The following is a 459,745-nucleotide window of genomic DNA, read 5'->3' on the forward strand; positions in this document are numbered from 1 at the left end:
TCAATATCAAACGCACTGACCTCGGCCGGGGTTTTGCCGTTATAGGCCGCCAACACCACCGCCAGCAACCCTTTAACGATAAAGGCATCGCTGTCGGCGTAAAAGAACAATCGCCCATCGCGCGCCTCACTGATCAGCCAGACCTGGCTCTGACAGCCGCGCACCAGATTTGCCTCGGTTTTGTGCTCCTCCGCCAGAGGCGGGAGCTCTTTACCCAAATCGATAATATACTTGTAACGATCTTCCCAGCCGTCAAAAAAGCCCAGGGTATCGATAATATCGTCGGAGGTTACCTCTACACCAAATTCTGTCACGCCCTGCCCCATTTAAAAAAACATGCCCGTTTCAAGTTGCGCCTCTTCACTCATCATCTCGCGGCTCCAGGGCGGATCGAACACCAGCTCGACCTCTACCTCCTGGACATTGGGCACCCGGCCCACGCGGTACTCGACATCGCCCACCAGCACAGGGCCCATGCCGCAACCGGGCGCCGTTAATGTCATGGTGATACCCACGTGACCTCGATCCTGGTCGATATCCAGGGTATAGATAAGCCCCAGGTTGACCAAATCCACCGGAATTTCCGGGTCAAACACGGTTTTGAGAGCATCCCACACCTGGCTTTCGCGTATTTGGCCATCGCCCGGATCGGTAAAATTCAGCTGTTCGGGCTCCTTGCCGATCGCTTCGGCATCCAGGCCGTCTACCCGCACCATCTGTCCCTGAAAGCTCAGGGTATAGTTCCCCCCCAGCGCCTGGGTGATGGTAACAAAGGTGTCTTTGGGGATTGTCACAGGCGTACCGTCGGGCACTCGCCGTGCAGGGCAGTCAGCCAGAGTGACTACCATTTCGCGTTCTGCGGCCATAGCTATTCCTAACCGATGTTAAAACTCTCTCCGCAGCCGCAGTAATCCCGGGCATTGGGGTTAATAAAGGCGAGCTGCCGATTGACACCCTCGGTGATAAAGTCGATTTTTGTGCCCGAAATCACCGGCAAACTGGCCGGGTCCAGATAGACCTCGACGCCATCGGCCAATGAGATAACCTGATCGCCCGGCTCGGGCTGGGCCACCAAATCCAATACATACATGTAGCCCGTGCAACCGCTTTCTTTGATGGATAGACGCACGCCTTTAGCGTCGCCGCTATCGGCGGCCAACTGCTTTCTAAAATGAGCGGCCGCCTGGTCGGTTATTTCTACCGGAGCGGCTTGCGGATCGAAATCTTGTACCGTCATGGCAAACCTCGCCTTAGGCTAAGAACATTTTGGCTTTCTCGAGGCCCTGCATCAGCGCCTCGATATCTGCCTGAGTGTTGTAGAGACTGAAACTCGCGCGCACGGTTCCCGGCAAGCCATACTGATCCATAATGGGTTGAGCGCAGTGATTCCCGGTGCGCACCGCAATGCCCTGCTGATCCAGAATCATGCCGATGTCTTGCGGGTGAGCAAAGTCGGCGACAAAACTCATTACCGCCACTTTGTTGGGCGAACACCCAACCAGGCGAAAACCACCCAGGTTGTTGAGCGCCAGCTCGGCCGATTGCAACAATTGCTTTTCATGGGCATCCGCCGCCTGGCGATCCAACCCCTGAATAAAATCCACCGCCGCTCCCATGCCAATAGCACCGGCGATATTGGGAGTACCTGCCTCAAACTTGTAAGGCAGCTTGTTGTAAACGGTGCCGGCAAAGCTGACCGACTCAATCATTTCCCCACCACCTTGATAAGGGGGCATCGAATCCAGCAGCTCGCGCTTACCGTAAAGCACACCCATACCGGTGGGGCCGAACATTTTATGGGCCGAAAAAACCAAAAAGTCACAATCGAGCTGCTGTACGTCCAGCGACCAGTGGGCGATAGACTGGGCGGCGTCCAATAACACCTTGGCCCCCACAGCGTGAGCCTTGGCAATAATCTCATCCACCGGGTTAATACTACCCAGAGCATTGGACACATGCCCCACAGAGACCATCTTCACCCGCTCGTCCAACAAGGCATCCAGCGCGTCCAAATCAATCACGCCCAAATCGTCCACCGGAATCGGCTCGACCTGAGCGCCGCAGCTTTCAGCGATCATCTGCCAAGGCACAATATTCGAGTGGTGCTCCATAGCGGAGACCAATACGCGATCGCCCGCTTTTAAATGGGCGCGCCCCCAGCTCGCGGCTGCCAGATTAACCCCCTCGGTGGTGCCTCGTGTCCACAACACCTGCGCGCTGGACTCGGCATTAATAAACGCCGCCACCTTGTTGCGTGCGCCTTCAAACTTTTCCGTGGCCCGATCACTCAGGGCGTGGGCGCCGCGGTGTACATTCGAGTTGTCAAACCGGTAATAGTCAGCGATAGCCTCAATCACGCTTTCGGGTTTTTGCGTAGTTGCCGCATTATCCAAGTACACCAACGGGTGGCCATTGACCTGCTGCTGCAAAATCGGAAACTCGGCGCGTACCGCCTGGGCATCAAAGAGCGTCAAGGGTATCGGCCTCCAACTGCAACAGATCATTTTCGCGGCCAAACTGCTTTGCCAACACGGGCAGCAGATAATTCATAACCGCCTCGTTTTGAATGTTTGAAATAAGTTCGTTAATAAAACCAAAACTCATCATGACCTGCGCCCGCTCTTTGTCGATACCGCGCGTCTGCAAGTAATAAATCGCCTCATCATCCAATTGCGCCACAGTAGCGCCGTGCGCACACTTGACGTCATCGGCGTAAATTTCCAGCTCGGGCTTGGTATCGATTTCGGCGCGGTTAGAGGTCAACAGGTTTTTGTTGGACAACTCCGCCAGGGTTTTCTGGGCGTCTGCAAATATGTGAATGCGGCCATTAAACACCGCTTTGGCGCGATCGCCGATAATGCCGCGAAACACTTCGTTACTGGTGCAATGGGGCACACGGTGCTGGACATTCGTGTGGTAGTCCACCACTTGTCGGCCGCGCGGCATGTAGACACCGTTAAGCTCCACGTGCGCTCCCGAACCGCGATGAATCAGCAGGTAATCGTTGCGGATTAATTCAGCGCCTTTAGCAATCGCAAAACCATCAAAGTGAGCGTCGCGCCCAAGCTCGACAAACACACCCCCGGCGTGGGTAATGCCTTCGTGCTCAAGATTCAGCCGATAGTGCTTAACCCGGGCGTTATCGCCCAAGACAATTTCAGTATGGGCGGTAACGAGATTCGCCTGATCGTCGGTAGCGGATAAAAACTGCTCGACCACTTCAGCCTCGGCGCCCGCCTCTAAAACCACTAGCACCCGGGTGGACGCTAAAAAGCTCTGCTCGCCGACAGAGTAATTAACCACATAAACAGGCTTATCGAGACTCTGCCCCGCTTTTACATGCACCACCAAACCTTCGGCCGAGGTCGCCTCGCCCAGGGCAGCGAACAAATGTGCCGAGCTGTCGGCCAAACGCCCCAAATGGTTTTGCAAAAGCGCTACTTGGTCGTCGTTAACACCGCTAAAGCTTGCCACCTCAGGCGGCAAGCTGTCCGACTGATCCGGGCTATACACGCCATTAATAAACACCAGACGATAGGCATCGACATCTATCAGGTCGGCCTCGGGCACCTTGTAGCCTGAAGGCTCGGGCAGCTGAACGCTTTTGCCACTTAAAGCGCTAAGGGGTGTGTATTTCCACTGTTCAGTGCGACGGTTAGGCCAAGGCGTAGCAGCAAAGCGCTGAGCGCCGCGCTGACGCACACTGGCGAGCCAGTCCGGGGCCTGCTGCGAACCCGCAAGCGCCAAAGCGGCGGTTTGCAAATCCCCCATTAGGCCACCTCGCCTTCAAGCCAGCCGTACCCCTTGGCCTCAAGCTCCTTAGCCAGAGACTTATCGCCAGATTTTACAATCTTGCCATCGGCCAATACATGTACGTAATCTGGAACGATGTAATCGAGTAGGCGCTGGTAGTGAGTCACCACAATAAAGCTACGCTCGGGACTGCGCATGGCATTAACGCCATCGGCAACGGTTTGCAGGGCATCGATATCCAAGCCCGAATCAGTTTCGTCCAAAATGCACAACTTGGGTTCGAGCAGCATCATTTGCATAATTTCGTTGCGCTTTTTCTCGCCGCCCGAAAAACCTTCATTAACGCCGCGCTTTAAAAAACCCTGGTCCAGCTTTACTTTTTTGCTGGTTTCGCGCGCGAGCTTCATAAACTCGACACTGGAAAGCTCGGGCTTGCCCTGATGGGTGCGCACGGCATCGACCGAGGCTTTTAAAAATTCCATGTTGCTGACGCCCGGAATTTCCACCGGATACTGAAACGCCAAGAACAAGCCCGCACGGGCGCGCTCTTCGACGTCCATCTCCAATAAGTTTTCTCCGTCGAATTGCGCCGAACCTTCGGTTACTTCAAAGGCTTCACGACCGGCTAACACGCTACCCAGGGTACTTTTACCCGCACCGTTGGGGCCCATTATCGCGTGCACTTCGCCGGGCTTAACGTCTAAGCCCAGGCCTTTCAAAATCTGTTTGTCTTCTACACTTGCGCAGAGGTTGTTAATGCTCAGCATGATTTCATTGTCTCGTGTTGAACAGGATTACCTGTTATTTGTTCGTTAACCCACCGAACCTTCAAGGCTCACTTCCAGTAACTTGCCCGCCTCGACGGCGAACTCCATGGGCAACTCTTTAAACACTTCGCGGCAAAAACCGTTTACGATCATAGACACGGCTTTTTCCGGGTCCAGCCCGCGCTGCTGACACAGAAACATTTGATCGTCACTCACCTTGGAGGTGGTTGCTTCGTGCTCGATAACCGCGCTGGGGTTTTTGCTTTCGATATAGGGAAAGGTGTGCGCCCCACACTTATCGCCAATCAACAGCGAGTCGCACTGGGTAAAGTTACGCGCGCCGTCGGCACCGGGATTCATACGGACCAAACCGCGGTAGCTACTATCGCTTTTACCTGCCGAAATACCTTTGGCAATAATGGTCGAGCGAGTGTTTTTCCCAATGTGAATCATCTTGGTGCCGGTGTCGGCTTGCTGATGGTTATTGGTAAGCGCTACCGAGTAGAACTCACCCACACTGTTATCGCCACGCAACACACAGCTGGGATATTTCCAAGTGACCGCAGAGCCGGTTTCCACCTGCGTCCAGCTTATTTTCGCACTGGTGTGGCAAACCCCGCGCTTGGTCACAAAGTTGTAAATGCCGCCCTTGCCGTCTTCGTCACCCGGATACCAGTTTTGCACCGTGGAGTACTTAATTTCGGCGTTATCTTTTGCCACCAGCTCAACCACAGCGGCGTGCAATTGGTTTTCATCACGCATGGGCGCGGTGCAGCCTTCGAGGTAGCTTACGTAAGCGCCCTCTTCGGCGACGATTAAGGTACGCTCAAACTGCCCGGTATTTTGCTCGTTAATCCGAAAATAAGTAGACAGCTCCATGGGGCAGCGCACCCCTTTGGGGATGTACACGAACGAACCGTCGGAAAACACAGCCGAGTTAAGTGCGGCAAAATAGTTATCTTTTTGCGGCACCACTGAACCCAAGTGTTTTTTCACCAGCTCAGGGTATTTTTCCACTGCCTCGCTGATCGAGCAAAACAAAACGCCCGCCTCTTCCAGTTTTTCGCGGAAGGTGGTGACCACGCTGACCGAGTCAAACACCACATCCATGGCCACCCCGGCAAGCATTTCCTGCTCGTGCAGAGGAATGCCCAGCTTTTCGTAGGTCTCCAGCAGCTTGGGGTCTACTTCGTCCAAACTTTTGGGTTTATCGTCCATACTTTTGGGCGATGAAAAGTAAGAAATAGACTGATAATCCACTTTGGGATAATCCACGTGAGCCCACTCGGGCTCATCCATTTCCTGCCAGGCGCGAAACGCTTGTAAACGCCACTCGAGCAACCACTCGGGCTCGTTCTTTTTGGCGGAAATAAAGCGCACCACGTCTTCGTTAAGACCCGGCGGGATCGTATCTGTGTCAATCGCTGTGTGAAAACCCGCAGCGTATTCTTTTCTGATAAGGTGCTCTACCTGTTCAGACATCTTTCACCTCTTCTTCACCTCGCGTGAAGTGGCAGGCTTTGCCCGCCGTGCTAATCACTTGCAGCTTATGGCTGCGCGAAAGCGGTTTTCTCAACCGTCTTGTTTAACTTTTAACTGGCCTTGGTGTGCAACTTGCCGACCACGTCGATAATGTGCGCGATTGCCTGCTGCACCTGTTGCTCGTCGGTGTAACGCCCTAAACTGATTCGCAGAGACGATAGCGCTTCGGCATCACTTAAACCGATGGCCTTTAACACATAACTGGGCGACATCGTGGCCGATGTGCAGGCCGAACCGGAGGAAACAGCCAAACGCCGCAAACTAAGCAACAGCATCTCGCCATCGACACCGTCAAAGGCGACATTTAAATGGCTGTACAACCGATCACTGGGGTGGCCGTTTAAACGCACCCCCGGCAAATTCTTTATGCCTTGCCAGAGCGTATCCCGCAGCGCGCCAATATTCGCCCGGTCGCGCTCCATATTCTGCTCTGCAAGTTCACACGCTAACCCCATGCCCACACACTGGTGGGTAGGCAGAGTCCCCGAGCGCATTCCTCGCTCGTGACCGCCACCGTGAATCTGTGCCATCACGTTAATCTCGGGGCTGCGGCGCACATAAAGTGCACCGATACCCTTGGGGCCATAGAGCTTGTGCGCCGACACCGATAACAGATCAACACCCAGAGCTTTAACATCTACGGGAATTTTTCCCACGGCTTGTGCCGCGTCCACATGCAGCAAGCACTGGTGCTTACGACACACCTGGGCAATCTCGGCAATCGGATTGAGGGTGCCCAGCTCATTGTTGGCGAACATAACGCTCACCAGGCGCGTATTGCGCCGAATACTGGCCTCCACCGCCTCCGCACTCACCTGCCCGGTGGTATCGGGCTCGACATACGAGACCTCGGCCCCTTGCCCCGCCAACCATTCAGCCGGGTCCAATACGGCTTTGTGCTCAATGGCGGAGACCAGCAAATGATCGCCCGGCTGGCACAAGCCTTTTAGCGCCAAATTGTTTGACTCGGTCGCGCCGCTGGTCCAGACAACTTCCCGCGCATCGGCGCCCAGTAAAGCCGCCACCTGGCCGCGCGCGGCTTCCACCGCCTCTTCGGCCTGCCACCCGTACAGGTGCGAGCGCGAGGCGGGGTTGGCAAATTTACCGTCCCGTTCCAGGCACTCACTCATGGCTTGGGCCACCTGAGAGTCAACCGGGGTGGTGGCGGCGTAATCTAAATAGATTGGCTGCATACGGCCCCCACCTTAGGAAATATCACTGCAGGCGATCTGCTGCTCGAAATGACGGCTATCCTGACGTTCGCAAACGTTTTGAATGTCCCGCCGGGACACCAGATCGGCCAGGGTAATACCATTGAGAAAATCGTGTATCTGTCGACTCAGGTCCTGCCACAGATGATGGGTAATACAGATCTCCCCATCCTGACAGTCGCCCTTACCCTGACACTTGGTCGCATCCAGCGATTCGCTGACCGCATCCACCACATGGGCAATAGAGACACTGGATGCCTCTACCGCCAAACGATATCCGCCGCCTGGGCCGCGCACACTCTGCACCAGAGCTTCGCGGCGCAACTTGGAAAACAGCTGCTCTAGATAAGACAGAGAAATACCCTGCCGCTCGGAAATATCGGCAAGACTGACCGGCCCTGCACCACAGTGCAGCGCGAGATCCAACATGGCTGTTACCGCGTAGCGGCCTTTGGTAGTCAATCGCATGGTAGCTAAGTGTGACGTTCAGCGGATTGCGGCGCCTTCTGGTTAAGGCTCCATAATAACTGAGTATTTTACTCAACTATTCCGCGAATTCCAAGTCCCGCGCCATCTGGGCGCCCTGGCGGGCGCATTGAAGGTCGGGGGGTTGCCCCACACCGACTAGGCGTCAGCGTCGTCGGAGCGATCCGCCAGCTTGCGCTCGGCATGAAAGATGTAGTTTTGGGTAGCCGTCAGCACACCGCGCAAAATGGACAACTCCATCTCATCCAGGCGGATGCGGTTGTAAAGACGACGCAGGCGGGTCATGGTCTGGCGCGGATTGTCGGGCTCGAGAAAGCCTAGATCTTCCAAAGTACCCTGCAAATGTTCGTAATAACGCTCCAGGGCGTCGACCTTGGCGGGCGGCACATCCCAATCACTAAAACTTGGGGCCTTGCCCTCTTTGTGCGTCAGCCACGCCATGCGCAACTCGTAGGACAGCACCTGAACCGCCGCCGCCAAATTGAGTGAGCTGTATTCTTCGTTGGCGGGAATATGGACATGATAGTGGCACTTGTGCAGCTCCTCATTGGTCAAGCCGCGGTCTTCGCGACCGAACAAGATCGCCACCTCGTGCGCCTCGGCCTCGTGAATGGCTTTTTCGGCACATTCGCGCGGATTAACCAGCGGCCAAGGAATACGGCGTTCGCGCGCGCTGGTGCCCACCACCAGGCCACACCCGGCAATGGCTTCGTCCAGAGTTTCAACCACTACCGCATTATCCAGCACATCCAGCGCACCGGCGGCGCGCCACACCGCTTTTTCGGCGGGAAACTCTTTGGGGGCAACCAGGTACAGGCGCGATAAACCCATATTCTTGAGCGCCCGTGCGGCGCCCCCAATATTGCCCGGGTGGGAGGTATTCACCAAAACCACTCGTACATTATCCAGCAGCTGTTCACTCATGATCTAATCTCGGTCGGTGCGCGGCGCGCTCAAAACGCGGCATTCTAGCAAAGTTGCCCTAATTGGCGTAGGGGCGACGCTATGAATCTGCCCGCTCGTACTGGCAAAGCCTTCAATTGACACTCAGCGGTGGTTTTTCTTGGTGCCACTGGCCGGTATTGCTATAATCGCCGCCTCTGGCCTAACCGGCCCCGTTCTTTAAGTTATTTTTCCAAATATGGTGCCCCATGGAACCCATGCTGAATATTGCCCTGCGCGCGGCGCGCAAGGCCGGCGAATTGATCGAGCGCGCTACCGAGCGCCTGGACGTTGTCGCCATCGAAGAGAAAAGTCGCAATGATTTTGTCACCGAAGTGGACAAAGCGGCCGAGAAAGAAATTATCTACCACCTGAAAAAGGCCTACCCCGATCACAGCATTCTGGGTGAAGAAGGCGGCTCCCAGCCCGGCAGCAATACCGATATCGAGTGGATTATCGATCCGCTGGACGGCACCACCAATTTTATTCACGGCATTCCCCACTTTTCCGTGTCCATCGCTTGCCGCATTAAGGGCCAGCTGGAGCACGCCGTGGTCTACGACCCCATCAAACGCGAAGAATTTACCGCCAGTCGCGGTCGCGGCGCAGCCCTTAATGGTCGCCGCATCCGCGTCAGCAACCGCAAGGGCCTTCCCGGCGCATTAATCGGTACCGGCATTCCCTTTAGCGGTTACGCGCTGGAGCATATTTCGGCCTACCTGGCTGCGGTACAGGAAATTGCCGGGCAAACATCGGGCATTCGCCGCCCGGGTTCGGCAGCACTGGATTTGGCTTACGTGGCCGCTGGTCGTTTCGACGCGTTTTGGGAAATGAACCTAAACCAGTGGGATACCGCCGCCGGTCTATTATTGGTTAAAGAAGCGGGCGGCCTGGTCAGCGACTTTAACGGCGGCAACACACACTTTGAAACCGGCCATGTGGTCTGCGGAAGCCCCAAAGTATTTAAGCCGGTACTGCAAATTGTGAAAAAGCATATGGGGCATATTCGCTAAACACGCCCTGCGAGCGTGCCGGATATCCGGCTACGCTTGCACCTGTTCGCGCGCACCACCCAATAACTGATTCAGTGTCGCTACCAGCCGGTTCACCTGCAACGGTTTGGTTAAATATTCGTAAAACCCAGCTTCACGCCCCTTTTCTAGATCGATCGACATCACATTAGCGGATAAGCCAATCACGGGTATCGCGCGGGTAGCCGGGTCGTTTTGCAGAACTTTTAACACCTCATAGCCATCCAGCCCGGGCAAATTAACATCCAATATAATCACGTCCGGGCGCATCTGGCGAGCCCGATAAATCCCCCAGAAAGGCTCTTCGGCGATCTCCAGAGAAAAGTTTTGGTAGCGACTAAAAAAGTGCTGTAACAACTTGATGTTGGTGGCATTGTCCTCGATATACAGCACTCGCTGCGCTCCGGCGACACACAACTCCACAGGCTCGCCGGCCGGAGAGGACACCTCAGCGACCGGCGGCGCGACATGGGTGCGCTCGGTTTGCCGCAAATCGATCCAGAACCGCGTGCCCTGCCCGGGCTCGCTGGAGAAGTCGATCTGCCCATTCATGCTTTCGATAAGCTGCTTGGTAATAACCAAACCGACTCCGGAGCCTTCAATTTTACTCATCTCGGCATGCAGGCGATTAAACGGCTGGAAGACTTCGGCGCGGCGACTCTCTTCAATGCCCGTGCCCGTGTCACTAACCATAACCCGCAGCTGTCGGCCGGGCGCCTCGTGAAGACTGACATCAATCTGGCCACCCACCTTGTTGTATTTCACCGCATTGCTCATAAGGTTGAGCAATGCTTGCTTAAGCCGTACTTGGTCGGCCTCCACACAGACATCCTCCAAACCGTGAAAATTCATGCGTAACACCAAGCCGCGAGCGTCGGCCTGGGGCCTAATTAAGGTAGCGCAATCCTCCAGCAAACGGCTGACCAGAACACTCTGCAAATTCGCCTTAACCGCCCCGGATTCAATTTTGGCCAAGTCCAATACATCGTTAATCAGCTTAAGTAAATGCTCGCCGGCGGCGCGGATTTCGTGAATATTGTCCTTCTGCACGTCCTTTAAGTTGTTATCAAACTCGAACAGCTGGGCGTAGCCAAGAATAGCATTCAAAGGCGTACGCAATTCGTGACTCATACTGGAGAGAAATTCGCTTTTGGCGCTATTGGCTTTCTCGGCCTGCACCTTGGCGCGCAGCACCCGCTCTTCGGCACGTTTAATATGAGTAATATCCATATTGGTGCCCGACATTCGAGTGGGCTTACCATCAAAGTCAAAGCTGGCTTTGCCCCGCGCTCTGATCCAACGAATCTCACCGTCCTTCGCGGTTACGCGGTACTCGATATCAAAAGGCTCCTGCAAGGTTAAATGGCGCTCGAGAGCGCGATCGAACAGAGGTAAATCCTGAGGGTAAATATGATTGCGCCAGCGCCGCATACGATCTTCGCCGCCTACCATCATATCGTCCTCCTGGCTGTAACCCAGATGCTCCCAGCAACGCGACGAGAAGTGGAAGGCATTGCGATCGGCATACCACTCCCAAATGCCGTCGTTAGAAGCCTGAATAATCCGCGCCTGGCGCGCCTCACTTTCGCGCAACGCAGCCTCGACGTCTTTTAATTCGGAGATATCAAAATTAACCCCGGACAAATATTTTGCTCTTCCGGTTTCATCGCGGATAGAGTCGGCCCGAACCTGAGTCCAGATATAATCCCCGTCTTTCGTCATTACCCGGTAGCAGGTATACAAGGGTTCGGCGCTACGAAGATGCTCGCGCACCGACTCGAACATTTGCTCGACATCGTCAGGGTGGATAAAAGCCGGTAGCTCGCGGGCATCGGTCAAGCGCTTGCGATCTTCGTCGTCATAACCAATCGACTCCCAGAAACCGCCGGACCAGTCGATGCTGTGAGTGTCTAAGTCCCACTCCCAAAACCCATAACCACTGCCACAAAAAATACGCCGATAGCGCTCTACCAAGCCACGTAATTCGCTGGCGGTTAAGCCATCGAGCGGCTGGGACATACTGATTGTAGTGGGTTCGACGTTCATAGGGCCTCCGCTTAAGCTGCAAGCATACCCTTGTTTTCCGGCAAAAAAAAAGCCCGCACTGCACGAGCGCGGGCTTTTCGATCAGTTGTCGCGAAGCTATGGCATCTCATCCACTTCGCTGCCCTCTTTTTCGGGGGGCATCAAATCTTCCTTACTGACATGCATCCACATTAAGGTATTTGCCGACACATAGACCGATGAGTAGGTACCCACAACCACGCCCACGATCAATGCCGTAGCAAAACCACTGATCAGCTCGCCACCAAAAATCAGCAGCATAAACAACACCAGCAAGGTGGTTAACGAGGTAATACAGGTACGCTCTAGAGTTTGCGTGAGAGATGCGTTAATCACGTCCGCTGGCGAGCCTTTGCGCATGCGGCGGAAGTTCTCACGCACCCGGTCAAACACCACGATGGTATCGTTTAGCGAGTAACCAATTACCGCCAACACGGCCGCGAGCACTGTCAAATCGAAATCAATCTGCAACAGCGCGAAAAAGCCCAGCACAATAATCACATCGTGCACCAGCGCCAGCACAGCCCCCACCGAAAATTTAAACTGGAAGCGAACCGCCACATAAAGCATGACCACGCCCAGCGCCAGCAGCATGCCCAAGCCGCCTTCATCGCGCAACTCTTCGCCAATTTGCGGGCCTACATACTCGCTGCGGCGAAGCTCGACCTCACTACCGGTTTGTTCCGCCAATACTTCCAGCAATTCCTGAGTATAGGCGGCATCCAGCGAGTTCTCGACTAAAATGCTAACCCCGGCAGTGTCCGTTGTTGCACGCACCTCGCCAAAAAAGCGAGACGGCAAAATATCATCCGAGGTCAGCTGCGATTGCTCAGCCCCCGTAAAGACCAGCTGCTGGGAAAAACCACTTTGATCGCGCGGGGCACGATTAATCGCGGCTAATTCGGCACCATCTCCCAGCGCCGCCAAACGGCGCTTAAGCGCGGTTTCACCGCCATCGCTCATAGCGCCCTGGGTGCGAATTAACACCTCGGTGTCTGAGCCAAAAAGCACAGCCACCGGGTTGTTTAGCCCCTGCTCATCCAATATGCCACGTATCTGGGGAATATCGGCCGGCTCGGACAGGCTAACTTCAACCTGAGCCCCCCCGGTAAAATCCAGCCCCAGCTTTAAGCCATTCATCGCCAGTGCGCCGATGGCAACCACTAGCATAATCACAGAAAGCGCGGTCGCGGGGATGCGAGCCCCCATAAAATTCAATATTTTTTGCTCAGACATGACCGGCTCCTTAAATCCAAAGTTTCTTCACGTTTTTACGACCGCCATACACCAGATTGGTGAGGGCCCGGGTACCCATAATCGCCGTAAACATGGAGGTAAGAATCCCGATTGACAGTGTCACCGCAAAGCCTTTCACCGGCCCAGACCCGATTGCATAAAGGATGATGGCCACAATCAAGGTGGTGATATTGGCATCCAGAATGGTGACATAGGCGCGATCGTAACCGGCCGAGATAGCCGACTGCGGACTGGCGCCGTTTTTAAGCTCTTCGCGAATACGGGCAAAAATAAGCACATTGGCGTCTACCGCCATACCCACGGTCAAGACGATGCCGGCAATACCCGGCAAGGTAAGCGTGGCCCCCAGCAGCGACATTAAGCCCACCAGCAAAAGCATGTTTACCGCCAGGGCAATATTGGCAAAAATACCAAACACCTTGTAGTAAACCAGCATAAACAGCAGTACCAACGCCAGGCCCCACTGCACCGATTTAACCCCCAGCTCGATATTTTCGGCGCCCAGCGATGGGCCGATGGTGCGCTCCTCCACAAAGTACATGGGCGCGGCCAGAGCGCCTGAACGCAGCATCAGCGCCAGTTCAGAGGCCGCACGCGGAGAGTCTAAACCGGTAATACGGAACTGAACCCCGAGCGCGCCTTGGATAGTCGCCAGACTGATCACACTGCGCTCGACATATTGCTCGGGCACCTGAACGGTTTCCCCGGCATCATTCACTTCGTTGTTCATTCGAGTCTTATATTCGATAAACAACACCGCCATGCGCCGACCAATATTGGAGCGAGTGGCATGATTCATTTTAGTGCCACCCAAACTGTCCAGGGTGATATTCACCTGAGGCATGTTGGTTTCCGGATCGACCGAGGCATTGGCATTCGCCACATGATCACCGGTCAGAATTAAGCGGCGCTCAAGCTGGGCCGGATAACCGTTGTAGTCAAACTCTTCGGTGGCGGCCGACAGTGCGTCGGGTTCGGCCTCCAGGCGAAACTCCAGGTTGGCAGTTTTACCGATGACCCGCTTGGCTTCGGCGGTATCCTGAACCCCAGGCAGCTGAACAATAATACGATTGCGCCCCTGACTCTGCACGATGGGTTCAGACACACCCAATTCATTAACCCGCTTGCGCAAGGTGGTCAGGTTTTGCGTCAGCGCATCCTGCTCCATCTCTCGTTGCGCTGCCTCACTTAAGCTGGCGCCAAACACGTATTGGCCGTTTCGCTGAGGCAAATCGGTATTAAACAGCATTTGCCGATAGTCACTGCGCAGCGCACTCACCGCCTGATCGCGCAGCTCTTCAGAGCGAAACAGACCGTAAATCACCGTGTCTTCGACTTGGAATTTTGAGTAGCGAATGCGCTCGTCGCGCAGCGCGTCTTTCATTTCATCGGCACTGGTTTCCTGGCGCTTGGTAATCGCCGAATCCACGTCCACCTCAAGAAGAAAATGCACCCCGCCGCGCAGATCAAGACCCAGCTTCATGGGGGTTGCGCCCAAGGAAACCAGCCAGTCGGGAGTGGTCGGTGCCTGATTTAAGGCCACCACATAATCCGCACCCAGGGCATCCTGAACTACCGATTTACCCTGTAACTGGTCTTCGCCATTGGTAAACCGCAGCGCCGCCGAGGTTTCCGAGAACTCCGAGCCAAAATACTCGATACCGGCATCGCTTAGGGCCTGTTCGGCGCGCTTTAAGGTGGCGGCATCAATGGTCAGGTCACTGGAGCTACCAGAAATTTGAATGGCATCATCGGGGGGGTACAAATTAGGCGCGGAATAGATAAATCCCAGCACTGCCACAAGAATAATGAGCAGATATTTCCAGAATGGGTAGCGGTTTAACATACGAAAATCCGTCAAGGCGCTGAATTAACCACGGGGGGATATCAGGCGTGTTATCAATTGTGCCCCTGTATATGGGACCGAACGCAGTAATCTCAAGTCTGGACGCGGATTATACCGAAACTCGTCGTAACAACAATGACGGCGAACCCAGCGTCACGCGACCGGTGCGGGCGGCACCTCAAGCCCCTGACGGCCATAAAAGTCGGCTAAAAACTCATCCAGTCCATCGCACTCTATGGCATCGCGCAAGCCCTGCATCAGGTTTTGGTAGTAGCGCAAATTGTGAATCGTGTTGAGCTGTGCGCCGAGAATTTCGCCACATTTATCCAAATGGTGCAGATAACTGCGACTAAAATTAGTACAGGTGTGACAATCACAGCGCTCATCCAATGGCCCGGTATCGTGGCGATGGCGGGCGTTGCGGATCTTAATCACCCCTTCGCTGGTAAATAGGTGACCATTGCGGGCGTTGCGGGTGGGCATGACACAGTCGAACATATCCACACCGCGGCGTACCGCTTCGACGATATCGGCGGGCTTGCCCACGCCCATCAGGTAGCGCGGCCTATCATCCGGCATCTCGGGGGTTAAATGCTCCAGCACCCGCAGCATATCCTCCTTGGGCTCGCCCACTGATAAGCCACCGATGGCATAGCCATCAAAATCAATTTCCACCAAGCCTTTTAACGACTCTACCCGCAGGTTTTCATACATGCCGCCCTGCACAATGCCGAACAAAGCCGAGGGGTTGTCGCCGTGCGCGTCTTTGGACCGCTGCGCCCAGCGCAACGACAACTCCATAGAGCTGCGCGCCTCGGCCGGTGTCGCGGGATAAGGCGTGCACTCATCAAAGATCATGACAATATCCGACCCCAAATCCCGCTGCACCTGCATGGATAACTCGGGGTCCATAAATACCTTGCTGCCGTCAATGGGCGAGCGGAAAGACACCCCCTCTTCGGTGATTTTGCGCAGCTTTCCCAGGCTGAACACCTGAAAACCGCCCGAATCGGTCAGGATCGGCTTATCCCAGCGCATAAAATCATGCAGGTCACCGTGGGCTTTAATCACCTCGGTACCGGGGCGCAACATCAAATGGAAAGTGTTGCCGAGGATAATCTCGGCACCGATCTCTTCGATCTCGCGCGGCGCCATGCCTTTGACCGTGCCATAGGTACCCACGGGCATAAATGCGGGGGTTTGGATTTCACCCCGAGGAAAACTCAAAGCCCCCCGGCGGGCGCCCTGATGGGTGTGCTTAAGGTCGAATTGCATATGGCACTGTCGGGTCATAAATCACTCACTGGCAGATGGTGGCGCGTCGGGCGCCGGGTTGCGACGAATAAACATCGCATCCCCATAACTGAAAAAACGATACTCTTGAGCCACCGCCTCGCGGTAGGCCTGCATGGTGTGCTGGTAGCCGGCAAAGGCGCTCACCAACATCATTAAGGTGGACTCGGGTAGGTGGAAGTTGGTCACCAACCCATCAACGACATGGAATTGATAGCCGGGGTAGATAAATATATCCGTCTCGCCGCAAAAAGGCGCCAATTTGCCGCCATTAAAATGCGCCGCGCTTTCCAGGCTGCGCACACTGGTGGTTCCCACCGCAATTACCCGCCCTCCGGCGGCGCGGGTGGCGGCAATTTTCTGGCAGACCTCATCGCTGACTTCGGCCACCTCAGAGTGCATGGTGTGCTCGGCAATATTGTCGACCTTGACCGGCTGAAAAGTGCCCGCCCCCACGTGCAAAGTCACAAAGGCCCGATCAATACCGCGCGCTGCCAGCTCGTCCAACATTGTATCGTCAAAATGTAAGCCCGCCGTGGGCGCCGCTACCGCGCCATCGCGCTTACCGTATACTGTCTGGTAGCGCTCGCGATCGGCCGCCTCGTCGTCGCGGTCAATATAAGGAGGCAGGGGCATCTGCCCCAGGCGCTCCAGCAGGCTCAGTACAGGTTCGGGAAAGTCGATCACAAAGAGCGCGCCTTCGCGTCCGCTGACCATCAGAGAGGTATTATCCTCAAGCAACAATTCGGTGCCGGGCTTGGGCGAGCGGCTGGCCCGGGTATGAGCCAGAACCCGGGTCTCCGAGACCACGCGTTCAACCAGTATTTCTACTTGACCGCCGGTGGGCTTGCGGCCGTGGAGCCGCGCGGGAATCACCCGGGTATCGTTAAACACCATTAAGTCACCGGGGCGCACCTGCCGCAACAAATCCGTAAACTGCGCGTGCTCCACCTCGCCAGTAGGGCCATCCAACACCAACAAGCGACTGCCGCGACGCTCGGCGGCGGGCTGCTTGGCGATTAAGTGTTCAGGCAGTTGATAGGAAAAATCCTGGCGCTGCATAAAAAACGTCCGACTCGGGAATTAAAGCGCGCAAGAGTAGCCCAAAAGGCAAATTCTTACCAGTATTGGTTGACGAAGCAAAACTCGCTGATATAATCACGCCCACTTCGCCAGAGTGATGAAATTGGTAGACATGAGGGATTCAAAATCCCTTGCCTTCACGGGCGTGCCGGTTCGAGTCCGGCCTCTGGTACCAAAGTTTACTAAGGCTCCGCTTGCGGGGCCTTAGTTGTTTCTGGGGATTGATAATCCAACGACTTTAAAACGTCGTAGAACTACTCTATGCTGAATTTTCACTCAGCGAGGAGAGTAGTCGTGTTCGAGCCCAGCCCTTCCCGTTCTCTGACGGATTTGAGCGAGCACTATTTGCATGTTCGCCAGCGCAGCCTGGATTTACTGCGCGGTATCAGTGCCGAGGATATGCAAATCCAGTCGATGCCCGATGCGAGCCCCAGCAAGTGGCACCTGGCTCATACCACCTGGTTCTTTGATCACTTTATCCTGCGTCATTATCAAGCCTCTTATCAACCTTTCGACCCTCACTTCGATTATTTGTTTAACTCCTATTACGACGCCGTTGGCAGTCGCCACGCGCGCCCCGAGCGCGGCTTGCTAAGTCGTCCGGCTCTCGATCAGATACTCGCCTACCGCGCTCATATCGACAGTGCCATTGCCACTTTACTCGACCAACAACCCCATAATGCTGAACTACAAACTTTGGTAACAACCGGGCTTCATCACGAGATGCAGCACCAAGAGTTAATCCTAACCGACTTAAAACACGCCCTGTCGCGCAATCGTTATGCCCTGCCGACACTTAAGGCGCCGCACTGCACCGAAGTGAATTCACCAAGCTTTAGTGCTTTTGGCGAGACTATTACCCGCATCGGAGACAGCGGCAAAGGCTTTAGTTACGATTGTGAAAAACCCGTGCACCGGGTATTTCTAGAACCCTACCGGTTGCGCAACTGCCTGGTAACCAATGCCGAGTGGCTTGAATTTATGCAGGCCGGCGGCTATCGCGATCCCACCCACTGGCTTAGCGATGGCTGGTACACCTGTCAGCAACAACAGTGGCAACACCCATTGTATTGGGAGCAAAAAGACGGCGTGTGGATAGAGCTAACTCTGGATGGGTACCGCCCCTTGGCTCTTAACGCCCCCGTCTGTCACATCAGTTACTACGAGGCCGACGCTTTTTGCCGCTGGGCCGGCTGGCGCTTGCCTACCGAGTTTGAATGGGAGCACGCCGCCCGCGAAGGGGCGAATCTCGGGGGCCACTTTGCCGATTCCAACCACTGGCACCCACAAGCTAACAGCGCGAGCGAGAGCGCGCTCGCCCAGATGTACGGCAGCGTGTGGGAGTGGACATCCAGCGCCTTTGCCCCCTACCCAGGCTTTGAGCCACTACAGGGTGCCCTGGGCGAGTACAACGGCAAATTTATGGCCAACCAGTACGTCCTCAAGGGGGGCTCGTGCGCCACTGCTGCCGCGCAGATGCGACACAGTTACCGCAATTTTTTCCATCCCCACCAACGGTGGCAATTCAGTGGCGTAAGACCTGCCAAAAATTAAACCTAAGGAACAACTGCCAATCCGGAGACGCTTATGAATGAAGCACAGGCACTTGCCATCAAACCAACGGGCAATGAATTTTTAGACGATGTGCTAGAGGGTTTACGGGCAGCCCCCAAATCCCTGCCCCCCAAGTATTTTTACGATTCAGTCGGCTCTCAGTACTTTGACGAAATCTGCAATCTGACTGATTATTACCCCTATCACACGGAGCTTGAGCTATTACCACAGGTAGGCCACGAGATCGCACAACGGTTTCACGCTCGGGGCCTGCAAAACCTTGAGATAGTCGAGTTTGGTGCGGGGTCACTACGCAAAGTTGGGATTTTGTTGCGTGCCCTGCGCACAGTAAGACACTTTACTGCTATCGACATTAGCCAGGAGCACTTAATAGAGGCATGCCGAACCCTGGAAAGCCAATACCGCGAGTTAACTATCCACCCCTGTGTTCACGACTTTACCAAGCCTCTTAAGTTGAGTCCCAGCGATCGCACCCGGGTAGGTTTTTTCCCAGGCTCGACCATTGGCAACTTAGATCGCGACCAGGCGCGGACTTTTTTACGCAATGCAGGTAAAACGCTAGGCTCAGCAAGCTATATGATTATTGGCGTGGACACGCAAAAGCCAGAACCCATTTTGCACCGCGCTTACAACGACGGCAAAGGGGTTACCGCGCGTTTCAACAAGAACATGTTAGTGCGTATTAATCGCGAACTGGGGGGCGACTTTACCCTGGAAAACTTCGCTCATCACGCCTTTTACAATAGCGAATTAGGCCGAATAGAAATGCATTTACGCAGCCTCAAAGAGCAGGCTGTTAATATCGACGGCGAGCGCTTCCACTTCGGGCGCGGAGAAAGCATCCACACGGAAAACTCCTATAAATACCGCCCCGTAGACTTCACTCAACTGGCCAAAGAAGCGGGCTGGAGCACTGAGAGGCTGTGGTTAGCACCCGAGGACTTATTTTCGATTAGCTTATTGAAATACTGCGGTGAGTGATTTTAGCTATCGCAGCTTTGGTGGACCGGGGTGCGCGGGCAATACTCACACCGTAGGGGCCCCTGACGCCGAAAAAAGAAAAGCTGGAGGCAACCGGGTTGAGATCGATTCCTCTACCAGCCCGCCGCACGCAGAGTTCTGGCAGGCACAAAAACCAATAAAACGCTGCGGTTCGGGCAGCATTGCCCTGGCCGCCTACCTCTATGCACAGAAACAATCGCCGTTTGCCACTCAAGTCATCACCCGCGGGGGCGCTATCCAACTGGGCTGTGATCGCAATGGTCCCTTTTATATTGACCGGGCCCTGCCTCAGCGCCCGTTAACTTATCGGGGCTTTTGGCAGAGAGTTTGTCGCACCCAAGTACGCGATGGCGCTCTGTGCGGTGGGCGTGAAGACTATGCACTGATAACTCTCTACCGCGCTCAGGATCTGTTGAATCTGCAACCCAACTTTCGGTATATGCGCCAGTTCACGCGCCGCGCACTAATCGCTAGCTTCAGCAGCCCTAGGTTAACCCTGATGCGTTACTTCGCCCCGCAATACGGTATTGACGAAGACAGCGCGACGGGCTCAGCCAGCGTGCAACTGGCGCAATACCAATACACCCAGACCGGGAATCGTCGCCTGATCATTCACCAATGCTCGGCAGATGGAGGACGTATTAAAACCCACCACCTCGGAGCAAGAAAAATTCGCGTCGCAGACTAACAGCCTGCTAAGCCCCACAGGCCTGCTAGCGCTGAACGCGCCATGCTATACTGCCGGGCTGTAAAACCAACGGACCTAACTCATGCGCCCCACTCGACAGGCTCAAGCCGTTATGTTTGCCGATGTCTCAGGCAGCTCTCGCCTGTACAAACAGCAGGGCAACACTCAGGCCAAGCAGCAGATCGATACCACTTTGCTGACCACCCGAGCGATTGTCGAGCGCCACCGTGGGGTTGTGGTGAAAACCCTGGGCGATGAAGTGATGGCGCGTTTTCCCGAGCCGGTTGATGCCTGCCGCGCCGCCATTGAACTGCAGCGCAAAGCACAGCAAGAGGATAATCTGGCCCTGCGCATCGGCATATCCTACGGTGACACCTTGATGGACGAACACGGCGATGTGTTCGGTGATGTGGTGAACGATGCAGCCGATGTCTCTCATATCGCGCGCGGTCGACAGGTCGTGATTACCGACCATGTCAAAAATAAGCTACCCGAAATATTCCAGCAACATTGCGACGCCTTTGACCGGGTGGTTTTAAAGGGTGCCTCGCGCAGCCGTTTGGTATTCCGACTTTGCTGGGAAACGCCCACCCAGCCGCAGAACGCCACCGCCCTTATGGATGTGGCGGAGATTCACCGACGCCTGGAACGCTTTGAGTTAATGTTACGCGCCGACAATCAAAGCGCCCTGTTTAGCCCCGAACAACTGCCCCTAAACATTGGCCGTGATCCCCAACATGCCCAGTGGCTCGCCCAGCACGAACGGGTATCGCGCGAGCACTGCAATATTATCCATCGCCGCGGCAAATTCGTGCTAATCGATCACAGCACTAACGGGACCTATGTCACCATAGAAGAACAGCCCCCGATTTATGTTCGCCGCGAAGAGATACCCCTGACCGGATCGGGCTGGCTACATTTAGGCCAAAAACCCGACACTCCCGGCGGTTACGCGTTGCAATACAGAGTAAACGCGCCGCAAACGATCGCAGAAGACAAGTAATGACACACACAGCCCCCCTGCCCAGCGTTCAGTCGGCCGGATTGATCAAAAGACTCGCCGCCGGTGTATACGATAGTTTATTACTCCTGGCGGTCAGCATGGCCTACGGCGCTCTGGCCCTGGCGTTTAAAGTTCAAATACTAGGCATGGAGCTGGCTCCGGGAGAAAAGGCTAACATAGGAATAATAGGCTTTTGCGGCTGGCTAGCGGTAATGATCGCGTTTTACGGCGTGTTCTGGCGACGCTTTGGCCAGACTTTAGGCATGAAAGCGTGGCGCTTAAAACTTACCGATGTGAACGGGAATAAGCCCAGCTGGATGCACTGCATTTTACGCTGCGTCCTGGCTATGGTGTCGGCACTGTGCTTAGGGCTGGGCTACTGGTGGCTGCTATTCGATCCCGACAGGCTCACTTGGCACGATCGCCTATCGGGCACACGAGTCTGGCAAATGCCCAAAGACAAGCGTTAACCCGCGCGCTTTAACAAATAAAACCCTACGCAATAGCACAGCGCAATAGGAATTAACACGGCCACCAACGGCGAGAAACCAAATACCACACTGGAGGGTCCCAGCAGGCTCTGAACCAGTTGAAAGCCAATCCCAAAAGCCACGCCGGTGAAAATTTTCTGCCCCATACTCACCTGGCGCAGTGGGCCAAACACAAAAGAAATCGCAATCAACATCAGGCTTATTGTCGCCAGAGGCTGAAGTGCCTTTTGCCAAAAGGCCAGCGCGTATTCGCCGTTATGAAGATTTTGATCCGCCAAGTATTCACTGTAATTGTGTAAGTTACTGATCGATAGCGAACCTGGCTCCATGGAAACAATATTTAACAATGCCGGGGTCAGCTCGGTGTTCCACACCTGTTCGTCAATACGCTCAGTGGTAAGCTCGTTACTGTCGGTAAAATAAGTGACATCGACATTGGATTCATTCCAACGCCCATTCTGGTAAACCGCTTTTTTGGTATTACTGGCGCGTACAAGCTTCCCATCCTGAAAATGATAGCGAGTAATCCCGAATAGCGTTCCATCGGGCTGAACCACGCTAAACAGAATAAAGTCGTCGGCCTCCCTATGCCAAACCCCTCTGCGCGCCTGATCCTCTGTGGAATAGCCGAGCGCCAAAGCGCGCCGGCTTTGAGCCGTTTGTTCGGCATAAGGCACCACATATTCACCCAGCAACAACGCCAACAATATGAAAACTAAAACAGACTTTAGCGCCATCCAGGCGATCTGCAAAATGGACACCCCGGCAGCTCGCGCAACGACCAATTCGCTGTTACCCGCCAAAGCCCCTAGACCGATCAAGCACCCGACCAGAACGGCATAAGGCATAAACTCATAGACACTCGCGGGAATACTCCAGCTAATGTAAATCAACATCTCGGTAAAGGTGTAGCCCGCACGCAGGCTATCGAGCTGGTCGATAATTTTACCGATAAAATCAAGGCTCAAAACCAGCAGTAGAACCACAAGCACACTGGAAAAAATCTGCCGAAAAATATAGCGATTCAACACTTTCATGGGCGCCTCCGCAGCTTCGCAATCAATCTACCGGGGCCCCAAAACAACCAAATCGCCAGTAACAGAAAAATAATATGAGCCAACCAGAGCCCCGGTGTGGCGGGGAAGTCGCCCTTCTCAACTGAATTACGCAAAGTACTCAACGCCGCCACATAGAGCAAATAGAGCACAATCGCAGGCAGCATTTTCGCGTAGCGCCCCTGCCGCGGACTGGTGCGACTTAGGGGGACTGCCATCACTGCGATCACTAACACTAATAGCGGCATAGACAAGCGCCACTGCAGAGCCGCCTGACTCTCAAGAGAATCTTCGGCAATAAGTGACAAAGTGTCGCGACCATCCGCTTCCAGCGAAAAAGATTCCGAGGCCGCCGGCGGCGGCAAATACTGTCCCAGTGTTTCAAACTCAGTAACCCGGTAGTCGGCATTGCCCGGCAACCCCTGGTAACGCATACCGTCGTGCAGCAATAAATATCGGGCGCCGTACTCTGGATGGATGACTTGACTGCCCTTCTCTGCCAGTGAGACCGAGCGCCACCCCTTACCGATTTCAGCCACAAAAAAGTTATTCAACTGGGTGTGCCCCTCGCTCACCGACTCAACATAAGTCACCTGACGCCCACCGTCCAGGCGCTGAAAATGTCCGGCTCGGAGCATAGTAAATTCACTGCGTGAGGCCTGTTCAGCGAATAAGGTTTCGGTTTTAGCCGCCCCCCAGGGACTCACCCAAAGGCTTAACGCACCCAGTACTATCGACATCAACACAGCCGGTATTAAGGTAACCATCAACAGCTGGCGCTGGCTCATGCCGCACGCCGAAAGCACCACCATTTCGCTGTCCATATGCATACGCCCAAAAGCGAGCAAGATGGCAATAAAAAAGCCCAGCGGAAGAACCAGCTCTAAAAAGCCCGGCAAACGAAAGGCCATAATCGAGAAAAGAACATCAACCGCAATTTTACCCGCGGCGGCGTCGGCCAAGTATTTTACAAATCGGCCGCTCATCACAATCAGCAACAAAGTGGTGCTAACCGCCGCCATGGTCAGTAAAATTTCTCTGGTAATGTAACGATAGATGATCAAAACCTAAACACCTCGCCCCAGAGTCCAGCGGATTGGGGTTATCACTGCGTAAAAACTTGGCCCCACCTCGGGCCGTGGTAAACTCTACACCAACGATGTGGCCATTACGACCTGTCGGGCGGCGATATTATCCCCGAGCCGCGCACATTTGTCTTGTCGTAATGCCTCCGCGAGCCATTCACCCAAGCAGGCAGAGGATCTCAATGCAATTTTACGCCAAATCACAAGCCCCCAGCTCGGTTAAAGCCGATACATTGGTTGTCGGTATCTTTGAAGGCGCACAGCTAACACCCGCCGCCCAGGCACTCGATAAAGCCTGCAACAAAGCATTAAGCAAACTTCTCGCACGGGAAGACTTTAACGGCACAGCGGGTAAAACCCTGCTCCTGCACCACGACCTGGGACAGGCCGCTTCAAAGCTCTTATTGCTAGGCCTGGGTAAGGCAACTAAATCGTGCGTCAGCGCCGATCATTTCAACAAGGCCCTGCGATCGCTGAGCGGTGCCATCAAAACCTCTAAGCACGCCGCCATCTCCCTGGAAGGGATTGCAGTAGAAGGTAAAGAAAGAAGCTGGAGCGCACAGCAAACCAGTCAATCACTAAGCACCTTACTGTGGCGCTTTGACCGCCTTAAAAGTCAAAAAGTGACACCGCCCGCTCTTAGCAAGGTAACCATTCTCACCGAGCGCGAATCACTCAAACACGCCAAACACGGCCTGACTCAGGGCGCAGCCATCTCCGAGGGCATCAACTATGCCCGCGAATTGGGCAACCTGCCCGGCAATATCTGCACCCCGCGCTATCTGGCCAACCAGGCCAAAGCCCTGGGACGCAACCGCAGTGACCTGACCGTTAAAGTGCTGTCAGAAAAGCAGATGCAAACTCTAGGCATGGGCGCTTTCTTATCGGTATCGGCCGGCAGCGACGAGCCCGGCCAGATGATTGTAATGGAGTACCAAGGCGCGGCTAAATCCGTAAAGCCTCACGCCCTGGTCGGCAAAGGCATTACCTTTGATACCGGCGGCATCAGCCTCAAGCCAGGCGCCGGCATGGATGAAATGAAGTTTGACATGTGTGGCGCCGCCAGTGTGTTTGGCACCATGAAAACCTTATTGGCCCTCAAGCCCAAAATCAACGTGGTCGCCGTCGTGGCTGCCGCCGAAAACATGCCCTCCGGGGGCGCGACCAAGCCCGGTGATGTTGTCACCACCATGTCCGGACAAACGGTTGAGATCCTCAACACCGATGCGGAAGGTCGATTGGTGCTGTGCGACGCCCTTACTTATGTGCAAAAGTTCAGGCCTCAAAGCATCGTCGATATCGCCACCTTAACTGGCGCCTGTGTGATCGCCCTCGGCAGTCACGCCCACGGCTTATACAGTAACGATCAGGCCTTAGCCGACAAACTATTGCAAGCTGGGACTAACAGCGGCGACCGCGCCTGGCAGATGCCCCTGTGGGACGACTACCAGAAACAATTGGACAGTAATTTTGCAGATATTGCCAATATCGGCGGTCGCGAAGCGGGCAGTGTCACGGCAGCGTGCTTTTTATCGCGCTTTACCAAAGAGACCAAATGGGCGCATCTGGATATTGCCGGCACGGCCTGGAATTCCGGCGCCGCCAAGGGCGCGACCGGCCGCCCGGTCTCGCTGCTGGTTGACTACCTGCTGAACCCGGCATGACCCGTATTGATTTCTATGTCCTGCAAACCGCCAGCGAATCAGAGCGCTGGCAGTTTGCCCGGCGCCTGATTGAAAAGGCGCTGGGGCAAGGTCATCAATTATTAGTCTGCGCCGACTCTGAGCAGCAGCGCCTAAGTCTGGGGGACGCTCTACTAACTCAGCAGCCCGAGGCGTATACTCCCTTTCGCGACATTGACGAGCAAGACCATGGCCAACCAGTGGTCTTAACCTCGGGCGATGACTGCGCGGCCCAACATGATATATTAATCAACCTGGGACAGACGCTGCCGCCCTATTTCAGCCGCTTTCAGCGTATGATTGAGATAGTGATACAAGACGAGCAGATACTCCAGCAAACCCGGTCACACTGGAGCCATTTAAAAGATCGGGGCTACCCTATCCACCACCACAAAATGTAAAAATCGGCTTAGGGCCCTAGCAGAGCGACACCAATGGATCGTGAAAGCGAAAAAACCAAAACCCAGTTGCTTAGCGAGCTGGAATCTATTCAGGGTTTACTGCTCGACGATATTCCATTGCTTAACGAAGTCATTGAGCGGGTTCCTGAGACCGATAACCCATCCCCCTGGCAAGGGACGGATAACGAGCAAAACCAAACACCCCCGCAAGAATCAAAGCCATTCACGGCCAAGGCACGGGGAGAAAATCCGTTTTTACCGCAACATATTCGCGAACGCCTTAAAGGTTACCAAGGTCAGGAGTCCACGGCTGCAGCCGAGGCCAATACTCACCCGCGCCAACAAGATCTGATTGATGAGCTGGTTCGTTCGGTCATGCCGCAGCTCGAGGCCGAGTTAAGGCTGAAACTGGCCGCATTAAGTCACGACAGTTTGCAGCAACTGCTGCACGAAAGCGATTAAGCCGACTCGCCCCGCTTATCCCGCACAACAAAAAACATCACAGTGGCCACTAACACCAACAATATATTGGCCACAAACACACTATGATAGCCATAAGCCTCTGCCACGGTACTTACCAGCAGACTACTGATGAGTGTGCCCACATGAGTGGTGTTGGTGTACAGCGCCGACGCACTGCCCGCACGGCCGGGTAGCATTTGTTGAACCACTGAAACCCCAAGCCCCGCCAAAATACCAATAAATACCGCATTCGCCAGCTGCAAAACAAAGAGCTGCCAGAGTGCGTCGGCCCAATAGACACCCGCGTAAAGCGCCAAACCCGCCACCCCACTGGCGCGAACAATATTGATGGGACTGACCCGCGCTGCCAACACCCCCGCCAGCAACATCACCGGCACCTCAAGTCCTGCCGCCGTGCCCATAATCCAGCCGACCCATTGCGTGTCTAACGCCAAGTTGCGCGTCAAGTGCAATGGCAGACTGATCAAATAAGCGTTATTCACACCCCACATCAGCGAGAGTGCCAAAAGACAAAAGATCAAACTGCGTCCAGATGAGCCCGTAAGAACCTGCCGCCAGGGTAATACCTGCGCCTTATTAGCGGAACGATGATCGGCGAGCGCGGGCAACAACCCCAGCGTAAAAAAGCTGACCAAAACAAACAACCCCGCCGCACTCCAGTACAGCACAGCAAAGCTGAAGTAACTGACCAGCAAAAAACCCAACGGTGGTCCCGCCACCCAAGCGAAAGCAATTTGCGCGCGAACCAGCGCATTAAAAAGTGCAACCTTGTCTGTGGGAATAACCGTCTCGGCGTATTCCAGGCTGTAGGCCAGTACTTGGGAAAAGGCAACCATCGACAAGCTCAGAAGCCCAATAGCGCACAGGCAGGTAATCCAGTAATCTCGCGAGAGCGCAAAAATTGCGCAAGCAACCAAACCGACAAAACACAGCCCCACCACCAGCCAGCGCCGATCGGCCAGTTTATCTGACCAAGCGCCGATCAACTGATTATAAACAATGCTACCAATGGCAATGCCCGCGTAGGGAATGCCCACCCAGAACGGGCTGACCCCAATGGCGTCGGCAAAGAAGATACTCAGGGTCGGCAAAAGCAGAGCCCCGATAACGCCGGTGGCAAAAGACAAAAAATATATCCCCAGCGCACGGGGCTGAATTAAAACTCGCACAGCGTAAGACTCATCATGTAACCGATTAACTCTCAGAAAATAAAAAAGCCCCGCCCTGAGCAGAGCGAGGCTTTTCTGGTCTTATGCGCTGTTACAGCAACAAGCGACGAACATCGGCAATGACTGCGGTCAAATAGGTGAAGAAACGACCGGCATCGGCGCCGTTAATTGCGCGGTGATCGTAGGACAAAGACAGTGGCAACATGTTGCGCGGCTCAAAGTCTTTACCATTCCACACGGGCTTCATCTGGGCGCGAGAAACACCCAAAATAGCCACCTCGGGCGCGTTAACGATAGGCGTAAAGCCATTGCCGCCCATAGCACCCAAGCTGGAAATGGTGAAACAACCACCTTGCATGTCGGCAGCGGTCAACTTGCCATCGCGGGCTTTTTTAACCATGGCCGAAAAGTCATCGGCCAACTCCCACAGACCTTTTTTGTCCACGTCACGAATCACCGGAACCACCAAACCATTGGGGGTATCTACGGCCACACCAATGTGCACATACTTCTTCTGCACCAGGTGCTCACCATCGTGATGAATAGACACATTAAAGCTGGGCTCGGCCACCAGGGCCGCGGCACAGGCTTTGAGCAAGAAGGGCAATGGAGTCAACTTGCTGCCACGCTTTTCCGCCTCGGCCTTCAAGCCTTTGCGGAAGGCTTCCAGCTCGGTAATGTCGGCATCGTCAAACTGGGTAACATGGGGAATGTTCAACCAGTTGCGGACCATATTGTCTGAAGTGAGCTTTTTGATTTTGCTCATCTTCACGGTGTCAATTTCACCAAACTTGGCAAAATCCACCGCCGGAATCGCCGGGATGCCCGCGCCGCCAGACGCTGCGCCCTTGCCCTCTTGGCTGGCCGTGACAATGTTTTTCACATAGGCGCGCACATCGTCTTTGGTGATTCGACCGCGCGGGCCCGAGGCTTTGATTTTATCCAGGTCAGCGCCCATCTGACGCGCCAACTTGCGCACCGCGGGGCCGGCATAGGCACTGGAGCTGCTCTGGGCCACCTCGGTGTTGTCGGCCGTTACCGGCGAACCAGAAGTGGTAGTGCCTGCTTCGGGTGCAGACGCTTTTTGCGGCGCCGGCTCCGATTTTTGTGCCGGTACAGGTGCCGCACTGGCTTCACCTTCAAGCTGACAAATCACATCGCCCTGTGAGACCTTATCGCCTTCTTTGAGCGACATTTTCACGATTTTACCAGCGGCCGGAGACGGAATCTCCATGGACGCTTTATCGGTTTCCAGCACGATCAGGGTATCGCCCTCGCCCACTTCGTCGCCTTCGGCCACGGAGACTTCAATAACGTCAACGCCTTCGGCGCCGCCGATATCCGGCACAGGTACATCCTCAACACCACCGCCAGAGCTTTGCTGGGCAGGGGCGGATTCAGAGGCCTGAGGCTCGGGAGCGGCAGAGGCTTCACTCTCCCCACCTTCAGACGTCATTACGCCCAAGGTGTCACCCTGAGATACCTTATCGCCCTCTTTAAGCGCTAAACTGACAATCTTACCGTCGGCCGGTGCAGGCACTTCCAGAGATGCTTTATCGGTTTCCAGCACTACCAGCGAGTCACCTTCAGAGACTTCATCGCCAGCGGCTACACAAATTTCGATCACGTCGACATTTTCCGATCCGCCCAGATCGGGAATGGTAATGGTTTGTTCGGCACTCGCACTGCTTTTACTGGCAGGCTTTTGCTGGGCGGGCTCGGGCTTTTCTTGAGCGGGTTCAGGCTCTGGTGAACTTTCACCCTCGGCCTCAACCTCGACGATCACATCGCCTTCAGAGACCTTATCGCCCTCTTTGACTTTAATGGCGGTTACTTTACCGGCCACAGTGCTGGGCACTTCCATGGACGCTTTGTCGGTTTCCAGAACCACCAGCGAATCTTCCAGCTCAACGGTATCGCCTACGGCCACCGAAATCTCAATGACGTCTACGTTTTCCGAGCCACCAATATCGGGGACTTTTACTGATTCAATTGCCACTGTAACTCCTCGCTACTTTTTGCTATCCGCCCGGGCTTGTGGCTCGGGCGCAGTTTATCCATTGATCTTGCAGCCGCCTTGGCGGCTACTGGTCGCGGTAGCGACTAAACGGTCAATGGATCGGCTTTATCCTGATCGATACCAAATTGCTTGATGGCTTTGGCAACCACGTCCGCTTTTACCTTGCCTTCATCGGCCAGCGACTTAAGCGCGGCGATAACGACAAACTCACGGCTGACTTCAAAGAAGTGACGCAACTTTTCACGCGAGTCACTGCGACCGAAACCATCGGTACCCAAAACAGTGTAAGTGCCCGGAATGTAGGGGCGCAGCTGCTCGGAGTAGTTCTTCATGTAGTCGGTGGCAATTACAAACGGACCGTCTTTGCCTTCCAACTGTTCGGTCACATACGCCTTGCGCGGTTTTTCCGTGGGGTGCAACATGTTCCAGCGATCCACCGCCTGGCCGTTACGGGTCAGCTCATTCACACTGGTAACGCTCCACACATCCGCTTCTACACTAAAGTCCTTACGCAGAATTTCAGCCGCGGCGCGCACTTCGTTCAAGATGGTACCAGAGCCCATCAGCTGAACACGGTTTTTCTTCTTGCTGGTGCCTTTCTCCAGCTGATAAATCCCCTTAATGATGCCCTCTTCTGCACCTTCCGGCATATCCGGGTGCGAGTAGTTTTCGTTCATCAAGGTGATGTAGTAGTAGCAGTTTTCTTTGTCCTGATACATGCGCTTCAGGCCATCCTGAACGACTACCGCCACTTCGTAGGAATAAGTGGGATCATAGGTGCGGCAATTGGGGATGGTGTTTGCCAAAATCAGGCTGTGGCCATCCTGGTGCTGCAAGCCCTCACCGTTCAAGGTGGTGCGACCGGCGGTACCGCCCAGCAAGAAGCCGCGCGCTTGAGCATCGCCTGCCAGCCAGGCCAGATCACCGATGCGCTGGAAGCCGAACATAGAATAGTAAATGTAGAAAGGCAGCAATGGCTTTTCATGATTGCTGTAAGACGTTGCCGCCGCAACCCAGGCCGCCATAGATCCGGCTTCGTTAATGCCCTCTTCCAGAATCTGGCCCTTCTCGTGTTCTTTGTAGTACATGATCTGGCCGGCATCCTGCGGCGTGTACTTCTGGCCGAAGCGCGAGTAAATACCCACCTGACGGAACATGCCTTCCATACCAAAGGTGCGGGCTTCGTCGGGCACAATCGGTACCACCTGCTTGCCGACTTTTTTGTCTTTGATCAGGCTGTTTAACACCCGCACAAACGCCATAGTGGTGGAAATTTCGCGATCACCGGTGCTTTTCAGTTGCGCCTTAAAGGCATCCAGGGTGGGAATTTCCAGGGCTTCAAAATCGGCCTTGCGCGCGGGCAGATAACCGTTCAGCTCTTTGCGGCGCTCTTTCAGATAGCGCATTTCCGCGCTGTCTTCTGCGGGACGATAGTAAGGAATACTTTCCAGATCTTTGTCTTCAATCGGGATATCAAAGCGATCGCGGAAAGTTTTCAGCGCATCCATATCCAGTTTTTTCACCTGGTGGGCGTTGTTTACCGCTTCACCGGTGGGGCCCATACCGTAACCTTTAACGGTCTGTGCCAGAATCACCGTGGGCTGACCTTTGGTGTTCACCGCATTGTGGTAGGCGTTATAAACCTTGTTGGCGTCGTGGCCACCGCGGGCTAAGCGCAGAATCTCATCGTCCGACAAGTCAGAGACCAGCTCCAGCAACTCGGGGTATTTACCAAAGAAATGCTCGCGGGTGTAGGCGCCACCATTGGCTTTGTAGTTCTGCATTTCACCGTCACAGACTTCGTCCATGCGCTTTTGCAGCAGGCCGGTGGTGTCTTTTTCCAGCAGGCGATCCCAACCGGCACCCCACAGAACTTTAACCACGTTCCAGCCTGCACCGCGGAACACGCCTTCCAGCTCTTGCACAATTTTGGCGTTGCCACGTACAGGGCCGTCAAGGCGCTGCAGGTTACAGTTGATCACAAAGATCAGGTTTTCCAGTTTTTCGCGACCGGCCAATGCAATGGCGCCCAGGCTTTCCGGCTCGTCACACTCACCGTCGCCCAAGAAGGCCCAAATTTTACGATCGGCCATATCCGACAGGCCGCGCTGGTGCATGTACTGCATCACATGCGCTTGATAGATCGCGCCAATGGGGCCCAAGCCCATGGATACAGTGGGGAACTGCCAGTAGTCCGGCATCAACCAGGGGTGCGGGTAAGAAGAAAGACCCTTGCCGTCGACTTCACGGCGGAAGTTATCCAACTGCTCTTCGGTCAGACGGCCCTCAACGTATGAGCGCGCGTACATACCGGGCGAGCTGTGGCCCTGAAAATAAACCAGATCGCCGGGGCCGTTTTCATTGCCGCGGAAAAAGTGGTTAAAGCCCACTTCGTACAAAGTGGCCGCCGAGGAGAAAGAAGCAATATGACCGCCCAGCTCGTCCGCGCTCTTATTGGCACGCACCACCATCGCAATCGCGTTCCAGCGAATAATCGAGCGGATTTTCTGCTCAATGTAATGATCGCCGGGGCTTTGAATTTCTTTGGAGGGGGGGATGGTGTTGCGGTAGGGAGTGGTAATGGCCGATGGCTGATCAATACCGTGATCGGCCGCGGACTCTGACAGGCTCTTCAGAAGAAATGCAGCACGCTCTTTACCGACGTGACGAACTACAGAATCGAGGGCATCGCGCCACTCTCGGGTTTCCAGAGCATCTTGATCTTCTATCATTTAATTCTCCTCAGTCATGCGCCTTTTGAGCACATTTAGACAATGCGTTAGCACCAACGCGGACCTAGCCTGGCAGGATAAATACCAGTGGCCTCGCCCCCATTTAGCACTGACTTTCGCAGGGTTTACCCCTAGGGCCTATTGACCCTAGCAGGGGCCGAAAAATGCGCGAATTCTTACACATTTACGGCTTTTTTGCTAGTCCCGCCCCCCAACAGGCGGCGGAAAACCAATTTCGGTACAAAATTTGCTCAGCCGGACGATTTTTCGCTCAGCTTAGGGCAAGCGGTAGCCCGCCTCAATAATCTTGTGCGCTTCACCATAGGCCTCAAATGACGGCATGGTGCTGATATCTATGGCTTTTTGTCCTATCAAGCGTTTCGCGAAGCGCTCAATAGAAGCCGAGTTTAAGGCCGCCACAGCGGTGCGTTCATCACCGCGGTAAGCTTGTCGCACACTGCGCCAGAGCGACTCGTCCAGCCAAGTATCAACGGACTGGCGCCCCTCAAGGCTCCGTCCCAAACTCGCTTTAATTCCTTGTAACTGACCGCCTATATCTGGCTCATCCAGGCGCGATTGCACTGCCTTTAAAACGTCCTCCACCTCGACATCCGGAGCGAGCGTGAAGATGAGGCCGGGCCGACCAGCAATGGGATAATAGTGCGCTTGCAACGCCACCGAAGAGCGCTCCGAGCCAGACTCAACACTCAAAAGCTCACCATCAAGCAATCGCGCCAACGCTAGGGTAAAAACCCGGTCTCGCTCACCGTCGCCGGGTGCCTGCAAATAAACACGCAGGCGCTGATCGCGCGCAACCGCCAACAACCCCGATTGATCACCCACCACCAGCCCGGCGGGCTGGGCCTCGGGGGCGTTATCACTCAGAAAATAATGTTCCGCCAGGGCCTCCAAGCGCTGCGCCTCCTGGCGATACATATCGCCCACCATAAGCGCCTCAACCCGTCCGACCGGCGGCGCCGTTTTCAGCGATTGCGCATCCAGCGCCACAAGCGCCTGGCGCAAAGAGTCTCCGGACCAGGCGGGCCGATAGTGCCACTGCAACAAGGGGTCATAATAAATGGGGTGAAGCAGCCCGTCTGCGGCGCCCGCAAGCGCCTGCAAAACGCGATCGCGGGCCGACTCCCAGTTCTGTAACAGCGGCCAGGCATCGCTGTAGATTTGGCCCATGCGGTTAAGCATTAATCCCATTTGGCTATTGTAACCAGTCACCTGAACATCCAGACCTAAAGGGTGTGCCTGGACACGGTAATCGGCTCCGGCCATCCTGGCGTCAAACAAGGCGTTGTTCAGCGCATCGGCGTAAAGGCGTGACCACACCAGCGCCCTAGCGGCACTGTCGGCACTTGCGTTGGGACCGTTGTAAATCAATCGCAGGTATACGCTTGCCAAGGGCATGCGCGTGCTCTCGGGGCGGCTGTACCAGGCCCGAACCTTGTCTGTATCCGCCAGCACCGATACTCCGGCACCGCCTCCCCCCGCAAGCAACTGCGACTCTTTCATCGCCAACCGCTGGGGCACAAAGTTATTGGCCTCGGGCAGCGTCAGCTTACGCTTTACAGAGAGTTTAATATCCGGGTAGATTTCCAGAGCTTCGCGCAGCTGGTAAGGCGTGCGGGTGTCGAGTGTGCGAGCATCGAGGTCACCGCCGCGGTAGGAGCGCATGACCGCCAGGTTTTCCACTCTCAACTGCGCCAACAGCTCGCGATTGCGCTTTTCCTTAAAATCTCCCAGCTCATAGGGCGAGCTCAGCACCCGCTCCACATCCACCGCATGCATACGTGTGACCAGGCGCCGTAAATCGCGCGGGTTGCGCCACTGGTGGTAAGTGAAATCGTAACGAGCCGAGCGCGCCAGTTCTTGATAACGCCAGGATTCCAGACCGTGCAAACGAATTTGCTCAAGCTGATACATCAACAACGCGCCTATCTGCTCGTGAGCCTTGAGCCCTAAATCCGTAAGCGCAATCGTCACACGATACTCAGACGCGTTTTCGCCCTTTGCATACCACTGCGTCTGAATACCGAGGGCCCAGCCCAAATCGGCCAACAGCGCTGCCAAACTTCCCGGCCCTTGATGTTGCAGCAAGTAAGAGATTAGCGCCAATCCCTTACGGGTATCGGGCGTTGCAGCCTCGGGCAAGAAAAACGAAAACTGCAGCTCGGGCGGCGCATCGGTAATGGCGTCTACCGCGACCGGGAACTCTTGGTCTTGCCATGGAATAGCCGCCGCGTTTTCAGAAGACGACTTCTCGACTTTGCCTAAATCGGCCAAAACATCGCCCAAATGCTTTTCCAGCCGATCCAAAGAGGCAGAAGTGCGCACCACCAAGCGGGCGTGATTGGGTGTATAGAATTCGCGAATAAACGCTTCCAGCTCGGGCTTAACATGCTCAAGCTGCACCAAGCTCGCCGAGGGACCCAGTGCAGCAACAGGCTTACTCGCTACCGTGCGCAATACATCGTCGCGGCGTTCTGACGCCGACACCTGGCGCGGCGAGCGCATTAAGGTCGCCAAGCGCTGCTGGCCTTCGGCAATATTTTTAGGCGCGGGAGCGTCGCCGCGCAGTATCGCGGCCACCGCCGCTGCCGGCTCTATTCCGCCTCCGGTGCGTTCGAAATAGGTGTAACTCTCTCCGACCTCCGCCCCCCAGTAGCGCAACTCGGGGGATGAAGTAAAAGAGAGCGCCGCCAAACGGCTTAAATCGGGGGTATGAGCGGGATCATCCCGACGCCCGGCCGCTACCGACAACACCCAGCGCTCGGGCCCCTGCTCGCGAATAAGCAATACCTCAAGACCACTGGCAAAACGCAGAGCGCGGTATTCACGGGGATCGAATTCGCTGTGTACCACCTTTACAAGCTGCGCCCCTGTCGCGAGGCCCGCCCACAAAGCCAACCAAACGCCCCACAGCAGCGGTTGTAGAAAACGGCCGATTAACTCCCTCATTATTCCGGCTCACTCTCACCGGGGTGCCCCGCCTGCTGCACCCCGATGGGCCAGGCGTACAAAATCGCCTTCACCAAGGTCGCCAACGGAATTGCAAAAAACACTCCCCAAAAGCCCCACAGACCGCCGAAAACCAACACCGCCATAATAATAGCTACCGGGTGTAAGTTAACCGCCTCGGAGAACAGCAAAGGCACTAGCACATTGCCATCAATGGCTTGAATAATCCCGTAGGCGAGCATCAAGTAGAAAAACTCTGAGCTCCAGCCCCACTGAAAAAAGCCAATCATTGCCACCGGCAGCGTCACCACCGCTGCGCCGATATAGGGGATAACCACCGACAGCCCCACGGCTATGGCCAACAAAGCGGCGTAATTGACCCCCAGCAGAGCGAAGATCACATAAGAGACCGCGCCTACCAGTAATATTTCAATGGCTTTGCCGCGCACATAGTTCGCTATCTGCTCATTCATTTCGTGCCAGATCTTACTCATCACCGGGCGCTTATGGGGCAAAAAGCCGCCGATCCAGTTAACGATCAAGGTGCTGTCTTTGAGAAAGAAAAACACCAAAATCGGCACCAACACCAAATACACCAGCACCGCCAATAAAGCAGGCAAGCTGCTAACCGAAAAACTCACCACACTCTGACCAAAGCGACCCAGTTCGGCGGTGGTAACCGAAATTAACTCTTCGACCTGAACCTCGCTCAGCAGGTTGGGGTAGTTTTGCGGCAACAGCAGTAAAATCTCCTGCCACTCCCCCAGCATGCGGGGCAGCTCGGTCACCAAGCGAGCCGACTGCTGCCATATTACCGGCAGCAGTACCAACACAACCGAGGCCAAAATCGCCATTAGGAGCAATGAAGTCAAGGTCACCGCCAGCCAGTGCGGCGCCCCCCAGGCGCGCAAACGCACCACCACGCCCTGCATTAAAAAGGCGATGATCACACTCGCAATCATCGGTGCGAGCACTGTGCCCATGGTAAGCAGAATGATCAAACTGGCCGCGATCATCACCACCAGCAACACAGCCTCCTCATCCGAGAAGTAGCGATCAATCCAGCCGCGAAATACCTTTAACATGCCCACCCCTTAGCTCCGCTGAGAATTCTGCTGATGTTGATCATGCTTTTTACGCAGCCAATGGACAAACTCCCCATCGCGCTCGTTTTGAGCCAGCAATTCGTGGCCCGCCAATTCACAAAACGCCCGCACATCCCGCACAGACCCCTTATCCGTAGCCATTAAGCACAAAACCGCACCTGCAGGCATTCGGTTAAGCGCCTGCTTAGCGCGCAGTAAAGGCATAGGGCAAGGTAACTGACGGGCATCCACTGTTTCATCCGCGGCCAGGGAACCGGTGTTCATCATTTCGGTCATACACTCGACTAATTCGCGATAGGAGCACCCCAAAAATGTACTCACAGGGCGGGACGCAACATGCTATTGAACTATAGGTCCGGGCACAAGTACATAATCCAACCCCACTAGTGGTACTATGCCCGCCATCCAGATGCCCTATTTCAGCCTGGGCGTAGACCGCGCCGAGACGGAGTATTGAACCGATCGTGAAACGCTTTATCAACCGCACAGCCCTGGCGCTGTTACTCAGCTTACCTCTCGCCCCGGTAACGGCGAACGAATTAAACCTCCCCGATTTGGGCGATTCATCGTCAGGCATTATTTCCCCCCAAGAGGAAAAACGCCTGGGCCAGTTGTTTATGCGCAGCTACCGCAGCCAGATTCCCACCTCCTCGGATCCGCTGCTGATCGATTACCTAGAGTCGCTGATAGGCCAGCTGGCGCGTTACAGTGAATTGCAAAATCGCTCGTTTCACCTGATTGTCGCCGAAAACCCCACCATGAACGCCTTTGCGGCGCCGGGCAACATCATTGGGGTTCATACCGGGCTGTTTCTGTACTCTAAAACCGAGGCGCAACTGGCCTCAGTGCTGACCCACGAATTGGCACACCTTAGCCAACGCCACTACGCACGCCGCTTAGAGCAGCAGCGCAATATGACTTTGCCCTTCTACACCGCCCTACTCGCCAGTCTGGTGCTCGCCGCCAGCGGCAGCGGTGACGGCGGCATGGCGGCCATGGCGGCTACCCAAGCGGCCGCGGCCGATGCCCAACTGCGCTTTAGCCGCCAGAACGAACAAGAGGCTGATCGCCTGGGCATTCAAACCCTTATTCAGGCCGGCTACGATCCTTATGCCGCCGCCGATATGTTCGAGCAAATGCTGCGCGCCTCGCGCTACTCGCGCCGCCCGCCCGACTTTCTTTTGACCCACCCGGTGACCGAAAGCCGGGTAGCCGATGCCCGGGCGCGGGCCATGCGCTATCCGCGCACCCTAAAAGAAGACAGCCTGGAGTTTCATTTGATGCGCGCCCGGGTGCGAGTCGCCCAGGCCGAAAGTGCCCAGCGCGCGGTACAGCGTTTTACCGGCGAGCTCGAAGGCGACAGCATTTCCGCCGATGCCAGTCGCTACGGTCTGGCTCTGGCCTATGCCGAGGCGGCCGATGCCGACAAGGCCCGTGAAGTATTCGCGCCCCTGTGGCAGAGCGAGCCCGAACGCTTGACCTACCAGGTGATGGATATTGATATCGACATTGCCGCTGGCGATTATGAGACAGCCCTGGAAAAGCTGCAGGCGGGGCTGCGCAAGCTGCCCAACTACTACCCGTTTACCGTACGCTACGCCGAGGTACTGATGGATTCGGGTCGCTACCAAAGCGGCGCCAGCTTTTTAACCCAGGCGGTGCGCGAACACCCGGACGATCCCTACCTGTGGTACCTACTCGCCGAAATCAACGGCCTGGCCGGGGATGTCCTGGGCGTGCACGAAGCCCGCGCCGAGTATTTTATTCAGGTGGGCATTTACGACAAATCGATTGTGCAGCTGCGCAACGCGCTAAAGCTAACCGACGACAACTACAAAACGGCTCTGCTCACCGAGCGCTTACGCTATGTGGAGAAACTGCGCGCCGAGCTGGATCGATAAATCCGCCTATCGAGACCTTTCGCCTCGCTGAAGATGCCAGGACAATGGGCCTGAGGCGAATCAGTAATGGGGTGGCCTCTCGTTAGCGGGGGCCGCCACCCCCTGCTCGCGCTCGTAGGCCATATCGTCCAGCTTTTGCGCCAGCCGAGCATAAGCGTCGGTCAACTCGGTTAATTGGCGATCCTGCCGCGCGACGATGCTGTTCAGCTCGTTCAAGGTATCTTCCTGAAAAGCCAAACGGCTCTGTAAATCTTCTATTTCGGAACTCATTCCTACCTCTTATTTCAGCGCGTCAATCAGACGCTGAGCGCGCGCATCAATCAATAAACTCTGGCCCAATCGAGCGGTAACATAACCTAAAGCGATCCCGGTTTCCGGGTCGGCGTAACCCAGACTCCCCCCGGCCCCGGGGTGGCCAAAGCCCTGTGGGCCGCCAAAACGAGCGTCATCCACATCCCGCGACAACATAAACCCGAGACCAAAACGCAAAGGGACCCCCAGCACGGCATCCTCGCCTTCGCTGGATAACTGGGTAAAGCTCTTGACGGTTGATTCACTCAACCACTCGCCAGGGCTTAGCAGGGCCCGATAAAAACGCGCCAGCGAGCGGGCGTCGGTATGGCAATTGGCAGCGGGAATACAAGCGCTGCGCCACTCGCCCGAGTTCGTGCTGTTCATTAGCGTTAACGGGTTGGTAAAGGCCCGATTGGTGACCCCCTTGGGATCGGCCTTCATCAGTTGTCCCAAAGCTGCACTGTTGGCGCCGCGACTGGCCGACCCCAGCTCGCGCAAGGGCCGTTTTAACGGACCGACATCGGCCAGCTCTGGCTGTAATGAATCGGGCACCCCACAATAGGCATGTAGCCCCAATGGCTCCGCCACTTCGCGTTGAAACAGCTTGGTGTAATCGGACTCGCCACTGACCTTGCAGGCGATATTGGCCAGCAACCAGCCATACAAAAAAGGCGAATATCCCTGGCGGCTGCCGGGCTCCCACCAGGGGGTTTCATACTCCAGCAGCGCGCGAACACTATCCCAGGCAAAAATGACCGGGTCTTTGACCCGCGGGTGGAAGGCACTCAGCCCACTGGTATGGTTGAGGATTTGGCGCGTGGTAATCGCAGCTTTGTCCCGCGCGGCAAACTCGGGCCAATAATCGCCGACCGGCCTGTCCAGCTCCAGCAGACCCCGCTCGTACAAGCGCATAATCACCGCCGCCACCAAAGGCTTACCGGCTGAGAAAATATTCACACCCGTATTTTCAGCCCAGAGCTTGCGCTGCGCCCGATCGCGGGTGCCCGCGTAAAGGTTCGCGATCAGCTTATCGTGTCGGTAAACCGCCAACGCCGCACCCTGCTCGGCACTTTCAGCAAAATTCTGCCGAAAAGCATCTACCAAAGGCTCAGCCTCGTCCTGCCACTGACCCTGCACTTCAATCATGTTCAGCCTCCGGTGAGGTTTGCGCGGCATAATAGGCGGCCAGATGCTCGATATCAGTCTCACTCACATTCACCGCCATGGCATTCATCATGGGGTTTTGGCGCTCGCCACTTTTAAAGCGGCGCAACTGCTCGGCAAGATAAGCCTTATCTTTGCCCGCCAGCGACGGGTAGGATGCAACCCGAGATACTCCCTTGGGACCGTGACACCCCACACAGGCACGCGCTTTGCGCTCTCCCAGCGCGACCGGATCGGCAATCTCGGCCCCCGCCGGTGGCGCACTTTGCCCGCAACCATAAACCGCCGCGAGGGTTAATATCATCAACGCCCTTATCAACACACAAATCTCTCCTACCCTTGTCAGGCTCTGGGCCGCATTATACAGGTAATGCTCGGTTATACTGTGGCTTCGCCACTGGCGCCAGAAAACAATTTTGGCAGCCCAACCACTATGCGAGAGGAGTTATATGAGTAAAAACTCACGATTGGTTTATTCCACCGATCAAGGCCGTATCAAAGAAGAAAAACCCGCGCCCGAGGCCCCGGCAGGCGACGGTATTGTGCGTATTTGGCGCGAAAGCAAGGGCCGCGGGGGCAAGGTGGTCAGCGTCGTCAAAGGCCTGCCTCTGGCCGGCGCCGAACTTAAAACCCTGGCCAAAAAGCTTAAACAAACCTGCGGCACTGGGGGCGCCATCAAAGACGGCAATATCGAAATTCAGGGCGATCATCGCGAGCCGCTCAAGGCCGCGCTGGAAAAGGCCGGCTACCAGGTCAAGCTTGCCGGCGGCTAGCGCGCTACGTCGGCATACGAGTGGCGCAAATCTTGCTCAAATGCGCTTTAGCGCACCCACTGACGTTTTTCTGACATATTGACCTGAGACCGCTATGGAAACAACTTTTGCCTACTCGCTGCTCGACACCTGCATCAAGATTGCGCTGGGGGCCGCCATCGCCCTGTTCAGCGTCTGGTGGTGGCAGCGGCGGCAGACCATCGCCGGACCGCGCTCGCTGCGCGAGCAAAAGCACCTAGCCACCTTCGAAGCCATTTCGGACTTTGTGGGTCAAGTTACCCACTGCTTCAGTAAATACGCCTCGCTGGCGGCCGAATCGGTAGAGTTTGGCGAGCGTTGGCCCGCGGCTCGCAAAGCGGAGTTAGAACAAGTGAGTAACGAGCTGGTGGAAAGCTTTCAGAAAATGGCGGATGCCGAAGCCAAGCTCTTAATGCTGGGCGAGAAAAACCTGGAACGCAGCCTGAAAATTTACGCGGGGCAAATAGTCGCCTTTCGTCGTCAGGTCTACGCCGGACGCAAAGATATCACCTCAGAGCAGGTGGTCGCTTTACGCCAGGGCGTACTTCAAGCGCGGGAGAGTTTTTACGATATGCTGAGCCGAAAATACGACAAGGTTTTATCAAACCCTCAATAACCCCAAGATTCGCAGCCATAAAAAAACGCCCCGAAGGGCGTTTTTTTATGAATTGCCGTAGCTCATTAAACGCTCATAACGCTTTTCTAGCAGCTCTTCAATCGGCACCCCGGACAAGGTGTCCAACTGTTCGCTTAAGCGCAGCTTAAGAGTCTCAGCCATCGCATCAATATCCCGATGCGCACCGCCGAGTGGCTCGGGAATAGTTTCATCCACAATACCCAACTCTTCCAACACGGTAGAGGTAACGCCCATAGCTTCGGCCGCCAGGGGCGCCTTGTCCACGGTTTTCCAGATAATATTGGCGCAGCCTTCGGGCGAAATCACAAAGTAGGTGGAGTACTGCAGCATGTTCAGGTGGTCCCCCACGCCGATGGCCAGCGCCCCACCAGAGGAACCTTCACCGATCACGGTGCAAATAATGGGGGTCTTAAGGCGCGACATAACCGCCAGGTTTTGCGCAATCGCCTCACTGATGCCCCGCTCTTCCGAGTCAATACCCGGGTAGGCCCCTGGGGTATCAATTAGAGTCAATACCGGCAGTTTAAAGCGCTCGGCCATTTCCATTAAGCGCAAGGCTTTGCGGTAGCCCTCGGGCTTGGGCATACCAAAATTACGGGCCACCTTGTCGTTGACGCTGCGGCCTTTCTCTTCGCCAATAACCATTACCGGCTTGCCATCTAAGCGCGCCACACCCCCGACAATCGCCTGGTCATCACCGAAGTGGCGATCGCCATGCAGTTCGTCCCAATCGGTAAAAATACGCTTGATGTAATCGGTGGTATAGGGCCGCTGAGGGTGGCGGGCCACCTGGACAACCTGCCAGGAACTCAAATTGGTATAGATGCTTTCGGTCAGCTTAGTGCTCTTTTCCCGCAGCTTGGCAATCTCTTCGCTGATGTTCAGATCATTGTCGTTGCCCACCAGCTGCAACTCTTCGATCTTGCCTTCCAGCACCGCGATGGGTTGCTCAAAATCCAGATAGTTCAGGTTCATAGTGTCACTTGTATGTTCTGGGCTCGCCCGCGAGCAAGCTCATCAATTTTTTGGTATTGGTGCCCATAAGATACGCTAAAGCGCTCTTTTAGTCGACCTCTGCCCTGCTGGCCCCGCCACTATCGGGTGCCGACAATAAACTCAGGTTATGGGTGGCGCCAATTATTCGGCCGCAGAAACTTGGGAGGGAGAGAATGGTGCCGGAGCCGCACTAAAATAATTGCGCACATCCCAGTAACTACGCCACCAACAAAATTAAAAATAATTTTGTGCCCCCAAAAGTGCCCCCAAGGGCAGACCGATACCCTTTTTTAGTAGAGGGCGATGGGCGCGCGGATTATAGCAAACGGTTAACGAATTTTGTTAACCAAGAGATTTTCTATACGTGAGTTTAGGCGCGGTCTAGCTTTTGATTGTGTTTTGAACACACAACAGCCCCCCCCGGCCTTGCCGTGGTGAATTCCTTTTCAATTACTCACCTATAAAAATTACTCTGAGGGCGCGGTGTCCGGCTGGTAGCTTCCAAGGTTTGGAGATACCCCCCCCTATAAAATTTGGGTCTCGCAAAAACTAACTTGAGGGCGCGGTGTCCGGCTGGTGCCGGTAAAAGTTTTTAACCGCCCCGTGGGGGTGTCAATCAGGTAAGCCAGGGCAACAGCTACAGGATAAACACAGCCCAGCACGGCACCAGGTGCAAGCCAAAGCCGCCCACCGCACACAACAAGCAACAAAGATTAAGCAGTAATCCTTACACCTGATAGCCACCCCCATACACCACCAAGCCTAGCCGCTTGTGGCGCGGTCTAATGGAGCCAATAAGGGGGCGGGAGCCAGACACGGAAAAAAGTAACGTTACTTCCGTTACACCCGTTACAACAATTATTAATTACTTATATATCAATGTGTTACCGGTTATAAAACGTGTAACGGGTGCAGTTTGGCTACCCGTTACCTACGTTACAAACCAGGCAAAATTGAACAATAAACAAGCAACAACGCTGAATATACGCGGCAATCACCGTATTTTATCGCCACAACACCGCCTAAGCTCACGACACCAGGAAAGCTATAAAGGCGGAACAATGGGAAGGGCTAAAGCGAATGGCAGGCAGGACACGCGAAGCAACAAGGCCAGTTAATCAGGCTTAACCTTTACCCCGTGCTCACCTTCAAAAGTCACACGACCGGTATCTAACAAGGCATCCCTCACCGCCTGCAAATTCTCGACGCGTACAGAGGGTAAACCATCCGCCCGGTCTATTTTATTAACGGTGGACAACCCCACGCCGCTCTTATCTGACAAGTCTTTAGCGTTCCAACGCAACCCGGCGCGGGCCATTCTTACTTGTATTCCGGTAACCATGCCACCCCCAACAATAATTAGATTTATTAAAAAGGTAACAAATAACCAAACAAAAGCAACAAATATTATTGACAACCCAACAAAAACAACTATTATTAGTAACAAGTTAACAATATTTATTACCTTTGGAGCGGCAACAATGACCAAGAGCGACTACTTAAAAGAGCTGAAAGCGCATGATTGGACATACGAATACGCCAGCGGCCCAAGCTATTACAAAGGCCGGGACAATGCCCAGCGCCTGAAAGCTACTGCGGACACTGCCCCCGAGCTGGCCGAACTGTATAACGCCTATAGCGCTTTTGTGTGGTCAGGCGGTGAAGAGCCCACCATTGCGGAACCCACCCGCACCAAAGCCACCACCCGCGCCGTTATGGTTGACGCATGGGACGCAGCCCGCCGCGCTGCTAAGCGCTATGGCTACCCCGCCAAAGCCTTTATTGCTCAGGCTATGCGCCAGGCATGGGCCAAAGTGAAGGCCACCAGGTTAATCAGCAAACACGACACCAGCCGCCCCCGTGTGGTGTACACCGTGCGCATAGATGAACGTCTAAACCGTAACACCAAGTTACGCGACCAATTGGCCGTAGAGGTCTACTTTAGCGACTACAACGCCGCACAAGCCGCCCGCGAGCTACTGGCCCAAGCATTCACCAAACCATTTATTAAAACTGAAAGCACTTGCTTTGCTTAAACCAAGGGAACCCAACACATGCAAGCCACTACCACCCAACACCAAGTCATAGTAGATCAAGCCTTTACCGCCAATGGCGACACCTACCGCCCCGGCTGTATTGCCACCATCGAACCAAGCGCAGCCCTTAGCGCTGGCGACTACATAGCCGCAATCACACCAGCCGGACGGCTGGAGGTGTTGCACGTTCAAGATAATGGCGCGGGACTAAGCTACCACACCACCACCCCTAAAACGCCGACACAGGCCATTACAGGCACCGTTCACAACGTCGGAAGAATCCGGGCAATTTCTAAAATCATCCGCTAGGAGGAACCACCACAATGAATGCCGGCACTGAATACCGAGCCAACGCCCACGACAAATACACACCCTACCCTGAAGGCTATATGACCATCAGGGCGACCGATAACGAACTAGATAAAGGAGACGCTATTAACTACACGTTAATGCGGGCACAAGGGCTTATTGAATTATTAGAGCTAGCCTATGTGAACTGGGATTTAAACAAGGAAAGAGAAAACGCCGTGCATACACCTTCACCTGAAGTGCTAATGGCCTGCGTTCAAAACCTGAAGGGCCAACTTCACCAACTGGAAATACTTACCAACAGCAGCGGGCTATAAACCACAACCACCCAACCCAAAAAAAGGACAACCACTATGCAAACCACCAGCTATTACCACGGATTGAAAAAGACAAAAGCAAAAGAGTACGACCGCGCCCGTCACGGGATGCAAGCGCCCGTAGCGCCGGAAGGGAATTTATATACCGTCCACTGGCACCCCGGTAGCTACCGCATCAAAGAGAGGCGCTCCCCTTTCTTTTTCCGCAAACACCACGCCAGGCGATTACTAAAACTACTACAGGAGAAATACGGAAAAAACATGGCAATAATTTATATCCACTAGCACCCAAAAGGCGGGCACCTAGCCCGCCAATTGCTTAAAAACTGGAATCTACCCCCGCCGTTTTATTGTCCGCCTCTGGCGCTTCGCCTTCATCGTCACACATCAACATAGAGTTGCGCACCTTATACACCCGTACACGCTTTTTACCGTGGTTTGGCAACGGTGAAGTAACCGTAAATTCACCGTTTCTAAGTGCTGAATCCGACAGGATAAGCGCCCCACGGTCACGCAACAGGCGAGCGATACGCTTATAATCCCAGCCTTTGCACACACTCCGGCGGAAGTGTTCAGGGTAGATATAAAAAACCACATCGGCGGTATCACCCTCTAGCGGGTCGCTGTCTATTTCTTCGCGCCGATACCCCCAAGACTCAGCCGTAGTAGGTACATGACTATCAATCACCAGCTTGCCTTCATCGTCTGGCGAATCCCAGCGTTTAAAACGGCTTTCACCGTATTTGCTCAAGGTTTCGCGCACATGCTCCAGCATTTGCTTATCTTCTAGGTTACCTTCACCGCCCCGCGCCTCAATCCACGATTGAAAACACGCATCAGCGGCCCGCATGGCTTCGCCCTTTTGCCAGCCGGTTAACCCTTTAGACGTGGCCAGCTCACCAGCCACCCCCACCAGGGCAAACTTACTTGCGGCCCGCGTTACCTGCCCGCCTGCATTCGCGGTAAGGTGAATCTGTTTAAAGTTCGCCACCTTTTCCATTAAGCGCTCGCAAAACACCGCCCGCCTATCACCTGATACAGCACTCAATAACGCCTCCAGGAATTCCGGGAAAGCCGTGCCGTGGTATTTATTCATTGTTTCGCGTAGGTGCTCAGATAATGCCGCGCCGCCTTCAAATTCGTGGGCAGTATTAAAAACGCCGTATTTTTTGCGGTCTGTTTCGGATTCCTGAAAGGTAGAGCGCAAGCCGATAAAGCGCATCTCCATTCCGCCGGTTTGCGCCTTGCCGCTTTCCATTAAATATTGCTCTAACGTCTTTTCGCCGTTACTTAAAAACGTAAGCCGCCAACGGTGCTGATTATTGCCCGCTTGCCCGCGATCATTCGCCCGGTGTTTGCCTTGCCCATTGCCCAGCATATACACCACATCGCCAATTATGCGCGGGTCTACTTGGTTAATTTCATCTAAGGCGAGTAACAAATCAGAGTGCGCCGCCGCTTGCGCCTCTAGCGCATTGTCAGTGCTGCGCCAGGTACACTTATAATCATCAGGTTTACCGTAGACCGAGCAAGCCACGTTCAACAGCGTGGACTTACCCCAGGACGAATCACCATAAAAGTGAAAGCCCATAGTCTCATAGCCCAACAGCTCCACCAGGGGCGAAGAAAACGCCGCCGATACGGCAAACACGGCAAGCGGGTTACCGGCGCAATACTTCGCCACATTATCCCGCCATTGCTCCAGAGTGCCAGACGGTGACAGCTTGCAAAGCGGCTCACCTTCCGAGTAATACATAACCGGGTCTTTGCTCTCGCCTATGGTGCGCTCTGGCAACACAAAAACGCCCTTGTGCCAGCCCATTTTGTAAGCCAAGGCCACCCGGCTTTTAATATCCCCGCCCTGTAAATACTCCAATAGCTTGCGCTTGGCTTCACGGTGACTATCAATATCAAGGCCGCGATCAAACAAGCCGCGCACCACTTCCGCCCCACCCTCTGTGGCGAATAAGCGCATGGGAATATTCCAGTGTTTTTCTACGCCGTCATAGTCGCAAAAGCGCACCAATTTACCCCAGTTGCGCCCGGTGCCGTGACCATCACGAGACAACGCCAACACATCAAGCCGGGCACATACACGCCGCTTTTTTTCCGCCTTGGCATCGAAAAAGTAAACGCCGCTATCGTCTACCGTATAGCCAAAAGGCGCGGCATTATCTGAAGGCTCAGGAGCGGCCCCCGTTTGCAACTCTGGCGCGCTTGGGGCGCTGGGGGTGCTATCACCCCCACCCGCAACCAACAAACGATTATCGGCAATCAGGGCGCTCAGTTGCTCAGCGGTAAAGCCCAGCTCTAACGCGTCCGCCGCGTCTGCCTTCTCTGGCCATTCCGGCCCAAAGTTCGCCAGGTCAACCACGGCAAAGCCAACCACGCCCGCCGCCGTTAATGCCGCCTGCAATGTGGTAACGCTTTTTAACCCCGCTTCATCATTATCAGGCCAGAACCACACCACACGCCCTGCAAGCGGCTTAAAATCCGTTTTCCCTATGGCCTTACTGCCACCGCTCCACGTCATACAAAGCCGATCAGGGAACAGCAGGCGGGCGGCATCGGCGGCCTTTTCCCCTTCCACCAACACTACAGGGGCGGACGCATCAAACCGGCCCAATAATTCCAGCCCATAAAGCGGGCGATTGTCTGGCAGTTGGAGCCAATGCCACTTGGTATAGCCGTTTTTCTTGCCATAGTTTGCTGGCCTGTATTCCTTTTTACGCTCACCATTGGAGCCGGTACGGTCAAACCTCGCCACACGCATTAACAAGGCCCCGGACTCGCTGAGATAATCCCAGTAGCGTGAAGCCGTCCCCAGCTGGTAATGCTTTACCGGGCAACTTTTGGCAGCTTTTGCCGGTGGTGGATACACAGGCTCAAAGGCCGGTTTTTTCGGTTTGCGCTTCGCTGGTGGGGGTGTGGTGGCGTTACTGGCATCCATACCGAGGAACGCGGCCAACCGCTTGCACGCTTCGCCTTGCTCTATTCGCTCTAGGTACGCCACCAAGGCTATTAAATCGCCGCCCTTATCGTCGGTGGCAAAGTCAGACCATACCCCCGTATTCAGGTTAATGCTGAAGCTCCGAGCGCTACCATCGGCGCGGGTCGGGTTAATCGCTACCCATTCATGCCCCTGCCTTTTGCCGTCCGGTGCCCAGTGACTACACACTGATTCCGCACTATTCAGGGCAGCATCAGCCACCGCTTTAAAATTAAGCTTATTACTCACCATAAAACCCTTATATCTTGATCACCCCGGCCCCGGTGAATGCTCACAGGGCGCGAAACACATACACCAACCACTAATAGCCGCTATGGCGAAACTGCCACAAAAAGCCGTCATCAGCGCGAATGATTGCGTCGCGATACAAAAGGCGCTGGCCACAAGAACTAAGACCTAAAACGGGCCATGCTTTTAAGCTACCGTTAGCAATATGGTGATAAACAAAGTTAATATCACGACGCCCCACCGCCTTGTAAAAAGCGGCCAGGTGACCACGCCCTGTCAGCGGGTCTACTGTTCGGTGATCAAGAATTTCATAGGGGTTTGCCATCATAAAACCGGCGCGGTCTTGACCCGGCCAGACAAAGAAAAGCATGTAAACTTGTGGGGCTAACATTCGGTCTCGATACTCACTAGCCACTACACTTTTTAAATCCATTCCTGGATAACGAGCCTCAACAAGAGACTGGCCTACAGACATAATCTGTAAAACCCTTGCCGAAATAGCCTTTACTTCATCGGGGTTGCGATCACTGTAAAGGTTTTCCAGAATGTGCGGATTATCCAAAAGTGTCTGGCGTTCATATGACAACGCCGAATTGAAAATACCCAGCTCACTATCGGCGGGTATAGCCTGAAGAGCCTGAACCAATTGGAGCGCTTCAGTATCGGTAAAGGGGTAGTTACTCATTTTCGCCACCCTCCTGAATCAACTGGGCAATAAATGCGTCGATATCCGATTTACGCCAGACAGTAATACCAGGTGACAATCTTATGCCCTTGGGCGCTTTGCCCTCTTGAACCCACTTATACCAGGTTGTTTTGGATACTCCCACGGAATCGCATACACGCCTTACGCGCAATAGCTGCTCATTACGGGAATCAATTAGCTTTTGAGGGCTGTAATCAGCCGATTCGGTAGGTATAGCTTGCTTCGTTGCCACGGTATGGCCTCCTATGCGTTTTAAATTGCGTAATGTGCAAAGCACGGATAGGAGTTTGGGGCGGCTGGGTTTTGCAGGACGCCAGCTCTTGCAAACTATTTTTTATTAGGGTCTTTGGTTTTTCCGGTTATTGATCGAACGCTACAGCCGCTATTTTTTCCATAAAGTGGAAGGAAGTGCTCGCTAGCCTTTTTGCATAGCGCGTGATGAGATAAATTAGGATTCTTCGCGTAGAGGTCATCAATATACGCCTGTAAATCAGAGCTTTCCGGCCTCTCAACACCATCCCAGCGCGCGCGCCCCCCCGTATCTGAATTTCGGTTAGACTCCGCCCCTTTTAACGAGTAACGCTCATATTTAAGAGCAAAAATCATCTTGTGGTGGTTATCAACGGCATACATACAGGGCTCGATTGCCTCCCTGTATCGCCCAGCGTTTAGCAGTTCATAAGCCCGCATACACTCATGTATGAGCCTATCCGCTATAAATTCGGGGGAATGTCCTGTCTTAGCGATCTCCAGTTTCTCGATGTCGTAAACCGCAAAACGTGCCTCAAATCTCTTATGAACATAATGAAGGTCGCGTTTTACTACCGATACCCCGCGATCAGAGTAGTAATATTTAAATCCCCAAGGAGTGTACCCCGCATCGCGTAAGCAGCGCTCCGCATCCCTGCCCGCTCTTAGTAAAAATGCCACGGTGGTTTCACATGGCCCAAACTTACTAAAATCTTCGGGCTTCTCTACCGAGAACACCCTGACTTCCTTCATTCCTTTGTACTCTTTTCCCTTTGAGCCGGGATCGGGCCTCACCGAGTAACGATATTTTTTATCTGCCACACCGTACCCCTACGGCACCCGGTAAAAGGTTACCAAGGCGGTGCGCCGGGTGTGCGCATTTTCAGGAGCTACCCTAGCCTTGGTAATTCGTAAACGGGCATTTTTATTGCAAATACGTCTCATTGCACCGAAAAAGCCCGTTTTTGTAACGGGCGGTAACGGGTAAAACGGGACATCCCGTTACCGAGAATTAACAACTTAACTAACTGTATTTAAAAGACTTTTTATTTCTTGTAACGGGAGTAACGGGTGTAACATGTAAAAACACCTAGCCCGGCACTTTACCCCCTATTAATTAGCCTTGCGAAAGTCCGCCGTAACCACTGAAGGGGTCAATATTTCAGCCTTCAGGGTGTCCAGGTAATCAGCCCAATCTTGCATCATAGCCTTACGCTCGGGTAAGTATTTGGTGCGGTTGTATGCCCTGCCGTTTGCATCCTTCACCGCGTGGGCTAATTGTTGCTCGATGTAATCAACTCGAAAGCCCAGCACCTCATCAAGCAAGGTGCGAGCAGTAGCCCTGAAGCCGTGAGGCGTTACTCTATCTTTGCCATAGCCAAGGGTGCGAAGCGCGGCCAATACGCCAGCCTCGGACAACGGACGGCCACCCCGGCGGGCACTGGGGAACACATAACGGCCCGAGCCGGTAAGTGGGTGTATTGCTTTCAGGAGTTCTAGCGCCTGAGTAGGTAGCGGGACTATGTGGGGCTGGCGCATCTTCATTTTATCGGCGGGAATTTCCCACCGCTCTTGCTCCCAGTCTATTTCCGACCATTCCATATGGCGTAATTCGCCAGGCCGTTGAAACAATATAGGGGTCAGCTTTAAAGCCGTAGACACCTCAACCGAGCCGGGATAAGCGTCGATAGCGACCAGCAAGGGCGCCAGCTCTTTGGGGTCAGTGATTGCCGCCCGGTGCGTGGGCTTCATGGCCACCAAGGCACCTTTTAAATCTTGCGACACATCACGATCAGCCCGCCCGGTGGCCACGGCATAGCGCAACACCTGCCCCGCAATTCGTTTTGCCCTGTGGGCGGTTTCGTGTAGCCCGTCCGCTTCAATGCGACGTAAGGCAGACAGTAGCGAGGCGGGTTTAAGATCAACCACAGGGGTGCCCCCAATGTAGGGGCATAATTTTTTATCCAGTATCCATTGCAGTTTATTAACGGTAGGAGGCGCGGCTCCTTCGGCCTTGCGCTTGTCCAGGTATTCAGCGCCAATAGCGGCAAAAGTATTCGCCACCGCCGCCCTCTGTTCTAGCTTGGCTTGCTTCTTAGCTTCGCCGGGGTCTCTGCCCTCTTCTAGCATCTCTTTGGCTTCGCGGGTTTTCTCGCGGGCTTTAGCCAAGGTGACTTTAGGGTATACCCCTAGGGCTAAGCGCTTCTCTTTGCCGCCATAGCGATACTTTAGTCGCCAATACCTTGCCCCCTTGGGGGTGACTTCCAGGTACATACCGGCCCCATCGGCAAGCCTGTAGGTTTTATCCTTCGGTTTCGCTTGCCTTACCGCCGCCTCGCTGAGTTTGTTAATACCGGCCATTTGGGAAAATGCCCCCACCGCTGAGAATGTATCCCCAATTATGCCCCCGCCTATACCCGGATACAATGGGGGCATATCGGACGGTTAAGGACTAGGATTTAACATCAGGGCCAGTAATGACGCGGGGTTCAGGACGATTTAGGACTAATTAGGAGGGATAAATGGTGCCCGGAGCCGGAATTGAACCGGCACGATCAATTAAGATCGGCAGATTTTAAGTCTGCTGTGTCTACCAATTCCACCACCCGGGCTGGGTCGCCTCTATGGGCCGTATTTACAGAAAGCTCTGTAAAAAAGTGGAGGCGCGAGCCGGAATCGAACCGGCGTAACCGGATTTGCAATCCGGGGCATAACCACTTTGCTATCGCGCCATTTCAAGAGGGCGGCATTCTAGCCCAAAAAAAACAGTATGCCTAGCATTGGAGTATAAAAAATCTTTAAATCTTCCAGCTAACTGTTTGATTTCTATGCGCTTAGATCAGTTACTGCTCTCGTTATCGGACTTGCCGTCCATATCCGCTAGCAAGTAAGGCTTAGCCGCTTTAAGGTACAACACCATCGACCACAGGGTGAGCGCAGCGGCGGCCACAATCGCCACAAAGCCAATCCAGCGCAAGGTATCGATATCCGCCAGCAAGACAATAATCGCCACCATCTGCAACGTGGTTTTTACCTTGCCGATATACGAAACGGCGACGCTGGCCCGTTCGCCCAGCTCTGCCATCCACTCGCGCAGCGCGGAGATCACAATTTCACGCCCCACAATTACAATGGCACAGGTGGCAAACCAAGCGGCGGGGTAAAGGGTCACCAGCAATACCAGGGCAATCACCACCATAAGCTTATCGGCGACCGGGTCTAAAAACGCGCCCAGCTTGGTGGACTGATTGTATTTGCGCGCCACGTAACCATCGGCCCAGTCGGTAATGGCGGCGGCACTGAATATCAATGCCGACACGAAATGCCCCCAGCCAAAGGGGAGAAAAAACACCACCACGAACAGCGGAATCAGGCCAATACGAATCAGTGTGAGTTGATTTGCCAAAGTCATAAATTGATATGCATCCTTACCTAAGCATCTGCCTGGGATGATACACCAGCCAAACGGCATTTAGTCAGTCATCGTGAAAATGAGCGTATATTTCCTCGGCCAAAGCGCGACTGATACCCGAGGCCCGGGCCAGGTCATCCACACTGGCGCGGGTAATTTCCTGCAAGCCCCCAAAGTGCCGCAAAAGCTCGCGACGTTTAACCGCACCCACGCCGGCAATGCCCTCCAAGGTGGAGGTACGCCGCTTTTTGTCCCGCCGGTTTTTATGCCCGGTAATGGCAAAACGGTGCGCCTCATCGCGGATATGCTGAATCAGATGCAGAGCGGGCGAGTCCCCACCCAAAACAATTTCCTGACCGGTATCACCATGATAAAGCGTTTCAAAGCCCGGTTTGCGGGTCGTGCCCTTGGCCACCCCCACCAGCAATACGCCTTTTACCCCCAGCTCGGCGATCACTTTTTCTGCCACCCCCAGCTGGCCTTTACCGCCATCGATAAACAAAATATCCGGCAGTTTACCTTCGCCTTTTTGCAAACGCGTGTAGCGGCGGGTCAGGGCCTGTTCCATGGCCGCGTAGTCATCCCCGGGGGTAATCCCGTCGATGTTAAAACGCCGATAGTCGGATTTGGCCGGCCCTTCTTTATCAAATACCACACAGGAGGCAACCGTCAACTCGCCGCTGGAGTGACTGATATCAAAACACTCCATTCGGCCCGGCACTTCATCCAACCCCAAGACATCCTGCAGCGCCAGTAAGCGATCGGTCACGGATTTACGGCTATTGATACGGGCAATAATATTCTGCTCGGCGGCGCGCTGGGCCATCTGCACCCACTTGGCCCGGTGGGTGCGAACCTTATGAGTAATACTGACGCGGGTACCGCGCGCCTCGGCCAAGGCCTCGCTCAACAGCTCGGCCTCGGCGAGCGGCACACTGGTTACTACGGCGGCAGGCACCTCGCGGCCACTGCCCAAATAAAACTGGGGCAAAAACTCACTCAACACATCCGCCTCGCTTTCGCCCAGTCCCAGTTTGGGGTAGTAGCTGCGGCTGCCGAGAATTCGTCCCTGACGAATAAACAACGTATGCACACAGGCGTTGGCGCTTTGCAGAGCCACCGCCACGATATCCATATCGCCACTGCCCTCTTCTACGCTCTGCTGGGCCTGAACCTGACGCAACGCCGCAATCTGATCGCGCAGCTGGGCCGCGCGCTCAAACTCCAGCGCCGCCGAGGCACTCTCCATATCGTCTGCTAATTCTTTCAGCAGCTGCTGGTTTTTGCCCTGCAAAAATAACCGGGTGTGATGCACATCTTTGGCATAGTCGTCCGGGCTAATCAGTTCGACACAGGGACCAGTACAGCGATCAATTTGGTATTGCAAACACGGACGCGAGCGATTGCGGAACACACTGTCTTCACACTGGCGCACCTTAAACGTTTTTTGCAAAAAATTAAGGCTATCGCGCACCGCGCTAACGTTGGGGTAAGGGCCGAAATAATCGCCGCGCTTTTTTTTCGCGCCGCGATGCAGCGCCAAACGCGGGTAAGGCTCACCAGACGAGGCAAACACATAGGGATATGACTTATCGTCCCGCAGCAAAATATTATAAGGCGGGCGATTGGCCTTAATCAGATTTTGCTCAAGGATTAACGCCTCGCTTTCACTGCTGGTAATGGTGACTTCGATCCGGGCAATGCGCCTGACCAGAGCCTGGGTTTTGGGTGACAGGCCGCTCGCGCGAAAGTAACTCGCCAGACGTTTTTTTAAGTTTTTTGCTTTGCCGACGTAGAGAATATCGCCCTTGGTATCAAACATCTGATAGACGCCCGGCGCCTGTGTTTGATCGGCAAGAAATTGTTTGGAGTTAAACTGAGTATCGGCCATAGGGCCGGATTATACCGCTAACCGGCCGCTAAACCACCGCTTCGGGATCCAGATAGTTATATTTTACCGCGAGCAACGCCAACTCTACATCGGAGTTGATGCCCAGCTTTTCAAAAATTCGGTAGCGATAGCTGTTGACGGTTTTGGGACTGACCGAGAAGGTATCGGCTATAGCTTGGGCTTTTTGCCCCCCGGCGATTAACATTGCCGTTTCCAGCTCGCGCTGCGAGAGTCGCTCGAAGGGGGACCGATCGCCATTACCGCTGATATTTTGCAAGGCTAACTGCTGGGCAATATTGCTGCTCATAAACTGGCGCCCGGACATCACCGTATCGATAGCCGTGGTGATATCGGTAAACCCAGTGCCCTTGGTGACATAACCTCGGGCCCCGGCCTGAAGCAGGCGCGATGGGTAAAGGCTGTCATCGCAGGCGGTGACGGCAATAATCTTGACCCCGGGTTGGGCGTGTAACAGCTTGCGGGTAGCCTCCAGACCACCGATGCCAGGCATTTTCACGTCCATTAGAATCACATCGGGGGACAGCTCGCGGGCCTTGCGAACGGCCTCTTCACCGCTTTTGGCCTCGCCCAACACTTGATAGCCGCGCACGTCACTGAGCATTCGCACAATACCCATACGCACTAAATCATGGTCATCGACCACCAGTATTCGTGTCACCGGACCCCCTCGGCAGCCGTCACACTGCTCTTATTGCTATCCCCTTGCGGGGTCTCGCCTATCATTGATTGAAATCTTTTAGTTCGTCCAATAGTACCAGCAGTTTATACACCTTGGGAACTACTAACGACCCAGCGGTAAGTGAGGTTAATACGAGGTCCCAAGGGCTTTTTCGACTTGGCAATCTGATGCTGCCAAAAACGCTGCAAAGGCCCGTGCATTAGCAATAAATCGCCGTGCTGGAGGTCCACCGCCACGCGGTGACCGTTAGTCTTATGACGCAAGGTAAAGCGCCGTGTCTGCCCCAGGCTGAGCGAGGCAATGGCGGGCTCCGGACCCAGCTCTGGCTCATCGTCGCTGTGCCAGGCGACGCCGTCGGCGCCATTGCGGTATAAATTGGCCAGCACACTGTTATAGCCAAACCCGGTCGTTGTCTGTATCGCATCGCGCAGAGAGGAGAGCTCGGCAGTCCAGGGCAAGGGCGAGAAGTACGCCCCCGAATACTGATAGCGGCTGCCGGTATCGCCATACCAGGCATTAAGCCTGGGAATAGCCACTCGCTTGCCGTACATCATAAGCACACTTTGCTCCCACGCCAGGGTTTCTTTGAGCACTGTAAAGCTGTCATCCGCGCGCTTAGGGTCCAGCCAGTGACGATACACCAGGGCATGACCGTCTTCGGTAATCAAGGTTTCGGGACCGGGATGAGTGAATAAATCAGACTGATTCATAAGGCAAGATTACGACAACGGGGCCAATACGACATACAAGTGACACCCGTGACCAGTGTCATTCCTCACTATATCGCTTTGCGGTCTTCGGGGGGGTACACCCGCGGCTCTATTTCAAGGCGCACGCGGTACTTATCCCAAACCGCTGCCTGTATACGCGCTGCCAGGGCCAACACCTCAGTGCCCGAGCCCCGACCCGGATTGGTCAACACCAACGCCTGGCGCTCGTGTACTCTGGCGGGGCCCTGCTGTACCCCTTTAAAGCCGGCGCGATCAATCAACCAGGCGGCCGCCAGCTTTATTTGGCTACCGCCTGTCGGGTGACCCACGATATCCGGATATTCGCGGCGCAAAGCGTCAAACCGAACTGAGTCGATCAGGGGGTTTTTAAAGAAGCTGCCCACATTGGGAATGCTGGTGGGGTCGGGCAGCTTTTCGCGGCGAATGGCGCACACGGCATCACTCACCGCTTGCGGCGTCACGTTATCGTGCGGCACAGCGTCTAAGCGCGAAGCCAGCGCCGGGTAGCCGAACTGCAACCGGGGCTTTTTGCTGAGTCTGAAGGTGACATCTACAATCACATACTGATCTTTTAATCGCCCTTTAAACACACTGTCGCGATAACCGAACTCACAACTGTCGCGATCAAAGGTGACCGGCAGGGCCGAGTCCACCTGAATAGCCGTCAGCTCCTGCACCACCGCCTCAAGCTCAACCCCATAGGCGCCAATATTTTGAATGGGCGCCGCCCCCACCGAGCCGGGTATCAGCGAAAGATTTTCAAGTCCATACCAGTCCTGGTTAAGGCTGTGGCAGACAAACTCGTGCCAGTTCTCGCCCGCCTGAACCTTAACCCAGATATCGTCCGCGGTCTCGTGAACACACTCGATCCCAGCGAGCCGAATGTGCAGCACCAGCGCCGGAACGTCACGAGTTAGCACCAAGTTACTGCCACCGCCCAAAGGCAGAACCGGCAGCGAATGTTTTTTTGCATAGGCGAGCGCCTCAACCACATCCTCGCGGCTGCGGGCCTGAACATAGGCACTGGCACGCACGGGCACAGCTAAGGTATTTAGCGAGGCAAGGTTGTGCTGCGGAATGATTAACGCCATGGGCTAGCGGCTTAGGTGACGCTGTTTAATATCGGCAAGTAAGCCTTGCGCGGCCTGCTCCACCAAATCCAACACATGGGCAAAGCCCTCTTCACCGCCGTAGTAGGGGTCGGGCACTTCGCGCTCAGCACTGCCTCCGGCGTAATCCAAAAACAGCCGCAGTTCGCCTTTAAAATCCGCAGGCTTTAACATCGCCAAGTCCTGCAAATTGGACTCGTCCATCGCCAGAATATAATCGAAGTTTTCAAAATCCGCCTCGTCTACTTGACGCGCGCGCAGCGAGCGCAAATCAATACCGCGCTCGGCTGCCGCAGCAATGGCGCGGGCATCGGGCGCCTTGCCCACATGCCAGGCGCCGGTACCAGCCGAGTCGATAAAAACATCATCGACACGACCAGTGCGAGCCAGCTCGGCGCGAAACAGCCCCTCGGCCGTGGGCGAGCGACAAATATTACCCAAACAGACAAATAAAACGTTAACAGTCATTGTTCCTCCCGGTGATAATGTCACTGACTCGCTGCAAATCCGCGGGCGTGTCTACCCCACCCGGCACCTTGGCACAGGCCAAATCCAGATGAATGCGCTCGCCGTAGGCCATTACCCGCAGCTGCTCCAGTGATTCGGTCAATTCCAACTGCGCGGGCTGCCAGCGCACAAAGCGGTTAAGCAGTGAGACCCGATAGGCGTAGAGACCAATATGCCGCTTGGCGGCAAAGCTGGCGGGTAGGTTTTTGTCACTGAGCACATCACCGTCGTCGCGTGGCCAGGGAACCGGGGCGCGGGAGAAGTACAGCGCCATGCCCTGAGTATCGGCCACCGCTTTGACAATATTGGGGTCGCGAAACTCGGTATAGGTATTGAGCGGCTCGCACAGGGTCGCCACACTCGCTTGCGCATTAGCTGCGAGATTATTGGCCACCTGATCAATCACTGCCGCCGGAATCAAGGGCTCATCGCCCTGGACATTGACCACAATGGCGTCGTCCTCCAGACCCAGCTTTTGCGCCACTTCCTGCAGGCGATCGGTGCCGGAAACGTGATCCGCACAGGTCATAACCACCTCCGCGCCAAAGCCGCGCACGACCTCCTCTACCCGCGTATCATCGGTGGCCACCAAAACCCGCGCCGCCTTACTTTGACAGGCGGCTTGGTATACCCGCTCAATCATGGGTTTACCGGCAATATCCGCCAGAGGTTTACCCGGCAGGCGCGTAGAACCAAAACGCGCGGGAATCACAACCGTATAACTCATACTGATTTTCGACTCTTAAATTTTCGTTTTGCGCTCGATGGCTTGGGTCAGCAGCGGCCAAAAGCGCTTGTCCAGGACTGCCTCAACTTCCAGTGCCAGCCAGTCGGGCTCGGCAAAGCTCTGGCATTTGACTGCATCTTTGCTGGTCATCACCACCGGTAGCGGTTGCTTAAAAGAAAAGTCGGCGCTACTGAAACGATGATGATCGCGGTAGATATGACATTGGGGGCGCACGCCCAAGCCGGTTAAGGTATCAAAAAAGCGCTGAGGATTGCCGATACCCGCCACCGCGTGCACCGCACTGCCCCGCGTCACTTGCGACAGCGGCACCTCGGTCAGGTCTTTTACTTTAAACCAGTGAGTGGGTTGCAGACGCATATCGATGACCGGTGCCTGACCGGGTATATCCAAATGAACTTCAGCGTCGACTTGAGTTTGATTCACGATGGCAAAATCCACTTCGCGCAAGCGCGCCACCGGCTCGCGCAGAGGCCCTACCGGCAAGCAATGACCGTTTCCCAGTGCTCGCGCCGCATCCAAAACGGCAACCTCTATCTGTCGCCCCAGGCGGTAATGCTGCAATCCGTCGTCGGATAAAATCAAATCACAGCCAGCCTGCAACAGGGTTTGCGCCGCCGCGACCCGATCCGCGTCAATACACACCGGGCAGCCGGTCGCGCGCCAGATTGCCAGGGGTTCATCCCCGGCCTGGGTGGCACTCGACGCAGCTGACACCACATAAGGGTATTCGGGCGCCTGGGAGCCGTAACCGCGACTGACCACGCCCACGCGATAGCCCGCCTTTTGTAAGTGGCGCACCAGAGCGATGATAACCGGGGTTTTACCGGTGCCGCCCACCGACAAATTACCCACCACAATGACTGGCACAGGCAAGTGGCGCTGACAAAACCGGCGCAAAAAACAGCGCCGGGCGGCACTGACACTGCGAAACAGCCACTCCAACGGCAGCAGCCAGTAAACCCAGCGCTCCCCCTGATACCAGGCATTGAGCCAGCGGGTTTCTCGATCAGAGGAGCGCTGGGTGGAGCTATGAGTATCGCGCTTGGTGCGTTGCTCGGGCATTAGCGCGCATCGCCCTCCGGGCGTCGGGTGGTGATACTCAGATTAACAAACCCGAGCTGCCCCGCCGAATCCATTACCCGCACCACAAATTCGTGTGGCGCCTTGGCATCGGCGGTAATAATCAAAGGCTGGTCGGTATTATCCCCCGCCACCTCGGTTAACGCATTTTTAAGGGTTTGCGCTTTATTGTTCACCAGCTGGCGACCATTAATGGCGTAGCCACCCTGGGCATTAATCACCACCTCGAGCGGCTCAGCGCTCTCGCTGGCGGACTCGCCTACCGCCTCGGGCAAATCAATTTCAAGGTGAGTTTCTTTGGTGAAGGTGGTGGAAACCATAAAGAAAATCAGCAGCAAAAACACCACGTCAATCAGGGGCGTTAAGTTAATACTGTCTTCTTCGCGCGATTGTCTACGAAATTGCACAGTGCGCCCTCAATTAACGTTTGGTTTTGACGTCGACGCGACGGTCACTGTGTAAGGCATCCACAAGCTTAATGGCCTCTTCTTCCATGGTGACCACCAGAGTATCGATATGTCGCTGAAAATAGCGGTGCAAAATCATCGCCGGAATGGCCACACACAAGCCCGCAGCGGTGGTAATCAGCGCCTGGGAAATCCCCCCAGCCAAAACGCCGGCATTGCCCGAACCTTTAATCATAATCGCGTTGAACACTTCGATCATGCCGAACACGGTCCCCAGCAAACCCAACAATGGCGTAACCGCGGCAATGGTGCCCAATACACCGATAAAGCGCTCCAAATCGTGAATAACCTTGTTAGCGGCCTCTTCGATAGAGTCTTTCATAATCTCGCGACCGTAGCGCGAATTAGACAACCCCGCCGAGAGAATCTCCCCCAGAGGCGAGGACTGCTTTAATTCTTTTAGGCGCTCGGCGTTAAGCTCATTGTTTTTAATCCAGCCCCACACTTGCGCGAGCAGGTGTCGGGGGGCAATTTTGCCCGGATTTAAACTCCAGTAGCGCTCGGCGCTGATTGCCAACACGGCGACAGAACACAAAATAATCGGCAGCATTAACCAACCGCCAGCGGCAATCACTTCAAACACGCATCTATCCTCTTTTGACAGGCTTTTTATGGGTTCAGTAAAAGCGCATAAGACTACCACAGACGCGGGTTTTTGGGTGAGCGCTGGCGATCAACTGTGATCGACCTCAATCGCGCCAATAGCGCCGGGTACGCTGACGCCAGGTAATAATTTGCGGCGCGCGTTCGCCATCGAACAATATCTGAACAGCGCCATGTTGGGCGGTGTTATACACCCGACTTCCAACACCGCGATAGCGCTCCACCACCTGCTGGTGCGGGTGGCCGTGACGGTTGCGATAACCACTGGAGACAACCGCAAGGTCCGGGCGTATCGAACTTAACAGCGCCGCACTGGACGACGACTTACTGCCGTGGTGCGGCACCAGCAGAAAGTCTACCGGTGCCAGCTGCCGGGCCAGAGTGCGCTCGCGGGCGCGTTCGATATCGCCTGGCAACAGCAGCCTCACACCCCGCCATTCAATCACCAACACGCACGAGGCGTTATTGCCTTCGCTTCCGGCAACCCCCGGAATAAAACGAAAGCGGTAGTCCTGCCACTGCCAGGGCTTGGCAAGGTGACAACTCACAAGGCGCTGTTCGTCCGCCTCGCGCAAATACTCCAATGCTTCGCCTGCGTAAAAACGATCCACCGGTAGAGCCTCAAGCAAACCCGGTGCACCGCCGGCGTGATCACTGTGACTGTGTGAGACCACTAGCGCGTCTATTTTTTCCCGGCCACTTGCCAGCACGTAGGGGGCGACAATATCGGCCCCGGCGTTAAAGCTGTCGCCAAACCAGGGCCCAGTGTCGTACACCAGGGTTTTATCTCCGGCATAGATCACCACGGCCAGCCCTTGCCCTACATCCATAACGCTCACCTGCAAGAGCGCCGGTTGGGGCCTGGGCAGCAGCCAAAGAGCAATCAACAGCACGAAAGCCTGTGGACGCAACCGCAGGGACGCCGGCAGCAGCAATAGCGCGCAGGCCAAGGCGAGCAGTAACGCACCCGCCGGGGTTAAACGAGTGTCCCACACGGCCGGAAAACCCGTGGCAGTGGCAAGCCGCTGCAGGCCGTTAAGCCACCACCCAAGAACACTTAAGCCGGTATCGGCCAGCCACAGAAAAACACCGGCGGCGGGCAGCCAAACGTAACCTAGCAGCGCGGCCGTAAACAGAGCGGGCACCACCCACACACTGACCAGGGCGATAGCGATAATATTTGCCAAGGGTGAGACCAGTGACCACTGATCAAAAAAAAGTCCCAAGGGCACCAGCAACGCAATAAAGGCCACCCATTGGGGCCGCCACAGCACTTGCAGACGCCCGCGACTCGATGCGCTGACCAGACCACTAAAGGCCAATACCAGAGCCGCCACGGCCACAAAAGACAGCCAAAAACCCGGATCGTAAATACTGAGCGGGTCCAGCAACAACACCGCCGCTGCGGCCAGCATAAGCACCTGAGCGCCGCCAATTCTAAGCCCGCTAAGCCTGGCGACGTAAAACATTAACAGCATCGCCAGAGCCCTCTGGGTGGGCAGAGCAAAACCCGCCAGGGCCGCATACCCCCAGGCAGCCGCCGCGCCCAGAGCCATGGCAAATACCACGGCGGGCACAGGTAACCACAACACAAGAACCCGCCCCAGCACTAACCCCAGTAAATAACCCCAAGCCGCCGCCAAACCAATATGCAGCCCGGATATAGCCATTAAGTGGGTCGTGCCCGTGGCGCGAAACAACTGCCACTGGGTATCGCTGATAAGAGTGCGATCACCTAGCAACAGGGCCTGTAGAACCGCCAAATTAACCGGCTGCTGGGCGCGCAACCAGCCTCTGAGCTTATTGCGAACCCCCTCGTTTTGACCGGCTTGCGCCTGGGCCAGCAACTGATTTTGCCCCCTGTCGCGCACATACCCGGTGGCCCCTACCCCACGCCGCAACTGCCATAGTCGATAGTCAAAGCCTTCGGGGTTGATAAAACTGCGCGGCGGCTTGAGGCGCACCACCAGCTCAAGCCGGTCGCCGGGCTCCAGCGCCCCGGCCCAGGCGGGAGATCGGTACCAGCTGAGTTGAATCAACCGAGGTAAATCAGCCGATGCGGTGGGCGCCAGCAAAAACCTGACCCGCCGTTGATTCACCTCGGGCTGATTCCAGATTTGCCCTTGGACCAGAATATCTTTACCGACCAGGGCATCGGGCAGCAGATTATCCACGAGCTTGTGCCCGTACCAGTTGGACCAAGACACAGCGGCGCTAAAAACGAGCATCAATAAGACCAATCGCTTGGCCCAGTCTTTTCGCTCAAAACGGGCCAACACTGCGCCCAGGACGAAACCCACCGCGAGCAGTAGCGCGCACACCCACCAGGGGAGCAAGAAAGGTAAAAAGCCCGGAAGAATTAAACCTGCGATTACTGCGGCCAACCAATACAACATCATCGTCCCTGATTGCGTTATCTGTTACGCGCAGTGTAGCAGTCACAGGGTTTTGACATGGTATGAGGGGAAAATAACAGGTAGAATGCGGCCATCTTGCACGATGTAGTAGTCCCCATGGCTCGCAAAATAATCCGACGCTTTTTACCCGACGCCGCTGCCGTGAAAGAGAAACCGGCGCTTCAGTTTTTAGGTGACCTGCTGCACGATCCAAACTTGTTTCACCTAAATCGTCACTCGGTCTCGCTGGCCTTCTTTTTCGGTATCTTTTTCGCTTTCATGCCTTTGCCTGGGCAGATGGTGCTGGCCGCCCTGTGCGCGCTCTGGGTGCGCTGTAATCTCCCTATTACTCTGGCGCTGGTGTGGATTACCAACCCCCTCACCTACGCCCCCATCTTCTTTGCCACCTACCAACTGGGGCGCTGGATTCTGGACGTACCCAGCCTGGCCACCAGCAGTGAACACAACTGGGCCTGGGTGATGGAAGAGTTCTCCCATATCTGGAAACCCCTTTTACTGGGTTCAGCACTAACGGGTTTTGTGATCGGGGGGCTGGGGTATATCACCATGCAGCTGTTCTGGCGCTGGCACGTGGCCCGCGCCTGGCAAAGGCGCAAAGACGAGCGTCAACAGCGAGATAATTAAGCTATTCGTGCCGCAAAGCCTCGGCCGGAGGAATACGGGCCGCTCGCCAGGCAGGGTAAATGCTAGCGCAAAAGCTAAGACCTAACGCCACCGCAACAATCAGCCCCACATCCCCCCACAAAAGCTCCGAGGGTAAGTAACTGACCGGGTAGACATCGGAGTGCAAAAACTGAAACCCGATGAGACGCTCCAAAGCCGCGACCGCAGGAGTAACCGTATAAGCCAGCACCACGCCCGCCAACACACCAATACCGGTGCCGATCAAACCGATAATACCGCCCTGAACCAGAAAAATACTTAAGATATCGGCCGTACTGGCGCCCTGGGTCCGCAAAATAGCAATATCCGCTTCTTTATCCACCACCACCATAATAAGCGTCGTGACCAAATTAAACGCGGCGATGCCAATTAACAGTAACAGCAGTAAACTCACCAGCCGCTTAGACATATGAATGGCCTGGTACAAGTTACCGTGGGTGCGCGACCAATCTTTACCGTAAAAACCCGGGGGCAGCTCGGCCGATAACTGGTGCACCGTGCGCGCGGCGGAAAATAAATCGGCCACTTTCAGGCGAATACCACTGACCCGTCCCGGGTGAGGCGAAAGACTTGAGGCCTGGGCCAGATTAATCAGGGCAAAGTTATTGTCGATCTCGGTGCCGCTGTCGAGTAAATCCCGCACCGTAAACACCTGAACGGCTGCAGCCGCCCGCGCCTCGCCGTGAGGGATGATTAGGCGCAATTTGTCCCCCACCGTGACTCCCAGTTGTTGCGCCAGCGCGCCTCCCAAAATGATGCCTTGCGGATCACCTGACAGCACTTGCAAGCTGCCACTGCGTAAATACTCTGAGGCGCCCGAGACTTTTTGCTCAAGAGCGGGCTCGACCCCAAACAGAACCACCGGTGCCACTTGGTTGGCGTGAGACAATAACCCCTGCAAAGTGACATAGGGCGCCGAGGCCAACACCTGTGAGTGGGTATTCAGCTCGGCCATAATCTCGCTGGGATTGGCAATACCCTCGCGTTTATAAATGGTCGCCTGCGGCATCACCTGCAAAATGCGCTCGCGCAACTCGCGGTCAAAACCATTCATAATGGACATCACCAATATCAGCAGTGCCACCGAAATGATTAAGCCCATCACCGACATGCGCGAGATAAAACTAACCAGGTGGCTGCCTTTGGCCGCCAGGGCGTAGCGCTTGCCGACCTGAACGCTAAAACGACTAAACACTTACGCGCCCCCGGCGGCTTGCTCGGTTAACCGACCGTCCGCCAAGCGCAAGGTGCGATCCATCTTTTGCGCCAGAGTTAAATCGTGGGTCACCACCACAAAGCTGGTGCCAATACTATGGTTAAGCTCGGCCATTAACGCCTGAATATCCTCGGCGGTGTGGGTATCCAAATTACCGGTGGGTTCATCCATCAACACACACGCCGGTTGGGTGGCCAGAGCACGGGCGATTGCCACGCGCTGGCGTTCGCCGCCGGACAACTCCGAAGGCTTGTGCCCGCGGCGTGGGGCCAGCCCCACCCGCTCCAGCAACGCGCCGGCCCGCTCAAGGGCCTCGGCGGGACTGCGCTTACCAATCAACAATGGCATGGCGACATTTTCCAGCGCGGTAAACTCGGCCAACAGGTGGTGAAACTGATAGACAAAGCCCAGGCTTTGATTACGCAGGCGCCCCCGCGCGTCCGCGCTCAAGCTTGACAGGGATTGTCCGGCGACACTCACCGAGCCGCAATCGGGAGTATCCAAGCCGCCTAAAATATTTAACAAAGTGGATTTGCCCGACCCCGAAGCGCCGATAATCGCGACCGATTCGGCCGCCCGCACTTGCAGATTAATATCATCGAGCACCTGCACCGCTTCGGGCCCCTGGCGATAGGATTTGCCCACACCTTCACAGGTTAAGACTAAAGAATCATTCATAACGTAACGCCTCGGCGGGCTCTACCCGGCCGGCGCGCCAGGCCGGGTAGAGCGTTGCCAGAAAACTTAACACCACAGCCAGAGAGCAGATCGTGGCCACATCCTGCCAATACAGCTGGGAGGGAATCTGGCTGATAAAATATACGTTGGGGTCAAAAATTGTCTGCCCGGACAGCGATTCAATAAAAGCCACTAGGGCGCTAATGTTAAGCGCCACCAACACTCCAAGTAGTGCGCCGATCAGCACGCCGATCAGCCCCACGCCACAGCCCTGCACCATAAAAATCGCCATCACCTGGCGTGAGCTAAGCCCCATAGTTCGCAATACCGCGATATCCGAGCGCTTATCGGCTACCATAAGCACCAAAGACGAGACAATATTAAAAGCGGCGACGGCGATGATGATGCTGAGCAGCACCCCGATCACCAGCTTCTCCATCTTCACCGCCTGAAACAAACTGCCCTGGGTCTGGCTCCAATCGCGCACCTGATAGTCGCCACTCAACGCCTCGCGCGCCCGACCTAATACCGCGCCTGCCTGATAGATATCGCTTACTTTAACCTGCACCCCCTGGGCGCCATCGACACGCAGTAAACGCGCGGCGTCTTCCAGGTGAATAAGCGCTAATTGCTGATCCACCGGCGCCCCCACCTCAAACACCCCTGAAACGGTAAAGCGCTTCACCCGGGGGTAAACCCCGGCGGGAGTCACACGAATTTTAGGTAAGGTAAGCGTGACTTTATCGCCGGGAATAACCCCCAGCTGGCGCGCCAGCAGAGAGCCCAACACGATATTAAAATCGCCGCTGATAAGGCTATCCAGCTGGCCCATCACCATACTTTGCGCCACCTCGGATACCTGGACCTGACGGGAGGGAATAACACCGGAAAACTGAACCCCTTCAATCTTGTCGCGATACCCCAGCAAGCCAAAACCACCAATATAGGGCGCGGCTGCCTGAATATCGGGTACCACCAACAGTTGCTCAATTAGATTGGTCCAATCGCTCACCCCATCGGGTTGATCCACAAACCCGTGGGGCACGACTTTTAGGATGCGGCTTTTCATTTCCCGATCAAAACCGTTCATCACCGACATGACAACGATTAGGGACAAAACCCCAAGGGCCATCCCCAACAGGGAAAAACCGCTCACAAAGGAAATAAACTGATTGCGACGCTTGGCGCGGATATAACGCAAGCCTATCAGTATAGGGATGTTTTTTAGCATTTGCGCATTTAACCCGAACTGCCCCGTAACCACAAGCGCGGCGTATGCTATTGTAATAAACCACCGTTTACTAAAATAAAGGCCCGCATATGGATGAAAGACGCGAGTTTTTTCGTATAGACGTGAAGGCCCGTATCGACTTGGCCACACTCGATAGCGCGCCCACTGGCCGACAAGATCCGTCACAACACTTTGCCCAAAGTAATGTGCTCCACACCCTGGCGGAGCTAAAAAAGCTCGACGCCGACGCCATGCAGGCGCAACAACAGGTAAAAGACAGTGACCGCGCCCTGGGCGAGTACTTAAATATTCTCTCGCGCAAGGTGGACATCCTGGCGCTCTACTGCCTAAGCAGCAGTGCCGAAGCCCTGGGAGAGCCCCAGATCATCACGATTAGTGAAGGTGGTATTGATTTTAACGCGCCCCACTCTGTAAGCAGCGGCAGCTATATTGCCCTCATGCCGGTCTTTACCAGCCCGCCCATGGCCATTGCCCTTTACGCCCAAGTCGTGCGCTGTGAACCAGATCCCACCAATGGATTTACCATTGCGGCAGAATTTCACTACCAAAACAGCGCCCAGCGCCAACAAATCAGCCAGCAAATTATGCGTTCGCAGATGGAATCCATTCGCAGCAGCAAGGCGTAACAACGTGGAGTATTAATGAAAGCCGCACTGATATTTTTAGTTTTCACCCTCGCTTCGGCAAACCTCTTGGCCGAAACGGTTCGCATACCCATAGGCCAGCAAGGCGAGCACAGCCAAGCCACCCCGCAAACGGGGGATAGTAAAGCTCAGGTACTCGAAAAATATGGTGACCCAACGCAGCAATCAGGCCCCGTCGGCGACCCCGCTATTTACCGCTGGGACTATCAAGACTTTGTGGTTTATTTTGAAGATGATCGGGTTATTCACGCGGTTATAAAGTTTGAACCTAAGGTCGCCAGTGACAGCTAATCACGCCTTACAGCTGCAAACTTTTAGTCACTGCGGTTTTCCTGTTTTAAACGATCGCAGGCATCGGTCCATTCCCAGTCACTTTCTGGCAATTCACCGTTTAACCGCGCTTTAACCAAATACTGCGCCGCTGTCGACTGATCGCCCTCCGCCCAGGCCTGCCGCGCTAGCGCCAGATATTTATCCCGACGCTGAGTAAATAAGCGAGTGGTCTCTCCGCCAGAAAAGAAGGTGCTGACCACCGTAAAACAAAAAAGTAGGATAAACCCGACCACAACCCAACCCGGGCTGCGATTTAAAACGGCGTAACCGATAGATAGTAACAAAGCCAAAACGCCTAATAGGCCCAAGCCATTATTGCCACCTGAGCCCTTTCCTTCAAACTCACCGCCAAAGCGTTTAAACCCCTTCATGCGCGCTTTCCCTCCATGAATACTCAGCCTTAAGGTAAAGCATACACGAACGAAAAACCACCAATCTAAGGCGACAGTACTAGCCTATAATTGAGACAAAAAGGTGTTCAGCTCAGGAAAAAGCGGATACAAGGGTGAATAACTGACGGAGGGAAACGACCAGAAAGACTTTCACTTTCTGGTCGTTAATACCGGTTTTTCGTTAATACCGATTTTTTATCAGCTGCGACTGGTACGGTTGGTACCATCGAGAGCGGCCAAGCGATACGCCTCGGCCATGGTGGGATAATTAAACGTGGTGTTGAGAAAGAAGTTGATATTATTCCCCTCCCCCGGTTGACTCATAATGGCCTGGCCAATATGGACAATTTCGGCCGCCTCGGCACCAAAGCAATGAACGCCGAGAAGCTGCCCTGTATCGACATGGAACAATAGCTTCAACATGCCCACATCTTCACCGCTGATTTGTCCGCGAGCGGTATTTTTAAATAGGCAGCGACCGACCTCGTAGGGAACCTTAGCCTCGGTCAGCTCGCGCTCGGTTTTACCAATTGAGCTGATTTCCGGCAAGGTGTAAATCCCGGTGGGAACACCGGCAACCTCTTGATAGGGCTTACCTAAAATTGCGGCGGCAAGGGCACGGCCCTGATCAAAGGAGGCACTCGCGAGGCTCGGCCAGCCCACCACATCGCCCACCGCGTAAACATTTTCTACCGCCGTTTGGTACTGCTCGTTAACGGTTAGGTTGCCGCGATGATCGGGCTCTAAGCCTATGGCTTGCAGATTGAGCTTGTCGGTATTCCCGCTGCGGCCGTTACACCACAAAAGTGCATCGGCAGTAATGCGTTTGCCCGACTCTAAATACAGAGTGACGCCGCGCTCGTTCGCCTCAATTTTTTCGTAGGTTTCGCTGTGCCGAACCCGCACACCGTTATCGCGCAAGTGGTAGCTAAGCGCATCGGAAATTTCATCGTCCAAAAACGAGAGTAAACGATCGCGGTTGTTAATTAAATCAACCTTGACCCCCAGACCTGAAAAGATAGAGGCATACTCACAACCAATCACCCCGGCCCCGTACAAAATAATATGACGCGGTGAATGCGCCATTTCTAAAATGGTGTCGGAGTCATAAATGCGGGAGTGTTCAAAATCAATATCCGCGGGCCGATAGGGACGCGAACCGGTCGCGATAATTATTTTATCCGCGGTAATAACCTCGTCGCGCGCACCGTCGAGTAGTGCTATGGATACAGTGTGCTCATCGATAAAACTGGCAAACCCCGAATACAGCTTGACGCGGTTGCGCACATAAAAATCGGTATGCAACTCTACCTGCTTGGGAATAACCGCGTTAGCGGCCGCCAGAACCCGCGGATAGGTAAGACGCCAAGTCTCGCCCGTTTCGCGAAACAAATTGCCAGTTTTAAACTGAATGATCTGCTTGACCGCATGGCGCAATGACTTGGAAGGTATTGTGCCTTTGTGGGCGCAATTACCGCCCACGGTCGATCGCCCCTCAACCACAGCGACTCTTTTTCCCGCTTTGGCCGACGCCATTGCCGCACTTTCCCCAGCCGGACCGGAACCAATAATCAGTACATCTACATCGTATTTTGCCACTCGCTATCCCCTCTTACATCGTTGGGGTACGCCACTCTCTATCGGAGCTTACATACCTGTTTCGTGAGCATTGTTGTACCGGGCACCACCCGCGCGTTAGCGCGGACGGGTCGCGTCAACCGCCAAATCCTGGTTGGCGGTTTTCGCACTGTTCTCTTCGCTGTTAATGCTTTCGCACTTGGCTTCGTCGCCACCGCACAGCTCGCAGGTGTAATCTTTCTCCCCTAAAGCCTGGCCCACACCACCACAGGATCCGCTAAGCGGTTTGCGGCCAAAAATAACGCCCACGGCCATACCCGCTACAACCAGCAGCATGACACACAGTGCAACCATAAACATCGCCATAAGTACCTCCCGCCCTAGGGGGCGTATTGCGAAAAAGTAACAGAGTGTTGGTCGCTAAAACCATCTCCATCTTTGACAATCATATACACCGCCAGTTGCTCGGCATTCGCCAACTCCAGCGCTTTTTCGGGCCCCAGAACATTCAACGCTGTAGCCCAGGCATCTGCTTGCGCGGCTGTGTCCGCTATAACTGTCACCGAAGCCAGATTGTGGGTAATCGGACGCCCGGTTTTAGAATCAATGGTGTGGGAATAACGCACTCCATCGACCTCAAAATAGTTGCGATAATCTCCCGAGGTGGCAATCGCTTTGTTTTGTAGCGCCACCGCCAAGCGAGCACTGCCGCCAAGACTTGTGGGTTGCTCGACCGCAATACGCCAAGGCGTGCCCCGGGGGCTGACGCCCGCGACTCGAACCTCGCCGCCAATTTCGACCATAAAGTGGTCAAAACCACGCTTTTGCAGAATCTCGGCCAACCAGTCCACACCATAGCCCTTGGCAACGGCCGACAAGTCGACAAAAATAGGCGCGGTGCGACGGGCGCGGGTGACATCCAATTGCAGCTTGTCGTGGCCCGTTAGAGCCAGCGCCTGAGCCAGCTCATCGTCCGAGGGCACCTCCTCGGGACGCATTTGTGGACCAAAACCCCACAAATTAACCAGCGGCCCCACGGTAACATCAAACGCACCGCTCGATCGCTCGCTGATATCTTCGCTGATCGCCAGCACCTCCATCAGCGGCTCGGACAACTCCATCCACTGATCGATTGGCGCGTCATTAAAGCGCATCAACTCAGAATCATCGATATAGGTCGACATCAACTGATTGATAGTTTCCAGTTCGTCGTCGATGGTTTTTTGCAGTTCATCGCGATCAAACTCAAAGTGCTCACCTTCATCAGCCACCAGAGTTATATGATAACTAGTGCCCATTGTAGGACCGCTAATTTTGACCGCTTCGCGGGGTTCAGCACCGGGGTTGCAACCGGCAATTAAGCTACTTACAAACAAAAACGAGGCTAGGAATACCAGCCTCGTTTTTGTTATTGCTTTTGGGGCAAATATCATCGCTTGATTAACCACCAAAGTCATCGAGCATAATATTTTCGTCTTCCACACCCAAATCGTGCAGCAGCTTAATAACCGCAGCGTTCATCATCGGTGGCCCACACATGTAGAACTCACAGTCTTCCGGCGCCGGGTGATCCTTCAAGTACTCTTCGTAAAGCACGTTGTGGATAAACCCGGTCAAGCCTTCCCAGTTGTCTTCAGGCTGAGGGTCAGACATGGCTACATGCCATTCAAAATTGTCGTTCTCTTCAGCCAGCATGTCGTACTCGTCCTGATAGAACAGCTCTTTGAGCGAGCGAGCGCCATACCAGAATGAAATTTTACGCTTACTATTCAAACGCTTCAGCTGATCGAAGATGTGCGAGCGCATAGGCGCCATACCGGCACCACCACCCACAAAGACCATTTCCGCATCAGTGTCTTTGGCAAAGAACTCACCGAAGGGACCGAACACAGTAATCGTATCGCCCGGCTTCAGGTTAAAGACATAGGTGGACATAATGCCCGGCGGAATGTCTTTAGAGCCAGGAGGCGGAGTCGCAATACGGATGTTGAACTTAACCAGACCTTTTTCTTCCGGGTAGTTCGCCATTGAGTAAGCGCGCTGAACCGTTTCGGTGCTCTTGGCCTTGATGTTAAAGAAACCAAAACGCTCCCAGTCACCGCGGAATTGCTCTTCAATATCAAAATCAGAGAAACTGATATCGTAGGGCGGACACTCCAGCTGCACGTAACCGCCAGCGCGGAAGTCTACGTTCTCACCTTCGGGCAGCTTCAGGGTCAGCTCTTTAATGAAAGTGGCCACGTTGGGGTTGGACTCAACGGTACACTCCCACTGCTTAACTCCGAAGACATCCTCAGGCACTTCCACCTTCATGTCCTGCTTAACCGGCGTCTGACAAGACAGGCGCCAGCCTTCTTTGGCTTCACGCTTGGTAAAGTGGCTCTCTTCGGTGGGCAGCATAGAGCCGCCCCCTTCGCTTACCACACAGCGACACTGGGCACAGGTACCACCGCCACCGCAAGCAGAAGGCAAAAACAAACCAGCATTCGACAAAGTTCCCAGCAGCTTGCCGCCAGCGGGTACTGTCATGGTTTTTTCGCCGTTAATATCGATAGTCACGTCACCCGACGCCACCAATTTTGCACGCGCACTCAGGATCACAAACACCAGCGCGAGCACGATGACTGTGAACATGACTACACCAAGAATAATCTCGCTCATGTGTATCCTCGCTGATTACAGATCAATACCGCCGAAGGACATAAAGCCCAGCGACATGAGTCCTACGGTGATGAAAGTAATGCCCAGACCGCGCAGGCCGTCGGGAACATCGGAGTACTTCATCTTCTCGCGAATACCCGCCAAGGCGGTAATGGCCAGCGCCCAGCCCACACCGGAGCCCGCGCCGAACACCACACTCTCGGCAAAGTTGTAATCGCGCTCCACCATAAACAGCGAGCCACCCAGGATGGCGCAGTTTACGGTAATCAGCGGCAGGAACACGCCCAGCGCGTTGTACAGCGCGGGAACGTATTTATCCAGAACCATCTCCAGAATCTGTACCAGGGCGGCAATGACACCAATGTAGGTAATCAGGCCCAAAAAGCTCAGATCCACATTGGGCAAGCCGGCCCAGGCCAGCGCGCCATCGGCCAGTACATAGGTGTACAGCAGGTTATTGACCGGCACGGTAATGGTCTGCACCACAACCACGGCAATACCCAAGCCAAAAGCGGCGCCAATCTTTTTAGAGATGGCCAAAAAGGTACACATGCCCAGGAAGAAAGCCAGGGCCATGTTGTCGATAAAAATCGACCGGATAAACAGGCTTAAATAAGCTTCCACGATTAGGCCTCCTTCGGTAGTGGCTTGGTGTTAGGTGCCATTTTGTAGTCGACCTCTTCCACCTGGTCTTTTTTCCAGGCGCGGATGCCCCAGATAAACAGACCGATCAAGAAGAAGGCGCTGGGTGGCAACAGCAGCATACCGTTGGGGACGTACCAGCCGCCCTCGGTAGCCAGCGGCAAGATTTGGTAACCGTAAAGGCTCCCGGTACCGAACAGCTCGCGGATAAATGCCAGGCCCAGCAAGATGGCGCTGTAACCAAAACCGTTACCCACACCGTCTAAAAAGCTCGGCAGAGGAGGGTTTTTCATGGCAAAGGCTTCGGCGCGGCCCATCACAATACAGTTAGTAATAATCAGGCCCACAAATACCGACAGCTGCTTGCTGATCTCGTAGGCAAAAGCCTTAAGCACCTGATCCACCACAATCACCAGCGAGGCGATAATGGTCATCTGGATAATAATCCGGATGTTACCCGGGGCGTGATTTCGCACCAGCGATACGAACAGGTTCGAGAAAGCGGTCACCGTAGTCAGTGCAATACACATAACCACTGTCACTTTCAAACTGCTGGTAACGGCCAGCGCCGAACAGATACCCAAAATTTGCAGTGCAATCGGGTTGTTCGAGAAAATCGGCGCAAATAAAAGCTCTTTCACTTTCATGGTCTTAGGCCTCCCCTTTCTTAAGGTTGGTCAAAAACGGCTCATAGCCCTGTTCACCTAACCAGAACTGAACCAAGTTGCCGACACCGCGACTAGTCAAAGTGGCGCCCGACAAACCATCAACCTTGTGCTCGGCATCTTTGGTATCCGGGCCTACGGCACCTTTAATCACCGTCAGTTGAGCATTACCCTCTTCGTCGTAAACCTCTTTACCTTCCCACAGCGATTTCCAGTTGGGATTGTCCACCTCGCCGCCCAGGCCTGGGGTTTCACCATGCTCGTAAAAACCTAAACCTTTCACAGTGTTCAAGTCTTTTTCCAGGGCCACAAAGCCGTAAAGGGTAGACCAAAGGCCGTAACCGCGCACCGGCAGAACAATGGTTTCCAGACCATTGTCACCTTCAATCAGGTAAACCAAAGCCACGTCTTCGCGACGGCCAATTTTGGCAATATCCTGATCGGCGCTTAAGTCTTCCGACATAGACGGATCTTTCGCCGCTTTACGCTGCTCGTAATCGGCAGGGTTGATCTCGTCGGTATAAGTGCCGGAGTCAAGATCCACAGCGCGGGTGGTAACCCGCTGATTGAAAACCTCATCCACACTCTTGCCATTCATCTGATCGGTCAGACCGGCGGCGGCGAGAATGTTGCGCTTAAAGTCCAGTGATTTGTTCACTTCCTGCACGGGGCGCAGGTACACGGCAGCGGTAGAAACCACCACCGAGCAGACGATACACAGCAAAATGGTGACTGTGAGCGTCTTTTTGATGGAATCGTTATTAGCCACGTGCCAACCTCCGCTTGATGTTTGCTCGTACAACCAGGTAATCAATCAGCGGGGCAAACAGGTTAGCAAACAAAATTGCCAACATCATGCCTTCGGGGAAGGCGGGGTTTACCACACGGATAATAATCACCATAAAGCCGATCAGGGCGCCGAACCAGTATTTACCGGTATCGGTCATAGACGCCGAAACTGGGTCTGTCGCCATAAAGATCATGCCGAAGGCAAAGCCACCGATGACCATATGCCAGTACCAGGGCAAGGCAGTCGCCGGGTTGCTCGAAGCATCGCCGGTGACATTAAGCAGCAGCGTAGTGGCGATCATACCCAGCATTACACCGGCGACAATGCGCCAGGAAGCAATACCCATCACCAGCAGCACAGCGCCACCGATAAAGATTGCCAGGGTTGACGTCTCGCCGATACTGCCCTGAATGTTACCCAGGAAGGCGTCCATCCAGGTGAACTGGCTGGTAATCGCGTCTACGCCACCTTGAGCGGCCACAGACAGCGCGGTTGCGCCGGTGTAACCATCCACGGTCGTCCACACACCGTCACCCGACATACTGGCGGGATAGGCGAAGAACAAAAACGCGCGGCCGGTCAGCGCGGGGTTTAAGAAGTTTTTACCGGTACCACCGAACACCTCTTTACCCAATACCACACCAAAGCTAATACCGAGAGCGGCGTACAGCAGTGGCAAATCTGGCGGGCAGATCAGCGCAAACAGTACCGAGGTCACAAAGAAACCTTCGTTGACTTCGTGACCGCGCACCGAGGCAAACAGAACCTCCCAGAAACCACCGACAATAAACACCACCGCGTAAATCGGCAGGAAGTAAGCGGCGCCGTGCACCAGGCAATCCCAAATGCTATTGGGGTCAAAACCGGCAAAGGCGCTGATCAGCGCAATGCGCCAGCCCTCACCGGCTCCTGAACCCATCTCGGCGAGAATGGTGTTGGCCTGATGACCGACGTTGTACATGCCGAAAAACATAGCCGGAAACGTACAAATCCACACGGTAATCATGATGCGTTTCAGGTCGAGACCGTCGCGCACATGGCTGGTGGTTTTAGTTACATTGGCCGGGCGGAATAAACCAGTGTCAATCGCCTCGTAAAGCGAATACCACTTTTCCAGCTTGCCGCCCTTGTGAAAACTCGGCTCGATTTTATCGAGATAATTACGCAAAAATTTCATACCTTAACCCTCCAGCTCGATACGGGTGAGGTTGTCGCGCAAAATCGGGCCGTACTCGTACTTACCCGGGCAGACAAACGTACACAGAGCCAGATCATCTTCGTCCAACTCAAGGCAGCCAAGCTGCTGAGCGGTCTCGGTGTCGCCCACAATTAACGCGCGCAACAGCTGAGTGGGAAGAATATCCAGCGGCATCACCTTCTCGTAAGCGCCCACTGGCACCATGGCGCGCTCACTACCAAAGGTGGTAGTGGTGAAGTTAAAGCGCTTGGACGGCATCAACTTAGACAAATAGATGTTCATGACCGAGAAGAAATCGGTACCGGCGCGCAGGTAGTGCAGCATGGGGCGATCGTCACCCTCTTCCAGCACGCTTACCTGAGTGTGGTAGCGCCCCAAAAAGGCGTAGGGGCCGTTAGCGGTACGACCGCCGAATACCGAACCGGAAATCACACGGTTATGGTCGCCTTTCAGCTTACCGGCGGTCAGCTCGTCAAGGCTGGCGCCGACACGGGTGCGCACCAGAGCAGGCTCGTTAACCTGAGGCCCGGCGAGTGAAACCACACGTGAGGTTTCCAGACGCCCCTCGCTGAACAAAATGCCCACGGCCACAACGTCTTGGTAGTTGATGGTCCAGACAAATTTAGTCGCGGTAACGGGGTCCAGATGGTGAATGTGCGTGCCGGCGTTACCCGCGGGGTGAACACCACCGAACTCGTGCACCTCAACCTGACCTTCAGCCTTAGCGGGAATACCCGCACCGCCGGCTTTACAGACAAATACTTTGCCTTCGGTCAGGCGCGTCAACACTTGCAGACCTTTCTGAAAGGCGTCTTCCTGGCCCTTCAAAACCACTTGCGGATCGGCCGCGAGCGGGTTGGTGTCCATAGCCGTGACGAAGATTGAATGGGGTTTGGCATCCAGTGCCGGAACCTTGCTGTAGGGGCGCGAGCGTAACGCTGTCCACAAACCCGCTGCATTCAGCTGGTCGCGAACCGCCTGGCCATCCAGCGAGCCGAGCTCACTGTCGCTGTAACTTTGAAAGCTCTCGCTGTCATCGCCTTCTACATCGATAACAACAGACTGCAGCATGCGGCGCTCACCACGGTTAATGGCGGCAATGGTGCCTGCTGCAGGAGCGGTGTATCTTACCCCTTCGGTTTTTTTATCGGTAAACAGAAGCTGTCCGAGCTTGACCTTATCACCCACGGCTACTTCCATGGTCGGCTTCATGCCGTGATAATCTGGGCCAATGACTGCCACAGAGCGGGCCGCCGGCCCATCTTTGATAGTCTGCTCGGGCGCACCGGATATAGGTAAATCCAATCCCCGACGAATCTTTATCATACGTCTCTGCCTAATCACTCGTTGGATTAATGACTTTGCACGGCTCATTTGCAAGCCGCAGTGTTGCGCTGGTGGTTGTCCAGCTGCTTCTATTGAGTTGAAGCTTTATCGATTAGACCGGCTGGCGGCAAGAGCGAATAGCGAAGAAGAATCGTTGGAAATATCCAATTCAAACACCGCGAAAACCGAAAAACACCCACTAAAAAGAGACTTTTTTCAGACACACTACGCCCAGCCAGCGTAAAAAATCGCGGCAATTATAAAGATCACCGCTGCTAAAGGCCAGTCTCGCGGCACATTTTTAGTGCCCTGCCCCAGCGTTGGGCAGACAAACCGCCGGTGCGACTACAGCCACTTGGCAAACACGGGTACAATCGCCGACTCCGTTCACCCGCAAACCGACAAAGTTGCCCATGACCCTTGCCGATCCTTTTGCCCTCGACGTATCCACCCGCCCCGGCGAGCGCCGCCAATGGGGGCAATTATCGGGCAGCGCCGCAGCCCTTACGCTCGCCAACGCCGCCCGCGCCCACCGGGGCCTGAGTCTGGTGGTGGTGAGCGATACCGCCGGCGCTCAGCGGCTGGAAGCCGAGCTGGCATTCTTCGCCCCCGAAGGCCTTGAGATTCTGCATCTGGCGGACTGGGAAACCCTGCCCTACGACACCATATCGCCGCACCAGGATATTATCTCGGAGCGCCTGCGCACCCTCTACCAGCTGCCCAGTGTTACCCAGGGCATTTTGGTGGTGCCAGTGACCAGCCTGCTGCAAAGACTGATGCCCAAAACCTATTTACTGGGCGGTAGCTTGATGCTGAAGGTGGGGGAATCACTTAACCCCGACACCTTGCGTCACAACTTGACTCAGGCGGGTTACCGCGCCGTGGATACGGTGTACGAGCACGGCGAGTATGCGGTACGCGGCTCGCTGATTGATATTTTCCCCATGGGTAGCGAAACCCCCTTGCGCATTGACTTGTTTGACGATGAAATCGACTCGCTGCGCACCTTCGACCCAGACACTCAACTGACCGAAGAAAAAATAGAATCGCTGGAGCTTTTGCCCGCGCGGGAATTCCCGCTGGATAAAACTGGCATCAGCGCCTTTAAACAGCGCTGGCATCAGCGCTTTGATTCCGACCCCAGCGCCTGCTCGGTATACCGGGATGTGAGTGACGGCATCGCCCCTCCAGGCATTGAGTACTACTTACCGCTGTTTTTCGATCACTGCGACACACTATTCGACTACCTACCTGATAACACAGTAGCCTACACCATCGGCGACATCAACGAAGCCAGCGCGCGTTTTTTAAGCGAGCTAAAGGCCCGTTTTGACTCGCGCGGGGTGGACCCCAGCCGCCCCCTGTTGCGTCCAGAAGAGATCTATCTGCGCGAGGAAGAGCTGTTTTCCGGCCTCAAAGCCCTGAGTCGCACCGCCGCACAAGCGCACTCGCTGGCCGATGAGGCGGGCAACACCAACTTCGCCTTTTCCGCCCCACCCTCATTGCCAGTCCAGGCGCAAAGCGAACACCCTCTGACGGCCCTGGAAGCCTTTTTAATGGAGTTTAACGGCCGCGTTTTGTTCTGCGCCGAATCCGCTGGCCGCCGGGAGACCCTGCTGGAGCTATTGGGGCGCATTCGCTTGCACCCAGAGGAAACTGCCAACTGGCCGACTTTTATTGCCGATGACAGCAAAGTCGCCATTACCGTGGGCGCCATTGATCAAGGGCTTATTTGCCATCAGCCCAATATCGCCCTGATTACCGAAAGCCAGCTGTTCGGTGAGCGGGTGCAGCAAACCCGGCGCCGACGCCAAAGCCAGGAAAACGCCGACAATGTCGTCAAAAACCTAACCGAGCTTCAGGTGGGCGCCCCGGTGGTTCATATTGATCATGGCGTAGGCCGCTACCGCGGACTCGAGACCATCAGTATTGAAGATGAAACCAACGAATTTTTGATGCTGGAGTACGCCGACGAAGCCAAGCTGTATGTCCCCGTCACCAGCCTGCACCTTATTAGCCGTTACAGCGGCGCCGACGAGGCGGTAGCCCCCCTGCACAAGCTGGGCTCGGAGACCTGGGGTAAAGCAAAGCGCAAGGCCGCCGAACAGGTGCGCGACACCGCCGCAGAGCTACTGGACATCTACGCCCGCCGCGCCGCGCGCAAAGGCCTTGCCTTTGCCGACCCCAAGGCAGACTATCTCGCCTTTGCGGCGGGTTTTCCGTTTGAAGAGACTGCCGACCAGCAGCTCGCGATCGACGCGGTGGTAAAAGACATGCTCTCGCCCCAGCCCATGGACCGACTGGTGTGCGGCGATGTAGGCTTTGGCAAAACCGAGGTCGCCATGCGCGCCGCCTTTGTCGCCGCCCACGCAGGCAAACAAGTGGCCATACTCGCCCCCACCACCCTGCTGGCACAGCAGCACTTTGAATCACTGAAAGATCGCTTTGCCAACTGGCCTTTTACCATTGAAGTCATGTCGCGGTTTCGCACCAACAAAGAGGTGGAGGCCGTCAAAGAGCGTCTGGCCGAAGGCAAAATCGATATTGTGGTGGGTACCCACAAGCTGATTCAGCCGGATATTAAATACAAAGACTTGGGCCTTTTGGTTATCGATGAAGAACACCGCTTCGGGGTGCGTCAAAAAGACCAGCTGAAAAAGCTGCGCGCCGAAATCGATATTCTGACGCTCACAGCCACCCCTATTCCGCGAACCCTGAACATGTCTATGGCCGGTATTCGCGACCTGTCGATTATCGCCACCCCACCGGCGCGCCGACTGAGTGTAAAAACCTTTGTGCGTCAGCACGATGACGCCGTTATTAAAGAGGCGATTCTGCGGGAAATTTTGCGCGGCGGGCAAGTGTACTACCTGCATAATGAAGTCAAAAGCATTGAGCGCACCGCCCGGGCCCTGCAAGAGCTGGTGCCCGAGGCGCGCATTGGCATTGGCCACGGCCAGATGCGCGAGCGCGAGCTGGAAAGGGTCATGTCCGACTTTTACCACAAGCGCTTTAACGTCATGGTCTGCTCTACGATTATCGAAACCGGCATCGATATACCCAGCGCCAACACCATTATTATCCACCGCGCCGACAAATTCGGCCTGGCTCAGCTACACCAATTGCGCGGCCGCGTGGGCCGATCTCACCACCAAGCTTACGCTTACCTGTTAACGCCCGAGCGCCGCGCCATGACGGGCGATGCGATTAAGCGCCTGGAGGCTATCGCCAGCGCCGAAGATTTGGGGGCGGGCTTTACCCTGGCTACCCACGATATGGAAATCCGTGGCGCGGGCGAGCTGTTGGGCGACGAGCAAAGCGGACAAATTCAAACCGTGGGCTTTTCCATGTATATGGACATGCTCGATCGCGCCGTCAAAGCCATGCGCGCGGGTAAGCAGCCCAATATTGAGGCGCCTCTGGCGGATAATATCGACGTCAACTTGCGCATCCCCGCGCTGATTCCCGATGACTATCTGCCCGACGTCCACACCCGCCTGGTACTCTATAAACGCATTGCCGGCGCCGAAAACGCCGAAGCGCTGCGCGAGCTGCAGGTAGAAATGATTGACCGATTTGGACTCTTGCCCGAGCCCACTAAAAACCTGCTACGGGTCACTGAACTGAAGCTGCGCGCCAAAACTCTGGGGGTCGCCAAACTCGAAGCCTCCGCCAGCGGCGGCAAGGTAGAGTTCGGCCCCGACGCGGAGATAGACCCGCTAAAAATTGTGCAGATGGTGCAAAGCCAACCCCAGGTATTCTCTCTGGCTGGCGCCAATGGGTTAAGCTTTAAAATCCCCATGCCCGAGACCGAAGACCGCCTGCAGCGAGTCACCGATTTGCTGGACAACCTGGAATAAACACCATCGCAACCGGCGCCAGTTCAACCACGCGATGGGCGAAACAAGGTAAACTGAAGCCTCGGGGCCCGGCCCCGGACTTTAGCAGCTGAAAGGAAAGATGAATGACCGCGACAATCCGCCCAACCCTAGCCCGGCGACTGGCACTGATGGCGCTAGCCCTCGCCTCCGTACTGGCGCAACCAGCGATGGCACAATCGCCTCACGAGGGCTGGTATCAGGTCGAAGTGATTGTCTATTCGCGCCCGCTGGACACCAGCGCCGAGACCTGGCCGTCAGATTTGACGCTTCGCTATCCTCTCAACTGGCAAGAGTTGCGCGACCCCGATGAAGAACTGGAAAAACGCCGCCGCGAGCTTAGCGCCGCGCAGACCGCGCCCACTACCAGCTCTAGCGACGATATGAGCGCGAGCAGCGAACCAGCGCCAGCCAGCGAGCCCGAACCCATTGATTTGGCCCGCGCCGGTTTTTACCAACTACCCCGCGACAGCCGGGGGTTAAACCAGGTTGCGGCCCGCCTGCAGGCGCAACCCGGCTTTGAGATACTGTTTCACGAGGCATGGCGCCAAAATGTAGTAGGCGAAAACCGGGCCCCCTGGATACTGATCAGCGGTGGCGAAGCCTACGGCGATCACTTCGAGCTGGAAGGCAGTCTCAATATTAACGTGTCGCGCTACTTACACGTTTTTACCAACTTGTGGTTTAGCGAGTTTCAAATGAATACCGGGCAGGTTCGCAACCAGTGGCCCAGCTTGCCGCAAAACCCGCTGCAGCGGCTACAGGCGAGCAGCGCAAACGCCAATATGGATGTAACAAGCTTCTGGCAGAGTGAAGAACAAACGGGCAATGAAAATGCCCTGCAAGACTTTCTGGACGCCCCCTACCTGCCCCGCCAAATTGTCAAACTGGAGCAAAAGCGGCGTATGCGCAGCAGCGAACTGCACTATATCGACCACCCCCGACTGGGAATGCTGGTGAAAATTGTCCCCTACAAACGCCCCAGCGAACAATCGCTGCAGCTTTCAAGCGAACCAGAAAGCCGCGGCGATTAGACCGACGCGGCTCGGGATAAACCTTTACAGCTGAATAACGTCGTCGGCCTGAAGGCCTTTATCGCCCTCTTGTACCGAAAACTCGACATTCTGCCCCTCGGCCAGAGAACGGTAGCCTTCACCGCGAATATTGCGGTAGTGAACGAAGACATCTTCACTGCCCTCGCCCCGGGTAATAAACCCGTAACCGCGGGCATTATTGAACCACTTCACCGTACCGGATAATCGATCAGACATAGTTTAACCTCTTTATTGTTATCGATTGCGGAAGACGGCCCCCAAAAGCCGCCTGCTGCATTTTGTACTGCATTGCGCGCGAATTGTCCACTTTGACGGTCAATTGGACAGATTTATTGCCGCTTTTTTGGAAAACCCGCACACAAATAACCGAGTCGGCTCAGACTCACACCGCTACAGCGCAAAAATCCCCGGCGCATTGCGCTCAAGCTCGGCATTATCCATCCCAAAACCGTAGACGTAGCGATCCGGCACCGTCAGAGCAACATAGTCGGCCTCCACAACAGCGGCCTGAGGCAGAATTTTCTGCACCAAAACAGCACTGGCAACCCGCCGGGCACCCTGCTCGCGACAGTAATCAGCGACCGCCTGTAAGGTAACCCCGCGGTCGAGAATGTCATCCACCAATAAAACCCGGCGCCCCGCGAGCGACAAACTGGGCCCCGCGCGCCAATCAATTTGCTGGCCCGCGCGGTTATCCCGATAGCGAGAGGCGTGAATATAATCCACCTCCACAGGCATGGTCAGCTTGGGCAATAAAGCGCCGGCAGTCACCAAAGCGCCTTTTAGTAAAACCATCACTACCAAAGGATCGGACGGCGCATCAAAATCTGTATTGATACGCGCCGCCATAGCGGTCAGCGCCCCATCGATGTGGGCTAGGCTATACAGGCACTCCGGGGTCTTATTAGGCATCGGCGGCCCCGCCTTTACCTTCGGCACTCTGGGCCTCTGAAGCCGCTGGCATACTTGCCATATGCAGCGTGCGGGTGGGGAAAGCACACTCTGCGCCCTCGCTCTCGACAATGGCAATGACTTTTAACAAGACGTCTTGTTTAACCTCGTGGTAGTGCACCCAATTAATGGTCTTGGTAAAGGTATAGAGAAAAAAGTTTAATGACGAATCGGCAAACGCATTAAAATTCACAATCAGGGTTTGATCGGTATCGATCTCGTGGTGGGATTCCAGCATCTTGCGCACCTTATCGACAATCCCAGGCAATTTGTCGACATCCTCGTAACGCACCCCGATGGTCTCGTAGATCCGACGGTTAAGCATGCGCGATGGGTTCTCCACCGAAATCTGAGTAAACGTCTGATTGGGCACATACAGCGGCCGCTTATCAAAGGTGCGAATCCGGGTCAGGCGCAGCCCGATCTCCTCCACCGTACCCTCAATTTCCTGATCCGGCGAGCGCACCCAGTCCCCCACTTTAAAGGGCCGATCCAAGTAAATCATCAAGCTGCCAAAAAAATTGGCCAGCAAATCCTTGGCGGCAAAACCCACTGCGATGCCACCGATTCCGCCAAACGCCAAAACCCCCGACACGCTGTAGCCCAAGGATTGCAATAACACCAGAGAGGCGGTGATGACAATCGAAATCCGCAGCAGCTTACCCACCGCCATCACCGTGGTGGGATCGGCGGGCTTGCCATCGTCCGGAGCGAGAAAGTTCTGCTCGCCGTATTTGACCAAACGCACCAAAAACCACGTCAACAGAACAATAATCCCCACCCGTACCACCTGATCGGCGTACTCGAGCAGCGACTCTTCGGTCATCGCGTGGGTGAGTTCGGCGGCCCACCCCAAGCCGACCAGCCAAATAAGCCAACGCAGCGGGGCGATGGCGGCCTCCACCAGAGTGTCGTCCCAGCGGGTACGGGTTTTGTGAGCGTGCTTTAAGAGGGTCTTAAGCAAGGTGCGAATAAAAGTCGCCAGTACCAGGGTGACAAAGACAACGGTAAACACCTCAACCAACCAGAGCCGTTCATCTTCCATGAGCGTTAAAAACCATTCTTTCATCTTCTATTTCCGTGCAACCTGTGAAAAGCCGCAGTATACACGAGGCACTTCATCATCGAGCGGACGAGGAACGCGGCGGTAAGAGGAAAAGCCTTGCACCCCACGAACAACTGTATATAATCACAGATACTGTATAACCAAACAGTTAACAAGGGCCAGACTATGCAAAACCTTACCAACCGGCAACAACAGGTGTTGGAACTGATTAAAAGCTACGCCGACGAAACCGGCTACCCCCCTACTCGCGCCGAAATTGCGCGCATGCTGGGCTATAAGTCAGCCAATGCCGCCGAAGAACACATCAAAGCTCTGGCCCGCAAAGGGGCGATTGAACTCATCCCCGGCGCCTCGCGCGGTATTCGTCTGCCCGAGGGGCAAGATGGCCTGCCCATTGTAGGCCAAGTGGCAGCCGGTAGCCCCATTCTGGCGCAGGAGCATATCGAAGACTACTGCAGCATCCCGCCCAACTTTTTCCATCCCCAGGCGCACTTTTTTCTCAATGTAAAAGGCATGAGCATGAAAGATGTGGGGATTCTCGACGGCGACCTTTTAGCCGTACACCGCACCGATCAGGCCCACAATGGCCAGATTGTCGTGGCCCGTATCGACGATGAAGTGACCGTAAAACGATTTAAACGCGAAGGTAATCGAGCTCAGGTAGAGCTTTGGCCCGAAAACCCGGACTTTGACGTTATCCGCGTAGATTTGAGAGACCAAAACTTTGCCATTGAAGGCCTAAGCGTAGGAGTAATTCGCCGTGATTAATCCGCAACCCTTGCAGTCCCCATCCGTCCAGCCGCAAACCACTCAGCCCAGCGGCCTGACCGAGCTGGTGTTGACCCAGCACAGCGCGGGCTCCTGGCTGATGGTTATGCCGATGATTGCTCATTTAAGCCGCCAAGGCGGCGACCGCTGGCTAACCTGGCTCACGCAAGAGCCGGTACCGGCAAAAATACTGCAAGAGTTTGGCGTCGATACCTCGCGCCTGCGACTGGTGCACTGCAAAAGCGAAGAAGAACAGTTGTGGGTTTGCTGGGACGCACTGGCGCTAGGCAACAGCCATACCGTGATCGCCAACCCGGGCTCACTGACCAAACAGGCCTTGGCGCAATTAGAAAAAGCTTCGCAAATAGGCCAGAGCCAGGGGCTTTTAATACGAGAGCGGTAGAATTGCTAAAAGGTTTTGTCGTGGAGACTCAGAAGGTCTGACGCAATCTAGCTGGACGCAATACCCTAGAAAGGATGACCGAACTAGAAAGGATGACGAAATACCAGAAAAGGATGTAAAACGGAGAGTAAAAACCTAGAGAACCCAAGCCTAATAACTTCCACCTGAGCAGGCTGCCAGGCTCTCGAGATTGTCCCTCTTAGTGCAGAGTACGATCGGCGTAGAGCGCGTCGTCGCTATCGGCGGCAAAATCTTCCGGCTCGGCATCGGCTAAGTCACCCGCTGCCTCCATGCCCGCTTCAATCATCGCCTTGGCGATATCAAACTTGCCTTCGCGCATAAATGACTGACTTTCGGTAGAAAACTTAATGCTCAGCAGAGGCTCGCCCTCTTCGTCCGCGCGCTGCAGTACCACCTCGCCGTTGGCCAGTTCAACAATTTCGTACAATGATGCTGACATACCCGCTCCACTCAGACAGACGTTAACCGAAAACAAGCGTTCCATTTTAACAGCTATCGCAGAAACAATAAATGCGCCGACTTGCAGGCCGGGAACATCAGTACTCCAAAGTGGATTCTCGGTGACGATCGATCAACCCCTGAAACTCATTAACGGCGGTTAACAGCGCCTGCTCGTCCAGAGGCAGCGACGGCTGAGCGTCCAGATTGGTCACGGGGATGGCGTTGGCGCTGGGCGCGGCGAACGCCTCGGGCAAGGCATCAAATTCAGCCCAGGCCCGTTTAAGGCGCGCCAGCCAGGAACTTGGACTCTCGGCCAGATGGCACAACTCCCGAATCTCCGCCGGCGTTTTGTCTATTTGCGCAAGCGACTTGGCGGCACTTTGCTCATCCTGCACGGCAGCCAAGTAGTTAACACCGTAGCCTTTGGCCAGCTCGCGCACATAATGGCGATAGCCGCACTGCAGATGAAAGACACAGGCATCGAGCAGCGCCTTGCTGTGCACCGGCGTGCGCGCCTGCGGCAAATCCTGCAACAACGCACGACAGCACGCGAGTCTTTGATTGACCAGCGAGACCAAAGATACCGCCATAACAACCTCTACTTATTGGCTTTCCACTTGCCGCCGCTGTAAAAGGACTTCCAGCCGGTGGCTTTACCATCCACCTCGGATTGAACATATTGCTCTTTGGTTTTACGGCTAAAACGAATCACCGTGGGTACGCCATCCGGGTCTTCCGTGGGCGCGGAAAACAAGAAGGTGTATTTGGGATCAATCTCTTTCTTGTGGGGCAAGAGTTCTTTGACCAGCGGCGCGCGGGTTTCGCGGTTTTTGGGAAAACCACTGGCCGCCAAAAATAGGCCCGAGGCTCCGTCGCGCAGCACATAAGTGTCATCCACCTTCTGACACTGCAACTCGGGCATGGGCACCGGGTCCATTTTCGGCGGCGCGGCTTCGCCGTTGCGCAGGAGTTTGCGGGTATTTTTACACTCTTCGTTGGTGCAGCCAAAGTACTTGCCAAAGCGCCCGGTTTTTAACTGCATCTCGCTGCCGCACTTGTCGCATTCCAAGGTCGGACCTTCGTAACCCTTGAGCTTGAAGGTACCGTGCTCTACCTCGTAGCCCGAGCAGTCGGGGTTGTTACCGCAAATATGCAGCTTGCGTTTTTCATCCAGCAGATAGCTGTCCATCGCGGTATTGCACAACTTACAGCGGCGCTTGGCACGCAGCTGACGTGATTCGGCCTCTTCATCCGCCTCGACATCAACCGCTTCATCCCCCGACACCAAATTCATGGTGTTTTTGCAGCGCTCTTTGGGCGGCAAGGCATAGCCGGAGCAACCCAAAAACACCCCAGTAGAGCCGGTACGAATTTGCATGGGGCGGCCGCACTTGTTGCACTCAATATCGGTATTGGTGGGGTCGTTGGCGCGCATGCCGCCTTTTTCTTTGCTCTGAGCCTGCTTTAGTTTTTCCACAAACCCCGCGTAAAATTCATCCAACAGCTGACGCCAATTTTTGCCGCCCTCGGCCACCACATCCAGAGATTCCTCCATATTCGCGGTGAAGCTGTAATTCATTAAATCGTCGAAGCTTTCGTTCAAGCGCTCGGTAACAATATCGCCCATTTTTTCAGCATAAAAGCGACGGTTTTCAACCCGTACATAACCGCGATCCTGAATGGTGGAGATAATCGAGGCGTAGGTCGACGGACGACCAATGCCGCGCTTTTCCAGCTCTTTAACCAGGCTCGCCTCGGAGTAGCGCGCGGGCGGTTTGGTAAAGTGCTGCGACGGGTCGAGCTTTTGCAGGGGCAGCACATCGCCCACCGCCACCTCGGGCAGCACCACGTCTTCGTCTTTTTTGCTCAGAGGCGGCATGACCTTGGTAAAACCGTCAAAACGAATCACCCGGCCACGGGTACGCAGTTCGTAATCGCCGGCAGCGACCGTGACGTTGGTGCTGGTGTACTGGGCGGGGCTCATTTGACAGGCCACAAACTGCGCCCAAATAAGCGCATACAGGCGTTCGGCGTCGCGCTCCATGCCTTTTAACTGGGTGGGCATGACGTCAACACTGGAGGGACGAATCGCCTCGTGCGCCTCTTGCGCGCCCTGTTTGCTGCTGTAGACGTTGGGCGAATCCGGTAAATATTTTTTACCAAACTCTTCCTGAATATACTCGCGACAGGACGCCACCGCCTCCTGGCTGAGATTGGTCGAGTCGGTACGCATGTAGGTGATGTAACCTGCCTCATACAGGCGCTGGGCCAACATCATGGTCTTTTTCACCCCGAAGCTTAAGCGGGTGCTGGCCGCCTGCTGCAGAGTTGATGTGATAAAAGGCGCCGAAGGCTTGGACTGGGTGGGCTTATCGTCCCGCGCGACCACCTCGTAGCTGGCTTCTTTAAGCGCCGCAACGGCGGCCATGGCCTGCTCTTCGTTGGTGGGACGGAAGTTTTCCCCGGCGTGTTTTTTAACCTCAAAGCGTATTTTGTCGTCACTTTTGGCTTTGAGATCGGCAAAAATATTCCAGTACTCTTCGGGTACGAAGGCGCGAATTTCCCGCTCGCGCTCGACCACTAATTTAGCGGCAACTGACTGTACCCGGCCAGCGGACAAGCCGCGCGCGACCTTTTCCCACAACAGCGGCGACACCATATAGCCCACTACACGATCGAGAAAACGCCGCGCCTGCTGCGCATTAACCCGGTTTTGATCGATAGGCCCCGGCGCCTTAAAGGCGTTTTGAATCGCGGTTTTGGTGATCTCGTTAAACACCACGCGGCGAAAACGATCATTATCGCCCCCAATGGCTTCACGCAAATGCCAGGCGATGGCCTCCCCTTCGCGATCCAAATCCGTTGCCAGATAAACCGTATCGGCCTTCTCTGCCAACTGTTTTAGCTCGTTCACCACCTTTTCTTTACCGGGAAGAATTTCGTAATGCGCTTCCCAGTCATGATCCGGGTCTATCCCCATACGGTTAATCAGCTGGGTATGAGCCTTTTCAGCTTTGTATTTGGCCTTCTCATCGGGCGACATCTTGCGGGTCTTGGCCGCTTGCCGAGCGCGCTCTTTGGGGTCGGTTTTTTTAGCGCTACCACTGGTGGGCAAATCGCGAATATGACCGACACTGGACTTGACGATATAATCGCGCCCTAAGTATTTATTGATGGTTTTCGCTTTGGCTGGAGACTCTACAATTACCAGAGATTTACCCATATGCGCTCAATATTCCTTGTCTGAATCGGTCAGAATTTGCGTTATTCATCGAAAGCCTAGGCGGTATATGAGTAGCCAACAAGGCAAAACTCCCGCCGCGAGGTGGGCATATATAAGTCCTGGGAGAGGCGGGGTCAAGCAAGGAGCTGGTAATTTTTTCTCGCAGCCACTCAAAAAATGGTATTTTATACGTCACCAGCACAGCGCCGGACGCCCCCCAAAAAGCTCCGGCAAAACTGTTACAGCTCATTGATTTACATACAAATTTCACTTTAACGAACGATCCCGCCAAAAGGTTTTACACAACCTTGGCGAGCCACCCGTGAAGTGGTCGGACTTTTTTCTATGGCTCCGCTTACTCTTTTAGCTCTAGTGATTATTACCATTGTGGCTCTAGCAGCGGTCAATGCCATCAACCTGCGCCAGCAAACACTCAAGCAGTTGGCGCGCCGCCAGCAGCGCCTCTACCATGATCTGGAGCAACTAGAAGAGGCCCTGGCGGCCAGCTTACAATACGTCGAAGACATAGAAGTAAGCCGTCAGCTAGCAAAGGAAAAGCTCGCCACCTTGCAATTGCTGCTGGAATTAGAACGCCACAATCCCGCCCCATTGCAGGCCCGTGTCGAGCAGGCTCAAACCTACCTACAAAACCTCAGCACCGGCGGCACCGAGAGACAGATAAACCGCTACTGTTATAGCGATGTAGAAATCAAAGCGGCGCAGGAAAAACTTGCCCGGGCAGCGGTCTGTCTGCATCAGCGTTGGAGCAGTGAGCGAATGGATCGTGAGGCGGCCAACCAATGCCGGCAACAAATTGACTGGGCAACGCTGATGGTCAGAGTGCTGTCGCTTTTGGGGGCCGCTTACAGCGCCCGGGACAATAATCAAAATATCAGCGCGCTCAATTACTTTCGCAAAGTGCAGAGCTTATTGCAGGCCTCGCAGCATACAGACCCGCGACGCCTGCAACTCATTAAAGAAATCGCCCAGGTAATACGCCTGGAAAAGCCTTATATTGACGCCGCGCTATTTCCCGAGTATCACGCCCTTATCGAGAGTGAAGAGGCTCACGCGGTATAACGACCGCCCCCTGCGCCGCCGCCAGTTGACGCAAGAAGTCGTCAATCACATCCACATCCGAGTTTTGCGAACTGGCATACCAAGTGAGTGCCAGTTCGCCAGCGGCGCTGCTGATCGCCTGAATTCGGGGCGACAACAAAGGTAACTGCACCTTTAAAAAAACCTCAACGGCAGCGCTGGGACGGCCCGAGCCTACAAACTGCCAATACTCGGCCAGATGGGATTCGTGAGCGAAAGAGGCTCGCCTCAAGGTCCAGGTCTCGCCTCCTTTGATCTGTAGAGTATAGGTCGGCAGCAAGCCCGCCTCCTCCATGTCGGTAGCCAGCTTGGGGAGCGCCCGAAGTGTCACCCCAAGCCCCTTAGCCACCACATACTGGCGCTGTTGCTCACGCTTTTTTTGCCCCGCCGAAGGCCGTAACATAGCCACAGGGCCAATCACCATAGCCACGACTAACAGCACAATTATTAAAGTGATACTATCCATAAAAATCCATCATCCGGTGGCGATGTGAAGAAAAACAATCCAGACTAAAAGAGGCCCCTATCAATAATCAAGGTGCCCTTACAGTGGCCCAGCACGAGGAGAGTGCCATGAACGCCTACACCCATATTTTAGTTGGCCTGGATCTTACCGAAGAGTGCCCCCAGATTCTGCAGCGAGCCTGGACTCTGGCACAGGTTTGCGGGGCCAAGCTGACTGTAGCCCATGTCATTGAGCCACTGACTTTTGCTTACGGGGGCGACATGCCCATCGATTTATCCGAAGTCCAGGACCAACTGCAAATTAAGGCCGAACAAGAGCTTTTACGTTTAATCCGCAATGCCGATTGCGAGGTCGAGCAGGAGCATGTGCTGGTGGGCCAGCCAGCCACCGAACTGCACCATCTGGCCAAGCAAATTAACGCTGACCTGATTACTGTCGGCAGCCACGGCCGCAAGGGCTTTGCGCTGTTATTGGGCTCCACCTCTAACAGCGTACTTCACGGCGCCGGTTGCGATGTGCTGGCCATTCGGGTGAGCGGCAACGATTAAACCCAAGCATTAACCGCCCATTTCCTCCAGCTCGGCCCAGCGCTCGTAACACTCATCCAGCGATGCCTGGGTTGTGGCTATGCGTTGCATATGCGCCTCAATTTCCGCTGGATCACCGGCGTAAAAATCGGCGTCGCCGGCAACCTGCTGTAAACTCTCAAGCTCGGTTTCCAAGCGCTCAATCTCATCGGGCAAAGCATCAAATTCGCGCTGCAATTTGTAAGAGAGCTTCTTTTTAGTCGCGGGTTTACTGGCGCTGGGAGCCTGCTTGTCAGCTGCCGACTCGCTTGATGGCACCTCGGATTTCTGCTCTTGCTGGGCCGCTGGGTCACGCCAGCGTCCGCCCTGGCGAATCCAGTCGTCATAGCCCCCCACGTACTCGCGCACCTGGCCCCCGCCTTCAAAGGCGATGGTGCTGGTAACCAGGTTGTTGAGAAACGCGCGGTCGTGGCTTACCAACAATACCGTGCCACTAAACTGACTCAGCACTTCTTCCAACAGCTCCAGGGTTTCCACATCCAGGTCATTGGTGGGCTCGTCCATGACCAGAATATTGGCGGATTTGCTGAACAGCTTGGCCAGCAATACCCGGTTGCGCTCGCCCCCGGATAGGGCTTTCACCGGCGTTCGGGCGCGCTCACCGGAAAACAAAAAGTCGCTCAGATAGGAGATAATGTGCTTAGACCGACCGCCGATCTCGATGCTTTCGCGCCCCTCGGCAACATTGTCTACCGCGCTTTTTTCCAGGTCCAACTGATCGCGCAGCTGATCGAAATAAGCCACACTTAAGTTGGTCCCCAGCTTAACCCTGCCCGAGTCGGGCGATAGCTCGCCCAAAATCAACTTAAGCAGCGTACTTTTACCCGCGCCGTTGGGGCCCACCAAACCGATGCGGTCGCCGCGCAGAATACGGCAGGTAAAATTATCAATAATCGGCTTGTCGCCATAGCGAAAACTCACCTGATCCAGCTCGGCCACAAGCTTGCCCGACAAACCGCCCTGCGCCAGTTCAAAGTTGGCGTTGCCCTGCTGGACCCGGCGCGCCTTGTGCTCTTCGCGCATGGCCTTCAGCGCCCTGACCCGCCCCTCATTGCGGGTACGCCTGGCTTTAATGCCCTGGCGGATCCACACCTCTTCCTGGGCCAGTTTTTTATCGAACAACTCGTTGTGGCGCGCCTCTTCGGCCAGCGCCTGCTCGCGGTACTCCAGAAAGCTGCGATAGTCGCCCCGCCAGGTGCGCAGATGGCCGCGGTCCAATTCGGCAATATGAGTCGCCACTTTTTGCAGCAGCGCCCGATCGTGAGTAATAAACACAATCGCGCCGTTAAACCCGATTAACTCGCTTTCCAGCCACTCAATAGCCGCCACATCCAAGTGGTTAGTGGGCTCATCCAGCAGCAGAATATCCGGCTCGATAACCAGTGCCCGCGCCAGGGCTACGCGGCGCCGCCAACCGCCCGAAAGCGACGCCATTAATACCGCACCATCCAATTGCAAACGGCTCAGGACGGTTTCCACCCGAGTCTGCAGGCTCCAGCCGTCCACCGCCTCGAGCTCGCTCTGGACCCGGGCCAGCTTTTCTACCCAGGCATCGTCGCGACCCTCTTCGGCCACTTGAGTTAAATGATAAAAACGGCTCAGCAGCGCCCCCGCCTCGGGCAAACCCGCCGCTACCACATCAAACACGCTTTTGTCGTCGGCGTCGGGTAAATCTTGCGCCAGGCGCGCAATTTTAACGCCCCGATCCATCACCACCGCGCCCCCATCGAGGCTGACCTCGCCATCCAAGACTTTCAAAAAGCTCGATTTACCCGCACCATTGCGACCGATCAGACACCAGCGCTCACCGCGCTCAATGGTAAAATCCACCCGATCTAAGAGCACCTGCAAGCCGTAATTGAGCTCGGCTTTATCCACCGTCAAAAGAGCCATACTACCTCGTGTTTCCGCCCAATCTAGAATGGGCTGTTATAAAGAAAATCAATCCCTTAGAGAATCTATCTAAGGCGGCGAATACCCCTACAAAACGTTTGCTTCGCCCTGGAAAAAGTGGCAGCATATTAACGTCTATTAACGCCCGAAACAGCATTTTTGGGCGCAAATCACGGTTCCAGAACAAAGAAAACAATAAAATCGAACAAATTGGGTATTTTAGAGCCCAAGGCAAATGCAACGTTCGTCACTTTCAGCAGCCCCGAGGTAATTATGAGGCTATTCAACCGCGAACGCTTCAAACACTCCTTTTACGGCAAGTGCCACTTGCTGAGCAGCACCGTTTTGCTCGCTGGCAGTCTTTGCGTCAGCGCCGTAAGCTGGAGCCAGACTCAAGCCGCTCCGGATGCAATTGCCGACAAATCTGTACAGCGTAAAGCCTACGCCGAGGCGCACGAAGCGCTGAGCCAAAGCCGCTATAGCGACTACCGTGAATTGCGCGACAGCCTCGCCACCTATCCGCTGCTGCCTTATATTGAATACCGTTACATAACCCGCCGCATTTCGCGGGTCGATCACAGCGAAATTGACCAGTTTCTCGCGCGCTATCCCGATTCGTACTTAGCGGACAAGCTGGAGCGGCTGTGGATTGAAAAACTCGCCGAAAAACGCGACTGGGAAAGCCTGACCCGTTACTATCGACCGGAAAACAGTACCACCACGCTCGCCTGCCTGAATTTGCGTGCGCGCATCAATATGGGAGACAAGACCGCGCTGGACGAAGTCGCCGCCCTGTGGGATGTCGACCACTCGCAACCCAAAGCCTGCGACCCGGTCTTCGCCGCCTGGATGCAGGCAGATCGGCTCACCGACGACATTGCCTGGTCGCGGTTTGTCAAAACCATGGATGCTCGCCAGCGCTCGCTGGCACGCTATATCAGCAAACAAATGTCGCCAGAGACTAAAGCTCTGGCAGACCTGTACTATCGGGTTGACAGCAATCCGCGCCTGCTGCGTGACATGCAACGTTTTAGTCTGCAAAGCTCGCGCATGCAAGATCTGATTCTCCACGGCCTGCAGCGCCTGTCATTGCGCGATGCTGCTCTCGCAATCGATTTATGGCACAAATACGATGCCCAGCAACTGTTTGACGATCAGGAGCGTATAGATACTCAACGCTATATCGCCGTGCGACTGTTGCGGCAAGATCACACGGATCAAGCTGAAGCCCTACTGGCTTCCTCCCCGGCGCTGAGCAGCGAAACCGTCACCCAATGGCTGATTCGCGATGCCCTGCGCAAGCAGGACTGGGAGCGAGTGCAAAAGTGGATCGGTATGCTTCCCGCCGACGAACAAGCCAGTGAACGCTGGCGCTATTGGCGCGCCCGCGCCCTGACCCAGCAAAATCGAGAAGCGGCGCAAGTGCGAGACCTATACGCTGAGGTGGCCAAAACCCGTTCGTTTTACGGCTTTCTCGCCGCGGATATTCTGGGCCAGGATTACGAGCTCGTGGATAAGCCTATTCAGGTGTCCCAAGACAGTTATCGGGCCGTATCGCAAAACCCGGGCATTGTGCGCGCCCGCGAACTCTATATTATCGGCGAAAACCTCGATGCCCGGCGCGAGTGGTACCACACCACTCGGGCGCTCAGCAAAGCTCAGGTTATCGCCGCCGGCAAACTGGCCGAAAACTGGGGCTGGCACCGCAATGGCATTCAGGCCATGATTCAGGCGAGCTACTGGGACGATCTGCAAACCCGCTTCCCACTGGCGTATCAGGAGCATGTTAACTCCACGGCCAAAGAAACGGCGATTGAGCCTCACCTGCTGTTTGCCATTGCCCGCCAGGAGAGCGCCTTTACCCCCGACGCCCGATCCTCGGCCGGCGCCTTGGGTCTGATGCAGCTACTGCCCTCTACAGCCAAACAAACCGCGCGGCGCAACGGCATGAGCATATCCACCTGGGATTTATTAACCCCGGAAACCAATATCGCTCTGGGAGGCCGCTATCTGGGCCAACTGCTGAACCAATTTGACGGCAATCGTATCCTTGCCGCTGCTGCCTACAACGCAGGGCCCACCCGGGTCAAACAGTGGCTCAACGACGACAAAGCTTCACAGCTGCCGTTTGATATCTGGATTGAAACCATTCCCTATCGTGAGACCCGCGGTTATGTGCAAAACGTGCTGGCCTACTCGGTCATCTACGGCTACCGTTTGGGAGACAAAAAACCCTTTATCACTCAGGGCGAGGCCAAAAAGCCCCTGTAAAAGCCAGTGGACAGCTCGAACGGTTATCCACTGGCTTTCAGGATTTCTCCTCTGAAACCGGTTAAATGCTAAACTACAATAACGAATCAGCCGTCAGAGATCGACAGACTTCATGCCCGACTCATCGCCTTTGTTGGCGCGCCAACCCATCTTTAACACCCAGCTTGAAGTGGTAGCCTACGAGTTACTTTACCGGGCCACGCACGCTAATCGAGCCGACTTTGTCGATGGGAGTATTGCCAGCTCTCAGGTACTGCTGAACACCTTCACCGAACTTTCCATTGAAGCGGTGGTGGGACCACACCGAGCCTTTGTCAACTTTACCGGCCCCTTGATGGACGCCACCTTGCCGTTTGATCACAAACAACTGGTGATCGAAGTTCTGGAGACGGAGCATATTGATGCTGGCCTGCTGCACCGCTTAAAAATTTTGCGCGAACAGGGTTTTTCCATCGCCCTAGACGACTTTGTTCTCAACCGGAAAAGCGCCGCCTTGCTGCCCTACGCTGATATTATCAAGCTCGACGTGCTGGCCCTTAACCAGGAACAACTTGAAAAGCACAGTGGCTACCTTAAGAAGCTGGGACTGGAATTGCTGGCCGAAAAAATCGAAACCTTTGAGATGCTGGAATATTGCCAGGGCTTGGGGTTTGATTACTTTCAGGGCTATTTTTTGGAAAAACCCAAAGTGCTTAGCGGCCAGAGGCTGAGCGAAAGCAAGCAATCGGTCTTGCAACTGCTGGCTAAACTCAACGCCCCCGAAGCCTCGTTCGAAGACATTGAAACCATTATTTCCCGCGATCCGGTGCTCAGCTACAAGCTTCTGCGGCTGGTTAACTCAGCGGCTTTTGGCCTGCCCCGGCAAATAGAATCTCTGCGCCAAGCCCTGACACTATTGGGGCTGAAGATTATTAAAAACTGGATCGGCCTGTTGGCCATGGCCAAGCTCAGCGATAAACCACCAGAATTGGCCGTAAACGCGCTGATTCGCGCCAAAATGTGTGAGCTAATGGCTGCCGTCCAGCTGCCCCAAGCGCAGTGCGACACCTACTTCACTACCGGCTTACTGTCTATGCTGGATGCGTTTATGGACGCTCCCCTGGAGCAGGTGCTGGCCGACATCCAACTAAGCGATAACTTGCGGCGGGCGCTGCTGGATTTTGAAGGCACCGAAGGCAAATTTTTACAAGCGGCGATTACCTACGAGCGGGGCCAATGGCAGGATATTGACTGGCCGTATCTCGCCCATTACGACTTGAATCCGGGTGTGCTTACCGAACTCTACCTACAAACCCTAAGCTGGGTGGATGACACCCAGCTTACCCTGCAGGCGGATGTGCGCGAGGCAAAGCGCAGATAAACTCATCCAGTTGCCGAGAGGTGAAAGGCCAATCCAATTCATCCCCGGTATCGGCGCGCAACACCGGAATTCGCAACCCGTAGCGCTCGATCATCTCGTCGTCGCAGGCAATATCGAAACGACGCAAGTCTAGCCCACCGGGGTAGGCATCCACTATGGCTTGAGCGTGTTCACACAAGTGGCAGGAAGCAGTCGTCAGAAGGGTTAGTCGCATTAGGATCGGTCGGGCAATGGCTGAGGGTTGCCATTTTACCCGACTCTATTGCGTGCTGTTAACATCAGGGCCTGCTAGGGCTTACTCACCCTCTACGGGTGTTTGATTCAGCATTTGCGCGGTCTGATTCAACACCCGATCCAAAAACTGCGTAAAACGCTGACCATCGGGGTTCGCGGGACGATCGATGTCCGCGTACATGGCCTCCACCAGCGAGCGCATCAGCTCGATGGGCTCGGCAAACTCCGAGGCGGTATCCACCGCTTTGCGGGTCTGCTCGATAAAATCCCCTAGAGGGGCGAGACGCGAGGCCAGACTATCGGCCCTGTCGCTCCCTTGATAGGCGGCGTCAACACGTTGATATTCGGTACGGGTCAGCTGCAACGCAAAACCGCTGATTTGCGAGTCGTCGTAACCCAGTGACTGAGCATACTCAAACGCCTGATCCAGATCACCGGTAAAGAACTCATCCGCCAACTGATCCACTTGCCCAATTAACGATTCAATGGCTTCGCGCTCGCGCTCATTGAGATCGCCCTCCACCGAGATACTGTAACCACTGGAAGAGGACTGAGCATAAGACAGCGAAGCGCCTTCCCCATTACCCTGAGCATTTAACCCCTGAGCGGTACTCGAACTGGCGCTGATACTGACCCAGTCGCCCTCCTGAGTGCGCACCCGAAACTCAAATTGTTCGGCACTGGCGTATTCAGCTCTAACCCGCAAGGAGCCGGGCGCCGCATCACTCAAGGAGACAGGGTCATCGCTTGAAGCCTCGGTGGAAATACCCATCTTGGCGCCTAACTCGGCAATACCCGAGGTGACTAAATCATAGGTTTTGTCGATATCCTGACGTACCGTGGGATTCAGCATATTCAGTGCTTTAAGTTTTTCTTCGGCCTCGGCAAACCCCTGCTTAAATCCCTTTAAACCGGCTTCAAGGCGCGACTCAAGGGCCTCTTGATCGGCGCCATTGGCGATATCGCGGTTTATCTGGCGCTCGATAAAACCCAGAATATTCCCGGCGGCACGCTCGGCGCTCAGAGGTTCAAACCCTGAAAAAGCGCGCTTGCCCGACAACTGGGTCAGGGCCGAGTCGCTGACCAGATTTTGTGCAGATGGCTTGTCCGCCGCTCGGGGCGACTGAGACACAGATGAGATACTGCTTAGATTAGAATCAATCATAACGAGGCCTCCCGGGGTGGCTATGCCCCGCTATCGGCCGCCGGGCAACAAACTTTAGCGCGCGGTTACCCCCCGCGGGTAAAAACCAGGGCGGCCACCACGACCAACGTTAGCACCACCAATACCGACAGGCCCGCCGAGCCATAGCGTGGCCGATTGTTGTCAGCCTCGCTGGGCGATGACTGCGGTTGGACTGCGGGCTCCTCGGCCCGAGGCTGTGGCGAGTACGACCGCCTGCGCACAGAACTATTGTCCCTACCCGTGGTGCGCACGGTGGTTTTGGCAATATCATCCGCCGGGCCGATGACGCCAAACGCGAGGGTATCAAAACGCAGCTCATCGCCTCGTTTAACCCGCGCCTCGGTCACCGGCTGACCATTGAGAAAGGTGCCATTGGCAGAGCCCAGGTCTTTAACGTAAAGCACGCCCTCAACGATCGAGAGCTCGGCGTGACGGCGAGATAAATGCGCCGCGGCCAGTGAAATATCACACTCGGTAGCGCGCCCTACAACATTACTAAGCTTAAGCGGAAACACCCGGTTCCCCAGGGCGCTACTGTTTGCCTTAAGCGCCCAACCGGTCGCTTTGGGCGCGCGGGGATTGGTTCGCTTGGGAACTACCGGCTCAGCGACCGACTCGTCTTTGGGGTCGATTATCTCGAGCTGAACGCCGAGTAAATTAATAATATCGCGCGCCTTGAGACGACACCTCTCCTCGACCTGATTGCCGTTAACCTCAACCTGGGAGCCAGGCACCAGATTAACCAGATGGAGGGTCTCGTGTTCTACTTCAATTAGCAGGTGTTTGTCGGCAATGTTGGGGCTACTGACCACCATGGGGTTGCCCCGATCGCGACCGATACTGATGCTGGGCTCGACAAGCCAAACCGCACTGTATTTTTTATCTTTGAAGCGGATTTTCAGCATCTAAAGTATCCTTTTTAGTCGTCATGTCAGGGGCAAGATAATGCTACACGGCAGTGCATTTTTCAAGCTGTACGGATGGGGGTTGTGATGGCCTGGGCCCTAGGAACGCTCGGCCATATGTCGCCACTGTCTTTGCAGCTGCCCAAAACGATTTCTCTGCTCATCGGTCAGGTTCAATCGTTTGTCGATATGATGCACCAAAGGCCCCGCCTTTTGCTGATATGGCAGCGGTTGCTCGGAGTGGGTCATGCCGCCCACCAGTGCTTGCAGCAAATTCAATGATACTGAACCGTGGCGGGGGAATTCCTGTAACGCCTGATCAAAACAGGCGATTGCCTGGGCAAATTCCTGTCGCTCATACAAACCAATGCCCCGCTTATTCAGCTGCGCCAACCGCTCGCGCTTTTTACGGCTAACAGGCAAAGTTAAAAACAAATCCATTTGCTCCAACACGGCCTCTTGATCGCGGTAAACATCCAGCATATGTTGGAGCAGGCGCTCGCGCAGAGTGAACTCATTCAGACAATCTGCGGCACTCACCCAATCGAGCAAAACGGTGGCCGGGACTTCGGGTAAATCGTGCTCTGCCTGCAGCTGGCTAAGTAACTGGCGAGAGTGGGCACCGTCACCCGTGACCGCACGAAACGCGCACTCGACCGAATGCAAGGCAAGGGCAAGCTCGTCGGTGAGAGCAAAGCGGCTGGCGAAACCGGACAAAACTCGACTGACCTCGGCATCAAAACCGCGCCCCCGTTCGCGATCTAAAAAACTCAGCTCGCTGCAAGCGCGAACAAACTGAAAATGGGTATAGGGTTGGTCGTAAGTGGAGTGATGTCCCAACCGAATCGCCTGTCGCAGCGCCTGGGTCGCAACGGGCAAATCGCGGTTATTCAAGGCCACCTCTCCCAGCCGTTGCTGGCGCCGGACGGTTAACGGCGAGACCTGAACCGCGTGCTGCAGTGCCCGCTGTTGCGCGGCCGGGTCAAGATTTTCCCCGTGCAACTCAGCCAGGGCATCATAGGCTGCCACACAGTCGCCATTGCTGACCAACGCCTGCTCCAACCATTGCTCTGCGGCTTTAAAGTCGCCCTGCCCGCGCTTGCTGTAGGCCAACCCCAACTGCGCCCAATCCAGTTCTTTTACCTCCATAATCTCGCGATACAATCGCTCGGCTTGGATAAAATCCCCATTTTCCAAGAGCAGTTGCCCCAACAGCTTTTGCGCCGCAAGCTTATAGGGTGAGTTTCCGGCGGCTAAGACCGCGCACAGCGCACGCGCACGCGGGCTATCGCCTTCGTCGAGCGCCTGAGCCACGGGCGCAAAGACCCGCCGCTTGCGCAACAGACGACTCAAACGTTGCAGCAAATGCTTACTGGCAACCGGCTTGGCTAAAAACGCATCGAGAGAAACGTCGGTCGCGGCGAGCACCAAGGCTTTTGAAAGTTCGGCTGAGAGTAAAACAAAAATACCCTCCGCGCTTAACAACTTCTCTTCACGTAAGGTTTCTAACAGCTGCAACCCGGATTTGCCCTCACCCAGATCATACTCACAAATGACCACGTCGTAGCGCCGGAACCGGCTTTTGCGCATTGCATCCGCGCCATTCACGGCAGTATCCACCTGTAGACAGCCCTGTGCCTGGAGGGTATGCATGACTGTCATACGAAAGTTTTCAAACCGATCGACGATCAGTACTTTGCGGTCGGCGAATGTCCCAATTGACATGAATCAGAGTCCAGCGCTGAATGAGTCACCAGCATAGCGGAAACCTGAACGGGAAGAAATTGTAGAGCTAAGAAGCTAAAGCCGCCGCGTCTGGACTACGGCGGCGAGAGAGAAACACCTGCTGATCCCCCAACGCTTTTGCCCGGTGCTTGGCGTCGGCCAGCAGCATCGCTACCTGGTGATGGGTGCGACACAGCTCAGGATCCGGGTGGACACAACCAATGGCAAGGGTGAGTGGGCCGAATCGCCGCCTTTGCCCCTGACGATCATCGGTCCAATAATCGAGCTGTTCGGGCGCCAGTGTCTGCTGAATATAGTGTGAGAACTTCTCCAGCACGGTTTCACAGCGATTGCGCCAATCCCGAGAACGAAACACGACGACAAAGTCGTCGCCGCCCACATGGCCAACGAAATCCAGCTCGGGGTTGACGCTCGCGGTCAAAAGCTCCCCCAACGCAATAATAACGTCGTCGCCACTGCTGTAGCCGAACGCATCGTTAAAGGGTTTAAATTGATTAATATCACAATAAGCGACAATAAAATCCGCCTTCTGACACAGCAAGCGATCAATCCACTCGTACAAGGGCACATTGCCGGGCAATGATGATAATGGATTCGAGTGACGCGCGAGCCTTAGCTTTTCCTCGGCAATGCTGCGCAAAATACTGCGTACCTTAGCCACCCCGGCATACTGACCGTCATCACTGACCAATATATCCACGCTAAGATTTTGCAGAGGGTCTTCGGTGACCAGACGCCCGGCCGAGTTTAAATCACTGTCCAAATCCATGATCAGCGAGCGCGGGCTGATAAACTCGACAATAGGCTTGTTGGAGTGAAGCTCGTAGGCGTAGCGCCAGGAGAATGTGTTGAGCAGCTCCGAGCGACTAATCATGCCCAGAGCCGTCCCCCCGGCACTCACCACCGGCAGGCAAGTCAGCCTGACGTCGGCCCGCAACATTTTGACCACCTCGGCGGCGGATACCTGTGGGTCCACCGCCGGTTCGTAGACCGTCACTTCACGCAGGGTTAACGCAAAGGTATCGTGGGTCCGGGGCATATTCTGGGCCAGCGCCTGCTGGATAGACTCGGTCAAGTGGTGGGAAGGCTTTGCAGTCGGGCGGGCGATATAAAAACCCTGCATATACTCCACCCCCATGGACGCCAGGGTAGAAAATTCTTCGGCGGTTTCGATTCCCTCGGCAATCACTTTGTTGCCAATGCGATTGGCGATATCCAGCATAAAACGCACAAACTCGCGCTTTACCGCACTGCGCTCGATACCCTTGACGAAATGCCGATCAATTTTGACATAATCCGGGTTTAACTCGCTCCAGATTCGCAGCCCCGCATAACCGGCCCCCAAGTCATCGATGGCCACGGCAAAGCCCTGCTGCTGAAAGTGTTCGCAGGCGCCGCGCAGCAAATCATACTCATCCATGGGCTGCTTTTCGGTCAACTCAAACACCACCCGTTCCGGGTCGAGTTTAAGCTCGCGCAAAATGGCCATGGTGACCCCGTCGCGGTACTGGCTGTCCGTAAACGACAGTGGCGTCATATTCAAAAACAGCTTGCCCGGCAGGTTCTGTTCGACAAAGGCGCGACAGGCGAGCTCGCGGCAGGTATATTCCAGCCTGGCCATTTGGCCCAAGCTGCTGGCGGCGGCAAATAATTGGTCGGGACGTGCGAGCCCCGAGTCGGCGGGGCCACGGATCAAAGCCTCGTAGCCGGCAATCTCATTGTCATTAGCGCTGATAATGGGCTGAAACACCGGATACAGCCGATGGTTATCGATAAGGCTCTGCAGCTGATGCTGGAGGTGCGCAGGCACAGCGTCCTCCTTTTCTGTGACGGTTCGAGTATTAACGCGCCAAAGTATCCGCCCCGCCTGTGACAGGAATATGACAACCTAGCAGCCTGCTACGATTGAAGCGCTGCCCCGAAGGCCGGTAAAATGCCGAGCTTTCATTCAGACACCCAGCCCATGACCGAAAAACGCGACAACCTTTACGCCAACCCCCTGGCACAGGTGGACAAGTTCAGCTTTGACCAACATGTTGTGGACGTTTTTCCCGACATGATCAAGCGCTCGGTGCCCGGCTACCCCACGATATTAAATATGATCGGCACCCTGGCCGAACGCTACGCGCGCGCCAACTCCAAATGTTACGACCTCGGCTGCTCACTCGGAGCCGCCACCCTGGCGATGCGTCATAGAATTCACAGCAGCCACTGTGAGATCGTCGCTGTCGATAACTCCCCTGCCATGATTGCGCGGGCCCGGCACATAATGGCTGCCGACGCACTGGAAGACGTACCGGTAGAGTTTGTCGAGGCCCGGCTGCAGGATATTGCTATCGACAACGCCTCCATGGCGGTGCTCAATTTTACCTTGCAGTTTATTCCCGTGGATGAGCGCGAGGCGCTGTTGGGTAAAATTGCCGCTGGGCTAAATCCGGGCGGGGTACTGATTTTGTCCGAGAAAGTTTGCTTTGATGATCCGCCTCATCAGGCACTGATGACCGAGCTACACCACAACTTTAAGCGCGCCAATGGCTACAGCGATTTAGAGATTGCGCAAAAGCGCGGCGCCATTGAGGACGTGCTGATTCCCGAGTCGCTCGACACTCATCGCACCCGCCTTAAAAACGCAGGCTTCAGCAGCGTGGATGTCTGGTTTCAGTGCCTCAACTTTGCCTCAATAATTGCCATAAAATGATTGACTACCATCAGCTGTACCAATTTTTAGCCGACCATCCGCGTTTAAAACCTTGGGGGCAGGCCCTGCCCGCACTGGTCGAAAAAGGCTTATCCCCCCAGCGCTTTGGAGATTTACCCGGCTGGCTGCAAGCCCTTGAACAACTCCCCACTATTACCGCCGACCAGATTGACTTAAAAAACCAGGTGGCGGTTTGGGGCCATGCCAGCGAGGTACAAATTGCCCAGGCGGACACCGCCCTGCGTGCACTGATCCCCTGGCGCAAAGGCCCCTATCAGATTCACGGTATTCACATTGATACCGAGTGGCGCTCGGACTGGAAGTGGGAGCGCATTCGCGACCACATCGCACCGCTAAAGCATCGCCTGGTATTGGATGTAGGCTGCGGCAACGGCTATCACGGCTGGCGCATGCTGGGCGATGGCGCCGAACGGGTGATTGGCATAGACCCCTCACCGCGTTTTGTAGTGCAGTTTTCCGCCATAAAACACTTTTTGGGTGCCCAGCAACCCATGGATGTATTGCCCTTGGGGATTGAAGCGCTACCGCGCGAGCTAAAGGCCTTTGATACGACCTTCTCCATGGGCGTTTTCTACCACCGCCGCTCCCCCATGGACCATTTGCGCGAACTCAAAGATACCTTAAAACCGGGTGGGCAGTTGGTGCTGGAAACTCTGGTGATCGAGGGCAAAGAAGGGGATGTGTTGGTGCCGCCGGGGCGCTACGCCATGATGAATAACGTCTGGTTTTTACCCAGTCCCGCCACCCTGCAGGCCTGGCTGAAAAAGTGCGGCTTTAAAGATATTCAGCTAATCGACCAGAGCCCCACAACCTGTAACGAGCAGCGCGCCACCGACTGGATGACATTTCACTCACTGGAGAAATTTCTCGACCCCGAGGACCCCAGCAAAACCATCGAAGGGCACCCGGGGCCTCTGCGCGCAACCTTTACCGCAACCGCGTAATCAGGCGTCGCCCAGCTGCAGTGGCGTGTGTAAACCAAACTCGCGATGAATTTGCTCGCACCAGGCGTCCAATCGCTCGCCAGTTAGGTTTTCCTGCTGATCTTCGTCGATTGCCAAACCCACAAACTCGCCGTCGCGCTCGGCCTTGGAGGCTTCGTACTCGTAACCGTCGGTGGGCCAAAAGCCAATACGTTCAGGGGCACAGGCATCGATCACATCGTGCAACATGCCCATGGCATCGAGAAAGTAATCGCCATAGCCAAATTGGTCGCCCAGGCCAAACAGAGCCACGGTTTTGCCGCTGAAATCCACCTCGGCCAGATCATCCCAAAACTCTTCCCAATCGGACTGGATTTGACCAAAGTCCCAGGTCGGGATACCCAAAATAATCTGCTCGTAAGCGGTAAACTCCAGCTGAGTGACCTCGCCAATATCGTGCAAATCGACTACATCGGCCCCCAGGCGTTTTTGAATTCGCAGGGCAACCTGCTCGGTATTACCTTCATCACTGCCGAAAAAAAGCCCGATTTTGGCCACTGAACATCAACTCCACTGTGTTTACAATTCGCTAAGGCTGCGGATTTTCCCAGCAAAAACCCGAGCGCGCAAGCCTCGGCTATACTGCGCAAAGGGGTTAAGAAAGGTTAACCAGTCGCCCCCAGCCATGACAGAATGACAACACTGATGCAAACTTGGCGCGCACTGTGCCTTATAGACGATAAGCAGAGGATTAAATGGCGGATATTTTACTGATTGACGACGACAAAGAGCTGTCCGAACTGTTGCAGGAATACCTGATCAGCGAGGGGTTTTCGGTTGCCGTTGCCTTTGATGGTGCCGAAGCTTTGCAGATGGCCGAACAAACCCCCTATGCCGCCATGATTCTGGATGTGATGCTGCCGCGTCACAGTGGCTTCGACGTTTTAAAAGAACTGCGCCAAAAACCGGAACTCAACCACCAGCACACCCCGGTGATTATGCTCACCGCCAAGGGGGACACCATTGATCGCGTGATTGGCCTGGAAATCGGCGCCGACGACTATCTGCCCAAACCCTGCGACCCGCGCGAGTTGGTGGCACGCCTGCGCGCCGTGCTGCGTCGCACTCAGGCCAGTCAGCAAGCCGCCCCCGAAGCGGGCACCCTGCAAGTGGACAACCTGGTGCTGCAAATGGGCAGTCGCGCGGCCTACTGGCAACAGGAACAACTCCCTTTAACCGGCACCGAATTCAGCGTGCTGGAGCTCTTGGTACGACACGCGGGCCAGGTCATTAGCAAAGACGATCTGACCGAACGTGCCCTGGGCCGTAAGCTGACGCCCTACGACCGCAGCATTGACGTGCACGTCAGTAATATCCGCAAAAAACTGGCAACCGCAGGTGCCAGCAAAGAACAAATTATCAATGTGCGCGGCGCCGGCTATATGCTCACCCGCTCCAGCGAGGCTCCGCCGGCCCAATGACCCGGCTGTATCTGCGGGTCTTTCTGACCTTTTGGTGTATTACCGCGGTTATTATTGTCACCTCCAATGTGATCGTCCACTGGCGTGACATTAACCCCGACAATAATCTCCAACGCCTGCGCGACGATCGCGACTATGATCCGGCGCTGCGCTTTTTGTATCAAATCGTGGGGTCCGCCATTAACCGCAATTCGGCTCAGGTGCTGGCGGATATGCGCACCATGCCCGAGTGGTCCACACGGCACTTCTACATTGTCGATTCGGGCAACCGCGACCTGCTGGACCGCCCTCTTCCACCGGGGGTGCGACACCTAGTACCCAAACTTAACCCCAGCCAACCTTTTGACAAGGTATTAATGGAGGGAGAAAAAACCTGGGGACGGCATGTCACCCTCAATGATGGTAAAAGCGTCAAAATTTTTACCATTGCCGCCACCAAAGGGGAAAAAAGCTCGGGCAATATTGTCTGGCAGCTGTTTATCAATAATATCTGGCCGCTATTGCTCACCTCAATTCTGGTTAGCGGTACCGCCTGTTTTTTTCTCGCCCGCCATTTGGCGCGCGGGCTCTCGACCCTGCAGCGCGCCACCCGCGACATTGCCAAGGGCGATTTGAGCGTGCGAATCGGCCACCGTTTCAACACCCGCCGCGATGAGATAAGCTCGCTGGCCCACGACTTTGACCATATGACCGAACGCCTGCAAAAGGCCATGGCCGAACAAAAAAGGCTGGTTAAAGACGTTTCCCACGAATTGCGCACCCCGCTGGCCCGCCTCCAGGTCGCACTGGCTTTGGCGCAGCAGCGCAGCCAGGGCACCGTGGACAAAGAACTGCAGCGCATCCGTCAAGCCGCTGATTACCTGGGTGACATTATCTCGGACATTCTCGCCCTGCCGGTCATGGAAGACGGCGGTTGGTCGCTGGACGACACCATGGATTTAACCGCGCTACTGAGCGCGCTTGAGCAAGCCATAAAGCCCGAGTTGGCCCGCAAAAATATCACCCTGACCCTTCACAACCCCTACCACGAAGCTTTGCTATCCACCCATGGCAATATGCTCTACGGGGTGTTCGATAACGTCCTTCGCAACGCTCTGCGCTACACGCCCGAAGGCGGGGAAATTGCCATGAGCATTGAAAAGGACGGCAACCAGTATGTGATTAAAGTGGCCGACACCGGGCCCGGCGTGCCCGAGGCGCAGCTGGAGGACATCTTTGAACCCTTCTACCGCACCGATCAGGCTCGCGACCGCGAAAGCGGTGGTTACGGCCTGGGGCTGGCTATTGCCCAGCGCACGGTCGCGCTGCACGGCGGTAACATCAGCGCCCATAACCGTGATCGGGGCGGGCTTGAGGTTCGCATTCAACTGCCCACCAACATAAACGACAAATAATTGACTGGCGGCAAAAGCATTCCGGAAAAGCCCGGCTCGCCAGCCAGTTATTTGACTTTACAAGCCAGAACAGATATCAGATTTTACATTCAACTCATTGATTATAAAGAACTTAAAAACTGATATCTGCCATTGGCATGAAAATCGCTGTAACTCGTAACAACACCCCATAAGCGGCAATCTTTGTGGCTTTTGCGGGTAGCCACCCATTATTTTAGGCAAAGAGTTGCGAGACTATGCGAGACCTTTCCCCCACAGGCAGCGCTCAAACCGCCGGGACACTCACCCCGGAAATCTTCGGCGACACCGCCAGCGGAGGCCTATTATTAGACACCCGCGCACGGCTAGCGCACGCATTGCAAACCACCTTGCAAAGCGATGATTTGGTCTCTATTTTCTTTCGCCACTCACGCAATCTGGTGAGTTATGACGGCCTCGTCTACCAAGACCCGCAGCAGCGCCACATTAAACTCGGCCAGCAGACCACCCACCACTGCCTCTACAACTTAAGCCTGCCCGACAGCGATCTGGGCCGAATCACCTTTTACCGCCGCCAGCGCTTTAGCGACACCGAACAACAGTGCCTGGAAAGTCTTCTGGCCTCACTGGCCTTCCCGCTGCGCAACGCCCAGCACTATCAAAAAGCGGTACGTATGGCGCTTATCGACCCCCTCACACAGGTGGGAAACCGCGCCGCCCTGGATCGCACTCTGGATCACGAACATCAGCTGCTGCAGCGCGGCGGCCAGGGGTTTGCGTTACTAATGATTGACATCGACCACTTTAAGCAGATTAATGATCTACACGGTCACGGCGCGGGGGATAAGATTATTGCGGAAGTGGCCGCTACTATCGAGCGCATCAGTCGCGGCTCGGACACCACGTTTCGCTATGGGGGCGAGGAGTTTTCTCTGGTATTGAGTGCCACCGGGGCTTCGGGCGGGCTGATTACCGCCGAGCGTCTGCGCCGGGCGATTGAACAGATGAAGTTTATTCACAACGGCAAAATCATTCACACCACCGTCAGCATAGGCGTCAGCGCCTGCCAGGACGCAGACGAATCACTTGATCAGCTGCTTGAGCGAGCCGATAGCGCGCTCTACAAAGCCAAACGCGCCGGGCGCAACCGCGCCTGCTGCGAGGCGCCAGAGATCACGGAAAAAAGCCTGAAAAAGCCCCGTTAAAGATTCAGTAAGCGCCCTACTTTTTCGATCGGGGCTTAACCGCCGATCGCTTTCCTCGTCGTCCCGCCCGCAGCTTGCGTTCGTGGCGCTCGCGCTGGAGCTTTTCATCTTTCACAATGGTGGGATTGCGCACGACATCCAGCCCGGCGGTAAGGCATAAATCGGCAATTTCTTTATCGTTCAGCTCTAGCCACTGCCCCACCCGAACATGGGAGGGAATAAAAATATTACCGTAGCGCACCCGCTTTAGGCGACTCACGCGAACGCCTTGGGACTCCCACAAACGCCTAACTTCGCGGTTACGCCCTTCCATCACCACGCAGTAAAACCAGCGATTGCGCGACTCACCCGCACCGTCGACAATATCGGTAAAACGCGCCGGCCCATCGTCCAGCATTACACCGTCCAACAGACGCTTTTTCATATCGTCGTCAACGTCGCCCTGAATGCGTACCAGGTACTCGCGATCGATCACAGACGAGGGATGCATAAGCTTGTTGGCCAGATCACCGTCGTTGGTAAATAACAATAAGCCGCTGGTGTTAAAGTCCAGCCGCCCCACCGAAATCCAGCGCTCGCCAGACAGCCGAGGCAGTGCCTGATACACCGTGCGCCGCCCCTCGGGATCTTGCCGCGAGCAAATTTCCCCCTCGGGCTTGTTGTATAAAATAACTCGCCGACGCGCCTGTTTGGCATTTTGTTTGATCTCCTTGCCGGCAAAGACAATTTTATCCTCGCCAGTCACGCGATCGCCCAAGGTCGCGGTACGACCGTTAACCTGAACCTCTCCGGCGACAATGGCGCGCTCCATTTCGCGGCGCGAGCCACAACCGGCGCGCGCCAGCACTTTTTGCAGTTTTTCGTCGGCAACACCCGTTTCAGGTGTCTCATCAGTGTGTACTTTTTTAACCATAGTGGGGCTGCGCTATCAGGCGTCAGGCTCTGTCTGTTCGGCGCTAAAGGCCTTGGGTTGATATGGTGTGTCGCCATCCTCAGCCGGAACGGCGGCATCATCGTCTGGCTCGGCGTAACTCTTGCCCTCTGGCTCATCAGCAGAATCACCGCCCGCGAGCTCATCGCGTTCCCGAGTCGGCTCTAAGCCCTCTTCCTCGCTCTGGGTAGATTCTAATGCCACATCCTCCGGCGCGGAATCAGTCGATTCCGGCTCCGCCTGCTCTGCGCCATCGGGCGCTGGCGCGGCCTCGCCCAGATCAAGCGAGGCGTTCAGCTCGTCCAAATCGCGAATCTCACTGAGGGTGGGCAATTCGTCCAGGCTTTTGATGTTGAAGTAATCTAAAAACTGACGCGTGGTGGCATAGAGTGACGGGCGCCCGGGGACATCGCGCTGACCCACTACTTTTACCCACTCGCGCTCAGTCAGGGTTTTAATAATATGAGAACTCACCGCAACGCCGCGAATTTCTTCGATATCCCCCCGGGTAATGGGCTGACGATAGGCGATAAGCGCCAGAGTCTCTAACAGGGCGCGGGAGTATTTTTGCGGTTTTTCATCCCACAGGCGATTGACCCAGGGCGCCAGATCTTCGCGCACTTGCAAGCGCCAACCGCTGGCCACTTCTTTTAATTCAAAACCGCGATCGGTGCAGGCTAAAGATATTGCTTCCAAGGCCTGGCGCAGCTCGTCCCTACTGGGTGCCTGATCTTCTTCAAACAAAACCTCTAAGCGCTTTAGGCTTAAAGGCTCACCCGCCGCCATGAGCGCACCTTCGATGATTGCTTGTAGTTGTTGTGATTCCATAGCCATGATTCGTTACTGAGTTTTTGCCTTGACGTGGATAGGACCAAAAGACTCGCTTTGCACAATCTCCACCAGCGACTCTTTGATCAGCTCCATAACCGCGAGAAACGTTACCACGACCCCAAGACGCCCCTCATCGACCTTAAACAGACTGACAAAAGGCACAAAATTTTTGCCCGCCAAACCGTCTAACACCTGAGCCATACGCTCGCGGGTGGACAGACGCTCCATTTCCACATGGTGGCTTTCAAACATATCGGCGCGGCGCAGCACCTCGGACAACGCCAGCAATAGCTCCTGCAGCTCCACCTCGGGATCGGGCCGGGTAAGGTTGCGGTCGGGCGCCTCGGCGCTCGCCTGAAAGACATCGCGCCCCACCCTTGGCAGCTCGTCGATATCTTCGGCGGCCAGCTTAAAGCGCTCGTACTCCTGCAAGCGGCGTATCAACGAGGCGCGTGGGTCTTCGCCCTCCTCTTCTTCCTCGACGGTGCGCGGCAGCAGCATGCGGGATTTAATTTCCGCCAACATCGCCGCCATCACGAGATACTCAGCGGCCAGTTCAAAGTGGGCCGCGTCCATCAGCTCGACATAAGCCATGTACTGGCTGGTGATTTCCGAGACGTCGATTTCCAGAATATCCAGATTTTGCCGACGAATGAGGTATAGCAGCAAATCCAGCGGCCCCTCAAAAGCCTCCAGGAAGACCTCGAGTGCGTCCGGCGGAATGTATAGATCTTTGGGTAACTCGGTATAAGCCTGGCCATAAACCATGGCAAAGGGCATTTCCCCCTGCTCGGGGCGGGCGTCAGGCTGCGCGGCAGGCTCCTGCGGGTCCACCCTATCCGCCTCGGTCGACTCAACGCTCATAAACGCCCTCCTCGGCAGACCCGTGCAAAGAGTAATCGCAGCCGAACATCGAAGAGTAGACCACGGATCAGTTCGCCAAGAGCGCCGAAAAATCGCCCTTGCCCTGACGAATCAGCTCGGGAGCATCGTCAGTCAGGCCGACCACGGTGGTGGGCTCGAGGCCGCAGAAACCACCGTCGATCACCAGCTCGACCTGGTGTTCCAGGGTATCGCGGATATCGTAGGGATCGGTCAGCGGAAACTCATCGTCGGGCAGTAACAACGTACTGCTCATCAGCGGCTCATTCAGCTCTTCCAGAAGCGCTAGCGCGATCTTATTATCCGGCACCCGCAGACCAATGGTTTTACGCTTGGGGTGGCGCAGACGCCTGGGCACCTCGGACGTCCCCTCGAGGATAAAGGTGTACGGCCCCGGGGTGTGGGCTTTTAACAGCCGAAAAACCTGGTTATCCACCCGCGCGTAGGTCGCAATTTCCGACAGATCGCGACACATCAGGGTGAAATTATGATTTTTATCCAACCGGCGCATCAAACGGATGCGATCCAGCGCCATCTTGTCGCCGATATGGCAACCCAATGCATAGGCCGAGTCGGTCGGATAGGCAATAATGCCGCCGCGACGGATAATATCCACCGCCTGAGAAATGAGGCGTGGTTGCGGGTTTTCGGGGTGAATCTGAAAGAATTGTGCCACGTTAACATCCTTTGCAGGCTATGGGGCCTCGCGGCCGGAAAACGCCATTATAGGAGCCGCCCGCTCAGGTTACAAACACTCTGTCCATCGATGCCACAGAGGTGCTACCCCGGCGGGCAAATGGGTCACACAACCCAGCTCCTGCCAGGGCATACCGGGCTTATGAAAATCACTGCCCACCGAGACCTGCAACTCGAATTCGGCGGCGATTGTCGCGAGGTTTTCGGCCACCCCCGCCGGCTGCATGCCGCTGACCACTTCTATGGCCTCGCCGCCTGCGGCGCTAAAATCGCTCACCAGCGCGCGCAACTTAGTGCGGGTTAATTTATATTTGGCCGGGTGTGCCAGCACCGCTGCACCGCCGCTTGCGTTAATGGCCCGAATAACGACACCGATATCGGGCCATACTTGCTTCACATCACAGCCTTTGCCGCTGCCCAGGTACTTTTTAAAGGCGCGCCCCACATCGGGCACCTTGCCGTCCTCAACCATCAGCGCCGCAAAATGTGGGCGGCCGGGTTCCGCCCCCGCCAGTGCGCAGGCACGGGCATAGGCATCGGCCACCCCGAGCTTGGCCAGGCGCGCGGCAATCTGCTCGTTGCGCTCGCGGCGCCTTCTCTGCTGATCGGCGACAATCTCAATCATAGCCGGGTGCGCCGGATCAAACCCCAGCCCCACAATATGCACCCCAAGCTTGCCCCAGCAGGCGGACAGCTCTATCCCCTCAATAAAGTCGACCCCCAAAGCAGCGGCCGTATTCCGAGCCTCTTGCAGGCCGGCGGTGGTGTCGTGATCGGTCAGCGCCAGCAGCTGAACCTGCTGCTCGTGGGCGCGCTGGACCAGCTCGTGGGGCTCCAAACTGCCGTCGGAGCAGCGGCTGTGCATGTGTAAATCCACCTTTCGCTCGATTAATGCCACGCAATGACTCTCTTTTTACCGTATAATTCGGCGCTTTACGCCGCTTCATTCAAACTTTACGTCGTACCCACCATGACTCAACCGCCAACTGAACAAACCCGCACCAACACCGCGACCGAAAAAACACAAGCCGCACCGCAAAAGCGCGAAAGCCTGTGGGTTAACCTGCTGATCAACATCATTATTCCCACCCTTATTTTGAGTAAGTTAAGCGGCGATGAGCACCTGGGCACACGCATGGCGCTGGTGGTGGCGCTGGCCTTTCCGCTGGTATATGGCCTTAAGGATTTTCTGGTGCGGCGGGAATTCAATGGCTTTTCCGCGCTGGGGGCCGTCAGCATTTTGCTCACCGGCGGTATCAGCCTGCTGGAGCTGGACCCGCAGTATATCGCGATTAAAGAGGCCGCCATACCCGGATTGATTGGACTGGCGACCCTCGTTTCGATGAAAACACGCTTTCCATTGGTGCGCACCTTTTTATACAACGACAAGGTCCTTAAAACCGAGCTGATTGCCCAGCGCCTTGAGCAACACGACGCGACCGAGGCGTTTAACCGCGCTCTTAACAATGCCTCGTTTCTGGTGGCGGGATCTTTTTTTCTTTCGTCGTTTCTCAATTACGTGTTGGCCAAATGGTTACTGGTCAGCCCGCCGGGCACCGAAGCCTTTAACGCCGAGCTTGGCAAAATGACCGCCATGAGCTTCCCGGTCATCGCTCTACCCGCCACCATTGTGATGGCTGGAGCGCTGATGTACTTGTTCCGCCGTATTCGCCAGCTGACTGAGCTGGATTTTGAAGAAGTCATTAACGCACAATAGAACGCAGAACGCAGAACGCAGAACGCAGAACGCAGAAAATTTTAGGATCGTTATATGCTTTACGCCGTTATCAGTGAAGATGTTGCCAACAGTTTGCCCTTGCGCGCTCAGGCGCGGCCCGATCATATTGCCAGGCTGCACGCGCTGCGCGATCAAGGACGCCTGATTCTCGCCGGCCCCCACCCCGCCGTGGATGCCAATGAGCCGGGTGATGCCGGGTTTTCCGGCTCACTGATCGTGGCCGAGTTCGACTCTTTAGCCGAGGCGCAGCAATGGGCCGATAGCGATCCCTATGTCAGCGCGGGCGTCTACCAAAACGTTGTCGTCAAACCGTTTAAGAAAGTATTACCTTAAGCTATAACCCGTGCCGTGACGCGGTTGACAGGGCAGCTCGGTCACTTTGGTTAAAATAGCGGCCGCGCCATACAACCAACCAATATTAAGGGTACTTTAGTGATAAACAGCAACCGAACCTCAACCCCACTGCTTGCAATGTTGCTCTGCGTCATGAGCTGTGTTTTCGCCGCGCACAGCGCGGCGCAACAACTCTACATTGCCGACGAACTGAGAGTTCCACTGCGAAGCGGCATGGGTGGTCAATACCGCATTATTCACCGTGGCCTGGTCAGCGGCACCCAACTGCAGCAGCTGCAAACCGGCACCGACGACAGCGGCGTTGAATGGACTCAGGTGCGCACCCCCGAAGGTCAGGAAGGCTGGCTGCGCTCGCAGTACTTGCTAAACGAACCCACAGCGGCCATTAAACTGGCGCGCCTGGAAGAGAAAATGAGCCAGCTCGATGGCGACCAGAGCCAACTGCTGCAAACCAACGACCAGCTCAGTGAAGACAAAGCTCGGCTGGAAGGCTCCGTCGAGGACTTGCAAACCCAATTGCAGCAAGTACAAAGCGAATACGCCAACCTGAAAAAGCTTTCCGCCAATGCGATCACGTTGAATCAGCGCCATAAAGAATTAAACGAAAACTATCAGCTGCTGCAAACCCGAGCCGAAGTTTTAAAGGCGGACAACGAGCGCCTGCAAACCGGCCAACGCTATCGCGAATGGCTGTTCGGCGCGGGCATTTTAATTACCGGGATAATATTGTCCTTAATTTTACAATCCATGGGTCGGCGCAAGCGCCGCTCTGAGTGGGGATAAACACCATGAAGCAAATCTTTATTAAAGCGCTTGCCGCCATCGCTCTTAGCCTAGGCACTGTGACAGCAGCCGCTGACGACTCGGACTCCCTGGTCACTTTTAATACCGATCTGGGCCCTATGCTGATTGAGCTCTACCCAGAGCAGGCCCCCATTACCGTTGCTAACTTTCTCCAGTATGTCGACAGCGATTTCTACGACGGTACGATTTTTCACCGGGTTATTCCGGGCTTTGTGGTTCAAGGCGGCGGCTTTACCTTTGATTTTAATCGCAAAGAAACCAATGAGCCGATCAAAAATGAGTCAGACAATGGTTTAAAAAACACCTACCTGACCCTGTCCATGGCACGCACCAACGCCGTAGACAGCGCCACCAGTCAGTTTTTTATCAACCTGAAGCACAATGAGTCCCTAGACGGCAGCCCCGAAAAGCTCGGCTACGCGGTGTTTGGTAAAGTAATTAAAGGTGAGGCTGTGGTAGAGAAAATCGTCGCCGAACCGCGCGGCATTTTTCGCTCCTATCCCGATGCTCCCAATGCAGCGGTGCGTATTCTGGAATCTAAGCGCGGCGACCATATGAAAGAATTTCAACCCACCTCAAAACTCAAAGAGATGATTGCCGAGTGAGCACTGCATTAAGCGTCAATCTGAATAAAGTTGCCCTTATTCGCAATTCCCGCGAGGGCAACTTCCCCAGTCTGATCGAGTTTGGCAACATCAGCCTGGAGGGCGGAGCCCAGGGGCTTACAGTACATCCACGCCCGGACCAACGCCATATTCGCCCAGGTGATGTCTATGACCTAGCTAAGGTCGTTAAGAGCTTCCCCGACGCGGAATTTAACATCGAGGGCAACCCCTTTGCCGCCGCTCAGGGCGACTACCCAGGGTTGATGCAATTGGTCGCCGATACACAGCCAGACCAATGCACTCTGGTGCCGGACAGTGACGATCAACTGACCTCGGACCACGGCTTTGATCTGACCACCCAAAGTGAGCGCCTGGCCCCCATTGTCGAACAGCTGCATCAACTGGGTGTCAGAGTGAGTCTGTTTATGGACCCAGATATTGAACAGATTAAACTAGCACGAGAACTGGGCGTAGCCCGCATCGAGCTTTATACCGGCCCCTATGCGCTCAACTACCCTAGCGCCCAGCATTCGGCTTGCCTTGAGCAATACCGCCAAGCGGCGGATTACGCCCGCGGCATCGGCCTGGCGGTAAATGCCGGGCACGACCTGAATCTGGACAACTTACCTGACTTCCTTTCCATCGCCGGTATTGCCGAAGTATCCATTGGCCATGCGCTAACCGTCGATGCCCTGCGCTTTGGCATGCCCCAAGCGGTAACCCGCTACCTGCAGATTTGCCAGCGTTCGGCTTAATTTGAACTACACTGGAACTAAGGAACCTCTGATTAAGTCCTCAGCGGCCTCTGCGCGAGTCCAAAACGTTCACTCCGCAAGGCGCGCTTCGCAGGTAATGGCCATAGCCCTTGGCAAGAAGTGCAACACAGCGGATGGACGTTTTGGCCGCGCCCTTCGGGGCTTGCAGAGCTTTCCGATCTCTGCGTTGGCTCACCTCACCGGGCCGTCAGCACGCCATCGGCTCGCCGCCTTAACCTCGAAAAGCTCTGTAAGCCAGAGGCTGCTGAGGACTTAATCAGAGGTTCCCTAATGCTGTAGAAGGAGTATTACCCATGCATTCCATTTTAGTTCGCGACTATATGCAACAAAACCCGGTCACCTTTGACCGCAACACCAACTTGCTGCAAGTGGTGCACAAATTATTAGCCGCCAAAGAAACTGGCGCCCCGGTGATTAACGAGCGCCGCGAGGTCATCGGTTTCATCTCCGAACAGGATTGTATTAAAGAAATTCTCCAGGGCGCTTTTTACTGCGAAGATCCGCCGGTGGTGGCCACTGTTATGAGCACCCAAGTGATCAGCTTTGCCCCCGACAATTCAATTGTCGAAATCGCCCAAACCATGATCACCCAAAAACCCAAAAACTACCCGGTGATCAGCGAAGGCAAGCTGGTGGGCATGATCAACCGACGCGATGTCCTGGCCGCACTGCTAGACAATGACGAGGACTGTTATCTGCGGGTGAACTAGCGTAAGCTCTTGCGCCTTTATTGATTCACGAAGATTCCTATGAACCGGCGCGACAGTGATGCCTATCGGGCAAAAAAACAGTTTTACGATCGGGTGCTGACCGTTTACGGGCGCAAACCCGTGCTTGAGGCTCTACAGGTTCCCGGCATTAACATTCACCGCCTGCATCTGGCCGAGAGCAACAAGCGCGCCCCCATTCTGGATGAGATTACCGCCATTGCCGAACGCAACGGCGCGGAAATTCGCCACCATAATCGCGCCGCCCTCTCCCGCATTTCCAAAAACAGCAAACAAGATCAGGGCGTCGCGGTGGATCTTTTGTGTCCGCGCTTTCGCACCCTAAGCGAGTTTTTAGAGCAAGGCATCCAAGACTCGGGCGACATCCTGGCACTGGATGGCATTACCAACCCGCAAAACCTGGGCATGATTATTCGCTCCGCGTGCGCAGGCTCGATTGGCGCCATACTTTTACCCGGCAAAGGCGGCGCGCAAATTGATCCTCTGGTTATCAAAGCCAGCGCAGGCACAGTGTTTCGCGCCCCGATTATTCGGCTGGACGGCGGCCTGGAGAATGCTCTGGAGCAGCTCAATAAAGTGGGGTACTGTATTACCGGACTCTCCTCTCACAGCCAGCAGACGCTGAGCGAGTGCGCGCCCGGTAAGAATGTCTTTGTACTCGGCAACGAAACCCACGGGGTCAGCGATGGGGTCAACCGGCTTTGTCAGGCGCGGGTCAAAATTCCCATGAATAATGGGGTGGAATCGTTGAATGTCGCGGTCACCGCCGCGCTCATTGCGTTTCGTAACGCCTTATAGTTACCACAAATTACAGCGACCACAAAAAAGCCCGCCGAAGCGGGCTTTAATAGCATCGTTAAACCCTACTCAAGATTACAGCTTGTAACCTTCCTCTTCGTGCATGGTAATGTCCAGACCAATCAGCTCTTCTTCGCGGGTCACCCGCAAGCCCGAGGTCAGAACACCGGTCAGCTTAAGCAGCACATAGGTAATGACGCCGGTATAGACGAAGGTAATCACAACACCCAAAAACTGTACCCACACCTGCGCGCCCATGCCGCTCACAGCATCGGCAAAACCGTGACCACTAAACACACCCAGATTCGGCGAGGCGAACACCCCGGCCAGTAACGTCCCTAAAATGCCGCCCACGCCGTGCACCGGAAATACATCCAGTGAATCGTCAATGTGCCACACGCGCTTGATCGCCTGGGTCATGAAAAAGCAAACTACCCCGGCCAGCAAGCCAATCACCAAGGCGCCTCCCGGACCGACAAAGCCCGATGCGGGGGTAATGGTGCCAAGCCCCGCCACCATACCGGTCACAATACCCAGAACACTGGGTTTACGGAATTTAATCCACTCGATGCTCATCCAGGCCAGCGAACCGGCGGCCGCAGAGATGTGAGTCACCAGCATAGCCATAGCGGCGTCGCCACTGGCGGTGAGCGCACTACCGCCGTTAAAGCCAAACCAGCCCACCCAGAGCATACCCGCCCCAGTGACGGTCATGGTCATATTGTGCGGAGGCATGGGAACACTCTGAAAACCATCGCGCTGTCCCAACACCAGAGCCGCGACCAGAGCGGCCACCCCGGCGGTAATATGCACCACTGTGCCCCCGGCGAAATCCAGAAGCCCCCACTGTCCCAAGAAACCGCCGCCCCACACCCAGTGGCATACCGGCACATACACGGCAAGCAGCCACAGGGAGGAGAAAATCAGCATGGATGAAAACTTCATGCGCTCGGCAAAAGCGCCCACAATCAGCGCTGGGGTGATTATCGCAAAGGTCATCTGAAAGAGCGCAAAAAGCGCCTCGGGAATATCCCCGGACAGGGTTTCTTTACCAATTCCGGCAAGCATTACATGGCTAAAATCGCCAATCCAGGCATTACCCTCACCAAAGCTCAGGCTGTAGCCCACAATCATCCACAGCAGTGAGGCAATGCAGGCAATGGCAAAGCACTGCATTAATACCGAGAGAATATTTTTACTGCGCACCAGGCCGCCGTAAAACAGAGACAAGCCCGGCAATGTCATAAACAGCACCAGTGCCGTGGCGGTAAGAATCCAGGCGGTATTAGCGCCATTGGCATCGGCGAGCGCCGCAGGGGCCAGCAACAGCGCTGCCGGGGCCCAAAGCAACGCCAGGGCCCTGGATTTTGTTATTTTCATCTTCTCTCCTCAACTCACGGGATTTCAAATGCACCACTTAAGGGCCTTTAAAATCCTCTCAATATAGCGAAATTTAAGAGGCGCCTTATTAAGGCGCACTGAGACACTTTATGCACTTATTATGCCCACTATAAATATTGCGTATTATCAGCCACTTAAGGTGTTTTCGCACAGAAACCGTACAGCAGCAAGCACCAGACGAGTGCACAGGCTTCATTTACGCACCACATAGATGCACAAGAAAGCAGTGTTGCACCAAGATTGAATAAAGAAAAAAGGAAAACGGCCTACTAACCAATACGGCGGAGCAAGGCCCGCGCTTTGTGCTTGAGCGCCTCGAATGCAGCGTCATCCTCGGCGTAGTAGCTGCGTAGAAAAAGATGGGTTACTGAGTTCATATCCTCCGCCCACTCGGGACGTAGCTGCCCCACTCGGGCCGCAAAATCGCTGGGGGTCTCGCCGTGCCACCGAGTCACACCGGCGGCGTCGAGCTTGCGGCATAAACGCCGATAAATCTTTACCGAGGGCGCGACTGGCTCGCGTGTGCGCCAAAACAACCACCCCACAATTAGGGCGGCCACAGTGCCAATGGCGACAATCAACGCGAGCGTCACTCGCCAGGGGCTGCTGGCGCCCAACAGCCGTCTTAAGAAATCCTGCTGAGCCTGATTGTCATACCCCATCACCCACCGGTGCCAGCGGTAGTTAAAAGCATCCCACTGCAGCTGCAGGTTGCCCCAGGCGGCAAAGCGTCTTCCCATGGCGTTGGCCAACAACTGGGCATCCGAATCGTCCAGTGAGTACTCCACCCCGCGATCGATTCGCTCAGGTGCCACCGCGGCGGTAGGGTCGACTCGCTGCCAGCCGACACCCTCCATCCAAACCTCGGCCCAGGCGTGAGCATCGAGTTGGCGCACGGTCAGATACCCTTCGTGGGGGTTCACCTGCCCGCCCTGATAACCCACCACGACCCGAGCAGGCACGCCGGCAGCGCGCATAAAAAAAACAAAGCTACTGGCAAAGTGCTCGCAGAAGCCGGCCCGCGTCTGCCACAAAAATTCATCCACACTATCGTCTCCCAACAGCGGGGGCTGCAAGGTATAGCGAAAACGACTTTGCACAAGACGCAAAAACCGATTTATCAAAGCCTGGGAACCTGGCTCTTGCTCGGCCCATTGCCGGGCGCGCTCGCGGGTTTGCAGGTTGCCCGTGTCGGGTAACTGTAAAGCTGCACGCTTTTCGCGCTCATCCAAACCCGAGCCCTGAGCGCGATAGAAAAGTTGCGAGATCACGCTATATTGCTTGCGCTGGCTGATGGGTTTGCGCTGAAACAGGGTGTAGCCGCGACTCAGATCCACGCCCGATGCGTCAGTTTGCGGCACAGCCAGGGCATAAAGCCAGTTCTCGCCGGTCGGCTCGAGCATAATCTCGTAGCTCATCGGCCGCGCCAGCTCCGTTAAGGCTTGGTCGCTGCGGCGCCAAACGCTCGCGCGGCCATTGCCCACATCGTGGAAATCACTTTGGCTCCAACGCCGCCCGTCAAACTCGTCCAGTACCAGGGCGCGCCAGTAGCGCTCGTGCGCGGGAGGGATATCGGCGGCAAACGTCACCCGAAACGCCAGCTCATCGGATTGCATTAAATCGGCAATATCGCCGGGGGACATGCTGTCACTGACACCGGTGGTCCCGGCCGTGCTATTGAGCGGCACAGTCCACAGCGAGCCCAAACGCGGCAGCGCCAGAAACAGCACCAGCATTATCGGCAGCGCCTGAAATAACAGCCCCGCCAAAGTGCGCCAAGGGCTTGGCGAAGCCGGGCTGCGAGCACCCGCCATCTGGTTAACCAGCAAGGTGCCGGTGATCGCACAAAAACACAACAGGCTGTATACAGACCCCAGAAACTGAGTGAAAAATAACAGCTGGGTGGCGGCGACAAAATAGGCCAAGAAACACAGTAAATAAACATCGCCCTCGCGCCGCAGCTCGGTCAGCTTAAGAACAAACCCCGCCACTAAAAGTGAAACCATGGTTTCCATAGCGAAGCTGCCGCCCACACTGACATACAGCATTGCCGTTACCGCTATGGCAAGCGCGGATCGCCACCAGGGCCCCGGAAACCGGCCGCGCCCGCGCTCGAGCCACCAGCGCCAGGCAATCACCAGCAGCGCGGTCACACTCAGCCAGAGGGGAATATGCAGTGCCAGTGGCGCCAGCACCATTAGCTGGGCTATTAACAACCAGATGAGACTGCGCCGCGCGATAGTCCTTCTAGACTTCACGGCCCACCTCCGCGGGGTTAAAAAGCGCCAGCTCACTCAGCACACGCTGCAGGTGCTGATCGCCACCAGCGGGCTCAAGGCGTGTACCCGGCAAAATTAACCCATAGTCAATCTCGGCCGCGTGCCATTCGAGCGCGAGAAAACACAGGCCGGACAGCCGGGTCTCCACGTCTCCCAGCAGCGCGTGATAATCCAGCCATTGGCTCTGACGCTGCTGGGCGCCAAACTGCTTTAAATGCAGGCCCGCCCCACGGGCGTAGAGCTTCCACGCCACCTGGGCCAGAGAAGCGCCGGGCTGATAGCGCACAAACCCCATAAAATCATCGTCGGCGCGCACCCGATCGCCCTGATCACCGCTACTGTCGGCGCCGTATTGCGGCGCGAATTGCGCGGGACGGGGCTCGGGGTAGACCAGTACTTTTCCCTCCAAGTAAACCCAGGACCAGACCCGGGTAATGCCCAAAGGAAAGTAACTTTTTAGCAGTAGGCGATCGGGCTTAAGCCAGCCGCGACGCTGGGCCGCCAAGGGTATTTTAACAACATTGGCCTGATCACGGCCGAGATCGCAACGCAACACCGGGCCCCTGACAGGCTGTAGCAACAGGTGAAAAACACTGCGCGATGAGATCAGCTCGACGGGAAACTCTAAAGTCTCCCCCACAAAGCCCGGCTCTGCCTTAAGGGCGCGCAACTGCAACCCAGACAAATTACCAAACGCATGCAAAACCGAAACAACGAAAAGCGCAAAGAGTAGAAAGCTGGCCGCGAGAATTAAATTATTTTGATAGTTGGTGCCCAAGAGCCAAACCAACAGCCCGGCCAACATATAGCCGAGCCCGGCCTTGCTGGGTAAGACGTAAATAGAGCGATGCCGCAAAACCACGGCTTCGGCGCGGGGCGAGCGTCGCTCGGCCAGACGCCAAAAATAGCTTTTACACTGTTGTTTGATTGCCAGGAACACCGGGGAAGTCGCTTACCGAGACCATTGAGACTGCTGCAGCCTATCACTAGGCCGCGCAAAAATACACCTGCAAAGGATCGCCCTGAACCGAGTAGCCCACGCACAGACTCTCCTGCGCCGGGCCGCACAGGCGGCTTGTTTCCGGCTCTATAATACTGCACTGACCGCTCAGCTCCTCAGCAAGCTGCTGCATAAGCTGATCAAAGAAATCTTCGGGGTATAAATGGCCGCACCCCAGGCGCGTGTTTTGTTGCGACTCAAATGCCAACAGTAGCGAAGGCGCAGGCTCTATCGCCACCAGCGCCCGGCCCTGCTCGTCCGCTAACTGCCAACACCACTGAGGCAAGACCCGGGGTCGCCGGCTCATAACGTAATCGGTGTGTGCCACCACACCCAACGAGCGCGCCAGCTGACGCTCGAGAATATCGGTAAACCCGCCCACTTGCACAGCGAATACACTTTCAGCCACACGCTGGCTGCACTCACGCATTTGCCGATTGCGCCAGTAATGGTAATCGGCCAGGGTGGTATGCAGCTGAGGTTCGCTCAGGGCACCGGTATCCAACAGCGCCTGCCCCAGGTTAACGTGGGCCTCTCGCTGCTCTGCCAACAACTTGTCTACCTGAGACTCATGCAGCCATCCGAGGTGCGTGGCCAGCTGACCAAAGAAAATATCCGCAGAACGCTGCTGCATATTAAGCTGCTGGCACTGCTCAGCGTTAAGCAACCCTTGTTTTTGTGCCAGCTGCCCCAGCGACTGATTATGACGCGCCTGATACTGCAAAGCCTGGTGGAGCTGGTCGGCGCTCACCACGCCTTTTATCTGCAAGTATTGGCCAAAAAAAGTCGCCGTCATAACCCACCCCATGGTAGACGCGAGGCCCCACCGGGTCATTCCGTCAGGACTTCGCCGCTATCGTTCTTTTACAGAAAACTCGTAGCGTTTATAGGGGTATAGTCTAATTAAAGGAAAATGTCGAGAAATACGCCGATCAGGAGGGTAACACCGGGACACTTTGCAGCAGCTCGTCAATCAGGGTATCCCCCGCACTACCGACCCCGGCCGCCACCACACGGTGGGTAACCACCGACGGTAAGACTTGCTGCAGATCTTCGGGAATCACAAAATCGCGGCCCTGCATATAGGCCCAGGCTTTGGCGGCGTGCAATAAGGCCAGCGCGCCACGTGGCGACAAACCATGACTGAAGCGATTATCCTGCCGGGTGGCATGAACTAACCGCTGTAAATAGGCAATTAAAGAATCGGAAGTCGTAACAGCGGATATCTGCGACTTTATATCTCGCAAGCTGTCAGGTGTTAACAGGGTTTGCAAATCGGCAATATGGCGCCGCGAATCACCGCCTTTAAACAGCTCCCGCTCGGCGGCGGCGTCCGGGTAGCCCAGGCTTAAACGCATTAAGAAACGATCGAGCTGCGACTCGGGCAGCGGAAAGGTGCCCATTTGCGATTGCGGATTTTGCGTGGCAATCACAAAAAAGGGTTCCGGCAAGGCGTGGGTGGTACTGTCGACCGTGACCTGCTGCTCTTCCATAGCCTCAAGCAACGCACTTTGAGTTTTGGGGGTCGTGCGATTAATTTCGTCCGCTAATAAGACCTGTGCAAACACCGGCCCCGGATGAAAAGTAAAACCCTGAGCGGCCGAATCGAACACCGACACGCCGATAATATCGGCGGGCAGCATATCGCTGGTAAATTGCACCCGCTGATACTGCAAACCCGCCACCTTGGCCAGGGCATGGGCCAAGGTGGTTTTACCCATACCGGGTAAGTCTTCAATCAGCAGATGGCCGTCGGCCAGCAGGCAGGTTAACGCCAGCTTAATTTGCTCGTCTTTTCCCAGTAAAACCCGGGAAACCTCGCGCACCGCTGCTGCAATCGTATCTCGCATAATCAGAGAGAATCTAACCCGCGGGCCAAGTCGGCTTTGATGTCATCGACATCCTCCAAGCCCACCGCGATGCGAATCAACCCCTGGCTAATGCCCGCCTGCTCGCGCTGCTCATCACTTAAACGCCCGTGAGTGGTGGTCGCTGGATGAACGATAGTGGTTTTGGCATCGCCCAGGTTGGCGGTTAAGGATAAAAACCGGGTCGCGTCGATTACCTGCCAAGCACTTTCGCGCCCGCCACTAACAGTAAAAGACAAAACCCCGCCAAAGCCACGTTGCTGTTTGGCCGCCAGGGCGTGCCCGGGATGATCCGGCAGGCCCGCGTAATAAACCTTTTCTACCGCGCGATGGTTTTGCAGCCACTCGGCCAACTGTTGCGCATTGGCGCTGTGAGCATCCATACGCAGACGCAGGGTTTCCAGGCCTTTCAAAAACACCCAGGCGTTAAAGGCGCTCATGGTAGGGCCGGCACTGCGAATAAAGCCTAGCACTTCGTCTACTAAGACTGTCGGTCCGGCCACCAGGCCACCCAGACAGCGACCCTGACCATCGATATATTTAGTGGCCGAGTGAATAATCAAGTCCGCCCCGAATTGAGCGGGCTTTTGCAGCGCCGGGGTGCAGAAACAATTGTCCACCACAAACAGTGCTTTGTGGGCGTGGGTTAAGTCCGCCAGGCGCTGTAAGTCCACCACATCGCACAACGGGTTGGACGGAGTTTCCACAAACACCAATTTCGTCTGGGGAGTAAAGGCCGCTTCCCAGTCATCAAAGTCTGTGGGGTTTACAAAGGTTGTGCTAACTCCGAACCGCTCCATGTACTTGGTAAACAGTACCGTGGTGGTACCGAACACACTGCGCGAGCAGACAATATGATCACCGGCCTGCAAAAACGCCATGCAGGTGGACAATATAGCCGACATACCCGAGGCCGTTGCCACGGCGCTTTCCACACCCTCGAGCGCGGCAATACGCTCTTCCAGTGTGCGCACCGTGGGATTGGTATAGCGCGAGTAAACATTACCCGGGCTGTCGCCGCTAAAACGCGCCGCCGCTTCGGCGGCATTGGCAAACACATAGCTCGAGGTTAAAAACAGCGCCTCGCTGTGCTCGCCCTCGGCGCTGCGACTTTGTCCCGCGCGCACCGCCAGGGTATCTATTCCCGCCTCTGCCAGGGGGTTGTTCGAATCTGTCAAATCACTCATTGCCAATTCCGTTAATGAATGTGCAAGTCTTCGCCATCGTTATGCAAACCGATGGGGCTTTCTTCCTCTTTGGCTCGCAGTTCTTTTTTCTTTTTTACCTTGCCGGCGTGACGGCTGGCTTCCAGCGCATCCAGGTAAGCCTGATCCACATCGCCGGTAATATACTTACCGTCAAACACCGCACAGTCAAATTCGTTGACACCGCTGCTACCCTCGGCCGAGGCAGCGACCAAATCGTCCAGCTCCTGGTAGATCAACCAGTCGGCGCCAATCTCTTCACACACTTCGTCGTGGCTGCGCCCGTGGGCGATAAGCTCTTTGGTCGAGGGCATATCAATGCCGTACACATTGGGATAGGTGACGGCGGGCGCGGCCGAGGCAAAATACACTTTCGCGGCGCCGGCTTCGCGAGCCATCTGGATAATCTGCTGACAAGTGGTACCGCGCACAATGGAATCATCCACCAACAAAACGTTTTTGCCGCGAAACTCCAAATCAATGGGGTTTAGCTTTTGGCGCACGGATTTTTTGCGCATTTGCTGGCCCGGCATAATAAAGGTGCGACCAATATAGCGGTTTTTGATTAAACCCTCGCGGAATTTAACCCCGATTTGATAGGCCAACGCCTGCCCCGCCACGCGCGAGCTATCGGGAATCGGAATGACCACATCGATGTCGTGATTGGGGCGCTCGCGCAGAATTTGTTCGGCCAGCTTTTCACCCTGACGCAAGCGCGCCTTATACACAGACACGCCGTCCATAATGGAATCGGGCCGGGCGAAATACACATGCTCGAAAATACAGGGCGTTAAACGCGTGTTTTGCGCACACTGTTTACGATGCATCTTGCCGTCAAAGGTGATGTAGATGGCCTCGCCGGGGGCCACATCGCCGATAAGCTCAAAACCCAACACGTTCAGCGCGACGCTCTCAGAGGCGACCATATACTCGTCGCCGTCTTCGGTGGTGCGTTTGCCGTACACCAGCGGGCGAATCCCGTTGGGATCGCGAAAGGCGACAATGCCGTAACGGGCGATCAAAGCCACCACCGCGTAGCCGCCGCTCACGCGTTTGTGTACGCCTTCGACCGCCGCAAAAATGTCTTCTTCGTTGGGGACCAGTTTGCCTTGCAGTTGCAGCTCGTGCGCGAAAACATTCAACAAAACCTCGGAGTCCGAGTCGGTATTAACGTGGCGCAAATCGGTTTTAAACAGCTCTTCACTCAGGGTGTCGGCGTTTACCAGATTGCCGTTGTGCGCCAGGGCAATGCCGTAGGGCGAGTTCACGTAAAACGGCTGCGCCAGTGCCGGCCCCGAACTGCCCGCCGTGGGGTAGCGCACATGGCCAATACCCACATTACCCAGCAGGCGCTGCATATGGCGGGTGCGAAACACATCGCGCACCAGGCCATTGGCCTTTTGCTGAGCCATTTTGCCGCCCTGACAGGTGACAATACCGGCGGCATCCTGTCCGCGATGCTGAAGGATGGTCAGTGCATCATACAGCTGGGTATTCACATCTCGTTTACCCACTATGCCAACGATACCGCACATAATTGTCTTACCTTTGTTAACGCTGAAAAGAAAAAATCAATCAGTAAACAGGGACATCACCCAGGTACTGATTTCGGACGTGGTGGCGCGCGCCCAGCTTTCAAACACCAAAAACCGGGGAATAATCACCGACTCAGTCCACCACTGGTCTTCATGAACCGGGATAATCGATGGCAATAGAATCACTAAAGCCATCACCAAAATCGCACCGCGCACCAAGCCAAAGACCATACCGAATAACCGATCGGTGCCGGACAAGCCCGTCATGCGAACCAGCTCGCCAATCAAATAATTCACCATCGCTCCGACCACCAGGGTCGCGGCAAACAGAATCGTAAAAGCTGCTATGGCACGCAGTGAGGGAGTATCGATTAAATTCGTCAACAGGGTTGCCATGCGATCGCCAAACACCATGGCGATAATAAACGCGGCAATCCAGACCACCAGCGACAGAGCTTCTTTGATAAAACCGCGCTTAATACTGATTAAGCAGGATACAGACAGTATGGCAATAATGGTCCAGTCTGCCCAATTCATGCGCGGGAGGCTCCGGTGGTTTGTGTGAACAGGCCCAAAGAAGGCGCAAATTTTACCAGAGCGAAACCGCTGGGCATACCCTAAAATACCCAGGGCCTAAGGCTTAAACTTAAGCACAAGAGAGTTCACCTTAAAAGCCGGGTCAATTTCAGTCTTAACGGCCTCCGCCAGCCCTTTGTCCACCTTGGGGCCGATAAACACCCGGCTCACCTCGCCCTGAGAGGTTTTTGCCAGCCGCACATAGGCTTTATACCCCTTATCCTGCAGCTTTTTACGCAACTGCTGGGCCGATTCAGCCGAGCGCAGACTGGCGACCTGCACCACCCAGGCGTCCAAATTGGCGAGCCCTTCAGAGTCTGCTGGACTTGATTCAGGTTGACTGGTTACGGATGACGAGGCGGCCGATGACGGTGTAGAGCTTGACGCCTGCGCAACACTGGATGCCGCGAACGAAGAGCTCTGGGTTTGTTCCGCGTCCAATAGCGGCTGCTCGCTATCGGGAATAAACAGCTTGTCCGGATCGGGCAGCAACTCGGCACTGGCCACAGGCCGGGGCGTGTTAATCACCACAGGCGCGGTATCGGGGCGCGGCGGAATCTGACTGCGGGTATCCACCTGATGCAATTGCTGCTCTTTAAAAAAGCCGGGTAAAAAGATCATTGCCAAGCCCACTAACACCAGGGCGCCAATTAACCGCTGTTTTAATCCGTCGTTCACTTACTCTATCCCCGCATCGTTAGGCGATAAGTGCTGCAAAGCCGCGGCCACGGTAAAGAAAGACCCAAGTACCACGATAATATCGCCGGGCGCCACGCTTTCGAGGGCTTTATCCAGGCACTGAGACACCGGCGCCATATAACAATCACTCACCCCGAACTCTGCCAAGTGCGCGCCCAAGGTTTGAGGCGAAGCGGCTCGCGCGATATTCTCTAACTCGCCCAAATACCAGCGACCGGGTACAGCCTGTAAAGGCTGTAAGGTAGCGGCGATATCTTTATCCGCCATCATGGCGATCACCCAGTGCACCTGAGCGCCCTCGGGCAAGGGTAAGCGATCCACTAAATGCTCGGCAGCCGCCGGGTTATGGGCCACATCCACAATAACCCGAGCGCCTGCAATCTCCAGCGCCTGCATACGACCGGGAAGCTGAATTTGCGCCGCACACTGTTGCAGGGCTTTCGCGGTCACAGAAACACCCAGCTTTTCGCACGCCACAATGGCCGCTGCCACACTGTCGGCGGGCAAGGCCAGCGCGGGAAAGTCTACCGTAAGCGAGCCAGTCTTAAAGTGCCAGGCTTGCCCCTTGGACACCATCGAGAAATCGCTGCCAAGCCAAACTGGCTGAGCGCCCAAGTCGACTAAAAAAGGGGCCAAACTTTCCGGCGGCTGACGGTCGGCACACACCAAGGGAATACCCGGGCGCGCAATACCCGCTTTTTCCAGGGCAATAACATTCCGATCACTGCCGAGCCAGGCCTCGTGATCTATGGCAATACTGGTTATCACCGCCACATCGGGATCGATAATATTGACCGCGTCCAGACGCCCACCGAGGCCTACCTCGAGCACCGCGACATCCACCCGCGCCTCGGCAAATAGCCACAGGGCCGCCAGGGTTCCGAACTCAAAGTAAGTGAGTGAGGTATCGCCCCGGGCCTGATCAACTGCGGTAAAGGCGCGACACATAGCCGCATCGCTCACAGGCTCGGCATTAATGCGCACACGCTCGCAATAATGATGTAAATGTGGCGAGGTGTAACTGCCCACTTTCAATCCGGCATCTTGCAAGATGGCAGCGGCGAAAGCGACACATGAACCTTTACCATTGGTGCCCGCTACAGTTAACACCCTGGGCGGGCGGGGCAGCGCCAGGGCTTGGTAGACGCGCGCTATGCGCTCAAGCCCCAGGTCTATTTCGGTGGGATGGGCCCGCTCTAACCAGGCGAGCCACTGGTCTAAACTACGCGCCGGCACCGTCAGTTAGCAAACTTCGGGGCGGCGGGTAAACTTGGCAATCAAACGCGCAACGGTGTTACGCATATCATTGCGGTGGATAATCATATCGATCGCACCATGCTCCAACAAAAACTCAGCCCGCTGAAAACCCTTGGGCAGCTTTTGGCGAATAGTCTGCTCGATAATAGCCGGACCGGCAAAACCTGCCCGGGCGCCGGGCTCGGCGGCGTTAATATCGCCCAACAGGGCTAATGACGCCGACACACCACCGTAAACCGGATCGGTCATGATGGAAAAGTAAGGGGTGCCCTGGGCCTTCAAACGCTCGATCACCGCCGAGGTTTTCGCCATTTGCATCAGCGAAATCAGGGCCTCTTGCATGCGGGCACCGCCGGTAGCGGGGAAACACACCAACGGAATATCTTCTTCCAACGCGACTTGAGCGGCGCGAGTAAAACGCTCGCCCACGACATAGCCCATGGAACCGCCGTGAAAGGCGAACTCGAAGGCAACGGCCACCACGGGCATTCCGTGCAACTCGCCACGCATCGCCACCAAGGCATCTTTTTCGCCGGTGGACTTCTGGGCTGTGCTCAGGCGATCCTTATATTTTTTAACGTCTTTAAACTTCAACCGATCGATGGGCTCGACATCGGCGCCGATCTCCTGGCGTGCGTCTTCGTCCAAGAAAATATCCAAACGCCGGCGCGCGCCGATGCGCATATGGTGATCGCACTTAGGGCAGACATCCAAATTACGCTCCAGCTCAGGCCGATACAAGACTGCCGAGCATTTCACACACTTCTTCCACAGGCCTTCGGGTACCTTGCTGGTACCTTTTTTGCCCTCTGCACGCACTACACTGGGAACCAGTTTCTCAAGCCAACTCATTACTCTTCTCTCTCAGTTACCTGCGGCTCAGTGACCCTGGATGCAGGGTCTGCAAATTAACGCCTTAAATTTGATCCAACGCCTGACGGATATCGCGCACTATGGCGCCCACGCGCTCGGGAGCTTGCTCGCTGCCCTGCCCCATGGCCTCAACCAGTACGCTGCCCACCACAACACCATCGGCAAGCCGCGCGACCTTCACGGCACTGGCGGCGTCTTTAATACCAAAGCCGACGCACATGGGTAAATCGGTCAAGGCGCCGAACTCTTCCAGTTTGGCCTGCACGGACTCTACATCCAAGTGTCCGGCACCGGTCACGCCCTTCAACGAAACATAGTATAAAAATCCGCTGGCGTGCTCGGCGATTTTACGCGCGCGCTCGACCCGGGTGGTGGGCGCCAGCAAAAATATATTATCGATATCGTGAGAGGACAGTTCGCGATTTAGACTCTCCACCTCTTCCAAGGGCAGATCGACGGTCAGCAAACCGTCGACGCCCGCCTCGGCGGCTTTCGCGGCAAAGTTTGCGTAACCCATGCGCTCCACCGGGTTGGCGTAGCCCATCAACAGCACCGGAGTGTGCTGATTGGTTTGGCGAAATTCGGCGACCAGCGCCAAGCTGTCGGTAAGGCTGACGTGATGCTCTAGGGCGCGCTCGTGGCCCTTTTGAATCACCGGGCCCTCGGCCATCGGATCGGAAAACGGCACACCCAGCTCAATCACATCAACGCCCTCTTCCACCATTTTATGCATGGTGGGCAGGGTTACTTCGCGCACCGGGTCACCGTTGACGATATAGGCAACCAGGGCTTTGCGGCCGTCGGTTTTTAATTGTGCAAACTGCTGACTAATACGACTCATTCATTCATTTCCAAATTGGGCTTACACGGTAATGCCGTCGAGATCGGCCACCGTAAGAATATCTTTGTCACCGCGACCGGACAGGTTGACGATAATAATCTGATCCTTGTCCATGGTCGGCGCCAGCTTTTCCGCGTAAGCCAGCGCATGGCTGCTTTCCAGGGCCGGCATAATGCCCTCGGTGCGGGTGGTTTTACGAAACGCGTTCAGAGCTTCATCGTCGTTGATGGCGACATAATTGACCCGGCCGATGTCTTTTAACCAGGCGTGCTCAGGCCCTACCCCCGGATAATCCAGCCCCGCTGAAACCGAGTGGGTTTCGATAATCTGACCGTTTTCGTCTTCCATCAGGTAGGTGCGGTTACCGTGCAATACGCCGGGAATACCGTCATTGAGCGGTGCGGCATGGCGTCCGGTCTCCACCCCGTCGCCACCGGCCTCAACACCGTACATGGCCACCGACTCGTCTTCCAGGAAGGGGTGAAACAGGCCGATCGCATTGGAGCCACCGCCCACACAAGCCACCAGGGCGTCGGGCAGTTTGCCGGTCATTTCCAGACACTGGGCGCGCGCTTCGCGGCCGATCACCGCTTGAAAATCGCGAACCAACTGCGGGTACGGATGTGGACCAGCGACAGTGCCGATAATATAAAAGGTATCGTCCACATTGGTGGACCAGTCGCGCAGCGCCTCGTTCATGGCGTCTTTAAGGGTTTTGGAGCCCGACTCTACGGGAATCACCTCGGCACCCAGTAACTTCATGCGGTAGACGTTAAGCGCCTGACGACGCACATCCTCAGCGCCCATGTAAACCTGGCACTTAAGCCCCAAACGTGCGGCCACGGTCGCCGTCGCAACCCCGTGTTGGCCCGCGCCAGTTTCGGCAATCACGCGGCTCTTGCCGGTCATTTTTGCCAGCAGCGCCTGACCAATGGTGTTATTCACCTTGTGGGCACCGGTGTGATTAAGGTCTTCGCGCTTGAGGTAAATCTGCGCGCCTCCAAGCTCGCGGCTCCAGCGCTCGGCATGGTACAGCGGCGAGGGGCGGCCGACATAGTGGGCCAAATCTTTATCGAATTCGGCCTGAAATTCAGCGTTATCTTTCAACCCGTCGTAAATACTCTGCAGCTCTTCGAGCGCGTAAATCAGAGTTTCAGAAACAAAACGTCCCCCGAAAATTCCAAAGTGACCGCTTTTGTCGGGAAAGGCACTGTAATCAACTTTCTGCTTGCTTGTATCGTTCACGCTTTACTCACCTTTCGCATGTGCCTGTTGGGCATTAACAATAAAATTCTCGACTTTGGCCGGGTCTTTATCCCCGGCAGCGGCTTCAACACCGCCGCTAACATCTACGCCATAACAGCCCGTTCGGATGATTGCCTCGGCCACATTGGCCGGTGTTAAGCCGCCCGCCAGGACCACAGGCACCGAAGGCGCTGCCGGCACCCGCGCCCAATCAAAGGTCTCGCCGGTGCCGCCTGGTACCCCCGGGGTGTAGGCATCCAGCAAAATACCGCTGGCGCTGGGGTAGCGGCTTATGGCATCAACCACATCCAGCTCGGGGCGCATTCGTATTGCCTTAAGATAGGGGCGCCCAAATTGCTCACAAAACTCGGCGGGCTCGTCGCCGTGAAACTGCAATAGCTGCAGCGGCACCCGCGCCAATACTTGTTCAATTTGCGCGGGCTCAGCGTTAACAAATAGCCCCACGCTGGTCACAAAGGGACCGCAGGCGCGGGCAATAGCGCGAGCATTGTCAATGGTTACGGCACGCGGACTGGGGGGATAAAACACCAGGCCAATTGCGTCCGCACCTGCGGCGACCGCGTGCTGGGCCTGATCCAGCCGAGTAATACCACAAATTTTAACGCGCGCCGCTGTCACTGGAATCCACTCCGTCCGCTGACAAAGGAGCGAATTTTAGCAGAATTTTGCCCCGCCGTCAGAACCTCACAACTGCCCTACCGGTTCGGTGAAAAACAAAGGGCCGGGCAATCTGTCGGGTAGATTAAAGCGCTTGTCATACTCCACCCTGACCAAATACAAACCGTAGGGCGGCGCGGTCACGCCACCGGCTGTGCGGTCACGAGCCTCCAGCACGCCCTGCGCCCAGCTAACGGGCTTATCCCCGGCACCAATCGCCATCAGTACGCCCACAATATTGCGCACCATATGGTGCAAAAACGCGTTCGCTCGCACCTCTAACACAATCAACTCACCTCGACGTACAAGGTGCAAATGCTCAATGCGGCGCACCGGCGACTTAGCCTGACACTGCACCGCGCGATAGGAAGTAAAATCATGCTCGCCCACCAGCGCCCGCGCCGCCTCGCGCATCGCCTCTACATCGAGCCGATTGCGTGACCAGGTGATCTGATCATGTAGCAAACCGGGCTTACTGGGACCATCGCTGATCAAATAGCGGTAGGTGCGCGCCTGGGCACTGAAGCGGGCGTGAAACTCGGGCACCACTTCGCGCGCCCAGCGAATGCCAATACCGTCGGGCAAATAAGCTTTTAAACCGCGGGTCCAGGCCTTTTCCGGCCTTTGGGCCTGCGTATCAAAATGGATGACTTGATTGGTGGCGTGAACACCGGCATCGGTGCGCCCGGCGCAGACCAGGGTGACCGGCTCGGCGGCAATTTTTGAAAGTGCCGAATGCAGACTCCTCTGCACCGTGGGCAGCTCACCTGCCTGCACCTGAAAGCCGCGAAAAGAACCGCCGTGATACTCAAGGGCCAGGGCGATGCGGTGCATAGATTCGGGCCAGGGGGTATCGGGAAAAACTTCGCCGTTGCGCGAATAGGTCCGACTCAAAGATGACTCCTATAAACAAAAAAAGGCCCTGTACGACAAGCGTACAAGGCCCTTTAGCTTTAGCTCAATTAGCTGTCGACTTTATCCAACAGGTCTTTGGCCTCTTGCTTCTGACTGTCGTCACCCTCTTCGGTCACTTCCGCCAGAATATCGCGAGCCCCATCCATATCGCCCATATCGATGTAAGCGCGCGCCAGATCGAGCTTGGTCGCCACCTCATCAGAATCGGCCAAGAAGTCCAGATCCTCGTCATCGTCAGCTTCGTTTACCGACTCGGGCGTGGGAAGATCATCCAGCTCGTAATCGGACTGCTTTTGCTCATCCTGCTCATCCAGATCCAAGCTGGTATCGGGATCGCTGTCCACATCACCCAATGCGAGATCAAATGCGTCATCGTCGTCAACATCAAAACTCTCGGGCTCTGCGGTTTCGGCATCGGATGCCTGGGCATCAGGCTCAGACGCCTCGGGTGATTCTGCCTCCGATGTCTCGATCGCATCCAACTCGGGAGCATCCAGATCGGACATTTCACGATCGAGAGCCTCCAGATCCACATCATCCATGGATTTTTCTAAGTCGAAGTCGTCTTCATCGTCGGTCAAATCCAGGGTGGGCACGTCGTCGCTGTCGTCCACCTCAGCCGCCTGCGACTCGCCCGTAGGACCATAAGGCTCGGGCTCGTCATAGCGGGGGGCGGGCTCGTCTTCGGGCTCAAAGCTCTCGTCGAACGAAAAGTCCAAGTCCTCATCCAACAGCGGTTTTTCATCGCCCAAAGAAACCGTTTGCTCTTCATCGCCATCGCTAATCGCATCTAACTCGAGCTCGTCAGCACTGTCTTTGGGCAGGTCGGTGTTAACATCCAAGGATTCTTCCTGGACGGACTCAGCGGCATTATCGTCTTCCAGTTCCAGATCAAAATCGAAATCTTGATCGTCCGCGGCCGGTTCCAGCTCTTCGTCAAACGACAAATCGTAGCGAGTTTCCGAACCCTGCAAGTCGTCCTCTTCGGTGACCGCTTTATCATCGGCGTCTAATTTGTCGGCGCTCTCGTCGTCGGCAAAATCAAAATCGAGCCCTTCATCCAGGGTCAACTCATCATCCAAGCTAAACTCTTCGTTGGACTCTTCAGGTTGAGTGGCGCCAGCGTCTGCAGCCGTGTCATCAATTTCCAGATCATCCAGAGTCAATTCGTCGGAACCATCCAGATCGAAACTAAAGTCGTCCTCTTGCTCAGCTGTCTGGTCCGCCTCTAACTCCAGATCATTCGTCTGAGCCTCAAGATCATAGACGTCTTCTGTTTCAGCCTCGGGCTCATGGCTATCGAGTAAATCGCTGCCCGCTTCAGCGGCAACAGCACCGGCTGCCGCGACAGTGCCACCGGCCACATAGGCGGGAGCACCGGAGAACTGAGAGCGCAGATCAGCGGCGCGGGCAATAGCGTCTTCGTCGCCGCTCGCGAGCACTTGACCATAATACTCATCAAAGGCTTCCAGGTTTTCACTTTCCGCGTAAACCTCGAGCAGCTTCAACTTAATAGCGAGCGATTCAGGGTCTTTCTCCAAACCCTTTTTCAACATCTCTTCGGCTTGGTCGTACTTACCGTAAGCGATATAAATATCGGCTTCGCCGACCACATCACCGGTTTCCGCTTCGGCGCTCACTTCGTCGTCGGCTTGAGTGGCCTCTAGGTCATCTTCGGCGAAAGCTTGAGGCTCTTCATCGGCTTCCAGATCGCTGGCATCGGGCTCCATAAAGGCGCTGTCATCCGGCTCGCTGGAAAACTCTTCTTCCGGTTCTTGCGCGCTCGAACGCTTGCGCAGGAACACCAACAGGCCCACGATCAACGCCAGCAGAGCCAGGCCGATCCAGTGGATATTGGCCATCAGCTTGTCCATAAAGCTGGGCTCGGGTGCTCTGCGCACCACGGTCGACGCGTTATTAACGGGCTTTGATTTCTCTTCCGGCTCGGCCGGTTGCTCTTCAGCTGCGGGAGCCTGCTCGGCAGACTCCACGGTGTCAGTCGCTGCGACCTGGGGCTCGGATTCGGATTCAGCTTCGTCGTTAGCCGCCGCAGGTGTCTCGGCTTGCGCCTCGTCCTGCTGCTGGTTGGCACTCAATTCCAGGGCGCGCAGCTGCTCATTGCTCACCTCAAGCAAACGCTCCATGGTCTCGATTTGCTCTTCTAGATCGCCGACGCGCGAGCGCAACTCAGAGTTCTCACCTTTGGTGCGCTCCAGCTCTTCTTCAGTGGCGGCCAACTCGCGAGCCAGAGCGCCACCGTCGTTTTCACCGTAACCGCCCCCCTGAGAGGCACCAGAATCAGCTGTGGTGCCGGGAGCTGACAACTTTACCCGGCCAGCAACCTCGCCCTGGTTAGACGAAACCTGAGAGTCGCGACCGGAAGCATCCAGGGGCGCGCCCATGGTGTCACCGGACCAATCGCGGTTTTGCTGCGCCACCTGGCTTACCGCCTGTTGACGCGAGAGCGAGCGAATCTCGTCGGTGGCCGGTACGCGCAACACCTGCCCTTCGCGCAACAAGTTGATATTGTTGTTGATAAAGGCATCGGGGTTGGCGCGCTGGATAGCCACCATGGTCTGATGGATAGAAACACCGCCCGCCTGAAAATCGCGGGCAATCTCCCAGAGGGTATCGTTGGCTTGAACGCGATACTCACCTTCGCCCAGCGAGGCGGGCTGAGATCTGCCCGAACTCTGGCTACCAGAGCCTGCGCTGTCGCTGACCTGGGTGGTGCGTGAACGAATCGGGGTTACCGAGGCTTCGACTGGGGCGGCGGCATCGTCGGAAAACGCGGGCAAATCCAGCAGCAGGGTGTACTCGCGCAGCACCCGCCCCGAGGTCCAGCGCACATCGACAATAAAGCTCAGAAACGGCTCGCGCACCGGGTCCCGGCTGGTGACCGCAATAAAAGGATCGTCGGAGTCCACGCCCACCACGTTAAAACGCAGCTGCGAGTAGAAGAACGAGCGCTCGATACCGGCGCGATCAAAATCTTCCTGTGAGCCCAGCTGCACTTTGATCTGGTCGGAGCCGAGCTCCCCCATATCTTCCAGTGCAATGTGGGCATCTAACGGCTGGTTGAGAGAGGAGTTGAGCTCGATATCGCCCAAACCCAATCCGAATGCCGCCTTGGACAGCGACATAACCCCAAGCATTAATACCAGCTTACGAAAATGCATAGTACTTTCCTTTTATTGTCTCCCCTGCCTTCCGACGGCGCGGCTCTGTGACTTCCTGTCAATCACGGCGAGTGATTAGCCATTTGTTGTCAACGAGGCCCCAAAACCTCGAATAAATATTCACTATCGACCGTAAGTATTCATTATAAATAGCTTTTTATCAATACTTATGCCCCACAGGCCGAGCTTTAGGGAACTTTTTGCTAAAAAACGAGCCAGGCTCCACAAAAATGGAGAATAATCCGCCAAACAAATAAAAAAGCCCCGCCTCGCACCGCGAGACAGGGCTTTGCATGAGTAACGCGAAGCTTAGGCGTCGCGCAGTACCCGCAACATACGGCGCAGCGGTTCGGCCGCCCCCCACAACAGCTGATCACCGACGGTGAACGCGTTAAGGTATTCGCCGCCCATGCTCAGTTTGCGCAAACGGCCCACGGGTACGGTTAAAGTTCCGGTTACCGCCGTAGGCGTCAGATCGCGCAAAGTGGATTCTTTGTCGTTGGGGACCACTTTGGCCCACTCGTTGTGGCCGGCGATCATTTGCTCGATTTCATCCAGCGGTACATCTTTTTTCAACTTAACGGTCAATGCCTGAGCGTGACAGCGCATGGCACCGATGCGCACGCAGGTACCATCCAGCGGGATGGGGTTGCCGTCGTTGCCCAAAATCTTGTTGGTCTCGGCCTGGGCTTTCCATTCTTCGCGGCTCTGGCCATTTTCCAGCTGGCTATCGATAAACGGCAGAACACTGCCCGCCAGTGGCGCACCAAAGTTATCGACCGGGAAATCGCCCGAACGCATAGTAGCGGCAACTTTGCGATCGATCTCCAAAATGGCCGAGGCCGGATCGGCCAATTCGCTGGCAACGCCATCGCGAATGCTGCCCATCTGCTCGATCAGCTCGCGCATGTTGCGCGCACCGGCGCCCGAGGCGGCCTGATAAGTCATGGAGGTGGCCCACTCCACCAGGTTATTGGCAAACAAGCCGCCCAAGCCCATTAGCATCAAGCTGACAGTGCAGTTGCCGCCAATGTAATTTTTAACACCGCGCGCCAGGCCGTCTTTCACCACATCCAGGTTAACCGGGTCCAACACGATAATGGAATCTTTATCCATCCGCAGACTGGAGGCCGCGTCAATCCAGTAGCCATCCCAGCCGGCACCGCGCAAATCGGAAAAGACCGCTTTGGTGTAATCACCACCCTGACAGGAGATGATTGCATCCAGTTGTTTTAAATCGTCAATAGCGTAGGCATCTTTCAGAGGCGGCAAGCCATCGGCCACCTTGGGCGCTTCGCCACCCACATTGGAGGTGGTGAAAAATACCGGCTCAATGCCGTCGAAATCGTTTTCCGCCTGCATGCGCTCCATCAGGACAGAGCCGACCATACCGCGCCAACCTACAAAACCTACTTTCATTACATAACTCTCTAGTTAAGTGAATTAACGCTCTCCCCGGGCCTTGTGAGCTCCGCTTCAAGCGCTATATATCTTGCCGCAAACAGCCGCTGGCTGCAAATTGACCACCGTTTTACAGCGCCGCCAATACCGCGTCGCCCATAGCTGAGGTGGACACTTTAGTGGTGCCTCCGGTGGCGATATCCGCCGTGCGCAAGCCCTGATCCAGCACCTTACCCACCGCTTTCTCGATGGCATCGGCCGCCTCATTCATGCCCAACGAATAGCGCAGCATCATTGAGGCCGACAGAATGGTGGCCAGCGGATTGGCAATGCCCTGGCCCGCAATATCCGGCGCACTGCCGTGGCACGGCTCGTACATGCCCTGCCCGCTTTGATTGAGCGAGGCCGAGGGCAGCATACCGATGGAACCGGTGAGCATGGCCGCGGCGTCAGACAGGATATCGCCGAACATATTGCCGGTAACCATTACATCAAACTGCTTGGGCGCGCGCACCAATTGCATTGCGGCGTTATCCACGTACATGTGCGACAACTCGACATCCGGATACTCCGGCGCCAAGCGGTCCATCACTTCGCGCCACAAAATGGTCGCTTCCAACACATTGGCCTTGTCGACCGAGCAGACTTTTTTGCCGCGCTTGCGCGCCATTTCAAACGCCGTGCGACCGATACGCTCGATTTCGCTCTCGCTGTATTTGTAAGTGTTGAAACCTTCGCGCTCACCATTATCCAGGGTGCGAATACCGCGCGGCTCGCCAAAATAAATGCCGCCGGTTAACTCGCGCACAATTAAAATATCCAGGCCGGATACCACCTCGGGCTTAAGGCTTGAGGCCTCGACCAACTGCGGGTACAAGAGCGCCGGGCGCAGATTGGCGTACAAGCCGAGCTGCGAGCGAATTTTTAGCAAGCCGCGCTCGGGACGAATGGCACGGTCGATGGTATCCCACTTGGGGCCACCCACGGCGCCCAGCAAAATGGCGTCGCAACTGCGGGCGTTTTCGACCGCCGCATCGGTTAACGGCTCGCCGTGTTTATCAATCGAGGCGCCGCCAATCAGCTCCTCAACAAACGACAAATTCAGAGAAAACTTTTCGTTAACCGCGTCCAGCACGCGCTGGGCCTGGGTGACAATTTCCGGGCCAATACCATCGCCCGGTAAGATCATAATTTTTTTAGACACATTTGCTCCTAATCGCAAAAATTAATTTTTTACCGCGTCAAATAACCAGGGGGCCGTCTCGCGACGCTTAGCTTCATACGCTTTAATCGCATCGGCTTGTTCCAGGGTTAGACCAATATCGTCCAGACCGTTTAACAAACAGTGCTTGCGAAACTCGTCAATTTCAAAATCGAACGCCTGTCCCTCGGGGGTGATCACCTGCTGGTTTTGCAAATCTACTGTCAGCTGGTAACCCTCGGTTTGATACATTTGCTGAAACAACTGCTCGACAATCTCCTCGCTTAACACCAGCGGCAACAAACCATTTTTGAAGCAGTTGTTGTAAAAAATATCCGCAAAGCTCGGGGCGATAATGCAGCGAAAGCCGTAATCATCCAACGCCCAGGGAGCGTGCTCGCGCGATGAGCCACAGCCAAAGTTTTTACGGGTCAGCAAAATTTCCGCACCCTGGTAGCGCGCCTGATTGAGCGGAAAGTCCTCATTGAGCGGACGGCCCGAACAATCCTGATCCGGTTGACCCACATCCAAGTAGCGCAACTCATCAAACAGATTTTTACCAAACCCGGTGCGCTTAATAGATTTTAAAAACTGCTTGGGGATAATCATATCCGTGTCGACATTGGCGCGATCCATAGGGGCGACAACGCCGGTTACTTGAGTAAAAGGCTTCATAATAGCTCCCGTTTAAGTGCGCACAAATTCGCGAACATCGACAAAGTGACCGGCGACACCGGCAGCAGCGGCCATGGCCGGGCTGACCAAATGAGTGCGTCCGCCATAACCCTGGCGCCCTTCAAAGTTGCGGTTTGACGTGGAGGCGCAGTGCTCACCCGCGCCCAGCTTATCGGCGTTCATGGCAAGGCACATGGAACAGCCGGGTTCGCGCCATTCAAACCCCGCCTCGACGAAAATCTTATCCAGGCCCTCGGCTTCTGCCTGTGCTTTGACCAAGCCCGAACCCGGCACCACCATCGCCTGCTTGACGCTATCGGCTTTTTGGCGACCTTTGACCACCTCTGCGGCAGCGCGGATATCTTCAATGCGCGAGTTGGTGCAAGAGCCGATAAATACGCGGTCGAGCTTAATGTCGGCAATAGGTTGACCGGCGTTTAAGCCCATATACTCCAGGGCCCGTTTCATGCCTTCGCGCTTAACGGCGTCACTTTCTGCCGCCGGGTCGGGTACATTATCGTGCACCCCCACCACCATCTCGGGCGACGTCCCCCAGCTCACCTGGGGCATAATATCGGCGCCGTTTAACACGACTACTTCGTCAAAGTGGGCGCCTTCATCAGATTTCAAATCGCGCCAAGCTTCGACCGCGCGCTCCCACACCTCGCCTTTGGGGGCATAGGCGCGATCTTTCACATAATCGATGGTGATATCATCCACCGCGACCATGCCCGCGCGGGCACCGGCTTCAATGGCCATGTTGCACACGGTCATGCGCCCTTCCATGCTCATGGCGCGGAACACATCGCCGCCAAACTCTACCGCATAGCCGGTCCCACCGGCGGTGCCGATTTTGGCGATAATCGCCAAGACCACGTCTTTGGGGGTCACGCCGTCTGCCAATTCGCCGTCCACACGGATCAGCATATTTTTCATTTTTTTGGCCACCAGGGTTTGGGTGGCTAATACATGCTCTACCTCGCTGGTACCAATACCGTGGGCGAGAGCGCCCAAGGCGCCATTGGTGGCGGTGTGCGAATCGCCGCAGACAATGGTCATACCCGGCAAACAGGCGCCCGACTCGGGGCCGATCACATGCACAATACCCTGGCGCTGATCGTTGATTTTGTATTCCACAATACCGAATTCATCGCAGTTATCGTCCAGAGTTTGCACCTGAATCAACGACACCGGATCTTCAATACCACTGATCCCCGAAGCCCGCTCTTTTACGGTAGTGGGCACATTGTGGTCGGGCGTTGCCAGTACAGAGTCCACCCGCCAAGGTTTGCGGCCAGCCAAACGCAGACCTTCAAAGGCCTGGGGCGAAGTCACTTCGTGAACGATGTGACGGTCAATATAAATAAGCGCCGAGCCGTCGTCGCGCTGTTGCACAAGGTGGGCATCCCACAACTTGTCGTAAAGAGTTCTCGCTGACATCTTTTCCTCTCTGATGGCTGTAGCGCCATTCGCTTTTCACGGTGTGAGGTCATACTAGCCCTGCCCCAAAAATAAAACAAATTTATATTTTTTATGCTATCCATTCCCTTTAGGAATACGTAAAATAGGTTTATGGACAGCCAACAACTGCTTACCTTTATCGCCGTGGCCGAGAGCGGGTCTTTCTCCGCCGCCTCGGCGCGTCTGCACTTGACTCAACCGGCGATCAGTAAACGCATCGCCGCGCTGGAGCAAAATGTGGGCGAGCAACTTTTCGACCGCGTGGGCAAGCAGATACAACTTAGCCAGGCGGGCAAGGTTTTGCTGCCCCACGCCCGCACTATTGCGCAAAATCTACAGGCCGCCGAGCGCGCCCTGGCAGATTTAACCGGCACCGTGGGCGGCACCCTGAGCATCGCCACCAGCCACCATATAGGCCTGCACCGCTTACCCCCGGTACTGAGTGACTTTAGCCGCGAGCACCCGGACGTGGTGTTGGATTTGCACTTTTTAGACTCTGAAAAAGCGATGCAGGCGGTGCTGCAGGGCGAGTTTGACTTAGGGGTAATCACCTTACCCGACACCCTGCCCCGCCAGATCGATAGCGCCCCCATATGGCATGACGATTTGTGCTTTGCCGTGGCTGAAAATCACCCCCTGGCCGGGCGCCGGGTGCAACTGGCCAGCCTCACTGAGTTCCAGGCCATTTTGCCCGATAGCAGCACTTACACCACGCAACGAGTGCAGCAACTGTTTGATCGCTCGCGGCTGCCCCTGAAGATTCATATGGTGACCAACCATCTGGACACCATCAAAATGATGGTGTCCATCGGACTCGGTTGGGGCGTCTTACCCCGGCAAATGCTCGACCCGGATTTGCGCGAGGTCTTTACTCAGGTAAAACCCATGCACCGCGAGCTGGGGGCCGTCACTCACCGCGACCGCAGCCTGAGTAACGCCGGGCGAATCTTTTTACAATTGTTAAAATCTCATTCACAGCATCAGCGGCGATGATATGATTAAATCCGCCTTTGATTCTGCCCCTCTCAGACTTTTGCCATAGGCTTTTATATGGATTTACGAATCGCACTTGCCTTACTTTTGACCTTGCCCCTCACCAGTTTTGCCGATGACTATACCGTCAGTGGCAAGGCGGGATTGTGGCGGGTCGATTACAGCGGCGAGCTAAATGGTGCAAACACCCACGACTTAGGCTTTGACGACGAAACCAGCCGGTTTATCGATGTGGCGGTGCAGCACGCCTACCCCAAATTCCCCTATGTGCGGCTCGCCTACACGCAAATTGACAGCACCCGCGCTGTGCGCTTAGACCCAGTCACCGTCAGCGATGCCAAGATAGATTTAAGCCATATCGACGCGACCGCCTACTACCGGGTGCTGGACAGCTGGGGGCGAATCGATTTGGGACTTTCCCTGCGCTATATTAACGGCGGCCTGAACACCGATACCGCCACGCAAGAGCAACACACCCACATCAATCAGCTCCTTCCTATGGCCTACGCCAGGCTTGAGTCTGATTTGCCGTTTGTGGGCTGGAGAGCCGGTGTCGAGCTTAGTGGGACCGACTTTCAAGACTATAAAATCGTTGATTACACTGTCTATGCACGCTATTTATTCGACGCCGTGCTGGATTTGGGCCTGGATGTCGGCTACCGGAATTTCGCGTTTGAGGCTGACAAAGGTGCGGGGAGCGACTTGGGCATGCGCGGCCCCTATGCGGGCCTGGCATTCGCCTTTTAATTGCGCATCAAAGTTTTGTCTCGGCAGGTGCGGGCCAACGACATTCAAAGCGCGCACCGGTTAGACGCTTGGGCTCACAGGCTCGCACCTCGCCGTTGTGCCAACTGATAATCCGATTGACAATCGCGAGTCCCAAACCAAAACCCTTAGTATCTTTGCCCGGCAATTGTTTAAGACGAGTGAAACTGTCAAACACCCGCGCGCGGTCGGCCGGCGCAATGCCGGGTCCATCGTCTTCAACCGCCAGGCAGTAACCCGACTCGTTAGCGCTTAATTGCACCCACACCTGCCCTTCGGCATAGCGCACGGCGTTACCCAGCAAATTTTGCAGCACCCGCTCCATTAAGTGCCACTCACAAAACAGCGGATGCTCGGCCAGGGCATTAGCAAATGTAAAGGTTATCCGAGGGTGACGCTGGCGCAACCGCTCGCTCATCTCTCGAGCCATATCAATGAGGGCGCCTGCAGGCTCGGCCTGCAACACCAACTGCTGAGACTGGGCCTCAAAGCCCGCATAGCCCAATAGCTGATTGATCAACGCATCCATATCATTAACGTCGTCGCGCACATTCGACAGCTGCCGCGCCACGGTTTGCGCATCCTGACTATCCTGAGCAATTTCCAACGCAAACTTCATCCGTGCCAGCGGGGTTCGCAACTCGTGAGATACCGCGTAAGTCATCTCCTTGTAGCTGGCCAACAGCTCGTCGATGCGCGATTGCATGCGGTTAAACTCGAGAGATAATTGATAGACCGGTGAGCGCCCACTCAGACTAATGCGCTTACCCGCCGCTGCGGCGCGCCCAAACTGCTGGGCCTGTGCCTGCAGGGATCGCAAATCGCGAACCAGGGGCCAGACCCACAAATAAATCACCAGGGCTAAAAACAAATAAAACAGGGCCAAGTAAACCCCGTACCAGCGACTTTGCGCCGCTTTAGGCAGTTCTACACGTAGTAATAACGATGTGCCGGGAACCAGGGTATAAAGCTCGCGCTGGTTTTCGCCTTCCACCCACTGGGGCTTACCGGCAAACACCTGTTGTGCCATTTCACTGTCCGCCAGATCCTCGCGGTGATAAACCCGACCGTCCAACTTTAGTGTATTCAGCTGTCGCTCCACCCAGACTTTGCGCTGTTTTTGCGGTTGGGCCTGGGCCCCCTGCGACAACTGGGCGATAAAAGCCTGCTCCAGGTCGGTGAGCGGATCCTGGCCACCGGCGTTAGCATAGAGCTTGTCCAACCCCCAACCCGCCAACATAATGGAAAGCACCACTGCGGCGTAGAGCGTGATAAAAGTCCGTTTAAGCACCTGGGCTTACCAAGCGTCTTCTACCAGCATATAACCCCGCCCCCAAACGGTCTTGATACGGGTGGGAGCCTCACTGTTATCGCCCAGTTTTTTACGCAGATGCGATACCCGTACATCCACGGTGCGGTCCAAGCCATCGTAGGGGCGATTGCAAATCGTGGTAAACAAGTACTCCCGACTCATCACTTTGCCGGGCTGACGCGCCAAGGTTAATAACAGATCAAATTCGTGACTGGACAAGTGCACCGGCTGCTCGTGCAAACTCACTTCACGCGCGCGGGTGCGAATGTGCAAACCGCCCACGGAAACTTCGTCACTGTCTTCCGGGACGCGGTTGGCGCGCCGCAAAAGCGCTTGTATGCGCGCCAACAATACTCTTGGCTCGGCGGGTTTTACCACGTAATCGTCAGCGCCCACTTCCAGCCCCAGCACCTGATCGGCATCGGCGTCGCGGGCGGTTAGCATTAAAATGGGTCCCTCGTAGTGCGCGCGGACATCCTTGCAAATGCTAATGCCGTCTTTACCGGGCAAGTTCAAATCCAAAATCAGCAGATCCGGTTGCAACCCCTGCACTTGCCTTCCCACCTGTAAACCATGGGACTCAACAACAACGGTAAGTCCATGGGCTTGCAAATAATCCTGCACCAGCGTTGCGAGACGCTCATCGTCTTCGGCTAATAGCACCACACTCATTAAAAAAAGCTCCAGGGGTTACGTCGGCGACGACGGTAGCGCTGGGTTTGCGCCACCACTTCAAATTCTCCCGAGGCAAGAACCCGGGACGGGTTTTGCGCCGCATCGATCAGTTGAAAACGTATATCATCGCGAGCCTCCAGGCTTGAGGCATGTCGACCCGAGCGCGAATTCTCCCAACAGCGCAGAGGCGCGGCCTCACCGGAAGCGTATAGGCACACGGTAAACGGCTCTTCGGCCTGCCAGCTAATGGTAATCTGGTCGCGGCAGTTGTCTTCACCCGCCTTTAAAATACACAAGCTGGGACGCACCTGCAGCTCCACCAGCGCCCCCTTGGGCGCCCCACTCGCCGACAAACAGGCACTGCTCAGCCAAGCTCCCAACAACATCCGTGTGCAGCGGTTAGAAATGGTAAACCCCTCCCACAAAAACCGTCGCCGACGTGCCTTTGTCCACCATGGGGCTCTCAGTAATCCCTCCTCCCAACCACTTATTATGCACCGTTGCCTGAAAGGTCCATTGCGGAGTAATAGGCCGAATCCAGTCGAGCCGGACAAAGGGCGTCACGCTGGCCTCGCCCCGATAATACAGCGATGAATTCTCGCCCACATCCGACTCATCCAAACCATAGTAATAGTCGACAAACTGATCGGACTGCCACACGGCTCCGCCGGCAAAAGTAAACCTATTGCGCTCAAGCGCTAGACGATAATCCACCCCGGCCCGGACTTCCTGACCTTTGTGCACACCGGAAACATCCTGCAACAGCTGCACACTAAAGGCCGTGCGGCCCCGGTAGTAAGCGTACTCAAGCCCCCCTAACACCGCCATACGGCGTTTGCCGATATCATTTAAGGTTACCGCATCGCCCACAGGCGCTGGGGGCGAGTTCATGGTTTTATGAAAAAACTCGTTAGGGCCGTCTTTATCGGTGGTGTTGGGAGTAATAGTTTCATCCCGGGGAACGTTCATATCCAGGTTTTCAGCACCGTTACCGAGAGAGCCGGAGCTGACCAAACCGCCGACATTAAAGCCGCCCCCGGTGCCCTCAAGCACAAAATTGCCCAGACTCAGATCATTGAAATACATTTGCTCCAACCCCAAGGTTGCCACCGCATTGAGCATGTGAGCGGGAGTTTCGACCAGAGTAAAGCCGAGGGAGGTCGTATCGAGGAAAAAACGCTCGCCGTAGTAACTGATTTCGGGCAGAAGCACCAGCGGGATGTCGTCGCCATCATAGAGCGGATTGGTTCGCACCCCGAGACCCAGGCCCACGGAAAACTGCCAGCTACCCACTGCCATACAGTCATCGGGATTTTGCTCGCAGTAAGCCTCTTCGGCGCCAGCAGCCTGCAACGCCCAAAGAAGAGTAAGCAATAAGACGAGACATGGTCGAAAGCGTTTAAACAAAAGTATCACCCAGGTTGATAAAGGGCCCAACGACAATTTGATTGCAACTGTCGACAAGGAAAACAGGCCCATAACCTCTCACTATAAAAAGTTGCGGGCGCCATGGCCACGCTTGGCGCCGCACTTTTTGTAACAGTTTGTTACCGCTTACTGTCTCAGGTGCTTGGGGTCGGGCACGCGCAGACGCTTGGCCAGAGGATGCTGCTGTTTTTTAAGCTCGCTTAATACCAGCTGCGCCACTTCGCGGGCTCCCAAATGATTAAAGTGGGTATCGTCAGTAACACCTATGGGGTAGTTGGGGTGCAAGTCCGGGCCAATGTGCATAAAGCGCAGCTTGGATAGCTCGTCGCCCATATCGGTGAAGTAGGCGCGGGTGACCGCTTCCATATCCACAAAAAACACCCCGGTCTGCTCAGCCACTTCGCGAACCAATTGGTCATAGCCGTTGTGGGTGGGCTCGATCTGCCCCTGATCATTAAAATAGCGACGGGTCACCGGGGTCATAAGAAGCGGCGAGGCGCCCGCCTTTTTGACATCGGCAATGAAGCGTTTCAGGTTGGCTTGGTAAGTCTCGGGGGGCGTGTAGCGATCTTTTTTGTGCTCGGACTGATCATTGTGGCCAAATTGAATAATCACATAATCGCCCGCCTGGAGTTCATCCACAATTCCCTGCCAGATGCCCTCTTCGATAAAAGTGCGGGTGCTGCGGCCATTGCGCGCGCGGTTATCCACTGCAATACCTTCGTCAAAAAAGTACGCAAAAGGCACCCCCCAGCCGGTTTCCGGGTAATCTTTGACATGCTTAATGGACATGGTGGAATCGCCGGCCATAAATACGTGGGTGGGACGCTCATCGGCGACGGCGGTAGCAGAGGCAACAACGGCCAGGGCGGCAAATAGCTTGCGAATCATAGGCATACCTTTTCTTATCGTTAAACGTTTTTAAAGGCTTAATCTTGCAGGGAAAACCGGTCCGCATCAAGGTGGGCGGGAAAGCGCTCGCGATAGGCCTGCAATAGCTTGGCGTTTAGTACCGCTTTGAGAGTCCCACTCTCGCGGCCGAGCTCGGCGACAACTTCGCCGGTGGGCGCAATCACCTGGCTGCCACCGGCGTAGGCTTGATCATAGGCATCCACGCCCGCGCGATTCACCCCAATTACATAGCTTAAATTCTCGATGGCACGGGATTTTAACAAGCTTACCCAGTGATCATGACGGGCCTCGGGCCAATTAGCCACGTAAATAATAACGTCGTAATCACCCTGATTGCGGCTAAAAACGGGAAAACGCAGGTCGTAGCACACCTGGAGCAGAAAGCGCCACTGTCGATAATTCTTCACCACACGCCGCGTCCCCTCGCGGTAGCGCTCGTGCTCGCCGGCCATACGAAACAGATGGCGCTTATCGTAGTAATCTAAAGCCGTATCGGGGTCGGAGACCGGCTCGGCCCACAGCATACGGTTGTAGTGCCCACCACCCTGTTCCATAACCACCGAACCGGTCACTGCCGCGCTGTGGTTTGCACTTTGGCGCTCTAACCATTGGCATGCTCGCCCGCCCATGACTTCGGCGTGCTGCCGGGCCCGGGGATGAAAGCCGGTGGTAAACACTTCGGGTAAAACCGCCAGATCAAACTCCCCCGCTTGCGCCAGCATCGCGTCCAGCTGGCGCAGATTCGCGTCTGGGTCGTCGCTCGTTATATCGCTCTGCAGCAGAGTAACGGTCAGATCATTCATAGCGGTTAAGGCAAACTAGCTTTGGCCTTTGGGAATGCGCGGAATATTGTGTTCAACCCCGCCGTTTTGCCCACGCTGGCGCAGGGCGTGATCCATGATCACCAGCGCCAACATGGCCTCGGCGATGGGGGTTGCGCGAATGCCTACACAGGGGTCGTGGCGCCCTTTGGTCACCACTTCGACCGCCTCACCGTGCACATCCACACTGCGCCCCGGGGTGCGCAAGCTCGAGGTAGGTTTAAGCGCAATATGGGCGATAATATCCTGCCCGGTGGAAATACCGCCCAACACGCCGCCGGCGTTATTGGAGGCAAAGCCATCGGCTAAAATTTCATCCCGGTGTTCGGTTCCCTTTTGCGCCACACTGTCAAAGCCCGCACCAATCTCCACGCCCTTAACAGCGTTAATACTCATCAGGGCATGGGCGATATCCGCATCCAGCCGGTCAAACACCGGCTCGCCTAGGCCCGGGGCGACATTGGAGGCCACCACACTGATCTTGGCCCCCACCGAATTACCCTCTTTGTTCAGCGCCTGCATGTAATCTTCCATTTCCGAGACCTTGCTGGCATCGGGGCAGAAAAAGGGGTTATTGGCAATTTCATTCCAATCGACGGTATCGATGGCAATGGGACCCAGCTGGGACAAGTAACCGCGTATCTCCACGCCAAAAAACTCTTTTAGGTATTTTTTCGCAATCGCGCCAGCGGCGACCCGCATGGCCGTTTCGCGGGCCGACGAGCGACCGCCGCCGCGATAGTCCCGCACCCCGTACTTCTGCATATAGGTGTAGTCGGCGTGGGCGGGGCGAAACTGGTCTTTGATATTGGAGTAGTCCTTAGAGCGCTGATCGGTGTTTTCAATGATCAGACCAATGGGCGTACCCGTGGTCTTGCCCTCGAATACTCCCGAAAGGATCTTCACCTGGTCGGCCTCGCGGCGCTGGGTGGTATAGCGCGACTGGCCCGGTTTGCGGCGATCCAGATCCAGCTGTATGTCTTCTTCACACAGCGCCAGTCCCGGCGGACAGCCGTCGACAATACAGCCCAGAGCCAGGCCGTGGCTCTCGCCGAAAGTGGTTACGGTAAATAGTTTGCCAAAACTGTTGCCGGACATAGACCTGTCGCCTTATTTCACTGCATTAAAAGGTGGGCGATTATACGCCGTTTTTGCGCGGGGCTCACCCCACCAGTTGCTCGCGGGTCAGGATAAACACCCCGTGCCCCCCGCGCTCAAACTCGACCCAGGTAAAGGGCAGCTCAGGGTAGGCCTCGGCCAGGGCCGCCGCGCTATTACCTACCTCAACCACTAGCAGCCCGTGGTCATTGAGATAATCCGCCGCCTCGGCCAATAATCGGCGGGTAAAGGCCAAACCATCGCTGCCCGATCCCAGGCCTATTTCCGGCTCGGCCTGGTACTCGTCGGGCATGGCCGCCAGATCTTCGGCATCCACATAAGGCGGGTTGGAGACGATCAAATCAAAGCAGTGGCCCGCGAGCCCCGCGAACAAATCGGATTCGATTGCCTGCACCCGGTGGGCCAGATCGTGCCGGGCAATATTGCGCTCGGCCACCGCCAGGGCCTCGCCGCTGATATCGCTCAGAGTGACCTCGGCATCGGCGAAATAGGTGGCGCAGGCAATCCCGATACAGCCACTGCCGGTACACAAGTCCAAGATATACTCGGGCTCAACCTCAAGCCAGGGGCTAAACCCCGCTTCAATCAGCTCGGCGATGGGCGAGCGCGGCACCAGCACTCGCTCGTCCACATAAAAATCCAGACCGCAAAACTTGGCATGATGGGTTATATAAGCGGCAGGCAACCGCTGCTCAATGCGCTGGGCAAAAAACGCCAATACCTGCTGCTTCTCAGCGACAGTCAGGCGAGCGTCCAATATCGCTGGATTATCAAACCCGGTCAGCGCAAGCGCGACACACACCAACTGCACAGCCTCGTCCCAGGCGTTATCCGTGCCATGGCCAAAATACAGGCCCGCGCGGTTAAACTCGCTGGCACCAAAACGAATAAAGTCGCGAACAGTGAACAACTGGTCTGTCACAGGGTTGGATTGATCGGTCATAGCGATGGTCACGTAATGAAATGAGGCTGCATTGTAGCGCAGAGGCCAAATGCTAGCGCAATGACCGGGCAAAACTTTAACGGCCCTTTACCTTAGGCGCCAGTTGGCGTAATGTTGCCGCCCTTTCATAAAAGGGTAATACTGCCCCTACTATGAGTTAAAGGCCACCGCGAGAGGTTAGAGACCACCGCGAGGATGCGCCACCGACGGGTTGAGACAGGATAACCAGATGCAAGAACATTTCGCCAAAATTATCGAGGGCATTGGAGAAGACCTGGAGCGCCCCGGGCTAGTCGACACTCCCAAGCGGGCGGCCAAGGCCTTCGAGTTTCTCACCAAAGGCTACCATCAATCGCTGGACGAGGTGGTCAACGGCGCCCTTTTTCCGTCCGACTCCAATGAAATGATTATGGTTAAAGACATCGAGCTGTATTCGATGTGCGAGCACCATATGCTGCCGTTTATCGGCAAGGCCCATGTGGCTTATATCCCCACCGGTCATGTACTGGGGCTGTCTAAAATCGCCCGCATCGTCGATATGTACGCGCGCCGCCTGCAGATTCAGGAGCAACTGACCGTACAAATTGCCGAATCAATCCAGCAGATTACCGGCGCCTCGGGCGTAGGAGTAATTATTGAAGCCAAGCATATGTGCATGATGATGCGCGGGGTGGAAAAACAAAACTCAGCCATGAAAACCTCGGCCATGCTGGGGTCTTTTCGCTCGAACCAAGCCACCCGCACCGAGTTTTTATCTCTACTGCGCTAACGCAGCAATACCACCTCTAGTCTGGCCTCGGCATCAGCTTTACCCGCCGGGGCTAAACTTCCCACCCCAAATACCTCTAAGCGCCCGGCCTCGACACCTTTAGCCTGCAGCGCCTTTTGCAATTTCTGGGCATAACCGAGCGAAACCCCTTGCTGCTCGGCAAGGGGCATTCGCTGGTAGTTGTGCCCCACCAGCGCCACTCTCATGTCGGGCTCGGCCGCCAGGGCCTGGGCCAGCGCATCCACATGCCCCTCTGCCAAAGCAATACCCTCGTCGGCAATGCGCAACCCGGCAAAGGCGGCGAAGCCCTCGCGCTTTAGCTGGCGCACCAAGGTCTCGGGATTGCTCGCCGCCTGATAGCGGTTGGCCTTATCGCTAGCGAGCACTTCCAGCTGCACATACACCCGCTTGTTGCCGCGCAGCACGCTGTAAAGGGTCACGTAAACGCCGGCGTGCTCCGGCGAGGTCATCTCAAAGGTGCCAAAATACTGGTGCTGATCCAGGCCGTACAACTGCAGCACCTTAAAGTGCTCGTTGGCCCAGGTATTGGAGGCGCCGCACTCGCGGGATTCACAGGTATAAAGCTCGCGCATGGGGTATTGCTTGAGCTGATCGTAAAAATATTCAAAACCGTCTCGCGCGCTGTGGGGGTCGGGCAACTGATAGGTTTTGCGCTCTAAGGTGCCGCTTAGCAGCTGTTCGTCCAAGCGCCAGAGGCCGCGCACTTTTTTGTAGTTACTTAACGCCAGCACATAGTCGTTTACCTCACCCGTAGAGGAAAACACCACCCGAGCGCCGGGAAAGTCGTTTAACGCTAGCTCGGTTTCAAGCGCTGACACCGACGCCGAAAAAACAATCAGCAAAAAACTGCACAACAACCAGCGCTTAGGTAAAAAATTCATTGATCAACTCTGCTACCTGATCCGATTGCTGTTCCATATGCAGGTGATGACCACCGGGCAACTGGCACAACTCGAGATTTTTATAAGACTTAACCGCCTGATCATACCCCGGAAACGACTGACTCATTCCCTTATCGCCAAGAATTACCCGACAAGGGGAGGAAATCGCGGCGACAAAAGCGTGAATCTGCTCGCGGGTCATTTTGTAAGACGAAGGGGCCAGCAAGCGCTGATCGGTGCTCCACTGAAAGCCGCCCTCCACCGCCGTTATGCCGCGCTCGGTTAATAGCCTTGCAGATTGCTCACTGAGTGGAAACATTCCATTAATCCGCGCTTTAATCGCCGCCTCTACGCTGGGAAATAATCGCAGTGGCTTGGCCGCCAGCTCGCGGGTTTTGCGTATCGATTCGGCCAGCTGCTGGGGCGCCTTTTCGGCCGCCACCGGCTCGGGGAAAATACCCTCGATCAGCGCCATTTTATCAATGCGCTCGGCAAAGGCCGCCGCGGTTAAGGCCGCGACAATCGCCCCGCGCGAATGACCAATAATGGAAAACTTATCCCACCCCAATCGGTCGGCAATGGCCAGGACCTCGGCCACATCCTCCCAGATATTGTAGGGGGCACTGCCCGGTCGGTGACAACTCTGCCCGTGACCGGCCATATCCAACGCAATGATATTGAGCCCGCGCAGCTGCGGCGCCAAAGGGGCAAAACTGGCGCTGTTGTCCAACCAGCCGTGCAGCGCCAGCACCGGCTGGCCCGACTCATCGCCCCACTGTTGCGCCGCAAAACGCAAACTGTCTATTTCAAACTGTCGCTCTCGCGCTCTACTCATATAACTCGCCTGAGTTCTTAAGACACATGGCTCAGCCAGCGCAACTGCCCCATATCCGCCGCCATGACCGGGCAATCTACACAGGCCAAAGAGGCGGTATCCATACCGTGTGCGTCGGCCGGACCACACAGCACATCCAACAGGTGGCTGACCAAAGGCTGATGACTGACCAGCATAAGCGACTTGTCCCCTCTGGCATACAGATAATCAACCAGTACGCGAGGATCGGACTCCGGCGTTAAATATTCGCATATTTCGGGTTCACCCACTCCCAGCACCTCTACCGCTATAGCCGCTGTCTGTCGCGCCCTGATGTACGGACTCACCAACACCTTAGGTTGCCCCACCAGTGCCTTCTGCCGCTCCAGCTGGGCCCGCACTTCGGCGCGCCCAGCCGCTACCAGCTCGCGCGTAAAATCATCCGCGCGGTAGGGCTCGGCCTCACCGTGTCGCAATACCAATAACTCCACGCAATCTCCTGTTAAGGCTTTTTATTTGGGTTTAATGAAGGGTCGGTATCCTCTGCGACCGGCTCGCGGGTGGTTTCGCTCGCGGCCTTGGCCTCTGACGCAGAGGCCTCAGACGCGGGCTCGGGGTTTTGCGCTGGAGCAGCTTCTTGCACTGCCGGCTCAGCAATCGGAGCCGCCTCTGGCCAGTCGGCAAACGGAAAAGGCTTGTCGTCGCTGTTGTAAGTTAAAAATCGCAACGCCGCGTGAATATATTGCGATAGCGAGTCCCCCAGCTGGCGCAACTGAGTGTTGTCACTGCCGGTAAAAAGCGCAAACAGAAACTGAATAAGGACCACCACCCCGACCACAATACCGGCGACGTACAAAATAACGGCAAACAAGAGCATATAGACAAAACGCATCCAATGATCGGCCGAGGTAATATTCGTTTTAACGGTTTCTTTATCCATGTAACTGACTCCTGCTGTGTTATCAATGCGCTAGGCGCGAGTTCGACTAAACCCTTGCTTTATTTCTACCGGCCACAGCTCAACGCCCTAGCCGTAACCTTTGCAGAGACGGCCTACTTTGCCCGACCGTACTCTACATCATAGCTCTGCTCACCGGTCATAAGTTCTCGCACCACATCGGCAATTTCGCGGCGCTCAAATAAAATGCTGTACAACCCGCTCACCAAAGGCATGTAAACATCCATATCATCCGCTTTTTGCTTAACCTGACGCAAGGTGTTGACCCCCTCAGCCACCTGCCCCAGGCCCGCCACAACATCGTCCAAAGGCTGGCCCTGCCCCAGCGCATAGCCCACGCGATAATTGCGGCTTAGATCCGAAGTACAGGTAAGAATTAGATCCCCCACCCCCGCCAACCCCAAAAAGGTCATGGGGTTAGCCCCCATGGCCGAGGCAAAACGGCCCATCTCCGCCAGCGAACGGGTCAAAAGCATGGCTTGAGTATTATTGCCGGCCCCCATGGCCGCCGCCATGCCGCAAATAATGGCGTAGATATTTTTAAGCGCACCGCCCAACTCCACACCGCCGCGATCGTGGTTGGCATAAACCCGAAAAGTCTCTGAGCGCAGAGTCTGCTGAACTCGGGCGGTCAAGGCTTCGCTTTCACTGGCAATCACCGAGGCCGTCTGCTGGCCGGCGACAATCTCTTTGGCGAAGTTCGGGCCGCTCAAAACGCCGATGGGGTGACCGGACAGCTCTTGTTGCAGTATTTCGCTCATTAAGGTGAAACCGCCGTCGGGCTCTATCCCTTTGGCGGTACTCACCACCTGAGCCCCGGACGCTAACAAAGGCTTTATCTGCTGTGCTACCGAACGAAACGAATGACTGGGGATTGATACGAACACCAAATCGGCTTCGTCCACCGCAAGAGCCAAGTCCGAAGTAATATTAAGTGCCTCGCACAAGGGATAACCCGGCAGATACTTGCTATTTTCCCGAGCCTGGGCACAGACCTCGGCATTGTCCCGATCGCGCATCCACAAATAGGTCGGATGACCATTAACCGCGATAATATTGGCAATGGCGGTGCCAAAACTGCCGCCACCGAGTACCGCGACACGAACTGAATGACTTTCCACAAATCTCTCCTGCACTGAGTGTAATTGCCTGCTGTTTGACCAAGCCTCGACTTATTCAAAAACCTTCTTTAAAGATAACGGTTTTATTTCACTCAAACTGATTAAAAACCCACTCGATTGAATGTTACATAACCGCTTTTGCTGTAACTTTTTTGCACAATCCGTAGCACTTGTTTTTTTCCACACTTTCTGTGGATAACTTGGTGGATAGTTTTTGGGAAAACGACCCTAAGGCCCGTAATTACTGGCCACCCTACAGATTGAACAAATTTTAACCTTATTAAATAAACCCTTATTTATCAATAGGTTACAAGGTTAAACCAGTGTTTTATACGCTTTTTTAGGTTTTGTGCCCCAATTCGGCCTGTCAAGCCCTCTAGGTGTGCATAAAAAGTTAGCATGCGCTAACCTTGAAGCGTCGGTAGACACAAAACTTTCACAATTCAAGAATAAAACTGACAAAAAAGTGTCATCGTTGTTCTAAAAAACCGGGGCACTTCCTACCCGCCCGCCAGACCCAATAAAGACACCGACACCAACCTGGGTTCTGGCGTGTGTATCGTTTTCATATCACCAATAAGAAAAGTCGAAAAGGCTTTATTGCCCTGCGAGCTAATCCTCCATGCGGCAAGCGGGCGCCCAGGTATATAACTTAAGACGGTTCACGAGCCAGGGATGCATAACCGCCATTGTGATAGACCAGCGGGTCCACATGGGCCTCGCTAACCAAAACATCTTCGATTTGCCCGATTACGATGTAGTGGGTGCCATAACTCACCACTTTATCGGTGCGACAAAAGAAAATAGCCTCGGAATCCATTAAATAGGGCACCGCATCCGGGCCCTCCTGCCATTGCCCCACACTAAAGCGGTCGTGCACCGGCTCAAACCCGGCGCACACATTGGACACCTGCTGCTGCGCCTGAGTCAGTAGGTTCACCGCGAACTGACAGCCTTCGCGCTCTAAATGCCCCTGCAGCGAAATACTCTTATTAATGCAGACCAACAGCGACGGCGGCTGATCGGAGAGCGAGGTGACCGAGGAAACCGTCATCGCAAAGCGTTCATCTTGATCAACCCGCGTAGATAAGACGCTTACCCCCGAGGCCAAACGCCTCATACCCTGTTTCATGGCCAGCGCCATATCTGAATTGTGCATACAACCTCCTATAGACAAGGTCGCTATTTTGAACACCCCCAAGGCCTGACACAAGTCCGGCCCAAACTCGCTTATCATTCACCCAAATCGGCGACCAGACCGACACATTGCCCACAGAAAAACCAGCGCTCAAAGAAAGTTGGCTCGCGTTTCGTTTTTTCGTTGACGCGGCCGGGACGCATGGGTATTATGCGCACCTCCTGAAACGTGGTCACCACGAAACGGCGGAGTGTAGCGCAGCCTGGTAGCGCGTCTGCTTTGGGAGCAGAATGTCGGGGGTTCGAATCCCTCCACTCCGACCATTTTACCGAACCTGCTGGGTTCAGTATTCCAGCCATGCGCCCGTAGCTCAGCTGGATAGAGCATCCGCCTTCTAAGCGGATGGTCGCAGGTTCGAGTCCTGCCGGGCGCGCCATTGGCTCACCCGGGGTCACAGCACTTCAGGAGCTGCGCCAACGCGCAGGATAAAAGGTAGTAAAAGTCCCGCCCGACAGGGACGACTCACCGCAATGGTGGCTGTAGCTCAGTTGGTAGAGCCCTGGATTGTGATTCCAGTCGTCGGGGGTTCAAGTCCCCTCAGCCACCCCATTTTCCCCACATAATCTATTCGTTATAAGCCTTGGCGATCTCGCCCCTCTATGGGAAAATGCCCCCTCTTTCGTCGACCCATTCTTTTTACTGTCAAAGGTAGTTGTCCTTCATGTCTGCATTGTTACTCGATGGCAAGGCTCTGGCCGCCAAAACCGAACAGGAACTGTCCACCCGCGTCGAAGCGCTTAAAAAAGCCAGCGGCGGCCAAACTCCGATTCTCGCCACCATTTTAGTGGGCGAAGATCCTGCCTCGGCCACATACGTGCGGATGAAAGGCAACGCCTGCGAGCGCATCGGCATGCAGTCGGTTAAGGTTGAAATGCCCACCGAGACCACCACCGAGCAACTGCTGGCAAAGATTGACGAGCTCAACACCAACCCCAATGTGCACGGCATTTTGCTGCAGCACCCGGTACCCGAACAAATCGATGAGCGCGCCTGCTTCGACGCCATCGCCCTGGAAAAAGACGTAGACGGTGTCACCTGCTTGGGCTTTGGCCGTATGAGCATGGGCGAGCAGGCCTATGGCTGCGCCACTCCCAAAGGCATTATGCGTTTGCTGGAAGCCTATAATATTGAGCTTTCCGGTAAGCACGCCGTCGTAGTGGGCCGTAGCCCCATTTTGGGTAAACCCATGGCGATGATGATGCTAGGCGCCAACGCCACCGTCACAATCTGCCACTCGCGCACCCAAAATTTGCAAGCGCACATTAAACAGGCCGACATTGTGATCGGTGCCGTGGGCCGCCCCGAATTTATCAAGGCCGAGTGGATTAAGGACGGCGCCGTGGTGGTGGATGCGGGTTACCACCCAGGTGGCGTGGGCGATATTGAACTGGCGCCTCTGGTCGATCGCGTGGCTGCCTACACTCCGGTACCCGGCGGCGTCGGCCCCATGACCATTAACACGCTTATTTATCAAACCGTGGATTCCGGTGAAAAAGCCATTGGCGGCGCCTAAGCCCCACCGTTAACACACAAGAGTGAGATTATGGAACGTCACGTATTATGGCTATTACTCGCCCTGGCGCTAGGCGCTCAGGCCGAGAATAACTACCAATATGTATGCCAGCTGGATGGCGAACAGCGCCTGATTGAGGTGGCTTATTTGCTGCCTGATCAGGCCGTGCCCTGCGAAGTGCGCTACCGCAAAAACGACGAAGAGCTGCAGGTGTTGTGGCGAGCAGACAACCAGGAAGGTTATTGCGAATCCAAAGCCAACCAGCTGATGAAAGAACAGCGTGAATGGGGCTTTGAGTGCGCAGCGCAAAACAAACCCGCCGGACCGGTATCCTCCACCGCGTATTAATGAGCACCGCCACCGACGACGCGCCAGCGCCCCTGAATATTATCTACCGCGATGAACAACTCGTCGCCATAGACAAGCCCAGCGGCTTGCTGGTGCACCGCAGCCCCATCGATAGACACGAAACCCGCTTTGCGATTCAATTGCTGCGTGACCAGATTGGCCAAAGGGTCTACCCCCTGCACCGTTTAGACAAGCCCACCTCGGGAGTTTTGCTGTTTGCTCTTTCACCTGAAATTGCCAAACAAATGCGCGAGCAATGGGAATCGGGCGGCGTGAGCAAAGATTATCTTGCCCTGGTGCGTGGCTATGGGCCGGAACAACGGCTGTTGGATCACCCGCTAAAATACCAGCCCGATCGTCTGGGGGATGCGGATAAAAAAACCGGCGCGGTGCAAGAAGCGCGCACCGAGTTTACCCGCTTAGCCTGTGTGGAAATTTCCGAAGCGGTAGATCGCTATCCGCAAAGCCGTTACAGTCTAATGCACTGCCGCCCCCTGACCGGGCGCAAACATCAGCTGCGTCGCCACCTGAAACACTTAAGCCACCCCATTATCGGCGACCCCAAGTACGGCAAAAGCGTGCACAACCACTTTTTTGCTCGCCGCTATGGCGCCAACAGACTGCTGCTGGCCGCTACCGAACTAAACCTGCACCATCCGGTAACGGGTGAGCCCCTACAAATTTGCGCTCCACTGAGAGGCCGCTTTGCACACCTGATTCGCGAATTTAACTGGGGCTCTTCCCTCCCCCTCGCCTGGCGCCCCCATGCGACTGGATAAGTTTATTGCCCATGCCACAGGCCTTAGCCGCTCGGAGGTAAAAAAGCAGCTTAAAGCCCAGGCCATTCGGGTAAACGAGCAGGTGGTGCCACAGGGCGCGATGATTCTGGGGAAAGACGACCGCGTCACGTTCAACCAACAACCGTTGAGCATCGCCCCGCCGCGCTACTTTATGCTGTACAAACCCGCGGGCGTGGTGTGCGCCAATAGCGATGCCGAACACCCCACGGTGATTGACTTGATTAAAGAATCACAATCGGACTCGCTGCAGATTGCCGGACGCTTGGACAAAGACACCACCGGCTTGGTGTTGTTAACGGACGACGGCCAGTGGAACCACCAACTCACCGCTCCCGCCCGAGGTAAAAGTAAAACTTACCAGGTTCGCACTGCCGAAGCTTTAACACCGGCGTTAGTTGAAACCTTTGCCCAGGGTATTTTACTCAAAGGCGAAAAAAGCCCCTGCCGCCCGGCCAAGCTGCACATTCACACAAACCATAGCGCCAGCCTTATCATCACCGAGGGTAAGTACCATCAGGTAAAGCGTATGTTTGCCGCCTGCGGCAACAAGGTAACGGCCCTGCACCGCAGCGCTATAGGTGCCCTTCACCTGGACCCGACACTCGCCCCTGGCGACTATCGCCCGCTCAGCGCTGAAGAATTAGACTTACTGGATCAAACCCCATGAACGACCCCGCCCTGCAATGGCTATTACAACAACCGGACAGCGGCACCTGCGTGTGGCTGTGCGACGAGCATTTTTACGGCCACGAACACCACCTGCCCAGAGGGGAGCATCACCTTTATATTTGCAACCGCTATGATATTACCCAGGCCATACAAGCGGCGGGCCGAATAGCACTGTTCAGCGATTTTGCCGACGCGGACTTACCCGACAGTATTGACACCCTTTATTACCGAATCTCTAAAGAAAAACCGGTGGTGCACCGGGCGCTCAACATTGCTCGGCAACGACTCAACACCGGCGCTCAACTACATCTGGCGGGGTTAAAAAACGAGGGCGCGAAAACCTATTTAGACAAAGCTGCCAAGCTTTTAGGCGCCCCCAAAAGCACGCAGAAAAACGGCAGCGCTTATTGCGCAAGCATTGCACTAAACGAACGCCACACGCCCTTAGACGACAGCGATTACAACCAACTACGTGCCCTCGCCAAGAGCCCCGACTTTATCACCAAGCCCGGTCAGTTTGGCTGGCAGAAGGTGGACGAAGGCAGTGCTTTTTTGCTGGCACAGTTAAAAGAACACCAAGCGCTGGCCCAGTGCGACTCATTATTGGATTTAGGTTGCGGCTATGGGTACCTGGGTGTGAGTGCAGCAAGCGAACTGATGAACGATCCTCCCGCGCAATTGGTGCTAACCGATAATAACGCCGCGGCTATTCTCAGCGCGCGCGAAAACCTATCCGGTTTTCAGCTACAAGGAGAGGTCATTGCTGGCGATTGCGGCGATACAGTAAACGGGCGTTTTGATCGGGTGCTTTGCAACCCGCCTTTTCACCAGGGGTTTTCCCTAAGCCAAGATTTAACCGAGCGTTTTGTCAAAAGCGCCGCCCTCCATTTACATCGAAAAGGTTGCGCCTGGTTTGTGGTAAACAGTTTTATTCCCGCCGAACAAAAAGCCAAACCCTATTTTAAGAAAATCGAGTGCATCGCCAACAACAAGCAATTTAAAGTTTTGGCGCTTAGCGAGCCGAGCGTATAACCACTTGATCGCTCAGTTGGCAGCCGTGCTCCGCCAAACGCGAGGCAATGGTGGGGTAAACAGAGCCTAAGCGCCGACGATAAAAGGCGCCAAAACCGTTTTCATAGCGCCGATGCGCCAGACTAAAGGCTGCGGGAAATAGAGCGCGGTTTTTAATCGCAAAACTGTCCATCAGTTCTTTACCACTGGCGAAATTCACCACCCAGAGTCCATTGGGGCTGAGCAAGCGAGTCAAGGCATTACACCAGTGTTCGTCCACCGCTTGCACCCGCGTAGGTTCAGAGCCCGACCCCACAAATAAATCATCCACTATCACATCAAACCGAGGACCGCGGTAAAAACGCACAAACTCCAGCGCATCGGCCGCGTAGAGTGACATCTGTGGGCCACGCACCCCAAAGTAATCGCGCGCCAGGGTCAGGTGCGCCGCGCTGATATCCACGCCGATAACTAGCGCCTCGGGGTAGAGTTGATTCAGCTTGCGCATTACCGCACCGCCGCCTACCCCCAAGACCAAAACACGTTTAACCTCCGGCTGGGCCAGCGTGGGCAACCAGAGCAGATCCCACAAGTTATCCTCAAGCAAGCGCTGGGGATGATACTGACTGTGAAAAACGCCGTCGGTATACAACCGCAAACTGCGTCCGGCGCGGCGCACTTGGCACACCTGCCCCCACTCATCGGTTAATTGCGCGACAATCATTCGCCACTCCGATAGCAGCGTTGCAGCACCGACATCGCCCCGTTAATCTCCTGCAGGGTTTGGGTATCACCGCCGCGATCCGGGTGCGCCTGCATCGCCAGGCGCCGATAGCGCTGTTTAATCTCGCGGTAATCGGCCGAGTCGTCCAAACCCAGCGCATCCAATGCCCGGGCCTTGTCATCCGAGGCAACCCCAAGCCTTTGAAATTGGCGCCAGAAATCATCCAGCAGCGCTTGCACCGATGCATCCGTTGCATCGGCGTGATGCTGCCAATCCAGATAAAAAGTCCGTAGCTTGGCCTCGCGCGGGGTATCCACGGCGGACTCTCGCGCCGTACTGATGGCGTAAACCCGCACGTCCACCAACCCAATCGCCAACCCCAAATTGCGGGCAAACAACTCGTCTTTAAGACGATAGAGCGCGTTAAACAAAACAAAATGGGCGTGAAATAGCTTCCGCGGGCTGGTGCTGAAATCGGCGGGCAACAACTCCCGCGCCACCATAATTTTAATCAGGCTGTGCTCGGTATAACCGTCCCCCGCCTCGCACAAAAGTTCGCGCAGTGGCCCAAGCAGCGGATTAGCGGTGTCGTCAAGCTTCATAAACAACCTGATTAGGAGAAAAAAACACAGCCAGTGGCGCATCGCCACTAGTGCCTGCAGTATAGCGGTAAGGCGCCTATCGACTCCAACGTAAGCCTCGCTATCCCCTTGAATTGTATAGACTTAATACAAAATGGGGGCTTTTTAAGCGAAGCCGTTATTTTCTTGGATTTTTTTACCCTCAGGGGTTGACCAACTTGGGATCGCTCTATAATATGCGCACCACTTCCACAGCGGAAGTCACTGATCCGCCTTAGCTCAGTTGGTAGAGCAAATGACTGTTAATCATTGGGTCGCTGGTTCGAGCCCAGCAGGCGGAGCCAAACATTGAGAGGGCTGCCCATTTGGGTGGCCCTTTTTTATGCCCAATGATTACCTCTTTATTTGTTAATCATTGGCTGAATCAACGATTCAGCCTAGTTCGGCCCCAGCAGGCGGAGCCAAATTTAAGATGAAGGGGTTGCCCAGAGATGGGTAGTCCCTTTTTCGTTACGCGACCGAATGATTAGCTCTTGAACTGTTAATCATTGGTCGAATCGGCGATTCGACCTAGTTCGAGCTCAGCGGGCAGAGCCAAACATCGAAAAGGCCGTATCCCCGGATGCGGCCTTTTTTATGTCTGTTTATCAAGCACAACCACTATCCAGCATAAGGACTCAATCATGTTTGAAGTCAATAACTACTTTGAAGGCAAGGTTGCCTCCATTGCCTTTCAGGGCGAAAAGCTGCCCGCTACCGTGGGCGTCATGGCCCCCGGCGATTACGAATTTGGCACCAGCCAGAAAGAGTATATGGCGGTTATCAGCGGTGCTCTCACCGTAAAACTACCGGGCTCGGATGAATGGGTCACCTACGGCCCCGGCGAAAAGTTCGAGATTGAGGCCAACCAGAAGTTCGGCGTAAAAGTCGAGGTAGACACCGCTTACTGGTGCCTGTACGAAGACTAATCACACACCGCAAACGCCCTGCTCTGCCCACTTAGCACCGACTCGAGTTGCGCCAGGGCGCAGGGCTTTTCTCCCATTACCCCGTGACCTATTCCCGAGTATTGAGTTAGCTGGCTCTGGGGCCAACGCTGGGCTAAACCCTCGGCCCACCGGGCGGGCGTAATAGGGTCAAACTCCCCGGCGACAATCACGACCTTGGGACGCCCCACATCATTTTCCCATCGCGGCCAGTGCGGGGGTTCAGCCAAGGGCCAGTCGTGACATATCTGATCCTGCCAAGCACTTTCCAAGTAGGGTTTTAATAGGGGACGCTGGACCAGCAATTGGCGATAATCCCGCTCCAATCCTATTGGGTTATCGCGGCAATCCACCGCTAAAAACGCCAGCGAGTTAACCGCTTTAGAAACCACTTGATTGGCGTAGCGCTCGATTAATGGGGCGATAGCCTCGCGGTCGCGCTTGCGAGCGCCAGCCATGGCCCGAATGGCCAAAGACCAGCGATCGCGCCGGTAGCTTGCAGCAAAAAGCGCGGCGATAAACCGGTGGTCGCTGACAAGCACCCGCTGAGGCAAGCCATCCAAAGCAATGTCGACCTTCACCGGCAAGCGCGCCAGATACTCCAGGGCGCTTTGCAGACGCGAGATAAACTGATCGCGATTTAGAGGCACGTCGGGATAAGCCTGCTGCCAGGCACTCACACACTCAGGCTGAGAACCGCAGGCGCTGGCAAAGCGATCAATGGCTTGCCCTAAAACCACGGGCCAGCTGGCTACTCCACCGGCGTCGGGCGGATAGACCGAATCCAGCACCAGGGTTTGCAGACCCGGCGTCGCGGCCGCCGCGATGGCCAAACGACTGCCGTAAGACACCCCAAAAAGGTGGAACTGACTGAGCCCCAGCTGCTCGATTAAGGCCTGTAAATCCGCAAAGTTGTGGCGTGTTCCAAAGGCCTGTGGATCGAATAAAGGCTTAGCCGCTATACAATCCAATAATGCCTTTTTCGCAATACGCGACTCCTGGGCCGGGGGGATGCTCTGCGCCAAAAACTTTTTCCCCAAGCGCTCAACACCGCGACACCGCAGCGAGGATTGTGGATCGGTGCCGCGGCGCTGCATCACAATTAAGTCGCGCTTTAACTGCGCATAGTCCCGCCAGCTCTCCCAATAGCGAAGGCCGGATTCGCTAAAGTCGGCATCCAGCCCCGGACCACCCTGCAAATAGAACAGGGGGGCCGCTTTTTTATCCTCTCCTTTATAAGCCAACCGCCGAACAGCCAGCTCAAAGCCATCGGGTGTTAGCAATTGACCACATTCCCAATCAGCCAAGGCGGGGTTACAGGGAGCAGCCCGATACTGATAACCGGTGGTCTCAGCACTCGTCTGCTCCGGCGATGTTTGCGCGCCAAACCACACGGCTATCGCCAGTGCTACAGCGCCTAACAAAGCAATTACAGCGGCTACGCCTTTGGCCATGGCAATGCCTCAATCGGCCCCAAATCATTCAGCACGGCACCAAGCTCTGGGCGCACGAACTCCTCCCCGGTAGCGGGCAACAACTGGAAGCTATGCCAGCTATCGTTTAGCGGCAAACGCAACCGCCAGGCGTGTAAATAAGTGCGATCGGCGGGGGCGCCCGCGTAGAGGGCATCGCCTAAAATCGGAGCGCCCACGCTTTTAAGGGCCACCCGTATTTGATGGGTTTTACCGGTAACAGGCTTGACCACGAATAAACGCACGCCGGGTCGCAGAGCTCGGGAGATAAACGCCGTGCGCGCCGGGTTCTCACGGCTACGCAACAAGCGCCAGGCGCCTCGCCGGCCGGGCTGCATGTCCCCGACCACCGCGCCCTGTTTTTTAGTGGGCTTTTTGGCACTGAGAGCCAGGTAGTTTTTCTCTACCCTACCCTCGGCGAAGGCCTGACACAGCTGCCGATTGGCGGCGGCAGTTTTCGCCATGACCACCAAGCCTGAGGTGACTTTATCCAGCCGATGCACCGGGTATAGCTCAGCGGCGCCCAATTGCTGACGCACCTGATTAAATAAGCCTGGGGCGCCGTTATGATCGTGAAAATCCAGCCCCGCCGGTTTTTCCACGACGACAAAATCACCGCACTGATAATGGATAGGAATCATGCATTATTACTTTTGCTGGTATCAAAAAAACGGCTAATCGCAACATAAACTAACCAGCCTCTGGCCTTAAAAACCGAAGCTGCTAGACTGATCACAGGTGTCCGCTCGCGGCAGCGAACGCTGAAATACAATCCGAGGGAGCAGGATACAGCACTCAGGGACTGAGCGCGGATTTCAGTGAGACCACAACCGGAACTCAAGCACGGGAAAGCCGCCAACGTTGTAAGCGCACAGGGACAGAGCCGGCAACGCGAAGGTAACCTGAGAGCGTCCACTCGATGCTCCACCGCACATACTCACCACGCCCTGGTTCCGCGTGTCACGGTGACAACCCGCCTAAGCGCTGCGCGCGGCGGACGCCTTCTCACCCTCATTCTCACCGCGGAGCTTGCTCCGCCGGTGTACTTTTTTGCCTCCCTGAAACTCGCTTACAATACGCCAATTTAAGCCCCGACCCGATATGCGCGATTACCAAGAGCAACACAAACGGCGCCTCAGCTATATGCCCTGGCTGTACTACCGCCTGAAGCCCAAACACCTGGCTTGGGCTAAGCCCTGGCAAGACGCCCTGCAGCAAGAGCTGTGTGAGCTGGAAACCATCACCCTGGGCGAAAATGTGTTTATCGCACCGGGGGCGCAATTATTCGCCGAGCCGGGCCGCGATATTGTCATTGGCGACAATACTTTTATTGCGGCCGATACCGTTATTCACGGGCCGGTCACTCTGGGCGCGGGCGTATCCATTAACCATCACTGCACCCTGGACGGCGGACGCGCAGGGATTACTATTGGTGACAACTCTCGCCTGGCGCCCTACTGTCATTTATTTGCCTTTAACCACGGCACAGACCCCGAGCGATTGATTCGCGAACAGCCGGTTAGTTCTCAGGGCATTACACTGAAACAGGACGTCTGGCTGGGTAGTCACACCGGCGTGACCGATGGTGTGACCCTAGGTGTGGGCGCCGTGGTGGGTATGAACAGTGTGGTCACCCGCGATCTAGCCGCAGGCGCTAAAGTGGCTGGCAATCCGGCACGGATAATTGGCGAGCGCTGAACCCCTCGTCGCCGAGGGATTCCACCGATTTACATATTCACCCAACTGGACAACGCTTTAAGCGCGAAGTGGTGGTCGCGATAGCGCATAATAACGCCATCAGCCACAATCGCGTCCACGGCGAGTCCGCCGCCCAAACTGTCCCCTTCGCGCAGGGTTTTACCGTTTAATACGATGCTGCTGTCGCCCCCCAGGCGGTAGTTGTGCTGGCCGTACATAAGCGTGGGAATGTCATTCTGAGCCGCCAGCGGCAGAGCGCGAATGCCTCCCACATTGGGAAAGCCCGCCAGGGTATTGGCCGGTGCCGACGGCGGCTCTGATGGTTGCGGTTCGCTTTGCGCGGGGGGCGCTGGCTGCTGGGTAGCCGCACTCACAGTGGGCGCCTGGGGTTGAGGCTGAGACTCCTCGGCAGGCTTGTGCCGATATAGCTCCGCCACCGCCGGGTCCAGGCTTGCCTGGGACGCACTTGTCGCTTGCTCGGTTGCACCCACCTCGGCGCCCGGAGGCTGGTGCGCCTCACCTAGCCTATTGGGCTCTACATCGGGCTCTACGGGTGCCGTACTTGCCACGGCCTGACTGGATGATGCAGCCGACACCGAGGCTGCCGGCTCTTTAACGGGGACCAGAGGCTGAGGCTCGGGTGTGGGTGGCTCGGGTTCCGGAGTAGTGGATGAGACGGGTGCCTGAGTCACTTGTTCGGGCTCGTCCCCCCACAGCAACCAAAGCAGTCCGCCCCCCAACAACAGCACCACCAGCACTAGAAGTACCAGCACAATCGGCAGCCAGCGCCTCGAGGCGTCGGATTCGGCGGTGTAGGAGTCGAGCCCCGCCGGGGAGTGCTGGGCCGAGCGCTCGCGGTCGGCCTTGCGCAGAGCATCCAGTAACAATGACATCAGTCGGTATCCTTTTCGCTTAACACCGGGTCAATGCCCAGCACCTGATTTAACCGCATAATGGTTTGCTGCCCGGCAATGCCGTCGGCTTTTAGGTTTTGCGAACGCTGAAACAACTTTACTCGCTGGGCCAAGGGCTGGTTGTAACGATCGCTCGCCAGAGGTTCAGCCTGCTGATCCAGCTGGGCAAACTGCTGGGCCAACCAGGCAACCGCGGGGCCGGTATCGTTGACGGTAAGCGCATCCGCATAACCTTGAGGTCGCTGCCAGGCGTACTGGACTTGTCCGGTCCACATGGGCCCCAGGGCGGTTTGCGCCACCACTAGGGTCTTACCGTTCGCGGATAATAAGTGTGCCCCCTGCTCGCTCAGCCCTACCAACACAGCGTAGGCGGTAAAACGTTCGGGGGTGGTTAGCGTAAGCACCACCGGACGGTTAAAATTGCTTAGATCCTGCCAGGTCATCAGCCGGGTGGTTTCGCACTCCAGACCCGTGTTTTTGCTCTGCCAACAATTCACATTGCCGCTGGCTCCAAAGCGCGCCAGCATCAGCGTTTGCGCTTCATTGAGACGGCGAATAATAAAATCTGTCTGGGCGTCATTTATCGCGGCGCGGCTGGACTCGCTAGTCGACTCTGTGGGAGCTATGGGAGCCGGGACCGGCTCGCTGGGTGTATTCTTCGCACTTAACATCCACACCAGTATTGCGGCAGCCAGTAGTATCACCAGAATTGTCGCGAGTGTAGGCCAAAGCCAGGGGCGCCTGTTTTTTTGTTCCAAATTACCCGCCACTTCCTTTTGCGCCATGCGCAGAATATTGCCATCCACCCGGGTTTTGTTGTGGCCGTATAAACCCACCAGTGCCCGCTCGCACAAAATATTAATACGCCGGGGGATACCGCCGCTTAATTTGTGAATTTTGCGAATCACCTGGGGCGAGAAGGGGTTGCGGTCGGCGCTCAAGCCCGCCACCTGCAAACGGTGGCCAATGTAGGCCTGAGTCTCACTGTAGGTAAGCGGGTTGAGGTGAAAACGCGCGGTTATCCGCTGGGCCAATTGGCGCAAACGCGGCTGGGCGAGCAGCGTGTTTAGCTCGGGCTGGCCCACTAAAATAATCTGCAGCAGTTTCTGGGTGTCGGTTTCTAGGTTGGTAAGCAGGCGAATCTGTTCCAGCGATTCCGGGGGCAGCAACTGCGCCTCGTCGATCAACAGCACCGTGCTGTGGCCGCGACGGTGATTCTCAAGCAAATAATGGTGCAGTGCGTCGGTCAGCGCTTTAACCGAGGGGTTATCTTTGGGATAGTCGGCGCCCAGCTCGTCGCAGATCATCGCCAGCATTTCCGGCACCGCCGCCATAGGGTTAAACACCATGGCGATGTCGGTTTTCTCGGGCAGCTGCTCGAGCAGCGAGCGGATAATGGTGGTTTTACCCGTGCCCACTTCACCGGTTAACAGTACAAAGCCACCGCCGCGCACGCCGTAGAGCAGGTGCGCCAGGGCGTCTTTGTGCTGCTTGCTCATGTACAGGTAGCGCGGGTTAACGGCGATGGAAAACGCAGGTTCCGTCAAACCGAAATATTGGTGGTACATGCTCTGGTCTTATCCTTTTTTGTCGCTCGTGGTGAAACACGCTTTAGCACGATCATACACGCAAGACAGGCTCAGGCACTAGCGACGTTCAAACAGCGCCATGGTCTCGATATGCGAAGTCTGGGGGAACATTTCCATCACCCCCAGCCGGGTCAGGGCAAAGCCCCCGTCGACCAACTGTTTAGCATCTCGCGCCAAAGTCGCGGGGTTACAGGACACATACAGCACTCGCTTTAAGTCAGTATCGGCGAGCTGCTCACACACTTGCGGCGCGCCGGCGCGCGGCGGGTCCAACAAAAAGGCATCCACCGATCCGGTTTGCGCCAGCACCTGCTTAAGTGAGACTTGAGTCAGATCGCGGGCGATAAACTCGGCATTTTCCAACCGGTTGGCTGCGGCATTCTCGCGCCCGCGCACGACCATCGACTCCACCGCCTCTAGCCCGATGGCGCGCGCACCGCCCGCCGCCAACGGCAGCGTAAAATTGCCAATACCACAAAAACAATCCACTACCACCTGGCCGGGCTCCAGCGCGAGCCAGTCAAGCGCCTGGGCAATCATTTGGCGATTAATGACCGGATTCACCTGAGTAAAATCCGACGGGTGATACGCGAGACTTAGCTGACTTTCGGGTAACGCAAAACGGAGCCTGGGATCGACGCGCGAGCCCTGTGTATCACGCAATAGATGCGGGTCTTTATCACCCTGCAACCAAATACGCGTTTGGTGGGATTGCGCCCATTCAGCCAAGTCATTTAGGGCCCGTTCGGGCAGCGGGCGAAGGTGGCGCAGCACGCAAGCGGCGCCCTGATCGTCGCAGGCCAAATCAATATGGGTGACCGCCTGCAGTTGATGTTCTTGCAGCCAACGGCCCAGCGGTGCAATCAGGGGTTCTAACGCCGGCTGCAGAATAGGACACTGGTGCAGGTCCACCAATTGTTTATCCCGAAATTGGCGAAAGCCTAAGGTCACCTCGCCCAATCGATCAAACTTAACCGCCAGCCGGGCGCGAGCGCGATAACCATAGGCAGAAGCAGCCAAGGGCTCGGCCAGCTGGGCAGGCGCCTCGACCTGGGCGCGGCGCAACTGATCTACCACGGCCTGTTGTTTAACCGCCAGCTGATGCTCGCGACTCATAAACTGCAACTGGCAGCCGCCGCACACCCCAAAGTGTTTGCACCGGGGCGACACACGCTCGGGGGCGGACTCAATCACCTCTAGGGTGCGCGCCTCGGCAAAACGAGACTGCTCGGCGGTTAAGCGCACCCGCACCGTTTCGCCCGCCAAGGCACCGGCGATAAACACGGTTTTACCGTCCATTTTGCCGATGGCGCGGCCGTCGTGGCTGGTGCCCTGGGGGGTAATCTCTAGTTCGCGCGGGGTAAAAGACGGGGCCCGGCGCGGCCGGCGTTTAGGATTGTGGCGCTTCATTAAAAAGCCCCGAGGATAAATAGCGATCACCGCGATCGCAGATAATCGCTACGATAACCGCATTTTCCACCTGCTCCGCCAAATCCAGTGACGCCGCCACCGCACCGCCAGAGGATACACCGCAAAAAATCCCCTCGCGGCGTGCCAGCAGGCGCATGGTTTGCTCGGCCCGCGCCTGAGACATGCTGACGATTCGGTCGACCCTGCTTTTATCGTAAATCTCGGGCAGGTAGGCCTCGGGCCAGCGGCGAATACCGGGTATACTGGCGCCGTCTTCAGGCTGTAGGCCGATAATCTCCACGGCCGGGTTCTGCTCTTTAAGATAGCGCGAAACGCCCATAATGGTTCCCGTAGTCCCCATTGAACTGACAAAATGAGTCACCTTGCCGTGGCTCTGCTGCCAGATTTCGGGGCCGGTTCCGCTATAATGCGCCTCGGGGTTATCCAGGTTACCAAACTGATCCAGCACCCGACCCTCGCCATCCGCCTGCATTTTAAGAGCGAGATCGCGCGCGCCCTCCATACCCTGCTCTTTGCTCACCAAAATAAGCCGGGCGCCGTAGGCGGCCATAGAGGCTTTGCGCTCTTCAGTGCTGTTATTGGGCATAATCAAAGTGAGGGGGTAGCCCTTAATCGCGGCCACCATCGCCAGGGCGATACCGGTGTTGCCACTGGTGGCCTCAATTAACCGATCGCCGGGCTTAATATCGCCGCGCGCCTCGGCGCGGTTAATCATCGACAAGGCGGGCCGGTCTTTCACCGAACCGGCCGGATTGTTGCCCTCAAGCTTCAACAACAAGGTATTACTGCTTTTGGGGTCAAGCAGGCGCTGTGCCCGGACCAGGGGCGTGTTGCCCACCCAGGTATCGATTGTTGGAAACTCCATGAGGACCTCTGACAGCTTGCAGCCGCGCGCAAAAGCCGACTATTCTAAGGAGCTGCCGTTAAACTATCAATTGGCGATAAATTCTTAGGCCCTTAGTGGCTCAGACCTGTACGAGAGAGAATGAAGAAGAACAGTGTAAAAACAGAGCTCTGGCGTCTAATTCTATTGCCCGCCATCAGCATCACCTTGCTGTTATCGGCCACCCTGACCTTTTTATATCTCGGCAGCCTGGATCGATTTGTGGATCAACGCGGCCGGGCTCTGGCGGAGAAAACCGCCCACCTGGCTTATATTGCCATTCGCCATCACAACCCCGAATTGCTGCAACAACTGCTACTGTCCACCCTCGAAGAGCCGATGATTCGCGCCATTCATGTGGAAGATGAGCAAAATCAACTAAGCCAACATTTTGGTCCGCGCTTTTTACCCGTGCAAAAAGAGGCGCCGCCCCACGCCGGGCAAGCCAAGGCCGCCTATACCAACTACTCAGCGCGCTTCTCCTACCCCATCGTCAAAGGCGATGGCACCGACCCCCAGGGCATTTTGGAGCTCGAACTGGTTCTGTCTTCCTATTGGGTCACCATTTATCAAACCTTGCTGATTGTGGTGATAGCCACCATTGCCTGTCTGATTTTGGCGGGACTTTTTGCGCTTAAACTGCACGGCAACATTGTGCGGCCTATTAGCCTTTTGAGCGACGCTATCAGAAGTCTTTGCGAGGGGCATTTGCATACCCGGGTGAAGGGCGAGTTTGCCTACGAGTTCGAGCAGCTCGCACAACATGTCAACGCCCTAGCCGCGACCGAAGAGCAGGCGCAAAATGACATTCAGGTGCATATTGAACAGTCGATGGAGGACTTGCGCGAAACCCTGGAAACCATTGAGATTCAAAACATCGAACTGGACATGGCGCGCAAAGAAGCTCTGACCGCCAGTCAGATTAAGTCTGAGTTTCTCGCCAACACCAGCCACGAAATTCGCACGCCCCTCAATGGCATTATTGGGTTTAGTAATCTCGCGCTTAAATCACCCCTGAATGACACCCAGCGCGGCTATGTACAAACCATTCACGACTCGGCGCAAAATCTGCTTACAGTCATTAACGATATTCTGGATTTTTCCAAAATCGAATCGGGAAAAATTGAGCTGGACTATGTGCCCCTGCCCCTGCGCCAAGTTGTCGAGGCGGCCGTCGATAATGTCAGCCCCCAGGCGCGGGAGAAAAACCTGCAGATTCTCATGATCGTGGATAAAAATATTCCCCCGCAATTAATGGGCGACCCGCTGCGCTTGACGCAAATTTTAACCAACCTACTGAACAACGCGATTAAATTCAGCGAACGCGGCACAATCACGGTGGAGTTTAAACTGGAGCGTTTTAGCGAAAACCGAGTCACCGTAAAAGGCTGCGTCAGCGACGAAGGTATAGGCTTAAGCGATGCACAACAATCCCAGTTGTTTGCCGCGTTTTCGCAGGCGGACACGTCGACCTCGCGCGAGCATGGGGGAACCGGCCTCGGACTTGCCATCTGCAAAGGCCTGGTGAATCGAATGAACGGCCAGGTGGGGGTCGACAGCCAGCAGGACCGCGGCGCAACCTTTTGGTTTACCGCCGATCTGGGTGTCGACCCACATTACGCCGCCAGCGACGAGCTCTACTTTAAACGCAAGCGATTTTTAATCTGCGCCACTATTGATAACGGCTACCGCCAGCTGGCCAACCTGGCTGAAGGCTGGGGCGCCGACTGCCATCGCATCAACTCCATTCACGACGCGTTTACCGCCCTGCGTAGCAAACAACACTCGGGGGAGTCCTATGAATTAATTTTACTGGATGTGGCGCCCGACGAGCGCCAACTGCCTCCGGCACTGTTAGATAATCTGGCCGGGCAGTTCGCCAGCGAATTTTCCTGCAAATTGATTGTCTGCTGCACCGCCACCCACAAAGCGCTGTTCAGCGAACATGTCACCGATACCTCGCTGGAAATTCTGGCAAAACCCTTGGCGCAAGAGCCACTACTGCAGGCCATATGCCGAACCCTGGACATCGACCTGCACCACCCCACCACCTTTCCACAAACCAGCCAAGAAAAGCCTTGCCGGGTTTTGCTGGTTGACGATAACGAGGCCAACTTACAACTGACCACCGAATTCTTAACAGACTTGGGCGCCGAAGTAACCCCCGCAAAATCCGGGGAACAAGCTCTCGAAAAATTCACCGAACAAACGTTTGATATTGTCTTAATGGACATTCAAATGCCGGGCATGGATGGCTTGCAGACCACGGCAAAACTTCGCGCTATGGAAAACACCGAGCACCGAACCCCGGTGGTGGCGCTTACCGCTCACTCAATGACCGAGCAGAAAACAGAGCTATTGTTGGCGGGGATGGACGACTGTATCCGCAAGCCCGTGTCTGAAGAACAGCTGGCGCACACACTCTCGCGCTGGACTCGGCTCCATCAGCCCCAGGCGATTAATGAGCCCCGATTTCCCACTACGCCACCCACACCACAAAACCACAGCAGCGGACCGGTAAACCTGTCGCAGTGTTTGAGCCTGGCGAATCAAAAAGTTGAATTGGCCGAGGATATGCTGCGCATGCTGATCGACTCGCTGTCCGATGAGAAAAAGAAAATTAACGACGCCTTTAAGGCGCAGAACTGGGCGCAACTGCAAGAACAAATTCACAAGCTCTACGGCAGCAGCTGTTACACCGGCGTGCCCCATTTGCGCAGCTTGGCAGGTTTGATTGATAAAACCCTACAGGCCCGGGAAACCGACGCCCTGGGCCATATGCTTACCAGCTTAAATACAGCCATTGATCAATTGATTGACTGGGGAAAGCAAAATGATATTAGGGCCTGTTTACGCTAATTAAATGCAGCCTGTTGTGACTAAAAGTTCGTCAATCAAGGCGCGAGGAGAGTGGTTTGGTCACTCCAAATGAACGACGAGCAACGCAGGGTGGCGGATTTTTAGCCGCAACCCGAAGGGCTGGAGCCAGTTTTGTCCCCAGCGTTGTTGCCGATCGCTTATTTGGAGTAACCAAACTTCGCTCACGGCGCCTAGCTGGAAACAAAACTGGCTTCCAGCAGGCGCACTTAATTAGCGTAAACAGGCCCTAGCGGGCTATTCAACGATTTACCTGCCTGAACAGCTCGCGTGAGCGCAGGGGTTTTGCCCCTAGTAAGTGCTCCAGCAATTGGCGATTCACACGTTTGGCGGTTCGCTTGGCCACCACCGAATCTTCCCCATGATAACTAACCGCGAGAATATCCGCGCCCTTCAGAACCGCCAGCCCCGCCGGAGGGTTTACGCACTTGATAAACCCAGCCTCGGGGTCGAGCCGGTACCAGGCCTCGGGTTCGATAGCCTCACCACTGGCGGCGCAGTGGCTCCAGTTAATCCCCACCCCCAACTCCTGCAATAAACGATATTCAAACCCGCGCAATACGGGCTCAATCTCCGCGCTCTGGGCCAGTGACTGGACGGCATCCTGATAGGCGGTAAACACTTGGGGGTGGGCATCGCCCTCGGGCAATAAGCGCAGCAATAGCTCATTAAGGTAAAGGCCGGAATACAGCGCCGGGCCTTGCAGAAAATGGCGCAAGCCACTGGCCTCAAAGTGAGTCATCAGCAGCAAACTGCCCTTGCCCTGCATTGACACCAGTAGCGGTATAAAAGGGTTAATCAGGGAGCGATGGGCATTTTTCTTTTGCCGCTGACCACGCACCACAGCCCCAATCATGCCATGCTGACGGGTCAGGCAGTGAGCGATAATGCTGGTATCGCGATAGGGGCGGGTATGAATAATATAGGCCTGTTCCAGCTCGACCCGCTGCATAACGAAAAACCGTTACAGGTCGTCGTAGCCCAGACTGCGCAGGGCGCGCTCGTCATCGGACCAACCAGATTTTACTTTGACCCAGAGGCGCAGCATGATCTTTTGCTCCAGCAGCTTTTCCATATCCTGGCGCGCCTGCTGACCGATCTGCTTTATGCGGTCGCCTTTGTTACCAATCAAGATACGCTTTTGGCCATCGCGCTCCACCAGTATCACCGCGCCTATATGCAGGGTTTTACCGTCGTGCTTATACTCTTCAATTTCTACCGCCATCTGGTGAGGCAACTCATCGCCCAGTTGGCGGGTAATTTTTTCACGCACAATCTCGGCCACCATAAAACGTGCCGAGCGATCGGTAATTTGGTCCTCGGCAAAAAAGTGGGGACCTGTGGGCATGTAGCTTAAAATCACTTCTTTAAGGCGATCTAAATTAGTGCCGCGCAGCGCCGACATAGGCACAATCTGGTCCGCCTTAAGCCGCTCGGACAGCACCTGAAGATGTGGCAAAAGCGTGTTTTTATCCTCAATTTTATCGACCTTGTTAACCGCCAGAATAATGGGCGAGCGCGAGGACTCCAGCCGTTGCGCGACCATTTCATCTTCTTCGGTAAAGGCCAGACGATCCACCACAAAAATGACTAAGTCCACATCTTTCATGGCCGAGCCCGCGGCGCGATTCATATAGCGGTTAATCGCGCGGGGCTCGTTTTTGTGTTGCCCCGGGGTATCCACAAACACCACTTGATCATTCCCTTCGGTGAGAATGCCGGTAACGTTATTGCGGGTGGTTTGCGGTTTGCGCGAAGTGATGCTCACCTTCTGGCCCAGTAAATGGTTCAGCAAGGTAGATTTTCCCACATTGGGGCGACCGACAATGGCTACATAACCACAGCGGGTATTGGAATCGGTCATAGGGTCTCCGGTTAAACCACGCCCAGACGTTTTAACGCCTGGGATGCACTTTGTTTCTCGGCCGCCCGGCGACTGCTGGCGCTGGCACGCTCGGGCTGAGGTAAAAGGGATACATGGCACTCAATGGTGAATGTCTGAGCGTGGGCTTCCCCATTGACCTCAACCACTTGATAATCCGGCAGCGGCTCGCGCTTGGACTGTAAGTATTCCTGCAAACGGGTTTTGGCGTCTTTGGCGGGGGTATCCAGGCTAAGGGCCGTCAATCGGCTGGCGTACCACTGCAAGACTCGCTGGCGACAGACCTCAAGACCAGCCTCGCGATAGATAGCGCCAATAATCGCTTCAACCGCGTCAGCAAGGATGGAGTCGCGGCGCTTACCGCCGCTTTTCATCTCACCTTCGCCCAACTGTAAACAATCACCCAGCTCAAATTCCCGTGCCAGCTCCGCCAGCGTCTCGCCTTTTACCAACTGCGCACGCAAACGGCTCAGCTGCCCTTCGCGAGCTTGCGGAAATTTGCCAAATAAGGCCTCGGCGATTAAAAAATTGACGATGGAATCGCCCAAAAACTCTAATCGCTCGTTGTTTTGCGCCCCTACACTGCGGTGGCTAAGGGCCAGGGTGAGCGCTTGTGTATCGGCAAATTGATAGCCCAGGCGCTGCTGCAACCGGGTTAATAAAATCTCACTCACTTTTTGTCACTATTTTCCGGGGCGTCGCAACATTCTTCGGGGCGCGAGCTGTCCAATACATTATGAAAGCGAAGCATCACATCAATATTGGCCATTAGCGGCACTCGGGTCTCGTATTGATTGACCACGATAATCCCCTTGCTGCCCTGAACAAACTCAAGCTCGCGCGCTTGTGGGCTGCGAACGCCGTTAATACTGTAATAGCTTTCCAGGCGGCGGGTAATTTCGCTTTTGCTCATGCGTTTTAAGGACTCGCCCTCATCGGCCAGGGCTTTAAAACCGTTAACAATGTAGTAATTTTCAACATATACCGGCACCAACTTGGCCGCACACATACCAAAAAATGCGACCAGCACGATCACCAGTAGCCAACCGATTGATGACAACCCTCGTTGTGATGAACCTGTACGCATACTCGCTATCCTCTGCTTAAGTTTCTTTTAGTATAACCTAGGTTATCACTAATCAATCGCACCCACTCGATCAAAGCTGGGCAAGCTGAACAGCGAGTCCCAGTGCATCCAAACGGCTACGGCTTTACCCACGATTTGGTCTTCGGGGACAAAGGGATCGTCCCAGCCGCGACTATCAAAGCTGTTGTCACGGTTATCGCCCACCATAAAGTAATGCCCTTCCGGCACCTGCCAGCTGCCGCGTTGGCTGTAGCGGCCGGGACGCAAATACTTGCGGGCGGTAAAGGTGTGCTCACCCAAGGTTTCTTTAACCAAGCGAAATTGCGGGCGCTGGGGTGGCAGCACGGCTTCGAGCTTTTCATCCACCGGCTCGCCATTGATAAGCAGCTGATGGTCGTTGTACTCAATGTGATCTCCGGGCAGACCAATCACCCGCTTAATGTAGTAGGTATCGGGCAGATGCGGCGGAAAAAACACCATCACATCGCCGCGCTCGGGGTCGTTAACGGGAATAATTTTTTTGTTGATTACCGGCAGGCGCAAGCCATAGGTGTACTTGTTCACCAAAATAAAGTCGCCCACATCCAGAGTGGGCTCCATCGAGCCCGAGGGAATCTGGAAGGGTTCGGCGACAAACGAGCGCAGCACAAACACCACCAGTAGCACCGGAAAGAACGACTTACTGTATTCAACAATCACCGGCTCGCGACTCGCCTCGCCCACCGCGCGATGGTAAAGCTTGTAGTTTTCGCTATCGGTATCGCCTAGATTTTGCTCGTCAAACTGCGCTTTGGCGGCGGCTATTTTACGTTTGCGCGGACCGGCCAGCACCAGCGCATCGAACAGCCACACTAACCCCGTCAAAAACACCCCAATGGTAAGAATTAGGGGCAGGTTAATATTTTCCATGTATTCGCCTTGTTGTTAACTCTGAGCCTTGTATCGGTGCGGAAGAGTGTATCTGCGCGCTTAATTATCAACCTGCAGCACCGCCAGGAAAGCAGACTGGGGAATTTCTACATTACCCACCTGCTTCATTCGTTTTTTACCTTCTTTTTGCTTCTGCAACAGCTTCTTCTTACGCGAGGCGTCGCCACCATAGCATTTAGCGGTTACGTTTTTGCGCAGGGCCTTCACCGTAGAGCGCGCCACCACATTGCCGCCAATAGCCGCCTGAATGGCGACATCGAACATCTGCCGGGGAATCAGCTCTTTCATTTTATCGGTGAGGTTGCGACCAATACTCTGGGCGTGATCGCGGTGGACGATCAGAGCCAAGGCATCGACCCGGTCGCCGTTAATCAGCACATCCAGACGCACCAAGTTGGCGGCCTCAAAACGCGAGAAACTGTAATCGAGCGAAGCAAAGCCACGGCTGACGGATTTTAAGCGATCAAAGAAATCCATTACCACTTCGTTCATGGGCATGTCGTAACGCACCGACACCTGATTGCCCATATAGTGCATATCGCGCTGCATGCCGCGCTTTTCGGCGCACAGGGTAATCACCGCACCCAAATGTTCCTGAGGCACTAAGATGCTGGCCTCGACAATCGGCTCGCGCATCTCTTCAATGGAACCCAAGTCAGGCAGCGAAGAGGGATTATCCACGTAAATAGTCTCGCCCTTGGTGGTCACAATTTCGTAGACCACGGTGGGAGCGGTGGTGATTAAGTCCAGGTCGTATTCGCGCTCGAGTCGCTCCTGGATAATCTCCATATGGAGCATACCCAAAAAGCCGCAACGAAAACCAAAGCCCAGGGCGTCGGAGCTTTCGGGCTCGAAAAACAGCGAGGCATCGTTCAGGGTTAGCTTTTGCAGGGCTTCGCGGAAGTTTTCAAAATCGTCCGAGCTTACCGGGAACATACCCGCGTACACCTGGGGCTTCACTTTTTGGAAACCGGGCAAGGCCTCGGTATCCGGGTGGGTGCTGGAGATAATGGTATCGCCCACCGGAGCGCCCTGAATATCTTTAATACCGGCGACAATAAAACCTACCTCACCGGCTTTTAACTCTTTGAGTTTGGTCAGCTTGGGATTAAAGACACCCACACTGTCCACCACATGGGCTTTGCCGATCGACTTGGTAAAGATTTTATCTTTGACCCGCAAGGTGCCCTGGGTGACCCGCACCAACGACACCACGCCCATATAGTTGTCGAACCAGGAATCGATAATCAGCGCCTGCAGGGGCGCATCGCGATCGCCCACCGGCGGCGGCACCAAGCGCACCAGCTCTTCCAGAACGTCTTCAATACCCAGGCCCGACTTGGCGCTGCAGCGCACCGCTTCGGTGGCATCAATGCCAATCACATCTTCAATTTCCTGCGCCACCCGGTCCGGCTCGGCCTGGGGCAAGTCCATTTTGTTGAGTACCGGGATGACTTCCAGCCCCTGCTCAATCGCGGTATAGCAGTTGGCCACCGATTGCGCCTCAACGCCTTGGGCGGCATCCACCACCAGCAGCGCGCCTTCACAGGCAGACAGCGAGCGGGATACTTCGTAGGAGAAGTCCACGTGCCCCGGGGTATCAATAAAGTTGAGCTGATAAGTCTCGCCGTCGCGGGCTTTATAATCGAGGGTGACGCTTTGGGCTTTAATGGTAATACCGCGCTCGCGCTCCAGGTCCATGGAATCGAGCACTTGAGCGGCCATTTCCCGGTCGGTCAAGCCGCCACACAACTGAATAAATCGATCCGCAATCGTGGATTTGCCGTGGTCGATATGGGCAATAATGGAGAAGTTGCGGATGTGGCTGATTTCTTTAGGGTTCGTACTATCTGACATTCGGTCTCAACTCATGCGCGGGCGCTGGGCGCCGGCGGCGAAAATTGTCGATCCCGCCCGCAGCGGTGAACTGTGCGGTACGCGGGGCGTGCGCAAAAGCGGCAAGTTTAGCTTATTTGCCTGCCCCATGCTATGACATGCCCAGGGGTTTAGCGCTAAACGCCGGTATTTGCTAAAATCGCGCCCCCAACTCAAACCACCTATTTTAAGCGGACCGCCCATGACCTCTCCTACCCTAACGCTCGCCTGCGACTTGATTGCCCGCCACTCTGTCACGCCCGAAGACGCCGGGTGTCAGGCGTTGATGATGGAGCGCCTGCAAGCCATAGGTTTTACCTTACACAAACTTCCCTTTGGCGAGGTAGACAACTTTTGGGCGGTGCGCGGTGATTCGGGACCTTTACTGGCCTTCGCCGGGCACACCGATGTCGTCCCCACCGGCCCCGAGGCGCAATGGCAATACCCCCCGTTCGAACCCTGCATTGTGGACGGCATGCTGTGCGGGCGCGGCGCGGCCGATATGAAAGGCTCGCTGGCCTCAATGGTGGTGGCCTGCGAAGAGTTCGTCGCCCAACACCCCAATCACACCGGCCGTATTGGCTTTTTGATTACCAGCGATGAAGAGGGACCGGCCGATAACGGTACGGTTAAAGTGGTTGAGTGGCTGCAGCAACAGGGCGAACAGATCGACTGGTGTATCGTGGGCGAACCCTCCAGCACCCATAAGTTGGGCGATGTCATTAAAAACGGGCGGCGCGGCTCGCTGGGCGCCGAGCTGACGGTAAAAGGAGTTCAGGGGCATGTGGCCTACCCGCATCTGGCCGAGAACCCTATTCACACTCTGGCACCGGCATTAACCGAGTTGGCCGCCACCGAGTGGGACCAGGGCAATGATTTTTTCCCGGCCACCAGCTTTCAGGTATCCAATCTCAATGCGGGCACCGGTGCCACCAATGTAATTCCTGGCGAAGCCCATGTGGTGTTTAACTTTCGCTTCTCAACCGAGGTGACCGAGGCCGAGCTGCGCGAACGCACCGAAGCCATACTGAACCGCCACGGACTCAACTACGAGCTGACCTGGAAACTGAGTGGCCAGCCCTTTCTGACCGCCGAGGGTTCGCTGGTAGATGCCGTCGTCAAAGCCGTGGAAGATACCACCGGTTACCGCCCCGAGCTCTCCACCAGCGGCGGCACCTCAGATGGTCGCTTTATCGCGCCTACGGGCGCTCAGGTGGTAGAGTTGGGGCCGATAAACGCCACCATTCACAAGCTCAATGAGCGCATTGGCGCGCAAGAGTTGGAGCAGCTAACTCAAGCCTATCGCCGCACTCTGGAAAACTTGCTGACTTAACTTGCTGAATTAAAAAAACGGCTTTTGCCATTGCTAGCGCCGCTGTGGGGCGGGTAATGGCGAGTCGAGATAGATCACTTGCCAATCCGCGCGACTGATCTGCTCTTTGGCCCAGCGCAGGCGATCAAACTCGTCGATTAGAGCGTCCAGCGATCCATCGCGCTGGGCTCGCTCCAAGCCTAGGGTAAGGCGCTTGGCCAGCTTGGGATTATCCGGCGAAACGTAAAAATAGACATCGTTGGGATAGCTCAATACCAAGTTGGGCACCATAGCAAGATCCAGCTCGGGGTATTGTTCGATCTCACCGCGCACCTGATAGATCCCGCGAGGGAAATAATCAAAACGGTCCGCCGCCAACATCCGAAACAGCGGGTGATAGCCTGTTGCTGTCACATAGGGTAATTGATTGTGTGCCAGGACCTTGACGTCGGGCCACTGTGCTCCCACCCCCGCCACCCGCTGGCGCAAGTCGCTCAACGCCAAAGGATCGGTGTACAGCGGCAAATCACGCTCGCGCACAAGCAACATGCGATACTGAGTCAGCTCGCCGAGCAAAGACACCGGCACCCGCAACAATCCATTGTCAGCACGCTCGACGCTATTGCGCCACATGACGTCCACTACTCCGCGCTGCACCGAGACGCGCAAACGGTTATCCACCAGTAGCTGTTCGGGCAGGCGCAACTCAAACTCACCATACTCCGGAACGGTTAACTGCAGAGCTCTGTGCAACAGCCGCTTAAAGTAAAGAGACTCTTGATTACCATCTTCAGCCCCGTAACTGGGGGCGACAATCACCTCAACATCCCCCCCGACCTGTTGGGCAAGGGTAAAGACCGATGCCAGGCTTAGGCTAAGCCCCAAAAACAGTATCGCCCAACACTTGTTCACTATTCGCACTGCCACCTTCTATCGCCGATCGCGGGTTTAGGGCATCCTGATCTACATTATTATCACTCTTGAAATCCTGGCACACGTGCTGGCACTCCAAGGGCTCGCGGCGAAGCATCCATGCACCGCGCTATTAACTCGTCAATGTTTATTGCCGGGCTAACAGCTTGATATTTAACGCAGCCAAGTTGCCCCCGTATAATACGCCAAATTTTCTTCTATAGGGCACCTGGCTGTACTTTGAAAAATTACTATCAATTTATGCGCGCTCACTGGGCTCTGCTCAGCTTTGGTTTTGTCAGCATTTTTTGGGGCAACTTTGGCCAATCCTTTTTCGTCAGCTGGTACGGCAGTCATATTCAACAATCATTGGGCTTAAGTGCCGCCAGCTACGGCAGCTTGTATTCGGCGGGCACCCTGGGCAGCGCACTCACCATTATCGCTGTGGGCGGGCTAGTGGATCGCAGGCCCCTGCCGCGCTTTACCGCGCTGGTGGGCATGGGGTTAATGCTTGCCTGCCTGCTTATGATGAGCGCCACCGCGCCCCTGGCATTGTTGCTGGGGTTTTATTTGCTGCGGCTGTGTGGCCAGGGCCTGCTGCCGCACACGGCGCAAACGACTATGGCCCGCTATTTTGACGACCACAGAGGCAAGGCCCTGAGTCTGTCCGCCAGCGGTGTACCGGTGGGTGAGATTGTCCTGCCGCTGATTGCCGTGGCCTTAATTGCCGCTATTGGATGGCGCGGCAGCTGGTTGGTATTGGCCGCCAGTATTCCGGTTATTTACCTGCCGCTCAGCCTCTATCTGCTGCGCCGTGCGCCGCAAAACACCCACCTGCCCCCTGACGTGGACGCGCCTGCGCAAACGAATAGCCAGGGGCGCCGGGCCATGTTCCAAGACTATCGATTCTGGCTCGCCCTACCCGCCGTTTTGGCCGCGCCCTTTATTGTCACGGGTATTTTTATTCAGCAGGGTTTTATTCTGGAGCAAAAGAACTGGTCTGCGGTTTGGCTGGCCAGCTGCTTTGTGGTCTACGGCATCAGTCATTGGCTAAGCTCGCTGGCCGCCGGTCTGCTGGTGGATTTATTTAGCGCCCGCAAGCTGCTGCCGTTTATGCTGGCACCTCTGGCGTTGGCGTTGCTGGTTCTGGCGTATCTGCAAGGGCACTGGATTGCGCCGTTGTTTATGGCTCTGTTGGGCGCCGCCATCGGTATGGCCAGCCCGATTACCGGTGCCCTGTGGGCCGAGGTATACGGCACCGGCAAGCTGGGTTCGATTCGCTCGCTGATGACCGCGTTTATGGTCTTCTCGACTGCCGCCTCGCCGGTATTGTTTGGCGCCATGATCGATGCGGGAACAAGCGCGGCGCAGTTATTCGGGGTTTGCGCGCTCGCGGTGGTGTTGGCCGCCTTGCTGGTGGTGTTTTCCTACCCGCGCGGCAAAAATAACCCGGCGCTGGTATGATCTATTAACCTGGCAATTAAGATGCACGTCCTGAGCATCTTAATTGTCGCCCTGTAAAATCGGCGGAATTTGCGAAACCCCTTGATTTTATAGGGCTCGCGCCCGCCTTCGGCGGCGTCGGCGCATCCTGCGCCGCTATTAACCCCGCAATCGCAATTGCCGGGGTAATAGGAACCAAGATAAACACTTATAAGGATTGTCTGTGCGTCTGTCATCTGTGCTCTGGCCGCTCGCTTTTCTCTGCCACTGGCTGGTTGCAGGTTTTGTCGCCTGGCACCTGCTCGCCCAGGTAGATTTTGCCTATCCCCAGGCTTACCAAGCGCTGGATATCGGGGCTCATATCGAAACCTATGGACCGCAAAACCGCTACAAAGATGATTTTGCCGATACCGATAAAGAGCAGCGGCTCGGGTTATTTCATCAGATTAACGAGGCTATCCACCAAGATCCCGATTCGTTGGCTGAGATTACCTACACCACAAACACAGGCAAGCTAGTCGCGCTATTGCGCCCGCCCGAGGTCGTCCACTTGCAGGATGTCGCGCACCTGATCGACGGGGTGTATGCAGCGGGCTGGAGCGCCCTGTTGGTGCTTATTGCCACCACCTTGGCGCTGCGCCTGCAGCAAGCCCCCCTGCCGCACCCGCGACATGTGATTCTGACTTTTACCGGTGCCATCGCCCTGGGGGCTCTGGTGGTGTTTGCCGCCGGCCCCAAAAAAGTGTTTTACCTCCTACACACCTGGGTCTTTCCGCCGGAGCACCCCTGGTTTTTCTATTATCAGGACTCACTGATGACCACCCTAATGAAAGCCCCCGACCTGTTTGGTTTTATCGCCGTGCTTCTGCTGCTGCTTTGGACCGCCATATGGGGCATAAGCCTTTGGGCCGCCATCAGACTGTGGCGGTAACCGCAGCGACAAAATCTATTGACCACAGAGCTTACCGAAGAGAGCATTTATGATTATTCAGACCGAAACCGTCGACATCCCCACGCCTACCGGAACCATGCGCACCTATGTCTACCGCCCGGTAGCCGAGGGTCGCTATCCGGCGGTTATCTTTTACTCGGAAATCTTCCAGCAAACCGCCCCCATCGCGCGTTCGGCGGCGATTATGGCCGGTCACGGCTTTGTGGTGTTAGTGCCCGAGGTCTTTCACGAGTTGAACCCCATAGGCACTGTGCTGGCCTACGACGATGCGGGCAAGGACAAGGGTAACCAGGATAAATTTAGCAAGCCTTTGGCCGACCACGACAGCGATACCCAGGCCATGTTGAGCTTTTTGGATGAGCGCGATTATTTTAATGGCCACGCGGGCAGCATGGGGGTTTGCATTGGCGGGCATTTGGCGTTTCGCGCGGCATTGAACCCACGTATTCAAGCGGCCTCGTGCCTATACGCCACCGACTTGCACTCCAACACCTTGCCCGCTGACGACGCCGATCAGACCCTGGCGCGCTGTGGCGACGTAAAAGGCGAGCTAATGATGATCTGGGGCCGCCAGGACCCCCATGTGCCGGATGCAAATCGCGCGGACATTAACCGGGCGCTGCGCGAGGCGGGCTGCAATTTCACCTGGCACGAATTTAACGGCCAGCACGCCTTTATGCGCGACGAGGGCGAGCGCTATGATGCCGAGCTGGCGCTGAACGCTTACCGCTTATCAGTGGATTTATTCCGCCGCACCTTGAACTGATTGATTACGTGGCAGTGGGCTCAGCCGCTTGCTGAGCCTCTTCGCGGAGCTTATCGCGCACATTCATCAGCACCTTGCCGTAGCGATTGTCGCCGCGTTTATCCCGCCCGCAGCCCCAGTAATAGTCAAACTGGCTGTCTTCTACCAGGTTTTCATCACCCGTTGCCAACAGCTGCTGCCCTAGCTCGGGGTAGGTGCGCATTTTGGTGTACACCGCGCGGGTCATCACCACAGGCTTAACCTGCTTCCAGTCGCCGCGCTTTTTACGCAGCCAGCCTTTGGCCGCCTTGCGCGCGAGCGCAACTGTGTCCGCTTGCCGCACCCGCTCCCGGTCGGCCTCGTTCATAAAGCGCATCGCCAAATAGTAGTGCTCGACTGTCGACCAGCGTTTGCCCTCTAACTCAAAGGGGTGATCCGAGACTCGGCTCAGACCATCGTCGGGGTTCTCCATGGAAAAATAGGTCGCGTTTTCCGCCGCCGCGCTGAATAGACTCACTTTTATCTCACTTAAATGACCGGGTGTGGCTGCACGGCAGCATAGGGCTACCCGCAGCGCTTTTACACAAAGCACTGCATCCTCTGACGATGCACGGCAACGTCGATTCTCGACGATTAGCGCCGGTCCACGCTGTTAAAAAGCCGCCTCAGAGGTGAAACCTGTGGGAAAATTCATTGTATCATCGCGGCCTACACAATCCTCAAGGACACTTTTATACCCGTCTATTTAAGCGACACGGCTTGACGCTATGGGGTTTCGAACTTAATCTAGCCCCCCTTGATTCAGGCGAAAACCTCTACCCTATGACCTATTGTGTTGCCATTACCATGGATGCCGGACTGGTATTCTGCTCCGATTCACGCACCAATGCCGGTGTGGACCAAGTCAGCACCTACGGCAAGATGTACCATTACAGCGTGAGCGGCGAGCGCGAGTTCGTGATTCTGTCGGCGGGTAATCTGGCCACCACCCAGGCGGTGATCTCCCAGGTAAAGCGCGATATCCGGGACAACGCCGCCACCAGTCTTAAAACGGTACCGGATATCAGTGAAGCGGCCAGCTACCTGGGGGAGATTAATCGCCAAGAGCAGGACAAACACGCCTCGGGAGGCGGCCCCAACGGCGGTATGAGCTTTGAGGCCAGCTTTATCATCGGCGGCCAGATTGCGGGCGACAAACCCCGCTTGGCGATGGTGTACCCGCAGGGCAACCACATTACCACCTCGAAGGATACTCCGTACCTACAAATCGGCGAAAGCAAATACGGCAAGCCCATTCTGGATCGAATCCTGACCCGCGAAACCAGTTTAGAAAACGCCTCGCGCTGTGCGCTGGTGTCCATGGATTCCACCATGCGCAGTAATTTGACCGTGGGACCGCCGATTGAGCTGGCTGTATACAGTGCCGACAGTTTCTCTTTGCAGCGATTTCGGTTTGACGACGATGACGAGTATTTGCGCGAGCTGAAAAAAGCGTGGGATCAATATTTAACCGACGCTTTCGACCGGCTGCCGTCGCTTAACTGGGGCGACTCGTTACAATCCGATGAACCAGGCTGAGCTTCTCGCTCACCCCTGGGGTAATCACAAACGGATAGGCATCCCCCAGCCCCATACTGCGATTCAGAGCGTTTAACGACACCGAAAGCTCCAGCCAATGCTGCAACAGCGAATCCACGCTGGAGAAATCAATCCCCCGCTTCAACACCCCAAATGATTCGGCCGTTTCCAGGGTATCCACAATATGCAGATAATGGGCCCAGGTTTCGGCCCAATCCTCCAGCGGATGGGACTGTGCGTAATGACTGATAAAGTGATCCGTCCACTGGGTATTATCTGTCGCGTTATAGTGATTTTTAAGCGCTGCCTGATAATCCCGACTCGGATCGCCAAACAAACGCTTAAACTCATTCAACCAAGGCGAATCCGCGACTAAAAGTTCGTAATAGTAGTGGCCAATTTCGTGGCGAAAGTGGCCCAGAATGGTTCGGTAGTATTCACCCAGTTGTTGCCTGACTTTCTCGCGATAAGCATCGTCGGCCTCGGCCAAATTAATGGTGATAAGCCCTTTGCTGTGACCTGTGGATATAAACGATTCGGCCACCGCGGGATTGCTGCGAGCATCTTCTAAAAAAGCAAACTCCAGGCGTACACCGCGATCATTGGCCGGGGTCAACTTCAGCCCCAAAGACAAGAGCGAGTAAATCAGATGGCGTTTGGCGGCCTCGAGCTTACCCCACTGGTGTACGTTATCGCCATGGGCCAAGTTGGGAACGGTTTTATTGAGCCGACAGCTGAGGCAATAGGGGTCGGTATCGTCAACGGGTACCACCCAATTACAGGCGTTGTAATCGTAATAATTTTTACAGTAGTGGTAAGCTTTGCCGTTGCTCGCCCAGAGGACTGGCGAGTCCCCTTGCATGTCAAAACTCTGCATACTCATGGTTAACGGGGCAAACCCCAGCGCTCGCGAGCACTGCAGACATTGGGTATTGCGAAAAAATACCCGGGCCCCGCACTGACAGTAAAAATCCTTCACAAAGCAACCTGTACCTGCGGTAAAAACCAAGTCGTGGCGATGGATTGGTGAATTTGCCCAATCTCGGTTTGCACCGTATCAATGTACTCGTGCAAGCCATTCGCCATCAGCGCCTCAAAGTCGGCGGTTTTTAACTGGCGCCGCAGCGCAGCTACCGAATGCAGCGCCTCATCACTGTTGGGCAAATGCGCAAAGCACTCGTTTAGCTGGATCAGGCAGTGTTCAACCGCGCGCGGAAACATTGGGTCCTGAAGTAAAAACATCACCACATCGTCGGCATTGACCCGGTCGAGCACATGCTGACGGTACATTTGATAACCACTTAACGAGCGCAACACACTCATCCATAAAATATTGCTGTAGGGCTCGCTGGCACTGTCCTCGGCAAATGCCTTAGGAAGAATGCGGCTGGCCCCCACATCGACAATACGGGAGGTCATATCCGCCCGCTCGAGGTTGCGCCCCAGGCTAATAAACCGATAGGCATCGTTCTGACTCATGCAACCGGCCAACAAACCGGTAAACTGTTGTACTCGCTGAATGACCGACTCTAGCAACAGGTGGCGTTCGCGCCGCGCGACGGCGCTGCTGGCATTGTCTTTTAAATACCAATAGGTATCGTTGATCAACTCGTAGACTTCCGAGGGCATTATCTCGCGAGTGATGCGAGCGTTTTCCCGGGCATTGGCCATACTGCTGAGCAGCGAGCTGGGGTTGTTGGTATCCCCCAGCATAAAACGCATCACACTGCGCTCATCGGCGGCCTCGGTATCGCGCGAAAAGTACTCATCCAGCCCCATGATTTCCACTAAGGTGCCCCACCCCACGCTCGTGCCTCGCGGTAAATCCAACAACAGCTTGGTGTTGACGTTGATCAGTCGGGCGGCGTTTTCGCAGCGCTCCATATAGCGCCCCATCCAGTAAATTCGTTCGGCTACACGTGACAGCATTACTTGCCCTCCTCGACCACAACCCAGGTATCCTGGCTACCGCCACCCTGAGAAGAGTTAACCACATACGAACCCTTGCGCATGGCCACCCGGGTTAACCCACCAGCGGTGACCGAGCTGTTGCGCCCCTGCAGTATAAAAGGGCGCAAATCGATATGTCGCGGTTCGGCGTTTTTACTGCCGATAATGGGCGTGGTGGATAGCGAGATCAGCGGCTGGGCCATATAGTTGCGCGGATTAGCTTTGATGCGAGCGGCAAACTCTTCACGCTCTTTCTTACTCGCCTGGGGCCCGATCAGCATACCGTAGCCACCGGACTCATTGGCGGGTTTGACCACTAACTTATCCAGATTTTTTAAAACATAGTCGCGTTGCGATTTATCCACGCATAAATAACTGGGTACGTTGGGCAGAATGGGATCTTCCCCCAAGTAGTATTTAATCATCTGCGGCACATAGGTATAGATAACCTTATCGTCCGCCACCCCGGCGCCCGGCGCATTGGCAATAGCCACATTGCCCTTGAGCCAGGCGCGCATTAATCCCGGCACCCCTAGCACCGAATCGGGGTTAAACATTTGCGGATCAAGGAACAGGTCATCGATGCGACGATAAATGACGTCCACGCGCGCCAGGCCATCAATGGTGCGCATAAATACATGGTCGTCTTCCACCACCAGGTCGCTGCCCTCCACCAGCTCTACCCCCATCTGCTGCGCAAGATAGGAATGCTCGAAATAAGCGGAGTTATAAATGCCGGGGGTTAGTACCACGACCTCGGGGAATTCCAGCGGACGCGGCGAGATGGCCGCCAGGGTATCGAACAACTGATTGGGGTACTCGGTGACCGGTAAAATATTGTGATTCTCGAACAGCTCGGGAAAGATGCGTTTGGTGACTTTGCGGTTTTCCAGCATATAGGATACCCCCGAGGGCACCCGCAAATTATCCTCTAACACGTAAAAGCGGCCGTCGTTATCGCGGATAAGATCGCTGCCACAGATATGCGCCCAGACCCCCAAAGCAGGCTTCATGCCCACACACTCAGGGCGAAAGTTAACCGAGTCGGCCAATAGCTCGGCGGGCAGCACTTTGTCCTTGATGATTCGCTGCTCGTTGTAAATATCGTCGATAAAACAGTTGAGCGCTTGCAAACGCTGAATCAAACCCTTTTCGGTATGCAGCCACTCTTTGTGCGCGATAACCCGGGGAATAATATCGAAAGGCCAGGCGCGGTCGATGTTGCCGGCCTCGGAGTAGACGGTAAAGGAAATGCCCATGGTTTTAATGGCCAACTCGGCCGAGTGCTTGCCTGCGGCTATTTCCTCGTGGGTCAGTCCCGCCAGATGCTTGGCCAGTTGTCTCGCCACTTTGCGCGGATTGCCCGGCGAGCTGATTAGTTCGTCGTAAAACTCACCGCTGTCGTACTCTCGCCAATTGATTTCCATAGCTGCTCCGGGTGGATTCGAATGATATTCCGTTCATCCAGCATAAGTCAGACCAGCTTTGAGAGCAAAACTATTCGGGTGGGTCCAAGTTCACCGCGGTGCTGGTATTGACCCTAAACCAGCCGGCAATACTGTAGCGCTCGCGAGCAGCCGGCAGTACTTCATGGGGAAACTCTTCGCTCAGAAACACCACCAAGCGCCCGGCATGAGGCACAACCCGCTCTAACACCTGTTTGTCCGCCCTATCGTAGAGCACCAGCTCACCCCCGTCTTCTGGCTGCCAGTTTTGGTTGAGATAAAAGACCGTGGACAAGACTCGGTTAGAACGTCCGTGAAACGCGTCCACATGTTTTTTGTAAAAACTGCCAACGGGATAATAGGAAAGATGGCTCTCGTAATCGAACAAGCCCATAAACAGGCGGCGATTCAGACCGTGACGAATATCGGCCATGGCGTCGAGAAAAAAGCTCGCCGCCCCGGTGCGCCCTTCAAGCCAGCAGATACGATCACCGCGCACATTGCGTGCAATGGTAAAATCCTCTTGCCGACCAATGCCGGCATTTTTAAATTCGGCCCCCGGGTGATCAAACTCCGCGCGCAGCTCTTGCACCGCCACGGGGTTAAATGTCTGATCCATGACCGCATAACCGTGCTGGGTAAGCTTGTCAGCTAACTCATCCAAGAAGGGCTCGTCAACGCGGGTGGAATATTGGCACAATGGGGTGGTATGAGTGGTCACAGCGGCTCCTCGTCGATGTCGCAAGCTTATACCCCCGGCCCGGGTCTCACGCAAGTGGTAACCAAATAAAAAGTGCGCATTAAAGACAAACTCATCAACTACTGCTCGGCCCCACTGGCCCAATGTTTTAAACAGTTTCGCCTGGGGGCGGTGGTGTTTTTCGCAGGGCTGGTGGTGGTCTATATTGCCTCGCAAGCAGTTCCGCCCTCGCTGACACAAGAGCTGATTACGCTGGCCGGACTCTTGCTGATTGGAGTGGGGTTTATCATTGCCATTGCCGCGCAAATGCGCATGCTGGGCGCCCGCCTGCTGGCCTTTTGGCGCAAGCAATAACCCCGATTAGCCCACTCCCAAGTGCTCCGGCAGCTTTTTTAACGCGTAGATATCAAACCGCCCCGACTTGCCCTCTAAGCGGTAACTGGGGACCCGGTTATCCAAATCCGGCGCCTTGCGTGGACGCTTTACCACCACCCGAAAACGGGCCACCTCAAGCGCGCGCTCCAGCAGCTGATCGGCGTCCGGATCGGAGCCCACCAGAGAGTGAAAAGCTTTCATTTCTTTTTTAACTTGGGCCGATTTCTGCCGCTCGGGAAACATCGGGTCCAGATAGACCACGTCGACACTGTCCGGTGTTTGCAGGTAGTCGGCGGCATCGGTACGGGCCAAACTCATGCGCTGCATAATCGCCTGTAACTCGGCATCGGCGCTTAGCTCGGCGCGCGCCAAGCCATCGGCCAGCAAAGCCTGCACCACCGGATTGCGCTCAAGCATATCCACTCGGCAGCCCAAAGTGGCCAATACAAAAGCATCGCGCCCTAACCCCGCCGTAGCGTCTAACACATGGGGGTAAACCCGCGCCTGCAGCCCCACGGCCTTGGCAATGGCCTGCCCTTTACCTCCGCCAAACTTGCGCCTGTGATCCACCGCACCAGAGGCAAAATCAACCCGAATAGGACCAGGCGCTTTGCGGCCTGTTTGCTGAAGCGCCAGCCCCTGAGCATCAAACAGCAGAGCGAACTCCGGCCCATCTACGAGCATGCTCACGTCTATATTCAGTAGCAACTCGGTGTTGAGAGCGCCGGCTAGACGGGTAGCAACTGGGCGGGCATCGGCGTGATTACAGATTACTACGGGGGCTCTCATAGGCGGGCGTCAGTTAGGAAACATCGCTTTAGCGTTTACACACAACAATGCCCCGCCCGTACCGACGAGGCATTGTTATCATTATATCAATGCGCAAACGCAAAGTGGTTTATCGGGGCACTAACTCAATTTCCACCCGACGGTTCTGTGCTCGCCCGGCCGAATTGGAATTGCTGGCTATAGGGTAGCGCGGACCATAGCCCACCGCATTGATGCGGTTGTAGTCCACCTGGCGCTGCCCCAAATAGTCGCGCACACTTTGCGCACGTCTTTCACTTAACATCTGGTTATAGCTATCAGACCCGGTGGAATCGGTATGGCCGGCGATATTCACGTTGGTTTTGTCGTATTCCCCCAACACCAATGCGACGGAATCCAATACATCGTGAAACTGCGGACGAATCGTGTACTCATCGGTTTCAAAAGTAATGTTACCGGGCATGATCAGTGAGATGGTATCGCCACTGCGCTGCACCTGCACACCACTGCCCTGCAGTTTTTGTCGCAGCTCGGCCTCCTGGCGATCCATATAGTGGCCCACACCACCGCCAATCGCACCACCGGCAACCGCACCGGTTAACGCGCCTTTGCCGCGATCTTTTTTGCTGGATGACGCTACCCCCACAGCGGCCCCGGCTACCGCACCAATAACGGCACCTGTGGTTGAGTTAGAGGTTTTCTTTTCCCCGGTGTAGGGATCGGTAGTGGTGCAAGCACCCACGCTCACTAAAGTCATAACCGCAATAAGACGCTTCATGATAACTCCTGATATTCGGCAATGAATAATACCGGCTAATGCTATACCATTCTGCTGAAAGGTACACTGCCAGTATTCACACTTACACAACTTGGCTTAACCGCAGCTGAATCTATTAGCCCGGCCATTATGATTGTCGGGTGAATCACGGCGCAGGATGCGCCGCCGAAGGCGAGCGCGAGCCCGGTAAACTCAAGGGATTCCACAAATTTTACCGGGCGACATTTAACGATGCTCAGAACGAGCCTCTTAATTGCCAGGTTACTAACATGAGACATGTTTATGCATCGCATTATAGGTATGGCGCTTTTACTGAATCTTTGCGCGTGTAGCCAATACGATTTTTCGGTAAATGATAATGTGGTGTACACCCCCAAGCCCATCCTAAAAGAAAGCTCGGTCTCCGATCCGGCGCTCAAGGCATGTCTACAACAGACCTTTAAAGATAAAAAACACACTAACATTTCGCAGGTAACCAGCCTGCGCTGCACTCACGCGGGTATTGCCAGCATAGCCGGTCTTGGGCGCTACTTTGCCCTCACCGAGCTGGATTTATCTGACAACGCGATAGCTGACGTTACGCCCCTGACAAGGCTGGGTAAATTAACCTTATTACACCTAGAGAATAACCAAATTCGCGATGCAGCACCGCTGTTAAGCCTGATCAAGCTGAGCGATTTGCGTATTGAGGGAAATAATGACGCGGGATGTAAAGACCTATACCAAGTGCGGACCAGTGTAAGAGATAACGCAGGCTCGGCCCTGTTACCCGATCATTGCGACCAGTAATAGCACCGAATACCGTTTAAGTAGCAAAGGTCAAGCCGATGGTATTGCGAAACTGACGTACCACCTTCATAGCCACAGGTTCAGAATTAATCGGCCCAACCACCTTGCGAAACAAAACCTGCACCACCGTACCCACCGGAGGTAAAACTTGGTTTTCCAACATCACCTGGGCACCGCCCTCGGAGATATCGGTGGTAAACCCCACTATTGTGCCAATGCCCGGGTGAGTCATCTCTACCCGTATGCTGCGGCTAGTGCGTTCATGCTGTCGGCGTTCCACGATGACATCCTCAAAAAATCAATAATTCCTGTGCTCTTTCACTCTCACTATAGCAAACGGTTATAGCGCTGCCTCGGCGTGTACCGGTGAGGTAAGTTGTAACCAGTCAAAGCCCTCGTCCTGACACGCATACAGAGTATTGGCAACCGTACCCACAAAAGGCTCCAACGCCTGTTTAACCAGCTCAAGAGAGTTGTTTTTCTGACTGATATGAGCCACCACCAAATGCTGCAATACTTGCATCGGGTATCGCTGCAAAAAACCCGCCGCCTGCTGGTTACTCAGGTGCCCCCAAAGACCACCCACACGCTGTTTCAAAGACGGCGGGTAAGGCCCACCGGCCAGCATCATCGGATCGTGGTTTGCCTCCAGAATCAACGCCTGGCAATTACCGTAACGCCTTTCCACATGGGGCGAGATATTACCCAGATCGGTCAGTAAACCCAGGCTAAGGCCCTCGTAGGTAAAAATAAATTGCGCCGGCTCGCGGGCATCATGAGGCACAGCCACTGGCTCTATCTGCAACTGCGCTAAAGCAAATGACTGGTAGTTTTCAATCAGGTTTAGCTCGGGCAAAGCGCCGTAATCACGGCTGTGATAGGTTCCGGGGGTCATATACACGGGCAGATTGTATCGCCGCGCCAGCGCCGCTACCCCTTTCACATGGTCGCCGTGCTCATGGGTTACCAGCACAGCGCTTAGATCAGACGCCGAATATTGAAGGCGCGCCAACCGCGCTTCGGTTTCGCGCACACTGAAACCACAGTCCACCAGAATGGCCCCGCCGGACCACTCAATCAGCGTACTGTTGCCCTTACTGCCGCTGCCCAGAGAAGCAAACCGCATGGATTTGCCGCTCCGTTAAATCAGGTTTTTACGCAGTATGGTTAACAGCTTGCGCGCTTCGCGCGGATCAATGCGCTTGCCATAGGGGTCGCGCAAATGCACCGTATAATCGCCGGGCTCACCTTTTATAAACAATAGGTAACCGGGGGCGCCGGCGTTCTGCGCTTCACCCTCGCGGTTTGACAATGGCGCACGAGCGAAGGCCTCGCCTGTCGGCACATTCTCAAGCAACTGCGCCAGGGTATACGGGCTGGTATGAACAATCTCTCGGTCGCTCTCAAACCAACCGCTAAACCATCCATCACTTTCGGGCTCGACTGGCTCGTAGTGTAGGTAGTAAACACCCTGATCCGGCGCGCTGTCGTATATGGCAAAGCCGTCTTGCTTCATCGAGTGGAACAAGGTCGCCTTAGCGCGCTCTTCGTTTAGGCGAATTTTCATAACCGGCTCGTTCGCCTCAATCACCAAGGCAGACTTGGCATCGCCGCCAATGGCCTGCGCCAGCAATGAGGTACCGCCCAGAGTTTCATCCCGAGCGAGCTCGGCGGCCAGCTCATCCAACAACCAGGCTTCACGCTCGGCCGAGGTCGATTGCTCGGGCCAGGGGGTGGGCTCGGTGGGCGCACTGCCGGGTAGAGATTGATGCCGTACGTGAATTTCACTGGTTTCCGGCTGTACCCCCTGATCGATCTGCACGCGGTATCTATCCACTGTGTTCAGATCGCTTTTAAACTGCAACCAGTGGCTTTCGATAATACCGCGGCTAATATCGGCATTGGCGACATCCACATTGTTTTCGTTCAAAAAGCTGCGCACCCGCGGCCAGACTTCACCCGGGGAAACATTCATCAGTATCCAGCGCTCTTCGCCCAAACGCTGGATTTTGATGTTTTCCTGCATCAGATTAGTGGCCAGCGGTTGAGGTCTGGGCACTTCGTTATGATCGGCGCTCACCGCCTCATCAAACTCGCTCTGCTGGATAGGCGGGATGGGGTAAATCTCCCCCAGCCGTTCGCGGCTCATACCTTCGGGCACTTTAATGGGCTCGATTTTATCGGCTTTTTGGTAGTCCCCGTCGCGATTGCGAAAGTAGGCTTGATCACCCCAAAACACGCCGCAACCAACCAGTTGCGTCACTAAAGTCAAAGCGAGCCCTCTGAGGGCAATGGTTTTTATCATATGAATATCTTCAGCTTACTCAAATCAATCCGGCATCGCGCAGTGCGGTGCGCACCTGCTCGTGATACACCTCAGACAGTGGCGTCATGGGCAAGCGAATGCCCTCTGCCACTATTCCCATTTGCGTTAGGGCCCATTTTACCGGGATGGGATTCGCCTCCAGGAACATCACCCGGTGCAATGACATTAACGAGTCATTCACCTGGCGCGCCTGCTCGGCCTTACCGGCAATGGCCAGCTCGCACATTTGTGCCAGCTTCCCGGGTATGACATTCGCAGTGACAGAAATATCCCCGTGACCGCCCAATAACATTAATTCCACGGCGGTTTCGTCGTCGCCCGAGATGACTTTAAAGCCATCGGGCGCGGCATCGATAATCGCTTTGGCCCGCCCCATATCGCCGGTAGCTTCTTTAATACCAATAATATTGGGCAGCTCAGCGAGGCGTAGCACCGTTTCGGGCAGCATATCGACGGCTGTTCGACCGGGCACGTTATAAAGCAGTTGCGGCATATCAACCGCTTCGGCAATAGCTTTGTGATGTAAATACAACCCCTCTTGGGTGGGCTTGTTATAGTAAGGGGTTACCGACAGGCAGGCGTCTGCCCCAGCGCTTTTGGCGCCCTCGGTCAGCTCGATGGCCTCGGACGTTGAGTTGGCGCCGGTTCCAGCAATGACCGGAATCTTGCCGTTCACTTGGTCAACGACATGGCGGATAACCGCCAAATGCTCATCGACATCTAAGGTGGCCGACTCACCGGTAGTGCCCACCGCGACTATGCCGTGGGTACCCTGCTCCAAGTGCCAATCGACCAGCGCCGATAAACCTTGCCAATCCAACGAATTGTCGGCATTCATGGGGGTTACCAGGGCAACCATACTGCCTTGAATCATAGCGTCTCCAATTACGGATAATCCGGGCTGCCTGAGCAGCCCCAAGGGCGCAGCTAACCGCCCGTGGTGTTGATAAAGTCTGGCGACATGTTACGCACCGCGCCTCAGCGACACAAGCGGCGCGCAAAGCGCTGCTTGTTAGCCTTTTTTAAAAGCCAGCATACGGTCCAAAGGCTTCATCGCCTGCTTGGCAAGCTCGGCATCGACAAATATCTCATTGTCGTCACGCTCGAAAACATTCGCCAGATTCTCCAGCTCATTCAGTGCCATCCAGGGGCAGTTGGCACAACTACGGCACGAGGCGCCGCTGCCGGCCGTGGGCGCGACATGAAAAGTCTTCTCGGGGCAGAGCTGTTGCATCTTAAAAAAGATGCCCTGATCCGTGGCCACAATAAATTCCTGATTGGGCAGGGTTTGCGCGGCGTTAATCAACTGCGAGGTCGAGCCCACTACATCGGCCAGCTCTACCACTGACTGGGGCGATTCCGGGTGCACAAGCACCGCCGCCTCGGGGTACAGTGTTTTTAAATCCTCAATCCCCTGGGCCTTAAATTCCTCATGCACAATGCAAGCACCATCCCACAAGAGCACATCGGCACCGGTTTGCTTTTGCACATAAGCGCCCAGGTGTTTATCCGGCGCCCAGAGAATTTTTTCGCCTTTTTTATCCAGATAGTCCACCACATCCAAGGCGATGCTCGAGGTAACCACCCAGTCGGCGCGCGCTTTCACCGCCGCCGAGGTATTCGCATACACCACCACGGTGCGGTCGGGGTACTGATCGCAAAAATCACTGAACTCGTCCGCCGGACAACCAATGTCGAGCGAGCAGGTCGCCTCGAGGGTGGGCATTAACACCCGCTTGTGGGGGGTGAGAATTTTGGCGGTCTCGCCCATAAACTTAACCCCCGCCACAATCAGGGTAGAGGCCGGGTGATCGCGCCCAAAGCGCGCCATCTCCAAGGAGTCCGACACGCACCCGCCCGTCTCTTCGGCAAGCGACTGGATGATCGGGTCGGTGTAATAGTGAGCCACCAGCACGGCATCGCGCTCGATCAGCATTTGCTTAATCTGAGCCTTTAAAGCCTGCTCTTGCTCTGGGGTAAGATCGCTGTGCCGCCCGATGCCCGCCAAGTGATCTTTTACCACCTGACGGTCGGATGCCAGAGCATCTGTCGCTGCATTATCGACAACTTCAATGGACATACTTGAATACCACGGTTGGCGCCCCTACTGGTGCAACGGCGCTTTTTAAAGGGCGCATTCTAGCATAAGGCTAGGGAACGGCGGGAGCGGTTGAAGTGTTTGCGGGGAAATTACCAAGGTAATAAAAAAGCGCCAAGTGCTTTGCAATTGGCGCTTTCATCGCTTGCTGACCGGCAGTGCTCAGTAAACTGCCTGTCAAAATATGGTGGGTCGTACTGGATTCGAACCAGTGACCAATTGGTTAAAAGCCAACTGCTCTACCAACTGAGCTAACGACCCGTAAAACTGATTGTGTGCCAATTCCTGTGGCGGATGACCGGCGGCGCTCAGTAAACTGCCCGTCTTAATATGGTGGGTCGTACTGGATTCGAACCAGTGACCAATTGGTTAAAAGCCAACTGCTCTACCAACTGAGCTAACGACCCATAATCTGATTGTATTTCGCTGCGCTAAAGCGCCTCAAATCAGAGGCGCACATAATAATGATTTGCCCGAAAAACACAAGGGATTTTTTGCAATTTAGCCCTAATATTTTTTATCTGTTCAATAACTTACCAACTTGGGCAAGGCGCGCACTACAGCCGGTAGCGAGTGGGGTCTGCCACCCCTGCCTGCTCGAAACCCACGCGGCGAAGGCGGCAGCTGTCGCAGCGCCCACAGGCGCGGCCATCATCATCGGCCTGGTAGCAGGACACCGTTAATCCATAGTCCACACCCAATTCGGTGCCACGGCGGATAATCTCGGCTTTACTCAGATCAATCAAGGGTGTGCGGATGGCTAGGGTGTGCCCTTCGGTACCTGCGCGAGTCGCTAAATTGGCCATTTTCTCGTAGGCGGCAATATAGTCTGGCCGGCAATCCGGGTAACCGGAGTAATCCACAGCGTTCACACCGATAAAAATATCGTCGGCGCCCAGCACCTCGGCCCAGCCCAAGGCAATGGACAGAAACACCGTATTGCGCGCCGGAACATAAGTTACGGGAACCCCCTGAGTCTCCTCTTCGGGCACATCAATGCTGTCGTCGGTCAACGCCGAACCACCAATCGCGCGCAGGTCCAGATTGATCACCTTGTGGTCGGCACTGCCCAGCGCCTGGGCGGCGCGCTCAGCCGCCAATAGTTCGGCGCGCATGCGCTGGCCGTAATCAAAACTGATGGTATAGCACTCATACCCCTCACTGCGGGCAATGGCCAGGGCTGTGGTTGAGTCCAAGCCACCCGACACCAATACCACCGCTCTTTTTTGGCCCATGCAGATCTCCTTTTACTTTAATGCCCCGGCGTGTCATCCCACAGCAACTTGTGCAGCTGGAGCTGAAAACGCACCGGTAAATTGTCTTCTACCACCCAATCGGCCAACTGGCGGGGCGATACCTGGCCGAAACTGGGCGAGATCAATACATCCCCCACACGCTCGGCTAGTTTATATTCGTCTAACTTGAGCTTTGCCCACTGGTAGTCTTCCCGCGAGCAGATCACAAACTTAATCTGATCGCGGCCGTCCAGCAGCTTCAGGTTGGACCAGAGGTTGCGCTGCACCTCTCCCGAACCCGGGGTTTTAAGATCCATCACCTTCACCACTCGCTCATCCACCCCCTCGAGAGTCATGGCGCCGCTGGTTTCTAGCGATACCTGGTAACCGCGCTCACACAGTGCCGTTAACAGGGCTGGCGTATGCTTTTGCGCCATAGGCTCACCGCCGGTCACACAGACATAACGCGGTGAATAAGAGGCAACCTTATCCAGCACCTCATCGAACGACATCCGCGTGCCCCCGTAAAACGCATACTCACTGTCGCAGTAACCACAGCGCAGTGGGCACCCGGTCAGGCGCACAAACACCGTAGGCAAACCCACGGTATTGGACTCACCCTGTAAGGAATAGAAAATTTCCGTGATTTTGACACTTAGTTCAGTCATATATACGCCGGCACCTGGCTCCTACGGGTTCACGCCCCAAGGAGCAGGTGCTATTCTAAATAGCTTTGTCACCGCCGCTTCGGACTGCAGTAATGAAACCGGTCAAATCCAAAAAAGCGCAACGCCAGGAATTGGAAGCTCAAATTCGCGAGTACCAGTCTCGCGGTGGCACCGTTAATCAGGTGCCGCGCGGGCTTTCGGGGCGGGCCGATGCCAACACCCCTCTGCCACACGTATTCGAGAAGAAGGCCGAGGCCGAAAGTCGTACCGAAGTCTCCCAGGTTATCGCGGCGATAGAGCAACGACGACGCCCCCAACCGCCTAAAATCCAACGCCCTAACAAGCCCAAACTGCCGCGTAAAAAACTCATTTACGACGAGTTTGGCGAGCCTTTGCGCTGGGAATGGGAAAGCTAAAACCGCCCTACCCGCTTACCGATCAATTAAATTAAAGTCAGCTTGCAAAATATCAATAATGTCCTGCTTGGGATTGTCCGATAGCTCGATACGCTGGCCCGTGATTTTCTCCGCAATGGCGAGATAGGTTTCGGAAACCTCCATCAACACCGACTCGGGCAAGGCGTTATCCCGCGCCAGCGCCTGACGCTCGTCCATGCGATCTTTGTTGAGCAAAATGTCCGGATCATCAAAATAGCTCAACAGTAATTGACGGAAGGCCTCTTTGGATTTCTCCACCACCTTACCATCGCGATAACTCGGGCCATCCCATATACGTGAAGAGTCGGGCGTACCCACCTCGTCCATATAAATCAACTTGTCGTTACCGGCAGCATCAGTCACATAACCAAACTCAAACTTGGTATCCACGAACACCTGATCCAGCGCCGCCAATGAATCGCTGATGACCGCGAAGCCCTCTTTTAACAACTTCTCGTATTGCTCGATATCCGCTTTGCACCGAAAGTTAAAGGCTTGGTAATTGGCTTCAATATCGCCCCGAGTAATATTCACATCGTCCACTTCAGGAACGCCGGGAATACCGGTCAAAATACCTTTGGTGGATGGGGTGATCAGCAACTCGGGCAGCTTTTGGTCTTTCTCCAGACCATCGGGCAATTCAATTCCGCAAAAATCCCGCTCGCCTTTGCTGTAGGCGCGCCACATGGAGCCGGTAATATACTGCCGGCAGATCGCCTCAATTTTGACCGGACGGGCTTTTTGTACAATCCAAACCAATGGGTGGGGAATATCCAGAATATGACTATCAGCGAGGCCGCTATCGCGAAACAAGCGAAACCAGTGATTAGAAATGGCATTGAGCGCCGCGCCCTTGCCCGGAACACCGTCCATTCCCCCTTCGCCGTGCCAAATACAATCAAAGGCCGAGATTCGGTCACTGATCACCATAATGGCCAGAGCTGCGTCAGGGGCGACGTCATAACCCTTGTCAACAATCAGCCGCTTGCTGTCGGCCTCGGTCAACCAATAAACAGAACGCACCTTGCCACTGTGCACGGGCAAATTAGTGCGAATGGGCAGATCATCGTTTACCGCTAACACCCGGTCGGAAAGCCCCATAGAATCACCCTATCACTTTAGGCCGAAAAACCCGCGATATTAACACATTTACCCTCTACGCCAAGACTACTACCAAGGCAAAGGCTCGCCGCTCCAGTGAAAAAAACCGCCATTATCGTCCGGCCCCAAACTCTGCATAACACTCACTAAGCGGCCGGCCGAGGTCTCAGGGGTGTATAAACGGTGGCTGGGAATACGGGCCGCAAAAGGCTCCGAAAGCGCCGAGCGAGTGGTCCCCGGATGCAGCGCGACCAGACAAGCATCCCGATGCCGACGCGCCAACTCAATCGAGGCCGTTTTGACCAGCATATTTAACGCCGCTTTACTGGCGCGGTAGCCATACCAGCCACCCAGGGCGTTATCACCAATACTGCCCACTTGAGCGCTTAAAAACGCTACCTTGGGCCGCTTGGCAGAAGCGATAAAGGCACTCAGGTGCTTCAAAATCAAGGCAGGGATAATGGTGTTGACCGCAAAATAGTGAGACAACTGCTCAGCGCTCAAGTCCTCCAGACGTTTTTCGGGAGTGAAAAACTCATCGTGCAACACCCCGACACAACACCAGATCTCGGCGGGCGCCACCTCCAGCTCGCGCAGCCGCTGAACAACTTGCTCCAGCCCCTCATCACTGTAATCACAACAGACGTAATGCGCATAGCAAGCGGGCGCCTCGGGAGCTCGCCCCACCCCCAGCAGGCACCTGCCCGCTTGCGCCCGGTACGCGGCAATCGCCTGAGCAAGCGCGCTGCTGGCCCCAAAAATCAGTACATTAGACATAAAACCTCCGGCTTAATCAGGCCGGCGGTGGCCAGCCTACAACCAGTCTTTACGCTTGAAATACCAAAGTGGTGCAATGGCCGAGGCCATCATAATGGCGATACCCGTCAAATAACCCCACTTCCACTCCAGCCCGGGGATAAAATCAAAGTTCATCCCGTAAAAACTGGCCACGACGGTGGGGGGCAGAAAAATTACCGCGGCAATGGAGAAGGTTTTGATAATCTGGTTTTGCTCGATATTGATAAAGCCCTGAGTCGAATCCATCAAGAAGTTAATTTTGTCGAACAAAAACGCGGTATGTGACATCAGGGTATCCACGTCGCGCTTAATCTCGCGGGCAGTTTCCTGCAGCTCAAAATGCTCGCGCAGGTGACGCTGCAAAAAAGAGATAGAACGCTGGGTATCCATCAGGCAAAGGCGGATTTTGCCGTTGCTGTCCTCAAGCTTCGCCAAACGGTCGATAGCATCTTCCAGGTCGGCATCGTCATCTTCCAGCACGGTATGACTGACATCTTCGAGCTTGCGGTGAATATCTTCCAGCACGTCTGCCAAGTTCTCGACCTTTTGCTCGAACATGGTAATCAGCAAATCCTGCGGCGAGTGCGCCTGCACCTGCCCTCTCCGGGCGCGCATCCGCAGAAGACGAAAATCGGCCAGCTCGCCGTCGCGCAGGGTAATCAGGCGCTTGTCCTGCAAAATAAAGGCGACCGTGGTCGTACTGTGGCGCCCTTCGGTGGGCGCTAAAAACAGCGAGTGGACGTGAATACCCGCTGAATCCAGAAAGTACCGGGCCGAGAACTCAATTTCTTCCACATCGTCTGACTCGGGCAGCTCGGCGCGCACGAAGGTATTGAGCTGTTCACGCTCTTCATCCGTGGGCTCGTGAGCATCAATCCAGACCGCTTGATTCATCGCCTCGCGGATCACTTCCGGATCCGGGCCCTGCTCTCGCAGCTTCGCGCCCTGAATTTCAAACATTCTTAGCATGCTTCACACTCCCTAAGCCTGTTAACACCAAACCAGCTATCTCGTTACAAAAGTGTACCCTGTTATACGTTTTATTTCTTACGTTTGGATGGATAAGGGGAAGGTTCTCCCTCTGGGCGAGTCTTAAAGCGCCGGTGAACCCATAAGTATTGCGTGGGGTGGCGACGCACTACCGCTTCAACAACGGCGTTGGCAGCGGCAGCATCGGCAACGTCGTCGCCCGAGGGGAAATTCTCTAACGGCTCTTTAATCTCAACGTGATAAACACCCTGCTCGTCCCGGTAATGCTCGAAGGGTACGACCGCAGCGCGGCCCATCTGCGCCATCCGGGCGGTGGCCGTTACCGTGGCCGCCTCAATTCCCATAAAAGGCGCAAATACGGTATTCTGCACACCGTAATCTTGATCTGGCGCATACCAGATGCGATGGCCTTTGCGCAGATTTTTAACCAGTTGGCGCACATCCTCGCGGGGAATCGTGGTGCCGGAGTAGCGCTCGCGCGCGCTGGCCATGGCTGCTGCCAAAAGCGGATTGCGATCCACCCGGTAAATCATATCGCACTCAATATTAAGCCCCATAATGCGACCGGCCATATCCAAAGTCGTGTAGTGCCCCCCTAACAGCAGCACGCCGCGCCCCTCGTTCTGTAAGCGGTGCAGTATCTCCATGCCTTTTAACGTGTAACGCCCTTCGATGGCGCGATCCGGTCCCCACAAAGCAATCGCGGTTTCAATAAAGCTGAGTCCCACATCGCGCAGAATGTCGCGCACCCGCGCATCGCGCTCGACCTCGTCCAACTCAGGAAAACAAAGTGCCACATTAGTGCGAGCAATCTCGCGGCGCGAATCGGCAAAGCGATAAAACAATCGCCCCAGCAAAACACCCAAGCGATGAGACAACGCCCAAGGCAAATGCGCCACCAGCCAACACACTCCCAGAATCATCCAGGTGGGCCAAAAGCGGGGGTGGCCATAGCCTTTTAAGCTGGTGCGCGCGTCTTTTTTTGCCTGTGTCATAGGTCCTACCGTTAAACCATCAAACCGGATTTTGCCCGGCATACTCATCAGTGGCGAGATTATAACAGGCGCGTGAATCTGGTAGAGTAAAAGCCACAAGATAATCACAACCGAGGCTCACCTTGACCCAAGAACCCGACAGCCGACTCACCCAGCTGAGCGAACGACTGGATAAAAATCACGCCCAAATTACCCGTCAACTGGACGAGCTTTATCAGCTAAGAGAGCAAGCAGTGGGTGAGCAATGGCGTAAATACGAAGAGCAAATCCGCCACCTAAAAGAACAGGAAATTCGGCTACTAAAATCGAAAAACGCTGCCTGGATGGCTCACTGGCTGCGAACCGATGGCGAAGTAGAGATTACCGAACGGCCACACCGCAAACTGGGGCTGGCGATCATAGGCATTAGCGTGATCGCACTAATCGCACTGGGCGTCTATGCGTGGAAAATTAACAGCGGGGGATGACAAGAAAAAGAAATGGGCAGCGCCCGGGACCGGGAGCTGCCCCAACAGGAGCATGAATCAATCAGAAGAATCGGCGGGAACAGCGGCCTCAATTAAGGTCTTGAGTTCGCCCTTCTCGTACATCTCGGTCACGATATCGCAACCTCCTACCAGCTCACCGTTTACCCATAACTGTGGGTAAGTCGGCCAATTGGCATACTGCTTTAAACCTTCGCGAATGTCCGGGTTCGACAAGACATCCACGTATGCAAATCTTTGTCCGCAAGACATCACCGCTTGTGATGTGCGCTGTGAAAACCCGCACTGAGGGGCATTTGGAGAGCCCTTCATATACAAAATAACCGGATTTTCAGATAACTGCTGCTTGATGGTTTCCATCACGTCCATAGACAATGCTAACCTCTGTGGCTTTGGACAACCCTGGGTAACTACCCAAAAGGTTGGGTGAATCGACGAATATTGACCCGAATAACCCAGTGGCTTACTCAGGTATTCTATTCTACCGCATAGCGCCACCCGCTCCAAATACGCATCGCCAACGTCCCTGCTACCGCAACAACCATTACAACGTGCAAACGCTGCAATGTCTTTTGCCATGATACCCTATTCCCACGACAATTGGGACTGCTAATCCCACGTAATTTGCCACTTTCTGGCAAAAATTGCGCTTTTTTACCCGCTTAAATGCGATCTTTTGGTGCGAGCCCCAAATGACAGCGTTACCACGCGTATTCGAGGCTAGCGCCGACATTGAACTGGCGTCCCGGTGCGGGCTCAAGGGTGCGGCCGCGACTTTGGTTCACAATCACTGCCCCTACATACTTTTTGTCGAACAGGTTATCGACTTTGGCCCAGAGCGATAACAGACTTCCCGCCCAATCGTGCTGCGACTCTACCGCCAGATCCCACACCAGCGAGGCGGGAGCCCATTCGATGTTTTCATCGCCGGTAGCGACTTCACTGCGATACTGCGCCGCGAGATCGACGCTAAGTGCCGCTCCCAGTGGGGCCCAGTCGAGCTGTGAGTAAAAGTTCTCATCCGCCACCCCGGGCAGCGAGTTACCTTTGTAGGGGCCTGCCGCGTATTCCGCTTCAAGCCAGGTGCCGCCCCAGCGCCAACTCAAATCAGAGCCGAGAACCCAGTCGAGGCTCCACTCCAACCCGCGACGCTCGGTCCTGGCGCCATTGCGATAGGTGGTGCGCCCGCCGTCGGAGGTATCAACGACCAATTCCTTATCGCTGTCCACCCCAAACACCGCCACACTTGCCTGCAGAACCCCAGTCTCACGCCGCCAGCCAACTTCAAGCTGCCGATTACGCGCCGGTTCCAACTCGCCGTTTAACCCTGTGCCTTCGTTGCGGTAGGCCATTTCGGTCAGGGTGGGGGTTTCAAAGCCCTCGCCCACACTGGCAAATAAGCGCGACTCGGCAATGCCATAGCTGGCGCCCAAACCAAATGAGGGCTCGCGATAGCGCAGCTCACCGGAATCGTCGGGGTTGCTGCCCTGAATAAAATAATCGGTCACCGCAAAACGGATATCATTGTGGCGCACCCCCGCCTGCAGCCGCCAGGGGCCTTCGGGGGACCAATTTAGGGAGGTATAAAGATCGCGATTGGTCACTTCACCCAACTCATTGCGCTTTAACTCGCCCTGAGTGCCCATATCGTTCACAAAGCCTTTGCGGCGGTCGCGCATTTGCCCGAACTCGGCGCCCACAGCCCATTCCCAATCGCCCCAGCGTTTGCCCAACCGAGCATTGCTGCCCCAGAAGTCGCGCTGCAAATCAATCACAGCGCCATTGGCATTTTCGCCGTCGCCAGGAAAACTGAGGAATTGTTTAATATCCCGCTCGCCCGTCCATCCGGCCCACTGCCACTGCCCCCAGTCGGTATCCTGGCGCAGAGACAAAGAAGCCTGGCGGTGCTCGATGGACTTGCGCGGATCAAACAGCCGTGCCACCGGATGAACTTGCGTGGCATCCTCCTGCCACTGTTCGTAGGTGAGCCCCTGCGGGTCTAACGTCTCCGGGTCGCGACTGATATCCACACGCGCCACTGCCTCTATTCCGCCCGTGCTCTGATAAAACCACTGGCCGGTAAACTGATTGCGCTCGGCACTGGAATGATCGCGAAAGCCATCGGTGGAAAATTGACTGGCCTGAACCCGCGCTGCGGCCTGCTCCCCGACCCATTCGCCACGCAGACGGTAGCGCCGCTGCCGAGCATCGCCCGCCGCCGTCAGCACCGAAATAGAATTTTCTCGGGGCTTTGCCGTATTGAACAAAATGGTGCCTCCGGCGGCATTGCCATACAAAGTGGCCAGGGGCCCACGCATCACCTCGACCCGATCGAAAGTGTCCAGGGCAAAGCTGGATGTCTGACTCTGACCGTCGGGCATAGTGAGAGGGATAGCATCCACCCGCATATTAATTCCACGCACCCCAAAGGCCGAACGGGCGCCAAAGCCGCGCAAACTGATGCGAGTATCCTGCGCAAAATTAGAACGACTATCGGCCTGCACCCCGGGCAAACCGGCCAGCAGCTCCGCGCTGTCAAAGCGAAACCCGGGCAGCTGCCGCTCGGTGCCGACACTGTCCACCGTAGCGGCGCTACTTAGCCAGGACTCTTCGACCCGATTGGCGGTAACGATTACCGTCTCTTCTATTGACTCAGAGGACTCGGAAATCGCTTCGGCGGAGGCCATTGTCAGTGCTACCGCGCCGAGCGCCAAGGCCGGCAAATGGCTTAACATAAAAACACCTTAAAACTGATTACTGCGACAAACGCCGCTTGGTTAGCCCCGTGGCCACGTGGGTAAGGGGGTCCTCGGGCCAGGGGTGTTTAACATAGCGACCGCGCATCTCGCGTCTCACCTGGGGGTAAACCTCGGCCCAAAAATAGGCAAGGTCACGGGTCACGGCGAGGGGCTGGCCCGCCGGCGACAGCAACTCGATGGTTAGAGGCACCGAAGACAATGGCAGGCCAAACTCTCGGGCGCCAAAAAACTCCTGCAACTTAGCGCGAATCACAGGCTCAGGCGACTCAAGCCGGGCAAGAAACTCTTGTGCACTTAACCCCGCGGTATAATCCACCCGCAAACCCCGACCGCTGGGCAGCGTCAACTGAGCGGGCAACAACCGATCCAATTCGGCGCAGACTTCGTACCCGAGATAAAAGCCCAGTGCGTCAGAAAACGGCAACGCGTCAATATCCGTATCGCCATCGACAAAGCCGCCCAGCCACTGGGCCAGCCTATCGCTTAACGCGGACAATTCGAGCGCAGGCACGGCGACCCCACCGGCGCGGCCTGCCAAACGCGCACGGGCCAGCAGCTGTAGCGCATCGGTAGACCAGGTTAGATTCGCCAGCCCCCGCTCGCGCACATAACGCAGGACTGCCTCCGGCGCCTCGCTGGCCGCCAAGGTGCGGCGCTGCTCGTCCACCACCTGACCGCCCATGCGATAGCGCGTTACCTCGACCCAGCGACGTCGATTGCCACTGCCCACAGGCTCTGTCGCCGTTTCTACCTCGGCCAACTCGTGCAACCGGCGCTCTGATAAAGCCACCTCAAGCCCCACTCCCTCCAGCGCGGGACCTCTAGCCGCCAGGTGCAATACCAACGCCCACTGCGAGCGGCAGGCCATGGCGACTGACACCCCGGTATTTAATCGGTATTGGCCTTCGCCGGTGGCGCGCCCAATGCGATCGGCAAACACCTGGGCCAGGCGTTCTGTCAGCGCTGGCGAGAGCTCGCTCGGTTGGCTGCCGGGTTTTACCGAACAGTTCAGCACTTTTTGCCAGCGCGACAACAACTGACGCCAGCGCCTGTCGCGCGTGGCGAGATCGCAGCCGGTATTGATCCAGCCTGCCAAATCACCCGAGGGCTCAAGATCAAAGTGTAGGGCTAACGCCAGAGTCAAAAGCCAGGAGTCGTCATTCAAATAATCGCGACTGTGCAACAACAAGGCGGCAATTCTGGGGTGAGTTCCCAGAGCGCTGACCTGTCGCCCCAAGGAGGTAATGCCACCTTGCTGATCCAGCAGCTGCCAGCGCTGCAACTGCGCCTTAGCGTGCGCCAAGGCCAACGCCCCAGGCGCCTCCAGCCAGGGCAGCTGGTCGGCGGGGGTTCCCCAGTGAGCCAGGCGCAACGCCAGAGGCAGGTAATCAGTGCGGCGAATTTCCGGCAGAGTTTGCGGCGCCAGAGGTTCAGATTCCGCCCATAAGCGCACACAGTTACCCGCCTGCACCCGCCCCGCGCGGCCGCGACGCTGCTCGGCACTGGCGGCCGAGATTCGCCGGGTTTTTAAGCGGGTGACGCCGGTGCGCTGCTCGTAGTCGGGTTCGCGCGCCAAGCCAGCGTCTAAAACCAAGGTAACATCGGCAATGGTAAGTGAGGTTTCGGCAATATTCGTGGCCAGTATCACGCGGGGTCCGGTCGCCGGGTCCACGGCCGCCAGCTGTTCGGCGCGCTCGACCCGGCTGTGTAAAGCCAGCACGGTGGTTTGCGGCCAGGCCTGCTGCAACGCTTGGCGGCAGCGCTCAATCTCTCGCCAGCCGGGCAAAAACACCAACACCGTCTGGGTATGCCAATCGGCCATCCCCTCCAGCGCCCGCACTAAGTGATCTCTCAAAGGCTCGGGGCGGCCGTTAACCATTTTGCCCGCGCAATAGACCAGCGCCACGTCGTAACAGCGGCCGGGGCTATAAAGTGAGGCCTCGACCTGCTGGCGCAGCGCCGAGTCCGGGGTCGCCGACATCAGCACCAGCTTTAAATCATCGCGTAAAATCGCGCTCTCTTGCGCAAGCGCCCAGGCGGTATCCTGGTTAACCGAACGCTCGTGAATCTCATCGAGCATCACCACGGCCACTGACGACAATTCCGGATCGGCCAGCAAACGCTGTAAAAACACCCCTGGGGTCATGACCAGTAAGCGAGTGCTATCCGAGACCGCTCGATCAAAAGGAACCTGATACCCCACCTGCTCGCCCACAGCGCCCCCGGTTAGTTCGGCCAGGCGCCGCGCCAGAGCAATCGCGGGCAACACCCGTGGCTGAATCAGCCAAATTTGCCGGCCTCGCGGTGCCCATTGCATTGCCCATAAAGGGGCGAGCGTGGATTTACCCGCGCCTGGCTCCGCCTCGAGCAGCAGCGTCGAGACGCTCTCAAGAGACTGAATAAACTCATCGCGCAGCGGGGTTAAAGGTAACTGGGGTAACTGATCGGCCATAAATATTAAACGGTATCGCCCGTGGAGACTCCCCAACCACCACCGCCCGCCGTCGCGAGGGTCAGGGTATCGCCGGCATTTACTTTAAGTGGCACCTTGGCCGGCAGAAGTTGCCCGTTGTGGCGATTTTCGCCGACCGCTCCGCAATCGCCTCCGCTGAGTCCCCAGGGGGCGCGTGTGCGCCTTTCGGTTAACAGCGTCACTGTGGCCGGGGCCAGAAATTGATACTCCCGCACCAGACCATCACCGCCAGGGTTCTGCCCCGCGCCGCCACTGCCACGGCGGCGCTGGTAGCGTGTAACCCGCAAGGGGTAGTGCTTTTCCAGACTTTCAATGGGTGTGTTCAAGGTGTTAGTCATATGGGTTTGCACCGCCGACAAACCGCCGCCGGACTTACCCGCGCCCATGCCTCCGCCGTTGGTTTCGTAGTAATCCCAGCGTTCGCGTCCATGTTGGGCGGGGGCGCCCATGGCAATATTGTTCATCGAGCCACTGCTGGCAGCGGGAATTACGTCGGGTAACGCCTGTGCCAAGGCCCCCAGTACCGTATCCACCATACGAGTAGATGTTTCCACATTGCCCGCCGCCACCGCCGCCGGGCGCCGCGCATTAACCAAACTGCCCTCGGCCGCCCTTAACCGCACCGGGCGAAAGCTTCCGGCACAGGCCGGGGTTTGCGCGGGCATTAAGCATCGCAATACGTAGAACACCGCTGCCGCAGCCACCGACAACGGGCAGTTAATATTGCCGGACACCTGAGCGCTGGTGCCCTCAAAGTCGGCTTCCACCTGTCCGTCACTGACTGTCAGCGCGACGGCAATGGGAATATCGGTCTGACCCAGGCCGTCATCATCCATATAGTCCATATACCGATAGCGACCATCGGGTATTTGACGCAGGGCGCTGCGAGCCAGGCGCTCGGCGTAATCATTTAACTGGGCGAGCGCCTGGTTATAGGCCTGCACGCCCAACGCCTCTACCTGCTCGGCAAGACGCTTGGCCCCCAAACGGCTGGCGCTTATTTGCGCGGCAAAATCACCGCGCGCCTGAATACCCGCATTCGAGCTTTGATCCTCGCCACACAGAGCGCACATCACAGACTCCACGGGCTTGCCTTCGCGCACAATAAAAGTCGGCGCTATCACTACCCCCTCCTCCTCCAGCGTGCGAGAAATAGGCATGGAGCCGGGCGAGCTGGCGCCGATATTGGCGTGATGAGCACGATTGGCCGCAAAGCCGACCAGTTCTCCGGCACTCCATACGGGCGCGATTACGGTGACATCGGGCAAATGGGTGCCGCCTAAATAGGGGTCATTGACCACCAGCATATCGCCTTCGCACCATTCAACACCGGCGACAATCTGCCCCATGGCGTAGGCCATGCTGCCCAAATGGACGGGTATGTGCGCGGCCTGCGCCGCCAGCTGGCCAGCGGTATCAAAAAGGGCGCAGGAAAAATCCAGCCGGTCTTTGATGTTGGGCGAGAAGGCCGCGCCTTTTAATACCGCCCCCATCTCGTCGCAAATAGCCGTCATGCGACTGGCAAATACACTTAATTCAATCGCGTTCATTGCTCGGTCTCTCTGTGCGCCGCGTTTCTCAAACCAGGCATCTTATCACGCCCTCAAGTCTCACCGACGCCTTGCCACAGGGCCTATTTGCCAAGTTGGGGGAATCCATATACTATCGCTTGTTTGGTTTTCCGCCCGCCCGCATTGCGTTTATTTTGCCGGCAACTGCGAGCGCCAAATTCCCTGAATAATTTAGCGGCCAGAGCCCTCACCACCCATGGGTTCGGGTCTTATTTTTGTTGGAGAAAGTCAATGTCGACACTGATGAACACCTACGGCGCCAGAACCCTCACCCTGGTAAAGGGCGCGGGCAGCCGAGTGTGGGACGACGCCGGCAAAAGCTATATCGACGGCATTAGCGGAATCGCCGTGTGCGGCCTGGGCCATTCACACGCGGCGGTCACCCGTGCTATTAGCGAACAGGCCGACAAGCTGCTGCATGTGTCCAATCTGTATAACATTCCGCCGCAGCAAAGCCTCGCTGACAAGCTCTGCCGTGCGGCGCAAATGGACAAGGTGTTTTTCTCCAACTCCGGCGCCGAGGCCAACGAAGCGGCCATTAAACTGGCACGTAAATACGGCAACGACAAAGGCGTCGAAAACCCCACTATTGTGGTGATGAACAGCGCCTTCCACGGCCGCACCATGGCCACCCTGACCGCCACCGGCAACGCCAAGGCGCAGCAGGGGTTTGAGCCATTGTTGCCAGGTTTTGTCCGCGCCCCGTTCAACGATATTGCGGCCATTGAGGTACTCGCAGCCGAGCATAAAAACATTGTCGCGGTTTTGGTTGAACCGGTTCAAGGTGAAGGCGGTGTGCGCGTGCCCCATGCCGATTACTTACCCAAGCTGCGCGAGCTGTGTGATCGCCATGAGTGGCTGATGATGCTGGACGAAATTCAAACCGGCAATGGCCGCACAGGCAAATATTTCGCCTACCAACACAGTCAGGCGCTACCCGATGTGGTCACCACCGCCAAAGGCCTGGGCAATGGCCTGCCGATTGGCGCGTGTCTGGCGCGCGGCAAAGCGGCCGAGGTATTTGGCCCGGGCAATCACGGCTCCACCTTTGGCGGTAACCCGCTGGCCTGTCACGGCGCCGAAGCGGTAGTGGATACCCTGACCGGAGGCGACCTTATAGAACGTGTCGCCCAACGTGGCGAGCAAATGCTGCAGAGTTTTAAAGACAAGCTGGCGGGCAATGACAAGGTAGTGGATATTCGCGGCCAGGGCCTAATGCTGGGCATCGAGCTTGAGTCGCCCTGCCTGGAATTAGTCGCCAAGGCCCGCGAGCTGGGTCTGCTTATTAATGTGACAGCCGGCAATACGGTTCGCCTGCTGCCCACCTTCATTATGACCGATGAAGAGACCGACGAGCTGGTCAACGGCGTTGTCCAGCTTATCGAACAATTTGAACCAAACGACGAATAAATCAGTAAAGGCATGACTATGGTTGCAGTTTCAGCACCACAGAACACAGGACACGTGCGGCACTTTTTAACCCTCAATGATCTGAGTAAAGATGAGCTAAACTCGATCATCGACCGCGCCATCGAAATGAAAAAAGAGCTGCACGAGGGCCGCTCCCAGCCTTTACTGGAACGCAAAGTCATGGGGATGATTTTTGAAAAATCCTCCACTCGCACGCGTGTATCCTTTGAAACCGGCATGGCGCAGCTGGGCGGCCACGCCCTGTTTTTGTCGCCCCGCGATACCCAGCTGGGACGCGGCGAGCCCATCGAAGACTCCGCCCGGGTGCTGTCGCGCATGGTGGATATTGTGATGATTCGCACCTTTGGCCACGACAAAATTGAACGCTTTGCCGAGTACTCACAGGTGCCGGTGATTAACGCCTTAACCGACGACTACCACCCCTGCCAGCTGCTGGCCGACATCCAAACCTTTGTCGAGCTGCGCGGCTCAATGGAAGGTAAAATTGTCGCCTGGGTGGGCGATGGCAATAACATGTGCAACTCCTATATTAACGCCGCCGCCCTGTGCGGATTCGAGCTGCGCATCGCCTGCCCCAAAGGTTTTGAGCCCGCCGAGCACTTGCTACAAGCCAATCGCGACTGCGTTACCCTTTGCGCGACACCCCAAGAGGCGGTCGCCGGTGCCCACCTGGTGGTTACCGACACCTGGGCCTCCATGGGACAGGAAGAAGAGAAAAACGAGCGCGAACGCGCCTTTGCCGATTATCAAGTAAACGCCGAGCTGATGAGCCACGCGGCCGCCGACGCCCTATTTATGCATTGCCTGCCCGCCTACCGCGGCAAAGAGGTCAGCGCCGAACTGCTGGACGCCCCGGATTCTGCGGTCTGGCAAGAGGCAGAAAACCGCTTACACGCGCAAAAAGCTCTGGTGGAATTCCTATTAACCCAATAGGTCCTGCTGCGCCTTTTACCCCCAAGGGGAAGAGGCGCATAATCCCCCAAGGCTGTTCCCCTTTCATGTTCACAGCGGCTAGGAGTGAGTATGAGTCACTGGCAAGAATTTTTAGGTGCCCAAGGCGCCGAGTATCAAACTGACGGCACAGTTACCTTTCCCCAGGCAACATCCCCCAACAACACTGACACCTGGATGACCCCGCTGGAGCACGAGCGCTTGATTTCGTTGCACGGCGCCAAGGCGCAAAGCTTTTTGCAGGGACAAGTCACCTGCGATGTGCGCGAGCTAAGCGAGCAGCGCTGGCGCTATGGCGCCCAGTGCAATTTAAAAGGTCGGGTGATGGCGAGCTTCACCCTCGCTGCCGCCGGCGGCGACGAACTTTTACTCAAGCTAAGTGCTGACCTGGCGCAAAGCACCCGCGACAACTTACACAAGTACGCGGTCTTCTCCCGGGTCGAATTAGCGGTAGACGATCAGCGAGTCGTTTTGGGGCTATCGGGCCCAGATGCCGACCGGCTTATCAGCCAACACCTGGGTTTTGCTGCGCCCGCTGCAGGCGAATTCACAGGCTCGGATAAGGCCGTGGTACTTGCTTTAGAGAACCAGCGCTTCGAGCTATGGATAAACAGTCAGGCAGCACCCGAACTTTGGCAAGTGCTGAGTGCCGACTGCTTACCCGCCGATACGGCCTTGTGGCAACAACAAGATATTCGCGCTGGGGTTGCCAAGATCAATACCGCAACCGCCGAGCGCTATACGCCTCAGGATTTAAACTATCCGCTTATCGACGCGGTAAACTTTAAAAAAGGCTGTTACACCGGGCAAGAAGTTGTGGCGCGGCTACACTACAAAGCAACCCTTAAAAAACGCCTGTACCTGATCGAAGGGGCGGGTGAAGTACCGGCAGCCACAGCGGCAGTGTCCAATAGCGACGGCAAAAACCGGGGCGAGATTGTTCAGGCCTTAAGCCAAGCCAATGGCTTTATCGCGCTGGCGGTACTGCCCATTGACGACGCGCAAAGCCTTTATCTGCAAGAACGAGATGAGCCGATCACCCGATTGGACTTGCCATACGCCACGGCTGAAGCCGACAATAGCCCCTGAAAACAAATAATACGGACCGCCCAATGAGTCAAATTATCGAAACCGTTCGCCAGGATATTATCGACGCCATCAAATCCGACCGCCTGCTCTTACCCACCCTACCCGAAGCGGCCCTGCGGGTGCGCGAGGTCGCCGATGACCCGGAAGCGGATATGGATCAGCTCACCGATGTCATTGGCACCGATGCGGCGCTCTCGGCGCGTATTATTCGGGTGGCTAACAGCCCGCTGATGCGCGCCAACAAAGCCATTGAGGACCTCAAGGCGGCCGTCATGCGCCTGGGTATTCAATACACCTGTAACATTGCCACCGGCCTTGCCATGCAACAGATGTTTCAGGCCACTTCAGATTTGGTGGACTCGCGTCTGCGCGAGACCTGGAACCGTTCCAGTGAAATTGCCGGCATTTGCCACGTTCTGTGCCGCCACTACACCAAGCTGCGCCCCGACCAAGCTACCCTGGCGGGACTAATTCACCGTATTGGCGTGCTGCCGATTCTGACCTACGCTGAAGAGCACCCCTCTTTGCTAAAAGACAGCCTGACCCTGGACCGCGTCATCTTTCAGCTACAAGGTGCGATTGGCGATTTAATTTTAAAAACCTGGGACTTTCCCGCCGAGATTGCCAAAGTGCCCTCCCAGCACATGAAATTCACCCGCGAAGCCGACAAGGCCGATTACGCCGACATCGTCACCGTGGCCATGCTGCAAAGCTACCTGGGCACCGATACCGCTCTGGGACGGGTGGACTATCACAAAGTCACCGCCTTTAACCGCTTAGGCATGGACCCGGATATGCAAATGGCCGAAGGCGAAGATCTGTCAGCGGAAATGGAAGCGGCAATGGCGATGCTGCAATAATCAGGGCCTGACGCTTGAAGTCGGATGTCTGATGCGTCCGACTTCAGACTTCTGACATCGGACGGCTTTTACAAGCTCCAATCTATCGGCTCACACCCCCTCCCCTGCAAATACTCATTCACCTGACTAAAGTGGCCATTGCCAATAAAACCCCGGTGGGCCGATAGCGGTGAAGGATGGGGAGATTTCAGCACCAAGTGTTTTTGCGCGTCGATCAGGCGACCTTTTTTCTGGGCGTAGCTGCCCCACAACAAAAACACTAAGCCTTCGCGGTCGCGGTTCAAGGCATCAATAGCGGCGTCGGTAAACGCCTCCCAACCCTGGTTTTGGTGGGAACCTGCCTTGCCCTGCTCCACGCTTAGGGTCGCGTTGAGCAGTAACACGCCCTGGTCGGCCCAGGCCTGCAAACAGCCGTGGGCGGGCCTGGGGATACCCAGGTCGCGCTCAATCTCCTTAAACATATTCTGCAGCGAGGGCGGCGGGCGCACCCCGACGGGCACCGAAAAACTTAGGCCGTGGGCCTGCCCGGGGCCGTGGTAGGGGTCCTGCCCCAGAATGACCACTTTTACCTTATCGAAAGGGGTGGAATTAAATGCGTTAAACATTAAAGGCGAAGGCGGATAAATAACTTTACCCGCCTGTTTTTCACGTTTTAAAAACGCCTTGAGTGCCTGCATATGAGGCTTGGCAAACTCGGCCTCAAGCTCAGCCAGCCAGCCGGGCTCGAGTTGTATGGATGGTGTCTCGCTCACAGGGGGTACTCCTTTGCAAGCGAGACAATCTAGCATTGTTTACTCGCCAATGCAGTACTCGGCGAGGGGCGGAAAGCCATTAAACTCCACCGCGCTGTAACTGGTGGTGTAGGCACCGGTCGACAGCCAGTACAAGCGGTCCCCCGCACTGAGATCCAGCGGCAGCGGGTACTTAAAGTTTTCGTACATGATATCGGCACTGTCGCAGGTGGGGCCCGCCAACACCGCTCCCTCCAGCTCACCGCTTTTTTCGGTATACACCGGATACTTAATAGACTCGTCCAGAGTTTCAATCAAGCCGCCAAACTTGCCCACATCGGTAAACACCCAGCGGTGCAAGGCAGTGCGAGACTTACGCGAGATCAGAACCACTTCGCTCACCAACACACCGGCATTGGCAATTAACGAGCGTCCCGGCTCGAGAATAATGCGCGGAAACCCCTCAGCAAAATCCTCTTGCAAAAACCGGGTAATTTCTTCGGCGTAAGTGGCCAAATCATTGGTGCGGCTAATGTAATTGGCGGGAAATCCTCCGCCCATATTAATCATTTTCAGAACAATGCCCTGCTCTTGCTGCAGGCGCTCAAAAATCACTTTAACCTTTGCCAAAGCGGCATCCCAGCTGCCGATTTCGCGCTGCTGCGAGCCCACGTGAAACGACACCCCATAGGGCTCCAAGCCCAACGCTTGCGCATGCGTCAGCAGCTCTACCGCCATTTCGGTTTCACAACCAAATTTACGCGACAGCGGCCAGTCAGCGGTTTGCGAACCATCGGTTAACACCCGCACATACACCTGCGCGCCCGGGGCTTCGCGCGCGATATTAACTAAATCGTCCTCCGAGTCGGTGGCAAACAGGCGCACACCGCGCTCGTGAAAGTAGCGAATATCGGCGGCTTTTTTGATGGTGTTGCCATAACTGATGCGCTCGGCATCAACGCCCAACCCCATCACCTTGTCCAACTCATAGCGCGAGGCAATATCGAAATTCGCTCCTCGGTCACGCAGCAAACTAATAATAGCCGGCGCCGGGTTGGCTTTCACCGCGTAATAAATATCGGCGTAATCAAAACTGGCAACCAGATCGTCGTAAGCCCGGCCAATGGTCGGCAAGTCAATCACCACAAACGGGGTTTCGCGCGTGTCGGCAAAGGCCTTAATACGCGCAAAAGTCTCAGCCTGGTAATAGTCGGTAACGTCCGTCACCCCATTAAATTGATTCATTACTTGCCTCCTGGGCTTTTTTGTTGCGGCAAAAAAGAAGGGGCGACCCGCCGCAACGAATCGCCCCAAAACCGTCGGGCCAGCCAATCGACACAGCCCTTAAAACGCGCGCATTAAAAGGCCAAACCCCGCCCTTGGCAATCAATTTATTAGGCTATTTTGCTCTATGAAAGGACTTAAAGGAGGCAAGATAATATTTTCAGTTATATGGGCTTTAGACAGACACAAAAAACCCGGCTTGCGCCGGGTTTTGCGGTGCTGACCGTTGAGAGTCTGGGCTTACAGCTTGCCAGAGTTCTCAGACAGGTAAGAGGCAACGCCAGTGGCCGATGCGTCCATACCTTTGTCACCTTCTTGCCAGCCGGCGGGGCAAACTTCGCCGTGCTCTTGGTGGAAGGCCAGAGCGTCAACCATACGCAGCATTTCGTCTACGTTACGGCCCAGTGGCAAGTCGTTAACCACCTGGTGACGCACAACACCGTCTTCGTCGATCAGGAATGAGCCGCGGAAAGCGACGCCGCCTTCAGACTCAACGTCAAACGCCTGACAAATTTCGTGCTTGGTGTCGGCAACCATGGTGTATTTAACTTCACCGATACCGCCTTCATTTACGGGGGTGTTACGCCATGCACTGTGGGTGAACTGAGAGTCGATCGATACGGCAATCACCTCAACACCGCGCTTTTGGAAAGCTTCAAAACGGTTGTCGAAAGCGATCAGCTCAGACGGGCACACAAAAGTGAAGTCCAGCGGGTAGAAGAAAATAACCGCTTTTTTGCCTTTGATGGCATCGGCCAGCTTGTACTCGTCAACGATCTCGCCGTTACCCAATACAGCCGCTGCAGTAAAATCCGGTACTTGTTTTCCTACTAATACGCCCATGTCTTAATCTCCTAAGTTTAACGGACTAAAATTTTACTCCCCGAAAAGGTGGGGCTGGATTAGGCAATTACAACCCCACCGCCCGAGAGTATGGCAAATTTGTTCAGGTGCGCCTAAACCGCCGCGAGGCCGCAGCGCACGGCACTATTAGGCATTCAACGCCTAATAGAGTGTCACTATCTTACACCCTCTATTTAGAAGGTCACATTGATTTTCTATATCAGCTCCATTGCATTTTTTTGACGCTGCCTACCTCTGCGGCAATTTGTTCACCTTACGAGCAACCTGGCTTATAACCAGACAGCGAAACCCAAACAACAATTATTCTCACAAATTATTGACATAAATTCTCATTAGCAATATTATCGCGATGTAACAATATTCACCCGAGGCTCTTCCATTCATGTACGTATGTCTTTGCAAGGGAATTACCGATACGCAGATTCAAAGTGCCGTGCACGATGGTGCGCACAGCTTGGGTAAGCTTCGCAAAAGCCTGGGTGTTGCCACTCAATGCGGTAAGTGTTCTTCTCTGACGCGCGAAATTCTGGACGAAACCCTGCAAGAAGTCCCTGAAATTGGCGGTATGCCGCAGTTTTACGCGGTCGCCTGACAACCTTATTCGGGCGCAAACCGCAATAAGAACACTTCTCTTAATCATTCAAAAATCCTTTTAGTATCAACCACTTAGCTTGACACAGATCAAGTTCGGGCCCACACTTACGGGTGTTATTTACATATGCCCGGCAATGGCGAGGAGTTGATCATGAAAGGTGATCCCAAAGTTATCTCATATCTGAACACCGTACTGGGCAACGAGTTAGTTGCCATTAATCAGTACTTTCTACACGCTCGCATGTACAAAGACTGGGGCCTGAAAGAACTGGCCGACCACGAGTACCACGAATCCATCGACGAGATGAAGCATGCCGACATGCTGGTCGAGCGTATTTTGTTTTTGGAAGGTCTGCCCAACCTGCAGGATTTGGGTAAACTATTAATTGGCGAAAACACCCAGGAGATGCTGGAATCCGACCTTAAGGTCGAACTTAAAGCCATCCCCGACCTGCGCGAAGGCATGGCTTACTGTGAGCAGGTTCAGGACTACGTCAGCCGCGACCTGCTAAAAGAGATTCTGGAGTCAGAAGAAGAACACGTTGACTGGCTGGAAACCCAATTATCACTGATCGAGAAAGTGGGTATTCAGAATTATCTGCAGTCGAAAATGGGTGGAGATGAATAACGTCTGACGCCAGATGTCGGAAGTCAGATGCAAGAGCGTTCAAAGACAGGATACCAAATCCAGCTTTTTGCGCTCTTGTCCGGCATCTGACATCAGACCTCCGACGTCAGACATTGGATCAATTCAACAACCCATATACCCCCACCGGATAAGCGCGTTTTTCGTCATCGCCATCTAGGGCGCGGATTTTTACGGACTGGCCTAAATTGGGGGCAGATTCGGTGTACAGGGTGTTGCCCGTGCCTTGGTCGAAGCTTAAGGTTCCGGGCTGGTGGAAGATATAACCAATCACATCACCCTGCTCTACGCCCACACTCACGGGAAAGTTAATTCGCTGTTCGCCCGCCTGCTCGGCACTTAGCACCGCGCTTTTCCAGATGACCAGCAACTCGTCCTGCACCGGGCGCAACACCTGAACGGTAAAGGTGCCGGGCTTAAGGAAATAAGCGCTGACGCCTGTGAGGGTGCCGGTGCCCGGCATGGGGTTCGCCAAATCAATCAGCAGCTTGGGGTCGTTGTCGATGCCACTGCGCTCTACCAGTTCGCCGCCCACGTAATCGAGCAGGTTGCTCTGCATCATAAAATCTTTCAGCTCGTCGATTTCATTTTGCACATAGCGACGCACCTGACCACGCAACTGCGATGACTCCTGCACCCGCACCGTTTTTTCGGTATCCAACACCGCCATCACCCGACTTAGCTCATCCACTTGGGCGCGAAGCTGTTGCTCTTGCGTCTCAAGGGTGGCAATTTGCGCCCGGGCACGGGCCAAATCGGCTTCGAGTTGAGCGTTTTGGTTTTCCAGTTGCTGTCGATCCGGAGGCGTCTGGCAGCCAGTTAACCATCCAAATGTCAGCACCAATGGCACCAGAGTGCGTAGTTTCATGAAATTATCTCGCGATCTTTTGCGCCAGTATAACGCTATCGCGCGGGCTTAGGGCCCACAACTTTAAAGTCGACCGAGGCCAGCGGCGTATCATTCAACAAAAGGTCGACGTGATAGCCGCCTTCGCTAAAACCTGCCACCGGACGCTCAATGCGAAAGAACTGGCGACCACTGCCCGCGCTAAGAATAACCGGCACTTGGGCAATCTGCACGCTCCGAGCCCCGTCCATCAGCACAGCCTGCAGCACGCGGGCATCGGTATCAATATTGTCATAGAATAAACCCACGTAAATCGTTCGCTCCGGGGTTAATGCCTCGGCTTGGGGTGCACTCAAATCGTCTATCGGCGTCGCCGCCACTCGCAGACGCGAAATACTCGGCAGGCTTGCCTCGCTGAGCTGGTCCAGCTCCAACCGACGCGTTAACAGCGCCTGACTTTGGGGGAAGCGATCGCGGGCGCTGGCCAACTGCAGCGAGGCTTCCTCAAGGGCGCCACCACGAATCATGCTATCAATACGCCTGATCAGGGCCTGCTGCAGCGTCGCCAGCCCCTCTTGCGCGTCGGTATTATCCGGGTTGATGGCCAACACGCTCTGATAACTGGCGAAGGCATTATCCCCCTTTGGGGCAATTAATTTGTCCGCTGCCATTTGCACGCTGGCGGCGCTAAGCAGCTGGGTTTCGGCGCTTGAAGCCTCACCCAATGCCTGATTGCCGGGCTCGTCTTGTTGTTGCACCGCCATATTCAACTGGTCTTGCGACAGGGTTAAGGCCCTATCGTCCGGCCACAGGCTCAAACCGCTTTGCACCAGCGCCGAGGCCTGAGGGTAATCCTCAATCGCCAGGGCAATACTGGCCTGGCTCCAGTAAACTGCCCGCAGCTCGGCCTCGAGCCCTTGCACCCGCTCACTGCCCGGAAAGCGCGTGACCGTCTCGCGGTATATCGCCGAGGCTGCGGCCAGATCGTCTAGCCTTAGCGGGGTGTGCGCCAGCAACTGATGTGCCCGCGCTAGACGCTCACCCAACCCATTACCCTCATCGGCATCGGGCACAGAGGAGGTTGACCCCTGGCGCTGGCTGGACGCCGATGACAAGTCCGCTACCGCGCGGGATGCCGATGTCGCTCCAAGCGTTGCACTGGCCCCGTTAGTAGTCGCCTGCGAGGGCCACCAGGGCGGCGCTTGCAAGCCATAATGCCAGTAATAGCCCGCGGCTGCGGCACTCAGCAGGAGCAAAAGCCAGAGCCAGGGTTTTGTGCCGGCCCCCTTAGGTTCCGGTGCAGCCCTGGCAATACTGTCCTCCCGACTTACGCTAAACCCATTGCCTTGGGTGGTAGTGGAAGCGCCCAGAGCGGCGGTATTTTGTGGCCCAGAGACCTGGGTAATGGCGTAGGGGCTCACCCGCGGCGGCTGCGCATCCATGGCTGCCTGTACCTGAGCGATCAGGCTTGGGCTTATGGTTTCTAGGGCAGCACTCAGCTCGCGCCCGTTTTGGTAGCGCTCGGCGGGCTTTTTGGCTAGCACCTTATCAATAATGGGCTGGAATACCTGTAAATACTCCGGCATTCGCGGAACCGGATCAGAGATTTGCTTGATACCAACGGCGACAGCAGAATCGGCGTCGAAAGGCACATAGCCGGTCAGCAGCTGGAACAGTACAACCCCCAGGCTGTACAAGTCGCTGCGTGGATCTAAAGCCGCCCCCTTGGCCTGCTCGGGGCTCATATAATGAGGCGTCCCCATGGTGGTGCCGGTTTGGGTCATGCCCGAGGCAACATCCATCGCCCGGGCAATGCCAAAGTCCATCAGTACCGCGCGGCCATCGTCGTCACGCAGCATAATATTCTCGGGCTTAACATCCCGGTGGATATATCCCTTGTCACCCGCGTAATCCAGCGCTCGGGCGATATCGTTTACCACACTGAGGGCACGGGACAGGGGCAGATGGCAGTTGTAGGCTTTCAGGTCTTGGCCGGGAATAAACTCCATCGACAAATAGTGATGACCGCGATGCAAACCCACGTCGTGAACGGTGACAATATTGGGGTGCATCAAACGCGAGACAATGCGTGCCTCGCGGGTAAAGCGCTCGCCAAAGCTTGGGGCTCTACTCAGCTGAGGCGTCATCACCTTCAGTGCGACCTCGCGCTCAAAGCTCTCCTGAATGGCCAGATATACCGTAGCCATTCCGCCCTCGCCCAAGGTTCGTATTATTTTATAACCGGGTATTTCCATCCATTAGCCCAAAACGGGAGTCTTTAAGTCTTATAAATAAACGGCCAAGCAAACAGTCTGCACTGCATCGCGCTGCGCTGTAATAGTGATATTTCAAGCGCTTAGTCACCCTGTGGTGAACCCGGCAATATTCATTTCCGGATTTAAACAGTTTCGAAATCTCGTGATTATACGCCCTATACCGGCGTAGCAGCACAATATAGGCCGGGCACAACCTTAGCAACAATACCGGCCAATCTAAATTGCTCAAAAGCCCACCAATTGCTACCATTGCGCCCCGTTATCGGGCCTGTTTGTCGCCCACTGCCCCAACTCAATTCCAGATACTTTGATTCCAGACACAAGAGACTCTCTATGACCCAGGATTTTCGCCGTGCCCCCCTGGCAGACCTTGCTCATCACGATGCCTTTATCGGCCGCCATATTGGCCCGGATGCCTCCCAAGTCCAGACCATGCTGGCGTCACTGGGGCTGGAATCTATCGATGGCCTGATTGAGCACACGGTTCCGGCGAAAATTCGCCAGGACGAAACCCTGGCGCTCGAGGCGGCCAAATCGGAAGTCGAGGCACTGGATGAACTGAAAACCCTGGCGAGCAAAAACAAACTGTTTAAAAACTTTATTGGCATGGGCTATTACGACACCCATGTGCCCCACGTTATTTTGCGTAATGTGCTGGAAAACCCCGGCTGGTACACCGCCTATACGCCCTACCAGCCTGAAATCGCCCAGGGCCGTCTGGAAGGCCTGCTGAACTTCCAGCAAATGATCATCGACCTGACTGGCATGGATCTGGCCAACGCTTCTATGCTGGATGAGGGCACTGCGGCGGCCGAGGCCATGGCCATGCTTAAACGCCAAAATAAAAAGAACCGCTCCGAGGTTTTCTTTGTCGCCGCCGACACCCACCCGCAAACCATCGCTGTGGTAAAAACCCGCGCCGAGCACTTTGGTTTTGAGGTGGTGGTGGACGAGCCCGAAAAGCTCGCAGAGACTGACTGCTTTGGCGCGCTGCTGCAATACCCGGGCACCACCGGCCAGGTGCGCGATTTAACCGAGATTATCAGCGCCGCCCACGAGCAGAAAAAGCTGGTCACCGTTGCCTCCGACCTGCTCGCCTTGGTGCTGTTAAAGTCGCCTGGTGAAATGGGCGCCGATGTTGTCATTGGCACCAATCAACGCTTCGGCGTCCCCATGGGTTTTGGCGGCCCGCACGCGGCTTTCTTTGCCTTTCGCGACGCCTACAAACGCAGCGCCCCCGGTCGTATTATCGGTGTATCGGTAGACAGCCGCGGCAAAACCGCGCTGCGCATGGCCATGCAAACCCGCGAGCAACATATCCGCCGCGAAAAGGCCAACTCCAACATCTGCACCTCTCAGGTGCTGCTGGCGGTGATGAGTGTATTTTACGCTATCTATCACGGCCCCCAAGGCCTGGCTCGTACTGCCGAGCGAGTGGCCCGTTTAACCAATCTGTTAGCCCGTGGCCTGAACACTCACGGCTTTAACCTGCTGCACGACGACTACTTCGACACCCTGTGCATCAAAGTAGGCGATGCCCAGCGCGCGATTTATCAAACGGCATTAGCCAACCAAATCAATCTGCGCCTTATCGGCGACGAGTGCATTGGCATTAGCCTGGACGAAACCACCACGTTAAACGATGTCAGCCAGTTGCTAAACGTATTTTGCGCGGGCGATCACGGGTTGGACCTGCAAGCGTTGGACGCCGAATTAAGCGGCGCCACTGAAGCTGGCCTACCAGAGACTCAACGTCGAAGCGATGCCGTTCTGACTCACCCGGTGTTTAATACCCACCAGTCGGAAACCGAAATGCTGCGCTATTTAAAGCAGCTGGAAAGCAAAGACATCGCTCTGAATCACTCCATGATTCCGCTCGGCTCTTGCACCATGAAGCTCAACGCCACCGCCGAAATGATCCCCGTCACCTGGCCGGAATTTGGCAAGCTGCACCCCTTTGCCCCCATAGAGCAGGCGCAGGGCTACGCGCAAATGTTTGCGCAGCTACAGCAAATGCTGGAGGCTTGCACCGGCTATGACGCCGTTAGCTTGCAACCCAACGCCGGCAGTCAGGGCGAGTACGCAGGCTTGGTGGCGATTAAAAAATACTTTGAAAGCAAGGGCGAATTCGAGCGAGATATCTGTTTAATTCCCGCCTCGGCCCACGGCACCAACCCCGCCTCGGCGCAAATGGTCGGCATGAAGGTTGTGGTGGTGAACTGCGACAGCAAAGGCAATGTTGACCTCGACGATCTGAATGCAAAAATCACCGAATACACCAGCCGCGTTGCCTGCATTATGGTCACCTACCCCTCCACCCACGGCGTGTTTGAAGAAGGCATTACCGAACTGTGCGCCGCGGTGCACAACGTGGGCGGCCAGGTGTATATTGACGGCGCCAACATGAACGCACTGGTGGGTGTAGCCGCGCCGGGTAAATTTGGTGGCGATGTTTCGCACCTGAACTTGCACAAAACCTTTTGTATTCCCCACGGTGGCGGCGGCCCCGGCATGGGCCCCATCGGCGTGGCAGAACACCTAAAACCTTTTTTACCCGCCCACCCGGTTCAGCCTGTACCCAATACCGATGAAGCTAACGGCACTATTTCAGCCGCCCCCTGGGGTTCGGCCAGCATTCTGCCGATTAGCTGGATGTACATTAAAATGATGGGCCGCGAAGGCATGACCCAGGCCACCAAAGTCGCCATCTTGAACGCCAACTATGTAGCGAAAAAACTGGGCGACCACTATCCCATTTTGTACAAAGGCACTGAAGGTTTTGTCGCCCACGAATGTCTGTTGGATTTGCGTCCATTGAAAGAATCCAGCGGCGTTACCGAAGAAGACATTGCCAAACGTCTAATGGACTTTGGCTTTCACGCCCCGACGATGTCTTTCCCGGTGCCCGGAACTTTGATGATCGAACCCACCGAGTCCGAAAGCCAGGAAGAGCTAGATCGTTTCGTTGAGGCGATGATCACCATACGCAAAGAGATCGCACAAATCGAAAGCGGCGAGATGGACTACAACCACAGCGCCCTGCACAATGCCCCTCACACCCAGGACGATGTGCTGGACGGCGATTGGCAGCGCCCCTACACTCGCGAGCAGGCCTCCCGCCCTGCTCCTTGGTTAAAAGCTCACAAAGTGTGGCCCAGCGTAAACCGAATCGACAATGTGTACGGAGATCGCAACCTTGTGTGCTCCTGCCCCTCGATTGACGAATATCGTGATTAAGGAATCAAGCTACACCCCAGACGTTTGCTCGTAGCTTTTAGTTACCATCGGAAAGACAAAACGGAATCACTTGTGGCTGAGCCAATACCCGGTCAGCCACAGGCCACTATAAAAACGATCACGTTAAAAAGGACTTACATGAAATCTGTAATCTCTACTCTGATACTTTTCTTAGCCTCACTCTCTTATGCTGACGATGATGCCAACCTATCGGTTGGCTGGGGGACCGATCACGGTGGTGCTGCCGGACTTAGATACGCTTTAAATCGCGGAGCCTCAAAGTACTATGGTACTGTGTCGCTTTTAGGATACAGCAGCTCCGCCGGAGCCGAGGCGGGCTACGGCGTCGGCTGGGAGCATTTGGTATCAGGCGACAAGCATGCACTGGGCGTTTTTGCGGGCACGGTTGCGGTGGATTTTAACGGCGATGAAACGGCGGTTTATCATGGGCTGGCGGGAACTTATAATTATTATTTTCGCGGCTTTAGCGAGCGCACGTTAGTCGTGGGCGGATCGATTTATGGCGGCACCACCTCGAGCAACGAACGGTTATTCGAAGATGATAAATACGGTATTAACGCTAAGTTGGCTTTTCAGTGGTAACCCCATAGGGCGACGGCGCGCTTTATAGAATACTGACTATTGGCTTTTCGCAGCGCTCGCCAACTCTGCTTCAAACATGGACTTTCCTGAATAGCACGTCCTTTGAATCAGATTAATAACCTTAGTGTTGAGGTTAAAGAATGAAATTTTCTCAGTTAAGCAGTTTCATAGGCTTGGCTATTTTGACACTGCCCCTAGGCGTGCTACACGAGGCGGTAAATCCCTCGTTACAGTATGATCCGCAGGCGATCCGCAGCGGTGAAATCTGGCGCTTATTAACCGCGCATATCGTTCACCTTAGCGCTATTCATGCGGCGCTTAATCTGGCGGCTTTAGGGTTAATGATGTACGGATTTGGGCAGAGCCGATCAACACCAAGTTTAGCGTTTTGCGCGCTGGTATCGGCGCTAACCATTAGCCTTAGTCTTTTCTTTTGGCAGCCCCAGGTAAGTTATTACGTGGGCTTGTCGGGGGTACTACACGGTTTATTTTTATTTATGTTGCTACCGCTTTGCAGTCAGAAAAGCGTGCTGGCATGGGCGGCGCTGGCGCTATTGGTGGTCAAGTTAGTTTACGAATATTGGAATCAGGTGGCGAACGCTGCCACCGAGCAATTAATTGGCGGGCCGGTGCTTACCGTTGCCCATTGGTATGGAGCGGTGAGTGGCATGCTGGCGTCGGGTTTGTGGTGCAGTTACCGAACTCTTACGCGCCAATGTTCGGCGACACGTAAAAGTGATCAGTCAAACTGAGAGAAAACTTGGTCGGGCTGAAAGCCCCGGTACTGTAAATAGCGAACCTGCTTGGCTTTTTCTTTAAGATCTTGAGGCGGTGAGGGAAATTTGCGTTTTAATACCTCGCTGGCCAACTCGGTCCAATCGGTTTCCGAGTCTTCCAATGCTTGCTCAATGCTTGCGCCGTCTATGCCCTTTTGCCGCAACTCGTGAGCGATACGCACGGGACCACGGCCGTTGCCGATTGAATTGCGAATAAACATTTCGGTAAAACGCTGATCATCCAGATAGCCAAGGTCAGTCAGCCAATCCAAAGTTTCTTCGACTATCTCAGGTTCTTCGCAGCGTTTATTGAGCTTGCGCTTAAGCTCGGTGCGGGAGTGCTCGCGGCGGGTTAGCGAGCCGAGTGCGCTATTGCGCACCCGCTCGCGTATTTTTTCGGGGCTATCGTGCTCTGCGCCCAGGCTCACGACTAAACCTCTTGCTCCTCGGAGGTTTCGGCCTCTTCAACGGGCTTAACAGCGCCCAACAGTTCGCCGCGCACGCGGCCTTCGAGTTCGGCGGCGATGTCGGGGTTTTCCTGCAAGAATTTCATCACATTGTTTTTGCCCTGACCGATTTTATCGCCATTGTAGCTGTACCAGGAGCCGGCTTTATCCACCATGCCCAGCTTAACGCCATAGTCGATAACCTCGCCCAAGCGGTTAATACCCTGGCCGTACAAAATCTGGAACTCGGTTTGTTTAAATGGCGGCGCCACCTTGTTTTTAACCACTTTAACGCGGGTTTCCGAGCCGGTAACCTCGTCGCCCTCTTTTACCGAGCCTATGCGGCGAATATCCAGGCGTACCGACGAGTAAAACTTAAGCGCGTTACCCCCGGTGGTGGTTTCGGGGCTGCCGAACATAACGCCAATTTTCATGCGAATTTGGTTAATAAAGATAACCAGGCAGTTGGCGTTTTTGATATTACCGGTAATTTTACGCAGCGCCTGAGACATCAAACGCGCCTGCAGGCCCACGTGGTGATCTCCCATTTCGCCTTCAATTTCGGCTTTGGGGGTCAGGGCCGCCACCGAGTCCACCACCAATACATCCACCGCACCCGAGCGCACCAGCATGTCGGATACTTCAAGTGCCTGCTCACCGGTATCCGGTTGCGAGATGATCAAATCATCGACATCTACCCCCAGCTTTTCGGCGTAAATGGGGTCCAGTGCGTGCTCGGCATCGATAAAGGCGCAGGTACCGCCAGCGCGCTGGGCTTCGGCAATTACCTGCAGGGTTAAGGTGGTTTTACCCGAGGACTCGGGCCCGTAGATCTCGACAATACGGCCTTTGGGCAAGCCACCAATACCCAGGGCGACGTCCAGCCCCAGAGAACCAGTAGAAATAGCGGGAATGGCCACATGCTCGCGGTCGCCCATGCGCATGACTGTGCCTTTACCAAACTGGCGTTCAATCTGGCCCAATGCCGCCTGCAGGGCCTTTTCTTTATTCGCGTCCATATGTCACCTCAACTGAAAAATCGAAAATAGGCTAATTTTTGTGCCGGTACGCACTGGTTACCAGCTTTATGGATTCAGCATACAGTAAAAACCTGTATATGAAAACAGTACTAGTAATTTATACAGTGTTTTTTATGCTTAAGGTGTGCGCACTAACCGCAGCAGCCCGCGCAGTGCCGTCACCGTGGCCTGGCGGCGAACCTGCGCCCGGTCTCCCTGGTAAACATAGCATTCACACAAGGTGGTTTCTTCTGGCCCCGCCCAGGCCAGCCAGACGGTACCTACGGGCTTTTCCGCGCTACCGCCGCCGGGGCCGGCAATGCCGCTTACCGCCACCGTCAGATCAGCGCCGCTGACGCGTTTTGCGCCCAACGCCATTTGCGCGACTACCGCTTCGCTGACGGCGCCTTCGCGCTCTATAATTTGGGGGTCTACCCCCAAAAGCGCGATTTTGGAGGAATTGGCGTAGGTGACCAGGCCGGTCTCGAACCACTCGGAGCTGCCCGCTACCTCGGTAATAGCGGCGGCAATACCGCCGCCGGTGCAGGATTCGGCGGTACTCACCCGCCAGCCGCGGGCCGCCAGGGCGGCGCCCAGCTCGCGGGCTAAATGCAATAAAGTTAAGTCGGATGCTTGGGGGTTCACCAGAGTCTCGCTATTGCTGTATCTGGCGCTACGTTAGGCATTCGCAGAAAGTTGTGCAAGTGTTTTATCGCGGCCTATTTAAAGAATAATATAGCCCGTATTAAGCGTCTTCTACTGATCTGACCATCATAATGGTCGGTTTAATAGCTCCAGTTTGACCGGTACCGACTTAAACGCGGGGGTTTTACTGCGCGGATCGTGCTCGGTGCCGATCAGCACGTTGGCCTCGGGGTAATAAGCCATTAGGCTACCGGCGGGCAGATGAAAGGGTACCACTTCAACGTCAGTCATCTTGCCGTAGGGCGAGCTTAAGGTAACCCGACTCCCCTTTTCCAGGTTCAGAGACTCGCAATCAGCGAAAGAGACCAGCACACACCAACGGTGGACGGTGCCGCGGTAGCTGTCGGACTCTTCGTAAATAATCGAGTTAAACTGCCCTTCACTGCGGATGCTGGCCAGTAAATAGGGATAATCCGGGTTTACGGCTGGGCTTAACTGATGAGTTTTAAACTCGCCTCGCAGGCTCGGGGTATTGAATACGGGCGTATGGCGTATGCGGTTACCCACCACAAACTCCTGCTTACTGGCGCCAATATCCGCTAAAGGCTCCATACCCGGGATGCTGGCAGCAATGGCCTCACGCACCTTGTCGTGCTGCTCAAACGCGGCAAAGTCCAAAGGCGAGCCGGGCAGTAATCGCGCCCCGAGCTGCGCCAGCACACTCACCTCCGAGCGCACATTGTCCAACCGGGTGATGCCGCCGTCGCTCAGGCGCACATAGTTGAACATAGACTCTTGCGTGGTACTTTGCGGCTCTTCATCCCGAGCGCATACGGGCAGAATCAACGCCTCGCTGCTTTCCATACCGTTAAAGTGGCCGCGATTTAAAGTAGTGGTTAAATAGAGTTTAAAGCCCACATTATCCAGCGCACGGCGGGCAAATTCCGTATCGGGGGTAGCGGCAAACAGATTGCCGCCCATCATCATCGCGGTTTGCATGTCGCCGGCCTCAGCGGCACGCAAGCAGGCCAAAGTGTCCATTCCCGGGTGGCGAGGCAAGCTCACCCCCATATGCTGCTCCATGGCCTTTAATACATCGTCGGCCAATACCGGTTTAACACCAATAGTACCTATGCCCTGGACATTGCTGTGACCGCGCAGGGGCAACAAGCCCGCGCCGGGTTTTCCAAGCATGCCGCGCAACATCGCCAGATTGGCAATGGCCTCAACATTGTCCACACCGTTTAAATGGTGAGTAATGCCCATACCCCAGGCAAAAATAACGTTTTCGGCGCGGGCGTAATCATCGGCTAAGGCGCGCACCTCGCGCTCGCCTAAGCCCGTCTGGGCCAACAGTTCAGCCAACTGGAGTCCGGCCAGATAATCGCGGTATTCGGCAAAACCCTGAGTATGATTTTGCACAAAGTTTTCATCGCAAGCGCCCTGCTCTACCAGTATTTTTGCCAGTGCTGTCAGTAGCGCCAAGTCCGAGCCAATACGCGGCTGCACAAACCTTGAGGCGATTTCAGTACCGCCCACCAGCATTGATTTAGGGCTTTTAGGCACTGCAAACTTCACCAAGCCCGGCTCTTTGGCGGGGTTAATCACCATGACCTTGCCGCCGCGATCGCGACAGTTTTTAAGTTGGTGGACAAACCGCGGGTGGTTGGACGCCGGGTTGGCGCCGATTACAAACACCATATCGGCCAGGGCCAAGTCTTCCAGTTGCACCGTAGCGGTACCCGTACCAATAGTGCCCTGCAAACCCACGCCCGTGGCCTGGTGACAGTAGTAAGAACAGTTGGTGACGTTGTTGCTGCCGTATAGGCGCGCCATTAACTGCAAGAGAAACCCCGCCTCATTGGACGAGCGCCCCGAGGCATAGAAAAAGCTCTGATTGGCAGGGGCGGCGTTGAAACGCTGCGCGGCTAAATCCAGCGCCTCGCTCCAGCTTAAAGGCTGATAGCGGTCGCTGCCCGCAGGCTTATAAACCGGGGTATTCAAACGCCCCATGGTTTCCAGCTCGCGATCGGTTAGTTGATTAAAGTCGTGCAGAGTGTGATCAAACAACTCGGTGGGAATAGGTGGTTGAATATCCGTGGACTGGGCCTGAATACTTTTATTGCACACGGATGGGAATTCGTCTTTTTCATTCACCATGCCACCGCGCTGCCCACCCATCCCCAGCCCACAGGCTTTGCAGGCGTTGTGGCTTTTAAGCGCTTTGGCCGAATCCAGAAGCCCGATGCGTTTAATGGTCTGGAGCGTATATAAGACCTTTTTAGGGCCGCCCCCGACGATATTTACCGGATGTTCTGTAGCCTTCACTGTAACCTCTCTAAACGGCCTGAATAATTAAAACGTTCAGTCTACGCCCAATTTATTGCAGGCAACATCCGTTAAATACCCTAACAGCGCTTAGAAGTCTTTCGCCGTATAAGGCTGATTGCGGTCGGCGGTTTCCCGGCGCACCTGGGCGATTTCCTCGGGGGTAAAGCTGTCGTCGGCTTTTACGCTATTGCCCCAGCTGTTGCGGATAAACACGGCGATAGCGGCCAGGTCTTTGTCCGAGATGTCTTCGCGCGCGGCAAAGCCCGGCATAACCGCCGCAGGGTTGTAGTAATCTGGCCCGACCCAAATAGGGCCGGTTAAACCGTGCAGTAATACCTTAGCCAAGGTTTGCTTATTGTGCAGCCACTGACTGTCCCAGAATGTGGGCCCAAGGCCCGGCATACCTTTACCGTATTCACCATGGCAGCCGGCACAGGCGCCTTTGCCGTGATACAGCTGCTTACCCTGGTCGAACAACATTTGCGCGGCCGCACTCAGCGAATCGCGATTGTTGGCATCTTGGCGTTTTTTGCCCAAGTTGGCCAAAAGTGCCTGACTTTGTTTGTCGGGATAATCTCCATCCAATTGTTTTATAAACTCGGCAGACTCACTGCCCAATCCGCTGATCACGGCCTCGCGCACATAGGGTTTGTTTAAATAGTTTTTCAGTATCCACTGGGAGAGCTCGTGCCCACCATCGATAGCCGCGACCGATATCGCCGCCTGCAGCACACGCGGATAACCTTGTTGCGCCATAGACGTCAGCAGTTTTAAGTAAGCCTTGTGGTCTGACTCAGGCAAACGTTCCCCCACGGCGGCGGCCAACATAGCAATCCGATCATCCGTTGAACGAATAAAATGCTTCACTGCTTGCAGATCAACGGCGTGCAATCCGTACAAGGTCCACAAGCCATTGGCCTGGGCGTAGGTCGTTTCACTTTGCTGTAGTTGTTTGCGTATGGCAGGTGCTACCTCTTGGGCCCCGCGTTGAACCAGTAACCGGCGGGCAGTATCCCGGTGCCAGGCGTTGGGGTGTTTTATAAAAGGCACCAATAGTTCAGCGTTTAGCGAGCTTAAATCGGGCGCTTTATTAAGCGGTGCTTTGGGCCAGTGCAGGCGATAAATGCGGCCCATGGTATTGTTGTGTTTATCCAACTCACGACTTTTGATTTGCTCGGCCAAATAACTGGTTAAAAAGTCTTTGTGCTGCAAAATACCCTGGTACATATCCACGATATAAACACTGCCGTCGGGCGCGTTATATAAACCAACCGGGCGAAAACGCTCGTCAGTACTGGTTAGCAGCTCGCCGGGGGCGAACAGTGCTTCGCCGCTCAGCTTGCCCTCACCTTCAATAATTGTGCGGGCACTGATTAAGTTGGCCGCAGGCTCGGGGGTTAAACCCAGCCCATAAAATTGCGCCGGAAAATTATCGCCGCGATACACCAAACTGGCACTGGCGGCGGTAAAGTTAACCAGCTTGCCTCTGTCTTTACCCTCGCGAACCAATACGCCTTCCATATAGCCGCGATTGACCCCAGGGGTCATACGCGCCGGGTACACGCGATTATCGCCGATACTGTGGGCGGGCATATCGGGCCAGAAACCGGGATTTTTCAAAAGAGCGCCCGGCCGGAAGTATTCGCCGTGAATAGGCGAGCTGTTGCCATTGTGATACAGCCGACCAAAATCATCCTGGGTAATCCCCCACTGGCCGCGGTAATCGGTATTGCTCCGTACCAGTTTCCAGTATTGGTTGCGGTAAATCTCGTCGGCGCCATCGGGGATAGTCGCATCATGGGCAAGCGTCAGGTAGCGCTGATCACTTTTGGCGTTGTAGTACCAGCCATCCATTCCATAGAGCATGCCATTGGGCTTGTGCTCCACACTGCCTTTTGCCGCGTAGGTGGCGTCCACCATGTCGTGAGCGCCCAGCGCAATCTTGCCATCTTTGTGCTTTATCTCGGCAAAATACAGCGATTGATGATCGGCGTAGAAGAGTCCGCCCTCCACCACACTAATGGTGCGCGGCAGCATCACATTATCAATGAGCACCTGACGGCTATCCACCCGGCCATCGCCATCGGTGTCTTGCAAAACGGCGATATTCCCCTCGGGTTTCATCTCGCCCTTGCCTTGAATATCCGGCATATAGGTGGTCATTTCGGCCACCCAGATTCGGCCCGCCGCATCAAAAGCCAACGCCACCGGACTGAACACCTGGGGTTCGCTGGCAACCAACTGCACCGCAAAACCTGGTTGAACCTGTAAGCTTTGCAGGCCCTGCTCGGGGTTTAATACAGGCGCCGGCGGGATCTCACTTTTGGGAATCACGTCATTCATTTGATGACCAGCGCGATCCCCTTGAAAGGTCTGCGCGTGGGCCACAGTGGCGAGGCTTAACAGCAAAGCAGGAAACAGCAGTCTTTTCATGGTTAAAGCTCACGCACATAAATATTGCGGAATTTAACCGTATTGCGGGTATCGCCCCGCTCGGCAAAGCTGGTACTGCCATGGTGTTGAATACCAATATGCCCCTCAGACAAGTGCGTGTCTTTTACGTGAGTGGTTAGTACATCATTTACCCAAATTTTTATCTCGGGCCCTTGGGCGCGAACTTTATAGTGGTTCCACTGGCCGTTTTTAAACGCCGCGGATTTCTCATCGCTCCACTGGGGCGAGTAATTTTCTTTAAAATGCTCGCCCGGATTTGAGCGCTCATCGTGCAGCGGAAACAACCATTGCCGCTCGGTGGCCTGTTCGTACAAACCGCCGCTCCAGCGTCGATCACTGGGGTCTACTTCGGCCTGGTAGCCAAAGGCATATTGACTGTTAATATCGTCTGAGTACTTGGTTTGGGCGCGGAAAATAATGCCGGAGTTGACATACTCATCATCCAGCTGAGGCACTAAGACTTCCAGCTCTAGCTCAAAGTCGCGGTAGCGTTTCTTGGTTAGAAAAAACCAATTGGCGGTGGATAATAAGTGAATTTCATTGCCCAGCCAGTGGGCCTCGCCAAAGCTGGACACGTTCATCCACAAGGTGGAATCGGCACCAATATCGATCGGTTTGTCGGCCGCTTTAACCGCAGCACTGAGAAAGGCACAAACCAAAGCCGTCAAAACTATTCTTATCATTTTACTTTCCTTGCTAATTTATAAAGCCGGTTCAGGCTACCCCAAACCGGCTTTACAGACCACCAACATGAACAAAAATTAACCTTTACAAACACCGGGCTCCGGCGCGAGCCTGACAGTGGTAGATAGCGGGATCTTTGTCATAGTGCTCGCGATATTGGGAGTTAACCTCGGCCTCGATTGCGGCCGCTTTGCTTTGCGGTACCAAGGCCACCACACAGCCACCAAAGCCGCCGCCGGTCATTCGCACACCGCCGTCAAGTTCGAGCATTGCATCTACAGTCTCGACAATAAAATCAATGGCGGGCACGGTATTCTCAAAATCATCGCGCATAGAGATATGCGACTCGTGCATGGTTTGGTAGACCACCGCCATATCATTATTTTTAAGGGCCTGGGCGCAGCGCTGGGTGCGTTCATTTTCGCTCAGCACATGGCGGGCTCGGCGATACGCCAACTCGTCCAATTGATTGCGCTGCGACTCCAGAGTTTGCAGGTTCGTTTCTCGCAATGTGGCAACGCCTAACGTTTTTGCCGCACGCTCACAGTCGGCGCGGCGGTCGTTGTACTCACTGCCCACCAGGTTGCGCTCGACTCGCGAATCGATAATCATAATATCCAGGTGCTCAGGGATGGGAACTAAATCAAACAATAGATCGCGACAATCCAGCAACAGTGCGTGCCCTTCTTGTCCGCCTGCCGAAGCCAGCTGGTCCATAATGCCGCAACTGCAACCGGCGTAATCGTTTTCGGCGCTCTGCGCCACCCGTGCGACATCACTGACCGACAATCCCAAACCGTTAAGCTCACTCAGCGCCTTGGCAAAAGCCACCGACAAGGACGCCGACGAGCTGAGCCCCGCACCGCGCGGCACATTGCCTTCGACATAAATATCCAGCCCGCCAAGGGTGTGCCCCTGTTGCAGCAAAATCGCGCTGACCCCACGCAGATAATTCGACCACAGACAGCCCGGGTCAGTCACAATATTATCGCCCAGCTGCCACTCGTTTATGTCGTTATCAAAGTTGCCGGCACACACTCTGATAACCGCATCATCGCGACGCGCAACGGCCATATACGTGCCAAACTCGAGCGCACAGGGAAACACAAAACCGTCGTTGTAATCGGTATGTTCGCCGATCAGATTAACCCGCCCAGGGGCGAAAAAAATATTGCTCGCCGAACGCTGAAAATGCGTGCTAAAACGTGCGGCTATAGAATCTTTGATTGTCATTATTGGTTTTCCAGGTAGTGCTGAATGCTACAGGCTCGCAGTCGTTCGGCGGCCTGCTCGGGGGTAATGTCGCGCTGCGCCTCGGCCAACATCTCATACCCCACCATAAATTTTTTAACACTGGCACTGCGTAAAAGCGGCGGAAAAAAGCTCGCGTGCAGCTGCCAGTGATCATTGGCATCGCCACTAAAAGGCGCGGCGCGCCATCCCATAGAGTAGGGAAAACTGCACTGAAATAAATTATCGTATCGCGTTAGGGCGCGTTTAAGAATGCGGGCCAAGTTTTTTTGCTGCACCGGGCTAACATCGGCAAAGCTTTTCGCCGCAAAACGCGGCAGCAGTAGCACCTCGAACGGCCAGCAAGCCCAAAATGGCACGAGTACCGCCCAATCGTCGTTTAGCTCGACAATGCGCTCGGCGTTTTCCACTTCACGCTCAACATAGTCCAACAATAAATTACTATCGTTGCGCTGAAAGTAATCGCGCAAGTTGCGGTCTATTTTTTCTGCCTCGGTGGGCAGTGAATTTTGCGCCCAAACCTGGCCGTGGGGATGCGGGTTAGAACATCCCATGACAGAGCCTTTATTCTCAAATACCTGTACCCATTGGTAGCGCTGGCCCAGCTCGTTCATTTGCTCGCGCCAGGTATCGATGACTCCGCCGATATCCGCCTCCGACAGCTGCGGCAGGCTTTTACTGTGATCCGGTGAAAAACAAATTACCCGAGCCTCACCTTTGGCTGACTGGTAGCGAAACAGTTCGTCATCTGAGCTATCGTTGTCGTTATCAGCCTGCAGGGCCGGAAAATCGTTTGGAAACACAAAGGTGCCGGTGTAGTTGGGATTTACATCGCCGGTAATACGGGTATTGCCGGGGCACAAATAACATTTCTCATCGTAGCTGACGCTGTGATTGGTTTGCGGCGCCTCTTGCTGGCCCTGCCAGGGCCGTTTACCGCGATGGGGAGAAACCAAAATCCACTCACCCAACAATGGATTATAGCGGCGGTGGCTTTTATCATTTAATACCGTCATAACTGTCTCAATATTTTTGTTTAACCCGGGCGGTAGCCATTGGGGTTTTGACTTTGCCAGCGCCAGGTGTCTTGCATCATGCGCTCAATACCAAACTCGGCTTTCCAGCCCAGCTCCTGCTGGGCCAAATCAGTCTTGGCATAGCAGCGGGCAATATCGCCGGCGCGCCGCGGCGCGACTTTATAGGGAATTTCTTTACCGCAAGCTTTGGCAAAGGCATCTACCACCTCAAGCACCGAGTAGCCATTGCCAGTGCCCAGGTTATAAACCCGGCAGCCAGAACTTTGCGTAAGCTGCTTTTGCAAAGCGGCCACATGGCCGCGGGCTAAATCCACCACGTGGATATAATCACGCACTCCGGTGCCATCGGCGGTATTGTAATCGTCGCCAAACACTTGTAGCGCGGGCAGTTTACCCACCGCCACCTGAGCAATATAGGGGACCAGGTTGTTGGGAATTCCCAGGGGATCTTCTCCAATTAAACCGGATTCATGGGCCCCAACAGGATTGAAATAGCGCAGTAGCGTAGTATTCCATTGGGCATCCGGCGCGCGGGACATATCCCGCAGAATTTCTTCCACCATTAATTTAGTGCGGCCGTAGGGGTTGGTGGCACTGATCGGAAAGCTTTCATCGATAGGCACACTGGCCGGGTCGCCGTAGACTGTAGCCGAGGAGCTAAAAATCACCTTCCACACATCGTGCGCCGCCATTGCCTCAAATAAAGTCAGCGAACCGGCGACGTTATTTTGATAGTAAGACAAGGGGATAGTGCTCGATTCACCCACTGCTTTGAGGCCCGCAAAGTGCATGACTGCATCCACGCTGCAATTGTGGAAGACTTCATCCAGCGCCGCGCGATCGCGAATATCCACTAGGTGCAACTCGGGCCGCGTGCCTGTAATTGTCTCTACCCGGTCCATCACCTCGCGGTTGCTGTTGCACAGATTATCCACCACCACTGGCGTAAAACCCGCGTTAATCAACTCCACACAGACGTGACTGCCGATATAACCGGCGCCGCCGGTTACCAGAACATTTCCATTTGTAGCCATAAAAGCTCCACATTGTACACAGAACAACCAAACCAAAAATTTAGCTCGCCGGAATTATACCCGTTTAAATCCGTACTGCGGACAAAGGGTTACAAACCTTGATTGAACAATCAAACCGCTCAAAAACTCCGAATATGATCGCTTGCGGTAAGATTCACCGCCGGCATCAACCACAGTGAGACCATTTCATTTTGCGCAAACTTTTGAGTAACGGAATGATTGACGTAAAATAGGCCGCCTTATTCACCGGACCTCGACAAAGACGTTTTATATGCCAGCCAAAACCGACTCATCCAGCCACACCCCGATGATGCATCGGCGGCCGCCCCAATAAAATCAATAACTTACTGATTTTTCAGAGAAAACCTACACTTTCACCTACACTTTTTTATTTGCATGGCGCTGAAATTTCAGTGTATTTCATGCTATTTCACATTCTTCATTTTGCCGATTTGCCAAGTAAGGATCGGATGATTCTGAGGTCGGCAAGTTGCCAGATTGCACGAAAAGTAAGCGGGTTTGGCCCGATAGAGTGAAGTCTCAGCTACAATTTTCAGATAGTGAATTGGACGGTTTAGAATCTTGCCCACCAATCACTCAAAAAGCAGCAGGCCAAATATTACGATTTCAGAAAGTTTTCCAACTCATTCAGCTGCTGCGCATAAGCTTCTGGATTACTTTTCTTGAATTTTTCCAGGTTAAGGAGCTTCCATTTCACCGAGGGAAATTTTTGATAGTCGTAGATTGACCAATCCGGCCTTAAGCGATTAAGGCTCAACAAAAAGGTTTTATCCTCTTCGTTCAAACTACCCCTGACCACGTCGATGAGCTGGAGTCTCGTGGCCTCGTAGTCGTCGTAGCTAAACTCAATCTCGCTCATGCCTTGGAATTGACTTTCAAAAGCCGCACGCTGATCCTGCAGGTTTGGAACAAGCATTTCGTGGGTCGGGCGATTACTGCTCACTAATCCCAGAATAAACCCTTGCTTGATCTCTTCAGTAAGGGCTTTATTGTCTAGCCCCTCATTTTCGAACAAGAGCTTCACATCAAATAAATCTCTCGGATGCTGTCTATCAAGTGCAGCGCATAATTTTCCGCCATATAGCTGTGCCAACGGCACCAACGGCATGCTACAAAACGCATCGAACTGCTCTTGGGCAGACTCGCAAAGGGGCGCTCTATTTGGCTCGCCTAGCAAGCCCCGCCCTACCATATTCACCTCAATTTTAATAAGTACACCGCGCTCATCAAGCTGTAGCTTACAGACATTTTCTTTATGCTGAGCTCGTATTGATGGACGCAGTGCCTCGATACGCGATTTAATCCTTAGCAAGGCCGAATTAATGCCTTCCAGCGTTTCATTACGCTCGGCAATTTCAACATAGGTTAAGTCGATATCGACTGACAGCCTCGGCATATTTCGCACAAAAAGGTTGATTGCCGTACCACCATGCATGGCAAAACACGCCTCTTTGGCAACCTCGGGCAAGACATCCAGCAAGAGCCCCACTTGCCTTTTATAGGCTTCATTCATTTATGTTCACCAGCTCTTTGGGTACGGTTATCTGATACTTCGAAACATAAACACCGTCATTCACGATAGCGCGCTTGCCGGAGCCCAAGTCGATCTTATCCAAGTTGATATGGCTTAGCCATTCATGGCCCGCCTTATCCGCCAAATACAAAAACAAGCGCTTTACCTTTACGGAAGTACAGCCTTCCAGCAGGGTCTGAACGCTGGCTGGCCGTAGATTGTTTAGCCCTTCCATCAACTCAAACACTTCCAAAAGCGGTTGAGACTTAGGAGCCAGGTATAAGCACTCCATGATGGCTCGAGCGGGGCTTGATACCTTTACCTTGAAACTCTTGTGCCCTATTTCGACCAAGCCAATATCAGGCGATAGAAACGACGTCAGTTTACAAGCCACGCTCACGCCCCAATCCCGCTTTTTAAACCACAGCGGCAAACTGTCTTCGGTACCACCAAATAGCTGTACAGACTTGGTAGCCAGCTCTAAATAATGTGCCTTGCCCTGTATGGAGAGCGCCGTTTTGGCGGCTGGATGTATGGAGAGACCTAGCTGGGCCTGTAAGGCATAGATGCCGCCCAAATAGTCCACCTGGTCACCATGGCGTATAAGTGCCCCGGTACCGATAGAGTCAAACCACAGGCTGCGCTTATAGCGCTTCTGCAAATCGAGGCTATAACCCTGATCAGCAAGCCACGCCGAAGAGAGCACGACGCCCAAAGGCTGAGTGCTAAGCAAATGGTTTAATTTTGACTCGTTTTCGGTACTCATAGTACCAAATTAGCCCACTTTTTAAACCAGATCAACCAAAAGGTTTATATTTATCATTTTTTGGGTACTTTAAGTACCTAAATGGAGGATTTTTTAAACCAAGAGCGGCTTTGCCGCCTCATATACCACCATTGTGACCAACGGGATCAATGGTACTTTTGGGGCTCAGCCTTGGCGACAACAGGAAGCAAGACGAGCGAAGCATGAGCGTAATGGCCGAAGGCCGCTGAGCCCCAAAAGCCCGAAAAAATAGGCCCCTGCCAGCGCAGAGGCCACTACTGTTAACGGTTCCAGAAAATATGAACTTCTTCAAAGCCGGTTTCGATGGTGAAAATGTCACCGCCCACTTCTAAATCGTAAGCCATGCGGGCGTAATCTATGTAGGGCGCCAGGCGTTCTGGAATATCGCCACTTTCTTCTGTCAGCTCGGCAGCAAAGTCGGCAACACTGGAATAGCGGCCGGCATAATTCTCCTCAATTACCGTATGCGCCTCCTCAATATCCGTGTATATGTTCAGCACTTCCGCCCCAACCTCGCCATGTTCTTCAATAAACACGGCAACGTCGTGCGCTTCTTTTAAGCTGGTGTACTGAGAAATTGTGTAACTGCCATAGCCTTCATAATCGTGAATGGCATACTCTTCCGCATCAGCCACCGGGCTGCAGGCAAGTAATTCGCTTACTTGATTTTGTATATTATCTAGATCCTGCGTGGCATCAATCCAGGCGCCGTAGTGAATACCGTTGTTGTATGCGGCCAGGTCGGATACGTAAATCTTGATGTCTTCGCTCATGGTCTTGCCCCTTAAAATTCGCTGTTGAGGTTTCTGAGAAGCGCTAAACGCGCCGCTCATGAACCTCTGGCGACAGAGGCCGACTCGGCGGGGGTGAAAAAATCAAGAAAAATTACGGAGGGTCCAACCAGCAAGGCGCCAGATGGAAACCGTCATTTTTCTTGATTTTGAGGGGATGCAATGCCCCGTAAATTCTCCTCTAATACGAACAGGCTCGATTGACCAATCGAGATCAAGCTGCACAGGCAATAAGCCACCAGCCCATTATCGATGGGCCAGCGAAACCGCTTACCAGAAACTAACCTCCTTAAAAGCAACAATGCGCGCCACCTTCAACGAACTGGCCAAAAGCGAGCTTGGCAGCCATCAGCGCAGAAACGCCCTGGCGAGCATTAAGAATATTCAGGGTGAACTCGTATCAAGGGCCCAAACCCTTGATTTCTGTCCTCTGGGCTTGACCGCCAATATTTTGCTGGATTTTTCTATACCTGCTTGACAAATATTATATTTTGCGCAATCATACCAGCAGTTAAGATCAGCAAAGGCATATATCGATGCATGACGAACCGTGGCAGCTAGCTCCCCAACTAAAAAAAGAGTATATCCAGCAATTAGCACAATTATTAGTCCAAGTTAGGGGAGAAGTGATCGACAGGCACGAACCAGAGCTTGGCGATACACGGTTGTCACTCGGTATGCGAGCCTATGAATGTTGCCGATCCCGTATTACGTTCAAGGATGATGACGGGGATTGGCCGTGGCTATCAATTATTACAAACGATGGGCGCTTTACGTTTGCTATAGATGGCGTGCCTGTGCGCTTCTCCCGAAACGATCCCAAGAATTTGCCAGATAGAAAGATCATCCCTTCCCAGGAAGGCTATGAACAAATGTGTATGTTCGAGCATGTCAATGATTATGCCCATATCCGCTGGTTTCTTATTATCGATACCCCCTACGACACGCCAGTAGAACATGCTTATTTTGTTGGTTATAACGAACTCAAAGAAATAATCTGCAAATGGGAAATTCCTCTAAGTGATCAAGTTCCGGTTATGAGCGACGTTAACAAAGGCAAGCCACAAGCCGTTAAAGTGCCGCCAGCAAAAGCAAAATTGAAACTTGTTAGCAAAAAAGAAGATAAAAACGAGAATGATAAATAAGTTTTACGGTGAAAAATTGCGTTTAGCCAGATTGCTAAACGGTATGACCCTAAAAGAGCTTGGAGATGCCGTTACTGCATCACGTCAGTTTATTCATCAACTTGAAGGCGATACCAGACAACCACCAGACGATATGCTTTACGCGCTATGTGAAACACTGCTGGTGCAAAAAGGCTTTTTCTATGAACCGCTCGATAACGATGTGAAGTTTGAGCAATGTCACTTCAGGAAGAGAAAAACCACCCCTGTAGGACTGGCAAACCGTGTTTGCTCGTATAGCAGCATTTTTGAAGTGCTTGTGGAGTTTCTTTCTGGATATATCGAATTTCCTGAACCAGACGTACCTGATCTTTCAAATGACGCAGATAGCTATAGTAACATTGAAATTGAAGTAGCTGCCGAAAATTGCCGTACGCATTGGGGGTTAGGCTTAGATAATCCAATAGACAATATCACCAACGTTTTAGAGCAAGCTGGCGTAGTGATTACCACTTTCTCCGGTGTTTCTGACAAAGTGGATGCACTCTCACTGAGCCGTAAACGACCAATCATCATCCGAAATGACGCAAAAGAGAGTCCATGCAGACTTCGCTTTGATCTTGCGCATGAGTGCGGGCATTTCGTTTTACACAATGGTATAGAGACAGGCGATAATGTTACAGAATCTGAAGCAGACAGATTTGCAAGCGCCTTTATTTTTCCCCGCTCAGCATTTCTAGACGAGTTTCCACGAAACTTTTCACCCAATCGGGAAGCATCGTGGAAACCTCTGTACAAACTAAAAATGAGATGGGGTATGAGTTTAAGGGCCATTATTTATCGCGCCCATTTTTTGAAATTAATCTCTTCTCAAGACTATAGAGCAGCTAATGTCAGACTTAGTAAAACAGGGCAAACGAAAGTCGAGCGCTATGATGATCAAATCGATATGGAGCAACCAGAATTACTTAAAAGCTCTATCGAGCTTTTGAATGAGGAGCTTGGGATTAATTTTTTTAAAATTTCCGATAGTCTTCATATCGAACCAGCGATGCTGTCAACAATCACAGGAATTCCAATTCCTGCCAGTGAATCTGAAAGTAATATTGAACCTTTATTCAGGAGATAAAAATGTCCAGAAAACGCGTAACCGTAACCAGTGAATCCAATACTGGCAGAAACCAAAAATTTCATGACAATTACAACGGAAACGATATGACGCGTGCTAAGTTCGTTAAAGAAATCGAACGTGGTAACTATCAGAATTACCATGTTCGAAATATAAATGGCGTGAAAACACCAGTGTCTAACCCCGACGGACGTGATAACAATAATCTGGGCTAATACAGCTAATGAATGTGCGTTTAACCTGCATCTTCTTCCTGCTCTTGTCTGTTTCTACTAAAATACGTCGGAAAATCGGCTAAACACGAACTGACTAACTGTTTATGCGTGTCTAAGATAGCAAAGTCGAAAGCATCAAAATCAACGCCCTCACCGTGAAGGGCAGAAGCGAGCTTTTTACAGACCTCTCTATCCACGTAACCACGAGAATAGAGCCACATTTCAAGGCTATTTGACAGCCCAAGTTTTAGGCGTGTTTGCAAGATCCTAAGAAGCTCCAATACATCATCGTCTAATCCTTTACCCTCGCCAACATCAGCTATTGCTCCGACATATAACATGGAATCAAAAGAAAGCGCACCGTCAGCCAAGTCTACTACATGGTCCATTTTAATAGTTCTTTGCTGCGACCCTGCTTGATAATAAGCGCCTGATTGATCCAAGTGACCAAGCAGATCAGCGTAGCTACTTCCTGAAATCCATAATTTTGCGAACTCTAATATAACGTTTTCAGGCTTTATTTTGAGAAACATCTTGTTGTTATTGATCTGAGATAGCAACGGCCAGCAAATCACAAGAAGTTCATCCGAGCTTTGAGCTTGTGCTATTTCGTCCCAATTTTTATCAAGCCAATTTTCGATTAAAAATAGGTTTTTCAACCCCAGCAACGATTTTCCGAAGAATCGCCTTTTTTCTTCGGGCACAGAAAGAACTCTACTCGCGACAAGTGAAAATGCCGCCCGTAGTTGTTGTTTCTGATCGTCGTCTGACAAAAAGTAAGCCAATGTTCCTTGGGCTAACTCATCAAAGAACGTTTGAGGCGCACCTGGATTGTCTTTCAAATAGGACAAAAAATAGCTTTCTATTGCTTCGATTAAAGCTTCTTTATAATCCATCTGATCCAGTAGCGAACTGATATCAATAGCGTTTTGATTTCCTGCGTCTATACAGCTTTGCCTATAGCCGCTTGGGTTTGCGATGAACTGGATAACATCAACATTAAGTTCTGCAAAATCAAAAGGCGAGATCAAATCCAGTAGGCTACTAGCGCAGTCCTCCGCATTAGTAAAATCGAGCAAATGCATAGCTCTTTGCCATCGCCACCTTTCACGAAAATTATTGCGTTTATCAAAAACATCTGTATCCGCAAAAATGACACTCCCTTCGGTATGGTATCCAGCTCTGCCTGCACGACCGATGAGATTGTGGAAGTCTCGTGTGGTGATTTCTTGCCCTGCTTGAAATGTACTTGAAACAACTAAGTACCTAATTGGAAGATTTACACCCTGGGCTAGAGTTGAGGTACACACTACCAACACTGACTTATTGGCTTCCATTGCCCACTCTACAGAAACACGGATACCATTCGGAATGTTGGAACTGTGCGGCAATATCCCAAGGGAAATCGAACGAGTAAATATGAACTCATCTCCAAAATGCAAACTGGAAATGTACGCAATTTTGTCCAATTCGCTTTGATCACTAGAAGTATTCGGCGATGGTAAAATAAGCCCTCTGTCGTAGCAATCAACTAAAAGCTCGCATATTGACGTGACAGTACTCTTTATACCGCAGAAGATTGCAACAGGCCCTTGATGACATAACTTAACCCCTAAATAAGCTGCGACACTGGGATTATCGTTTTTGACTGGGAAAAGCCGATCTTTCCTCTCTCGACCCCTCGTTCCGAGGTTTATTTGCTCAATTACCCTAGGAACGAAAAAATCTCTATCGGCCTCACGATCTTGATCGATATATTGGAGTTGCCCCATTGCAGTTTGCCAGCTTGCGAAGGCTGTACTTCTTACTGCTGGTAAACATCCTGCTCCTTGAATCTCAATACCGGCCTCTCCATTAAGCCATTCACCAATAGAATTTGCGTTAGCCATAACTGCGGAGATCAAGACCTTCTGGACTTCGTCACCTACGCGGGATTTTAGGTAGGCCATCAATAGCTCATAGGTGACACCTCTCCTTCCAGTGTCAAACTGATGGCCTTCATCAAAAATAAGCAAGCCAATTGAGTCTGCTAAAGCAGGTTCATGCCTGAGAAGATAAACAAGTTTCTCCGGTGTGGTAACAACTATAGACTTGGTAACTGTTCCATCCTGATCAGTTTGTCCGGTTAAAAATCTTATAAGCTCGTCATCACTATCGGAAATATCCAGAACATCTTGCAATTCATTGATATTTACATCTTCACCTTCGAATGCCTGTTCAAATGTAGCGGTAATCTCCCTGCATAAGGCTCTGAATGGCGCTACAATTACAGCAACGTCAGAGCGCCCTGACAAAAAAGAACTTCGAATTATTAATTCTGTCGATTTTGTCTTTCCCGCACTTGTGGGCATTTGCACAACAGCAGATATACCAGACAAAACTCCTTGCTCGCCCAGCAACCTTTGAGCAGGCCAAAACTCTTGAACAAATTTCGTCTTAGTAATTATATTTGTCCATTGTTCTATGTGGATTTGTGTATATTTCGGCAAACAGTTTATAGACGAGTTTTCGATTTTTCTTAGCAGGATAGAAGAAATAATATCGGCAAACAAAAGCTCTCTATCAGAACCTTTTTCGTATACTTCATGCCTTAATACCTGTATTGCCTGCCTAAAGCTCTGCGCATCAGCGCTTAAACTAAAGAAATTTCGAGTGGCATAGCCGACATCATCTATTGCCTGAGTTAAATAGGTTTTTTCGACGCGATACCAATCTTCTTCGAAGTTGAATTTTAATATCCATATCAAAATCCCCTCAAGATTAGTGTCAGTGAGCAGTTCTGTGTTATAGGCTAAACTTTTGGCTAGAACGATGGAGCTGCCAGGCATGTTCGCTAAATAGTAGGCCGCCGAACCTATAACCTTTAGATAAATAGTCATCTCATCAGCCAGATGAGACTGAATCAAAGCATCAAAATACTGCCCAATAGATATAAGCTCAGACTTTAACTCTTCATGCTCACCAGTTTCTTCAAGCTGTTGTTCTTCACGAGCTTCGATAGCAGAAAGGTCGCCCAGTATCCCAATAGTCGTAATCAATAATTTTCGGGGATCGACAAGTAGCTCTATGTGAGATGCTTCATCAACAGCAAACTCATACATCTTTGCTTTCGATTTCGTAATTGCCAGCATTTTCTTTGAGGGTGCTTCAAGCTTCATTAGCAGCCCTCTCGTATAGGCTGTGTACTAAAGACATCAATACAGGGCCTCTTATCACAATCATTTCCAACTGCGTTCGAGATGAATGTTCCTGAGTAGAAGCTTCAGCCAAAGTTTCTATGCAGCATGAGCTATCAGTGAGAACCGCTGCCGCTCCAAATTTTGTTTTATATGGGTGGTCAACATTTTGTTGAAATCTTGAGACAATACCCATCCCCGCAAAATCTTTCTGATCGTATAACCTTTGCTTCGCGCCGTTTAGCGATTCCGCAAGTCTAGCTTCATCCTTTGAGCTGTCATTAATTGCTGTTTGCAAAGTGTTTCTGGCATTATTCTCAGAAAGGCGCGCTTTTACCTCATAAATTATTAACTCGTCTTTGTTAGATGGCATTTTGTTCTTTTGCTTAAAGCCTAGAACATCTGAGCCCTTGGAAGACTCATTGCCAATTATCTTCCGGTCGTAACGGGTTCTTGGAACATAGTAATCGTGAAGAAACGTCAAATAATCAGCGACTAATATTTCTGAAAAGTCACCAGATCGCGTGCTCGGCCCTAAGCCAGGAGAATCGTCGGGGAACTTCAGGTTTAATAAATATTCGGAGTTTGTCATTCCTTCAGGCTTAAGTATTTCTATTTCAGCATCAGCGCAATAATGATTTCTGAAATGCCTTGCCCAATGAGACATAACCTCCTCATTGGCGACATCATAAGCAAACTCATAAACAGGAACATTCTCACCCGTTGATATGGCGATTACTTCACCTGTGTCGTGGAGCCAAGCAAGATGTTCTTTTGTCCAAGACATGTGTAATCGTAAGCCTTTCCGTGTTATTTGTTTTTACCCGTAGGAATCAATAATATTCCCGAATATATGCGTATGCCTGATCAAATAAATCCTGATCAGTGTGCAGCTTGTATTTCAGTAATGTCTTACGCAGTGATTTTTGCACTTCGCGTTCACCACCAGTGGTATTCTGCCAGCCAGGGAAACGTACTATGCGAACAATGGCATCAATATCATTGACTATGCGCTCGACGACTGCGGGCGTTTGATCGCTTTTCAGCTCCAAAAACAGTTCAGTGAGTGCGGCTTTTGGTGATTTCTCTTGCCTTGCTTCTTCAAGCTCTTTTTCAGCCTGAAGCGTTTCCTTAGCAATTTTGCAAAGCTCTTTCACAAAGTCGATTGAGGCGATTAGCCCTTTTTCAGCCTTATCTCTGAGCGTTTCAAGCCGTTCGCTCAACGACTTGAATACAGGCAAGTCGGTTCGATCTTTGAAACGTTTCGCTAACGCCTTCTCTAGTTGCGTTGTCTTTCTTGGATCGGGGTTATTGAATATATCTTCGATAACATCGGCATCCATGACAAACTCATCCAGGGTATGAACCCCACCGACATGAATGTTTTCATGGATTAGCTGCGTTGTTTGGGCACCCAAGGTTAGCCACAGCAACTTGCCAATGTTGTCCGAAGCTGGCTTAACGGATTCATAGACCTGGGCGAGCCATTTGTAATCTGCGTTATAGGCATCGAGGATATTATCCGGTGATAGCGACTCCCAGAGTTTGGCCAGATATTTGAAATCTGCTGCAAAAGCATCTTTCTTCTCGTCTGTCTTAATGGCATCCTGCGCAGCCTCTAATCCTTCAAACCCTTCCAGGGTACGATCAACGCCTTCAAAATGAGATAAAGCGTCAGCCATTGCTTGTGGGAGTTTTGACCCTAGCTCTGCAAGATTGGTAATAACTTGTTGTAGGCTTTTTTCATCAAACTCAAGAGCTTTTGCTGCATCGTCAAACACACCAAAGTAATCGACAATCCTGCCAAAGGTTTTGTGCGGATACAGGCGGTTGGTTCGGCAAATTGCCTGGAGCAAGGTATGATCCTTTATGGATTTGTCCAAATACATCGTTTGCAGTATTGGTGCGTCAAAGCCCGTCAAAAGCTTAGCGGTAACGATAATGAATTTAAGCTCTGAAGTGGCATCATTAAATTCGTCGACGATCTTTTCCTGCTGGCTTTTATCAACGGCCCATTTTTGTTTGAATTCGAGATCGTCGTTAGCCGTTGTTGAAATGACGACCTTGCTAGCTTCGACAGGAAAGTGCTTATCCAGCTCTTCCTTGTATTGAACACAAGCGTGGCGATCAGACGTGACTATCATTGCCTTGAAGCCGTGGGGCAAAACCTTCTCTTTAAAATGCACGGCAATGTCATTCACGATTTTCTCAACGCGCTCTGGCGCTTTGAGGAAGGCCGCCATCTTTGCGGATTTCTGGTTTAAAGCATCGGCTTCTTCATCCGTTAAGCCCGCGCTTTCTTTTAGGTTCTCAAAAGCCTGATCCAGAGAGTCTTTGTCAACGTGTACATCGACCAAGCGCGGCTCAAAATGCAGCGGCAGCGTTGCTTCATCTCGAATAGAGTCATGGAAGGTATAGCGGCTCATATATCCGCCGTGATCTTCCTCTGCGCCGAAAGCCCAGAATGTATTTTTATCCGCCTTGTTGACTGGAGTTCCGGTTAAACCGAACAGGAAAGCATTGGGTAATGCAGCCCGCATTTGGCGACCAAGATCGCCTTCCTGGGTTCGGTGCGCCTCATCCACTAGAACAATGATATTGTCGCGGGTATTCATGTCTGGTTTTGCATCGCGGAACTTATGGATCATCGAGATGATGATCTTGCGGGTATCGCGCTCCAGCATTTGCTGTAGCTCTTTAATGCTTTCGGTGGTTTCGACATTGGCGATATCGGCAGCATTAAAAGTGCCGCTAATTTGCGTATCCAGGTCGGTTCTATCTACCAGCACAATAACCGTTGGGCTTTTAAGAGAGGCTTCGCGGCGGAGTTTTTGTGCAGCAAAGACCATGAGCAATGATTTACCTGAACCTTGGAAGTGCCAGATCAAACCTTTTTTAATTTTGCCCTCAACAACGCGTTGAACGATCTTGTTCGCTCCCTCGTACTGTTGAAAGCGAGGTATAACCTTCATACGCTGCTTCTTGCTATTGCTGGTAAACAAGGAGAAGTTGCGCATAATGTCGAGCAAGCGAGCCGGACTGAGCAGGTCTTTAAGTTCTTTGCCTACGCCGCCAAGACCAAGGCTTTTGGCAATTTTCTCGTCGTCATTCTCTAGCCGCCACGGAGCCCAAAACTCTAATGGGCAACGTATAGCTCCGTAATATAGCTCTTTACCTTCGGTAGCAAAAGACAAGATATTCGGAACAAATAGCTGAGGAACTGCATTTTCATAGATATTGTGAATTTCATTAGCGCCATCTAGCCAACTCACAGAAGGCCGGATGGGGGTTTTCGCTTCGCCAATCACAACAGGAATCCCGTTAATCATCATTACCACATCGGGTATCTTGGTCTCACGGTGGTGGATACGGAACTGATTAGTGACGATGTATTGATTGTTTGTGAGATTACCGAAATCGATTAAGCGAACAGGCACATGGCGATTATTCTCGCCGAAAGGCATGGTTTTCTCGCCTGTCAGCCACAAAAAGAATTCTTCATTGGCCTTTACCAGGCCAATCTGATTAACCGAAATTAAAATAGCGCGGAGTTTGTAGATGACCTCATCAGCCAATTCAGGCTTAGCCTGAATTTCAGGATTGAGTCGCAATAACGCATCTTTCACCTGCGACTCAACCATCACTTCATTAACGCCGCGGCCAAGCTGATCAGAATTTTGATATTGCCACTCGGTCCCGTAGGGCTGCAAAGGTGTCTCAGCGACCTTTCCCTGATTGAGATTTACACCCGTCAATTGATTGATGATGTAATACTCGACGCTATTTAATTCCGTAAACCCCATCCCTAAAACACCTGATTAACTAAACTTTTGAACATATGACCTTGGTTATTTTCAAGACTCAACGCACCTCGAACTACTTTTTCGACCTGTTTATATTCGTTAACAACGCTCTGCTGATATGCAAGCGGAGGCAAGAAAAATTCGTACTCTGAAATCTTAGAGGGTGAAGTATGAAGCACTTTAGTCCCGGATGCTGAAGAGAAAAGAAAGCGTCGAAAATCGTCTGTCAAAAACAGCAAATAAAGATATTCCAACGTAACTATATTTTTATTTATAACTTCAACTTTACCCATTCGTTGGTTATGAAGATAAAGTCTGTCCTTATCTTCAATAATTCCCGGAATTCCTAAAATTTCACCTCCGGGTGTTTGGCAAGTCATAGCTAGAAGTAGATCGCCGGGGTTTAGCTTGTAATCTTCAGGGTAGTCACCAGAGTAACATTTTATCTTTGTATCAAAAAACCTAAAGCCACCCTCATAATCATAGTTGCCGATGGTTACGACAATTGGTAATTGACCATCGTCGTCAGACCAGTATTCACTTTTAAATGGAAATCCATGTTTTATTTGGATCAGATCTCTCAAGCAAGCTCTGGAAAACCCTTTTTCATTTAGATTAGTTACCTTCTCTTCGAGAATTGTCCTCAAAACACTTTTAGCCTTCCCGCAAACCACTTTGGTCAGTTCTCTATATCGATCTGCTTCCGCAAAAATCTCTATGATTTCTTTGTGCCAGTCTTTTGGCGGCAAAAGGAACTCATAGCTCGCCAAATCTTTCCAGTTCACATAAGGATTAACTGATCCTTTAGAATTACGAATGGAATGTTGAGAGAAGCCCTCAGAAAGCATAATAAATGGCAATAAATCTCTATCAATCAATTCTTCATTTGCTTTAACAACAAAGGTTGTGTTGGACGTTATTCCATCAAATGGAGCAATTGCAACTTTTCTTAAATATGTTCGCCTTGATCCGTATAAAATATCACCTTCCTCAAACTTTCGAATAAATGCAGGCCCAAGATATTCATCTTGTAGCTCTCCCCATTCCCGTAAGTGAAGATCTTCTGAATACATATGCTCGCCCTTCACGTAACGTGTCAAATCCGTGTTTTCGCGGTCCACTGTTTTCTTTTGTTGAATAGCAACATCGCCAAACTTCACCAACCGCCAATCAGAACGATTCAAGTTTAGCCCGCCAATTTGATTTTTTAGAGCAGCCTCCATTAAACACCTACCTCGAACAATGCATTCATGGAGTTTTTTAGATTATCACTAGCATCAAGCCAATTTTGGAAAACGCTTTCAAAATCAGAGCTGTTTTGGGAATTGTCTTGGCTTACGTAAAAATTGATATTCATATTCCCTTCCAACTCCATGATCTCGTCAATAGTAACTACTTGTGCAAAATGTGGTATGTCCGTAAAATCCACATAAGCATGGTACAACTTCTTGATATGATCAGCCGTTAGATAAGCCTGCCCTTTATTGTTAACGACATCATCTTTGCCATTAACAAAAAGGACTTTACCTTTTCTTTCCTTAGGTTTGTTGGTATTTCCAACTAAAATCATTGCCTCCATGGGAGAGTTATAAAATAAATTTCCACCCAGCCCTATCACGGCCTCTATTTCATCGGTCTCAACCATTTTCCTCCGCATTTGCGCTTCCATGTCCCGAAATAGAATTCCATGAGGCCACAGAATGGCATAGCGTCCATTTTTTTTATCCAAGCTTTTATGAATATGCTGTTGAAACGCATAGTCTGCACAGCCTTGCGGAGGAGTTCCCCAGATATTTCGACCATAGGGATCGTTTTCAAATCCTTTTCTATCCCAAGATTTTATTGAGTACGGCGGATTAGCCAAAATAACATTGAATTTCTTCAATTCATCATTTTCTAAAAACCCTGGATTTGCTAATGTATCCCCCCGCACGATATCGAATTCTTCAATACCATGCATAAACATGTTCATGCGGGCAATAGCCGAGGTAATCAGGTTTATCTCCTGGCCATAGAGCTTGAGTGTTCGGTATTCTTTGCATTCTTCTTTCAAATGCAGGGCACAATTCAAAAGTAGGCCGCCAGAACCACAAGTCGGGTCGTAAACAGACTCCCCCGGCTGCGGGTCCATAATCAAGGTCATCAGCTTTACAACGGTTCGGTTGGTGTAAAACTCGGCGGCTGTATGACCGCTATCATCCGCAAATTCCTTGATAAGATATTCGTAGGCATTGCCCAGCTTGTCATCAGGCACGTTGCTCAAATTGAGTTTGTGCTGGGAAAAATGCTCGATCAGGTTTGTGAGCATTGCATCAGATAAGCGATCTTTGTTTGTCCAGCTTGCATCACCGAAAATACCTTCTAGCGTGTCTGGGTTTGCTTTCTCAATGGCACGCATTGCGTTTTGCAGGGCCAGCCCCACATTTACCGTTGTTTCACGCACGTCTTTCCAGTGAGCGCCTTCCGGGATTTGGAAGTGGTGGTTTTCGGCAAATGCTGCATATTCCAAATCCCCATCGGATTCTGCCAGAGCATTTTCAAACTCTTCATCGTAAACATCGGAGATACGCTTAAAGAAAAGCAGCGGAAAGATATATTGCTTGTAATCACCCGCGTCGATAGTACCGCGCAAAGCCGTGGCCGCGCCCCAGAGGTACTTTTCTAGTGATTTTTGATCCATTTCTTTTGCCGACATTAAATAAACTTCTCCAATACTGCTTTAAACTTTTCTTCCGCTTTCAAACTTGCTTCCCATGCCTCTTTCAGTTCGGCCATGGCTTCTTCTACGCTCGGCAAGTTGTCTTCAATAATTTTCTCGACATAGAGCGGAATGTTAAGGTTGCAGTCGTTTTCTAATAGGTTTTCAAGCGTTGCCACTTTTACGTAGCTCTCCACATCCTCGAACGCCTGATACCATCCATGGATTTGTTGAACATGCGTTGGCTCTAAAAAGTTTTGGGCTCGGCCTACACGTATTTGGTCTGAGGCATCTATAAATAGAACTTTACCTTTTTTTTCTGCATCTTTGTTTTGCTTGAATACCATCACACATGCTGCCAGTTGTGTTCCGTAGAACACATTGGGGCCTAAGCCGATTACGGCTTCTAGCAGATCATGCTCAATTAGGGCTTTACGAATTTTGCCTTCAGCGCCTTTGCGAAATAGCGCTCCATGAGGCAGCACGACCGTCATTCTTCCTGTGCTGTTCATGGATTTCACCATGTGCTGAACCCAGGCCATATCGCCGTTACCTTGTGGCGGAACTCCAGCGATATTGCGCCCATATGGATCATTGGCCCAATTCTCGGCTCCCCAATCTTTGAGGGAGAACGGGGGATTTGCTATGACACAATCGAAAGTTTGAAGACCATCAGCCTCGAAGAAGGCAGGCTGCCTGAGAGTATCGCCCCGCAATATTTTGAAATCTTCAATACCGTGCAGGAACATGTTCATGCGAGCAATTGAGCTGGACGTTAGGTTTCTTTCCTGACCGTAGAGCTTTAGCGTTCGGTAGTCTTCATTATTATGTTTGAGGTGATCAACGCACTCCAACAGCATTCCGCCTGTTCCGCAGGCGGGGTCGTAGATTGTTTCACCTTCATGGGGATCAAGGATCAAGCCCAGTAGATGCACTACGGATCGCGGGGTGTAGAACTCTCCGGCCTTTTTGTTGGTTAGGTCGGCAAAGTGCTTGATCAAATACTCATAGGCGTTACCCAGCATATCTGGGTTCGCGTTTTCTCTGCCTAATGTGTATTGCGAAAAATGCTCAATCAGGTTGATTAGAAGGCTGTCGGCCAGCTTATTTTTGTTACTCCATTGGGCATCACCGAATATGCCGTAGAGATATTCTTGGTTCGCTTTTTCGATTCCGCGCAAGGCATGTTCAATAGCCTGCCCCACGTTCGAGGTGGTTTCGCGAACATCACGCCAATGGCAGCCCTCTGGAATCTCAAAGCGATGCATTTCAGGCAAGGATGCATATTCAGCATCTCCATCGGATTCTTCTAGCGCTGATTGGTATTCTTCATCATATACATCGGACACCCGCTTGAAGAATAACAAAGGGAAAATGTAGACCTTGAAATCTGAGGCATCAACTGGCCCTTTGAGTATCCAGGCTGCCTTTGAAAGGTATTGTTCTAGCTGTGATAAGGTTAATTTTTCACCTAGCATTATTAGTCCCATTCATTCTATTGAGAATGTCTTACTTCCTAAAAACCATTTCGCTTTGGCAAGGGGCTTGTATAAACCTCTCCTTACCAATAGGTCGACTTCAAAATGCCCCAAAACATTCAGTTATTGCTAAATCTTTAACCAAGGAAGCGCTGGCAGGCGGCATCACTCCAAAACCGGGTGCGGGACTACGGCTTCCTTAGCTCGTATTTTAGCCACGCCAAAGGCTGGAATATAGGCCTCCGGCGGGAAGGCCAGAGTAGCAAAAAACGGCGGATTGGTCACATAAATCAACAATGGGCGCAGCCCTGCTGGCTCAACCCCTACTGCGCATACAAAAGCTTACGAGCAGGGCTTGCCTGGCGCGGCTGGCCTTTGGTGCTGGTGTTGCCCTAGCCATCGGGCCACACCTGTATGGGTTTAACAACGTTCATCACATTGCCTTGCAGCCTTGATGCGGCAAAGGTGGTGACCAAGCTTCGGCTAAGCGGCTCAGATTTGGCGGGACAGACTGAAGTCATAGAAGCTCAAACTCTGGCCCACTACGCTGCACCTCAAGGGCATTGGCCTTCTCGCCGGTATGCTCCTGGATGTGCTCAATTAGCCGCTGGCGGTTGTCGGTGTAGACAGTGGCCTGCTCCTTGGCCCGGCTTAGGGCGACGTAGAGCGCCTTTTGGGAGGCTAGGTTAATCCGGGCGCTCTCGGCGTGGTAGATGACGCGCTCGGTAGTTTTACCCTGGCTGGCGTGGACGGTAGAGACGTAATCGTAGTTCCAGTGTTGCGCACCGTGGGCGTCCAGGGTGATGGTAGCCAAGTGGCCATTGGCGTATTCGACTTCGGCGAACCCGCGATCTACATCAATGCTTTTCACCACACCCCGTGTCCCGTTACTGAGGCCTATATCGCGATTATTGCTTGTGCAAATAACTTTATCGCCTATGGCTAAGGCACACTCTTTGGGGCGGTAGGCCTGAGATTTGGCGCCCCAGGCTAGCGGGTTCCAGATTCGCTGCTCTCCCGTGCTGGATTGCAGCTCCACCACACCAAGGCTTGGCTCTACGGCCGAAACTTGCCAGTAGCTGCCCTTGGCCACCTCTTTTGATTTGTATTCACGCAAGAACTGAACGACATCGCCGACTTTGTAGTTGAGCGCGTCTTTACGACAGGCCTGGGTCAAGTCGACCCGCTCCAGGCGCCGAGTGTTTATCTCCTGCTCCGAAAGCTGGCCAATGGACTTTAGGCCTCCGCGTAGAGCCTGGCTGAGCTGGTCGCGCCCTTCCCGGCTTGGGTCAATGATTAAACAGTTTTGCCTTTGTACCTCAGGCATTTCAATGTACTGCTTAACAATGGCAGCGTGGCGGGCGTCGGCTTTGCCTGCGAATTCGACGATTTCACCGCCCCCCTTCTCCAGGCTCTCCATAGCCTCGCGGGCTTCGCCCTGCAGGCTATGTTCTACCGTTTGCAGAAGCTCTCGATTCGTTTGGCGAACAATTTCATCGAGCTTAAAAGTTTGCATTCCGTTTTCTTGAAGCTGGCGGAATGCCGCGCCCGCCTCTACGGAGCCAAGTTGCTTTACGTCACCGACCAGCACTACACGAGCTTGCGTGGCCTGAGCTTGACTGAGCAATTGTGTCATATCTTTGGTAGACAGAAGGGAGGCTTCGTCTACCAACCATAGCTGGCGCTGAGGCTCTTGCTTACCGTGCCGTTCGCGGAGTAAATGACTGGCGACGGTTTTTACGTTGTAGAGCCTTGCGCCCTCGGCCAGTGATTCGCAGGCGGAGGCGGATGGGGCCATGCCCACAACATCGTATCCTTTGAGTGCATATTGCTCAGCGATGGTTTTGAGAGCCGTGGTGGTTTTTGCAGTACCCGCGTAGCCTTGAATGGCAACGATGTTGTCGTCTGACAGCATGACGCCGCGCACCGATCCTACTTGGCCAGAGGTCCAACCATCGTAACCTTGCGCGCGGCTTTCATTCTCGGCCGCTGCAAGTACTTGCTCGACTTGATACAGACTGAACTCCGGCAAAGCTTTGCCTTGTGCCTCACGCATTGTGTTTATCATTTTTTCTTCCAGCGCTACGTGCTCTGGCGTTGTGTAAGCTGGGAGCTGCTGCCAGCCCTTTGTGTGGCGACAGTATGATTTTACGGTTCGGTCACCCATTAACAGATCTTTATCAACCGCCGTCTCTATTGTCTTGTTTACGACCGCTGCAGAGATACCGTAGCCAACGGCCAACTCATTCATTTTCGCCTGAAGTGCTTGCGCGCTAAATACTGCATCGCGCTCAGATAAGGAACGGATGGCCTGGTCGAAAATCTTTTGGCTTACATCAAACGAGTCACTTCGACATCGTGCAATCCAATCAGGATCTGCGCATCGCTCATTGGCAATCTCAACCAAGCGGGCAACATTCATTCCCGCGCCTTCTGAGCGAGTTACCCAATCCTTATAAAGGGCTTCGCGTTCTACTCGCTTTTTGGTCGCGCGAGACTCGTGGGCGACTTTTTCTTTGATATAGGCAGGGGCGGTTTCTCGGGTGTAGCCCAGGTCGGAAAGCTTTTGATCGACCACGTCTCGGCGCTTGCTAAACTCACCCAATGCCGCATCGGTTACACCTACGACCTCAAAATTGGCATCCGGCATTCGCTGAATGTCATAGCCCAGCTCCCTTAGCTGCGCCGCCAGTGACTGCCGATATGCCAGGCCCGCTTCCTTCTGGGCCAAGTAAAGATGGTGACTTTCCAGGCTACGCCATTGGCCATTCTCTTTGCGGGTGGCATTCAACACTACAGCGTGGCTGTGCAACTGAGGGTCCAGGCTGCGGCTGGTATCGTGGCGAAACACCGCCGCCAGTAGATTACCCGTGGCCAACTGATTCGGCCCGGATTGGTTGCGGTTATTGAGCCGCGTCCAGGCCGCAGAGTTCTCCAACATCGCCATTGCTTCGCGTACTGCTTGGTCGTGCGCTTTTATTACTCGCTCGTCGTTACCAATCAGGGCGACTACCGACACTGATTTAGGAGGTGAAAACTGTAAATCCCAACCGGGTTTGTGCTGCCACTCTCCTTCCCGATAGGTGCCGATCATCTGGCCAGCTATTTCACCGCCCAAGTAGCGTTTAAATCGCTCGGGCTCAACCTCGTTGCCTTGTATGGCCAAAAGCTTTGCCCCCTCACCTTCCCAGCTTGAGGGGCAAACATCATCAGTCAAATAATAATCGGCGTGATCGCCACGCTCGAAGTAACTGGCGGCATGAGCCGCCGAGCGGATTGGAGCTAGCGTCATCATGGCGCCACCTAGAGCTTGTTGTAGCGTTCGAGCAGTGCATCGATACGCTCGCGCAGCTGCTCGCTGTTTAGCTCAGCGCCAGCGGCTTGTGCTGATTCCGTTGCAATTACGCGAGCCGCTGTGACGGCGTGTAAAACTGATTCAAGCTTGCGCTCGATTGCTTCAAACCGATAATCGATTTTTCCTCCCTGATCCGTTAGCGCTTTTTCTACAAGCAAGCGCACAGCCTGACTTCGGCTTAGGCCACGTGCTTCTGCCAGTTTTTTTAGCTCTTGATGCATTTGTTTATCGCAGTGAACCTGCACGCGATACGGGTGTGTCATACTCATAATCCATACTCATATATAAGTCACCTCAAGGCCCTTCAACGCTCGCTCTGAGTCGTCTATGACTCAAAGGTGAAAGCCAGCCTTGAGTCACCGCCAAACCGTATCCTCCTTAGGGATACACAGCTGCACGCCAGGTGCGTGAGGTGTCCGCCCTAGCCATAGCTAGGGCGTGGTTGATTGGGGCCCACAGCTATGCTGTGGGTTTGTTGTAGTTGGTTGAGCCAACACCAAAATCTGATGTTGGTATCTTTGATCGTCGCAGTTCCTCAAGCTGATTTTCCGCTTGAGTTACGAGCCGTTGAATAGCATCCTCAACGTGATCGTTGAGTGGAAAAGAGACACCTTCCCTCTCTGCCTCTTTTTCGATCTTATCGAGGCGCTGTAGAGTTTCTGATGAAATATGCAGGCTGAGCTTCTTTTTCACAGCTGCAGCTTTACTTGTGAATAGTGATTTGGCCATTGGGCGGCTCCTTAAAGGTCGTCGATATCGTTAACGGAAGTATGATCACTGGATACGATGCCGACTGTGCCTAGGTGATATTTACGCTTTATGGGTGTCAAAGACATGCGACCCTTAAATTCAGTGACCGAAACCTTAAGTTGCGTCCAACCGACTCCAGCGATTTTCAGATACCCCTGGCGATCCGGTAGCTGAGCGATTTCGCTAGCCAAAACTACACGTTTTGTTTCCTGAACCTCTGTGCTAGATACGCTGTTCCCACTACGGGTGTACTGGTCCCGTGTGACTTCAGTCTCACCTATTGTTCTACTCAGGTAGTCGGCAGTTTCAGGGTCTGGCGTGCGTAGAATTGCCGTATGCCCCACACTACCCAAAATACTGAGTGCCTCATCTCTTCCGTAAATACTGAAAAGTTGTGAAATATTTTGGATACCCAAAACCAGGCCTAAACCATATTTCCTGCCCCTGGCAAGAGCCTGGCTAAGAATCTCTACTTTACCAAGGGACGCCAGCTCATCCAGAAAAAACCAGATTCGACGGTCACCATCAGGCTCAAGACTCAATGCAGTTCGGGTAAGAATATCAATCCATGCAGTGCGCAATGACGCGGTGGCTGAGCCAGTTTCATCGTCATAGACGACCCATAACCAACCTTGGCAGTGGTCGTCGGTAAGCCACGCTTTTAGACTAAAATCAGCCTCCCCCGCGTTTTCATCCAAGTAGCGCAGCGGCTCCATATAGCTGCTAAGAATACTCAATACATTGCTAAGCATGCGCTCTGAGCCTGGCTCAAAAAGTCGCTGCGAGGATGTCCCTTGCAGCAATTGCTTTAGCTCATCGACTGTTGCTGATTGAGCATAAAAAATAATATCGGAGTTTTTTCTCTCGCCAGTTTCCCACACTTTCTGCAGAATATTAGATAGTAGAGTTCGAGTGTAGCTATTCCATGTGGCGGCCTCCCCTTCTCCCGATGGGATGAGCACATTTGCCATTGACGTGCAGTCTTCTGGACCTGCAATATCGGCGAATGGACTCCACCGCTCTGTTTCCTCGGTGCTGACAGACAGTACGCAGTCTCCCTGACGACCAAACTGGCTGTACAATTCACCACCAACATCGATAGCCACGACTCGATCATTTCTCTTGAAAATACAACCGAGCATTCGTTTTATGATTTGAGTTTTACCCGTTCCAGGCTCACCAAGTAGCGCTAATGAGCGCGTCTCCAAAGATTCAGGCAATGGAAGGCCACCAATAAATACCGGAATACGTGCGGCCATTTTTCGCAACTTTTTATGGATAGTATCGATGGGAATAATAACCGAACCTCTAACAAAACTATTCCCCCGTGTTAGATACAGGTAGATCAGCAATAGCGCCCATATAGGAACCACTGCCGCCACGGCTGATGTCCACGCCACCCAATCAGACCACCCCTCTGCAGGGTAAAGACTACCTCCCCACCATGTCGATACATTGTGCGCACCCTCTAACCACAATGTACGGACAATGTACGTACCTAATCGGTACTCGGTGACCTCCTCCCAGAAAAACAGCGAATGAAAGCGCGCCATCCACCAAACTGCCCCACCAAGGATTGTTCCCATGACACAAATGAATTTGTCAGTCCGCCAGCTGAGCCATACCCCTAATATGAAAACAACCAAAGAAATGGACTGAATTACAACAACTTGGGACACATCTATATTCATGATTAAAGCTCCTGTGAATTTAAAAAGTGCTTTTTAATCCACTGATCAACAGACCTCTCTGTCCACCCCTGGATTTTTGACCCTGGAAGCTGTATCGGCTCCGGGAAACGACCATCCCTAACAAAGCGCCAGAGAGTAGTACTGGATACCCCTAAGCGCTCACAAACATCAGACCGGCGTAACAATATTTCAGGCATTTTCATATCTCCTATTTAGCTTTCTAGAAATGCTTCAACAGCACAAACAGGCTACTATTCAGTATCTATATGCTTGCTATAAAATGTTTGAATTACAGAAAAATCGAAGAAGAGGACGATCCGCCATGGGCTCAAAACTTATGACACTTAGCGATGAAACCCGAGACCTTTTTCTAAAGGAGGATATTCCTTATTCAGGGTTTCCATATCCTGAGGAATATTTTGCTGTTTTGGTTTATTTAAACGAAGAGCATAAGCGGTTGAAAATGTCAGGAAGAGAAGCTGGAGGATTTACAGAAGAAACCCAAAAATCCAGAGGAAGAAGTATTGCCATATGGACTCAACTTAAGGGCGTTCCGATATCCTTCAGCCACAAGCATTTACTAGAAACTCTTGGAGTAGAAAACGATTTAGGAATGCTCATAAAAGTCGCAGGCAAAGGGGTGGTTCGAGAAGCCGAAGAGAAGCTTAGAACCCTCTGTAAACACGCAGAATATTTTGACGAGAAGCACGATCTTAACAATGCCTGCTACTTACTCGCCGATATTGATGTATTTCTGAAAATCAGAAAAAATACTAAAAACTTGAAGTATGATGATTTTGACACCGAAACTGAAGACTATTTCTGCAACTACTGCCATAGACTCAGAACTATAAAACCCGATTTCTGCAAGCACCACAATTCCCAAAGCTCCGGATACAACACTTTGTATAAGCAGATTAATAGTGCCTTTAAGAATCTTGGCAATATAAAAGCTACTAACGAAAACAAGCCTAAGAGATTAGTAGCCTGGGCCAGAAACCACCCAGCAAGCAAAAAAATAAACGCTGAAATCGAGATCTTGAAGAATCAGTATGACCTGGAAGAATGGAGCGACGACAATATCGATATTATATTCGACTGCTTTAATCTTCTCTACAAAAACGACCATTCGAGACACTTAGCTAAGTCCCCCTCACTCAGAACAACCCCCAATAAATGGTCAAGTGATAGAGTTATCGAAATAATTAATGAATTTCTTGACACTGAATATGAAGTAGCAATTGATCCATTTTATTTCCTTGCGTCAGTTAAACGAATGACTTATTTCGCACTAATTTCAGATGCAGCGAAGGCCAGTCCAGGATTAGCAAAACCTAGATTCAACTACTCTTTGGAAGACTCAGGACGAGCATGAGAAGATGGTTGGCGACTCACCCAAACACCTTCTATTCAGATCCGTTCGAGCCTGTCGGCCCATTTTTGCAACCAAACTCGGCTTTCCCGCTCATACCCGTGCAGGTCATAGGTGCCTTCAATGCCACTCCGAGAATGGCCGAGTATTGCCTCAGCGACCTCGCTGGGGCAGCCCAGCCTAGATAAACCTGTACGTACAGTACGGCGCAAGTCGTGTGGTGACCAGTGGTCAATATCGAGCATTCGGCCGGTTTCACGCAGACGCCAGGCTTGCTCAGTAAGCGTTTTTTGTTGAATGGGGCGTCCTGTTTTTTGGCTTGGAAACAAATACTCACCAGTTGTGAGCTTTAACTGCTTAAGAAACTCTATCGCTTGGCGAGGCAGCTGTACGTACCGCTCGACTCCGGTTTTGGTCTCCCTAAGATGCCAGGCACCCTGTTCTAAATCGATATCCGCCCAGCGAGCGTTGCAGACTTCACCAGTCCGACAGGCCGTCCATAGTGTAAACCGAAGCACATTTTTCTGTGTAGGCGTAAACACGGAACCTGGTAACCATTGTAGAAACCTGGCTAATTCCTGATCGGACAACACACGGCGCCCGCGATTAGACGTGAGCTTTATCTTGGCTTGGCGCAAGCTGTTTTTGGCTAAAAAGGCGGGATTAGCAAAGCTTTCGTCGAATTTTTCTAGGCCAATTCCATACTCATAGGCTGCACAGAGTTCCCGCAACACGTTACCTGCCTGGACATTTGAACCCCGTTTCACGATGTCCATAACGAGGTTGACCACCTGGCGGCGGGTGATGCTTTCCGCAGGAAAGTTACCCAGAACACGCACCGCATCGCCATAGAGCGTTCGGCGGGTCTCTGCCTGGCCCTTACGTTTACGGGCACCGGGCACCACTTTTTTCCCCACCCTGCGGTCCTCGATATGCTGAGTGAGATATAAATCCACTAACTGTTTGACTGTCATACTTGTGGAAAGAGCTCTCTCTTCCCTAGCCTTTAAGGCGAGCTTGCGCTTTTGCTCGAATGCCGGGCAAACACCTTTCTTTCTCTGGGACTTGAGATCTTGCAGTGCCAACCTGGCCTCAGCTAAGGATAGTTCAGGGAAATGCCCTATTTGGAGCTGTACGAGTTTTTTGGATAGCGGACTGGTGTACCGGTAGTAGAACGATTTGGTCCCACCGGCACCACAATGGACCCGGAGCCCTCGGTTTTCACCTGTATCGGCCAGGTCTTTGTCACCTGAGCGCAAGGCTTTAATTTGAGCCGAGCTAATTGGTTGTTGGGATTTGGTCATATCTCTGGCCTCAGGCACTGCATGTCAGTATCCTTACACGCTTAATTTGAACTGCCGTGGCTTCATTTCTGTAGGTTGTTTCGAGAAAAAGTGTAGGCCTCCTAACAACCTACACTTTTACCTACACTTTTTGGTGCAATTTCGTGAAAAACCTACACTTTTCATGAAATTGCATGAAAGCCACAATTAAAATATTTTTCTTTTAAAATTATACACTTATATAGAATTTTTCCCAGTATGAGCAACGCAAAATCAGCCCAGCACACACCCATGATGCAGCAGTACTTAAAGATCAAGGCAGAGCACCCCAATGAACTGGTGTTTTACCGGATGGGCGACTTTTACGAGTTGTTTTTTGACGATGCCAAGAAAGCGGCCGAGCTGCTAGATGTGACCTTAACCGCGCGGGGCAAGTCCGCTGGCGAGCCGATTCCCATGGCAGGCGTCCCCTACCACGCCGCCGAAAGCTATCTGGCGCGGCTGGTGCGTGCGGGCGTGTCGGTGGCTATTTGCGAGCAAATTGGCGACCCGGCCACCAGCAAGGGACCGGTCGAGCGCAAAGTCGTGCGGGTGGTAACCCCCGGCACCGTTAGTGACGAGGCCCTGCTGGATGAACGCCGCGATAACTTATTGGTGGCGGTGCACCGAGATGATGAAACCTACGGCATCGCCTCGCTGGATATTGCCAGCGGCCGGTTTTTGGTGTTGCAGGTAGATGGGCTAGACGCTGCCAGTGGCGAGTTGCAGCGTTTAAACCCGGCGGAGCTGTTAATCAGCGACGAACTGGATTTGCCCGAGATTACCGAAAACCGCAAAGGCGTGCGCCGCCGGGGCCCCTGGGAGTTTGAGCTGGAAACCGCCGAGCGCTTGCTGACCCAGCAATTCGGCACTCAGGATTTATCCGGCTTTGGCTGCGACCACTTACAAACTGCCATTGCGGCGGCGGGTTGCCTGCTCAGTTACGCCCGCGAAACCCAGCGCACCGCCCTGCCCCATGTGCGCACTCTGGCCCACGAAAACCGCGATGAGGCGGTCGCCATGGACGCCGCTACCCGGCGTAATCTGGAGATTGATTTAAACCTGACCGGAGGCGACGACAACACGCTTTTCTCTGTGCTAAACAAAACATCTACTGCCATGGGTTCGCGCTTGCTGCGCCGCTGGCTAAACCGCCCATTGCGGGATATGCCCACCCTGATTGCGCGGCAAGACGCAGTGGAAACCCTCGCTACCAATTACCGTTTCGAGCCCGTGCGCGACAAGCTAAAACGCATTGGTGATATGGAACGCATTTTGGGCCGCCTGGCGCTGCGCTCGACCCGGCCCCGGGATTTGTCCCGCTTATTTGTGTCGCTGGCCACCTACCCCGAGCTGCAGTCAGCACTAAATGAATGCCAGTCGCCCCGGCTGCAACAATTGGCCGACAGCATCAGCACTTTTCCGAATTTGGTCGATCTGCTGGATCGCGCCATCGTGGAAAACCCGCCGGTAGTCATTCGCGACGGCGGCGTGATTGCCGAGGGCTATGACAGCGAGCTGGACGAGCTTCGCGGCATCAGCGAGAACGCCGGGCAATACTTGGTGGATTTGGAAACCCGCGAGCGCGAGCGCACCGGCATTAATACCCTGAAAGTTGGTTACAATCGCGTTCACGGCTACTTTATTGAGCTGACCCGCGCACAGTCGGACCAGGCCCCAGCAGATTACATTCGCCGCCAGACACTTAAAAACGCCGAGCGGTTTATTACCCCGGAGCTAAAAGAATTTGAAGATAAAGCGCTATCGGCCAAAAGCCGCGCCCTGGCCCGGGAAAAAGCGCTGTACGACGAGTTACTGGAACTGTTAAACCAACAACTTATCGCCCTGCAGGATTCGGCCGCGGCGGTGTCCGAGCTGGATGTATTAAGCAACTTTGCCGAGCGCGCCGGACTATTGGATTTAGCCAAACCCGGGCTGAGCGAAGTACCGGGTATTGAAATACACGGCGGTCGCCATCTGGTGGTGGAGGATGTGCTGGACGGCCCCTTTGTGCCCAACGACCTCAACTTTACCCGCGATCGCCATATGCTCATTGTCACCGGTCCTAATATGGGCGGTAAATCGACTTATATGCGGCAGACGGCACTGATCGTGCTGCTGGCCCATGTGGGCAGCTTTGTACCCGCCGCCAGTGCCAAAGTAGGCATGGTTGATCGCATCTTCACCCGTATCGGCTCGTCCGACGACTTGGCCGGGGGCCGCTCAACCTTTATGGTAGAGATGACCGAAACGGCTAACATTCTGCACAACGCCACCGAGCGCAGCCTGGTGTTGATGGATGAAATCGGCCGCGGCACCAGTACCTTTGACGGTCTGGCGCTGGCCTGGGCCTGCGCCCGCCATCTCGCCGAGAATCTGCGCGCGTTTACCCTGTTTGCCACCCACTACTTTGAACTGACCGAGCTGCCCGACACGCTGCCCGGCATTGCCAATGTGCACCTGAACGCGACCGAGCATAAAGACAGCATTGTGTTTATGCACAAAGTACAAGATGGACCGGCCAGTAAAAGCTATGGGATTCAGGTAGCGCGCCTGGCGGGTATTCCCGACAATGTTTTGGTTCAAGCCGAGCAGCAATTAACCAGCCTGGAGCAAAACCATATTGTCACCGACCAGGCGGCGGTCCAATCGCCCACACCTACTCAGCCCACAGCCCCCCAGGCCGCTGCGTCGCCCATGCAAACCAGCTTGTTCGACAGTGCGCCCCACCCGGCGGTTGAGGCCCTGGATGGTCTGGATCCGGACGATATGACCCCCAAGCAGGCACTGGAGGCTCTGTACCGGTTAAAATCGCTGTAAATAAAAACGATTTTCAATCGCGCAAAATAGCTTGACGAACAAGGGGTTAGAGACACTCTTGCCCCTACCAAAACTTGCAAATACTGGTAAAATGCCCCACTTTTAAAATGATTGGTAACCGTGGAGTCACGCAATGACATTCGTAGTTGGGGATAACTGCATTAAGTGTAAACACACCGACTGTGTGGAAGTTTGTCCGGTCGACTGCTTTTACGAGGGCCCCAATTTTTTGGTGATTCACCCGGATGAGTGTATCGACTGCGCCCTGTGTGAACCCGAGTGCCCGGTCGATGCTATTTATTCGGAAGACGAGCTGCCCGAAGGCCAAGAGGTTTACTTGGAGTTGAACGCCGAGCTCTCTGAAGTCTGGCCCAACATCACCGAGAAAAAAGACGCCCCGGCCGACGCCGAGGAATGGGATGGCGTAGAGAACAAGCTGCAGTACCTGGAACGCTAAGCGTCCCACCGGCAGCCATAAAAAAACCGCGCTTGGCGCGGTTTTTTTATGGGCAATACTTCCGGTTTTTTACATTTGTGCACCGAACAAGCTTTCGCTGTTTAAGCCCTGGCTTTCCAGTATTTCGCGTAAACGCCGCAGAGCTTCTACCTGAATTTGGCGCACGCGCTCACGGGTTAGGCCAATCGCCCGGCCAACTTCCTCTAAGGTGCACACCTCGTGGCCGCGCAAACCAAAGCGGCGCGCTAACACCTCACGCTGTTTCTCGCTCAGGTCGTCCAGCCAATGATCCAGACTGGCGTTTAAGTCCGAGTCCTGCATTAAGGCGGCGGGATTAGAGTCCTGTAAGTCGGCGATAGTATCAACCACAGCGCGATCCGATGAGCTGCCAATGGGTACATCCACCGATGTGACGCGCTCATTCAAACCCAGCATTTTTTCCACATCTTTAACGGGCTTATCCAGCATGGTGGCGATTTCATCGGCGCTGGGCTCATGGTCAAGCTTTTGTGTCAGCTCGCGCGCGGCGCGCAGGTACACGTTAAGCTCTTTCACCACGTGAATGGGCAGGCGAATCGTGCGGGTTTGATTCATAATTGCCCGCTCAATGGTCTGACGAATCCACCAAGTGGCGTAAGTTGAGAAGCGAAAGCCGCGTTCCGGGTCAAACTTTTCCACGGCGCGGATCAGACCGAGGTTACCCTCTTCAATTAAGTCCAGCAGCGCCAGACCACGGTTTACGTAGCGTCGCGATATTTTCACCACCAGGCGCAGGTTGCTTTCAATCATGCGCTTGCGCGATGCTTCGCAACCTTTGCGCGCCTTGCGCGAGAAGTACACTTCTTCTTCAGCGCTTAACAGCGGCGAAAAACCGATTTCGTTTAGATAAATTTGGGTGGCATCAAGCGTTGAGCTTTCGGCGGCGAGCCGCTCGTCAGCGCTCTTGCGGGTGGGGCGACGCTTATTGGCCGCCTGGGTGGGCTCTTCTAAAACGATTTCCTCGACGTCGCTGTCGAGCGTCTGTGCGATAAGGTTGTCATCGCGATTATCGATTGTTGCTGTTTCCCTGTTTTGTACTGGCATGGCAAGGTCCCCTTATTGGTCCTTTCCGGCAATTACCTCTTGCCGACCTTTGTCAACTCAAGCGGTACTTGTATAGCTACTTCCTGTAGGTTTCATTTTAAAGACAGTGTCGCACTAAGTCTGTAAATTTGTTGCTAGCGTTTGGGCAAATACGTTAGCGGATTTACGGGCTTACCATCGCGCCTTATCTCAAAATGCAATTTCTCTTTATCGGTACCGCTAGAACCCAGTTCGGCAATTTGCTGACCGGCTTTAACGCTTTGCCCCTCTTGCACCTGCAAAACCCGGTTGTGGGCGTAGGCGCTAAGATAGGTTTCGTTATGTTTTACGATCACCAATTTGCCGTAACCTCGCAGTCCCGTTCCGGCGTAAACCACACGGCCAGCGGCAGCTGCAACTACAGGCTCTCCCAATTTTCCACCGATATCAATACCTTTATTTAAACCATTCGACGCACTAAAGCCCGCCAAAACCCGACCCCGTGCAGGCCACTGCCAGGAAACCGGACCGCTAGGTAGTGGTGCCGATGTCGGCGAGGTGGCCGGAGGTGTTTTATTTTCAGAACGGGGCGTCCTGGCCACTTTGGGGGGAGGCTTGGGCCGAGACGTCTGAGAAGCAGACGGTTGAGGCGCGGGGGTTGATGTAACCGGCTGGCGCGAGGCAATCGCCGGTGGCGGCTTGCGCTTAGAGCTATCGTTTACATCCAGGCGCAGCTGCTGTGACGCGTAGATGGTATAGGGCGAACCAATGCCGTTGTGGCGCGCCAGCTGGCGAAAATCCAGGCCGTAGCGCCAGGCAATACTGTAAAGGGTTTCACCGGGTGAAACCCTGTGCACAAGAATTTTACGGGTGGGCGGTTGGTTGCGCTCTGCCACTTGCGCGGGCGGAGGCGAGGCGCAAGACACGGCCAAAAGCGTGTTCAGAATAACGAACAGCTTGATTAGCCGCCATCTTGTCGTTCGCCACACTGCCAACATTCAGGGCTCCCGGCTCCGCAATTGATAGCCCCCAAGCTTATGTAGATTTGCAATTAAAGCGTGGGGGTTATTATAAATTTATCTTAACTGGGTCGAAAATAACGGTATTTTACCGACTCAGGTAATAGTCACAAAAACCATTATGAGTCGCTGTTTTCGCGCCGTCCAAACCACTCTAAAACCAGTAACAGCGCGGCCCCGAGCGCGGTGCACAATAGCACCGAAACCCAGCCCGAGGCCTGTCCTGTCAGGGCTTGATAAGCCCAGGGCCAGACGTTTTCTTGTACCAGCGGCACCTCCTCGCCATGGCGATTGATGCGACTTTCCAGAACATGCTTCCAGGGCCAGACAATCACCAGCGAGCCGCCTAAAAAACCGGTTAATACCGCGAGCGTAGGGCGACGAAAGCGCTGAATAAGCCAATACAACAAATGCGAAAACACCAACAAGCCGGCGATGCAGCCGCACAAAAACAACATCAGGATTTTAATGTTCAGCTCGGTTACAGCCCCGACAATAACCGGGTACATCCCCATAATCAGCAGTAAAAAGCTGCCCGAGACGCCGGGTAATATCATGGCGCAGATAGCGATGGCACCCGCCCCCAGCACGGTGAAGGCATTCACCGGCACATCCACAGGCTTTAACACGGCCACTAACAGCGCGGCCAAAATGCCCAGCGCTAGCGCCACCAGGGTTTGCCCGTGAAACAAATCCAGGCGCCTGGCCAAATACAAGGTCGAGGCCGCGATAAGCCCGCAGAAAAATCCCCACACCTGCAAAGGGTAGTGCAGCAAGGCGAGTGAGATAACGTGGGATAAGGCGGCAATACTGAATAAGATGCCGCCAAACAGGGCGAGCAAAAAATTGCCATCTACCCGACGCCAAACTGCGGTTAAACCCTCGCGCTTTAGCAGCGGAAACAATGCGGGGGTAAAAGATTTGAGGGCCCGCAAAAAGCGCTCGTAAATACCGGTAATAAACGCAATGGTGCCGCCGGAAACGCCGGGCACTACATCGGCCGCCCCCATGGCCATGCCTTTAAGAAAGACAAGCAGGTAGGTTTTTACCGCGCCCCACCCCATCAGCGAGTGGTCCCGGATAACAGGGGCACAAATTTAACCGGCTCGAGCTCTTGGGTGATAAATCGGTCGCTGTCGCCATCGCGAATCACAAGGTGCAGGTATTGCTGCTGCCCGCCCACGGGAATCACCAGCACCCCGCCCGGGGCCAGCTGTTGCTTTAACTCGTCGGGGACAAATTGCGGCGCGGCAGCGCTCAATATGCCGTCAAAGGGCCCCATGCTGGGCCAGCCAAAGCCGCCATCGGCGTGGGTCAGCTGCACATTGCGCAGCCCCAGTTCGCGCAGGCGTTGGCGGGCTTTGTCTTGCAAAGGTTTAATACGCTCGACGCTAAACACCTGATCCACCAACTGCGCCAGCACGGCGGTTTGATAACCCGAACCCGTGCCAACCTCAAGCACGCGCGAAAGTTTGCCGCCAGCTGCGGCCAAAAGCACCTCGGTCATACGCGCGACTACATAGGGCTGAGACAGGGTCTGGCCGTAACCGATGGGTAAGGAGGAATCTTCATAGGCACGGTGGGATAGCGCTTCATCCAGAAACAGGTGGCGTGGTGTGCTGCGAATGACATCCAGCACCTTATAGTCACTGACCCCCTGATCCATTAACCGCTGTATTAGCCTTTCGCGGGTGCGCAATGACGTCATGCCCACGCCTTCAACGATAAGATTACTCACACTACTGTTACCCCATGTGCCGACTTAACCGCCTGATGAGCCCATTGGCAGGCTCTGGCAGCTTTTAGTTGATTAGTGCCGGATTTTTTGTGGGGCTCACTATAGCATAATCGGCTCAGTTTGGAGCTCCAGCAGCTCGCGCAGAACCGCTGTGGCATAGGCCCCCACGCCCAGGGCAAAAGCGAGCTGTAAATCATCCCCCAACCACTGCCAGCTCAGCTGCTGGGGCAAGCTGACCAGCGCCCGCCGATCCTGCTTAAGGCCGGTAAACTCCAGCGGTTCCAACCACGGCTTCCAGGGGGCTAAAGCCTGCTCTTCTAAAGCCAGAGCTTTGTCATCGCTAAGCGCTCTGCCTCGGCCCCACAGGGGTCCGGTGGGGGCACCATCCACTAAGACATCGCCGGGCAAGGGGGTACGCCAGCAGCCTTGGTCTATACGCGCGGCCAACACCTGGTTAAACAAATAGCTGCGGGCGGAGGATAAATACAGCGAGCGCTTGTGCCGATTTTTGACTTTAATACCCTCGATCAGCATACGATTGGCGGCCGCAAGGTTGCCACCGTCAATGCCAAAGCGCTGTTCACCAAAGTAATTGGGCACGCCCTGGCGGGCGACAGTTTGCAAACGCTGCTCCAGCGCGTCGCGTTGAGCCTGCACCTCGCGCAGCACAATCACAAAGCGGTTGCTTTTATGCTGGCCGCGACGCAGCTTTTGGCGGTGGCGCTCAACCGCCAGCAAAGTAACACTCTCGCTGTTCAGCGCCTGCCAGTCAGGCTCGTCGCCCTTGGGGAAATAGACGCTAAACCACTGCCGGGTCACCGCGTGGCGGTCCTTCAGACCGCAGTAGCCCACATCGCGGGTTTCTACGCCGGCCAGTCGCGCAATGTTGCGTGCCAGCCACTCGGTATTATCGCCGCGTTTTTCAATATGCAGATAGACATGCTCACCCGCCCCATCACACGTAAAGCCCAGGTCTTCATCCACATAGAAGTCTTCGGGCTGGGCGCGAAACTTTGCATGGCCCAGCGGTTCGCCGTGGGCGCGGGGAAATACTAGGCTGTAATCACTGCTCATAAAGGGGCCAACAAGACAACGGCTTCGGCGGCAATGCCTTCGCCGCGACCGGTAAAGCCGAGCTTTTCAGTGGTGGTGGCCTTAACATTCACCTGCGATACCGCGCTGTTTAAATCGTTGGCAATGGCCTCGCGCATAGCGCCGATATGCGGCGCCATTTTGGGGGCCTGGGCGATTATGGTCATATCCGCATTGCCCAGCTGCCAGCCAACGGCGCGAATCTTTTGATACACCAGGCGCAGCAGCTCGCGGCTATTGGCACCTTTAAATTGCGGATCAGTGTCGGGAAAGTGCTTGCCAATGTCCCCCAAACCGCACGCGCCCAATAACGCATCGCACAGTGCGTGCAAAAGCACATCGCCATCGGAGTGGGCCACCAGCCCCTGAGTAAACGGTATCACCACGCCGCCAATTACAATCTTATCGCCGGGGCCGAATTTGTGGACATCAAAGCCCTGTCCTATTCTCATACGGATAGTTCACTTAACTGTCGAGTTAAAATCATATCGGCCAGAGGTAAATCCTCGGGCCGGGTAATCTTAATGTTGTCGCGCTGCCCCTCCACCAGTCGGGGGGCAAACCCCGCCCATTCCATGGCGCTGGCCTCATCGGTAATCGCCGCGCCCTGGGCCAGGGCACCTGTGATGGCCCGGTGCAGCTGGGCCAAATCAAATAACTGAGGGGTTAAGGCCGCCCACAACAGTTGCCGGTCTAGCGTACTAGCAATGCAAGCGCTAGGAGTCGCCTGCTTGACGGTATCGCTGACCGGGGCCGCCAATATTCCCCCGTCTTCGTGCGCTTGACTTAGCAGTTGCGCAATATCGCCGGGGCGTACACAAGGGCGTGCGGCATCGTGCACCAGCACCCGTCCCGATGCGCCCTGCCCCTTTAAATAATCCAACCCCGCCAATACCGAATCGGCCCGCTCCCGTCCGCCGGCGACGGTCACAATTTGAGGGTGATTTGCTAGCGCGAGCGAGCGCCAATAATCATCGTCGGCGGCCAGCGCGACCACAATTTTTTGCAGGCCAGGCACCGCTAACAATTTGTGCAGCGTCTGCTCAATCACGGTTTTCCCGGCCAGAGGCAGGTATTGCTTGGGAATTTCGCCGCCCATACGCCGACCGATACCGGCAGCAGGCACAATGGCGTAAAGTGCTGTGGATGTCATGGGTGGTTCACTGAGGCTTGCGGGTCATAAAAAAGGTTTCGCCTTCTTTTATCATGCCCATATCGCTGCGCGCTCGCTCTTCGATGACGTCCAAGTCATTTTTAAGGTTTTCAACTTGTACCGCGAGCACCCGGTTGCGATCTTTTTGACGAGCATTTTCATCTTGCTGGCGGGCAATTTCCTGTTGCAGACGGGCGCGATGAGCGTAGCTGCCCTCTCCCACCCATAAGCGATACTGCAGGGTCAGAAAAATCGCGATTAAAATTGCCAGCAACCATTTCATAGCGGGCAGTTTAGCGCAGAGGCCCGCGACTGACTACAGGAGCCCGCATTATTAGAGACGCCCTACAAGCAAATCGGGCCAAGTGGTATAATAGCTCGCTTTTTACTCACACTTACCTTATGGCCAAAAAGAAACCCGAAGTACGCATCAACAACTGGGGTATTTACACTCCCTGGGACCACTCCAGCAAAGAACTGCCGGAAATTGTTAAGGTCACTCACGATATTCCCTGTGAAGTGGGCATTGAGTTTGGCTATATCGTCAACATTAAAAAGGCCAAAAACCGCAAGCTGCAGTACTGCATTTACCACCCCGATATTCCCGATGAAGACGGCAAACCGCTGGCGCCCTTTGCCGGTGAGGAATACATTCGTCAGAACGACTGGAACTTTTTTATTGGCGACACCATTTGGGAGCCCATTGAAAACAAAGCCGGCCCCTGGCGTATTACCCTCGCCATTGACGGCGAGCTGATCACCGACAAAACCTTTCAGATGTTTGTACCGGAATAAAAAAGGGGCCGCATTCACGGCCCCTTCAGGTTTAATGCTACCTCCCTGTAGCTTTTACATTACTGACAAATCGAGCCGGTCACATTGGGTACTACAGCATTGCTGCCGCCTTTTTGTACCTGCATACCAAACTCTACGCTTTGCCCCGGCTGAATCTGGCTGTTCCAGCCCATGTCGCTGGCGCTGTAGGGCGAGCTGCCAGAAATAACCGCATTCCAGCTGTTGGTCATGGTAGAGCCATCGGTAAACTGCCAGTTCACATTCCAACCATTAATGACGCTGTCACCCTGGTTAGTGATGCGAATCAGGCCGATGTAACCACTGTTCCACTCGTTGCTGACCACAAACTCACACAGAGCGCCTTCGCCACCGCCGGTATTGCCCACAGTTACGGTGGTGGACGCGGTGTCGCTGTCGGTGCCATCGTCGGCGGTTAAGCTTACGGTGTAAGTACCCGCCTGAGCGTAGCTAACCGAGGCGGTGCTACCCTGAGCACTCTGACCATTGCCAAAGTCCCAGCTGAAGCTCAGCGCATCGCCATCCGGGTCGGAAGAGCAGCTGGCGTCAAAGTCGACCGCCTCACCGGTATTTACCTCGGCATTGAGCGGGCTCAAACAGGCCACCGGGGCGGTATTGGTCGGCTCGCTCACCGCATTCAGGGTGATAGACGAGCTGGCCCCGGTTTCCGCACCGCCATCATCCAAGGCGGTCAGGCTGATGGTAAAGCTGCCCTCAGCCGATGGCGCAGTCACCGTCACCATATTGCTGTCGGTAACGTCGGTCACTACCAGGTCATTAACACGTACCCTGACCCCGCTGGCGTTATCCAAGGCAAACTGCACCTGTACATCGCTGCCGGGGGTTACCTCGGCGCCGCTGGCCGGCGAAGTGATTGCCACTGACGGCACGGCTTCGGCCTCTACCGCAATAGACACGGTAGCCGGGTCGGATTCGGCACCGGCGTTATCCGTAACACTGTAGGTAAACGAATCGCTGCCGCTAAAGCCCACATCGGGGGTGTAAACCAAATTCGCACCCGAGCCGCTTAAGCTGCCATTAAGTGGCGCTTCAAGAATGTTATAGCTCTGCACGCTGCCGTCATCGTCACTGCCCTGCAGGGTAACGTCTACGGCCGTTTCAAACTCGGTGCTAACAGACACATCCGAGGCGCTGGGCACGCAGTTAACGCCGGTATCGCCGCCGCAGCCACCGCCGGGCTCTTCACCGCTGATCAATCCTTCCGAGGTGTAAATCGGAATCACCGTAGAGGGGTGGCCGTATTGCTCTGAAGTATTTTGATAGGCCGGATCAAAGGACGGGTCGTTGCTGCTGTCCCACACGTTTTCATTGGTATTGGTGGGCAGAGACGCGCGGAACTGTACCTCACGGCGATGCGCCGACTGGCCGCCGGGGAAAATCATATCACCGGCAAAGCTGACTTCGGTGTAGTAAATATGATCCGCCGGATCACCCCAGCTTTGCAGCGGGCTGATGGAGGTCGCCTGCGAATAACCCGAGGTCATGGTGATATCGTCCACGGTATATCCGGCGACGTAGGCTTCGCTTAAATCGTAGAAATAGCGGAACGAGAAATCATCGCGCCCTTCGGCCGGGGTGGTGCTGCGGTTTTGCAGTACCGCGCGAATTTCCACATGACGCGGCCCCGAGCTGTTTACCTTCGCACCGATAATGTATTCATCGTCGCCGCGTTCCTCGCTGGGCGGGAACTGCGAATCGGGCAAGGCGCTGCCGCCGTAATCGGCAAACATGGCCGCCGCCGCGCTGGTAAAGCCCGAGTTATAATCCACGGCCACCTCGTTCATGATGTAATCGCCGCGATCCTCCACATAATTAGTATCGGCATCGGGCCCGCCCACCACTGCGCCGTAAAGTACATGGCGCTGCTGCTCGGGCGTTTGCAAGCTGTCAGCCCAGCTGCCATGAGAGCCACGGTGATGAACGTTAGTGGGATAGTTATTGCCGTAACCCACCTGATAGCTACGGTTAGCGGGGTTCTCACCCAAAATATAATCGATTTGTGTCACCGCAAAATCCTGGTAGCGGGACTTAAGCGGGTCGCTGCTGTCGAGTGAGTCCGCATAATACAAGGCCAGGTAGGCGATGTTGGCCGCGTAGCGATTAACCCCCCAACCCGAGCCATCAACCACCACAATTCCGCCCGGCGTGCGGTTGCCGTTACCGACACTCCAGTGGTCTAAGTAGCGCTGGGCATCAGTGTGAAAACGCTCTTCATCCAGCAGTGAAGCCAGCATCACGTAAACGCCATAGGCTTTGTCGTTCCAACCCAGTGACCAGGTGTAAACCGGCGTGGAGGATTGGTTCTCGGTGCCCATTTGATCGTAATAGGCCAGCGCTTTATCCAGGTAGGCATCGTCACCCGTAGCGCGCCACAGCCAGGCCGCCCCCCAAGCCATTTCATCCCAGTACACTCCATAGGTAGAGTTATAAAACTGCTGCGCATCGGTAATGCAATTGGAGTAGGCGTTATCGACCCCGTCGCTACCGGTGGTTGCCTCGGCAAAGGCAAACAATTGTTCGGCGTGGGTTAACAGCTCGCTGGCGTAAGCCGAATCGGTGGGGCTAAATACCATGGACGACGACGCCATGGCGGCGGCTGTCTCGGCTGCCAAATCCGGGCCGGGGCAGTTCATATCAATTTTCATTGATACCCGGGAGTCGGGAATTTTATGGTGTACGACTTCCGCCGGACCCCAGAAGGTATGGTCTTGCCCGCCTACGCCTACCTGGCCATAAAGCACATTGGGCTCGGGGTGGGCGTTAATAAAATAATCGTTCACAAAGCGCAGGTTATTTAACAGGTGTTCCATCTGGCCAGAATTTTCATAGGCCTGGCGGTAATCCACCCCGCCCCACGCCAGTAACGTGGTAGTCGCAGCCATGGGGAAACCGAATTTAACGTGGTCGCCCGCATCGAACCAACCACCGCGTAAATCCAGGCCTACGTCGTCGCCGTCGTTGGGGGTCGAATCGCCGCGCCAGGGCACACGATTCCATTCGGGCAGTGGGCCCGCCTGTTGGGCTTCGTAAAAGTACAGAGATTTTTGCAGCGCTTCGCCGTAATTTTGTTGTTGGGCACTAGCTGATGCTGACATCAGCACACCGGCGGCGCACGCACCTAAGGTTATAAGTTTTATCCGTTGCAAGGTGGAATCCTCCATTATGGATTTTGGTCTCTCGAAGATTGTTATTGTGATTACAGCCATTTCCCACTGTTTTAAAGAAGCGGGCAAACCAAACGGGCGCCTTAAGCGCCCGTTGGAATACTTACTTAGTCACAGATATCGCCGGTCACCTGAACCTCGCCGGGCGATCCATTGGCCTGGAAGCCAAAGGTAATCGACTGCCCAGCGGCGATGGTTTGGTTATATCCCGCGGCCGATGCCTGGTAAGGGTTGTTACCGGTAATATCCGCCGACCAGCTGTTGGTAATGGCAACGTTTTGGTCGTACTCCCACTGCACATTCCAACCATTAATATCAGTGTCGCTATCGTTAGTAATTGTCACTTCACCAATAAATCCGTTGCCCCACGAGTTGCTAACGGTATGCGCACAATTAGCGCTGGCGGGAACCGAAGAGCTGGAGCTGCTGGAAACCGAAGAACTACTGGAAGAAGAACTGGAGCTGGAAGCATTGCCTTCGACCACACCGAAAGGCTCGGGCTGAGAGTTACAAGTGGTTACCGATACACAGCTGGCGCCATTCTCATAACCCCAACCGCTTTGCGTATCTTCACACAAAGGCGTTTCGGTCCCATACCAGTTACAGTAGCTGCCCGTGGGGGTAGACGATGAAGATGAGGATGACGACGAACCACTGTCTACCACTACAAAGGCACTGACATACTGCGTTGGCGCCTGGGCGTAGACACGGTTTTCAGTAGCACTTGCTACGGGCGCTACATCACCGTCGCTGTCCACCACGCCAATGCGAACGTCGGTATTGAGCTCGTTAACCGCTTCGGCTAATGCCAGTGTCCACGCGCTTGCTGCAGCGCTTTCTTGGCTTAACACCACGGCATTGTCCGGCAGGTAAACATCGGTACCGCCCTCGGTTACCAGGCGAAGCTGTACGGTATCACCGGCATTTAAGGTTTGCGCCGTATCGGTTAATGCACCAAGACTGTCCCAGTTAGAGGCTGCCTCGGGCAAGTGATCAATTGTCACCGAAGTAATACTGCTGCTGTCGGCGTTGCTTGCCTCTAGCGAGACAGTGACGGTTTGCTCGCTGTCGGTGTCACTCAGGGTTAGTACGGTGTCCACACCTGTACTGTCACTCAGGCTATAGGCCGCGCTTTGCGGCGACACACTCCACTGATAGCTAAGATCATCACCTTGCGAGTTAGCCGCACTCAGCGACACTTGCCCGGCACCGGTGACGGTGGAAACCTCAGGAGACATCTGAATATCCGCTACCACCGGAACCGGTCCGCCACCGCCGTTAAACTCCACATCAATACAGCCGTGGAAACGCTCGTAGGTAAAATAATTGCGCCCCCACTCGCCGTAGATTACATGGCGGCCATCGCGCTCGGGCACGGTACAGGTGGTGTGAAACAGTGAGTTGCCTTTATCGGGAACCACCAGTGGATTAGCGTTGGGATTGGAATCGTCGTACTCCAGTACGCAGAAGGCCTCGCTTTCGAAGTCATCCCAGCTCAGCGCCTCGCCCACGGTATACTGAAAACCCGGCTTGGTAATCCAGTAGCGGAACTCTTCGGTGTCATCATAGTGCGGCCCCCAGGAGATGTTCCAGGTAATAGTCTGCTCCCCGGCACTCATGGGGTTGGTAGGCCAATCAATGGGTTTATCCCAAGGGGTGGCACCACCGCTCCAGGTTTCACTGTCAAAACCACACACGTTATCCGGCAAGGGCTCGACCCCGGCGCGACCTACGTCGTGGGTCAGCACGCTCATAAACTGGTAGCCGCCGTTAAAATCGTCGGCAAAGGCTTCGGCGCACGCCGTACCCGGCTGCGCCTGATCGGGCTTGGTCACCGCGCCGCAGGTCCAGTTGCGGGCAGCGGGTTCAGACATCAAACCGTGAGAATAAACATTGGCCGAGGCCAACAAAGCGAGAGAACTGCAAAGCATTAATGACTTACGCATACATGGGCTCCAAAACGATTATTGTTTAACAGCGCGATTTACTTTTTATGGGCTGTAAATTCACGCCGACTTTATGACTTACTCGTTAATGGTTTTCTGCCGCCGCCGCGAACCATTCACAGCAGGGCATCAATCGCCGTTTATTGAGAGCTTTTGCAGAGGGAAAATCAATTTTTACCTAAGAATTTTGAGAACCTTACCTCAGGCAAAGCGGATTTTGGCTTGAGATTCATTAATGTTTTTTACGCGACAAGGTGTGTTATTTAATTGTTATCGCTATCGGAATATTTGACAGAACTTTTCTTAATGACAGGAGAAATAGTGGCCGTTAACCCTGCAAGAAAAATCGCTAATGTTATCGATAAAATTCACACTGAGAAACGCGATTGGTTCACGCAGATCATCGATTCAGATTAAGCCGAACACTTAAGACTTATCGGGAATATGCTAAAAACAAAAACACCAATTTAAATACGCACCGCATCAGACAAGCGTCGCTTCTTCTTTTTTAAGTGCACGCCACTCACCCGGAACCAGCTTGTCTAACTTGAATGGGCCTACGCTATCGCGATGCAATGCCAACACCTGATTGTCGAAAAATCCAAACATGCGCTTTACCTGATGGTACTTTCCCTCGACCAAGGTAAGCCTTGCAGTGTAATCGGTTAATATCTCTAAGTGAGCGGGCTGGGTGGTAATATCTTCATAAGCAAAATAAATACCCGCCTTAAATGCAGCAACATACTGCTCGGTTAACGGCTCCGCGAGCGTGACTTTGTAGGTTTTAGAGAGCTTCGTTTGCGGCAGGCTAATACGACGAGACCAAGCGCCGTCATTGGTCAGTAACATCAGCCCCGTGGTGTTAAAATCCAGCCGCCCGACGATATGAAAATCGGTTTTTTGCGGGTGGTCAATAAAATCCATCACGGTCCGGTGTTGATCATCCCAAGTGGCACTGGCAACACCCTTGGGTTTGTTCAACATCAAGTAAACAGGCTGCTTATCGTTTAGACAAACACCATCTAACACCACATGGGAAAACTGCGTGACCCGCTGACTGATAGAATCCGCTACCGCATCATCCACCCATATCCTTTTTTGCGCCAGCAACAACCGAACATCCGAGCGCGAATGCACGCTACGCTGACTGATAAAGCGATCCAGACGATGAGAGGTAGATTTCATAAGCGATTTATGGGCGGCCGAACATCAGTTTCAACGCCCGCCGCATTCGGACAGGGGCCAGATCAGGCAAAAGTGGAAAGGTATAACTGCTCAACCTTCTCCCGGGCCCAGGGCGTTTTGCGCAAAAACTTAAGCGAAGACTTTATCGATGGGTCGTTTTTAAAGCAGTTAACGTTAATTCGCTCAGACAAACCACCCCAGCCGTAGTGATCAACCAGCTGGGTGAGAATAGTCTGCAAGGTAATGCCGTGCAGGGGATTATTGGGCTGCGCCTGACTCATAGCGAATACTCGTTAGGCTGACATATGCGAGGCATAAGCCACCATAAACGCCGACTCTTGAAATACTTTAAGTCCGGTCTCGGAGAACGGAATGGCTAAGGGGTTTTCCGCCACCACCTGCTTAATCTCGCCCGGCGACATCAGGTTTACTTCAAGTGCATCCAGCAGCTGAATCGCCGCCTCCAGCTTAAAGCTGACCGCCCCACCGGCAAACTTACCCTTGGTCATCCGCTCGCGAATAACCACCTTGCCGACCTGGTAATCCTCCATCAGCTTGGCAAAGGTGGTCTGAAACTTCTGTAAATCGTCTCGGCTGTGGCCCTTAGGCACGCTTAACTTGCGAACCCGGCACTCGGGTATCGTAAACTGCCCTGCCTCTAACTCCAGCAGACACACAACGGCATCATTGCCGGTTAATTCAACGCCACAAATTCTCATTAGGGTACCCTATCTCCCGTAAATTCGGCGCCATTATATACCCCTTGGGCTCGATGTGTGATCAAGCGAACTCGGTTAATTCTCCGACAAAGGGCAAGCGCCCTCGTCGCCCTGCTCTGTTTCTAAAAAGCTCAACATGCGCTGATTAACGCTACGGGCGGCATCCACGTTCACAAAGTGGCCAGCATTGGCGACAACAGCCGCTCTCACACAGGGTAACACCTCTCGCGCCCGCTCAAGACTCTCGGGGGAATTAATAATATCCTGCTCACCAATCAGTACCAGCATGGGCATGGTCAGTTCGGCTAGGCGCTTATCCTCAAAGGGCTGCATCTCGGTTAGCAATTCCGGAACTGATTGATTCTCCACGGAATAGCGGTAAAACTGATCAATATACAAGGGGTCGATTTTATCGACATTGGTGGACATGGTTTGCAGCGTTTCTTTTACCTCACTTTCCTCGGGGTCTAAAGCAAAGGCCAGGTTCTTAAGAACATCAGCGCCGGGCATAACCCAGCCAAAAGTCTGCGCCGGGCTCAGCAACACCAAATGACTTACCCGGTTGGGCTCTCGCAGCGCAATTTGCGTCGCAAACCAACCTCCTTGCGATGCCCCCACCAGCGCAAACCGCTCAAGCTTAAGCGCCGTAAATACCTCGCCGTACCATTTTAATACCGGCTCTAACTCATCCAGCCCCTCTTTGGGCTTGGATTTACCATGCCCCAAAATGTAATCCACCGCGTAAACGCGATAATCTCGCGCAAGCTCGGAAGCATTGGGGTACCACATGGTCGAGTTGGTATTCATCCCATGCAACAACACCACCGGATACCCATCCTCGGGCCCGGAAACCACCACCTGCGCCGCCCCGTAAGACGTGGGCACCTGAAGCTCTTGATAATCTTCGCCCCATAAGGTGAGTGCACGGTTATACAGCTGCTCGGTCGTTAATGACTCGGTCGCTTGCGCCACAAGCTCTCTGGATTGTTCGTAATTTACCTCTGTAGCGAAAGATTCACTCGCCTTTTGGTGTGGCGAATTGGAATCGCAAGCCGATAGCAGACCAAACAGCCCCACATAAATGGCAAATCGACGTAACCGCCACCCCAAAGAATCAAGCCCCACGGCAGGAACATTTATATAAGTCATGCTTAGTAAACGATTCAATTTACAATTCGCCCTCAAACAACTCATTCAGAAAATATTCGTACGATGGTGCGGCAATATCGGTTGCTGAACGCCTGAGCTCAGCTGCGTTTGAGGCGGCAGGTGCTTTTGCGATAGCAAAAGCGGCTGGCGGGTCAAACGTCAGCTGCAGCGATTTGTTAGGCGCGTGTTTCAAAACATGGCTCTTGCTTGAATTGGACACCCGATGCCTCCCTTTTGCATAGCTCCTGAAATGTTGCCACCAACACCGACACGGCTAATAGCTGACAACTGTATCCATCTTCGTCGAACTTTCCTTCATTACCCAGCCAATTTGACGAGTATGACGGACTGATATCGACATCACCGTGAAGCAGACGTGATCGGAAATCATACATCCAGGAGAATTTCTTCTTATGCTCAACTCTAGGCCCAAGCAGTGATTCGCTCTTTTTCAGAATCTGAGCTTTTGCAGAAATATTCCCTTCGCCGTATATCGCCTCAAGCGCCGTAAGAGCCCACACCAAACCTAAAGTATTTTCACCGCGAGCAACGTCATTTAAGAGATGAGTGAAGCAACAAAGCGCTCTGCGTAGCCGTCTTGCACCGTCGCTCTTTGACGCTGAAACGCACGATATCCAGTTCCAAACAGTCGTTAATTCAAGCTCATTGACTAGCGGCCACCCAAGTTCCTGGGCTAATGCCAACGCATCACCAACAGACGTGACCATGCCCCGTCCTTCGCTCGGTGGTAGTTCATTAACCAGCGCGACGGTTTTGGAGATATGCAGCGAACCGGGCTTGGATATATTCAATGCAACCACCAAATCGCGAACGAATGATTCGATATGATTTCGCGCTTCGTATTGGGCGCATGACTCTTTCATCTCAAGCGTTACTGGAGGGGCATCAGGATCTGATGAAGTTAGCTGGACCTCGCTAAGATCAATTTCAAATTCTGCGGCGAATTCGACCACTCTGTAAGGAATTGGCAGCTTTTCTCGCCAAACAGACTCTAACCGCGGGAAAGAACCAATTTCCGGTCCAGTTTTGGCATGGAAGCTCCTTACAGCGCCGTAATAATCCTGAGGGATAAGAGAAGCTGAGTGCGTGGCTATTTCCTTACAAGCAGCAACTTGAAGACGACGCTCGTCTTGCGTCAGCCAGAGATACGGAAGCACGGCGTAAACCGTTACGTCGATTTTCACTCTAAGCGCCTAACAGCCATTCATGCGACCAAGTCGCACTTTCGCCTGTCGTCCTATCCCCAACAGATACTGGATGATGTTGGATATGGAAGCCGTTGAAAAACAGAGGTGAAATAGACATATTCTGACAGTTCCATGTCCGGGAAAAGTGCGACTAGTGTTGGTTGATAGTTCAACTTAAGCCTTTTTATCTCACGATGCAACCTCTAATAACTAGTGAAATATCAAGAAAATAAGCAGCAACTGTAACTCAAGAGTACCCTCTGAGCACCGGCACTTTAATGGCGAAAGTCTGTTCTCAAATACCATCAAAAAACAACCCAAAAACCGCTACGAAGCACCGCTTTTGGGGCCCCTGCGAATGAGCCGAGCGAAGGTCTATTTTTGTGGGTAAGCACGCAGGACGCGTGCGCAAGTATCGCCGCGCCAGGGACGGCGCGTCGATACGGCCCTCAAAAATAGACCTAAGTGAGGGCACCCGAAGGGCCATTCGCCGGGGTGGGCTGTTGATGTGAAGGGATTCACGAATGCAGCGGGCGCAGGGATGCGCAGGAGCTGCCTTTTCGTTAGTTTTCTGTTGCCCAAACAACAGAAAAGTGACTCGCCCGCCCGGCGACTCGGGCATATAAAAAGCTTCCGCCTCCGGCGGACCTGCTCACTCTAGATACCGGCTCAGGCCCGGCATGACAATCCTAAAAAAGCTCCATAATCCATTCCGCCCCAAACAGAGCTTGACCCCAAAGCCAAAAAAGCCCCGCACTATCACCAGTACGGGGCTTTCTCAAAGGGCACGCGCCCAAGGCGCACACCCAAAACTTAAAGCGATAGTCGCGTTAAAACACTTACGCTTTAAATTCCGCACGGCCTTTATAAGGCGCCTTACCTTCCAACTCGGCTTCAATGCGCAGCAGACGGTTGTACTTGGATACACGGTCTGAACGACACAGAGAACCGGTTTTGATTTGACCGGCGGCAGTGGCAACAGCCAAGTCAGCGATGGTAGTGTCTTCGGTTTCGCCAGAGCGGTGCGAGATAACCGCGGTGTAACCGGCGTCTTGGGCCATCTTGATGGCATCCAGGGTTTCAGACAGCGAGCCGATTTGGTTGAACTTAATCAAGATAGAGTTGGCAATGTTCTTGTCGATGCCTTCTTTCAAGATTTTGGTGTTGGTCACGAACAAGTCATCGCCCACCAGCTGGATTTTATCGCCCAGGATTTTGGTCTGGTAAGCCCAGCCGTCCCAGTCGCTTTCGTCCAGGCCATCTTCAATAGAGATGATGGGGTATTTGTTGGTCAGCTCGGCCAGGTAATCGCTGAAGCCTTCGGCGTTAAAGGTTTTACCTTCGCCCGACAGGTTGTACTCGCCGTCTTTGTAAAACTCAGAGGCAGCACAATCCAGCGCCAGGGTTACGTCTTCGCCCAGCTTGTAGCCGGCGTTGGCAACAGCGGTACCGATAACGGCCAATGCTTCTTCGTTAGATGGCAGGTTGGGGGCAAAACCACCTTCGTCACCTACGGCGGTGTTCAGGCCTTTTTCGTTCAGCACTTTTTTCAGGGCGTGGAAAATCTCGGCGCCTACACGCAGCGCTTCAGAGAAAGATTTGGCGCCTACCGGCTGAACCATAAACTCCTGAATGTCGACGTTGTTGTCGGCATGCTCACCGCCGTTCAGGATGTTCATCATGGGAACGGGCATGGTGTAGTTGCCAGCGGTGCCGTTGATTTCGGCAATGTGCTGGTACAGGGGAATGTTTTTGTCGGCGGCAGCGGCTTTGGCAGCGGCCAGTGACACGGCCAGAATGGCGTTAGCGCCCAGCTTGGATTTGTTGTCGGTGCCGTCGGCTTCCAACATGGCGTTATCCAGCGCGCGCTGATCGGCGGCGTCTTTACCTACCAGCAAAGGCTTAATGGTGTCGTTGATGTTAGCAACGGCTTTCAGCACACCTTTGCCCAGGTAGCGGGATTTGTCGCCGTCGCGCAGCTCAAGAGCTTCGCGCGAACCGGTAGAGGCACCTGAGGGGGCGCAGGCAGAGCCTACCGCACCGGATTCCAGAATTACTTCGGCGCTAACGGTGGGGTTACCACGGCTGTCCAGTACTTCAAAGGCTTTAATATCGGCAATTTTGCTCATCGATCTATGTGCTCCAGTTGTCGTTCAAAAAAATAATCAATCAATGTGTAAAGGCGGTAAGCCTTTTACTGTGTCATCAATTGCTTTCATTTGGGTTAAAAAGGGCTCTAACTTGTCTAAAGGCAGTGCGCTGGGTCCGTCGCACTTTGCGTTATCAGGGTCTGGGTGGGCTTCCAGAAACAACCCTGCCAAGCCTACCGCCATGCCGGCGCGGCCTAATTCTGCTACCTGGTGACGACGCCCGCCCGAGGCGGCGCCCATGGGATCGCGGCACTGCAGCGAGTGGGTGACATCAAAAATAACCGGTGCGCCACCACTTACGTCGCGCATAGTGGAAAAGCCCAACATATCCACGACTAAATTGTCGTAACCAAAATTGCTACCGCGATCGCACAGAATCAGCTTGTCGTTACCGCATTCGCGGAACTTTTCGCAGATATTTTTCATCTGCCCGGGGCTTAAAAACTGCGGCTTTTTGATATTAATAACGCTGTCGGTTTTGGCCATGGCTTCAACCAGATCGGTCTGGCGCGCTAAAAACGCGGGCAGCTGAATAATATCAGCCACCTCGGCCACGGGTGCGCACTGAAAGGTTTCGTGCACGTCGGTAATAACCGGAACCTTAAAAGTGTCTTTGATCTCCTGAAAGATCTTTAAGCCCTCTTCCATACCCGGGCCGCGAAACGAGTGAATGGAAGAGCGGTTGGCCTTATCGAAGGACGCTTTGAATACATAGGGAATATTCAGTTTGTCGGTCACGTCTTTGTAGGCTTCGGCAGTTTTCATGGCCAAATCGCGCGACTCAAGCACATTCATGCCGCCAAACAATACAAAGGGGCGATTGTTGGCAATGTCGATGCCGCCCACGCTTACGGTTTTATTACTCACAAATAGACTCACTTGTCGCTGTCACGAAAATGCCCGGCGTACCGGGCATTGTAGAATTAAGTGCGATTTTTTAAGGCAGCACTCACAAAACTGGTAAACAGTGGGTGGCCGTCGCGGGGGGTCGAGGTAAACTCGGGGTGAAACTGACAGGCCACAAACCAGGGGTGATCTTCAATTTCTACCACCTCGACTAAGGTGTCGTCGCTGGACCAACCACCAATTTTCAAACCGCCTTTTTGCAGCTGATCAACATAGTTGTTGTTCACCTCGTAGCGGTGACGGTGACGCTCGACAATCACGTCCTGACCGTAAATATCACGCGCTTTGGAATCCTTCACCAAGCGACATTCTTGCGCCCCCAGGCGCATGGTGCCGCCCAAATCGGACTTTTCATCGCGGGTTTCCACATCACCGTCGGCAGTGACCCATTCGGTAATCAAGCCAATCACCGGGTCTTTGCTGTGACGATCAAACTCGGTGCTGTTGGCTTCTTTTAAACCCAGTACGTTGCGGGCGAATTCAATCACCACCGACTGCATGCCCAGGCAAATACCTAAATACGGCACTTTGTTTTCGCGGGCGTAGCGCACCGCTTCTAGCTTGCCCTCGACACCGCGATTACCGAAGCCGCCGGGCACCAGAATAGCATCGGCGTTTTGCAGAATTTGTACGCCTTCGTGCTCAATGCGTTCGGCGTCGACATATTCCATATTGACCTTGGTGCGGGTGTGAATACCGGCGTGGATTAACGCCTCGTTCAGCGACTTATAGGCATCCAGCAAGTCCATGTACTTGCCCACCATAGCGATGGTAATTTCGTGCTCGGGGTTGAGCTTGCCATCGACTACCGCGTCCCACTCGGACAAATCGGCGGGGCCGCATTCCAGATTCAGATAATCCACCACAATCTGGTCCAGACCATACTCGTGCAGCAGGCGCGGAATAGCGTAAATGGTGTTGGCATCGGGCACAGGTACCACGGCCTTTTCCGGCACATTGGTAAACAGCGCAATTTTGCGGCGCGAGTCTTCGTCAATGGCCACTTCCGAGCGGCACAAAAGCACCTCGGGCTGCAGGCCAATGGAGCGCAACTCTTTAACCGAGTGCTGGGTCGGTTTGGTTTTGGTCTCGCCGGCGGTGGCGATGTAGGGCACCAGTGTCAGGTGCACCAGCATGGCGTGCTGGGGGCCCAGTTCGACTTTAAGCTGACGCACAGCCTCCAAAAATGGCTGGGACTCAATGTCGCCCACTGTGCCGCCAATTTCTACCAAGGCGACGTCGACATCGCGCCCGCCCTCAAGAATGCGGCGCTTAATTTCATCGGTGATATGGGGAATTACCTGCACGGTGCCGCCTAAGTAGTCGCCGCGACGCTCTTTGCGCAGCACGGTTTCGTACACCCGGCCGGTGGTAAAGTTATTGCGGCGGGTCATGCGGTTGCGAATAAACCGCTCGTAGTGGCCCAAGTCCAGATCGGTTTCGGCGCCATCCTGGGTGACAAACACCTCGCCGTGCTGGAAGGGGCTCATGGTGCCCGGGTCCACGTTGATGTAGGGGTCCAGCTTCATAATGGTGACCGCAACACCGCGGGATTCCAAAATAGCAGCCAGTGAGGCAGAAGCAATGCCCTTGCCCAGCGACGAAACAACACCACCGGTAACGAATATATAGCGCGTCATGTATAGCCTTGTAGAGCTTAGCGTTAAGAGAAATTGGGGAGAATGAGCGCGGGCCCACTCGGTGCACATCGACAACCAATAGCGGTCGTAGGCAGACCGGGTCCTTGGCTCAAGAAGTGCTTTCAGATGGGGCGCCAGAATACCAGAAAGCCCCCTTCTGCTCAATCAGAAGTTGCGATTTTGAAGCCGGGCCCGAGGCTCTTCGACGGCCTGCTGCAGCCAATTAAGCGCCAGAGCATCGGCGCCACAAGCCGCGAAAGGATGGTTCACCCACATATTTCCCACCGCCGCCAACTCGCCTCCCACATAGAGCAAGGGCACACGCGATCGCAGCCAGGCGGGTGCCTGATACTCCTGCAACAGCTTTTTAAGCGTTTGCGAGTGCGCGCGCCCCTGGGGACGGCAACGCTCACCGCCCTGACGCCAACGCACTTGCAACGGCTGTTTAAGGCAGTCTAGTGACAGCCCCACCTGCCCTGTCGCGGCGGGGGTTAGCTGCAGCCGATCGCCGCCCGGCAGGCTCAGCGGCCGGGTCTTATCCAACCACTCAAGGGCGCTCTGATTCGGCTGGGGCGTCCACTGCAAGGCCGAGGCAAGCGCGTACAAACGCGATCCATGGCGGCGCAGCTGTACTTGGGCAATATCTACCCGGGCCTGCGGTGTTGCTCCCCCAGGGCTCAGCAATTGCTGGTGTATATCCGCCAGCGCCTGATGGCCAGGTACAACCCCGAAACGCTGTTGAAGCCAGTATCTCAGCCAGTTATTCCGGCGCCGCTCGGGCAATCGCGCCAGCTCTGTTAAACAAATGCTATAGCCCAACGCCTCGCCCCGCTCGTCCAGCAGCTCGCCATCCAGGCGGGCCAAATCTTCCAACAGCTGTTGCGCCTCGCGGCAGTGTTCAGCGCTGCGCGCCAGGGTTTGGCTGGCGGCGGGCCAGCGGGTTTGCAATACGGGTAACACCTGGTGTCGCAGATAGTTGCGATCAAAGTGCTCGTCAAGATTCGACTCGTCGGTTATCCAACTCAGATGATGGCTTTGGGCATAGGCCAGCAACCGAGAACGATCAACGTCCAGCAAGGGACGCAGCAACTGCCCGCCCCCCAGCCCCCGCTCGGGGGCCATGGCGGCCAGGCCTTTTACCCCCGCTCCGCGCATCAAACGGTACAACAGAGTCTCGGCCTGGTCCTGCCGATGCTGAGCCAGCAGCAGGTAATCTCCCGGTTGCATTAAATCGGCCATGGCCTGGTAGCGCACGCGGCGGGCGCGCTCTTCAATATTGGCATCCCCGTCTACCTCAACCTTAACAGTGTGCAGCTTTACCCCGAGCGTCTGGCATTCGCGCTGACAATGCTCCTGCCAGGCATCGGCATGGGGCGACAAACCATGATTGACATGCACCGCCTCAATGGTCGCCTTCGGCTGGCAAATCACCAGCGCATGCAAAAGCACACTGGAGTCCAGCCCGCCGCTGTAGGCCACTAGCCAGCGGCGCGCCGGGTGGTGGGCAAGCGCCTGAGAAAGATGTTCGGATACCGACAGATTCATGAGCGCATTTAACCCCAGCGCCCCACCCCGGGCAACAGCCCTTGCGAATAAAGATGACAATGGGTAGTGTTCAAAGCCCCGAAGTAAACCATTGTTTGTGAATTTATGACTGGAAAAAACGCCAAGCAAATCGCCCCTTTTGGTACCTGGGACTCCCCCATTACGCCCGAAGCCCTTACCACCAGTGCCCTGCGTCTGGACGCTCCGCAGCTGGTGGGCAAGGTTGCCTATTGGTTGGAGTCGCGCCCCGACGAGGGCGGGCGCAGCGTACTAATGCGTCAGGAGCTGGGCAAAGACCCACGCGAATTGCTGGACGCCAGCATTAGCGTGCGCACCCGCGCCCACGAGTACGGCGGCGGTGCTTACCTGGCCTGCGAGGACGCTGTATTTGCGGTGTTTGATGAAGACGAGCGGCTGTATAAAATTCCCCTGCGCCAAGGCCACTCGCTTACCCCGGTAGCGATTTCCCCCGAGGGGCCCTACCGCTACGCCGACTTTTGCTTTGACGAGCGCCGCCAGCGCCTGATTGCGGTGCGCGAAGATCACAGCGGTGAAGGCGAAGAAAAGGCCGCCCTGGTGGCCTTCGATATCAAGGAGCCGGGCGAAGCAGAGATACTGGTGGAAGGCGCCGACTTTTACAGCAACCCGCGTCTGTCACCCTCGGGCGACGAGCTGCTGTGGTTGAGCTGGAACCACCCCAATATGCCCTGGGATGGCACCGAGCTTACTCTTGCCCCCGTCGATAAACGCGGCGCACTCGGTGAAGCCAAAGTCATTGCCGGGGGCGTCAATGAATCCGTCTTCCAACCCCGCTGGAGCCCGACAGGGGAGCTATATTACGTAAGCGATTGCAGCGGCTGGTGGAATTTGTACCGTTTTGATAGCGGCAATCACGAATGTGTCGTGCGACGCGAGGCCGAGTTTGCCACCCCGCAGTGGGTGTTTGGCATGTCCACCTACGACTTTTTAAGCGACGATAAAATCATCTGCTGCTTTTGCGAGGGCGGGCTCTGGTCACTGGGTTTAATCACCCGCAAAAAGACCTCGCGCGGCTATCAGTTTAGCGCCCTGGCCAGCCCCCTGAGCGATATCGCCAGCATTCAGGCCAACGACGAAAACGTTTTATTTTTGGGCGCCAATGCCGAGCGCGCCACCACCTTGTTTCACCTGCTTAGCCAGTCAATTGGCCACAAAGCAGCCCCGCCCATGCAGCAGTTGCGCCGCTCTAAAAACCAACACTTCGACAGCGATGACCTGGCCAAGCCCGAGACCATCAGCTACCCGGTGGGCGATGGCGAGGTGTGCCACGGCTTTTACTACGGCCCCAGCAACGCCCACTACCGCGGCCCCGAGAATGCCAAGCCGCCCCTAATTGTAATCAGCCACGGCGGACCCACCGGTGCCACCGGCAGCTCGCTGAACGAAAAGCTGCAGTTCTGGACCTCGCGGGGCTTTGCCGTGTTGGATGTCAACTATCGCGGCAGTACCGGCTACGGCCGCCCCTACCGCGACCGGCTAAAAGGCCAGTGGGGCGTTACCGATGTAGAAGACGTTGCCAAGGGGGCGCAGTATCTGGTGGAGCAAGGCGCGGTTGACCCCGACAAGCTGATTATTCGCGGCTCCAGCGCGGGTGGCTACACCGTGCTGGCGGCACTGACCTTTACCGACACCTTTTCGGTGGGCGCCAGCCTGTACGGTATTGGCGATTTGACCGCGCTTGCCGAGCACACCCACAAATTTGAGTCGCGCTACCTGGACACCCTGGTCGGCCCCTACCCCGAGGCTAAAGCCACCTACGAGGCGCGCTCGCCCATTCACCATATCGAGCAATTGAATTGCCCGGTGATTTTTTTACAGGGTTTAAAGGATAAGGTCGTGCCGCCCGAACAGGCCGAGGCCATGGTAGAGGCGCTGTCGGCCAAGGGTATCGCCAACCGCTACATTACTTTTGCCGATCAGGGCCACGGTTTTCGCAGCGCCGAGGCTATTCAAACCGCCGCGCGCGAAGAGCTGGCCTTTTACCAAGAACAACTCAAGCTGGAGCAGGCGTAATGGGACGCTGGCGTCCGCCGCGCCCCAAAGGCTCGGCCTACATTACCCCCGAGGGCGCCGAAAAGCTGCGTGCCGAGGTGCGTCAGCTGTGGAAAGTCGAGCGCCCCAAGGTCACCGACGTAGTGCACGAGGCGGCGAAAAACGGCGATCGTTCGGAAAACGGCGATTATATTTACGGCAAAAAACGCCTGCGCGAAATTGATTCGCGGGTGAGGTTTTTAACCAAACGGCTCGAGGCGCTTACCATTGTCGATCGCCTGCCCGATGATCGCGACCGGGTGTTTTTTGGCGCCTGGGTAACCCTGGAGGACGAAGACGGCGTGGAAACTCGCTACCGCATTGTGGGGCCGGATGAGTTTAATGTGAGCGAGGGAAAAATCAGCATGGACTCACCGCTCGCGCGCGCCATGCTCAAAAAGCAGCTGGACGACGAGGTGGTACTGCGCAACGAAGAGGGCGAAAAGGTTTATTACATCAGTGCGATTGATTATGAAGCCTAAGGCAACCTCAATCGTGCGCCCCATTAAGTAATGACAATTCCACTGGTAACCCACCCCGCCTATTCATTCGCGTTCCCCGGCCGTCACCGCTTTCCCATGGAAAAGTTCGGCTTGCTCAGCGCCTACCTGAACGAACAAGGCATACTAACCCCTAACAATACCTTTCGCCCCGGCACCGCGAGTAAAGCCGTGCTTTATGGCGCGCACTGCCCCGAATACATCGAGCGTTTTTGCCGCAACGAACAATCAACCAGTGAGGTAAGGCGCATGGGCCTGCCCTGGAGTGAAGGCTTGCGTAAACGCACCCTGATTTCACCTAACGGTACCTTGCTTAGCGCCCACCTTGCCCTAAGTTACGGCATTGCTTGTCATCTTGCCGGCGGCACCCACCATGCTCATTACGATTTTGCCTCGGGCTTTTGCATTATTAACGATTTGGCGGTTACCGCGCGCACGTTGCTCGCCCAGGGTAAAGTGAAAAAGCTGCTGATTTTCGATTGCGATGTTCACCAAGGGGACGGCACCGCGAGTATATTAGCCAATGAGCCCCGCGCGGTTACCTGCTCGATTCATTGCGACAAAAACTTTCCCGCACGCAAGGCGATTAGCGATATTGATGTCGCCCTACCACCCGGCATTACCGATAACGATTATTTAGCGGCGGTTGAAAAAACTCTGACAGAGGCGATTAACAAAGAACAACCCGAACTTATTTTATACGATGCCGGAGTTGATATTTTCTGTGACGACCCGCTCGGATTACTTAACGTCAGCGAGGCAGGTATCGCCGAGCGTGATCACTTAGTGCTCAGCATTTGTCGGGCCCGCAATATACCCACTGCCACCGTTATTGGCGGTGGGTATGACGATAACCGCAAAGCTTTGGCCAAGCGGCACGCCTGGGTTGTAAAACAAGCGCACCAGCTGTGGACTTAGCACGCACGCTTTAGTGGGTTCTCACGCGCGTTAAAGGATTTAAAGCATTTCGCACTTACCAGGTTTTGTAGGGCAAAAACTTACCGTTTAAGGTCAGCAATACGCGGTCGCCTTTCGGGTCTTCAACTTTGTCCACTTCCATGGAAAAATCAATCGCGCTCATAATGCCATCGCCGAACTTTTCCTGAATCACTTCCTTCAGCGTTTCACCGTAAACGCCAACCACTTCGTACAGACGGTAGATAAGCGGATCGGTGGGCACGGCCTGATCCCAGATTTTGGTAGGAAAAGCCTCGAGCGCTTTTGCGACATCCTCGCCCAACTCTAAATAGTCAGTGATTTTCTTGGCCGTATCGGCGGGCGAGCTGTTCATTCCCAAACAGGCCGAGGCCAGCCACACTGGCGACACGCCAATGTCAGAGGCCATGGTTTCCCAGGTTAACCCTTTCGCGGCTTTGGCGCTTACCAGCGCGTCGGTCATTGCTTGTTTATCCATTGTTTGCTCCTATAAGATTAATATCAATTGAACCTACCTCTTCAGAGCAAAGGACGGGCCAAGCAAGCTCGGGACGGCCTTGCACCGCCTTGAGCCGTTTTCCCCGACCAAGAGAGTTCAAAACAAGAGCAACAGCAAAAAGCTTGCACCAGATAGATGCACACCTCCTAACAGGAAGCCTGATACAGATATACCTCGGTGGTTAAGTCTTTTTGTACCCAACCGTTAAAGCGCCGGTTAATCAACTGATGTATACCCAAACATAACCGCTCTAGCCTCTCATCTCCCAAGGCCACGTGATCGGAAAAAGTGTTGAGCAAACCAATGTACTGGTCGGCGCTGTATTCAATTCGGCGTTCAAAGTGCGCCTGTCCGATTAAGGGCACCTCTATTAATCCAGAGTTGCCTCTGGATTAATAGAGGTGCCCTTAAGGTTAACTCGGCGCAGTCATCGGGCGGTGTGACCTTAGGGTCGGCTGATTCGCGTGCGAGCTCGAAGGCAATACTTTTGGTAATAGGTCGCCGCCGTATCGAATACCAGTTTCTTACTGGCCATTACAAAGTGACTGCAACCGTGCTAATTCCTCGGGCAAAGAATTATCGGGCAGGGTTTCACCGGCGCGGCGATACCAGTAAGCGGCGTTGGGCATATCGCCCTCTTCGCGATGCAGGTAGGCGTGTATCAGGCAGGAAAGTTTGTCCCCTTCATCTTGAACCAGTCGATGAGCTTGGTCCCATTTACCCGCTTCGATAAACGCCAGGGCTTTACGGTGCATGTTTAAATTCATCCAGGTATTGGTTAGCGATACGCAGTCTCTCGCGCTGAACCTCAGCAAAAGAGTCGGCGGAGACGTTAATGGCAAAATAGTGCCTCCCATCGCTATTGTCCAGCCACCCGACGTACCAACCCAAGGCTTGGGATTGCTCGATATACCCAGCCCCTGTCTTGGCGTACAGCTGATAACCCGGCGCCGACTCAACCAGCATTATGTGGCTAAGAGTATCGAGCGCAGATTTTGACACTGGCCCGGGGTTGGCAAACAAACGCCGCAAAAATTGAATTTGCTCTTGCGCAGAAATCTGCAAACTTCCGTTTAGCCAAAAACCATCAACCCCTGAACTAATATCCCGGTTTCCGTAGTCGAAAATATCCACCCACGCCTGCATGCGCTTGGGGCCCACTTTACGGGACAGAGTTCGGTAAATAGGTACAGCGGAATGCTGCAGGGCCTGGGCCAAGGTCATAGGCGTTTGCTGCCACGAATCTGGCCACCAATCCTGCGGTGGATAATCATCCCGGCTGTAATCGAGCGGTTGGTCGGTGGAATCCACGACACCAGTCTCCAGCATAATCACCGTGTTGGGAATTTTATAAGTGGAGAAAGGCGAGTAGCGAGCCGAGGCGCGATCGATATTGTCAATCTGCGCCCGGCCCTCGGACTCGTGCCAGATAACCACCGTGCAGCGAGAGTCCACGCCGCAGGTTTTTTCACTTGCGCTAAACGCGGGCGAAGCTGCTACCAGTAAAGAACAAAACAGCCAATAAAGCTTCATTGCGCAGGCTCTTCATTGCGATCTGGCGACTGGTTACTTGCCGCAGCTTGAGAGCGACTGTACCAGTGCCACACCAAAGCGGCGGTTACGGCCAGCCCAAATATCGCTGCCAGTAATCCAAACAGAGTTGCCCCCGGGTACTGCGCATGCACCGCACTGTTTAAAGGCGCCAGGGCAAAATAAAACCCTACCGCCGCGAGAATCACGCCAAGCTCGCGATAGCGGGCAAGGTAGACGGCTCCGGCAACGAACCATACAACCACGAGGTTATGAATCACATCGGCGCTAAAGTGCCAACCCGACAGCGCTTGGGTGACAGCCCAAACAAGCGCCAGAACGGTAACCACCCCCAGCTGCCAGCGCCCGCGCAAGAAATGCCCGATGCCGATACACAGACTGATAAAAGGCAGTGCCATTAAAACGCTGTTAATAGACCCGACGATTGACGCCAGTGCCGGGTTACTGCTGGCCCACTGTCCCGTGTTAAGCACCGGAATATCCGGCACGGGCAGATAGCGCCACAACAGCTGATTGGCTCCCACTAACACACAGGCAACCGCTAACCCCCAGAGTAAGTCGCGGGTTATGTGACGCTGTGCGGGGCGGACATTAAAAATCGGCTGTAATACCACCAGCATAATCGCACCAAACAATACCGCGCCAATACCCACGCCAATCCACATGCCCCACCACTGCCCTTGCAGCGATATGGTGGTCTGAAAACCCAGTATGGTTTGGTGTCGCCAGAAGAAAGTATTTAAGAAAAACACCAAAGCCAGCGCCGTACACCAAAATAACGGCGCCTTGAATAAAAACGTCCCCCTATTAGGCCGGCGGTAGAAAAACCCGAATAGCGCCAGAATAATCAGGGCGACTGCGCAGACCACACTAACGACTTTCCAGGGCGTTTTGGCGGCGGATTTTTGCGCCGTTTCGCGCTGATGGGCCTCGGGCACATGAACGCCCCGAGCCTGCCCCACAAGCTGGTCGCCCGCGTACTTAAGCCAGATTTGGGCGTAAGCATCGTCGTGGGCAAACGCCTCGCGGTCGGCAAAGGTAATGGTCCAGTCGGTGCGTGATTCACGCTCGCTTTGCTGGGCCGAGATTAGCTCTAACTGATCGGGGTGGGTCCAGCCCAAGCTCTGAATACGCTGCCGGGCCAGCTGCAGCACTTCGGGCTGACTTAGCGAGGCCCCCGTAGCCGCTTCGGGCAGCTCGTGGGACACAAAAATGACCTCGGCGGCGGGGGTCATCCACACCGTCCAGCTTTCCTGACGCTGCTCGACCGGGCCGCTGAATTTGCGATAAGTCACCGCCCAATTGGGCTGCTCCAGGTAGCGCCCCAGAAGCTGATGAAATTCCGGTCGGCCCTGCTCGGCATCCGAGGCTTCGTACCACACATAGCGCTTGGCCTCGTGGCCGCCGTCTTCGATTCTCGCGGCCCGCAACCAACCCGCCTGCTCTGTTACGCCTTGTTCGGCCATTACCTGATCGGCGCGCTCCAGTACCGATACGCGATCGGCGGTAAAAGGCGTTAGTGGTGATGGGCGCTGCACCAATATCGCCGCTGCCATTAACACCACACCCACCGCCAAAAGCCCCCAGGCATAGTGCTGGGGAAAATGCCACGCCCTGCCCGTGCTTGCTTGAGAAATTTCGGGATGAACGCGTGCCGCTGGGCGGGGTTCATCGGCTTGAAAATGGTTGTAGGCGGCATCCGGCAACCTCTGCCAGGCGCCCGCTTTGACTCTGCCCCACAGGCAAAATCCCAAAGGCAGTAAACCCGCAGCAATCACCAACAGCCGATCCAGCCACAGCCCCTCGCCCTGGGCGACAAACAATGGGCTGCTCATTAGTACCAAGTCGTAGAGAAAGTGCGCGGCGATACAGGGAATCAAGCCAAAGCGTAAAAACACCAGACCAAACACCAGGGCGGGAATAAATAACTCCACTAAGCGACTGTAGCCCGGCAGCTGCGGATAGTTGGCGTGGGCCCCGGCAAACACCACCGCCTGCAACACCAAAGTTATGGCCACAAAAAGCTTAACCCTACCAAAGTGGCGCCCCAGCAGCACCGCACCGGATAACGGAATGGCGCGGAACAGACACTCTTCCCAGGTGCCGGCGCTTAACGCCTGAAAAATCGGCGGCAAAGCGGGACGCCAATTGGCCAGTACATTGGGATCGGCGCCTATCTCCCGGGGGCTCCAGCCACCCAGCGCCTGCATCAGCATAATAAAACCCACGGCGTACAAGAGGAAAAAGCCCGTCCAGATATAGCCGCCGCCGACTCGACCTAAAATTTGGTAAGACGACGCACTGCCGACTTTAAAAGCCGAGAACAACCGAGGCTGGTTGGCAAACGCCTGTCGAGTCAAACCCTCGGCCACGGCAAACAAGGTGGCCAACATGGCCAGTGATGCCACAAAGCCAATACCGACATCGAGAAAAATCTTTTGCAAAAAATTGGCGGCCGTATCGGTGGTGGCATAGCCCATCCACATAAGCGGCAGCCCCGAGAGGTGAGCTGCGGCGCCCCCGGCCGCGACCACCAGCGCTAACTTGGCGCCCGCCCACCACTTAAGTTGATGCTTGCGCACCAACCAAATGGCGCCGGGAATTAAACCACCGACAACCAAAAACAGCACCATCGACAACGACGAAAACTGCGAAATTAGCTGGTTCAGCTCGCGCATTTTTGCAAAGCGCAAGTTAAACGCCTCGGGTATGTGATTGTAGGGATGAACCCGCACCAGGGTATCGCCTTTGACTTCTAGCTCGATACGCGGATGCGCCTCGCCCACCACCAGCGATGAGTGCTTGTAGGTAAAGGTGTAATCGACCCGGCCGTTAGGCTGGGTTGAGCTGTCCATCTCAAGCGGCTGATATTGATCGAAACGACTGCCCAAAAACTCGCGCGCCTGGTTCTGCGCCAAGGCGCGCGCTACCTCCTCCTCTAACGCCGCGCCTTCTACGTGTTGCGGCATTTCATAGCGAAAGCTTAAGGGCTCGCCTGTGGGCGTAAACGAGGCCCGAAACTCTTCCTGCTGGCCGGGTTTAAACAGCCGCGCATTCCAGGCGTAAGGGGCAAAATTAGGGTTATGGAGAATCGAGCGAAAGGCCTCTAAACCACCGCCTTCTAGCTCGACATAGTTCTGCAAATGGCGGTCGCGTCCGAAATCACTCGCCTGACGGGTCACCTCGAGCGAGGGAAAACGATTGGCCCGAAGTGTTTCGGTCGCAGAAACGGCCTGGGACTGAGAAAAGGAAATATCCACATCCAGTGCCGGCACCTGCTTGGCCAAGAACGCAATCGCACCCACAGCGCCAGCCAGCGATAGTAACAGGCCCAGCATCCACACCTTGGGTGAATATAAAAATCCGTTTGCGTCATCCTTAAACATAGCGTCCTCGCGTTGTCTTTTTTATTTTCTATTATCCAAAGCGGCAATCTAATGCGCCGCGCGTGATTTTACGTGCTCGGGACGGGGTTAACAATATACGGGGTCGGGCAGAGTGCCCCTGTTCGAGCCGCGTCGCGCTTACAGCCCCTCTTTTTTCGCCCGCTCCCAAAGATCGTCCATATCCGCCAGCGACAGCGCGTCAACTGAAATGGGCGCATGCCCTTCGATGTAGCGAAAGCGCCGTTCAAACTTCTGATTGGCCAAACGCAGAGAGCGCTCCGGATCTTGTTTTAATGTGCGGCTGATATTAACCACTGCAAACAGCAGGTCGCCTATTTCTGCCTCGACTTCGTTCATATCGCCGCTGGCCAGCGCTTGCTCCACTTCTTGCAACTCCTCGCGCACCTTAGCGATCGGGCCCTGCACATCGTCCCAGTCAAAACCCGTGCGAGCCGCGCGTTTTTGCAATTTAGCCGCCCGCGTTAACGCGGGCAGATTAAGCGGTACATCATCCAAAGTACCGCGCACGCCCTTGGCCTCACGCTCTTCTTGTTTGATATCTTCCCAGCGCTGTTTAATGGCTGTTTCATCGGCGGGCTGATCGCCATAGCGCTCGCGCAAATTTTCGCTGGGAAACACATGCGGGTGGCGCCGCACCAGCTTGCTCACCAAGGTGTCCACCACCTCGTGAAAATCAAAGCGCTTTTGTTCGGCGCCAAACTGGCTGTAAAAAATCACCTGAAACAATAAATCACCCAACTCTTCTTTCAGGTGATCCAAATCGCCGCGCTCAATCGCATCCGCCACCTCGTAGGCCTCTTCAATCGTCGAGGGCACAATCGTCTCGTAGGTTTGCTTTACATCCCAGGGGCAACCATCCACCGGATCGCGTAGGCGTTGCATGAGGTAGATTAAGTCGTTGAGGGTGTAGGTTGGAGTGGGCATGGATTGGTATCCTGTTTTTGGGGAACGTCGGATGTCGGACGTCTGAGGTCAGACGCAAAAGCCTGAAGATTGGCACAACTGAGACGTCAGACGTCAGGCATCAGACGTCTGACTTTAATTACAACTTCCTCCGGGCCGACGCAATATTCGGCAATTGATTTAACCGCGTTAAAACCCGGCTCAACTCATCAAAGCCGCGAATCTCGACGGTGATTAACATATCCACCGAGTTTTTCTGTTTGTCCGATAGGGTTTGCATGGCGCTGATGTTGATGCGCTCGTGATCCAGCAGTGAGGTAATGTCGCGCAGCAGGCCGGAGCGGTCGTAGGCTTCGATCATGACGTCCACTGAGTAGCTGCTTTGCGGTTTGTGGCCCCAATCGACTTTGATAATGCGCTCGGGTTCGTCGGATTGCAGCTGGAGAATATTGCTGCAATCGGCGCGGTGAATGGATACGCCGCGCCCCAGGGTGATGTAGCCGGTAATGGCATCGCCGGGTACCGGGTTACAGCAGCTGGCGATTTGAGTGAGCAGGTTGCCCACGCCTTCAATGTACACATCCGAGTCTTTTTTGCGCTTGGGCGAGCGAGCTTTAAACGGAATAACCGGCTCTTTGGGTTGCTCTTTATCCACAAGCCTCTGGGCGGCGTTTAGCACCTGGCCCACACCGATATCGCTGGCGCCCACGGCCGCGTACAGATCGTCCAGGGTCTGCATATTGAGCTTTTTCGCCAGCGCTTCAAAGTCTAAATCCAGCAGCGCCAGGCGTTTAAATTCACGATCCAGCAGCGCCTGCCCCTCGGCGATATTGTCGTCGCGGGCCTGCACCTTAAACCAGTGCTGCACCTTGGCGCGGGCGCGGGCGGTGTTGACGTAGCCGAGCGCCGGCGATAACCAGTCGCGGCTGGGCGCTTCGCGCTTGCCGGTTAGAATTTCTACCTGATCGGCGGTATTCAGGTGGTAGTTAAGCGGCACAATGCGCCCGTTCACCTTGGCGCCGCGACAGCGGTGGCCAACATCGGTATGAATGCGGTAGGCAAAATCCAAGGGCGTGGCGGTTTTAGGTAAATCCACCACATGTCCTTCCGGGGTAAACACGTAGATGCGATCTTGATCAAAGGCTTTAAGATCGTTTTGCAGCTGTTCGCTGTCGCCGCCCAGCTCGTCGTGCCATTCAAGCACCTGGCGCAGCCAGGATATTTTCTGCTCGTAGCCGTCTTGGACGGCATCTGTGTCGGTGCCCTTGTAGCGCCAATGGGCACATACGCCCAGCTCGGCTTCGTCGTGCATGGCGTAAGTGCGCACCTGAATTTCCAGCACTTTATTGTCCGGGCCGATCACCGCCGTGTGGAGCGAACGGTAGCCGTTCTCTTTGGGCGAGGCGATATAGTCATCAAACTCGTGGGGGATATTGCGCCACAGGCTGTGCACAATACCCAGCACGGTATAGCAATCGCGCACGCTGGGCACCAGAATACGTACGGCGCGAATATCGTACACCTGGGAAAAGCCGATACCCTTTCTGCGCATTTTGCGCCAGATACTGTAAATGTGTTTGGCCCGACCATTTACCTCGCCGTCAATATGGGCGGTTTTTAGCTCACTGCGCAACAGCTCAAGCACATTGTCGATGTACTCCTGCCGGGCGATGCGGCGCTCATCCAATAGTGAGGCGATGCGCTTGTAATCGGCGGGCTCCAGATAGCGAAAAGAGAGGTCTTCCAGCTCCCATTTGATATGCCCGATACCCAAGCGGTGGGCCAGGGGTGCGTATACATCGGAGACTTCGCGCGACACCTGACGGCGGCGCGCGGGGCTGGCAGTTTTGACGGCCCGAATGGCGCAAGTGCGCTCGGCCAGCTTAACCAGGGCGACGCGAACATCGTCCACCATCGCCACCAGCATTTTGCGGATATTGTCGGCCTGCTCTTCGGATTGCTTGCCAAAGACTTTCTCGTCGGATTCGTTGCGCTGATAGCTGATGGCCGCCATGCGCAGCACACCTTTGATGAGCTTGGCCACGGTTTCGCCAAACTGGGCCTCGACGCCGGTGAGAGCGAGCTTGCCTTCACGCACGGCGCGATAGAGTACGGCCGCCACCAAGGTGTCCTGGTCGAGCTGTAAATCGGCGAGAATTTCGGCCATTTCCAGGCCAATGCGAAAGCAGCTGGTTCCCTCGCCCCAGCTGTGGGGGTCGGTGCTGGGCAGAATATCCACGCTCTGGCAGAGTTCGCAGGCGCGCTTTACTTCGGCGAGGGTGGCAGAGCTTTGCTGCTCAATCCCTTCCAGGCGCTGCAACCAGGCATCGATATCGACACTGCCGTCTGCGGCAATGGGGTGATCTTGGCGGACTTTGACCATAGTGTTTTCGCTTGCACTGCGTGTGGCGCTGATTTTTTGTTATACCCTGGCGGGCATCCGTAACGCGCGTAAGACACGCATAAACGACAAAAGTTCTCAGGCGCCGAACTCCTTTGAGGCGGCTATGGTAGTCATTTGCGGGGGTTAATCAAGCCCGCCGACGGTGCGACGGGCTAATTTCCAACGGATGTTAACAGGCACTTACCTCTATTGCCTTACCCGCCGTGTGCTTTTGCACCTGAACAAACGAGAAACGCAAATCCAGCTGCCCGGCCGTTACCAGAGTGAAAGGCTCGAGCACCCGGTAAAAGAACTCCTCGGGGGGCAACACCAGACCGAAATCCGAGCCTACATCGGGGAACAGGTGCAGGGGCACAATCACTCGGCTCCAACCCTGCCCGACCAAGGCGGCGATGGTATCGGTGATATCCAAATCGGAGTTGCTGTTGGGGCCGCAGCCCAGGCGCAGCACCACCGCATCGGTGGGGGCCAGGTCGACTTTCAGCTCAAAAACCAGGGCGCCGTCGTTTTCCAAGTAATCCACCATTACCTGACGGTCGCGGGTGGACAGGGCCACCATGCCCTCACCGGCACCATTCCAGAGGGCGCGGCGAGCGTCCTCCTGTACATGGCGATCCACGCAACTGACGGTAATACTGGTGGTCTCGGCGCTGTTGCCGCTTAAGGCGGTGCGGTCGTTTTTGCAGCCCTCAAGCACAATGCTAAACGGCTCGACCGGGCGCATATTAAACACCTGCATTTCATCGCTGGCTTCAAAGCTTGCGTCATACTCCTCCGGCAAATCGTCGCCCAGAGTATCGCTCTCGCCATAGGCCAAACCATAGCCGTAGGGGAACAGCGGGTCGTAGTCGGCGTCGCCCACGTTGAGCGGCCCCTGATCTGGGGTACGCGGCCACGAAAAAGTCAGCTTGCCTTTAATGGGGTGCGCCGCCTTGCCTTCGGCGTTGGTGAACAGAACATCGCCCACACCAGCGCCTTCGGTGCCCGGCTGCCAGATCACCACAAACGCGTCCGAGGCGTTCAGTTCGCGATTGACCCACAGCGGCCGGCCGGTCATAAACAGCGATACCACCGGAATACCCTCGGCCTGAAGCTTTTTCAGCAAAGCCCAGTCGCGCCCGGCGGATTCTTTGTACAGCAGGTTTTGCACATCGCCCTGCATCTCGGCGTAAGGCCCCTCGCCCCACACCACAATGGCGACATCCGGCTTAACACTGTAGTTGCCGTCTTCTTTTACCTCGAGGCTGCCCCCCGCGCCATCTACCGCATCGCGAATGCCGTCCAGCACACTGGTCGAGCCCGGAAAATCGTCTCGGGTAGTACCTGTACCCTGCCAAGTCACGGACCAACCGCCCGCCTGTTTGGACAAGTTATCGGCGCCGTCGCCCGCCACCAGTACTTTTTGCTGGGGGTTTAAAGGCAACACATTGTTCTTGTTTTTCAGCATCACCAGCGATTCTCGCACCGCCTGGCGCGCCACCGCGCGGTGCTCGGGCGAGCCGATTATTTCATCGCGACCGGCTAATGGACGCTGGGAAGGTTTTTCGCGCTCGAATAAACCGGCGCGCAGCTTAACCCGCAAAATACGGCGCACCGCATCGTCGGCGCGCTCTGAGGAAATGATGCCGCTGTTAATTTGCTCCACGGTATTTTGGAACAGCACTTTCCAGTCCGGGTCCGGCACCATAAAAATATCCAGGCCGGCGTTAATGGCCTGAGGACAATCCAATACGCTGGCGCCTTCAATAAAGCCGTGGCCATTCCAGTCGCCCACCACCAGGCCGTCGAAACCCATGGTGTCTTTTAATACGGTGGTTAACAAATGCTTGTGGCCGTGCAGCTTTTCGCCGTGCCAGCTGTTGAACGAAGCCATCACGCTCTGCACACCTGCCTCAATAGCGCTGATATAACCGGCGCCGTGAATGTCGCAAAGCACTTGCTCGTCATCGACACAGTCGCCGCGATCAATACCGTTGATGGTGCCGCCGTCGCCAATAAAATGTTTGGCCGTCGCGATCACATGCTCGGTATTTAAAAACTCGCTGCTATCGCCCGCGCCCTGCAGACCCTCGACCATTTTGGCGGCGTAGTCGCGCACAATTTGCGGGTCTTCGGAGTAGGATTCGTAGGTGCGGCCCCAGCGGTCATCGCGCACTACCGCGACGGTGGGAGAAAAGTCCCAGTCAATACCAATGGCGGCAATTTCGCGCGCCGTGACTTCACCAATCTGGCGAATCAACTCGGGGTTGCCAGTCGCACCCAGCGCAATATTGTGGGGAAACAAGGTCGCGCCCACCACATTACCGACACCGTGCACGGCATCGGTGCCCCACATCATGGGCACATAGACTTTGCCATCGGCGCAATCGGCGGCCGCTTCGAAGAAACTATCGGCTAACGCTACCCAATCGGATGCTTTGGCATAGCGATCATTGTTGGGCACAGAGCCGCCGCCATTTAATACCGAACCTATGTGGTAGTCTTTAATATCCTGAGGCGTTACCTCTTTGATCTCAGGCTGAATCATCTGCCCAACTTTTTCCTCTACGCTCATTTGCGCAAGGATTGCTTCAACTTTCTCTTCTATAGCGGGGTCGGGCGCAACCACACTGGTGACTTTGGGCCAAGGCACAATTTACCTCCGAAGGTGTCTGTCAGGGTTTTGTCGTCGCTATATTTATCGTTGGGCATTTTTATAAGGTAAGCGCCTAAATATCAGGCGTAAGCATAGCGAATTGCGGCGCAAACTACACCATTATTGACAGCGCTGTCAATTCAAACTAGACTGCCAGGCCTTTTGTATCGATAACATGGCCATTGCTGGGCAATTTGCTGTCGTATAAGTAATATATAACGCTAAATCTGCGCGAGGAGAAGCACCCCCATGAGTATTATTCTGGTTGCCGATATCGGCGGCACCAATGGCCGCTTTGGCCTGGTTAACGCCTGCAGTCACACCAAGGGCTATAACGCCGAACAACAAATCAGCTTGCCCAGCGCTAATTACGCCACTCTTGCCGACATGATTCGCGATTATGTCAAACAGGCGGGTGTACCTATGCCCAAGTTTGCCTGTTTGGCTATCGCCGGCCCCATTCAAGACGGCCACGTCAAGGTCACCAACCTCAACTGGGAATTCTCCATCTCGCGTTTGCGCGACGAGCTGAACATGCAGGCGCTGGATGTGATTAACGATTACTCCGCCCTCGCCTACGCCGCCCCGCACCTACAAGCGCAAGACATCGCCACCTTGTACGATACCGAGGCCAACCCCTACGCCCCGATTGGCGTTATGGGCCCGGGAACCGGTTTTGGTGCCGCGCTGCTCGCCCCGATTTCTACCGGCTGGAAAATCATCCCCACCGAAGGCGGCCACTGCAGCTTTGCCCCCACCACCGATACCGAAATTGGTATTTTGCAAGAGATGCGCAAACAGCACGAGCATGTTTCCATCGAGCATTTGCTTTCAGGCCAAGGCTTAGTGTCTATTTATAAATCGCTCGCCGCCCTTAAGGGCGTAGACGCGGAAGATCTCTCCCCGGCCGACGTGAGTGAGCGCGGCATTAAACACAAAGAGGCATTGTGCGAAGAAGCGGTGCAAACCTTCTGCGCTATTTTAGGCGGCGTTGCCGGCGACAAAGCCTTAAGCTGGGGTGCCATGGGGGGTATTTATTTGGGCGGCGGTATTGTGCCTAAAATTGCCCACTACTTACCGCAAACCGATTTTATAAAACGCTACTTAAACAAAGGCGTTATGCGCGGCTATGTGGAAGATATTCCTGTGCATATGGTCACCAATGACAAGGCGGCATTAATTGGCACAGCGGCCTGGTTAGTGGATACCACCCAGGCACTGCAATCGTAATTCTTCCCGCCCGGAATTCTCCGGGCGGCCTTTCTGGCACCGCTTTCCACAAAAATCCGTTTATTAAAACCTTTTACGCCTTTCGCCCCTTTTTTATTAAAAAACGGCATAGATACCCGCTTGCCTCAAACCCAAGCTCTACTAAGATTTTAATGCCACGTTGAAAATACCGACGTCATTAAAGGAATATAGGGTTTTGGCAAAACGCATTGCATGTTTAAGCACATTGGTGCCGCCCGATGGCGGTAAGAGTTACTCCGAACAGGTGTTTGAAATTTTCGACGCCGCACGCCGCTACAACAAAGAACACGCCATTGTGGGTGTGTTTATTGTTTATCAAGACACTCTGCTAAACATTTTTGAGGGCGCTGGCAACGAATTAGCCCAGGTCATTTATCGCAGTAACCGGGACCCACGCATCCAGCAGTTTAGCGTTATCGTTAACCAGGACATAAGCGAGACAAAATTTACCCGCTGGAACTTAAAACTGATTCACGATAACTGCGAAGCCCACCGCGACTACCTAACAAAAGTACACCGCCTTTTAGAGCAAAAACTAAAACTCGGCTCCCCGCTTGATCGTCTGCGCTACGAAAAATTGATGTCCTTGCAGCGCGAGGAGAAACCCCCGGTTATGAATGACAGTGCCGCACCGGTATTTACCAACTCACTGCTCTCGATGAAGTCGTGGCCCCGCCCCACCGCCCTGAGAATGGATGCGGGGCTAATGAAAATATGCCCATTGTTGATTCACAAAACCGTCGCCTACGACCGACTTAAAGGGCTTAACTTATTTTCCCAAAATGACGAGCTGGATCGGCGCTTATTGCAGCTACACAACGTCAATGCTTTGCAGATTACCCCCCAAGCTCAAGCCACACCCGCTCGCCCCATCCAAACCGCGGTAAGACCGGCGGCCAAAAACCAGCATTCATTTAGCCAGGCACTGCGCCATTTTATTGCCCAGCGCCGAGCCAAAGGTGGGAGTAAATCATGACCGGGATCTACCAAAAGCTCGCCATTGTCGGGGAGGTAGGCGCGGGTAAAACCCAACTGATTCACACCATCAGCGAAATTTCGCCCTTTATGACCGAGGCCAAATCCAGTGTGGATATTGGCAAAGAGTTTACCACTGTGGGTATTGACTATGGCCGGCTTGCATTAACCCCAGACATTGCGTTGGGGCTATACGGTCTGCCGGGGCAAAAACGCTTTAGCCTGTTGTGGGATATGGTGAACACCGAACTCTGGGGGCTGCTGCTGTTAGTCAAATACAACGACGAGCTAAACGTTAAATCCATCGCCGAAATACTGGAACACTTTCGCCCCGCCGAAACCGGTGTGCCAGTCGTCGTGGGATTAAGCCATGCGGATTTGGCCGAAGACGACGAACAGCTCAACTTGTTTTTAGACATCCTCCAGTTCGCTTTAGACGAATTCAGCTTAACGGCACCGGTGGTCTGTGTGGATACCCGGGATGCGGAATCGTCTCTGGGACTGTTGCAGTTATTCGATGCCTTAAACCAACCGGATTTAGACCTCTCGCAGGAAGAACACAATGTCGTTTAACCCCGAACACTCCGAACAGCTTTCGCGACTGATGAATCGCTACGCCGAGAACGATGCTATTGAGGTTATCTCGCTGGCAACCACAGACGGCTTCCCGGTACAAACCTTCAACCGCGCTAACCACAGTATTGAGCAAGACAGCCTGGCCGCCGCGGCCAGCACACTGCATTCGGTTAGCAACGCGGTTACCCGACAAATTTTGGCCAAACGCTTCAAAGTAACGTTTATTGAAGCAGAACAAGGCAATGTAGCCTTCGTGGATTTAGAGCTAGAGGGTGACAACTATGTGTTGGTTATGTCCGCGACCCAAACACTCAACATTGCCAGCCTAAGGTTGCTAATTACCCGAATGGCCAAAGAAATTCACCAGCTGTCTAACAAACCCGACATTGCCTCGGTTTAGGCAATTTTGTTCTTGTACAGGAGAAAACAATGAGCAATTTAAAAGAAGTCACTAACGGCTTAATGGAAATAGACGGCGCCCTCGGTTGCGCCATTGTGGACTTTACTACAGGCATGCTGCTGGCATCGGAAGGCTCTGGGGTTGATCTGGAACTTGCTGCGGCCGGTAACAGTGAGGTGGTAAAAGCCAAACTTAAAACCATGAAAAGTTTGGGAATCGACGGCGGGATTGAAGACATTCTCATCACCCTGGACACCCAGCTGCATATTATCCGACCCAGTACTTCCAACGAGGGACTGTTTATTTATCTGGTGCTGGATAAAAAGAACTCTAATCTGGCGCTGGCGCGCCGCAAAACCAACGACCTGGAAAAAGCGTTAAAACAGGTTTAACGCCTGACGCCGGTGTCGCTTAGCGCCACCGGCTCTTTGCCTTCGCGACTTTCACACAACTTACAGTCAAGTTTATACCCCCACATCGCCGCTCGCCCCATTTCGGTGGTCACCCAATGGCGCACTACCCAGGGCGGTTTGTGCCGCACGTGCTGATTGTGGCCACAGGTCAGCTCGGCCACCCAGTGGTCTTCAGCGTCTTTGTGGTACCCCACTATGGCTTGCTTCATCTGGTAAACTTAGCGCTCTTTTCGTATCCGAATACCCTATGTTACTACTGAATAGAATTCCCGCCATCGGCGTTTTAACCTTGGTTACCGTAATCTGGGCGTTTAGCTTTTCGCTTATCGGAGTGTATTTAAGCGGCCAGGTCGACAGCTACCTGGCCGTGCTTATTCGAGTGGGCCTGGCACTGGCGGTATTCCTACCCTTTTTTCGCCCCAAGCAAACACCTTTTAAAACCCTGGCCGCGCTTACGGGCATAGGCGCCGTTCAGGTGGGGGTTACCTATCAGTTTTTGTACCACGCGTTTAGCTATATCAGCGTCGCCGAGGTGCTGCTGTTTACCATATTTACCCCGCTGTGGATCACATTAATCGACGAGCTAATACTGCGCCGGCAGCACCTGCCCGCGCGCTGGTGGCTGGGCTCGGCCATTGCCGTGGCAGGGGCTGCGGTTATTCGCTATCAGGGTATCGGCAGCGATGCACTGACCGGCTTTTTACTGATTCAGGCCGCCAATCTGTGCTTTGCCGCCGGGCAGGTGGGATACAAGCGTCTCGACCTGGGCAACGCCATCAATCAGGCTCACACTTTTGCCTGCTTCTTTTTGGGGGCCACCTTGGTCTCAGCCCTGGGTGTGGCTCTGTTTACCGACTGGAGCAAAGTGCCCAGCAACGCCACTCACTGGGGCGTACTGATGTGGCTGGGTTTGGGGGCCTCGGGTTTTGGCTATCTCGCCTGGGCCATGGCCAGCAAGCGAGTTAATACCGGTCAGCTGGCCACCATGAACAACCTGCTTATTCCAACCGGCATATTGGTGAACGTGCTGTTTTGGAGCCGCGACGCCGACTGGCCGCGCCTGATACTGGGCGGCGCGCTGATTGGGCTCTCGGTTTGGGTTTGCTCTGGTCGACGTAGCGAAAAGCTTCGCCGCGCATAGAGACCTCTTTCTCCTCATTGTCTTAACAACTAAACTACCCGCTTTATTCACTTATTATTTGAAACCGCGAAGCATCAAAAAGGGCGTTTGCACTATAGCTGCACCAAACGCCCTTTGGGCAGGGTTATTCGTCGCCGAAATAACTGTGTACGGTGTAGTCGATATCGTTGGAATTGGCGCTGTGAACGGTGAAGCGCGCGGTTTTGTAGCGGTATTCTTTATCGGGTTGATAGTCAAAGCTGAATTCTTGGGTGAAGGCGCTGCGGATGGTTCGGTTAAAATATTCTTTATAAACGAAATTTAACTGTCCGCCTGACATTCCCAAGTAGGTGATTGTGCGCCCTTGGCCGTCAAACTCTAACAGGGTACCGTTTTCGCCGCCGGTCTCGTATACCAATTCTTCAACGGGCGCGGTTGCGATTTTTCCGGGCGTTGTGTCCGGGTACCAGTAAAGGCGGTAGGGCTCGAGTACATCGGTGCGGTTTATAGCAACGCCGCCTTTTGAGCCTCGCTGGCCAGTGTAATCTAGGTCTAGGTTTCTATCGAGCTCGTAATAATCGTAGTAGCTGTCTTTCCCCACTAGCGTGCCAACCCCAGGGCGAGCGGTGACGGTGTAGGGAACTGTGGTGGTCTTTGCTACTTTCGCGAGCTTTCGGGGGTTTTCACCCGATACGCTCGCAGGCTCTTTCAAATAAATAAGAGGCCGCTGCTCCACTAGCCACGATGTAGCTATCATGTCGCCAGCGTGCGACTGTCTTCTGGCGGGTGGCTGAGACACTTTTTCTGGGGTGGCATACCTGAATGGGCCTTGGGTACCATCTACCTCCCAGGTGGTATGGCAGCCAGCCAATAGAATTGACGCCAATAAAAATACAGATAGCTTGCGCATTCCCGTGCTCCATGTTTTGTAGTTTGTCGCAGATTATCACTTTGCAGAGCACAAAAAAATGGCGTCCCTTTCGGGGCGTAACACTACCTATTCGATAGCTACCAGTTCCGGGCTGTATTGTGACCAGCTGCGGTAGTCTCAGTTGGCGGAGCTGTCGCTGTTATTCGAGCGCTCACTTTTATCGGCCCAGCTGCTGTCTTCTGTGCCTGCTATTTGGTCGCAGCCGACATTAACCTAGTTGTCGGTGTAGCTGCGGTCCATTTCGCCGACGGCGCCCACGCCCGGGCAACCGGCTCTTTGATAAACGACTTGTTCTGGGAGTAAACTACCCGCCCTTTACGCTTGATACGAATTTGAACAACCCAGCGAACAATCCCCGACTGCTCGCGCCGCTGAATAGACGCCATGCCCCCCGGTGCAAATACGCAAAATTTGTTTGCACTATGTTAGCACCGAGAGCGCAAAACACCCTAAAGAACCCCAAAATACGGCAAAATACCCACTGTGAATACAGACAGTAAAAAAACCCACAGCCCAGTAAACACGGGCATTACACTAAACAGACGCTTCACCGCCGCCCCGATGATGGACTGGAGTGATCGCCATTGTCGGTATTTTTGGCGCCTGCTGAGTAAAAACGCGGTGCTGTACACCGAGATGGTCACCACCGGTGCGTTGCAGTTCGGTGACCGGGAGCGCTTTTTGCGCTTTGATCCGGCCGAGCAGCCGGTAGCGCTGCAACTGGGCGGATCGGACGCCCAGGCGCTGGCCGAGTGTGCCGAATGGGCCGAGCAATGGGGCTATAACGAGGTCAACCTGAACTGCGGCTGTCCGTCGGATCGGGTGCAAAGTGGCCGCATTGGCGCCTGTTTGATGGCCGAGCCCGAGCTGGTGCGCGATTGCATGGGCGCCATGACCGAACGGGTCAAGATTCCCGTTACCGTAAAACACCGTATCGGCATCGACGATATGGACGACTACGACGGTTTAATGAATTTTGTCGATACGGTCGCCCAGAGCGGCTGCACGACCTTTATTGTGCATGCCCGCAAGGCCTGGCTGCAGGGCTTAAGCCCCAAAGAAAATCGCGATGTGCCGCCGCTGGATTATGAGCTGGTGGCCCGTATAAAGCGCGAGCGGCCGGATTTAGAGATTATCATCAACGGTGGCATTAAAACCCTTGAGCAGTGCAATACCCTACTTCAGGACGTAGACGGCGTGATGCTGGGGCGGGAAATTTACGCCAACCCCATTTTACTCGCAGGGGTGGACCAAGCGCTTTACGGCGACACGGCGCCCGCTCCCAGCCGCTTGCAGGTCATGCAGGCCTTTATGCCCTATATGCAGGCGGAACTTGAGCGCGGCACGCGCCTCAACCAAATGACCCGACATATTTTGGGTTTGTATCAGGGTTTGCCCGGAGCACGGGCTTTTCGCCGCATAATCAGCGAAAATGCCCACAAGAAAGGTGCGGATTTAACAGTGGTTCAGCAGGCTCTGGCCGCCGTGGAGCCAGACGCAAACGCTTTGCCCCGCCCTCTTTAACGTTTACAATACCGCCTCTGAGGTTTTTGGGGTTACCGCGGCCACCCTATCGGGTAGCACATAGGGCCTAAGTTGCCCCCCACCATGCCTGATGACAGGCTGAGAGCGCCGGGCTCAAACACAAAGCTCCGTACCAGAGTGTTGAACAACCCCTGACATGCCTAAGGTGTTCAACAGCCTGCGAGAGAGAGCAACCGGAACGGCCGCACGCGAGTAGTACCTTTGAATACACTATTTAGGAGCCAAACAGTGAGCAGTAAACTCGAACAACTCAAGCAAATGACCGACGTGGTTGCCGATACCGGCGACATTGAAGCGATTAAACTGTACAAGCCACAAGACGCCACCACCAACCCCTCTTTGCTGCTTAAAGCCGCGCAACTGCCGGGCTATAAGTCTCTGTTGGATGCCTGCATTAGCGCCGCGCAAAAAGAAGGTGGCAGCTCGGACGAGCAGCTGAAATACGCTTGCGACCACTTGGCGGTGGCCATTGGCTGCGAAATCCTGAAACTGGTACCCGGCCGTATTTCTACCGAAGTAGACGCGCGTTTGAGCTTTGACACCAACGCCAGCATCGACAAGGCCCACCACCTGATCGATTTGTACCAGCAAAACGGCATTGATAAGTCTCGTGTACTGATCAAACTGGCCTCAACCTGGGAAGGTATCCGCGCCGCCGAGCAGCTGGAAAAAGAAGGTATCAACTGTAACCTGACCCTGCTGTTTGGTTTTAACCAGGCCGCCGCCTGTGCCGATGCCGGGGTATTTTTGATCTCGCCTTTCGTGGGCCGCATTCTGGACTGGTACAAAAAAGCCACCGGCGAAGACTACACCTCTGAGACCGATCCGGGTGTTAAGTCTGTGCGTCACATCTACAACTACTACAAGCAGCACAACTACGATACTGTGGTTATGGGTGCAAGCTTCCGCAACACCGGCGAAATTGAAGCCTTGGCTGGCTGCGACCGCTTGACCATCAGCCCGCAGTTGCTGAAAGAGCTGGACGAAGACACCGGCTCGTTGGAGCGCGTATTGTCGCCCAGCAACACTGGCGAAAGCATCGACAAGCTGATCGATACCGAAAGCTCTTTCCGCTTTGGCATGAACGACGACGCCATGGCAACCGAGAAGCTGGCCGAAGGTATTCGCAACTTCGCGATTGACCAAGTTAAGCTGGAAGACCTGCTGAAAGAGCTGGCCAGTGCTTAATCGCATCGCCCGCTTTTTTGAGAGCCGTCTGTCTAAGACAGACGGCGACTCTGCCGCCCTGACCGACGATGAGAAACACATGGCCGCCGCTGCCCTATTAATGGAAGTGGCCGCGACCGACCGAGTGTTTGACGACGCCGAGCTGACAGCGTTTAAAGATATTCTGGCCGAGGTGTACGGCTTGTCGTCTGAGGAAGTCGATGAACTGCAAACCCGCGCCCAGCAAAAGCAGGAAGATGCGACCTCGCTGTTTCAGTTTACCCAACTGATCAACGATCACTTTTCCCACGAGGAGAAGTTCGTACTGGTAAGATCGATGTGGCAGGTGGCTTACGCCGATGGCGACTTGGATAAGTACGAAGAGAACCTGATTCGCCGCGTGGCCGAGCTGATTTATTTATCTCACACCGACTTTTTAGTGGCCCGTAACCAGGCCCGAGACGAGCGCGGCTAAACACCGCGTTTGTCGATCGACCTGCGGGTTATTGATCCCCTTCCAGCATATTGACCAGATCGGTAAAAGTCTCTTGGTTTTCTCGGTTCAGTCCCATCAATACCCGGTGAGCCTCGATGACCTTATGCTTTATCTGTTCGTCGTTATCGGTAATTTCAGGCGCGAGTGGTTGGGTGGCTTCGACCGGCTTATCCAGTTCGCCCACAATGGTAAAGATATCCGCAAACCCCATGGTATCGAGAATGCGATTAATACTGGAATTGGTGGATAAGATCACCGGGCGGGCACTGACTCGCTCCTCACCCAGAATAGAAATTTTCGCCATCAGGCCCAAAGTCGTACTGTCGATAGCTTCGGCGTCGGATAAATCGAACAATACGCCGCTGAAATTCTCGCGGGCAAACATATCGTCGATAAACTGATCAAACGAAATACAAAGGGTCAGGCGAACATCACCCACCATTTTTATCACAAAAACACCGGCGTGATCGGCAACCAGAATCTGGCCAGGTCGCATGGCTAAAAACCTCGGGTAATGGTCAATATCGCGATATCGTCGGGCGTGTCGTTGACATCGGCAACGCCTAAAGCATCGCACACCCTGTCTAAATTCTGCGCCTTTTGCGCCATTAATTCCAGTAAAACGCTTTCTTTTTTCTGCAAAGTGGGCGCATCAAGAATTTCCAGTACACCGTCGGAGAAACACACCAAAGAAAACTGCTCGGGTAGCTGGCAAGAATGCACTTGCCACTGGATGTCTTTGAATATTCCCACCGGTTTACCACTGCCGGGTAAAAACTTTGCCTCGCCATCAACCACCAGAATAGGCATGGGCAGATGCCCGGCCACCACATAGCGCATTTGCCCGGTATGGGTATCGATAACCCCCACAAAAAAGGTCAGATGATGATTGAGGCTGGTTTCATTAATCTCGCGATTAATGTCCGCCAGCATTTCCCCGGTACCGGCTTCAAAGGATTCCTCCGTGCTGAACAACCCTTCTTCACGCACCATACGGCTGACCAAATGTTTAAGCCAAATGGTGACAAACGCCGACGAGGCACCGTGCCCCGATACATCCGCCAGATAGAACGCCAGATAACGGCGCCCCACATGAGCATAATCGACAAAGTCACCGCTTAAATAGAGCGATGGGGCAATATGGTGGGCAATGGAATACCCCTCGGCGGTTTGCTGGGGAGTGGGCAGTAAACGCCGCTGAACTTGTCGCCCGGCTACCTGATCGCGCTCGAGAACGCGCAAGTTCTCGCGCAGCCCTTTGTTGGCGAACTCCAGCTTTTCGCGGTATTTTTTATTCTGCGCCAACAGATCACAGCGCTCCAGTGCCTTTTCCACCGAATGGACCAGCACTTCCATATCCACTATGGGTTTAATTAAGTAATCGCAGGCGCCCAAGCGCAGAGCCGAAACCACATCACTCATCACCCCGGCGCCGGAAATGACAATCACCGGTATTTCCGAGGAGATCTCATGCAGACGCTGGAGTACCGCCAAACCGTCCATAGAAGGCATTCGCAGATCGGTAATCACCAAATCTATGCCGCCGCGCGCGTAGAGAGCCAAGCCGGTGGGACCATCTTCCGCCTCAACCACGCCATAGCCGCTGTCTTCTAAAAAGGCAGCGATGCTGTGTCTGACAGGTTTGTCGTCATCGATAATGAGGAGCGTGTGACTGGTATCGGTCATTACTGTACCCGTGATGCCATAGTGGCTTGTGGCCCGCATCACACTTATAGGTTTAGCGGTGAAAGCTGGGGCCTTGCACAATGGCGCATAACAGTACTCCCTTATACCCCTTCACGCAAGGTCTGTGGTATTCACGGTCGTTCGCTGCTACTCTTGAAAAAACCAATAAAGATCAGGAACTGAGTATGAGCATTTCTGACAAGTCCTACCACGAAAAACGCGATTTTATCCGAATGAAAATCGACGCTCCGCTAGAGGCAACCCTGACGGGCGATATGGGCACTTACAGTGGCGCCTGTACCGAGCTAAGCGGAGGCGGAATGCAAGTTCTGCTGGACACCGCCTTAGTAGAGGGCAGTGAGTGGGAGGTAAATATTACCTCTGAGCACGGCCACAGCCCGCAACTAAGGGCTATCGTGAAAATTGTGCGGGTAGAGGAAAAAACCGACGCCGGCTATCCGACCGGATTCCAGATTACCGAAGTCATTAACTAGTGAGCTAGACCCCGCGCGTCAATAGGCCGGGGCAGACTGAGATTAAAAATCGTCGAAGTCGTCCAACCCACTGCCGAACTCGTCTTCTACCTCGCCATCGTTAATCAAATATTCGCGGCGCTGCAGGTAGATATCACGAAACAAGGTGTACTTGTCGGCGCCGATATCCTGCTCAAGGCTCAGCAAACGAGCGCGGGTGTCCACCAGCTCGGCCACTTTTATTTCATAACTGGTGCGGGTGTGACCAATATAGGTTTTAGGGTCGGTAAACCAATCCACCGGAGTTGCCGCAGCGTCGCGCAGAGTGCGGGGACCAAACACGGGCAGTACGATATAGGGGCCGTCGGAGACACCCCACGCTGCTAGGGTTTGGCCAAAGTCTTCCCCCTCGGCACGGTTGAGCCCCATATGCGCGGCGACATCGAAAATACCCGCGACCCCCAGGGTCGAATTAATTAAGAAACGCCCCGTATCTTTACCCGCCTGGCCAAACTTTGCCTGGAGTAAATCGTTAAAAACATTGCGCACTTCCAGCAGGTTGTAAAACACGTTGCTCACCCCCTGACGCAGGGGGCTGGGCGTCACTTTGACATACCCCTTAGCCACCGGCTTGATGACATAGCGATCAGCGGTGTCATTAAAGGCGAACATGGCGCGGTTAAAGTCTTCCCAAGGGTCCTGCGGATCTTGGGTTTGGGCCGCAGCGCCACCGGCACTAAGCGCGATTACCAGCGCCAAAACACCCAAAAACCCTTTAAAGCAAAAGCTAAAGGGTTGGCTTGAGCCGGAGCACAAAACAAAACGGTAGGAAGTCATCCTGTTTTCCATGGAATAGGTGGTTGGATTCAACCAAAAATGAATGATGGTTCATATTTTAGCGAATCCGCCTGAGCAATACAATCAAAGCGCGTCAATCAATCGTCGCTTTCGCCGTCACAGCGGAACTGCATCACTAACACTGTCCCTTGTTTGTCAGATTTATAGGCTTCTGTTACCAAATTCGCCACCCGTGGAGCACACCGAGCGGCAGCTTGCTGAGCTATCGAGTAACGCGCTTGAACTAAGCTTAGAGGATCGGATACGGTCTGCTTAAAACCAAACCCCTTTTCCCCCATCGCCTCTTGGGAGGTTGGCGTGATATTGGCAGGCGCGGTATCGGCAGACCTGGGCTCATCGCTTCCCCCCAAGTTCGCCAACCAGCCATTTAACCCTTCATCGCGATAATCGCATTCCGAAATACGATTGACCGCGTCATTGGATTCGATCATATCCACAGCCGGCTCGCATTCGGCCCGCTCGGCGCGGGCCCCAATGCTGACCAGAGCCAGTATCAGCGTCAGGCTCAGTGTTTGCAGACGATTTGACATTAAAACTTCAGCTCCATCCCCACGCCCAGATAGTTATCATCGCGAATCACATCGTCTTCATTGTTAGTGTAGTAGACAAACGCTCGGGTGCGCTTATCGAACTTGTAGTCGCCGCCAATACTGAACGTCTCGCGGCCCTCTACCTTAATATCGGATTGGCCGTATTGGGTTTTAAAAATCCACTTATCAGTCAGCTTCCACTGCAGTGAGGCAAAATAGCCGTTGCCCTCGTTGGTCTGTTGCTCGTACTTCTCCCAGGCGGCGCCCAGCATAACCGCGCCCAGGGTATAGGAGCTTACCAAGCGCAGGGTTTTCTGATCTTCGACATTCTCTTCAATGTCCCGATCGACCGCCGCCGCTAAATACAAGCCATTATTGTCGTAGGCCAGCGAGGTCGACCAGCCGTCGATACCATCGGTTTCCTTGGTTACATAAGCCGCTTTGGCAGTTAGCGGCCCCCAGGATTTGGGGCTAACATACTGCACCACGTTCTTGCTGCGGTTTTCACCGGCAAAAATATTGCGGATATCGCCCTCGAGGTCATTAAACAGATCCACCTTTGAAGCCGAGGTTTTCAACGGCGAATCGTAAACACCGCCCATTAAGGTGCCATAGCGGGTTTGCAGCCCCAAATAAATGTTGCGCTGGGTGAGGGTTTGGCCGTCTTTATCGCCATCGTCCACACTGGTTTCGTACTCGAGCCGGTAAATCACCAGCACGTCCTCGGCAATGGCGTTATCGCCCATTAAGCCAATGCGCGACGAATTACTCTGCAGTTCGATCTCGCGGTCGCCGGCTTCATCGGCGTGTTGCAAAGCCACATTAGCCTTACCATATAGGGTAACGGCGCCCGCCGACTGTCCCACCAATGCCAGAGCTGCAACCCCTAAAATCTTTTTTTGCATGTGCTTTTCACCCCTAAATGACAATTCAGTGTCACTACGGTTAATTTTTAATGACAGTTTAATGACAACAGCGCCGCATACTGAGGGCAAAATGTTTCAGTATTGTGACAATAGCTATCTTATTTTGAAATGTCGGCACCACCGTCACCTACTGCAAGCATAGCCTCAGTTTTACGGTTTAGCCCATAAAATATCCCGCGTTTGCAGGTCTGCGAGCAAGTCGGAGGCAAAGGGAAGCAACTGCGAGGGGGTGGGATGGGCAATTTCCGCAGCCAAGGTAGCCAACATCTGCTCGCCAGTACCGTCACCGGACTGTAATAATTTGATAAACCTCAAAGTAATCTCATTGGAGAGCATAAACTCCACTCGATCGGCGCGGTTGCGATACACTAGTAGAAAAGTCATAGCATCCGGGGCCTCTGAGGGCTGAAAGTCTCGCCCTAACAAATGCACCGGATAGCGATAGCTAAGGCACCACAACAAAGGCGAGACCTGAATCCGGTGCGACAACAGGCTATCCACCCTCTCCACCTCGGGCAGTTCGGCGATGGCGACGTCCAGAGCCAGTTCAACCCACTCATAGTGGGCGAGCTCAAGCAAAAACGGGGGGTCTGAGGGGGTTGGCGGGCGCTCTCGCTGCAGGTAGTGCAAAAACTCCTGGCTGATTTCTAAAAAATACGGGCTTTGACTGTGGTGGCGCTGGACAAAGTCCCGCACCAGGGCGTGCCACGCCGAGTCGGAGAGTATTTCCCGCAGGACGGGAAACCCGCCGGCGATAAAGCCTTCGATATTGTTGTAGATTAAATCGCGGTAGATAGTTAGGCGCCGCGCCTCAATATCGTCCGGAGCCGGCTGTCCATCTGGATCGCGTAAATACTTTGCAAACCGTGCCTGGAGGGTTTCGCCAGCGGTACTCATGCCGGGGCCAGCTCGGGCTGAGCCTGATGCTGATAGCGGCGAATCTGCCCCACTTCTGCCAGCAACTCCGGGATGGGGGGAAGGTTAAAATCGCGTTCAAGCAGTGTGGGAACAGGGCCAGACAGTTGGTAAAAGGTCTCCAGTAGCTGCCAAGCAGGCGCTTCTACCGGCGCGCCGTGGGTATCCACGCGCAGATCTTCGGCCTCGTGGTAGTGCCCGGCAATATGCGCGTAGGCCACCCGCTCGAGGGGCAAGCTGCGCAAAAAGGCGTCGGCATCGTAGCGGTGGTTAATGCTGTTGACCACAATATTGTTAATATCCAGCAGCAAGCTGCAATCGGCCTCGGCTACGACTTGGTTAATAAACTCGCTCTCGCTCATTTGCTGCCCCGGCGCGCAATAGTAAGAGGCGTTTTCTATGGCGATACGCTGCCCCAGAATATCCTGGGCCCGGCGAATACGGGCAGCCACCCGGTGCACAGAATCTTCGGTAAAGGGAATGGGCAACAAGTCATACAGCTGGCCCTCGTCGCTGCAAAAGCTTAAATGTTCAGAATAGCCGCGAATATTATGCTCGGTCATAAACCGTTTCACCGAACGCAGCAGATCTTCGTTAAGCGGATCGCGCGAACCAATCGAGAGCGACAGCCCATGGCAGACAAAAGGGAAACGCTCGGTGTAGGCGCGCAGCTGTTTTGCCAAACGCCCGCCCACGCCTATCCAGTTTTCGGGCGCCACTTCCATAAAATTAATGCTGTCTGGCCCGACATCACTCAGGCCAGTTAAAAGGCTTCGGCGCAGGCCCAGGCCCGCACCGGAAACCTCGAAGCGATGCTCACTCATTCGTGGCCGCACTTACCCTCGCCGCATTTACCTTCTTTATCGGCTTTGGCTTCGGCCTTATCGCCGCCGCATTTACCTTCGCCACATTTACCTTCTTTCTCAGCCTTGGCGGGCTTATCGGCGCCACATTTTCCCTCGCCGCACTTGCCTTCGCCCTCGGCTTTCTCACCGCCGCACCGGCCCTCTTTGTCGGCCTTCTCTTCGCCGCATTTGCCCTCGCCACACTTGCCTTCGCTGTGATCAGCGGCAAGCTTGTAACCGCCATCCAGCGACTGGGCGGCAAAGGGGTTTTCATCGGCAGCCGCCATAGGTGCGGCCGACATACCAGCAATAAACGCGGCGCCTACCGCCGCTGCCATAGGGGATTTAAATGATTTATTCATATTGTTTTCTCCACAGTAAAAGTCATTAAAACTCTCGCCAACCGCTTTACTATAGTGGATTTACCCCGCAAATTGTTACTACCAGCTCGCGTTTTTAGCCTGTAGCCTCTTGCCAGAGTTTGTTCAAACGCTTGGCCGATACCGGAAATTTGGTTTTCAGCGTCTGCGCAAACAGCGATACCCGTAGCTCTTCAATACCCCAGCGGTAGCGCTCAAGCGCCGGGTTTTCACGCAGGAGATAATCGCCATGCTTGGTTAAATACTCTTCTAGGCGCGCTTGGTGGGGCTCGATTTCCACCATCATCAAGCGGTCCTTTTGGACGTTTAAGGCCGCTTTTTCCAGACGTAAAACAATGGCCCCTAAATACCGGGGGTATTCGGTAAACCAATCAAACGGGGTGTGAAACACCATTTTGGGGTAGAACAAACCGTCCAGCTGGTGGCTGATATCACCGGCCGCCAGGGCAATGGCCAGGGCGTTTTTACTCTGTTTAAGAGACTTCTTCACCCCTACCACCTTGGCCAGGCTATCCACCAGTGTGGCCTCCAACTGTTGCGCGCGCTCCACCAGATCGGGTTTGACCTTAGCCACGGCTGCGGCAAAGGCGGCCTCATCGCGAGGGAGTTCACCGCCCGGTAGACCCAACTGGCGCGCGGCGGCCATACAAATATCGTCCACTACGTCGGCGCGCTTGCCTATTTGCACCACGGTCAGGCCCAGCTCTTTGCCTTTAAGCAACTCTTTGTGCAGATACTTCACTGTGTCGCGACACTCGAGCAAAATCAGCCGCGCCACCCCGGCCAGAGAGTGGTCGTGCGCCTGGCGCGGATCGTCCAACACCTCCATCGACGCAGAATCGGCTTTATCCACCAGGGCCGGATAGGCGCGAATGCTAATACCCTTGCGTTTTAGCTCTACGGTCTCAGGCAGCGGGCTGTCCCAGCGGGTGATGCCCTCGCGGGTCATATCGTCGGCGGCATCGCGAATATTGCTTTGCACCTTTTCTTTATAGCGCGCACGCAAATCCGCCAGATCGCGGCTCGCCGCAATGGTTTTACCGCGATCATCAACGACTTTGATAGTAAAACGGTAAAAATCTTCCAGCTTCTCCAGTGCCCAGTCGCTGTCTTTTACCTCTACCAGGGTTTGGCGTTTTAACTGGTGCGCCAATGCCTCGGTCAGGGGAATATTGTCCGGTGCCATGGCCGCCAGGGCTTTATCCACTACATCCGGCACGGGCACAAAGTGTTTGCGGATTGGCTTGGGCAGCGCTTTCACCATATCGATGCACTTATCGCGCAACAACCCCGGCACCAACCAATCCAGTCGGTGCTCGGGCAGTTCGTGCAACAGGCTGACCGGCACGGATACGCTAACCCCGTCATCGTCGCTGCCGGGGCTAAAGTGATAGCTGAGCGGAAAGCTAATGCCCTGCCATTCCAAGGTTTCGGGAAACTGAGCTTCGGTAATATCGGTGACCGCGCGCTGCATTAAACGCTCGCGGGGTATTTTTAGTAAATCCGGTTGCGCTTGCTCGGCCTCTTTGCGCCAGGCTTCAAAGCCGGCCCGGTTAATTACTTCGGCGGGAATGCGCTCGTCGTAAAAGGCGTATATGGTTTCGTCCTCGGCAAGAATATCCCGGCGCCGCGATTTCGCCTCTAACGCCTCAAGCTCGTCCACCAGGTTCTGATTATGGCGGAAAAACGGCGGCGGCTTTTGCCCGCGCTTTACATAGCGCCCCTCTACCAAAGCAGCGCGAATAAATACTTCGCGGCACTCAGTGGGGTTTATCTGACTGTAGTTAACCCGCTGACGCTCAACCAGAGTCAAACCGTATAAGGTGACCTTTTCAAAGGCTTTTACCTGCCCCGAACGCGGATCATAGTGGGGTTCAAAGTGGTTGCGTTTGACCAAGTGTTTGGCGGCATCGAGCAACCACTCGGGTTCAACCTTGCCCACATCCATGGCAAACAGCTGTGAGGTTTCCAGAAGCTGCGCCGCCACCATCCATTTGGGGCGTTTTTTGTGCTGCGAAGAGCCGGGAAAAATTGAAAACTTGCGATTGCGCGCGCCCAGGTACTCGCGCCCCTCGTTATGGAAACCGATATTCCCCAAAAGTCCGGTCACCAGCGCCTGATGCACCGAGTTGTAACCGGCCGGCTCGCGATTGAAACTGAGATTTAACTTTTTACAAATTAATTTAAGCTGGCGATGAATATCTCGCCATTCACGCATGCGCATAAACGACAAAAATTCTTTTTTGCACAGTTTACGCAACTGGTTTTGCGACAAATCCTGGCGCTGCTGTTCGTAATAGTTCCACAAGTTTACATAGGCAATAAAATCCGAGTGATCGTCCCAAAAGCGGCGATGCATTTGGTCGGCGGCCTGCTGCTTTTCGGCGGGTCTTTCGCGCGGGTCTTGAATGGACAGAGCGCTGACCACAATCAGAACTTCCTCCAGCGAGCCCAGTTTATCCGCCGCCAAAAGCATCCGCCCCAGGGTCGGGTCGACGGACAGTTGTGCCAGACGCCGTCCATCTTTGGTTAGCTTTTGCTTGTGATCAACTGCATGCAACTCTTGCAGTAATTTAAAACCGTCGTTAATCAGGCGCGAATCGGGCGCATCCACAAAAGGAAATTTGTGGATATCACCAATGCGCAGTTGCAGCATTTGCAGAATGACCGCCCCCAAGTTAGTGCGCAGAATTTCCGCATCGGTAAACTCGGGGCGGCTTAAAAAATCCTCTTCGCTGTACAGGCGCACACAAATACCGTCACTGACCCGGCCGCAACGGCCTTTGCGCTGGTTGGCGCTGGCCTGGGATATGGGCTCGATGGGCAAGCGCTGGACTTTGGTACGCACGCTGTAGCGGCTTACGCGAGCCACACCCGTGTCAATCACATAGCGAATGCCAGGCACCGTAATAGAGGTTTCGGCCACGTTGGTGGCCAGCACAATTCGTCGCCCTTTATGACCGGAGAACACCCGGGTTTGTTCGGCCATACTCAGGCGCGCGTAAAACGGCAGCACTTCGTAGTGACGCACATCGGCGTGGCGCAGTTGCTTGGCGGTTTCGCGAATTTCGCGTTCACCGCTTAAAAACACCAGGATATCCCCGCCGCGACCTTTACCGGTTTTGCGCTCGTGGCGATCTATTTCTTCGACCGCGTCGATAATGCTCTGGTAGATATTGGGATCGTCGCTGTCGCTATCGGCGGGCGGGCGATACCAGACCTCGACCGGGTAAGTGCGACCCGAGACTTCAATCACCGGCGCATCGTTAAAGTGTTTAGAAAAACGCTCTACATCAATGGTAGCCGAGGTAATAATCAGCTTTAAGTCCGGGCGCTTGGGCAGTAGCTGCTTTAAATAGCCCAGCAGAAAATCGATGTTTAAACTGCGCTCGTGGGCCTCATCAATAATCAGGGTATCGTAGCGATTGAGAAACGGATCCTGCTGAATTTCGGCCAGCAAAATCCCGTCGGTCATTACTTTAATTAAGGTATTTTCGTGAGCCTGTTCGGTAAAACGCACCTGGTAACCCACGGTGTCACCCAAAGGGCTGTGCAATTCTTCGGCGACCCGGGCGGCAACGGTTTGCGCGGCGATACGGCGCGGCTGAGTGTGACCAATGGTGCCGCGCACCCCGAGTCCCAACTCTAGGCATATTTTGGGAATTTGTGTGGTCTTACCCGAGCCCGTTTCCCCCGCCAACACCACCACCTGGTGATCGCGGATGAGCGCCGCTATATCGTCGCGCTTGCCACATACCGGCAGGTTTTCGGGAAATTCAATTGTCTGGGGGCACTGTTTGGCCCGCGCGGCGACCCGATCTTTGGACTGCTGCCACTCGGCTTGCCAGCGCTCGATCATCTGGTCCACCGGCTTGCCGTCCTTTTCCCGCGCGCGAATATCCTGCGCCTTGCGCTGTAGGCGATGACGGTCGCGCAGCAGCACTTGCGATAACGGCTGATCCAGATTGACGGGTAATACTGACATAACTTCTCCAGAATGGACGATCACCTGTGGTGGGTAGCGTAAGAGCTTACTGCCAGGCATCGTGCCGCAACTACAAACGGGCGCTATTGTACCTTGACCGGAGAGAGGTTTCGATTATGCAGAGAAGAGTCGGCAATACCGCCGCGAGACGGTATTGCCGGGGCAGGAAGATTACTCTTCAAGCAGTGAGCGCAGCATCCAGGCGGTTTTCTCGTGCAGCTGAATGCGCTGGGTGAGCAGATCGCCAGTGGCTTCATCATTGGCCTTGTCGACCGCGGGGTAAAGCGAGCGCGCGGTTTTAACCACCGACTCTTGTCCCGCCACCAGATTGGCAATCATCTCTTTGGCGGTGGGCACGCCCTCTTCTTCTTTAATGGTAGACAGCTCGGCGTAAGCCTTGTAGGTGCCCGGCGCCGGGTAGCCCAGAGAACGAATACGCTCGGCCAAATCATCCACCGCTGCCGCCAGCTCGGTGTACTGGTTTTCAAACATTAGGTGCAGCGTTTGAAACATGGGGCCAGTCACATTCCAGTGGTAGTTGTGCGTTTTTAGGTACAGGGTGTAGGTGTCTGCCAATACGCGGGACAGGCCTTCGGCCAGCTCTTTGCGATCCGCCTGATTAATACCAATATCGATGTCCATAAATACCTCCTGGTTCGTTTCCATCAATGTATAAAGGGCGCCTCTATTAATACAGAATCGCCTCTGGCCCCCAGGGCTTTCCGAGATCAAGGCGGCTTTGCGAAGACGGGCTTGTTGCCCGTCGAGCGAAGCCAACACAGAGATCGGGGAGCCCTGGAGGCCCCGAAGGGCACGGCCAAAACGCCCATCCGCTGTGTTGCTCTTCTTGCTAAGGGCTACGGCCATTAGCGGCGAAAAGCGCCTTGCTGAGTGAGCGTTTTGGACTCGCGCAGAGACGAACCTGTATTAGTAGAGGCGCCCTAAGCTATTATTACGCTTAAAGCCCATTGGGGCCAATGGCTTTGGCCTATTGCCACCATTACTCTTTACAATTGGGACGGCTGCGGCATTCTCAATCCTCGGCCTGAAAGATAATTTGACCGGCATCAAAAACAATTAACTCCCCGGGCGTCATCGCCTGCCATTGCTCATTGGCCGTTAATGGATTGGTCGCAATCACAGTGACAATATCATTGGGTGTAGTGTGTTCGCCAAAATCCACCGCCAAGTCGGCGTCGCTGAGCCTGGCCTCGCCAAAGGGTGCTTTGCGGGTCAGCCAGTGCAGTTTTGTGCTGCAGTAAGCGTATAAATAACGCCCCTCGCTAAACAGCAAGTTGGCCACCCCCATTTCTCGCAAATGATCGCACCAATGCTTAAGCTGGCTCCAGTAAGCGATTCGGTTGGCATCGATACGCTGGGGGGATTCAAACCGATCACGAATCTTGGCCAGCAGCCAGCAAAACACATGCTCGCTGTCGGTGGTACCCACGGGAACAAACTCCCCTAACGGCAGGCCGGCGGCATCGGCCAGTTGGCCATTGTGGGCAAAGGTCCAGTTTTGGCCCCACAGCTCGCGCACAAAGGGATGGGTGTTTTCCAAATTGACCGCCCCGACATTGGCCTCGCGAATATGGCTGATGGCAATTTCGCTTTTCATGGGAAACCGGCTGACCAGCGCGGCGATTTCAGAATCTACACTGGGCGCGCTGTCGCGAAAGGCGCGAATGCCTTTGCCCTCGTAAAACACTACACCCCAACCGTCGCGATGGGGGCCTGTGCCGCCGCCGCGCTGCAACAAACCGGTAAAGCTAAAACATAAATCGGTCGGCACATTGGCCGACATGCCCAACAGTTCACACACCCTTGTGCTCTCCTTTGACCTCAGTTCCCATCAGCATAAAGTCTTTGCCGTTTTTTTGGTATCGTTCGTAGGGTTCGGCAATCGCGGCCGGCACTTGAGCAGCCGCCAGAGACACCAACCCCAGCGATTGATAAAACCCGCCCAGATAGGGGCGACAATAACAATACAGGGGCAGATTGAGCGGCAGTAGCGCCTGCATGAGCGACCGGGCAACTCCCCGGCGCCGGTGTTCGGGCGCCACCGTTAAATGTCGCAGCAGGTATACCCCAGCGGCGGGCTCTAAAATACGAGCGGCGGCCATTATGTCGGGCGCTTGCCAGGTGTAAACACGATCGCGTTTACCGCATTTGGCTTTCTCGCCCCACGCGCGGTACAGGCGCGTCATGGTCGGATAATCTTGCAACGCCAGCGCATGCAGGGCCATTACTTCGCGTCCTTATCCGCGCTGCCGTTATCAATTTCATCCATAGGTAATAAATCGTCCACATCGGCCTGAAGGTCATCCAGCTCTATCATGGGATCTTCGACCTGAGGGACATCGGCCGACTCCTCAGCGGCGGCTTCCCCACTTTGCAGCTGCTGTTCAATATCGTCCAGTTCGGATTGAACATCGCTTTTGCGAAAACGCCGATAGAGCCAATACAACGCCGCCGCCAACGCGATATTGGCGATTGTGATTGCCGCGATGGTCCACCACCCCAGCCCCGAGTCTTTGGGTTCGGCCGCTGGGGCGGCCCTGTTAACCGCGAGGGCGGCAGAGGACGCCTGCGAGCTGGATTGATGTGTTTGCTGCGCGGCAAAGGCCTTGCGCTCGGCCTCAAGAGCGGCGCGCTCGCGCGCCAGCTGTTGCTCCAAAGCGAGAACCTCGGGGTCGGAGGCATCCAATACCGGATCGTCCACCGTGGGGTAGCGCACATATTGTGTGGGTAGAGCTTGAGTAAACTCTGTACCGTCCAGTTGCGTGCCGCTCGCCTCAAGTTCAATAACCGTGCGCGCCGGTTTGTCCGGAATAAACTCCAATTGCCAGTAACCGGCCTCGGTTAAATCCATTGCACGCATTGACGAGTCGCCGTTCGAGTCGTGCACATGGGCCACCACCGCCGACGTTTGCTTATCAATGGTTGCATGCTGAGGTGTCACCCGCACCGTATAGCTTACCTGCCCGTCACGCATATGGCGCTCCAGCTGCACCCCAAACAGTGACTCCACCCGCACACTGTGGCGCAGCTCGCGGCTAAAGGTTTTGCCGTCGATCAACAGGCGCACCTGATACAAACCAGGCTCCACCAGGCCTGTCAACTCCTGGCGCAGACACCCGCGACTGTCGGTAACCGCACTGCCCGTCGCCGTGCGCCAGGCCCCGTCTTCGCGCTTGGCTTGCAGGCGAGACCGCACCAGCTTAAGAAAAGCCGGATCGGCAAGCACTTCGCCACTGTCCGTATAACAAAACTTAAACACCAGCGGCTCGCCCGCCGGTAAATGGCTAGGCAAAGGCGCAAGCCGTACTCGCAGATCACTTAACAGGGTAATACGGTTTTGCTCGTGGGCCTGCCCCAGCACTTCCCAACGCCCGGTGGCGGGGTCGCTCACGGTAATTAAATCGTAGCCATCGGCACTGTGCCAGCGGGTATGGTCGCCGGGTTGGGACTGGGACAGTACCTGGCCATCGGGTTGTTGCAGGCGAGTGCCCCGCCCCGGGTTCGGGCGAAACACCAGGGCGGTCAACTCCTGCACCCGACTGTCCACATGAAACTCGTTGCCCTCTAAGGGCAAGCGCTCGCGCACCACCGCTTGATCGAGTATTTGCAGATACGCCTGCATCAGTTCGGCGGCGCTGTGGGCCACCACAAATAATCCGTCGGTCGCGCGCGACAGCGAGCTTAGCAGCTGGGTGTCGGCATCGTCTGAAAGCGCGATGGTGTGAATGCGAAAGTGCTGCGTCTTTAAACTTGGTAGCAGTTCGGTGAGAATTGTTTGGCGTTCGCGTGCATTCGCTTTAGCATCTTGACTGACATCGACCTTGCCGTCAGTAAGCAAAATAATATCGCTGCGCGAGCTTTGGGGCGACATACGCGAGGCCTGGCGCAGGGCATCACCAATGGGCGTGTAGAGCCCGCGGGCGTGTATCGCCGACACTTGTTCCAGCGCCAGGGACTGCCAGTTTTGCTCCGTCGGGGCAAAGGGCACCTGCAGTTTTACATCACTGCCAAAAGTCCAGACGCCCGCGTGGCTGTCGCTGTCCAACAGTTTAACAATCAGGGCGATGGCTTCGCGGCGCAGCCCATTCGGATCATTGCCCTGCATACTGCCGGAGACATCCACCAACAGGCGAACATCGGCCCCGCTTTGGGGCTCGGGCTCTGCCGACAACGTCGACGCCGCGAACAGAACCAAGGTAAACCACGCCACGACTCGATAAACCCGCATGACCTCCCCTTTTTATAATATGTACAGCCGAGATCGGCCTGGGCGAATTACTCCTCGCTGGCAACCGCTTTGGGACGACGCCAGAAACTGCTGGCGATTAAATACCCCATGGAAACCACCAGCGCCACTATCCAGATTAACGCCAGGGTCACTGCTGCATCCAGCCCCGCATCCTCGCCCTGAAACAGGGTGTTTAACACCGCGATAAACAGCGCCGGGGCGTAAACGTCCGGCTTGTCAGCCAGGTTTAAACTAAACGGCGTGAACACCAATACGGCGTAAGTGACCAATAAAAAATGCCTGATATAGCGCGACCAGTTGCGGGTGATTCGCCATACGAACAACCCCAGCAAAACGCCACCGGCGAGATAAACACACCAGGCCAACATCTGTTTATCCATTATTCATCCATCCAGTAAATAATATGCTCTTGTAAATCGTCCGGGTCGACGTCGTCTTCGCGGTAAACCTTATGGGCCACCGAAATATCAACATGGTGCACCGATTCCGGGTCGCCCGTTAATAACGGGTGCCAACCGGGCAGCGGCCGCCCCTCGGCCAACAAGCGGTAAGCACAAGTATTGGGTAACCAGTGAAACTCGGCCACATCGGCGGGCGTTAAGACCAGACAATCGGGTACTTTTTGTTGTCGGTGCGAATAATCGGTGCAGCGACAGGTGGCAGTATCCAACAGCTTACAGGCCACATTAGTATAGTAAACCTCGCCCGTGTCTTCGTCCTCAAGTTTGTGCAGGCAGCATTTGCCGCAGCCGTCGCAAAGCGACTCCCATTCGGCCCGACTCATTTCGTGCAGACGTTTACGCTGCCAGAAAACTTGCTCAGCCATTAAGTTTAGAGTTGTTCGCTTGCACCGCCAGGGCTTCGGCATCCATTTGGCTCAAGGGAGGCATTTGCAGGTAGTAGCCATCGCTGTCCAGCTTGGCCAGGACTTTTTCGATATCGGCGTGGGCCAGCTTGCGGTTTTTATCCAGCGCGAGCACCAGCGCCGGTTCGGCGCGGCCAAAGCGCTGCATCAGCGCCTCGGGTACTTTTGCCAGCCCCTCGGCTTTTTTGCAGTACAGGTACATACCCGGGTCGCGACTGCTGCGGTAAATCTGACAGATAACTTTCATTTTACCTTACCTCTTGCAAGGCCCGCTCGGCGACCTGCTGTAAATCTTTACCCAACACTTCATAGCGCCAGCCTGTTAAACGCTGGGGCAGTTCCAGCTGCCCGGCGGCAAAGCTGCGCACCAGGTGTTCGTACTCTTTTTTGCGAATCAGCAACTCGGGCGGCAAACCGATTTGTTCGGCGCGCTCGCGCACCCAGGCTTTCATGGTTTTCATGGCCGCGCCATATTCGCGGGCTAGAGGGGGGGACATTCGGGTGGGCAATTGACTTTCAGGCAGCTCGCGGGCCTGTTGCACCAGCTGCAGCAAATGGTCGCCGTCATCGCTTAGGGTGCGCTTGGGAATACCTTCAATGCGCCGTAAGCCGGCGTAATCCTCGGGCAGGCGCCGGGCAATTTCGTACAGTGGTTGCTCTTTTAGCAAACGGTTGCGGGGAATATTCCGCGCCCGCGCCTCTTGCTCGCGCCACAGACACAGCTGTTGCAAGGCGGCCACGCCGCGCGGTGGTAACTTCCAACCTAAGCCCGCTTTTAAATAGGCCTGGCTTAAATCATTGGGGGCGGCCGCCGCGGCAATCTGGGCATCGCACTCGGCGTGCACCCAGGCAAGGCGCCCCTGCTCTTTGAGCGTTTTAAGCAACTTGCCGTACACAATTAACAAGTGAGCAACATCAAGCGCTGCGTATTCGGTTTGCGCAACACTTAAGGGTCGAGCCAGCCAATCAGAGCGAGTCTCGCCTTTGGGAATCTCAATACCCAGCAGCTCGCGCACCAAACCGGCGTAACCCAGCGAATAGCCGCAGCCAGCAAAGGCCGCTGCCACTTGAGTATCAAACAGGGGGGCGGGCAAGGCGTCCAGCAAGACGGCGAACACTTCCAAGTCTTCTGAGCAGGCATGCAGCACTTTGGTGACACCCGGATTTTGCCACAGCTCGACGAGAGGCGAAAAATCGGTGATCGCCTGGGGGTCAATCAAATAGCAGCCATGGCCATCGCCCACCTGGATTAAACCGGCAATGGGATAGAAGGTATCGCTGCGCATAAATTCGGTATCCACGGCAATGGCCGCCTGCCCCGACCAGCGCTCGCACAGCTGTCGTAGTGTTTCGTTATCGTCGACCCAGGTGGGCTCGGTAGGAATGTGCATAAGCTCGCTTATAGCGTGCGACGGCTGGAAAAGGCGTGAGCCAGGGTGCCGCCATCGATGTATTCAAGCTCGCCGCCCAAGGGCACCCCATGCGCAATGCGCGATACGGTAATGCCGGCGCGTCGAGCGCGTTCGCTGATGTAGTAGGCGGTGGCCTCCCCTTCCACGGTAGGGTTGGTGGCGAGAATAATCTCGCTGACCGGTTCGGCGTCTAACAGCGTCATTAACTGATCAATGCCGATATCTTCCGGCCCCACGCCATCGATGGGCGATAAGTGCCCGAGCAGGACAAAGTATTTACCCTGATAACTGCCGGCCTGTTCAATGGCCAGCACATCGGCGGGAGTCTCTACCACGCACAGGAGTGTGTTGTCGCGCCGCTCGTTACTGCACACCCCACACAAAGGTTGTTCGGTTAGGGTGCGGCAACGCTGGCAGCGGGCCACGCCCTCGACCGCGCGACTCAGGCAATCGGCCAGCCGGGTCGCGCCGCCGCGATCATGCTCTAACAGTTGCATGGCCATGCGCTGAGCCGACTTGGGGCCCACCCCCGGCAGACAGCGCAGCGCTTGCATTAACTCATCAATTAAGGGGCTGAACATACTCGCCTTAGCCGTTAAAACGGCATTTTAAAGCCCGGGGGCATCCCCATGCCCGAGGTCATCTCGGACATTTTATCTTTGCTGTTGCTCTCCACCCGGCGCACGGCATCGTTCACCGCGGCGGCCAGTAGGTCTTCCAGCATTTCTTTGTCTTCACCCATCAGGCTGTCGTCGATCTTTACGCTTTTTACGTCGTGGCGTCCGGTCATAATCACCGAAACCATTCCCGCGCCAGCTTGGCCTTCAACCTCGGCATTGGCCAGCTCTTCCTGCATCTTTTGCATGCGCTCTTGCATCTCTTGCGCCTGCTTCATTAAATCGCCCATGCCTTTCATCATGGTGTCACCTCTTTAATCGGTTAGGAATCTACCGGCTGAACCGATTCGATATTCAGCTCGGCGGAAAAATGTTCAATCAGTTGCTGCACTATGGGGTCAGACTTAACCGCTTCAACCGCTTGGGCCAGTCGCTCGCTGCGTTTGCGCGTGGCAATTTGCGCCGGGGTCTCAGTATTGACGGCGCCCGGCTGAATCAGCGCGCGCACCGGCTCGCCAAAGTAATCACTCAGGGCATCGGCCAAGCGCTGCTGCTGGCCATCGCCAAACAGGCTGCTGTTGTTTTCATCCAGAATAAAATTCAACTGGTTGTGCTCACGGCCAATTAACTCACAGTTAGCGGCAATGTTTTTCACCACCCCGCCCACGTCCAGCCCCAGAAAAATCTGCGGCCAGGTGTGGGGCGCAGTATCGGCCAAGCTGACTTTGGCTACCGGCTCTTTCGCAGCGGGCGCTGGGACCGGAGCCTTGGGTTCTGGAGCCGGCTCTGGCTCAGCGGGCGCGGTTTGCTCCAGCACCTGGGCGAGCGCTGCCGCCGGGCCGGGCTCGGGCGGGGCCGGCTCGGCAGGGGCATACTCCTCGGGCTCGCCCATATTCGGTGGTGCCTCATCCCAGGGGGGCGGGTCTTCTGGTGCTGACTGGGTAGGGGCAGGCTGAGGAGGCACAGTCTCAGAGACTGGTACCTCAGCCGGCTCGGGCTGCGCGGCCGCTTGCGGTGCAGTCTGTGCCGCGGTGGGCTCGTCGGCGCCTGACGCCGGTTGAGTTTCAGCGCCGGACGCTGGCGCTATTGCAGCGTTTGCATCAGACGGGGTATCAGCAACAGGTGATTGCTGGGGTGCCCCAGCCGGGGGATGGGCTGACACATCGGCGGATGCCTGCGCGGATTGCGGCGCCGGTGTCGGCTTAGCCGCCTGCCCCTGATCGGCCGAGAGAGTGCGGGTGGGAATATCCGTCACACCTTGAGGCCTAAAGGCCAGCATGCGCAGCAGCACCATTTCAATGCCCGCACGCGGATCGGGCGCCAGGGGAAGATCGCGCCTACCTAACAAGCCTGTCTGATAAAACAGCTGGACATCTTCCGGGGGCAACTCCGTGGCCAGCTTCAGCACCTGGTCGCGATCGCCGTGGCTGTTGTCCACCGCCTCGGGCAGGGCCTGGCCAATGGCAATACGATGCAAAATAGACAATAAATCGGCCAGAGCGGCGGCAAAATCCGGTGCATGCTCGGCCATTTGCGCCACCGCTTCCAGTACCGCCTTGCCGTCTCCGGCCACCAGCGCGCGCAAAATATCGTAAACCGCGCTGCGATCAATGGTGCCCAGCATGGCGCGCACTTCGGCCTCGCTCACCTTGCCCGAGCCAAAGGCAATGGCCTGATCGGTCAAGCTCAGGGCGTCGCGCATACTGCCGTCAGCGGCGCGCCCCAGCTGCCACAGGGCGCTTTCCTCAAAGGGCACCATCTCGGTTTCCAGCACATGCTTGAGATGGCCAGTGACCATTTCCGGGGTCATATTCTTTAAATTGAACTGCAGACAGCGCGATAAAATCGTCACCGGCAAACGCTGGGGGTCGGTGGTCGCCAACAGGAATTTAACGTGGGGCGGCGGCTCTTCCAGGGTTTTTAACAGGGCGTTAAACGAATGGGTGGACAGCATGTGCACCTCATCGATCAGGTACACCTTGTAGCGGCCCCGGGTGGGCGCGTACTGCACGTTTTCCAGCAGCTCACGGGTGTCTTCCACCTTGGTGCGGCTGGCGGCGTCCACCTCAATCAAGTCCACAAAGCGGTTTTCGGCAATTTCCACACAGGCGGTGCACTGACCACAGGGGGTCGAACTCACACCGACTTCACAGTTAAGGCATTTGGCGAGAATACGGGCAATGGTGGTTTTACCCACCCCACGGGTGCCGGTAAACAGATAGGCGTGGTGGAGTCGGTCGTGGTCCAGCGCATTGACCAGAGCCCTTAGCACATGCTCTTGCCCCACAAGGTCGCGGAATGTGCGGGGACGCCACTTTCGTGCCAGAACCTGATAGCTCATGCCTTCCTCAATATCGCCAATGAAAAGGACCGATTATAGCTTTACCGGCGGCAAATAAACACGGGCAGAGAGAAGATCAGACAAGTAGAAGGGATAATTGGAGATGACCCCACCAGCCACACCCCGGCACATGATTTCACCGCTACCGTTGCTCCCTTCCGGGCCTGGCGGGGTTCACGGCTAATCATTGCGAGGGGACCGGCAGGGCCACCACTGCAGCGACAGAGCTGTCTGTCGAGGCCGCGCATTATCCGCAAGTTGATAGTGCTTTGCAAGGGCGCCGAGGAATTTACCGTTAAAACCCTAACGGCAAGCCCACCCCCAGCCACACCGCGAACAACAGTGTCCAGGCGCACAGAAACGCCAGCGAATAAGGCAGCATCATCGCGATTAGGGTGCCCACCCCAATCCCCGGTCGGTAGCGCGCGGCAAAGGCCAGCACCACCGCGAAATACGGCATTAACGGGGTGATAATATTGGTGACACTGTCGCCAATGCGATAGGCCATTTGACTCTGTTCGGGCGCCACCCCGAGCAGCAGCAACATGGGCACAAACACCGGTGCCAGCAGACCCCACTTGGCCGAGGCACTGCCCACAAACAAGTTAATGGCCGCGCTGATCACTATAAACGCGAGCAACAGCACCACCACATTGCCCTCAAAACCCGCCAACAGCTGGGCACCGCTGGCCGCCAGTAATTGCCCCAAGCCACTCCAACCAAACCAAGCCACCGCTTGAGCGGCGAAAAACATCAATACCAAATAACCGGCGAGCGACACCATCGCCTGCTCCATACCGCGAGTCGCCTCGCCGGGTTTATCAAAGCGACCGCTGCGCTTGCCGTACACCCAACCGGCACCGGCGGCGTAAAGGGCAATTAACGGCACCAAAGCCTTTAAAGCATTTCCCTCGCCCGCCGCCAGGGGCGAGCCTGCGGGCAACACCAGCGCCAGTACCAGTAGCGCAAAACAAACACTAAACCCAAGCACCCACCGCAGCGCTGGGCCATGGGGTGGAACCGGCGCCTCAAGAGTATCGGCGCCGGCCTCGGTCGGCTCCCGAGTTTCGGTTTGCGCCAGATAGGGGCCGACGATTTTCTCGCTCACCCACGTACCCACCAACGCCAAAACGGGCGTCGAGAATGCCGTGAAATAGTAATTGGCCGCCACGCTCACTTCGCCCCCAGGCTCGACTAATCGCAGCGCCTCGCTCGACAGCCCCGCCAACATGACATCCGCCGGACCCAGCAAAAAGTTGGCGCTGTAACCGGCCGACACCCCGGCAAAACAAGCGGCAATACCGGCCAAAGGCGAGCGCCCGGCGGCCTTAAAAAGCAAACCGGCCAGCGGAATCAGCAGCACGTAACCCACATCAAAGGCGATATTAGAAACAATACCGGCCAGCACCACCGCAAAGCTTAACCAGCGATCCGGCAGCGCCATCACCAAGCGCATCAACAAGGCTTGCAAAAGCCCCGCGCGTTCGGCCACCCCCAAGCCCAGCATGGTCACCAGTACCGCCCCTACCGGAGCAAAACCGGTAAAATTATCCACCGCATGGGTCAGCGCCCAGCGCAGCCCCTCGGCCGATAACAAGCTGCGCGCCGCAAGCACCCGCTCGCTGCCAGGCGCGCTTAACTGCCAATTCAGGTGCGCTGCCAGCGCTGAGGCCAACGCAATAATCACCGCCAAGCCCACAAATAAAGTGACCGGCGCGGGCAAGCGGTTGCCCAGTTTCTCCAGCGCGCTTAAGCGCCGTATCCAAAAACTGTCATTTTGTGCTGGCATTGTGATTTCTTCCCACTTGATTTTACTTACAGCGCCACCACATCAGTGACTACACACATTTAACGATGGAGAACACTATGGCCACGGTTACTTTGAAAGGCAATCCTATCAATACCAATGGCGACCTGCCCGCCTCGGGCCAAAACGCCCCGGCCTTTACTCTGGTAAAAGCCGATTTGAGCGAGCTGAACCTGAGCGATATGAAAGGCCAAAAAGTGGTTTTAAACATTTTCCCCAGTGTCGACACCCCTACTTGCGCCCAATCAGTGCGCACCTTTAATGAAAAAGCCAGCAGCCTGGACAACACCACGGTGGTTTGTGTATCCCACGACCTGCCCTTCGCCCAGGCACGCTTTTGCGGCGCCGAAGGGTTGGACAATGTAGTTACCGGCTCGGCCTTTCGCTCGGATTTTGCCGACCAATATGGTGTAAAGCTGGTTGACGGCCCGCTGGCCGGCGTGACCGCCCGCGCCGTGGTGGTGATTAACGAAAACGGCCAGGTCAGCTACACCCAGCTGGTCTCTGAAGTGGCGGACGAGCCGGATTACGACGCCGCACTGAAAGCATTAGCTTAACCCCCTTCGCCGGTGGCCTCTGTCACCGGCACTTTTTTTCAATCAGCTGAGTGGTATCATAGGCGCCCCCTCAACTGTATGGCCTCACTATGCTGCTATTTGTCGACAACCTCACCAATGTGGATTTCAGTTACCTGGACCCGGAGCGTGGTCTGGTCGGCGAAACCTGGCTGGCGAATATTCGCCTGCACGGCGATTTAAATGAACAGAGCATGGTGTGCGACTTTGGCCGGGTTAAAAAAGTGGTGCGCCACTGGTTAGATACCGAGCTGGACCACCGCCTGGCGGTACCGGCACGCTCACCGCATTTAACCCTTCGCGAGACAGACGACCGACTGGAACTGACTTGGCAGCTGGACGACGGCAGCCATATTTTTATGAGCAGCCCGCGCCAGGCGGTCGCCCTGGTAGACGCCGAAGTCTTGGATGCCGACTCCATTGCCCGCTGGTGCGAAACCCAGCTGGAAATCGCCTTTGCACAAAAGCTGGAAAAGTTAGAATTAGATTTCTCCACCGAGACCATTGACGGCGCCTTTTATCACTACAGCCACGGCCTTAAAAAACACGATGGCAACTGCCAGCGCATTGCCCATGGTCACCGCTCGCGCATTGATATCTGGCAAGACGGCGACAAAGCCCCGACGCTGGAGAAACACTGGGCCGAACTGTGGCGCGATATATACATCGGTACCCGCGAAGATATTTTGCACGCGGTTACCTTGGATGGGGTAGATTATCTGGAGTTTACCTACCAGGCCCCTCAGGGCGAGTTCACCCTGCGCCTGCCGCAGGCGCGCTGCTACTTGATCGATACTGACACGACGGTGGAATGTTTAGCCCAGCATATCGCCGCGGAAACCGCCCGCGCGCACCCCAACACGGATCTGCGCATTCGCGCCTACGAGGGCATCAATAAAGGGGCCGAGGCCTATCGTTAGCGGCGAACCACCTGCCCAACCTAAATCGACGCTTTTACTGCGTCTGCCCTGGCTCATCCTCGCCTGGGCGAGCTTGTTCTTGGGCATGCTTGGGGCCTTCTTTCCGGTACTGCCCACAGTGCCATTTTTGCTCGTCGCCGCCTGGGCAGCCTCACGCGGCTCGCCGCGATTACACCGCTGGCTCTATCGCCACCGAACCTTTGGCCCAACCTTAAAAGCCTGGCACGACCACAAAGCCGTGCCCCGCTACGCCAAACGCCTGACCCCGCTGCTCTTGCTGGGCAGCTTGGCCATTATGTTTCTGGTCGGCGCTAATCTCTGGGTGGTAGGCACCTGCGCGGTTATTTTTGTTGGCGTTACCGCCTACCTGTGGAGTCGACCGGATGCCTGAACATGGCGCAGCGGCGGGCTACTCGTAAAAGCTGTCTTCACCTTCGGGCCGGGTTTTAAAGCGCTTCTGGGCCCAAAAATATTGCTCGGGCGCCTTGGCAATCTCGCTTTCCATAAAGCTTGCGATGCGCTGGGTGTCCGCTACCTCATCGCCGCTGGGGAAGTTTTCAAACGGCGGATGAATCACCACATCATAGCCGGTACCATCGTCGCGGCGAAACTGGGTAAAGGGAATCACCCGGGCTTTTCCCAATGCGACAATTTTACTGGTGGCGGTAATCATCGCGGTGGGAACCCCAAAAAAGTCGACAAATACGCTGTTTTTGGGGCCCAGATCGCGATCAGGCGCATACCATACCGCACGCCCACGGCGCAGATGCGCGATCACGGTGCGAATACTATCGCGGGGAATAGCGATACCGGTTTTGCAGTAGGTTTCGCGCCCCTTGCGCTGCAAGTAATCGTACACTGCATTGCTGTGGGGGCGGTAGAGTCCATCGTATTCGGTGTGGCAACCCAAGAACGCACTGCCGATATCCAGGGTACTGAAATGTGTGGTCAATAACAGTACGCCCACGCCATCTTCCTCGGCTTGGCGCAAATGCTCGACTCCGGTAACGGTGTGTAGTTTGCGCAAGCGCCACTGGGGCCAGAACCAGCCAATACCGGTTTCAAACATAGCCGCCGCCATGGACTCGGCGTTGCGTTTGAGCAAATCTTCGCGCTCGGCCTCACTCAAATCGGGAAAGCAGTGTTTTAAATTAATGCGCCCGTAGTTGATGCGCTTTTTGTTTAACGCCAACAGCGGTGCCAGCTTTTTCGCCATCCACATTTGCCATTTATAGGGCAGCTGCGCCAGTAAAAACCACAGCCCGGCACCTAACCAAAACAGCCAGTAACGCGGGTGCAGCAGCGCTGCAGAAAAGTGGGTTCGCTTCATCAATGTTTACCTTTATCCGCCTCTGCTTGTTGATCAAGGCGCGTGAGCAGCTCGTCTTTTTCCTGCCAAATACCATTCACCCAGCGTTGGAAATGAGTGCGAAACTGAAGGTCGGTATAATTGCCCAGCAACGACGGGTCAATCTCGCGCTCGACGATCACCACGTTAATCTCGCCGACCTCGCCTGCCAGATACTGCCAAAAACTGGGGCGCCCTTCGGGGAAATGAATGGTTACATCCAAAAGCGTATGCAAACGCCCCTCCATCGCCGCTAGGGTAAACGCCAGCCCGCCCGCTTTGGGAATCAGCAGGTTTTTAAACGGCGACTGCTGCGCGGCGTGTTTTTGCGGGGTAAAGCGCGTGCCTTCCAGGTAGCTGATAATCGTCACGGGCTTATTGCTGTAGCGCTCGCACTGCTTGCGGGTGGTGGCCAAGTCTTTACCGGCCAGGCTGGGGTCGCGGGCAATTTGCTCTTTGCTGTGACGCCGCATAAAGGGAAAATCCAGCGCCCAAAACGCCATTCCCAGAATCGGAATCCAGGCCAGTGAGGTTTTTAAGAAAAACTTAAAGTACGGCACCCGACGATTCAGCACCCGCAAGATCACCAGAATGTCCACCCAACTCTGGTGGTTTACCACCAACATAAACCACTCGCGCCGGGCAAAAGTGTCAGGCCCGTCTACGCTAATCCGGGTTGGCAACAACAACCGCTGATGAAAATTATTGCAGCTGATCCAGGCGCTGGCGGTTTTATCCAACCAGCGCGTTAACATGGCTCGCCAGCGGCTGCGATACAGCACCGCCTTGGTCAGGGACAATAAAATCAGGGGCACGCCGATAATCAGCGTGACCAGCACAAACAAACTGAGGCTGATCAACGCCCGCACATGCCCCATTACCGCCACCCGCAAACGCCTTAAAAGTTGTGTTTAACCAGTGGCGAGGTGTCGGCTTCGTAATCGACGCCATCAAAACCAAAACCAAACAGCTTTAGGAAGTCGCTGTTATAGGTTTGGTAGTCGGTGGTCTGCATCAGGTTTTCTTCGGTCACCTGAGGCCAAATGGCTTCCACCTCGGCCTGGGTGTCTGGGTCCAACTCTTTGTTATCCACGCGGAAACGGTTGGCATCGTCCAGACGCGGGTTTTCGGTGTAAAGGCACTCGGTAAACAGACGCTGCAATTGTTCAATGCAACCTTCGTGGGTGCCCTTTTCTTTCATCACTTTAAACAGAATGGACATATACAAAGGCATGACCGGAATGGCGGAGCTGGCCTGAGTCACCAGCGCTTTAAGCACGGCCACATTGGCATCGACGCTTTTATCCGACAGGCGTTTGGCAATGGCACTCGCGGCGCGGTCCAAATCTTCCTTGGCTTTACCGATGGTGGCGTGACCATAGATGGGCCAGGTCAATTTATCGCCCAAATAGGTGTAGGCCACGGTCTTGGCGCCTTCGGCCAGCACATCGGCTTCGGCCAGAGCGTCCATCCACATTTCCCAGTCTTCGCCACCCATAACTTTAACGGTGTTGTTAATCTCTTCGTCAGTGGCGGGCTCGACGGTGACATCGGAAATTTTCAGGGTATCGGTATTCAGGTTTTTGGCGGTATAGCCTTCGCCAATGGGTTTCAGTACCGAATTATAGGTCTCACCGGTGTTGGGGTCGGTGCGACGGGGCGAGGCCAGCGAGTAAACCACCAAGTCAATCTTGCCCAGATCTTCTTTAATAGCCGCAATCGCATCGGCTTTAATCTCATTGCTGAAGGCGTCGCCGTTGATAGTGCGGGCATACAGGCCCTCTTTTTCGGCGGCAGCGTGGAAGGCCGCTGTATTGTAGTAGCCGGCCGAGCCGGTTTTGCGCTCGGTGGGTGGCTTTTCAAAGCACAAACCCAGGGTTTTGGCGCCACTGCCAAAGGCGGCGGTAATGCGCGAAGCCAGCCCGTAGCCGGTCGAGCAGCCAATCACCAGGACATTCTTAGGGCCACCGTCAATAGTGCCTTGGGCCTTGGTGTAGTCAATTTGCTCCTGCACATGGGCGGCGCAGCCCTGCGGGTGGGCGTTAATGCAGATAAAACCGCGTACTTTTGGCTTGATAATCATATTCATTCAGTCCTGTTTATCCCAAATTATCGACCTAAGCCTCTTTTCCGGGCCCTAGGTCTGAAAAAATTGCGGCCATTATAGTGCTCTTGGGGTAGCAACGACCAGTGTGATCTCCTGAGTATCTGCCCCAGGGCACGGCTTTCATATTGGCCCGACCAAATGAGCGTGGTATTCTCTGACGCCTAAATCGAATAATGATCCCAACCTGATTGCGCAGGCAATGTTCGCAGGTTGGGCCACATTGGAGTATTAGAATCACGATGGAATCGAACCAGCCAAGCCGGGCGTTGCGCCTAACTCATTTGACTTTAATTTTAACTCTCATGACCGCCTGTGGTGGCGGCGGCAGTGGCGAATCATCTCCCCCTCCGACCCAGAGCAGTGCCAACCGCAAGTCCGAATCAAGTGTTACGAGCAGCTCAATTATAAGCTCTATCGGCAATAGCTCGACTTACAGCTCCCTGCAATCCTCGAGCACCGCTCTCTCGTCTCAGTCAAGCAAACCGCAAAGTAGCACACCTTCGAGTGCTTTCAGCAGCTCCAGTGTCTCTTCCATTGCTCGAAGCTCATCATCGACAGCCAGTAGCTCTTCGCAATCCAGCATTACAGTGCAAACATTAACCGGCCAGTTTATCGACGCCCCGGTAGCGGGGCTTAAATACCGTACAAGCTCAGAACATACCGGTGAAACTAACCAGGAAGGTGAGTTCACCTACCAAGCGGGTGATGTGATCACCTTCGTCCTGGGCGCGCTTGAGCTACCACAAGTGCCCGCGGGACAGATCATAACGCCCATGGAGATCATGAATGCTGGTCGTACCAGCAATGCAGTCACTAATTTGCTGCGCTTACTACAGTCTTTAGACGACGACGGCTTTTACCAGTCAGGTATCGAAATCCCCAACCGGCACCTGGCTGCGCTGGAAAGTAGCGAATTAACCATCGAAGACTTTAATTTAGATACTGAAGCATTCGCCGCTCTACCCGAGATTACATCAATCATTTCAAATATTGATCATCTAGATCAGCTGATCAGCCCACACCGCGCTTTACAGCATTTTGAGAATAGCCTTATCAATGTGGCCGGGCTGGATTCTGACAGTGACGGCGTCCCCAATCACCGCGACAACGACGATGACAACGACGGCACACCAGACAATCAAGATCTGTTTCCTCTCTCAGAAGGTGAACAATCCGACTTTGACGGGGACTTTATCGGCGACAACGCCGACCCGGATGACGACAATGATGGCATTGAAGACACGGCAGACTCCCGCCTCCAAATCGTAAGCACAATTCAAGGCCACACCGAAACACCCGCCGACACTTTATTTTTGCCCCAGCAAAACCGTTTATTTATCAGCTATAAAAACAGTAAAAAAATCCAAGTTTACAACCTCGCCACTCAAAAACTAATTAAAACCTTTGCCCTCGATCACCTAGTTGAAGACTTGGCCACAACACCCGATGGCAAAACACTCTATGCATCACTGCCTAGCAGTGATCGCAGCCCCTTCGAATATGAACTAACGGGCAACATTGCCGTAATCGATGTCGCTAGCTTAGAGCTACAAAGAACGTTTTCGGTACCGCTGGATCCGTACAGCTTGGTCGTCAGTCAAGACAACCAGATAGCCGTTAGCAGCGGCTCTGGACAACATGCAGACATTGGCTTTTTTGACGGACGATCTGGACGTTTACTAGGGAGCGCACGTTCTTACGGCAAATCCAAGCTCGCCCTACATCCATCAGAAGACTGGTTGTTTGCCGCCGACAACGGTTTATCCCCCTCTGATTTCGAAAAATACGACATCAGCCGAGACCAAATAAAAAGCGTCGGAGATTCACCATATCATGGCGATTATCGGATAGCAGGTAACCTATGGATAACTCCAGACGGTTCCAGGCTGATAACCCGCGGCGGAGATGCTTTTTTCACCTCTGACATGACTTATATTGACTCTGTCAGTCAAACCGGCGAAACCTTTAACCATGTTGTTTTTGACTCAGAAAAAAACATTATGGCCGCCATAATATCTGAGGGCTATCAGGGCTCATCGTCCGCGTTCAAGCTATACAACTTAGATTCGCTTCAGTATTTCGAGCAGCACACGCTTTACGGCAGCCTTCTTGATTTGGCTTTTACTGAGCAAAACATGTACGCACTAACCAGCACGGAAAGCAAGGTTGATCTGATAAAACGAAGCCACCCCTGCACAACGTGTGCAACCAACACCCGTCCGAGCGCCACATTTAGCCACTTGCCGCAAGCGGCTAGCACTTACCACTCGCTTACATTTGATGCTTCGAACAGCACAGACCGAGAATCACCAAACCAACTTCAATATCGATGGGATATTGGCGCAGATGATCATTGGGAAACTTCCTTCTCGACCGAGCCGACCTTTGACTATACCTTTATCACTGCCGGAGAGAAATTTGTACGTCTTCAGGTAAAAGACTCTGCGGGAAAAACCAGCAGCCAGATTAATGTTATTAACGTCGCGCGAGCCCCACAAGAATCGCAATCGCTGTCACTCGCCACCGATTTCAAATCACCTGGCGACCCTCAGCAATCATTACTTAACCCCCATACCGGTGAATTGTACATTCGATACGTTAGTTCCCTAGCTGTAGTAGATGCAAAATCGGGCAAGGGGCTATACCACTTTAATTTCGAAGAAAACACAGAAGATATGGACCTTAGCCCGAATGGCGAACGGTTGTATCTCCACCTGAGCGACTTCTACTCCCCCCCTAGAATCCATAACAACTACAGTTACATAACAGTAATAGACACGACCTCAAAAACACGCATCAATACATTCGCCTCAGGAGCCGTTATTAATGGAATGGCCGCAACCAATAATAATCAGGTTGTTGTCCTATCCGAGGAAACCCATTACGGAAAGCTCGTTAAATTTAACGATAATGGCGACATCGTTGGCGAATTAAAGGAGAGATTCTACTTTACTGGTACCGCGCGATCATCCCGTGATCCAGACCTTTTATACTCTTCTAGAACAGTGCTAAATCTACGCACCTTAAGCATTGAAGAAAATGGCTTTGCGGTCATACTTAACACACCACTGTTTAATATAGGGATGAATCGCCTCGTTGATCGAGACGGAAGGGTTGTAAACGCCGAGACCGGCCAACTCTTAGCGAATGTTTTCACATACACCAATCCGGCGCATCACTACGGATACCTAACTGTCGAGAATGCCATCTACAACGAAAGCCAAGACGTGGTTACAATTGTCGAACGAGACCGGGTCATCACCCTCAGCGCAGGACCTTTACATACTATAGAGTCCAACCCGGTGTCTTCTCAATATTTTGGGCTATTTTATTACGACGGAAAACGCATCGCTCTTGAGCGAAACTATGATCACCTAAGCTGGGCTGTGGAAGACCACCCTTGCCCTGATTGTGCGAGCAACCTACCACCCACCGCGAGCTTTTCTACTTCACTCAAAAATGACGAGAACAACTCCGTACAAGTTCTATTGGACGCGAGCTCGAGTGTTGATCCCGAAGGCGCACCGCTTACCTATTACTGGGACCTAGACGGCGATCAGCAGTGGGACCTGAAAACAAACAACAACAAGGTCGAACACAACTATATGATTGATGGCAGTTATGCCATAACCATGCTGATTGCGGATGCTGCAGGTAAAACGTCACACGCGCGTGATAACGTGGAAATTAACACTTCTCCGGACTCAGGCACACCCACACATTCCCCCACGCCCGGAACTCTCAACATTGGCGCCGACAAAGTGGAGTACTCCCCCGAAACTCAAAAGATGTATGTTTTAGATACTTCTGAGAAACGTTTATACACCATTGACATGGCGAGTCTTAGCCTTGAACGTTATCACCAATTCACCCACACACCTGTGGCCCTTGACCTTAGCAGTGATAGTAAACGTTTAGTGGTCGCCATACAGCCAATCCCTATCGATGAATACTATTCGGATCCAAACAGTGGCTTCGTAGCTATTTTCGACGCCACTACTGGAATGAGAACTCACAATGTTCAAATTGATCAATCCCCTGCAGACTTAGCAGTTAGCACTTCTGGTGAGCTTTATATTTCTGGCGCGCAAGATGAAAGTTTGACAGCCTATGCGCTCGACGATACTTCCAACATCTACGCGGCAACCTTCTTCGACAGACATTTCGAAATATTCCTGAACAACGAAGAGGACAGAGTATTTACTACCGAGCCCGGTTCTTATTCGAATAGAGTCAGTGTTTTGCGCACAGGGGAAAACCTGAATCGTAATATAGAGACCGTTAGTCACTATGATGCCCCAAGCTTTCGTATCGGCAACCGAATTTGGCTACATCCAGACAATGACTATTTTGTCGGTAGCTCGGGCGTTATTCTTAATACCAACGGCGAATATCACAATCAGGACCTTCCACATGGCGTGATAGATGCGGCGTTCAATGAAGATGGCTCAGAACTGACTTATATTGGTGAGGACGAATCGATTTATCATATCAATACCAGCGATTGGACTGTTCTGAACAGCGCCTCGGACATTGCCCAGCCTCGTCATCTTGTAAGACACAATGATGTCTACTACGTGCTGGCCGGACCCGATGGTGCCACAACACTCGAAGCACTCACTTTCTAATTCAAAACTGGGACATACAGAGTATGATTTTACCGATGGCAGCCCTTGTATTACTCACCTTTATCGTGGCATTTACTATGCTGGCTGCTCGTATTCGCGCCGTTAAAAGCCGCGAGGTATCGCTCAGTTACTTTAAAACCTACGATGCTTCACCGCGCGAGCTGCCCGAGCGAATGGTACTGACCCAGCGCTGTTTTAATAATTTACTGGAAATACCACCACTGTTTTACGTTGCCTGCCTGGCGGCGATGGTGATTGGTATGAGCGGGCTGCTGATGCTGACTCTGGCCTGGACGTATGTGGCCCTACGCGCGGTGCAGGCTTTTATTCATTTAAACGGCAATAATGTGATCTGGCGCATGCGCAGCTTTTTGCTGGGTAACCTGGTGCTGCTAGCGATGTGGGCGATCTTGGTGGTGGCGCAGCTTGGCGTTTAGTTAAAACGCCTCGCCAATGCCAAAGTAGAACTGAGAGCCGTTTTTGCCCACGGCCCAGTCCGCCGATAAGCTGACCTGATGCTTGCGCGAGAGCATATAGCGGGCGCCCACACCGGCGGCGGGCAACGGATTGTGGAAAAACTCACGCGGTGATGAGGCCACCTCCCCCACCCCGGCAAAGCCGGTTAGCACCCAGCGGGGGTTTAGCCGCCAGCGGTACTCGCCCTGCACGGCGTACATGTCTTTATCGCGGTAGCGGCCGGTATCGTAACCGCGCAAATCTGTCTTACCGCCAAACGAGCTGAGCAAAAAGAATGGTGCATCGCCGCTGGCGGTGCGGTACATGGCGCGCACGGCAATCACATCGCCCTGGGCCACGGGGCGATAGATATTGGTGTCGAACTTGCCGATTTCCGCACTAAAATCCGACCCCATCCAGTCGCGGTACAAAGAGTAACTTAACTTTGTCATCGAGCCGCGAGTAGGAAAGTATAGATCGTCGCGGGTATCAATTTTGGACGTCATCTCGAAAGCACCCAGGGTCAGCTCCAGGCTGGGGTCGGGCAGCTCGCTTACAGGGGGCGACCAGTGCCGCAAAGCGACTTCCGATCGCCCGCCCAGCACACCAATGCCCGTGTAAAAATGTTGGAATAGCTCGTACATAACCAGGGCGTAGCCAAACTGTCCATCCTGGCGGATATCCAAGTGCCTGCCGTTTTGGCCGGCGTCGTTACCAATCCCCCAAAAGCGGTAGTTATAAGTCAGATCCCCCGCCAAGACCACCAGCCGCAAGCGGTCCTGTAACCAGTGAAAGCTGCCCCCCAGGCCCGCAGCATGGCTGCCATTTTCGGCGCCCATGGCCATGGCGCCCACGATCGAGGCCGGTTGATCGTCACTCTCTTGAGGCAAAAAGTACCCCGCCCCTAACGCCAGGCTCCACCCCAGCTCGGAGGAGTGCCCCGGCACAGGCGCCAACACCAAATCTTCGGGCCAGCGGGCAAACACTGAGGTAGCCGGATTCCCCTCAAGCTTGGCAGCGTCTACCTCGTCCACCGCCTGGTCCGCAGGCAGAGGTATCTCACCTACGGCGGCGGCGCGCGCGATAGAGCTAAATGCCAATAGCACCCATGCCAGGCTTGCCCACCAACATCGGAGCGCCATTAAAAACGCACCGTTACCGATGAGGTGAAGGCTTCGCGAGTGCCGATAAAACCATCGTACTCCAGCATGACCGATAAACGGGTGCTGATATCCCAATTAAAACCCAGCAATAGGTTCCACGGGTCTTGATTGCGTTGATGAATCCGGTAGTCCAGCACTTGGCTGGTCGCGGGAATCGCCCAGCTGCCGTCCACGATATTTTCGCTGTCCAGATAATTGCCGCCAGCGAATACCGTCAGGTTCCCCGCCCGGGGCAAACTAATCAGACGCCCGACTCGGGGCGACAAAGTGAGCGAGCGACCGTCGAAGTTTTTGTCATTGGCAAAGCTGTAACTGAGATTAAACGGCAATATCCCCACCCAGCCGTGCCAGGCCCCCGCCAGCACAAAGCCACCCCCGGCGGTGTAGGGATTAACACGGGCACGGACGGGAAAAGTCACGCGGCGCTCATCCAGCACAAAACAGGCCGGGGGCGGCAAGCGTTTGCTGCAGTCAGTACCCAACTGCGCCAGCAGGTCGCTGCCATCTAAGGTGATGTCCATATTGATATCGCCGTGCACCTCGCCCAGGGTGGCGTACAGGTTTAAAAACGGCAGTACCCAGGTGTCCAACTTAAGCTGGTTGGTAATAATGTCAGCCTCAGCATTGCTGACTCCCACAAAGCTGTAGGGCATTTTGGCGCCGCCGTTAAAACCCACATCCAGGTCCGTAAGGGTCATAATCTGCTCTACATCCGAGCGAATCCAGCCGGCGCCATAGGGACGCGGCAGATTAATGCCCCGGTCAATCACCTGTTGCGCTAATAACGGCAAAACATAGGGCCACTGCCGGGGGGCCGCATCGCCCTGCTCACCGGCATAGGCCGGATCCCGGCCCGGTATTGTCGAACGGGCCAAGCCAGTATCGGTCAAGCGGCTGTTGACCTGAATATGCGCCAGACTCAGGCCGGCACCAATAGCGGCCCCCGATTCGCTGCGCAGGTAAAGGTCGTATTCGTTGGTGTGCAGTAGATAATCTGGCCCCTGCTCGCCCAGGGTAGAGCTGGCGGTGGGATTCACCTGCCAGCGACCGCGGCGCAAACTATCCAGCGTCTGGGGAGACTTTATAACCGCCAAAAAACGACCATCGCGCGCGCCCAAGCCCATGCCTAGCCCCAGGCTGGTAATATTCAGGTAAGTCGTACTCTGGTCGCGCTGATCGACCAATACCGCCACGGCCTTGGCGCGCCCCAATGGGCCCAAAAGCAGGGTATCGCCCGTGCCCACCAAATAACCAGGGGCGCGATCCAATTGCGCGGCCAGATCGGGCTCTTCACGCAAAAAGCTATCCAGCGCGGCCCGGGCCTTCTGATCCATTTGCTGGCGCAGCTCCGCGTGCTGCGCCTCTTGTGCCTGCCCGTGGCCTGCCAGCGACAGTGCCACACACACAAACACGGCGCCCCACCACCGGCTTATCGCTTGCCTCATAACCTTCCTTACGTCTTTTGCGTGCCTATACAATAGCGAGTACGGCGAACATTAAAATCCATTCTAGCCTAGGAAGGAGCACTGGAGATACAACCGCGAAGCCCGTAAAATAAGCGCCACCATTCTATTACTAGCAACCGTAAGCCCTATGATCCCCCGTATACGCGAAACTTCGCCGGTACAATCTGTCTATCTGCGCTTTATCGAAACCCTCAAGCAAGAAGGGTTTGCAGGCGATTTAAACCCGGATTACGCCAACCGCACCGTGCTATCCACCGATAACTCGATTTATCAGGTACTGCCCCAAGGGGTGGTTTACCCGCGCCATATCGACGATTTAACGCTTATTGCACGGTTATCTCAGCGCGAGGAGTTCCGTCAGGTAGTGCTCAGCCCGCGCGGCGGCGGCACCGGCACAAACGGCCAGTCCCTTACCGACGGCCTGGTGGTGGATATTTCGCGCCATATGAATCAGATTCTGGAGATTAACGAATCCGAGCGCTGGGTGCGGGTGCAAACCGGGGTGGTCAAAGATCAGCTAAACGCCGCCCTCAAGCCCTACGGGTTGTTCTTTGCGCCGGAGCTCTCCACCAGTAACCGCGCCACCATCGGCGGCATGATCAACACGGACGCCTCGGGCCAGGGCTCGTGCCTGTACGGCAAAACCCGCGACCATGTGCTGGCATTAAAAACCGTGCTGCTGGACGGCACTGTGTGCGACTCCCAGCCCGCCAACGACGCTACCCTGGCCGAGCGCCGCGAACAGGCCGGGCGTATTGGCGAGGTGTACCGCGCGCTGGACGATATCGAGCGCGATAACCGCGAGCTGATCGCCGCCAAGTTTCCCAAGCTAAACCGCTGCCTGACCGGCTACGACCTGGCCCATGTGCGCACCGACAACGGCGAGTTTGACCTAAACAGCGTGCTGTGCGGCAGCGAAGGCACCCTGGGTTTTATTGCCGAGGCCAAGCTCAACGTGCTGCCCATCCCCAAGGTGGCGGCACTGGTTAACGTCAATTACCGCGACTTTAACGCCGCCCTGCGCGATGCCACCGAGTTGATGAAAGCCGGGCCCACCTCTATTGAAACCGTGGACTCTAAAGTGCTTAACCTCGCCATGAACGATATCGTCTGGCACAGCGTCAGCGATTACTTTCCGCCGGTGCCGGGGCAGGAAATCAAAGGTATTAACCTGGTGGAATACACCGCCGACACCCAGGATGAACTAGAGGCGGGCATTAAACGCCTAACCGATACCCTGGATGCCATGAGCGAGGCCGACAAAGAAAGTACCGGCCGCATCGGTTACACCGTGGCCATGGGCAGTGGTGCGGTGAATAAAATCTGGGGCATGCGCAAAAAAGCCGTGGGCCTTTTGGGCAATGCCAAGGGCGAGGCGCGCCCCATTCCGTTTGTGGAAGACACCGCCGTACCGCCGGAAAACCTGGCCGATTTTATTTTTGAATTTCGCGAGCTGCTGGATAGCCACAACTTGCAATACGGCATGTTCGGCCATGTGGACGCCGGGGTTTTGCACGTGCGCCCGGCCATTGATATGAAAGACCCCAAGCAAGAAAAACTGATTCGCACTATTTCCGACAAGGTGGTCGCCCTCACGCAAAAATACCACGGCCTGCTGTGGGGCGAACACGGCAAGGGCGTGCGCTCGGAATACGCGCCGCAGTTTTTTGGCGAGCTATACCCGCAGATTCAAAAACTCAAGGCCGCCTTTGACCCCTACAACCAGTTAAACCCCGGCAAAATTGCCACGCCCAATAACGACAGCGAATTAATGGCCATTGACGGCGTGGTCACCCGCGGCCAGCAAGATCGCAAAATTCCCGTCCAGGTGTGGGAAGGCTACAGCGAAGGCATGCACTGCAACGGCAACGGTCTGTGCTATAACTGGAACCCCAACGATGCCATGTGCCCCTCGTGGAAGGCGACCCGCGAACGTATCCACTCTCCCAAGGGCCGCTCGTCACTGATGCGCGAATGGCTAAAGCAATTGGGCGAGCGCGACGTCAACGCCGTGGAGGAAACCCAGGCGCTTCGCAAGCAGTGGGCCATCGCCCGCCTGCCCGAGCGCATTGTCAATACCATTGGCAAAAAGCGCGGCCATTACGACTTTTCCCACGAGGTAAACACCGCCATGCAGGGCTGCTTGGCCTGTAAATCCTGCGTGGGCCAATGCCCTATTAAAGTGGATGTACCCGAGTTTCGCGCCAAGTTTCTCGAGCTGTACTACAGCCGCTATTTGCGCCCGTTAAAAGACTATTTTATTGGCTCGCTGGAATACATGATGCCCACGCTGGCGCGGGTGCCCTGGCTGTACAATGGCCTGATGAAACCGGCGTTTATGCAAAAAGTGCTGGCCAAGACCGCCGGCATGGTCGACAGCCCATTGCTGACGGGAGTAAACCTCGACGAAGCGCTGCGCGAGGCCGGTGCCCGCTACGCCACCGCCGAAAACATCGCCACCCTTAACGCCGAGCACAAAACCAAAACCGTTATCTTGGTGCAGGACGCCTTTACCAGCTACTTTGAAACCCAGCTGGTACTGGACGCGATTAAACTGCTAAAAATACTGGGCTTTAACCCCATGCTTGCGCCCTTTAAGCCCAACGGCAAACCTTTGCACGTACACGGCTTTTTAAAGTCCTTTGCCAAGGCCGCGGACAATAACGCCCGCATGCTAAACGCTCTGGCCGATACCGGTATTCCCCTGGTGGGGCTGGAGCCCTCCATGACCCTGGCCTATCGCAGCGAGTACCAAAAACTGCAGGGCGATAAAGCGCCAAAGGTCGCGCTTATCCAGGAATGGCTGGCGGCCCAGGATGTGACCGACGCCACCGCCCTGTTCGGCAAAAGCGGGTACAAACTGTTGGCCCACTGCACCGAAAAAACCAACGCCGCCGCCAGTATTAAAGACTGGCAGACCCTGTTTGCAGCCCTAGGCCAGGAGTTGTCGGTGGTCGATACCGGCTGCTGCGGCATGGCGGGCACCTATGGTCACGAAGCGGCCAATGTGGAGACCTCCAAAAAGATCTACTCCATGAGTTGGGAAGCCGTGGTGAGCGATTCCGACAACGACGGCAAGCTGACCGCTACGGGCTACTCCTGCCGCAGCCAGGTCAAACGCCTGCAGGACACCCGCATCCCCCACCCGCTGCAAATTCTGCTAGCGGCCTATCAGGGCTAGCGGCCTGCGCCATGCCCGCCGCTACCGGCTCGCCCCGGTAGCGGCGGATTCATGTATAATCGCGGCCAAATTTTCACCACAGGCAAAGAGACAGATTCATGGGCTTTAATTGCGGTATTGTCGGACTCCCCAACGTGGGTAAATCCACCCTGTTTAACGCACTGACCAAATCGGGCATTGGTGCCGAAAACTTCCCCTTTTGCACCATCGAGCCCAACGCCGGTGTGGTCGCCGTGCCCGATCCGCGCCAGGATAAAATCGCCGATATCGTAAAACCGGAAAAAATTATCGCCACCACCATGGAATTTGTGGACATTGCGGGCCTGGTGGCTGGGGCCTCTAAGGGCGAAGGCCTGGGCAACAAGTTCCTCGCCAACATCCGCGAGACCGACGCCATCGCCCATGTGGTGCGCTGCTTTGAAGACGAAAACGTGATTCACGTAGACGGGAAAATTAACCCCGCCTCGGACATTGACGTAATCAACACCGAGCTGGCCCTGGCCGACTTGGAGTCGGTAGAAAAAGCCATTCAGCGCTTTGCCAAGCTCGCCAAAGGCCAGGACAAGCACGCCATAGCCATGAAGGCACTGCTGGAGAAAATCCAGCCGCACCTGGACGAGGCCAAACCGCTGCGCTCATTCGGTTTAAACGACGATGAAAAAGCGCTGCTGCGCGAGCTGAGCCTGATGACCCTCAAGCCCACCATGTACATCGCCAACGTCGCCGAAGACGGCTTTGAAGACAACCCGCACCTGGACACGGTTAAAAAAATCGCCGCCGAAGAAAACGCCGTGGTCGTACCCATTTGCAACAAAATTGAAGCCGAAATCAGCGAGCTGGACGACGAAGAAAAAACCGAGTTCCTGGAGGCGCTGGGCATGGACGAGCCGGGTCTGAACCGCGTAATTCGCGGCGGTTACGACCTGTTAGGCCTGCACACCTACTTTACCGCTGGTGTTAAAGAAGTACGCGCCTGGACCATCCCCGTGGGCGCAACCGCCCCCCAAGCGGCCGGAAAAATTCACACCGATTTCGAAAAAGGCTTTATCCGCGCCGAAGTGGTCAGCTACGACGACTTTATTGAGCTAGGCGGCGAGCAAGGCGCCAAAGACGCCGGCAAATGGCGTTTGGAAGGTAAAGACTACATTGTAAAAGATGGGGATATTGTGCACTTTAGGTTTAATGTGTAAACAATCAAAAGTCAGACGTCTGGGGCCAGACGTCTGACACTTTTACTTTTTTCGCCTGACGCAAAACTTTGACATCTGCCCCTCCCCACTTTTCCCCAAGACCTCCACTCTATATACTCCCTCTTAAAGCCTGGCAGGCAAAGAAAGCGGAGAGAAAACAATGACTAACGACTTGAAGGAGTGCTTAAGCAAATCGACGCTTGAGATTACGCCCACACTTTCCCGATCCTTTACCTCGGCACAACCTTTTTCTCATTTGGTCATTGATAACTTTTTTACCCCAGATTATTGTCAGGCGCTACTGGACGAATTCCCGAGTTTCGACAACGAAAAAGCGCGCAACGAAAACGGCACCATCGGGCGCAAAGCGGTTTACACAGAACTGCGCGACATCGGACCGCAATACCAAAAGCTAGATGAAATCATTCGCTCAAAAGCGTTTTTGAATTGGGTTAGTCAAGCAACCGGTATTCCCGATTTGATCTACGACCCTGACTACTTTGGCGGCGGCACCCACGAAAACTGCCACGGGCAAGATTTAGACCCTCACGTGGACTTTAACCGCCACCCTGTGACCAATCACCACCGCCGTTTAAACCTGATTGTCTATCTGAACCACGAGTGGGAAGATGACTGGGGCGGACTCATTGAGTTTCATCGCGACCCGCGCAAGCCACCGGCAGAAAATGAAATTACTCGAGTGACTCCACTGTTTAATCGCTGCGTCATTTTCGCTACCCACGATCATTCCTGGCACGGCTTTGAGCGTATTAATCTACCCGAGGGCGACAGAGACCCGCATTCTCGTAAGTCCATCGCCCTATACTTTTACAGCAAAACCAGGCCTGCCCAAGAGTACAAAGGCCGTCACTCTACCATCTATGTAGAACGGCCACTGCCTGAGCACATCAAGCCCGGCCAGGTTTTAAGCGACGACGACTATCAACGCATTCAAGTATTACTGGCAAGACGCGACCAGCACCTACAACGCCTGTACCGCGACAACCACCGATTGCAAGATATGCTGGACAACCTCACCAACCACCGCGCTTTCTGGCTGGCTCGTAAAGGACTAAATGCCGCGTCTAAAATTAAGCGAACTTTGTTGGGGAATAAGAGCTAAACGGCTGGGCAGCATTACTGCTGCCTCGGGAGTCTAGGATACATGCAGGGGATTTCATTAGCGTAGCGCCGCGTTAAGCAGCTCCCTGATTATGGCGAAGTTGGTACAAGTCGTAGTTGGCCTGCATGGAGAGCCAAAATTCGGCACTGCCGGCTCCCACCTGCTCCAGCGCCAATGCCATTTCCGGCGATACAGACGCGCTGCCATTGATGACCCGGTTTAAAGTGTTGCGGTGGCAGCCCAGCCGCTCGGCGACGACGGCGATGCTGTTGATTTTGTGACCGTCTTCGTCCTCGACCAAACGCTGTCGAATGATTCGACCGGGGTGCGAAGGGTTATACATGGCCATGAGACGCTCTCCCGTCAATGATAATCGTCATAATCCAGCAGGTAGATATTGGCCTTTTAATTTGCCGCTTAACGGGTGCAAACCCCAGTTTCCAGCGGCAATATCGTCAAGGCTGGTGGCAGCATCCAACACGGTCAAGCGATCGCGAAGCCGATCAGCGTGATCGGTGCGAATGCCTCTCGTGCTTCCCCTCTCGAAAAACAACCTCAACCCCTTGTGCTTAATGCTTTTGATCATCCCTAATCAACCCGCTTTTCGGTGTGCTCAATTATTGTATCGTGTCACGCGACAGTGTTCAACATCCCTTTAAATAGCCTCCCTAAGACCACAACGATACACGGCAGCTCGTTTTAGCATCGAGCATCAGACCTCCGACTTCAGACTTATCTAATCCTACTCCGCCGCCAAATACCCCTGATACCGCTCGCGAATATTGCGCACGTAATGCACCGGCTCGGTGCCACGTACATAGCCGAAACGGGCGTTGCGGTAGTACTCTTTGCGCGAGAGTAACAGCATGGCGCGCTCGACGTTGTTAAACCAGACATCCGGGTTCCAGCCTTTTTGCCGTGCCAGGCGGCGGGCGTCTTGCACGTGACCAAAGCCCGCGTTGTAGGCGGCCAGTGCGAACCACAAGCGCTCGTCCAGGGGCAGGTATTCTTCAAAGCGATCCCGCGTCCAATCCAGGTAAGTCACCCCGGCTTCAATGCCCGCCTCTTCGTTAAACGGCAAACTAAAGCCTAACTCTTTGGCGGTGCTGGGCAGCACTTGCAACAGTCCACGGGCGCCTGCATAGGAGCGGGCGTCGGGGCGAAAGCGGCTTTCCTGGTACATCTGCGCGACAATCAAACGCCAGTCAAACTGGTAGCTGTTGCCTAAGGGTTTAACCACATCATCGTAAGGCGACAGGCCATCGGCAAAGGTTAAGCGCTCACCCTGGTAGCGGCCAATACGCTCGTCGTTTTCAAAGTATTTGTTGTAGGTGACGTTAAAGAACAGGCCGCGATAATGGCGCTGTAAAAACTCATTCAGCGACGCCAATAATTCGGGGTTTTCCGGCCGCACCGCCCAGGCGTGTTCACGTTCGGCAAACTCAAACCCCGGCGCCAGCGCGGTGGCAAAACGCTTTTCAATCGCCACCAGATGGCTGTCGGCAATGGTGGCATCGTATTGTCCGTCAGCCACCGCCAGCAGAATTTCGGTACTGGAAAGATCTTGCTCGGGCTCTGTCAGGGTAAAGTCCACACCGCCGTTTTTAAGCCGCTGGGCACTTTGCCAGTAGGCGTGGTCGGGGTTAATCACCAGGGTTCGCCCTTCCAGCGCCGCCAGCTCGTCCAGCGGTTCATGGTCGCGGTTGGTCACCAGCTGCTCGGCCACTTTATTGTAGTAGCGGCTAAAGGCCACCCGTTCGGCCCGTTTCGGGGTAACGGTCATGGCGGCGGCAATCACATCGCCCCGCCCCGCTTGCAGCCAATCAATGGGGTCAACGCCCGGCGGCGCCACTTCTACCTCAAGGCGCAAGCCCTGTTCTTTGGCGTACTCTTTTAGCAGGTCGTACTCAAACCCCATCAGCTCGCCGCGCCACATAAAGTAGCTGGCGGGGTTATTGCGGGTAATCATCCGAATCACGCCGCGCTCTTTAATACCGGCGAGATCATCGGTGCGGTTCTCAAGCCCCGAGCGGGCAATGGTATGGCTGGTTAAATACTGGTTTAAACGCGATTGCAGGTCGGTGGCATCCGGGCGCATAGCCCAACCTACCGGACGGGTTTCGGACACGGCCGCACCAACCGCAAAATCCTCGCGGTACTGAGACAGGGTTTGCGCGACATTGTCATCCAGCACTGTGGCGTCGTACTCGCCCGCCACCACTAAATCGACCAGTAAATCCGGGTTGCCGCTGTGCTCAATCGCCTCCACCGTAAAATCCAGCTCGGGCTCGGCAAGGCGCCGATCCAACAGGCTCTGCTCGTAGGACGAACCCACCGGCACCACCACTGTTTTGCCCTGTAAAGCTTCAAGCGATTCAAAGGGCCCGGCGGCTTTAGCCGACAGCAAACGCTCACTGGCGCGAGAAATAGGCAGCGAGAAAGCCACCTGGGCGCGCCGCTCTGGGGTTTGGGTTAGGTGGTTCACCACCAAGTCCCCCTCACCGGCTAACAGCGCGGGAATTAACGCCCCCAGCGAGTCCTTGATAATCCACTGGGGCTTTAGGCCATTGTCCCGGGCAAAGGCCTCGGCCATGGCCCGGTAACCATCGGTGGGCATTCCCGAGCGGGGCAAGCCCTGGTAAGTGCGCCGGGGCGCCAACAGACGCAACACCCCACGCTCGCGAATCGCCGCCAAATCACCGGTTTCGGTGTAATTGACAAAACCGGCCGAGGCCGAACTAGCCGCCTGAGCGGCCCCCTTCGCCGCCCCCGTTTGCTTACCCGGGGCCTCGCCCTCGGGTGAACACCCCGCCAGGGCAAGCCCCAACACCAACATCAATACCCGTATCGCGTAACTCATATCACCCGTAAAGTCGGTTAACTTTTATCCTTCCCACCCAATATATCACGACCCACAAGCCCACCCACAAAAGCGCCCGGATTTTCTTACAACAAAGGCTTGACTTTAGCGGGGCGGATAGCCAAAATACGCGCCCTCGACACATGTGGCTAGGTAGCTCAGCTGGTTAGAGCACAGCACTCATAATGCTGGGGTCGGCGGTTCAAGTCCGCCCCTAGCTACCACATTAAAAAAACAAAGCCCCCCTAGGCCACGCCTAGGGGGGCTTTGTTTTTTTAATCGATGTAGATACGGGGTAAGACGCAGAACCGCTCCGGTTCACCCATTGCGACTAAGCAATGGGCAACGAGCGCAGCGAAGCCCGAAGGGTCATAAAACACCTTAGTGTTTTATGATTCACCCGCCCCGGCAACGCTCTGCCACAACTTATTCAAACACCCCAATCCCAGCCTACAGGGGCTTTTTGTTTTTAATCGACTGTAGATACGGGGCTAGACGCAGAACCGCCCCCGTTTGACCCATTGGGGCCAGCAATGGGACATCCTAAAAACCACGAGGGCGAAGCGAAGTCCGTAGGATCACAAAATACCCAAGTTTTTTGTGATTCAGCCACCCCGGCAATCCTAAACAACAAGCCCATTATCTAGCAGGTATGGACCAACGAGCACGGTTTCGCTTATGATCTGTACAACGTCCGCCGCCACTAAAATGAAAATGGAATCTTAAGGGACACGATAAAAACCGTTAGCCGACGCAGAAGAAAGACAATAGTTTGAAAAAGGATGAAGGAATAGGAGTAACACAATGGCGAAGTTTTTAAACACCAGTGCAACCAACTACTTTCTAGAAGAGCTAATCAAAGACGCACGCGACAGGGTTATACTGATAAGCCCCTTCCTAAAGCTAAACGACAGAATCAAAGAGCTTTTAAGCGATAAAAACCGCTTAAAGATCGATGTGCGCATGGTGTACGGTAAAAGCGAGCTTCAACCCGAAGAAATCAACTGGCTAAACGACCTAACATTCGTTAGAACCAGTTTTTGCAAAAACCTTCACGCCAAATGCTATCTAAACGAAGACATGTGCATTATTACCAGTCTAAACCTCTACGAGTTTAGCCAGGTAAATAACAATGAAATGGGTATTCTGTTAACCCGCGAAGATGACGCAGAAACCTTTAGAGAAGCTTACGAAGAAGCACAGCGTATTATCAGAATTAGCGATGAAGTGAGAGTGAGCCTAAAGAAAATCCCTAAAGAAGATGAAAAAACCGAAAGCAAGAAAAATGATGACAAACCTGAAAAGCTCACTTCATCTAAGCTAGCCAAAAAACTGGGCAAAAACACAGACGAGTTAATGTTACTTCTTTGTGAAAACGGCTATTTAGAAGATAAAGACGGAAAACACTTTATTACAGAAAAAGGAAAGTCTTCCGGTGGACAGTTCATGCCCAAGGGGCGTTTTGGCCCTTATTTTTTATGGCCCGCAGAACTAGAATTGTGATCAGCTTTAGGTGAGATAGCCTTATGAAGGCTATCTCTCACAGAATGAACCTGATAGGAAGCTTTAGCGGGAAATCGTACAAGAGTCAAACCAGCACTAGAACAAGCATTCTCTAAAAAAGAATCTCTTGCCTTCGCGCGAGAGCCCCTATGGCTTTTATCGTCAAGCTCCACAACTGCAATGACAGACAAATCCGACTTTTTGCACAGAACGTAATCAAAGTGCTTACCTGATATTTTATTAAATGCCGTTCGCCAACTCTTACGAGACATACCCTTTTCAGGGGCCAAAATATCGGCAACACGAACCTTTCCAAAGATCCGATATTCTTCCCCAACAGCCTGATCCAAGACCCCAAGAAATGAACGTTCAGCCTTTGTAAACAATGTAACGTGCTTCCTATAGCCGTACTGGCGCTTAGCTGTAGCCACACCAAGTATGGCGAGCACAGCAAGAACTAAAACTATTAAAATCAAATATTCCATAGAAACGAAGTTCGAGATTTAGGATGAATCGTGTCACATCAAATAAATACAAAGCATTTAGGAGGACTAGGAAAATATTGCTATTGGCATAACCTGCACAGCGGGGCCAGGTATTTTATGGGTAAAGCTGGGAAGATTAAATCCAGTATTATGAATTATTGAATTCAAACCTTGTTGCATTTTTTTAAGGTCAGACTCAGGAAGACTATTAATAAAAGTTTTTCGAATCAAGCTAATACCTTCTTCAGGTGACTCCACTCTCTTAAAAACCTTAGCAAGAACCTTGAAAGTTCCGTCAACAAGGTCAGACATTGAAGGGTCGTTTAGAAAATCACTCTCTAAAGTCAAAACGGCCTTTACCGGAAGGTCATGAGAATCAGAAACTAAATCAAACGTCCCTCCTTGCTCAAAATCTTGAAGAATTGAATCCATAAGCGACAATCCTCGATTTTTACCGGAGGATGGAGCTTTACCTTTTCCGCGCTTATCCGAAGATGGGGACGAAACACTTAGCTCTTTCAAGAAATCAGCAGTATTCGTTATATTTTTAGCCCCGCGAAGGTACTCTAAAGCAGGGTTAAGCTTTAGATTTGCTTCAAAGTCTATCAAATCACCACATAAAACTGCATCGAAATCATTTAAGTTTTTAATTGCGCCTGAGTCGTGTAGAGATTTTCTTAGGGTATAAAAAATAGAGGCGGGCGTGTGGTATCTATTCTCAAAACGTGAATCATTGCTGCCCTTCCCGGAAGCCAGGTCTGATTTTGCATTAAAATCGGCCTGGACCAATGAAGATAGGACTCCGCTAAGCCCAAATTTACCACCCACCTCCACTTTACCTGACACTGAATCATGTTTTTGTCGATTGACTGTAGTGACGGTTGAAAAACCACCCTGTAGCATGGCAATCATGTCGAATACAGTGCGCTGATTTAAGTATACTGGAACTAGAAGATCAACCATCCTAAAACTCACTAACTAGGTTATAAAAACTAAGATGTATGGCAAGCATTACAGCAATAATAACAGCCATTTATTTTGTTATCAGGCCAATTCTGCTTAGCTCTCAAAACTGCGCCATGACAAGACTCGTGATAGCCTAAGTCATTTGATTTTCAGGGAGCGGCAGATAATAACAACCCGTCGTGCGATTATGAACTTCATGATTGCCATTTCTCCGAGAGGTCTTATTGATTATAAAAACCGGCAAGAGAATAACCTCTATCCTTGTAGTAAAATCCAAAGCTTTGAGAAGTCGTAGCTAGCTTAACCTAAAAATTTTAGAACGACTCTGTCATATCCATTAAATAAATACTACTAAGAAAACACCACTTTAAAAACTAACAAAAGACACAACATAGCGAAGCGCTTATCTAAGCCATTGATTTTATTAAACTTTAGGTTTTGCAAGGACTACTCCAAGGGTCTCATAACGCAAAAACCAACAACTCACCCACCACAACCCCCAATAAGCGACTCGCCCAGCAATAACCTCTACGACAAACACAACACCACAAACCAGCACCCTCCCACCACCTTCTTGAAACCACTCACACCGCCGGGTTAATCTTGCTCCAGCTGCATTTAGCAGCCCGTATTCCATAACAAGAATTGGTACCTATCATGTCTATGCCTAAGCTCAGCGCCCTCTTTTTCGCGCCCCTTTTACTCGCCTGCGCGCAGCAAGGAGCCGCCGCCGATTTACCCACCAACACCCCAGCGTCTGCGGTGCCAGAGAAGGAGGTTCACCACGTCGACACACTGAACATTCACGACCCGGCGGTACTGGCGGACCCGGTCAGTAAGCGATATTACGTTTACGACAGTTTCCATTACGGCCACCCGCAGGAAAATCTGGCATCGCCCAATGGCCGGGCCGGGGTCGAGGTGTTCTGGAGTGAGGACCTGGAGCATTGGCACGGGCCCGAGCTCGCCTATGAGTTTGAGGAAGATTCCTGGGCCAACACCGACCACGCGCCCTGGGCGCCGGAGGTGGCGTTTTACGAAGACAAGTACTACCTGTTCACAACCTTTCATAATTACGATGAAACCATTGGCGAGGCCGAAGAAGGTCGGCCACCGCTGGTACGGCGGGCATCGCAAATTCTGGTCAGTGACAGTCCGCGCGGCCCTTTCAAGCGCTTTGCCAATAAACCTCAAACCCCAGCAGACGAGATGGCGCTGGATGGAACCCTGTGGATCGAAGACGGCCAGCCCTGGATGATTTATTGCCAGGAGTGGATTCAGGCCGGTGACGGTTTGATTAAGGCCATTCGCTTAAGCGATGACTTGACTGAAAGCATCGGCGAGCCCATTACTCTGATTAACGCCGGCGATGTGGCATGGACCGCGAAAATCAGCCGCCACGAGGGTAAAGATATTCGCGCGGTTGTGACCGACGGCCCCTGGCCCTATCGCAGCAAAACCGGAGAGCTGATGCTACTCTGGTCCAGCTGGAACAAAGACAAAGAGAAAGCCTATACCACTTCGCTTGCCTATTCCGACAACGGCAAGCTGACCGGTAACTGGACCCACCGCGAAGAGCCACTGATTGCAGGGGACCGAGGTCATGGCAACATCTTCCGCAACTTTGACGGCGAACTGATGATCGCCCTGCACCGCTACTTCAAGCAGCCTTATACCCGCCTGCAGATTTTCGAGCTTGAAGACCTAGGGGACGATTTGGAAATTGGCGAGCAGCTATACGGCCACCCCTGATGTATCAAGGCCTTTCCCGTCGATATTCATCGCAGCGGAAAAGGCCTTTTATTGCAACACCAAGGTCCCGCTTTTTGGTAACTTTCACCGCCTGGCGCCACGCGTATATTGAAAGGAAAATGACAATTTCAGCGATGGGTTCTGGACAAAAGTGTGCAAAGGCAGGAATCCCAAAATCCCAGCACTTAAAACCATTTGATCCTCGCTTTTGCGGGGATCAAATGGTTTTAAGTAATTGCCATTCAACACAGACCGAATGCTTCACGCATATCCACAAGCGGGCTCCCGCACTACAAGTCTGTTTTCGGGCTGAGAAAAAGTCCGCACGCTTAGACCTTTACGGGTTGGATAAAGTTAATTAATAAGCGCAGACTCTAATCAATACTCGCTTGAAAAAAGAACAATCAAAGGCTTTCAAGCTTTAGCCAATAGCCTTCTCGCTCCAGCGGCGTTTGCTCTGATAACGATGGGTTTTGCAGAGGAAAGGGCTGACGGTCTTTTAGCCCAGAGCGGGTTAACGCGTCGTCAATCATGTTGGTGCCGTAAAAGTATTCGTTAAAGCGTCCCTCAGCCAAGGCCTGATCCAAGGCGGCGTGAAGCGCTTGGGCCAGCTCTGGCTTGTCGGGGCTAACGAACAAGTAGAAAGGTAATGTATAAACCAGCACCAGATTCTCCTCTACCGCCAGCGGAAGATCGGGGCGCGCCGCAAGTTCAGTCCAGGGCTCAAGCACGCCGCGAGGAAAGGCATCGAACCGCCCACCCTCGACCATATAAAACAGGTTGTCGTATTTACTGGTGGTAATTACCTCAAGATTGTTACTTTCCAAAATGGCGATATCGGGCCAACCCGCACCTTGGCCAAACGACATTTGCTGTAAATCGGCAAACGTTTCAACCCGGTTAAAGCGAGACTGACTGGCTGGGTTAATAATAAATATTCGATAGCCCAATAGCCCCTTCAACAATGGAAATCGTATAGGCAGTAGCTGCTCTTCAACTTCGCGGTTAGAGGCCAGCCACATCACATCCATCTGATCGGCTTCTAAACGCTCAATGGCGCGGGTCTGGGTGATCGGGTCTTGGGTGATTTCCAGCTGGTAGTCGCCCTCGATATACTCCAGTGCTACCCGCAAAGCCCCTACCGCATAGGCATCCAGCGGATGTTCAGTCTGGTTGACTCGCAGCATGGTTTGCGCAGTAACGGCCAAAGGCGCAACACTTGCGGTTGCCACTATGCCTGGCAAACAATAACGAACCAAAAACAGGGCCGACTTTTTAAGGTATACATTCCAACGCATGACAGGCCCTCAGATTTTGAACTTGTGCATACGTTCTTGCAGCTCGTTATTTTCCTCGAGCAACTTAGCCGAGCTGGAGCGCATGGTATGAGCGTGGCTGGAGACGGTTTCAGAAAGCGAGGACAAGGCGGTAATAAACTGATTAACTTCGTTAGCGACCGCGCTTTGCTCTTCGGCGGCGGTGGCCACCTGGTGGTTCATGTCGTTAATGGTGGTTACGTGACTCTGAATGCTCGCCAATACCGCCTCTACCCGCTTGCCGGTTTCAACGGTTTCTTCGGCCCACTGGGTATTCTCAGTCATAGCATCGTGGGCTTGGTCAGCGTCCACCTGTAGCTCTGCGACAATCTGTTCAATCTCTTCGGTAGAGGCTTGAGTGCGCTGCGCCAGGGTTCGCACCTCGTCCGCCACCACGGCAAAGCCCCTGCCCTGCTCGCCGGCGCGGGCTGCCTCAATGGCCGCATTCAGGGCCAGCAAGTTGGTTTGCTCGGCTATCGCGCGAATCACCTCGACCACCTTACCAATATTCTGGCTGCTGGCTTTGAGCGAATCGATTTTATGAGCGGTGGCCTCAATTTGCGCCGTCAAACGCTGAATGTTCGCCTGGGATGAACCTACCACCTGGGTCCCCTCGTCGGAGGCCTTTTGCGTGTCGCGGGTACGATCGGCGGTTTCGCCAGACGAGCGCGCCACCTGCTCCGCTGAGGCCGCCAGCTGATTGAGCGCTGCCGAGGCTTGCTCTAACTCTTTCATTTGTTGTTCGGTGGAGTGTGCGGTGTCGTCCGAGGCGGCACTCATCTGCCGCACATGGCCATCGAAGGTATGGGTCAGTTCAACCACGCCACCAATAATGGAGGCAATTTGCTCAATCACCCGGTTATAGTTATCCGCCAGGTGGGCAATTTCATCGCCACTGTCGGTCGGCAAACGGCGGGTCAGATCACCGCCACCCTGAGCAATAGCCGAAAGGTTATCGGCAATTAAATTCAACGGACGAACAATAATCCGGCGCGTAAGCAAAGCCTGCGCAACCAACACGGCAAGCACCAGTGCAACCACAATAACCAGCCCCATAGTCATCTGGTTGGCCAGTACCGTCTGCATTTGACGAGTGGAGAAAACAACCTCGTACTGACCTATCACATCGCCATCGCGCACGATCTCAAGGCCCGAGCGGCGCGATTGCTGATCGGTGTCGCGACTGGCACCCGCCTCGGCCAAGGGCTTGCCACGATGATCGGTGACCACTAAACGATCAATAAGCGAGGTATTGACCAGCGACTCGGCGATGGCCTCCACCTGCTGGAAGTCGTAGGCAAACACGGGTTCCAGCAGCGAGGAGTGAATTAACTCAATGTTACTTTCGACCTCGCGATCAAAAGCCTCTTGCTGCTGATTGGCATTAACATAGTAGCTGGCGACCATAATAAGGGCCGCAACGGTCAGCATCAGGGCGGTCATAGCGACCATGAGTTTCGTCGAAAGCGAACGCAGCATGCGGGGGGACTCCAACTACTTATTAGCTTATAGTATTTTTAACTATTTATATCAGATGTACATCAAAGCTGTACAGAGCCAATATTTTGGCGTGCAACACACCCCCAGCGACAAGAAAGCCAGATTTCGCAAATATTTGACAAGAGATTCTCGGTAGCGGCCCTCTGGTAGGCGGCCTTTCCGGAAAACCCGGTGCCGCCAAATCAGCCAGCTTAACCCGCGGTATAAGCGAGCGCACAAAAAGGCCTTTAGAATGGAGTGCCCACTGCAGTAAAGGTTGGTTAAGTGCGGGCTACCCACGCCACATCGGCCGCCTTTTGCCATTCAGCAACCAGCCAATCGGACTCCAGCGCACCAGCAAGGCGTAGCTAAGCAGGCAAATAGCCATAGTGGTAAGGGAAGAAACCGCAAATTTATACAACCAGCCGCCCGGCTGATCCAGCAGCCAGTACTGAATGGCAATCACGATAGGCAGGTGCACAATGTAAATCCAATAGGAGGCATCGGCGATATAGCGCATGACCGCATTTCGCTGATCCAGCCATTTTCTGGCCAACACCAAACAGGCGAGACTCATAAACACCGATATGTAAGCCGTGCACAAAATTAAAATGCTGCGCTGTAACAGCGGTGGGTTCTGATATTCAAAACTAAAGCCCGCAGGCAGGGCGCGGTAAAAAATCACAAACAGTCCCGCGCTGGCCAGGAGTAAAATCCACAGATAACGCTCGCAAGCATTAACCAATTCCATCGAGTCAAACAGCCAGTAGCCGTACACAAAGAAGAGTCCAAAAAAGCCAAACGCCCAGAGTGTGGGAATAAAGCCTTCGGGGGCAGCATAGGGTACAACGCCTAAAAATAAACCGGGAACCAGACAAAGTGGCAGGAGCAACAACGCTGCCGGCGGTGAAAGGTTGGTAATAAAACGTTTAACCGGAGCAAGAGACGCCTGCCCCAGTATCCACACTAAGGCGTAAAAAAACATCAGGTAATACAAAAACCATAAATGAATGGTGCTGGGCGGAGCCGATTGCTGGGGCTCGCCGCTGCTCATCATCGACTGAATAAAACGTAAAAACGGCGATAGATTATCCACATTATGCACGGCCCATAGCATGGGCCCGATAATTCCCGCCGTAACCAGGGGAAGAAATATCACCAAAGGCAAAAGCACTCGCTTGACACGGTTTTTAAGCAAGCCCCCGATGCCGCGCCGCGATACCAAAAGTGCAGCAAAGAAACCGGCGATGAGAAAAAACAGCGGCATTCGGAAGATGTGAGTGAAGTTGGCAACCACATCTAAAACAGGGCTATTGGCCGTATCGGCGCTCAGCCACACATCCTGAAAAAAACTGCTGTAAGCCAAAGCTGCGTGAAAGAAAACCCCAACCAGCATGACGATGGCGCGCAGGTTATCCATATAATGAAGCCGATCTTCGCCCTTGTTCATTTTACTCTCGCCTGCTGGGGTAGATTAAATAAACGTTTCGCGCTTGGTTTGTCGCCACAGCCCCAACCCAACCACCACAAAGGCAATCGCCAGCATAGAGGCAATCGTCACCAAGGCCGTCGGGCTCCAGTAAACCACGTCGGACTCCATATGCTCGTAGAACTCGGGGTTGCGCAGGGTGAGCATAATAAAAGGGTTCAACAACAAGTTAACCAGGACCATAAAGAAAATGCTCAACCCTTCCGACTCGGATACCACAGTAACGGTGAGTACAATGGCATAATTCATTATTAGCAACACACACATCAATACTAAAAACTGCAAAATGCCATTGGGGATGGGCGTGGTGAGTGTCAGAAAAACCACCCCCGTCACCACCACGCACCAGGGCACTAAAAAGATCACACAGTTTGCGATGACCTTGGCCAGCACATACTCGCTGGGGCGTACAGGCAAGCTCATAATAAACGGCGTTGTTTGTTCTTTTTTCTCGCCAATAATAGTGGTGCTGATGGCGTGAAATCCGGCGGCGATCATTACCGTTAGCAGAGTCACACACCCCATATAAAACGCCCAGGCATGGGGGTAGCCGAGAATGGCCAGGCCCAAGATTCCCAGACCACAATAGCCAGCGATAGGCTTTTGATGTAAATCCCAGTCTTTTAACACGAGACGTTTGACGGTATTAAAATCGGCATTCATTGCGCGCGCCCTCTTTTTACATTGGCAATAAAAATCTCTTCCAATGTCATACGTAAGACTTCAACCACCTCAAGCCCTTTGGACTGTAACCAGGCGGCAGTGCTGTCGTTGTAGTTATCCAGCTTTAAGTTAATGAGCGAACCGCTGCGGCGAAACTCGGCCAAGTTACTGCTTTGCAGCGCCTGGGGATCAATATCGCCCTTACAGCGCACGCAGCGCCATTTTTCTAAAAAGCTTTCTATATCTTCCGAGGCCAATACCCGACCATCGTGCAAAAAAGTGATGGAGTCAGACAGCTGCTCAACATCGTGGGTGTTGTGGGAGGAAAACAACACACTGCGGTTTTCGTTTTCTAACACCTCGGCCAGCTCTTCTAATACTTCGCTGCGCGCGACCGGGTCCAGCCCCGTGGTGGGCTCATCCAGTATCAACAGGCCCGGCCGTCGTGCCAGTAGCAACAGCAAGGCCGCCTTAACCCGCTGCCCGTGAGAGAAACCTTTTAGGTTCTGATCCAGTGGCAAGCCGAACTTTTGCGCCAGGTGTTGCGCGTAACGATTGTCCCAGCTGGGAAAAAACGACTGCACAAAATTCATATGCCAGGCCAGGTTTTTATGCTTGTACAGCCGCATATCTTCCGAGGCGAATCCCACGTCGCGCTTAGCTTCTACCTGCTGCTCGGGCAGTGAATGCCCCAGCACATTCACGCTGCCGCTGTCGGGGGCGATTAAGCCCATAAGAATACGCAAAGTGGTGGATTTGCCCGCGCCGTTTACCCCCACCAGCCCCATAATCTCGCCGGCAGGCAAGGTCAGGTCTATATGGTCGAGCTGAAAGTTCTGGTAGCTCTTTGCGACCCCGCGCATTTGAATCACATCCGTCATTGTGTGTTCCTCACTGTTTGCCGCGCTCTTCAAGGGCGGCTTCAAGGCAAAGCATTAATTCATCGGCCGACAACCCCAAGCGGTCGGCGGCGTCCAGTAACTGCACCAAATAACGATTGAGCTCAGTATCGCGCAGCTCGGCCTGACCGGCCGATTCGGCCACAAACGAGCCGCGCCCCTGGCGGGTCACCACGACCCCTTCGCTTTCGAGTTCGCGGTAGGCGCGCTTTACGGTAATTACACTCACCTTCGTGGCGGCCGCCAGCTCGCGAATAGACGGCAAGGCAAACCCCGGCGGCCAGTCTCCGGCCACCACTTTTAATTTAATCTGCTCCATAATCTGCAGATACATTGGCCGACTGTCGGCCTGGGATAAAAACAACCCTTCAACCACTAAGCGCCCCTACTGTGCATATCGTGTATACACAGTATATACACACCAAACAAATGCGCAAGAGGTTTTAGGCAGCTCAGGTCGAAAAGAGCCAGAAGATGAGATTAAAAGGGAGAGGAGCCTTGGTGTTAGGGGGCTGTTTGCAAAGCCGCTGAGACAAAAGTAGAAGCGCAGCGGCTTTCAGGCGAGGGATAAAATCAGTCGCGCGCTCGATCTAATTGCCGACACATATTCTCGGCGCCATCCAGAATACGCATGGTGTGCCGTTGAATAATATCCGGCGGCACAAAGTAGAGGTGATTTTCTTTAACCGCGGTCAGCGTCGGGTAGGCTTTCCAGTCATCCAGCCAATCGGGGCGTTCGTCTCCCATGCCACTGGCGACTATGGCATCCGGGTCGCGGGCCAGAACCGATTCAATATTAATTTTGGGCGCCAGGGACACGGCATCGGCAAAGGCGTTGCGACCGCCACACAGGCGGATAACGCTACTGACCAAATGCTCGCCGTTTAGGGTTTGCAGCGGATCATTCCACACCTGATACAACACACTGACCGGCGGCGCCTGTTGGTATTGCTGCTTTAGTGAGTCCAGGCGCGCCAGCCATTGGTCGGCGGCTTTGTCGGCGATCGATTCCGTACCGGCCAGCCGTCCCAGGGCGCGCACCTCGGAAGCTATGTCTTCCATGGTGCGCAGCTCATCCACATACACGGTCAGGCCCAAGCGCTCCAGTTGCCGGGCCACCTCGGGGCCGTTGCCCGAGGCCCAACCCAACACTAAATCTGGCTTAAGCGCCAAGACAGCTTCATAGTTAACGCTTTTATAGCTGCCCACTTGGGGCAGTTGCTGAGCCTCGGGTGGATAATCGCTGTAGCTGACCGCCGCCACCAGTTTGTCCCCTGCCCCTGCGCTGTATACGTTCTCGACGATATGCGGCGCCAGGGCGACAATGCGCTGCGCGGGCTGCGCCAAAGTAACGGTTTTGCCTCGGGCGTCGGTCAGAGTTATTTCCGCAGCCCAGGCACTGGTGGCAAGCAACAGGCTCAAGCCGAAAATTATAAGGTGATACATGTCCACTCCTGTTCAATCTGATTAAGCGCTGCTTTTAAACGCACACCGCCGTCGGGGGGTAACCCCACACGAAGGTACACCCGATAAGGCTGATCGGTTGCATCGCGCGGGGCGTTACAATCACGGTAGCCCCAGCGGGTAAAAATAGCCCGCCTGGCAAGTGCCCCGTGCAAATGCTCTAACGATGCCGCAGGGCCAGATAGCGAGACAAACAAACCCGCCGGAGACAGCGCGACTTCTAAATCCAGGCGGTCAATAAAATCGGTCAACAGCTGCATAAGGCGGCTTTGCATCAGGGCAATACGGCGAACCTGCCGCGCCTGCCACTGGCGGTTTTGCAGCGCCTGCTCACCCACCCACAGGGCCGGATGACTGACCGCCCAGGGGTCTAGTCGGGCGCGAAAACGTTCCGCCACCTCGCCCCGGCTCAACAAAAAACCCAACCGCAGTCCCGCCAAGCCAAAAAACTTACCCAGCGATCGCAACACACACAAACGTTCGCAATCGGCCACACTGGTTGCCATGCTCTCGGCCGGATCAAAATCCATAAAGGCTTCATCGACAAGCAAATAGCCGGTTAATTGATTGTGCAGCTGCCGCAAACCGGCCGCGCTGTAAAATTCAGCGGTGGGATTATTGGGGTTAATAATCACCGCGTGGGTCACCGCACCCTGCTTGGCCAGCTGCAACAACTGCGCTGGAGTGTGGTAATAGAGCGGCGTATGCCCCGCGTTTTGCCAGTGGATTTCATGTTCCGTGTAACCGCAGGCGGGCAAGGCCACCACCGCTGGGGGCAAAAGCCCGGGCACAATTGATATGGCCGCCTGGCTACCGGGTGCAGGGACCACGGCATCGGCAGATACACCGTAATAGTCCGCGGCGGCATGCTGCAGCGCCGACGTATCCACCGGTAAATCGCGCCAAACGGTTTCCGGTACCGCCCCGACGGGAAACCCCCAGGGGCTTATGCCAGTGGATAAATCTTGCCACTGCGACAGGGGAATACCGTAACGCTCGCAGGCACGGCGCAAATCGCCACCGTGCCCTGGAATTTGATTCACCGCCACACCCCCGCCGACAGCACACTCAATACCACCAGGCTCAAAATACTCGCGCGTTTAGCCAGCCCCAGTGCGCGCTCTAAGTCCCGCGCATTGGGCTCGGCGCCGGGCAAAGTCGGTTTTTGTTGCCAGCGGCCATGGTAATAACCGCCACCGCCCACACTCACCCCTAATGCCCCCGCACCGGCGGTGATGACCGGGCCCGCATTGGGGCTGTCCCAAGCTCGGGCGTATTTACGCCAGGTGTTAACCGCGTTAGCACCGTCGCCGCAGGCGGCAAATGCCAGAGCGCATAAACGGGCAGGAATGTAATTTAAACCGTCATCCAGGCGCGCTGCCGCCCAGCCAAAAGCCGCGAACCGGTGGGTGCGATAACCCCACATAGCATCCAAGGTGTTGGCAAAACGGTGCAGCAATACGCCCGGCAAACCGGCCAGCGCAAACCAAAACAACGGGGCAATAATCGCATCGGAGGTGTTTTCTAACAGCGACTCCAAAGCGGCGCGAGCTATCTCTGGTGCGGTTAACTGATCGCAGTTACGACTGACTATTTTTTGCAGCGCCGCTCTTGCCCGAGGCAGGTCATTACTATTTAACGCGGCAATAACCGGGGCAATATGCTGGGCTAAACTTTGCGCGCCCAGCGCAAAATAAACCCCCACCCCACCGACGGCTACCGCGAGCCAGGGAAACTGTAAAAGCAGCCACCACCATAAAGCCGCTGCAGCCAAGGTAATGGGCAACAGCAAAATAGTGACGGCGATAAGACCGCGCAAAGTTAACGAGCGCCTACGGTTTAACCAGCGTTCCAGCGCAGACGCGCAAGCCCCAAATCCTACCAACGGATGCCAGCGTTTGGGTTCGGCAAAGCGCAGGTCTAAAACAAAACCCAGCCACAGGGCTAGCGCCGTTACCACAGGGCCACCAATACAATCAGCACCAGAGCCTCACTCAGCTCAACCAAGGCCCCCAGACAATCGCCTGTGTATCCGCCAATCTGGTTGTGCCACAAGCGCCGCCAATACAAAAGCAAGGCAAACACACAGGCAACCAAAACAGCGGTGTTAACCCAACCCAACACTAACAGCATCAGTGCAGTCACTAACAAACTAATTAGCCACAACCTTTGACTGTTGGTGCTTAAGGTATCAGGCACCTTGCCTCCATAGCGGGCGTATTCCGACAGAGCGACAAACGGCAAGATAGCGGTACGCGCTAACAGCGGTGCTACCAGCAAAGCGAGAGCTGCCTGCCAACCGGCATTCAAACTCGCCAGAGCAGCAAACTTTACCAACAACAGTAACACCAAAGATACCAACGCCACAGCGCCGCAGGACGGATCGTGCATAACGCTTAAAATGCGCTTGCGACGCTCCTCCGGGTGGGTGTGCTTGTGCCCGGCGTAGTAGGCGTCCATGCAGTCGGCCAGGCCGTCTAAATGCAGTGCGCCGGTGATCACCACCCAAAGGCAGAGCAACAAGGCCGACGCCAGCAAAACACCCAGCCCCGACATTACAATGGCCGCCGCGGCCAAAATCACACCGATAACCAAACCCACCAGCGGATAAAAATAAACCGCCCGGGTGGCGGTATCCGCCTCGGGTTTCATTACCCACCGCCCCACTGGCAGACGGGTGAGGAACATCAGTGCAAATAAAAAAGCCTGTTTAGCCTGAGTAAACATACTTGGAAGCGTCCGGGTAATCGACGGATGATAGCCCCTCGTTATACCGCAACGAAGCAGCGAAACCATAACTCACATTCAATTGCATCATCCACGCAGGCGGTTGATTGTGAGCCCGCGAAAGCAATAATTTAATCACTCCACCGTGGGTGACCAGCAAAACCGGTTGACCATTTTCGGCAAGCGCTTTCAAGGTATCCAGTACGCGCTGGCGAAATGCAGCAAAGGCTTCGCCCCCAGGGGGCCCATGGTACTCGGGGTCGCGGCTCCAGGCCATACAGGCGGCCTCTTGCTCGCGCCAGACGCTGGCAACACACTGCCCTTCCCACTCGCCATAGCCAATTTCCTTGAGCCCCGGCGCGATGTCTAAGGGTAATCCATAAGATTGGCTTAGGTGTTCGGCAAAGGTTCGGCAGCGCTGCAAAGGCGAGGAAATAATACGAGCCCAATCATCTTTTAACTGCCCTACTCCAAATTCCATCTGTCGCCAACCATTAGCGGTTAACGCCACATCGGTATGGCCGCGAAAAATACGCCCACCCTCGCACTCGCCGTGGCGCAACACATCAATGCGCACCGGAAACTCCGGCTTCGGCAAAGGTGGCCATTTTGCTATGCAGTGCCAGCGCCTCACGAATAATATTGGCCGCCAGCACCGCGCCGCTACCCTCGCCCAGGCGCATATTTAAATTTAGCAAAGGCTTGGCTCCGAGCTCTTGCAACGCCAGCTGGTGGCCCTGCTCATCGGATTGATGGGCATAGAGCAACCAGGGTTTAACCCCGGGGTTAATCGCCAGGGCGAGTGCCGCAGCAGCAGTGGCGATAAAGCCGTCCACCAAAATCGGCGTTTGCATTTGCGCACTGGCGATAAATGCCCCCACAAGCGCAGCAATTTCAAAGCCGCCCAAACACTGAAGGATCGCCAGCGGGTCAGTGAGTTGTTCTTTATGCAGCACCAGAGCTTTTTCGATGAGCTCGGTTTTATGCGCGAGTGTGGCATCGTCCACCCCGGTACCCCGCCCGGTTATAGTGGTCGGGTTAAGTTTGAACAAGGCCGCTAAAATCGCCGCTGCCGAGGTGGTGTTACCGATCCCCATTTCACCGCCGATAAATAAATCGGCCGCATGCGTTTGGTCTGCCCCCAGCTTTAAGGCACGGTGCATTTGCGCTTGGGTCATGGCGTGCTGGGTGGAAAAGTCAGCCGTGCTAGTAGCGATAGGGCTGTGTACTAACGCTGCATGAGGGCTTACATCGTGCAAGCAACCCATGTTCACCGCCAGGAAGTCGGCGTTTAGGGTGCGCGATAACACGCATACCGCGGCGCCACCACGGGTAAAATTTTCTACCATTTGCGCGGTGACAGATTGGGGAAAAGCCGAAACGCCCCGAGCGGCAATACCATGGTCGGCAGCAAAAACCCGCACCACTATTTTCGTAAGCGTGGGGTTCAAATCCCGCTGGAAACCCGCAAAGCGAATCGCAATATCTTCAAGCCGACCCAGCGAGCCAGGCGGTTTGGTCAGCTGGCTCTGGCGCAGTGTGGCCGCTTGCATGGTTTTTTCATCCGGCGCGGCGATAGGCTCGTCGAGCCATTTAAGAGAATCATTCATAACATCGTTACTTTAAAGACAGTGGTAGACCGGCAACCACCAGGGTGACCGAGTCCATACGTGCGGCCAGCGCCTGATGTAGCCAACCGCTGGCGTCGACAAACTCGCGCGACAGCTCGCCCAAAGGCACCACGCCCGAGCCTACCTCGTTACTGACAAAAATCCACGGGGGCGATATTGCCTGGCGCTGAACCGCGTCAACACACTCTAAAAACGCCCCGCGCTCGCGTTCCCACAATCCGTGATGCAGACAATTACTTATCCACAGAGTTAAACAATCAACCAAAATACAGGTGTCGGAAGCGGCATTCTCAGTCAAGGTTTGAGCTAAACGAATCGGCTCTTCCAGAGTTTTCCAAGCCGCGCCACGCTCTTGCCGGTGCGCCTGAATGCGCGCGCGCATTTCAGCGTCGCCCGCCTCGCCGGTAGCCAAGTACAAAAGCTGACCACCGGTTTGTTCGCGCCAGGCTTCGGCTTTTTGTTGAGCGATGCGGCTTTTGCCGCTGCGTGCGCCCCCTAAAATAAGCTGCATACCAGTCACCTATTGTCCCATCGCTTATTGCCCAATCACTACAGGCTTGCCGGTTTTCGGGTGAGTGATTACCGTTACCTCGGTGGCAAACACCTCGGCCAACAGCGATTCGGTTAATACGCTTTGCGCACTGCCACTGGCGACACATTCACCTTGCTTTAGCACCAACAAATGGTCGCAATAGGCCGCCGCCAGCGTCATATCGTGTACCGTCATCAGCACCGCAACGCCGGTAGCGGCAAAGTCGCGCACCGCACGCATTAACTGATGCTGATGCCCCATATCCAAGCTGGTTACCGGTTCGTCCAGTAGCAGCAACCGTTCACCAGCATCCTCAGCGCGCCAGATTTGCGCCAGTACCCGCGCCAACTGCAGGCGCTGCTGCTCACCACCGGACAAGGTGGTGTACAAGCGTCCCGCCAAATGTAAAACATCCATGGCGCTCATGGCATCAATGCAAATTTGCGAATCGATGCGCGTGCCAGTGCTGTGGGGCCCGCGCGCCAAAGACACCACCTCGGTTCCGGTAAACGCAAACTCCAGCGAGTTATGCTGACTTAATATCGCCAGTTTTCGCGCTCGGGCGGCGGCCTCCCAGTGATATATGGGTTGGCCTGCAAACTTAATATCTCCCCGGCAGGGGATATCGCCGCTAATGGCTTTGAGTAAGGTGGTTTTACCCGCGCCATTGGGGCCAATAACCGCGGTAATACTTCCGGCGTTAAGCGATAAATTAATATCGCGCAGCAGGGTTTTATCGGCGACAGTAACCTGCAGTTTATTCACCGCTAGTAAACTCATCGCACCAGCTCCCGATGCTGCCGTAACAAGACAATAAAAAACGGTGCGCCCACTAAAGCGGTCACCAAACCCACGGGTAATTCGGTGGGCGATAACACCACCCGCGCCAAGGTATCGGCAAGTAAGAGTAAGCTGGCGCCGCCCAGGGCCGATAAGGGTACTAAGGCGCGATGGTCAGGCCCGGCCCACAAGCGCACCATATGCGGCACCACCAACCCCACAAAGGCAATGCTGCCTGCCATGGCGACCGACACGCCCACGCCCAATGCCACCAGGATAATCAACTGAGTTTTAAGCCGCTCTACGTTAACCCCCAGGTGCCGCGCCTGGGACTCGCCCAACAGCAACGTATTTAACTGGCGCGCGCAGCGAGTCATACTAAGCAGCAAAACCGCTAATACCCCCAGCATTAACGCAGCGCGACTGCCGCTTGCGCCATCCAGCCCACCCATACGCCACAAGCTCATGCGGCGCAGCATTTCGTTATCGGCAAAGTAGTCCATTAAACCTGTCAAACTGGCGGCCAGAGCAGTCACGGCAATACCCATTAACAACATGGTTGCAACCGAGGTGCCGTTAACGCCAGTGGCCACCCGGTACACCAGCCAAACACACAACAAACCACCGATAAACGCCCCCACCGCCACCAAGGATAAACCGCCCAGCACTCCCAGAGTGCCGCCACCAAGTAATATGGCCAAACTGGCCCCTACAGAGGCCCCGGCGGTAACACCAATCAGTGATGGGTCGGCCAAGGGGTTGCGAAACAAGCCCTGCAAATAGGCGCCGCACACCGCCAGCGTAGCCCCTACCCCGGCGGCCAAACAGGCGCGAGGCAAACGAATACGGGTGATAATGTCGCCGCTGTAACCGGGCACTGACTGCCCCAATAGCGCCTGAATAATATCGGCCGGGGCAATCGCCACCGCCCCCATTCCCAAGGCCGCTAAAAAGCTCGCCAGTAATAAAACGGTCAGGGCCCAAGAGGCCAAGGTTACGCGCTGTTGGCGGCGGGCGGCGGGGCTCACGAATGTGCCTCCCACTGTTTAAGCCAGGCAGAATCCAAATGCGCTTCCAGGGTATCGGCCAGCCGGTCTATCTGACGGTCGCGATAGGTGTGTAAATCAAACCCTTGGGCTTGCGCCAGCCCGGCCCAGCGCAAGACTAACCCCAAAGCCTCGGGCTGATCGAACAGGCCGTGACAATAAGTGGTGAGAATTTGGTTGTCGGTACTCAGTGCACCGTCGGCACAATGGTTATCGACATGCTGAATAAAAACAGCGGCGTTATCGAGCGCTGGCCCACGGCTGATACCGCAGTGAATCTCGTAGCCGCTAAAAGGTGCAGTGGCGTTGTTTAAACGCACGCTACCGGCAATATTAGTAAGGGTTTTGGAGTCGGTAAGCTGTGTGGTGTAATCCAAATAGCCAAAGGCCGGAATGTCACCAGGGCTGTCCTCAATGCCATATGGGTCGCTAATACTTTTACCCAGCATCTGCAGGCCGCCGCAAATGCCCAACAGCTTGCCGCCGTAACGTAAATGCCGATTGAGCTTATCTTGCCAACCGCTGTCCTGCAGTGCCTTCAGATCGGCGCGCACGTTTTTGCTGCCGGGCAGGATTATAAGATCGCAGGGGGGCAGCTCATCGGCGACAGCGACATAACGCAAGTCTACCTGCGGGTGCAGTCGCAGAGCATCAAAGTCAGTGTGGTTACTGATGCGCGGCAGTACCGGCACCACGACCGTTAACTGTTTTTTGTCGAGTTGCTGCGCGGTGCTAATGGCGTCTTCAGCGTCCAGATAAAAATCTTTTAAATAAGGCAGCACCCCCAGCACGGGTTTACCGGTGTATTCCTCCAACCAGTCGAGACCGGATTGCAACAGCGCGATATCGCCGCGAAAACGATTGATGACAAAACCTTTCACCCGCGCTTGCTCTTCAGGCGACAAGAGCGCAAGAGTTCCTACCAAATGAGCAAACACCCCGCCCTTGTCGATATCGGCAATTAAAATAACGGGGCAGTCCGCCGCCTGGGCAAAACCCATATTGGCAATATCGTTTTCGCGTAGATTAATCTCGGCGGGGCTTCCGGCGCCTTCCACCAACACACAGTCGTATTGACTTTGCAGCCGGTTAAAAGAATCCATTACCGCCTGCTTGGCGGTGGCTTTGTAAGCGTGATAATCCAGCGCCTGCATATTACCTAAGGCCTTACCGTGAATGATCACCTGGGCGCCGGTATCCGATGAGGGCTTTAGCAGTACCGGATTCATATCCGTGTGTGGTTGTAGCCCAGCCGCCTGAGCTTGCAGGGCCTGGGCGCGGCCTATCTCACCACCGTTTTCCGTAACCGCACTGTTTAGGGCCATGTTTTGCGGTTTAAATGGTGCGACCTTAACCCCCCGGCGCTTTAACAGGCGTGCCAGGCCCGCTACCAGTGTGCTTTTACCGGCATCGGAAGTGGTTCCCTGCACCATTAAACAGGTCACTTAGTAATCCACACCTTTGCGCGCTTTAATGCCCGACTTAAACGCGTGTTTGATATCTTTGACCTCGGAGACGGTATCCACCAAGTCTTGTAAGGCGCTGCCGCCACCGCGACCGGTGACCACCACGCTTTGCTCGCGGGGGCGATCGGCAATCGCCTGCAAGACTTTCTCTTCATCTAAATACTTATAGGCGATCATATAAGTCAGCTCGTCCAGCACCACTAAATCCAGGCTGTCGTCGGCGAGCATTCGCCTCGCGACCGCCCAGGTGTTTTCCGCCTCGCGAATATCGCCCGAGCGATCCTGGGTGTTCCAGGTAAAACCGGTACCCATTTGGTAAAGTTCAACCTGCGGGCAGTGTTTTTTTACGTACAGCTCTTCGCCGGATAACTGCTCACCCTTAATAAACTGGACCACGCCCACTTTATGGTCGTAGCCCAGGGCACGCATCACCATACCAAAGGCCGAGCTGGACTTTCCTTTGCCGTTACCGGTTAGCAGTATCGCCACACCGCGTTCGGTATCCGCCGCTTCAATGCGCGCATCCACTTTGGCTTTTTGTTTTTCCATCGCCTTTTTATGACGTTCGTTTTTGCTCTGCTCGTCGCTCATGGTGTGCAGTCCTGTATGTTGCGTATTCTAGATTGTGCCATCGGTTCGGAGCGGCAGCGTTTGCAACACGCTGTGAACCCATCCATGGGAGCTCGGCGCCCGAATCCCTCGGGCGACGGTTGCAAACGCCACCACTCCAAACCGCCAAAGCTTGTGGCAGCAAACCTTAAGGATTAGAAGGTCACTTCCACACCCGCATAACCCGAGGCGCCGGCGGTGCGGTAGTTCGGCACCTCAACATAGTCTTCATCGGTTAAGTTTTCACCACGCACATAAAACGTCAGTGCCGGGCTCAATGCATAGCGAATGCTGGCATCAAGTACCTGATAGCTGCCTATCGGTTCACCGACGCGGTCAACAGTGCCCTCGGCGGTGCGTAGGTTAACAGATGCCTGCAAGGCGCTGACCGGTATAAAGGTGAAACCCAGGTTCGCCATATTTTCGGGTTGGCGGGCGCGCACGGCATCCTCAGCGGTTTTGGCATCGGTGTAGGTGTAGTTGGCGTTGACCACCAGCCAGTCGGCGACGGGGAAATCGGCAATCACCTCAACACCTTCGGATGTGCTCTCGCCCGCGCTTTGTACATAGCCGCCATCCCAGTCAATTTCACGCTCAATGCTCTGGTCGAAATACACCAGCTCCAAGTGCAGGCCCGAGTGTGCGTAATACTCTACCCCAGCGTCCCAGCCTTCGCTCTCTTCGGGGGTAAGCGGTGCCAGGTCGGGATTATCTTGCTGGCGATTGTAGTCAATTTCAAACAGGCTGGGGGCGCGAAACCCAGTGCCGTAGCTGGATTTAAACTTGACCGAACCGGATGCCACATCGAGAACATAGGCGCCGCTCACGCGGTAGGTGTCGTAATCGCCAAAGTCATCGCTGTCGTCATGGCGCATACCGGCGGTGACATACAAACCCTCGCCATAGTGACCCTGATACTCGGCGTAGGCGCCCCATTGGTCACGGCTCATTTCCAGCACCGTATCTTCGCGCTGCTCCAGGCCATAGGCGATGGTGTGCGCTTCGCTGAGTTTAGCGCTGCCTAACCACTCCAGCTTTTCCAGCTCGCCTTCGGTGTCATAAGAGATAGCCCCCGCAGCGAGATTTTGACGGGCGACATCGGTGTTGGAGTAAGCCAGCTCGTTGCTAAAACGCTCGGTTTGGTAACGGGCGCTGACACGGGTGTTAGTCTGCTCAAAATCACCCACACAGTCATTCACATAGGGCCAGCTGCAGTGATCGAATTCGTTGGTAGCCTCGGTGTCACGCGCGACCGCTTCAAGGCGTAAAGCGTCGGTGACATTCCACCCTACACGACCGTGCAAGGTAGTGTTTTCATAACCATCGTCATCTTGGTTTTGCAGCAGTTCAGGGGGGGCCTTTTCATCTTCAATAACGGAGTTAAAACCTTCTGTCTCTGCGTAAGACGCACCGACAAAATAATCCACCACCTCGCTGCCACCACCGACACTGGCGTTATAGCGTTGGCTGTCGAAGCTGCCACCCTCGGCGGACAACGTAACCTGAGTCTCATCCGCTGAGGTTAGGGTGTCGATATTCAACACACCGCCGGCATCGGCGCCGTACATCAAGCCCTGGGGACCGCGCAGCAGTTCAACCTTGCCCACATCGGCGCTCATAATATGCTGTAACTGAGCACTGGCCTGGGTGCCCGTGGGGTCTGTGACATCCACCCCATCTACTCGCACCATGGTGCGGTAGCCGGATTCGCCGCGTACGCGAATCGAGGTGGGCTTGCCCATACCGCCGGTGTTGGTCACCGAGACCGATGGCATGGTGCGCAGCACGTCGGCCAGGGCCGTAAAGCCTCGCGCCTTGATTTGAGTGTCATCAAGCACCGATACCGAGGTGGCCACCTGGCGCATGGCTTCGGGCTGGCGCGAGCTGACCACCACAATGGTTTCCAGGCTGGGTAACAGGTCTTTTTGCGTGTTTTCGGTTTGCGCCACAGCGGGCGCGGCAGCAACAATCGCTGCGGCTAGAATGGTCTTTTTCACAGTTCAATCCCTAACAAACGTAAAGTGGGATCGAGGGGAGGAATAGCATGCGGCACACGCCACCTAAGGCGCGTGATACTTGCTGATGGTAGCCCTCCGCTCCATCGCGTTGCGATACAGGCCGGTATCGGGCTGACAAGCCTCAGGCTTGATCACCGTTGCGGGGGCAGCGCCGGATTGTCCGGACTTCCCGTTTAACCTACTCAGCGCCTAGAGTCAGTGACCCTAAACGCAGCAGGCACCTGCTATCGTGGCGCGCAATGTAAGGCGTGACGGGGGTTTTGTCAATTTGCGGCGAATGGATCGGTTTATGGGAAACGGAAAACGGAAAACGAAAAAGCGGACGTTACCCGTGCACCCTATCCCGTTCTCCTCTCAAAAAGTGTAAAGCCCATTGCACTGCCCCGCTCCGCTTGCTGCAATGAGCAAATAGTGAACACACCGAGAGGGATTTGCCATGACCGAGTTCGATTTATCGCGCCGCCAGCTGATTAAACGCGCCAGTGTCGGCGCCGCGCTGCTGAGCACGGGGGCCGGCAGGCAGGTTTGGGCCGCCACCCCCAAACGCAAATTGGGCGTTGCCCTGGTGGGGCTTGGCTACTACAGTCGCGACTTATTGGCCCCGGCACTGCAGCTAACCGAACACTGCGAGCTGCGCGGTATTGTCACCGGTAGCCCCGAAAAAATCCCCGTATGGCAGGAGAAATACGGCATTAAAGATGCCAATGTGTACCACTACGGCAATATGCATCGGCTGGCCAATAACCCGGATATCGATGTGATTTATATTGTGGTGCCCACCGGCCTGCATATGAAGTACTCGGTCATCGCCGCCAATGCGGGCAAGCACGTATGGTGCGAAAAGCCCATGGCCATGAGCGTGCAGGAGTGCCAAACCATTATCGATGCCTGTCGCAAAAACAAAGTGAAATTGTCGGTGGGCTATCGGATGCAACACGAGCCCAACACTCAGACCATTATGCAGTACGCCCAAAGTCGCCCCTACGGTGCCTTGCAAACCATCGATGCCGTTGCCGCCTACGCGGGTAACGGTTTACCGGCGGACAACTGGCGCATGCAAGCGGATATGGGCGGCGGCGCACTCTACGATATGGGTGTATACGCCATAAACGGCGCCCGCTACGCGGCGGGTCTGGAACCTGTAGCTGTGACGGCCACACGGGACTTTAGTCACCCCAAGTTCGAGGAAGTGGACAACACCACCCGCCTGACTCTGGAATTCCCCGAGGGAATTATCGCCAACTGTCGCACCTCGGTGGTCGAGTCCGGTAACCGCTTGCGGGTTAACTGCGCCGACGGCTGGTACCGACTGGCGCCCATGCAGTCCTACAATGGCGTACAAGGCGAGACCAGCGATGGCAAAAAGCTGGATAAGTTTATTGCCAACCAGCAGGCGGCGCAGATGGATAACGACGCCCAGGCGATCTTGAATGGCACCGCCGTTAAAGTACCGGGCGAAGAAGGTATGCGCGATATTGCGATTGTACGCGCCGCCATAGAGTCCGATAAAAAGGGCGAGCGCATCGTGCTGTAAAAGATGCGCCCTGCTAGTACATTTGCACCGGTAGGCGGCGCGAATGACAGCCATCGGGGCCGCAAATTTCGGCGAATAAGTAAACGTCCTGGGGCACTTTATAAATGATCGGCAGCATATCCACCCAGGGCCCGTTTTCGCAGGCCAAGGTAAAGTCAGTGCGGTACTGACAAAGGGCGTAACCGTCTAGGTTACAGGCCCGACCCGGTCCGCAGCGGCGCTCGTACACCCTTAGACTATCGTCAATGTAAGGGGTCTCGCCCATACTCAGGTAGAATCGGTAGGGCTCGGCATAACGCACTTCCCAAAATACTTCGAACACCCCAGCCTCCACATAGGGATCAATGACCAGAGGCACACCGGGGTCGTAATCACTGTCGACCCCATAGCTATCAATGAGCGCGTAATCAATCAGAGCCTGGGGTGGTGGCGGAGGTGGACTGTGATGCTCCCCTTCCTTACAGCCGCCCAATAAAGCAAGAGCAAACAGCAAACCCATCTGTATTTTCATGTCGACACCTCTCGGAGGCTTATTGGCAATACCAAGCAGGTTACCCTTGGCGCCTGAACCCCGGCTGAACTAGTTACTTGTCTTTTGTGGCCGAAACACGTAGTTTTTACCTGAGAGCCTCCGATTATCTCTCCCTACTTAACCGCTTTTTCTGTTGCAGGAAAGGAACCCCCTACCGAATGAACCCCGCAAGCGCCCAACGCGACGCCTCAACCCTAACCACCGCGTGCGAAGAGTGCGACTTACTGTTGACGGTGCATGCCTCCCACCGCCGACCGCGCTGTCCGCGCTGTGGGGCCGTCCAGGCATCGGCCCGGGCCTTTAACCCCACCAGCGCCATCGCCCTGTCCCTAAGCGGGCTGATTCTTGCTATTCCGGCTTTTGTGTACCCGCAAATGAATTTCTCTTTGGTGGGTAACCCCAATACTTACACGCTTTTGGGAGGCGCCAAGGTATTAATGGACATGGGGTTTTACTGGGTAGGCGCGCTGATTTTACTGTGTACCTGTATCGCCCCCGTAGCATTGCTGATACTGGTTATGCTAACCAGTCTTGGCTGGCAGCTGCACTTACCCACTCGCTGGGTGCGAAAGGGGCTTAAGCTATACCACCATATACTTCCCTGGGTCATGCTGGATGTCTATCTATTGGCCGTCGCGGTATCGATGATTAAATTAATGGACATGGGAGACTTCTCACTCACCCGGGGCTTTGCCTGTTTTTTGGGGCTATTAGCCGTGCTGGCACTGACGACTCGCCAATTTAACACCGACCGCTTTTGGGACTTAACGGAGCAGCGTGATGCAGGCCATTGAGCAGCGATTAAGCCGCTGTCACACCTGCGGCAAGCTGGCGCAGGTAAGCCAGGAACCCAGCGTTTGTCCGCGCTGTTACACCCAGCTGCATTTGCGCGACCCCTACGCTCTTTCGCGCGCCTGGGCCTTTACCCTGACGGCGCTAGTGGCTTTTATCCCCGCCAACTTATTGCCCATTATGACCGTGGCAAAATTAGACAATGTGATTCCCAGCACCATTATGGCCGGGGTTATTGATTTGGCAAAAAACGATATGCTGCCCATTGCCATTGTGGTGTTTTTGGCCAGTATTGCCGTACCCGTCTTTAAGCTGATTGGTATTATTTACTTGCTCTATACCGTGCAAAAAGGCCGGGCCATTAACGCGGCGCAAGCCACCCGTATGTACCGCTTTATTGATTTTATCGGGCGCTGGTCAATGCTGGATCTTTTTGTTATTGCTATTTTGGCAACTCTGGTCAGCTTCGGTAAAGTGGCCAGCATTGAAGCCAACCCGGGCGCCTCGGCCTTTGCCGCGGTGGTGGTATTAACCCTATTGGCCGCCAAAAGTTTTGACCCGCGTCTTATTTGGGATTTACAGGAAAAACCACACAATGAGTAACGACGATTCATCTTTTAGCAAGGCGTTACCCGCCGATAGCGTGGACAGTAAACGCGGCATTTCGGCGGTGTGGCTGCTGCCACTTTGTGCGGTATTACTGGGCGCCTGGCTGACGTATAAACACTTTACCGAAGCTGGCGTCAGTGTGGTCATTACCTTTCCCACCGGGCAGGGCCTGGAAGCTGGACAAACAGAGGTGCGCTACAAAGGTATCCAAATTGGCACAGTGCGCGAGCTGAATGTACAGCCCGATTTACAGAGTGTTGCGGCCCAAATCACCATTAACAAACAGGCCGAAACCGCGCTGCGTGAAGACACCCAGTTCTGGCTGGTAAAGCCCGAGCTATCTCTGGGTGGCGTGCAAGGGCTGGATACCTTGGTATCGGGTAACTATATCGCCGTGCGCCCCGGCCAGAACCCAAACACCCGTTATGTGTTTAAAGCGCTTAAGGAACCGCCGCCGCCCGAGCTGAACCAGGGCGATCTGGAAATTCGCCTGTCCGCTCCCAACCTGGGTTCACTGCATGCGGGCTCGCCCATTCACTATCGCAAGCTTAAAGTGGGCGAAATTGTCGATTATGCCCTGAGCGACGACAACGCCAGCGTTATTTTTAAGGCGCATATCGACGCCGAATACACCCACTTGCTGAACACCAACTCGCGCTTTTGGAACACCAGCGGGGTGTCAATTTCGGGCGATTTAAACAGCATTAATGTGGATACCGATTCACTCGCCTCCATTATTTTGGGCGGTTTATCCTTTGCCGAACCCGAGGGCAGTGCCCCTGGCGAACCCGTACTGGATAATCAGGTTTTTAAGATTTTCCCCAGCTACGCCGAAGCCGACACCGGTATTGAGATTGATATTGAGTTTAATACCGCCGAGAGCTTAAAAGCCAACCACACGGAAATTAAATACAAAGGCTTAACCGTGGGTAAGCTTAAAACCCTGGATATGAAAGACGACTTCTCGGCCATTAACGCCACCGCCAGCATCAACCCTATGGCCGATGTTTTACTAAACGACACCACGCAGTTTTGGCTGGCCACCCCCACCATTTCCTTGTCGCGAATTTCGGGGTTATCGACATTGCTAACGGGCTCGCATATCGACATGGAATTTTCCGCCGACAGCGACACTCAGGTACGCGAGTTTGTTGCCCTGCAAGAGCCTCCGGCACCTCGCAAAGACAAAGCGGGCTTGTATGTCGAGCTCACGTCCGAGGCACTGGAGGGCATCACCCGCTCCAGCGAAATCTATTACCGCAATGTCAGTATTGGCAAGGTGGTGGATTATCGGCTTAATGAAGACCAGAGCAAGGTGATAATGGATGTGCATATCGCCCCCAAGTTTGCGCCTTTAATCACCCGCGACGCACGCTTCTACCAAAATAGCGGCATCGACATCAGTGCCGATTTAAGCGGCGTCAATATTAATACCGAATCGCTTTCCAGCATTCTGCGCGGGGGTATCGGGCTTTACCTACCCGCCAACGCCCAGAACGCACCACCGGCCGATGATCAAAGCCGTTTCGCCCTACACCCCTCCCTTGAGCAGGCGCAGGACAAGGGACCTGTGGTACAAGTCTCGTTCGTCGATAGCGATGGCTTAAGCGCCGGGGCCGAACTACGCTATTTAGGGGTCGCCATTGGCGAGGTAGAAGATATCCGCCTTAATCACCCCGAACCCGGCGTCACCGCGTTTATAAGATTATTACCCGAGGCGCAGTCACTAGTGGTCGATGGCACCGAGTTTTGGCGAGTCAAACCAGACATTAGTCTTAAAGGCATCAACAACCTCGGGACCCTGGTGTTTGGGCAATACATTGCTATTGAACCTGGCCACGGCGAAACCATGGCCTATAACTTTACCGGTCAGGAAACGCCCCCGGACGATTATCTGAGCGAGAATGGCCTGAGCTTAACCCTGCAGGCACCCTCGCTGGCCTCCATTAAAGAGGGACGCTCGGTGTTTTATCGCGAAATACCGGTGGGCGAAGTAACCGGCTTTGAGCTGGCAGGCAACGCCCAGCACGTGAATATCTACCTGCACATTTACCCGAACTATGCTCCGCTGGTACGCCGCAACACCGTATTTTGGAATGCCACCGGCATCGCCTTTGACTTTGGCTGGTTTTCGGGCGCTAATTTGCGTACAGGTTCGGTTCAGTCACTGCTAGCCGGCGGTATTGCCCTGGCTACCCCCAACCAACCGGGTGAGCGCGCCAGTGACGGCGAAGTCTTTACCCTAAACGACGCCCCGCAAGACGAGTGGCGGCAGTGGCAACCGGATATTCCCTTACGGGCAGCGCCGTAAATTTTACGGGTTACGGGTTACGGGTTACGGGTTACGGGTTACGGGTTACGGGTTACGGGTTACGGGTTACGGGTTACGGAACATGCTAGCAATAACAATAAGGATATCGAAATGAGTGAATACGAATTGGTGTATTTGGCCAGCGAATACATTAACAGGACGTGGCAGCTACTGCAGTTTTGGGCCAGCGTATCTTTTGGTTTACTGGCTGTGTCCTACCTGGCGGCTAAGCATTTAAATTTAGCGATGGCGGTGATGCTTACCCTGCTCTACTGCTCGTTTACGCTATTTATTATGACCATGCTGGGCTTAAACGGCGAAGTCGTAGATGGCTTTATTAGCGATTTAGCAGGTTTGGATAGTAAAGACGCAGGCAGTCCCCTTACCTCTCAAGGCGCGCAAAAAATTGTCACCACCTCGCCTGGCCCATTGCCCATGGCGCTAATTGTCAGCGCCTTTTTTGGCACCTTTGTCAGCACACTCTATTTTCTCTGGCGATCATTTCTGTCGACTCACAAAACACAAAACCCAGACACCCTTAACGAAAAAAGCTCGCTATAAGCCTATAGCGAGCTTTTACATAATACTTACGGCGCAGCGGCTTACGCCTTACTGCGCCACACGGGGCTAATTACAGCACGTCCATCAGTCCGTCTTTAGAGGCCTTGACGGCCTCCATAGGGGTCATTCCCTCTGGATAAACTTCTTGCTCGACTACCAGCCAAGTCGATTTAGAGGTGTCTTTAAAAGCTTCAATTACCGCACTCCAATCAACCAAATCCTGTCCCACAATAGACGTTACACCGTTATCGGCGGCGGTGACTTTATTCAGCTCGGCAAATACCAGCCCCATCTTCTCACCCCACCCCTCTGGGTTGGCTTTTTCGATGGCGGGCATGGCGTCTTTATAGTGAGTCACCTGGGCTTTAATGTGTGCAGTACGCACCCGGCTTTCGTATTGACGAATCAGCTTGGCAGGGTCCATACCGGCAAAGTAAGCCCAGCTGATGTCCAGCTGCATAATCACATTGTCGGCGGTGTTATCGGCCATATACTCCCAATAAGTCGAGTCTTTATAAGTATTAAACTCGTCCTGGTGGTTGTGATAGCCAATTTGCATGCCATGAGGGGCCAGGCGCTCGGCCATGGCATTTAAGTCGGCCACAATATCTTCAATGCCGTCGTCGTTCCAGGCGCGACCATCAGCCGGTACAATTAACCAGTTAACCCCCAAGGTTTTGTAAAACTGAACCGTCGCATCGAATTTCTCATCGGTTAACTGATCAAACCCCACATGGGCGCCGGAAACCTCTAACCCCAGCGAGTCCAAATAGGCCTTAAAGGCTTGGGCGTCATCGCCGAACTCGCCCAGGTTACCCGCCAGCTCGACGCCATCAAAACCCCAGTCGGCGAGCTGCTTTAGGGTGCCTTTTACATCGTCACTCACGTCGTCTTTAACCGACCAAAGCTGCACCGAAACGCCTTCAAAAATACGCTCTTCGGCATGCTTGTGGTGATGATCGTGATCTCCTGCCGCCAGGGCCGCGCCGCTAAAACTAAAGGCCACTGCCGCCAACCAGGGCATGGCAAATCGTTTTAAAGTATTAAGTGCTGTCATAACCACTCCGATTATTGTCGTTAGTAAAGAGCGCAAGAATAGTATTGTTTACCGCAGTTGGACAGCCCCCATAATTCAAGACAATCGACCGAGCCGACCACAAAGATCGTAAACCCTGGCAAAAGCCCGTCATCTGGCCCTTTGCGGGGGCTGTGATCAGTATCAAATTTTGTGAATAAAAGTTGCCGCAGTTTACAAACCAGGCTTGGTACACAACTCACCCCCAGCGCCCGCCCTGCCTGACCTTTCGCAACTGAACAAAAAACAAACCAATCTAAACGCAATATTAACGCTGCCCCCTCATTAAATATTAATATAGTTTAATCATACAATTATAGTCGGAACCTCTCTAAGATTGGGCCGCTGAGGGTTCTCAGCCTATACCTATAACGGATAAACAATGAGGTTCTTCCATGATAAAGACAATTTTCACCCTAATGACGCTGCTCAGCCTGAGCATAACGGCACTAGCGGGTCCGCCCTCGGGCCGCTATGTGATTATTTCCAAGCTAAACGGCAATGCCCTGGATGTGGATAGTTTCAGCAACGACAATGGCGCCAATGTGATGCAGTGGTTCGCCATGGGTGGCGCCAATCAGCAGTTTGATATCCAAACCCTGAGCGACGGCAGCTACTCCATTCGTGCCGTACACAGTGGTAAATCTTTGGATGTCTGGGAATGGAATGCCGATGACGGTGCCGAGCTGCGCCAGTGGGACTACCTGGGCGGCGACAATCAGCGCTGGTTTATCGATGACCAAGGCGGCGGCTATTTTTCTATTACCTCTAAATTCAGCGGCAAATCCTTGGATGTATGGGAAATGAATATGTACGCCGGTGCCGATATCCGCCTGTTTAGCTACTGGGGCGGCGACGGCCAGCTGTGGACCTTCCAGCGCGTAGGCGACAGCAGCGAGTGCTACGCCGGCGCCACCCTTACCCATCGCTTTGTGGATTGCGGCGGTAAAACCATCGGTCTGAGCTGTAACGGCGATAGCGAAAGCCAGGACCCGGTGTTAAACCTGCACAACTCGTCCGTGCGCAATGTACGTCTGGCAGCCAATGGCGGGGCCGATGGTATTCACTGTGAAGCGGGCCACTGCACCCTGACCGACGTGGTGTGGGAAGATGTCTGCGAAGACGCGGCCACTAACAAGGCCGAGAACGGCACCATGACCATCGTGGGCGGTTCGGCCTACAACTCCAGCGGCGGTTATGGCGGTAGCCCAGACAAGATCTTCCAACACAACTCTAAAAACAGCACCACCTTTATTTCCGGCGGCTTTACCACTTTCGGCGAACACGGCAAACTGTGGCGCTCGTGCGGCAACTGCACCAACAACGGCGGACCGCGCAACGTTTACGTGTACGACGTTAATATCGACTCGGAAATAGGCTCCATTGTGGGTGTAAACCGCAACTACGGAGACCGCGCCACAATCCGCAATCTTCGCATTCGCAATTATTCATCGGGCGACCCCAAGGTGTGCGAAGAATACCAAGGCGTGGAAAAAGGCAGCTCCTCCAGTAAGTACGGCGAGTACTGGAACAGTGCTAGCTGCGATGTGTCCACCTCTGATGTGAACCCTCTGTAAGCACTTTTGCCCCGGCTTTTCGCCGGGGCTTTGCTCATTGCCGGGCATAAACGATATGATGGGACTCCAACCGAGGAGCGTCGTCATGGCCAAAATCCACACGTTTACCATCCACAGCTTACAAAACCAGCCTATCGACTTTACCCAATTTGAAGGCAAGGTTCTGCTGTTAGTGAACACCGCCAGCAAGTGCGGCTTTACCCCACAGTACGAAGGCCTGCAGAAACTACACGACACGTATAAAGATGATGGGCTGGTAGTCATTGGCTTTCCCTGCAACCAATTTGGCGAGCAGGAGCCGGGGGAGCCCGATGAAATCAAAAACGGTTGTTTAATTAACTATGGGGTAGATTTTTTAATCACCGAAAAAATCGACGTAAACGGCCCCGACGCCCACCCTATTTTTCAATTTATAAAAGAGGCCTGCCCTGGATTAATGGGAAACGATATTAAATGGAACTTTACCAAATTTCTAGTGGCCCGCGATGGCACACCGCAAAGACGCTACGCGCCGATTACCAAACCGAAGAAACTGGAAAGCAAAATTAAAAGGTTATTGAAAAACGGGTAAAGGAGATCAGTTGCGTCTGAGGTCTGACAAAAAAGCGTCGGACATCCGGCATCAGACGTCTGACTTTTCCAACCTTTCGCAAAAACATAATCCACCAAATTTCCCCACCAACAGGAATAACCACAGTGCTCCACTACCTTAAAATTTTCAGCTGGCTGCTGTTTACCTTTGCGATCGTGGGCTTAATTGCCCTGTTGGCGGGGCTGGAACCGACCATGACCAGTGTTTTTAAAGCGACCTGGTTGTTACTGGGGCAAACAGCGGTTGCATCGATACTGCTGCTGGGCTTTAAGTACTACCGCTTGGGCAAAATATCGCAGAAGCTTTTGCTTTACAGTGGTTGGACACTGATTGCTCTACTAGTCATCACCGGGCAAATTTGGCTTAACCTTTAACGCTAAGCGGTCAGCAGTTTTGCCAAGGTCAAAAGCCCCCGCTCGACTCTCGCATCCCACTTAACCGCGCAGTTTATGCGCAGACAATTGGCAAACTTTCCCGTGGCCGAGAACAAACTGCCGGGGGCGAAGCTGACCCCCGCCTCCATGGCGGCCTGCAAACGCTCGGTGGTGTTGATCTTGCCGGGCAGCTCCACCCAGAGTACAAATCCTCCGGCGGGGCGACTGATGCGGGTATCGGGCGGAAACAACTGACTAACCCGATCAATCATCCGCGCCACCGCGAGTGAATAATCGCTGCACATTCCGCGAATTAAACGCTGGTAACGGCTTTTATCCAGCACCTCGGCCAGCGCCAATTGCGCCGGGGTATTCACACTCACGGTATTAATAAACTGCAAATACTCGGCGCGCTGGATATTTTTCCCCGGCACCAGCCAGCCCACCCGCAAACCCGCCGCCAAAGTTTTAGACGATGACGAGCAGTAATACACCAAACCTTGGGTATCCCAGCTTTTAACCGGTCTGGGCCTCGGGCCACTTAGCGGTAACTCGCCGTAAATATCGTCCTCCACCAAGGGCACATTGTGTTTTTCCAGTAAACGCAATAACTGTTGTTTGCGCTCATCAGACAAACAGGTTCCCAGCGGATTTGAAAAGCTGGGCACAAACACACAGGCAGCTACAGGCCAGCTCTCAAGCGCGAGCTCAAGTGCGCCCAGGGACAACCCCTCGGTGGGGTCGGTGGGAATTTCTAACGCTTTTAACCCCAGCTGCTCCACCACCTGCAGCAAGCCGTAATAGGTGGGTGACTCCAGCACCACAATATCGCCTGGCTGAGTAACCTGCTTAAGCGCAATGGCGATAGATTCCTGGCAGCTGTTGGTGATTAACACCTGCTCGGGATTGACCCGACACTGTAAACTGGCCAGGTGCCGGGCGATGTGAGTTCGAAGCTCGGGCGCCCCCGGAGGAAACTCATAACCCACGCAGCGCCTGCGCTGTTCGCGCCACACTTGGCGAAAAGCTTTTTCAATCACATTGACCGGCAAAAAGTCAGCGGCGGGAATGGCGGTGCCCAGGTTAACCATCTCGGGATTATTGGCCGCCTGTACCAGTTGCAGCACACGCTCCTGCCCGGACACGGGCTTGGGGGTTTTACTCACCGTGCGAATGCGCGGCGGCTTATGTTTTGTGGCCGCTTGGCAGACGAAGTAACCCGAGCGCGGCTTAGCCTGCAAAAGCCCCCGCCGCTCCAATTCCTGGCAGGCATTCACAGCGGTAGAAACACTCACCTTATGCTGCTGGCTCAGCTTGCGCACGCCGGGCAGTGCCACACCTGGTGGGTAGACTTCGTCGTCAATTAATGTCTGTAGGCGGTTGGCCAATTCACGGTATAACATATTTCCCCCTTGCCATCAGTGTACGCCCAGGCCCGCACACAAAGCGGTACAGTTGCCGAATTGCACACCAGTACAGATACAGGTCAGAATAATCTGTATCGCACCAATTGTCATTTTTTGCATCTGTACCGCTCACCGTCTCGCCGCCTAATCTGTGCCTTTATCACAGGCATAAGGAATAAGCCCATGAACGAGGCACTACTGGCTCAAGTAAGCATTATTATGGTGATGGTCGGCACCCCCGGCCCCAACAACTTCCTACTGTTAAACTCCGGCGTTAACTTCGGCGTGCGTCGCTCTATACCGCTGCTAGCGGGCATTCTGATGGGCTGTCTGGTAATGCTGCTGGCACTGGCCACCGGTTTAGGACAAGTGTTTGCGCACTACCCACTAAGCCTGACAATCATGCGCGTGATCAGTGCGGGCTTTCTCGCCTACCTGGTTATTAAATTGCTGCAAACGCGGGGCACAAACAGCCACCGGGAAAGTGCGGTTAAGCCTTTGGGGTTCTGGCAGGGAGCGGCCTTTCAGTGGGTCAACCCCAAGGCGTGGATGATGTGTTTATCCTTGATTACCGCAGGCGTGACTCACTCCGACATGGCCATGTTGCTGATTATTTTTGCGGTGACGGCTCTGCCCCTGCTTCTCGCCTGGAACCTGGGCGGACTGGCATTGCGTCAGTGGTTAAGCGTGGGGACCCGGTTGGTGTGGTTTAACCGGGCGATGGCACTGCTGTTGTTAAGTTGCGTGGTTATGATTTTTTGATCAATTAACTGGGTGGATAAATAGATCGTCCTGATCTATTTATCCTTAGCCCTAAAAATCAGGCGGCTTGTGCGAAAACCCTGGATTTTTACGGCTTGCATGAACCTTCGGCTCATGGTGGTGCGTCCCTGCCCCCCCTATTAACCCGGCATATACTGCCACCGGGTTAATACAACCCTCAGTTTTTTTGCCAGCCTTCCTCCACGACCGCAGCGCTGCGGTCGTGGGGAAATGACATTACTGCCTTTCGAGCGTACGAATATAAGACACCACATCCTTAAGCGCTTGCTCGTCGGGCAGCATCTTGGCAAAGCTTGCCATTTGCTGACCCACCGGATCGCGCGGGTCGCCGCCGCGAGCCCCCGATCGGTAGTTACGCAGCTGCGTCAGCAGATACCAGTCGGCCTGCCCCGCCAGCGCCGGGGCACCCAATTCGCGATTACCCTGCCCTTGTACGCCATGACAAGCCGCGCAGGCAGTGTAATGCAGCGCGCCCTGTGCCGGGTTACCCTCAATCGTGGCGGGTTGCTCGTCTCTTTCCAAGCTTTCAAGGTAGCGTGCCAAACTGGAAATAGGGCTGTTTGGCTGGGGCTCGGCCTTGAGAAACTCCAGCGCCGCGCGCATGGAAATCCCGTTGGGGTCGCGAAAATGGGTGCCGCGAACACCGGCGTGAAATTTCTGCAATTGGGTCTGCGCATACCAGTTTTCAATACCCGCCAAAGGTGGCGCCGCCTGGGCCGGATCGCCCACGGCGTTACCGCCGTGACAGCCCGCGCAGTGCTGCCCGTAAAGGGTCTCGCCCCAAGAGGTGCTGCCCCATCGCCAAACCTCGGGTTCAAACACATGCCGGGCGTGATACTCGGCGTAAGCCTCGTCCTCGACCTTGGCAAAGTTCAGATCGAGACCCGAGGAGCGCAGCTTGAGTGCCATCTGCGCTTGCGCATCAACCTCATTCACCAGCGCCTGTAAAGATGCCAGCTCGGCCGCACTGGGCTCGGCGCCCCGTTCACGCCAAACATCCAGCGCCGCCACACTCATCAACCCCAAACGCCCCGAGGGCAAACCACGCCAACTCTGCAAGGTTGAGGTCAAATCGTCGGCCTCGGCCTGTAACGTCCTTTGGGCGACCAGGTATTCCGGCGTTTGCTCAAGGTTTTTAAAGCCCTGTAAAAAATCACCGACAACGACAATATCGGCATCGTTCATCGCCTGCCAATAAAAATCACCATGCTTTAAGGCCGCCAAGGTAAAAGCCTGGGCGGACCATTCATCTACCGCTAACTGGGTACGCATTTGCAGCAATTGCTTACCCGCGTTTTCCGATGGCGCCTGCTCGGACAGTGCCAGCAGGGCCCATAGCCGGGCGCGCGGATCGGCGTCGTCAAGGGCCTGGGCGGCCAGCGCCAGATCGGCGGGTGTAGCGTTATCCACCAGTGCCTGCACCGCATTTTTACGGGTGGCATCGGAGGGATGATTAAGTGCCGCTTGTACCGCCGCCTGAGTATCGCTTGAGGTGGCGCTAAACGCCCCCAGACCGTGCAGCGCCCAAATGGCGTGAATCGAGGCAACATCCAAGCCCAGGGCGTCGCTTCTGGGTGTGCCGGTGAGCAGCATTTTCAGCGCCGGTATGGCGTCCGTCCGCTGTTCTGTGACCAGTTTGCGCTGAGCGGTAAGACGCCAGAACATATTGTCATTGGCTAAAGTCTCGACCAGGGTGGCGGTATCTGCCTCACTCAAATCCAGTGGTTCGTAAGTGGGTGAGTCTTTCGCCACCAGGCGATAGATACGACCGCGCTTGCGATCGCGTAGGGGGTTAACGTGGGCGTTACCGGCGCCTTTCTCGGCGTCGAACCCGGCTGATTCCTGATCGGGAATCGGGTTGTGCTGAATAATAAAGTTGTACCAGTCCGCCACCCACAGCTGGCCGTCCGGCCCCACTTCCATATGCACGGGCGACAACCACTCATCAACGCTTGCGATTATGGAGCCTAAATTTTGCGCGCGATAACCGACGCTATTGTCTTGCGGCTCAAGGGCAAACTGCCCTAACAGGTGTGCGGTCGGTTCACCGATAAACGCCCCGCGATTCCAAAAGCGTTGCGGGAAAGCGCGGGCGGTATAAATATTTAAACCGGAACCTGCGGTATAGCGGCCAATATTATCAACCTGAAGATAATTGTAAGTAACGGGAAAGATCTGCCCGAACTCGTCAATTTGCGCCGCCATTTGCGGGGCCACTTCTTTTTGGCGACCGTACACGTAACTGCGCCACAAGGGCACATGCCAAATCGGCGCGCCGTTGGCGGTAGAGCCAAAGACCTCAAACTCTTCGTTAAAGGCGAGGCCCCAGGTGTTGTTGCTTAACTGGGCCACAGGCTCGATGTTACTACCGTCCAGATCCATGCGGTAGAGACCGTTTTGAAACGATTCACCGTTTTCATCTTCCGGAGCCTCGGAATAGCCCACCGCGCCCCACAGGTGATTGTCATGGCCGTACTTTAAGTTTGACGGCCCGGCGTGGGTATCGTCCGTTCCCCAACCGGAATTGAGCACCTTGCGCAGGTCGGCCTTGCCATCGCCGGTGGTGTCTTTTAGAAACAGAAAATCCGGCGCTTGCGAGACAATAAAACCGCCATCGTAGGCCATAATGCCCGTGGGTACGCTGAGCTTGTCGGCAAACACTTGGCAGTGGTCCGCGCGGCCGTCGCCGTCGGTATCCTCACACATGGAGATGCGATCCTTGCCGTCTTCACCATCGGTGCGATCATTGGGGTAATCCACCGACTCCACCACAAACAGGCGGCCCTGTTCATCCCAGGTAAACGCCATAGGGTTGATGATATCCGGCTCGCTCACAAACAATTGCAGCTCGAAGCCCTCGGACACCATGGTCAACGCCATGGATTGCTCGGCGGTAAACGCCTCCTGGAATTGGGGCGCGGGCTCGACCCGGCGGTAATTGGGAATGGTAAGCTCATCGCGATACTCGCCCTCGGGCAGAGTGTCGACCAACGCGCGGTTGGCCTCGCGCTTTTCATCGCCCACCGCCCAGAGAATGCCGCGAATCAACAAATCGTGAAACGCCGGCTGACTCCAGGTGCGCTCATCGTGACCATAGGCGGTGTAAAACACCCGGCCCTCGCCCTGTTCGCGGGTCCAGGTCCAGGGTTCTTGCTCGCGCTGCATCAGCACCGTGCGACTTTCTTCGTTGTGGTCGCTGTGTGCGTAGGTTTCATCCCAGGTTTCGAAGGTGTTAAAGCCTTCCATAACAGGATGGTCTTCCTGTCCCGGCGCAATAGTCGCGGTAAACTCGCCCGCACCGTGACTTTTAAACCGCGCCCCGACCAGATCGACAAACGCATCGGAATGACCGAAGCAGGCGCTGGCACTGTGTACAGGCAAAAAGGCGCCCCCGTTTTCCACATAGTTGAGCAGTGCCTGCTCGCGCTCGGGCGAAATTTCGCCGTAATTGGCATACAGCATCACCGCATCAACATCTTCCAGACCCTCAGCGCTTAAGCGACTAAGATCCTCGACGTATTCCATGTTTATTTTTTCACGCCCGAGAGATTGGTTAAACAAGGGCGCATTTATATGCGATAAATGATAACCGCCTGTGTCGCGGCGCTGATCGTGACCGATAAACAGCAGGTTAATCACACCATCTTCTGCACTGATAGTTTTACTAGGATTCTGAGTATCGGCCTGCTCGTTAGAACAAGCTGCCAACAATGATCCCCACAGGGCCATTGTCAGCATTAGCGTGTAGGACCTTAGGCGGGCCCTTCTTGGGTAGTGTGGTCTCATAGTTTTTATCACTTTGTGATTATTGTTTTGCTGCAACTTTGACTAGCAGAGGCCGTTGAAAAACAAGCGGGGTTTTGCAACGGCCCATCGTTTTACTCCAGCGTAAACGCCGGCATTTTTTTCACTTCGCCACCGGCCAGCGCCGACTCGTGGGCCAGAATACCAACGCAGGTAATATTGGCCGACTCCACCACATTGGGGTAAGCGTTGTAATCTTCCAGCACACAGCGAATAAAGTTGTGCACTAAATGCGGATGCGAGCCGCCGTGACCGCCGCCCTGGGTAAAGCTCAGGTGTTCATTGGCCTCATCGTAAACGCCGTGGCCGGTGAAGGAGCGAATTTCTTCGGGCAACAAGTGCGCGTAATCGGGTACGGTTACCTGCTCGGGCACCTCGGGCTCGGGCTTGCCACGGGTGTGCATAACCGGGTTTTCGCCTTCTACCAGCGGCCACTCGTAGGATTTCTCCGAGCCGTAGACATCAAAGCTCTCGCGGTACTGGCGCGCGGTGTCGTAGAGCGAGCGATAGATGCGCGCCCCCACATCCGAGTCCTGCATTTGAATGTGGCAGGATTCAATGGCGAAAGGCGAGCCGTAAATACCGGCGAACTCATCGCGAATTTTGCCCGAGCCGATGCACTGCACCTGATTGGCCAGTTTGCGCTGCAAGCCCAACACCGGGCCCACACAGTGGGTGGCATAGTGCATGGGGGGCATACCCTCCCAGTAGCTGGGCCAGCCGTCCATATCCTGCTGGTGGCTTGCCTGCAAAAACTGAATGCGCCCCAGATCGCCCCGGTCGTACATTTCTTTTACGAACAAGTATTCGCGGCTGTAGACGACGGTTTCCATCATCATGTACTTTTTGCCGCTGGCCTTAGTGGCTTTTACGATACGCTCACAGTCTTCCACGCTGGTGGCCATGGGTACCGTGCAGGCGACGTGTTTGCCCGCCTCCAACGCCATAATGCTGTGCTTGGCGTGATCGCCAATGGGGGTATTGATGTGAATGGCATCCACATTGGGGTCGGCCAGCATATCCTCGTAGGAGGTATAGCGCCCGCCTTCCACACCAAACTTGTCGGCCAGCTCGTTCAGGCTTTGCTCGTTGCGCTGACACAGTGCCACCACTTCGGCATTGGGGTGGGCCTGATAAATGGGGATAAACTCTGCGCCAAAGCCCAGACCCACCAATCCTACTCGCAATTTATTATTCGCCATGCTTCCTCCTCATCGGGAATGTTCAAGTGTGTATTACGCCTGCGCCGACCATCGACGCAAAAACTCTAAGCCCCGGCGGGCAAATTCGTCCTGCGAGCTGGCAAACCGGCGCCAGATGCACACCGCCTCGGCCAGGCTGGAGGCGTCGGGGGAAAAACTCTCAATGGACACTTTGCCGTCATAACCGACCGCTTTTAGCCCCTCGCGCAGGCCCGCCCAGTCGCTGTTGCCGTCGCCGGGCACGCCGCGATGACTTTCCGATACCTGAACGTGTACCAATTGTTCACCGGCCTGTTTAACCGCCGCGCAAAAATCGGCCTCTTCGATGTTCATATGAAAACTGTCCAGAGCGATGGCCAGGTGCGGGTGGTTAACATCAGCGAGCATACGTTTGGCATCGGCAACGGTGCAGACCATATCCGTCTCAAAGCGGTTAAGCGGCTCTAAACCCAGGTGAATGCCCCGCTCGCCCGCCATAGTGGCCAACCGGTGCAGGTTGGTCGCCGAGCGCTCCCACTCGGCGCGGCGCAGCGCCTCAGTGGCAAGGCGAGGTTTGGCCACCGGCGCGTACAGCGGGCCGACCAGAACGCCGGAACCCAGGTTTTCGGCTAACGCCAGACAGCCGCCAAAATAGTCCAGTGCCTTATTGACGACATCCGGGTCCGCAGAACTCAAATCCCGATCACCCACTACCGCCGTGCAGATAATGGCCTCCAGGCCTAAATCCTGCAGCACAGGCCTGAGTTTGGCGGCATCGATATGTTCAGGGTCTTCCACTGGAATCTCGACAAAATCGAAACCCATATGGGCGATTTTTTGCAGCAGCTGCACATCATCGCTGGTAAAGGGTGAAGTCCACAGCCAGGTACTGGCGCCAAATTGCATGCTTGTACTCCCAGATCGTTATATTTGTAGCTGACGACATGCTAGCGCTAAACCCCGAATGTGGCTTGTACCTTGTCGTAAAAAAATTGTATTATTTCGACATGAAAACGATAGAAGCCTGGCTCGCTCAACTGGACCCCCGACATTCGGCGGCGCAGATTTTTGAGTTTATGCCCAGCGTGCTCTACTTTGTAAAAGATCGCGACGGCCATATCATGACAGGCAACCAGGCCTTTGCCGAGCGCTGTGGCTGCGCCTCGGCCCGCGAACTCTACGGCCGTCGGGATGACACTTTATTCCCCCTGTACATGGTGGAAAAATTTCGCCGCGACGACGCCACCGTGTTTCACACCGGCGCCCCGCTGCACGATTTGATTGAACTCTTCCCCACCCGCGAGGGGCTGCCCGAGTGGTGCGTGACCCATAAGGTGCCGCTGTTGAATTTGCATGGCGAGGTGGTGGGCCTGTGCGGCATTGTGCAGAGCTACGAGCGCATGTCCGACCACCCCGAACGGCCGGAGTTTCAGGTGGTGGAATACATTCGCGCCCATTACGCCGAGCGTTTAAATATCCCCGACATAGCCGAGCAGTTTGGTTTTTCCCAAAGGCAGCTGGAGCGTCGCTTTGCCGACACCTTTGGCGCCAGCCCGCGCGAGTACATTATCAGGCTGCGCACCCTGGTCGCCTGCGAGCATTTACGCAGCAGCAATACCCCCGTGTCCGATGTGGCGCTTGAGTGCGGTTTTTACGACCACAGCAGTTTTATTCGTCACTTTAAGCGCATTTTGGGGGTTACGCCGCTGGCTTACCGCAAACACCAAAACAGCCAAGGCGGTAGCCATTAACCTTCCAGCTCGGCCGGAACAGCATTTAAATAGTGAAGCAAATAGGTGGGGCGGTGTTTGGATTTTTACGCTTAAAACACTCGCTAATTGAGACACTACCGGGGGGTTTAACTTCCCTCCGGCAGTGCAGTTTATAAAGCGTTAAAAAATAGTGTTAAGAATTTTCTGGTAGCGATCAAAAGCCTCAAACTGTGGCATATGCCCGACATCTTCCAGCTCGTGCAAGGTCGCATCGGGAATGCGCTCGGCAGCGGCTTTTCCCAGCTTGTCGTACTGACCCAGGGTTCGAGTCACGCCCGGCTTTTTCCAGTTTCGCCCCGGGCCTGTGGTATCGCGGGTGCCGATGATTAAATGCACCGGCATACGGAACTGGTCAAACTCGTTAATCACCGCACCGGTAAAAATCACATCGTAAGTCTGGGCGTTATTCCAGGCCACCTGCTCCCAGTCGGGGCCGTTTATCCAGCCTTTGTGAATCGTGGTGAGCGCTTCGTAGTCGTCGCTCCATTTGCCGTCATAGTAGTTCTTTTTTTGGTAGGAAATCACATCGGCGGCGGTTTTTTGCAATTCGTTTTGGTAGAAAAACTCCGGGTCTTTGTACTCGACGTATTTTAAATAATCTTCCAGCCCCACGGGGTTCACCAAAACCAGTTTTTGCACCTGATCGGCATAATTCAGCGCATAGCGACTGGCGAGCATGCCGCCCATGGAATGCCCCATCACTACTAAGTCACCGATGCCCAACTCTTGTACCAGCGCGTTCGTATTCGCGACCAGCGCCTCGGCGCTAAACTGATAATGCGCAGGCTTAGAGGATTTACCAAAACCAATTTGATCGGGCATTAATACCCCGTAGCCGCGCTTGCGCAGAACCTCGGCGGTTCCCTGCCAGTAATCGGCAGCAAAGTTTTTACCGTGCATTAGAAGCACCGTAGGCTTGTCCTTTTCGGCGGGTAAATGCATATAAGCCATTTCCAGCTCTTGGCGCTGGGAGTTGAAACTAAAGTTATGCACTGGGTAAGGGTAAGGATATTGGCTGAGCCGCGCATCGTATGCAGGCTCTTGCGCTACGACGCTAAGAGCCGAGCCGCTAACAGACAATATTAGCAACCACACAGCGGTTAGAAATGCGGTGTTTTTCATGTAGGGTCCTATGCTCGGTGGTGTACACTTGGCGAACTGTCATCGTCTTTTGCGATGGCGTCACATACAATAACATCTGACAGATCAAACCTTTGTGACTAACCAGATACTTTTACAAAACATAATGAACAGCGACGGCGGGCTTCCCACCATTGAACTCTCGAGACCCAGGCTGAGGTTACGCCAATGGCAAAGCTCTGATTTCCCCGCGTTTGCACACATGAACCGCGACCCAGAGGTCATGGCATTTTTTCCATCCGCGTTGACGACCACGGCCAGCGATAATCTGGCGCAAAGATGTCATTTGGACATTGCCAAACGCGGCTGGGGACTATGGGCCCTAGAGCTTGCCACCAGTGGCGAATTTATCGGTTTTACCGGCTTCAATATTCCCGGCAAAAACTTACCCTTCAGCCCCTGCATTGAAATCGCATGGCGTCTGGCTCGCCCCTACTGGCGCCAGGGCTACGCCACCGAGGCGGCACAAGCGGCTTTGGAATTTGGCTTTAATGCTCTGGGCTTTTCTGAGGTGGTGGCTTTCACGGCGCAGAATAATTTCCGTTCGCGCGCGGTTATGCTGAGGTTAAACATGCAACCCAGTGACCAAAACTTCTTACACCCCGATATAGACCCACAACACCCGCTGGCCGAACACGTGCTGTTCAACCTAACCCGTGAGCGCTGGCACGCCACCCATTCTGACGCCTGATTTAACCTGCATACGTATTCAATTTTTCTGCATACGTATGCAGTTTGGCGGTTAACCGTTTACAGCCTTAGCTTTTGCACCGGCATTTACAAAACCTAACATGCCGGCAGTTCTTTGTTTTCACGTCCGTGTCATATCTGCCTTCAAGACAATAATCATAATGAATTGGAGAACCTGAGATGAAATTAAAACAGTCTGTAAAAATGCTAAGTTCCGCAGCCGCCCTTTTGGCCGCTAGTCAAAGCGCCTCGGCAGGCAGCGCCTTTGTGCACTTATTTGAGTGGAGCTGGAACGACATCGCCCAGGAGTGCGAAACCTTTTTAGGCCCCAAAGGCTTCGATGCTGTGCAGATCTCACCGCCCAGCGAGCATGTGAATATCTCCCAGTGGTGGGCGCGCTATCAGCCTATCACCTACCAAAACCTGACCAGTCGCAGCGGCACCGAAGCCGAGCTGCAAAGCATGATCAACCGCTGCCACGCCGCAGGGGTAAAAATTTACGCGGATATCGTCGTCAACCAAATGGCGAATAACCTCGACGGCGGCAACACCGGCATAGGCGGCACACCCTGGTCGCCGCGAAATTACCCTGAATTTAGCCCGCAAGATTTTCACCCCAGCTGCGATACCAATTACGGCGATGCCAACTCGGTATGGAGCTGCGAGTTGTACGGCATGCCGGATTTGGACCACAGCCTGCCCTACGTACGCGACACCATCGGCGCCTACATTAAGCGTTTAAGCGACATGGGGGTCGACGGCTTTCGCATTGATGCCTCAAAACACATGCCGCCTGCGGACATTCAAGGGTTCTTAAACGCCGCCGGTAACCCCTGGGTCTTTTTAGAGGTAATTGGCGCCGCCGGTGAGGCCTCGCAAATTCAACCGCCTAATTACACCTACTTGGGCCCTGTCACCGAGATGGGCTATGGCACGGCCGTGGCCGGTAACTTTAATGGCCAGATCAAACACCTGCTTAACCTGGGTGAAAGCTGGGGTCTGCTGCCATCCAACGATGCGCTGGTGTTTATCGATAACCACGACCGCGAGCGCGGCCACGGCGGCAATGGCAATTTAACCTATCACAATGGCGCTAAATACAATCTTGCCAATGTGTTTATGCTCGCCTACCCCTACGGCTACCCCAAAGTGATGTCCAGCTACCAGTTTGACCCCAACACCACAGCGGGCACGGATATGGGTCCACCGGCACCCGGCGGCTGCGATGCCAACGGCTGGGTGTGCCAGCACCGCTGGGGCAACATTGCCAATATGGTGGGCTTTAGAAACTACACCCTTGATGCCTGGAGCCTGGATAACGCCGTAACCATCAGCGATAACGCCATCGCCTTTGGGCGCGGCGATAAGGGCTTTGTGATCATCAATAATGAAAGCCAGAGCGTCAGCGAGACACTCTACACCGGCATGCCCCAGGGCAGTTATTGCGATATTCTCGCCGGCGAAGACGAGTGCAGCGGAACCCTTATTCAGGTGGATGCCAGCGGCAATGCCACCTTCAATGTGCCCGCCGAATCGGCCTCGGCCATTCACGGCGGTGCCGTACCGGGCGGTAACCAAACCCCGACCGCAAACATTAGCGCCGCGCCCGGCACCGAGGTTTCGGTGGGCACTCAGGTCACCCTGGACGCTTCTGGCTCCAGCGATCCAGACGGCAGTATTGTCTCTTATCAATGGAGCACCGGTGCGAGCAGCGCCGCCATCAGCGTTACACCGCAAAGTGCGGGCAGCACCACCTACACCGTAACGGTAACCGATAACCAGGGCGCCACTGACGACGAGAGCCTTACCATCAGCGCCACCGATGGCGGCGCGGCCAGCAATTTTGAACAGCTGTATTTTCGCGGCACCGCCAATAGCTGGGACACCACGGCAATGAGCTTAGTGGCCGATTACACCTGGCAAACCGAGGTGTATTTTGATGGCCAGGCGAACCAGCGATTTAAATTCGATGTGTTTGGCGACTGGAGCTATAACTTTGGTGACAATGGCGCCGACGGTACGCTGGAGCAAACCGGTGGGGATATTTTTACCAACGTGATCGGCCACTACCAAGTCACGGTTAACGACCAGCAGCTGACCTACCAACTGCAACCCTTGGACGGGTTTAGCAGTAACTGGAGCGGCGTGTATGTGCGCGGTACCTTCAACAACTGGGGCTGCACCGCTATGACACTGGTGGATGACAATACCTGGGCGGCCTCGGTTACTCTGGATGGGCAAAGCAACCAGCGCTACAAGTTCGATCGCCACTGCGACTGGAGTGATAACTACGGCGACAACAACGCCGATGGCAGCTTGGAGACTAACGGTGCGGATATTTTTGATGCCAGTAACGGCGTTAAAACCCTGCAGCTAAATGACAGTGAGCTCACCCATACTAGCTTTTAGCTGGCTGCTAAACTCAAAACCGCGCTCAGGCGCGGTTTTTTCACCATTCCGATTTACTCCACGTCAGCCAATACCGAATTTAACGCCCGATCGAGCTTGCGGTTATCACCACTGTAGCGCAGCCCCTGGCGGGCGAACTGGGCCGCCTGAGTCTCATCGCCTGACTGGTAATAGCTTTTTGCGAGCACCAGGTACGCCTCGGCGCTGCGCCGGTCGATGCGCAGGGCGCGCTCGGCGCTGGCAATGGCGCGCGGGTAGTCGTTTTGTTGATAATAGCCCGCCGCCTGGTTCAGCAGCGAGACCACCGCTGAGTTGGGGCCACTCGAGCGCGGAGGAGCGGTTTGCGGTTCGGGCTCATCTTGGGGCTGGGTAATCTGCCAGCCGCCATTATCGCCGCTCGGTTCTGTGCTTTCGCGCCGAGACTCGGGCCGGGTTTCAGGCTCGGTGGTTTGGGAGGGCTGATCCGGCTCGCCCGCGTCACTTACCGGTGCGCCCGGGCCGGTGGTGGCACAGCCACCCAGCAGTAACGCAGCCAGTCCCAAAGCGCCGATAATCGTGCGTGTTTCAGTCATAGGTTAGTTCCAGAATCTCTGCCACCAGCCGCGCGAACCCTCGTCTTCGCGATTGAGACGACAATCCACCGCATCGGCGGGTAAGTAATCAGTGTGTAGGGGCACCCACATCGCCCCCTCGCAACCCTCGGCGCTGAGCATACCACTGTCGCGGTCCAGCCAATCGAAGGTCACACTCTCGGGCGGCTGGGTATTGACGCCGCGGGTAGGCAACTGGCTCATTAAATCCGCCCAGACTTTAAGCGCCCCGCCGCTGCCGGTCAGCGGGGTTTCGCTGTTGTCGTCGCGCCCTACCCAGCTCACCGCCAGGTGCTCGCCGCTAAAGCCGGCAAACCAGCTGTCGCGCTGGTCATTGGTGGTGCCGGTTTTACCCGCCAGGGGTAAATCGGCGGGAAAGCGGTGATACACCTGCCGGCCGGTGCCCTCGCGCAAAACGGCCTGCAGGGCGTACTGCAACTCGAACACCCCGGCACTGCTAAAGCGCTGCTGAATTTGCAGCGGATAGCGTTTAAGGGGCTCGCCGGTGGCGGTCAGTACATCGCGAATGGCTCGGAGCGGCGTATAGGTGCCCTCGGCGGCCAGGGTGTGGTAAATGCCCGCCACCTCATAGGGCGACATATCAATCGCCCCCAACGTCATGGCCGGAACCGGCGGAATATAGCCCTCAAAGCCCGCGCGCTGAATGGTCTGGGCCACCTGACGCAAACCCAGCTGCATGCCCAAACGCGCGGTGCCCTGGTTATAGGAGTGCACCAGCGACTCAATTAAGGGCACCTGGCCGTGACTTTCGCGGGAATAGTTCTGGGGCTCCCATAGGGTGCCATCATCGCTCTGCACGGTCACCGGCTCGTCCGATACCGGGGTACCCAAATTGTAATTGGCCGGTTGTTCCAGTGCCGTTAAGTATACGAAAGGCTTAATCAGTGAGCCCACCGGTCGCTCGGCATCCAGAGCGCGGTTAAAGCCAGCGTAGCGCGGGCTGCGATCACCCACCAGGGCCAGCACCTCGGCCGCCCCTACCGAGGTCACCACCATCGAGGCCTGCAGGTTATCGACTTTGTAGGCCGATTCCAGATTATCCAGCCGCTTGGCCACGGCCTCTTCGGCCTGGCGCTGCACCATGGGCGATAGGGTGGTAAAAATCCGCAGCCCCTCGCTGCGCAAGTCTTCTTCTTTGTAGTCGCGGGCCAACTGGCGTTTGACCAAATCCACAAACGCGGGGTAAGTGCTCTGGGAGTTCTGCCCCGGCTCTACCACCCCCAGGGGCGCGGTCTGAGCACTCTTAAACTGAGGGTCGCTAAGCAGCCCTTCGCGGTGCATCACCGTTAGCACCAAATCGCGGCGCTTTTTGGCCCGCTCGGGATTGCGCCAGGGGTTGTAAAACGAGGCCCCTTTGACCAACCCCACCAGCAGTGCCACCTGCTGAGCGTTAAGCTCGGACACCGGCTGGCGGAAATAATACTGCGAGGCCAAAGCGAAACCGTGTATCGCGCGAGCGCCACTCTGGCCCAGATACACCTCGTTAATATAGGTTTCCAGAATTTCGGATTTACTGTAGTGCAGCTCCAACAGCACCGACATAATCGCTTCCTGGGCTTTGCGGGTCAGGCTGCGCTCGTGTGTGAGGTAAAAGTTTTTGACCAACTGCTGAGTGAGAGTACTGCCCCCCTGCACCACCTGCCCCGATTGCAGATTAACCCAAGCGGCCCGGACAATGCCGGTGGGCGAGATGCCATAGTGATCGAGAAAGTTTTTGTCCTCCACCGCCAATAGGGTTTCCCCTAAAAGCGGGGGTAAATCGGACAACTGCACCAACAATCTGTCCTCGGCCTGGGTGGGGTAAATACCGCCGATCTGCTCGGGCTCTAAGCGCACCAAAGGCAGGGGCTCGTCATTGGTGGTAAGGCTGGCCACCCCCGAGGGGCCCAGCACGACATCAAAGCGCAAGGCTTTATCGCGGCCGTCCCAAAACTCAAACCCACGGCTGTAAATACGGTAGCGGGTGTAGCTGCCCGCACTGTGGCGACTGAAATACCCCGGCCGGGTCACCGATTCGACCGGTCGGTAGCCCAGGGCGTTTAGCTCGCGCTCGAGCAAATTGGGGGTTAGCGCCAGACCCTCGTATAGCTCCAGCGGCCGGGCGTAGACTCGCGCAGGCAGCGACCACTTTTTGCCGTCAAACTTATCGCGCACCACAAAATCCAGGTACACCACCCACAAACCGCCCACAATCAGGCCCGCCAGTACGGCATAGGTCAAAAGAATTTTAAACAGCGAACGGCCGTGACGTTTTGCGTTGGGCTTTTGTTTGCGGGCGCGGCGGCGCGGGGCTTGCGTACGGCGTTTGGTCATTGAATATAGGGCCTAAGTGTCTTTGCCTGGAGCGCGGTTATTTTGCATAATGTGCGCCCGATTACAATCATCGGACAGCGCTAGACGGGTAATTATCATCCTGGAAACGTGAACTGTCCGACATCCCCCCTATTTCCAAGAGGCATTTATGACAGAGCAATACCACATTTATGGCATCGGCGCGGCGCTGGTGGATATGGAAATTACCGTGAGCGACGACGATTTGGCCACCATGGGTGTGGATAAAGGCGTAATGACCCTGGTGGATGCCGAGCGTCAAAGCCAGCTAATTGCTCACCTGGAAGACCACCTGGTCGCCTCACAGCGCGCCAGCGGGGGCTCGGGCGCCAACACCATTATCGCCGCCGGCTACTTTGGCTGTCGCAACTTTTACTCCTGCAAGGTGGCCGACGATGACAATGGCCACTTTTACCTCAAAGACATTGAAGACGCCGGGGTTACCTACCCCAAGCATATTGGCACGGACGAGGGGATTACCGGCAAATGTCTGGTTATGATTACCCCCGATGCCGAGCGCACCATGAACACTTATCTGGGCATTAGCGCCAGCGTGTCGGTGAACGAGCTGGACGAAGCGGCCATTGCCGCCTCCCAGTGGGCATACATTGAAGGCTATTTGGTCAGCTCGGACACCGGCCGCGCCGCCGCGATTAAGTTGAACCAACTGGCGCGCCAAAACAATACCAAAATCGCACTCAGCTTGTCGGACCCTGCGATGGTGAAATTTTTTAAAGACGGTTTAACCGAGATGATTGGCGAGGGCGTAGATTTATTGTTTTGCAATCGCGACGAAGCCCTGGGCTACACCGACACCGACAACCTGGATGACGCCATTGTGGCCCTTAAACCCATTGCCAAAACCCTGGCCATTACCTGCGGCGCCGAGGGTTCGGTCGTGTTTGACGGCGAACGAGAAATACATATTCCCACCGAAAAGGCTAAAGCTATCGACACCAACGGCGCGGGCGACATGTACGCCGGAGCCTTTTTATACGCCCTAAGCCAGGGCGAAACCTACGAGCGCGCGGGCCAATTTGCCAATAAAGCAGCCACCTTAGTCGTTACCCAGTACGGCCCACGCTTGCGCGCTGAACAACATCGCGAACTAAAGGCGGCGTTTTTTAATGGGTAAAATCCTCTAGCCGTTTCTCTAAGTTGGGGTGAGTCGAGAGATAGTCCAGCCACTGGGCGCTCTCGTCATCGCCCTGCTCTTCCGCTAGCTTTTCACACAGCTGCAGGCGTTCGGTTTCGCTGAGTTGCTCCGGCTCGACGTTTTCGGCCTCATCCAGTAAATGCTGGCAATGCGCGGTTTCCCCCAAGCGCGTCATTAAATCCACGAACACCTGACGATCAATTCCCATTTTATCAAGATAGCGTGCGGCAAATTCATCGGCTTCGGTCTCGTGATCGCGCGAATAGGATAAAGTCGTGGCCAGTACCGGCAAGCCCACCAGCAAGTCCCCCACCGCCGAGCCATCGCCCACTAGAGTGACATAGGCAAAACCCAACACCGCGTTTTGAATCACCGCCCGCAAGCTGTGGCGCAAAGCCACATGGCCAATTTCGTGGGCCAGCACCGCGCGCAGCTCATCGTGACTGTGTGACAACGCCACCATTTCGTCGGTAAAAATCATGGTGCCGTCGGGCAGCGCGAAGGCGTTGGCACCAATGTGCTCACCCCCGGTGCGAAACTCTACCCGCAAATCCAATTCTGGGTAATCCGCCAACACCGGAGCAAAGGCCCGATGCAGTTCGTTTTTTTCCCCTTGGCTTAGCTGGCTGGGCTCGAAATGAAATTTGTCCAGTATACTCATGGACTCAGAGGCGACAGAATCCAGGGTATCTTGCGGCAGCTGATAAGCGATCATTTTCGAGACCGCCGGAACACCGTAAAGCGCGCCCCCCACCACTAAGACCAATACCACTAAGCTGGCGGCAATCACTAACCCCAAATGCGTTTCTAAACGGTGCAACAGGCCCCGCCACAATCCCGGCTGCCACTGGCGCTGCAGCTCGTCGACTTGAGCATTTTCGGTGGTTTCAAACGCCGCGCCACCGCTAAAGCGCACAAAACGGGCACTGTTGCCCAAGCGCGAGGATATTTCCAGCGTACTCGCGTGGGCCTCACGCAAATGCCTGCCATCGCTCTGCGCAACAATCTCTACCTGACCATCGGCCTGCAAGCGCAGCAGTGCCTCGCAGCGCGAGGCGTCTTTGCCGTTGTACCAGAGCCCGTGAATATCCACTTAAAGGCCTATTTCGATATCGAATAAATCACCCACCGATTCGGCCAGGGCGTTGACGTTGTCGCGCTCTTCGGCCACCAGGGTATCAATATCGCCCACAAGCACTGCGCTGGTGTGATCGGCTTTAAACTGCGCGGTACGTACCTTGGCCCAGGGAATAAACAAGCCCAGAGTCACAATGGTTAACAAGGTATTGCTCACCAGCAGCCAACAGTAACGCTTTAAATTCCAGTCAGCACTCAGCGCGTGCTCGCGCAGGGTAATGGCATTGTAGTTAACATTGGCCATGGCCACCGCAAAGTAGGCAAACGAGAAAAAGTAAGCAACCATGGTTAACATTAGTGCGATTACGGGATGGGTTTGCGCCCCCAAAATCATGGCAATACCCACCGTAACCACGTATATCCCAAAGGTCAGCAAAAAGACTTTATAGAACTCCCCCACCGTGGCCGAGAACTCAAACTCGGTGGTGCCATAACCGTGCATCCCGTAAATAAACTTTTTCTGCTGATGGAAAGCGTAGGGAAATAAAAGCCCCAAAGTAAACAGGGATAAAAAGGGCCAGAGTAAAAAAACCAAAGCCGCCTCACCCGCCCGGCCGTGAAAACAAAACGGCACATTGCGATACTGCGAATAGCGAGCGTTAAAGCGCATGGATTTACAAATAACCCAGGGCAAAAAGATCAACAACAAGACACCCATCACCAGCGCACCAATAATGGTGGTCTCGCTGAAGACCGTATAGATCACTAGAAACACAAACGCGATAATCCGGCCGATTAGAATTTTTACCGGATCGGCGGTATAGGCAAAACTGACATCATCCAAATAGGTATTGCCGTAAAAATACTGTTTGTTGCGTACCTTGGCCCAAGCCGAATAAATCCCCAAGGTGACAATCGACAAGAGGATATTAACGATCCAAATTTTGAAATACTCAAAACCATTGCCGGTAAAAACAAAGGGACACTCGCGAGGCTCGTTGACATCGGCGGCATTTGTCGAATCGCCGGGTGCCGGCGGCGCACCGGCGGAAGGGTCCGCCGGCGGAGGCGCGGCGGGTTCACTCACAGGCGTCACCTGCTCGCGCATTTCGCAGGCCACCCCCACATCCGCCAGGCGTTTTACATAAGTCTCGGCCTGTTGCAGGGTTAAGCCACTTTTAAGTACGCGTCGAGGCTGGGCAAATACCCGCTCGACTTTCTCGGGCGGCAATTTAAACAGTTTGGCAAAACCCGCCTGCGCCTGCACATCCACAACCCCGGGCAGCGCGCCCAAAAGAATAACTTGGTAAGTTTTATTATCGTTTATCATCGATATCCCTATTACTTTTTGATTTTTATTGATTAATCCAGCTAACCGCAAACGGGGCAATCCGGGTCGCGGGGTAATCGCATTTCCCGCCACTGACCAGTGGCGGCATCGTAAAACTGGATACGCCCCGCCAGAGTTTTACCCAATCCCGCCAATAATTTTAAGGTTTCCACCGCCTGGGCCGATCCGATGACCCCCACTAGCGGGGCCAATACACCGCTGGCGGCGCAGCTTAAGTTTTCATCGTTTTGTTCCTGGTATAAACAACGGTAACACGGGCTGTCCGGTTGACGAGGGTCAAACACCGCCAACTGTCCTTCCAATCGAATCGCCGCGCCAGACACCAGCGGCACTTTATGCTGAACGCAGGCCTGATTAATACCAAAGCGGGTGGTAAAATTATCCGAGCAATCGACCACCGCTTGCACCTCGGGCAGCAGCTCGGCCAAACGCTCGGGGCTGAGCCTTTCGTGTAGTGCGCGGACCTGAACATCGGGGTTAACGTCGGCCAATTGCATCCGGGCCGATTCTACCTTGCTTTGGCCGATACGCCCGCTGGTGTGAATAATCTGGCGCTGTAAATTAGAAAGCTCGACGGTATCGTCATCGGCGATAATCAGCTCCCCGACGCCTGCGGCGGCCAAATAGAGTGCGACAGGGGCACCCAAACCGCCGGCACCGACAATCAACACCCGCGAATTTAACAGTGCCTCTTGCCCGGCGATGTCCAGCTCGCCCAACATAATTTGGCGCGAGTAACGCAGCAGTTGCTGATCGGTCAGTTCGGCCATACTCTCAACTTAAGCTACCTTGTCCAAAGGTAAATTATCCATAGGTAAATTATTCAAAGGTAAATCGCCCTAAGGTAATTCTATCGTGCCCGGCCAGATCTTTTTCGCTGCGCACGCCAGCAAAGCCTGCCTCTGTAAACAAGGCTTGCACATCACTCGCCTGTTGCCAGCCGTGCTCTACCAATAACCAGCCGCCCGGGGTTAAGTAATCGCGCGCCTGGGTGGCAATCAGGCGAATATCGTCCAAGCCATCGGCACCTGCCGTCAGTGCCGATGCCGGCTCAAAACGCACATCGCCCTGGGCTAAGTGCAGATCATCCGCCGCAATATAGGGCGGGTTACTGACAATAATATCAAACCCGGGTTCGCGCGATAGCGCACTAAACCAGTCGCTTTGCAACACCTGAATAGGCAGTTGCAGCGCCTCGCTGTTGCGCGCCGCGAGTGTCACAGCGCCCGGCATTTTATCCACCGCCGTTACCACCCAATCGGGTTTTTCCGACGCAATCGCCAGCGCGATCGCGCCCGTGCCTGTTCCCAAATCCAGCACCCGCGCCCTATCGGAAACCGGTAACTGCAACGCGGTTTCCACCAACAGCTCGGTATCGGCGCGGGGAATTAACGTATCGGGCGCGGTGTGTAATGGCAGCGACCAAAACTCCTGTTGGCCGGTTAAATAGGCAATGGGCTTGCCGTTTTGACGCGCTCTAACCAGCGCTTCAAATTGCGCTTGCGGTTCGCTTGCCAGTGTTTTTTCGGGCCAGGTGAATAAGTAGGTTCGGCTGCACTGCAGCACAAACGCCAATAACACCTCGGCATCCAGCCTAGCACTATCGCTGCTCGCTGATAGCTGCTGGGCCGCTGCTCTTAACGACTCTTGAATACTGGGCATTTATTCGGACAAAGCCGCCAGCTGATCGGCCTGGTATTCCTGCGTCAAGGGCCCAATCACCTCGTCCACCGCACCTTGCATAACTTCATCCAGCTTATACAGGGTGAGGTTAATGCGGTGGTCGGTCACCCGGCCCTGCGGGAAGTTATAGGTGCGAATACGCTCCGAGCGATCGCCGCTGCCCACCAGCGATTTACGCTCCTCGGCAATACTGGCGGCCGAGGATTCCTCTTGCGCGCTTTTTAATTTAGCGGCCAATAAGCTCATGGCACGGGCGCGGTTTTTGTGCTGCGAGCGCTCGTCCTGACACTCCACCACCACCCCGGTGGGAATGTGGGTAATGCGGATGGCCGAATCGGTTTTATTCACGTGCTGACCACCGGCGCCGGAGGCGCGAAAAGTGTCTACACGAATATCGGCTTTGTTGATATTCACCTCTTCCAGCTCGTCCGCTTCGGGCATAACCGCCACGGTACAGGCCGAGGTATGAATACGTCCCTGGGATTCGGTTTCGGGCACGCGCTGTACCCGGTGAGCACCGGATTCAAACTTTAACTGCGAGTACACATTGGTGCCGCTGACTCGGGTAATAATTTCTTTATAGCCGCCGTGCTCGCCTAAGTTTTCACTCAGCACTTCGATTTTCCAGCCCATTTTCTCGGCGTAGCGTGAGTACATGCGGAATAAATCCCCCGAGAAAATCGCCGCCTCGTCGCCGCCGGTACCGGCGCGAATTTCCAGAAAGACGTTTTTATCGTCGTTAGGATCTTTGGGCAGCAGCAGCTTTTGCAGCTCGACCTCTAACTCTTCTTTGCGCGCCTCGCCCGAGTCGATTTCCTCGCGGGCCATTTCGCGCATGTCGGCATCGCCCTCATCGAGCATTGAACGGGCCTCTTCTAAGTCCTCCAACACCGTGCGATAGGCGTTATAGGCGGCCATGACCGGTTCCAGCTCGGCATATTCTTTAGACAGATCGCGAAACTTGTCCTGGTCGGTAATAATGTCGCCATCGGATAAAAGCGCGCTGACTTCTTCGCTGCGCTCGCTGAGTCTGTCCAGTTTTTCCAGAATTGAAGCTTTCATTCGTTCTCGCTGTTATTGAGGTCTTCTTGCGTAATCGCAAATAAATTATGGGCCAGACGCACGGTATCATATTGGCCGTTGGCGCTGGCTTCGCGCAGCGCGGTGGTGGGCGCGTGCAGCAGTTTATTGGTTAAATTGCGGGCCAGCTGGGCCATAACTTTGTCCGCATCACCACCGGCTTGTAGCTGTTTTAACGCTTTTTGCAGCTCTTGCTCGCGCAGCTGGTCGGCCTTTTTACGGTAGGCGCGAATGGTGTCCACCGAGCCCAGGGCGCGCTGCTCGCGGCGGTAGGCATCTACCCCCTGCTCGATAATCTCCAGTGCCCGGTTGGCGGCGTCCTCGCGGCTTTTGCGGTTTTCGTCAATCACCGCATGCAAATCGTCTACGGTGTACAAGTAAACATCGGCCAGCTCGCCCACCTCGGCCTCTATATCGCGGGGAACGGCGATATCCAGCATGAAAATTGGCTTGTGCTTGCGCTTTTTCAATGCCGACTCCACTGCCCCTTTACCCAGCAACGGCAGCTGGCTGGCAGTGGAAGAAATCACAATGTCGGCACGCTCCAGCACTTCGGGAATGTCCGCCAGCAATACCGCCTCGCCGTTATACTGCCCCGCCAGCTCCTGCGCTCGCCCCAATGTGCGGTTGGCGACAATAATATGCTTAACGCCCTGCTCGGCCAAATGCCGCGCCACCAGCTCAATGGTCTCGCCGGCGCCAATCAACAGTGCGGTATCTTCTTTTAAATCCGAAAAGATCTGCTGCGCCAGGGTAACCGCCGTGTAGGCCACCGACACCGGGTTCTGCCCAATCGCGGTCTGGCTGCGCACCTGTTTGGCCACTGCGAACACCTGCTGAAACGCGGTGTTCAACTGCCCGCCTACGGCACCGGCCTCTTTGGCCTGGGTGTAGGCAGATTTCATTTGCCCCAGAATCTGCGGCTCGCCCAGCACCAGCGAATCCAGCCCCCCGGCCACTTTCATCATATGGCGCAGGGCCTCATCGCCCTCCCAGATATACTGGCAACTGGCCAGCTCCGGGGCCGAAAGAGCCGAATGTTCAACCAACCAATCGATCAACGCCTGGGGGTCCCGATCGCAATCGGCGTAGATCTCGGTGCGGTTACAGGTGGATAAAATCGCCATCTCGCGGGCGCAGGCACGGGCCTTAGCGGCATTCAGCGCGGGGACAACTTCTTCCGGGGCAAAGGCAAGGCGCTCTCGAATATGGAGAGGAGCCGTTGTATGATTGATGCCAAACGCCAATAATGTCATGCAGAAGTCGTCGGTGCCGAGAGTAAGGGGCGTCATTTTCCAGCTCAGAACCCTCGCTGACAAGAGGCATTTTGTCTCGGCGATCAATACCGACACCGCAAGACACGGGTACAACCCCAGGAAATCGTAATGAAAGCAGTACAAAACGCGGCCTCAGTGCTGGTTCTGGCCAGCTTGTTTGGCTGCGCCACGCAACCGGACTCCACCCCCGCCGCGCCCATCGCCGCACAGGCCGAACCTCAACCGGCGCCGGTGGAGCCAGAACCGGTACCCGCGCGTCCGTTCAGCAGCGACACCCTTTATGCCCTGCTTAGCGCCGAAGTCGCCGGCAGCCGCGGGCGTTTTGATGTCGCCCTGGCCAACTACCTGCAGCAGGCCGAACAAACCGGCGACCCCCAGGTGGCCGAGCGCGCCTATATGATCGCCCGCTATGTAGACGATCAGGACGCCATTGTGCAGGCGGCGCAGTTGTGGGCCGACGCCGAGCCCGACAATCAAGATGCCCAGGCCACCGCAATCTTGGCACTGGTGGATGCCAATCGCCTGCTGGAAGCGTTCGCCGCCGCCGAGAGTGCCGACACCCGGGACAATGGCGCCCTGTTGCAAAGCATTGCCGCCCACGGCGACCAGGTGACCGATACCCAGCGTGAAACCCTGTTAAACCAATACCTTGAGCTGCGCCAGCGCGACCCCGACAACGTCGCCTTAATGGTGGGCACGGGCCTGCTTCTGCAGCAACAGGGACGCCCCGATGAAGCCCTGACCCTGGCCGAGCAGGCCCGCGAGCAGGAACCGGACAATACCCACGCATTGGTCCTTAACTCGGGGCTTTTGCACGAGCTGGGCCGAGGCGAAGAAGCTCTGGCACTGGTGAGCGAAGAACTGAAGCGCCGCCCCGACAACAATCGCATTCGCCTGCAATACGCCCGCCTGCTGACCTTTAGCGACCTGGACGCGGCCCAACGGCAATTTCAGATACTCGCCGACGCCAGTCCGGGCGACCCCAAGCTACAGCGCGCCCTGGCGCTAATTGCCACCGAGCGGGGTGACCTGGAAACCGCCGAAAACGCCTATTATGCCCTGCTGGATTTAAACCAGAGCACCGACGAGGCGCACTTTTTCTTAGCCGAACTGGCCGAGCAAAACCAACAATGGGACGAGGCGCTGCGCCACTACCAACAGGTAGAACCCAGCGAAAACTTCTACAGCGCCACCGCGCGCATTTACGCGATTTACCTGCAACAAGGACAACCTGCCAGCGCCGCCAACCACTACCGCAAATTGTTGACCTTTGCGGATGAATTTGGCGAGAACGGCACCGCCATCACGCTGATTTACAGCCAGCAACTGACTGCGGCGGGCTTGGTGGATGAGGCACTAGCCGCATTAACTCAGGCGCTGGCGGACGACCCGGAAAATCACGACCTGCTCTATGCCCGCGCCATGCTGTACGACCAACTGGACGAGTTGGCGCTGGCCGAGGCGGACCTACGCACCATTATTGAATACGACCCCAACCACGCCGGCGCGCTCAATGCCCTGGGGTATATTCTGACGGAGAAAAGCGATCGCTACGCCGAAGCCTACGACTATATTAAGCGTGCTCTGGAGCTTCAACCCGACGACCCCGCCACCATCGACAGCATGGGCTGGGTGCAGTACCGCCTGGGAAACCTAGAGATAGCCCTGCGCTATTTGAACCGCGCCATGAACCTGTACCCGGATCACGAAATTGCGGCCCATTTGGGCGAAGTGCTGTGGGTATCGGGCGAACAGGATCAGGCACGCCAAATCTGGCGCGAGGGCCTGGAAATACAGCCGCAAAGCTCTTACATCAATGAGACCCTGGAGCGCCTGCAGGTTGAACCCCAGCCGGGCGAATAAAAAAGTCCGGGGCGACACGCTCAATTAGCGGAGGTAAGATCATCAGAATCTGGAGCAAAGCGCTCGCTTGGGTGGGCATAAGCCTGGCGCTCAGTCACTGCGCGCAACTGCCCGAGCAGTCACCGCAAAACTTAGATCTGAGTGCCAATCAGCAAGCTCTGCGCGCGCTGAACCAGTGGCAACTGGAAGGCAAAATTGGCGTACGCCTGCCCGATGACAATGGTTCGGCCAGGGTTAACTGGCAACAGCAAGGGCAAGACTACAACCTTTCTCTGTCGGGCCCCCTGGGTCAGGGCCGGGTGTTAATCCAAGGCGGCCCGCAACAGGTAACCTTGACCCAGAGCGGCGAAGAACCCATTAGCGCCGCCTCGGCCGAGGCCCTGATTCGCCAGGCCACAGGATGGGAACTACCGGTCAGCGCCCTGCGCGCCTGGGTATTGGGCCTGCCGGTAAGCGACACAGCGCTCAGCAATCAACAGTATCGTGAGGATGACCTCCCCCTTAGCTTTACCCAGCTGGGCTGGCAACTGCACTACAAACGTTTTCATCAACAACAGGGGCTCTGGCTACCCAGCTTAATGACCGCCAGCACCACCACCGCCGCTGACGAAAAGATCCGCCTGACCCTGGTGATTCACCGCTGGAACCTTGCCCCCAACTCGTCAGAGGCCGCCCCATGAAACCGCGCTTGCTACATCCGAGGCTGCCATGAGCCGTTTGCAACTATTGGCTCCAGCCAAGCTCAACCTGTTTTTGCATATCACCGGACAGCGCGCGGACGGCTATCACGAGCTGCAGACCCTGTTTCAACTGCTCGATTACGGCGATCAGCTGAGCTTTGAGTTGCGCGATGATTCGCAAGTGACCCTGACCCCGGAACTCGCGGCCGTACCCTTTGAGGACAACCTGATTATTCGTGCCGCCCGCGTCCTTCAACGAATCGCCGGACATTCACTGCCCGGAGTAGACATTACCCTGAGCAAACGCCTACCCATGGGCGGCGGTATTGGCGGCGGCAGCAGCAATGCCGCCACAACCTTAGTTGCGCTAAACCACTTGTGGCAATTAAATCTTCCCAAACAGCGACTTTTAAGCCTGGGCGCCCAGCTGGGGGCCGATATCCCCGTGTTTATTGCCGGCGATACCGCCTGGGCCGAAGGGGTGGGCGAGCGGCTTACGCCCACAAAAACACCAGATTGCTGGTATCTTGTACTGACCCCACCCTGCCATGTGAGCACCGCGGAAATTTTTTCTCACAAAGATTTGACAAGAGACACACGCCCCATTAAAGTAGCGGCCTTCTCGCAGGGGGGCAGTCAAAACGACTGCGAAGCACTGGTTAGAAAGCTTCACCCTGAAGTGGATAACGCACTGATTTGGTTGAAAAATTTTTCAACTTCTGCGAGAATGACAGGCACCGGAGCCTGTGTGTTTGCAAGCTTTAACAGCGAGCGCGACGCCGAGCAAGTATTGGCCCAAGCGCCACCGCAACTAAGCGGATTTATCGCTAAAAGCCTGCAAGCATCGCCACTAAAAGCTCTGGTACCTGATTGACACCACTGGGGTGTAGCCAAGCGGTAAGGCAGCGGGTTTTGATCCCGTCATGCGAAGGTTCGAATCCTTCCACCCCAGCCATATTTCCTCGGTACCCATTGCGGCGCATCTCTAGCGCCCCTGCTAGAGCCTGAAGACACCATCCCCTGACTTCGCTCTGGCCCAGTGGCCGAGAACAAGAACAGCACTGTGCCTGGCGCAGTGCTTTTGTTTTATCTGCACTATGCTGATAAACCGAACAACACAGTAGACAAAAGGGTACCTGACGTGACGGACTTAATGGTCTTTACCGGCAATGCCAACCCCGATCTCGCGCAAAAGATCGTGGACCACCTGGGGATGACTTTGGGTGATGTTTCTGTTTCTCAGTTTAGTGATGGCGAAGTCGCCGTAGAGCTGAACGTTAATGTTCGCGGCCGGGACGTATTTGTGGTGCAACCCACCTGCGCGCCCACCAACGACAACTTGATTGAATTAATTGTCATGGTGGATGCCCTGCGCCGCGCCTCGGCCGGTCGCATTACCGCCGTGGTGCCCTACTTTGGCTACGCCCGCCAGGATCGTCGGGTGCGCTCGGCCCGGGTACCGATTACCGCCAAGGTCGTCGCGGATATGATGGTCGGCGCCGGCATTGACCGTTTGTTAACGGTTGACCTGCACGCCGAACAGATTCAGGGCTTTTTCGATGTGCCGGTCGACAATGTGTACGGCTCGCCCGTGCTGTTAGAAGACATTGAAAAACAAAAATTTGAAGATCTGGTGGTGGTCTCACCGGATATTGGCGGCGTGGTTCGCGCCCGCGCCGTGGCCAAGCAGCTGGGTGTGGATTTGGCGATTATTGATAAACGCCGCCCCAGCGCCAATGTTGCCGAAATCATGAACATTATCGGTGAAATTGAAGGCCGCACCTGTCTGCTGGTGGACGACATGGTCGACACCGCCGGCACTCTGTGCAACGCCGCTTCAGCGCTGAAAAAACAGGGCGCTAACAAAGTGGTGGCCTACGCCACCCACCCGGTGCTGTCGGGTAAAGCGGTCGACAACCTGAACAATTCCGAGCTGGATGAGCTGGTGGTCACCGACTCTATCCCGCTGCGCCCCGAAGTGGCCGCCTGCGGCCGGGTGCGCGTTTTGACGCTGTCAAAAATGTTGGCTGAGGCGGTGCGCCGCTTGAGCAACGAAGAATCTCTGAGTGCGATGTTCCGCTAAGCGGAAGCTCAGATAGCCGCTGCCAACTATTTATATGGTTGCAGCATGACATAACCCCGTGCGGTGTTCTGGTCGCGGACCTGTACGGACTAAACGAGGATATTCACAATGAGTGAAGATTTTGTATTGAATGCCACAAGCCGTGAGGATGCGGGGAAAGGTGCGAGCCGCCGCCTGCGTCGTCTGGAAGGTTTGGTTCCCGCTATCGTATACGGCGGCAAGAAAAAGCCTGCCAGCATTAGCGTTAACCACAAAGACCTGATGAAACACCTGGAAAACGAAGCGTTTTTCTCGCACATCATCTCGCTGGTGATTGACGATAAAGCCGAAGACGTGATCCTGAAAGATCTGCAGCGCCACCCGGCCAAGCCAGAGATTGTTCACGCCGACTTTATGCGTGTTTCTAAGACCAAGAAGCTGAACACCAGCGTACCGCTGCACTTCTTGAACGAAGAAACCAGCAAAGGCGTTAAACTGCAAGGCGGTAATATTGTTCACAATATGGTACAGCTGGAAATTAGCTGCTTGCCTGCCGATCTGCCCGAGTTTATCGAAGTTGATCTGGCCGATGTTGAAGTGGGCCAAGTGGTTCACATCTCCGACATTCAGCTGCCCAAAGGCGTTACCTCGGTAGCTCTGTCTCACGGCGAAGATCACGATCTGCCGGTTGTGGCTATCAACAAGCCTAAAGGCGGCACCGACGATGACGCAGATGCCGAAGGCGAAGACGCTGAAGGCGATAGCGAGTAATCGTAGCTAGGCGCAGCGCGTTATGGATACACCGGTTCAGTTAATCGTCGGCCTGGGCAACCCGGGCGCCGAGTACGACCGAACTCGCCATAACGCCGGCGCCGATCTGGTGTCTGAACTGGCCCGCCAGGCAGGCACCAGCCTCTCCCTCGAGAAAAAATTCTTTGGCAAGACCGCCCGTATTACTTTGGGCTCACGCCAAGTACACCTGTTAATTCCCACCACCTTTATGAACCGCAGCGGCCAAGCTGTTGGCGCGTTGGCACAGTTTTATAAAATCTCCCCCGAAGCCATTCTAGTGGCCCACGACGAGCTGGACTTAGACCCGGGTGTCACGCGCTTAAAAATCGGCGGCGGACACGGTGGTCATAATGGTCTGCGCGATACCATTAGCGCACTGGGCAACAACAAAAACTTTGCCCGCATTCGCATCGGTATCGGTCACCCTGGGCATGCCTCTAAGGTCACCGGCCATGTGTTAAAACGCGCAGGTAATGGCGAACAACAGCTTATCGACGAGTCAATAGACCGAGTGATTGATGTTTTACCACTGGCCGTAAACGGCGAGTGGAATAAAGCGATGCATAAACTGCATACGCAATAAACGTCTGACGAAAGCCTACATTTTCTAACAATTCCCTCACACTGTTTTTGGTAGTCTTTTGCGATAACCACAACGCAAGAGAGACACTATGCATTACTCCCGCAACATTCTGGCCGGTATGGCCTTAACCGTAATGGCAACCGCACCGGCATATGCCACCACCGTTCAGTTTCAAACCGTCATGGGCGATTTTGAAGTCAACCTATTTGACGAGACGACTCCCGAAACCGTGGCTAACTTTTTGGAGTATGTTGAGGGGGGGGCTTATCAAGATACCTTTATGCATCGCTCGGTGCCGGGTTTCATCATGCAGGGCGGTGGCTTTACCTTTGATATTGAAACCGACAGTGCCGCCGAAATCGCCAGCAACGAAATGGTTATTAACGAGCCCATTTATTCCAACCAACGCGGCACTATTGCCATGGCCAAATTGGGCGGCAATCCCGATAGCGCCACTAACCAATGGTTTTTTAACCTAGCGGACAACAGTACCAACCTGGATAACCAGAACGATGGCTTTACCGTATTCGGTCAAGTCATGGGCAACGGCATGGCCATCATCGACGCCATGGCCGAATTAAAGTTTGGCAACTTTTCTGGGGATGATTTTTTAGGGGAATACCCCTTTGAAGATATGCCCGTAAGAGACTACAGCCAGGAAGATTACGACAGCACAGTCGCCTTGACTGAAGAGAACATTGTCTTAATCCAAAATATCGTGGTTTTAGACGCGGCCCCAGACACGGCCGCCGACCTGGACCCCAAGCCGAGTACCAAGGGTGAAAACAATGGTGGCGATAATGGGGGAGACAGCGGCGGCGGTGGTGGCAGCACAGGACTGCTGGCCTTACTGGCGCTGGCCGGTTTAGCCCTGGGGCGACGTCTTTTTAAAGCCCGCGCATAAACGGCACCAACGACAGGGCCAATATGGCGCCCACCGCTACCAGTGCCAATAGCACTTTAAGCGGTTGGCGCCACAGCTGGCCCATAAACCCAAGCGCCTCGCCGCGCGCGTGCTGGGCACGATGCTCTTCCCGTATCTGTTGGCGGTATTCGGCCTGGTAATCTGCGAGCAGCGCTTTAGCACGCTCTAAATCAGCACTGTCGCTTACCCACAAACCATCCACGCCCAAACGCCAAAAGCCCGAGTCGGTTTGGTAGTGGGCAATGCCCTCGTCCTCCAGTTTATCCACCAGGCCCGCCACCTCGTCAAAGCTCGCCCCCGAGGTGCGCATTAACAACTGGCCCATATTAAAGCGCTTCCAACATTTTAATTTCCTGGTGCAGTTCGGGCGCCACCAGCGCCTTTTGCTTCGAGTGTTTATCCAGTAACACGATACGTGCAACGCCCGTGGTTACCACCTGCTGTTGCTCGGCGCTGTAAATTTCGTACTCCTGGGCAAAGCCGTGCTCCTGCATCTCGGTCACGGTACAACCCACGGTGACCGTGTCCGGGTAGCGCAGTGGGCGCTGATACCGACAACTGGTCTCGGCCAGCACTGGCACAATACGGCCCAAATCAAACACACCCTTGGCGGATATATGCCGCATATAGGCGATACGCGCCGATTCAAAATAGCGAAAGTACACCACGTTATTCACATGACCAAAGGCGTCCATTTCGCCCCATTGCACGTCTATATCGATAGTGACCGGAAAGTTAGCAATAAAATCGTCACGCTCCAACACGACTCACCTCCGTTTACGATTGGCTATTCACAGCGTCCTTTCGCCATTTTAGACACTATCGGCTATGATGAGTAGCCGATCTGTACACGCTCACAACCCAAGGACTGTTTATGCACGATGCCGGCCTGGACATCGCCATTATTGGTATCACCGCTCTCGCCTGCCAGTGGGGCGCCTGGAAAGCCCGCCTTCCGGCCATTTTATTCCTTTTGATTGCCGGTCTGATACTGGGCCCGGGAACCGGCCTGCTCAACCCCGACGAGCTGTTCGGGGATTTACTCTTCCCCTTGGTATCGTTAGCGGTTGCCGTTATTTTATTTGAGGGCAGCCTGACCCTTAACTTTAAAGAGCTGGGCACCATTTCCACCGTGGTCCGGCGCATGATTACCGTGGCCGCACCGGTCACCTGGCTGATTGTCGCCATTGCCACGCATTTCTTGTTCTCCCTGAGCTGGGAGCTATCCATCTTATTTGGCGCGCTGATGGTAGTGACCGGCCCCACTGTGGTCACGCCGCTGCTGCGTACCGTGCGCCCCTCCGAGCGGGTGGCCAATATTCTGCGCTGGGAAGGCATTGTCATCGACCCCATCGGCGCCTTGTTGGTGGTTGTGGTCTACGAATTTATTGTCACCCAAAGCCAGGGCCAGGCGTTTAGCCAGAGTCTGTTGCTGTTTTTAGAGATTATCGTGGTGGGTATGGCCATAGGGGCGGCGGCAGGCTTTGCCCTGGGAAAAATACTCACCCGCCGCCGTCTGCCCGAATACCTGCAAAACCTGGCCACTCTGAGCCTTTTGTTTATGGTTTTCACCGTGTGCAATCACTTGGCCGAAGAATCGGGGCTTTTGGGGGTTACGGTGATGGGCATGTGGCTGGGCAATATGCGCGGCGTGCATATTCATAACATTCTCAACTTTAAAGAAAACCTGACCATTTTGTTTATTTCGGGGCTGTTTATCATTCTGGCAGCGCGCCTACCCCTGGAGCAGCTGCTCAGCATTGTTGCCCTCGCCCCGTTAATACTGCTACTGGTCATTCAATTTATAGCCCGACCGGTTTCGGTGGCTTTGGCGACCCTGCGCTCCAACATTAAGTTCCGCGAGCGTATATTGCTGGGCTGGATTGCCCCCCGCGGTATTGTCGCTGCCGCCGTCTCGGCGCTTTTTGCGTTGCGTTTGGCCGAGCAAGGCTACCCGGATGCCGAACTTTTAGTGCCACTCACCTTCGCGGTGATTCTGGGCACCGTGATTTTCCAAAGCGCCACATCGCGCCCGCTGGCCAAACTCTTGGGAATTGTGGAGCCGGAGCCGCGCGGAGTGCTGATTTTGGGTGCCAACTCGGTAGCGCGAGCGGTGGGCAAAGCCCTGCAACAGCAGGATATGACAGTGCTGCTTAGCGATTCCAATTGGGAGAATATTCGCGCCGCGCGCATGGCGGGGTTTAAAACCTTTTACGGCAATCCGGTCTCGGAATTTGCCAGCCAGCGATTGGACTTAACCGGCATTGGCAATCTGCTGGCCATGTCGCCACTGCGCGAGTTGAATGTGATTGCCGGCATGCATTTTCGCAACGAATTTGGCATTCACCGCACCTTTACCATTCGCACCAGCGCCGATTCCAATCAATCGGAAAAACACCAGGTGTCCACCCAGCTTAAAGGCAACCCACTGTTTGCCGCCGACTTAACCTACGCCAAGCTGGCCAGCCTGATTCACGCGGGGGCAGACATTAAAGCCACCAAGCTGACGGCGGAATTTACCTTCGAGGATTTTACCCGGCAAGACCCCAACGCCATGCTGCTGTTTGGGATTAACGAGCGCGGCAAATTAAAACCCTATACCCTGGATGATAAGTTTAAGCCGGGCAATGGCTGGGTACTGCTGAGCTTAGTACGCGAAGCGCGCCCGACTCAGAACCCGGAGCAATCGCCCAATGCCCTGGGTAACAAAGCCTAAAATAAGATTCGTTAAATAGCTTCGGGAGTAATAACAACCGCTTTTCGTGCTTTCGGGCGTACGGCGTCGGCGGCCAAACAATCGGCAATGGCCTGGGTTAAGGTGGCGCCGCCACCGGGAATACCCGCATTGCCGAACAAGCGGTTAAACTCCAGCAAATAGGGATGATCGCCCACCATAGCAATATCGAATCCGGCGTGATTTACCTCTAAACAGGCGGCTACTTGCAAAGCCAATTGCACCGCCTGATAAGGCACTGGCGAGTGATCCACAATGCCACCTCGGGCGACATTATTGTAAAACCCCTGCTCGCTTTGCTGGCGCCAATAAGCGGTCACAACTTGCCGGCCCACCACAACCACGCGAATATCCCGATCAATGGGTAAATACTCCTGCGCGTAAAGCGTATCGGTCAACTCGCGGTAGCGATTAAAATCCGCCCGATTCTCGACCCGCCATACCCCCTCGCCCATGCTGGATTTGGGCAGTTTGACCACAAAGGGTAAGTCCATAGACTGCCAAATGCGCTCCGCCTCAGTATCGGTATTGGCGGCAATCAGGGTAAACGGTGTATAGGCGGGCGCCACCGCCTCAAAGGCACGGGTCATTTCGATTTTATTGTGACCAATCACGTAGCTCGCCATACTGGGAAAGATGCGACAGCCCAGGCCATACACCAGCGCGTTAACCTGCCAGTATTCGGGGAACAACACCCAGTCCGCCTGTTGCAACAGATCGCGGTGCTGTAAATACAGCTCGGGCTTGATAAACCGGGTGTTGGCCAAACCCAGGGTACGGAACGGATTGAATGAGATCATCGGGGCAAGTCTCGAAAAAGCGGATATTACCCCAAATAGGGCCCAGCGCAAGCGTTTTTAGCGCCCCCCTGATCGCCTAAATAACGGCTCACCAGCTTGCAGAATCGGCCGCGCCTTCGCTATGCTCCACTCTCACACACGAGGATTTCACTATGCCAGAACCGGCGGGGCAAGATCGCAGCTTGGGCCAAAAACTGGAGATCGCGTTTAAGCGTTTGGACGCCTGGCTGTGGCAGGTTGAAACTGCACATCGCTCTAAAGTTCACCAGCGTTTTTGGCATATGTCGCGGGTGTTTATTGCGGTGGTGCGCGATCTGGTGCGCGGCCATATTACCTTGCACGCCATGAGCTTGGTTTATACCACCCTGCTCTCTTTTGTCCCCTTACTGGCCTTAAGTTTTTCCGTGCTCAAGGGCTTCGGCGTGCACAACCAGCTTGAGCCGCTGCTACAAAACCTGCTGGCCGCCCCCCTGGGCGAGCGCGGCCCTGAAGTCGTCGATAATGTGCTCGACTTTGTCGATAACGTAAAAGTCGGGGTGCTGGGTTCAGTGGGCCTGGGGCTGCTGATTTACACGGTCATCTCGCTGATTCAGAAAATCGAGCGCTCGTTTAACGAGATTTGGCGCGTCAGTGAAAGCCGCTCGCTGGCTCAACGTTTTAGCAGTTATTTAAGCGTGGTCTTGATCGGCCCGCTTTTGGTGTTCTCGGCAATGGGGGCTACTGCGGCACTGGTAAACAGCAGCGCAATACAGCAGTTAATCACTTTTGCGCCTTTGGGCTGGGTGTATAGCTTTTTGACCAAATTGACACCCTACGCGATCATTATCGGTCTGTTTACATTCCTGTATACCTTTATCCCCAACACCAAGGTCAAATTGCGGCACGCCTTTTTAGGCGGCTTGGTCGCCGGCGCTATTTGGCAAACCTCTATTTTTGGCTTCACCCTGTTTGTTTCTAACTCCACCAAGTACACCGCTATTTACTCGGGGTTTGCAGTGGGCATTTTGCTGCTAATCTGGCTGTACTTGGCGTGGTTGATTTTGCTCAGCGGCGCGGCGGTGGCGTTTTACTCGCAGCACGCGCAGCAAATTACCCGCTCGCGAGTAAACAAACCCTCGGCGCGAGTGGATGAATTAACCGGCCTGGCGGTGATGTACCGGGTGGCCCATCAGTTTGATTGCGATGGCGGCGGGGTGGCCATTGCACAAATGGAATCAAGCCTGTCAGTGGGGCCGGAAACCATCCAACGGATGATTCGCAAACTGCAAAAACACAAACTGGTGGCCTATGCGGGCGCTGATGCCAACCAACTGATCCCAGCGCGCTCACTGGACCACATTACGCTGGGAGAAACCCTGACCGCGATTCGCATTGAGGAAACCCTCCTGCCCTCTTCACTATTGTCAGAAAAAGCCGTAACCGAGGTTATGCAACGCTTTGAAGAGCCATTGCACAATTCGCTAGACGGCATCACTCTGGCCGACTGGGTTCGAGAACCGACCACAGCCGATAGCAGCCAGTTACTCCCCCAAAAGCCGGAATAACTGATGCGCCAGCTGGGTATTGTCCTGCTGGCCCACAAAAGCCTGGGCGCCCTCGCCCAGTGCCCAAACCCCCACATCGCCACCGGTATGACCCGACGTGGTCCAGCCGGTTACACTGGCCTTATCTATTGCGGCCAAAAGCTGCCCCCGCAACTCGGTTTGAGCTGTATTTTTATCCGCCCGGGTTTCCCCCGCGGCCACGCGATCAATGCTTTGCTTAAGTGCGGCTCGATCGTCCCCGCTCAGCTCAATCGCGGTTAACGCCAGCCACTCCCGGTACCAGTCGTTTGCGCTTAATAGCTGATCGGTAAGGGTATTGGCCGATGCCTTAATGCCCTGCACGACATCCGCGCGCCAGGCATAGTCGCCATCACGGCCCATACTCAAGCCGCCGGTAGAGTGATCGGCAGTCGCTACCAGCAAGGTATTAGGGTGACTGTTTATATAGTCCTCTAACGCTTGCAGCGTTTTTTCAGCGTCGTGCATTTCATGCATCACACAGGCGATATCATTGGCGTGTCCACACCAGTCTATCTGACTGCCCTCCACCAACAAAAAGAAGGGCTTTTCTTCGCCCAAAAGCGACAGAGCCTTTTGGGTTAGAAAACTCAAGCGACGCGGCTCTTTACTGTCGATAGCAAAAGGCAACCCCTTATCCGCCAACAGAGCGAGGGCGGGCAAGTGTTTGATTGCGGCGACATCATCGTAATTATCGGCATAGGCGTAGCCCAATTCGGTAAACGCCTGAACCAGGTTGCGATCGTCGCGCAAAAAATAACGCTGACCACCGCCAAATAAAATGTCCACCCAGGGCTTACCTTGATAGCGGTTATCCAGATACTGATCAGCAATAGCATCGTATTTTTGTCGGCTGTCGATATGCGCGGCAAAGCTCGCGGGGGTGGCGTGATTGATTTGGCTGGTGACCACCATGGCGGTCTGGTAGCCCTTAGTTCGGGCTCGCTCCAGTATGGTTTCTACCGGTTGTTTTTGCCCATCCACACCAATGGCGCCATTGTAGGTTTTAATTCCAGCCGCCAAGGCGGTGGCGCTGGCGGCCGAATCTGTCACCTGCAGCGCGTCTTCGGGGTGAGTACTGGCTGTACCCACCAAGTGCCGGTCAAACCAGGTTGTCTCTACCGCTGGCGTGTCGGGGTTATCCCGGTAGTGGCGATAGGCGCTTACATATTCCATGCCCATACCGTCACCAATAAAATAGATAATATTGGGTTGTTTTTGTTCCGCAGTCGCCGCACTGGCAATGACACAGACAAACAGTGCCAATAGAGTTTTCATATTTAGCTCCTCAGTTATCGTTGCACGGCTTATCGCGCCCACGCTATAGTGCATCCTAACCGAAAATAATGACAACTGTGCTTAATAAACACGTGGTTTTATGGCCTTAGAAGATGTTCGATTAAACCCGCACGCCCGCATTTTTCACCACGAGATGGGCTCAGAGCGACAGCCTGTATTGATCATTGACGACTTTCTACTCAACCCCGAGGCGCTGATTGAATACGCCTGCCAATGTGAGTTTGCACCCGAAAAAAAGCTCTACCCGGGGCATCGGGTTAACGCGCCTGACGTGTATACCCGCGCCCTTAGAACCAGCCTACCGCAATTGCTGGCGCGTATTTTTAATACCCAACCGGGGGATATAAACGCCGCGGAGTCCAGTTACTCTTTAGTGACTCAGGCGCCGGCCACGCTCAAAGTGTTACAGCGCTTGCCACATTTTGATTCTCTCAATCGGCGCGAGCTGGCCAGTGTGTATTTTTTGTGCAATCGGGAGCGCGAAGAGTATGGTGGTACAGCTTTTTATCGCCACCGCAAAACCGGTTTTGAGTCTGTTGATACCTCCCGCATCAAGGCCTATTCACAAGCGGTTGAACAGCAACTGCAAAACGGCAAGGTTCCACCCGCCGATTACATTCGTGGCGATACTGAGCTGTTTGAGCAAATTGAGCAGTTTCCCGCGCGCTTTAACCGTTTACTGCTGTACCGCTGCACCAGCCTGCACTCGGGCATGATCGGTCCGAACTTTGATTTTTCCCGCGATCCGGCCGCGGCCCGACTATCGATTAATACTTTTCTGGTCGGTTAGGGAACCTCTGATTAAGTCCTCAGCGGTTCCTTAGCAAGCCTACCGTGTGTAACGGATTACTTGCGCTCCCTCGTCAAGTCCTTTAGTGTTGCCTTGCCTAATTAATAAAAATAAACCGGAGTACACCCTATGAGTTTCGCCTCTGAAGATGCGGCGCGCGCCTATTGGCGGGCCAATATCCGCTGGTTACTGATTCTGTTAAGCATCTGGTTTGTCGTGTCCTACGGCGCCGGTATTTTATTTGTGGATCAACTCAACGCCATACGCCTGGGCGGTTTTAAGCTCGGCTTCTGGTTTGCCCAGCAGGGATCCATTTATACCTTTGTGATCCTGATTTTTATTTATGTTCGGGTAATGAATCAGCTCGATCGCAAATTCGGCGTTGAGGAGAAGTAACCCGTGGATGTTCAAATTTTAACCTTTATTATTGTGGGCCTGACCTTCGCGCTGTATATCGGCATTGCGATTTGGGCGCGCGCGGCCAGCACCCAGGATTTTTATGTCGCCGGTGGCCATGTCCCACCCCTGGCGAATGGTATGGCCACTGCCGCCGATTGGATGAGCGCCGCTTCGTTTATTTCCATGGCCGGGTTAATCTCGTTTAGCGGCTACGACGGCAGTGTATATTTGATGGGCTGGACCGGCGGCTATGTGCTGCTGGCATTGTGTCTGGCGCCCTATTTGCGCAAGTTCGGTAAGTTTACCGTGCCGGATTTTATCGGCGACCGCTACTACTCTCAAACGGCGCGAACTGTTGCCGTTATCTGTGCAATATTTGTCTCTTTCACTTATGTCGCCGGACAAATGCGCGGTGTGGGTGTGGTGTTTTCGCGCTTTCTTGAGGTGGACATTACCTGGGGCATTATTATCGGCATGGGCATTGTGTTTTTCTACGCGGTGCTGGGGGGTATGAAAGGTATTACCTATACCCAGGTGGCGCAGTATTGCGTGCTGATTTTCGCCTTTATGGTACCGGCTATTTTTCTGAGCATTATGATGACCGGCTCGCCCATTCCGCAAGTGGGTATGGGCAGCACCCTGGCCGATGGCAGCGGACAGTTTCTGCTGGATAAACTCGATGGTCTCAGTACCGAGCTGGGGTTTAACGCCTATACCGAAGGCAAAAAATCCACCATTGATATGTTCTTTATTACCGCCGCCCTGATGGTGGGCACTGCCGGTCTACCCCATGTGATTGTGCGCTTTTTCACCGTCCCCAAGGTACGCGACGCACGCAAAAGTGCCGGCTGGGCGCTTATTTTTATTGCCATTTTATACACCACGGCTCCGGCGGTAGCGGTATTTGCCCGGGTGAATATGGTGGACACCATTAACGGCCCCGAGGCTCAGGGGGTAGCGGCCGCCGAGGCGCCCGAGTGGGTATCCAACTGGGAAACCACGGGCCTGGTCAGCTGGGAGGATAAAAACAACGATGGCCGCATGTTTTACAGCGGCGACGAGCGCAATGAAATGACCATCGACCGGGATATTATGGTGCTGGCCACTCCAGAGATCGCTCAGCTACCGGGTTGGGTCATTGCGCTGATTGCGGCCGGCGGGGTGGCGGCGGCGCTCTCGACCGCCGCTGGGTTATTGCTGGTGATCTCCACGTCAATATCCCACGATTTATTAAAGCGCAACTTAATGCCCAACATCACCGAAAAACAGGAGCTGTTGTTCGCCCGCATCGCGGCGGCGGTCGCGGTCACGGTGGCCGGTTACCTGGGGATAAACCCACCCGGGTTTGTCGCCGAGGTGGTGGCCTTTGCCTTTGGTCTGGCGGCGTCCAGTTTCTTCCCCGCAATCATTATGGGCATCTTCTTTAAGTCTATGAATCGCGAGGGGGCGATTGCCGGGATGGTAACGGGCATTTTGTTTACCGCCACCTATATCGTGGTGTTTAAAGGCATTTTTATGGAGCCACTGCTACCGAACACGCCGGAATACTGGCTGTTGGGTATTTCCCCCGAAGGCATTGGCACCCTGGGTATGCTGATTAACGTCGCGGTCGCATTAACGGTGTGGAGCTTTACCAAACCCGCACCGGCAGAAGTCCAGGCGATGGTGGAATCCATCCGCTACCCCGAGCAGTTGGCGGATACCACGGAGCCACCACCGGCGGCTCACTAAAACCTCAACCACAAAAAAGCCGGGCGACAAGCCCGGCTTTTTTGTAATCGCAGTTACTCGCGATCAACGAACCGTCACCTGAAACGAATCCACCAACTGATGCAAGGTAACCGCGGTGTTCTGTAAGCGGTCCGAACTGCCGCGCAACACCCTATACACTTGTGACATGGCGCCACTGGAGTCGGCCACTTCGCGTACCCGCTCACCGCTTTGACGGCTGCTCTGTTCAATATCCTGAATAGCATCGAACATTTTCGCGACGATTTCGTGGAGCTCGGAGTTATCCGAGGAAGATGCTTCAGCCAGTTTTAAGCCTTTGTCCACCTCTTCAATACTGGTTTCCATATAGCGCGCCGCCTCTTGCGATTCGGCTTCAATAGTCTGGATTTTCGCGGTAATCTCATCGGCCACTTTAGCCGTGCGCGCCGCCAGCGAGCGCACCTCTTCGGCGACCACCGAGAACCCGCGACCATGCTCGCCGGCGCGGGCCGCTTCAATAGCGGCGTTTAGGGCAAGCAAATTGGTCTGTTCGGTAATACCGCCAATCATAGTAACCATACCGGCAATTTCGGTGGTTTGCTGGTTGAGGCTGTGAATGGTCTTCGCCGAGGTATCCACCACATCGCGAATGGACTGGGTGCCGGTTTGCACAGCGGTTAACTGATCACGGGCTTGGGCCACGACCTCATCCATGGTTTGACGCATCCGCTGGGCAGTATCACTGGCGTTAGAGATTTCGCCCATCTGGCTCTCAATCAAATGCAACATTTGCTCAATCGATTGAGACACGGTTTGCGAGGTCTCACGCGCCTGATCGTTGCGACTCATCATCTGATCGCTGTTGCTTTTAACATCCTGGGCGGCACCAATGACTTCCCCCACAATATTGTCCAAGTTGTCGATAAAGCTGTTGGTCCAGCGGCCCAAGTCACCGGTCTCATCGGCGGCTAAGCGTTTGGTATCCAGGCGCTGGCGCAGGTTGCCCCCGCCCTCGGCAATGGTGTGGATCATCTCGGTCATTTTACCAATGCGCCGCGCCAGCCTCCGGGGCCCACGCTGACGAAAGAACAAACCGGCGCCCACTAACAAACCGGCGGTCGCGAGGTTAATTCCCCACAATGGCAGCTCGGTAAAGCTGTGGAGCAAGCCATTGCCCGCAAACGCAAACAGTACCGACAAAATGTACAACCGCATCATTAGATACGTCACCGAGCGAAAGCGGTAAACCTCTTCCAAATCGCCCTCACACATCATGCCCCACTGATCGGGCGATCCCTTTAAACTGAAGGTGACACCCTTACCAATGACGGGAATGTGGCGGTAATCTGAGTAGCCGGGATAGGTAACGAATAAGTTGTTGCCATTGCGGATGGTTTCGCGCACCCCGGGGTGTAGCTGGCCGGTGGCCGGATCGGTAAAGCGAATTTCAAACTCGGTGTGATGGCGTACTTTCACCACCCCGTAATCGGTATGAATACCGGATTTTAAATTCTCGCCATGCGAGAAAGTGCTGTCCTCAAAGCGCGAGCGTGACAGGGCTGTGCCCGGGACAATGCTGGGGTCAAAGTTAGACTTGACCATAAACAAATAATTATCGCCCGACTCGGTAAAAATATGCCCCGCTTCACGCTGAATCAAATCGCTGAGCACATCGTTGGGGTAGCGCGCGCACAAGCTGCCGGGCGAGCCGTCGGGCAAGGTAACCGGCAAGTAAAACATCAGGGTTACGGCGTCATGAAATTTGGAGCTGGACGCGCCGATGGTTTCGGTTAATTTATCGACATAGGGGCCATGCAAAAAAGGTTCAGCCAAACCCGCGGACAATGCTTTGGTATCCAAGTCGCGCGTCCCTTGGTGGGACGGGTAGCTGGATTCGAGCACCGTGCCGGTGGAATCAATTAGAAATAATTCAGAGCAGTCTTTCATGCGCTGCAGCTGGCGCGGCAGTACATCGGTGGCGGTATCGTCCTGCTGCAGGCGAGCCGCGACACTCTGCAGGTGGCGCCACTGGCCTTCCACCCACTGGTGCATCAGGCGAATACGGGTGTTAGCGATACTTTCAAACGCCTGCTCCATTAGCGCATAACGGCTGCGATTTAACCAGCAGGACCACCCCATACTGAACTTGCCATCGCCGCCCCACCACTTCAGCCAACCTTTTTCGCTGGCCGATAACTGCATACTGTGACTTTTTAGATTCATCTTATCTCTGGCTCAAATAGGTTTTGGTTGGAATCAACATCTGCGCATAAACAGCTACCGAATAAATAGCAGAAAATGCGCCAAGTTTTAGCGCCTTGCTATGCGCTCCAGAAATACCTAGGAAAAACAAAAAGAACCAGATTGGTGCAGAAATGAAAAAGGCGCACCATCTTGCGAGTCAAAATGGTGCACCCTGTAAAATAAAATAGACGGGACTTGTTAGCGGCTAAACACCACGGTTTTACTGCCATTTAACAGCACCCGGTGTTCAGCGTGCCAACGCAGTGCCCGGTTTAAGACCACCGCTTCAATATCGCGGCCAATTTCAGCCATCTCGTCGGGGGAGTTAACGTGGGAAACACGCTCCACCGCCTGTTCGATAATAGGGCCTTCGTCCAAATCGGCGGTCACAAAATGCGCGGTGGCACCAATCAACTTTACCCCACGCTCATAGGCTTGGTGGTAGGGGCGCGCACCTTTAAAACCGGGGAGGAACGAGTGATGAATATTAATGGCCCGCCCTTCCAGCTCGCGGCACAGGTCATTAGAAAGGATTTGCATGTAGCGGGCCAGTACCAGACAATCCGCCCGAGTTGACGCCATCAGTTGCGAAATAGCCGCTTCCTGTTCTGGCTTGGTTTCGGGCGTGATGGGTAAATAATGAAAGGGTAAGTCGTACCATTCGGTTAAAGGGCGCATTACCTCGTGGTTGGAGACCACCCCGACAATATCCACAGGCAGTGACCCAACCTTCCAGCTGTTAAGCAAATTACTTAAACAGTGTCCCCATTGCGATACCGCGATCAGAACTTTGGGCTTGCAATCACTATCGCTCAGCTGCCAGTCCATGCCGTACTCATCGGCCACCGGGGTAAACATCTGCTCGATCTCACTTAAGGTAGCACCTTCGGGGCACTCGAACACGGTGCGCATAAAAAAGCGCTTTTTGTCCGTGTCTTCAAACTGGGAGGATTCGCGAATATTAAATCCGCGCTCGGCAAACAAAGTGGCCACCCGGGCCACCAGCCCGCGGCTGTCTTGACAACTAAAGGTTAAAATTATTTCTCGCACACTGGCCATGCCGGTCTCCGTTAATTTCTGCCGGGCAAAGCCTATAGCAAGCTCTGGCGCCTCGCAAGCGCACTACAACACCCACCACAAAATAAGCGGCAGGGTAAAAAAGGCGAGTCCAGTGGATGCCACCACCATAGCGGCCACCTCTTGCGGATCGCGCTGGTAGCGCAGCGCCAGCAAATAGGTAAAAACGGCCACCGGCATGGCCGACTGCAAGAGCACCACTCCGCGTTCGACGCCCTCAAGCCCCAGCCCCCAGGCAACGCCCCAGCCCACCAGCAGGCCGCCGCCAATGCGCAGTGAACTGTAAACGACACTGCCGCGCCAGCGCGTTACTTTTAAACGCCCCAGAGATACCCCGAGGGTAATCATCATCAAAGGAATCGCGAAACCACCCAGCAAATCGACGGTATTAATCACCCATTGGGGCAGCGCAATATCCATCAGCAATACCCACAGCCCCACCACCATGGCCCACAGCACCGGCTGGCGCAACACCTGCGAAGCAGTAGCGCGCCAACTGCCCCCGCCGGCCACCAGAGTAATGCCGAAAGTAAAGGTGCTCATCATCATGACCAAAAAGTACCCCAGCGCCAGTGCCAGGCCTTGATCACCAAAGGCAAACAGACACACGGGCAACCCCATATTGCCGTTATTGGGTAAGATAAGCGGCGGCAAATACGTGGCCAAGGGCTTACCACTGCTGCGCAAAATGAGCGCACCCATGACACCAGTTAAAAAGATGATTAGCGCCGCCGCCAGGGCCACGCGCGAAATGCTGGCAAGCTCCACCTCGGTCTGCGCCAGGGACGCCACAATCAAGCAAGGAGTGCCGATGTTCATGACCAGGCGGCCAATAAAATCCGAGGGGTAGTCGGCTCCACTTTTAGCCCACACCACACCAATCGCAGTGGCAATAAACACCGGCGCCAACACAGGCAACAAGGTAAGCAGTAACATAGGGAGTGCACTGGTTAAAATCTGAAGGTTGAGACAATGGTAGCATGCCGGGCGCAAACTCCGTCGTCAGAGCCCGAGCCTTTTGGGTCGAATTCCCCTACAATAACCTCACCCACGTAATAAACCACAGGAAGCTGCCGAATAATGAAATGCACACTGTCCTACCTTGCTGGCCTAATGACACTGGTTTTAGGGACATCTGCTCCGGCCTGGGCCCAAGACCCCACCGTGCAACTCAAACTGGGCGCATTTGCGCAAACCACCGATGCCACAGTGTCGTCGGGCAATGATACTGGCGGCACCGACCTTAGCCTACAAACGCTAGGGCACGACGACTCGCAAACCAATTTCTGGGTGAGCGGCAAATGGCAATTTGCCGAGCGCTGGCAGTTGTGGGGCAATATTTCGCAGTTCGACAGCGAGGGCAGCGTTGACGAGAACTTCTACTTTGAATTCGGTGACTTGGATATCCCCGCGGACATCGATTCGGTCGAGGGCGAGCTGAATATAGATTCTACCTTCAACGCCGATCTTTATATCGTCAACCTAGGCTACGAGCTCTACCAATCCCCGGCGCTTAAAATTGATGCAGGCCTGGGGATTCATGTGGTGGAGTTCGGCTTGAGTATGGACGTCGAACTACAGGCGAACGACCGCACCGAATCACTGGGCTCGGAATCGAGCGAAGTCACCGCCCCGCTCCCCAACATTGTGCTTTTTGGCCAATGGAACATCACCGAGCGTATCGAAGCCTCCACCACTCTCGGCTGGCTGTCGCTTAACTACGACGACTATGATGGCGAACTGACCGCGCTGGAGCTGGAAATTGATTACGCCCTCACCGATCACTTTGGTATCGGGGCGGGTTACCGCTATATCGATTACGGCGTAACCAAGCACGGCGAGCGTTTGACCAGCTCGTTCGACAGTTTATTTGAGGGCCCCACGGTCTACGCGGTGATGCGGTTTTAAGGGAGCTTCAGGCTCGGTCAGAGTCCAATTGATTCTGCCGAATAAGCAAGGTCGCTGTCATAAAAATTTATTCTAATCCGGGGGATTTCAACCCCCGGATGCTTCTCGCCAGCGCGACACGGGCGCTCGAAGTTAGTGGCCACCAACTTAACCGGATACTCACACCTTATCCACAGCTTGCCGGCAAACTTCTGCACTTGCATTCGCTCTAAAACCGCATTATCTTGTATCCCGCTTCAACAAAACACCCATATATAGGGTTTCGCACTCCAAAGCCCACACATGATAGTGGCTTGCAAAACGCGCGCAACGAAGCATTTTTTACGTATTTTCGGCTCTGATCCGGCGCACTTGGCGTCGTGTTAGCGCCCGCTGGGGGACGAGCAGCCTTTGCTCGGTCCCGCTAACCAGCCCCAGATCCGATGTACCCTTCCCCCGTCGTCGGGGTGAAGCGCTGTAACCATTGCTACTTTTACGTACAAACAAAAACAGGCCCACCCAGGCATCCCGCCTGAGGCACCGGCCATTGTGAATTTCGACAGGGAACCTTCGCGGAGAACTTAATGTATACAGAAACTGACCAGCCTCAAGTCGCCCAGCCCCAAGCCGGCTCGCCCTCTAGCAGCAAGCACGACCTTGAAGCCACCGCCCCCGGCCAATTGCGGGTTATCAAACGCAATGGCACCGTGGTTCCCTTTGATATCAGCAAAATTGCGGTGGCCATGACCAAAGCGTTTCTGGCCGTGGAAGGCGGCACTGCAGCGGCCTCCAGCCGGGTTCACGAAACCGTGGACAACCTGACCAAGCAAATTACCGCGACCTTTAAGCGCCGCATGCCCTCAGGCGGCACCGTACACATTGAAGATATTCAAGACCAGGTAGAGTTGATTCTGATGCGCTCGGGCGAACACAAAGTCGCCCGCGATTACGTACTCTACCGCGAAGAGCACGCCCGCTTGCGCGCGGCCGAGACCAGCCCCGCTGCGCAAGAAGTCGCCGCCGACCCGGAATACCCCACCGTACAAATCACCTTGGACGACGGCAGCACCGCGCCTTTGGATATGGCCCGGGTACGCACCATTGTCAGCGAGGCCTGTGAAGGACTGGAAGACGTCAATGAGCGCGCCATTCTCGACGAAGCCATGCGCAATCTCTACGACGGCGTGTCACTGCACGATGTAAACACCTCGCTGGTGATCACCGCCCGCACTCTGGTAGAGAAAGAGCCCAACTACAGCTACGCTACCGCCCGCCTGCTAATGGACAAGCTGCGCGCCGAGGCCCTGGGCTTTTTGGGCATTGCCGAGGCCGCCACTCAGGCCGAGATGCACACCTACTACGCCCGCGCCCTGCCCGCCTATGTCCGCAAAGGCGTCGAGCTGGAATTGCTGGACCCCGAACTGCTTAATTTTGATCTGGAAAAACTGGGCAATGCCCTCTTGGCCGAGCGCGATTTGCAGTTCACCTATCTGGGGCTGCAAACCCTGTACGACCGCTACTTTATTCACAGCAACGACGTGCGCATCGAACTGCCCCAGGTGTTCTTTATGCGTGTCGCCATGGGCCTGGCGGTTGAAGAAGACAACCGCGAAGAGCGTGCGATTGAGTTCTACAAGCTGCTCAGCTCGTTTGATTACATGAGCTCGACTCCAACCCTGTTTAACGCCGGCACCCTACGCCCGCAGTTGTCGTCTTGCTACCTGACCACCGTGCCCGATCACCTGCACGGCATTTATGGCGCGATGCAAGACAACGCCATGCTGAGCAAATTTGCCGGCGGCCTGGGTAACGACTGGACCCCGGTGCGTTCGCTGGGCGCCTACATTAAAGGCACCAACGGCCGCTCTCAGGGCGTTGTCCCCTTCCTAAAAGTGGCCAACGATACCGCCGTTGCGGTAAACCAGGGCGGCAAGCGCAAAGGCGCTGTCTGTGCCTACCTGGAAACCTGGCACCTGGATATTGAAGAGTTTCTGGAGCTGCGTAAAAACACCGGTGACGACCGCCGCCGCACCCACGACATGAACACCGCCAACTGGGTCCCCGACCTGTTTATGAAGCGCGTGTTTGAGGACAAAGACTGGACCCTGTTCTCGCCCAACGACGTGCCCGATTTGCACGATCTGTACGGCGCCGAGTTCGAAGCCCGCTACACCCACTACGAGCAACTGGCCGCCGAAGGCAAACTGAAACTTCACAAAACGCTTAAAGCGGTTGATCTGTGGCGCAAAATGCTGGGTATGCTGTTTGAAACCGGCCACCCCTGGATCACCTTTAAAGACGCCTGTAACCTGCGCAGCCCGCAGCAGCACGTAGGCGTGGTGCACTCGTCTAACCTGTGTACCGAAATTACCCTGAACACCAAGGCGAATGAAGAAATTGCCGTGTGTAACCTGGGCTCGGTCAACCTGGCGCAACACATCGTAGACGGCCAGCTGGATCGCGAAAAACTCGCTACCACAATCAAAACCGCTATCCGCATGCTGGATAACGTGATCGATATTAACTACTACTCGGTGGATACGGCGCGCGCCTCTAACCTGCGTCACCGTCCCATCGGTTTAGGGGTAATGGGTTTTCAGGATGCACTTTACGCCCAACACATTGCCTACGGCTCGCCCGAGGCGGTGGAGTTTGCCGACGTGTCAATGGAGGCGATCAGCTACCACGCCATCGAAGAGTCTTCTAACCTGGCCGCCGAGCGCGGCCGCTACAGCACCTTTGAAGGCTCGCTGTGGAGCAAAGGTCAGCTGCCCATCGACTCGATTGATATTCTGGCAAAAGAGCGCGGCCTGGACTACTTGCAGCAAGACCGCACTCAACGTCTGGACTGGGACACTTTGCGCGAAAAAGTTAAGTCGCAAGGTATGCGCAACTCCAACGTGATGGCCATTGCGCCTACCGCGACCATTGCCAATATTACCGGGGTTAGCCAGTCCATTGAGCCGACCTACCAGAACCTCTACGTTAAATCGAACCTGTCGGGCGAGTTCACCGTGGTGAATCCCTCACTGGTACGCGACTTAAAAGCCCACGGCCTGTGGGACAGCGTGATGGTCAACGACCTCAAATATTACGAGGGCTCGCTGCAGAAAATTGACCGCATCCCCGCGGCCATTAAGCAGCAGTACGCCACCGCCTTTGAAGTGGAGCCGCGCTGGATTGTCGAGGCCGCCAGCCGCCGTCAGAAGTGGATTGACCAGGCCCAGAGCCTGAACCTCTACATCGCCGGCGCCAATGGTAAAAAGCTGGATGTGACCTATCGCATGGCCTGGTTCCAGGGGTTAAAAACCACCTATTACCTGCGCGCCCTGGCCGCCACCACCACCGAGAAATCCACCATTGATACCGGCTCACTGAACGCGGTATCGGCGGGCGGCGGTTCGGCGCCCTCGGCGGCGGCCCCGGCAGCCAGCGCAAGTGCCGAGCCCCAGGCCGCGCCTGTGCCCCAGGCATGCTCGCTGGACGACCCCGACTGCGAAGCCTGTCAGTAATTTAGCGACCGCCCGGTGCGCCGGGCGGCACACTCACTCATTTAAAGGATACGCTTACCATGCTGAGCTGGGACGATTTTAATACCGAAGAAGCAACTTCTGCCCCTCAACCTGCACCGGCTGCGCCCCCCAAAGCGCCGCAGCCCGAGTCAGCCGCTGCCAGCGAAAGCGCCGCAGCGCCTGAAACCGATGCGGTAAAAGCCGCGCGCGAAGCACTGGAAGAACTGGACGTGGCTCCAGGTCTGGAAGAGCTGGAAATGGGCGCTCAACGCATTGAGGTAGACGACAAGCGGATGATTAACTGCCGCGCTGACCTCAACCAGCTGGTGCCGTTTAAATACGATTGGGCCTGGCAAAAATACCTGGACGGCTGTGCCAACCACTGGATGCCCCAGGAAGTGAACATGACCGCCGATATCGCCCTGTGGAAAAGCCAGGACGGTCTCACCGAAGACGAGCGCCGCATTGTTAAACGCTCACTGGGTTACTTCTCGACCGCCGATTCGCTGGTGGCAAACAACTTGGTGCTGGCCATTTACCGCCTGATCACCAACCCCGAGTGCCGTCAGTACATTCTGCGCCAGGCGTTTGAAGAGGCCATTCACACCCACGCTTACCAATACTGCATTGAGTCGCTGGGTATGGACGAGGCGGAAATTTTTAACATGTACCGCGAGCTGCCCTCGGTAGCGGCTAAAGCCGCCTGGAGCCTGAAGCACACCCAAACCCTGGGCGACCCCACTTTCACCACCGGCACTCCCGAAACCGATCAAGAGTTGCTGCGCAATCTAGTGGCCTTCTACGCCGTGACCGAAGGCATCTTCTTCTACTGTGGTTTCAGCCAAATTTTGTCCATGGGCCGTCGCAACAAAATGACCGGTGTTGCCGAGCAGTTCCAGTACATTCTGCGCGACGAGTCTATGCACCTGAACTTCGGCATTGACGTCATCAACCAGATCAAGCTGGAAAACCCACACCTGTGGACCGAAGACTTCCAAAAAGAAGTCACCCAGATGATCGTAGAAGGCGCCGAGCTGGAAATTCAGTACGCCCGCGACTCTATGCCCCGCGGCGTGCTGGGCATGAACGCCGCCAGCATGGAAGAGTATCTGCACTTTATCGCCAACCGCCGTTTGGCGCAGCTGGGCCTTAAAGAGCAATACCCGGGCGCACAGAACCCCTACCCCTGGATGAGCGAGATCATGGATTTGCGCAAAGAGAAAAACTTCTTTGAAACCCGCGTGATCGAGTATCAAACCGGTGGTGCCCTAAGCTGGGATTAAACCTCAAAGCGGCCCTGCGGGGCCGCCCACATCCTTTACACGTTATGAATAAAGTCAACAAACTACCCGACCCAGACGAACTGCTGTTCACCCTTGACCAGTTAGAACAAACCACCGAGGTAATGGCCAAGGTTGTCAACCGCTTGAAGCATCAGCTGCAGCAATTACAGGCTGCGCCCCAAGCCTCTTCACAAGCAACGCCCGGTAACCCCGACAACACAAACAGCAAGCACCAACCTAAAGCCCGGCGCACGCTGCACTAGCAGTAACTGTAAATCTGTCACATCTCATACCGTAATCCTCAAACCACTTCACCCCTTACCAATCAACAAATCCTGTCATCCCGCGCAGGCTGGATCTACAACACAACCGGAATTCTCGCCTACGCGAGAATGACAACAACCGGTTCTTTAGGATTTATCAGTAACGGCTATACTTGCCCAATCGCATCACGCACCACCCCTCAAAGCCCACTCCTCACACAACCCGTAAATCCCGACATCCACACTCCAACCTTTAACTCCCGTGATTCCACACCACCCTCTTAAATCCCGTCATTCCACACACCCTTTTAAATCCCGTCATCCCCGCGCAGGCGGGGATCTATAGCACAACCGGAATTCCCGCCTACGCGAGAATGACAATAAACCCGCATAAGTAACTGCTATACTCGCTCAATGGCATTATCACTAAGACAATAACCCTTGAGCTGGCAGCATTCCCTTAACTTTACCGCCACGTTAAGCCGACTCAGTTTCAGAGTACGGCCTTTCCTGCTATGCCTTGCCTGTATGTTAATGCTCTCGGGCTTAAGCCCTCTCGCACTGCAGCAATCCAAGCTCGAAGCGCAAATGCAAAGTCGTTACGGCGAAGACGGCCAAGCCTATCTAAACGCCTGGTTTCGCTTGCTGGACGAACAACTAGACAGTGAAATAAACGAGCAACTGGAACAAGTAAACCGCTTCTTTAATCTCGGCATCACCTTCAGCGATGACCGCTTACTCTGGAAACAAAAAGACTACTGGGCCACCCCCCTGCAAACCATGGGCACACGCGGGGGCGATTGCGAAGATTTCAGCATCGCCAAGTATTTCTCGCTGCTGGAGTTGGGAATACCCGCCGACAAGCTGCGCTTGATTTACGTGCGCGCTAAAACCCCAGGCCGGGTGCAAGCCCATATGGTATTGGGGTATTTCCCCTCACCCAACGCCGAACCCCTGCTGCTGGATAACCTTAACCCCAACATTTTACCCGCCAGCGAGCGCCCGGATTTAACCCCGGTGTTTAGCTTTAACAGCCAGGGCCTGTGGCTGGGCGGCACCAAGTCCGAGTCCGACCCCACCTCTCGCCTGTCGCGCTGGCGGGATGTGTTACAACGTATGCACGACGAAGGGTTTTAACATGAACACGCTTTGCACCACACGAGGTATTCGCTCATGTCACTAATTAAACAGCTGTGGATCGGTATCTGCCTGATTCTGATTCTGGCGTTAGGCGGCAGTTTTTTTATCAGCACCCTCACCGCTCGCGAATACTTAGAGCAGCAACTGCAGCTCAAAAATATCGATAACGCCACTTCGCTGGCGCTGTCGATTACCCAGATGGAAAAAGACCCGGTCACGCTGGAGCTACTGCTTAGCGCCCAGTTTGACAGCGGCCACTACCAGAGCATTCGCCTACTGGACCCCGAGGGCGAAGTGATTGTGGAACGTCATTACCAAACAAATGGCAATACCCAAAGCGTTCCAGTATGGTTCGAGAAACTGTTAAATATTCAGGTGCAACCGGGCATTGCGCAAATCCAGGACGGTTGGCATCAGTACGGCAGCCTTGAAGTAATCAGCCACAGCCGCTACGCCCAGCAAGAGCTATGGGACAGCAGCCTGCGTCTGTTGTTGTGGTTACTGCTGGCCGCCCTGGTGTGCGGGCTCATTGGCACCGCCGTATTAAAAGCCATTACCCGGCCCTTGGGCCATGTGGTACGTCAGGCCGAATCCATTGGCCAGCGTCACTTTATTACCTCCGCCGAACCGCGCACCCGCGAGTTTCGCAAATTAGTGCGCTCCATGAACAAGCTCTCGGCCAGCGTTAAAGCCATGCTGGAAAAAGAAACCCAAAAGCTCGATAAACTGCAGCGCGAATCGCAACAAGACCCGACCACCACCTTGGCCAATCGTAGCCACTTTTTAAATTTGTTGGATAGCGTTATCCACCGTGAAGACACCGAGCAAAACTTTAGTGTTTATCTACTGCGCCTAATGGAATTAGCCCAGCTAAATCAAACAATGGGCCGCGATCAAGTGGATGATATTCTGCGCAACATCGGCCAAACCTTGCAGCAGCAAGCAAGCGAAACCCAGGGGTTTGCCGGACGCCTTAATGGTACCGATTTTGTCCTGGTCTCCCACAGCGACCTTCCGCTACAAGAATCATCCGAACACTTGCATAGGCTAATTGATGCCTCTTTACCACCGGGCAACGCCGTCGCCCTGCCCCTGGCCGCCACCCAAATACAAACAAATGAAGATCACGGCAAGCTTTTGTCTCGCCTGGACGGTTTACTGGCCCGCGCCGAAGAGCGTGGAGACCGCGGCATTCAAATCGCCGCCCAGGTCCACAGCAAACAACGCAATTTGCAGCAATGGCGCGAGAGCATGACCCAAGCGTTAGAATCGCCTGGAGTGCAGTTAGGGCAGTTTGCGGTGCGCGACCACAATGGCGCGCTGGTGCACTGGGAACAACCGGTGAGATTGCTGCTAGAAAGTGAATGGCAAAGCGCAGGCTTTTTTGTAGGTTGGGCCAAGCGTCTGGGGCTGCTGGCGCAGATTGACTGGCTGGTGGTAAACCAGGCCATAAAACAGATTCAACAAACCGGCGAGCCCTGCGCCATCAACGTCTCGGAAAGCGCCTTGTGCGATGTGGACTTTCGGGTCAAAGTGCGCGAACTGCTGCGACAAAGTACAGTATTGTGCGAAAATCTCTGGCTGGAATTTCCCGAAAGCTGCGCCATTCGGCAGCTATCACAATTAAAAAGCTTTAGCGCCGAACTCAGACTATTGGGCTGCAAAGTCGGCCTGGAACACGTGGGCCTGGAATTCACCCGCATACGCGAATTGGAAGGCATAGGCGTGGATTACTTAAAAGTCGACAGCGCGATTATCCGCGATTGCGACAGCAACACGGCTAACCACCCGTTTATCCAAAGCCTGTGTGGTATTGGCCACTCACTGGGCGCTGTTATGATCGCCGAAGGGGTGCAAACCACCGCCGAACAGCAAACCCTGGCAGCGCTTAATATAGACGCCTGCACCGGCCCGGCTATCCAATAAAAAACCGTCCTCTGATAGATCAGAGACCGGGCAGTAAACCAATAGAACGCGGGTAGACCACTTTTAACGTCGCCACGACCACCCAGTCTGTTTTCACCAGACTGGGTGGCGGCAGCTAAATCCCTAAGGACTCGTCGTCCTCCATAAACGTCAAGCTCTGCTGCAAACGCTCACGTATCTGTTCGCGCTGTAGCAACTTCTCTTGAGCGGCTTCCGGCAAATCGGTAAACCGAATCACCGATCTATCCACCAGCAAATTCACCACATCCTCCATCACCCTGGCCATTTGCAAGTCGCTGTCTAACAGCGCCTGATAGGCCTCAGGCTGAAGGGTGCGCATAAAACTCACCAGCTCCGGCGCATCATTCGCCACCTGCTCCGAAAAGCCTTCCGTGGCTTCGCGGCTGATGGCGTAAATAGCGCCTGTGGTGTCGCGTTTGATGTACATGTTGGCTTGCCTTATTAATCAACGTGTAAGTTATTGGGCATAAGAGCCGCAATAATATCACTATCATTACCCGTCAGGTCTACGCCCGTAAGAGTGATAACTTGATCGGTTTTATCACTGTAATCCGTACCGTCAAACTGCCCGGTACTGCTGATATACACGGTAGTATCGGTACCATCAGAATCAAAGTGCAAGTAAGCTGTCAGATCTTTGCCCGCTTCGTCTTGGAGTAGGTTAGAAAGCTCGAGTACATCTCCCTCTCCGGTATTAAAGTCAAGCACCACATCCTCAGCGGGACTGCCAACTGAGCCCTGATCACCGTCTGTGTCAGCGAATGACCAAGCAAAGGTATCTGCGCCCAGGCCACCAGTCAATGAATCGTCTCCGGCGCCACCGGTTATCTCATCATCTCCCGCGCCCCCGATCAGTTCATCATCAACATTACCACCCAGCAGTTCACTACCGTTATACCCCGAGGGTAGCGAGCCATCTTCATCGTATACCAGCACATCAATCACCATCTGGCTGCTGGCAGTTTCGCCACTGTCTTGATACAGCGCGTCTGCAGAAACAAGCAGAGAAATGCTACCAGTGAAACCAGTTGCTGGTGTCAATGAGAGGTTGTCCAGGTCCCAGTCACTTATATCAACATCGGCACTGCCCGCCGAACTATTGACACCATCCGACAACACTGCACCTACAGGAATGCCTGATACCGATAGGGTGAGATTAGAATTGTTTGAATCGGCTAAATCAGCCTGAATTTCAGACAACCGAATGCTGGTATTTTCCTCACCTTCATTAACACCGTAAGAGCGATAATAATTGAACCCGTTTCCACCGGACTCCTGAAGGCTCGAAATATTCGCCCCCTGTGCAACTATATCGCCCACACTTTCAAACAAGCCATAATTGTCGCTACTTAGCGTTTGCTGGATTCCATCGGCAATTAGATCAACAAAAAAACCTCCGTCATAAGCGTCATTATGCTGATACATATCAAACTGATAAAAACCACTTTCCGCTACACTAAACCCGTCACCCTCTCTCCAGGGGGCATTTTTTCGGTCATCAGGGCTGCTATTTTCGAGCCCACTATAATCCACACCTATTGCGTCGCCCCAGAACTTACCCTGATCACCTTGAGGACCATCACCGGAACCACCGCCATTATCCCAATAACCGTAGGTAACAGAAGCCATTTCTTGCCCACCGAGCATTACCAGAATACTGTCATCCCCCTGCCCGATAAACGCATAATCGACGTCCTCTTCTAAAAAGATAAAACCAGTAACAAGGTTAGCTTCACCTGCGTTTACAGAGCTAAAAAAGCCATTAGCATTGGGGTCAGCACTTTGTACGATGGAAATAGTATTTCCATCGGGACGACTCATACCGTCTATATCATCTTTTAAATCACTCGGGTTCATTCCGGCACCAGTGCCGTCCCCACGTTGACCAAAGTTATTCCAAGTATATCGAGTTAACCCCTCAGAGCTTAGCGCGGGCTCAGCCAATTCAATTGAGGGGGCAACTGGCTTGTCGTAGATAGTGCCAGTGGCTTCCACGTCATCCACTCTTAATTCGAAGGTTTCCGTGTTCTCCACCACCCCGTCATCCGTGGTGGGCACCGTTACCGTAAAGCTGGACACCCCGAACGGTACAGTTATCTCGCCAGTGTTACTGTCATAGATGACACCATTGCTGAAATTTGCATCGCTAAGGTTAGCAATATAATCGCCATTTACTGTCGTAATATTTTCAAAAGCCAGACTAAAGGTTGTACTACTAGAATAACTAACATCCGACAGGTTAACGGTAAATACTGCGTCCTCACCCTCAATTACTGCGGCGTCGCTAATGCTTTCAATAGAAGGAGTGACGTCACCTGACTCTCTAATAGCCTCCGCATCAAACAGAACATTGGCGGTAACCGAATTCTCCGTCTGATCACCGTCGCCATCGACCCCAGCAATATCAATCACAAGCTCTTGGTCATAGCGGGCGGTTTGACCACTGGCTGAAACTGGAGACAACCTGTAACTTCCGGCATCCGAACTGAACGCAAGGAAAGAAAACTGTCCGCCAACACTCGCACTAGTCAGCGTGAACTCAGGTGAACCATTCTTGGGAACATTTATTGTGTCGGTTGCAATAATAGTAGTGCCATCAAGATCATACGCCGTCCAACGTAAGGTGGCCCCACTTCCCCCGCCCATCGCACCAGCTTCAAATGTAAACCCACTCATTAGAGTTGTCTGAGAAACAGCGCGATCTATAAATTTCATCACCAGAGTTTCGCCTACGTCGATACTCTGTCCTCCGACACCTATTGTATTTGTGCTGGTATTAACAGTGCTCGCGGTATTTCCATTGGTGGCGGTCATGTCTACGGTAATACTTCCGTTAGTTCCACCAAGCAAGAAAGATCCACTATTCCCCCCCGTTAGCCCACTGGCAATTTCCTCTCCTGAAGCGACCCGATCCAATGCAGCGTGTAGATCGACGGTATAGGTTCCATCAGAAGGATTACCCGAAATTGTGAAAACTTCATCACCAGAGGAGTTAACCGCAACCAGAGGATCGCCTGGATTATCTTTAACCGCAAAGGTCAACCTCTCACCACCCGAAGTCAAGTAGACAGTACTACTACCATTAACCTCTACAGGGTTACCATTTTCTAAACGGGTAACCAAGATATATCCGTCATCATCAGTAGACACCTCTGCGCCACTGATAATCATACTGGCGCCATTGACATCCGCCCCAGATTCGAAATCTGTGGTTCCCCCCACAGAAGTACCCGCAACGTAACCCAGAGATACGTCGTTCGCTGTAGTGAATTCAGGGCTATCATCTTCAATTTCGATACTTAAAGTCTCCGTATGAGACAAAGCGCCATTAGTCGCCGTCACACCGACAGGGAGAGTTAACACATCCTCATTATCGTTTACTGGATGATCAATTTGGCCAGATAAAGTAACCTCGTACTCTCCATTATCATCGACGGTTATGGTTATAATTGTCTCACCATCAGCTTTACCGACAAGCGTTTTAGTACCGTCACCCTCCCATTCAATATCGACGCCTGCTGACGTGAAGGTAGTCTCTGGCTCGTTGAGAGTCACCACCACACCACCACCATCCGGATCGACGATACTAACCGTGCCACTAGACGTTGCGCTGTTAGTCGTATCCGAATCACCAACAGTATCCTCAAGCGCTTCCGGCTCTAAACCTTCTTCCGATACGCGGGTGGATGTGGGGGTTACGGTTGGGGTGTCTTCCGAACCGTTGATCGTGATCACCACATCCTCGGTGCTCTCGTCGCCATCGGCGTCGGTCACCGTGTAGCTGAACGTGTCGGTCAACTTATCGTCATCGTCCAGCGCCTGGACGTCACCGTTAGTGTTATCCAGCACGTAGGTGTATGCACCGTTCTCATCGATGCTGAACGTGCCGTACTGGCCCTCTGTATCGGTTTGCACGGTGACGCCGTCCACGATCGAGTCCGCACCCGCCGTAATGGACACGGTGCCTGTTACGCTGGCGGTGTCTTCGTCGATCGCATCCGTCGTCTCGTTCGCAACCGGCACCGTATCGGTGATTTGCACATCGAGGCTGTCGCTGGCGCTAACCCCGGCCAGGTCGGTCACCTCAAGAGTGAAGCTGTCGACGATGTTGTTGTTCGCCGTGTTGTGGCTTTGCGCACCCGCGGTTTCTTGGTAGCTGTAGCTGATCTCGCCGGCGTTGTACCCAGTGACCGTTAAGGTCCCGTAGTCGCCCCCGGGGATCTCAACCGGGTTGGTGCCGCTGGCGCCGGTGATGTCGATGCCGCCCAAGGTCACGGTGTCGATGCCCGCTTCGGCACTCACGCTGGCCGTACCGGTGACGGTATTGCCGCTGGCTTCGGCCACGCTGTTGTCGGCCGCGGTGGCGCTGTCGTCAGCGTCGTCGATGGTCACGGTTGGAGCGCCATCGGTGGCGCCGTTGATCGTGATCACCACATCCTCGGTGCTCTCGTCGCCATCGGCGTCGGTCACCGTGTAGCTGAACGTGTCGGTCAACTTATCGTCATCGTCCAGCGCCTGGACGTCACCGTTAGTGTTATCCAGCACGTAGGTGTATGCACCGTTCTCATCGATGCTGAACGTGCCGTACTGGCCCTCTGTATCGGTTTGCACGGTGACGCCGTCCACGATCGAGTCCGCACCCGCCGTAATGGACACGGTGCCTGTTACGCTGGCGGTGTCTTCGTCGATCGCATCCGTCGTCTCGTTCGCCAACGGCACCGTATCGCCAATCAATATATCCAACACATCGCTGGTGTTGGCATCGGCGTTATCGGTGACGCTGATGGTGAACTGATCGATAACACTTCCGTCGCCGTTGGTATGGTCTTCGGCGTTGCCATTTTCTGTGTAGGTGTAGGTGATTTCACCGGTGTTGGCATCGTAACCTGTAATAGAAAGAGTGCCGTAAGCCCCGTCAACCTCTACCGGGTCACTTGAGCTGGCACCGGTTATATCAACGTTGCCCACTGTGACGGCTTTGATACCCGCTGTCGCTGCGACATTTGCACTGCCAGAGACGCTATCTCCGGAGGCCTCAAGTACCGTTTGCTCACCCGCTTCAGCTCCATTTTCATCATTAATGGAAATACCGGGACCATCTAGGTTTACATTGTAAGCCTCTTGAGCGGTGGCCGAACCTTTGGCACCTTCGGGGCCAAAGCCGTAGACGATGCCGTCAATGGTGTTGTCGTCATCCAGACTTAGCTCGCTGCCGGGAACATCAATGGCGTAGGCACCGTTACCGTCAGTAGTGGTTTGGTAGGTTTCGCCGTTGATGGTTAGGATGACAATGGCAAAATTAATATTAGCTGGCGCCGATACATTACCGGTAACAGTAACGGTTTGGCCTGCTTCGGCGGCGTCTATTAAGTTGTCGCCAGTAATCGGGTCAATATCTAAACCGATTTGAGTGTTATCGTCACCATCGTTATCAAAAATACGCAGAGTACTCTGGGCATCAGCCAGCTCGGCATTAACGGGATTGCTGAGGTTAATTAGCGCCAGTTCGGGGTCGGGATTATTTTCAACGATTTCGTCATCGATAATATCAATAACAATGGTCGCGGTGGTTTCATTCGGCTGGAAAGTAACGGTGCCGCTGCTCGCGACATAGTCTTGCCCTGCGATGGCGGCGAGGTCGGCGGTACTGTATTCAACCGATACGGTTTCATTGCTCGGGCGATCCAGGCTAAGGGTGAAAACTGCTTGACCCTGATTTTCAACCACTACCACATAATCGATAGAGATTTGTGGCAATTCACCTTCGGCATCGTTATCGAAAATGGCGAACTGCAGGTGTTCGTCGTAGACATTATCGCCCGAGACATAGGCATCGAAGTATTCGGTGGGCTCGATTTTAGCGTCATCAAAAATTGGGACGCGGATATCCACCGAGTCACTGCCTGCGGCTAAGGTAAAACTAAAAATGGGGCGTGGCAGTGATTGACTGTAATCAATGGAGTGCTGCTCCATGGCCTGCCAAGTTTGTCCGCCATCGTTAGAATATTCGATGGGGACTAAGTAATCGTCGGCGTATTCGGCGATATTGATGTTCAACTGTTCACTCAGCAGTTCACTGGTAAAGTTGATCAGCAGGGTCTGATCGGTATCGAAGGTTAGTTCACTGTTCAGAGTGAACTCGTTAAAACCATCGCCTTCGTTCACATCATCAATAACAGCGGACAAGTGCGAGCGATACTGGTCTTGTGTGCTAGAGCTTACTTCACGGAAAGCGGTCCAGTCTTCCACGCGGTAGTCAATGGCCAAGCCTTCAAGGTCGTACTGATCGACACCATCGTTCAGTTCAATCGTGTAGTTACCATCGCCCCTGTCTACCAGGGTACCAATACCTTCGTAACCGGCACTGAGGGAAACGTTTTTAACCAGCAGGTTTTCGGTAATGACCTGACGGCCCACCGCGCCTTCCAGTAAGTCAGCTGTGGTAAAAGTAATTTCGCCGTTTAATTCGTTGTAGTTGTACTGCACCTGTCCGCCGGGCACGTCCAGTACATCGGGGGTGCGTGCGTCGGTGTTTACGGGGCCGCGGTCGCCCGCCAACTGATTAATAGTGTCGGCCACGTGCTCCATGGCAATGGTTTCAAACACATTGTTGTTGGAGGGGTCGCGCTCGGTGTCGCGGGTAAATTCCACACCGGCATGGGCTAAGGCCTGAGAGATCATTTCTTTACCGGCGGTGGCAATGTTTAGAGGCGCACCGGTGGTCGGGTCGATGTAACCACTAAACAAGTCGTGCAGGCTGGCATCAAGATTAATGTTACTGCCGTAGCTGGCGTCTGTATTGGTCAAGCCATTGGTGTTAAGCACGCCGTTGTCGGGCGTCGTATCGGTCAGATCGTTATCCAGCGCCTGCAGGAAGATCGCCATGTTTTCGACATAATTGGTATTGCTGTCAGACAACTCGACACCGGCAATATCTTGCAGGAACAGAACATTGCCCTGAATGGCACTGGCGGGAAATTCGGCGACCGTAACATCGCCCAGAGTAAATGTAATGGTGTCGCTGGCGCGGACAAAGAATGAACCTGCGGAACCGGCGTCACCTGTAGTGCCCGTTAAGCCCGACGAAGTTTCATAGCTTAGACCATTAACAAAGTTATCGGTAAACTGAATAATTTGTACTGGGTCAATGTCGTAAGCTTCTTCATCATTGGCGCTGGCGCTGTTACCCGCCGCGTCCACGGTGATCACCGAGCCGCTGATGATGCTGTCGCTATCGTCAATAAAGTCTTGCGCGCTGACTTCAATATCAAAGCGTCCGCCCGATACCAAGCCCGTGTACTCGTTGCCTGCGAGGGTAATGGTGACGGTATCACCATCTTGTACATCGCCGCCTACCGAACCGCCGACCTGGGTGGTTTCTCCCAGAGCGGCAGCTTTGGCTACTGCATCGGCGTCAGTCACAGGGTCTATATCCAGCTGCGCTTCGGGCAGCGTAGTATCGACTTCGTAAACCTCAACGTCGGTTGCCGCAAACGGATTACCATTGTCGTCGCTGCCGGTTACTTCGCCCGACACCTGAGAGTCAGCCGCCAAGTCACTGCCGGTAACCTCAATGGCGAAGGTATTATCATCCGCCACAACTCCTGTGTAGACAGTACCATTAACGGTTAGAGTCACCGTATCACCGACACCTGCATCGCCAGCCACAGAACCGGTAATGGTTTGGGTGTTGGCCGCTTCTTCGGCGTTGAGGATATTGTCACCCGTTACCGGATCGATACTAATACTGGCACTGACCTCGGTGTCTACGCTATAGCTGCCGCTATCAGTCGCTGAGTAGGTGCTGCCAAACTCATCCTGGCCACTCACAGTCGCCGAAATGCTGCTGTTGGCGGCCAGCAGACTGCCAGCCACGCTAATGGCGAAGGTGGTGCCACCAGAGCCTACGGTGCCGGTCACACTGGTGCCGCCAATGGTTAACGTAACTGTATCGCCCGAGCGCACATCGCCGCCCACGACACCCGTAACCAGAACAGTGCCTGATGCCTCTTCAGCGTTTACGATATTGTCGCCGGCAATGGCGTTGAGCGCGATACTGGCTTCGGGCTGTGGTGACGGAGGTGGTGGGTTAGCACCGCCACCGGGCACATCATCAAAGCGGATAACGGCGCTATCGGTCAACTCGCCGTCGGTAACCGTGTAGGTCACCTCGGGCACTTCACCGCTGTAGCCAGTAGCGGGAGTAAAGCTGAAATCACCGTTTTCCAAAAGAGTAAATTCGCCCACGCCGGACATAACGACTGTGTCGCCAGCGCTGTACGATGATTCATCCCCTTCGATCACAAAGCCGGTAACAGCGAGGGGGGCCGAGTCGATATCAAAGTCGTTATCTAAGGCATTGCCAGTGGTAGTCGTGCCAGCCGCCGTTTCCAGCGGGCCATCATCCCGCGCTTCAGGGGCGTCATTTACCGGTGTGACGATCACGTTAATGATTGAGGTACTGGTTGCACCACTGGCATCAGTAACCGTAACGGTGAAACTGTCGTTGCCGTTGAAGTTTTCTACCGGGGTGTAGGTGTATCCGCCGGTTTCAGGGTCCAGGGTGACCGAGCCATTTTCCGGCTCGCCAGTCAGGGCATAGGTAATGACGTCGCCCTCAGGCAAATCGACATCATCCGCCTCTATCTGACCACTGATCGGGGTATCCTCAGGTGTGGTAATGTTGTCGTCTTGACTTTGCGGGGTGTCGTTTACCGGAGTCACCTCAACCGTCATGGTTTCAGTAGTGGTAAATTCACCGTCACTGACCTCAACCACAAAGCTGTCTTCGCCGTTAAAGTTCTCCGCTGGGGTATAAACGAAACTACCGGTTTGTGGGTCCAGCTCAATTTGGCCATTAGCGGGCTGGCCCACCAAGGTATAAGTGAGGCTGTCGTTTTCGGGATCAGAGGCCTCTACCAAGCCTTGGAGAGGAGTGTCTTCGCGGGTGGAATAACTCTGCGCTGGCAGCGCGGGCGCCTCATTGGTAGGAAAATCACCATCGCGCTGGCCAGCAGCTTGAGCGGGACCCGAGGGTGCATAGCTGAGATTCGGATCGGACACAGTTTCGTTGATACGGGCCAGACGCACAAAGCTGCTACCACCCTCACTGCCCTGACCACCAGCCGCGGGGGCTTCATCCAGAGTCTCTAAAAGATCGCCCTCGCCCGCCAACAAAGCCTGCTCGTTAGCTTGCAAGGAGGCAAATAAATCGTCAATACGCGCATCTTGCAAGAGGGCGTCGTTATCGGCCAAAGTCGCGTAAATGGTGGAAAAATCGCTGCCTTTTAACAGGTCTTCGTTCGCTTCAAGGGTGGCATAAAGTTGAGCAAATTGAGCGTCTTGCAAGAGATCTTCATTGACCTCAAGGGCACTGATAATCACATCAAAAGGGGTAGCGCCCAGCAGGGCGTCGTTAGCCTGCAAAGAGCTGTATATTTCATCAAACTGCAGCTGCTGCAACTGCTGGTCGTTTTCTTCTAAACTGGCCAGAATCGCTTCAAAAGGCTGGTCCATCACACTGGCTTCAGCCTCGCTGGTAGCGCTTTCAGGCCATAGATCGGGGCTCATGGCGACATCGTGAGCACCGGCCAAAGCAACGGGGCTAGCATCGCCAAAGTCGAGTTCTATGCGGGTTTCCGCTTCTGTCACCAGCTGTTCATCGGCGGCGATAACGTCGCCTACTGACACCTCTCTAAGGTTACCATCAGCGTCTTTTGCCCAGGCACGACCTTGTAAAAATATGACTGTTGCAGCTTGAGTACTCATGCGTTTCCCTTTTACCTTTATGCGAAGTAGCTATCACAAGAACTGTGAACAGAGTCCTTGCTTATCATAAAAGCACTTTAGGAGGAAAACCGCGACAGTGCTATTGTCCATAAGGACAATATAGCGAAACGAAAGGTTGATTATGACGCCAAACAGCAAATCGGGAATAATAAAGAGGACAGGCAGGAGCAAAACAGCCGCTCAGCGACCGTTTACCCTGCCCGAAGGTTAGAGATCAATACTTGAGGTGGTCTGCTCGAATGGATTACCTATTCCACTACCGGCCTCCATGCTCCAGCTGCCGGAGGGCCCCGTTCCGACACTCTGAGCCTGTGATTCGCCGCCCCCAGCCTCGCCAAATGCCGCAGCGAGCCAATCATCGCCAGAATCTTCCAACAAATCACCCAGCCCCAGTTTTTCCGAACCGGAAACATGGCCTGTCATATAGGTCCCGGCCATCGGGCCACTGGAAAAACCGGCCGCCGCCGTCATTGGCTCCGAAGCGTTCACGCTGAAAGTGAACGTTTGGGTGACAGGCGCGCTGCCATCCTCGTTGTTATCTTCCACGCTCACATCAAACGACGCTTCGGTTAACGTTCCGGCATCCAGCACAAACTCGACCTGCCCAGCTGCCAATTGCGCGGCGCTAAAGCTTGTGGCACTGTCACCATCCACCTCTATTACACCGCTATTCAGGTTCTGCACTGTAAAGGTGATATTAGCCTCGCTATTATCTGGGTCCTGATAATAGAGATCGTCGGTGGTGAGAGTATAGCGACCGCCTTCTTCCACTTCGGCGCTCAGGTCTCCTGTCAATTGTGGGGCGTCGTTTACGGGTACGACGTCAATAGTGATGGTCGCCGAAGAACTGTCCAGTTCACCGTCACTGACCGAGAACTGGAAGCTGGCATAAGCATCGCCGTTGGCATTTTCCGCCGGGGTAAACACTAAAGCGCCAATTTCTGCCTGGGTAATCTCCTGGCCTACGGTTACCCCCACCTCGTTTAAGGTTAAGCTACCCTGAGCCGGTAAGCTAATTAGGGTAATGTGATCCAGGCTATCCCCAGCATCGACATCGCTAAAACCGAAATCGGCGACACTAAAGGTATAAGCCTCGTCTTCGTTGATGACGATATCAGCATCTGCGGTGGCAGGTGCGTCGTTTACGGGCAGCAAATCCAAGCTGGCGGTATTGGCGACGGCGGCATTCACTCCGTCGCTCACGCCAAAGCTAAAGCTCACGTCAGAATCATCGTTGGCTGCCGGGGTATATAGCCATGTGCCATCCCCATTGTCTATAAGAGTCCCGACGCCGCTGGTTACACTTAAATCCACTGCACTCAGCGCATCGCCTTCTTCATCGGCAGCGCCTGTCAACAAATCGGCTTGGGTGATGGTCAAATTCGTGTCTTCATCTGTGTCGGACAAAACAACAGCTTCCACTTGGGGAGCATCATTAACGGGATTCAAGGTAATATTTACCTGCCCTGTGACGACACTGTTTGCCTCATTCTGCCCATCATCCACTTGGTAACCAAATACGACCGTTTCTTCAGAAGCCAAGGTATCTGGGGCGTTGTACAACAAGCCCGTCAACTGGGCACTTGTCAACTGGTCATTAACCGCGACTGGCGTTCCATCTGACAAGATTACCTGTCCTTCTGTGGGTAGTTCCGTGACAGTAATAATGAGCGAATCGCCATCCACATCGGTGGGCGCTGTCAAACCCAGTGAGTTGCGGCTGCTGTCTTCATTGACACTGATTGAAGTGGAATCGACAACCGGGGTATCGTTGATATTATTGATAACAATATCAACGCTAGCGGTATCTGTACCACCCTCGCCGTCATCCACCAATAGCTGCAAGTTGTAGTCGCCCACCTCGGCATCACCCACGGTTTGCGCCAGGGTTATCGCCCCGGTCACGGCATCTAACGCGAATAAGCCCGCCGCATTACCCGAGGTGATACTGTAAGTTAACGGATCATTATCGGGATCTTGGGCGGTGACCGTGCCCACCGCTGTACCCGCTGCATCATCTTCGTTTACTTCAAAGGCGTAGCTATCGTCGTCGTTGCCCGAAGTTTCGCTCACAAAATCCGGTGCGGGGTTAGTCACTGTCCAGGTGAAGGATTGACTGGTTTGTTCTCCGCCCGAGTCAGTGGCGGTAACCGTCACGCTAAAGGGCGAGTCAGCACCCGCGTCGGCATCTATGGTTCCGCTGATTACGCCCGTTTGCGAATCAATACTCAGTGATGAGGGCAAGCCTGTGGCGCTGTAGGTAAATACGTTATCGGCATCGATATCGTCAAAACTGCCACTGACATCTAAACTGATTTCTTCACCTTCACCCGAGCTTTGACTATCAATGGCGCTAGAGGTGGGGGCGTCATTGACCCCGGTCACGTTAATAGTGACCGTCACCGGATCACTGATACCATCGCTATTGTCCTGCATGCGGTAGGTAAACGTAACGGCCTCAGTATCGCCTGCATCAAGCTGCTGAAAGTTATTTCCGGGATCGTAAGTAAATGTGCCGTCATTGTTAAAGCTAAGATTACCCGGCCCCGAAAAACTACCATCAACGACCCGATAACCAATCACTGTGCCGTCTACATCCACCGCCGCCGGAATACTCGTATTTAGCACCGAGTCTTCGTCCACCGTGACTACCACGTCATCGCTGGTGGGAACATCATTTATGCCTTCGATATTAACGGTGACTGTAGTGGTACTGCCGTCGGATAAATTTATGGTGAACACATCAGCTTCGTCGTCGCCATTATTTAAGGTTTGCGCGTTGGGGCCTAAGTTGTACTCCCAGTTACCCTCTGCATCCAGAGTTAACGTGCCATAATCTCCCTCGATTGTGGCGGGGATAAAACTTAGATCTGTCGCATCGTCATCTGGATCAAACGCCGTTAGCTGACCAGAAGCGGCAGGGTTGGCATCATCTTCGGTAATATTAACGTTTGCGGCGCTGATTTCGGGGGCGTCATCGACACCGACAATAGTGATGGTGACAATTTGCTCGCCACTGACGCCGCTGTCGTTATCCACCGCCGCGAAATTAAATTCAACCTGTGTAGTTTCACCTTCAGCCAGATAATCGTAACTTCCGCGCGGATCAAACTGATAAGTGCCATCAGAGTAGAAAATCAGCTCGCCGGGAGCAGAGGTGTCATCACTCACATACACCAGATCGCCGCGCTGGATGTAACCGACAATGCGCCCCAAGCTATCTACATCGGTCGCCTCGGGTAGGTTGCCGATCAGAGCTGTATCTTCATCAATTGTCGCAGACACATTATTGTCATTGGAATCAATTACTGGCACATCGTTGGTGCCCGTTACTGATATCGTTACAGTGCTTGTCGCACCCGTGGTGGTCTCTACCGTAAACTCTTCACTGACTTGCTGATCAGCGTTTAACGCGTCCGTATTGGGGTTCGTATTATCGAGGGTGTAATTCCAGTTACCGCCACTGTCCAAAGTAAAGGTGCCATACACACCCGCTATATTTTGGTCGACAAAGGTTACGCTACCATCGGCCGACTCGCCATCATCGACATCAGTAAACACAATTTGACCAGCAGCGCTGTTACTACCGGGATCATCCTCAATAACACTGCCGGCGCCACGGGACAAGGATGGCAAGTCATCCTCGCCCTCTATGGTGATACACCCCTCACCCACATTGCTAACCGCACCATTATTGTCGATCGCCTGAAAGCTGAAACTTACGCTGGTAGTAACACCGTCGGGTAAATGATCAAACTCGGTGCCCGGATCAAAGGTAAAACTGCCATCGGCGTCAATAATAAGTGTGGCATCTCCTAATTCTTCAGCATTAATAACTTCATAGGTGACAATATTGCCATCCACATCGGTGCCATTAAGCTGTCCGGTAATCACGGAGTTTTCACCGGTTACGACAATATTACATGCGAGATCTTCCACCATAGGAGCATCGTTGGTACCGATAATTTCGATAGTCACCGAATCGTTACCGTCGCCTGCTGGAATCACCACGGTAATATCGTCACCCGGCCCCAGGGCGGGGATGGAGGGCGCCTCACTACCGTCGGCGATATCAGGATCCAATGTATATGTCCAGTTACCATCCTCGTCCACTACCAAGGTGCCGTAGTCGTCCTCGTACGCACCGGGGGTAAAGCTATCCAGCTCTCCACCGCTGACCGAGTCGGTATTGTCCTCGATAATAAGGCCAAAGTTTGGATCGTCAGGTCCATCATCGGTAATACCACTGAGAGTAATGGTGACTTCACCGATATTCGACCGAGCACCTTGTTCGTCAAACGCGCGGTAGGTAAAGCTAAGCTCTTGCGTATCGCCGTCCCCCATACCGTCATAAGCTAAACGCGGATCAAAGGTGTAGGTTCCGTCGGTGTTAAAAATAAATGTGCCCGGAGCAAAATCGTCAGCTTCAATCAAGCCGTAGCCAAAGCCTTTGACAATGCCGTTGCCATCATCATCGGCATAGCCGTCGTCTTCGTCGATATCACTGACGAGCGAGAGATTTCCCTCAAACACATTATCTTCATCGGCTGTTTCTGTGATACTCACTTCATCCAAAGTGGGGGCATCGTTGGTGCCAGTGATATCGATGGCAATGCTAGCAGTCGATTCGCCATCGTTTAAATTTACTACAAAATTATCGGTCACCTGATCGCCCTGATCGAGCGGATCGGCATCAGCCGAGCGCAGCGTATAGCTCCAACTACCGTCGGCATTCATGGTTAAATCACCCCAGGAACCCGCGTAACTATCCGACACAAAGGCCAGCCCCGGATTATCGACATCTCGGGCACTAATGGTCCCGGTTGCCGAAGGGTTAACATCTTCCACCACAGCCCCCGCGCCACTGCCAATGTTTGGGGCATTATCAACGCCGACCACTCTAATAGTTACCGTTCCGGGTTCAGACACAGCACCATTATTATCGGCCGCCGCATACTCGAAGGTTACATCGCGAAACTCGCCCGCGGCCAAATCATCGAACTCACCATTGGTTAAAAACCGAAAGGTACCATTGGGCTGTAACGACAGTTCACCTTCGATAACATCGGTAATAAGCCCATAACCAAAAATACTTCCATCGACATCATCACCTCTCAGCTGCCGCAGCTGAAGGTTCTCGTTTTCATTAAGGGCAAAAAACAGATCATCCACTGTGGGCTTATCATTAACCCCCTGAATATTGATAGTAACTGTCGTCTGAACATTATCGTCTACGGTGGTGGCAGTATCACCGCCATCAGTTAAATCAATGGTGTACACCTGCTGATGAGTTTGACCGATACTAATAGCATCTACGGTTTCATTTTGATTTAATATATAAGACCAGAATCCGTCTTCGCCTACCGTTAAAGTGCCGTAATCATCGCTGTAAGTATTGGCAATAAATGCCATATCGGGGTTATCGATATCAAATACGCTAAGCTGACCAGTCGCATCGAGTATAGTATCTTCACGAACCATCCCTGATCCCGCACTAACTTGACCTGGGTCATCTACCCCATTAATAACGACGGTAATTTGGCCAAAATCACTTAACTCGCCGTTGTTATCAACCGCCCGGTAACTGAAAACAAACTCTGTGCTTTCACCCTCGGCCAGATAATCGTATTTTCCGGTGGGATCGACGGTATAAGAGCCGTCAGAATTAAACGTTAGCACGCCTTCAGGCCTCGCCACACTGCCTGCGGTGGTGTAACTAATTACCTCGCCATCGACATCCGTGGCGCCCGGCACCATACCTGAAACAGCATGGTCTTCATCGGTTTCAATGGTATCATCTAAAACCTCAGGGGCATCATTAGTCCCTTTAATGGTCACCGTCACTGCCTGGGTATCAGTGGCCCCTTGGCTATCGGTTGCGGTAATTTCATACTGAATTTTGACAGTTTCACCTACAGCTAAATAATCGAACGCATCATCCGCATCAGTGGTAAAAACCCAGTGGATATTACCGTCGGTAGCGCTAGCATTAATAACGGCGCTGCTGTTCACTGTCATCATGGACAATAAGCGCGGATCGTTATCGAGCGCAAAATCGCCTTCGTTGCCACTAATTATCGATACCGCCGTAACCGAGGGCGTCACACTATCGGCCACATCGACATCACCGACGCTTAGGGTGCCATCGGCACTTCGGACTGCATCAGTTTCATTAAAACTACGATTTGCCTTGTCGTCGCTATCGATACGTATTTCGGGAGCATCATTCACACCGGTTAAGGTAACGGTTATCTGATGCTCGGTTCCATCAATGGTGTAAACCGTAAAGACTTCATCGCGGCTCTCGTCTTGGGCGAGATACTGCAGCACACTGTTATCAACCGTGTAGTTCCACTCACCGGTAGCCGTAATCGCCAGGCTGCCTAACACATTTCCTACAGGTACCGGTGCGCGCGAGGTATCAATCGTCGATTCGTTATCATCCAAATCTGAGACAACTAAAACACCGGAATCTGCAGTGGGCAAATCGTCCTCAATTACAGCTCCTGAGTCGTCGCCGCTAAACTCGGGGATATCATTAACGCCTACAATTTCTATAGTGACTGTGGCGGCATCACTGTATACCGGGCTACCTCCCGCGTCGCTTTCGGAGTCTTGCAGATCATAGGTAAAGGTCACACTGGTGGTATCGCCTTCACCCAAATAATCAAAATCATCCAGAGTGTCAAAGCTAAAGCTGCCGTCGGAGTTAAAGGTAAGCGCACCTGAATCGGCGGGAATATCGTCTTGTAAACGGTAACCCAGTGGGTCGATTGGGCTATCGATATCCGTAGGCACGGGCACCTGCTCATCCAGGCTTTCGCCCTCATTGAGCTGCAAAGATTCGGGATAAACTACTGGCGGGTCATTGCTGCCAGTTACAGTAATAACAACCTGATGCTGCGCCTGACCTCCGTTGCCATCATCCACCTGAACAGTGTAAGTCAAAAGCAACTCATCGCCTTCGCCCAGATAATTGAAAGCTTCGCCGGCGCTATCAAAACTCCAGCTCACCGTACCCTGGGTGGCGTCATTAGCAATTACCGCCACCGCATCAACACTCAGCATGGACAACAATGCGGCATTACCAATACCCCCACTACTACCCGTAACTGCTACGCTAGCCACCGAGGGAGTAACCGTGTCCCGCACATCAATGTCGGTGGTGGTTAAAGTACCAGCTGCCGCAAGCGCCTCATCGGTTTCCAACAGTTGGGCGGTATCGGAATCGCCATTAGCCGCAACCACATCCAGGGTCGGGGTATCATTGGTACCGGTTATCGTGACAGCAACTGTGTGCTCGGTACCGCCTATAGTGCTTATTTGAAACAGATCTATTCGAGTTTCACCTGCCGCTAAATACTGGGTAGCGGCGTTATCAACACGGTAATTCCAACTGCCATCAGCCTGAATATTGAACTGCCCCAGAACATCGTTCACGGCTACAGTCGCATTGGGGTCAACCGCATCCTGATCAAAGTCAGCATCGGTTCCCGTTAATTGACCGGTATCGACCAATAGATCACCGATCCGGACATCGACGTCTTCGGTCACTTCGCCGGTATCGCCACCGGTGATGATGGCGCCATCGTCGGTGCCGGTGATACTGATCACAATCTC

Annotated in this window: 410 protein-coding genes, 11 tRNA genes, 1 other RNA gene and 1 riboswitch (1 of these 423 cut by a window edge); of the genes, 137 read left to right on the top strand and 285 right to left on the bottom strand. The window is 54.6% G+C overall.

All coding sequences use genetic code 11. The features are described from left to right. The 10 genes from csdE to trmJ all read right to left on the bottom strand — a co-directional run. Nucleotides 1-326: the 5' portion of a cysteine desulfurase sulfur acceptor subunit CsdE gene (gene csdE / locus M6D89_RS05380; protein ID WP_418930339.1), read on the bottom strand. 103 nt of this gene lie to the left of the window's left edge; the window shows 326 of its 429 coding nt (coding positions 1-326); the start codon lies at nucleotides 324-326; its stop codon lies off the left edge, out of view. Further along, nucleotides 327-866 carry a putative Fe-S cluster assembly protein SufT gene (gene sufT, locus M6D89_RS05385; protein WP_253966999.1) on the bottom strand — a complete coding sequence of 180 codons (540 nt, stop codon included), beginning with the start codon at nucleotides 864-866 and terminating at the stop codon, nucleotides 327-329. A gap of 8 nt (nucleotides 867-874) precedes the next feature. Next, entirely contained in the window at nucleotides 875-1,237 is a 363-nt protein-coding gene (locus M6D89_RS05390) for a HesB/IscA family protein (protein ID WP_253967000.1), read from the bottom strand. 13 nt (nucleotides 1,238-1,250) lie between these two features. Further along, nucleotides 1,251-2,504: an aminotransferase class V-fold PLP-dependent enzyme gene (locus M6D89_RS05395; RefSeq protein ID WP_253967001.1), complete on the bottom strand. Its 1,254-nt coding sequence runs from the start codon at nucleotides 2,502-2,504 to the stop codon at nucleotides 1,251-1,253. Continuing rightward, on the bottom strand, nucleotides 2,461-3,771 hold the full coding sequence (sufD, locus tag M6D89_RS05400) for a Fe-S cluster assembly protein SufD (RefSeq protein WP_253967002.1): 1,311 nt from the start codon (nucleotides 3,769-3,771) through the stop codon (nucleotides 2,461-2,463). Before sufD ends, M6D89_RS05395 begins: the two co-directional genes overlap by 44 nt. Further along, nucleotides 3,771-4,520, bottom strand: coding sequence for a Fe-S cluster assembly ATPase SufC (gene sufC / locus M6D89_RS05405; RefSeq protein ID WP_253967003.1), 750 nt, complete (start codon nucleotides 4,518-4,520; stop codon nucleotides 3,771-3,773). The genes sufD and sufC overlap by 1 nt, the downstream gene beginning before the upstream one ends. A gap of 45 nt (nucleotides 4,521-4,565) precedes the next feature. Then, the gene (gene sufB, locus M6D89_RS05410; protein ID WP_253967004.1) at nucleotides 4,566-6,002 is read right to left on the bottom strand and encodes a Fe-S cluster assembly protein SufB; all 1,437 of its coding nucleotides are present in this window, start codon (nucleotides 6,000-6,002) and stop codon (nucleotides 4,566-4,568) included. A 110-nt stretch (nucleotides 6,003-6,112) separates the two neighbouring features. Then, entirely contained in the window at nucleotides 6,113-7,255 is a 1,143-nt protein-coding gene (locus tag M6D89_RS05415) for a cysteine desulfurase family protein (protein ID WP_253967005.1), read from the bottom strand. 12 nt (nucleotides 7,256-7,267) lie between these two features. Beyond that, nucleotides 7,268-7,741 carry a Fe-S cluster assembly transcriptional regulator IscR gene (iscR, locus tag M6D89_RS05420; protein WP_253967006.1) on the bottom strand — a complete coding sequence of 158 codons (474 nt, stop codon included), beginning with the start codon at nucleotides 7,739-7,741 and terminating at the stop codon, nucleotides 7,268-7,270. A gap of 156 nt (nucleotides 7,742-7,897) precedes the next feature. Next, nucleotides 7,898-8,683, bottom strand: a complete 786-nt coding sequence (gene trmJ / locus M6D89_RS05425; protein WP_253967007.1) for a tRNA (cytosine(32)/uridine(32)-2'-O)-methyltransferase TrmJ — start codon at nucleotides 8,681-8,683, stop codon at nucleotides 7,898-7,900. A gap of 227 nt (nucleotides 8,684-8,910) precedes the next feature. Here trmJ and M6D89_RS05430 point away from each other — a divergent pair, with 227 nt between their 5' ends. After that, complete coding sequence (locus M6D89_RS05430; protein ID WP_253967008.1) at nucleotides 8,911-9,714, top strand: inositol monophosphatase family protein; 804 nt, start codon at nucleotides 8,911-8,913, stop codon at nucleotides 9,712-9,714. A gap of 30 nt (nucleotides 9,715-9,744) precedes the next feature. Here the strand turns inward: M6D89_RS05430 and M6D89_RS05435 are convergent, their stop codons facing one another. The 5 genes from M6D89_RS05435 to queA all read right to left on the bottom strand — a co-directional run bounded on the left by M6D89_RS05435 (nucleotide 9,745) and on the right by queA (nucleotide 17,254). Then, nucleotides 9,745-11,778 carry a PAS domain-containing protein gene (locus tag M6D89_RS05435; RefSeq protein WP_253967009.1) on the bottom strand — a complete coding sequence of 678 codons (2,034 nt, stop codon included), beginning with the start codon at nucleotides 11,776-11,778 and terminating at the stop codon, nucleotides 9,745-9,747. Nucleotides 11,779-11,874: 96 nt separating this feature from the next. Then, on the bottom strand, nucleotides 11,875-13,032 hold the full coding sequence (gene secF / locus M6D89_RS05440) for a protein translocase subunit SecF (RefSeq protein WP_253967010.1): 1,158 nt from the start codon (nucleotides 13,030-13,032) through the stop codon (nucleotides 11,875-11,877). Between the two features lie 10 nt (nucleotides 13,033-13,042). Then, a complete protein-coding gene (gene secD / locus M6D89_RS05445; RefSeq protein WP_253967011.1) occupies nucleotides 13,043-14,899 on the bottom strand; it encodes a protein translocase subunit SecD in 1,857 nt (618 codons plus the stop codon). Nucleotides 14,900-15,052: 153 nt separating this feature from the next. Further along, entirely contained in the window at nucleotides 15,053-16,174 is a 1,122-nt protein-coding gene (tgt, locus tag M6D89_RS05450; RefSeq protein WP_472924531.1) for a tRNA guanosine(34) transglycosylase Tgt, read from the bottom strand. A gap of 21 nt (nucleotides 16,175-16,195) precedes the next feature. Further along, nucleotides 16,196-17,254, bottom strand: coding sequence for a tRNA preQ1(34) S-adenosylmethionine ribosyltransferase-isomerase QueA (queA, locus tag M6D89_RS05455; RefSeq protein WP_253967013.1), 1,059 nt, complete (start codon nucleotides 17,252-17,254; stop codon nucleotides 16,196-16,198). Between the two features lie 109 nt (nucleotides 17,255-17,363). On the opposite strand from queA, the gene M6D89_RS05460 reads away from it, so the two are divergent. The 6 genes from M6D89_RS05460 (at nucleotide 17,364) to M6D89_RS05485 (ending at nucleotide 22,013) form a co-directional block, all read left to right on the top strand. Further along, nucleotides 17,364-17,450 (top strand) — tRNA-Leu (locus M6D89_RS05460). Between the two features lie 119 nt (nucleotides 17,451-17,569). Continuing rightward, nucleotides 17,570-18,829, top strand: coding sequence for an ergothioneine biosynthesis protein EgtB (gene egtB, locus M6D89_RS05465; RefSeq protein ID WP_253967014.1), 1,260 nt, complete (start codon nucleotides 17,570-17,572; stop codon nucleotides 18,827-18,829). 33 nt (nucleotides 18,830-18,862) lie between these two features. Further along, entirely contained in the window at nucleotides 18,863-19,831 is a 969-nt protein-coding gene (egtD, locus tag M6D89_RS05470) for an L-histidine N(alpha)-methyltransferase (protein WP_253967015.1), read from the top strand. Beyond that, nucleotides 19,824-20,540 (top strand): PhzF family phenazine biosynthesis protein, encoded by a 717-nt coding sequence (locus tag M6D89_RS17370; RefSeq protein ID WP_253967016.1) that lies wholly within the window; start codon nucleotides 19,824-19,826, stop codon nucleotides 20,538-20,540. Before egtD ends, M6D89_RS17370 begins: the two co-directional genes overlap by 8 nt. Nucleotides 20,541-20,622: 82 nt before the next feature. Then, the gene (locus tag M6D89_RS05480) at nucleotides 20,623-21,543 is read left to right on the top strand and encodes an adenylate/guanylate cyclase domain-containing protein (protein WP_253967017.1); all 921 of its coding nucleotides are present in this window, start codon (nucleotides 20,623-20,625) and stop codon (nucleotides 21,541-21,543) included. Continuing rightward, nucleotides 21,543-22,013, top strand: a complete 471-nt coding sequence (locus M6D89_RS05485) for an RDD family protein (RefSeq protein WP_253967018.1) — start codon at nucleotides 21,543-21,545, stop codon at nucleotides 22,011-22,013. Before M6D89_RS05480 ends, M6D89_RS05485 begins: the two co-directional genes overlap by 1 nt. On the opposite strand, the gene lptG is transcribed toward M6D89_RS05485, so the two are convergent. Then, complete coding sequence (gene lptG, locus M6D89_RS05490; RefSeq protein WP_253967019.1) at nucleotides 22,010-23,071, bottom strand: LPS export ABC transporter permease LptG; 1,062 nt, start codon at nucleotides 23,069-23,071, stop codon at nucleotides 22,010-22,012. The two genes, M6D89_RS05485 and lptG, sit on opposite strands and share 4 nt — an antisense overlap. Further along, nucleotides 23,068-24,153 (bottom strand): LPS export ABC transporter permease LptF, encoded by a 1,086-nt coding sequence (lptF, locus tag M6D89_RS05495; protein ID WP_253967020.1) that lies wholly within the window; start codon nucleotides 24,151-24,153, stop codon nucleotides 23,068-23,070. The genes lptG and lptF overlap by 4 nt, the downstream gene beginning before the upstream one ends. Nucleotides 24,154-24,356: 203 nt before the next feature. Here lptF and M6D89_RS05500 point away from each other — a divergent pair, with 203 nt between their 5' ends. Genes M6D89_RS05500 through M6D89_RS05510 form a run of 3 tightly spaced genes read left to right on the top strand, consistent with a single transcriptional unit; the run spans nucleotide 24,357 to nucleotide 26,719 of the window. Continuing rightward, on the top strand, nucleotides 24,357-25,838 hold the full coding sequence (locus tag M6D89_RS05500) for a leucyl aminopeptidase (protein ID WP_253967021.1): 1,482 nt from the start codon (nucleotides 24,357-24,359) through the stop codon (nucleotides 25,836-25,838). Continuing rightward, nucleotides 25,835-26,257 carry a DNA polymerase III subunit chi gene (locus M6D89_RS05505; protein ID WP_253967022.1) on the top strand — a complete coding sequence of 141 codons (423 nt, stop codon included), beginning with the start codon at nucleotides 25,835-25,837 and terminating at the stop codon, nucleotides 26,255-26,257. Before M6D89_RS05500 ends, M6D89_RS05505 begins: the two co-directional genes overlap by 4 nt. A gap of 33 nt (nucleotides 26,258-26,290) precedes the next feature. After that, nucleotides 26,291-26,719 (top strand): hypothetical protein, encoded by a 429-nt coding sequence (locus M6D89_RS05510; RefSeq protein ID WP_253967023.1) that lies wholly within the window; start codon nucleotides 26,291-26,293, stop codon nucleotides 26,717-26,719. On the opposite strand, the gene M6D89_RS05515 is transcribed toward M6D89_RS05510, so the two are convergent. The 6 genes from M6D89_RS05515 to M6D89_RS05540 form a co-directional block, all read right to left on the bottom strand. Next, on the bottom strand, nucleotides 26,716-27,867 hold the full coding sequence (locus tag M6D89_RS05515) for a sugar efflux transporter (protein ID WP_253967024.1): 1,152 nt from the start codon (nucleotides 27,865-27,867) through the stop codon (nucleotides 26,716-26,718). The two genes, M6D89_RS05510 and M6D89_RS05515, sit on opposite strands and share 4 nt — an antisense overlap. Before the next feature lie 133 nt (nucleotides 27,868-28,000). Further along, nucleotides 28,001-29,908 carry a pyruvate dehydrogenase complex dihydrolipoyllysine-residue acetyltransferase gene (gene aceF / locus M6D89_RS05520; protein ID WP_253967025.1) on the bottom strand — a complete coding sequence of 636 codons (1,908 nt, stop codon included), beginning with the start codon at nucleotides 29,906-29,908 and terminating at the stop codon, nucleotides 28,001-28,003. A gap of 104 nt (nucleotides 29,909-30,012) precedes the next feature. Next, nucleotides 30,013-32,661, bottom strand: a complete 2,649-nt coding sequence (gene aceE, locus M6D89_RS05525) for a pyruvate dehydrogenase (acetyl-transferring), homodimeric type (protein ID WP_253967026.1) — start codon at nucleotides 32,659-32,661, stop codon at nucleotides 30,013-30,015. 276 nt (nucleotides 32,662-32,937) lie between these two features. After that, entirely contained in the window at nucleotides 32,938-35,628 is a 2,691-nt protein-coding gene (locus tag M6D89_RS05530; protein ID WP_253967027.1) for an insulinase family protein, read from the bottom strand. After that, the gene (locus M6D89_RS05535) at nucleotides 35,628-36,713 is read right to left on the bottom strand and encodes an AI-2E family transporter (RefSeq protein ID WP_253967028.1); all 1,086 of its coding nucleotides are present in this window, start codon (nucleotides 36,711-36,713) and stop codon (nucleotides 35,628-35,630) included. Before M6D89_RS05535 ends, M6D89_RS05530 begins: the two co-directional genes overlap by 1 nt. A gap of 9 nt (nucleotides 36,714-36,722) precedes the next feature. Next, nucleotides 36,723-37,010 (bottom strand): sulfurtransferase TusA family protein, encoded by a 288-nt coding sequence (locus M6D89_RS05540; protein ID WP_253967029.1) that lies wholly within the window; start codon nucleotides 37,008-37,010, stop codon nucleotides 36,723-36,725. Nucleotides 37,011-37,198: 188 nt separating this feature from the next. Between M6D89_RS05540 and M6D89_RS05545 the strand changes: the two genes are divergently transcribed. Further along, nucleotides 37,199-38,635, top strand: coding sequence for a M48 family metalloprotease (locus tag M6D89_RS05545; RefSeq protein WP_253967030.1), 1,437 nt, complete (start codon nucleotides 37,199-37,201; stop codon nucleotides 38,633-38,635). 60 nt (nucleotides 38,636-38,695) lie between these two features. Here the strand turns inward: M6D89_RS05545 and M6D89_RS05550 are convergent, their stop codons facing one another. The 3 genes from M6D89_RS05550 to M6D89_RS05560 are packed head-to-tail and all read right to left on the bottom strand — an operon-like array spanning nucleotide 38,696 to nucleotide 40,397. Further along, on the bottom strand, nucleotides 38,696-38,905 hold the full coding sequence (locus M6D89_RS05550) for a SlyX family protein (RefSeq protein WP_253967031.1): 210 nt from the start codon (nucleotides 38,903-38,905) through the stop codon (nucleotides 38,696-38,698). Nucleotides 38,906-38,914: 9 nt separating this feature from the next. Continuing rightward, entirely contained in the window at nucleotides 38,915-40,075 is a 1,161-nt protein-coding gene (locus M6D89_RS05555) for a serine hydrolase domain-containing protein (protein ID WP_253967032.1), read from the bottom strand. Further along, a complete protein-coding gene (locus tag M6D89_RS05560; protein ID WP_253967033.1) occupies nucleotides 40,068-40,397 on the bottom strand; it encodes a c-type cytochrome in 330 nt (109 codons plus the stop codon). Before M6D89_RS05560 ends, M6D89_RS05555 begins: the two co-directional genes overlap by 8 nt. A 145-nt stretch (nucleotides 40,398-40,542) precedes the next feature. On the opposite strand from M6D89_RS05560, the gene yciH reads away from it, so the two are divergent. Together yciH and M6D89_RS05570 are read left to right on the top strand one after the other, a co-directional pair. Continuing rightward, entirely contained in the window at nucleotides 40,543-40,866 is a 324-nt protein-coding gene (yciH, locus tag M6D89_RS05565) for a stress response translation initiation inhibitor YciH (RefSeq protein WP_253967034.1), read from the top strand. Between the two features lie 94 nt (nucleotides 40,867-40,960). Then, nucleotides 40,961-41,500 carry an energy transducer TonB gene (locus M6D89_RS05570; RefSeq protein WP_253967035.1) on the top strand — a complete coding sequence of 180 codons (540 nt, stop codon included), beginning with the start codon at nucleotides 40,961-40,963 and terminating at the stop codon, nucleotides 41,498-41,500. A gap of 45 nt (nucleotides 41,501-41,545) precedes the next feature. On the opposite strand, the gene accA is transcribed toward M6D89_RS05570, so the two are convergent. After that, on the bottom strand, nucleotides 41,546-42,496 hold the full coding sequence (gene accA / locus M6D89_RS05575; RefSeq protein WP_253967036.1) for an acetyl-CoA carboxylase carboxyl transferase subunit alpha: 951 nt from the start codon (nucleotides 42,494-42,496) through the stop codon (nucleotides 41,546-41,548). A 1,135-nt stretch (nucleotides 42,497-43,631) separates the two neighbouring features. Beyond that, nucleotides 43,632-44,006 (bottom strand): helix-turn-helix domain-containing protein, encoded by a 375-nt coding sequence (locus M6D89_RS05580; protein WP_253967037.1) that lies wholly within the window; start codon nucleotides 44,004-44,006, stop codon nucleotides 43,632-43,634. Here M6D89_RS05580 and M6D89_RS05585 point away from each other — a divergent pair. From M6D89_RS05585 to M6D89_RS05600, 4 genes are read left to right on the top strand one after another with little or no spacing between them, the layout of a single operon-like run. After that, entirely contained in the window at nucleotides 43,999-44,553 is a 555-nt protein-coding gene (locus M6D89_RS05585; protein WP_253967038.1) for a hypothetical protein, read from the top strand. The two genes, M6D89_RS05580 and M6D89_RS05585, sit on opposite strands and share 8 nt — an antisense overlap. Before the next feature lie 18 nt (nucleotides 44,554-44,571). Beyond that, complete coding sequence (locus M6D89_RS05590; RefSeq protein ID WP_253967039.1) at nucleotides 44,572-44,862, top strand: hypothetical protein; 291 nt, start codon at nucleotides 44,572-44,574, stop codon at nucleotides 44,860-44,862. A gap of 14 nt (nucleotides 44,863-44,876) precedes the next feature. Continuing rightward, a complete protein-coding gene (locus M6D89_RS05595; protein ID WP_253967040.1) occupies nucleotides 44,877-45,179 on the top strand; it encodes a hypothetical protein in 303 nt (100 codons plus the stop codon). Between the two features lie 36 nt (nucleotides 45,180-45,215). Further along, nucleotides 45,216-45,464 (top strand): hypothetical protein, encoded by a 249-nt coding sequence (locus M6D89_RS05600; RefSeq protein WP_253967041.1) that lies wholly within the window; start codon nucleotides 45,216-45,218, stop codon nucleotides 45,462-45,464. A gap of 34 nt (nucleotides 45,465-45,498) precedes the next feature. Here M6D89_RS05600 and M6D89_RS05605 read toward each other — a convergent pair whose 3' ends face one another. The 18 genes from M6D89_RS05605 to M6D89_RS05690 form a co-directional block, all read right to left on the bottom strand. Further along, nucleotides 45,499-48,420, bottom strand: a complete 2,922-nt coding sequence (locus M6D89_RS05605; protein WP_253967042.1) for a DUF927 domain-containing protein — start codon at nucleotides 48,418-48,420, stop codon at nucleotides 45,499-45,501. 70 nt (nucleotides 48,421-48,490) lie between these two features. Further along, on the bottom strand, nucleotides 48,491-49,102 hold the full coding sequence (locus M6D89_RS05610) for a hypothetical protein (RefSeq protein WP_253967043.1): 612 nt from the start codon (nucleotides 49,100-49,102) through the stop codon (nucleotides 48,491-48,493). Beyond that, nucleotides 49,095-49,355, bottom strand: a complete 261-nt coding sequence (locus M6D89_RS05615) for a helix-turn-helix transcriptional regulator (RefSeq protein ID WP_253967044.1) — start codon at nucleotides 49,353-49,355, stop codon at nucleotides 49,095-49,097. Before M6D89_RS05615 ends, M6D89_RS05610 begins: the two co-directional genes overlap by 8 nt. Nucleotides 49,356-49,450: 95 nt before the next feature. Next, complete coding sequence (locus M6D89_RS05620; protein WP_253967045.1) at nucleotides 49,451-50,194, bottom strand: hypothetical protein; 744 nt, start codon at nucleotides 50,192-50,194, stop codon at nucleotides 49,451-49,453. 291 nt (nucleotides 50,195-50,485) lie between these two features. Continuing rightward, on the bottom strand, nucleotides 50,486-51,733 hold the full coding sequence (locus M6D89_RS05625) for a tyrosine-type recombinase/integrase (RefSeq protein WP_253967046.1): 1,248 nt from the start codon (nucleotides 51,731-51,733) through the stop codon (nucleotides 50,486-50,488). 162 nt (nucleotides 51,734-51,895) lie between these two features. Further along, a tRNA-Leu gene (locus M6D89_RS05630) sits at nucleotides 51,896-51,984 on the bottom strand. A 46-nt stretch (nucleotides 51,985-52,030) separates the two neighbouring features. Continuing rightward, nucleotides 52,031-52,104 (bottom strand) — tRNA-Cys (locus M6D89_RS05635). 107 nt (nucleotides 52,105-52,211) lie between these two features. Further along, nucleotides 52,212-52,784 carry a CDP-diacylglycerol--glycerol-3-phosphate 3-phosphatidyltransferase gene (pgsA, locus tag M6D89_RS05640; protein WP_253967047.1) on the bottom strand — a complete coding sequence of 191 codons (573 nt, stop codon included), beginning with the start codon at nucleotides 52,782-52,784 and terminating at the stop codon, nucleotides 52,212-52,214. Between the two features lie 64 nt (nucleotides 52,785-52,848). Then, nucleotides 52,849-54,675: an excinuclease ABC subunit UvrC gene (gene uvrC, locus M6D89_RS05645; protein WP_253967048.1), complete on the bottom strand. Its 1,827-nt coding sequence runs from the start codon at nucleotides 54,673-54,675 to the stop codon at nucleotides 52,849-52,851. Nucleotides 54,676-54,703: 28 nt separating this feature from the next. After that, on the bottom strand, nucleotides 54,704-55,354 hold the full coding sequence (locus M6D89_RS05650; RefSeq protein WP_253967049.1) for a response regulator: 651 nt from the start codon (nucleotides 55,352-55,354) through the stop codon (nucleotides 54,704-54,706). A 104-nt stretch (nucleotides 55,355-55,458) separates the two neighbouring features. Beyond that, nucleotides 55,459-56,085 (bottom strand): alpha-ketoglutarate-dependent dioxygenase AlkB family protein, encoded by a 627-nt coding sequence (locus M6D89_RS05655; RefSeq protein WP_253967050.1) that lies wholly within the window; start codon nucleotides 56,083-56,085, stop codon nucleotides 55,459-55,461. Between the two features lie 68 nt (nucleotides 56,086-56,153). Further along, on the bottom strand, nucleotides 56,154-57,197 hold the full coding sequence (murB, locus tag M6D89_RS05660; RefSeq protein WP_253967051.1) for a UDP-N-acetylmuramate dehydrogenase: 1,044 nt from the start codon (nucleotides 57,195-57,197) through the stop codon (nucleotides 56,154-56,156). A gap of 3 nt (nucleotides 57,198-57,200) precedes the next feature. Beyond that, a complete protein-coding gene (locus tag M6D89_RS05665) occupies nucleotides 57,201-57,683 on the bottom strand; it encodes a low molecular weight protein-tyrosine-phosphatase (protein ID WP_253967052.1) in 483 nt (160 codons plus the stop codon). After that, nucleotides 57,673-58,449 carry a 3-deoxy-manno-octulosonate cytidylyltransferase gene (gene kdsB / locus M6D89_RS05670; RefSeq protein WP_253967053.1) on the bottom strand — a complete coding sequence of 259 codons (777 nt, stop codon included), beginning with the start codon at nucleotides 58,447-58,449 and terminating at the stop codon, nucleotides 57,673-57,675. The genes M6D89_RS05665 and kdsB overlap by 11 nt, the downstream gene beginning before the upstream one ends. Nucleotides 58,450-58,464: 15 nt before the next feature. Then, complete coding sequence (lpxK, locus tag M6D89_RS05675; RefSeq protein WP_253967054.1) at nucleotides 58,465-59,532, bottom strand: tetraacyldisaccharide 4'-kinase; 1,068 nt, start codon at nucleotides 59,530-59,532, stop codon at nucleotides 58,465-58,467. Further along, on the bottom strand, nucleotides 59,532-59,957 hold the full coding sequence (locus tag M6D89_RS05680; RefSeq protein WP_253967055.1) for an ExbD/TolR family protein: 426 nt from the start codon (nucleotides 59,955-59,957) through the stop codon (nucleotides 59,532-59,534). The genes lpxK and M6D89_RS05680 overlap by 1 nt, the downstream gene beginning before the upstream one ends. A gap of 13 nt (nucleotides 59,958-59,970) precedes the next feature. After that, a complete protein-coding gene (locus M6D89_RS05685; protein WP_253967056.1) occupies nucleotides 59,971-60,600 on the bottom strand; it encodes a MotA/TolQ/ExbB proton channel family protein in 630 nt (209 codons plus the stop codon). Nucleotides 60,601-60,706: 106 nt separating this feature from the next. Further along, a complete protein-coding gene (locus M6D89_RS05690) occupies nucleotides 60,707-63,019 on the bottom strand; it encodes a DNA internalization-related competence protein ComEC/Rec2 (protein ID WP_253967057.1) in 2,313 nt (770 codons plus the stop codon). 114 nt (nucleotides 63,020-63,133) lie between these two features. Between M6D89_RS05690 and M6D89_RS05695 the strand changes: the two genes are divergently transcribed. Then, entirely contained in the window at nucleotides 63,134-63,661 is a 528-nt protein-coding gene (locus tag M6D89_RS05695; protein WP_253967058.1) for a DUF2062 domain-containing protein, read from the top strand. 1 nt (nucleotide 63,662) lies between these two features. Here M6D89_RS05695 and M6D89_RS05700 read toward each other — a convergent pair whose 3' ends face one another. From M6D89_RS05700 to M6D89_RS05710, 3 genes are read right to left on the bottom strand one after another with little or no spacing between them, the layout of a single operon-like run. Beyond that, nucleotides 63,663-64,895 (bottom strand): lipoprotein-releasing ABC transporter permease subunit, encoded by a 1,233-nt coding sequence (locus M6D89_RS05700; RefSeq protein WP_253967059.1) that lies wholly within the window; start codon nucleotides 64,893-64,895, stop codon nucleotides 63,663-63,665. Next, nucleotides 64,896-65,594 (bottom strand): lipoprotein-releasing ABC transporter ATP-binding protein LolD, encoded by a 699-nt coding sequence (gene lolD, locus M6D89_RS05705; RefSeq protein ID WP_253967060.1) that lies wholly within the window; start codon nucleotides 65,592-65,594, stop codon nucleotides 64,896-64,898. After that, nucleotides 65,587-66,825 (bottom strand): lipoprotein-releasing ABC transporter permease subunit, encoded by a 1,239-nt coding sequence (locus M6D89_RS05710; RefSeq protein WP_253967061.1) that lies wholly within the window; start codon nucleotides 66,823-66,825, stop codon nucleotides 65,587-65,589. The genes lolD and M6D89_RS05710 overlap by 8 nt, the downstream gene beginning before the upstream one ends. Before the next feature lie 89 nt (nucleotides 66,826-66,914). Here M6D89_RS05710 and M6D89_RS05715 point away from each other — a divergent pair, with 89 nt between their 5' ends. Beyond that, nucleotides 66,915-67,472 carry a PilZ domain-containing protein gene (locus tag M6D89_RS05715; protein WP_253967062.1) on the top strand — a complete coding sequence of 186 codons (558 nt, stop codon included), beginning with the start codon at nucleotides 66,915-66,917 and terminating at the stop codon, nucleotides 67,470-67,472. A 15-nt stretch (nucleotides 67,473-67,487) separates the two neighbouring features. Beyond that, nucleotides 67,488-67,781, top strand: coding sequence for a DUF2845 domain-containing protein (locus tag M6D89_RS05720; protein WP_253967063.1), 294 nt, complete (start codon nucleotides 67,488-67,490; stop codon nucleotides 67,779-67,781). A 23-nt stretch (nucleotides 67,782-67,804) separates the two neighbouring features. On the opposite strand, the gene M6D89_RS05725 is transcribed toward M6D89_RS05720, so the two are convergent. The 10 genes from M6D89_RS05725 to M6D89_RS05770 form a co-directional block, all read right to left on the bottom strand. Then, nucleotides 67,805-68,194 carry a hypothetical protein gene (locus M6D89_RS05725; protein WP_253967064.1) on the bottom strand — a complete coding sequence of 130 codons (390 nt, stop codon included), beginning with the start codon at nucleotides 68,192-68,194 and terminating at the stop codon, nucleotides 67,805-67,807. Nucleotides 68,195-68,413: 219 nt separating this feature from the next. After that, a complete protein-coding gene (gene sthA, locus M6D89_RS05730) occupies nucleotides 68,414-69,814 on the bottom strand; it encodes a Si-specific NAD(P)(+) transhydrogenase (protein ID WP_253967065.1) in 1,401 nt (466 codons plus the stop codon). 96 nt (nucleotides 69,815-69,910) lie between these two features. After that, on the bottom strand, nucleotides 69,911-70,159 hold the full coding sequence (gene nqrM, locus M6D89_RS05735; protein ID WP_253967066.1) for a (Na+)-NQR maturation NqrM: 249 nt from the start codon (nucleotides 70,157-70,159) through the stop codon (nucleotides 69,911-69,913). Between the two features lie 14 nt (nucleotides 70,160-70,173). Continuing rightward, entirely contained in the window at nucleotides 70,174-71,091 is a 918-nt protein-coding gene (locus tag M6D89_RS05740) for an FAD:protein FMN transferase (RefSeq protein WP_253967067.1), read from the bottom strand. A 142-nt stretch (nucleotides 71,092-71,233) separates the two neighbouring features. Next, a complete protein-coding gene (nqrF, locus tag M6D89_RS05745) occupies nucleotides 71,234-72,454 on the bottom strand; it encodes an NADH:ubiquinone reductase (Na(+)-transporting) subunit F (RefSeq protein WP_253967068.1) in 1,221 nt (406 codons plus the stop codon). Between the two features lie 15 nt (nucleotides 72,455-72,469). Beyond that, complete coding sequence (gene nqrE / locus M6D89_RS05750) at nucleotides 72,470-73,078, bottom strand: NADH:ubiquinone reductase (Na(+)-transporting) subunit E (RefSeq protein WP_020210382.1); 609 nt, start codon at nucleotides 73,076-73,078, stop codon at nucleotides 72,470-72,472. Nucleotides 73,079-73,080: 2 nt separating this feature from the next. Next, nucleotides 73,081-73,743 carry an NADH:ubiquinone reductase (Na(+)-transporting) subunit D gene (locus M6D89_RS05755; protein WP_253967069.1) on the bottom strand — a complete coding sequence of 221 codons (663 nt, stop codon included), beginning with the start codon at nucleotides 73,741-73,743 and terminating at the stop codon, nucleotides 73,081-73,083. A 4-nt stretch (nucleotides 73,744-73,747) separates the two neighbouring features. Beyond that, nucleotides 73,748-74,530, bottom strand: coding sequence for a Na(+)-translocating NADH-quinone reductase subunit C (locus M6D89_RS05760; protein WP_253967070.1), 783 nt, complete (start codon nucleotides 74,528-74,530; stop codon nucleotides 73,748-73,750). Continuing rightward, complete coding sequence (locus M6D89_RS05765) at nucleotides 74,523-75,728, bottom strand: NADH:ubiquinone reductase (Na(+)-transporting) subunit B (protein ID WP_253967071.1); 1,206 nt, start codon at nucleotides 75,726-75,728, stop codon at nucleotides 74,523-74,525. The genes M6D89_RS05760 and M6D89_RS05765 overlap by 8 nt, the downstream gene beginning before the upstream one ends. A gap of 3 nt (nucleotides 75,729-75,731) precedes the next feature. Then, nucleotides 75,732-77,075, bottom strand: a complete 1,344-nt coding sequence (locus tag M6D89_RS05770; protein ID WP_253967072.1) for a Na(+)-translocating NADH-quinone reductase subunit A — start codon at nucleotides 77,073-77,075, stop codon at nucleotides 75,732-75,734. Between the two features lie 413 nt (nucleotides 77,076-77,488). Here M6D89_RS05770 and mfd point away from each other — a divergent pair, with 413 nt between their 5' ends. Further along, entirely contained in the window at nucleotides 77,489-80,935 is a 3,447-nt protein-coding gene (gene mfd, locus M6D89_RS05775; protein WP_253967073.1) for a transcription-repair coupling factor, read from the top strand. A gap of 104 nt (nucleotides 80,936-81,039) precedes the next feature. Further along, complete coding sequence (locus tag M6D89_RS05780) at nucleotides 81,040-81,987, top strand: CsiV family protein (protein ID WP_253967074.1); 948 nt, start codon at nucleotides 81,040-81,042, stop codon at nucleotides 81,985-81,987. A 24-nt stretch (nucleotides 81,988-82,011) separates the two neighbouring features. Here the strand turns inward: M6D89_RS05780 and M6D89_RS05785 are convergent, their stop codons facing one another. From M6D89_RS05785 to M6D89_RS05795, 3 genes are all read right to left on the bottom strand, one after another. Continuing rightward, a complete protein-coding gene (locus tag M6D89_RS05785; protein WP_253967075.1) occupies nucleotides 82,012-82,224 on the bottom strand; it encodes a cold-shock protein in 213 nt (70 codons plus the stop codon). A 174-nt stretch (nucleotides 82,225-82,398) separates the two neighbouring features. Continuing rightward, nucleotides 82,399-82,920 (bottom strand): hypoxanthine-guanine phosphoribosyltransferase, encoded by a 522-nt coding sequence (locus M6D89_RS05790; protein ID WP_253967076.1) that lies wholly within the window; start codon nucleotides 82,918-82,920, stop codon nucleotides 82,399-82,401. Continuing rightward, nucleotides 82,913-84,028 carry a mechanosensitive ion channel family protein gene (locus M6D89_RS05795; protein WP_253967077.1) on the bottom strand — a complete coding sequence of 372 codons (1,116 nt, stop codon included), beginning with the start codon at nucleotides 84,026-84,028 and terminating at the stop codon, nucleotides 82,913-82,915. Before M6D89_RS05795 ends, M6D89_RS05790 begins: the two co-directional genes overlap by 8 nt. Before the next feature lie 162 nt (nucleotides 84,029-84,190). On the opposite strand from M6D89_RS05795, the gene lexA reads away from it, so the two are divergent. Next, nucleotides 84,191-84,793 carry a transcriptional repressor LexA gene (gene lexA, locus M6D89_RS05800; protein ID WP_253967078.1) on the top strand — a complete coding sequence of 201 codons (603 nt, stop codon included), beginning with the start codon at nucleotides 84,191-84,193 and terminating at the stop codon, nucleotides 84,791-84,793. Continuing rightward, entirely contained in the window at nucleotides 84,786-85,196 is a 411-nt protein-coding gene (locus M6D89_RS05805; RefSeq protein ID WP_253967079.1) for a cell division inhibitor SulA, read from the top strand. The genes lexA and M6D89_RS05805 overlap by 8 nt, the downstream gene beginning before the upstream one ends. A gap of 199 nt (nucleotides 85,197-85,395) precedes the next feature. Here M6D89_RS05805 and M6D89_RS05810 read toward each other — a convergent pair whose 3' ends face one another. The 3 genes from M6D89_RS05810 to topA all read right to left on the bottom strand — a co-directional run bounded on the left by M6D89_RS05810 (nucleotide 85,396) and on the right by topA (nucleotide 88,881). After that, nucleotides 85,396-85,656, bottom strand: a complete 261-nt coding sequence (locus tag M6D89_RS05810; RefSeq protein WP_253967080.1) for a hypothetical protein — start codon at nucleotides 85,654-85,656, stop codon at nucleotides 85,396-85,398. Between the two features lie 97 nt (nucleotides 85,657-85,753). After that, nucleotides 85,754-86,248 (bottom strand): DUF6586 family protein, encoded by a 495-nt coding sequence (locus M6D89_RS05815; RefSeq protein ID WP_253967081.1) that lies wholly within the window; start codon nucleotides 86,246-86,248, stop codon nucleotides 85,754-85,756. Between the two features lie 8 nt (nucleotides 86,249-86,256). Further along, nucleotides 86,257-88,881, bottom strand: a complete 2,625-nt coding sequence (gene topA / locus M6D89_RS05820) for a type I DNA topoisomerase (RefSeq protein WP_253967082.1) — start codon at nucleotides 88,879-88,881, stop codon at nucleotides 86,257-86,259. Between the two features lie 345 nt (nucleotides 88,882-89,226). Between topA and M6D89_RS05825 the strand changes: the two genes are divergently transcribed. After that, a complete protein-coding gene (locus tag M6D89_RS05825) occupies nucleotides 89,227-89,961 on the top strand; it encodes a hypothetical protein (protein ID WP_253967083.1) in 735 nt (244 codons plus the stop codon). Here M6D89_RS05825 and M6D89_RS05830 read toward each other — a convergent pair. Beyond that, complete coding sequence (locus tag M6D89_RS05830; protein ID WP_253967084.1) at nucleotides 89,930-90,445, bottom strand: hypothetical protein; 516 nt, start codon at nucleotides 90,443-90,445, stop codon at nucleotides 89,930-89,932. The two genes, M6D89_RS05825 and M6D89_RS05830, sit on opposite strands and share 32 nt — an antisense overlap. Nucleotides 90,446-90,552: 107 nt before the next feature. Here M6D89_RS05830 and M6D89_RS05835 point away from each other — a divergent pair, with 107 nt between their 5' ends. Beyond that, nucleotides 90,553-90,993 (top strand): universal stress protein, encoded by a 441-nt coding sequence (locus M6D89_RS05835; protein ID WP_253967085.1) that lies wholly within the window; start codon nucleotides 90,553-90,555, stop codon nucleotides 90,991-90,993. A gap of 9 nt (nucleotides 90,994-91,002) precedes the next feature. Here the strand turns inward: M6D89_RS05835 and M6D89_RS05840 are convergent, their stop codons facing one another. Beyond that, the gene (locus M6D89_RS05840) at nucleotides 91,003-92,925 is read right to left on the bottom strand and encodes an ATP-binding cassette domain-containing protein (protein WP_253967086.1); all 1,923 of its coding nucleotides are present in this window, start codon (nucleotides 92,923-92,925) and stop codon (nucleotides 91,003-91,005) included. A gap of 273 nt (nucleotides 92,926-93,198) precedes the next feature. On the opposite strand from M6D89_RS05840, the gene M6D89_RS05845 reads away from it, so the two are divergent. Beyond that, entirely contained in the window at nucleotides 93,199-95,196 is a 1,998-nt protein-coding gene (locus tag M6D89_RS05845; RefSeq protein WP_253967087.1) for a transglycosylase SLT domain-containing protein, read from the top strand. Between the two features lie 112 nt (nucleotides 95,197-95,308). Further along, nucleotides 95,309-96,556 carry an EAL and HDOD domain-containing protein gene (locus M6D89_RS05850; protein ID WP_253967088.1) on the top strand — a complete coding sequence of 416 codons (1,248 nt, stop codon included), beginning with the start codon at nucleotides 95,309-95,311 and terminating at the stop codon, nucleotides 96,554-96,556. Here the strand turns inward: M6D89_RS05850 and M6D89_RS05855 are convergent. From M6D89_RS05855 to M6D89_RS05875, 5 genes are all read right to left on the bottom strand, one after another. Next, entirely contained in the window at nucleotides 96,516-96,770 is a 255-nt protein-coding gene (locus M6D89_RS05855; protein WP_253967089.1) for a glutaredoxin family protein, read from the bottom strand. The genes M6D89_RS05850 and M6D89_RS05855 overlap by 41 nt on opposite strands. 81 nt (nucleotides 96,771-96,851) lie before the next feature. Beyond that, complete coding sequence (locus M6D89_RS05860; protein WP_253967090.1) at nucleotides 96,852-97,955, bottom strand: DUF5610 domain-containing protein; 1,104 nt, start codon at nucleotides 97,953-97,955, stop codon at nucleotides 96,852-96,854. A 65-nt stretch (nucleotides 97,956-98,020) separates the two neighbouring features. Continuing rightward, nucleotides 98,021-98,881, bottom strand: a complete 861-nt coding sequence (locus tag M6D89_RS05865; protein WP_253967091.1) for an FHA domain-containing protein — start codon at nucleotides 98,879-98,881, stop codon at nucleotides 98,021-98,023. Nucleotides 98,882-98,980: 99 nt separating this feature from the next. Further along, nucleotides 98,981-100,606 (bottom strand): response regulator, encoded by a 1,626-nt coding sequence (locus M6D89_RS05870; RefSeq protein ID WP_253967092.1) that lies wholly within the window; start codon nucleotides 100,604-100,606, stop codon nucleotides 98,981-98,983. Nucleotides 100,607-100,673: 67 nt separating this feature from the next. Beyond that, on the bottom strand, nucleotides 100,674-102,437 hold the full coding sequence (locus M6D89_RS05875; protein WP_253967093.1) for a bifunctional diguanylate cyclase/phosphodiesterase: 1,764 nt from the start codon (nucleotides 102,435-102,437) through the stop codon (nucleotides 100,674-100,676). Between the two features lie 153 nt (nucleotides 102,438-102,590). Here M6D89_RS05875 and cmoA point away from each other — a divergent pair, with 153 nt between their 5' ends. Both cmoA and cmoB read left to right on the top strand, forming a co-directional pair. After that, complete coding sequence (cmoA, locus tag M6D89_RS05880) at nucleotides 102,591-103,325, top strand: carboxy-S-adenosyl-L-methionine synthase CmoA (RefSeq protein WP_253967704.1); 735 nt, start codon at nucleotides 102,591-102,593, stop codon at nucleotides 103,323-103,325. Beyond that, nucleotides 103,322-104,290, top strand: coding sequence for a tRNA 5-methoxyuridine(34)/uridine 5-oxyacetic acid(34) synthase CmoB (gene cmoB, locus M6D89_RS05885; RefSeq protein WP_253967094.1), 969 nt, complete (start codon nucleotides 103,322-103,324; stop codon nucleotides 104,288-104,290). The genes cmoA and cmoB overlap by 4 nt, the downstream gene beginning before the upstream one ends. On the opposite strand, the gene M6D89_RS05890 is transcribed toward cmoB, so the two are convergent. Continuing rightward, a complete protein-coding gene (locus M6D89_RS05890; protein WP_253967095.1) occupies nucleotides 104,291-104,827 on the bottom strand; it encodes a flavodoxin in 537 nt (178 codons plus the stop codon). Nucleotides 104,828-105,024: 197 nt separating this feature from the next. On the opposite strand from M6D89_RS05890, the gene M6D89_RS05895 reads away from it, so the two are divergent. From M6D89_RS05895 to M6D89_RS05905, 3 genes are all read left to right on the top strand, one after another. Then, nucleotides 105,025-105,750, top strand: a complete 726-nt coding sequence (locus tag M6D89_RS05895; protein WP_253967096.1) for a response regulator transcription factor — start codon at nucleotides 105,025-105,027, stop codon at nucleotides 105,748-105,750. Beyond that, entirely contained in the window at nucleotides 105,747-107,144 is a 1,398-nt protein-coding gene (locus M6D89_RS05900; RefSeq protein ID WP_253967097.1) for an ATP-binding protein, read from the top strand. Before M6D89_RS05895 ends, M6D89_RS05900 begins: the two co-directional genes overlap by 4 nt. Before the next feature lie 236 nt (nucleotides 107,145-107,380). After that, nucleotides 107,381-108,328 carry a GGDEF domain-containing protein gene (locus tag M6D89_RS05905; RefSeq protein WP_253967098.1) on the top strand — a complete coding sequence of 316 codons (948 nt, stop codon included), beginning with the start codon at nucleotides 107,381-107,383 and terminating at the stop codon, nucleotides 108,326-108,328. Between the two features lie 16 nt (nucleotides 108,329-108,344). Here the strand turns inward: M6D89_RS05905 and rluB are convergent, their stop codons facing one another. From rluB to M6D89_RS05930, 5 genes are all read right to left on the bottom strand, one after another. After that, nucleotides 108,345-109,241, bottom strand: coding sequence for a 23S rRNA pseudouridine(2605) synthase RluB (gene rluB, locus M6D89_RS05910; protein ID WP_253967099.1), 897 nt, complete (start codon nucleotides 109,239-109,241; stop codon nucleotides 108,345-108,347). A 15-nt stretch (nucleotides 109,242-109,256) separates the two neighbouring features. After that, complete coding sequence (scpB, locus tag M6D89_RS05915; RefSeq protein WP_253967100.1) at nucleotides 109,257-110,087, bottom strand: SMC-Scp complex subunit ScpB; 831 nt, start codon at nucleotides 110,085-110,087, stop codon at nucleotides 109,257-109,259. A 12-nt stretch (nucleotides 110,088-110,099) separates the two neighbouring features. After that, nucleotides 110,100-110,954, bottom strand: coding sequence for a segregation and condensation protein A (locus M6D89_RS05920; RefSeq protein WP_253967101.1), 855 nt, complete (start codon nucleotides 110,952-110,954; stop codon nucleotides 110,100-110,102). 67 nt (nucleotides 110,955-111,021) lie between these two features. After that, nucleotides 111,022-111,648: an L-threonylcarbamoyladenylate synthase gene (locus tag M6D89_RS05925; protein WP_253967102.1), complete on the bottom strand. Its 627-nt coding sequence runs from the start codon at nucleotides 111,646-111,648 to the stop codon at nucleotides 111,022-111,024. Between the two features lie 69 nt (nucleotides 111,649-111,717). Then, nucleotides 111,718-112,566, bottom strand: coding sequence for a PHP domain-containing protein (locus M6D89_RS05930; protein ID WP_253967103.1), 849 nt, complete (start codon nucleotides 112,564-112,566; stop codon nucleotides 111,718-111,720). A gap of 72 nt (nucleotides 112,567-112,638) precedes the next feature. On the opposite strand from M6D89_RS05930, the gene M6D89_RS05935 reads away from it, so the two are divergent. The 7 genes from M6D89_RS05935 to M6D89_RS05965 all read left to right on the top strand — a co-directional run bounded on the left by M6D89_RS05935 (nucleotide 112,639) and on the right by M6D89_RS05965 (nucleotide 117,471). Further along, complete coding sequence (locus tag M6D89_RS05935) at nucleotides 112,639-113,385, top strand: VC0807 family protein (RefSeq protein ID WP_253967104.1); 747 nt, start codon at nucleotides 112,639-112,641, stop codon at nucleotides 113,383-113,385. 54 nt (nucleotides 113,386-113,439) lie between these two features. Further along, on the top strand, nucleotides 113,440-113,739 hold the full coding sequence (locus M6D89_RS05940; protein ID WP_253967105.1) for a YciI family protein: 300 nt from the start codon (nucleotides 113,440-113,442) through the stop codon (nucleotides 113,737-113,739). A gap of 99 nt (nucleotides 113,740-113,838) precedes the next feature. Beyond that, on the top strand, nucleotides 113,839-114,543 hold the full coding sequence (locus M6D89_RS05945; protein ID WP_253967106.1) for a TIGR04211 family SH3 domain-containing protein: 705 nt from the start codon (nucleotides 113,839-113,841) through the stop codon (nucleotides 114,541-114,543). Between the two features lie 5 nt (nucleotides 114,544-114,548). Then, complete coding sequence (locus M6D89_RS05950; protein WP_253967107.1) at nucleotides 114,549-115,169, top strand: peptidylprolyl isomerase; 621 nt, start codon at nucleotides 114,549-114,551, stop codon at nucleotides 115,167-115,169. Then, the gene (locus tag M6D89_RS05955) at nucleotides 115,166-115,924 is read left to right on the top strand and encodes a pyridoxine 5'-phosphate synthase (protein ID WP_253967108.1); all 759 of its coding nucleotides are present in this window, start codon (nucleotides 115,166-115,168) and stop codon (nucleotides 115,922-115,924) included. The genes M6D89_RS05950 and M6D89_RS05955 overlap by 4 nt, the downstream gene beginning before the upstream one ends. A gap of 314 nt (nucleotides 115,925-116,238) precedes the next feature. Next, the gene (locus tag M6D89_RS05960; RefSeq protein WP_253967109.1) at nucleotides 116,239-116,655 is read left to right on the top strand and encodes a CBS domain-containing protein; all 417 of its coding nucleotides are present in this window, start codon (nucleotides 116,239-116,241) and stop codon (nucleotides 116,653-116,655) included. A gap of 39 nt (nucleotides 116,656-116,694) precedes the next feature. Beyond that, nucleotides 116,695-117,471, top strand: a complete 777-nt coding sequence (locus M6D89_RS05965; RefSeq protein ID WP_253967110.1) for a TrmH family RNA methyltransferase — start codon at nucleotides 116,695-116,697, stop codon at nucleotides 117,469-117,471. 75 nt (nucleotides 117,472-117,546) lie between these two features. Here M6D89_RS05965 and M6D89_RS05970 read toward each other — a convergent pair whose 3' ends face one another. The 20 genes from M6D89_RS05970 to leuC all read right to left on the bottom strand — a co-directional run bounded on the left by M6D89_RS05970 (nucleotide 117,547) and on the right by leuC (nucleotide 141,739). Then, nucleotides 117,547-118,851 carry an ammonium transporter gene (locus M6D89_RS05970; protein WP_253967111.1) on the bottom strand — a complete coding sequence of 435 codons (1,305 nt, stop codon included), beginning with the start codon at nucleotides 118,849-118,851 and terminating at the stop codon, nucleotides 117,547-117,549. 290 nt (nucleotides 118,852-119,141) lie between these two features. Then, nucleotides 119,142-121,130: a transglutaminase TgpA family protein gene (locus tag M6D89_RS05975; protein WP_253967112.1), complete on the bottom strand. Its 1,989-nt coding sequence runs from the start codon at nucleotides 121,128-121,130 to the stop codon at nucleotides 119,142-119,144. Further along, nucleotides 121,120-122,091, bottom strand: coding sequence for a DUF58 domain-containing protein (locus M6D89_RS05980; RefSeq protein WP_253967113.1), 972 nt, complete (start codon nucleotides 122,089-122,091; stop codon nucleotides 121,120-121,122). Before M6D89_RS05980 ends, M6D89_RS05975 begins: the two co-directional genes overlap by 11 nt. Nucleotides 122,092-122,137: 46 nt before the next feature. Then, a complete protein-coding gene (locus M6D89_RS05985; protein WP_253967114.1) occupies nucleotides 122,138-122,947 on the bottom strand; it encodes a hypothetical protein in 810 nt (269 codons plus the stop codon). Between the two features lie 136 nt (nucleotides 122,948-123,083). Next, nucleotides 123,084-124,001: an AAA family ATPase gene (locus M6D89_RS05990; protein ID WP_253967115.1), complete on the bottom strand. Its 918-nt coding sequence runs from the start codon at nucleotides 123,999-124,001 to the stop codon at nucleotides 123,084-123,086. 2 nt (nucleotides 124,002-124,003) lie between these two features. Then, nucleotides 124,004-125,206: an O-succinylhomoserine sulfhydrylase gene (locus tag M6D89_RS05995; protein ID WP_253967116.1), complete on the bottom strand. Its 1,203-nt coding sequence runs from the start codon at nucleotides 125,204-125,206 to the stop codon at nucleotides 124,004-124,006. A gap of 11 nt (nucleotides 125,207-125,217) precedes the next feature. Further along, on the bottom strand, nucleotides 125,218-126,759 hold the full coding sequence (purF, locus tag M6D89_RS06000; RefSeq protein ID WP_253967117.1) for an amidophosphoribosyltransferase: 1,542 nt from the start codon (nucleotides 126,757-126,759) through the stop codon (nucleotides 125,218-125,220). Between the two features lie 36 nt (nucleotides 126,760-126,795). After that, the gene (locus tag M6D89_RS06005) at nucleotides 126,796-127,296 is read right to left on the bottom strand and encodes a CvpA family protein (RefSeq protein ID WP_253967118.1); all 501 of its coding nucleotides are present in this window, start codon (nucleotides 127,294-127,296) and stop codon (nucleotides 126,796-126,798) included. Nucleotides 127,297-127,392: 96 nt separating this feature from the next. Continuing rightward, the gene (locus M6D89_RS06010; RefSeq protein WP_253967119.1) at nucleotides 127,393-128,013 is read right to left on the bottom strand and encodes an SPOR domain-containing protein; all 621 of its coding nucleotides are present in this window, start codon (nucleotides 128,011-128,013) and stop codon (nucleotides 127,393-127,395) included. Further along, nucleotides 128,014-129,270, bottom strand: a complete 1,257-nt coding sequence (gene folC, locus M6D89_RS06015) for a bifunctional tetrahydrofolate synthase/dihydrofolate synthase (protein WP_253967120.1) — start codon at nucleotides 129,268-129,270, stop codon at nucleotides 128,014-128,016. A gap of 6 nt (nucleotides 129,271-129,276) precedes the next feature. Continuing rightward, on the bottom strand, nucleotides 129,277-130,143 hold the full coding sequence (gene accD / locus M6D89_RS06020; RefSeq protein ID WP_253967121.1) for an acetyl-CoA carboxylase, carboxyltransferase subunit beta: 867 nt from the start codon (nucleotides 130,141-130,143) through the stop codon (nucleotides 129,277-129,279). A gap of 64 nt (nucleotides 130,144-130,207) precedes the next feature. Continuing rightward, complete coding sequence (gene trpA / locus M6D89_RS06025; protein ID WP_253967122.1) at nucleotides 130,208-131,005, bottom strand: tryptophan synthase subunit alpha; 798 nt, start codon at nucleotides 131,003-131,005, stop codon at nucleotides 130,208-130,210. Between the two features lie 21 nt (nucleotides 131,006-131,026). Next, a complete protein-coding gene (trpB, locus tag M6D89_RS06030; protein WP_253967123.1) occupies nucleotides 131,027-132,250 on the bottom strand; it encodes a tryptophan synthase subunit beta in 1,224 nt (407 codons plus the stop codon). Nucleotides 132,251-132,253: 3 nt separating this feature from the next. Then, nucleotides 132,254-132,889, bottom strand: coding sequence for a phosphoribosylanthranilate isomerase (locus M6D89_RS06035; protein WP_253967124.1), 636 nt, complete (start codon nucleotides 132,887-132,889; stop codon nucleotides 132,254-132,256). Between the two features lie 66 nt (nucleotides 132,890-132,955). After that, on the bottom strand, nucleotides 132,956-133,762 hold the full coding sequence (truA, locus tag M6D89_RS06040; protein ID WP_418930352.1) for a tRNA pseudouridine(38-40) synthase TruA: 807 nt from the start codon (nucleotides 133,760-133,762) through the stop codon (nucleotides 132,956-132,958). A gap of 128 nt (nucleotides 133,763-133,890) precedes the next feature. Beyond that, nucleotides 133,891-137,022 (bottom strand): FimV/HubP family polar landmark protein, encoded by a 3,132-nt coding sequence (locus tag M6D89_RS06045; protein ID WP_253967126.1) that lies wholly within the window; start codon nucleotides 137,020-137,022, stop codon nucleotides 133,891-133,893. A gap of 309 nt (nucleotides 137,023-137,331) precedes the next feature. Beyond that, nucleotides 137,332-138,441 carry an aspartate-semialdehyde dehydrogenase gene (gene asd / locus M6D89_RS06050; protein ID WP_253967127.1) on the bottom strand — a complete coding sequence of 370 codons (1,110 nt, stop codon included), beginning with the start codon at nucleotides 138,439-138,441 and terminating at the stop codon, nucleotides 137,332-137,334. Between the two features lie 112 nt (nucleotides 138,442-138,553). Next, a complete protein-coding gene (gene leuB, locus M6D89_RS06055) occupies nucleotides 138,554-139,627 on the bottom strand; it encodes a 3-isopropylmalate dehydrogenase (protein WP_253967128.1) in 1,074 nt (357 codons plus the stop codon). A gap of 21 nt (nucleotides 139,628-139,648) precedes the next feature. Further along, nucleotides 139,649-140,299 carry a 3-isopropylmalate dehydratase small subunit gene (gene leuD / locus M6D89_RS06060; protein WP_253967129.1) on the bottom strand — a complete coding sequence of 217 codons (651 nt, stop codon included), beginning with the start codon at nucleotides 140,297-140,299 and terminating at the stop codon, nucleotides 139,649-139,651. Between the two features lie 12 nt (nucleotides 140,300-140,311). After that, nucleotides 140,312-141,739, bottom strand: coding sequence for a 3-isopropylmalate dehydratase large subunit (gene leuC, locus M6D89_RS06065; RefSeq protein WP_253967130.1), 1,428 nt, complete (start codon nucleotides 141,737-141,739; stop codon nucleotides 140,312-140,314). 132 nt (nucleotides 141,740-141,871) lie between these two features. Here leuC and M6D89_RS06070 point away from each other — a divergent pair, with 132 nt between their 5' ends. Both M6D89_RS06070 and M6D89_RS06075 read left to right on the top strand, forming a co-directional pair. Next, nucleotides 141,872-142,753 carry a LysR family transcriptional regulator gene (locus M6D89_RS06070; RefSeq protein ID WP_253967131.1) on the top strand — a complete coding sequence of 294 codons (882 nt, stop codon included), beginning with the start codon at nucleotides 141,872-141,874 and terminating at the stop codon, nucleotides 142,751-142,753. A gap of 57 nt (nucleotides 142,754-142,810) precedes the next feature. Beyond that, nucleotides 142,811-143,500: a TIGR04219 family outer membrane beta-barrel protein gene (locus M6D89_RS06075; protein WP_253967132.1), complete on the top strand. Its 690-nt coding sequence runs from the start codon at nucleotides 142,811-142,813 to the stop codon at nucleotides 143,498-143,500. 7 nt (nucleotides 143,501-143,507) lie between these two features. Here the strand turns inward: M6D89_RS06075 and M6D89_RS17375 are convergent, their stop codons facing one another. The 8 genes from M6D89_RS17375 to prmB all read right to left on the bottom strand — a co-directional run bounded on the left by M6D89_RS17375 (nucleotide 143,508) and on the right by prmB (nucleotide 150,728). Further along, nucleotides 143,508-144,809, bottom strand: a complete 1,302-nt coding sequence (locus tag M6D89_RS17375) for an ATP-binding protein (RefSeq protein ID WP_253967133.1) — start codon at nucleotides 144,807-144,809, stop codon at nucleotides 143,508-143,510. Between the two features lie 6 nt (nucleotides 144,810-144,815). Beyond that, nucleotides 144,816-145,502 carry a winged helix-turn-helix domain-containing protein gene (locus M6D89_RS06085; RefSeq protein WP_253967134.1) on the bottom strand — a complete coding sequence of 229 codons (687 nt, stop codon included), beginning with the start codon at nucleotides 145,500-145,502 and terminating at the stop codon, nucleotides 144,816-144,818. Next, a complete protein-coding gene (locus M6D89_RS06090) occupies nucleotides 145,502-145,858 on the bottom strand; it encodes a DUF3019 domain-containing protein (protein WP_253967135.1) in 357 nt (118 codons plus the stop codon). The genes M6D89_RS06085 and M6D89_RS06090 overlap by 1 nt, the downstream gene beginning before the upstream one ends. Before the next feature lie 46 nt (nucleotides 145,859-145,904). Then, entirely contained in the window at nucleotides 145,905-146,879 is a 975-nt protein-coding gene (locus tag M6D89_RS06095; protein ID WP_253967136.1) for a MipA/OmpV family protein, read from the bottom strand. A 180-nt stretch (nucleotides 146,880-147,059) separates the two neighbouring features. Then, nucleotides 147,060-147,824: a rhamnogalacturonan acetylesterase gene (locus tag M6D89_RS06100; RefSeq protein WP_253967137.1), complete on the bottom strand. Its 765-nt coding sequence runs from the start codon at nucleotides 147,822-147,824 to the stop codon at nucleotides 147,060-147,062. A gap of 38 nt (nucleotides 147,825-147,862) precedes the next feature. Further along, the gene (locus M6D89_RS06105) at nucleotides 147,863-148,648 is read right to left on the bottom strand and encodes an amidohydrolase (protein WP_253967138.1); all 786 of its coding nucleotides are present in this window, start codon (nucleotides 148,646-148,648) and stop codon (nucleotides 147,863-147,865) included. Nucleotides 148,649-148,663: 15 nt separating this feature from the next. Further along, on the bottom strand, nucleotides 148,664-149,764 hold the full coding sequence (gene aroC, locus M6D89_RS06110; RefSeq protein WP_253967139.1) for a chorismate synthase: 1,101 nt from the start codon (nucleotides 149,762-149,764) through the stop codon (nucleotides 148,664-148,666). 64 nt (nucleotides 149,765-149,828) lie between these two features. Beyond that, the gene (gene prmB / locus M6D89_RS06115) at nucleotides 149,829-150,728 is read right to left on the bottom strand and encodes a 50S ribosomal protein L3 N(5)-glutamine methyltransferase (RefSeq protein ID WP_253967140.1); all 900 of its coding nucleotides are present in this window, start codon (nucleotides 150,726-150,728) and stop codon (nucleotides 149,829-149,831) included. A 229-nt stretch (nucleotides 150,729-150,957) separates the two neighbouring features. Here prmB and folE point away from each other — a divergent pair, with 229 nt between their 5' ends. Further along, on the top strand, nucleotides 150,958-151,497 hold the full coding sequence (folE, locus tag M6D89_RS06120; RefSeq protein WP_253967141.1) for a GTP cyclohydrolase I FolE: 540 nt from the start codon (nucleotides 150,958-150,960) through the stop codon (nucleotides 151,495-151,497). Here the strand turns inward: folE and M6D89_RS06125 are convergent. The 6 genes from M6D89_RS06125 to M6D89_RS06150 form a co-directional block, all read right to left on the bottom strand. Further along, nucleotides 151,494-152,399 carry a DUF4892 domain-containing protein gene (locus M6D89_RS06125; protein WP_253967142.1) on the bottom strand — a complete coding sequence of 302 codons (906 nt, stop codon included), beginning with the start codon at nucleotides 152,397-152,399 and terminating at the stop codon, nucleotides 151,494-151,496. The genes folE and M6D89_RS06125 overlap by 4 nt on opposite strands. After that, complete coding sequence (locus tag M6D89_RS06130; RefSeq protein WP_253967143.1) at nucleotides 152,383-153,234, bottom strand: alpha/beta fold hydrolase; 852 nt, start codon at nucleotides 153,232-153,234, stop codon at nucleotides 152,383-152,385. Before M6D89_RS06130 ends, M6D89_RS06125 begins: the two co-directional genes overlap by 17 nt. Nucleotides 153,235-153,251: 17 nt before the next feature. Next, the gene (sixA, locus tag M6D89_RS06135) at nucleotides 153,252-153,704 is read right to left on the bottom strand and encodes a phosphohistidine phosphatase SixA (RefSeq protein ID WP_253967144.1); all 453 of its coding nucleotides are present in this window, start codon (nucleotides 153,702-153,704) and stop codon (nucleotides 153,252-153,254) included. 11 nt (nucleotides 153,705-153,715) lie between these two features. Further along, the gene (locus M6D89_RS06140) at nucleotides 153,716-154,153 is read right to left on the bottom strand and encodes a DUF4389 domain-containing protein (RefSeq protein WP_253967145.1); all 438 of its coding nucleotides are present in this window, start codon (nucleotides 154,151-154,153) and stop codon (nucleotides 153,716-153,718) included. A 113-nt stretch (nucleotides 154,154-154,266) separates the two neighbouring features. After that, the gene (locus M6D89_RS06145) at nucleotides 154,267-155,292 is read right to left on the bottom strand and encodes an NAD(P)H-dependent glycerol-3-phosphate dehydrogenase (protein WP_253967146.1); all 1,026 of its coding nucleotides are present in this window, start codon (nucleotides 155,290-155,292) and stop codon (nucleotides 154,267-154,269) included. Nucleotides 155,293-155,944: 652 nt separating this feature from the next. After that, the gene (locus tag M6D89_RS06150; protein ID WP_253967147.1) at nucleotides 155,945-156,451 is read right to left on the bottom strand and encodes a flavin reductase family protein; all 507 of its coding nucleotides are present in this window, start codon (nucleotides 156,449-156,451) and stop codon (nucleotides 155,945-155,947) included. A 225-nt stretch (nucleotides 156,452-156,676) separates the two neighbouring features. Here M6D89_RS06150 and M6D89_RS06155 point away from each other — a divergent pair. The 8 genes from M6D89_RS06155 to M6D89_RS06190 all read left to right on the top strand — a co-directional run bounded on the left by M6D89_RS06155 (nucleotide 156,677) and on the right by M6D89_RS06190 (nucleotide 160,852). After that, nucleotides 156,677-156,753, top strand: a tRNA-Pro gene (locus tag M6D89_RS06155). 36 nt (nucleotides 156,754-156,789) lie between these two features. Next, a tRNA-Arg gene (locus tag M6D89_RS06160) sits at nucleotides 156,790-156,866 on the top strand. 97 nt (nucleotides 156,867-156,963) lie between these two features. Further along, nucleotides 156,964-157,039 (top strand) — tRNA-His (locus M6D89_RS06165). Nucleotides 157,040-157,151: 112 nt separating this feature from the next. After that, nucleotides 157,152-158,003 (top strand): bifunctional methylenetetrahydrofolate dehydrogenase/methenyltetrahydrofolate cyclohydrolase FolD, encoded by an 852-nt coding sequence (folD, locus tag M6D89_RS06170; RefSeq protein ID WP_253967148.1) that lies wholly within the window; start codon nucleotides 157,152-157,154, stop codon nucleotides 158,001-158,003. A gap of 30 nt (nucleotides 158,004-158,033) precedes the next feature. Next, nucleotides 158,034-158,351, top strand: coding sequence for a hypothetical protein (locus tag M6D89_RS06175; protein ID WP_253967149.1), 318 nt, complete (start codon nucleotides 158,034-158,036; stop codon nucleotides 158,349-158,351). Next, nucleotides 158,351-159,130: a pseudouridine synthase gene (locus M6D89_RS06180; RefSeq protein WP_253967150.1), complete on the top strand. Its 780-nt coding sequence runs from the start codon at nucleotides 158,351-158,353 to the stop codon at nucleotides 159,128-159,130. The genes M6D89_RS06175 and M6D89_RS06180 overlap by 1 nt, the downstream gene beginning before the upstream one ends. Beyond that, complete coding sequence (locus M6D89_RS06185; protein WP_253967151.1) at nucleotides 159,117-159,818, top strand: pseudouridine synthase; 702 nt, start codon at nucleotides 159,117-159,119, stop codon at nucleotides 159,816-159,818. Before M6D89_RS06180 ends, M6D89_RS06185 begins: the two co-directional genes overlap by 14 nt. Beyond that, nucleotides 159,815-160,852, top strand: coding sequence for a class I SAM-dependent methyltransferase (locus M6D89_RS06190; protein WP_253967152.1), 1,038 nt, complete (start codon nucleotides 159,815-159,817; stop codon nucleotides 160,850-160,852). The genes M6D89_RS06185 and M6D89_RS06190 overlap by 4 nt, the downstream gene beginning before the upstream one ends. Here M6D89_RS06190 and M6D89_RS06195 read toward each other — a convergent pair. Beyond that, on the bottom strand, nucleotides 160,833-161,555 hold the full coding sequence (locus M6D89_RS06195) for a spermidine synthase (RefSeq protein WP_253967153.1): 723 nt from the start codon (nucleotides 161,553-161,555) through the stop codon (nucleotides 160,833-160,835). The two genes, M6D89_RS06190 and M6D89_RS06195, sit on opposite strands and share 20 nt — an antisense overlap. Beyond that, nucleotides 161,552-162,157, bottom strand: coding sequence for a DNA-J related domain-containing protein (locus M6D89_RS06200; RefSeq protein ID WP_253967154.1), 606 nt, complete (start codon nucleotides 162,155-162,157; stop codon nucleotides 161,552-161,554). The genes M6D89_RS06195 and M6D89_RS06200 overlap by 4 nt, the downstream gene beginning before the upstream one ends. A gap of 247 nt (nucleotides 162,158-162,404) precedes the next feature. Here M6D89_RS06200 and M6D89_RS06205 point away from each other — a divergent pair. Both M6D89_RS06205 and ppnP read left to right on the top strand, forming a co-directional pair. Then, a tRNA-Asn gene (locus M6D89_RS06205) sits at nucleotides 162,405-162,480 on the top strand. Between the two features lie 339 nt (nucleotides 162,481-162,819). Further along, the gene (ppnP, locus tag M6D89_RS06210) at nucleotides 162,820-163,104 is read left to right on the top strand and encodes a pyrimidine/purine nucleoside phosphorylase (RefSeq protein WP_253967155.1); all 285 of its coding nucleotides are present in this window, start codon (nucleotides 162,820-162,822) and stop codon (nucleotides 163,102-163,104) included. Here the strand turns inward: ppnP and M6D89_RS06215 are convergent. Then, a complete protein-coding gene (locus M6D89_RS06215) occupies nucleotides 163,101-164,576 on the bottom strand; it encodes an alpha/beta hydrolase (RefSeq protein WP_253967156.1) in 1,476 nt (491 codons plus the stop codon). The two genes, ppnP and M6D89_RS06215, sit on opposite strands and share 4 nt — an antisense overlap. Further along, entirely contained in the window at nucleotides 164,561-165,235 is a 675-nt protein-coding gene (locus M6D89_RS06220; RefSeq protein WP_253967157.1) for a TIGR01621 family pseudouridine synthase, read from the bottom strand. Before M6D89_RS06220 ends, M6D89_RS06215 begins: the two co-directional genes overlap by 16 nt. Before the next feature lie 460 nt (nucleotides 165,236-165,695). Between M6D89_RS06220 and M6D89_RS06225 the strand changes: the two genes are divergently transcribed. Continuing rightward, entirely contained in the window at nucleotides 165,696-166,292 is a 597-nt protein-coding gene (locus M6D89_RS06225; RefSeq protein WP_253967158.1) for a DapH/DapD/GlmU-related protein, read from the top strand. 29 nt (nucleotides 166,293-166,321) lie between these two features. Here the strand turns inward: M6D89_RS06225 and M6D89_RS06230 are convergent, their stop codons facing one another. From M6D89_RS06230 to cysM, 4 genes are all read right to left on the bottom strand, one after another. Beyond that, nucleotides 166,322-167,185 (bottom strand): general secretion pathway protein GspB, encoded by an 864-nt coding sequence (locus M6D89_RS06230; RefSeq protein WP_253967159.1) that lies wholly within the window; start codon nucleotides 167,183-167,185, stop codon nucleotides 166,322-166,324. Further along, nucleotides 167,185-168,774: an ExeA family protein gene (locus M6D89_RS06235; protein ID WP_253967160.1), complete on the bottom strand. Its 1,590-nt coding sequence runs from the start codon at nucleotides 168,772-168,774 to the stop codon at nucleotides 167,185-167,187. Before M6D89_RS06235 ends, M6D89_RS06230 begins: the two co-directional genes overlap by 1 nt. A 78-nt stretch (nucleotides 168,775-168,852) precedes the next feature. After that, on the bottom strand, nucleotides 168,853-170,205 hold the full coding sequence (gene rlmD, locus M6D89_RS06240) for a 23S rRNA (uracil(1939)-C(5))-methyltransferase RlmD (protein ID WP_253967161.1): 1,353 nt from the start codon (nucleotides 170,203-170,205) through the stop codon (nucleotides 168,853-168,855). Further along, nucleotides 170,186-171,091 carry a cysteine synthase CysM gene (cysM, locus tag M6D89_RS06245; RefSeq protein WP_253967162.1) on the bottom strand — a complete coding sequence of 302 codons (906 nt, stop codon included), beginning with the start codon at nucleotides 171,089-171,091 and terminating at the stop codon, nucleotides 170,186-170,188. The genes rlmD and cysM overlap by 20 nt, the downstream gene beginning before the upstream one ends. A 120-nt stretch (nucleotides 171,092-171,211) precedes the next feature. On the opposite strand from cysM, the gene M6D89_RS06250 reads away from it, so the two are divergent. After that, complete coding sequence (locus tag M6D89_RS06250) at nucleotides 171,212-173,968, top strand: response regulator (protein WP_253967163.1); 2,757 nt, start codon at nucleotides 171,212-171,214, stop codon at nucleotides 173,966-173,968. Between the two features lie 259 nt (nucleotides 173,969-174,227). On the opposite strand, the gene recO is transcribed toward M6D89_RS06250, so the two are convergent. Genes recO through lepA form a run of 6 tightly spaced genes read right to left on the bottom strand, consistent with a single transcriptional unit; the run spans nucleotide 174,228 to nucleotide 179,742 of the window. Further along, entirely contained in the window at nucleotides 174,228-174,938 is a 711-nt protein-coding gene (recO, locus tag M6D89_RS06255; RefSeq protein WP_253967164.1) for a DNA repair protein RecO, read from the bottom strand. 12 nt (nucleotides 174,939-174,950) lie between these two features. Continuing rightward, a complete protein-coding gene (gene era / locus M6D89_RS06260) occupies nucleotides 174,951-175,850 on the bottom strand; it encodes a GTPase Era (protein WP_253967165.1) in 900 nt (299 codons plus the stop codon). Nucleotides 175,851-175,861: 11 nt separating this feature from the next. Next, the gene (gene rnc, locus M6D89_RS06265; protein WP_253967166.1) at nucleotides 175,862-176,542 is read right to left on the bottom strand and encodes a ribonuclease III; all 681 of its coding nucleotides are present in this window, start codon (nucleotides 176,540-176,542) and stop codon (nucleotides 175,862-175,864) included. After that, nucleotides 176,539-176,955 carry a DUF4845 domain-containing protein gene (locus M6D89_RS06270; RefSeq protein ID WP_253967167.1) on the bottom strand — a complete coding sequence of 139 codons (417 nt, stop codon included), beginning with the start codon at nucleotides 176,953-176,955 and terminating at the stop codon, nucleotides 176,539-176,541. Before M6D89_RS06270 ends, rnc begins: the two co-directional genes overlap by 4 nt. A gap of 48 nt (nucleotides 176,956-177,003) precedes the next feature. Continuing rightward, nucleotides 177,004-177,864: a signal peptidase I gene (gene lepB / locus M6D89_RS06275; protein ID WP_253967168.1), complete on the bottom strand. Its 861-nt coding sequence runs from the start codon at nucleotides 177,862-177,864 to the stop codon at nucleotides 177,004-177,006. 60 nt (nucleotides 177,865-177,924) lie between these two features. After that, nucleotides 177,925-179,742, bottom strand: coding sequence for a translation elongation factor 4 (gene lepA, locus M6D89_RS06280; RefSeq protein ID WP_253967169.1), 1,818 nt, complete (start codon nucleotides 179,740-179,742; stop codon nucleotides 177,925-177,927). 220 nt (nucleotides 179,743-179,962) lie between these two features. Here lepA and dapE point away from each other — a divergent pair, with 220 nt between their 5' ends. Beyond that, on the top strand, nucleotides 179,963-181,093 hold the full coding sequence (gene dapE / locus M6D89_RS06285; protein WP_253967170.1) for a succinyl-diaminopimelate desuccinylase: 1,131 nt from the start codon (nucleotides 179,963-179,965) through the stop codon (nucleotides 181,091-181,093). 33 nt (nucleotides 181,094-181,126) lie between these two features. Here the strand turns inward: dapE and M6D89_RS06290 are convergent, their stop codons facing one another. Continuing rightward, on the bottom strand, nucleotides 181,127-181,984 hold the full coding sequence (locus M6D89_RS06290; protein WP_253967171.1) for a transporter substrate-binding domain-containing protein: 858 nt from the start codon (nucleotides 181,982-181,984) through the stop codon (nucleotides 181,127-181,129). A gap of 240 nt (nucleotides 181,985-182,224) precedes the next feature. Between M6D89_RS06290 and M6D89_RS06295 the strand changes: the two genes are divergently transcribed. The 3 genes from M6D89_RS06295 to M6D89_RS06305 all read left to right on the top strand — a co-directional run bounded on the left by M6D89_RS06295 (nucleotide 182,225) and on the right by M6D89_RS06305 (nucleotide 185,145). Then, a complete protein-coding gene (locus tag M6D89_RS06295; RefSeq protein WP_253967172.1) occupies nucleotides 182,225-183,448 on the top strand; it encodes an MFS transporter in 1,224 nt (407 codons plus the stop codon). A gap of 202 nt (nucleotides 183,449-183,650) precedes the next feature. After that, nucleotides 183,651-184,358 (top strand): lipoprotein intramolecular transacylase Lit, encoded by a 708-nt coding sequence (locus M6D89_RS06300; RefSeq protein ID WP_253967173.1) that lies wholly within the window; start codon nucleotides 183,651-183,653, stop codon nucleotides 184,356-184,358. A gap of 49 nt (nucleotides 184,359-184,407) precedes the next feature. Continuing rightward, nucleotides 184,408-185,145: a dienelactone hydrolase family protein gene (locus M6D89_RS06305; protein ID WP_253967174.1), complete on the top strand. Its 738-nt coding sequence runs from the start codon at nucleotides 184,408-184,410 to the stop codon at nucleotides 185,143-185,145. A gap of 4 nt (nucleotides 185,146-185,149) precedes the next feature. Here M6D89_RS06305 and M6D89_RS06310 read toward each other — a convergent pair whose 3' ends face one another. Next, entirely contained in the window at nucleotides 185,150-185,641 is a 492-nt protein-coding gene (locus M6D89_RS06310; protein ID WP_253967175.1) for an NADAR family protein, read from the bottom strand. A 305-nt stretch (nucleotides 185,642-185,946) separates the two neighbouring features. Here M6D89_RS06310 and M6D89_RS06315 point away from each other — a divergent pair, with 305 nt between their 5' ends. Further along, nucleotides 185,947-186,702, top strand: a complete 756-nt coding sequence (locus M6D89_RS06315; RefSeq protein ID WP_253967176.1) for a proteasome-type protease — start codon at nucleotides 185,947-185,949, stop codon at nucleotides 186,700-186,702. Here M6D89_RS06315 and M6D89_RS06320 read toward each other — a convergent pair. The 4 genes from M6D89_RS06320 to M6D89_RS06335 all read right to left on the bottom strand — a co-directional run bounded on the left by M6D89_RS06320 (nucleotide 186,662) and on the right by M6D89_RS06335 (nucleotide 190,818). Continuing rightward, nucleotides 186,662-187,681, bottom strand: coding sequence for a zinc-binding metallopeptidase family protein (locus tag M6D89_RS06320; RefSeq protein WP_253967177.1), 1,020 nt, complete (start codon nucleotides 187,679-187,681; stop codon nucleotides 186,662-186,664). The genes M6D89_RS06315 and M6D89_RS06320 overlap by 41 nt on opposite strands. Further along, nucleotides 187,678-188,631 carry an alpha-E domain-containing protein gene (locus M6D89_RS06325; protein ID WP_253967178.1) on the bottom strand — a complete coding sequence of 318 codons (954 nt, stop codon included), beginning with the start codon at nucleotides 188,629-188,631 and terminating at the stop codon, nucleotides 187,678-187,680. Before M6D89_RS06325 ends, M6D89_RS06320 begins: the two co-directional genes overlap by 4 nt. Next, entirely contained in the window at nucleotides 188,631-190,079 is a 1,449-nt protein-coding gene (locus M6D89_RS06330) for a circularly permuted type 2 ATP-grasp protein (RefSeq protein ID WP_253967179.1), read from the bottom strand. Before M6D89_RS06330 ends, M6D89_RS06325 begins: the two co-directional genes overlap by 1 nt. A 70-nt stretch (nucleotides 190,080-190,149) precedes the next feature. After that, nucleotides 190,150-190,818 (bottom strand): 2OG-Fe(II) oxygenase, encoded by a 669-nt coding sequence (locus M6D89_RS06335; protein WP_253967180.1) that lies wholly within the window; start codon nucleotides 190,816-190,818, stop codon nucleotides 190,150-190,152. 72 nt (nucleotides 190,819-190,890) lie between these two features. On the opposite strand from M6D89_RS06335, the gene M6D89_RS06340 reads away from it, so the two are divergent. Then, on the top strand, nucleotides 190,891-191,151 hold the full coding sequence (locus M6D89_RS06340) for a hypothetical protein (RefSeq protein ID WP_253967181.1): 261 nt from the start codon (nucleotides 190,891-190,893) through the stop codon (nucleotides 191,149-191,151). 6 nt (nucleotides 191,152-191,157) lie between these two features. Here the strand turns inward: M6D89_RS06340 and M6D89_RS06345 are convergent, their stop codons facing one another. Then, nucleotides 191,158-191,961: a class I SAM-dependent methyltransferase gene (locus M6D89_RS06345; RefSeq protein WP_253967182.1), complete on the bottom strand. Its 804-nt coding sequence runs from the start codon at nucleotides 191,959-191,961 to the stop codon at nucleotides 191,158-191,160. Nucleotides 191,962-192,070: 109 nt separating this feature from the next. Further along, on the bottom strand, nucleotides 192,071-192,718 hold the full coding sequence (locus tag M6D89_RS06350) for a YiaD family glycine zipper/OmpA-like lipoprotein (RefSeq protein WP_253967183.1): 648 nt from the start codon (nucleotides 192,716-192,718) through the stop codon (nucleotides 192,071-192,073). A gap of 282 nt (nucleotides 192,719-193,000) precedes the next feature. On the opposite strand from M6D89_RS06350, the gene M6D89_RS06355 reads away from it, so the two are divergent. Next, complete coding sequence (locus tag M6D89_RS06355; protein WP_253967184.1) at nucleotides 193,001-193,507, top strand: leucine-rich repeat domain-containing protein; 507 nt, start codon at nucleotides 193,001-193,003, stop codon at nucleotides 193,505-193,507. 16 nt (nucleotides 193,508-193,523) lie between these two features. Here the strand turns inward: M6D89_RS06355 and M6D89_RS06360 are convergent, their stop codons facing one another. The 9 genes from M6D89_RS06360 to queE form a co-directional block, all read right to left on the bottom strand. Further along, entirely contained in the window at nucleotides 193,524-193,787 is a 264-nt protein-coding gene (locus M6D89_RS06360) for a PilZ domain-containing protein (protein WP_253967185.1), read from the bottom strand. 60 nt (nucleotides 193,788-193,847) lie between these two features. Continuing rightward, nucleotides 193,848-194,633, bottom strand: coding sequence for an MBL fold metallo-hydrolase (locus M6D89_RS06365; protein ID WP_253967186.1), 786 nt, complete (start codon nucleotides 194,631-194,633; stop codon nucleotides 193,848-193,850). 15 nt (nucleotides 194,634-194,648) lie between these two features. After that, nucleotides 194,649-195,812 (bottom strand): outer membrane protein assembly factor BamC, encoded by a 1,164-nt coding sequence (gene bamC / locus M6D89_RS06370; protein WP_253967187.1) that lies wholly within the window; start codon nucleotides 195,810-195,812, stop codon nucleotides 194,649-194,651. A 19-nt stretch (nucleotides 195,813-195,831) separates the two neighbouring features. Continuing rightward, the gene (dapA, locus tag M6D89_RS06375) at nucleotides 195,832-196,707 is read right to left on the bottom strand and encodes a 4-hydroxy-tetrahydrodipicolinate synthase (RefSeq protein ID WP_253967188.1); all 876 of its coding nucleotides are present in this window, start codon (nucleotides 196,705-196,707) and stop codon (nucleotides 195,832-195,834) included. A 138-nt stretch (nucleotides 196,708-196,845) separates the two neighbouring features. Continuing rightward, on the bottom strand, nucleotides 196,846-197,913 hold the full coding sequence (nadA, locus tag M6D89_RS06380) for a quinolinate synthase NadA (protein WP_253967189.1): 1,068 nt from the start codon (nucleotides 197,911-197,913) through the stop codon (nucleotides 196,846-196,848). A 203-nt stretch (nucleotides 197,914-198,116) separates the two neighbouring features. After that, nucleotides 198,117-198,192 (bottom strand) — tRNA-Lys (locus M6D89_RS06385). Nucleotides 198,193-198,262: 70 nt separating this feature from the next. Next, nucleotides 198,263-198,338 (bottom strand) — tRNA-Lys (locus M6D89_RS06390). 150 nt (nucleotides 198,339-198,488) lie between these two features. Beyond that, entirely contained in the window at nucleotides 198,489-199,166 is a 678-nt protein-coding gene (queC, locus tag M6D89_RS06395) for a 7-cyano-7-deazaguanine synthase QueC (protein ID WP_253967190.1), read from the bottom strand. 17 nt (nucleotides 199,167-199,183) lie between these two features. After that, nucleotides 199,184-199,834 (bottom strand): 7-carboxy-7-deazaguanine synthase QueE, encoded by a 651-nt coding sequence (gene queE / locus M6D89_RS06400; RefSeq protein WP_253967191.1) that lies wholly within the window; start codon nucleotides 199,832-199,834, stop codon nucleotides 199,184-199,186. Between the two features lie 92 nt (nucleotides 199,835-199,926). On the opposite strand from queE, the gene M6D89_RS06405 reads away from it, so the two are divergent. After that, nucleotides 199,927-200,250, top strand: a complete 324-nt coding sequence (locus M6D89_RS06405; protein ID WP_253967192.1) for a hypothetical protein — start codon at nucleotides 199,927-199,929, stop codon at nucleotides 200,248-200,250. 15 nt (nucleotides 200,251-200,265) lie between these two features. On the opposite strand, the gene M6D89_RS06410 is transcribed toward M6D89_RS06405, so the two are convergent. The 4 genes from M6D89_RS06410 to lpxL (M6D89_RS06425) form a co-directional block, all read right to left on the bottom strand. Then, nucleotides 200,266-201,372 (bottom strand): phosphoribosylaminoimidazolesuccinocarboxamide synthase, encoded by a 1,107-nt coding sequence (locus M6D89_RS06410; RefSeq protein ID WP_253967193.1) that lies wholly within the window; start codon nucleotides 201,370-201,372, stop codon nucleotides 200,266-200,268. A gap of 69 nt (nucleotides 201,373-201,441) precedes the next feature. Further along, nucleotides 201,442-202,149, bottom strand: coding sequence for an SDR family NAD(P)-dependent oxidoreductase (locus M6D89_RS06415; RefSeq protein ID WP_253967194.1), 708 nt, complete (start codon nucleotides 202,147-202,149; stop codon nucleotides 201,442-201,444). A 36-nt stretch (nucleotides 202,150-202,185) separates the two neighbouring features. Further along, nucleotides 202,186-203,139, bottom strand: coding sequence for a magnesium/cobalt transporter CorA (gene corA / locus M6D89_RS06420; RefSeq protein ID WP_253967195.1), 954 nt, complete (start codon nucleotides 203,137-203,139; stop codon nucleotides 202,186-202,188). Nucleotides 203,140-203,210: 71 nt separating this feature from the next. Beyond that, nucleotides 203,211-204,155: an LpxL/LpxP family Kdo(2)-lipid IV(A) lauroyl/palmitoleoyl acyltransferase gene (gene lpxL / locus M6D89_RS06425; RefSeq protein WP_253967196.1), complete on the bottom strand. Its 945-nt coding sequence runs from the start codon at nucleotides 204,153-204,155 to the stop codon at nucleotides 203,211-203,213. Nucleotides 204,156-204,277: 122 nt separating this feature from the next. Here lpxL (M6D89_RS06425) and M6D89_RS06430 point away from each other — a divergent pair, with 122 nt between their 5' ends. Beyond that, entirely contained in the window at nucleotides 204,278-204,622 is a 345-nt protein-coding gene (locus M6D89_RS06430) for a hypothetical protein (protein ID WP_253967197.1), read from the top strand. A gap of 57 nt (nucleotides 204,623-204,679) precedes the next feature. Here M6D89_RS06430 and grxD read toward each other — a convergent pair whose 3' ends face one another. From grxD to M6D89_RS06450, 4 genes are all read right to left on the bottom strand, one after another. Next, complete coding sequence (grxD, locus tag M6D89_RS06435) at nucleotides 204,680-205,009, bottom strand: Grx4 family monothiol glutaredoxin (RefSeq protein ID WP_253967705.1); 330 nt, start codon at nucleotides 205,007-205,009, stop codon at nucleotides 204,680-204,682. Nucleotides 205,010-205,341: 332 nt separating this feature from the next. Beyond that, entirely contained in the window at nucleotides 205,342-207,375 is a 2,034-nt protein-coding gene (locus M6D89_RS06440; protein ID WP_253967198.1) for a TonB-dependent receptor family protein, read from the bottom strand. A 19-nt stretch (nucleotides 207,376-207,394) separates the two neighbouring features. Beyond that, nucleotides 207,395-209,851, bottom strand: a complete 2,457-nt coding sequence (hrpB, locus tag M6D89_RS06445) for an ATP-dependent helicase HrpB (protein WP_253967199.1) — start codon at nucleotides 209,849-209,851, stop codon at nucleotides 207,395-207,397. 5 nt (nucleotides 209,852-209,856) lie between these two features. Continuing rightward, complete coding sequence (locus M6D89_RS06450; protein ID WP_253967200.1) at nucleotides 209,857-211,422, bottom strand: hydantoinase B/oxoprolinase family protein; 1,566 nt, start codon at nucleotides 211,420-211,422, stop codon at nucleotides 209,857-209,859. Between the two features lie 252 nt (nucleotides 211,423-211,674). Here M6D89_RS06450 and M6D89_RS06455 point away from each other — a divergent pair, with 252 nt between their 5' ends. The 4 genes from M6D89_RS06455 (at nucleotide 211,675) to M6D89_RS06470 (ending at nucleotide 215,774) form a co-directional block, all read left to right on the top strand. Continuing rightward, nucleotides 211,675-212,853, top strand: coding sequence for an aspartate aminotransferase family protein (locus tag M6D89_RS06455; RefSeq protein WP_253967201.1), 1,179 nt, complete (start codon nucleotides 211,675-211,677; stop codon nucleotides 212,851-212,853). A gap of 18 nt (nucleotides 212,854-212,871) precedes the next feature. After that, a complete protein-coding gene (gene argF / locus M6D89_RS06460) occupies nucleotides 212,872-213,807 on the top strand; it encodes an ornithine carbamoyltransferase (RefSeq protein WP_253967706.1) in 936 nt (311 codons plus the stop codon). Nucleotides 213,808-213,897: 90 nt separating this feature from the next. Then, nucleotides 213,898-214,914, top strand: coding sequence for a CAF17-like 4Fe-4S cluster assembly/insertion protein YgfZ (gene ygfZ / locus M6D89_RS06465; RefSeq protein WP_253967202.1), 1,017 nt, complete (start codon nucleotides 213,898-213,900; stop codon nucleotides 214,912-214,914). Between the two features lie 23 nt (nucleotides 214,915-214,937). Continuing rightward, nucleotides 214,938-215,774 (top strand): HDOD domain-containing protein, encoded by an 837-nt coding sequence (locus tag M6D89_RS06470; protein ID WP_253967203.1) that lies wholly within the window; start codon nucleotides 214,938-214,940, stop codon nucleotides 215,772-215,774. Between the two features lie 68 nt (nucleotides 215,775-215,842). On the opposite strand, the gene ung is transcribed toward M6D89_RS06470, so the two are convergent. The 3 genes from ung to M6D89_RS06485 all read right to left on the bottom strand — a co-directional run bounded on the left by ung (nucleotide 215,843) and on the right by M6D89_RS06485 (nucleotide 218,632). Continuing rightward, the gene (gene ung, locus M6D89_RS06475; protein ID WP_253967204.1) at nucleotides 215,843-216,562 is read right to left on the bottom strand and encodes a uracil-DNA glycosylase; all 720 of its coding nucleotides are present in this window, start codon (nucleotides 216,560-216,562) and stop codon (nucleotides 215,843-215,845) included. 3 nt (nucleotides 216,563-216,565) lie between these two features. Continuing rightward, the gene (locus tag M6D89_RS06480; protein WP_253967205.1) at nucleotides 216,566-217,750 is read right to left on the bottom strand and encodes a type III PLP-dependent enzyme; all 1,185 of its coding nucleotides are present in this window, start codon (nucleotides 217,748-217,750) and stop codon (nucleotides 216,566-216,568) included. Nucleotides 217,751-218,029: 279 nt separating this feature from the next. Further along, on the bottom strand, nucleotides 218,030-218,632 hold the full coding sequence (locus M6D89_RS06485; RefSeq protein ID WP_253967206.1) for a peroxiredoxin: 603 nt from the start codon (nucleotides 218,630-218,632) through the stop codon (nucleotides 218,030-218,032). A 403-nt stretch (nucleotides 218,633-219,035) separates the two neighbouring features. On the opposite strand from M6D89_RS06485, the gene M6D89_RS06490 reads away from it, so the two are divergent. Continuing rightward, entirely contained in the window at nucleotides 219,036-219,245 is a 210-nt protein-coding gene (locus M6D89_RS06490; RefSeq protein WP_253967207.1) for a bacterioferritin-associated ferredoxin, read from the top strand. A gap of 153 nt (nucleotides 219,246-219,398) precedes the next feature. Beyond that, nucleotides 219,399-219,875 (top strand): bacterioferritin, encoded by a 477-nt coding sequence (gene bfr / locus M6D89_RS06495; RefSeq protein WP_253967208.1) that lies wholly within the window; start codon nucleotides 219,399-219,401, stop codon nucleotides 219,873-219,875. A gap of 118 nt (nucleotides 219,876-219,993) precedes the next feature. On the opposite strand, the gene M6D89_RS06500 is transcribed toward bfr, so the two are convergent. Next, nucleotides 219,994-220,761: a hypothetical protein gene (locus M6D89_RS06500; protein ID WP_253967209.1), complete on the bottom strand. Its 768-nt coding sequence runs from the start codon at nucleotides 220,759-220,761 to the stop codon at nucleotides 219,994-219,996. A 35-nt stretch (nucleotides 220,762-220,796) separates the two neighbouring features. Next, complete coding sequence (locus M6D89_RS06505; protein ID WP_256504457.1) at nucleotides 220,797-222,995, bottom strand: serine/threonine-protein kinase; 2,199 nt, start codon at nucleotides 222,993-222,995, stop codon at nucleotides 220,797-220,799. Between the two features lie 354 nt (nucleotides 222,996-223,349). Between M6D89_RS06505 and gcvP the strand changes: the two genes are divergently transcribed. The 3 genes from gcvP to rrtA all read left to right on the top strand — a co-directional run bounded on the left by gcvP (nucleotide 223,350) and on the right by rrtA (nucleotide 227,608). Beyond that, nucleotides 223,350-226,253: an aminomethyl-transferring glycine dehydrogenase gene (gene gcvP / locus M6D89_RS06510; RefSeq protein WP_253967211.1), complete on the top strand. Its 2,904-nt coding sequence runs from the start codon at nucleotides 223,350-223,352 to the stop codon at nucleotides 226,251-226,253. A 138-nt stretch (nucleotides 226,254-226,391) separates the two neighbouring features. Further along, complete coding sequence (locus M6D89_RS06515) at nucleotides 226,392-226,856, top strand: hypothetical protein (RefSeq protein WP_253967212.1); 465 nt, start codon at nucleotides 226,392-226,394, stop codon at nucleotides 226,854-226,856. A 140-nt stretch (nucleotides 226,857-226,996) separates the two neighbouring features. Beyond that, entirely contained in the window at nucleotides 226,997-227,608 is a 612-nt protein-coding gene (gene rrtA / locus M6D89_RS06520; RefSeq protein WP_253967213.1) for a rhombosortase, read from the top strand. Here rrtA and M6D89_RS06525 read toward each other — a convergent pair. The 12 genes from M6D89_RS06525 to M6D89_RS06580 all read right to left on the bottom strand — a co-directional run bounded on the left by M6D89_RS06525 (nucleotide 227,596) and on the right by M6D89_RS06580 (nucleotide 241,627). Next, complete coding sequence (locus M6D89_RS06525) at nucleotides 227,596-228,060, bottom strand: regulatory protein RecX (RefSeq protein ID WP_253967214.1); 465 nt, start codon at nucleotides 228,058-228,060, stop codon at nucleotides 227,596-227,598. The genes rrtA and M6D89_RS06525 overlap by 13 nt on opposite strands. Nucleotides 228,061-228,062: 2 nt before the next feature. Next, entirely contained in the window at nucleotides 228,063-229,097 is a 1,035-nt protein-coding gene (gene recA / locus M6D89_RS06530) for a recombinase RecA (protein ID WP_253967215.1), read from the bottom strand. Nucleotides 229,098-229,235: 138 nt separating this feature from the next. Next, the gene (locus tag M6D89_RS06535; RefSeq protein ID WP_253967216.1) at nucleotides 229,236-229,742 is read right to left on the bottom strand and encodes a CinA family protein; all 507 of its coding nucleotides are present in this window, start codon (nucleotides 229,740-229,742) and stop codon (nucleotides 229,236-229,238) included. 126 nt (nucleotides 229,743-229,868) lie between these two features. After that, nucleotides 229,869-232,070, bottom strand: a complete 2,202-nt coding sequence (locus M6D89_RS06540; protein ID WP_253967217.1) for an FdhF/YdeP family oxidoreductase — start codon at nucleotides 232,068-232,070, stop codon at nucleotides 229,869-229,871. Between the two features lie 90 nt (nucleotides 232,071-232,160). Continuing rightward, nucleotides 232,161-234,506 (bottom strand): PVC-type heme-binding CxxCH protein, encoded by a 2,346-nt coding sequence (locus M6D89_RS06545; RefSeq protein ID WP_253967218.1) that lies wholly within the window; start codon nucleotides 234,504-234,506, stop codon nucleotides 232,161-232,163. Nucleotides 234,507-234,508: 2 nt separating this feature from the next. After that, nucleotides 234,509-235,210: a 3-keto-disaccharide hydrolase gene (locus M6D89_RS06550; protein WP_253967219.1), complete on the bottom strand. Its 702-nt coding sequence runs from the start codon at nucleotides 235,208-235,210 to the stop codon at nucleotides 234,509-234,511. 85 nt (nucleotides 235,211-235,295) lie between these two features. After that, nucleotides 235,296-236,444, bottom strand: a complete 1,149-nt coding sequence (gene galK / locus M6D89_RS06555; RefSeq protein WP_253967220.1) for a galactokinase — start codon at nucleotides 236,442-236,444, stop codon at nucleotides 235,296-235,298. Next, entirely contained in the window at nucleotides 236,444-237,478 is a 1,035-nt protein-coding gene (locus M6D89_RS06560) for a UDP-glucose--hexose-1-phosphate uridylyltransferase (RefSeq protein ID WP_253967221.1), read from the bottom strand. Before M6D89_RS06560 ends, galK begins: the two co-directional genes overlap by 1 nt. 20 nt (nucleotides 237,479-237,498) lie before the next feature. Next, entirely contained in the window at nucleotides 237,499-238,533 is a 1,035-nt protein-coding gene (gene galE / locus M6D89_RS06565; protein ID WP_253967222.1) for a UDP-glucose 4-epimerase GalE, read from the bottom strand. A gap of 619 nt (nucleotides 238,534-239,152) precedes the next feature. Next, the gene (locus M6D89_RS06570; RefSeq protein WP_253967223.1) at nucleotides 239,153-240,067 is read right to left on the bottom strand and encodes a nucleotidyl transferase AbiEii/AbiGii toxin family protein; all 915 of its coding nucleotides are present in this window, start codon (nucleotides 240,065-240,067) and stop codon (nucleotides 239,153-239,155) included. Next, complete coding sequence (locus M6D89_RS06575) at nucleotides 240,060-240,833, bottom strand: type IV toxin-antitoxin system AbiEi family antitoxin (protein WP_256504460.1); 774 nt, start codon at nucleotides 240,831-240,833, stop codon at nucleotides 240,060-240,062. Before M6D89_RS06575 ends, M6D89_RS06570 begins: the two co-directional genes overlap by 8 nt. A 281-nt stretch (nucleotides 240,834-241,114) precedes the next feature. Then, complete coding sequence (locus M6D89_RS06580) at nucleotides 241,115-241,627, bottom strand: antirestriction protein ArdA (protein WP_253967224.1); 513 nt, start codon at nucleotides 241,625-241,627, stop codon at nucleotides 241,115-241,117. 142 nt (nucleotides 241,628-241,769) lie between these two features. On the opposite strand from M6D89_RS06580, the gene M6D89_RS06585 reads away from it, so the two are divergent. From M6D89_RS06585 to M6D89_RS06600, 4 genes are read left to right on the top strand one after another with little or no spacing between them, the layout of a single operon-like run. Then, a complete protein-coding gene (locus tag M6D89_RS06585; protein ID WP_253967225.1) occupies nucleotides 241,770-242,123 on the top strand; it encodes a hypothetical protein in 354 nt (117 codons plus the stop codon). Between the two features lie 58 nt (nucleotides 242,124-242,181). Beyond that, a complete protein-coding gene (locus tag M6D89_RS06590; protein ID WP_253967226.1) occupies nucleotides 242,182-242,790 on the top strand; it encodes a hypothetical protein in 609 nt (202 codons plus the stop codon). After that, nucleotides 242,780-243,898, top strand: a complete 1,119-nt coding sequence (locus M6D89_RS06595; RefSeq protein WP_253967227.1) for a helix-turn-helix domain-containing protein — start codon at nucleotides 242,780-242,782, stop codon at nucleotides 243,896-243,898. Before M6D89_RS06590 ends, M6D89_RS06595 begins: the two co-directional genes overlap by 11 nt. A 2-nt stretch (nucleotides 243,899-243,900) precedes the next feature. After that, entirely contained in the window at nucleotides 243,901-244,113 is a 213-nt protein-coding gene (locus M6D89_RS06600; protein ID WP_253967228.1) for a hypothetical protein, read from the top strand. 20 nt (nucleotides 244,114-244,133) lie between these two features. Here M6D89_RS06600 and M6D89_RS06605 read toward each other — a convergent pair whose 3' ends face one another. The 12 genes from M6D89_RS06605 to M6D89_RS17455 all read right to left on the bottom strand — a co-directional run bounded on the left by M6D89_RS06605 (nucleotide 244,134) and on the right by M6D89_RS17455 (nucleotide 261,267). Further along, the gene (locus M6D89_RS06605) at nucleotides 244,134-247,271 is read right to left on the bottom strand and encodes a DEAD/DEAH box helicase (protein ID WP_253967229.1); all 3,138 of its coding nucleotides are present in this window, start codon (nucleotides 247,269-247,271) and stop codon (nucleotides 244,134-244,136) included. Beyond that, on the bottom strand, nucleotides 247,261-248,076 hold the full coding sequence (locus M6D89_RS06610; RefSeq protein WP_253967230.1) for a Hachiman antiphage defense system protein HamA: 816 nt from the start codon (nucleotides 248,074-248,076) through the stop codon (nucleotides 247,261-247,263). Before M6D89_RS06610 ends, M6D89_RS06605 begins: the two co-directional genes overlap by 11 nt. 46 nt (nucleotides 248,077-248,122) lie before the next feature. Next, nucleotides 248,123-251,092, bottom strand: a complete 2,970-nt coding sequence (locus tag M6D89_RS06615; RefSeq protein WP_253967231.1) for a type I restriction endonuclease subunit R — start codon at nucleotides 251,090-251,092, stop codon at nucleotides 248,123-248,125. 2 nt (nucleotides 251,093-251,094) lie between these two features. Then, nucleotides 251,095-252,315, bottom strand: a complete 1,221-nt coding sequence (locus M6D89_RS06620; RefSeq protein WP_253967232.1) for a restriction endonuclease subunit S — start codon at nucleotides 252,313-252,315, stop codon at nucleotides 251,095-251,097. Further along, nucleotides 252,315-253,787 (bottom strand): type I restriction-modification system subunit M, encoded by a 1,473-nt coding sequence (locus M6D89_RS06625; protein WP_253967233.1) that lies wholly within the window; start codon nucleotides 253,785-253,787, stop codon nucleotides 252,315-252,317. The genes M6D89_RS06620 and M6D89_RS06625 overlap by 1 nt, the downstream gene beginning before the upstream one ends. Continuing rightward, a complete protein-coding gene (locus tag M6D89_RS06630) occupies nucleotides 253,787-255,268 on the bottom strand; it encodes a type I restriction-modification system subunit M (protein ID WP_253967234.1) in 1,482 nt (493 codons plus the stop codon). Before M6D89_RS06630 ends, M6D89_RS06625 begins: the two co-directional genes overlap by 1 nt. Nucleotides 255,269-255,660: 392 nt before the next feature. After that, complete coding sequence (locus M6D89_RS17280) at nucleotides 255,661-255,789, bottom strand: hypothetical protein (protein ID WP_256504462.1); 129 nt, start codon at nucleotides 255,787-255,789, stop codon at nucleotides 255,661-255,663. Continuing rightward, nucleotides 255,786-258,563, bottom strand: coding sequence for a MobF family relaxase (mobF, locus tag M6D89_RS06635; RefSeq protein WP_253967235.1), 2,778 nt, complete (start codon nucleotides 258,561-258,563; stop codon nucleotides 255,786-255,788). Before mobF ends, M6D89_RS17280 begins: the two co-directional genes overlap by 4 nt. A gap of 8 nt (nucleotides 258,564-258,571) precedes the next feature. Further along, on the bottom strand, nucleotides 258,572-258,892 hold the full coding sequence (locus tag M6D89_RS06640; RefSeq protein WP_253967236.1) for a ribbon-helix-helix domain-containing protein: 321 nt from the start codon (nucleotides 258,890-258,892) through the stop codon (nucleotides 258,572-258,574). Nucleotides 258,893-259,082: 190 nt separating this feature from the next. Further along, on the bottom strand, nucleotides 259,083-259,352 hold the full coding sequence (locus tag M6D89_RS06645; protein WP_253967237.1) for a hypothetical protein: 270 nt from the start codon (nucleotides 259,350-259,352) through the stop codon (nucleotides 259,083-259,085). Nucleotides 259,353-259,363: 11 nt separating this feature from the next. Next, on the bottom strand, nucleotides 259,364-261,064 hold the full coding sequence (locus M6D89_RS06650; protein WP_253967238.1) for a type IV secretion system DNA-binding domain-containing protein: 1,701 nt from the start codon (nucleotides 261,062-261,064) through the stop codon (nucleotides 259,364-259,366). A gap of 2 nt (nucleotides 261,065-261,066) precedes the next feature. After that, nucleotides 261,067-261,267 (bottom strand): helix-turn-helix transcriptional regulator, encoded by a 201-nt coding sequence (locus M6D89_RS17455; RefSeq protein ID WP_418930340.1) that lies wholly within the window; start codon nucleotides 261,265-261,267, stop codon nucleotides 261,067-261,069. Nucleotides 261,268-261,386: 119 nt separating this feature from the next. Here M6D89_RS17455 and M6D89_RS06655 point away from each other — a divergent pair, with 119 nt between their 5' ends. Then, nucleotides 261,387-262,439 (top strand): hypothetical protein, encoded by a 1,053-nt coding sequence (locus M6D89_RS06655; RefSeq protein WP_253967239.1) that lies wholly within the window; start codon nucleotides 261,387-261,389, stop codon nucleotides 262,437-262,439. A gap of 35 nt (nucleotides 262,440-262,474) precedes the next feature. Here the strand turns inward: M6D89_RS06655 and M6D89_RS06660 are convergent, their stop codons facing one another. Continuing rightward, nucleotides 262,475-263,740: a tyrosine-type recombinase/integrase gene (locus M6D89_RS06660; RefSeq protein WP_253967240.1), complete on the bottom strand. Its 1,266-nt coding sequence runs from the start codon at nucleotides 263,738-263,740 to the stop codon at nucleotides 262,475-262,477. A gap of 237 nt (nucleotides 263,741-263,977) precedes the next feature. Here M6D89_RS06660 and mutS point away from each other — a divergent pair, with 237 nt between their 5' ends. Continuing rightward, complete coding sequence (gene mutS / locus M6D89_RS06665) at nucleotides 263,978-266,578, top strand: DNA mismatch repair protein MutS (protein WP_253967241.1); 2,601 nt, start codon at nucleotides 263,978-263,980, stop codon at nucleotides 266,576-266,578. Nucleotides 266,579-266,711: 133 nt separating this feature from the next. Next, entirely contained in the window at nucleotides 266,712-267,035 is a 324-nt protein-coding gene (gene fdxA, locus M6D89_RS06670; protein ID WP_253967242.1) for a ferredoxin FdxA, read from the top strand. A gap of 69 nt (nucleotides 267,036-267,104) precedes the next feature. On the opposite strand, the gene rpoS is transcribed toward fdxA, so the two are convergent. From rpoS to M6D89_RS06710, 8 genes are all read right to left on the bottom strand, one after another. Continuing rightward, nucleotides 267,105-268,118 carry an RNA polymerase sigma factor RpoS gene (rpoS, locus tag M6D89_RS06675; protein ID WP_253967243.1) on the bottom strand — a complete coding sequence of 338 codons (1,014 nt, stop codon included), beginning with the start codon at nucleotides 268,116-268,118 and terminating at the stop codon, nucleotides 267,105-267,107. A gap of 134 nt (nucleotides 268,119-268,252) precedes the next feature. Continuing rightward, nucleotides 268,253-269,095: a peptidoglycan DD-metalloendopeptidase family protein gene (locus M6D89_RS06680; RefSeq protein WP_253967244.1), complete on the bottom strand. Its 843-nt coding sequence runs from the start codon at nucleotides 269,093-269,095 to the stop codon at nucleotides 268,253-268,255. Nucleotides 269,096-269,235: 140 nt separating this feature from the next. Further along, the gene (locus M6D89_RS06685; protein WP_253967245.1) at nucleotides 269,236-270,180 is read right to left on the bottom strand and encodes a DUF368 domain-containing protein; all 945 of its coding nucleotides are present in this window, start codon (nucleotides 270,178-270,180) and stop codon (nucleotides 269,236-269,238) included. Beyond that, nucleotides 270,180-270,824 (bottom strand): protein-L-isoaspartate(D-aspartate) O-methyltransferase, encoded by a 645-nt coding sequence (locus M6D89_RS06690; protein ID WP_253967708.1) that lies wholly within the window; start codon nucleotides 270,822-270,824, stop codon nucleotides 270,180-270,182. The genes M6D89_RS06685 and M6D89_RS06690 overlap by 1 nt, the downstream gene beginning before the upstream one ends. A 129-nt stretch (nucleotides 270,825-270,953) precedes the next feature. Further along, a complete protein-coding gene (truD, locus tag M6D89_RS06695; RefSeq protein WP_253967246.1) occupies nucleotides 270,954-271,928 on the bottom strand; it encodes a tRNA pseudouridine(13) synthase TruD in 975 nt (324 codons plus the stop codon). Next, on the bottom strand, nucleotides 271,925-272,398 hold the full coding sequence (ispF, locus tag M6D89_RS06700; RefSeq protein ID WP_253967247.1) for a 2-C-methyl-D-erythritol 2,4-cyclodiphosphate synthase: 474 nt from the start codon (nucleotides 272,396-272,398) through the stop codon (nucleotides 271,925-271,927). Before ispF ends, truD begins: the two co-directional genes overlap by 4 nt. Further along, nucleotides 272,395-273,099, bottom strand: coding sequence for a 2-C-methyl-D-erythritol 4-phosphate cytidylyltransferase (gene ispD, locus M6D89_RS06705; protein WP_253967248.1), 705 nt, complete (start codon nucleotides 273,097-273,099; stop codon nucleotides 272,395-272,397). Before ispD ends, ispF begins: the two co-directional genes overlap by 4 nt. Nucleotides 273,100-273,106: 7 nt before the next feature. Continuing rightward, entirely contained in the window at nucleotides 273,107-273,382 is a 276-nt protein-coding gene (locus M6D89_RS06710) for a septum formation initiator family protein (protein WP_253967249.1), read from the bottom strand. 119 nt (nucleotides 273,383-273,501) lie between these two features. On the opposite strand from M6D89_RS06710, the gene M6D89_RS06715 reads away from it, so the two are divergent. Then, the gene (locus M6D89_RS06715; RefSeq protein WP_253967250.1) at nucleotides 273,502-273,894 is read left to right on the top strand and encodes a DUF3859 domain-containing protein; all 393 of its coding nucleotides are present in this window, start codon (nucleotides 273,502-273,504) and stop codon (nucleotides 273,892-273,894) included. 59 nt (nucleotides 273,895-273,953) lie between these two features. On the opposite strand, the gene M6D89_RS06720 is transcribed toward M6D89_RS06715, so the two are convergent. The 11 genes from M6D89_RS06720 to tilS form a co-directional block, all read right to left on the bottom strand. Then, on the bottom strand, nucleotides 273,954-277,028 hold the full coding sequence (locus M6D89_RS06720) for a glycoside hydrolase family 9 protein (protein ID WP_253967251.1): 3,075 nt from the start codon (nucleotides 277,026-277,028) through the stop codon (nucleotides 273,954-273,956). A 176-nt stretch (nucleotides 277,029-277,204) separates the two neighbouring features. After that, nucleotides 277,205-279,043: a lytic polysaccharide monooxygenase gene (locus M6D89_RS06725; RefSeq protein ID WP_253967252.1), complete on the bottom strand. Its 1,839-nt coding sequence runs from the start codon at nucleotides 279,041-279,043 to the stop codon at nucleotides 277,205-277,207. Nucleotides 279,044-279,526: 483 nt separating this feature from the next. Beyond that, on the bottom strand, nucleotides 279,527-280,228 hold the full coding sequence (locus tag M6D89_RS06730) for a pseudouridine synthase (protein WP_253967253.1): 702 nt from the start codon (nucleotides 280,226-280,228) through the stop codon (nucleotides 279,527-279,529). 62 nt (nucleotides 280,229-280,290) lie between these two features. Beyond that, on the bottom strand, nucleotides 280,291-280,509 hold the full coding sequence (locus tag M6D89_RS06735; protein WP_253967254.1) for a VF530 family protein: 219 nt from the start codon (nucleotides 280,507-280,509) through the stop codon (nucleotides 280,291-280,293). 12 nt (nucleotides 280,510-280,521) lie between these two features. Beyond that, entirely contained in the window at nucleotides 280,522-280,947 is a 426-nt protein-coding gene (locus M6D89_RS06740; protein ID WP_253967255.1) for a DUF3010 family protein, read from the bottom strand. A 75-nt stretch (nucleotides 280,948-281,022) separates the two neighbouring features. After that, nucleotides 281,023-281,919 carry an alpha/beta fold hydrolase gene (locus tag M6D89_RS06745; RefSeq protein ID WP_253967256.1) on the bottom strand — a complete coding sequence of 299 codons (897 nt, stop codon included), beginning with the start codon at nucleotides 281,917-281,919 and terminating at the stop codon, nucleotides 281,023-281,025. A 353-nt stretch (nucleotides 281,920-282,272) separates the two neighbouring features. Then, entirely contained in the window at nucleotides 282,273-283,301 is a 1,029-nt protein-coding gene (locus tag M6D89_RS06750; RefSeq protein ID WP_253967257.1) for a hypothetical protein, read from the bottom strand. A gap of 842 nt (nucleotides 283,302-284,143) precedes the next feature. After that, complete coding sequence (gene eno, locus M6D89_RS06755) at nucleotides 284,144-285,433, bottom strand: phosphopyruvate hydratase (protein WP_253967258.1); 1,290 nt, start codon at nucleotides 285,431-285,433, stop codon at nucleotides 284,144-284,146. A gap of 36 nt (nucleotides 285,434-285,469) precedes the next feature. Further along, entirely contained in the window at nucleotides 285,470-286,321 is an 852-nt protein-coding gene (gene kdsA / locus M6D89_RS06760; RefSeq protein WP_253967259.1) for a 3-deoxy-8-phosphooctulonate synthase, read from the bottom strand. A gap of 56 nt (nucleotides 286,322-286,377) precedes the next feature. Continuing rightward, nucleotides 286,378-288,000, bottom strand: a complete 1,623-nt coding sequence (locus tag M6D89_RS06765; RefSeq protein ID WP_253967260.1) for a CTP synthase — start codon at nucleotides 287,998-288,000, stop codon at nucleotides 286,378-286,380. Between the two features lie 165 nt (nucleotides 288,001-288,165). Beyond that, the gene (gene tilS, locus M6D89_RS06770) at nucleotides 288,166-289,545 is read right to left on the bottom strand and encodes a tRNA lysidine(34) synthetase TilS (protein ID WP_253967261.1); all 1,380 of its coding nucleotides are present in this window, start codon (nucleotides 289,543-289,545) and stop codon (nucleotides 288,166-288,168) included. 105 nt (nucleotides 289,546-289,650) lie between these two features. Between tilS and M6D89_RS06775 the strand changes: the two genes are divergently transcribed. From M6D89_RS06775 to M6D89_RS06785, 3 genes are read left to right on the top strand one after another with little or no spacing between them, the layout of a single operon-like run. Continuing rightward, a complete protein-coding gene (locus M6D89_RS06775) occupies nucleotides 289,651-291,597 on the top strand; it encodes a S9 family peptidase (protein ID WP_253967262.1) in 1,947 nt (648 codons plus the stop codon). Then, on the top strand, nucleotides 291,597-292,097 hold the full coding sequence (gene greB / locus M6D89_RS06780; RefSeq protein WP_253967263.1) for a transcription elongation factor GreB: 501 nt from the start codon (nucleotides 291,597-291,599) through the stop codon (nucleotides 292,095-292,097). The genes M6D89_RS06775 and greB overlap by 1 nt, the downstream gene beginning before the upstream one ends. Before the next feature lie 30 nt (nucleotides 292,098-292,127). Continuing rightward, on the top strand, nucleotides 292,128-293,033 hold the full coding sequence (locus M6D89_RS06785; RefSeq protein WP_253967264.1) for a histone deacetylase family protein: 906 nt from the start codon (nucleotides 292,128-292,130) through the stop codon (nucleotides 293,031-293,033). Between the two features lie 55 nt (nucleotides 293,034-293,088). On the opposite strand, the gene cynS is transcribed toward M6D89_RS06785, so the two are convergent. From cynS to M6D89_RS06825, 8 genes are all read right to left on the bottom strand, one after another. Then, the gene (cynS, locus tag M6D89_RS06790) at nucleotides 293,089-293,529 is read right to left on the bottom strand and encodes a cyanase (protein ID WP_253967265.1); all 441 of its coding nucleotides are present in this window, start codon (nucleotides 293,527-293,529) and stop codon (nucleotides 293,089-293,091) included. 167 nt (nucleotides 293,530-293,696) lie between these two features. After that, complete coding sequence (locus tag M6D89_RS06795) at nucleotides 293,697-293,915, bottom strand: hypothetical protein (RefSeq protein ID WP_253967266.1); 219 nt, start codon at nucleotides 293,913-293,915, stop codon at nucleotides 293,697-293,699. A 159-nt stretch (nucleotides 293,916-294,074) separates the two neighbouring features. After that, nucleotides 294,075-294,305, bottom strand: coding sequence for a hypothetical protein (locus M6D89_RS06800; RefSeq protein ID WP_253967267.1), 231 nt, complete (start codon nucleotides 294,303-294,305; stop codon nucleotides 294,075-294,077). Continuing rightward, entirely contained in the window at nucleotides 294,295-295,083 is a 789-nt protein-coding gene (locus M6D89_RS06805; RefSeq protein WP_253967268.1) for a penicillin-binding transpeptidase domain-containing protein, read from the bottom strand. The genes M6D89_RS06800 and M6D89_RS06805 overlap by 11 nt, the downstream gene beginning before the upstream one ends. Next, complete coding sequence (locus M6D89_RS06810) at nucleotides 295,080-298,487, bottom strand: CPBP family intramembrane glutamic endopeptidase (protein WP_253967269.1); 3,408 nt, start codon at nucleotides 298,485-298,487, stop codon at nucleotides 295,080-295,082. The genes M6D89_RS06805 and M6D89_RS06810 overlap by 4 nt, the downstream gene beginning before the upstream one ends. Before the next feature lie 138 nt (nucleotides 298,488-298,625). Next, entirely contained in the window at nucleotides 298,626-299,432 is an 807-nt protein-coding gene (mazG, locus tag M6D89_RS06815; protein WP_253967270.1) for a nucleoside triphosphate pyrophosphohydrolase, read from the bottom strand. Nucleotides 299,433-299,550: 118 nt separating this feature from the next. Continuing rightward, nucleotides 299,551-301,794 carry a GTP diphosphokinase gene (gene relA / locus M6D89_RS06820; RefSeq protein WP_253967271.1) on the bottom strand — a complete coding sequence of 748 codons (2,244 nt, stop codon included), beginning with the start codon at nucleotides 301,792-301,794 and terminating at the stop codon, nucleotides 299,551-299,553. A gap of 190 nt (nucleotides 301,795-301,984) precedes the next feature. Continuing rightward, nucleotides 301,985-304,447, bottom strand: coding sequence for a glycoside hydrolase family 3 protein (locus M6D89_RS06825; protein ID WP_253967272.1), 2,463 nt, complete (start codon nucleotides 304,445-304,447; stop codon nucleotides 301,985-301,987). Between the two features lie 252 nt (nucleotides 304,448-304,699). Between M6D89_RS06825 and glk the strand changes: the two genes are divergently transcribed. The 5 genes from glk to M6D89_RS06850 all read left to right on the top strand — a co-directional run bounded on the left by glk (nucleotide 304,700) and on the right by M6D89_RS06850 (nucleotide 308,044). Beyond that, nucleotides 304,700-305,680: a glucokinase gene (gene glk / locus M6D89_RS06830; protein ID WP_253967273.1), complete on the top strand. Its 981-nt coding sequence runs from the start codon at nucleotides 304,700-304,702 to the stop codon at nucleotides 305,678-305,680. A 196-nt stretch (nucleotides 305,681-305,876) separates the two neighbouring features. Next, nucleotides 305,877-306,677, top strand: coding sequence for a BLUF domain-containing protein (locus tag M6D89_RS06835; protein WP_253967274.1), 801 nt, complete (start codon nucleotides 305,877-305,879; stop codon nucleotides 306,675-306,677). Beyond that, the gene (locus M6D89_RS06840) at nucleotides 306,674-307,249 is read left to right on the top strand and encodes a GTP-binding protein (RefSeq protein WP_253967275.1); all 576 of its coding nucleotides are present in this window, start codon (nucleotides 306,674-306,676) and stop codon (nucleotides 307,247-307,249) included. The genes M6D89_RS06835 and M6D89_RS06840 overlap by 4 nt, the downstream gene beginning before the upstream one ends. Further along, nucleotides 307,239-307,652: a roadblock/LC7 domain-containing protein gene (locus M6D89_RS06845; RefSeq protein WP_253967276.1), complete on the top strand. Its 414-nt coding sequence runs from the start codon at nucleotides 307,239-307,241 to the stop codon at nucleotides 307,650-307,652. Before M6D89_RS06840 ends, M6D89_RS06845 begins: the two co-directional genes overlap by 11 nt. Before the next feature lie 29 nt (nucleotides 307,653-307,681). Continuing rightward, entirely contained in the window at nucleotides 307,682-308,044 is a 363-nt protein-coding gene (locus tag M6D89_RS06850; protein WP_253967277.1) for a hypothetical protein, read from the top strand. Here M6D89_RS06850 and M6D89_RS06855 read toward each other — a convergent pair. Further along, nucleotides 308,041-308,274, bottom strand: coding sequence for a DUF3565 domain-containing protein (locus M6D89_RS06855; protein WP_253967278.1), 234 nt, complete (start codon nucleotides 308,272-308,274; stop codon nucleotides 308,041-308,043). The two genes, M6D89_RS06850 and M6D89_RS06855, sit on opposite strands and share 4 nt — an antisense overlap. Nucleotides 308,275-308,312: 38 nt before the next feature. Between M6D89_RS06855 and M6D89_RS06860 the strand changes: the two genes are divergently transcribed. Further along, nucleotides 308,313-309,206, top strand: a complete 894-nt coding sequence (locus M6D89_RS06860) for an EamA family transporter (RefSeq protein WP_253967279.1) — start codon at nucleotides 308,313-308,315, stop codon at nucleotides 309,204-309,206. Between the two features lie 124 nt (nucleotides 309,207-309,330). Here M6D89_RS06860 and M6D89_RS06865 read toward each other — a convergent pair whose 3' ends face one another. After that, entirely contained in the window at nucleotides 309,331-309,942 is a 612-nt protein-coding gene (locus tag M6D89_RS06865) for a hypothetical protein (protein ID WP_253967280.1), read from the bottom strand. Between the two features lie 657 nt (nucleotides 309,943-310,599). Here M6D89_RS06865 and dusA point away from each other — a divergent pair. The 3 genes from dusA (at nucleotide 310,600) to M6D89_RS06880 (ending at nucleotide 313,303) form a co-directional block, all read left to right on the top strand. Further along, nucleotides 310,600-311,640 carry a tRNA dihydrouridine(20/20a) synthase DusA gene (dusA, locus tag M6D89_RS06870; RefSeq protein ID WP_336297538.1) on the top strand — a complete coding sequence of 347 codons (1,041 nt, stop codon included), beginning with the start codon at nucleotides 310,600-310,602 and terminating at the stop codon, nucleotides 311,638-311,640. Nucleotides 311,641-311,889: 249 nt separating this feature from the next. Next, the gene (gene tal / locus M6D89_RS06875) at nucleotides 311,890-312,849 is read left to right on the top strand and encodes a transaldolase (protein WP_253967281.1); all 960 of its coding nucleotides are present in this window, start codon (nucleotides 311,890-311,892) and stop codon (nucleotides 312,847-312,849) included. Next, nucleotides 312,842-313,303, top strand: coding sequence for a tellurite resistance TerB family protein (locus M6D89_RS06880; protein WP_253967282.1), 462 nt, complete (start codon nucleotides 312,842-312,844; stop codon nucleotides 313,301-313,303). Before tal ends, M6D89_RS06880 begins: the two co-directional genes overlap by 8 nt. 28 nt (nucleotides 313,304-313,331) lie before the next feature. On the opposite strand, the gene M6D89_RS06885 is transcribed toward M6D89_RS06880, so the two are convergent. Together M6D89_RS06885 and M6D89_RS06890 are read right to left on the bottom strand one after the other, a co-directional pair. Then, entirely contained in the window at nucleotides 313,332-313,820 is a 489-nt protein-coding gene (locus tag M6D89_RS06885) for an STAS domain-containing protein (protein WP_253967283.1), read from the bottom strand. A gap of 2 nt (nucleotides 313,821-313,822) precedes the next feature. Then, nucleotides 313,823-315,010 carry a SpoIIE family protein phosphatase gene (locus M6D89_RS06890; RefSeq protein ID WP_253967284.1) on the bottom strand — a complete coding sequence of 396 codons (1,188 nt, stop codon included), beginning with the start codon at nucleotides 315,008-315,010 and terminating at the stop codon, nucleotides 313,823-313,825. Between the two features lie 185 nt (nucleotides 315,011-315,195). Here M6D89_RS06890 and M6D89_RS06895 point away from each other — a divergent pair, with 185 nt between their 5' ends. After that, nucleotides 315,196-315,504, top strand: coding sequence for a PilZ domain-containing protein (locus tag M6D89_RS06895; protein ID WP_253967285.1), 309 nt, complete (start codon nucleotides 315,196-315,198; stop codon nucleotides 315,502-315,504). Between the two features lie 42 nt (nucleotides 315,505-315,546). Here M6D89_RS06895 and M6D89_RS06900 read toward each other — a convergent pair whose 3' ends face one another. The 20 genes from M6D89_RS06900 to M6D89_RS06995 all read right to left on the bottom strand — a co-directional run bounded on the left by M6D89_RS06900 (nucleotide 315,547) and on the right by M6D89_RS06995 (nucleotide 335,216). Further along, nucleotides 315,547-316,320, bottom strand: coding sequence for an MlaA family lipoprotein (locus M6D89_RS06900; RefSeq protein WP_253967286.1), 774 nt, complete (start codon nucleotides 316,318-316,320; stop codon nucleotides 315,547-315,549). Between the two features lie 98 nt (nucleotides 316,321-316,418). Continuing rightward, nucleotides 316,419-316,871, bottom strand: coding sequence for a hypothetical protein (locus tag M6D89_RS06905; RefSeq protein ID WP_253967287.1), 453 nt, complete (start codon nucleotides 316,869-316,871; stop codon nucleotides 316,419-316,421). Further along, nucleotides 316,871-317,776: a porin gene (locus M6D89_RS06910; protein ID WP_253967288.1), complete on the bottom strand. Its 906-nt coding sequence runs from the start codon at nucleotides 317,774-317,776 to the stop codon at nucleotides 316,871-316,873. Before M6D89_RS06910 ends, M6D89_RS06905 begins: the two co-directional genes overlap by 1 nt. A gap of 171 nt (nucleotides 317,777-317,947) precedes the next feature. After that, nucleotides 317,948-318,694, bottom strand: coding sequence for an HvfC family RiPP maturation protein (locus tag M6D89_RS06915; protein WP_253967289.1), 747 nt, complete (start codon nucleotides 318,692-318,694; stop codon nucleotides 317,948-317,950). Continuing rightward, nucleotides 318,691-319,536 carry an HvfB family MNIO-type RiPP peptide maturase gene (locus M6D89_RS06920; RefSeq protein WP_253967290.1) on the bottom strand — a complete coding sequence of 282 codons (846 nt, stop codon included), beginning with the start codon at nucleotides 319,534-319,536 and terminating at the stop codon, nucleotides 318,691-318,693. Before M6D89_RS06920 ends, M6D89_RS06915 begins: the two co-directional genes overlap by 4 nt. Then, complete coding sequence (locus M6D89_RS06925) at nucleotides 319,533-319,919, bottom strand: HvfA family oxazolone/thioamide-modified RiPP metallophore (RefSeq protein ID WP_253967291.1); 387 nt, start codon at nucleotides 319,917-319,919, stop codon at nucleotides 319,533-319,535. Before M6D89_RS06925 ends, M6D89_RS06920 begins: the two co-directional genes overlap by 4 nt. Before the next feature lie 94 nt (nucleotides 319,920-320,013). Continuing rightward, entirely contained in the window at nucleotides 320,014-323,922 is a 3,909-nt protein-coding gene (gene hrpA / locus M6D89_RS06930; protein WP_253967292.1) for an ATP-dependent RNA helicase HrpA, read from the bottom strand. 171 nt (nucleotides 323,923-324,093) lie between these two features. Further along, a complete protein-coding gene (locus M6D89_RS06935) occupies nucleotides 324,094-324,564 on the bottom strand; it encodes a Dps family protein (RefSeq protein WP_253967293.1) in 471 nt (156 codons plus the stop codon). A 391-nt stretch (nucleotides 324,565-324,955) separates the two neighbouring features. After that, the gene (locus tag M6D89_RS06940) at nucleotides 324,956-325,744 is read right to left on the bottom strand and encodes a class II glutamine amidotransferase (protein WP_253967294.1); all 789 of its coding nucleotides are present in this window, start codon (nucleotides 325,742-325,744) and stop codon (nucleotides 324,956-324,958) included. Further along, nucleotides 325,737-326,168, bottom strand: coding sequence for a GNAT family N-acetyltransferase (locus tag M6D89_RS06945; RefSeq protein ID WP_253967295.1), 432 nt, complete (start codon nucleotides 326,166-326,168; stop codon nucleotides 325,737-325,739). Before M6D89_RS06945 ends, M6D89_RS06940 begins: the two co-directional genes overlap by 8 nt. Further along, complete coding sequence (locus tag M6D89_RS06950; RefSeq protein WP_253967296.1) at nucleotides 326,168-328,171, bottom strand: vWA domain-containing protein; 2,004 nt, start codon at nucleotides 328,169-328,171, stop codon at nucleotides 326,168-326,170. Before M6D89_RS06950 ends, M6D89_RS06945 begins: the two co-directional genes overlap by 1 nt. A 47-nt stretch (nucleotides 328,172-328,218) precedes the next feature. Then, nucleotides 328,219-328,572 carry a hypothetical protein gene (locus M6D89_RS06955; RefSeq protein ID WP_253967297.1) on the bottom strand — a complete coding sequence of 118 codons (354 nt, stop codon included), beginning with the start codon at nucleotides 328,570-328,572 and terminating at the stop codon, nucleotides 328,219-328,221. After that, the gene (locus tag M6D89_RS06960) at nucleotides 328,572-329,018 is read right to left on the bottom strand and encodes a YcgN family cysteine cluster protein (protein WP_253967298.1); all 447 of its coding nucleotides are present in this window, start codon (nucleotides 329,016-329,018) and stop codon (nucleotides 328,572-328,574) included. Before M6D89_RS06960 ends, M6D89_RS06955 begins: the two co-directional genes overlap by 1 nt. Continuing rightward, a complete protein-coding gene (locus M6D89_RS06965) occupies nucleotides 329,011-329,304 on the bottom strand; it encodes a YcgL domain-containing protein (protein WP_253967299.1) in 294 nt (97 codons plus the stop codon). Before M6D89_RS06965 ends, M6D89_RS06960 begins: the two co-directional genes overlap by 8 nt. Nucleotide 329,305: 1 nt before the next feature. Further along, nucleotides 329,306-330,448: a ribonuclease D gene (rnd, locus tag M6D89_RS06970; protein ID WP_253967300.1), complete on the bottom strand. Its 1,143-nt coding sequence runs from the start codon at nucleotides 330,446-330,448 to the stop codon at nucleotides 329,306-329,308. Nucleotides 330,449-330,456: 8 nt separating this feature from the next. Further along, complete coding sequence (recR, locus tag M6D89_RS06975) at nucleotides 330,457-331,050, bottom strand: recombination mediator RecR (protein ID WP_253967301.1); 594 nt, start codon at nucleotides 331,048-331,050, stop codon at nucleotides 330,457-330,459. Between the two features lie 14 nt (nucleotides 331,051-331,064). Further along, complete coding sequence (locus M6D89_RS06980) at nucleotides 331,065-331,385, bottom strand: YbaB/EbfC family nucleoid-associated protein (protein ID WP_472924532.1); 321 nt, start codon at nucleotides 331,383-331,385, stop codon at nucleotides 331,065-331,067. Nucleotides 331,386-331,408: 23 nt separating this feature from the next. Next, nucleotides 331,409-333,427, bottom strand: coding sequence for a DNA polymerase III subunit gamma/tau (dnaX, locus tag M6D89_RS06985; RefSeq protein ID WP_253967303.1), 2,019 nt, complete (start codon nucleotides 333,425-333,427; stop codon nucleotides 331,409-331,411). Nucleotides 333,428-333,534: 107 nt separating this feature from the next. Then, an RNA gene (ffs, locus tag M6D89_RS06990) (signal recognition particle sRNA small type) lies at nucleotides 333,535-333,631 on the bottom strand. Nucleotides 333,632-333,722: 91 nt separating this feature from the next. Then, nucleotides 333,723-335,216: an AbgT family transporter gene (locus M6D89_RS06995; protein ID WP_253967304.1), complete on the bottom strand. Its 1,494-nt coding sequence runs from the start codon at nucleotides 335,214-335,216 to the stop codon at nucleotides 333,723-333,725. A 77-nt stretch (nucleotides 335,217-335,293) separates the two neighbouring features. Here M6D89_RS06995 and tpx point away from each other — a divergent pair, with 77 nt between their 5' ends. The 3 genes from tpx to M6D89_RS07010 all read left to right on the top strand — a co-directional run bounded on the left by tpx (nucleotide 335,294) and on the right by M6D89_RS07010 (nucleotide 337,120). Further along, nucleotides 335,294-335,791, top strand: a complete 498-nt coding sequence (tpx, locus tag M6D89_RS07000; RefSeq protein ID WP_253967305.1) for a thiol peroxidase — start codon at nucleotides 335,294-335,296, stop codon at nucleotides 335,789-335,791. An 89-nt stretch (nucleotides 335,792-335,880) separates the two neighbouring features. After that, nucleotides 335,881-336,729 carry a 6-carboxytetrahydropterin synthase gene (locus tag M6D89_RS07005; protein WP_253967306.1) on the top strand — a complete coding sequence of 283 codons (849 nt, stop codon included), beginning with the start codon at nucleotides 335,881-335,883 and terminating at the stop codon, nucleotides 336,727-336,729. A 43-nt stretch (nucleotides 336,730-336,772) separates the two neighbouring features. After that, a complete protein-coding gene (locus tag M6D89_RS07010; RefSeq protein ID WP_256504532.1) occupies nucleotides 336,773-337,120 on the top strand; it encodes a YbaN family protein in 348 nt (115 codons plus the stop codon). Between the two features lie 18 nt (nucleotides 337,121-337,138). Here the strand turns inward: M6D89_RS07010 and lpxL (M6D89_RS07015) are convergent, their stop codons facing one another. From lpxL (M6D89_RS07015) to fabV, 3 genes are read right to left on the bottom strand one after another with little or no spacing between them, the layout of a single operon-like run. Then, a complete protein-coding gene (gene lpxL, locus M6D89_RS07015) occupies nucleotides 337,139-338,059 on the bottom strand; it encodes an LpxL/LpxP family Kdo(2)-lipid IV(A) lauroyl/palmitoleoyl acyltransferase (protein ID WP_253967307.1) in 921 nt (306 codons plus the stop codon). Next, nucleotides 338,059-338,955, bottom strand: a complete 897-nt coding sequence (locus tag M6D89_RS07020; protein WP_253967308.1) for an acyltransferase — start codon at nucleotides 338,953-338,955, stop codon at nucleotides 338,059-338,061. The genes lpxL (M6D89_RS07015) and M6D89_RS07020 overlap by 1 nt, the downstream gene beginning before the upstream one ends. Before the next feature lie 20 nt (nucleotides 338,956-338,975). Beyond that, a complete protein-coding gene (gene fabV / locus M6D89_RS07025) occupies nucleotides 338,976-340,160 on the bottom strand; it encodes an enoyl-ACP reductase FabV (protein ID WP_253967309.1) in 1,185 nt (394 codons plus the stop codon). A 263-nt stretch (nucleotides 340,161-340,423) separates the two neighbouring features. Between fabV and M6D89_RS07030 the strand changes: the two genes are divergently transcribed. Then, nucleotides 340,424-344,812, top strand: a complete 4,389-nt coding sequence (locus M6D89_RS07030; RefSeq protein ID WP_253967310.1) for a PKD domain-containing protein — start codon at nucleotides 340,424-340,426, stop codon at nucleotides 344,810-344,812. A gap of 23 nt (nucleotides 344,813-344,835) precedes the next feature. Continuing rightward, the gene (locus M6D89_RS07035; RefSeq protein ID WP_253967311.1) at nucleotides 344,836-345,249 is read left to right on the top strand and encodes an MAPEG family protein; all 414 of its coding nucleotides are present in this window, start codon (nucleotides 344,836-344,838) and stop codon (nucleotides 345,247-345,249) included. Here M6D89_RS07035 and M6D89_RS07040 read toward each other — a convergent pair whose 3' ends face one another. Together M6D89_RS07040 and M6D89_RS07045 are read right to left on the bottom strand one after the other, a co-directional pair. Then, entirely contained in the window at nucleotides 345,250-346,410 is a 1,161-nt protein-coding gene (locus tag M6D89_RS07040; RefSeq protein ID WP_253967312.1) for a BamA/TamA family outer membrane protein, read from the bottom strand. Then, nucleotides 346,410-347,876 (bottom strand): lipid-binding SYLF domain-containing protein, encoded by a 1,467-nt coding sequence (locus M6D89_RS07045; protein ID WP_253967313.1) that lies wholly within the window; start codon nucleotides 347,874-347,876, stop codon nucleotides 346,410-346,412. The genes M6D89_RS07040 and M6D89_RS07045 overlap by 1 nt, the downstream gene beginning before the upstream one ends. Nucleotides 347,877-348,024: 148 nt before the next feature. Here M6D89_RS07045 and ydiJ point away from each other — a divergent pair, with 148 nt between their 5' ends. The 3 genes from ydiJ to M6D89_RS07060 all read left to right on the top strand — a co-directional run bounded on the left by ydiJ (nucleotide 348,025) and on the right by M6D89_RS07060 (nucleotide 353,391). After that, entirely contained in the window at nucleotides 348,025-351,078 is a 3,054-nt protein-coding gene (ydiJ, locus tag M6D89_RS07050; RefSeq protein WP_253967314.1) for a D-2-hydroxyglutarate dehydrogenase YdiJ, read from the top strand. 98 nt (nucleotides 351,079-351,176) lie between these two features. Then, entirely contained in the window at nucleotides 351,177-352,268 is a 1,092-nt protein-coding gene (gene ychF / locus M6D89_RS07055) for a redox-regulated ATPase YchF (protein ID WP_253967315.1), read from the top strand. A gap of 160 nt (nucleotides 352,269-352,428) precedes the next feature. Continuing rightward, complete coding sequence (locus M6D89_RS07060) at nucleotides 352,429-353,391, top strand: 2OG-Fe(II) oxygenase (protein ID WP_253967316.1); 963 nt, start codon at nucleotides 352,429-352,431, stop codon at nucleotides 353,389-353,391. Between the two features lie 73 nt (nucleotides 353,392-353,464). Here M6D89_RS07060 and M6D89_RS07065 read toward each other — a convergent pair whose 3' ends face one another. The 3 genes from M6D89_RS07065 to M6D89_RS07070 form a co-directional block, all read right to left on the bottom strand. Beyond that, complete coding sequence (locus M6D89_RS07065) at nucleotides 353,465-353,740, bottom strand: HigA family addiction module antitoxin (RefSeq protein ID WP_253967317.1); 276 nt, start codon at nucleotides 353,738-353,740, stop codon at nucleotides 353,465-353,467. Between the two features lie 27 nt (nucleotides 353,741-353,767). Then, a complete protein-coding gene (locus M6D89_RS17460; protein WP_418930341.1) occupies nucleotides 353,768-353,977 on the bottom strand; it encodes a type II toxin-antitoxin system RelE/ParE family toxin in 210 nt (69 codons plus the stop codon). Nucleotides 353,978-354,133: 156 nt separating this feature from the next. Next, nucleotides 354,134-356,251: an MltF family protein gene (locus M6D89_RS07070; RefSeq protein ID WP_253967318.1), complete on the bottom strand. Its 2,118-nt coding sequence runs from the start codon at nucleotides 356,249-356,251 to the stop codon at nucleotides 354,134-354,136. A gap of 147 nt (nucleotides 356,252-356,398) precedes the next feature. On the opposite strand from M6D89_RS07070, the gene M6D89_RS07075 reads away from it, so the two are divergent. Next, nucleotides 356,399-356,475, top strand: a tRNA-Met gene (locus M6D89_RS07075). A gap of 580 nt (nucleotides 356,476-357,055) precedes the next feature. Then, the gene (locus M6D89_RS07080) at nucleotides 357,056-357,754 is read left to right on the top strand and encodes a phospholipase D family protein (RefSeq protein WP_253967319.1); all 699 of its coding nucleotides are present in this window, start codon (nucleotides 357,056-357,058) and stop codon (nucleotides 357,752-357,754) included. On the opposite strand, the gene M6D89_RS07085 is transcribed toward M6D89_RS07080, so the two are convergent. Both M6D89_RS07085 and M6D89_RS07090 read right to left on the bottom strand, forming a co-directional pair. After that, complete coding sequence (locus M6D89_RS07085) at nucleotides 357,721-358,239, bottom strand: DUF2726 domain-containing protein (protein WP_253967320.1); 519 nt, start codon at nucleotides 358,237-358,239, stop codon at nucleotides 357,721-357,723. The genes M6D89_RS07080 and M6D89_RS07085 overlap by 34 nt on opposite strands. Before the next feature lie 66 nt (nucleotides 358,240-358,305). Continuing rightward, the gene (locus M6D89_RS07090; RefSeq protein WP_253967321.1) at nucleotides 358,306-359,202 is read right to left on the bottom strand and encodes a DUF6414 family protein; all 897 of its coding nucleotides are present in this window, start codon (nucleotides 359,200-359,202) and stop codon (nucleotides 358,306-358,308) included. Nucleotides 359,203-359,862: 660 nt separating this feature from the next. Here M6D89_RS07090 and M6D89_RS07095 point away from each other — a divergent pair. Beyond that, nucleotides 359,863-360,957, top strand: a complete 1,095-nt coding sequence (locus tag M6D89_RS07095) for a glycoside hydrolase family 43 protein (protein WP_253967322.1) — start codon at nucleotides 359,863-359,865, stop codon at nucleotides 360,955-360,957. Between the two features lie 404 nt (nucleotides 360,958-361,361). Here the strand turns inward: M6D89_RS07095 and M6D89_RS07100 are convergent, their stop codons facing one another. The 18 genes from M6D89_RS07100 to M6D89_RS07185 form a co-directional block, all read right to left on the bottom strand. Further along, a complete protein-coding gene (locus M6D89_RS07100; protein ID WP_253967323.1) occupies nucleotides 361,362-362,255 on the bottom strand; it encodes a diguanylate cyclase in 894 nt (297 codons plus the stop codon). Nucleotides 362,256-362,264: 9 nt separating this feature from the next. Beyond that, nucleotides 362,265-363,752 carry a methyl-accepting chemotaxis protein gene (locus M6D89_RS07105; RefSeq protein WP_253967324.1) on the bottom strand — a complete coding sequence of 496 codons (1,488 nt, stop codon included), beginning with the start codon at nucleotides 363,750-363,752 and terminating at the stop codon, nucleotides 362,265-362,267. Between the two features lie 292 nt (nucleotides 363,753-364,044). After that, nucleotides 364,045-365,202: an acyltransferase family protein gene (locus M6D89_RS07110; RefSeq protein ID WP_253967325.1), complete on the bottom strand. Its 1,158-nt coding sequence runs from the start codon at nucleotides 365,200-365,202 to the stop codon at nucleotides 364,045-364,047. Nucleotides 365,203-365,226: 24 nt separating this feature from the next. Continuing rightward, nucleotides 365,227-365,904, bottom strand: a complete 678-nt coding sequence (locus M6D89_RS07115) for an ABC transporter permease subunit (RefSeq protein ID WP_253967326.1) — start codon at nucleotides 365,902-365,904, stop codon at nucleotides 365,227-365,229. Then, nucleotides 365,901-366,785: an ABC transporter ATP-binding protein gene (locus M6D89_RS07120; protein WP_253967327.1), complete on the bottom strand. Its 885-nt coding sequence runs from the start codon at nucleotides 366,783-366,785 to the stop codon at nucleotides 365,901-365,903. Before M6D89_RS07120 ends, M6D89_RS07115 begins: the two co-directional genes overlap by 4 nt. A gap of 10 nt (nucleotides 366,786-366,795) precedes the next feature. Further along, a complete protein-coding gene (locus M6D89_RS07125) occupies nucleotides 366,796-367,179 on the bottom strand; it encodes a GntR family transcriptional regulator (protein WP_253967328.1) in 384 nt (127 codons plus the stop codon). Nucleotides 367,180-367,376: 197 nt separating this feature from the next. Beyond that, entirely contained in the window at nucleotides 367,377-368,249 is an 873-nt protein-coding gene (locus M6D89_RS07130) for a cobalamin-binding protein (protein ID WP_253967329.1), read from the bottom strand. Further along, complete coding sequence (locus M6D89_RS07135; RefSeq protein WP_253967330.1) at nucleotides 368,234-369,310, bottom strand: threonine-phosphate decarboxylase; 1,077 nt, start codon at nucleotides 369,308-369,310, stop codon at nucleotides 368,234-368,236. Before M6D89_RS07135 ends, M6D89_RS07130 begins: the two co-directional genes overlap by 16 nt. Next, nucleotides 369,307-370,227, bottom strand: a complete 921-nt coding sequence (gene cbiB, locus M6D89_RS07140; protein ID WP_253967331.1) for an adenosylcobinamide-phosphate synthase CbiB — start codon at nucleotides 370,225-370,227, stop codon at nucleotides 369,307-369,309. The genes M6D89_RS07135 and cbiB overlap by 4 nt, the downstream gene beginning before the upstream one ends. Beyond that, the gene (gene cobS, locus M6D89_RS07145) at nucleotides 370,221-370,994 is read right to left on the bottom strand and encodes an adenosylcobinamide-GDP ribazoletransferase (protein WP_253967332.1); all 774 of its coding nucleotides are present in this window, start codon (nucleotides 370,992-370,994) and stop codon (nucleotides 370,221-370,223) included. Before cobS ends, cbiB begins: the two co-directional genes overlap by 7 nt. After that, on the bottom strand, nucleotides 370,978-371,571 hold the full coding sequence (locus tag M6D89_RS07150; RefSeq protein ID WP_253967333.1) for a histidine phosphatase family protein: 594 nt from the start codon (nucleotides 371,569-371,571) through the stop codon (nucleotides 370,978-370,980). The genes cobS and M6D89_RS07150 overlap by 17 nt, the downstream gene beginning before the upstream one ends. Then, nucleotides 371,561-372,604, bottom strand: a complete 1,044-nt coding sequence (cobT, locus tag M6D89_RS07155) for a nicotinate-nucleotide--dimethylbenzimidazole phosphoribosyltransferase (RefSeq protein ID WP_253967334.1) — start codon at nucleotides 372,602-372,604, stop codon at nucleotides 371,561-371,563. Before cobT ends, M6D89_RS07150 begins: the two co-directional genes overlap by 11 nt. Nucleotides 372,605-372,611: 7 nt before the next feature. Then, a complete protein-coding gene (cobU, locus tag M6D89_RS07160) occupies nucleotides 372,612-373,136 on the bottom strand; it encodes a bifunctional adenosylcobinamide kinase/adenosylcobinamide-phosphate guanylyltransferase (protein ID WP_253967335.1) in 525 nt (174 codons plus the stop codon). A 24-nt stretch (nucleotides 373,137-373,160) separates the two neighbouring features. After that, entirely contained in the window at nucleotides 373,161-373,937 is a 777-nt protein-coding gene (locus tag M6D89_RS07165; protein WP_253967336.1) for a heme ABC transporter ATP-binding protein, read from the bottom strand. Continuing rightward, the gene (locus M6D89_RS07170) at nucleotides 373,934-374,965 is read right to left on the bottom strand and encodes a FecCD family ABC transporter permease (RefSeq protein ID WP_253967337.1); all 1,032 of its coding nucleotides are present in this window, start codon (nucleotides 374,963-374,965) and stop codon (nucleotides 373,934-373,936) included. The genes M6D89_RS07165 and M6D89_RS07170 overlap by 4 nt, the downstream gene beginning before the upstream one ends. Then, entirely contained in the window at nucleotides 374,962-376,428 is a 1,467-nt protein-coding gene (locus M6D89_RS07175; RefSeq protein ID WP_336297539.1) for a cobyric acid synthase, read from the bottom strand. Before M6D89_RS07175 ends, M6D89_RS07170 begins: the two co-directional genes overlap by 4 nt. Next, nucleotides 376,429-377,040, bottom strand: a complete 612-nt coding sequence (cobO, locus tag M6D89_RS07180) for a cob(I)yrinic acid a,c-diamide adenosyltransferase (protein ID WP_253967338.1) — start codon at nucleotides 377,038-377,040, stop codon at nucleotides 376,429-376,431. Nucleotides 377,041-377,213: 173 nt separating this feature from the next. Further along, the gene (locus M6D89_RS07185) at nucleotides 377,214-379,055 is read right to left on the bottom strand and encodes a TonB-dependent receptor plug domain-containing protein (RefSeq protein ID WP_253967339.1); all 1,842 of its coding nucleotides are present in this window, start codon (nucleotides 379,053-379,055) and stop codon (nucleotides 377,214-377,216) included. Between the two features lie 102 nt (nucleotides 379,056-379,157). Further along, nucleotides 379,158-379,298, bottom strand: a riboswitch (cobalamin riboswitch). A gap of 214 nt (nucleotides 379,299-379,512) precedes the next feature. Here M6D89_RS07185 and M6D89_RS07190 point away from each other — a divergent pair. After that, a complete protein-coding gene (locus tag M6D89_RS07190; protein ID WP_253967340.1) occupies nucleotides 379,513-380,610 on the top strand; it encodes a Gfo/Idh/MocA family protein in 1,098 nt (365 codons plus the stop codon). 13 nt (nucleotides 380,611-380,623) lie between these two features. On the opposite strand, the gene M6D89_RS07195 is transcribed toward M6D89_RS07190, so the two are convergent. Then, entirely contained in the window at nucleotides 380,624-381,121 is a 498-nt protein-coding gene (locus M6D89_RS07195; RefSeq protein ID WP_253967341.1) for a hypothetical protein, read from the bottom strand. A 179-nt stretch (nucleotides 381,122-381,300) separates the two neighbouring features. Here M6D89_RS07195 and M6D89_RS07200 point away from each other — a divergent pair, with 179 nt between their 5' ends. The 4 genes from M6D89_RS07200 to M6D89_RS07215 all read left to right on the top strand — a co-directional run bounded on the left by M6D89_RS07200 (nucleotide 381,301) and on the right by M6D89_RS07215 (nucleotide 385,415). Further along, nucleotides 381,301-381,936 (top strand): paraquat-inducible protein A, encoded by a 636-nt coding sequence (locus tag M6D89_RS07200; protein ID WP_253967342.1) that lies wholly within the window; start codon nucleotides 381,301-381,303, stop codon nucleotides 381,934-381,936. Next, a complete protein-coding gene (locus M6D89_RS07205) occupies nucleotides 381,923-382,537 on the top strand; it encodes a paraquat-inducible protein A (RefSeq protein ID WP_253967712.1) in 615 nt (204 codons plus the stop codon). Before M6D89_RS07200 ends, M6D89_RS07205 begins: the two co-directional genes overlap by 14 nt. Beyond that, entirely contained in the window at nucleotides 382,530-384,854 is a 2,325-nt protein-coding gene (locus tag M6D89_RS07210) for a PqiB family protein (RefSeq protein ID WP_253967343.1), read from the top strand. Before M6D89_RS07205 ends, M6D89_RS07210 begins: the two co-directional genes overlap by 8 nt. 111 nt (nucleotides 384,855-384,965) lie before the next feature. After that, complete coding sequence (locus M6D89_RS07215) at nucleotides 384,966-385,415, top strand: hypothetical protein (RefSeq protein ID WP_253967344.1); 450 nt, start codon at nucleotides 384,966-384,968, stop codon at nucleotides 385,413-385,415. Between the two features lie 70 nt (nucleotides 385,416-385,485). Here the strand turns inward: M6D89_RS07215 and M6D89_RS07220 are convergent, their stop codons facing one another. Next, nucleotides 385,486-386,472, bottom strand: coding sequence for a sugar phosphate isomerase/epimerase family protein (locus tag M6D89_RS07220; protein WP_253967345.1), 987 nt, complete (start codon nucleotides 386,470-386,472; stop codon nucleotides 385,486-385,488). A gap of 413 nt (nucleotides 386,473-386,885) precedes the next feature. On the opposite strand from M6D89_RS07220, the gene M6D89_RS07225 reads away from it, so the two are divergent. The 3 genes from M6D89_RS07225 to M6D89_RS07235 all read left to right on the top strand — a co-directional run bounded on the left by M6D89_RS07225 (nucleotide 386,886) and on the right by M6D89_RS07235 (nucleotide 389,033). Further along, nucleotides 386,886-388,067 (top strand): pectate lyase, encoded by a 1,182-nt coding sequence (locus tag M6D89_RS07225; RefSeq protein ID WP_253967346.1) that lies wholly within the window; start codon nucleotides 386,886-386,888, stop codon nucleotides 388,065-388,067. A gap of 85 nt (nucleotides 388,068-388,152) precedes the next feature. Next, complete coding sequence (locus M6D89_RS07230; protein ID WP_253967347.1) at nucleotides 388,153-388,638, top strand: glutathione peroxidase; 486 nt, start codon at nucleotides 388,153-388,155, stop codon at nucleotides 388,636-388,638. Between the two features lie 125 nt (nucleotides 388,639-388,763). Then, nucleotides 388,764-389,033 (top strand): hypothetical protein, encoded by a 270-nt coding sequence (locus M6D89_RS07235; RefSeq protein ID WP_253967348.1) that lies wholly within the window; start codon nucleotides 388,764-388,766, stop codon nucleotides 389,031-389,033. Between the two features lie 2 nt (nucleotides 389,034-389,035). On the opposite strand, the gene M6D89_RS07240 is transcribed toward M6D89_RS07235, so the two are convergent. Then, nucleotides 389,036-390,436 (bottom strand): aminotransferase-like domain-containing protein, encoded by a 1,401-nt coding sequence (locus M6D89_RS07240; RefSeq protein ID WP_253967349.1) that lies wholly within the window; start codon nucleotides 390,434-390,436, stop codon nucleotides 389,036-389,038. Between the two features lie 186 nt (nucleotides 390,437-390,622). Between M6D89_RS07240 and M6D89_RS07245 the strand changes: the two genes are divergently transcribed. Further along, the gene (locus M6D89_RS07245) at nucleotides 390,623-391,201 is read left to right on the top strand and encodes a LysE family translocator (protein ID WP_253967350.1); all 579 of its coding nucleotides are present in this window, start codon (nucleotides 390,623-390,625) and stop codon (nucleotides 391,199-391,201) included. Nucleotides 391,202-391,438: 237 nt separating this feature from the next. On the opposite strand, the gene M6D89_RS07250 is transcribed toward M6D89_RS07245, so the two are convergent. The 3 genes from M6D89_RS07250 to M6D89_RS07260 form a co-directional block, all read right to left on the bottom strand. Next, nucleotides 391,439-394,960: a PVC-type heme-binding CxxCH protein gene (locus M6D89_RS07250; protein WP_253967351.1), complete on the bottom strand. Its 3,522-nt coding sequence runs from the start codon at nucleotides 394,958-394,960 to the stop codon at nucleotides 391,439-391,441. A gap of 140 nt (nucleotides 394,961-395,100) precedes the next feature. Next, nucleotides 395,101-396,228 carry a Gfo/Idh/MocA family protein gene (locus M6D89_RS07255; RefSeq protein ID WP_253967352.1) on the bottom strand — a complete coding sequence of 376 codons (1,128 nt, stop codon included), beginning with the start codon at nucleotides 396,226-396,228 and terminating at the stop codon, nucleotides 395,101-395,103. A 33-nt stretch (nucleotides 396,229-396,261) separates the two neighbouring features. Then, entirely contained in the window at nucleotides 396,262-397,113 is an 852-nt protein-coding gene (locus M6D89_RS07260; protein WP_253967353.1) for a sugar phosphate isomerase/epimerase family protein, read from the bottom strand. A gap of 101 nt (nucleotides 397,114-397,214) precedes the next feature. On the opposite strand from M6D89_RS07260, the gene M6D89_RS07265 reads away from it, so the two are divergent. Continuing rightward, entirely contained in the window at nucleotides 397,215-397,958 is a 744-nt protein-coding gene (locus M6D89_RS07265) for an AraC family transcriptional regulator (RefSeq protein WP_253967354.1), read from the top strand. Nucleotides 397,959-398,099: 141 nt separating this feature from the next. On the opposite strand, the gene M6D89_RS07270 is transcribed toward M6D89_RS07265, so the two are convergent. Beyond that, nucleotides 398,100-399,101: an alpha/beta fold hydrolase gene (locus M6D89_RS07270; RefSeq protein ID WP_253967355.1), complete on the bottom strand. Its 1,002-nt coding sequence runs from the start codon at nucleotides 399,099-399,101 to the stop codon at nucleotides 398,100-398,102. 124 nt (nucleotides 399,102-399,225) lie between these two features. Here M6D89_RS07270 and M6D89_RS07275 point away from each other — a divergent pair, with 124 nt between their 5' ends. After that, on the top strand, nucleotides 399,226-399,810 hold the full coding sequence (locus M6D89_RS07275) for a GNAT family N-acetyltransferase (RefSeq protein ID WP_256504468.1): 585 nt from the start codon (nucleotides 399,226-399,228) through the stop codon (nucleotides 399,808-399,810). A gap of 179 nt (nucleotides 399,811-399,989) precedes the next feature. Beyond that, on the top strand, nucleotides 399,990-402,218 hold the full coding sequence (locus M6D89_RS07280; protein WP_253967357.1) for an alpha amylase C-terminal domain-containing protein: 2,229 nt from the start codon (nucleotides 399,990-399,992) through the stop codon (nucleotides 402,216-402,218). A gap of 53 nt (nucleotides 402,219-402,271) precedes the next feature. Here M6D89_RS07280 and M6D89_RS07285 read toward each other — a convergent pair whose 3' ends face one another. Together M6D89_RS07285 and mrcB are read right to left on the bottom strand one after the other, a co-directional pair. After that, nucleotides 402,272-402,790, bottom strand: a complete 519-nt coding sequence (locus M6D89_RS07285; protein ID WP_253967358.1) for a tetratricopeptide repeat protein — start codon at nucleotides 402,788-402,790, stop codon at nucleotides 402,272-402,274. 3 nt (nucleotides 402,791-402,793) lie between these two features. Then, complete coding sequence (mrcB, locus tag M6D89_RS07290) at nucleotides 402,794-405,142, bottom strand: penicillin-binding protein 1B (RefSeq protein WP_253967359.1); 2,349 nt, start codon at nucleotides 405,140-405,142, stop codon at nucleotides 402,794-402,796. 148 nt (nucleotides 405,143-405,290) lie between these two features. Between mrcB and M6D89_RS07295 the strand changes: the two genes are divergently transcribed. Next, nucleotides 405,291-406,295: an adenosine kinase gene (locus M6D89_RS07295; protein WP_253967360.1), complete on the top strand. Its 1,005-nt coding sequence runs from the start codon at nucleotides 405,291-405,293 to the stop codon at nucleotides 406,293-406,295. Here M6D89_RS07295 and M6D89_RS17380 read toward each other — a convergent pair. Genes M6D89_RS17380 through hemA form a run of 6 tightly spaced genes read right to left on the bottom strand, consistent with a single transcriptional unit; the run spans nucleotide 406,285 to nucleotide 412,763 of the window. Then, a complete protein-coding gene (locus M6D89_RS17380; protein ID WP_253967361.1) occupies nucleotides 406,285-407,409 on the bottom strand; it encodes a M48 family metallopeptidase in 1,125 nt (374 codons plus the stop codon). The two genes, M6D89_RS07295 and M6D89_RS17380, sit on opposite strands and share 11 nt — an antisense overlap. Beyond that, a complete protein-coding gene (locus tag M6D89_RS07305) occupies nucleotides 407,410-408,723 on the bottom strand; it encodes a YjgN family protein (protein WP_253967362.1) in 1,314 nt (437 codons plus the stop codon). A 41-nt stretch (nucleotides 408,724-408,764) separates the two neighbouring features. Next, nucleotides 408,765-409,505, bottom strand: a complete 741-nt coding sequence (locus tag M6D89_RS07310; protein WP_253967713.1) for a HesA/MoeB/ThiF family protein — start codon at nucleotides 409,503-409,505, stop codon at nucleotides 408,765-408,767. 58 nt (nucleotides 409,506-409,563) lie between these two features. After that, nucleotides 409,564-410,406 carry a peptide chain release factor N(5)-glutamine methyltransferase gene (gene prmC, locus M6D89_RS07315; RefSeq protein WP_253967363.1) on the bottom strand — a complete coding sequence of 281 codons (843 nt, stop codon included), beginning with the start codon at nucleotides 410,404-410,406 and terminating at the stop codon, nucleotides 409,564-409,566. Continuing rightward, on the bottom strand, nucleotides 410,407-411,489 hold the full coding sequence (gene prfA, locus M6D89_RS07320; protein WP_253967364.1) for a peptide chain release factor 1: 1,083 nt from the start codon (nucleotides 411,487-411,489) through the stop codon (nucleotides 410,407-410,409). It abuts the gene before it with no gap. Then, nucleotides 411,486-412,763, bottom strand: coding sequence for a glutamyl-tRNA reductase (gene hemA / locus M6D89_RS07325; RefSeq protein WP_253967714.1), 1,278 nt, complete (start codon nucleotides 412,761-412,763; stop codon nucleotides 411,486-411,488). The genes prfA and hemA overlap by 4 nt, the downstream gene beginning before the upstream one ends. 129 nt (nucleotides 412,764-412,892) lie before the next feature. On the opposite strand from hemA, the gene M6D89_RS07330 reads away from it, so the two are divergent. The 8 genes from M6D89_RS07330 (at nucleotide 412,893) to M6D89_RS07365 (ending at nucleotide 419,668) form a co-directional block, all read left to right on the top strand. Then, nucleotides 412,893-414,647 (top strand): tetratricopeptide repeat protein, encoded by a 1,755-nt coding sequence (locus tag M6D89_RS07330; RefSeq protein WP_253967365.1) that lies wholly within the window; start codon nucleotides 412,893-412,895, stop codon nucleotides 414,645-414,647. Nucleotides 414,648-414,718: 71 nt separating this feature from the next. Beyond that, nucleotides 414,719-415,327, top strand: coding sequence for a lipoprotein insertase outer membrane protein LolB (gene lolB / locus M6D89_RS07335; RefSeq protein WP_253967366.1), 609 nt, complete (start codon nucleotides 414,719-414,721; stop codon nucleotides 415,325-415,327). A gap of 28 nt (nucleotides 415,328-415,355) precedes the next feature. After that, the gene (ispE, locus tag M6D89_RS07340) at nucleotides 415,356-416,201 is read left to right on the top strand and encodes a 4-(cytidine 5'-diphospho)-2-C-methyl-D-erythritol kinase (RefSeq protein WP_253967367.1); all 846 of its coding nucleotides are present in this window, start codon (nucleotides 415,356-415,358) and stop codon (nucleotides 416,199-416,201) included. Between the two features lie 6 nt (nucleotides 416,202-416,207). Further along, nucleotides 416,208-416,282, top strand: a tRNA-Gln gene (locus tag M6D89_RS07345). Between the two features lie 198 nt (nucleotides 416,283-416,480). Further along, entirely contained in the window at nucleotides 416,481-417,410 is a 930-nt protein-coding gene (locus M6D89_RS07350; RefSeq protein WP_254722260.1) for a ribose-phosphate pyrophosphokinase, read from the top strand. Nucleotides 417,411-417,518: 108 nt separating this feature from the next. Further along, complete coding sequence (locus M6D89_RS07355; protein ID WP_253967369.1) at nucleotides 417,519-418,160, top strand: 50S ribosomal protein L25/general stress protein Ctc; 642 nt, start codon at nucleotides 417,519-417,521, stop codon at nucleotides 418,158-418,160. Between the two features lie 22 nt (nucleotides 418,161-418,182). Then, a complete protein-coding gene (gene pth / locus M6D89_RS07360) occupies nucleotides 418,183-418,764 on the top strand; it encodes an aminoacyl-tRNA hydrolase (RefSeq protein WP_253967370.1) in 582 nt (193 codons plus the stop codon). Between the two features lie 88 nt (nucleotides 418,765-418,852). Next, nucleotides 418,853-419,668 carry a peptidylprolyl isomerase gene (locus M6D89_RS07365; protein WP_253967371.1) on the top strand — a complete coding sequence of 272 codons (816 nt, stop codon included), beginning with the start codon at nucleotides 418,853-418,855 and terminating at the stop codon, nucleotides 419,666-419,668. Here the strand turns inward: M6D89_RS07365 and M6D89_RS07370 are convergent. Together M6D89_RS07370 and M6D89_RS07375 are read right to left on the bottom strand one after the other, a co-directional pair. Next, nucleotides 419,652-420,014, bottom strand: coding sequence for a DUF6164 family protein (locus M6D89_RS07370; RefSeq protein WP_253967372.1), 363 nt, complete (start codon nucleotides 420,012-420,014; stop codon nucleotides 419,652-419,654). The genes M6D89_RS07365 and M6D89_RS07370 overlap by 17 nt on opposite strands. A 1-nt stretch (nucleotide 420,015) precedes the next feature. Further along, nucleotides 420,016-420,453, bottom strand: coding sequence for an acyl-CoA thioesterase (locus tag M6D89_RS07375; protein ID WP_253967373.1), 438 nt, complete (start codon nucleotides 420,451-420,453; stop codon nucleotides 420,016-420,018). Nucleotides 420,454-420,563: 110 nt separating this feature from the next. Between M6D89_RS07375 and M6D89_RS07380 the strand changes: the two genes are divergently transcribed. After that, nucleotides 420,564-422,405, top strand: a complete 1,842-nt coding sequence (locus M6D89_RS07380; protein WP_253967374.1) for a cation:proton antiporter — start codon at nucleotides 420,564-420,566, stop codon at nucleotides 422,403-422,405. Nucleotides 422,406-422,416: 11 nt separating this feature from the next. Here M6D89_RS07380 and M6D89_RS07385 read toward each other — a convergent pair whose 3' ends face one another. Continuing rightward, nucleotides 422,417-423,223, bottom strand: coding sequence for an ATP-grasp domain-containing protein (locus tag M6D89_RS07385; protein WP_253967375.1), 807 nt, complete (start codon nucleotides 423,221-423,223; stop codon nucleotides 422,417-422,419). 152 nt (nucleotides 423,224-423,375) lie between these two features. Between M6D89_RS07385 and M6D89_RS07390 the strand changes: the two genes are divergently transcribed. Beyond that, nucleotides 423,376-424,767: a YihY/virulence factor BrkB family protein gene (locus M6D89_RS07390; RefSeq protein ID WP_253967376.1), complete on the top strand. Its 1,392-nt coding sequence runs from the start codon at nucleotides 423,376-423,378 to the stop codon at nucleotides 424,765-424,767. On the opposite strand, the gene M6D89_RS07395 is transcribed toward M6D89_RS07390, so the two are convergent. Next, on the bottom strand, nucleotides 424,744-426,063 hold the full coding sequence (locus M6D89_RS07395; protein WP_253967377.1) for an alkaline phosphatase: 1,320 nt from the start codon (nucleotides 426,061-426,063) through the stop codon (nucleotides 424,744-424,746). The genes M6D89_RS07390 and M6D89_RS07395 overlap by 24 nt on opposite strands. Before the next feature lie 100 nt (nucleotides 426,064-426,163). Here M6D89_RS07395 and M6D89_RS07400 point away from each other — a divergent pair, with 100 nt between their 5' ends. From M6D89_RS07400 to M6D89_RS07410, 3 genes are all read left to right on the top strand, one after another. Continuing rightward, nucleotides 426,164-426,874, top strand: a complete 711-nt coding sequence (locus tag M6D89_RS07400; RefSeq protein WP_253967378.1) for a DUF6445 family protein — start codon at nucleotides 426,164-426,166, stop codon at nucleotides 426,872-426,874. A 129-nt stretch (nucleotides 426,875-427,003) separates the two neighbouring features. Next, nucleotides 427,004-427,270: a DUF4212 domain-containing protein gene (locus tag M6D89_RS07405; RefSeq protein WP_253967379.1), complete on the top strand. Its 267-nt coding sequence runs from the start codon at nucleotides 427,004-427,006 to the stop codon at nucleotides 427,268-427,270. 3 nt (nucleotides 427,271-427,273) lie between these two features. Then, nucleotides 427,274-429,004 carry a sodium:solute symporter family protein gene (locus M6D89_RS07410; protein ID WP_253967380.1) on the top strand — a complete coding sequence of 577 codons (1,731 nt, stop codon included), beginning with the start codon at nucleotides 427,274-427,276 and terminating at the stop codon, nucleotides 429,002-429,004. A gap of 63 nt (nucleotides 429,005-429,067) precedes the next feature. Here the strand turns inward: M6D89_RS07410 and M6D89_RS07415 are convergent, their stop codons facing one another. From M6D89_RS07415 to M6D89_RS07425, 3 genes are all read right to left on the bottom strand, one after another. After that, nucleotides 429,068-431,206, bottom strand: a complete 2,139-nt coding sequence (locus tag M6D89_RS07415; RefSeq protein WP_253967381.1) for a methyl-accepting chemotaxis protein — start codon at nucleotides 431,204-431,206, stop codon at nucleotides 429,068-429,070. Nucleotides 431,207-431,425: 219 nt separating this feature from the next. Further along, on the bottom strand, nucleotides 431,426-432,286 hold the full coding sequence (purU, locus tag M6D89_RS07420; protein WP_253967382.1) for a formyltetrahydrofolate deformylase: 861 nt from the start codon (nucleotides 432,284-432,286) through the stop codon (nucleotides 431,426-431,428). 63 nt (nucleotides 432,287-432,349) lie between these two features. After that, complete coding sequence (locus M6D89_RS07425) at nucleotides 432,350-433,240, bottom strand: AEC family transporter (RefSeq protein WP_253967383.1); 891 nt, start codon at nucleotides 433,238-433,240, stop codon at nucleotides 432,350-432,352. Nucleotides 433,241-433,384: 144 nt separating this feature from the next. On the opposite strand from M6D89_RS07425, the gene M6D89_RS07430 reads away from it, so the two are divergent. The 6 genes from M6D89_RS07430 (at nucleotide 433,385) to M6D89_RS07455 (ending at nucleotide 442,315) form a co-directional block, all read left to right on the top strand. After that, nucleotides 433,385-434,212 (top strand): outer membrane beta-barrel protein, encoded by an 828-nt coding sequence (locus tag M6D89_RS07430; RefSeq protein WP_253967384.1) that lies wholly within the window; start codon nucleotides 433,385-433,387, stop codon nucleotides 434,210-434,212. Nucleotides 434,213-434,775: 563 nt separating this feature from the next. Beyond that, nucleotides 434,776-437,703, top strand: a complete 2,928-nt coding sequence (locus M6D89_RS07435; RefSeq protein ID WP_253967385.1) for a ribonucleoside-diphosphate reductase subunit alpha — start codon at nucleotides 434,776-434,778, stop codon at nucleotides 437,701-437,703. A 59-nt stretch (nucleotides 437,704-437,762) separates the two neighbouring features. Beyond that, nucleotides 437,763-438,986 (top strand): ribonucleotide-diphosphate reductase subunit beta, encoded by a 1,224-nt coding sequence (locus M6D89_RS07440; protein WP_253967386.1) that lies wholly within the window; start codon nucleotides 437,763-437,765, stop codon nucleotides 438,984-438,986. A 44-nt stretch (nucleotides 438,987-439,030) separates the two neighbouring features. Then, nucleotides 439,031-439,249: a hypothetical protein gene (locus M6D89_RS07445; protein WP_253967387.1), complete on the top strand. Its 219-nt coding sequence runs from the start codon at nucleotides 439,031-439,033 to the stop codon at nucleotides 439,247-439,249. A gap of 528 nt (nucleotides 439,250-439,777) precedes the next feature. Continuing rightward, nucleotides 439,778-440,386: a transglutaminase-like cysteine peptidase gene (locus tag M6D89_RS07450; RefSeq protein WP_253967388.1), complete on the top strand. Its 609-nt coding sequence runs from the start codon at nucleotides 439,778-439,780 to the stop codon at nucleotides 440,384-440,386. 36 nt (nucleotides 440,387-440,422) lie between these two features. Continuing rightward, nucleotides 440,423-442,315, top strand: a complete 1,893-nt coding sequence (locus M6D89_RS07455; protein WP_253967389.1) for a bifunctional diguanylate cyclase/phosphodiesterase — start codon at nucleotides 440,423-440,425, stop codon at nucleotides 442,313-442,315. A gap of 115 nt (nucleotides 442,316-442,430) precedes the next feature. Here M6D89_RS07455 and M6D89_RS07460 read toward each other — a convergent pair whose 3' ends face one another. The 3 genes from M6D89_RS07460 to M6D89_RS07470 all read right to left on the bottom strand — a co-directional run bounded on the left by M6D89_RS07460 (nucleotide 442,431) and on the right by M6D89_RS07470 (nucleotide 459,739). Next, a complete protein-coding gene (locus M6D89_RS07460) occupies nucleotides 442,431-442,763 on the bottom strand; it encodes a hypothetical protein (protein WP_253967390.1) in 333 nt (110 codons plus the stop codon). A 14-nt stretch (nucleotides 442,764-442,777) separates the two neighbouring features. Continuing rightward, on the bottom strand, nucleotides 442,778-452,104 hold the full coding sequence (locus M6D89_RS07465; protein ID WP_253967391.1) for an Ig-like domain-containing protein: 9,327 nt from the start codon (nucleotides 452,102-452,104) through the stop codon (nucleotides 442,778-442,780). Nucleotides 452,105-452,332: 228 nt separating this feature from the next. Then, nucleotides 452,333-459,739 carry a VCBS domain-containing protein gene (locus tag M6D89_RS07470; protein WP_253967392.1) on the bottom strand — a complete coding sequence of 2,469 codons (7,407 nt, stop codon included), beginning with the start codon at nucleotides 459,737-459,739 and terminating at the stop codon, nucleotides 452,333-452,335. Nucleotides 459,740-459,745 lie beyond the last annotated feature (6 nt).

It is taken from the genome of Gilvimarinus xylanilyticus (assembly GCF_024195295.1).
GTDB lineage: Bacteria > Pseudomonadota > Gammaproteobacteria > Pseudomonadales > Cellvibrionaceae > Gilvimarinus > Gilvimarinus xylanilyticus.

Coding starts and splice junctions, on each gene's coding strand:
- sufT (WP_253966999.1), bottom strand. CDS start 866: ATGGCCGCAGAACGCGAAATGGTAGTCACTCTGGCTGACTGCCCTGCA.
- M6D89_RS05390 (WP_253967000.1), bottom strand. CDS start 1,237: ATGACGGTACAAGATTTCGATCCGCAAGCCGCTCCGGTAGAAATAACC.
- M6D89_RS05395 (WP_253967001.1), bottom strand. CDS start 2,504: ATGATCTGTTGCAGTTGGAGGCCGATACCCTTGACGCTCTTTGATGCC.
- sufD (WP_253967002.1), bottom strand. CDS start 3,771: ATGGGGGATTTGCAAACCGCCGCTTTGGCGCTTGCGGGTTCGCAGCAG.
- sufC (WP_253967003.1), bottom strand. CDS start 4,520: ATGCTGAGCATTAACAACCTCTGCGCAAGTGTAGAAGACAAACAGATT.
- sufB (WP_253967004.1), bottom strand. CDS start 6,002: ATGTCTGAACAGGTAGAGCACCTTATCAGAAAAGAATACGCTGCGGGT.
- M6D89_RS05415 (WP_253967005.1), bottom strand. CDS start 7,255: ATGCAGCCAATCTATTTAGATTACGCCGCCACCACCCCGGTTGACTCT.
- iscR (WP_253967006.1), bottom strand. CDS start 7,741: ATGCGATTGACTACCAAAGGCCGCTACGCGGTAACAGCCATGTTGGAT.
- trmJ (WP_253967007.1), bottom strand. CDS start 8,683: ATGAGTGAACAGCTGCTGGATAATGTACGAGTGGTTTTGGTGAATACC.
- M6D89_RS05430 (WP_253967008.1), top strand. CDS start 8,911: ATGGAACCCATGCTGAATATTGCCCTGCGCGCGGCGCGCAAGGCCGGC.
- M6D89_RS05435 (WP_253967009.1), bottom strand. CDS start 11,778: ATGAACGTCGAACCCACTACAATCAGTATGTCCCAGCCGCTCGATGGC.
- secF (WP_253967010.1), bottom strand. CDS start 13,032: ATGTCTGAGCAAAAAATATTGAATTTTATGGGGGCTCGCATCCCCGCG.
- secD (WP_253967011.1), bottom strand. CDS start 14,899: ATGTTAAACCGCTACCCATTCTGGAAATATCTGCTCATTATTCTTGTG.
- tgt (WP_472924531.1), bottom strand. CDS start 16,174: ATGCAATTCGACCTTAAGCACACCCATCAGGGCGCCCGCCGGGGGGCT.
- queA (WP_253967013.1), bottom strand. CDS start 17,254: ATGCAGCGCCAGGATTTTTCCTATCAACTGCCTGAACACTTAATCGCC.
- egtD (WP_253967015.1), top strand. CDS start 18,863: ATGAATGAAGCACAGGCACTTGCCATCAAACCAACGGGCAATGAATTT.
- M6D89_RS05480 (WP_253967017.1), top strand. CDS start 20,623: ATGCGCCCCACTCGACAGGCTCAAGCCGTTATGTTTGCCGATGTCTCA.
- M6D89_RS05485 (WP_253967018.1), top strand. CDS start 21,543: ATGACACACACAGCCCCCCTGCCCAGCGTTCAGTCGGCCGGATTGATC.
- lptG (WP_253967019.1), bottom strand. CDS start 23,071: ATGAAAGTGTTGAATCGCTATATTTTTCGGCAGATTTTTTCCAGTGTG.
- M6D89_RS05500 (WP_253967021.1), top strand. CDS start 24,357: ATGCAATTTTACGCCAAATCACAAGCCCCCAGCTCGGTTAAAGCCGAT.
- M6D89_RS05505 (WP_253967022.1), top strand. CDS start 25,835: ATGACCCGTATTGATTTCTATGTCCTGCAAACCGCCAGCGAATCAGAG.
- M6D89_RS05510 (WP_253967023.1), top strand. CDS start 26,291: ATGGATCGTGAAAGCGAAAAAACCAAAACCCAGTTGCTTAGCGAGCTG.
- aceE (WP_253967026.1), bottom strand. CDS start 32,661: ATGATAGAAGATCAAGATGCTCTGGAAACCCGAGAGTGGCGCGATGCC.
- M6D89_RS05530 (WP_253967027.1), bottom strand. CDS start 35,628: ATGAGGGAGTTAATCGGCCGTTTTCTACAACCGCTGCTGTGGGGCGTT.
- M6D89_RS05535 (WP_253967028.1), bottom strand. CDS start 36,713: ATGTTAAAGGTATTTCGCGGCTGGATTGATCGCTACTTCTCGGATGAG.
- M6D89_RS05540 (WP_253967029.1), bottom strand. CDS start 37,010: ATGACCGAAATGATGAACACCGGTTCCCTGGCCGCGGATGAAACAGTG.
- M6D89_RS05550 (WP_253967031.1), bottom strand. CDS start 38,905: ATGAGTTCCGAAATAGAAGATTTACAGAGCCGTTTGGCTTTTCAGGAA.
- M6D89_RS05555 (WP_253967032.1), bottom strand. CDS start 40,075: ATGATTGAAGTGCAGGGTCAGTGGCAGGACGAGGCTGAGCCTTTGGTA.
- M6D89_RS05560 (WP_253967033.1), bottom strand. CDS start 40,397: ATGATATTAACCCTCGCGGCGGTTTATGGTTGCGGGCAAAGTGCGCCA.
- yciH (WP_253967034.1), top strand. CDS start 40,543: ATGAGTAAAAACTCACGATTGGTTTATTCCACCGATCAAGGCCGTATC.
- M6D89_RS05570 (WP_253967035.1), top strand. CDS start 40,961: ATGGAAACAACTTTTGCCTACTCGCTGCTCGACACCTGCATCAAGATT.
- accA (WP_253967036.1), bottom strand. CDS start 42,496: ATGAACCTGAACTATCTGGATTTTGAGCAACCCATCGCGGTGCTGGAA.
- M6D89_RS05585 (WP_253967038.1), top strand. CDS start 43,999: ATGACCAAGAGCGACTACTTAAAAGAGCTGAAAGCGCATGATTGGACA.
- M6D89_RS05590 (WP_253967039.1), top strand. CDS start 44,572: ATGCAAGCCACTACCACCCAACACCAAGTCATAGTAGATCAAGCCTTT.
- M6D89_RS05595 (WP_253967040.1), top strand. CDS start 44,877: ATGAATGCCGGCACTGAATACCGAGCCAACGCCCACGACAAATACACA.
- M6D89_RS05600 (WP_253967041.1), top strand. CDS start 45,216: ATGCAAACCACCAGCTATTACCACGGATTGAAAAAGACAAAAGCAAAA.
- M6D89_RS05605 (WP_253967042.1), bottom strand. CDS start 48,420: ATGGTGAGTAATAAGCTTAATTTTAAAGCGGTGGCTGATGCTGCCCTG.
- M6D89_RS05610 (WP_253967043.1), bottom strand. CDS start 49,102: ATGAGTAACTACCCCTTTACCGATACTGAAGCGCTCCAATTGGTTCAG.
- M6D89_RS05625 (WP_253967046.1), bottom strand. CDS start 51,733: ATGGCCGGTATTAACAAACTCAGCGAGGCGGCGGTAAGGCAAGCGAAA.
- pgsA (WP_253967047.1), bottom strand. CDS start 52,784: ATGACTTTGGCAAATCAACTCACACTGATTCGTATTGGCCTGATTCCG.
- uvrC (WP_253967048.1), bottom strand. CDS start 54,675: ATGGCCGATACTCAGTTTAACTCCAAACAATTTCTTGCCGATCAAACA.
- M6D89_RS05655 (WP_253967050.1), bottom strand. CDS start 56,085: ATGAATCAGTCTGATTTATTCACTCATCCCGGTCCCGAAACCTTGATT.
- murB (WP_253967051.1), bottom strand. CDS start 57,197: ATGGCGTTAATCATTCCGCAGCACAACCTTGCCTCGCTAAATACCTTA.
- M6D89_RS05665 (WP_253967052.1), bottom strand. CDS start 57,683: ATGACTGTTAACGTTTTATTTGTCTGTTTGGGTAATATTTGTCGCTCG.
- kdsB (WP_253967053.1), bottom strand. CDS start 58,449: ATGAGTTATACGGTTGTGATTCCCGCGCGTTTTGGTTCTACGCGCCTG.
- lpxK (WP_253967054.1), bottom strand. CDS start 59,532: ATGCCCGAGCAACGCACCAAGCGCGATACTCATAGCTCCACCCAGCGC.
- M6D89_RS05690 (WP_253967057.1), bottom strand. CDS start 63,019: ATGATGTTGTATTGGTTGGCCGCAGTAATCGCAGGTTTAATTCTTCCG.
- M6D89_RS05695 (WP_253967058.1), top strand. CDS start 63,134: ATGGCTCGCAAAATAATCCGACGCTTTTTACCCGACGCCGCTGCCGTG.
- lolD (WP_253967060.1), bottom strand. CDS start 65,594: ATGAATGATTCTTTAGTCTTAACCTGTGAAGGTGTGGGCAAATCCTAT.
- M6D89_RS05710 (WP_253967061.1), bottom strand. CDS start 66,825: ATGCTAAAAAACATCCCTATACTGATAGGCTTGCGTTATATCCGCGCC.
- M6D89_RS05715 (WP_253967062.1), top strand. CDS start 66,915: ATGGATGAAAGACGCGAGTTTTTTCGTATAGACGTGAAGGCCCGTATC.
- M6D89_RS05720 (WP_253967063.1), top strand. CDS start 67,488: ATGAAAGCCGCACTGATATTTTTAGTTTTCACCCTCGCTTCGGCAAAC.
- M6D89_RS05725 (WP_253967064.1), bottom strand. CDS start 68,194: ATGAAGGGGTTTAAACGCTTTGGCGGTGAGTTTGAAGGAAAGGGCTCA.
- nqrM (WP_253967066.1), bottom strand. CDS start 70,159: ATGGCGATGTTTATGGTTGCACTGTGTGTCATGCTGCTGGTTGTAGCG.
- M6D89_RS05740 (WP_253967067.1), bottom strand. CDS start 71,091: ATGGGCACTAGTTATCATATAACTCTGGTGGCTGATGAAGGTGAGCAC.
- nqrF (WP_253967068.1), bottom strand. CDS start 72,454: ATGAGCGAGATTATTCTTGGTGTAGTCATGTTCACAGTCATCGTGCTC.
- M6D89_RS05755 (WP_253967069.1), bottom strand. CDS start 73,743: ATGAAAGTGAAAGAGCTTTTATTTGCGCCGATTTTCTCGAACAACCCG.
- M6D89_RS05765 (WP_253967071.1), bottom strand. CDS start 75,728: ATGAAATTTTTGCGTAATTATCTCGATAAAATCGAGCCGAGTTTTCAC.
- M6D89_RS05770 (WP_253967072.1), bottom strand. CDS start 77,075: ATGATAAAGATTCGTCGGGGATTGGATTTACCTATATCCGGTGCGCCC.
- mfd (WP_253967073.1), top strand. CDS start 77,489: ATGACCCTTGCCGATCCTTTTGCCCTCGACGTATCCACCCGCCCCGGC.
- M6D89_RS05780 (WP_253967074.1), top strand. CDS start 81,040: ATGACCGCGACAATCCGCCCAACCCTAGCCCGGCGACTGGCACTGATG.
- M6D89_RS05785 (WP_253967075.1), bottom strand. CDS start 82,224: ATGTCTGATCGATTATCCGGTACGGTGAAGTGGTTCAATAATGCCCGC.
- M6D89_RS05790 (WP_253967076.1), bottom strand. CDS start 82,920: ATGCCTAATAAGACCCCGGAGTGCCTGTATAGCCTAGCCCACATCGAT.
- M6D89_RS05795 (WP_253967077.1), bottom strand. CDS start 84,028: ATGAAAGAATGGTTTTTAACGCTCATGGAAGATGAACGGCTCTGGTTG.
- lexA (WP_253967078.1), top strand. CDS start 84,191: ATGCAAAACCTTACCAACCGGCAACAACAGGTGTTGGAACTGATTAAA.
- M6D89_RS05810 (WP_253967080.1), bottom strand. CDS start 85,656: ATGTCAGCATCATTGTACGAAATTGTTGAACTGGCCAACGGCGAGGTG.
- M6D89_RS05815 (WP_253967081.1), bottom strand. CDS start 86,248: ATGGCGGTATCTTTGGTCTCGCTGGTCAATCAAAGACTCGCGTGCTGT.
- topA (WP_253967082.1), bottom strand. CDS start 88,881: ATGGGTAAATCTCTGGTAATTGTAGAGTCTCCAGCCAAAGCGAAAACC.
- M6D89_RS05825 (WP_253967083.1), top strand. CDS start 89,227: ATGGCTCCGCTTACTCTTTTAGCTCTAGTGATTATTACCATTGTGGCT.
- M6D89_RS05830 (WP_253967084.1), bottom strand. CDS start 90,445: ATGGATAGTATCACTTTAATAATTGTGCTGTTAGTCGTGGCTATGGTG.
- M6D89_RS05835 (WP_253967085.1), top strand. CDS start 90,553: ATGAACGCCTACACCCATATTTTAGTTGGCCTGGATCTTACCGAAGAG.
- M6D89_RS05840 (WP_253967086.1), bottom strand. CDS start 92,925: ATGGCTCTTTTGACGGTGGATAAAGCCGAGCTCAATTACGGCTTGCAG.
- M6D89_RS05845 (WP_253967087.1), top strand. CDS start 93,199: ATGAGGCTATTCAACCGCGAACGCTTCAAACACTCCTTTTACGGCAAG.
- M6D89_RS05850 (WP_253967088.1), top strand. CDS start 95,309: ATGCCCGACTCATCGCCTTTGTTGGCGCGCCAACCCATCTTTAACACC.
- M6D89_RS05855 (WP_253967089.1), bottom strand. CDS start 96,770: ATGCGACTAACCCTTCTGACGACTGCTTCCTGCCACTTGTGTGAACAC.
- M6D89_RS05860 (WP_253967090.1), bottom strand. CDS start 97,955: ATGATTGATTCTAATCTAAGCAGTATCTCATCTGTGTCTCAGTCGCCC.
- M6D89_RS05865 (WP_253967091.1), bottom strand. CDS start 98,881: ATGCTGAAAATCCGCTTCAAAGATAAAAAATACAGTGCGGTTTGGCTT.
- M6D89_RS05870 (WP_253967092.1), bottom strand. CDS start 100,606: ATGTCAATTGGGACATTCGCCGACCGCAAAGTACTGATCGTCGATCGG.
- cmoA (WP_253967704.1), top strand. CDS start 102,591: ATGACCGAAAAACGCGACAACCTTTACGCCAACCCCCTGGCACAGGTG.
- cmoB (WP_253967094.1), top strand. CDS start 103,322: ATGATTGACTACCATCAGCTGTACCAATTTTTAGCCGACCATCCGCGT.
- M6D89_RS05895 (WP_253967096.1), top strand. CDS start 105,025: ATGGCGGATATTTTACTGATTGACGACGACAAAGAGCTGTCCGAACTG.
- M6D89_RS05900 (WP_253967097.1), top strand. CDS start 105,747: ATGACCCGGCTGTATCTGCGGGTCTTTCTGACCTTTTGGTGTATTACC.
- M6D89_RS05905 (WP_253967098.1), top strand. CDS start 107,381: ATGCGAGACCTTTCCCCCACAGGCAGCGCTCAAACCGCCGGGACACTC.
- rluB (WP_253967099.1), bottom strand. CDS start 109,241: ATGGTTAAAAAAGTACACACTGATGAGACACCTGAAACGGGTGTTGCC.
- scpB (WP_253967100.1), bottom strand. CDS start 110,087: ATGGAATCACAACAACTACAAGCAATCATCGAAGGTGCGCTCATGGCG.
- M6D89_RS05920 (WP_253967101.1), bottom strand. CDS start 110,954: ATGAGCGTTGAGTCGACCGAGGCGGATAGGGTGGACCCGCAGGAGCCT.
- M6D89_RS05935 (WP_253967104.1), top strand. CDS start 112,639: ATGACTCAACCGCCAACTGAACAAACCCGCACCAACACCGCGACCGAA.
- M6D89_RS05940 (WP_253967105.1), top strand. CDS start 113,440: ATGCTTTACGCCGTTATCAGTGAAGATGTTGCCAACAGTTTGCCCTTG.
- M6D89_RS05950 (WP_253967107.1), top strand. CDS start 114,549: ATGAAGCAAATCTTTATTAAAGCGCTTGCCGCCATCGCTCTTAGCCTA.
- M6D89_RS05960 (WP_253967109.1), top strand. CDS start 116,239: ATGCATTCCATTTTAGTTCGCGACTATATGCAACAAAACCCGGTCACC.
- M6D89_RS05965 (WP_253967110.1), top strand. CDS start 116,695: ATGAACCGGCGCGACAGTGATGCCTATCGGGCAAAAAAACAGTTTTAC.
- M6D89_RS05970 (WP_253967111.1), bottom strand. CDS start 118,851: ATGAAAATAACAAAATCCAGGGCCCTGGCGTTGCTTTGGGCCCCGGCA.
- M6D89_RS05985 (WP_253967114.1), bottom strand. CDS start 122,947: ATGACGGCGACTTTTTTTGGCCAATACTTGCAGATAAAAGGCGTGGTG.
- M6D89_RS05990 (WP_253967115.1), bottom strand. CDS start 124,001: ATGCGAGATACGATTGCAGCAGCGGTGCGCGAGGTTTCCCGGGTTTTA.
- M6D89_RS05995 (WP_253967116.1), bottom strand. CDS start 125,206: ATGAGTGATTTGACAGATTCGAACAACCCCCTGGCAGAGGCGGGAATA.
- purF (WP_253967117.1), bottom strand. CDS start 126,759: ATGTGCGGTATCGTTGGCATAGTGGGTAAACGAGATGTGAATACCCAG.
- M6D89_RS06005 (WP_253967118.1), bottom strand. CDS start 127,296: ATGAATTGGGCAGACTGGACCATTATTGCCATACTGTCTGTATCCTGC.
- accD (WP_253967121.1), bottom strand. CDS start 130,143: ATGAGTTGGCTTGAGAAACTGGTTCCCAGTGTAGTGCGTGCAGAGGGC.
- trpA (WP_253967122.1), bottom strand. CDS start 131,005: ATGAGTCGTATTAGTCAGCAGTTTGCACAATTAAAAACCGACGGCCGC.
- truA (WP_418930352.1), bottom strand. CDS start 133,762: ATGCACCGCATCGCCCTGGCCCTTGAGTATCACGGCGGTTCTTTTCGC.
- M6D89_RS06045 (WP_253967126.1), bottom strand. CDS start 137,022: ATGCATTTTCGTAAGCTGGTATTAATGCTTGGGGTTATGTCGCTGTCC.
- asd (WP_253967127.1), bottom strand. CDS start 138,441: ATGAAAGTAGGTTTTGTAGGTTGGCGCGGTATGGTCGGCTCTGTCCTG.
- leuD (WP_253967129.1), bottom strand. CDS start 140,299: ATGAAGCCTTTTACTCAAGTAACCGGCGTTGTCGCCCCTATGGATCGC.
- leuC (WP_253967130.1), bottom strand. CDS start 141,739: ATGTCAGCGAGAACTCTTTACGACAAGTTGTGGGATGCCCACCTTGTG.
- M6D89_RS06070 (WP_253967131.1), top strand. CDS start 141,872: ATGGACAGCCAACAACTGCTTACCTTTATCGCCGTGGCCGAGAGCGGG.
- M6D89_RS06075 (WP_253967132.1), top strand. CDS start 142,811: ATGGATTTACGAATCGCACTTGCCTTACTTTTGACCTTGCCCCTCACC.
- M6D89_RS06085 (WP_253967134.1), bottom strand. CDS start 145,502: ATGAGTGTGGTGCTATTAGCCGAAGACGATGAGCGTCTCGCAACGCTG.
- M6D89_RS06100 (WP_253967137.1), bottom strand. CDS start 147,824: ATGATTCGCAAGCTATTTGCCGCCCTGGCCGTTGTTGCCTCTGCTACC.
- M6D89_RS06105 (WP_253967138.1), bottom strand. CDS start 148,648: ATGAATGATCTGACCGTTACTCTGCTGCAGAGCGATATAACGAGCGAC.
- aroC (WP_253967139.1), bottom strand. CDS start 149,764: ATGTCCGGCAACAGTTTTGGCAAACTATTTACCGTAACCACTTTCGGC.
- prmB (WP_253967140.1), bottom strand. CDS start 150,728: ATGACCGATCAATCCAACCCTGTGACAGACCAGTTGTTCACTGTTCGC.
- folE (WP_253967141.1), top strand. CDS start 150,958: ATGCAAGAACATTTCGCCAAAATTATCGAGGGCATTGGAGAAGACCTG.
- M6D89_RS06125 (WP_253967142.1), bottom strand. CDS start 152,399: ATGAATTTTTTACCTAAGCGCTGGTTGTTGTGCAGTTTTTTGCTGATT.
- M6D89_RS06130 (WP_253967143.1), bottom strand. CDS start 153,234: ATGAGTAGAGCGCGAGAGCGACAGTTTGAAATAGACAGTTTGCGTTTT.
- M6D89_RS06140 (WP_253967145.1), bottom strand. CDS start 154,153: ATGGATAAAGAAACCGTTAAAACGAATATTACCTCGGCCGATCATTGG.
- M6D89_RS06150 (WP_253967147.1), bottom strand. CDS start 156,451: ATGCACAATTCAGATATGGCGCTGGCCATGAAACAGGGTATGAGGCGT.
- folD (WP_253967148.1), top strand. CDS start 157,152: ATGTCTGCATTGTTACTCGATGGCAAGGCTCTGGCCGCCAAAACCGAA.
- M6D89_RS06175 (WP_253967149.1), top strand. CDS start 158,034: ATGGAACGTCACGTATTATGGCTATTACTCGCCCTGGCGCTAGGCGCT.
- M6D89_RS06180 (WP_253967150.1), top strand. CDS start 158,351: ATGAGCACCGCCACCGACGACGCGCCAGCGCCCCTGAATATTATCTAC.
- M6D89_RS06185 (WP_253967151.1), top strand. CDS start 159,117: ATGCGACTGGATAAGTTTATTGCCCATGCCACAGGCCTTAGCCGCTCG.
- M6D89_RS06190 (WP_253967152.1), top strand. CDS start 159,815: ATGAACGACCCCGCCCTGCAATGGCTATTACAACAACCGGACAGCGGC.
- M6D89_RS06195 (WP_253967153.1), bottom strand. CDS start 161,555: ATGATTGTCGCGCAATTAACCGATGAGTGGGGGCAGGTGTGCCAAGTG.
- M6D89_RS06200 (WP_253967154.1), bottom strand. CDS start 162,157: ATGAAGCTTGACGACACCGCTAATCCGCTGCTTGGGCCACTGCGCGAA.
- ppnP (WP_253967155.1), top strand. CDS start 162,820: ATGTTTGAAGTCAATAACTACTTTGAAGGCAAGGTTGCCTCCATTGCC.
- M6D89_RS06215 (WP_253967156.1), bottom strand. CDS start 164,576: ATGGCCAAAGGCGTAGCCGCTGTAATTGCTTTGTTAGGCGCTGTAGCA.
- M6D89_RS06220 (WP_253967157.1), bottom strand. CDS start 165,235: ATGATTCCTATCCATTATCAGTGCGGTGATTTTGTCGTCGTGGAAAAA.
- M6D89_RS06225 (WP_253967158.1), top strand. CDS start 165,696: ATGCGCGATTACCAAGAGCAACACAAACGGCGCCTCAGCTATATGCCC.
- M6D89_RS06230 (WP_253967159.1), bottom strand. CDS start 167,185: ATGTCATTGTTACTGGATGCTCTGCGCAAGGCCGACCGCGAGCGCTCG.
- M6D89_RS06235 (WP_253967160.1), bottom strand. CDS start 168,774: ATGTACCACCAATATTTCGGTTTGACGGAACCTGCGTTTTCCATCGCC.
- rlmD (WP_253967161.1), bottom strand. CDS start 170,205: ATGAAGCGCCACAATCCTAAACGCCGGCCGCGCCGGGCCCCGTCTTTT.
- cysM (WP_253967162.1), bottom strand. CDS start 171,091: ATGGAGTTTCCAACAATCGATACCTGGGTGGGCAACACGCCCCTGGTC.
- M6D89_RS06250 (WP_253967163.1), top strand. CDS start 171,212: ATGAAGAAGAACAGTGTAAAAACAGAGCTCTGGCGTCTAATTCTATTG.
- recO (WP_253967164.1), bottom strand. CDS start 174,938: ATGCAGCGGGTCGAGCTGGAACAGGCCTATATTATTCATACCCGCCCC.
- era (WP_253967165.1), bottom strand. CDS start 175,850: ATGACCGATTCCAATACCCGCTGTGGTTATGTAGCCATTGTCGGTCGC.
- M6D89_RS06270 (WP_253967167.1), bottom strand. CDS start 176,955: ATGCGTACAGGTTCATCACAACGAGGGTTGTCATCAATCGGTTGGCTA.
- lepB (WP_253967168.1), bottom strand. CDS start 177,864: ATGGAAAATATTAACCTGCCCCTAATTCTTACCATTGGGGTGTTTTTG.
- lepA (WP_253967169.1), bottom strand. CDS start 179,742: ATGTCAGATAGTACGAACCCTAAAGAAATCAGCCACATCCGCAACTTC.
- dapE (WP_253967170.1), top strand. CDS start 179,963: ATGACCTCTCCTACCCTAACGCTCGCCTGCGACTTGATTGCCCGCCAC.
- M6D89_RS06305 (WP_253967174.1), top strand. CDS start 184,408: ATGATTATTCAGACCGAAACCGTCGACATCCCCACGCCTACCGGAACC.
- M6D89_RS06315 (WP_253967176.1), top strand. CDS start 185,947: ATGACCTATTGTGTTGCCATTACCATGGATGCCGGACTGGTATTCTGC.
- M6D89_RS06325 (WP_253967178.1), bottom strand. CDS start 188,631: ATGCTGTCACGTGTAGCCGAACGAATTTACTGGATGGGGCGCTATATG.
- M6D89_RS06330 (WP_253967179.1), bottom strand. CDS start 190,079: ATGGAAATCAATTGGCGAGAGTACGACAGCGGTGAGTTTTACGACGAA.
- M6D89_RS06345 (WP_253967182.1), bottom strand. CDS start 191,961: ATGAGAGCCCCCGTAGTAATCTGTAATCACGCCGATGCCCGCCCAGTT.
- M6D89_RS06350 (WP_253967183.1), bottom strand. CDS start 192,718: ATGAAGCGTCTTATTGCGGTTATGACTTTAGTGAGCGTGGGTGCTTGC.
- M6D89_RS06355 (WP_253967184.1), top strand. CDS start 193,001: ATGCATCGCATTATAGGTATGGCGCTTTTACTGAATCTTTGCGCGTGT.
- M6D89_RS06365 (WP_253967186.1), bottom strand. CDS start 194,633: ATGCGGTTTGCTTCTCTGGGCAGCGGCAGTAAGGGCAACAGTACGCTG.
- bamC (WP_253967187.1), bottom strand. CDS start 195,812: ATGATAAAAACCATTGCCCTCAGAGGGCTCGCTTTGACTTTAGTGACG.
- dapA (WP_253967188.1), bottom strand. CDS start 196,707: ATGATTCAAGGCAGTATGGTTGCCCTGGTAACCCCCATGAATGCCGAC.
- nadA (WP_253967189.1), bottom strand. CDS start 197,913: ATGTCCATTGAAGTTGTCGATAATGCAGCGACAGATGCTCTGGCATCC.
- queC (WP_253967190.1), bottom strand. CDS start 199,166: ATGGGCCAAAAAAGAGCGGTGGTATTGGTGTCGGGTGGCTTGGACTCA.
- queE (WP_253967191.1), bottom strand. CDS start 199,834: ATGACTGAACTAAGTGTCAAAATCACGGAAATTTTCTATTCCTTACAG.
- M6D89_RS06405 (WP_253967192.1), top strand. CDS start 199,927: ATGAAACCGGTCAAATCCAAAAAAGCGCAACGCCAGGAATTGGAAGCT.
- M6D89_RS06410 (WP_253967193.1), bottom strand. CDS start 201,372: ATGGGGCTTTCCGACCGGGTGTTAGCGGTAAACGATGATCTGCCCATT.
- M6D89_RS06415 (WP_253967194.1), bottom strand. CDS start 202,149: ATGTCTAATGTACTGATTTTTGGGGCCAGCAGCGCGCTTGCTCAGGCG.
- corA (WP_253967195.1), bottom strand. CDS start 203,139: ATGCTAAGAATGTTTGAAATTCAGGGCGCGAAGCTGCGAGAGCAGGGC.
- lpxL (WP_253967196.1), bottom strand. CDS start 204,155: ATGACACAGGCAAAAAAAGACGCGCGCACCAGCTTAAAAGGCTATGGC.
- grxD (WP_253967705.1), bottom strand. CDS start 205,009: ATGGACGTGATGGAAACCATCAAGCAGCAGTTATCTGAAAATCCGGTT.
- M6D89_RS06440 (WP_253967198.1), bottom strand. CDS start 207,375: ATGTTAAGCCATTTGCCGGCCTTGGCGCTCGGCGCGGTAGCACTGACA.
- hrpB (WP_253967199.1), bottom strand. CDS start 209,851: ATGGCCGATCAGTTACCCCAGTTACCTTTAACCCCGCTGCGCGATGAG.
- M6D89_RS06450 (WP_253967200.1), bottom strand. CDS start 211,422: ATGAACGCGATTGAATTAAGTGTATTTGCCAGTCGCATGACGGCTATT.
- M6D89_RS06455 (WP_253967201.1), top strand. CDS start 211,675: ATGTCGACACTGATGAACACCTACGGCGCCAGAACCCTCACCCTGGTA.
- argF (WP_253967706.1), top strand. CDS start 212,872: ATGGTTGCAGTTTCAGCACCACAGAACACAGGACACGTGCGGCACTTT.
- ygfZ (WP_253967202.1), top strand. CDS start 213,898: ATGAGTCACTGGCAAGAATTTTTAGGTGCCCAAGGCGCCGAGTATCAA.
- M6D89_RS06470 (WP_253967203.1), top strand. CDS start 214,938: ATGAGTCAAATTATCGAAACCGTTCGCCAGGATATTATCGACGCCATC.
- ung (WP_253967204.1), bottom strand. CDS start 216,562: ATGCTAGATTGTCTCGCTTGCAAAGGAGTACCCCCTGTGAGCGAGACA.
- M6D89_RS06480 (WP_253967205.1), bottom strand. CDS start 217,750: ATGAATCAATTTAATGGGGTGACGGACGTTACCGACTATTACCAGGCT.
- M6D89_RS06485 (WP_253967206.1), bottom strand. CDS start 218,632: ATGGGCGTATTAGTAGGAAAACAAGTACCGGATTTTACTGCAGCGGCT.
- M6D89_RS06490 (WP_253967207.1), top strand. CDS start 219,036: ATGTACGTATGTCTTTGCAAGGGAATTACCGATACGCAGATTCAAAGT.
- bfr (WP_253967208.1), top strand. CDS start 219,399: ATGAAAGGTGATCCCAAAGTTATCTCATATCTGAACACCGTACTGGGC.
- M6D89_RS06500 (WP_253967209.1), bottom strand. CDS start 220,761: ATGAAACTACGCACTCTGGTGCCATTGGTGCTGACATTTGGATGGTTA.
- M6D89_RS06505 (WP_256504457.1), bottom strand. CDS start 222,995: ATGGAAATACCCGGTTATAAAATAATACGAACCTTGGGCGAGGGCGGA.
- gcvP (WP_253967211.1), top strand. CDS start 223,350: ATGACCCAGGATTTTCGCCGTGCCCCCCTGGCAGACCTTGCTCATCAC.
- M6D89_RS06515 (WP_253967212.1), top strand. CDS start 226,392: ATGAAATCTGTAATCTCTACTCTGATACTTTTCTTAGCCTCACTCTCT.
- rrtA (WP_253967213.1), top strand. CDS start 226,997: ATGAAATTTTCTCAGTTAAGCAGTTTCATAGGCTTGGCTATTTTGACA.
- recA (WP_253967215.1), bottom strand. CDS start 229,097: ATGGACGCGAATAAAGAAAAGGCCCTGCAGGCGGCATTGGGCCAGATT.
- M6D89_RS06545 (WP_253967218.1), bottom strand. CDS start 234,506: ATGAAAAGACTGCTGTTTCCTGCTTTGCTGTTAAGCCTCGCCACTGTG.
- M6D89_RS06550 (WP_253967219.1), bottom strand. CDS start 235,210: ATGATAAGAATAGTTTTGACGGCTTTGGTTTGTGCCTTTCTCAGTGCT.
- galK (WP_253967220.1), bottom strand. CDS start 236,444: ATGACAATCAAAGATTCTATAGCCGCACGTTTTAGCACGCATTTTCAG.
- M6D89_RS06560 (WP_253967221.1), bottom strand. CDS start 237,478: ATGACGGTATTAAATGATAAAAGCCACCGCCGCTATAATCCATTGTTG.
- galE (WP_253967222.1), bottom strand. CDS start 238,533: ATGGCTACAAATGGAAATGTTCTGGTAACCGGCGGCGCCGGTTATATC.
- M6D89_RS06570 (WP_253967223.1), bottom strand. CDS start 240,067: ATGAATGAAGCCTATAAAAGGCAAGTGGGGCTCTTGCTGGATGTCTTG.
- M6D89_RS06575 (WP_256504460.1), bottom strand. CDS start 240,833: ATGAGTACCGAAAACGAGTCAAAATTAAACCATTTGCTTAGCACTCAG.
- M6D89_RS06580 (WP_253967224.1), bottom strand. CDS start 241,627: ATGAGCGAAGACATCAAGATTTACGTATCCGACCTGGCCGCATACAAC.
- M6D89_RS06585 (WP_253967225.1), top strand. CDS start 241,770: ATGGAAACCGTCATTTTTCTTGATTTTGAGGGGATGCAATGCCCCGTA.
- M6D89_RS06590 (WP_253967226.1), top strand. CDS start 242,182: ATGCATGACGAACCGTGGCAGCTAGCTCCCCAACTAAAAAAAGAGTAT.
- M6D89_RS06595 (WP_253967227.1), top strand. CDS start 242,780: ATGATAAATAAGTTTTACGGTGAAAAATTGCGTTTAGCCAGATTGCTA.
- M6D89_RS06600 (WP_253967228.1), top strand. CDS start 243,901: ATGTCCAGAAAACGCGTAACCGTAACCAGTGAATCCAATACTGGCAGA.
- M6D89_RS06605 (WP_253967229.1), bottom strand. CDS start 247,271: ATGAAGCTTGAAGCACCCTCAAAGAAAATGCTGGCAATTACGAAATCG.
- M6D89_RS06610 (WP_253967230.1), bottom strand. CDS start 248,076: ATGTCTTGGACAAAAGAACATCTTGCTTGGCTCCACGACACAGGTGAA.
- M6D89_RS06615 (WP_253967231.1), bottom strand. CDS start 251,092: ATGGGGTTTACGGAATTAAATAGCGTCGAGTATTACATCATCAATCAA.
- M6D89_RS06620 (WP_253967232.1), bottom strand. CDS start 252,315: ATGGAGGCTGCTCTAAAAAATCAAATTGGCGGGCTAAACTTGAATCGT.
- M6D89_RS06625 (WP_253967233.1), bottom strand. CDS start 253,787: ATGTCGGCAAAAGAAATGGATCAAAAATCACTAGAAAAGTACCTCTGG.
- M6D89_RS06630 (WP_253967234.1), bottom strand. CDS start 255,268: ATGCTAGGTGAAAAATTAACCTTATCACAGCTAGAACAATACCTTTCA.
- M6D89_RS17280 (WP_256504462.1), bottom strand. CDS start 255,789: ATGACTTCAGTCTGTCCCGCCAAATCTGAGCCGCTTAGCCGAAGCTTG.
- mobF (WP_253967235.1), bottom strand. CDS start 258,563: ATGATGACGCTAGCTCCAATCCGCTCGGCGGCTCATGCCGCCAGTTAC.
- M6D89_RS06640 (WP_253967236.1), bottom strand. CDS start 258,892: ATGAGTATGACACACCCGTATCGCGTGCAGGTTCACTGCGATAAACAA.
- M6D89_RS06645 (WP_253967237.1), bottom strand. CDS start 259,352: ATGGCCAAATCACTATTCACAAGTAAAGCTGCAGCTGTGAAAAAGAAG.
- M6D89_RS06650 (WP_253967238.1), bottom strand. CDS start 261,064: ATGAATATAGATGTGTCCCAAGTTGTTGTAATTCAGTCCATTTCTTTG.
- M6D89_RS17455 (WP_418930340.1), bottom strand. CDS start 261,267: ATGAAAATGCCTGAAATATTGTTACGCCGGTCTGATGTTTGTGAGCGC.
- M6D89_RS06655 (WP_253967239.1), top strand. CDS start 261,387: ATGGGCTCAAAACTTATGACACTTAGCGATGAAACCCGAGACCTTTTT.
- M6D89_RS06660 (WP_253967240.1), bottom strand. CDS start 263,740: ATGACCAAATCCCAACAACCAATTAGCTCGGCTCAAATTAAAGCCTTG.
- mutS (WP_253967241.1), top strand. CDS start 263,978: ATGAGCAACGCAAAATCAGCCCAGCACACACCCATGATGCAGCAGTAC.
- fdxA (WP_253967242.1), top strand. CDS start 266,712: ATGACATTCGTAGTTGGGGATAACTGCATTAAGTGTAAACACACCGAC.
- rpoS (WP_253967243.1), bottom strand. CDS start 268,118: ATGCCAGTACAAAACAGGGAAACAGCAACAATCGATAATCGCGATGAC.
- M6D89_RS06680 (WP_253967244.1), bottom strand. CDS start 269,095: ATGTTGGCAGTGTGGCGAACGACAAGATGGCGGCTAATCAAGCTGTTC.
- M6D89_RS06685 (WP_253967245.1), bottom strand. CDS start 270,180: ATGGGGTGGGGCGCGGTAAAAACCTACCTGCTTGTCTTTCTTAAAGGC.
- M6D89_RS06690 (WP_253967708.1), bottom strand. CDS start 270,824: ATGACGTCATTGCGCACCCGCGAAAGGCTAATACAGCGGTTAATGGAT.
- truD (WP_253967246.1), bottom strand. CDS start 271,928: ATGAGCAGTGATTACAGCCTAGTATTTCCCCGCGCCCACGGCGAACCG.
- ispF (WP_253967247.1), bottom strand. CDS start 272,398: ATGAGAATAGGACAGGGCTTTGATGTCCACAAATTCGGCCCCGGCGAT.
- ispD (WP_253967248.1), bottom strand. CDS start 273,099: ATGACATCCACAGCACTTTACGCCATTGTGCCTGCTGCCGGTATCGGT.
- M6D89_RS06710 (WP_253967249.1), bottom strand. CDS start 273,382: ATGAAATGGTTGCTGGCAATTTTAATCGCGATTTTTCTGACCCTGCAG.
- M6D89_RS06715 (WP_253967250.1), top strand. CDS start 273,502: ATGGCCAAAAAGAAACCCGAAGTACGCATCAACAACTGGGGTATTTAC.
- M6D89_RS06720 (WP_253967251.1), bottom strand. CDS start 277,028: ATGTCAGCATCAGCTAGTGCCCAACAACAAAATTACGGCGAAGCGCTG.
- M6D89_RS06725 (WP_253967252.1), bottom strand. CDS start 279,043: ATGCGTAAGTCATTAATGCTTTGCAGTTCTCTCGCTTTGTTGGCCTCG.
- M6D89_RS06730 (WP_253967253.1), bottom strand. CDS start 280,228: ATGAAATCTACCTCTCATCGTCTGGATCGCTTTATCAGTCAGCGTAGC.
- M6D89_RS06735 (WP_253967254.1), bottom strand. CDS start 280,509: ATGAGTCAGGCGCAGCCCAATAATCCCCTGCACGGCATTACCTTGCAG.
- M6D89_RS06740 (WP_253967255.1), bottom strand. CDS start 280,947: ATGAGAATTTGTGGCGTTGAATTAACCGGCAATGATGCCGTTGTGTGT.
- eno (WP_253967258.1), bottom strand. CDS start 285,433: ATGAGCAAAATTGCCGATATTAAAGCCTTTGAAGTACTGGACAGCCGT.
- M6D89_RS06765 (WP_253967260.1), bottom strand. CDS start 288,000: ATGACGCGCTATATATTCGTTACCGGTGGTGTTGTTTCGTCGCTGGGC.
- tilS (WP_253967261.1), bottom strand. CDS start 289,545: ATGAATCTGTCGGTATCCGAACATCTTTCTCAGGCGCTTGCCCACCAC.
- M6D89_RS06775 (WP_253967262.1), top strand. CDS start 289,651: ATGACTGGAAAAAACGCCAAGCAAATCGCCCCTTTTGGTACCTGGGAC.
- greB (WP_253967263.1), top strand. CDS start 291,597: ATGGGACGCTGGCGTCCGCCGCGCCCCAAAGGCTCGGCCTACATTACC.
- M6D89_RS06785 (WP_253967264.1), top strand. CDS start 292,128: ATGACAATTCCACTGGTAACCCACCCCGCCTATTCATTCGCGTTCCCC.
- cynS (WP_253967265.1), bottom strand. CDS start 293,529: ATGGATAAACAAGCAATGACCGACGCGCTGGTAAGCGCCAAAGCCGCG.
- M6D89_RS06800 (WP_253967267.1), bottom strand. CDS start 294,305: ATGCACCGTAAAGCCCTGGCGTTTATCGAAGCGGGTAAATGGGACCAA.
- M6D89_RS06805 (WP_253967268.1), bottom strand. CDS start 295,083: ATGAAGCTTTATTGGCTGTTTTGTTCTTTACTGGTAGCAGCTTCGCCC.
- M6D89_RS06810 (WP_253967269.1), bottom strand. CDS start 298,487: ATGTTTAAGGATGACGCAAACGGATTTTTATATTCACCCAAGGTGTGG.
- mazG (WP_253967270.1), bottom strand. CDS start 299,432: ATGCCCACTCCAACCTACACCCTCAACGACTTAATCTACCTCATGCAA.
- relA (WP_253967271.1), bottom strand. CDS start 301,794: ATGGTCAAAGTCCGCCAAGATCACCCCATTGCCGCAGACGGCAGTGTC.
- glk (WP_253967273.1), top strand. CDS start 304,700: ATGAGTATTATTCTGGTTGCCGATATCGGCGGCACCAATGGCCGCTTT.
- M6D89_RS06840 (WP_253967275.1), top strand. CDS start 306,674: ATGACCGGGATCTACCAAAAGCTCGCCATTGTCGGGGAGGTAGGCGCG.
- M6D89_RS06845 (WP_253967276.1), top strand. CDS start 307,239: ATGTCGTTTAACCCCGAACACTCCGAACAGCTTTCGCGACTGATGAAT.
- M6D89_RS06850 (WP_253967277.1), top strand. CDS start 307,682: ATGAGCAATTTAAAAGAAGTCACTAACGGCTTAATGGAAATAGACGGC.
- M6D89_RS06855 (WP_253967278.1), bottom strand. CDS start 308,274: ATGAAGCAAGCCATAGTGGGGTACCACAAAGACGCTGAAGACCACTGG.
- M6D89_RS06860 (WP_253967279.1), top strand. CDS start 308,313: ATGTTACTACTGAATAGAATTCCCGCCATCGGCGTTTTAACCTTGGTT.
- M6D89_RS06865 (WP_253967280.1), bottom strand. CDS start 309,942: ATGATAGCTACATCGTGGCTAGTGGAGCAGCGGCCTCTTATTTATTTG.
- M6D89_RS06885 (WP_253967283.1), bottom strand. CDS start 313,820: ATGCGACCTGGCCAGATTCTGGTTGCCGATCACGCCGGTGTTTTTGTG.
- M6D89_RS06890 (WP_253967284.1), bottom strand. CDS start 315,010: ATGACCGATACCAGTCACACGCTCCTCATTATCGATGACGACAAACCT.
- M6D89_RS06895 (WP_253967285.1), top strand. CDS start 315,196: ATGAGCATTTCTGACAAGTCCTACCACGAAAAACGCGATTTTATCCGA.
- M6D89_RS06900 (WP_253967286.1), bottom strand. CDS start 316,320: ATGACTTCCTACCGTTTTGTTTTGTGCTCCGGCTCAAGCCAACCCTTT.
- M6D89_RS06905 (WP_253967287.1), bottom strand. CDS start 316,871: ATGTCAAATCGTCTGCAAACACTGAGCCTGACGCTGATACTGGCTCTG.
- M6D89_RS06910 (WP_253967288.1), bottom strand. CDS start 317,776: ATGCAAAAAAAGATTTTAGGGGTTGCAGCTCTGGCATTGGTGGGACAG.
- M6D89_RS06915 (WP_253967289.1), bottom strand. CDS start 318,694: ATGAGTACCGCTGGCGAAACCCTCCAGGCACGGTTTGCAAAGTATTTA.
- M6D89_RS06920 (WP_253967290.1), bottom strand. CDS start 319,536: ATGAGTGAGCATCGCTTCGAGGTTTCCGGTGCGGGCCTGGGCCTGCGC.
- M6D89_RS06925 (WP_253967291.1), bottom strand. CDS start 319,919: ATGAATAAATCATTTAAATCCCCTATGGCAGCGGCGGTAGGCGCCGCG.
- hrpA (WP_253967292.1), bottom strand. CDS start 323,922: ATGTCAGTATTACCCGTCAATCTGGATCAGCCGTTATCGCAAGTGCTG.
- M6D89_RS06935 (WP_253967293.1), bottom strand. CDS start 324,564: ATGGACATCGATATTGGTATTAATCAGGCGGATCGCAAAGAGCTGGCC.
- M6D89_RS06945 (WP_253967295.1), bottom strand. CDS start 326,168: ATGGCCCTGCATGCGCTGGCGTTGCAAGATTATCCGACCATGACGCGC.
- M6D89_RS06950 (WP_253967296.1), bottom strand. CDS start 328,171: ATGCGGGTTTATCGAGTCGTGGCGTGGTTTACCTTGGTTCTGTTCGCG.
- M6D89_RS06955 (WP_253967297.1), bottom strand. CDS start 328,572: ATGGATAAACAGATGTTGGCCTGGTGTGTTTATCTCGCCGGTGGCGTT.
- M6D89_RS06960 (WP_253967298.1), bottom strand. CDS start 329,018: ATGGCTGAGCAAGTTTTCTGGCAGCGTAAACGTCTGCACGAAATGAGT.
- M6D89_RS06965 (WP_253967299.1), bottom strand. CDS start 329,304: ATGAAAGTTATCTGTCAGATTTACCGCAGCAGTCGCGACCCGGGTATG.
- rnd (WP_253967300.1), bottom strand. CDS start 330,448: ATGCACATTCCTACCGAGCCCACCTGGGTCGACGATAACGAAACACTA.
- recR (WP_253967301.1), bottom strand. CDS start 331,050: ATGTTCAGCCCCTTAATTGATGAGTTAATGCAAGCGCTGCGCTGTCTG.
- M6D89_RS06980 (WP_472924532.1), bottom strand. CDS start 331,385: ATGAAAGGCATGGGCGATTTAATGAAGCAGGCGCAAGAGATGCAAGAG.
- dnaX (WP_253967303.1), bottom strand. CDS start 333,427: ATGAGCTATCAGGTTCTGGCACGAAAGTGGCGTCCCCGCACATTCCGC.
- M6D89_RS06995 (WP_253967304.1), bottom strand. CDS start 335,216: ATGCCAGCACAAAATGACAGTTTTTGGATACGGCGCTTAAGCGCGCTG.
- tpx (WP_253967305.1), top strand. CDS start 335,294: ATGGCCACGGTTACTTTGAAAGGCAATCCTATCAATACCAATGGCGAC.
- M6D89_RS07005 (WP_253967306.1), top strand. CDS start 335,881: ATGCTGCTATTTGTCGACAACCTCACCAATGTGGATTTCAGTTACCTG.
- lpxL (WP_253967307.1), bottom strand. CDS start 338,059: ATGAAGCGAACCCACTTTTCTGCAGCGCTGCTGCACCCGCGTTACTGG.
- M6D89_RS07020 (WP_253967308.1), bottom strand. CDS start 338,955: ATGGGGCATGTGCGGGCGTTGATCAGCCTCAGTTTGTTTGTGCTGGTC.
- fabV (WP_253967309.1), bottom strand. CDS start 340,160: ATGATTATCAAGCCAAAAGTACGCGGTTTTATCTGCATTAACGCCCAC.
- M6D89_RS07030 (WP_253967310.1), top strand. CDS start 340,424: ATGGAATCGAACCAGCCAAGCCGGGCGTTGCGCCTAACTCATTTGACT.
- M6D89_RS07035 (WP_253967311.1), top strand. CDS start 344,836: ATGATTTTACCGATGGCAGCCCTTGTATTACTCACCTTTATCGTGGCA.
- M6D89_RS07040 (WP_253967312.1), bottom strand. CDS start 346,410: ATGGCGCTCCGATGTTGGTGGGCAAGCCTGGCATGGGTGCTATTGGCA.
- M6D89_RS07045 (WP_253967313.1), bottom strand. CDS start 347,876: ATGAGGCAAGCGATAAGCCGGTGGTGGGGCGCCGTGTTTGTGTGTGTG.
- ydiJ (WP_253967314.1), top strand. CDS start 348,025: ATGATCCCCCGTATACGCGAAACTTCGCCGGTACAATCTGTCTATCTG.
- ychF (WP_253967315.1), top strand. CDS start 351,177: ATGGGCTTTAATTGCGGTATTGTCGGACTCCCCAACGTGGGTAAATCC.
- M6D89_RS07060 (WP_253967316.1), top strand. CDS start 352,429: ATGACTAACGACTTGAAGGAGTGCTTAAGCAAATCGACGCTTGAGATT.
- M6D89_RS07065 (WP_253967317.1), bottom strand. CDS start 353,740: ATGGCCATGTATAACCCTTCGCACCCCGGTCGAATCATTCGACAGCGT.
- M6D89_RS17460 (WP_418930341.1), bottom strand. CDS start 353,977: ATGATCAAAAGCATTAAGCACAAGGGGTTGAGGTTGTTTTTCGAGAGG.
- M6D89_RS07070 (WP_253967318.1), bottom strand. CDS start 356,251: ATGAGTTACGCGATACGGGTATTGATGTTGGTGTTGGGGCTTGCCCTG.
- M6D89_RS07080 (WP_253967319.1), top strand. CDS start 357,056: ATGGCGAAGTTTTTAAACACCAGTGCAACCAACTACTTTCTAGAAGAG.
- M6D89_RS07085 (WP_253967320.1), bottom strand. CDS start 358,239: ATGGAATATTTGATTTTAATAGTTTTAGTTCTTGCTGTGCTCGCCATA.
- M6D89_RS07090 (WP_253967321.1), bottom strand. CDS start 359,202: ATGGTTGATCTTCTAGTTCCAGTATACTTAAATCAGCGCACTGTATTC.
- M6D89_RS07095 (WP_253967322.1), top strand. CDS start 359,863: ATGTCTATGCCTAAGCTCAGCGCCCTCTTTTTCGCGCCCCTTTTACTC.
- M6D89_RS07100 (WP_253967323.1), bottom strand. CDS start 362,255: ATGCGTTGGAATGTATACCTTAAAAAGTCGGCCCTGTTTTTGGTTCGT.
- M6D89_RS07105 (WP_253967324.1), bottom strand. CDS start 363,752: ATGCTGCGTTCGCTTTCGACGAAACTCATGGTCGCTATGACCGCCCTG.
- M6D89_RS07110 (WP_253967325.1), bottom strand. CDS start 365,202: ATGAACAAGGGCGAAGATCGGCTTCATTATATGGATAACCTGCGCGCC.
- M6D89_RS07115 (WP_253967326.1), bottom strand. CDS start 365,904: ATGAATGCCGATTTTAATACCGTCAAACGTCTCGTGTTAAAAGACTGG.
- M6D89_RS07120 (WP_253967327.1), bottom strand. CDS start 366,785: ATGACGGATGTGATTCAAATGCGCGGGGTCGCAAAGAGCTACCAGAAC.
- M6D89_RS07130 (WP_253967329.1), bottom strand. CDS start 368,249: ATGTATCACCTTATAATTTTCGGCTTGAGCCTGTTGCTTGCCACCAGT.
- cobS (WP_253967332.1), bottom strand. CDS start 370,994: ATGTTTACTCAGGCTAAACAGGCTTTTTTATTTGCACTGATGTTCCTC.
- cobT (WP_253967334.1), bottom strand. CDS start 372,604: ATGAATGATTCTCTTAAATGGCTCGACGAGCCTATCGCCGCGCCGGAT.
- cobU (WP_253967335.1), bottom strand. CDS start 373,136: ATGCAGCTTATTTTAGGGGGCGCACGCAGCGGCAAAAGCCGCATCGCT.
- M6D89_RS07165 (WP_253967336.1), bottom strand. CDS start 373,937: ATGAGTTTACTAGCGGTGAATAAACTGCAGGTTACTGTCGCCGATAAA.
- cobO (WP_253967338.1), bottom strand. CDS start 377,040: ATGAGCGACGAGCAGAGCAAAAACGAACGTCATAAAAAGGCGATGGAA.
- M6D89_RS07190 (WP_253967340.1), top strand. CDS start 379,513: ATGACCGAGTTCGATTTATCGCGCCGCCAGCTGATTAAACGCGCCAGT.
- M6D89_RS07195 (WP_253967341.1), bottom strand. CDS start 381,121: ATGAAAATACAGATGGGTTTGCTGTTTGCTCTTGCTTTATTGGGCGGC.
- M6D89_RS07200 (WP_253967342.1), top strand. CDS start 381,301: ATGAACCCCGCAAGCGCCCAACGCGACGCCTCAACCCTAACCACCGCG.
- M6D89_RS07205 (WP_253967712.1), top strand. CDS start 381,923: ATGCAGGCCATTGAGCAGCGATTAAGCCGCTGTCACACCTGCGGCAAG.
- M6D89_RS07210 (WP_253967343.1), top strand. CDS start 382,530: ATGAGTAACGACGATTCATCTTTTAGCAAGGCGTTACCCGCCGATAGC.
- M6D89_RS07215 (WP_253967344.1), top strand. CDS start 384,966: ATGAGTGAATACGAATTGGTGTATTTGGCCAGCGAATACATTAACAGG.
- M6D89_RS07220 (WP_253967345.1), bottom strand. CDS start 386,472: ATGACAGCACTTAATACTTTAAAACGATTTGCCATGCCCTGGTTGGCG.
- M6D89_RS07225 (WP_253967346.1), top strand. CDS start 386,886: ATGATAAAGACAATTTTCACCCTAATGACGCTGCTCAGCCTGAGCATA.
- M6D89_RS07230 (WP_253967347.1), top strand. CDS start 388,153: ATGGCCAAAATCCACACGTTTACCATCCACAGCTTACAAAACCAGCCT.
- M6D89_RS07240 (WP_253967349.1), bottom strand. CDS start 390,436: ATGTTATACCGTGAATTGGCCAACCGCCTACAGACATTAATTGACGAC.
- M6D89_RS07245 (WP_253967350.1), top strand. CDS start 390,623: ATGAACGAGGCACTACTGGCTCAAGTAAGCATTATTATGGTGATGGTC.
- M6D89_RS07250 (WP_253967351.1), bottom strand. CDS start 394,960: ATGCTGACAATGGCCCTGTGGGGATCATTGTTGGCAGCTTGTTCTAAC.
- M6D89_RS07255 (WP_253967352.1), bottom strand. CDS start 396,228: ATGGCGAATAATAAATTGCGAGTAGGATTGGTGGGTCTGGGCTTTGGC.
- M6D89_RS07260 (WP_253967353.1), bottom strand. CDS start 397,113: ATGCAATTTGGCGCCAGTACCTGGCTGTGGACTTCACCCTTTACCAGC.
- M6D89_RS07265 (WP_253967354.1), top strand. CDS start 397,215: ATGAAAACGATAGAAGCCTGGCTCGCTCAACTGGACCCCCGACATTCG.
- M6D89_RS07270 (WP_253967355.1), bottom strand. CDS start 399,101: ATGAAAAACACCGCATTTCTAACCGCTGTGTGGTTGCTAATATTGTCT.
- M6D89_RS07275 (WP_256504468.1), top strand. CDS start 399,226: ATGAACAGCGACGGCGGGCTTCCCACCATTGAACTCTCGAGACCCAGG.
- M6D89_RS07280 (WP_253967357.1), top strand. CDS start 399,990: ATGAAATTAAAACAGTCTGTAAAAATGCTAAGTTCCGCAGCCGCCCTT.
- M6D89_RS07285 (WP_253967358.1), bottom strand. CDS start 402,790: ATGACTGAAACACGCACGATTATCGGCGCTTTGGGACTGGCTGCGTTA.
- mrcB (WP_253967359.1), bottom strand. CDS start 405,142: ATGACCAAACGCCGTACGCAAGCCCCGCGCCGCCGCGCCCGCAAACAA.
- M6D89_RS07295 (WP_253967360.1), top strand. CDS start 405,291: ATGACAGAGCAATACCACATTTATGGCATCGGCGCGGCGCTGGTGGAT.
- M6D89_RS07305 (WP_253967362.1), bottom strand. CDS start 408,723: ATGATAAACGATAATAAAACTTACCAAGTTATTCTTTTGGGCGCGCTG.
- prmC (WP_253967363.1), bottom strand. CDS start 410,406: ATGCCCAGTATTCAAGAGTCGTTAAGAGCAGCGGCCCAGCAGCTATCA.
- prfA (WP_253967364.1), bottom strand. CDS start 411,489: ATGAAAGCTTCAATTCTGGAAAAACTGGACAGACTCAGCGAGCGCAGC.
- hemA (WP_253967714.1), bottom strand. CDS start 412,763: ATGACATTATTGGCGTTTGGCATCAATCATACAACGGCTCCTCTCCAT.
- M6D89_RS07330 (WP_253967365.1), top strand. CDS start 412,893: ATGAAAGCAGTACAAAACGCGGCCTCAGTGCTGGTTCTGGCCAGCTTG.
- ispE (WP_253967367.1), top strand. CDS start 415,356: ATGAGCCGTTTGCAACTATTGGCTCCAGCCAAGCTCAACCTGTTTTTG.
- M6D89_RS07350 (WP_254722260.1), top strand. CDS start 416,481: ATGGTCTTTACCGGCAATGCCAACCCCGATCTCGCGCAAAAGATCGTG.
- M6D89_RS07355 (WP_253967369.1), top strand. CDS start 417,519: ATGAGTGAAGATTTTGTATTGAATGCCACAAGCCGTGAGGATGCGGGG.
- pth (WP_253967370.1), top strand. CDS start 418,183: ATGGATACACCGGTTCAGTTAATCGTCGGCCTGGGCAACCCGGGCGCC.
- M6D89_RS07365 (WP_253967371.1), top strand. CDS start 418,853: ATGCATTACTCCCGCAACATTCTGGCCGGTATGGCCTTAACCGTAATG.
- M6D89_RS07370 (WP_253967372.1), bottom strand. CDS start 420,014: ATGGGCCAGTTGTTAATGCGCACCTCGGGGGCGAGCTTTGACGAGGTG.
- M6D89_RS07380 (WP_253967374.1), top strand. CDS start 420,564: ATGCACGATGCCGGCCTGGACATCGCCATTATTGGTATCACCGCTCTC.
- M6D89_RS07385 (WP_253967375.1), bottom strand. CDS start 423,223: ATGATCTCATTCAATCCGTTCCGTACCCTGGGTTTGGCCAACACCCGG.
- M6D89_RS07390 (WP_253967376.1), top strand. CDS start 423,376: ATGCCAGAACCGGCGGGGCAAGATCGCAGCTTGGGCCAAAAACTGGAG.
- M6D89_RS07395 (WP_253967377.1), bottom strand. CDS start 426,063: ATGAAAACTCTATTGGCACTGTTTGTCTGTGTCATTGCCAGTGCGGCG.
- M6D89_RS07400 (WP_253967378.1), top strand. CDS start 426,164: ATGGCCTTAGAAGATGTTCGATTAAACCCGCACGCCCGCATTTTTCAC.
- M6D89_RS07405 (WP_253967379.1), top strand. CDS start 427,004: ATGAGTTTCGCCTCTGAAGATGCGGCGCGCGCCTATTGGCGGGCCAAT.
- M6D89_RS07415 (WP_253967381.1), bottom strand. CDS start 431,206: ATGAATCTAAAAAGTCACAGTATGCAGTTATCGGCCAGCGAAAAAGGT.
- purU (WP_253967382.1), bottom strand. CDS start 432,286: ATGGCCAGTGTGCGAGAAATAATTTTAACCTTTAGTTGTCAAGACAGC.
- M6D89_RS07425 (WP_253967383.1), bottom strand. CDS start 433,240: ATGTTACTGCTTACCTTGTTGCCTGTGTTGGCGCCGGTGTTTATTGCC.
- M6D89_RS07430 (WP_253967384.1), top strand. CDS start 433,385: ATGAAATGCACACTGTCCTACCTTGCTGGCCTAATGACACTGGTTTTA.
- M6D89_RS07435 (WP_253967385.1), top strand. CDS start 434,776: ATGTATACAGAAACTGACCAGCCTCAAGTCGCCCAGCCCCAAGCCGGC.
- M6D89_RS07440 (WP_253967386.1), top strand. CDS start 437,763: ATGCTGAGCTGGGACGATTTTAATACCGAAGAAGCAACTTCTGCCCCT.
- M6D89_RS07445 (WP_253967387.1), top strand. CDS start 439,031: ATGAATAAAGTCAACAAACTACCCGACCCAGACGAACTGCTGTTCACC.
- M6D89_RS07450 (WP_253967388.1), top strand. CDS start 439,778: ATGTTAATGCTCTCGGGCTTAAGCCCTCTCGCACTGCAGCAATCCAAG.
- M6D89_RS07455 (WP_253967389.1), top strand. CDS start 440,423: ATGTCACTAATTAAACAGCTGTGGATCGGTATCTGCCTGATTCTGATT.
- M6D89_RS07460 (WP_253967390.1), bottom strand. CDS start 442,763: ATGTACATCAAACGCGACACCACAGGCGCTATTTACGCCATCAGCCGC.
- M6D89_RS07465 (WP_253967391.1), bottom strand. CDS start 452,104: ATGAGTACTCAAGCTGCAACAGTCATATTTTTACAAGGTCGTGCCTGG.